Annotated in this window: 294 protein-coding genes, 1 tRNA gene, 2 other RNA genes, 1 pseudogene and 2 riboswitches (2 of these 300 cut by a window edge); of the genes and pseudogenes, 189 read left to right on the top strand and 109 right to left on the bottom strand. The window is 35.6% G+C overall.

The genetic code is table 11. The annotated features are described in order from the left end of the window. The 9 genes from serC to K5X82_04650 form a co-directional block, all read right to left on the bottom strand. Positions 1–356, bottom strand: the 5' end (the start) of a protein-coding gene (serC, locus tag K5X82_04690; protein QZT38202.1) for a 3-phosphoserine/phosphohydroxythreonine transaminase. The gene continues 718 nt to the left of window position 1, outside the view; the window shows 356 of its 1,074 coding nt (coding positions 1–356); it begins with the start codon at positions 354–356; its stop codon lies beyond the left edge, outside the window. A 229-nt stretch (positions 357–585) separates the two neighbouring features. Further along, positions 586–1,671 carry a glycine cleavage system aminomethyltransferase GcvT gene (gcvT, locus tag K5X82_04685; GenBank protein ID QZT38201.1) on the bottom strand — a complete coding sequence of 362 codons (1,086 nt, stop codon included), beginning with the start codon at positions 1,669–1,671 and terminating at the stop codon, positions 586–588. Between the two features lie 417 nt (positions 1,672–2,088). Further along, positions 2,089–3,066: a hypothetical protein gene (locus tag K5X82_04680; protein QZT38200.1), complete on the bottom strand. Its 978-nt coding sequence runs from the start codon at positions 3,064–3,066 to the stop codon at positions 2,089–2,091. 444 nt (positions 3,067–3,510) lie between these two features. Then, the gene (locus K5X82_04675; GenBank protein QZT38199.1) at positions 3,511–4,167 is read right to left on the bottom strand and encodes a PorT family protein; all 657 of its coding nucleotides are present in this window, start codon (positions 4,165–4,167) and stop codon (positions 3,511–3,513) included. 363 nt (positions 4,168–4,530) lie between these two features. After that, a complete protein-coding gene (locus K5X82_04670) occupies positions 4,531–5,193 on the bottom strand; it encodes a PorT family protein (GenBank protein QZT38198.1) in 663 nt (220 codons plus the stop codon). Between the two features lie 1,692 nt (positions 5,194–6,885). Continuing rightward, positions 6,886–8,133 carry a DNA-processing protein DprA gene (locus K5X82_04665; protein ID QZT38197.1) on the bottom strand — a complete coding sequence of 416 codons (1,248 nt, stop codon included), beginning with the start codon at positions 8,131–8,133 and terminating at the stop codon, positions 6,886–6,888. 4 nt (positions 8,134–8,137) lie between these two features. Further along, positions 8,138–10,234, bottom strand: coding sequence for a RecQ family ATP-dependent DNA helicase (locus K5X82_04660; protein QZT38196.1), 2,097 nt, complete (start codon positions 10,232–10,234; stop codon positions 8,138–8,140). Between the two features lie 818 nt (positions 10,235–11,052). After that, positions 11,053–12,348, bottom strand: a complete 1,296-nt coding sequence (locus K5X82_04655; protein ID QZT38195.1) for an McrC family protein — start codon at positions 12,346–12,348, stop codon at positions 11,053–11,055. After that, positions 12,341–14,035, bottom strand: coding sequence for an AAA family ATPase (locus K5X82_04650; GenBank protein ID QZT38194.1), 1,695 nt, complete (start codon positions 14,033–14,035; stop codon positions 12,341–12,343). The genes K5X82_04655 and K5X82_04650 overlap by 8 nt, the downstream gene beginning before the upstream one ends. A 1,202-nt stretch (positions 14,036–15,237) precedes the next feature. On the opposite strand from K5X82_04650, the gene K5X82_04645 reads away from it, so the two are divergent. Further along, positions 15,238–15,963 carry a hypothetical protein gene (locus tag K5X82_04645; GenBank protein QZT38193.1) on the top strand — a complete coding sequence of 242 codons (726 nt, stop codon included), beginning with the start codon at positions 15,238–15,240 and terminating at the stop codon, positions 15,961–15,963. A gap of 1,428 nt (positions 15,964–17,391) precedes the next feature. Here K5X82_04645 and K5X82_04640 read toward each other — a convergent pair. Further along, the gene (locus K5X82_04640) at positions 17,392–17,679 is read right to left on the bottom strand and encodes an antibiotic biosynthesis monooxygenase (protein ID QZT38192.1); all 288 of its coding nucleotides are present in this window, start codon (positions 17,677–17,679) and stop codon (positions 17,392–17,394) included. Between the two features lie 259 nt (positions 17,680–17,938). Next, positions 17,939–18,721, bottom strand: a complete 783-nt coding sequence (locus tag K5X82_04635; GenBank protein QZT38191.1) for a hypothetical protein — start codon at positions 18,719–18,721, stop codon at positions 17,939–17,941. Positions 18,722–18,941: 220 nt separating this feature from the next. Here K5X82_04635 and K5X82_04630 point away from each other — a divergent pair, with 220 nt between their 5' ends. The 7 genes from K5X82_04630 to K5X82_04600 all read left to right on the top strand — a co-directional run bounded on the left by K5X82_04630 (position 18,942) and on the right by K5X82_04600 (position 29,472). After that, positions 18,942–19,172, top strand: coding sequence for a hypothetical protein (locus K5X82_04630; protein QZT38190.1), 231 nt, complete (start codon positions 18,942–18,944; stop codon positions 19,170–19,172). A 222-nt stretch (positions 19,173–19,394) separates the two neighbouring features. Then, positions 19,395–20,552 (top strand): DUF4221 domain-containing protein, encoded by a 1,158-nt coding sequence (locus K5X82_04625; protein QZT38189.1) that lies wholly within the window; start codon positions 19,395–19,397, stop codon positions 20,550–20,552. A 77-nt stretch (positions 20,553–20,629) separates the two neighbouring features. Then, positions 20,630–21,808, top strand: coding sequence for a DUF4221 domain-containing protein (locus K5X82_04620; protein QZT38188.1), 1,179 nt, complete (start codon positions 20,630–20,632; stop codon positions 21,806–21,808). A gap of 280 nt (positions 21,809–22,088) precedes the next feature. After that, the gene (locus tag K5X82_04615; protein QZT38187.1) at positions 22,089–22,838 is read left to right on the top strand and encodes a hypothetical protein; all 750 of its coding nucleotides are present in this window, start codon (positions 22,089–22,091) and stop codon (positions 22,836–22,838) included. Between the two features lie 52 nt (positions 22,839–22,890). Continuing rightward, positions 22,891–23,946, top strand: coding sequence for an efflux RND transporter periplasmic adaptor subunit (locus K5X82_04610; GenBank protein QZT38186.1), 1,056 nt, complete (start codon positions 22,891–22,893; stop codon positions 23,944–23,946). Between the two features lie 47 nt (positions 23,947–23,993). Beyond that, positions 23,994–27,050 (top strand): efflux RND transporter permease subunit, encoded by a 3,057-nt coding sequence (locus K5X82_04605; protein QZT38185.1) that lies wholly within the window; start codon positions 23,994–23,996, stop codon positions 27,048–27,050. Next, a complete protein-coding gene (locus K5X82_04600; protein QZT38184.1) occupies positions 27,043–29,472 on the top strand; it encodes an efflux RND transporter permease subunit in 2,430 nt (809 codons plus the stop codon). Before K5X82_04605 ends, K5X82_04600 begins: the two co-directional genes overlap by 8 nt. 12 nt (positions 29,473–29,484) lie before the next feature. Here K5X82_04600 and K5X82_04595 read toward each other — a convergent pair whose 3' ends face one another. Continuing rightward, positions 29,485–30,726 carry an ISL3 family transposase gene (locus tag K5X82_04595; GenBank protein QZT38183.1) on the bottom strand — a complete coding sequence of 414 codons (1,242 nt, stop codon included), beginning with the start codon at positions 30,724–30,726 and terminating at the stop codon, positions 29,485–29,487. Between the two features lie 110 nt (positions 30,727–30,836). On the opposite strand from K5X82_04595, the gene K5X82_04590 reads away from it, so the two are divergent. Then, positions 30,837–31,505 (top strand): efflux RND transporter permease subunit, encoded by a 669-nt coding sequence (locus K5X82_04590; GenBank protein ID QZT38182.1) that lies wholly within the window; start codon positions 30,837–30,839, stop codon positions 31,503–31,505. 292 nt (positions 31,506–31,797) lie between these two features. Here the strand turns inward: K5X82_04590 and K5X82_04585 are convergent, their stop codons facing one another. After that, positions 31,798–35,727: a response regulator gene (locus K5X82_04585; GenBank protein ID QZT38181.1), complete on the bottom strand. Its 3,930-nt coding sequence runs from the start codon at positions 35,725–35,727 to the stop codon at positions 31,798–31,800. Positions 35,728–36,279: 552 nt separating this feature from the next. Between K5X82_04585 and K5X82_04580 the strand changes: the two genes are divergently transcribed. The 11 genes from K5X82_04580 (at position 36,280) to udk (ending at position 55,036) form a co-directional block, all read left to right on the top strand. Further along, positions 36,280–39,459, top strand: a complete 3,180-nt coding sequence (locus tag K5X82_04580; protein QZT38180.1) for a TonB-dependent receptor — start codon at positions 36,280–36,282, stop codon at positions 39,457–39,459. A gap of 25 nt (positions 39,460–39,484) precedes the next feature. After that, entirely contained in the window at positions 39,485–41,206 is a 1,722-nt protein-coding gene (locus K5X82_04575; GenBank protein QZT38179.1) for a RagB/SusD family nutrient uptake outer membrane protein, read from the top strand. Between the two features lie 141 nt (positions 41,207–41,347). Further along, a complete protein-coding gene (locus tag K5X82_04570; protein ID QZT38178.1) occupies positions 41,348–44,044 on the top strand; it encodes a SusC/RagA family TonB-linked outer membrane protein in 2,697 nt (898 codons plus the stop codon). A 13-nt stretch (positions 44,045–44,057) separates the two neighbouring features. Next, entirely contained in the window at positions 44,058–45,764 is a 1,707-nt protein-coding gene (locus tag K5X82_04565; protein ID QZT38177.1) for a RagB/SusD family nutrient uptake outer membrane protein, read from the top strand. Positions 45,765–45,787: 23 nt separating this feature from the next. Then, positions 45,788–46,459, top strand: coding sequence for a BACON domain-containing protein (locus K5X82_04560; protein QZT38176.1), 672 nt, complete (start codon positions 45,788–45,790; stop codon positions 46,457–46,459). A gap of 111 nt (positions 46,460–46,570) precedes the next feature. Beyond that, positions 46,571–48,031 (top strand): hypothetical protein, encoded by a 1,461-nt coding sequence (locus K5X82_04555; GenBank protein ID QZT38175.1) that lies wholly within the window; start codon positions 46,571–46,573, stop codon positions 48,029–48,031. An 80-nt stretch (positions 48,032–48,111) separates the two neighbouring features. Next, positions 48,112–49,569: a DUF4971 domain-containing protein gene (locus tag K5X82_04550; GenBank protein ID QZT38174.1), complete on the top strand. Its 1,458-nt coding sequence runs from the start codon at positions 48,112–48,114 to the stop codon at positions 49,567–49,569. A gap of 201 nt (positions 49,570–49,770) precedes the next feature. Then, a complete protein-coding gene (locus K5X82_04545) occupies positions 49,771–50,982 on the top strand; it encodes a hypothetical protein (protein ID QZT38173.1) in 1,212 nt (403 codons plus the stop codon). Between the two features lie 314 nt (positions 50,983–51,296). Continuing rightward, positions 51,297–52,808, top strand: a complete 1,512-nt coding sequence (locus K5X82_04540; protein QZT38172.1) for a sulfatase-like hydrolase/transferase — start codon at positions 51,297–51,299, stop codon at positions 52,806–52,808. A gap of 175 nt (positions 52,809–52,983) precedes the next feature. Next, positions 52,984–54,192 carry a hypothetical protein gene (locus K5X82_04535; protein ID QZT38171.1) on the top strand — a complete coding sequence of 403 codons (1,209 nt, stop codon included), beginning with the start codon at positions 52,984–52,986 and terminating at the stop codon, positions 54,190–54,192. Between the two features lie 235 nt (positions 54,193–54,427). Then, a complete protein-coding gene (gene udk / locus K5X82_04530) occupies positions 54,428–55,036 on the top strand; it encodes a uridine kinase (protein ID QZT39081.1) in 609 nt (202 codons plus the stop codon). A 61-nt stretch (positions 55,037–55,097) separates the two neighbouring features. On the opposite strand, the gene K5X82_04525 is transcribed toward udk, so the two are convergent. From K5X82_04525 to K5X82_04515, 3 genes are all read right to left on the bottom strand, one after another. Further along, a complete protein-coding gene (locus K5X82_04525; protein ID QZT38170.1) occupies positions 55,098–56,234 on the bottom strand; it encodes a hypothetical protein in 1,137 nt (378 codons plus the stop codon). A gap of 12 nt (positions 56,235–56,246) precedes the next feature. Further along, positions 56,247–58,250: a TonB-dependent receptor gene (locus tag K5X82_04520; protein ID QZT38169.1), complete on the bottom strand. Its 2,004-nt coding sequence runs from the start codon at positions 58,248–58,250 to the stop codon at positions 56,247–56,249. 323 nt (positions 58,251–58,573) lie between these two features. After that, positions 58,574–59,386 (bottom strand): Cof-type HAD-IIB family hydrolase, encoded by an 813-nt coding sequence (locus K5X82_04515; GenBank protein ID QZT38168.1) that lies wholly within the window; start codon positions 59,384–59,386, stop codon positions 58,574–58,576. Positions 59,387–59,855: 469 nt separating this feature from the next. Here K5X82_04515 and K5X82_04510 point away from each other — a divergent pair, with 469 nt between their 5' ends. The 4 genes from K5X82_04510 (at position 59,856) to map (ending at position 65,982) form a co-directional block, all read left to right on the top strand. After that, positions 59,856–62,711 (top strand): TonB-dependent receptor, encoded by a 2,856-nt coding sequence (locus tag K5X82_04510; GenBank protein ID QZT38167.1) that lies wholly within the window; start codon positions 59,856–59,858, stop codon positions 62,709–62,711. A gap of 13 nt (positions 62,712–62,724) precedes the next feature. After that, positions 62,725–63,960 (top strand): hypothetical protein, encoded by a 1,236-nt coding sequence (locus tag K5X82_04505; protein ID QZT38166.1) that lies wholly within the window; start codon positions 62,725–62,727, stop codon positions 63,958–63,960. A 55-nt stretch (positions 63,961–64,015) separates the two neighbouring features. Beyond that, positions 64,016–65,122 (top strand): PepSY domain-containing protein, encoded by a 1,107-nt coding sequence (locus K5X82_04500; protein ID QZT38165.1) that lies wholly within the window; start codon positions 64,016–64,018, stop codon positions 65,120–65,122. Between the two features lie 83 nt (positions 65,123–65,205). Further along, positions 65,206–65,982 carry a type I methionyl aminopeptidase gene (gene map, locus K5X82_04495; GenBank protein ID QZT38164.1) on the top strand — a complete coding sequence of 259 codons (777 nt, stop codon included), beginning with the start codon at positions 65,206–65,208 and terminating at the stop codon, positions 65,980–65,982. A gap of 92 nt (positions 65,983–66,074) precedes the next feature. Here the strand turns inward: map and K5X82_04490 are convergent, their stop codons facing one another. From K5X82_04490 to K5X82_04470, 5 genes are all read right to left on the bottom strand, one after another. Continuing rightward, positions 66,075–67,313, bottom strand: a complete 1,239-nt coding sequence (locus tag K5X82_04490) for an aminotransferase class I/II-fold pyridoxal phosphate-dependent enzyme (GenBank protein ID QZT38163.1) — start codon at positions 67,311–67,313, stop codon at positions 66,075–66,077. Positions 67,314–67,576: 263 nt separating this feature from the next. Beyond that, entirely contained in the window at positions 67,577–68,155 is a 579-nt protein-coding gene (locus K5X82_04485; protein QZT38162.1) for a Maf family nucleotide pyrophosphatase, read from the bottom strand. A 25-nt stretch (positions 68,156–68,180) separates the two neighbouring features. Continuing rightward, the gene (locus tag K5X82_04480) at positions 68,181–68,711 is read right to left on the bottom strand and encodes an HAD hydrolase family protein (GenBank protein QZT38161.1); all 531 of its coding nucleotides are present in this window, start codon (positions 68,709–68,711) and stop codon (positions 68,181–68,183) included. Between the two features lie 12 nt (positions 68,712–68,723). Then, on the bottom strand, positions 68,724–69,500 hold the full coding sequence (locus K5X82_04475; protein QZT38160.1) for a DUF2520 domain-containing protein: 777 nt from the start codon (positions 69,498–69,500) through the stop codon (positions 68,724–68,726). After that, positions 69,493–70,578, bottom strand: coding sequence for a glycosyltransferase family 9 protein (locus tag K5X82_04470; GenBank protein ID QZT38159.1), 1,086 nt, complete (start codon positions 70,576–70,578; stop codon positions 69,493–69,495). The genes K5X82_04475 and K5X82_04470 overlap by 8 nt, the downstream gene beginning before the upstream one ends. 394 nt (positions 70,579–70,972) lie before the next feature. Here K5X82_04470 and K5X82_04465 point away from each other — a divergent pair, with 394 nt between their 5' ends. Continuing rightward, entirely contained in the window at positions 70,973–72,070 is a 1,098-nt protein-coding gene (locus K5X82_04465) for a hypothetical protein (GenBank protein QZT38158.1), read from the top strand. A 556-nt stretch (positions 72,071–72,626) separates the two neighbouring features. Then, the gene (locus K5X82_04460; GenBank protein ID QZT38157.1) at positions 72,627–72,842 is read left to right on the top strand and encodes a hypothetical protein; all 216 of its coding nucleotides are present in this window, start codon (positions 72,627–72,629) and stop codon (positions 72,840–72,842) included. Between the two features lie 1,309 nt (positions 72,843–74,151). Here the strand turns inward: K5X82_04460 and K5X82_04455 are convergent. Then, positions 74,152–75,651 carry a sulfatase-like hydrolase/transferase gene (locus K5X82_04455; protein ID QZT38156.1) on the bottom strand — a complete coding sequence of 500 codons (1,500 nt, stop codon included), beginning with the start codon at positions 75,649–75,651 and terminating at the stop codon, positions 74,152–74,154. A 283-nt stretch (positions 75,652–75,934) separates the two neighbouring features. On the opposite strand from K5X82_04455, the gene K5X82_04450 reads away from it, so the two are divergent. The 3 genes from K5X82_04450 to K5X82_04440 all read left to right on the top strand — a co-directional run bounded on the left by K5X82_04450 (position 75,935) and on the right by K5X82_04440 (position 77,521). Further along, the gene (locus K5X82_04450; GenBank protein QZT38155.1) at positions 75,935–76,510 is read left to right on the top strand and encodes a TMEM175 family protein; all 576 of its coding nucleotides are present in this window, start codon (positions 75,935–75,937) and stop codon (positions 76,508–76,510) included. Between the two features lie 91 nt (positions 76,511–76,601). Then, the gene (locus K5X82_04445; GenBank protein ID QZT38154.1) at positions 76,602–76,880 is read left to right on the top strand and encodes an N-acetyltransferase; all 279 of its coding nucleotides are present in this window, start codon (positions 76,602–76,604) and stop codon (positions 76,878–76,880) included. A gap of 14 nt (positions 76,881–76,894) precedes the next feature. After that, complete coding sequence (locus K5X82_04440; GenBank protein ID QZT38153.1) at positions 76,895–77,521, top strand: CDGSH iron-sulfur domain-containing protein; 627 nt, start codon at positions 76,895–76,897, stop codon at positions 77,519–77,521. A 141-nt stretch (positions 77,522–77,662) separates the two neighbouring features. Here K5X82_04440 and K5X82_04435 read toward each other — a convergent pair whose 3' ends face one another. After that, a complete protein-coding gene (locus K5X82_04435; protein ID QZT38152.1) occupies positions 77,663–78,928 on the bottom strand; it encodes a hypothetical protein in 1,266 nt (421 codons plus the stop codon). Positions 78,929–79,324: 396 nt separating this feature from the next. On the opposite strand from K5X82_04435, the gene hisS reads away from it, so the two are divergent. Continuing rightward, positions 79,325–80,686: a histidine--tRNA ligase gene (hisS, locus tag K5X82_04430; protein ID QZT38151.1), complete on the top strand. Its 1,362-nt coding sequence runs from the start codon at positions 79,325–79,327 to the stop codon at positions 80,684–80,686. Positions 80,687–80,752: 66 nt separating this feature from the next. Here hisS and K5X82_04425 read toward each other — a convergent pair whose 3' ends face one another. Beyond that, the gene (locus K5X82_04425; GenBank protein ID QZT38150.1) at positions 80,753–81,532 is read right to left on the bottom strand and encodes an MBL fold metallo-hydrolase; all 780 of its coding nucleotides are present in this window, start codon (positions 81,530–81,532) and stop codon (positions 80,753–80,755) included. 180 nt (positions 81,533–81,712) lie between these two features. On the opposite strand from K5X82_04425, the gene K5X82_04420 reads away from it, so the two are divergent. The 4 genes from K5X82_04420 to K5X82_04405 all read left to right on the top strand — a co-directional run bounded on the left by K5X82_04420 (position 81,713) and on the right by K5X82_04405 (position 84,246). After that, a complete protein-coding gene (locus K5X82_04420) occupies positions 81,713–82,384 on the top strand; it encodes a DUF4136 domain-containing protein (protein QZT38149.1) in 672 nt (223 codons plus the stop codon). A gap of 28 nt (positions 82,385–82,412) precedes the next feature. Then, the gene (locus K5X82_04415) at positions 82,413–83,048 is read left to right on the top strand and encodes a hypothetical protein (protein ID QZT38148.1); all 636 of its coding nucleotides are present in this window, start codon (positions 82,413–82,415) and stop codon (positions 83,046–83,048) included. A 276-nt stretch (positions 83,049–83,324) separates the two neighbouring features. Next, positions 83,325–83,828 (top strand): flavodoxin, encoded by a 504-nt coding sequence (locus tag K5X82_04410; GenBank protein QZT38147.1) that lies wholly within the window; start codon positions 83,325–83,327, stop codon positions 83,826–83,828. 82 nt (positions 83,829–83,910) lie between these two features. After that, positions 83,911–84,246, top strand: a complete 336-nt coding sequence (locus K5X82_04405; protein QZT38146.1) for a DUF2023 family protein — start codon at positions 83,911–83,913, stop codon at positions 84,244–84,246. A 13-nt stretch (positions 84,247–84,259) separates the two neighbouring features. Here the strand turns inward: K5X82_04405 and K5X82_04400 are convergent, their stop codons facing one another. The 5 genes from K5X82_04400 to K5X82_04380 all read right to left on the bottom strand — a co-directional run bounded on the left by K5X82_04400 (position 84,260) and on the right by K5X82_04380 (position 92,261). Further along, positions 84,260–85,831: a DUF4955 domain-containing protein gene (locus K5X82_04400; GenBank protein QZT38145.1), complete on the bottom strand. Its 1,572-nt coding sequence runs from the start codon at positions 85,829–85,831 to the stop codon at positions 84,260–84,262. Positions 85,832–85,995: 164 nt separating this feature from the next. After that, positions 85,996–89,538: an AAA family ATPase gene (locus K5X82_04395; protein QZT38144.1), complete on the bottom strand. Its 3,543-nt coding sequence runs from the start codon at positions 89,536–89,538 to the stop codon at positions 85,996–85,998. 4 nt (positions 89,539–89,542) lie between these two features. Next, positions 89,543–90,769 (bottom strand): exonuclease subunit SbcD, encoded by a 1,227-nt coding sequence (gene sbcD, locus K5X82_04390; GenBank protein QZT38143.1) that lies wholly within the window; start codon positions 90,767–90,769, stop codon positions 89,543–89,545. 96 nt (positions 90,770–90,865) lie between these two features. Beyond that, positions 90,866–91,174, bottom strand: coding sequence for a hypothetical protein (locus K5X82_04385; GenBank protein QZT38142.1), 309 nt, complete (start codon positions 91,172–91,174; stop codon positions 90,866–90,868). A 67-nt stretch (positions 91,175–91,241) separates the two neighbouring features. Continuing rightward, positions 91,242–92,261 carry a DUF6340 family protein gene (locus K5X82_04380; protein QZT38141.1) on the bottom strand — a complete coding sequence of 340 codons (1,020 nt, stop codon included), beginning with the start codon at positions 92,259–92,261 and terminating at the stop codon, positions 91,242–91,244. 265 nt (positions 92,262–92,526) lie between these two features. Between K5X82_04380 and K5X82_04375 the strand changes: the two genes are divergently transcribed. From K5X82_04375 to K5X82_04365, 3 genes are all read left to right on the top strand, one after another. Beyond that, positions 92,527–92,829 (top strand): Dabb family protein, encoded by a 303-nt coding sequence (locus tag K5X82_04375; GenBank protein QZT38140.1) that lies wholly within the window; start codon positions 92,527–92,529, stop codon positions 92,827–92,829. A 10-nt stretch (positions 92,830–92,839) separates the two neighbouring features. Next, a complete protein-coding gene (locus tag K5X82_04370; protein QZT38139.1) occupies positions 92,840–93,838 on the top strand; it encodes a class I mannose-6-phosphate isomerase in 999 nt (332 codons plus the stop codon). A 99-nt stretch (positions 93,839–93,937) separates the two neighbouring features. Next, positions 93,938–94,882 carry a patatin-like phospholipase family protein gene (locus K5X82_04365; protein QZT38138.1) on the top strand — a complete coding sequence of 315 codons (945 nt, stop codon included), beginning with the start codon at positions 93,938–93,940 and terminating at the stop codon, positions 94,880–94,882. Positions 94,883–94,998: 116 nt separating this feature from the next. On the opposite strand, the gene K5X82_04360 is transcribed toward K5X82_04365, so the two are convergent. Then, entirely contained in the window at positions 94,999–95,745 is a 747-nt protein-coding gene (locus K5X82_04360) for a 1-acyl-sn-glycerol-3-phosphate acyltransferase (protein QZT38137.1), read from the bottom strand. Positions 95,746–95,993: 248 nt separating this feature from the next. Between K5X82_04360 and K5X82_04355 the strand changes: the two genes are divergently transcribed. The 4 genes from K5X82_04355 (at position 95,994) to K5X82_04340 (ending at position 100,671) form a co-directional block, all read left to right on the top strand. Then, entirely contained in the window at positions 95,994–96,737 is a 744-nt protein-coding gene (locus tag K5X82_04355) for a hypothetical protein (GenBank protein QZT38136.1), read from the top strand. 9 nt (positions 96,738–96,746) lie between these two features. Next, positions 96,747–98,180 carry a TrkH family potassium uptake protein gene (locus K5X82_04350; protein QZT38135.1) on the top strand — a complete coding sequence of 478 codons (1,434 nt, stop codon included), beginning with the start codon at positions 96,747–96,749 and terminating at the stop codon, positions 98,178–98,180. 418 nt (positions 98,181–98,598) lie between these two features. Next, a complete protein-coding gene (gene pyk, locus K5X82_04345) occupies positions 98,599–100,038 on the top strand; it encodes a pyruvate kinase (protein ID QZT38134.1) in 1,440 nt (479 codons plus the stop codon). A gap of 78 nt (positions 100,039–100,116) precedes the next feature. Further along, positions 100,117–100,671, top strand: a complete 555-nt coding sequence (locus tag K5X82_04340) for a pentapeptide repeat-containing protein (protein ID QZT38133.1) — start codon at positions 100,117–100,119, stop codon at positions 100,669–100,671. Between the two features lie 52 nt (positions 100,672–100,723). On the opposite strand, the gene K5X82_04335 is transcribed toward K5X82_04340, so the two are convergent. From K5X82_04335 to K5X82_04315, 5 genes are all read right to left on the bottom strand, one after another. Further along, positions 100,724–101,437 carry a phosphatase PAP2 family protein gene (locus K5X82_04335; GenBank protein QZT38132.1) on the bottom strand — a complete coding sequence of 238 codons (714 nt, stop codon included), beginning with the start codon at positions 101,435–101,437 and terminating at the stop codon, positions 100,724–100,726. 65 nt (positions 101,438–101,502) lie between these two features. Beyond that, on the bottom strand, positions 101,503–102,282 hold the full coding sequence (lgt, locus tag K5X82_04330) for a prolipoprotein diacylglyceryl transferase (protein ID QZT39080.1): 780 nt from the start codon (positions 102,280–102,282) through the stop codon (positions 101,503–101,505). 338 nt (positions 102,283–102,620) lie between these two features. Further along, on the bottom strand, positions 102,621–105,926 hold the full coding sequence (gene secA, locus K5X82_04325) for a preprotein translocase subunit SecA (protein QZT38131.1): 3,306 nt from the start codon (positions 105,924–105,926) through the stop codon (positions 102,621–102,623). 765 nt (positions 105,927–106,691) lie between these two features. Beyond that, entirely contained in the window at positions 106,692–108,140 is a 1,449-nt protein-coding gene (locus K5X82_04320) for an alpha-L-fucosidase (protein ID QZT38130.1), read from the bottom strand. A 97-nt stretch (positions 108,141–108,237) separates the two neighbouring features. After that, positions 108,238–109,746 carry a hypothetical protein gene (locus K5X82_04315; protein ID QZT38129.1) on the bottom strand — a complete coding sequence of 503 codons (1,509 nt, stop codon included), beginning with the start codon at positions 109,744–109,746 and terminating at the stop codon, positions 108,238–108,240. 905 nt (positions 109,747–110,651) lie between these two features. After that, positions 110,652–110,858, top strand: a riboswitch (cobalamin riboswitch). A gap of 175 nt (positions 110,859–111,033) precedes the next feature. On the opposite strand from K5X82_04315, the gene K5X82_04310 reads away from it, so the two are divergent. Continuing rightward, complete coding sequence (locus K5X82_04310; protein ID QZT38128.1) at positions 111,034–112,662, top strand: DUF4465 domain-containing protein; 1,629 nt, start codon at positions 111,034–111,036, stop codon at positions 112,660–112,662. Here the strand turns inward: K5X82_04310 and K5X82_04305 are convergent. Then, positions 112,631–113,872 (bottom strand): ISL3 family transposase, encoded by a 1,242-nt coding sequence (locus K5X82_04305; GenBank protein QZT38127.1) that lies wholly within the window; start codon positions 113,870–113,872, stop codon positions 112,631–112,633. The two genes, K5X82_04310 and K5X82_04305, sit on opposite strands and share 32 nt — an antisense overlap. 76 nt (positions 113,873–113,948) lie before the next feature. On the opposite strand from K5X82_04305, the gene K5X82_04300 reads away from it, so the two are divergent. Together K5X82_04300 and K5X82_04295 are read left to right on the top strand one after the other, a co-directional pair. Beyond that, the gene (locus K5X82_04300; protein ID QZT38126.1) at positions 113,949–114,776 is read left to right on the top strand and encodes a DUF4465 domain-containing protein; all 828 of its coding nucleotides are present in this window, start codon (positions 113,949–113,951) and stop codon (positions 114,774–114,776) included. Between the two features lie 186 nt (positions 114,777–114,962). Further along, positions 114,963–116,288 carry an IS1380 family transposase gene (locus K5X82_04295; GenBank protein QZT38125.1) on the top strand — a complete coding sequence of 442 codons (1,326 nt, stop codon included), beginning with the start codon at positions 114,963–114,965 and terminating at the stop codon, positions 116,286–116,288. Between the two features lie 75 nt (positions 116,289–116,363). Here the strand turns inward: K5X82_04295 and K5X82_04290 are convergent, their stop codons facing one another. Beyond that, entirely contained in the window at positions 116,364–117,791 is a 1,428-nt protein-coding gene (locus K5X82_04290; GenBank protein ID QZT38124.1) for an IS66 family transposase, read from the bottom strand. Between the two features lie 876 nt (positions 117,792–118,667). Here K5X82_04290 and K5X82_04285 point away from each other — a divergent pair. The 3 genes from K5X82_04285 to K5X82_04275 all read left to right on the top strand — a co-directional run bounded on the left by K5X82_04285 (position 118,668) and on the right by K5X82_04275 (position 120,921). Next, on the top strand, positions 118,668–118,877 hold the full coding sequence (locus K5X82_04285; GenBank protein QZT38123.1) for a hypothetical protein: 210 nt from the start codon (positions 118,668–118,670) through the stop codon (positions 118,875–118,877). 6 nt (positions 118,878–118,883) lie between these two features. Then, the gene (locus tag K5X82_04280) at positions 118,884–119,588 is read left to right on the top strand and encodes an IS630 family transposase (protein QZT39079.1); all 705 of its coding nucleotides are present in this window, start codon (positions 118,884–118,886) and stop codon (positions 119,586–119,588) included. A gap of 1,030 nt (positions 119,589–120,618) precedes the next feature. Beyond that, positions 120,619–120,921 carry a hypothetical protein gene (locus K5X82_04275; protein ID QZT38122.1) on the top strand — a complete coding sequence of 101 codons (303 nt, stop codon included), beginning with the start codon at positions 120,619–120,621 and terminating at the stop codon, positions 120,919–120,921. Positions 120,922–121,053: 132 nt separating this feature from the next. Here the strand turns inward: K5X82_04275 and K5X82_04270 are convergent, their stop codons facing one another. Beyond that, complete coding sequence (locus K5X82_04270) at positions 121,054–124,716, bottom strand: hypothetical protein (GenBank protein QZT38121.1); 3,663 nt, start codon at positions 124,714–124,716, stop codon at positions 121,054–121,056. Positions 124,717–125,472: 756 nt separating this feature from the next. On the opposite strand from K5X82_04270, the gene K5X82_04265 reads away from it, so the two are divergent. Beyond that, positions 125,473–126,105 (top strand): NAD(P)H-dependent oxidoreductase, encoded by a 633-nt coding sequence (locus K5X82_04265; protein QZT38120.1) that lies wholly within the window; start codon positions 125,473–125,475, stop codon positions 126,103–126,105. 54 nt (positions 126,106–126,159) lie between these two features. Here K5X82_04265 and K5X82_04260 read toward each other — a convergent pair whose 3' ends face one another. Together K5X82_04260 and K5X82_04255 are read right to left on the bottom strand one after the other, a co-directional pair. After that, complete coding sequence (locus K5X82_04260) at positions 126,160–127,203, bottom strand: nucleoid-associated protein (GenBank protein ID QZT38119.1); 1,044 nt, start codon at positions 127,201–127,203, stop codon at positions 126,160–126,162. A 133-nt stretch (positions 127,204–127,336) separates the two neighbouring features. Then, positions 127,337–128,494: an iron-containing alcohol dehydrogenase gene (locus K5X82_04255; GenBank protein QZT38118.1), complete on the bottom strand. Its 1,158-nt coding sequence runs from the start codon at positions 128,492–128,494 to the stop codon at positions 127,337–127,339. A 188-nt stretch (positions 128,495–128,682) separates the two neighbouring features. Here K5X82_04255 and K5X82_04250 point away from each other — a divergent pair, with 188 nt between their 5' ends. From K5X82_04250 to K5X82_04175, 16 genes are all read left to right on the top strand, one after another. Next, complete coding sequence (locus tag K5X82_04250) at positions 128,683–130,020, top strand: deoxyribodipyrimidine photo-lyase (GenBank protein ID QZT38117.1); 1,338 nt, start codon at positions 128,683–128,685, stop codon at positions 130,018–130,020. A gap of 239 nt (positions 130,021–130,259) precedes the next feature. Then, positions 130,260–132,113: an LTA synthase family protein gene (locus K5X82_04245; protein QZT38116.1), complete on the top strand. Its 1,854-nt coding sequence runs from the start codon at positions 130,260–130,262 to the stop codon at positions 132,111–132,113. 45 nt (positions 132,114–132,158) lie between these two features. Continuing rightward, positions 132,159–132,731, top strand: coding sequence for a 6-pyruvoyl tetrahydropterin synthase family protein (locus K5X82_04240; GenBank protein ID QZT38115.1), 573 nt, complete (start codon positions 132,159–132,161; stop codon positions 132,729–132,731). 6 nt (positions 132,732–132,737) lie between these two features. Beyond that, positions 132,738–133,547: a 7-carboxy-7-deazaguanine synthase QueE gene (locus K5X82_04235; protein ID QZT38114.1), complete on the top strand. Its 810-nt coding sequence runs from the start codon at positions 132,738–132,740 to the stop codon at positions 133,545–133,547. A 319-nt stretch (positions 133,548–133,866) separates the two neighbouring features. Then, positions 133,867–135,525, top strand: a complete 1,659-nt coding sequence (locus K5X82_04230) for a diphosphate--fructose-6-phosphate 1-phosphotransferase (GenBank protein QZT38113.1) — start codon at positions 133,867–133,869, stop codon at positions 135,523–135,525. Between the two features lie 575 nt (positions 135,526–136,100). After that, complete coding sequence (ltrA, locus tag K5X82_04225) at positions 136,101–137,384, top strand: group II intron reverse transcriptase/maturase (GenBank protein ID QZT38112.1); 1,284 nt, start codon at positions 136,101–136,103, stop codon at positions 137,382–137,384. A gap of 236 nt (positions 137,385–137,620) precedes the next feature. Then, the gene (locus K5X82_04220) at positions 137,621–139,051 is read left to right on the top strand and encodes a glycoside hydrolase family 125 protein (protein ID QZT38111.1); all 1,431 of its coding nucleotides are present in this window, start codon (positions 137,621–137,623) and stop codon (positions 139,049–139,051) included. 125 nt (positions 139,052–139,176) lie between these two features. Continuing rightward, on the top strand, positions 139,177–139,839 hold the full coding sequence (locus K5X82_04215) for a hypothetical protein (protein QZT38110.1): 663 nt from the start codon (positions 139,177–139,179) through the stop codon (positions 139,837–139,839). A gap of 573 nt (positions 139,840–140,412) precedes the next feature. Continuing rightward, positions 140,413–141,969 carry a methylmalonyl-CoA carboxyltransferase gene (locus tag K5X82_04210; protein ID QZT38109.1) on the top strand — a complete coding sequence of 519 codons (1,557 nt, stop codon included), beginning with the start codon at positions 140,413–140,415 and terminating at the stop codon, positions 141,967–141,969. 18 nt (positions 141,970–141,987) lie between these two features. After that, on the top strand, positions 141,988–142,176 hold the full coding sequence (locus K5X82_04205; protein ID QZT38108.1) for a hypothetical protein: 189 nt from the start codon (positions 141,988–141,990) through the stop codon (positions 142,174–142,176). Between the two features lie 67 nt (positions 142,177–142,243). After that, positions 142,244–144,148: a pyruvate carboxylase subunit B gene (locus K5X82_04200; protein QZT38107.1), complete on the top strand. Its 1,905-nt coding sequence runs from the start codon at positions 142,244–142,246 to the stop codon at positions 144,146–144,148. A 312-nt stretch (positions 144,149–144,460) separates the two neighbouring features. Continuing rightward, a complete protein-coding gene (locus K5X82_04195; protein QZT38106.1) occupies positions 144,461–144,784 on the top strand; it encodes a hypothetical protein in 324 nt (107 codons plus the stop codon). Positions 144,785–145,545: 761 nt separating this feature from the next. After that, on the top strand, positions 145,546–145,923 hold the full coding sequence (locus K5X82_04190; protein ID QZT38105.1) for a PH domain-containing protein: 378 nt from the start codon (positions 145,546–145,548) through the stop codon (positions 145,921–145,923). Between the two features lie 442 nt (positions 145,924–146,365). Then, positions 146,366–148,696, top strand: coding sequence for a TolC family protein (locus tag K5X82_04185; GenBank protein QZT38104.1), 2,331 nt, complete (start codon positions 146,366–146,368; stop codon positions 148,694–148,696). Position 148,697: 1 nt separating this feature from the next. Then, positions 148,698–149,828, top strand: a complete 1,131-nt coding sequence (locus K5X82_04180; GenBank protein ID QZT38103.1) for an efflux RND transporter periplasmic adaptor subunit — start codon at positions 148,698–148,700, stop codon at positions 149,826–149,828. A 52-nt stretch (positions 149,829–149,880) separates the two neighbouring features. Further along, a complete protein-coding gene (locus K5X82_04175) occupies positions 149,881–152,967 on the top strand; it encodes an efflux RND transporter permease subunit (protein QZT38102.1) in 3,087 nt (1,028 codons plus the stop codon). 123 nt (positions 152,968–153,090) lie between these two features. Here the strand turns inward: K5X82_04175 and K5X82_04170 are convergent, their stop codons facing one another. Beyond that, positions 153,091–155,271: an alpha-N-acetylglucosaminidase gene (locus tag K5X82_04170; protein ID QZT38101.1), complete on the bottom strand. Its 2,181-nt coding sequence runs from the start codon at positions 155,269–155,271 to the stop codon at positions 153,091–153,093. Between the two features lie 367 nt (positions 155,272–155,638). On the opposite strand from K5X82_04170, the gene K5X82_04165 reads away from it, so the two are divergent. After that, positions 155,639–163,072 carry a T9SS type A sorting domain-containing protein gene (locus K5X82_04165; GenBank protein QZT38100.1) on the top strand — a complete coding sequence of 2,478 codons (7,434 nt, stop codon included), beginning with the start codon at positions 155,639–155,641 and terminating at the stop codon, positions 163,070–163,072. A 157-nt stretch (positions 163,073–163,229) separates the two neighbouring features. Beyond that, entirely contained in the window at positions 163,230–163,904 is a 675-nt protein-coding gene (locus tag K5X82_04160; protein QZT38099.1) for a DUF2293 domain-containing protein, read from the top strand. Positions 163,905–163,913: 9 nt separating this feature from the next. Here the strand turns inward: K5X82_04160 and K5X82_04155 are convergent, their stop codons facing one another. The 4 genes from K5X82_04155 to K5X82_04140 all read right to left on the bottom strand — a co-directional run bounded on the left by K5X82_04155 (position 163,914) and on the right by K5X82_04140 (position 168,901). Next, positions 163,914–164,543, bottom strand: a complete 630-nt coding sequence (locus K5X82_04155; protein QZT38098.1) for an NAD(P)H-dependent oxidoreductase — start codon at positions 164,541–164,543, stop codon at positions 163,914–163,916. Positions 164,544–164,760: 217 nt separating this feature from the next. Then, positions 164,761–166,506, bottom strand: a complete 1,746-nt coding sequence (locus tag K5X82_04150; protein ID QZT38097.1) for an ABC transporter ATP-binding protein/permease — start codon at positions 166,504–166,506, stop codon at positions 164,761–164,763. 14 nt (positions 166,507–166,520) lie between these two features. Then, positions 166,521–168,263 carry an ABC transporter ATP-binding protein/permease gene (locus tag K5X82_04145; GenBank protein ID QZT38096.1) on the bottom strand — a complete coding sequence of 581 codons (1,743 nt, stop codon included), beginning with the start codon at positions 168,261–168,263 and terminating at the stop codon, positions 166,521–166,523. 2 nt (positions 168,264–168,265) lie between these two features. Next, positions 168,266–168,901 (bottom strand): TetR/AcrR family transcriptional regulator, encoded by a 636-nt coding sequence (locus tag K5X82_04140; GenBank protein ID QZT38095.1) that lies wholly within the window; start codon positions 168,899–168,901, stop codon positions 168,266–168,268. A gap of 544 nt (positions 168,902–169,445) precedes the next feature. Here K5X82_04140 and K5X82_04135 point away from each other — a divergent pair. From K5X82_04135 to K5X82_04005, 27 genes are all read left to right on the top strand, one after another. Then, positions 169,446–169,994: an RNA polymerase sigma-70 factor gene (locus K5X82_04135; protein QZT38094.1), complete on the top strand. Its 549-nt coding sequence runs from the start codon at positions 169,446–169,448 to the stop codon at positions 169,992–169,994. Between the two features lie 98 nt (positions 169,995–170,092). Beyond that, the gene (locus tag K5X82_04130) at positions 170,093–171,007 is read left to right on the top strand and encodes a FecR domain-containing protein (protein QZT38093.1); all 915 of its coding nucleotides are present in this window, start codon (positions 170,093–170,095) and stop codon (positions 171,005–171,007) included. Between the two features lie 63 nt (positions 171,008–171,070). Further along, complete coding sequence (locus K5X82_04125) at positions 171,071–174,454, top strand: TonB-dependent receptor (GenBank protein QZT38092.1); 3,384 nt, start codon at positions 171,071–171,073, stop codon at positions 174,452–174,454. Positions 174,455–174,466: 12 nt separating this feature from the next. Beyond that, positions 174,467–175,942, top strand: a complete 1,476-nt coding sequence (locus K5X82_04120) for a RagB/SusD family nutrient uptake outer membrane protein (protein ID QZT38091.1) — start codon at positions 174,467–174,469, stop codon at positions 175,940–175,942. 159 nt (positions 175,943–176,101) lie between these two features. Beyond that, a complete protein-coding gene (locus K5X82_04115) occupies positions 176,102–179,236 on the top strand; it encodes a DUF4981 domain-containing protein (GenBank protein QZT38090.1) in 3,135 nt (1,044 codons plus the stop codon). Positions 179,237–179,238: 2 nt separating this feature from the next. Next, positions 179,239–181,248: a hypothetical protein gene (locus K5X82_04110; GenBank protein ID QZT38089.1), complete on the top strand. Its 2,010-nt coding sequence runs from the start codon at positions 179,239–179,241 to the stop codon at positions 181,246–181,248. Between the two features lie 164 nt (positions 181,249–181,412). After that, entirely contained in the window at positions 181,413–181,994 is a 582-nt protein-coding gene (locus tag K5X82_04105; GenBank protein ID QZT38088.1) for a sigma-70 family RNA polymerase sigma factor, read from the top strand. A gap of 117 nt (positions 181,995–182,111) precedes the next feature. Beyond that, complete coding sequence (locus tag K5X82_04100; GenBank protein ID QZT38087.1) at positions 182,112–183,395, top strand: IS1380 family transposase; 1,284 nt, start codon at positions 182,112–182,114, stop codon at positions 183,393–183,395. Between the two features lie 482 nt (positions 183,396–183,877). Beyond that, positions 183,878–184,858, top strand: a complete 981-nt coding sequence (locus K5X82_04095) for a permease (GenBank protein QZT38086.1) — start codon at positions 183,878–183,880, stop codon at positions 184,856–184,858. Positions 184,859–184,877: 19 nt separating this feature from the next. Continuing rightward, positions 184,878–185,039 carry a hypothetical protein gene (locus tag K5X82_04090; protein QZT38085.1) on the top strand — a complete coding sequence of 54 codons (162 nt, stop codon included), beginning with the start codon at positions 184,878–184,880 and terminating at the stop codon, positions 185,037–185,039. Between the two features lie 179 nt (positions 185,040–185,218). Continuing rightward, positions 185,219–185,869, top strand: coding sequence for a Crp/Fnr family transcriptional regulator (locus K5X82_04085; GenBank protein QZT38084.1), 651 nt, complete (start codon positions 185,219–185,221; stop codon positions 185,867–185,869). Positions 185,870–186,148: 279 nt separating this feature from the next. Then, positions 186,149–187,576, top strand: a complete 1,428-nt coding sequence (locus tag K5X82_04080) for an IS66 family transposase (GenBank protein ID QZT38083.1) — start codon at positions 186,149–186,151, stop codon at positions 187,574–187,576. Positions 187,577–187,916: 340 nt separating this feature from the next. After that, complete coding sequence (locus K5X82_04075) at positions 187,917–188,315, top strand: hypothetical protein (GenBank protein QZT38082.1); 399 nt, start codon at positions 187,917–187,919, stop codon at positions 188,313–188,315. Between the two features lie 44 nt (positions 188,316–188,359). Beyond that, the gene (locus K5X82_04070) at positions 188,360–189,724 is read left to right on the top strand and encodes a 4Fe-4S binding protein (protein ID QZT38081.1); all 1,365 of its coding nucleotides are present in this window, start codon (positions 188,360–188,362) and stop codon (positions 189,722–189,724) included. A gap of 104 nt (positions 189,725–189,828) precedes the next feature. Further along, positions 189,829–190,221, top strand: a complete 393-nt coding sequence (locus K5X82_04065) for a hypothetical protein (protein QZT38080.1) — start codon at positions 189,829–189,831, stop codon at positions 190,219–190,221. Between the two features lie 202 nt (positions 190,222–190,423). Further along, positions 190,424–196,357 carry a T9SS type A sorting domain-containing protein gene (locus K5X82_04060; GenBank protein ID QZT38079.1) on the top strand — a complete coding sequence of 1,978 codons (5,934 nt, stop codon included), beginning with the start codon at positions 190,424–190,426 and terminating at the stop codon, positions 196,355–196,357. Positions 196,358–196,842: 485 nt separating this feature from the next. Continuing rightward, a complete protein-coding gene (locus tag K5X82_04055; GenBank protein QZT38078.1) occupies positions 196,843–197,136 on the top strand; it encodes a hypothetical protein in 294 nt (97 codons plus the stop codon). A gap of 443 nt (positions 197,137–197,579) precedes the next feature. Further along, the gene (locus K5X82_04050) at positions 197,580–198,818 is read left to right on the top strand and encodes a DUF4876 domain-containing protein (GenBank protein QZT38077.1); all 1,239 of its coding nucleotides are present in this window, start codon (positions 197,580–197,582) and stop codon (positions 198,816–198,818) included. A gap of 617 nt (positions 198,819–199,435) precedes the next feature. Then, positions 199,436–200,902 carry a sulfatase-like hydrolase/transferase gene (locus K5X82_04045; GenBank protein QZT38076.1) on the top strand — a complete coding sequence of 489 codons (1,467 nt, stop codon included), beginning with the start codon at positions 199,436–199,438 and terminating at the stop codon, positions 200,900–200,902. A 14-nt stretch (positions 200,903–200,916) separates the two neighbouring features. Continuing rightward, positions 200,917–202,455: an alpha-L-fucosidase gene (locus K5X82_04040; protein ID QZT38075.1), complete on the top strand. Its 1,539-nt coding sequence runs from the start codon at positions 200,917–200,919 to the stop codon at positions 202,453–202,455. An 83-nt stretch (positions 202,456–202,538) separates the two neighbouring features. Next, entirely contained in the window at positions 202,539–203,159 is a 621-nt protein-coding gene (locus K5X82_04035) for a hypothetical protein (GenBank protein QZT38074.1), read from the top strand. A 108-nt stretch (positions 203,160–203,267) separates the two neighbouring features. Continuing rightward, positions 203,268–204,137 carry a T9SS type A sorting domain-containing protein gene (locus K5X82_04030; GenBank protein ID QZT38073.1) on the top strand — a complete coding sequence of 290 codons (870 nt, stop codon included), beginning with the start codon at positions 203,268–203,270 and terminating at the stop codon, positions 204,135–204,137. A gap of 1,077 nt (positions 204,138–205,214) precedes the next feature. Further along, positions 205,215–206,993, top strand: a complete 1,779-nt coding sequence (locus K5X82_04025) for a DegV family EDD domain-containing protein (protein ID QZT38072.1) — start codon at positions 205,215–205,217, stop codon at positions 206,991–206,993. 12 nt (positions 206,994–207,005) lie between these two features. Next, the gene (locus K5X82_04020; protein ID QZT38071.1) at positions 207,006–207,776 is read left to right on the top strand and encodes a DUF1295 domain-containing protein; all 771 of its coding nucleotides are present in this window, start codon (positions 207,006–207,008) and stop codon (positions 207,774–207,776) included. Between the two features lie 63 nt (positions 207,777–207,839). Continuing rightward, a complete protein-coding gene (gene plsY / locus K5X82_04015; protein ID QZT38070.1) occupies positions 207,840–208,436 on the top strand; it encodes a glycerol-3-phosphate 1-O-acyltransferase PlsY in 597 nt (198 codons plus the stop codon). Between the two features lie 242 nt (positions 208,437–208,678). Beyond that, positions 208,679–211,516, top strand: a complete 2,838-nt coding sequence (locus K5X82_04010; protein QZT38069.1) for a DUF6250 domain-containing protein — start codon at positions 208,679–208,681, stop codon at positions 211,514–211,516. 478 nt (positions 211,517–211,994) lie between these two features. Then, entirely contained in the window at positions 211,995–212,288 is a 294-nt protein-coding gene (locus tag K5X82_04005; GenBank protein ID QZT38068.1) for a hypothetical protein, read from the top strand. An 849-nt stretch (positions 212,289–213,137) separates the two neighbouring features. Here the strand turns inward: K5X82_04005 and K5X82_04000 are convergent. After that, on the bottom strand, positions 213,138–215,381 hold the full coding sequence (locus K5X82_04000) for a GH92 family glycosyl hydrolase (GenBank protein ID QZT38067.1): 2,244 nt from the start codon (positions 215,379–215,381) through the stop codon (positions 213,138–213,140). Positions 215,382–215,388: 7 nt separating this feature from the next. Beyond that, entirely contained in the window at positions 215,389–217,803 is a 2,415-nt protein-coding gene (locus K5X82_03995) for a glycoside hydrolase family 3 C-terminal domain-containing protein (protein QZT38066.1), read from the bottom strand. A 259-nt stretch (positions 217,804–218,062) separates the two neighbouring features. Here K5X82_03995 and K5X82_03990 point away from each other — a divergent pair, with 259 nt between their 5' ends. Then, the gene (locus K5X82_03990) at positions 218,063–220,468 is read left to right on the top strand and encodes a glycoside hydrolase family 95 protein (protein QZT38065.1); all 2,406 of its coding nucleotides are present in this window, start codon (positions 218,063–218,065) and stop codon (positions 220,466–220,468) included. Between the two features lie 60 nt (positions 220,469–220,528). On the opposite strand, the gene K5X82_03985 is transcribed toward K5X82_03990, so the two are convergent. Continuing rightward, a complete protein-coding gene (locus tag K5X82_03985) occupies positions 220,529–221,599 on the bottom strand; it encodes a glycoside hydrolase family protein (GenBank protein QZT38064.1) in 1,071 nt (356 codons plus the stop codon). Positions 221,600–221,782: 183 nt separating this feature from the next. Between K5X82_03985 and K5X82_03980 the strand changes: the two genes are divergently transcribed. Further along, complete coding sequence (locus K5X82_03980) at positions 221,783–222,949, top strand: helix-turn-helix domain-containing protein (GenBank protein QZT38063.1); 1,167 nt, start codon at positions 221,783–221,785, stop codon at positions 222,947–222,949. Positions 222,950–223,071: 122 nt separating this feature from the next. Beyond that, the gene (locus tag K5X82_03975; GenBank protein QZT38062.1) at positions 223,072–224,511 is read left to right on the top strand and encodes an FAD-dependent oxidoreductase; all 1,440 of its coding nucleotides are present in this window, start codon (positions 223,072–223,074) and stop codon (positions 224,509–224,511) included. Between the two features lie 86 nt (positions 224,512–224,597). On the opposite strand, the gene K5X82_03970 is transcribed toward K5X82_03975, so the two are convergent. Both K5X82_03970 and K5X82_03965 read right to left on the bottom strand, forming a co-directional pair. Continuing rightward, positions 224,598–225,800 carry a hypothetical protein gene (locus K5X82_03970; GenBank protein QZT38061.1) on the bottom strand — a complete coding sequence of 401 codons (1,203 nt, stop codon included), beginning with the start codon at positions 225,798–225,800 and terminating at the stop codon, positions 224,598–224,600. Positions 225,801–225,810: 10 nt separating this feature from the next. Then, positions 225,811–228,177, bottom strand: coding sequence for a TonB-dependent receptor plug domain-containing protein (locus K5X82_03965; protein ID QZT38060.1), 2,367 nt, complete (start codon positions 228,175–228,177; stop codon positions 225,811–225,813). Between the two features lie 166 nt (positions 228,178–228,343). On the opposite strand from K5X82_03965, the gene K5X82_03960 reads away from it, so the two are divergent. Continuing rightward, positions 228,344–229,123 (top strand): hypothetical protein, encoded by a 780-nt coding sequence (locus K5X82_03960; GenBank protein QZT38059.1) that lies wholly within the window; start codon positions 228,344–228,346, stop codon positions 229,121–229,123. A gap of 50 nt (positions 229,124–229,173) precedes the next feature. On the opposite strand, the gene K5X82_03955 is transcribed toward K5X82_03960, so the two are convergent. After that, positions 229,174–230,601 (bottom strand): IS66 family transposase, encoded by a 1,428-nt coding sequence (locus K5X82_03955; GenBank protein QZT38058.1) that lies wholly within the window; start codon positions 230,599–230,601, stop codon positions 229,174–229,176. A 168-nt stretch (positions 230,602–230,769) separates the two neighbouring features. On the opposite strand from K5X82_03955, the gene K5X82_03950 reads away from it, so the two are divergent. Continuing rightward, entirely contained in the window at positions 230,770–231,021 is a 252-nt protein-coding gene (locus tag K5X82_03950) for an AraC family transcriptional regulator (protein QZT38057.1), read from the top strand. Between the two features lie 98 nt (positions 231,022–231,119). Here K5X82_03950 and K5X82_03945 read toward each other — a convergent pair whose 3' ends face one another. Together K5X82_03945 and K5X82_03940 are read right to left on the bottom strand one after the other, a co-directional pair. Continuing rightward, complete coding sequence (locus K5X82_03945; protein QZT38056.1) at positions 231,120–231,695, bottom strand: hypothetical protein; 576 nt, start codon at positions 231,693–231,695, stop codon at positions 231,120–231,122. Position 231,696: 1 nt separating this feature from the next. Then, the gene (locus K5X82_03940; GenBank protein QZT38055.1) at positions 231,697–233,982 is read right to left on the bottom strand and encodes a UvrD-helicase domain-containing protein; all 2,286 of its coding nucleotides are present in this window, start codon (positions 233,980–233,982) and stop codon (positions 231,697–231,699) included. Between the two features lie 289 nt (positions 233,983–234,271). Here K5X82_03940 and ovoA point away from each other — a divergent pair, with 289 nt between their 5' ends. Beyond that, positions 234,272–236,257 carry a 5-histidylcysteine sulfoxide synthase gene (gene ovoA / locus K5X82_03935; GenBank protein ID QZT38054.1) on the top strand — a complete coding sequence of 662 codons (1,986 nt, stop codon included), beginning with the start codon at positions 234,272–234,274 and terminating at the stop codon, positions 236,255–236,257. Between the two features lie 237 nt (positions 236,258–236,494). On the opposite strand, the gene K5X82_03930 is transcribed toward ovoA, so the two are convergent. The 5 genes from K5X82_03930 to K5X82_03910 form a co-directional block, all read right to left on the bottom strand. After that, positions 236,495–236,568 (bottom strand) — tRNA-Thr (locus K5X82_03930). A 1-nt stretch (position 236,569) separates the two neighbouring features. Next, an RNA gene (gene ffs, locus K5X82_03925) (signal recognition particle sRNA small type) lies at positions 236,570–236,669 on the bottom strand. A gap of 306 nt (positions 236,670–236,975) precedes the next feature. Beyond that, complete coding sequence (gene ffh / locus K5X82_03920) at positions 236,976–238,316, bottom strand: signal recognition particle protein (GenBank protein ID QZT38053.1); 1,341 nt, start codon at positions 238,314–238,316, stop codon at positions 236,976–236,978. A gap of 105 nt (positions 238,317–238,421) precedes the next feature. Further along, the gene (gene cysQ / locus K5X82_03915) at positions 238,422–239,195 is read right to left on the bottom strand and encodes a 3'(2'),5'-bisphosphate nucleotidase CysQ (protein ID QZT38052.1); all 774 of its coding nucleotides are present in this window, start codon (positions 239,193–239,195) and stop codon (positions 238,422–238,424) included. 585 nt (positions 239,196–239,780) lie between these two features. Then, entirely contained in the window at positions 239,781–241,115 is a 1,335-nt protein-coding gene (locus tag K5X82_03910) for an MATE family efflux transporter (GenBank protein QZT38051.1), read from the bottom strand. Between the two features lie 257 nt (positions 241,116–241,372). On the opposite strand from K5X82_03910, the gene rpsF reads away from it, so the two are divergent. The 3 genes from rpsF to rplI are packed head-to-tail and all read left to right on the top strand — an operon-like array spanning position 241,373 to position 242,461. Beyond that, positions 241,373–241,720 (top strand): 30S ribosomal protein S6, encoded by a 348-nt coding sequence (gene rpsF, locus K5X82_03905; GenBank protein ID QZT38050.1) that lies wholly within the window; start codon positions 241,373–241,375, stop codon positions 241,718–241,720. Positions 241,721–241,723: 3 nt separating this feature from the next. After that, a complete protein-coding gene (rpsR, locus tag K5X82_03900) occupies positions 241,724–241,993 on the top strand; it encodes a 30S ribosomal protein S18 (protein QZT38049.1) in 270 nt (89 codons plus the stop codon). Positions 241,994–242,014: 21 nt separating this feature from the next. Beyond that, positions 242,015–242,461, top strand: a complete 447-nt coding sequence (rplI, locus tag K5X82_03895; GenBank protein QZT38048.1) for a 50S ribosomal protein L9 — start codon at positions 242,015–242,017, stop codon at positions 242,459–242,461. Positions 242,462–242,584: 123 nt separating this feature from the next. Here rplI and K5X82_03890 read toward each other — a convergent pair whose 3' ends face one another. Beyond that, positions 242,585–242,926, bottom strand: a complete 342-nt coding sequence (locus K5X82_03890; GenBank protein QZT38047.1) for a cupin domain-containing protein — start codon at positions 242,924–242,926, stop codon at positions 242,585–242,587. 260 nt (positions 242,927–243,186) lie between these two features. Between K5X82_03890 and K5X82_03885 the strand changes: the two genes are divergently transcribed. From K5X82_03885 to K5X82_03840, 10 genes are all read left to right on the top strand, one after another. Then, positions 243,187–245,283, top strand: a complete 2,097-nt coding sequence (locus K5X82_03885) for a heparinase II/III family protein (protein QZT38046.1) — start codon at positions 243,187–243,189, stop codon at positions 245,281–245,283. Positions 245,284–245,433: 150 nt separating this feature from the next. Continuing rightward, a complete protein-coding gene (locus K5X82_03880; GenBank protein QZT38045.1) occupies positions 245,434–246,219 on the top strand; it encodes an IclR family transcriptional regulator in 786 nt (261 codons plus the stop codon). A gap of 32 nt (positions 246,220–246,251) precedes the next feature. Further along, entirely contained in the window at positions 246,252–248,030 is a 1,779-nt protein-coding gene (locus tag K5X82_03875) for a hypothetical protein (protein ID QZT38044.1), read from the top strand. A 7-nt stretch (positions 248,031–248,037) separates the two neighbouring features. Then, the gene (locus K5X82_03870; GenBank protein QZT38043.1) at positions 248,038–248,961 is read left to right on the top strand and encodes a hypothetical protein; all 924 of its coding nucleotides are present in this window, start codon (positions 248,038–248,040) and stop codon (positions 248,959–248,961) included. Between the two features lie 27 nt (positions 248,962–248,988). After that, a complete protein-coding gene (locus K5X82_03865; GenBank protein QZT38042.1) occupies positions 248,989–252,948 on the top strand; it encodes an SUMF1/EgtB/PvdO family nonheme iron enzyme in 3,960 nt (1,319 codons plus the stop codon). 241 nt (positions 252,949–253,189) lie between these two features. Next, positions 253,190–253,810, top strand: coding sequence for a hypothetical protein (locus K5X82_03860; GenBank protein ID QZT38041.1), 621 nt, complete (start codon positions 253,190–253,192; stop codon positions 253,808–253,810). Beyond that, positions 253,807–254,220: a transcriptional repressor gene (locus K5X82_03855; GenBank protein ID QZT38040.1), complete on the top strand. Its 414-nt coding sequence runs from the start codon at positions 253,807–253,809 to the stop codon at positions 254,218–254,220. Before K5X82_03860 ends, K5X82_03855 begins: the two co-directional genes overlap by 4 nt. A gap of 104 nt (positions 254,221–254,324) precedes the next feature. Further along, positions 254,325–254,774 (top strand): hypothetical protein, encoded by a 450-nt coding sequence (locus tag K5X82_03850; GenBank protein ID QZT38039.1) that lies wholly within the window; start codon positions 254,325–254,327, stop codon positions 254,772–254,774. 188 nt (positions 254,775–254,962) lie between these two features. Further along, positions 254,963–259,288 carry a CusA/CzcA family heavy metal efflux RND transporter gene (locus K5X82_03845; GenBank protein ID QZT39078.1) on the top strand — a complete coding sequence of 1,442 codons (4,326 nt, stop codon included), beginning with the start codon at positions 254,963–254,965 and terminating at the stop codon, positions 259,286–259,288. A gap of 24 nt (positions 259,289–259,312) precedes the next feature. Continuing rightward, entirely contained in the window at positions 259,313–260,578 is a 1,266-nt protein-coding gene (locus K5X82_03840; protein QZT38038.1) for an efflux RND transporter periplasmic adaptor subunit, read from the top strand. A gap of 56 nt (positions 260,579–260,634) precedes the next feature. Here the strand turns inward: K5X82_03840 and K5X82_03835 are convergent, their stop codons facing one another. The 7 genes from K5X82_03835 to K5X82_03805 all read right to left on the bottom strand — a co-directional run bounded on the left by K5X82_03835 (position 260,635) and on the right by K5X82_03805 (position 276,923). Next, entirely contained in the window at positions 260,635–264,903 is a 4,269-nt protein-coding gene (locus K5X82_03835; GenBank protein QZT38037.1) for a T9SS type A sorting domain-containing protein, read from the bottom strand. 1,174 nt (positions 264,904–266,077) lie between these two features. After that, on the bottom strand, positions 266,078–266,977 hold the full coding sequence (locus tag K5X82_03830) for a cation transporter (GenBank protein ID QZT38036.1): 900 nt from the start codon (positions 266,975–266,977) through the stop codon (positions 266,078–266,080). Positions 266,978–267,034: 57 nt separating this feature from the next. After that, complete coding sequence (locus K5X82_03825) at positions 267,035–269,293, bottom strand: hypothetical protein (protein QZT38035.1); 2,259 nt, start codon at positions 269,291–269,293, stop codon at positions 267,035–267,037. Between the two features lie 136 nt (positions 269,294–269,429). Next, on the bottom strand, positions 269,430–271,763 hold the full coding sequence (locus tag K5X82_03820) for a hypothetical protein (protein QZT38034.1): 2,334 nt from the start codon (positions 271,761–271,763) through the stop codon (positions 269,430–269,432). 12 nt (positions 271,764–271,775) lie between these two features. Then, positions 271,776–273,200: a basic amino acid/polyamine antiporter gene (locus tag K5X82_03815; GenBank protein ID QZT38033.1), complete on the bottom strand. Its 1,425-nt coding sequence runs from the start codon at positions 273,198–273,200 to the stop codon at positions 271,776–271,778. A 228-nt stretch (positions 273,201–273,428) separates the two neighbouring features. Beyond that, positions 273,429–275,756 (bottom strand): glycoside hydrolase family 3 C-terminal domain-containing protein, encoded by a 2,328-nt coding sequence (locus tag K5X82_03810; protein QZT38032.1) that lies wholly within the window; start codon positions 275,754–275,756, stop codon positions 273,429–273,431. 252 nt (positions 275,757–276,008) lie between these two features. Then, on the bottom strand, positions 276,009–276,923 hold the full coding sequence (locus tag K5X82_03805) for an AraC family transcriptional regulator (GenBank protein ID QZT38031.1): 915 nt from the start codon (positions 276,921–276,923) through the stop codon (positions 276,009–276,011). Between the two features lie 134 nt (positions 276,924–277,057). Here K5X82_03805 and K5X82_03800 point away from each other — a divergent pair, with 134 nt between their 5' ends. Next, positions 277,058–277,375, top strand: a complete 318-nt coding sequence (locus K5X82_03800; protein QZT38030.1) for a multidrug efflux SMR transporter — start codon at positions 277,058–277,060, stop codon at positions 277,373–277,375. 165 nt (positions 277,376–277,540) lie between these two features. On the opposite strand, the gene K5X82_03795 is transcribed toward K5X82_03800, so the two are convergent. The 4 genes from K5X82_03795 to K5X82_03780 form a co-directional block, all read right to left on the bottom strand. After that, the gene (locus K5X82_03795) at positions 277,541–278,272 is read right to left on the bottom strand and encodes a sulfite exporter TauE/SafE family protein (protein ID QZT38029.1); all 732 of its coding nucleotides are present in this window, start codon (positions 278,270–278,272) and stop codon (positions 277,541–277,543) included. Positions 278,273–278,290: 18 nt separating this feature from the next. Further along, on the bottom strand, positions 278,291–279,271 hold the full coding sequence (locus tag K5X82_03790) for a putative sulfate exporter family transporter (protein QZT38028.1): 981 nt from the start codon (positions 279,269–279,271) through the stop codon (positions 278,291–278,293). An 86-nt stretch (positions 279,272–279,357) separates the two neighbouring features. Beyond that, a complete protein-coding gene (locus K5X82_03785) occupies positions 279,358–280,242 on the bottom strand; it encodes a LysR family transcriptional regulator (protein ID QZT38027.1) in 885 nt (294 codons plus the stop codon). 59 nt (positions 280,243–280,301) lie between these two features. Then, a complete protein-coding gene (locus tag K5X82_03780; GenBank protein QZT38026.1) occupies positions 280,302–282,665 on the bottom strand; it encodes a transglycosylase domain-containing protein in 2,364 nt (787 codons plus the stop codon). A 156-nt stretch (positions 282,666–282,821) separates the two neighbouring features. Between K5X82_03780 and K5X82_03775 the strand changes: the two genes are divergently transcribed. Further along, entirely contained in the window at positions 282,822–283,691 is an 870-nt protein-coding gene (locus K5X82_03775; protein QZT38025.1) for an NAD-dependent epimerase/dehydratase family protein, read from the top strand. 96 nt (positions 283,692–283,787) lie between these two features. Continuing rightward, positions 283,788–284,798, top strand: coding sequence for an adenosine deaminase (locus K5X82_03770; protein QZT38024.1), 1,011 nt, complete (start codon positions 283,788–283,790; stop codon positions 284,796–284,798). A 598-nt stretch (positions 284,799–285,396) separates the two neighbouring features. Here K5X82_03770 and K5X82_03765 read toward each other — a convergent pair. The 4 genes from K5X82_03765 to K5X82_03750 all read right to left on the bottom strand — a co-directional run bounded on the left by K5X82_03765 (position 285,397) and on the right by K5X82_03750 (position 290,357). After that, positions 285,397–286,350, bottom strand: coding sequence for an alpha/beta fold hydrolase (locus K5X82_03765; protein ID QZT38023.1), 954 nt, complete (start codon positions 286,348–286,350; stop codon positions 285,397–285,399). 74 nt (positions 286,351–286,424) lie between these two features. Continuing rightward, on the bottom strand, positions 286,425–287,162 hold the full coding sequence (gene pflA / locus K5X82_03760) for a pyruvate formate lyase-activating protein (protein QZT38022.1): 738 nt from the start codon (positions 287,160–287,162) through the stop codon (positions 286,425–286,427). A gap of 122 nt (positions 287,163–287,284) precedes the next feature. Further along, positions 287,285–289,510 carry a formate C-acetyltransferase gene (gene pflB, locus K5X82_03755; GenBank protein QZT38021.1) on the bottom strand — a complete coding sequence of 742 codons (2,226 nt, stop codon included), beginning with the start codon at positions 289,508–289,510 and terminating at the stop codon, positions 287,285–287,287. 313 nt (positions 289,511–289,823) lie between these two features. Then, the gene (locus K5X82_03750; protein ID QZT38020.1) at positions 289,824–290,357 is read right to left on the bottom strand and encodes a GNAT family N-acetyltransferase; all 534 of its coding nucleotides are present in this window, start codon (positions 290,355–290,357) and stop codon (positions 289,824–289,826) included. Positions 290,358–290,507: 150 nt separating this feature from the next. Between K5X82_03750 and K5X82_03745 the strand changes: the two genes are divergently transcribed. The 4 genes from K5X82_03745 to K5X82_03730 all read left to right on the top strand — a co-directional run bounded on the left by K5X82_03745 (position 290,508) and on the right by K5X82_03730 (position 304,410). Then, on the top strand, positions 290,508–292,472 hold the full coding sequence (locus K5X82_03745) for a family 20 glycosylhydrolase (protein ID QZT38019.1): 1,965 nt from the start codon (positions 290,508–290,510) through the stop codon (positions 292,470–292,472). Between the two features lie 136 nt (positions 292,473–292,608). Beyond that, on the top strand, positions 292,609–298,392 hold the full coding sequence (locus tag K5X82_03740; protein QZT38018.1) for a carboxypeptidase-like regulatory domain-containing protein: 5,784 nt from the start codon (positions 292,609–292,611) through the stop codon (positions 298,390–298,392). 1,446 nt (positions 298,393–299,838) lie between these two features. Further along, complete coding sequence (locus tag K5X82_03735; protein QZT38017.1) at positions 299,839–302,865, top strand: TonB-dependent receptor; 3,027 nt, start codon at positions 299,839–299,841, stop codon at positions 302,863–302,865. A 12-nt stretch (positions 302,866–302,877) separates the two neighbouring features. Further along, positions 302,878–304,410: a RagB/SusD family nutrient uptake outer membrane protein gene (locus K5X82_03730; protein ID QZT38016.1), complete on the top strand. Its 1,533-nt coding sequence runs from the start codon at positions 302,878–302,880 to the stop codon at positions 304,408–304,410. Between the two features lie 80 nt (positions 304,411–304,490). Here the strand turns inward: K5X82_03730 and K5X82_03725 are convergent, their stop codons facing one another. Both K5X82_03725 and K5X82_03720 read right to left on the bottom strand, forming a co-directional pair. Further along, positions 304,491–306,050, bottom strand: coding sequence for a sulfatase (locus K5X82_03725; protein ID QZT38015.1), 1,560 nt, complete (start codon positions 306,048–306,050; stop codon positions 304,491–304,493). A gap of 80 nt (positions 306,051–306,130) precedes the next feature. Continuing rightward, positions 306,131–307,531 (bottom strand): sialate O-acetylesterase, encoded by a 1,401-nt coding sequence (locus K5X82_03720; protein QZT38014.1) that lies wholly within the window; start codon positions 307,529–307,531, stop codon positions 306,131–306,133. Positions 307,532–307,948: 417 nt separating this feature from the next. Here K5X82_03720 and K5X82_03715 point away from each other — a divergent pair, with 417 nt between their 5' ends. Further along, entirely contained in the window at positions 307,949–310,768 is a 2,820-nt protein-coding gene (locus tag K5X82_03715; GenBank protein QZT38013.1) for an insulinase family protein, read from the top strand. 132 nt (positions 310,769–310,900) lie between these two features. Here K5X82_03715 and K5X82_03710 read toward each other — a convergent pair whose 3' ends face one another. Continuing rightward, positions 310,901–311,836, bottom strand: coding sequence for a WYL domain-containing protein (locus K5X82_03710; protein QZT38012.1), 936 nt, complete (start codon positions 311,834–311,836; stop codon positions 310,901–310,903). A 199-nt stretch (positions 311,837–312,035) separates the two neighbouring features. Between K5X82_03710 and K5X82_03705 the strand changes: the two genes are divergently transcribed. Together K5X82_03705 and K5X82_03700 are read left to right on the top strand one after the other, a co-directional pair. Then, positions 312,036–312,566 carry a dihydrofolate reductase family protein gene (locus tag K5X82_03705; GenBank protein ID QZT38011.1) on the top strand — a complete coding sequence of 177 codons (531 nt, stop codon included), beginning with the start codon at positions 312,036–312,038 and terminating at the stop codon, positions 312,564–312,566. Then, positions 312,563–314,818 carry an excinuclease ABC subunit UvrA gene (locus K5X82_03700; protein QZT38010.1) on the top strand — a complete coding sequence of 752 codons (2,256 nt, stop codon included), beginning with the start codon at positions 312,563–312,565 and terminating at the stop codon, positions 314,816–314,818. Before K5X82_03705 ends, K5X82_03700 begins: the two co-directional genes overlap by 4 nt. A 75-nt stretch (positions 314,819–314,893) precedes the next feature. On the opposite strand, the gene K5X82_03695 is transcribed toward K5X82_03700, so the two are convergent. Beyond that, positions 314,894–316,099 carry a transposase gene (locus K5X82_03695; protein ID QZT38009.1) on the bottom strand — a complete coding sequence of 402 codons (1,206 nt, stop codon included), beginning with the start codon at positions 316,097–316,099 and terminating at the stop codon, positions 314,894–314,896. 408 nt (positions 316,100–316,507) lie between these two features. On the opposite strand from K5X82_03695, the gene K5X82_03690 reads away from it, so the two are divergent. Beyond that, positions 316,508–317,041, top strand: a complete 534-nt coding sequence (locus K5X82_03690) for a hypothetical protein (protein QZT38008.1) — start codon at positions 316,508–316,510, stop codon at positions 317,039–317,041. Between the two features lie 152 nt (positions 317,042–317,193). Here the strand turns inward: K5X82_03690 and K5X82_03685 are convergent, their stop codons facing one another. Next, the gene (locus K5X82_03685) at positions 317,194–321,210 is read right to left on the bottom strand and encodes a response regulator (GenBank protein ID QZT38007.1); all 4,017 of its coding nucleotides are present in this window, start codon (positions 321,208–321,210) and stop codon (positions 317,194–317,196) included. A gap of 527 nt (positions 321,211–321,737) precedes the next feature. Here K5X82_03685 and K5X82_03680 point away from each other — a divergent pair. Genes K5X82_03680 through K5X82_03670 form a run of 3 tightly spaced genes read left to right on the top strand, consistent with a single transcriptional unit; the run spans position 321,738 to position 327,310 of the window. Beyond that, on the top strand, positions 321,738–322,418 hold the full coding sequence (locus K5X82_03680; protein QZT38006.1) for a hypothetical protein: 681 nt from the start codon (positions 321,738–321,740) through the stop codon (positions 322,416–322,418). A 27-nt stretch (positions 322,419–322,445) separates the two neighbouring features. Continuing rightward, entirely contained in the window at positions 322,446–323,336 is an 891-nt protein-coding gene (locus K5X82_03675) for a hypothetical protein (protein ID QZT38005.1), read from the top strand. An 8-nt stretch (positions 323,337–323,344) separates the two neighbouring features. Beyond that, the gene (locus K5X82_03670) at positions 323,345–327,310 is read left to right on the top strand and encodes an SUMF1/EgtB/PvdO family nonheme iron enzyme (protein ID QZT38004.1); all 3,966 of its coding nucleotides are present in this window, start codon (positions 323,345–323,347) and stop codon (positions 327,308–327,310) included. 161 nt (positions 327,311–327,471) lie between these two features. Here K5X82_03670 and K5X82_03665 read toward each other — a convergent pair. Together K5X82_03665 and K5X82_03660 are read right to left on the bottom strand one after the other, a co-directional pair. Further along, positions 327,472–328,098: pseudogene (locus K5X82_03665) on the bottom strand (IS630 family transposase). Further along, the gene (locus K5X82_03660; protein ID QZT38003.1) at positions 328,080–328,463 is read right to left on the bottom strand and encodes a hypothetical protein; all 384 of its coding nucleotides are present in this window, start codon (positions 328,461–328,463) and stop codon (positions 328,080–328,082) included. The pseudogene K5X82_03665 and the gene K5X82_03660 overlap by 19 nt, the downstream one beginning before the upstream one ends. Positions 328,464–328,677: 214 nt before the next feature. On the opposite strand from K5X82_03660, the gene K5X82_03655 reads away from it, so the two are divergent. Then, positions 328,678–329,322: a PorT family protein gene (locus K5X82_03655; protein ID QZT38002.1), complete on the top strand. Its 645-nt coding sequence runs from the start codon at positions 328,678–328,680 to the stop codon at positions 329,320–329,322. 73 nt (positions 329,323–329,395) lie between these two features. Here K5X82_03655 and K5X82_03650 read toward each other — a convergent pair whose 3' ends face one another. Then, positions 329,396–330,997, bottom strand: coding sequence for a hypothetical protein (locus K5X82_03650; GenBank protein QZT38001.1), 1,602 nt, complete (start codon positions 330,995–330,997; stop codon positions 329,396–329,398). 264 nt (positions 330,998–331,261) lie between these two features. Next, complete coding sequence (locus tag K5X82_03645; GenBank protein ID QZT38000.1) at positions 331,262–332,317, bottom strand: IS5 family transposase; 1,056 nt, start codon at positions 332,315–332,317, stop codon at positions 331,262–331,264. A gap of 206 nt (positions 332,318–332,523) precedes the next feature. On the opposite strand from K5X82_03645, the gene K5X82_03640 reads away from it, so the two are divergent. The 6 genes from K5X82_03640 (at position 332,524) to K5X82_03615 (ending at position 338,180) form a co-directional block, all read left to right on the top strand. Beyond that, positions 332,524–333,039: a hypothetical protein gene (locus K5X82_03640; GenBank protein QZT37999.1), complete on the top strand. Its 516-nt coding sequence runs from the start codon at positions 332,524–332,526 to the stop codon at positions 333,037–333,039. Positions 333,040–333,099: 60 nt separating this feature from the next. Further along, positions 333,100–333,627 (top strand): hypothetical protein, encoded by a 528-nt coding sequence (locus tag K5X82_03635; protein ID QZT37998.1) that lies wholly within the window; start codon positions 333,100–333,102, stop codon positions 333,625–333,627. Between the two features lie 131 nt (positions 333,628–333,758). Continuing rightward, complete coding sequence (locus tag K5X82_03630) at positions 333,759–335,207, top strand: transposase (protein QZT37997.1); 1,449 nt, start codon at positions 333,759–333,761, stop codon at positions 335,205–335,207. A gap of 127 nt (positions 335,208–335,334) precedes the next feature. Continuing rightward, complete coding sequence (locus tag K5X82_03625) at positions 335,335–335,655, top strand: cupin domain-containing protein (protein ID QZT37996.1); 321 nt, start codon at positions 335,335–335,337, stop codon at positions 335,653–335,655. Positions 335,656–336,031: 376 nt separating this feature from the next. After that, positions 336,032–336,760: an MBL fold metallo-hydrolase gene (locus tag K5X82_03620; protein ID QZT37995.1), complete on the top strand. Its 729-nt coding sequence runs from the start codon at positions 336,032–336,034 to the stop codon at positions 336,758–336,760. A gap of 793 nt (positions 336,761–337,553) precedes the next feature. After that, positions 337,554–338,180: a hypothetical protein gene (locus K5X82_03615; GenBank protein QZT37994.1), complete on the top strand. Its 627-nt coding sequence runs from the start codon at positions 337,554–337,556 to the stop codon at positions 338,178–338,180. A 773-nt stretch (positions 338,181–338,953) separates the two neighbouring features. Here K5X82_03615 and K5X82_03610 read toward each other — a convergent pair. The 3 genes from K5X82_03610 to K5X82_03600 form a co-directional block, all read right to left on the bottom strand. Then, positions 338,954–340,861 carry a glycoside hydrolase family 97 protein gene (locus K5X82_03610; GenBank protein ID QZT37993.1) on the bottom strand — a complete coding sequence of 636 codons (1,908 nt, stop codon included), beginning with the start codon at positions 340,859–340,861 and terminating at the stop codon, positions 338,954–338,956. Positions 340,862–340,985: 124 nt separating this feature from the next. Further along, entirely contained in the window at positions 340,986–342,113 is a 1,128-nt protein-coding gene (locus K5X82_03605; protein QZT37992.1) for a glycoside hydrolase, read from the bottom strand. Positions 342,114–342,597: 484 nt separating this feature from the next. Further along, on the bottom strand, positions 342,598–343,881 hold the full coding sequence (locus K5X82_03600) for an IS1380 family transposase (GenBank protein ID QZT37991.1): 1,284 nt from the start codon (positions 343,879–343,881) through the stop codon (positions 342,598–342,600). A gap of 475 nt (positions 343,882–344,356) precedes the next feature. Between K5X82_03600 and K5X82_03595 the strand changes: the two genes are divergently transcribed. The 3 genes from K5X82_03595 to K5X82_03585 all read left to right on the top strand — a co-directional run bounded on the left by K5X82_03595 (position 344,357) and on the right by K5X82_03585 (position 347,186). Continuing rightward, positions 344,357–345,814, top strand: a complete 1,458-nt coding sequence (locus K5X82_03595) for a sulfatase (GenBank protein QZT37990.1) — start codon at positions 344,357–344,359, stop codon at positions 345,812–345,814. A gap of 326 nt (positions 345,815–346,140) precedes the next feature. Beyond that, the gene (locus K5X82_03590) at positions 346,141–346,734 is read left to right on the top strand and encodes a TetR/AcrR family transcriptional regulator (protein ID QZT37989.1); all 594 of its coding nucleotides are present in this window, start codon (positions 346,141–346,143) and stop codon (positions 346,732–346,734) included. Positions 346,735–346,736: 2 nt separating this feature from the next. Further along, positions 346,737–347,186 (top strand): YkgB family protein, encoded by a 450-nt coding sequence (locus K5X82_03585; GenBank protein ID QZT37988.1) that lies wholly within the window; start codon positions 346,737–346,739, stop codon positions 347,184–347,186. An 81-nt stretch (positions 347,187–347,267) separates the two neighbouring features. Here the strand turns inward: K5X82_03585 and K5X82_03580 are convergent, their stop codons facing one another. Further along, positions 347,268–349,058 (bottom strand): arylsulfatase, encoded by a 1,791-nt coding sequence (locus tag K5X82_03580; protein ID QZT37987.1) that lies wholly within the window; start codon positions 349,056–349,058, stop codon positions 347,268–347,270. A 796-nt stretch (positions 349,059–349,854) separates the two neighbouring features. Further along, positions 349,855–350,106, top strand: a riboswitch (cobalamin riboswitch). Positions 350,107–350,271: 165 nt separating this feature from the next. Between K5X82_03580 and K5X82_03575 the strand changes: the two genes are divergently transcribed. The 9 genes from K5X82_03575 to K5X82_03535 are packed head-to-tail and all read left to right on the top strand — an operon-like array spanning position 350,272 to position 358,596. Next, positions 350,272–351,747 carry a cobyric acid synthase gene (locus K5X82_03575; protein ID QZT37986.1) on the top strand — a complete coding sequence of 492 codons (1,476 nt, stop codon included), beginning with the start codon at positions 350,272–350,274 and terminating at the stop codon, positions 351,745–351,747. A 6-nt stretch (positions 351,748–351,753) separates the two neighbouring features. Next, complete coding sequence (locus K5X82_03570) at positions 351,754–352,779, top strand: aminotransferase class I/II-fold pyridoxal phosphate-dependent enzyme (protein ID QZT37985.1); 1,026 nt, start codon at positions 351,754–351,756, stop codon at positions 352,777–352,779. Then, complete coding sequence (gene cbiB / locus K5X82_03565; protein ID QZT37984.1) at positions 352,772–353,722, top strand: adenosylcobinamide-phosphate synthase CbiB; 951 nt, start codon at positions 352,772–352,774, stop codon at positions 353,720–353,722. The genes K5X82_03570 and cbiB overlap by 8 nt, the downstream gene beginning before the upstream one ends. Continuing rightward, entirely contained in the window at positions 353,710–354,792 is a 1,083-nt protein-coding gene (gene cobT, locus K5X82_03560) for a nicotinate-nucleotide--dimethylbenzimidazole phosphoribosyltransferase (GenBank protein ID QZT39077.1), read from the top strand. The genes cbiB and cobT overlap by 13 nt, the downstream gene beginning before the upstream one ends. Before the next feature lie 13 nt (positions 354,793–354,805). After that, positions 354,806–355,573 carry an adenosylcobinamide-GDP ribazoletransferase gene (locus tag K5X82_03555; GenBank protein QZT37983.1) on the top strand — a complete coding sequence of 256 codons (768 nt, stop codon included), beginning with the start codon at positions 354,806–354,808 and terminating at the stop codon, positions 355,571–355,573. 12 nt (positions 355,574–355,585) lie between these two features. Further along, complete coding sequence (locus K5X82_03550) at positions 355,586–356,176, top strand: alpha-ribazole phosphatase family protein (protein QZT37982.1); 591 nt, start codon at positions 355,586–355,588, stop codon at positions 356,174–356,176. A 6-nt stretch (positions 356,177–356,182) separates the two neighbouring features. Continuing rightward, positions 356,183–356,692 carry a bifunctional adenosylcobinamide kinase/adenosylcobinamide-phosphate guanylyltransferase gene (locus K5X82_03545; protein ID QZT37981.1) on the top strand — a complete coding sequence of 170 codons (510 nt, stop codon included), beginning with the start codon at positions 356,183–356,185 and terminating at the stop codon, positions 356,690–356,692. A gap of 23 nt (positions 356,693–356,715) precedes the next feature. Further along, positions 356,716–357,282, top strand: a complete 567-nt coding sequence (locus tag K5X82_03540; GenBank protein ID QZT37980.1) for a cob(I)yrinic acid a,c-diamide adenosyltransferase — start codon at positions 356,716–356,718, stop codon at positions 357,280–357,282. Positions 357,283–357,285: 3 nt separating this feature from the next. Next, the gene (locus K5X82_03535) at positions 357,286–358,596 is read left to right on the top strand and encodes a cobyrinate a,c-diamide synthase (protein QZT37979.1); all 1,311 of its coding nucleotides are present in this window, start codon (positions 357,286–357,288) and stop codon (positions 358,594–358,596) included. A gap of 241 nt (positions 358,597–358,837) precedes the next feature. Here the strand turns inward: K5X82_03535 and K5X82_03530 are convergent, their stop codons facing one another. Then, a complete protein-coding gene (locus tag K5X82_03530) occupies positions 358,838–359,002 on the bottom strand; it encodes a hypothetical protein (GenBank protein QZT37978.1) in 165 nt (54 codons plus the stop codon). Between the two features lie 406 nt (positions 359,003–359,408). Here K5X82_03530 and K5X82_03525 point away from each other — a divergent pair, with 406 nt between their 5' ends. Beyond that, positions 359,409–362,078 carry a hypothetical protein gene (locus K5X82_03525; GenBank protein QZT37977.1) on the top strand — a complete coding sequence of 890 codons (2,670 nt, stop codon included), beginning with the start codon at positions 359,409–359,411 and terminating at the stop codon, positions 362,076–362,078. Between the two features lie 781 nt (positions 362,079–362,859). On the opposite strand, the gene K5X82_03520 is transcribed toward K5X82_03525, so the two are convergent. Next, a complete protein-coding gene (locus K5X82_03520; GenBank protein ID QZT37976.1) occupies positions 362,860–364,602 on the bottom strand; it encodes a hypothetical protein in 1,743 nt (580 codons plus the stop codon). Positions 364,603–365,010: 408 nt separating this feature from the next. Here K5X82_03520 and K5X82_03515 point away from each other — a divergent pair, with 408 nt between their 5' ends. The 12 genes from K5X82_03515 (at position 365,011) to K5X82_03460 (ending at position 393,114) form a co-directional block, all read left to right on the top strand. After that, a complete protein-coding gene (locus tag K5X82_03515) occupies positions 365,011–372,384 on the top strand; it encodes a tail fiber protein (protein ID QZT37975.1) in 7,374 nt (2,457 codons plus the stop codon). Positions 372,385–372,398: 14 nt separating this feature from the next. After that, entirely contained in the window at positions 372,399–373,460 is a 1,062-nt protein-coding gene (locus tag K5X82_03510) for a gliding motility-associated C-terminal domain-containing protein (GenBank protein ID QZT37974.1), read from the top strand. A 54-nt stretch (positions 373,461–373,514) separates the two neighbouring features. Continuing rightward, positions 373,515–374,447, top strand: coding sequence for a PorP/SprF family type IX secretion system membrane protein (locus K5X82_03505; protein QZT37973.1), 933 nt, complete (start codon positions 373,515–373,517; stop codon positions 374,445–374,447). Positions 374,448–374,473: 26 nt separating this feature from the next. Next, positions 374,474–376,423, top strand: a complete 1,950-nt coding sequence (locus K5X82_03500; protein ID QZT37972.1) for an OmpA family protein — start codon at positions 374,474–374,476, stop codon at positions 376,421–376,423. Between the two features lie 361 nt (positions 376,424–376,784). After that, positions 376,785–383,987, top strand: coding sequence for a hypothetical protein (locus K5X82_03495; protein ID QZT39163.1), 7,203 nt, complete (start codon positions 376,785–376,787; stop codon positions 383,985–383,987). Between the two features lie 80 nt (positions 383,988–384,067). Beyond that, positions 384,068–385,129 (top strand): gliding motility-associated C-terminal domain-containing protein, encoded by a 1,062-nt coding sequence (locus K5X82_03490; GenBank protein ID QZT37971.1) that lies wholly within the window; start codon positions 384,068–384,070, stop codon positions 385,127–385,129. A gap of 53 nt (positions 385,130–385,182) precedes the next feature. Further along, a complete protein-coding gene (locus K5X82_03485; GenBank protein ID QZT37970.1) occupies positions 385,183–386,115 on the top strand; it encodes a type IX secretion system membrane protein PorP/SprF in 933 nt (310 codons plus the stop codon). Positions 386,116–386,142: 27 nt separating this feature from the next. Next, entirely contained in the window at positions 386,143–388,077 is a 1,935-nt protein-coding gene (locus K5X82_03480; GenBank protein QZT37969.1) for an OmpA family protein, read from the top strand. A gap of 139 nt (positions 388,078–388,216) precedes the next feature. Next, a complete protein-coding gene (gene crcB / locus K5X82_03475) occupies positions 388,217–388,579 on the top strand; it encodes a fluoride efflux transporter CrcB (GenBank protein ID QZT37968.1) in 363 nt (120 codons plus the stop codon). A gap of 11 nt (positions 388,580–388,590) precedes the next feature. Beyond that, positions 388,591–389,022, top strand: a complete 432-nt coding sequence (locus K5X82_03470) for a universal stress protein (GenBank protein QZT37967.1) — start codon at positions 388,591–388,593, stop codon at positions 389,020–389,022. Between the two features lie 179 nt (positions 389,023–389,201). After that, positions 389,202–391,415 carry a patatin-like phospholipase family protein gene (locus K5X82_03465; protein ID QZT37966.1) on the top strand — a complete coding sequence of 738 codons (2,214 nt, stop codon included), beginning with the start codon at positions 389,202–389,204 and terminating at the stop codon, positions 391,413–391,415. Positions 391,416–391,506: 91 nt separating this feature from the next. Then, complete coding sequence (locus tag K5X82_03460) at positions 391,507–393,114, top strand: SulP family inorganic anion transporter (protein QZT37965.1); 1,608 nt, start codon at positions 391,507–391,509, stop codon at positions 393,112–393,114. A gap of 62 nt (positions 393,115–393,176) precedes the next feature. Here K5X82_03460 and K5X82_03455 read toward each other — a convergent pair whose 3' ends face one another. Together K5X82_03455 and K5X82_03450 are read right to left on the bottom strand one after the other, a co-directional pair. Further along, entirely contained in the window at positions 393,177–393,743 is a 567-nt protein-coding gene (locus tag K5X82_03455; protein ID QZT37964.1) for a GNAT family N-acetyltransferase, read from the bottom strand. 30 nt (positions 393,744–393,773) lie between these two features. Next, entirely contained in the window at positions 393,774–395,090 is a 1,317-nt protein-coding gene (locus K5X82_03450; GenBank protein QZT37963.1) for an MFS transporter, read from the bottom strand. 316 nt (positions 395,091–395,406) lie between these two features. Here K5X82_03450 and K5X82_03445 point away from each other — a divergent pair, with 316 nt between their 5' ends. From K5X82_03445 to K5X82_03390, 12 genes are all read left to right on the top strand, one after another. Beyond that, entirely contained in the window at positions 395,407–395,925 is a 519-nt protein-coding gene (locus K5X82_03445) for a sigma-70 family RNA polymerase sigma factor (protein ID QZT37962.1), read from the top strand. Beyond that, on the top strand, positions 395,909–396,778 hold the full coding sequence (locus tag K5X82_03440) for a FecR family protein (GenBank protein QZT37961.1): 870 nt from the start codon (positions 395,909–395,911) through the stop codon (positions 396,776–396,778). The genes K5X82_03445 and K5X82_03440 overlap by 17 nt, the downstream gene beginning before the upstream one ends. Then, positions 396,779–399,043, top strand: a complete 2,265-nt coding sequence (locus K5X82_03435) for a hypothetical protein (GenBank protein QZT37960.1) — start codon at positions 396,779–396,781, stop codon at positions 399,041–399,043. A gap of 92 nt (positions 399,044–399,135) precedes the next feature. Next, complete coding sequence (locus K5X82_03430) at positions 399,136–399,333, top strand: hypothetical protein (protein QZT37959.1); 198 nt, start codon at positions 399,136–399,138, stop codon at positions 399,331–399,333. A gap of 64 nt (positions 399,334–399,397) precedes the next feature. Continuing rightward, positions 399,398–399,775, top strand: an RNA gene (gene rnpB / locus K5X82_03425) — RNase P RNA component class A. 68 nt (positions 399,776–399,843) lie between these two features. Continuing rightward, entirely contained in the window at positions 399,844–400,326 is a 483-nt protein-coding gene (locus tag K5X82_03420) for a YhcH/YjgK/YiaL family protein (protein QZT37958.1), read from the top strand. A gap of 195 nt (positions 400,327–400,521) precedes the next feature. Beyond that, positions 400,522–401,328 (top strand): sulfide/dihydroorotate dehydrogenase-like FAD/NAD-binding protein, encoded by an 807-nt coding sequence (locus K5X82_03415; protein ID QZT37957.1) that lies wholly within the window; start codon positions 400,522–400,524, stop codon positions 401,326–401,328. 27 nt (positions 401,329–401,355) lie between these two features. Further along, positions 401,356–402,810 carry an NADPH-dependent glutamate synthase gene (gene gltA / locus K5X82_03410; GenBank protein QZT37956.1) on the top strand — a complete coding sequence of 485 codons (1,455 nt, stop codon included), beginning with the start codon at positions 401,356–401,358 and terminating at the stop codon, positions 402,808–402,810. Between the two features lie 92 nt (positions 402,811–402,902). Then, positions 402,903–405,056: a trypsin-like peptidase domain-containing protein gene (locus K5X82_03405; GenBank protein QZT37955.1), complete on the top strand. Its 2,154-nt coding sequence runs from the start codon at positions 402,903–402,905 to the stop codon at positions 405,054–405,056. Positions 405,057–405,116: 60 nt separating this feature from the next. Beyond that, positions 405,117–406,241: an ABC transporter substrate-binding protein gene (locus K5X82_03400; GenBank protein ID QZT37954.1), complete on the top strand. Its 1,125-nt coding sequence runs from the start codon at positions 405,117–405,119 to the stop codon at positions 406,239–406,241. A gap of 5 nt (positions 406,242–406,246) precedes the next feature. Beyond that, a complete protein-coding gene (locus K5X82_03395) occupies positions 406,247–407,275 on the top strand; it encodes an iron ABC transporter permease (protein QZT37953.1) in 1,029 nt (342 codons plus the stop codon). Between the two features lie 17 nt (positions 407,276–407,292). Then, positions 407,293–408,300 (top strand): ABC transporter ATP-binding protein, encoded by a 1,008-nt coding sequence (locus tag K5X82_03390; protein ID QZT37952.1) that lies wholly within the window; start codon positions 407,293–407,295, stop codon positions 408,298–408,300. Positions 408,301–408,335: 35 nt separating this feature from the next. On the opposite strand, the gene K5X82_03385 is transcribed toward K5X82_03390, so the two are convergent. The 8 genes from K5X82_03385 to K5X82_03350 form a co-directional block, all read right to left on the bottom strand. Further along, positions 408,336–409,487: an outer membrane protein assembly factor gene (locus K5X82_03385; protein QZT37951.1), complete on the bottom strand. Its 1,152-nt coding sequence runs from the start codon at positions 409,485–409,487 to the stop codon at positions 408,336–408,338. A 65-nt stretch (positions 409,488–409,552) separates the two neighbouring features. Further along, positions 409,553–409,969, bottom strand: a complete 417-nt coding sequence (locus K5X82_03380) for a threonyl-tRNA synthetase editing domain-containing protein (protein ID QZT37950.1) — start codon at positions 409,967–409,969, stop codon at positions 409,553–409,555. Positions 409,970–410,039: 70 nt separating this feature from the next. Then, entirely contained in the window at positions 410,040–410,471 is a 432-nt protein-coding gene (locus tag K5X82_03375) for a peptidylprolyl isomerase (GenBank protein QZT37949.1), read from the bottom strand. Between the two features lie 9 nt (positions 410,472–410,480). Further along, positions 410,481–411,077, bottom strand: a complete 597-nt coding sequence (locus K5X82_03370; protein ID QZT37948.1) for a hypothetical protein — start codon at positions 411,075–411,077, stop codon at positions 410,481–410,483. A gap of 338 nt (positions 411,078–411,415) precedes the next feature. Continuing rightward, positions 411,416–412,018, bottom strand: a complete 603-nt coding sequence (locus K5X82_03365) for a glutathione peroxidase (GenBank protein QZT39076.1) — start codon at positions 412,016–412,018, stop codon at positions 411,416–411,418. Positions 412,019–412,152: 134 nt separating this feature from the next. Further along, complete coding sequence (locus K5X82_03360; GenBank protein ID QZT37947.1) at positions 412,153–413,397, bottom strand: outer membrane protein transport protein; 1,245 nt, start codon at positions 413,395–413,397, stop codon at positions 412,153–412,155. A gap of 190 nt (positions 413,398–413,587) precedes the next feature. Further along, complete coding sequence (locus K5X82_03355; protein ID QZT37946.1) at positions 413,588–414,109, bottom strand: hypothetical protein; 522 nt, start codon at positions 414,107–414,109, stop codon at positions 413,588–413,590. A gap of 3 nt (positions 414,110–414,112) precedes the next feature. Further along, on the bottom strand, positions 414,113–415,090 hold the full coding sequence (locus K5X82_03350; GenBank protein QZT37945.1) for a metallophosphoesterase: 978 nt from the start codon (positions 415,088–415,090) through the stop codon (positions 414,113–414,115). A gap of 287 nt (positions 415,091–415,377) precedes the next feature. Here K5X82_03350 and K5X82_03345 point away from each other — a divergent pair, with 287 nt between their 5' ends. Further along, on the top strand, positions 415,378–416,145 hold the full coding sequence (locus tag K5X82_03345; protein ID QZT37944.1) for a 5'-methylthioadenosine/adenosylhomocysteine nucleosidase: 768 nt from the start codon (positions 415,378–415,380) through the stop codon (positions 416,143–416,145). A gap of 51 nt (positions 416,146–416,196) precedes the next feature. On the opposite strand, the gene K5X82_03340 is transcribed toward K5X82_03345, so the two are convergent. Then, positions 416,197–417,177, bottom strand: coding sequence for a hypothetical protein (locus K5X82_03340; GenBank protein ID QZT37943.1), 981 nt, complete (start codon positions 417,175–417,177; stop codon positions 416,197–416,199). Then, positions 417,177–418,247, bottom strand: coding sequence for a hypothetical protein (locus K5X82_03335; protein QZT37942.1), 1,071 nt, complete (start codon positions 418,245–418,247; stop codon positions 417,177–417,179). The genes K5X82_03340 and K5X82_03335 overlap by 1 nt, the downstream gene beginning before the upstream one ends. A gap of 272 nt (positions 418,248–418,519) precedes the next feature. Between K5X82_03335 and hemN the strand changes: the two genes are divergently transcribed. After that, on the top strand, positions 418,520–419,884 hold the full coding sequence (gene hemN / locus K5X82_03330) for an oxygen-independent coproporphyrinogen III oxidase (GenBank protein QZT37941.1): 1,365 nt from the start codon (positions 418,520–418,522) through the stop codon (positions 419,882–419,884). A 76-nt stretch (positions 419,885–419,960) separates the two neighbouring features. Here hemN and K5X82_03325 read toward each other — a convergent pair whose 3' ends face one another. The 4 genes from K5X82_03325 to K5X82_03310 form a co-directional block, all read right to left on the bottom strand. Further along, entirely contained in the window at positions 419,961–420,224 is a 264-nt protein-coding gene (locus K5X82_03325) for a hypothetical protein (protein QZT37940.1), read from the bottom strand. A gap of 45 nt (positions 420,225–420,269) precedes the next feature. Further along, positions 420,270–420,770, bottom strand: a complete 501-nt coding sequence (tpx, locus tag K5X82_03320) for a thiol peroxidase (GenBank protein QZT37939.1) — start codon at positions 420,768–420,770, stop codon at positions 420,270–420,272. Positions 420,771–421,003: 233 nt separating this feature from the next. After that, the gene (locus tag K5X82_03315) at positions 421,004–421,507 is read right to left on the bottom strand and encodes a ferritin (protein QZT37938.1); all 504 of its coding nucleotides are present in this window, start codon (positions 421,505–421,507) and stop codon (positions 421,004–421,006) included. Between the two features lie 142 nt (positions 421,508–421,649). Next, the gene (locus K5X82_03310) at positions 421,650–422,873 is read right to left on the bottom strand and encodes an isocitrate dehydrogenase (NADP(+)) (GenBank protein QZT37937.1); all 1,224 of its coding nucleotides are present in this window, start codon (positions 422,871–422,873) and stop codon (positions 421,650–421,652) included. Between the two features lie 835 nt (positions 422,874–423,708). Between K5X82_03310 and K5X82_03305 the strand changes: the two genes are divergently transcribed. From K5X82_03305 to K5X82_03295, 3 genes are all read left to right on the top strand, one after another. Further along, positions 423,709–424,776 carry a hypothetical protein gene (locus tag K5X82_03305; GenBank protein QZT37936.1) on the top strand — a complete coding sequence of 356 codons (1,068 nt, stop codon included), beginning with the start codon at positions 423,709–423,711 and terminating at the stop codon, positions 424,774–424,776. A 166-nt stretch (positions 424,777–424,942) separates the two neighbouring features. Next, complete coding sequence (locus K5X82_03300; protein ID QZT37935.1) at positions 424,943–425,971, top strand: hypothetical protein; 1,029 nt, start codon at positions 424,943–424,945, stop codon at positions 425,969–425,971. Positions 425,972–426,424: 453 nt separating this feature from the next. Next, the gene (locus K5X82_03295; protein ID QZT37934.1) at positions 426,425–430,504 is read left to right on the top strand and encodes a response regulator; all 4,080 of its coding nucleotides are present in this window, start codon (positions 426,425–426,427) and stop codon (positions 430,502–430,504) included. Between the two features lie 82 nt (positions 430,505–430,586). On the opposite strand, the gene K5X82_03290 is transcribed toward K5X82_03295, so the two are convergent. Further along, on the bottom strand, positions 430,587–431,126 hold the full coding sequence (locus K5X82_03290) for a DUF1697 domain-containing protein (GenBank protein ID QZT37933.1): 540 nt from the start codon (positions 431,124–431,126) through the stop codon (positions 430,587–430,589). Positions 431,127–431,340: 214 nt separating this feature from the next. On the opposite strand from K5X82_03290, the gene K5X82_03285 reads away from it, so the two are divergent. Next, complete coding sequence (locus K5X82_03285; protein ID QZT37932.1) at positions 431,341–432,057, top strand: hypothetical protein; 717 nt, start codon at positions 431,341–431,343, stop codon at positions 432,055–432,057. Between the two features lie 187 nt (positions 432,058–432,244). Here the strand turns inward: K5X82_03285 and K5X82_03280 are convergent, their stop codons facing one another. After that, entirely contained in the window at positions 432,245–434,848 is a 2,604-nt protein-coding gene (locus tag K5X82_03280) for a hypothetical protein (protein QZT37931.1), read from the bottom strand. A gap of 769 nt (positions 434,849–435,617) precedes the next feature. On the opposite strand from K5X82_03280, the gene K5X82_03275 reads away from it, so the two are divergent. The 8 genes from K5X82_03275 (at position 435,618) to K5X82_03240 (ending at position 446,241) form a co-directional block, all read left to right on the top strand. After that, positions 435,618–436,175: a hypothetical protein gene (locus K5X82_03275; GenBank protein QZT37930.1), complete on the top strand. Its 558-nt coding sequence runs from the start codon at positions 435,618–435,620 to the stop codon at positions 436,173–436,175. A gap of 16 nt (positions 436,176–436,191) precedes the next feature. Beyond that, complete coding sequence (locus tag K5X82_03270; protein QZT37929.1) at positions 436,192–437,541, top strand: hypothetical protein; 1,350 nt, start codon at positions 436,192–436,194, stop codon at positions 437,539–437,541. Further along, on the top strand, positions 437,541–438,008 hold the full coding sequence (locus tag K5X82_03265) for a hypothetical protein (protein ID QZT37928.1): 468 nt from the start codon (positions 437,541–437,543) through the stop codon (positions 438,006–438,008). Before K5X82_03270 ends, K5X82_03265 begins: the two co-directional genes overlap by 1 nt. A 440-nt stretch (positions 438,009–438,448) precedes the next feature. Then, positions 438,449–441,823: a hypothetical protein gene (locus tag K5X82_03260; GenBank protein QZT37927.1), complete on the top strand. Its 3,375-nt coding sequence runs from the start codon at positions 438,449–438,451 to the stop codon at positions 441,821–441,823. A 201-nt stretch (positions 441,824–442,024) separates the two neighbouring features. Then, on the top strand, positions 442,025–443,083 hold the full coding sequence (locus tag K5X82_03255; GenBank protein ID QZT37926.1) for a hypothetical protein: 1,059 nt from the start codon (positions 442,025–442,027) through the stop codon (positions 443,081–443,083). A 197-nt stretch (positions 443,084–443,280) separates the two neighbouring features. Beyond that, complete coding sequence (locus K5X82_03250) at positions 443,281–444,336, top strand: hypothetical protein (protein QZT37925.1); 1,056 nt, start codon at positions 443,281–443,283, stop codon at positions 444,334–444,336. Between the two features lie 83 nt (positions 444,337–444,419). Next, complete coding sequence (locus K5X82_03245) at positions 444,420–445,475, top strand: hypothetical protein (GenBank protein ID QZT37924.1); 1,056 nt, start codon at positions 444,420–444,422, stop codon at positions 445,473–445,475. A gap of 202 nt (positions 445,476–445,677) precedes the next feature. Then, a complete protein-coding gene (locus tag K5X82_03240) occupies positions 445,678–446,241 on the top strand; it encodes a hypothetical protein (GenBank protein QZT37923.1) in 564 nt (187 codons plus the stop codon). 223 nt (positions 446,242–446,464) lie between these two features. On the opposite strand, the gene K5X82_03235 is transcribed toward K5X82_03240, so the two are convergent. Both K5X82_03235 and K5X82_03230 read right to left on the bottom strand, forming a co-directional pair. After that, complete coding sequence (locus K5X82_03235) at positions 446,465–446,665, bottom strand: hypothetical protein (GenBank protein ID QZT37922.1); 201 nt, start codon at positions 446,663–446,665, stop codon at positions 446,465–446,467. A 645-nt stretch (positions 446,666–447,310) separates the two neighbouring features. Further along, the gene (locus K5X82_03230) at positions 447,311–450,436 is read right to left on the bottom strand and encodes a DUF4981 domain-containing protein (protein ID QZT37921.1); all 3,126 of its coding nucleotides are present in this window, start codon (positions 450,434–450,436) and stop codon (positions 447,311–447,313) included. Between the two features lie 1,752 nt (positions 450,437–452,188). On the opposite strand from K5X82_03230, the gene K5X82_03225 reads away from it, so the two are divergent. The 5 genes from K5X82_03225 to K5X82_03205 form a co-directional block, all read left to right on the top strand. Then, positions 452,189–453,703 carry an alkaline phosphatase gene (locus K5X82_03225; GenBank protein QZT37920.1) on the top strand — a complete coding sequence of 505 codons (1,515 nt, stop codon included), beginning with the start codon at positions 452,189–452,191 and terminating at the stop codon, positions 453,701–453,703. 55 nt (positions 453,704–453,758) lie between these two features. After that, positions 453,759–454,889, top strand: coding sequence for a YibE/F family protein (locus K5X82_03220; protein QZT37919.1), 1,131 nt, complete (start codon positions 453,759–453,761; stop codon positions 454,887–454,889). 803 nt (positions 454,890–455,692) lie between these two features. Continuing rightward, positions 455,693–456,049, top strand: a complete 357-nt coding sequence (locus K5X82_03215; GenBank protein QZT37918.1) for a rhodanese-like domain-containing protein — start codon at positions 455,693–455,695, stop codon at positions 456,047–456,049. A 1,770-nt stretch (positions 456,050–457,819) separates the two neighbouring features. Next, positions 457,820–459,298, top strand: a complete 1,479-nt coding sequence (locus K5X82_03210) for an ATP-binding protein (protein ID QZT37917.1) — start codon at positions 457,820–457,822, stop codon at positions 459,296–459,298. Continuing rightward, positions 459,298–461,373 carry the 5' portion of a Z1 domain-containing protein gene (locus K5X82_03205; GenBank protein ID QZT37916.1) on the top strand. 672 nt of this gene lie beyond the right edge of the window, so only the first 2,076 of its 2,748 coding nucleotides appear in the window; the start codon lies at positions 459,298–459,300; its stop codon lies off the right edge, out of view. The genes K5X82_03210 and K5X82_03205 overlap by 1 nt, the downstream gene beginning before the upstream one ends.

The raw sequence follows: 461,373 nt of genomic DNA, 5'->3' as shown, positions 1-461,373 counted from the left end.
GATGATGCAACCTCTACAACCTCACCAAACAATTTAGCTTCTTTGATCGCTTTGTTGGCCCATGTACCTGTGTTAAGGTAAGCTGCCTTAGTCTTTAATAAGTTGAATGGTACTGTATAGAACTGTGTCGATGCACCTCCCTGAAGAAATAATACTTCGTGTGTCTCTGGCACATGAAGTAGCTCTTTTACTAGTGCTACCGCTTCGTCCATTACGGCTACAAACTCCTTACTTCGATGGGATACCTCCATTACGGATAGTCCTGTTCCTGCAAAATCTAGGATAGCTTCAGCTGTCTTCTTAATTGTGTATTCTGGCAAGATCGAAGGTCCTGCATAAAAATTATGCTTCTTCATAGCGATTTGGGTCATTAAAATTGTTATTATCTCGAATAATAAGCCGATAAATCGATTCGGCTTATAAGCTATATTTTGTCAATATATTATTTTTTTAAATAAGATCCTATGGTATGACATAAATCATAAGTTTTCTACTTGAAAAACTATACAAAACTTAACATTGGATCAAAATAGCACCATATTCGTGACATAGAGATGGTGCAATGTCCTTTTTTATGGACAAGTGTTATATTAATGGCAACTTTTTGATCAGTGCTGGGATCAATTTCTTGCGAATCTTAATATAAACGGTATTACCAAACTTACAGTGATTGAGATCAATATAACCTAATCCAATACCTTGTTTCAAAATTGGTGATTGTGTTCCTGAAGTCACAACACCAATCGTCTCACCGGCTTCCGTACATATTTCATATCCATGTCTTGGGATACCTCTCTCTTGAAGAATAAATCCTCTTAACCTCTTGGTAACACCATCTGCCTTTTGTTGCTCTAAAAATGGACGATCAATAAACGGTTTATTATCAACAAACTTGGTTGTCCATCCCAGCCCTGCCTCCAAAGGAGAAGTGGCATCGTCAATATCGTTACCATATAAACAGTATCCTTTTTCCATTCTTAGGGTGTCTCTTGCTGCCAATCCAATAGGGGCAATTCCTTCCGCTTCTCCAGCTTCAAAAACCGCTTTCCACAGTGCTTCCACATCTTTGTTGGCACAATAGAGTTCAAAACCACCTGATCCAGTGTAGCCAGTATTGGAGATAATCACATCCTTAATACCTGCCATCTCTCCAACAACAAATTGATAAAATGGAATATCTTTAAGAGTCACTTCTGTAAGACTTTGTAGTACCTCCAGCGCTTTTGGTCCTTGAACTGCCAATTGTGAGATCTCATCTGAAACATTATTCAATGTAATGCCTTCTATTTGATGGTCTACCAACCACTGGTAATCCTTCTCAATATTTGAAGCATTAACGACCAAAAGATAACACTTCTCTTTCTCCATACAGTAGACGATCAGATCATCTACAATACCTCTTTTACCATTTGGAAAATAGCAGTACTGTGCCTGTCCGTGCTCTAGAACCGAAACATCATTCGAAGTCATCATCTGTAGGAACTCCAAACATTTTGGTCCCTCTACGTAAATTTCCCCCATATGAGATACATCAAATACCCCGATACTTTCTCTTACTTTCATGTGTTCGCCTTGAATGCCACTATACTCTATCGGCATATCATATCCAGCAAACTCTACCATTTTAGCACCCAAGTCTCGGTGCACCTTATTTAGAGCAGTTGTTTTCATTGTAGGTCTATATTTTTGAGTTTCTTTCTTTACAAAAAATGGGTATATCTCCCTTTTCCACCATAAAGGTAGTGAGTTCTGTTCAACTAAAAGTGAACTTTATCATATCTCTCAATAGAATTGTTGGAAAACATCTTTTCGATGTTTTTAGCATATCGGATTATCTCAAAGACTCCAATTCATCAGGTGCCGAATACACTATTATATATGTTTGATTCTCTCAAAACTAAGTATAATCATACCTAAATAATGATGCATCTTTTATCTTAGTCAGTGTGTTCATAAATCGGCCCATATCTCTTTTCGACATCAATGCACTGAAAGTGCTAAACTTCTTAGTCTAGGCTTTTAAGTCTAGGTGTCGTCGATCACTCACCAATCTCCAAGGGTTGTAAGTCTGCTCCTTTTTATTTGGTATTAATGGTATGACACAGGGAAAACAGTCTTATCTCCAGTACCATCCTCATGATATTCTCGATCCTCAATATAACCTTCGCTAAAGAACCCTTCTATCTTTTCTATCGCGACATATCGATGTACCCAACGGTCTGTTTTATCATAGAAATATTGAAATCTTTTCACCTCTGCTTTTTTAGTGGAGGTATCTAACTCTCTTTGATATATCAACATCCCATGATCATCATACTGATAACGGATATGAATAGTAGGCTTGTCTTTCTTCTTTATATTCTGTGAAATCAAATGACCTTCCAAGTCGTAGGAGAGAAAAACACTCTTAATTAATGCCTTCTTAAAGTAATATTTCTTCTCAAAAACACGCTGTGCCTTATCAAAAGAGTAAGTCACCTCTTTGCCTGCATCTTCCTTATATAACTTCGCCTTTTGAATATAAGTCCCGGATTGAAAATATTGATACTGATCATATCTAAGAGTATCTCCCTTAAAGCCTCTTCGAAGCATGCGAATCAATCGTCTTTGCCCATCATAATAATAGTCCGACCGATTAACCTTCTTGCCCGTTTGATCGTATTGATTTACCAATTTTAATGTCCCGTTCTCATGATAAAAATAATCATAACGACCATAGGCACCTTTGTTGGTAAAAGTATTCTCCTCAATCTTCTGTCCACGATCATTGTAGCGTACAATTGCAATCGTGTCAATATCTCCTTGCTTTGCATCTGGCTTCATCTGATATCTGCTAGACTCAATGGTGTCTCCCTTACTATCAAAACGATACTTCAAGGCATATTGACCAATTAATTGGGCTCGCTCCATCTTGCCAAAGCGTTCGAGTGCCTTATACTTCTTTGTTGTAACCGAACTATACGCCTTTTTTATCACACTTTGTTTCACCACAGCTTGCCCCACTACCATCGAGGTTGAGAAAACATAAAGAGAAAGGATAAAAAAGAATACAGTAGATCTTTTCATCGGTGTGATCGTTACAATAAAAATGTTGTTAAATAGATGCTGAAACCGCAAGATAATTAATTTTGATCTATTCTGTAAACCTTAATCCTATTTTTGTCCCTGCCTAAGACCATAACTTAGGTGCGTTTTAAGTATTGATGTCTTATAAAATGAAAGCAAAAAACTGAACCATAGGATGATGCCTTTATATCGACACAAACCCCAAACCCTGATCATCCTCCTATAAAATTAGAACTCTTCCAATGACAAACATTTCCATATCTCACACCAACCCACCACATCCCAACTTCCATATTGTGGTGAAATAGTAAATTTTTAATCTGTCTGATCCGTCCAATCCGTCTCATCCGTATTTCATGCTTGTGTCCCAACCCTTAGTTTCGTTGTGTCTTAGTGGTTCTTTTACTCTTGCGCTTCAATTTTTATGAGTTGTTTGCCAATGTTTTACAAATAATAAGATAAACCGACACAAAAAGCACGATTTTTCCATTCATTTTTAGTGGTTTTGATATTACTTACTCCTACATCGTAGCCAATATAAGGTTCAAAATGATTCAGTTTCAGACTTGCCCCAAATTTAACGCCAAAATTTAACGGTTTTATATCGTTTATATTTTCGACATCCGATGTGACCTTTACGTCATAGGCTTGTCCTAGATCTTCCACCTTACCAGAGATACAATACCCTAAAGTAGGCTCAATAGATACTCTAATATTATTACTTTTCTTAAGACTTATGATTTTCAAACTAAAGTTAATGGGGATCTCAATATAATTCAATGCTACAAAATCATCGTAAGTTGTCGTCATATCAGGGGCATTACTATTAGAAGAGTAACCTGGAGGACCATAGGACACTGTCGTTTTTAATTTCCCCCCTCTTTGCGTAAATGCAACTCCAGGTTGGACTCTAAGGTTATCTAGATGAAAAGAGTAAAAAGCTCCAACAGATAAACCTAACGTAGGGTTTACGTAATCCTTGTTAAGCTCGTTTATGTGTAGTCCTGCTCGGAGGCTGAATCCATTGGTTTCTTGTGCTTTCAAGCATTGGAGCGTTGCCAATATGAACACTAATGTAAGAATAATGCTTATTTTTCTCATGGAATAAGGTAAATTAAAATTGATAATGTTAAAATATATAAATTGTAATAAATCCAGAAAGCCATAAATGATTTATTACAATTTATATTGTATTCGTTAAGATTGCCAGCAAGTTTAGCCTAGGTGAAAGAATTTATTGCCATGAATTCAATGGATCATAGAGACCTATATCGATTATTGTTTGTGATAGTTATATCCGTGGCTGCATAACCTTTGTCACATATGATTTTCTTCTTTACACTGATGAATTCCATCCAATTCGTAGCCCCATAATTTTTAACTCTTGCAGACTTTGTGTTCTTATTTTAACTATCACATATTTTAAATAAATGTGTGATAGTTAAAGAGTCATGTCTTTCGAATTTAGTGTATGTAGTAGCCTAAACCAAGATAAACACTTCTGTTTCTTATTTCATAATGATTGGCTGCGATATCATTAATTCCAATATCATAACCTGCATAAGGCTCAAACTGACCAACCTTAAAACTTGCCCCAAACTTTATTCCGATATTTAGCTCTTCATAATAATTTGGCTCTTCGTGGTTAAGTAAAAATACCCTCTTGTCATTTCCTCTTTTAATCTGGTCCGAAATATATACTCCTAAAGCTGGTTCAACATGAAGCCTGACTTCGTTATTATTATTGCGGAAGCCGACAACCTTTAAGCTAAGGTTAAGGGGAATTTCAATGTAGTTTACCACCATGCGACTATCGTAGTCTTCATGAACTATTCTCTCATCAATAATTTCATGATTTTCTACTGTATACATAACCTCTTGTAATAACGTTCTGGTCCCTCTTTTAATATAAATCAAACCAGATTGTATTCTAAAAGAGTTAAGATTAAATGAGAATAGTCCTCCCAAATGATAACCTAGATTACTTCTTTGTTTAAAATTTGCATCAAAATAATTTATATTGGCCCCAGCTTTGACTACAAAATTACTTTTTGATTGCGCTACCGATACAATGGAGTTAGTGAAAAAGGCAACTGAGATTGAAAGGATAAAGCATAGTCTCTTCATATTATAAGATTGGTTTTTAGTTGTTTGTGTAAATATATAAAAAATAATATTAATGAAATATTTCATTTTACTACTTGTCCTTTGACTAGTATATAGACTGTATAATTTCTGTTCACGCTGTGTCTACTTATAAAAGAACACAGCCACAGATTCAACGGATCTATACTGATAAAAAAATATCACTAAGGCACGAAGAAAATATGGACACGGATTGGACATTTGTCTTATTGCAACAAAGATGCACTCAAAGTCCAATAAGATCTAGGAAATGGAGCCACGTAAAGGCGCGATGTTCGCGTCTAAAATATCCACGGATTTCCACGGATCTTTTTTATTTTGCAACCTTCCCTGAAAGGGAAACCGAACTTAGCCCAATGGTGAAAACCATAATTTGACCGTAAGGTCAAGGTATTGGTTAAAACCTTGGGAAAACAAATCTCTTTACAACCAAAGGCTGAAGGCCTGCCCCAAAGGAACAACTGGGAACGCTAGCTCCAGCTCGATATCATGGAACGTATTGAAGTGCAAGGGATGGCACACTGATGAAACAGATAGTACTGATGAGCACGGATCTTTATTAGGGCTGTGGTGCAAGGAAAATACAGCCACGGATTCAACGGATCAGATGGATTTCCACGGATCTTTTTTATTTTGCAGCCTTCTCTAAAAGGGAAACCGAACTTAGCCCAATGGTGAAAACCATAATTTGACCGTAAGGTCAAGGTATTGGTTAAAGCCTTGGGAAAACAAACCCACCACACAATCAAAGACTGAAGGCCTGACCCCAAAGAAACAACTGGGAACGCTGAGCTCCAGCTCGGCATCATGTATCACACTAATGCTTAAATGGAATAATCGCCACGGATTCAACGGATCAAACGGATTTCTATGGATCTTTTTTATTTTGCAACTTTCCCTGAAAGGGAAACTGAACTTAGCCCAATGGTGAAATGCCTAAATTGCGCGATAGCGCGGTATAGGAATGAGTCTTGGGAAAACAAACCCACCACACAACCAAAGGCTGAAGTCCTGACCCCCAAATATGAAATCATAAGGCTTCACCAATTAAAACCTCTCTCACTTTCATCTGATTTTCAACTTCAATATAACTGACCATTGACGTATTGCCTGTTTTAGCAAAACGATATGATTACACAATCAGTCTCAAACTCAACTTCCAACCCCAAAAGTAGTTATGCCGCATACATTACGCTTGCAATTATTATCCTAATCCTTTTCTTTATTACATTACATCCATTTGAGGCTATATAACACCTCCTTTGTCTTGATATGGTGTCATATGGCCCCGAAGTTGTTTTAAATTAAATAAATGCCCTTAGAATGAAATTATGAGATTTTCTTTGGCTAGTTATACTCTCACAATTATTTGCCAAGATGAAGATGGATACATAGCCTCCTGATATATGTTATTTAATCCCAATTTAAAAGTGTAGCTATTCAAATCGGTTCGCAAAATACTTGTCCATACGAATTATTAAAGTCACAAAAAACATGCTAGAATTACGAATGAGACGATTCGTTTAGATATGCAAGTATTAACACCTCCATGACGGAAATTAGGATTGAATGCCAGTACGTTAATGGAATAGGCCGCACAAGCTCAAAAAAACTATCTGTTGATATTAATCAGCCTGGTGTTTTTCTTAAATTGTAGAAAATTGTCTTATTAAACTAACTCGTAATTCTAATTTTCTTTTCCTTATTTAAAATGAAAGTCACTGGCCTATTATTTTTTATAATAAATTCCTTAGCACAAGCCATTTTCAACCATTCATCTAATTGGCTATTGGTTATGGATAATTTATCCTTGATATCTTTTTTAGTCAATGGTTTATCAGTTATGATACTATAAAGTTTGAAGATAAAATAATCAAATAATGTTGCATCATTTAATTTAACTTCAATAATATCACCCTCCTTCTTTATCACCTTCTTTTCTTGTGCTATGTTATTGGCTAGAGAATTATTAGAAGAAAATAAATTAGGCTCAGAAACCTGAATTATTTTTACTTTTACCAATTCTTCTATTTTGTATTCATTTTCAGGAAGTAATTTATTAGCACCCAATTTTATTAACTCATTGTTGCCAACCTCTTTGTTGTAAATAACCCAAAGAGGAACCCATTGTTTTTTTAAATTTTCTTTGGCACCTTCCCATGTTCCTCCTTTTGTGTCTGATTTTACAACTATCGTAGCTTCTGACTGTGTATATATCAATTTATTTCTAGTCATTGCATTCCCTACGTTAAAACTTGCTTCAGGGTTAAATGGAGATAGAAGAACAAGCCTTTTATTGATTATATATTTTCTAAACGTACTGGTTGTTGACTTCCTAATTAATGAATCCGATACAAAACCAATACAATTTCCATTTGCTTCAAGAGCGCCGAGCATAGCAGACTCATCTACTCCTTTAGCTCCACCAGAAACAATTCCAAAGTTTTCGGAAGTTATTTTCTTGCCTATCTTCTTTGTTTCAAACAATTCATTGTCTGTAGTTTTTCTTGCTCCAACAATTCCAATATATTGCTTATTTAATAAATCAGCATTCCCTATTCCAAATAATATCGGCGGGGCATTATCCTTCAATCTTTCTTTTAATCTCCTGGGATATTGTTTATCACCTCTATTAATAATCCAAATTCCTGCTTTAGTCCATTTATCCAAAGCTATTGCTAATGCAGATTTTCTTTCTAGCAGAGAGTCAATCCTTTCTGATGTAATTGTTTTATCCTGCCAACCAAGTAATAAACTAGCATTATCTTGAGATAAGAAATCCTCTGGGCTTATTGATTTTGATTGCAACCATCTAACTAACCTATTCCACTCAGTGTTGGTCAGCGGCTTTATGCTTTTATCCGAACTTTTTGCAAAGTATGATGTAAATAGTAATATTGATTTTGTTCTTTCTGAAATCATAATCTTAATTTGCTGATGTTGAAGTTAAAGTTGCAGGAAAAACAATACCACAGCCTGCCTGCCTAAGTAAAGCCGATGCAATTGTTAGTGTCCATCCCGAATCAATTGCATCATCTATTAGTAACACAGGTTGACCAACTTTAATACTACCGTTGACTTTAAATGCTCCATCAAGGTTTTTACATTGGAAAAAGTTATTTTCCTGTTCTTTTTGAGGAGCAGTTTCCTCTATTTTTTCTATTACTGACACAAAGGGTAAGCCCAACTTCGTTGCTACTCGTTCAGCAAAGGAAGGAACTAAGTCTGGGTGCCTATGTGAAGGAATGCAGGTGACCCATGTTGGACGAGGAGTTGTATTCCATCTTTCATTATACATTTCAACAAATGCATCAACCAATTCATCTCGAAAAAAATTATTATGCTTGTCTTCTGCAACTATACTACCCCAGCCAGCATCTCCCCATCTTGATAAAGATTTACCCAATTCTGCACGGAGGCTTTGATGAAGATTACCACTAAATCCATATTCAGGCAATGCCTCAGATTCAATTTTTATTTTTAATTTAAAATCAAATTCTGAATGTTTCAGAAACAAAGCAGCTTCCACTCCATTTTCATGTTGTACCGTATCTGATAATTTAAGCTTTTGGTCACAATTCGCACATTTTCCACAAAGAGTTCTATTTGGATCATCAAGAGAGTTTTGCAGGAAATTCATCAAGCAATCAGTTGAATCAATATACGTCAACATTTCATGCCATTCATTAAGTCTTTGGTTCGTTAATCTTAACACCTTATCAGAATCCATATCATACTCTACAGCTGTTCTATACCACTTAGTACCAATCTTTATAACAGGAGAAGATTCTTCTACGATTAGATATTTCAATACTTGTTCTATCTGACCCTTTCTTAAGTTTAGTTGCTTCATTAGCTCTGGAACAGATAAACCATCGTGTTCTTCAATGATAGCTAATATAGCCTCTACTCTTTCTTTTGGAGGAAAGGCTGATTGTCTGAAGTACTGATGTATATCGTGATCTTCTCGACCTGATAATAGAACACCATGCGCTTTACTGATAGCCCTTCCCGCCCTTCCTACTTGTTGATAGTAGCTTATTATTGAGCTTGGAGCTTGATAATGTATAACAAAGCCTAAATCTGGTTTGTCATAGCCCATACCCAATGCTGAAGTGGACACAAGAACCTTCAATTCGTTGTTATATAATGAGTCTTCTACATACTGTCGATACTGTGTAGAGTCTTCAAAGTTATTATCCTTAGCTCCAGCATAATAATAAGCAGCATCTATATCGCATTCATTCAACCAATCTGTGACAATCATTGCATCTCTTTTGGTGAGTGTATAAACAATACCACTTCCTGTTAAATTAGGAATATTCTCTTTCAACCAAGCTAATCTAGCAGCTTGATCTTTAAGTGATATATTTTGAAGAATCAAACTTTCTCTAGTTAAAGCTCCTCTGATTACCTCTATATCTCCGAGCTGCGAAACTATATCTTTACACACTCTATCATTAGCAGTGGCCGTTGTTCCAAGGATTGGCATACCAGTTGGCATGAACTTAAGAATATTTACTATTCTTCTATAATCAGGTCTAAAATCATGCCCCCAGTCTGAAATACAATGTGCTTCATCAACAACAAATAAACCAATTCTATCCGCTATTGGTCTTAAAATGTTATTCATGAAATTTTCATTTGCAAGCCTTTCCGGAGAAATTAGTAATGCATCAACTTCATTCCTAAGAACTGCTAATTTGGATATGTTCCAATCTTCAACATTTGTTGAGTTAATTGAAATTGCTTTTATACCTAATCTTTCAGCAGCTTCAATTTGATTTCTCATTAATGCAAGTAGAGGTGAGATAATAATAGTTGTACCCTTACCTTCATCTCTAAGAATTCTTGTACTAATAAAATATACTGAGCTTTTTCCCCAGCCTGTACGTTCTATTACAAGTAATTTCTTTTTCCTATTAACGATTCCATCAATAGCTTGCCATTGTCCTTCTCGGAACTCTGCTGTATCATTATCAATAGAATTCCTCAATAAGTTTAATGCATCAGATTTATTCATCTTCAACCTGTTTTAGATCCATTATATTAACATTAAGTATTTTCGAAACCTTAAACAATACTTCCAATCTGGGGTGTTGTCTACTTTGAACATACCCTTTAATAAGATTATAGCTCTTTACTTAGGTAGCCACCTAGTCATGTCAGTTTTATTTATTTTCCATTGATATTTCTTTTATCCTATTCATTTGCCTTTAGTATAAAACATTCAAATATAATAATACTCAGGGCTTGTTCATAAAACGTGAATTCATATTATATTTGGATTGCGAAAAACAGATATAAATTATGAATAGCGACGTTTCATCTAACAAAATTAGACTATTTTACAACTACCTACAAATAAATCTTAATGATACAAGAAGTAACTCAGGACGTAAGCATGATTTAGCCTTTGTAATGACGCTTTTTTTGATCTGTATTTTGAGAATCTGTGGCCATATAAAGCATGAGTTAAATTCATCGTATTATGGTACGTAACCACGAAAATCGATGTGTTTGTTTACAGAAGGATATTGATTGTTGTATTAGTCGAGTTCAGTTATCTGGAATCTTGTCTTCGTTTTATTTTACCTCCTTTTCATCAATCAATATCAATGAATGGGGCATGTCCAACTTATTCTACAATCAATGTGTTATGTTTCTCGAATAACCCTTGATCATGATATTCATTGTTCTTGAAAAGTAAGACGTTTCTAGTTTAAGCGAGTTTAAAGAAAAATGGGAAGACATCAATATCGCATAGAATTGACATTCGTGGTATTTAAGTCAACAACAAAATATCGATATATGACATTTTGTTGTTGCCTTAGATGTCAATTATATCTTCGGCATCTTTACCCCCAACTTATATATTCCACGATAACTTTTTAGTTCATGCTTTTTTAGATCATCAAGAGCAATGTGCTCCAAACCATTTTCTTGATCGGGATAGATAATCAGGCAGTCAATAAGAGATGAATCTTCAATAGCGAAAGTACGATATAACTTCTCCATGCGGGCATAACCACTCACTTGACGTATATCGTCGATATGAATAGATTGTTCCCTATAGCGTGGTTTATATTTGGCATCCACCACTATTTGAAATCCTTCTGTGTGGATCAAATAGTCGATAGAGAGTTGTCCCGCTTGGAATTGAAATTTCACATCTTCCTTAAGAGTGGCGCGCAATAAGTTGAGGACATGTAGTTCAAACACTTTACTCATATCAATCCAAAATGGGGGAGTGGTGACCTTTATACTAGACGGTGTGGTTTCCTGTATATTGTAGCCAAACCGCTTTAAGATAAAATGTGCCAGTTTCAATCCCCTCTCATACTCCTTAAAAAACTTATTGCTCTTCTGATGTTTCAATTCGTGTAACGAAACATCATCCGAAACATCCGTCAGGGCAGGAGAGATGTAATGGATCGTCGACAGAAGTTGTTTATGTTGTCCCATCTCGATATACTGCGAAAGATATCTTTGAGCAAAAAGAAACGCTTTTTTTAGCAGGCGATTTTCCATATTATTTACCCCAAATGCTTCATAGCAACACTGGGTATGAAGAGGACGTTGGCGCATTATATTGCGTTTGATGGTAGCCCCCACCTGCACTTTCCCTTTAATACGACTATGGAGATTCTTCTCTACACGATAGTATGATTTCTTCAATCCTTTGCGTACAATCTCTCGCAATATCGATAAGTACTCCACGATAAGTAGTGGGGTCAGTAGATCCTCTTTCTGAGATATTTCGATAGGTGTCTCATCCCACTTTACCCAAAACAGCTCCTCCACGGCATGATGTGCATCCGGAAAAGAGAGAGAGTTAAAGATAATACCTAAATAATCCACTTCACCCTCCTCATCATTGATTTTGGGGTGAACCTGAATGGCCTCCTTTCTCTCCTGATATAACCAATCTACACCAATAAAATATGAGGTCTTGAGCTGGTAACTTTTATCCTCATATTGGGTAGAAAAGCATGATAACGAAGCGTCTTTTCCTCTATGTGTCTTTGGAAAAAGCACACATCGATCCCCATAAGAAAAATCGGGAGTCTCTTCTTCTATGAGGTAGGCTATCTCTAAGGAGTCATGCTCCGAACAGGATATAATCTTATTATGCATGGACATCTAACGCTTCGATAATTTCAGTGGCACTAGGTTGAAGAATACCATCTTTCACATACTCTCTTAAGATCGGTTTGATCTCATACTCCAACTTCATCTTCAGATCCGAAGTCGTTTCAGCCATAAAATAACTATGTCCTAACTGTATCTCTTTATAATCGAAATCAGGAGCAAGGTATTTCGCATTCTCTTTTTTATCTCCCTCTTCCGTAACAAAAAGTTCGCTTACACGATGAAACAATTCACTTGCCTCTCCTTCAGTAATCACCTTCTCATTTGGCAACATATCAATAAACGCAAAACGACGTCGAATAGCATAGTCAATATGCCCTACACTTCGGTCTGCGGTGTTCATCGTACCAATGATATATAAATTATCTGGAATGATAATCCTACGATCTCCGTCCACAGCATACATGCTCTCCACCGCTTCGCCTCGATACTCTAATGCATAAATCAGTTCTCCCATGACCGATGGCAAATTGGCCCTGTTAATCTCATCAATAATCAACACAAAGTTTTTTACCGTAGGTTGCTCTTTATGCGTGGAGGGCATATTATTCAGTTCCGATGGAAATGCATCTCTGAATTTCTTCGATAAATTATTAAAATAGGTCGCATGATGGTCTGCAAGTCCCGATAGCCCGTCGGCATGTTTAATGGCTTGCCTTGTATGGGCTTGCAGAAGTTCTATCTGCACCAAATCCTCGAACTTTATTCTTGGTGCATTGCCCCAATTATCTCCCGTATAGCGAAACCCTTTATCACTCACCTCCGAGATATATACAGAATCGGTAATAGGATAACGACCGTCATTATCGATCTTCTCTTGCACTTGGTCCGCAAATTGCGTAAGGAGCTCATAAACGTGTTGCTCTTTCGAAAACGTCTCCTTCTCTAATGTCGCCAACTGTACGTTCTTTAGTGCTTTGTCTGCAAAGTCAGCAAGAATACGATTCTTGGTATTATATTGTATACCATCTTTCCCCGATGACGCTTCAATACCTCTCACAAAATCTTCATAAGAATAAGATGGGTGGAACTGTGTTAATTGAAACTGCTCCGAGGTCTCCAAACGCTTTTTCTGTTCTCTTTTATCTTCCGACACCTCCCCGAATATCATCTCTTCAGCTATATCTTTGGCAGAATAGGTCTTACCTGTGCCAGGAGGACCTTGCAAGATAATCTGTCTCTTCTTCTTCAGTACTGAAATGTCATTTGATGATAAATTATTTTGATGTAGCTCTTTCATTCTTTCAAATAGTTCGTTTTCTGAGTGTATGGATTCGATCGACTTATAACCAAAAGATGGTTTAATCATCTTAACCGTTCCCATTTGACCTGCTCCTTTGAGTGTGTTATCCTGTAACCCTTTATGGGAAACCCCTTTGCGTGGTGATGCATCATCGTGGAATATCCACTCCCTAATCGGAAAAATTTGGTTCCATCCATCCTCTCCATTTATCGCTACCTCTCGAGAACACTTTTCTCCATAAGCAATAAACTGATTATTATACTTCAGAATCAAAATATCACCATCTTGAATCTCCCTGTAATGTCCTCGCTGGGTGGTGTCTTCATGAAATACAAAGGCGCCGTGCTCAATCATACGATCTAGATTTTCTTCTGTATAGCCTTCATGATTGCTCCCAACGCTACAAACAAAATATTGCTGTTTATTCATCCTGCTTCTCTTTTGATAAAATAGACCCATTTATTCAAATGTGAATCCAAGATGAAGATATAAAATTATACACATAGATGGATTCTATATTACCCCTTAACCTTACAGATTAAAAAGTAATACCAAGGGAAGAAGCGCAGGAAATAGCACACAGATGAAACAGATGGCACTGATGAACACAGATTCAAATGGAACCACGAAGACAGAATTGCGAATGCTGAGCCCTAGTTAGGTGTCATGTAACATGTTCAAGTGCAGGGGATAATACACAGATGAAACAGATAGTACTAATGAGCACGGATCTTTATTATGGCTGTGGTGCAAGGAAAATACAGCCACAGATTCAACGGATGAGACGGATTTCCACCGATTTTTTTTATTTTGCAACCTTCCCTGAAAGGGAAACCGAACTTAGCCCAATGGTGAAAATCATAATTTGACCGAAGGTCAAGGTATTGGTTGAAGCCTTGGAAAAAAAATCTCCTTACAACCAAAGGCCTGACCCAGAGGAACAACTGGGAAAGCTGAGCTCCAGCTCGGCATCATGTATCACACTAATGCTTAAATGTAATAATCGCCACGGATTCAACGGATGAGACGGATTTCCACGGATCTTTTAATTTTGCAACCTTCCCTGAAAGGGAAACCGAACTTAGCCCAATGGTGAAAACCATAATTTGACCGAAGGTCAAGGTATTGGTTGAAGCCTTGGGAAAACAAACCCACCACACAATCAAAGGCTGAAGGCCTGACCCAAATAAATGTTTAATAATGCAACAACGATGCACTGAAAGTGCTACAATTAATAGCCCCGTGAAAAGCGATGGGTATTAATGAAAATACAGATCTAGGCTGTAGATCCAATTATCACAAATTCATTCAAAAGTAGCAATTCAGTATATGTCTAGGCTATTGTGTCTAGAACATTTAGGGCTTTGTTGTTGCGGAAGACAGTCTTTATTATAATTTTTCTTACTGTATTCGTTCACAGTTAGTACGGATTACTTCCATGTCATGTGTTTTGTAATGTTAATTTTATTCTTTAAGGCTGTAATGAAGAATGTGTTACATTGATCATAATTTAAAATTGATTATTATTGTATGTTTCATTCTTATCGGTATAATTCTTATCCAACGAATTTAACGATCTGAGTTGATTTCTACTTATATAAATGAATTTCATAATCAATAAATATATTAGTATGGCGTTTTTGAATTTTTTTGAACAAATACTAGAATCCATTGATGACTCAATGACAAGTCGTGTAGTTCCTTTTGTCAATCCAACAGAGGTTTATAACGAAGGTTGGTTGATAAGACTATTAGTATATCAATCAAAGAAATATAATGTTGTAATTGACGGCTTAATTGATTTTTCAGAGATAAATAGTTGGACATCAGAAGGTCTTATTTCAAGTCCATTTATTAAGGTGGATGTAAAAAGAGAAGGGTATACGCATGCGGATATGGCTCTTGGTGATTTTAGCATAAATTATGGAGAGCGTGGAGAGATAATTGTAAATGATGATGCAAAGGTTTTTGGAATTATTGAAGCAAAACTCAAAAGCAACTTAAGTCAAAAAACAACACATGCTCCTGATTATAATCAAGCAAGTCGAAACTTTGCATGTGTCTTGAAAAATGCAAACAATAAATATTGTAAAACTTTCTTTGCCGTTGTTGCACCTCAAAAAAGATTAGACCATTACAAAATCGAAGCTCAGATCAATAAAGACAGGATGGTTAAGCAGATTATAGAGCGTTATAAAATATCAAATATTCCAGTCGATCATGATCTCATTTCAAGAGCTGAACAAGCAATCATAAAAGCATTCTCATATGAAGACTGGATTGCATTGCTACCAATTGAGGTACAAGAAACAACTAATGATTTCTATAGAACATGTCTTAAATGGAATAGATTGTAATCAATATTTTGAATTGTATAAGTTAAGTCTGCTCATATGAAGCAAACAATTAAACCTTCAATTGTTGAAGGCTTAGTATTCTCTTTATTTTATGTTTAAGAAGAAAATGGCAAGTGATATTTTTTATATGTCTGTAGCTACCTTCATAAAAAACTATTCATTGAACAGAAGCGTTAAGTCATTTTTTCAAACCTATATAATTATAACTCGTACTGAAAGCACTATAGTTATGTATCCTTGTGTGAATCGCTGGAGATAGGTGAAATGACTGTAGGGCTGCAAGTCAGCCCTACAGTCTTATACTTCTATACTTATCATCTATCATAGCTAGAACGAGAACTTCTTTAGGCTAAAGGTTGGCTCCTTACCTTCTGATATGCCTAATGAAGAGATGCTATGGTTTTGAGAAGTAGACAGACATGGTTTATTTACACTTTGTATGAACAGGTTGGATGCAAATATCAATCGTTTTTTTTAGTTCTTGAACATTAAAAATTATTTTTGATAAGTTTCGGAGATACCCGATTGCGTCGGTCACTGCAAACTGCATATCCATTTTGCAATGATATCGTTACGAATAGTGACGGTGTAAAATTAACTCTGTCTAAATTTTCTTAAATTAGTATACATGGAAAGAGTAGTTTTATAAGGTAATCCCTCCGGTTTAATTGAGAGATGACAGGGATGTCACTATAGTATGATAGGGATATCAATCGGGTTTTAAACGGGTTTAATACGGTCTTCGTTTATAGTCAGCTCAAAACTAGTCCAGAGTTCACTCATGTTTTTGTCCCCAAACATGAGTGATGTGTGAGCTATGTATGAGGCAAGTATGGACTAGCACCGTTTGAATACCGTATGAAAACCGTTTCATAGCCCTATCCAATAGCAGGTATATTTCAGGTGATCTCATTTTTATTGTATGTGTGGATATTTAATAGGATGTGTAAATTAAATTATGTATTCATGTTTTATGGTTAACCGATCTTACTCTTTTTAGTTCACCTTGCCTTGTCTAATAGGCTACTTTCCCCTGCCTATGCCCTGCGATGACTCGAAGTCGACTCGAATTTCATTCGAATTTCATTCGAATTTCATTCGAATTTCATTCATCGATTTCCCATTTTGGGTGAGGAAACTTCGAATGTAGTTCAAATGATATTCTAAAGAGGGCAGGGGTTCGTCGTATGTTATTCAGGGGTAGGTGGCATTAAAGAGCTCTTCTCTTTGATGTCAAGCTAATTTATGATCCAATACTCTTGGGTGGAGGGGATCAATATAAGAGAGGAAGGGTAAATTGAAAAGGAGATAAGCAAAAGGCTATCTCATGGACCATACAGACGATGGAAATATTGGTTATTCCTACACTATATCTCCATGAGATAGGTTTTTCTTAGATTCTTAGCTCGGTGACTTAAATGTTATACCTTAAGATTTCACATCAAAGACGTTGATCTCTAGCTCTTTTTCAAGCCAAGGGTTTGTCTTTTCAAAGAATGCATTCATATGTGGTGTGGCAATGTGTGCATCTAAAGTTTCTTGTGACTCCCATTTCTCAAAAATAAAGAGATTTGGGCTATCTGCATCTTTTTGGAATATCTCGTATCTTATACACCCTTCTTCGTTATGGACAGTCTTAGAAACCTCATTGAAGGTGTTTAAATAACTCTCTTTGTGCTCTTTTTTAGGGTGACAATCTACTGTAACAATGATCATAGTATTACGCTTTAAATTTATTGATAAAATCGTATTATTTGTCTTAATGAACTCCTCTTATTGTTCTTCAGTTTCTTCATATTGGAAGCATAGAGTTACCAATATAGCTTCAATTTTTGATAATGAACAATATTTACTCTCTTTCGTTTGGTGTATACTCTATTTTTACCGTCATGGTTAAAAGCATGGGTGAAAAAGTTATTCAAACATGGGATGTGTATTTGCCTATTAGCGGAGTGTGATGTAGTAATTGATCGCTCTATTGATAATAGGATATCTCATGGGTTACATACGTATAGCGTTTATTATATCCATCGCTATATTTCTCAACCCTTTTGATCCAGTTATCATAAGAATCAAATTCAAGGTATTCGTAGCTTATCGTATATGAAATATTATCTTCTAAACTTGTTTGGATGCTCTCTATGTGGCCATCTTTATAGGTGTATTTTACATCATAATTACTGATGTCTATAGGCTTTTGTGATGATTTTAATGCTTTATTCTTTTTATCATCGATGGATGAATCTACCTTTTGTTTATATGTGAAGAGCTTATACTTCATCGATTTGATGCGATGATAGATATCATAGCTTACCCTAAATTCCATCTCTTTTAGTCCGTTAGGAGTGAGCTTTTCGTAGTAGGTTTCAAAGTCTGAATAGTATTGGTATTTCTGCGAATACATTAACTGTCCATCCGCATCAAATATCTTCTCGACATCTATTCGCCCATCTTTTCTTTCAGGGATGAGATACATAATAATCTTATTGTCTTGATCTTTGTATTTTATAGAGTCGTAATTGCCCTCGATATTCATGTAGAAATTCTCGAATGCGTACTGTTGTATGTAGCTTTTTGTCCATTTTCCATCTTTTTTCTGTGCATCGTATCTGGTCTCATGACACTCTTTTACCTCTCCTTTTAGTCCTAATATGTCTTTATCTTTTGTAGGGTTGGCACAGGATAGTGTTAAAATGCAAAGTAGTGTAACTAGGAGTTCTTTCCTTTTTATTATTGTCTTTATTGCTTTAAAGATCATACTTCGGATTGTTTATAAATTGATAATAAATGGTGTTCTGTGAAAAAGTGTCTAAAATACAATAATTTCTATTATGAATTAAGTGAGTGGAGATGATTGTGCTTATTAAATGGGATGTTAGAGATAGTATTGTTAGATAGATTTAATTATTGTTAAAAAATATTTTGATTAAAAGAGGTGATATATTATCTTCATGTAACGTTAACTTAAATTTATTACTATGAAAACTAGATCGAAAATTTCCTTACTAGTGCTTTTCGTTGCTACAATCGTAACGAGTGTTTATGCAACAAAAGACATTAGAACTGTCCAAATTCCTTTGCGTCATTTTGATGGGTGTAATTGTTTGGTGAAAAATGGTTCATGTCTTCCAACTATCATTATTACTCCTAGTCCATCACCAGCACCTAAGTTTGTGGAAAAGGGGAATATTGCAACTGTTGCAGAGTAGTAAGACATGATGCTGAAATAAATTTAGATAAGAAGAGGGTACTTATTCTTTTATTGTATCCTCTTCTTTATAAGTACTTATGTTGAGATACTTTATGCTACCTCTATATGATTGAATTTATGCAAGATATTTATTTCTAGCAGTAAAAATACTTTAAGAGATCCGGGGTAATAATATAAATAGGCTGATGTACTTATTTTACTAAAATAGATGGTAAAGAAAATGGACGTTTATAAAATAAGCCAACAGTTTTTAGTAGGACTATTGGCAATTGCTTTTCTTTTCTCTTGCAACAATACAAAGAACGATCAGAAGACATTGAGATTGGGAGAGGAGTTGATTATACCTGTATCTAATCAGTTTGATGTGGATCAAGGTCGTTTTACTTATTACCATGGTGATAAGAAGGGGGAAGAGTATCTTATTTATTATAATAAGAATAATAATGTTGTATCGGAAGTGTCCTTGTCTCAACAATCAGAGCATAAGTTGTTTTCGTTGGCCACTAGTGGTGAGTATAATGTTGGGGATGCAATGATAGTGCAGAAACTCACAACAGATAGTTTTTTGGTTAATAGTCCATTAACTTATAATATGTCGTGGGTGGATAGAAATGGACATCCTGTCAAACATATAGCCTTTCTTGAAGGTTCATCGAATAATCAGACGTCGACAATTTGGTTTGGCGAACGCTCTCCTTTTGTAAAGGTGAACAACAGAATATATGTCGGAGCGGCACCGGATAAGGATTTATCGAGTATCTCTTTTTATAAAAACAGTAATACTTTGTTTGAATGGGCTGTGGAGACAGATTCTTTTCGATACTTTATGCCTTTTCCTAAGAGAGTACAGGAGGATTTATGGGGGATTAATTGTAGTATGCCTACAATCTGTTTGTCTCTAGATCAAAAAAAACTACTACTGAATTATCCGATGATGAAATCTTTGATTTCGTATGATCTTAAAACCAAAACATCTCGTGAGATTTCGATTTTAAATGGGGCTAATTATGAGGTAGAACCAAGAGGTTCGAAATATAGGCAAAATAACATATATGTATATGATATGACCACACCATATCTGTATACTTCACTTATACGAGATCCCTATCGGAAGGTATATTATCGTATTGTGGAGCATGGGCTGGATGCAGAATTAGTGAAAGAGACCAGATATAAATATTGGTTGTATAAAGATATCTCTGTTTTGGTTTATAATGAGAGCTTTGAACAGATTGGCTCTCGTCGATTAGCATCAGGTAGATATGCATGTAGAAAGTTTTTTGTAGGAGAAAAAGGGCTGTATGTTCAGTTGTTTCATCCTGACAATCAGAATTTGTCAGAAGATGAATTGAAGTTTCAATGTTTTGAACTGAAATAGATCATTGTGTAGTTTAAAGTAGATGATGTAGTTGGTGAAATTTATTAATCTCCTATATGGATTTAAAATTTAGATTAATGTTAAGTAAAATAAAGAACATTCGTCCAATGGAATATAATTGGCTTATCCTGGTTGTTTCTTTTATTCTGTTTTCTTGTGTTGAAAATAATGAAGATAAATTTATTATAAAGAGAGGCGAACTTATCTCTGTTCCTGTATCTAATCAGTTTGATGTGGATCAAGGTCGTTTTACTTATTATCATGGAGATAAGAAGGGTGAGGAGTATCTTATTTATTATAATAAAAATAATAATGTCGTATCCGAGGTGTCCTTATCTGAGAAGAAGGAGCGTAAGTTGTTTAAATTGGCTAAGAGTGGGAAAGATAATGTTGGAGATGCAAATATAATTCAAAAGTTAGGCAAAGATAGTTTCTTGGTTAATAGTCCATTGACATACAATCTGTCTTGGGTTGATGGCGAGGGACATCCTGTAAAGAACGTTGTATTATTGAAAGGATCAATGAGTGATGAAACATGTACTGTGTGGTTCAACGAACATACGAACTTTACTAATGTAGATAACCTGATCTATATGGCTGCTGCACCAGATAAAAATCCAGATAGTAGTTCCTTTTTTATGAACAGTAACACCCTGTTTTCATTAGATATTAAGAGTGATTCATTCCAATATTTTATGCCTTTTCCAAAGGATATACAGGGCTACTTATGGGGGTTGACTTGCGCTAGGCCATCCGTCTGTTTGTCATTGGACGACAAATCATTACTGGTGAGTTATGGTATGAAAGAAAGTTTGGTTTCATATGATTTGTCAAGTAAAGAGGTTGGAGATGTGAATATTAAAAATGGCTCTGCATATAAAGTGGAGAAATGTGATCCAAGTTTGGTAAATAAGGGGCTTAGCTTTTATGATATGACAACCCCTTATTTATACACAGGTTTACTTCGTGATCCTTTCCGTCATGTCTATTATCGTGTGGTAGAACATGGCTTGGATAAAGAGCTTGTAAAAAAGACCAAATATAAATATTGGACTTATAAAACTATTTCAATTTTAGTTTATAATGAAAATTTTGAGCAGATTGCAGAGAAAAAACTTGAGGATAGAAAATATGTGAGTCATAAATTCTTTGTAGGAGAAAGGGGGTTTTATGTACAACAATTTCATCCTGATGATCCAAATGTATCGGAAGATGAACTGAAGTTCCAATGTTTTGAATTGATGAAGAGGTCATGACTCATCTTTAAAATCAAGGCCTGTTCATAAAAAGAAAATAAGCCTACCATATCTTATTCTCAAGATCTTAGTATCCCTTTTCTTTTTATATTAAAGGAGAGGGTGACATACTATACCTGATAGGGTATCACTCTATAGACTAGGCTATAAAGTTTAGCATTTTCGGTGTATTGGTATTGCAGTGGGAAATGAACTCTTTTATGAACAACCCGTGTATGTAGAAATTAGACTAATAATAATATCTTGTTGAAAAGTGTTATTTTATAAAAGTGAACCTAAAATGAAAAGATTTGTTTTTTGCATCCTCATATTAAGCTCATGGATTATGACAGGGTGTCAATCTACCTCGTCTAAGGTGTCGTTGGCAGAAACGATTGGAGGATATTATCCAACGCATAAGGGGTATGTTCTTGTGTTACCTCCTAGTGGGTGTCAAGGCTGTATGCGTCGAACTTATGATTTTATTAGCGCACATGATGACTCTTTACTTACTGTGGTGAGTGACTCTAAAAAATATATTCAATCCATTAATGGAGCCAAAAATCGGAGGGGGACAGTGGCTAAAGATCTTAACTATGGGATGTTTCCTATGTTATATTATGTAGATAAAGGGAAAGTGGTTACCCGATTTGAATTGGATAGTTATTGTGTTGTACAAGAGTTGTATGAGTTGGATCATATTCTAAACCATAAAGAAGTAGATCGCGATGATATTGTTTATAGATATTCTCAAGTAAGGATTAAACCTCGTATGACGCAAGGGACGTTTGTTGAAGCAATAAAAGGATTAGATTATAGTATGCCATTGGTGGCATCGCATGAAATATTGATCTGTTTTGTGGTTGGTGTAGATGGAAAGGTTAAAGATGTCGATATTAAAGAACATATGGAGGAGCAAGATTACAGTTATCTGGTGGATCAAATATATAAAATAGGGCCTTGGACTCCTGGGCAAGATGGGGCATTCCCGTCACCTGTGTCGATTATGTTTCCAGTTACTTTAAAGAAACAATCTGAATCTAATACTTAACCTGTTTTATTATGATCTCCAAATTGAATGCAATAAGAATTAATGGATAGATATGAGAAAATATAGTGTCATGTTTTATATCATAATCTCTTTATTGTGGGTTGCTTGTCAGCCTGCAGAAGAGAAGAGAGGTGATGAACAAGCTGTTTCAGAAAGACAATATGCTACGGTGGATGTACGGGTAGAGGAAGCTGTTCATAAAAAGCTTACAAAGGTGGTAGAGATGCAAGGTTGTGTTGATGCTACGGAACGTTATGCTATCTATTTTAAAAGAAATGGCTACCTACTTAAGCTGCCATGTCATGTTGGAGAAATGGTTGGCAAAGGTCGATTGTTGGCACTACTTGATACACAAGAGGTCTATTTTGATTGGAAACGGAAGCAAGTTATGTTTGAAGAGGCGAAACTGACTTGGAAGCGTATGTTATCTGATCAAGGTTTAACAGAGGATCAGTTAGATCCAACCTCTGTCAAAGCTCGTTCGATTGATTTACGGTCGCATTTATCTTTACGAAGAGTAGAGATGGAGGTGGCAAGATCACATCGTGATGACTGTTTTTTAGATAGCCCTATAACAGGTGTCGTTGCAGGTATGGGGGTACGAGTAGGAGATTATATTACAGCAGGGAAGAAGCTTGCAGAGGTGTATAATCCCGAATTGATGTGTGTTCAATCGTCTCTTTTAGAGGAAGACCTAATGAAAGTGCAAGTGGGAGATAAAGCGACAGCACGAATGGCCGAAGGGAACAAAGAATATATTGCGACTATCATCTCTATTGATCCTATGGTAGATGACAAAGGATTGGTTGCTGTGAGAATGGCGCTACCTACAAAAACCAAATTAGTTCAGGGGATGCATGTGGAGGTGTCTTACCAAATAGAATCAGATCATCGTTCTGTTGTTGTGCCAATGAAAGCGCTTGTCAAGCGAGATGGAAAGTACGTTGTTTTTGTCGTTCAAGAGGGCAAGGCGGTTTGGCGTGATGTTGTTTTGGGTGGTCGTAGTGGATCAGAAGTTGAGGTGGTTAAAGGGGTTGAAGTAGGAGACAAGGTTATTGTTGAGAATAACTTGCTTCTTTCTCATGGTGTCGCAGTTCATGAGTTGTAATAGATTTAACTTTCATCCACTTTTACAATTGAATAAATCAAGATTTGATGGTTATAATTAGATATTTGATGCAACGCCCCATATCTGTCTTTATGACTTTATTGGGGGTATTGATGTTAAGCGTTATTGCTTTGAATAAAGTGCCCATCTCTTTGGTGCCGAATACCGCAGTACCCAAAGTAACGATTCGTGTAGATCATGCTATGGCTAGTGGAGATGAAATAGCACATGATGTATTAGAGCCACTTCGTGTTCGTCTGTCTACATTGAGTTATCTAAAAGAGATGACTACCACTGCCTATGATCATCATGGGGCGATAGATTTGAGATTTGAATATGATGTGGATATGGAAAAAGGGATAGCACAAATTCAATCAAAGATTGATCAATGGATACCTAGTATGCCTTCAGGGTATAGCCGTCCTGTCGTTTTATCTCATGAGTCAACTGATATCCCAATGGTTAAGATTCAGGTTGTCGCTTCAGGCTTGTCTTCTTCACAGTTGTACCCTTTGGTTGGGATGGTTTTTAAGAAGAGTTTTGAGTCACTACCTGGTATTGCATATGTAGATTATAGCGGGATCTCTCCAGAGGTGTTAGAGGTCGTTGTAGATGTAGATAGATTGAATCTGTATGGTATTTCGCTAGCCCGATGTAGAGCACGTTTATTGGAAGAGAAGATTGCTTTAGGTAGTTTGATGGTTAAAGATGGCAAATATCGTTTTCCTCTTCGTATAGAAAATAGCTCTCCTAATATTGAAGATCGTTTGTCCACTATTCATTTGATGTTGTCCGATGGATCGGTAATACCTATCACTGAATTTTGTAAGATAGGTTATCGAAGCCATCAAGACAAAGGGGATCATTTTTTTGATCAACAGAAGGGGGTGGTGATGCAAGTACATCGTCAGTCACAAGCAAGGGTAATGGATGTAATGTCTTCATTGAGGGGAATGAGAAGGGAATTAGAGGAAAAATATCCCAATGTGTCTATATCTTTTACGGAGGATCAAACGAATTTACTTCATGAAAGTATATTGAGTTTAGAGAGTTCACTACTGCTAGGTGGCCTATTTGCATTCATATTACTTTTTCTTTTTCTTGGAAGGTCTTACTTGCCTATAATTATGTCGTTGGTGATCCCTATCTCTTTGGTGTTGACCATGGGGATCTTTTACCTTTTTGATATTTCTATTAATATTATCTCTATTGGTGGGGTGAGTTTGGGTATTGGAATGCTTATTGATAATGCTATCATTGTAATGGATAACATTGGAGCTTATCAAAGACGATGGTCTTCAAAAGGTGTCGAGGGATGTTTTCAGGCCTGTGTACAAGGAACATCAGAAGTGGTTGGACCATTAATTTCATCTGTGCTTACTACTTTAGCTGTATTTATTCCACTCATATATTTAAGTGGTGTTGCAGGGTTTCTTTTTCAGCAGCAAGCCTTTGCATTGACAGCAACTTTAGTATCTTCTTTGTTGGTCTCTTTTATAGTGGTTCCTTTATTGTATTACATCCTGTATGTCTATCATTATAAGAGAGGAAAAATATCACAAACTACGACAACGTTATTGTATCAGTGGGTAGAGCAACGGATGACTAGACTCCATGATAGGGTGATGGGGCATCAGTCTGTTTTACTATGGATAGGTATTGTGTGGATTACCTTTGGACTTTACCCTTTGATGAAAATTGAGCGCAAAGCACTGCCTAATTTGACGGAACAACAGATGGTGCTGTGGATAGATTGGAATAAAAAGATGACTAAAACTTTATTGAACAGTGCTAGTAAAGAGGTTTCATTATGGTTAAAACCATATAGTGAGAGTGTGTCAGTGGATGTTGGCACAACTACTTTTGAACATCAGACTGCATATGTACCCATGGAACATTCTCACTTTTATGTTCGTCTAAAAAAAGCATCAGATAAGAAAAAGATATTATTTCTTCTAGAGAAGAAAATGCGAAATAGTTATGCTTTTGCTTCATGGCAGTGGCGAGCGGCAGAAAATACCTTAACGCAATTGGTTTCTAGTGATCAAATCCCTTTTATAGATATACGTTTTAGAACGCTGAATCACGACAATTCAAGATATAAGATATCACAGATAAAGTACATTCATGACTTTGCTGATAATCACGGATTAAAGGTTGCAAGTTCAGGTGCTGTCTATCCGGCTCTCTCTCTAATTATAGATAGAGATCGTTGTGTTCGTAAGGGAATTGCTTATCAAGAGGTTGTATCAAAGTTGTATCGATTGGTTGGTCGAAATAGTTTGATGAATCTTCGAAGTGAAGGAGGGAAAGTTGAAGTTTTGCTACAAGAAGCAAGCCAAGGGTTGTCATCGATCTATCAAAGTGAAATAGATGGTGTTCCACTGGATTATTTAATACAGTTTGAGCCGACAACAATGCCATTATGTTGGGTGTCAGATAAAGAGGGAAGATATATTTCTTTGTATAGCATGGTTCCTATAGCGAATATAGACAAAATACTTGATGACTTGGAAGAATCTCCGGTGATAAAATCATCGTTTCGTATTGGACTTAAAGGGGAATATTTTAGCTATAAAGCGGAACAGAGACATATGATTCAGGTTATTGTATTGGCTCTGCTTATCCTCTATTTCATTCTTGCGGCACAATTTGAATCTTTTGTTCAGCCTTTGGTGGTTATTGTGACATTGCCTTTAGGTATGGTTGGAAGTTTTTGGTGTCTATGGCTTTCAGGACAAACCCTGAATGTAATGGCTTTTATTGGGATTATTGTTATGTTAGGTGTCACGGTGAATGATGCTATTTTAAAAATTGATACCATCAACACTATGAGACGACGATATCCTAACCGATCGGTTGTTGATGTTGTTGATGAAGCATGTGAACTCCGTTTAAAGCCGATATTGATGACCACCTTGACTACTGTTTTAGCACTATTGCCCATACTTTTTGGTGGCGGACTGGGAAATGAGTTACAACAGCCATTAGCCCTCTCTGTAATTGGTGGATTGTCTATTGGTACATTTATGGCTATATTTTGGGTCCCAGCATTATATCTGCAATTAACACGATGGACAGAGAAGGGGAGGCAAAATGATTAAAAGAAACCATTTTCGAATTGTATTACTGTTTTTCATCACGTCTCTCTTTGCATTTTTGTCGTGGGATAGGCTTCAGATTGTTTTTTATCCCCAAGAGCGTGTTCCCCAATTTGTAGTAAGTTGCTCTTGTGTGGGAATGAGTGTATTGGATGTAGAACAATCAGTTACATCTGTACTAGAATCTTCTATTGCGACTTTGTCTGGAATAAAACATATTTCTTCGTACTCGTATGGTCAGCGTGCAGAAGTGCATTTTGAAATGAGTACACAGGTTGAGGAGTCTAAAGTGGAGAGGCAGATGCAGGTATTGTTGAGAGAGGTGTATGGATCACTGCCTAAACGATGTGGATTTCCAGTGTTGCGTCAGGGGGGAAGAGGAGAAGCCGAAAGTGCACTTCAGATATATAATATCACCTCTAATAATCCTGAAGTTGTGGATAATATAACAACATTACATCGCCAACTTGTGGTTCCTATCTCTTCGATTACAGGGGTTTCTAAGGTGGAGTTAGTGGGGGTACCTCAAAAAAGAGTACGGATCTCTATTGACCCGCTGTTATTGTCAAGATATCATATGCAATTTGAACAAGTGATGGAAATTATTCATCGTTCGAGCAACGTTTCGTTATTGGATGGGAGTGGACGTATGGTAAATAAAAAGATCTATTTGGATTGTAGTATCTCGGATTTGGAGACATTGCGTACTCTTCCGATTCAATGTGTAGATGGTCAGATCTTGCGTATGGATGAGGTGGCTGTTTGTGAAGAGATATCACACCATAATGGATCACAGTATAGAGTAAATGGTAAAGAGAATATACGATTACTTATCTATTGTCTTAAAGATGCAAATATATTAGAGGTGTCACGAAATATCGAAGAACAAGTGACTCCATTTATAAATAATAAGGAGGGGGATATTTGTCTTTCTAAGGAAAAAGATCGAACAGCAAGTGTGAAAGGGTCATTGAATTCACTTCTTTATCGCTCTTTGATATCTTTGGCGATCTTGTTACTATTGATTTTTATATCGTATAGGCGTGTAAAATATCTATTGGTGTTATTTGCAGGTTTGGTGGTTAATTTCCTCTGGTCTATATGTATTATCTCTTTGCTTGATATACAGATTCACCTCTATTCTATCGCAGGTATTGCAATCTCTTTTGGGATGATATTGGATAATGCGATAGCTATTTTAGATCATTTCAAGAAATATGAAAATCGATCCAATTTTATAGCCATACTTGCAGCTTCTGTAACTACGATGATGGCTATTGGCTTGGTATTTTTATTGCCATTAGACCAACAGAAGAATTTGGTGGATTTTGCAAAGATTATTATTGTGATGTTATCTGTCTCATTAGTGATTGCGGCTTATTTCACCCCAGCCATGTTCTATCTGGTAGGATTAGATAGAGAAGGCCATTGTGGTACGGTAGGACATGGATTGCTGACGAAAAGTCGCTATAAATTATATAAGAATACTATTCAATGGTTGGCCAATCGAAAAAAAATAGTTTGGATCTTTATGATATTACTGTTTGGTTTACCGCTCTTTTTAATGCCTCGAAAATTAGATGATGGTCCCTTGAAATTATATTATAATACTACGTTTGGATCGAATTTCTATAACTATAAGATGCGTCCTATTGTCAACAAGGTATTGGGTGGTGTTTCTTATGTTTTTTATACCAATGTGTATGAGTCTGAGATTAAGATAGAGGAACCAGAGTTCTGTTTGAGACTTACTGCTAGTTTAATGGATGGGTATACTTCGATACAGTTGGTTAAATTAGTCGATTTGCTTGAGACAGAGATTGCTAAATATGATGGTTATAATCGATTTGAGACATCTATAGGTGTAAACCTTCAGGCGAATATAGAAGTTTATTACCCAAGAGATAATTTTGATGAAGCTGCAGGATTAAAACGAGCGTTGATGTTGATCGCCCTAAAAAGAGATGGGGCGAGTTGGAATATTTCAGGTTATGGAAAACCGTTTACTTCAGGACAGAAAATATGCAGAAGAAAGCATGAGATACTACTTAAGGGCTTTCCTTATGAGAGTTTGGCTTATTGGGCAAGAAGAATTGGAGATAGTTTAAAAACGTCAGGAAGAGTTCTGGAGCTGAATTGTAATGATCGGATTAATGATTTTGATCTATTAAAGACTGAATTTGTTGCGTTTCTTGATCGCAAGAAACTTTATCATTATGGTATATCGAGTTATCAATGGCAACAACTTATTCAATCGAATAATCGAGCGGATTATCCTAATGGACAAGTCGTTTTAGGAGGTCGGCGTGTTCCTATTATTACAGGAATGGAAGAGAATGAATTAATGTCTTTTGAACAAATTGAAGCTGGTTATTTATATGATATGAAGGGGGAGTCAAGAAAGTTGGCTCTTTCCAAGATTTGATGGGTAATCATATTAAAAAGAACAATGCTTATTCACCTTTCTAAAATCTAATTTACCCGTAACAAGATATATCATTGTGATGAAATTTTTAGTGTCCCTAAATCCTTTAGCTCTTCTTTTTACTGTTTGAACCACAGAATTAAGACCTTCTAATATTCCATTATTTATCTTTGTTTCCATCCATTGCACAACGCCATCCCAATGTCTTTTAATTGTATTGGCAGCCTTGATGATAGGCTCCATCCTAGAGTGAGTTGCCCAATAATACCATTGTTTTAATAAGCACACAAACTCTTCTGCCGTGTTAGCGTATGTGTAAATATCCTGAAAGCTTTCACGTATTCGGAGTGCTCTGAAACTCTTTAATTTACTGTTTGATATAGAAAGATCCTTAAAGGCTTGCTGTTGCTTTAAGGTGAAGTTTGTCTTGTTCTTTAAGAATAAATACCTGTTCCCCTTTAGACACTCTTCATCTTTTGCTTCAGATCGTCTAACCTTATCTACTGCTTCATTGATTATCTTCATAATATGAAACTTGTCAAATGTAATGGAAGCATCTGGAAGGTGTGTTGCTATGCCACTAATGAATGAAGGAGACATATCACAACTGACATGACTTATTTTACTTGATTTGATCACTTTATTTTGGTCGTGATAATGTGGAATAACCTTACAAAAAGAAGCAATAGTTTCTGCCCCTTTTCCTTCAGTAACATGTACTGTCTTGCGTTCTTTTAGGTCTACAAACAAAGTAACATAATTATGCCCTTTTTTACAAGAAGTCTCATCAACCCCTATCATCTCAATATCAGAATGGTCTTCTTCGGCCTTTGCTGTATCGACATACAAAGTTGCCAACTTCCATAGCTTATCATCATAAACACCTGTCATTTGTGCAACCTGATGAACTGGCATATAAGAAATTAAGGACATTAATAATGCTTCAAACAACAGTGTAAAACCAGGTAGTTCACCTTCCCAAGGCATATCAAGAATAGCAACATTACCATCTCCCTTTATAACACGGGGAACACGTGCAGTTAAATAACACTTATACTCAAAGAAGCTTAAATGCTGCCATGTTTTCTTTCGTGTATCATGCACCTGTAGGTTATCCTCTCCATTGTGACTAAAACGAGAACCTCTCTTAAAATCGATATAAACATCTAAACGTTGGGATTCCTTGTCTAAGTTAATACCATCAATAAAATAGGGAGATTCAATATGTAAGGCTGAGGCTAATAAATCGTACATGATGTCTTATTTTAGAAGTTATTATATAGAAATTAAACATGTAGCATACCCACTAAGTTTCGGAAAGAGCCAGAAAGTTTAAAGATGTTGTATCCATTGATAAGAGGCAGGTGGCACCATCTATCCAGAAAGAGGATCGAAAATACTTGAGAGCTATTGGACTCAACTATTCTGGAGGTGATATTTTTGCGGCCAGGTATATGAAAAAGACGATGAATAAATTTCGTCATTTGCTTCCTGAGGGGTATGAGTGGGAGTTTAAAACGAAAGTGGTGTTAGAGGAGAAAGAAGAGGAAAAGGTTTCAAGTATGTTGTTATTGTGTGTGCTATTTCTTGAGATTTTCTTTGTGTGTGCTATCTTATTTAATAGTATAAGAACTCCTCTTTGGATTGTTTTAACGATACCTTTTTCCTTTATAGGAGTTATGTTACCTTTTAGTTTATGGGGTTTTACTTTTGATCAAGGTGGATATGTATCATTCATTTTCTTAGGAGGTTTGGTTGTAAATGCGACTATTTATGTGGTCACTCAGTATTTTGAGGAACGTAAGAGGGGAAGAGGTTTGTATATGTCGTTGATGAAATCTGTTTGGATTAAGAGCTTTACTATATTTGTGACTTTGATTTCGACGATAATAGGGTTACTCCCTTTTGTTTTGGGATCACGAAAAATCCCTTTCTGGTATTCCTTTTCTATTGGAACTATTGGTGGACTGCTATTTTCGATGGTTGTCATCTTTTTTTTACTTCCAATCATTATTTGTCCGAAGACGAAGTAAGTAAGAGAGTGGGGCTTGTTCAAGTGAATGTAATAATATTTGAACGTTGTTTTTTCCAAAAGCCTTTGTCTTCTCTTATTAACTGGCATAGGTGATAATATCGGTCTCTTGAGAAGATGTGTTGTTTTAGCAATGGGTTAAAACCACAGGCTATAACGTTTTAGAGCTTTCAGCATCTGATTGTTGCAAAAATATATTGACAGGTCTATGTGCAAGACCTGATTGAGAGGATAAATGTAGAAGCACTTATAGATTTCATGCGAATTCTATGAGTGCTTCTGTTTTATATGATCTAGCTTGCTGTTTTAGTGTCCTCAGTGATTTTATCTTTACGATAGTTTGTTGGAGTTGCACCTTGTTTCTCTTTGAATACTGTACTAAAGTATCTAGAAGAGGAGAAGCCAACTTCTGTGGATATCTCTGTAATACTTTTTGACGAGTGGATCAGTAGATGTATGGCTTTTTTTATACGTGCCTGAATGACATACTCCATAATACTTAATCCCATCAAGGATTTAACCTTATTGGAGATAGACGAACGACTCATGTACATCTTTTGTGTTATTAATTTAAGATCAAGGTGTGGATTGTCTAAGTTATCTTCTATTAGCTTTATGAACTTTGATAGAAAGTCTTCATCGATACTACTTATGGTTGACTCTTCTATGGTTACAGTTGTAATACCTAAATCCTTGTATCTACTTTTAACAATTTCTCGATTTCGTATTTGTGTTGTGATCACAGACATCAACAAATCAAACTGGAACGGTTTGGGAACATAAGCATTGGCTCCCAACTTGTATCCATTAAGGGTGTTATTTGGATTGTTGTAGGCTGTCAATAAAATGATTGGGATATGACTGATCTTAAAATCATTTTTGACTGCTTTACAAAGATCAAATCCGTTCATTTTAGGCATCATGATATCACTAATGATGATATCTGGTTGATATTTATAGATGTCTTCTAGCCCTTTTTTTCCGTTGTTTGCAGTATATACATTTTTAAAAAGAGGATTAAGGTGGTCACTCACCATCTCTTGTAAATCCTTATTGTCCTCTATGATAATAATCGAATATTCTTTTGTGTTGATTTCAATATCTAACTCATTGTGGTGTATGGGTATATTTGAACTTTTGTCCATCGAAGGATTAGTATTCACTACAAGTGTATCTGGGATCTCAAAGTAGAACGTGGATCCTTCTGTATCCTTATTTTGATAGGCATTGATCTTTCCACCAAGTTGCTTCACTAACATTTGAGAGTAAGATAGACCGATGCCATTTCCTTTAATGCCGTGCGTTCCCTGATAGTAACTAGAGAACAACTCGGTTATTTCAGATTCATTGATACCAATGCCTTGATCTTTAACTGATACCCTTACAAATCCATTATCTCTTTTTGTTGAAACTTTAATTGTGGTGTTTTCGTGTGAGAACTTCAACGCATTCATAATCAAGTTAGACAAAATGATTCCACATTTATTTGTGTCAAAAGGTGTCGATTTTATTGTTGTATCAAAATTAAAAACAAGGTCTATTTCTCGTTCTTTTAACTCGTTTGAGAATTCATTTACTTTACTCTCTACCCATTGGTTTAGCTTACAAGAGGTGATTGTCGACATATTTTTTTGCACCTCAAGACTTCTTATATCTAAAAGTGTGTTGATAATATTCATCATATTCTGCACTTGCTTATAAATACTCTCGATATCTTTTTTATTTAAGATATGATTGTTATTCGAGGCAAAGTAACGTTGGAGAGGTGCGTAAATAAGAGTAAGAGGTGTTCTTAGTTCATGACTTATGTTAATAAAGAAATCTACTTTTTCTTCATAGTACTCTTCTTTAATTTGGTTGATCTCTAGTTGTTGCTTTTGAATTCGTCTCTTTTTAATGTTCAAATGAATAATGGATGTGATCGTAATAATGATCAAAATTAATAGCCCATAAAAAGTATTGGTTTTCCACCAAGGTGGAGTTATCACTATTTCTAATAGTTTTTTTTGTTGTGTCCATTCACCATTAGATGATTTATATGAACCAATTAGATTAAATCGTCCAATAGGCAAAGTGTAGATCTCGATATTATGATCAAATGTTTCAATAAAGTTCTTGTTGATTCCTTCAATCATATAACGGAATTGATTTTTATGGAATATGTTTCCTTTGACCTTGAGTTTGATACTCAGTGCTGTGAAGTTCCAAGGAATAGATAACTTTTTTTTGTTGATGATTTGTTTTTTGGTTATATTCTTTCCGTTAAGTTGTAAACTAGATATTCCTAAAGTGTTGCTGTTAATAGCAGGGAAATGAATGTCTTTATTTATTTTTAAAAGACCTAATACCCCCCCCATGTATATCTCTCCCGATTTAGATATCAATTTAGATTGTGCGATGTACTCATTTAAAGGGGTATTATATGTGTCATTAAGTATCCGTAGATTGTTTAACTTAATGTCGTACAAATAGATCATGTTTTTAGCTCCAATCCATAACCGATCATTTTTGTCACATAGAATTGTATTGACTCCGAAAGAGAGACTTTTTATCTTCTTGATTATTTTATTCTTTTTAGGATCAAAACAAACAAGTCCTGAATTCTTCGCTAACCAGAAATATCCTTTAGAGTCAATGCAGGCATCATTGATCATCTCGGGTTGTTTTGTGGTGAATATGCAACGAGTAGATTGAGACGAACGATCAAGTTCAATAAGTTCTACTCTTGAAACGTAGTATATTTTAGCACTATCTTCTGTGACTTTTGTTAGATTTTTGTAATGATAATCAATGTTTTGAGATGCGAGTATTGTGAATTTATTTGTTCGTATGTCAAACAGGTACATATGGCTGCCATTTAAAATAATCCTGTCTTTGTCGTAGTTGCTTAAAGAGATTGACTGTCCTAAATGTGTGTTAAGGTTTGAAATACGTCTATTTAGTATTGTAAAAGGAGTAAGTTTACCATTGTTTTTATTAAATCGAAATACCCCATGTGCAAAGGTCGAAATTAGTAGTTCATCTTTATTAAAACTACATATAGAAGTCACTTTTTTATTTTGGGTCGTTTTATAATGTTTAAATGTTTTTTTTATCGGATCAAATAGGTTGATTCCACCCCCATCAGTTCCAACCCATATTTTACTGTTTTTATCTTCAAATAGGGATACAACTGTTTGATTACTCAGACCTTTTTTATTGCCAAAAGGGACATTGTAAAATACTTCTGAATAGGTCTTTGATACTTTGATCAGTCCAGAACGGATTGAACCTAACCACATATTATTGTCTATATCATTGTATAAGCATCTAAACGATAAGCAGGGTAGGGACGAAGAATTATTAGAATCTTTTTGGATGGAAGAGAACGAGAAGTCTTTTAGTGAAATTATATTTATTCCACCACCATCTGTCGCTAACCATATATGATTGTTATGTTCTTCAAAATCTAGAATAATATCATGCGTAAGGGGGGAGTTTTTGGAGGAGAAATGATGAAGTAATTTCCAATTCTTATTGTAGCATCGGACACCTTTATTGGAATCGGATACCCATATTTGTGAATGTGAATCTACAAAGAGAGCAGGAGTTTTATTGTTGATATTTAAGTTGACTTTTTTTATTGTTTTAGTTTTAAGATTTAGGGTGTATATTCCATTCCACCTACTGTTGGCTAGGATGATGTTGTCTTCTAATTTCTGCAGTTCAGATAGTTGTGTGTTTTTAAGTTTGTCTTTGGATAAGTGGATTTTTGCTAATGAATTGGTTTTATAGTTGTATTCGAACAGGTGAGAAGTTGTGATGGGAAAAATAATTTTGTTCTTTAGAGAAATACTCGTGTGGCTGATGATAGGTTTATTCTTAAATCGTTTTCGTTTGAATTTCTGTGTTGTACGGTCAAATGTTGCTAGACCACGAGAAGTTCCAATCCATAAGGTTTTTTGTTTGTCTTCAGTAACAAAATAGATCTCATCAGATGGTAAAGTCTCCTTATCAAATGGGCAAAAGTTATATGTTTTAACTTGATATCCATCGTAACAGTTTAGGCCTTCATGATTACCAATCCAAATATCCCCATTATGATCCTTAGTAACGCAGGAGATATATGATTCTAATAATCCATCACTAATAGATATTTGATTGAAGCTGTAAGTAGGAGAAGAGTATGTTTTATATGTCGCCGTAAAGGTGAGAAGAGATAAAATAAATAATCGGATTTGCATTATAAATGTGTGTTAAAGTTGTTTTGTGTAGTTCATGTTTTGTGTAGAAAACATAGGAGTAAATTTACAATATTTAATAAAAAACACAAGTAGGTTGCTTTTCATTTGTGATTTCTTCAAATTTTTGTTGTCTGTATAAGCTGATGAACTATATTTTACAAAAGTGATATCAAAAAGTTGAATTGTTAATAGAATCACCATAAAGTCAATTCACTATATCTTTCAAAAGATCAATATATGAATAAAAATACGTTTGTTACAGTAATCGATGTTTCGGTATTGTAGTTGTTGATCTGAATATGTCCCATAATTCAGATTAGAGCTGTTTAAAAGAGGTGGCTAGGTGTGTATTTAGTTGTTTGAAAGGTGTTTGTGTATGATTTTGTGCATATTTATTCCTTTTGATGTGTGTGATATGTATTTAGGAAAATATAGGAGATTAAGAGGTATATTTTGAACATGAATGAGAGTAATATTTGATTATTTAGATTGGTAGAATATAGAAGTATAACTAAGCCAAAACACATACTAATCTTTATTAAATTCATGCTTATGAAGAATTGTAAATTAGCATTCATATGCTTTCTTTTATTTCTCTTACACAATGCGCTCTATGTCCAAGGACAGACACTGATAGAAGATGTCGTCATAAAAGGAAAGGTTTTTGATGATTCTAAAATGGGTATGCCAAGTGTTAATGTTATCGTTAAAGGGTCCACTACAGGGACTATCACGGACTTTAATGGAAACTATACCATTAAAGTTAAGGATAAAAAAACGACTTTGGTATTTTCATACATGGGATATCTGACTCAAGAGGTGGTTGTTAAAAAACAAAAGGTAATTGACATTGTTTTAAAGGAGGATGTTCAATCACTATCTGATGTTGTGGTTGTTGCTTATGGAACGAAAACAAAAGCGACATTAACAGGTGCTATTTCTACTGTCGGCACGGAAGAGCTGACAAGAACTCCTACATCGAATGTAACACAAGCATTGGCAGGAACCTTGCCTGGTGTTGCCACAGTTCAAACGAGTGGACAACCTGGTCATGATGCTGCCAAGATCTATATTAGAGGAAGCGGTAGCTTAAATGATGCATTAGGGGAACCATTGGTACTTGTCGATGGTGTTGAACGAGAATTTGCAAATATTGATGAAAATGAAATTGCAAGTCTATCGATATTAAAAGATGCTTCATCCACAGCTGTTTTTGGTATTCGTGGTGCCAACGGCGTTATCCTTGTAACTACACGACGCGGTGGGAAGGGAAAACCAAAAATTTCAGTCTCTTCTTCTGTAGGGCTGCAAGAGCCCATCTCTTTGCGGAAACAAGCGGGGAGCTACGATTATGCAAGAATGTGGAATATTCGTGCAGAAAATGACCAAACATCTGAGAAGTTTACTCGTGAACAAGTAGAAGCGTTTAGAACGCATTCTGATCCTATTATGGCTCCCGATATTGATTGGCAAGACTACATGTTTAATAAATATTTTATACAAAATAAGAATAATGTAAATATTTCTGGAGGAGGGGATAAGGTAAGCTATTTTGTCTCATTAGGTTATATGTATCAAAATGGATTGATGAAAGAGTTTGATCAACTCCCTTATGATAACAACTATAAATATGATCGTTATAACTATAGGGCAAATATTGATGCATCGTTAACCAATACTACGAAATTAAAAATCAATATTGGTGGAAACATTGGAAAAACACAAGAACCTATTGGCGTTGAAAATGTACGACATATTTGGAATGTAGCCACTGTTTGGTCAGTGCCATTTGCAGGACCTGGTTTGATCAATGGGAAACGAACGGTATTAAATAAAGGAGTCCTACCTTCTGGGTCTAAGGTTAGAGATGGTTTATTTGCTTTTTATGGATATGGTTATAAAGAAGCTTACAATTCGAAGATTAATTTTGATGTTGATATTGATCAGAAGCTTAATTTTATAACCAAAGGTTTGAAAGTTGGGGTAAAAGCATCTAACGATTATCAATACGCTTTAAACAAACGTCATGAAGTGAATATCTACGGTCCCGTAGAGTATCAAACGGCTTATTATGCATCTCAGTTAAATGATCCCGGATTAGATATGAATGATCCTCGTTATGATCGTACTGTGGTGTATGTACCCGTTGGTAACGACAAACCACTTAAATATAAGGAGAGCTTTGGGGCTTACAAGAGAAATTGGTATTTAGAAGGACGATTGAACTATAGTCGTACTTTTAATAATCATAAAATAACAGGATTATTTTTATATAATCAATCGAGGGTATACTATCCAAGAAATGCAATTCAGAAGAGTAAGTTAGCTCCCTATAGTTTTATGCCTAGAGGGTATGTCGGTTATGTAGGGCGTATCACTTATGGGTATCAAAATAAATATTTACTAGATGCCAATGTAGGGTATAATGGATCTGAAAATTTTGCACCCGGTAAAGAGACTCGTTATGGATTGTTTCCATCCGTTTCAGGGGGATGGGTTCTTTCAGAGGAGTCCTTTCTTCAAGGAAGTCCTTTCTTGAGTTATTTGAAGCTACGTGCTTCGTGGGGATTGGTAGGTAATGATAAGTCGAAGTTTCGTTTCTTATATATGCCTGGGATTTGGAGTGGTTCTGGTTCGTATAGTTATGGTATTGATAATCCCAATAGTATGCCTGCTAGTGTGTTAGGAAAGCCGGGCAATCAAGCAGTAACGTGGGAAACTGCAGCAAAACAGAATTATGCTATAGATATGAAATTGTTTGATAACCATCTATCGATAAGTGCGGATGTTTTCTTCGAACATCGTACGGATATTTTGGAGAATTATAAGACTACTCCCTCCATCATTGCAACGTCCCTACTACCTACCAATTTAGGCGAAGTGGATAATCATGGCTACGAAGTACAGATTGGATGGAGAAGCAATATTGGTTCTGATTTTAAGTATAATATTAATGCCAATATGTCTTACGCAAAAAATAAGATCATTTTTATGGATGAGGTTGCTCAGGACTATGATTACATGATGAAGACAGGAGGTTCAACGGGACGTAATGGCGGACTCTATCAGTTTGATAGAATGTATCAGTACAGTGATTTTGCAAAAAATAAAGATGGTAGTTATGAATTAGACTCTAGTCTACCTCAGCCTTTTATGACAGTACATCCAGGTGATGCTAAATATTCTGATTTAAATGGAGATGGCATTATAAATAGTTACGACACCATGGTCGATGGTTACTCACGACGACCTGAATATGTTTTTGGGTTAAATGGTGGATTCCAATATAAAGGCTTCGGCTTTAATATGCAATGGACTGGGGCTACTCATGTTTCCAAATTACTAGAGGCAGATCACCGTGTTCCATTTACTAATGGAGATAGAGGTCTATTAAATAGTTTCGTAAATGAAAGTTGGACAGATGAGAATCAGTTTGATGCCACTATGCCAAGGTTATCGAAGAATATGGAGAAATGGAACCAAGCACCTTCCACCTTATGGCTTAAAGATGCTTCCTATATCCGTCTTAAGACGGTGAATGTTTCATACACTTTTAAGGATAGTCGATTTTTATCATCGATGGGACTAAAGTCTTTTAAGGTCGACCTAAGTGGATATAATCTATTGACATTTACAAAGCTTAAGTTGATTGATCCAGAGGCACTTGCTGACAATAAAGGGAGTTATCCTCTGGTTAGGGTGTATAGTCTTGGAGTGAAGATAAATTTCTAGTGATAATATAAAAAAAAGAGTTTACATGAAAAGCAATATATTAATATTCATCATTGCTGTAGGCGTTATGTTTGTCACGTCTTGTTCCGAAGTGAAATTTGGTGATGAATTTTTAGGTGATAGTCCTGAGCGATTAGGTGCGACATTAGATACTATGTTTTCCTCAGCTGTACATTCGGATAAGGTATTGACTACTGCTTATTTGAATCTGCCGTATGGTACCAAGAGAAGTTATACTACAGATATATATACAGACTTAGCAATAAAAACGGGAGCTAACCCATATTATAATGGCGCCATTGATCCGACGGTCTCAAAAAATGATTTGTTATATGCCGCGGGAGGTGAATCAGATTGGAAAGCGATACGATATGCATGGCTTTATATTGAACATATCGATAAAGTTAAAGATATGGACAATAGTGAGAAGGCACGACGAGTTGCTGAAGCAAAAACAATTATAGCCTTGTGTTATGGTCGTATGTTAAGAAATGTTGGAGGTGTCCCATTAATTAAGAAGTCAATAGGGCTTGATGATGCGTTTACGTTCCCTCGTACTTCTTTTGCCGAAACCGTGGATTATATTGTGACCCTTTTAGATGAAGCAGTAGAGGATTTGCCATGGAAATCAACGGCTAATGATGATGGGCGAATGACTAAGGCTGGGGCAATGGGTTTGAAATTAAGAGTACTTCTGTTTGCTGCAAGTCCTACATTTAACTCTACTACGCCATGGCATGCTAAGGCAAACAAGTATACTCGATATGTAGATGGTGATGTAATGGGGAAATGGCGTCGTGCTGTCAGTGCAGGAGAAGCGTTTATGAGTGCATTACAGGAGAATGGAGAATATATGCTTACACAGCCGACAGAAGAGACTCATGAAGCGAGACGGTTGGCATTTAGAAAAGCATATTATGAAAGAGGAGGAACAGAAATTTTAATCTCGACAAGACGAAGTTTTAATAAACCTGTGTTCGAGGGAGGGATGAGATATTACTTTGGACCAACATTAAATTATATCGACATGTTTCCATGGGCAGATGGAACGGAATTTCCTGATGATTATGATTGGAGTAGTTCGACACAGTCCCCATTCTATGATAAAGATCATCGTCCAACCCGTGATCCACGTCTATATGAAACAGCAGCTGTTCCAGGTAGCTATCATTATAATGGAACTATTGCACCAGTATATTTAGGTCACCCTGACTATCGTAAAGGGTCAAGTACTGGTTTTAGAACCATGAAATTTATACTCGAGTCATATGAAGATAGAGCAGGTAAAGGTACCCAGTTTCCGTATTTACGTTTACCTGAAGTATTCTTGAGTTATGCTGAAGCATTAAATGAGGTAGAAGGTGGACCTAATGAGAAGGCATATGATTTTATTAATAGGGTTAGAAATCGTGTTGGGTTGTCGGATTTGCCTAAAGGGCTTAGCCAAGAGTCTTTTCGTAAAGCCTTGTTAAAAGAGCGTGCTTTAGAGTTTGGTTTTGAGAATGTACGTTGGTATGATTTGATTCGAAGAGGTATGGCAAGCGATTTCACGAAAGATCTAAATATTTTAATCAGTACAGTCACTAAGAAGGAGAATAATGTTCCTGTTTCCTTTCGATTTGAAGCGATTAAATGGAATCCAAATAGATATTGGAAGGAACATTGGGATACCAAGTGGTATTTGTCTCCGATCCCTAGACTTGAATTAAATAAAGGGTATGGGTGGATACAAAACCCAGGTTGGTGATTTGAATTTTCATGTTTTATAGTAACAGGCAATTTTTTATCAAAACTATTTATGATGGTGTTTTGGTATCATGGTTTGTACTGTAAATAATCGTCTCATGATCATGACTTTCAATAATTGTACATGAATAAAATAAAACAGATGAATAGAATATATTTATATATAATAATTGGTTTGTGTTTTATGTCTTTGAGGACTGTGGCACAATCACACACAGCAACCAATAAAAACTCCATCGATTATGCATCTCAAAATGTTGTGGAGAGCGATGTCTTAGAGAGATCGCCTGAAACGGATGTTAAGAAATCTTTATATGGCAAATTAGCTGGACTTAGCGTTTTTCAGGGAAAAGGGCGATCGTCTGTTAATTTTGCCTCATTAAAATACCATGGGTTTGCACCATTGATTTTGGTGGATGGATTTCCTCGAGATATCAATAATATTACCATGGCAGAGATAGAGTCTATTACATTGTTAAAGGATGCTGCATCTTTGGCAATTTATGGGGTAAGAGGAGCCAATGGTGTTCTTAACATTACAACAAAGAGTGGTGTTAAAGGAAAGATGGATATTGATGTCAAGTATCAATTTGGAGTAAATGAACGTTTCAGGTCTCCAGAATTTGCTGATGCATATACTTATGCTACTAAGCTTAATGAGGCATTAACATTAGATGGTCTTGCTCCGAAATATAGTGCACAAGAGGTTGGTGCGTTTCAATCAGGTGCTTATCCGTATGCATACCCCAATGTAGATTGGCAAAAGGAGGTCTATGAAGATTATGGTTTTAATCATCAAGCCCATGCTACGTTTAAAGGAGGAGGAGAGAAATATAGGTATTTTGTTGCTGGTGTTTACTCTTATGATAAGGCGATGTATAAGGATCTTAATGAGAATTCTAGATACTCAACGGTCCCTTTTGATGTGAGACTAAACCTACGTGCCAATGTAGATGCTGATTTAACCAATACGACCAAAATGAAAGTAGGTTTGATGGTAAGAATGCAAGAGGTGAATGGCTCATATGCACAGAATGTGTCGAGACGAGTCTTTTATACCCCATCGGCTGCTTTCCCAGTAAAAACAGAAGATGGTATCTATGGTGGAAACAATATATATACAAAGAATAATCCCGTTGCATTTTTAAGTCGTAATGGTCACAGAAAAGATATCTATAAAACGATGAATGCTAACATAGGTCTCCATCAAGATTTAAAGGCGATCATCAAAGGATTATATGCGGATGCCTCTATCTCTTTTGATAACTATGGCGCATTAAGAGAGTGGTCTGTTAATAATTACAGGTATTCTGACTTGAAGAGTCAGATAATGGATGATGGAACTGTCGTAATGACTCCCGAGATCTATGGTAAAGATTCTCAACTCCCTTCTTTCAAAAATAAATTTGAGAAGTTATATCTAAAAACAAATTTTAAAGGAGCGCTTGGTTATCAAAATAAGACAGCTAATCATGACTTTGCTATGAATTTGATGTATGATTATCAATCAGACTTGAATAATGGTCGAAATAGAACTTATGAAAGACAGTCGTATCTTACTAATATGAGTTATACGTACAAGAATCGTTATTATCTGCATGGTGTGGTCAATTATTCTGGAACGAACTTATTGCCTGAAGATCAAAAATACAATACTTATTATGCTGTTTCCGGGGCGTGGACGCTTACAGAAGAGAATTTTATTAATATTCCAGGGGTTGATTTATTTAAGTTACGTGGTTCTTATGGAACTTCCGGTTGGGATAGATCAATTACACATGAGCTTTTTCGTCAGAGTTATGGTAGTTCAGGTTATTATGTCTTTGGTCTCGCATCAGGAGCAAGTGGATGGAGTGAAGGACGTTTGCCAGTTCAAGATTTGAAAATAACAACATCCGAAAGGTCTATTATAGGAATGGACTTAGAGATGTTTAAGAATCGTTTGGCAATTTCTTTAGATGGTTTCTATGAAAAGAGAAGTGATAATTTAGTGGATATCTCTAACTCGGTTTCCGGTGTCATCGGCATTGATGTTGCTAAGATGAGTTCAGGGGTAAATGAGTATAAAGGCGTTGATATTAGTATGGGATGGAATGATGATATTGGGAACTTTAGTTATGGCCTATCTGGTACTTTCTCATTTATAAGAAGCAAAATTATCGATTTCCAAGAGTCGTATAAGCAATACGATTATTTATATCGAACAGGTAATAGAGCAGGACAAAGATATGGATTAGAGTCTGTTGGTTTTTTTCAAGATCAAGTTGATATAAACAATAGTCCAGTTCATACATTTAGCACGGTACGACCTGGTGATATAAAGTATAAAGATCAAAATGGAGATAACCGCGTTGATAGTGAAGATGTGGTAAAAATGTATCAGACAGGATATCCTGAAATTTATTATGGATTTAACCTTAATATAGCTTATAAATCAATTAGTTTGAGTGCGGATTTTCAAGGTGTGGCAAACAGAACAATTAACCTTTTGGACAGTCCATTGTATAAACCCCTTATTGGAAATGGGAATGTCTCATTAACATTTATTGATCGTGAAACAATATGGACTCCAGAGAATCATGATCGTGCTACCATGCCACGTTTGACTACAGCGGCAAATATAAATAATTACAGAAATAGTTCAACATGGTACCGTGATGGTTCATTTTTAAAATTGAGAAATCTACGATTGGCATTGGATCGCCCTAAATTTTCCATCTACATATGTGGAACTAATCTGTTTTCATTTGATCATATTGATTTTACTGATCCAGAGCAGTTAGGAATAGCATATCCTACAGTGAGAAGCTATTGGGCAGGACTTAAGTTTAACTTCTAATAATCGGTGGGTTATGAAATATATGAATAATATAAATAGATCATTTTTAATAATTGCAGCACTATTTTTTATGGGTAGCTGTAGTACACTAGAGTTTGATGAAACGAGTGGCCTGGTGCAAAAAGAAGATGTATATAAGTACTTTGATAGAACTACAAGTATGTTAAATTATCTCTATACATTTATTCCACAAGATTTTTCTTCGGTTGGAGGTGCACCAAAAGCTTGTGCCACTGATGATGCTGAATTTGGACAAAAATTTAGTGGAGTACAGTTTTTGACTAATGGATCATGGTCTGCTTTAAACCTTGTTGATTATCCATGGGATAAGTATTATAAAGGGATCCGAGCAGCCAATGGTTTTATTAAAGAGATCGATAATGTGGACCTGACCAGGTATCAATATGATAATGGTTATGGGTTGATGATGAAGAAACTCCCGACTTACGTTTATCAAGCACGTTTGTTAAGAGCTTACTATTTCTTTGAACTTGCACGAAGATATGGAGATATTCCTATGCCTTTAGATGTGCTAACCATAGAGGAGGCTAATAGCATTACAAAAACAAAGTTTAGTGATGTGATCGATTTTGTAGTAAAAGAGTGTGATGAAGTTGTTCCTAATTTACCCTTAAGTTATAAAGAGTTGTCAAAAGAGTATGGCCGAATGAATAAAGGATTTGCGATGGCACTGAAGACCAAAGCACTTTTATTTCGTGCAAGTGCGTTACATAACTCTTCGAATGATAAAAAATATTGGGAACGATGTGCGGAAGCAGCACATGCATTAATCGATTCTTCAGAGACCAAAGGATGGTATGGCTTGGCTGGTGTATTGACCGCGATGAACAAATATGATGCAAAAGATGTAATTATGTTTCGTCAGAATGGGCCAAATTCAACCTTTGAGAAGATTAACTTTCCTGTTCGTTTAACAGATGGTAAAAGTAGTACGACAGGTGTATGTCCATCACAAAATTTAGTAGATGCTTTTGAAACAGTCAATGGAGAACAGGTGATTCTTACTGATCAAGGATGGGAAAGTAAAGATCCAACTTTCGATAAAGAGAGGCCATATGAGAATAGAGATCCTCGATTTTATAAGACGATTGTTACCAATGGAATGAAGTTTAAGGATATCACAATTGAAGCTTATGAAGGAGGTCGAGAGCGTGTTGCGGTTTCAGAAGGAGGAACAGCTACAGGATATTTTCTTCGAAAGTATATTGATGAGACAACTAGTTTTGATCCAAACAAACTCGTGAAGAAAAGACATACGTGGATTATATATCGTTATGCTGAAGTTTTGCTTAGTTATGCTGAATCTATGATAGAAGCTTTTGACGATCCTGATTATACAGATACGAAATATACTCGTTCTGCAAGATGGGCGATAAATCAGGTGAGACAAAATGCGGGTATGCCAACAATAGAGACTTCTAACAAGAGTGAATTTATCAAGAAACTTAGAAATGAGTGGCGAGTGGAGTTTGCTTTTGAAGGCCACCGGTTTTGGGATATTAGAAGATGGAAAATTGGAGCAGAGACACAAACAAGATTGTATGGTGTTTCTATCACAAACAAAGATGATGGCTCTCAACAGTACCAACGACAGTTGTATGAGACTCGATATTGGGATAACAAAATGAATTTATATCCAATTAAACAGTCTGAATTATTTGCTAATCCGAATTTGCAACCTCAAAACCAGGGGTGGTAATTATCTCTCTAAAGTTTAATGAAATGAAAATACAGTTAACTAAATCGATATTTTACTATTCATGTCTTGCCATCTCTGGACTATTGAGCATAGGTCTAGTATCGTGTGAAGATTCAGGAATTGATTCACAACCAGAATTTGAACCAAAGATAACTTGGAGTGCTGAAACGCAGTATGATGTCCTTTCTATAAATGTGTCTGACATTGAATTGAAAGTAAGTTCAAATAGGCCATGGGATATTTTAAGTGATCAAGAGTGGTGTACTGTTAGTCCTGTTAATAGTGGAGAAAGCTCCCTCGTTAGTAATGTAGTAATATCTATTGAGGATAATGAAACATTAAAGGCAAGAGAAGCAGTGGTAGAAATAAAAGCAGAAGGGGCTACTTCACGCCGTGCCATTATTAAACAAGAGTCGAAAGTTGTTTTAGAAGTAGATATGTTTGAAACCGAAGCTCTATTTAAACATGAGAGCGAGTCGAAAAGTTTTCGATTAAGATCGACTCGTAAATGGACTATCCAGACTGATCAAGAGTGGATGACTTTTGATGTTGCTAATGGGAGTGGAAACCCTGAAAGCGTTGATGTTGTTGCGACTGTTTTAAATAATGATTCAGAGACACGTGAGGTGAATGTGATTATTAGTAACGGCTTAAAAGAGAAGAAATTCGTATTTAGACAACAAGAGAAGTTATAGCTTTTTGTTGTAGTACAAGTATTGATTCCGGGAGTTTATGGACAATAGCAGCTTATTTCGCAATGTGTTATTGTTCATGACTCATAAGTGTAAAATATAAATTGAGAGAAAATGAAAAATACACGATATAAAAGTGCTCTTTCCATCTTGATGTTCTTTTGTCTATTTCCCATTCTGATGGTTTCATGTAGTGAGGAGGAAGAGGAAGAATTCACTATTGTTGACCTTCGTTATAATCCAAAAGATAAATATCAATTGTCTTCAGCAGATGCAGAAGAGATTAAGTTTGAAGTTAAATCGAGTCATCCATGGAAAGTGTTTGGTAAAGAAAACTGGTATACTATTAATCCTGAAAGTGGACCACAAGATCAAATCTTTATGGTATCTATTAAAGTAGAGGATAATACACTCTTAGATGATAGAGTGGATACTATAACTATAAAAAGTGATTATTGGGTTGGTAAACGTTTTACGATAGAGCAAAAGGGTATTGCTAGATTAGAAGCAAAACACGATAATGATAGAGTACTTAAAAGTGTGGGAGATCAATGTACTTTTACGATTGAATCTAACCAAGAATGGTCTTGTGAAGTGACGGATGGTGGTGACTGGCTTAGTATTGATTCGGGGATAGAAGGAAGCCATGATGGAGAAGTGATGGTTTCTTCTACAGAGAATAAAGGAGAGGAACGTACAGCTATTGTGACTGTATATGATCGACATAAAAAGGAGGCTGCACAGATCAGTGTCCGACAAGCTGGAGTCAGATTAGTACCAGGGGAATTGGAATGGAGAGAGAGCCATCGGGCGCATGAAATTGAGATTAAAGTAGAGTCAAATACACAGTGGACTATTGCGAAGCCTGATTTTGACGTTTGGTATAAGATCACTTCAGGTGTGGATTATAGCGGAACACAGAGTATTAAGATTCAATTTGATGAGAATAGTGGTATTTCCGTTAGAAAATCATCATTGACATTGAAGACTGTAAGTGAAGATCCTTCCGTGAAACCTTTGGTTAAAACGATTGTTTTGAAGCAAGCCCCTACACCTTCTCCGGAACATACAGAGTTAAACAAGGGGTTTTTAAAATCTAAAAAAGCTGCAGGTACTCCAATATACGAGAATGGAGATATGATCTGTTCAGGGAAAAAGAACAGAGTTATATTATGGTTAGATCGTTTAGGAACTCATACATTCCGAATTAAGAGTATGGCTAAAGGTTCATATCCTGTTTGGTATATAATTGACGGATGGGGTAAGAAAGAGTTGAGATACCATCTGGACACGAATAAAGGTTTGACTAAATCTAGTGTGACAACCCAAATTGGTGGGACATTAGTTGGACCAAATGTCCCTCTAGATATTAATAAAGCCCATGATTTGAGTGTTAGGATATCATCCATTGATGGAATGCTTAAATATGAATTGGCATTGGATGGGGAACATTTTAGCTCGGTGCAAACAACTATTCCTGAGAATAAACGCTTAAGAGTTTACTTAGGAGCCAATAAAGGGGACTGTACTTGGGATTGGTATGAATATTATCCTCTTGTCAAGTGGGATGAATAGTAAAATATAGAGATGGGGGAATAATAATTTATATTACTGTTTCCCCCTAAGTTATTTTCTAAATCAATTAACATTAGATTATGGTTCTAAAAATAGTATTACGTAATATATATTCAACAATTGGAAGTCTTGCTGGATTGCTAATAATGTTTACAATCTTAGTGAGTTGCTCCTCGGAAGAGAAAATAACCCAAGACCTTAAACCTCGCCTGTTAAGGGTGAATTTTAAGGTTGGGAATCAAGTGTTAAAACGTGCAGTTGAAGGTGATGAAAATACAATCTATGTCGGAGGAATTGTTCGAAGATCACAGATTAGTGATGTTTGGTTTAATACAACCGAAGGTGTTAAAGTGACGCCAAATCCAGCAGATGTGTTGCAGTCCTGGAAGAAAGAGCAAAAGTTTGTTGTAGGTACAAGCAATAGTAGTTCTCAAGAGTATACTATTGTAATGAGTGATTTTATAGAATATGCAAATGGTAAAAATGCCAATTTTAAGGTGATCGGATATTTACGTTCGAGAGGTTTTAAGGATATCTCAAAGATGGATTTGAGTAAGACCAACTATATGAATCTGTCATTTGCGAACTTAGATTCTAATGGTAAGTTATTCTTCAAAGACAATGTGGATATAACAAATGTAGTGGAAGAACTCAAGAGCTTAGATATAAAGGTGATGATGTCTATTGGAGGTGGTGGAGTAACCGATGAAATGGCCGAACCGTGGCAGCAATACGTTAAGGTCGATAGACGTGAGGAGTTGGTGTCTAATATAATGGATTATGTAGAGCTGTATAATCTAGATGGTATCGATGTGGATTTTGAGAATGATTTTTTACTTAGTTTAGGTGAAAATTATGATCCGTTTATTAAACTACTAAAAGAAGCATTACACGCAGAAGGAAAAGAAATTACAACAGCATTACCGACTAAACGTTCGTTTGCAAATGTATCACAAGAGACTTTAGAATCTTTTGATTTTATCAATGTGATGTCATATACCGCTACAGGTCCATGGAATCCAGAAAGAGTTGGTCCGCATTCTCCTATGTCTATTTTGGATGATGTCTATAATTTTTGGGTCATTAAGAAAGGGATTGCTAAAGAGAAAATAATCCTTGGTTTGCCTTTCTATGGACAAGATTTTGCAAATTTTGATAAGTGGAAGTGGGGACTGACATGGCCGCAGATTATTGATGGCCATCCTGAGTATGCGTATTTGGATCAGGTGGATAAATTGTACTATAATGGTATTCCAACGATAGCAAAAAAGACGCATGATGCAATGGAAATGTTTGGAGGTGTCATGGTTTGGTCTTATGGTTTGGATAAGTATAATGAGATGTCTTTATTGAGGGCTATAAATCAGGTGGTAGATGCAGGTTTAAAAGAGGGTGTTGAAATACAAACGTTCTTTGCCGATGAGGATGGTGATGGGTATGGCAATATTTACAAACCATTTCAGGCATATGAGCAACCTGAAGGGTATGTTCTTGATCGTAAGGATAGTAATGATCAGGATGCTTCAATACATCCTTAGTGAAATATAGCATCTTATTGAAATGAGAGAAATTATTTCATTTTATTCTGTTTATACTTTCTAGCTGAAATTACCTTGTGCAGGCTTATACATCCACTTTTGCCTAGTATAAATATAGATGTAATTATTTCTCTCACATTTCAGAATATAATTGGTGTCAATATTTGACCCATAAGTGGCACCTTTAACTGAACATAGATTATGAACAAGAATCTTTTAATGATAATGTATAAAAAAGGATATTATAGGCTATTGCTTTTCGTAATAATTGGAATCACTAGTTCGTGGAATATCGCCTTCGCATCTTGTTGTCCTAATAGTATGATTTCAACATTCGATTCAAATGAAACAGTTATTGAGGATACTTCATTTAAGGTGGTAGGTTATTTACGCCCGAAAGGGTTTAAAACTTTAGATTATTTAGATTTAAGTAAAACGACTCATGTAATGTTATCGTTTGCTAATGTGGACTCCAATGGGGTGTTAGTTTTTGAAAAAGGGATTGATTTCACAGATGTCGTTCAAAAACTACAGTTACAAGGGGTCAAAGTAATTATGTCTATCGGTGGAGGGGGAGTTTCAGAATCCACTTCTAGTAATTGGAATAAATATATACGAAATGATAGAGAAAAGTTAATTTCTGGAATTGTAGATTATGTGGAAATATATAATTTAGATGGTATCGATATTGATTTCGAAGGAGATTTTATTCGAAGTCTAGGTGATCATTATAATGTTTTCTCAAAAGAACTTCAAGTTGCATTACATTCTAAAGGCTTATCGTTATCTGCAGCATTTCCTGGTCGTTTTCTATATGGCAATGTAACAAAAGAGACACTTCAAGTTTTCGATTTTATAAATGTCATGTCGTATGGTGTCACCCATCCGAATCGACCAAAGAATCCAGGGCAACACTCTCCGATGTGGTTGATTCAAACAGCTGTTGATTTTTGGCATCATAAAAGAGGTGTGTCATTAAATAAAATCATATTTGGATTACCATTTATGGGATTTGATTTTTCTGAAGATAGTACTTATAAGTGGGGTATTATTTGGCGAAATATCATTAAGAATAATCCTGAGAATGGATATGTTGACAGACATGATCAGATGTGGTATAATGGCATTCCAACAATTGCAAAAAAAACACATCGTTCGATGGAACTATTTGGAGGAGTCATGGTGTGGTCATATGAGATGGATGTGAATAGCGATATGTCCTTGCTAAAGGTAATCAACCAAGTTGTAGATGCAGGTTTGAAGGAGGGGGCAGAGATAAAAACCTTCTTTGCAGATGAAGATGGAGATGGTTACGGTAATATTTATAAGCCATTACAGGCTTATGAGCCACCCCAAGGGTATGTTCTTAACAGAAAAGATCTTAATGATCGTGACACTTCTGTTCACCCTTAAAAGAAGAGTGTTAAATAATTACACGAATTATTCAAGCCATAATAGTCACTCTATTATGGCTCGGATTTATTTATATCGAAGAAATGATAATGTTTTATTGTTCGTAATATATACTCTTCATCGCTTTTTGTGAATGGCACACAATAGAGTATTCATCCAAAATATCATAAACTTTTTTAGAAGTAGTGTAGCCTACTTGCCTTATCAACTGTATATTTTATGATGCAATATATTGTTGATCTGTAAGTTTTATTGCTAGGGTATAAAAACAAAAAAAAACTGAAATATACATTAATTAATATTAAGTGATCGTTATGAATAAATTGAAAAGCACATTAGTTTTAAGTTTCTTTGGAATAGGAACTGTTTTTGCACAAGAACGTCCTAATATCATTGTCTTTCTTGTAGATGATTTAGGGTGGAATGATACTAGTTTGGCAATGTCTGGAGAACCAACAGAGTATAATAAGAGGTACAAGACCCCGAATTTAGAGAAGCTCGCAGATAAAGGAATGATATTGACCAATGCACATGCACAACCTTTATGTGTTCCTAGTAGAGCATCTCTATTAAGTGGACAGAATTTTATCAATCACAATGTGATTGGAGATTACGATTGTACCTTTACAAAGAAGAAAGATATATTGATTCCTCCTGGAGATATTTTCAATCCTCGTTATGCACTTCCTCAGATTGTAAGAGAGGCTGGATATAGAACGATTCATGTTGGAAAATACCATTTATCTGAACATGTATCAAAGTTTCCTACTCCAGAAACATCAGGTTTTGATGTAAATATTGCTGGAAGTAATTTTGGTGCACCTGGAAGTTATTATGCCAAAGATAACTATAGCCGAGGTAAGAATATTATGCATGATCTAGAAGGGTATGCTAAAAAAGGAATGCATCTTACGGACGCGCTTACTGACACTGCAAAAGCAGAAATAAGTAAGAGTGTTGCTATGAAAAAGCCGTTCTTTATGTATTTGGCTCATTATGCCATCCATCGTCCATTACAAAAACATGCTCCATACGATCGTGAGTATCATTTACAAAAAGGAGAGGACATTGGAGAGAGTTATTATGCAAGTCTCATTGAAGGAGTGGATCACAGTCTAGGAAGTGTGATGGATCATCTTAAAAAACTTAAGATTGATGACAATACGATTATTATCTTCTTTGGAGATAATGGCGGATTAGTGATGTATCGAAAGAAACGATGTTTATATGGCGGACATCAATTTAACTACCCTTTGAGAAGTGGTAAAGCGAGTCTCTATGAAGGAGGAATAAGAGTTCCTGCAGTGGTTTCGTGGCCAAGCAAAAGAACCTCATCTGGAATTAGTAATGCGCCTGTCATGATTGAAGATATCTATCCGACGGTGCTTGCTGCCGCAGGAGCTAAAGTTCCCAAAGAGTATTCAGTGGATGGTATGGATTTGTCACACCTAGTGAAAACAGGAAAAGCAAAGAGACAGAGAAAACATAGGTCTATGTGTTTTCATTTTCCATATCGTTTTGTTGGTACGGTAATGTGTGGTAAGGACTTCACTATTGAAGAAGTTAATATTGGGGCAGCTATTATTAAGGATGGTTGGAAATTGATCTACCATCAATATGATGAGCATTTTGCATTATATAATCTTAATGAAGATATAGGTGAGGAACACAATATTATTGATAGCCACATGGGTCGAGCACTTGACTTGGCAAAAATTCTCGAAAGTAAATTTAGTCAATACAAACCAACTGTTGCTGTAAGAGTTGATGAGCAACGCAGGGTAAGTAGCCCTATGGAGGCCTTTACAAAAAACTACAACCTCTAGATCATCGATCAGATTGTATTACAATTTGATCACAAATATCTTTTAACCTTCAGGCTTATATGTTTGGAGGTTAGAAGTTTTTGGCTTTATCTGAAAAGAATATGGTTGAACAAACCTAATACAGATGACCTCTATCCTGATTGCAACTTGATTATAAATTTTAAAAACCTAAATTATGAATTTAAACACAAATAAAGTTGAACAATCCATGATGAGATGCTTGGTTTTGTTGGTTCTAGTTTGCTCATTTATTGGATGTAGCTCCACAAAAAAACTTAAAGATAACAGTTGTAAAGAATCTAGAGTTGTAATGAATGATCTTAAGCCAAAGCATGTCCAGAAAAATACAAATGGATTTAAGGTGATTGGTTATTTACGCCCGAGAGGATACAAGTATGTTAAGGATATGGATCTTAGTTGGACTACCCATATAAATCTATCTTTTGGTAATATTAACGAAGAAGGAGAGTTAGTCGTTGATCAAGATATTACTTCGGTTGTATCATCACTTCAAGCACAAAACATAAAGGTGTTTATTGCTCTAGGTGGCGGTGGAGTAAAGGGTGAAGTAGGTAATTATTGGCGAAAATATGTTGATGTCAAACATAGAGATCAATTAATTTCTAACCTGATAGGTTTTGTAAATAGATATAATCTTGATGGTATAGATGTGGATTTTGAGAATGACTTTCTTAAGAGTTTAGGTGATAATTATAATGTGTTTGTTATAGAGTTGAAAAAAGCATTAGGAAGCAGAGGGTTATCTGCAGCTTTCCCAGGGAGATGGTTGCATAAGAATGTTTCAGATGAAGCAATCGATACTTTTGATTTTATAAATATTATGGCCTATGATAATAGAGGCCCATGGAATCCTAATAGACCCGGTCAGCATTCTCCACTATCCTTACTAACTACTGTTAATGACTTTTGGGTAAAAGACAAAGGGGTAAGTAAGGATAAGATCATTTTTGGACTTCCTTTTTATGGATATGATTTTTCAGGAGATAAGGTAAGGTCTGCTGTTTGGTCAAATATTGTCACGAATAACCCTGAGTCTGGTTATGTGGATCAAGTTGGAGAATTATGGTATAATGGTATTCCAACAATAGCTAAAAAAACACATGCTTCGTTAGATATGTTTGGAGGTGTAATGGTTTGGTCTTACGGTGTGGATATATTTAGTGATATGTCTTTGATTAAGACAATCAATCAGGTTGTAGATGCAGGGGTGATAGAGGGGAGTGTTCTGAAAACCTATTATGCAGATAGTGATGGCGATGGTTTTGGAGATATTTATCATCCATTTCAAGCATATCGTGCTCCTGAAGGATATGTTGATAATCGTAAAGATATTAATGATTTAGATCCCTCTGTTCACCCGTAAATAGGAGGTGAGAAGTTGGTGAAACCGTTATTTGTTGATCCATCCTATTGGTGGTTTTTTCTAAACATTTCATCTTTTGTTGCGTTTCATAATTAGTCGTATTGACCATAGAAATGGTAACTTATTTAGAGTCAACATATTTAAATATTAAGTGTAATATTAAGTTAAAATGATTACTTTTGTTCAAACCCAAGAGAAGAGATTCTCTGATTTAAATATTTGTTTTCAAGAAAGTATGATAGTTATAGGAATTGCCGGAGGTACTGGATCGGGGAAAAGTACAGTTGTTCGACGTATTATTGAAAACTTACCGAATGCCGAAGTGAGTGTATTAGCACAAGATTCATACTATAAAGATAGTAGTCATGTGCCAGTAGAAGATAGACAACATATCAATTTTGATCATCCAGAAGCGTTTGAATGGGATCTGTTAATTCAACATATTAAAGATCTTCGAACTGGAAAAGATATTCAACAACCTGTCTATTCTTATTTAACATGTACACGCTCGGAAGAGACTATTACTATTAAACCACAGAAGGTAGTTATAGTAGAGGGAATATTAAGCTTGGGACATGCCAAGTTACGAGATTTAATGGATATAAAGGTGTTTGTAGATTGTGAGTCCGATATTCGTTTATCTCGAGTTGTTCAAAGAGATATTATAGAGAGAGGAAAGAATGTGCAGCAAGTGTTGAATCGTTATGAAAATACTGTAAGACCAAGTCATCTCCAGTTTATTGAGCCAACCAAACAGTTTGCTGATATAATTGTTCCCCAAGGTGGTCAAAACCACGTTGCTATTGATATTTTGACGCAATTTATCCAAAAGAATTTAGCTTAGGTACATAAACCTTGATACATCGGGTTCCTTTTTTGAAGGAACACCGATGTAACTAATATTTTTAGTTATAGTTGAAAAGGAACGAGTTTGGAAGTGGTCCCACTTGGAACTCATCCACTTTATTTAAGTCTATTGTATATCGATAGACCTTTCCTGGTTTAAAATAATCGATAGCATCACCAATGTAAATATCTTCGTTTTTAGGATCTATTCCAAGGGCATAAAATGTCTGTCCTTCGACTGCATCAATAATTCTAGAAGGAGATGTGTCAGTGATTTTCATACGATAGATATCTTTATCAATAAAAAACAGTGTGTCTCCTGCCTTATTGATACAGATATTTCGCTTTGATGTATTACTTGGAAATTCATAATGCCATTCGACTTTATGTGTTTTAGGATCGATTCGATAGATGGAACCGTTAGTATCGGCATATTTAGACCCTGGATATGAACCATCACACAATACCCATAATTTGTTGTTTTTGTCAACAGCCATAGATTGTGGTTGTATTCCTACTTCGATACTATCTTTAAGCATATTGGTATTGGGATCGATCACTAATATTTTGTTGTCATTACTCCATGCATTGGTGAACAACTCATCGCCTATAGCTACAATACGTTCGGTAGTGTGTTGCGGAGCAGAGTAAGGATCGTCAAGTACCGATTGTGGTGTATCGGCATTGTATGTGTCTATTGATCCGACAATAGAACCTGTTTCAAACTCTTTCTGCACCAGATTAACTATCTGGACTTTATTTTCTTTTAAGCTGGTAACATATGCCCTGTGGTCTGGCGTTGTAACCATATAGCGAGGAGAATTCAATTCGGTAGTTTTCCCTAGGTATTCTGCGGTACTGGCATTTATCGTTAGTATTTTACCATCCCCATTTATAATGATATGAATTAGGTTCCCTTCTTTTGTCATGGATTGAGGACTCGCACCTAGGAAAAGTCCATCCTCTCCAATGTCTTTGTTAACACTTTTGAAGACTCCATTTTCGATTTGGTTGCTTTCTGGATGATAGAAATCTAATGTTGCTGCTTTTACATCTCCATAAAGCCCTTCATTTAGAATATAGATACCATTGGAGTATGCTCCTGTAGGTGTTTTTTCTGGTGTAACCTCATCTGCACATGAGATAAAAAGAATCACAAAAGATAGTGCGATGAGCCGTAGATAATTTCCTGCCATTTTAGATTTGTTTTAAAATTGATAATTAATTGAGAATAGAAAGTTGATGCCAGGCATGGTAAGCCCGACGACACTCTCGTATGTTTGATTTGTTAAATTATATACCGATAGCGTATAAGTTAATTGCTGTTTTTGCTTCAAGGTCTGGTGGTACGAAATATCTATATTCGCAACATTATAACCATCAATGACACCATACCCCTCTGTAACCACATTGTTCGTAGTACTGTATTGCATACTATTCCATATCCAAGATATTTGGCTAGACCACTGTTTATAGTTGGCAGACATGTCGTAAGAAAGCGTGTGTAAGGGGGTGTAAGGCAGTTGTTTATTGTAAGTGTCTTGGTCCATATTATTATCGATGGAATGGTTGAGTGTCTTGGAGTAGCAATAGTTCAACGTGCCGCTGATGGTTGTTTTATCATTTGCCTCCCAAGTGCTGGTATGAATAATATTTACTCCATATAAAAGTACTTCCTTTTTGTTCATTGGTGTCCAATATCCGTATTCTGTTGGTTCCCATGCAATCCAATCGTTAATTTTGGATTGATAATATTCAATATAGGTGTCGAAGGAGAATGCCCCAATTTGACTTTTGTTTGTCAAACCTACATTATACCCCCAACCATCTTCTTGTTTTAGATTAGGGTTTCCTCCAGGTACTGCATATTGATCATTTAACGTCGGAAAATTATAACTTCGATTGACACTAGCTGAAAACTCTAATATTTGATTGTCTAGAGCTAGGATGTTGATACCTACAAATGGAATAAGTCCACTATAATCCGTTCCATTCCATTGATTTTGTAGGGATAGGGATGACGAAATACGAGTTGAAAACTGATATGCCATTTTGGCGGAAACATCTTTTTGTATTCTAGTATATTCCTGGGGCTTATTATCGATTTGTTGATCGGTGTTAATAGATAAATAGTTGTATTGGAGATCTACCTGAAGGGATAATTTGTTTGAAATATCTTTATAACCATTAAGTCTATTGTATGAGTTGGTGCTTTTGCTAATATCATCATTACTGTATGCGTTCGCATCGCTATTCTTAAAACGAAAACGATTATACTCATAGCTTAAAGCACTCGTTAAGTTCCATTGCCAACCGAGAGAGTTCGTGAAAAACCGTAAACTACCTCTATGGCTATGGGTATTAGACCTATTTTCTCTGGCATCATTGCTGCTTTCATTTGTTGAAGCCATCGGAATAGATCGATCATTGTCTTGTCCCCAGTAGTGTGCTGAGATCCGACTATGATCATTTACTTGATAAAAAAACTCTTGAAGTAGTCCATATGTTAACCAATCTCCTTGGTCATTCGTTTCTTTAGGGTTAACCCAAGCTGTCCCTTCCTCATTAGGTTCCACTTTTGAGGTGTTAGTGAAAGTAAAGTCATTGAGAGATTTACTGAAGAATGTTCTGGTGTTTGCGGTTAGTTTAGGAAGTAATTTGTAAGAAATATTCCCATCACTATTATAGGTGTGGAAACTACCTATAGATGCTTTAATGTTCCCACTAAAAGAATCGGAAAGATTAGGGAAAGTTTTTAGCTCAATGGTTCCACCTATATTGCTGTTTGATATTCCAGTCGCGCTCCCTCCATAGTATATCGAAGCTTGATCCACCACATTGGTTGGTATTAGCGAAAAGTCTACGGTTCCATACATCGGAGAGTTTAGGGGGATACCATTCCAAATGGCTTCCGTGTGGTTCTTCCCTGTTCCTCTAATGGATAGGTACATCGCTCCGCCACGTCCTTGTTGTTGCGAGTATATGGCACTTTTCTGAATGATCATCTCCCCAAAGTTATCTACATTACTAAGGTGAATGTCTTTAGAACTGATCCTTGTAATAGATTTGCCAGCAACATATTTTGACTTTCCTTTTTGAGTTATTGTGACCGAATTAAGTTGTAGTGTATCCTGCGCTATATTGTTTTGTGAAAGAACCACAAAGGGACATAGCAAAAGAAAAAGAATTAAGTGGCAGAAAAGACGTTTCACAAAAAAAGATATTTAAACATTGTTGTTGTATGCAAATATATAAAAAGAGAAAGAGGTCCGCTACATTTTTGGAGTAAAAATGTAGCGAACCTCTAACTTTAATACCTAAGATAAGGGCTTCTTTAAAACCCTGTCAGTCAATTCATGTTGCAATTATGCACTGAAAGATCTAAATTTCCAAGCCTAGGTCTGGGTCATCCCCAACCTTGTAGGGCTGAAAGTCCGAACCTTTTTATTCTACTTGAATGACTATTTTACTGCTTATCTTATCAATAACGTGAGCCCTTACGTCTTTTTTGACTCGAGTAGAAAACTTATCCGTATTACTTTAATAAGTAATTATAGACAACCTCTGATACGCCATGATCATTGTTGGATGAAACAATAACATCTGCTTTATCTCTTAAAGCTTCATCCACATTGTCTACCCAAACGCCAAGTCCTGCATACTCTACCATACTCAAATCATTACCAGCATTTCCAACAGCAATGATCTCTTTTTGATCTATATTCAAACGTTGTGCCAATCGAGCAATGCTTGCTGCTTTGTCAATACCTTGTGGCGTTACTTCCAAGAAGAATGGTTTTGATATCGATACACTCTTATCTGTCTTCTCCGCTTTAAGTCTATCTGCAACACTTTTAAGATAGGTTGGTTCTTCCAACATGATGCACTTAACCATATTGGTTTTTACTGCATCTTTAAAAGATGGGACAATGCGGTGAGGCATCTGTGTTAATCCGATCTCTACATCGATATATTCCGAAGGGCGTTCACTAATAATAGTTCCATCCACGTAGGTGATAATATCTACTTTATGATCCTGACTAAATGAGTGAAGATCGTGTACCTCCTCTTTTGTCAATGTCTGTTCAAAAAGGGTCTCTCCAGAAGCCATATCTGTGATGATAGCACCGTTGTAACTAACAAGAAACGAACCATATTTCTTTAATTCAAGCTCTTCTGCATATCGAAGCATCGCTGGGGTTGGTCTTCCTGAAGCTAGCACAACATATACACCTCTCTCTTGTGCTTTAATTAATGCTTCTTTATTCTCTATGGATATTTTATGATCATCAGTAAGTAGTGTATCATCCAAATCTAGGACTAACATCTTATAGGTGTGATTATTCATTGTTTTGCGATCTTTTAATTTGAGGGGCAAATAAACGACTTTTTTTGATATAATTAGCTTCCCCTTTATAAGTAATGTGAATTGGGCAATCCATGCAAACGTTTACGATGACTATCACCTTGTCGAACTACTTAAACTGTTTCAATAGTCTTGTTCTTGAACTATTTTTTAACATGAAGTTTTGTATTTTAATATATGCGGTCGTAATATGTTAATAAATAAAGATATTTACATCCCTATTTATGGTGATTGCAATGGATTATTCTTGTTGTTTATTGAACAATGCATGTGTTAATTGGTTGATGTATAGAAGATTGTTGTGGTGCATTGTGTAAATACCTAAAAGTAGTGATTGAATGGTTTGATGTCAAGATCTATTTTTGTGTAGTCTAAATGAGTTTGTTTGCTCTAGTGTGATGCGAATAAATTTCAAACAACAATAACCAAATATCAATTCAAAAACTATCGTATGAGATTAAGAATTCTAGGGCTTCTTTTTTGTCTTGTCGTTATCACTCCAAGTTATGTGATGGCACAGATGATATTAAAAGGAAGTGTAGTCACAGAGGATAATAAACCGTTGATAGGTGCAACGGTGGCAGAAATAAATACAACCAATGGGGTGGTAACGGATAATAATGGTCATTTTACTTTAAAGACGAGCCAATCGGATGCCCAGATTCAGATCTCATTTATCGGATATAAGAAACAAATTTTTCGTGTTTCTGAACTGCAGAAATCGCCTATGGTGACGATGAAAGAGGATGGGTTTAATTTAGATGAGATTCAAGTCCAAGCGAGTATCTCAAATAGAAGGACTTTGAGGTCTACACCAGTAGCTGTTGCTCATATTGATGTAGAGGACAAACTATTGGAGAGTGGTGCGGATAATTTGACCTCTGTATTGAGTGGGAGTGTCGAAGGATTACAGGTGTTTCAAGTAAATGGTAAAGCTGGAAGTGGAACCAAATTTAATGTGAGATCTTCCGCTTCATTCAGCACCATGAAAGACCCTATAGTGATTATTGATGGCGTTCGAATGATTACTTCAAACTATAGTGATGTGACATCTAGTCAAGATGCAATGAGTGCTTTGAATGACCTAAATATGGATGATGTGGCATCGGTAGAGGTGATGAAAGGACCATCTGCAGCAGCTTCTTATGGTGCCGAAGCATCTAATGGTGTGATCATTATTCAAACAAAAAAAGGGAAGACAGATAAGATGTCTGTCACTGCGAAAGTATCTACAGTTGTGTCTAAAAGTGCAGATGACTATAGTTATCTTGTAAACTCAGGGCCAATCAACGACTTTTATCAGACAGGCGTGGGTACCAATGCGAATGTAGGTATTAGTGGTCGAACTCAAAGTGATATGAGCTATTATGCCAGTATAAACTATCGTGATGCGGAAAGTTTTGTTCCAGGTAACACCGATGATCGTTTGGGCTTAAGGTTAAATCTAGATAAAAAGGGAAAATGGTATGAGTGGAGTGTTACTTCGCAATACACCAATGGAAAACTCTCTGTCCCTCTTACTGATGGTGGCAGATATAGTGCCACATGGAATTTGATGAGAACAGTGGAGCCATGGCCCTATCTAACAGAAGATGCATGGAACGCTATTGATATTAAATATGATAATGACCGCTATATCGGCGGAGCCAAATTAAAACTTACTCCTTTTAAGGATTTCCACGTGTGGGGGAATGTCGGTTATGATCAAAATAATGTTTTTGGAACTAATTTATATCCATACGGTTATACCTATGGTTCGATTACCAAAGGTCAGAAGAAAGAGACGAATCACACGACCAAAAGTATGAACATTGAATTTGGTGCAGATTATCTATGGAGAGTGAATGATATTTCCAATTTTCAATTCTCGGTGGTATCACAAACCAATCGTTATTATGATAGGGTTAACTCCATAAATGTGCAAGACTTTCCTTCGCCAGGTGTCGACGGTATTGGTACTGCAGGTAAAGTGAATGGCGTATCGGAGAATGTCTTTGAGAAACGTATTCAGGGTTACTATGGAGAGGTGAATTACTCTTATGATGACAAACTGTTTCTTGGCGCTGGAATACGTAGAGACCAATCGAATCTAATTGGCGAAAATGTGGCATCCATATGGTATCCACAGGTGAACGCAGCTTATGTTTGGGATGATATGAAGTGGGCCGATCAATTTAAGGTTCGTGGGGCTTACGGAGAGAGTGGGCGTTTGCCTAATCCGTATGATGCACAATCTACCTATATTGGAACACAAACTCCTACAGGTAGTGCGTATGACTATTACATCAAAGGTAATCCAAATATCAAGCCTGAGAGAACACGAGAGTTTGAGCTTGGTTTCGATTGGACAAAATCAAAACAGCGTGTAGCATTTACTTCATATTTCCAAAAAACAACCAATTCGATTATCTATACCGATCTTCCTCCTTCAGAAGGATGGCCAACCAACCAAGGTAAATATGCACAGAATTTAGGTGAGATAAAAGGTTCAGGTATTGAACTGTCCTATAATGGAACGTTGTATCAATCGAGCTCTGACAATTTAAAAGTTGACTTCTTTGCAAATATTAGCTACCAGACAAATGAAGTGCTTTCAACAGGTGGTGTAGTACAGAATGTGTGGGCTACCACTATCCGCGAAGGGCTTCCTGTGTATGCATTCTACACCTCTTCTAACGAAGCTACTTTTGACCCATCCACAGGTGTATATACGGGAGTGTCTACTACAGATCCTGAGTATCTAGGCAAACCAACACCCGACTATACTGGTTCATTTGGATTCAACATCAAGATGTATAAAGATCTGACTTTATCTGCCCTATTTAACTATGCATTAGGGTTTCAAGTGTACAATGTAACACAGCGTAACATCGCTCGTGCCACCAATGATGATGGTATGTCACTGAACAACTATAAGCCAAGAGCCGAAGCTTATAACAATATGAATCAATATACCCCAGGCTCTTCTGAATATATCTATTGGGCTAATGAGTATGCTGCAAATAATGGAGCACAACGTGGCGACTTTATTCAAGATGGTGATTTTCTAAGGCTGAGTGCTTTGACTCTGAGTTATGATATGACTACCCTTGTGAAAGAGAAGTTAAAGACCGACTGTTTTAAGAGTGCAAGGATCTCTTTTACTGGAAACAATTTATTCTTGTGGACCAAATATAAAGGATCTGATCCTGAGGTTGATGGTAATGGAGCAAGTTCTTATTCAAGATCAGCTACATATACAGGTATTGATTGGACTACGGTTCCAAGAGCAAGAACATTTACTACAACTTTGTCATTAACCTTCTAAAGAGAATATCGAGATGAAAACCATATATAGTACCCTATTTGCGATTGTAATGATCTTCTCTATGACATCATGCGAATCATGGATTAATGATGCTGAGACCTCTCCTAATGTGATTACAGAGGGGGATATGAATAAACCTGAATATTTTGGATCTTCGGATAATGGAAGCTTTGTTTTCGGACCGAATATATCCTCAATACTGAATAAAGCGATCGACCTATATTCTCCGTTATATATGTATGCAGGTGCAATGAGTGATGAAATTTCAGCACCTTCTACACCAAATAGTTTGATATATAGAGACCTTTCGCAAGATAATTTAAATGTCCATGATGGCTCTCTTAGAGGGATATGGACCAATGCACAAAGTCTTTATAGTATGTCTGAGCTGATGCTAGGATATGCAAAAGAGACAGACTGGAGCGGGAGTGAGGCTGTTGTGAAGAACAATGCTTATTGGTATTGCTATTTCTACAAAGGGTTGGCTCTATATAATCTAGCCTCATATTTTAATGCAGATGCCGACAAGTCCAATGAGGCTTATATCTATATGCATGGAAAGAAAACGAGCAATAGCACTGTCTACCTAGATGCTATAGAGGCTTTGAAACAATCCCTTGCCTATGCGGATCCTTATCAGAAAAGGGTGGCAAATACCGCTTTGGTGCGCCTGATGATTATGAGTAATAATATCCCTTCGGATATTGCTACCTATGCCAATGAGATGATGATAGCTAATGACCTAGATGTGGCCGTTAGCCATGAGTTGCAGAGCAACACATTCTATACTGCCATGGGGGAGAATAGTCGTGATGCAATGGTTAACCAGACTTTCGTTGATGCTTTAACATCAAAAGCTGCAATGAATCATAACCCCACCACTATCAATACTGGGAACCACGTGATTATTCAAGAGCGTTTTAATCAGTTTGATCCACAAATCATCATCTCTTATGTGGAGGCTGAACTATTGCGTGCAGAGCTGATTATGACCAATAAAATTAGTGGTGATTTCACCGAAACCTTAAATCGAGTAAACCGTTACTATGATAATACGGGAAGTTCAGAAGAGACATCTATAGCACCATTAATAGATAATCTGGTTCACTATCGACGTGTTTTTCTCTCTTGGTATGGACAGCGACTATTAGATGAACGTCGTTTTAATCTTGAAGGGGAAGGGGAGCTAAACTTTCAAACAAGAAAATGGCAGTATATTGCTATCGATGATATTGAATATTCGAATTAATCTATAATTTTGGGAAAGTGTAAATGCTTTCCCAAAACTGTTTTAAAACCAACACATGCGAAAATTATTGAGATCTTTTAAAAGAAGAAAACTATCGGCAAAACTTCATCTATACTTTGGACTTCTTCTGTCTCTACCTCTTCTTGTCATCTGTATTACAGGATCACTGTTGGCATTTCAAGGAGAGTTTGGTCGTGTTATTTATCCCAAACACTTCACCAACCAATCCTCAGAGGTGGTCGTTCCATTAGATGATATCATTGCTTCTTTTGAAGGAGAGAGAGTTGTCAATAGAGTATTTCTTCCCAATAAACATAGAGAGACGATTGCTGTCATGTATGAGGGGGAAAACAACTACTATTTTTATAACTCAAACTCAGGAGAGTTCCAAGCTAAGATGCATAATCTGAGAGGAATATTTAAGGAGGTGATGATACTTCATCGCACATTCTTTATCCCTAAGATTGGTTATGACATTGTTGGGGTAATCACTTTCGTATTTTGGTTTTTTATTCTTCTTTCGGGATTATGGCTTTTTTGGCCAAAGAAGGGGCACTTTAAAACAAAAATGTTTCGTGTTCGAAAGAAAGCCTTCTCTCATACTTCCCATAAAGTGTTTGGATTTGCATTCTTGATTCCACTACTAGTTTTAGGAATTACAGGCAACTTTTTCACCTATTCTGATCCATATATAAAACTCTTTAAGTGGTTTGGTCCTGAAGAGAAAAAAGAGGTCTCATTACCTGAACCAACTCCTACCAGTAATGATTATGATCCGAGTAAAGCGGCCTCTTTGACCACCGTATGGGAGTGGATAAAAGAGCAAAAAAAACAGATCCCAGCCTCGTATAGTACTGCCTTCATGATGCGTAATGTAGCTACAGGTCGACCTATATTCGTAAGTTATGAGAATTATGACGACACCTATGGCCTTCCTAAAAGGGTGCGTCTCACACTAGAAGCGCAAACAGGAAAGATCATATCCGAGAATCATCCAGAGCAGATGAGTGATTTGAGAAAATACACTTCAACCATTGTCTATCTTCATATGGGAAAAATTGGTGGTTTTGGATTAAAACTGCTTTGGTTCCTATCAGGTTTGATGGGGGCTTGGTTTTGTATTTCTGGTATTCGTATCTGGATGAAGAAAAGAGTTCGTTAAAGTTAATTTAGATAAAACAATTTGGCCTAATCTTTGTATTGTTACTATAAAATGATAATTTTTGTACTCTAAAAATTAATTCAATGAGTATAGTAATAAAGACTCCAGAACAGATCGAAGGCATTAGAAAGAGTTCTAAATTAGCTGGTCAAGTTCTACAATATATTGAGCCATTTGTTAAAGAAGGGGTAGATACAGAATACCTTGATGACTTAATTCGTAAATTTATGGAAGATAATGGGGCAATTCCAGCTACCCTTGGGTATCATGGTTATCCTAAATCTTCTTGTATCTCTTTGAATAATGTGGTATGCCATGGTATTCCTTCGAAAGATACTGTGCTAAAAAATGGAGATATCCTAAATATTGATGTGACCTGTATTCTCGATGGTTATTTTGGAGATACTAGTCGTATGTATACTGTAGGTGAAGTGACTCCAAAAGCACAACAATTAATTGATGACACTTTGCATGCTTTGAACTTAGGTATTCAGCAAGTAAAGCCAGGTAACTACCTTGGAAATATTGGTTATGTGATCTCTCGTTTTGCACGTACTCGTAACTATGGGGTGGTGTATGAATTCTGTGGCCATGGTATTGGAATGGAGTTCCACGAAGATCCACAAGTAGATCATGCTTCAAGAAAGAATTCAGGACCTAAATTGCGTCCAGGAATGACATTCACTATTGAACCTATGCTGAATGAAGGTCGTCCTAAAGTAGAGATCAATGAAGAGGATGGGTGGACTGCTACAACTATCGATGGTAAGCTTTCTGCACAGTTCGAACATACGATTTTGGTGACCGCAACAGGTTTCGAAGTGCTTACGGATGTAAAGGGTGACTATCCTATTTCGTAATCTATTGGGGGTTAAATAGTATTTTAACAAAAGAGGTGTTTCATCAAAGAAACACCTCTTTTTATTGAATAGCCGTAAGCTCTATCCACGTATTAACTTTTTAATGCCTCTTGCAAATCTTCGATAAATGGAAGAAGATGATCTACTGTCACATGGCTCATTACAACAATCTTATACCATTGTGCCTCTCCATCGTGTGTGTCTGGAACAATACCATACTTATGCGCAATATCCTCAGGAATAAACGAAGCCCTCATCGTTACCAAGTTAGACGCAGGGTGTCTATAGTAATCAACGCCTAGCTCATCTAATTTTGTACATAACCATGTGGTACGATAGTTTAGAAGATGAATCTTCTCAAACCAGCCATGAGGACCATAGGTCATTAGGATCATCCATATAGATATTGCATTGGCACCAGAACGACTCCCAATAACTGTTGCATCCATTCCCTGTACATACTGTGCCTCCTCGGTGGTGGCATATTGCATCCACCCTTTACGAATAATGAAAATACCTGTGCCAAAAGGGGCTTGCACCATCTTATGTGCATCCAATGTTACTGACGTGATCTCAGGATTGTCTAATAGAAGGTCTGGATTCTCTGCAGAAAATGGATATACAAAGCCACCGTAAGCGCCATCCACATGAACTTTATAGTCGATATCTAACTTCTTTAAAACATCGGTATATGTGGTAAGATGGTCCACGGAACCAAACATGGTGGTCATCATATTGGCAATAACTACCACATGTTTTATTTCATTACGTTTGGCTTCGTTCATCTGTTGTTGCAGTGCTACTTCATCTACCACTCTTGTGTTATCATCCACTTTGGCTGATATTAGTGGGATATTAAGAATATTGGCTGCTTTGGGCATGGAGTAGTGAGAGTCATCCGAACATAAGATAGCTATCTCATGATGTTTGGCTTTATGCTCCTTTATGAAGTAGTTACGATAGATCCACATCGCCTGCATGTTTGCTTCGGTACCCCCCGAAGCCACATATCCATCACATTGATGGGGTTTACTCTTTAGGATATCTACCGCGACAATCTCAATCAGTTCCTTTTCAATCTCTTGGGTTCCGGCAAAGAATGCTTCTGATTCCCCCATCGTATGACACCCAATATGGTTGGGATTATATACCATCGATGAGAGGAATGGCGCATCATTAAGAAATGCCATATCTCGGTTAAACACCTTCTCGTCAAGATGAGAGGCTGGTACACCTAAGATGGTTCTTTCATTATAATCTACATTCTTCTGCAGTGCAGAGAAGACATGTTCTTTTATTTGATTGGTAGTTAATTTCTTCCAGATATGCATCACTCTAATTCTTTTAAAAATATAGTTCTTTTATCCACGTTAAGTGCTGGGCATTTGATATACACTGTTCCTAATACTGACATCGTGTCAATCACATGTAGCCTTGTACAAAAGGTGCTATAGCTGTTTGATTAAAGAAAATGATCATGTATAATTCAATTACTTAAATAGGTGGTTTAAGAAACCAATTTTTTAGATATCATATGATGACTTTCATTGCCTTTCTCAAGCTTATACCAAATATTAATCCGATAGGTACTGGTCTATATATTTTTTAGTGCTTGATAGAGTGGTTGTACAGGGAGTCCCATCACATTGAAATAGGAGCCCTTTATCTCAGATATACCGATATAACCAATCCACTCTTGGATGCCATATGCTCCCGCTTTATCGAAAGGCTTATATTGGTCGATATAGAAATTTATCTCATCGTCTGTAAGTGCACAGAAAGTCACTTCTGTGGTGGATGCAAAAGATCGAACCTCTTGTTTTGTTTTTATCGTAACCCCTGTAACCACTTGATGTGTGTTTGCCGATAGAGAGGCAATCATTTCGTAAGCCTCCTCTCGACTCGAAGGTTTACCCAATACGTTTCCTTGGTTAATGACCACCGTATCAGATGTGATAATAAGATCATTGTCTGCCAATTCATTAAAAACGGATGCTTTCAATTCTGAAAGAAATATCGGCACATCCTTTGGGGCCAACGTGTCTGGATAGACCTCTTCTACAGATCTAACTTCGGTGGTGAAATCGATATTCAACCCTTTAAGAAGCTCTTGTCTTCTTGGAGATTGTGACGCAAGAATAATGTTGTATGCCTTAAGATTATCTAGAACCATTAATTTGTAATTTGTTGTATTTTAATTAGAAACTACTCCATGGAGTATCCTTGCTTATAACCCACTTCTCTTGTACTTTTAGTACCTGTTCAATCATATCGCGAACAATCCCTTCTCCACCAAGATAGTTAGATATATGGCGTGAGATAGCCTTAATTTCAGGTGCTGCATCTTTCGGACATACAGGCAATCCAACTCTCTTCATTACATCGTAATCAGGGATGTCATCGCCAATAAATAGTACCTGTTGATTGGTTAATTCATGTTTACTCATCCATTGATCGAGTGCCGCTACTTTGTCATTAGCCCCAATAAAGATATCTTGTACTCCTAATGCTTCAAATCTTTTGCGTACCGCTTCTGATCGTCCCCCTGTTATTATGGCAACAGGATACCCCATCTTTACAGCTTGAACGATAGCATAACCATCTTTTATATTGGTCGTTCTCATTGGTGTGCCATTTTCATCCAATGTTTGTATACTCTTGGAAAGTACACCGTCTACATCAAATGCAAACCCTTTGATATGAACAAGGTCTTCTTTAAAATATCCCATAATATATATGATTCAAATTGACTGAATACTATCAGTAACTTTTTTGTAAATATCGGAAAAAACAGATTGGTTCTCTAATCTTTTCAGGTGATCTTGGATCACATTTGTATCTCTCCTTACCGCAGGTCCCGACTGCCCCTCTTTGGGCGAGAGAAGAAAAGCCTTCTTAATGGTCTCTTCAACAAGTGGTTCAAGGATATCTAGTGAGAGAGATTCTTTGGATAGGAGTTCATCCGCAATGGCCAACATATGGTTTGAAAAATTACATGCAAACACCGCTGCCAGATGAATCACTTTACGCTGGTCTGACGATACTCTATTGACCTTTGTCGAAAGATCTGTGCTCAGTGCTAAAAGTGCAGCCAAATCATCGTGATTATTGGCTTCGATACATAGGGGTATATTATCAAACTTCACATGATGTGTCTTCGTGAAAGTCTGTGTCGGATATAAGACCCCAATACGTTCGGAGCAATGGTAAAGTAGATCCATAGGGATACTCCCTGCGGTATGTACCAATAAGGTCTCTTTGAGTAACAATTTGTTTGTGATCAGAGGCATGGCTTTATCACTAACGGAGAGGATCACCAGATCCACCTCTTCAGACAACTCTTCGAGTTGGGTGATAGGAGTTGCCTCCACCTGTTCTGACAGCAAAACAGCCGACGCAAGGGTTCGGCTGTATATCTGTTTAATATTGTAACTCTTCTGATATAAATTTAATGCCAATTGGGTTGCAACATTTCCTGCTCCAATAAAGCTTACGTTAAATATTTTATGACTACTCATCACGCCAAAGTCCTGTTTCGTTAAGAATATTGTTTTTCTGAAGGTGATTGATTATTTTCTGATAAAGATCTTCAGGTAACATCTTGTGATACAATTCACTATTTCTCTCTTTTAACTCTTCGCTCTTATAGTTTGTCTTGTAATCCGATTCCCAATCGCGAAGGTGAGCCGAGTTGTGAATGGGTAGACACTCTAAAATTCCCCAAAGGTCCGGATCAATCTGTGGTGCAAAGAAGGTAAATGTCGGAATAGATAACGATTTTGCAATGTGTGGATGACCACAGTCGTTTCCAATATATAGATCGACATGGCTCAACATTTGAGCAAGTTCACGTAACGATTTTCCACCTGTCTCCCAACAAACATTATCTTTTCGTTCCAAAGAGTAGTAGAGCTCTTTAGCCTTCTCTACATCGTTCTTATAGTAGTTGAAAAGAATTGTTCCTTCGAACCCTTTGTTGATTTTATCGATAACTGTTTTTATATATTCGGTAGGATAGGTCTTGTTCTCCACACTACCGAGGACCCCAATCATAATAATGGGTTGTTCCACCGAGATGCCATAAGAAGATAGAATCTTTTGTCCAATCTCTCTTTCTCCTGCTTTAAGAAAAATCTTAGGGATATAGTCGAAATCAAAATCTTCTCCTAAAAGAGGAGTCAGAAGATTAAGCCTATTGGCTATCACCTCCCCAAAAGATCGGTCTAGACGATTCGTCTTAGGTGGCAATGCTTGAGTATACAATCCCAAACGGTTTTTGAAAGAGATACGATGTTTGACTCCCGAAAGTGCTGTGATAACCCAACTGTCAAATTTCGAATATGGGTCGATGATATAGTCGTAGTGACGACGACGAATCTTCAATGCAAAACGAAGCAGTGCCACCCCTTTTCTATCTGCATCATCAAAAAGAATGGTTTCGTCAATATTTGGATTTCCTATAACGACCTCTTTGGTGAAGTCAAAAACTAAATAGTCAATAGTCGCATCAGGATATGCTTTGCGTAAATTGTTACAAAGTACAGTACTTACAAGTACATCTCCAATTCTTTTTTGTTGAATGACTAATATCTTCATTTGCAATAATAATGATTGTTACTTCAAGGAATGGTATTCTCATCTCATTGGTTGAGATCCTTATTTAAGCTAGGTATAGGCATTTGCTTATTAGAATAAAGGTACTATTTTTTTTTAGATACAAAAGGATAAGGATAGCTATGCTCGCTTCTATGTTTGAATATGTGTAGATTGTCGTAGAAACACGATGCTATTGTTGAAAAGTTGATTCAGGATAATGAACTTATATATAGTTTGTTGTGTTGTCTTGTATATATAAAATAATGATGTTGTGCAACATTTGTAGCAAAAGAGATAGCCATATACATGCTATATTTATAAGTCATAGTTTGCATTATTGTACACATCTAAACTTATTCAAGTATAAACACATATTTAATTATTAGCATACATTATGAAAAGACTGATCCTGTTTATAACGTTACTATCTTTTTTCTCCTGCGCGAGACAGATAAATGATGAGCCAAAAGATATTTTTCCACTATTCTCTGCATGGGGAAGAGCGGGTATATTTGAGGGTAAATCTGACCAAGAAATTTTAGACTATCTGAAGAATCTAAAATCAAATCATATCGATGCAGTCTTTTTGGATGCACCAAACGATACCTACAAACATGTCTCTCCAATCTTTGCCAAAGCAGAAGTGATTCTACACGCGTGGAGACCTACCATGATCAACAACTCGAAAGAGATGATTGAAAAGCATAAGGATTGGTATGCTGTTAGTCGCGAAGGTAAAAGTGTTGTGGATGCGCCACCGTATGTCGGTTACTACCATTTTATGTGTCCTCGTAATCCCGAAGTCAAAGAGTATTTGACACAAGAGTATTTAAAGATTGCACATATCCCTGGAATTGCAAGTATCCATTTCGACTATATACGTTATTGTGATGTCTATCTTCCTGATGCCCTGCAACCTCATTATGGCTTAGTGCAAGACCATGAGATGGCACCTTACGACTACTGTTACTGTGATCGTTGTCGATCAGCATTCAAAGAGGAATATGGGCGTGATCCAATGGAAGAGAAAGATCCATCTAAAGATAAAGATTGGGCTGAATTTAGATTGAAGCCTATTGTAGACATCGTAAATGCGATATCTGCAAAAGTGGCGCAAGAGACAGGCGTTGCTTCTAGTGCAGCAGTCTTTCCAACACCAGAGATGGCCAAGACCCATGTGCGTCAAGATTGGAGTAAATTTAAAATCGATGCAGTCTGCCCAATGCTATACAATGGCTTCTATAACGAGCCAATTTCTTGGATCGGGGATGGTGTTCGTGAGGGCATTGCGACCATGGAAGTTCGTAAAGAGCTTTTGGCAGGAGTGTATGTTCCAGATATTAAAGAGCCGAACAAAATGAATGAGGCTATAAGTCAAGCTCTTGATAATGGCGCTCAAGGTGTGGTATTTTTTAATCTTCCAGATATGACTGACGCACATCTTGCCCTGATCAAAGAACGTTATGAGCAGTATGAAAAAGATAACAAATAACCGTAGCAGTACGATCTTGACTTGTTTAATATCGTACTGTTATCACAAAACAACACTAAAATGATAAGGTAGAAGTTGTTTTTCATTTATAGTTAATCCGATAGAGAGTGGGCCTTTGGTTCACTCTCTTTTTGGTGTGCCATGCATGTAAATTAACTAATCGGTGCAAGTCCGTAGTGGAGGTTTGTAGAGCCAACCACCTAGCAGACGGCAAGGGTGCTTATCGTGAGGTATAACCTGAAGGAAGCCTTATGCAAAACTCTGATCCGAGGTATACGAATCTCATTAGGCGGTATATAACTGGATAAGCTTGCCAAACAAAGTAAAGTCCGAATTCTACACGGAGTTAATACCGTAGATGTGGCGGATAGATGGAGTGAAAGTTAATTTCCTTACCATGGGAGATCTCACAGATGGATAGAATGTATTTTCCCTGTCCATTCATAAAAAGTTAACTGTGAGAAGTCAGCCGAGGTCATAGTACTGTACCCACTTTACAGGAAGGACTGAATCTTAAATTGTTCATAATACAGACTGTTACCTAATGAAGGGATCAATGCAGAAAATATCGGAAGATAGCTACTTAAGTGAAGGTAGAGCGGAACTCGAGAATAACTCAAGAGCGCACACTTTCAAAGGGATAACTGAAGCCATTATGGAAACGAACATTACAACAGATAATTTATTAGAATGTGTCCTAGAATCAGATAACCTAGGTAAGGCTTATTTACAGGTTTATCGTAATAAAGGAGTCATGGAGTTGATAAGATGAAAGTGGAATCATTAAAAGATTATCTCAGATTTCATCGAAAAGTTTTAATAACAGAACTACGAGAAGGTAAGTGTTAACCCGATAGCGAATTATCATTATTTCATGCGGCATATTGATCGGAGTTTTGAAGAGCAAAGCGTATTAATATGCTAATACGAGGAAAAAGTATTGGCGCATTTCAAAGAGTCCAATTCAACAAACGACTATAACGAATAAGAATTTGGAGAAGGCAGGCTATATTACGCTAAGTGATTATTATCAGAAAGTAAAGTCGTGATTTAGGGAGTCGCCGTATACGAGACCCGTACGTACGGTGGTGTGGGAGGTGTACTGGAAGATAAAATATCTTCCAGCCATCTACCCGATTATAATGAAGTCAGATCATTTACCCTTGTCATTGTGTATTAATCCGCTACTGTCGGGTGCTTTAAGTGTTTGGTTGAAAAATGGGATGGGGGGTAAAAGGTAATGTAAAGACGGTGTGAAATTAACTCTGTCGACGGTGTAAAATTAACTCTGTCTAAATTTTCTTCAAGAATAGTATATGTGCTGTCATGATTTCATAGCCCCTTCCTAGCTATTTGATAGTACCTTCCTAGTACCTATGTCCGTGGTTCAGCCATGGTTCGTCCATGATTCAGCCACCGATACCCCCGAAATCGATGGACAAACCATGGACGAACCATGGCTGAACCATGGACAAAAGTGCTAGGAAGGTGGGAGTAGGTACCTAGTAGGTACTTAGAAGGTATATCGCACAATGTGTGAATTTGTGTAGCATGGTTTGTATATATGTATTGATGTTTCTTCATAGTGATGATGAATATAGACCTTCTATTTTGTGGTTGCAGCGTTGATTAAATTTTCATTTAAATCTATGAAAAAATGATAAGGATAGAAAGATTAAACGCCTAATAGTTTAAAATATAGTCTATTGGTTTTATTTGAGTCTAAGATTATAGTAGGAATTTAATTTTTTGTGATCATTTCTTGTTGGTGTGTACGCTGGTTGCACACATGGGCTTTTTATTTGTGATGGTAACGATATAAGAATTAAAACTATCAAGATGATGAGAAGGGTATGGAGTAGTGTGGTGTGGAGTTTATTCGTTCTGATTGGGATGAACAGCTGTGTAACGACAAAAGGGGATTTTGATTTAACTCTGGAGGGGGTAGAGCGTCCAGTCGATGCAGAAAACTAGTAAGTTTATTTTTATTTGATGTAGTCAAATGATTTTTTGTGGATATAATTAAACGGGCAAATATTTCTTGAGATATTTGCCCGTTTGGCGTTTAATGGTTCCTTTGCTTAGATGATGGGTTTTAAAAGTTGTCCATCTTTTTTAGGATATAAGGCATGCTCTTTTATTAGTTCACGGTCTAGTGACTTCATCATTTTATGAAGCTGCTTGGTGTTTTCTGAAGCTAAGTTTGATGTTTCAAAAGGATCTTCTTTTAGATTATATAGTTCATAGGATGCCGCTTTTTCTACAGGATAGTGATAGATTACTTTCCATGGATATTTGACCATGCTGGTGAAGTAGCTCGAGCGATGTTTGTGCGGAAAGTGATTTAGGAATATCTCATTTCGATGCCGATTTCTTTTACCATCGAACTGAAGTTCTAAAGAGAAGCCATCTATTGTCATCTCTTTGGGGATTTTAGTGTTTGTAATACTACAGATGGTTGGTAAGATATCCATGGCTGTTCCCATCTGTTTCTGTATGGCATCTTTTTTGACAGGAGTGTCTTGCTGTAATGTTTTTTGTGAGGATGGTTTTACCCATGATGCGATAAACGGTACTCGCATGCCCCCTTCCCAGTTGTTTCCTTTTTTCCCTTTAATCGGAGAGGAGCTACTATAGTTTTTCTTTATTGGAAGTGGTGCGTCTGATCCATTGTCTCCCATAAATATGATGAGGGTGTTCTCTCCAATTCCCAGCTCGTTTACATGATGTATGATGTCTCCTAATGATTTATCTATCCCTTCAATTAATGTCGCATATGCTTTGGCACGTTTGCTTTTATCTGAATTGTTATAGTGATCTATAAATCTAGGGTCCGTGTGAAATGGAGCATGTACTGCATAGTGTGCCATATATAAAAAGAACGGTTTTTCTTTATCTACTGCTTTTGAGATCTGCTTGTTCGCTTCAATGGTTAAAGCTTCGGTTAAAAAAATATCATCTTTATAGTAGGCTTCTAGTCCTTGAACAGCTCTTTTCTTGTTTCCTGCGATATTTCCATATCCATCTTTACCATAGTAACTACCTGGTTGTCCAATGGCAGATCCTCCGATATTCACATTAAACCCGATATTACATGGGTCTTCTCCTTCATAGCCTATTGGTGCAAAATGTGCTTTGCCTACATGGATGGTTTGATAGCCATTGTCTTTTAGGAGTTTAGGTAGAGTTAGGGTGTTTTTTTTTATTCCTGTCCAATTCCAGTCTTTAGGTCCATAAGCTCCCCTGTTGTTGCTTTCAGGTTTGATATAGTTGGTTACCCCATGTCTTGCGGAGTTTTGGCCTGTCATTAGTGTCGTTCTTGTTGGGGAGCAGACCGAATGTGCATAAAAGTTGGTAAACCGAACCCCTTGATTTGCCAGTTTCTCCATATTTGGAGTTTTATAAAAGGAGTTTAATGGATAGGTTTTAGGTTTTCCTGATGCATCTATGATAAATGGGACCGAGGTATCCATAAGCCCCATGTCATCTACGAGAAAGAGAATAACATTTGGACGATCTTTGGCATAAATCGGTACTGTGAAAAGTAATAGCGTAAGTAGTTTTACAAGTCTCATTTTCATAATAATAGTTTGTTTTATAGGTTTTGAACATAGATCTTCCATCATAAGATGTTAAGGATAGAGGATTACGTCTCAATAAATATTTTTCAATCGATTAAAATTAATATGTTTTGTTATAAAAAGTGTAGGATTACATGAAAAAGTCTCTATTGTTCCTGAAAAGATGATCTAGAATCAAGAAAAATTATATGCCTTGAAGTTGATCTTGGAAGAGGGGAGTGACGGATATTATTGAACCATTTTACTCTCTGTATGTTTTACTTTTGTAAAGAACGTTTTTAGTATGGAAACATCGAGACTCGAAGCATTTAGTGACGCGGTAATAGCAATTATTATTACCATAATGGTACTTGAAATGGAAGTTCCTCACTCTTCTTCTTTAGAGGCTCTTAAGCCTTTAGTACCTACTTTTATCACCTTTGTAATAAGTTTTGTTTTTCTAGGGATCTATTGGAATAATCATCACCACTTGATGCATGCCGTAAAGAGGGTAAATGGAAAGATATTATGGGCCAACTTACACCTCTTGTTTTGGTTGTCTCTATTTCCATTTGTGACAGGTTGGGTGGGACAGAATTTGTTCTCAATGTTTCCGACACTGCTTTATGGTATCGTATTGTTAATGGCCGCTTTTGCATATCATCTGCTTGTTATAACGATAATCAAGAGTGAAGGTAAAAGATCATTTGTATCACGATATATCGGAAGAGATTTTAAAGGAAAGGTTACTGTGGGAATTAATATTGTGGCAATTATATCTACTTTTTTATCTCCAATAATCTCTATGGTATTATATCTGTGTATGTCATTGATATGGATTATTCCAGATCGTAGGATTGAGAAGAATTTAAAGAGATAGTCTCTTTTTTTATGTCTGGAGACCTAACATAGAGTAGCAGTTTTTTATTTGTCATAACTTCAAAGAGTAAGAACTAGAATACTTATTGCTTATGAAAGTAATACACGAGAATGATGTCAAGAATGGGTTTTTGGGTGTTGAAGCAGATGGTGAGAGAGTTGCTTTGATGACTTATACTTGGGCCGGTGACAAGATGTTTATAATTGACCATACTGAGGTCTCTGAGGATTATGGACATAAAGGTTTCGGAATGATAATGGTCGAGTCTGCAGTGGAATTTGCAAGAGCGCAAGGTGTGAAAATTTATCCTTTATGTCCTTTTGCAAAACACATATTTGATACGGTCAGATCTTTTGATGATGTTTTGTAATAAATAAAGATACGATGAAAAAGAAAAATGGACAAATTGTAGTTTCAAAGTATAGTCCCCTGATGGCTGTCGATATTGAACTTTTTACTCAAGATGGTGAAATTTTACCAATGCCTAGAGTTTTTTCCCTTTGTCGTTGTGGTGCGTCGAAGAAAAAACCTTTTTGTGACGGGACGCATGCTTCCATTCACTTTTCGGGTGAGCGTGCACCTAATAAGGAGTTGGATAAAGCACCTCATGAATATAAAGGGGACAAGATGAGTGTCTTTGATAAAAGAGCATTATGTTGTCATCATGGTACTTGTAATCTCGAAGAGGTATTCACTCATGAGAAACCATGGATTAGACCCGAGAATGCTGAACGTGTTGAAGATGTGGTTGAAGTGGTTATGAAGTGTCCTACTGGTGCATTAACAGCGAAAGTTGGAGATGAAGAGTTCAAAGAGTGGTTCGATGTACAGAAGGTGATCGTGCGTAAAGATGGACCATATTATGTGCAAGGTGGTATTAAATTAATCGATGATCAATGGACAAATCTTGTTTTAGTAACTGAAGATCATTATGCTCTATGTCGCTGTGGTGCCTCTAAAATAAAACCATTGTGTGATGGGACGCATGCTTCAATAGGTTTTAAGGATTGATTCATCAAAGTGTCGTTCGTTTAAAATAATAAAGCTTCTCTGAAAAGAGAAGCTTTATTATTTTAAATCATGAAATGAGTTATATATTCGCAAGTCTTATAGCTCACTTTTAACTCTATTTTGTGCTTATTATCTTATTTCTTAGAAGAAGTATGACAATGAAAGCGTAACACGATTGTTTGCTACTTCTTCACTGTTGCTTATCTTCGCTTTGTTGCTATAGTCTACGTCTCCGTATGCGGCAACTGTATATTCGTATTCAGCAGCAAGTTGTAGGTTTTTTACCTTATAGTATACTGCTGGCGCAATACGGTAGCTGTAGTCTACATCTGTGTATTTACCAAATACATTATTTTTAGTATCTTCTCCTGATTGGTATATATCATCCTCATATTCGAAGTTTTTCATGTATCCACCAAATAAGGCAAGCTTTAAGCGATCAGATGTTTTATAGAAGAACTCTACAAATCCGTTAGCATTACAGCTTTGTGTATAGTCCACTTTACCGTTGTTTTGATTGATGTTCGTGATAGCATACCCTCCTCCCAGAAGCTGGTCACTCATGTTTTGTCCATACATCCCTTTCACTTTTACCTCGAAATCACCTGACGTAAGATCCGCATATGCCATAAAGCGATGAGAAGTCAATAGGTCTGTGTTCTTATAGGTTTTTTCATCAATGGTTGTTTCGTTGAATGGTTGAAGTGTAAGAAGATCATATGCGACTCCTGCCTTAAAGTTCTTTGATTCCGTTTTCAGTAGGAAGTTCATGTTTGGAGCCACTGCATTACGTTGGTAATCTGGAGATTTTCCATCTGGCCCTACACTTGAATATTGACTTTGATAGCATGCTGTGATTTGTGCTTTTAAGGTCTTATTTAAATTTTGCGTAAAACGGATCTGTGGTGCTCTGTTAAAAGGTTGGTATGGAATACCTGTGTTTAGGTTCAATACAACAGGGAATGTTGACGTTACAAACAATGGGTGCCAAGAACGCCCTACGAGTAGTGAACTTTTTTGCCAATCTAATTTTACATATGCATGGCGAAAACGAAGTACATTATTTGTTCCTGCAGCTCCTGTACTTCCAATAGCGTCGAATTCGAATAACCCACTTGTTTTTGCATTGAAAACGTCTGGACCTGTAATTCTAAAGCTTAGTCTTGAGAATAAGCTCAGTTCTCTTGCAGAAGCTTGATCGTTAAGGTCTTGTCCATTTGAATCTAACTCTGGTTTTTTAGGAAAAACGGAATACAATCCTTCTAATGCATAAACATTTTGACGGCTATCTACAACTGCGTCTGTACGGATGAAACCGTGAATAGATACTTTAGGTTTAGCATCTTTTTCTTGCCCCCAACTGAGTGCTGGAAGTAATAGTGCTAGGAGTAATAATGTTTTTTTCATAAATTGTACTTTGTGATGTTGATACTTCTATCTGTCTCTTTCCCTCCAAAGAAACGAACACAAAGAAAATGCTTTCCTAGTGATTAGGAAATCCAAATGACCAATAATTTAATTATTGTATATAAAAGTGCAATTTTCTTTCCCCAAAGATATAAAAACCAACAGAATAAAACATTTTATGTTTATATTTTAAAGCATTCTGAATTACTCATTTAGTGACAAAATATAGCTTCGTTTTAGTGAAAAAAGAGTATTTGAGGGGATAAAGAGTTGTATTGAATCGAATTATTATGGGATAAATGATTAATTTTGTGCTTTTCTACGTTTGGAGATTCTGTAAATCTGTGGTGTAGATTATTTAAAGATGTAATAAACAAAAACTCTAGATAGATTAAGATGGCACAAAAACCGTCCATACCAAAGGGAACACGAGATTTTGGACCTGAACAAATGTCCAAAAGAAACTATATCTTCGATACGATTCGTTCGGTGTTTAAGCTTTATGGTTTCCAACCTATAGAAACTCCTGCCATGGAGAACCTTTCAACTTTGATGGGTAAATATGGGGAAGAAGGAGATAAACTGTTATTTAAAGTGCTAAATTCAGGTGATTTTACAAAGAAAATTACTGATGCAGACTTTTCAGAGCGTAAGATTCCTCAGTTAACCAATAAGTTGAGTGAGAAAGGGTTGCGTTATGACTTAACTGTTCCTTTTGCACGATATGTGGTACAACATAGAAATGAGATCAACTTTCCATTTAAACGTTACCAAGTTCAGCCTGTATGGCGTGCTGATCGTCCTCAAAGAGGTCGATATCGTGAGTTCTATCAGTGTGATGTAGATGTGGTTGGTAGTGATTCACTAATGAATGAAGTGGAGCTTATCCAAATTGTGGATGAGGTTTATCGTCGTTTAGGTATTCGTACGGTGATCAAGTTAAACAATCGAAAAGTGCTAGCAGGTATTGCTGAGACGATTGGTGCTGCAGATCGTATGATCGATATTACTGTGGCTATCGATAAACTTGATAAGATTGGTCTAGACAATGTCAATAAGGAGCTTGTAGAGAAAGGGATATCTGAAAGTGCAGTCGAAAAACTTCAACCTATTCTTCAGTTAAGTGGAACCAATCAAGAGAAGCTGACGCAGATCGAAGAGGTTATCGGATCTTCTGAAGTTGGGATGAAAGGAATTGAGGAACTTCGTGAAATCTTTGGATATTTGACCTTGTTTGATTTAGATGTAGAGATTGAACTTGATCTAACATTAGCTAGAGGATTGAACTATTATACCGGTGCAATTTTTGAAGTAAAAGCAAAAGATGCTGTCATGGGCTCAATTACAGGTGGAGGTCGTTATGATGATCTTACAGGTATTTTTGGGCTAAAAGATGTTTCAGGTGTTGGTATCTCTTTCGGTGCAGATCGTATTTATGATGTATTGGAGTCGTTGGATCTTTTTCCCAAAGATAGTATTACGACTACAAAAGTGTTCTTTGTTAACTTTGGAAAAGAGGAGGAGCTATATTGTTTGCCAATCATCTCTAAGTTAAGAAAAGCAGGTATCTCAAGTGAAATTTTTGGGAACAATGCTAAGATGAAGAAACAGATGACCTATGCGAACGCAAAAGGAATTCCTTATGTTGTTTTGGTGGGTGAGTCTGAAATGAAAGAGGGGGTCGTAACACTTAAAAATATGGAAACAGGTGAACAGCAACAAGTATCTGTTGATGTTATGATTGAGACTTTGTCATAGTCAGCTATTGTTTTCAGGGAAATATATACAAAAAAGGTAACCTATTGAGGGTTACCTTTTGTCGTTTTATAATGTTAGTCTTTGTCCATCCAAAGGAATAAAGATATTGTGTATTTTTGCCTCTTTCACCCTCTGTTTTAATGATTCGCGAGTTTCTAAGCAGTGATCTAAAGCATCTAAATGGACAGCTACAACTTTTGCTTCTGGTGCTTGTCTTGCGATCTCTACTGTATCATCACTATTCATCAGTATTTGATGTTCACCAAGATGTAAGGCTCCTCCTGAATGGGTAATGATTATCTCAGGCTTGGTTCTGTGAATATTCTTTCTTACATCATTGTCTAATATGCTGTCTCCTACCCAATATAGGGTATCATACCCTGGGGCCTCAATGATAAATCCTGTAACTTTCCCTAGTTGATCTTCAATTTCGTGTTCCCCTTGACTTGCGTCTTGGCGATGTATTGTAACATCTTTCCACTTTAACGTGTCATTGATAGTATGAACATTTCTAAACCCCATCTCTCTTAAGATAATCGAATCTTCATATACACAAATGATAGGTTTGTTTTTTGGAATCAGCTCCATTGCTTTTTGATCAAACTTATCAGGGTGTAGATGTGAGATGAGTACTACGTCGATATCTTCTAATATCTTCTCTATTGGTACAGGAAGATCCGTTGTTGGGTTGTTTTTTTTATCAGGTACAACAAAAGACATAAATGAGCCCTTGTCAGAGAGCATCGGATCGGTTAAAATATTAATACCAAAATGTTCGATCCTCATCGTAGCATTACGGTATAATGTAATGTGAATTGGATACTTTTTGATAGACTTCTGATTCATGATTTCAACAATTTAGAGTGTTTTTTTTATTTTATTGAACAATCTAATGTTTCATTTTGTTTCCTTTTTAGATAGTTAAAATAGAAGATCTTACAGTGTTTTTTTGCTGTGAGATTGAACCATATAGCAAATCTATGTGTTTGATAATAACTAGAGATAAATGAATTAAAACTATTTCGCATGAAGAAACGAGGCTTATATTTAAATCTTTTGGCAATCATTGTCGCTGTGTTTGCCTTTATGGGTTGTGAGGATCGCGGTCCAGAGTATATTAGTGATTATGATGTAGTCTATACTAATTATGATAAAGGAAAACAGTTTGGGGATGTGAAGACATATCAGATGCCTGACACCGTAATGTTCTTGGTTCCTAAAGATGACCAAAATTTGTTGAGCCATAGTTATGACAAAACTTTATTGGCTAGTGTGAAAGAAAATTTAGATGCACTGGGATGGACACAACTTACAAAAGCAGAAGAAGGTGTCGTTGAACCAGACCTTTTTGTTACTGTTTCTGCTGTTACAACTACTTGGGTAAATCAATATTGGTATGACGATTGGTGGTATTGGTGGGGTGATTACCCCGGTTTTTATCCTGGCTGGGGCTGGGGAGGTGGTTATTACCCTTGGTATGGCTATCCAATGTACTATACTACTTATGATACAGGTACCGTTTTTGTTGAGATGTTAGATCCTAGCAAAAATACTGATAAAGAAGAAAAAATTGGAGCTGTATGGGTAGGTGTAATTAATGGGTTACTTGAAGGTAGTAATATTAATGCTCGTATTCAGACCAATGTAGACCAGGCCTTTAAACAGTCACCTTATTTAGAAGGTACAGTTAGTCAATGATAGTTGTTAAATGAAAAAATATTAGAGTATGAAAAAGTATATTCTCTTTTTAGCTGTATCGCTTTTTATATGTATGGGGGTGAGTAAAGCACAAATATATGCAGATACAGAAATGACGACCTCCACCATGTCAACAGAGAACCTTTTCTTTATTGACTATACCATGGGCTTTCCATCAGGTGATATTGTTGATTTTGTAAGTCCAACAAGTTTTAGAGGTTTCTCTATGGACTTTCGTCATATGATGAACGATAAAATATCGTTGGGTATATCAGCTGGATTCCAAAGCTTTTATGAGGATTTTGGTGAGATGGATATGACCATTAATAATGGGACATTACACGGAGAGACTTATCATTACCTTTATAGTGTGCCACTATATGCTAATGCTCATTACTACTTCTCTGGAGGAGATAAAATGAAGTTATTTATAGGATGTGGTGTTGGTACTATCTATAATGACAGAGATACTGTTGTGGGAGGTATATCCATGAGTGATAAGGCTTGGCAGTTTGCTGTAGCTCCTGAAGTAGGTCTATTATTCCAAGCGAATGACTATATGGGAGTTCAGGTTCGTGGTACTTATGATATGGCTTTTGAGTCTGGTGATACCGAGGCTGTAGCTTATTATCGTTTACATGTAGGTTTTTACTACAATTTTTAATCATAGATAATACATATTTGATTTGTTTGAGCTACATCCTTTCGAGGGTGTAGCTTTTTTCATTAAAAGTAGGTATTGGTTAACTGTTTGATAGATTGTGTATTGTCTGTTTTATTTAGAATAAATAAGCATAAAATCCCTATAAATGGTGATTGATATGCCCCATATATATTGATAGTTTTGTCTAAGACAAATGAGAGAGAGAAAATTAAATCTCTCAAAATTATATGAATGAATGGCCTAATGTGTCATCCTAATAAATAAAATAATAAGATTATGGGTAAAACAGCTATTGTATTTGGATCTACCACAGGTAATACGGAGAGTGTTGCTGAAATGATTGCAGAAAAGCTTGGTGGTGATGCTTCCATTCTTAATGTTGATGATATGTCATCTTCTGATTTTGAATCGTATGATAATCTTATTCTTGGAACTTCTACTTGGGGTAGTGGTGACTTGCAAGATGATTGGGAAGGATCTATTGATGATCTTGAATCAGCAGACCTTAACGGTAAAGTAATTGCTCTCTTTGGTCTTGGAGATGCAGAGAGTTATAGCGATACTTTCGTTGACGGTATGGGTAAGGTTTATGAAGCGGTAAAGGATAAAGGATGTACTTTAGTTGGCGCTGTAGATACAGATGGTTATGACTATGAAGAGTCAGAAGCAGTGGTGGATGGTAAGTTCGTTGGACTACCGTTAGACCAAGATAATGCAGATGATGAAACAGAAGATAGGGTAACCAATTGGGTAGAAAGCTTTAAATCATTGTTGAAATAAAACATCGTGTGTGAAAGCCATAAGGGGAGCAATCTCTTTATGGCTTATTTTTTGTCTGTTAATTTTAATATAAGGGGGTATTATGAAAGTTTTTGTGCATCATGTATATGAATATAAAAAAGGGCTGAGGAATTTGGTATTACATACTATGGGGCGTATGATGGTACAAGAGGCAATTAAACGGCTTGAAGGATCAAATATCGACTACCATATTCAGGATGTTACCAATTCGAAGGTGAATGTGTTTTTTGGAGCAAAGGAGTGTGTTAAAATTGTGAAGAAGATCTGTGATAAACCGCTCAATGAGCTCTCTGCAGAAGAAGACTTTATGTTGGGGATCATGTTAGGATATGATCGTAAGGTGCAATGTGAGAGATATCTATCACGAAGCCAATACGCAAAAGTAATGGCTTCGTAATAGTATATTTGTTCTATTTGAACTCAACCTTTTTTAGCTCTACTAACCATTTGGGTAATTTGCCTAATCTAAGTTTTAGTTGCTCTTCGTAAAGAGATTCTGGTTTTACAGGTGTTCCGTGTGACTCATCAATCTTTACTTGTGAAGCCTCAAATGTTGTTCCTGCACCATGGAAACCTACGATGGTTGGAGGTAGAAGTTTCCAGAACCATGTTTTTGATGACCAAAATTCGAAACCACTCTCTGCTTTATCAGTCTCTTTAAAGTTCCATAAAATTAAGTCTTCCATATGATTTGGAAGATTCTGTCTTGCACCTCCTGCACGACCTAAAAAGAAACCACCTTCAACACAGTCGAAAAGAGTTGCTCTCGGTTGTGATGCGTGGGATTCAAAACTAGTTTTGTCAGTATATCGAACTCTCCAAATCACTGTTCCAATAGTAGAACTAGCAACACCTGGTGCATGCCATTGTGATGATTGATCATCGATTTTACCTAAGAATACTCTTGACGATGCACTCGCACCTATCGAACTGTGACCTGGAGTCCCTGTGATAACACAGTTAATAACAGATACATTGGCTGAACCTGAAATATGAGATATTCTGTTGAAATCATGAAATGAACATCTACGCATGTAACTATTAACGACACGTCCTAATTTTACAGCAGAGTAACCACCATCATGAAGAGGATTCTTATGATGAATAAAGTTTTCTTTCCAATTTCCAACAAAAGCAATGTCTTCAACTCCTACCTCTTCACTAGAAGCGAAAGTGTAAAGTTTCCAACCATATTGACTCTCCACTTTGTGCATTACAGGTTCGTAGAAAGTTACTTTATTTCCATTGATCGATTTAATCTGATGGTACTCTTTTACATAAATACCTTTCTTTTCTCTTATTGACTTCCATGATTTATCCACTTTACAGCCACACATCTCATGTTCGATAAGGTCTGGGTCTGTATTGCTCAAACGGATATATACCCATTGTCCCTCTTTTAGTCCTGATGCAGATAATAGATGAACTGTTGATTCTCCTTTCTCAAGATCATTAAGTACGTTTGAGATATAGGCATCTTTCCCTTTTGCTGTGAACTCAATAAAATATGGGCATGTCCAAAGCTTATTTGGATCTTTAGGTGGAAGATCTTTTGCAAAATAGAGCTTTGTTCCCCCTTCGCCTGATCCACTTCCTCTCAGGACAATCTTGTCTCCACTAATGGTAATTGGCTTGGTAGGATCTTTTTTCTCTTGTAAGCGATACTCGCCTGCTGGGAAGAATACAATACCAGAACCATTCTTTTCCGCTGCACGAATTGCTTTTTGAACCGCTTTGCGGTCAGACCTCTTGTCATTTGGTTTTGCTCCAAACTTAGTGACGTCAAAAACTTTATAGTCCGCATCAGGGATGGCTTTTTCTCCTCTGTGATATCCTGCATAACTAAAGTCAGGAAGATCTGTCACTTGTTTATCACTCTTCTGTTGAAGAAAAGTATTCCAAGTTTTGCTCTCTTGTGCTTTTATGTTTACGGTTAATCCAAGCGTAAGAGTGATGGCAAAGAATATGTTTTTCTTTATCATTTTAAATGATTTATTTATTATTCGTATCTGTCACAAATATAACGGAACACCATCACTTTATAGGTTAAAAAACGTCCTATCGGTACATGGATTTTATCTGTCAAGTAAAAAACGAACATTTTTACCACATTTCAGTGATGATGACTCATTTTTGGTACTTTGATTTATGAAATTATGTCTAGTGTACTATACCCATTATTCTGCTTTTGTAAAGATATTTGGGTCGCAATACGATCTTTAATCTCTTTCACGTGGCTAATTATTCCAATAGTTCTGTTTTGCTCGACTTGAAGCTTCTCAAGTGCATTGAGAGCAATGTCTAATGCTTCTTGATCTAGTGTGCCAAAACCTTCATCAATAAATAGTGATTCGATTTGAGTTTTTCTTCCCGCTAGCTCAGAAAGTGCAATTGCTAAGGATAGACTGACAATAAATTTTTCTCCTCCAGAAAGAGTCTTCACTGACCGCATACTGTCACCATGGTAAGTATCCACAATAAATAGGTCATCAATCTTATCTGTTTTTTGATAGCTAATCCAGTATCTGTCTGTAAGATTATTCAAGTGCTTGTTGGCATGATACAATAGTTTTCGTAGTGTTAACTCTTGTGCATATTTAGCAAATTTATTTCCACTAGCATCACCGATCAGTTCCGTAAGGTTTCTCCATTTTACGGTTTCTTTACTTTGTTTCTCGACCTCTTCAATTAGCTTTTTTGCATTTTTCTTGTTGAGATCATTTTGTTTTAACTTGTTTTCAATGATACCCATCTCCTTCAATAAGTCATTGTGTTGATTTTGAAGTGTCTCTAAGGTGCTATTCCAAAAAGTAATATCTCTATTTGGTTCAACTTCTGATCTGATCTTTTTGAGTCTCTCTTCTGAAAGTGTCAATAACTCCGATACGCGTATTTTTTGCTCTTCAAGCTGTTTGAGTTCCTCTTTTAAGGAGTGATAACGTTCTTGAGAAAGAATATCTTGGATTAGTGATTCAATGTTAGAGTATCCCAAAGGAGTAATGATATCATGGATCTGTTCCGATAGGCTATTAAACTCTTTTGTGATCTGATCTAGCTCTACCTCGTTTTGTTTTAAACTCTTTTTGTGGAACTCATGATTTTCATTTGCAACGATCTTCTTCTTTTCCAGAATTGTAACATGCTCTTGCTGATCTGTCAGTTTGGTTTGCCAGCGCTTCTCCTCCTCTTTTGGTGATTTGTCATCGAGAAGAGATATGCGTTTTTTTGCTATTTTAGACTGTTCATTACCAATATCCTCCATCTCTTTCTCTAGAGTTTGTGCTTGTTGACTCTCACTCTTTTTCTCTGAGATATGGATCTGTTTTTGAGAATGCAGATCGTTGACCTGTTTTACAACTCTTTCTGATTGATCTTTTGCTTTTTCGAAGTGTAAAATCATTTCCTTTCGGTTATCAATCTCTTCTTTTAGCAGCAGAGGTGATTCGATTTTATGGAATCCATGTGAACGAAGATTACTTTGATAACCATGGAGTAGCTCATATTTCTGATGGAGCTCGTCAATCATTACCTTTCTTATTGTTGCATCTTTTAGTTGTCCAAAGAGCTTTTTAAATTGATCGATTTGGTCTTGTCTATCCTCTAGTTTCTTTTGCTCTAGATTTAGTTGAGAAAGGGAGTTGTTTAAATAGGATTTTGTGGTTGTAAGTTTATGTTTTGCTTCTTGTTGTTCAACCAGTAACTGTTTCCACTTTTTAATCCATGCCCCTCCTTGCTCTTTTGTAGTAAGGAGTTTCGTGAGATTTTGTTGTAACTTATCGAGTACTTTTTGTTCGGAGGCCACTTGTTCTTCCGCCTTGTTGATCTCTTTTGATGTATTATCTATATTCGTCTCTCTATCATGTTCTCTATAGGGGTGTTCTAATGCCCCACAAAGAGGACATGGGTTTCCCTCAGTCAGTCTTTGACGGTCATCAGAGTATTTTGCCTCTAATACCTCTCTCTTTTGTTTGGTCAATAGCTCTTTAAGTCTTAATTGCAAGATCTGATGTCGTCCTTTCTTATGTTCTAGCTCTTGCCTTAACTCAGTAAGTTCTCCATCAATTCGATCTTGATTTTTCATCTCTTGATCAATAAGATTTTTGATCTCTTGCTCTTTTTCCAAAAGTGTCTTAAGAGATGTAATGGATGATAATAGCAGCGAATTTGTATGATGCTCCTTGTCTAAAGAGGTTTCATCAAGTTCAGATAGCTCGTCTCTCTTCTTTTTAATATATTCTAAAGCAGCTTGTTGGCTATTTGCTATATGGGTTAGCTTATCATCTATTTCAGACTGCTGTTCAATAGATATAATCGTCGGATTATTTGAGTGTTGTTGGATAATTTGCTTTATCTCTTTCCGACACTGTATCCATTGAGTATAAGTTGATTCATTTAATGTAATATTTAATTTATATGCCCCGATCTCTTTTTCACGTCCAAGTAGATCTTTTTGCTTCTCTTGTTCTATTGATAGTTGTGACAACTGACTATCAATAGACTGAATCTGTATGGCGCGATGGTTTTCTTGTTTTGTTAACGATGCTTTCTGTTTCTCTAAGCTTGCTCTATTTTCAGCAATGATATTAATCTTCTGATCTAATTGTTCTACTTCTTGCCAGAGAGGTTGGAGTTTTAGATATTGTTCCTTTGCGAGATCTAATTGTTTTTGCTCTTCAACGAAAGAAGATTGATGTAATTTCAATTCTGTTGCTCCATGCTCTACTACTTCTAGAAGTTCTGTAATAGCAATTTTACTTTCGATGTAAAGACTCTTTTTCTGCTTATACTTATCTATATCAACAAGGTAAGGCGTTATCTTTTCATGTTGACTGATCTGCTCTCTTTTCTTCTCGAAAGACAGAAGCTTTTCTATTATATTATCTTTTGTGGCTTGGTCTTTCTGTATTTGGGATATGATACCCTCTTTTTGAATATGAAGTTGTTGCTGACTTTGTGCTGTTTTAAGTTCCGCAAATAAGTTTTCTATCTTCTCAAGAAGTTGTCTCTTCTCTAACTGAATATTCTGTAATTCGTCTGAAGTTAGAATATGTAGATATGAAAGCTCTAATTTTAACTGTTCTAGCTTCTGTTGTTCTTCCTTATTCCTATCGAAGGCTTCGATCCCAATTTTACGATAGACTTCTGTGCCTGTTAATTTTTCTAACAGTTCGCCTCGTTCGTTTGAATTGGCTTCAATGAATTTTGTAAAGGCCCCTTGAGATAGCATCATGGATTTGATAAACTGATCGAAGTTCAACCCAATGATTTGGCTATTTTCAGTTGGAATATACTTTCGCTTCACTGAAATAATTTCATCTTCTCCATCATTGATCTTCACGAGCTCCATGTCGTAATCACGAAGTGTGCCTGTTCGTGTGCTGGAGATCATCCATTTAGAACGGTATGTCTGTCCATTTACTTCATAGGTAACTTCTGCGAGTGCACTTTTGGTATTTCGTGTCATGATAGCGCCGTAGTTGGCCACTTCACTCTTCGATAACTTCCCCGTTCTTGGTGTTTGATTAAAGAGAGCCAAACATATCGCGTCTAATATCGTACTTTTACCTGATCCCGTTGGTCCAATAATGGCAAATATACCTGTGTCAGCAAGAGGTTTCTGATCAAAGTTAATGGTATGTCTACCTTTTAGAGAATGTATATTTTCTATGGTGATGTTACGAATTTTCATAGTCTTAATCTAATAAGGTTGGATTATCCTGAAGTAGTTCATTTAATGTTTGTAGTAAAAGTTCATCATCTTCAATTCCCTTGTCGACTATGAGAGAGGTAAAAACTTCTTTAATTGTCATTTCACTAAGATCCTTTGTGTATTGATCTCGTTCACTCGTAATGTTCTCATTTTGATCAAACTGTAAACTCTCTTTTATAATTTTATATTGATCAGTTTCGCGTTCACTCTCTAGCCAACTTTCATAGGTTGAGATGATATTGGGGTCATAGGTTGGCTCTATAACCTGTATCTCAAACCAATCTTTCTTCTCCAATTCAGATTGATGTTGTTGAAGTGTTAATTGAACCTCTGCGAGTGTTCCTTTCGTTCTTTTCCAGTAACGAAGTTTTGGTGTCTCTAACTCTTTGGTCGATATATTACCGTCCGAATCATCGATGTCAACAAGAATTACTTTTTTTATATCCTTATGCTCTGAAAAAGATAGTGGAATCGGAGATCCACAGTAACGGATATGATCATTTCCCTGTATCTTTTGTGGACGATGTATATGCCCTAATGCAAAATAGTCGATTTCTGGAGGAAATTTATCTATTGGGACTCCTTGAAGTGATCCAATATGAATCTCTCTTTCACTATCAGACATGGATACTCCTGTGACCAATAAATGCCCCATTGCAATAATAGTTGGAGAGATTGTGTTGTCTTCAAGTATATGATCTACGGCTTCTCTGTAGTGTGTTGCTATCCCAAGAGCTGTCGCTTTCATCTTGGTCTCAAAGGATTCGCCTGGTGATGATTTTCGGATTTCTCTATCTCGAAGAAAAGGGGTCGCAATAATGACTAGTGGCCTTTCAGGATTTGAAGTCTCTATACGAATAATCTCTTTCTCCATCTCATTGGGCATCCCACCTACGATATCAATATTTAAGGCTTTTAGAATCTCTTTTGGGGCATTAAGTGTACTTGCTTGATCATGGTTTCCACCAGTGATAATAACTCTTTTACAAAAAGAGTCTTTTAACTCTAGTAGAAAATGATAATAAAGGTGTAACATCTGATTGGATGGATACCCGATATCAAATATATCTCCTGATACGATCAATACATCCACCTCTTCTTTATTAATAGTCTGGATTAACCAATGAAAGAAATTTTTGTGCTCTTCAGTTCTATCCTGTAGTTGTAGTCTGTGTCCTATATGCCAGTCAGATGTGTGTAAGATTTTCATTTGTAGGTAGATGAAAAAAAGACCGCTCAATATGCTTTGTTTAAAAGCAAAGGAGTAGTCTTTTATTTATAGAATATGGTTTGCTCTAAATTGTGATTACGACTCCATTTGCTTTCTAAGCGCTTCCAATTTTGGATCTTGAAAAGGCTGATAAGTCTGTGTTAAAGGATTAAGAGAGATGATTGTGTAGATTTGCTCTACTCTCATATCTGTTTTCTTAAGAGAAAGATGGTCTGCAATTGTGTTAAAAATACGTTGATCGTCTCGTCCCTCTTCTGTAATCGAGATGATTTTATCGATCAAAGGAGCCACTTCTTGATACCCAATAGAGTGATCCATTACTTGAGCAACCTGTTCGATAATTTCATTTACCATTTCTTCTTGAACATCTATCTTTTTTGCCATATCTTTTTTTTGCAAATTAGTGAAAAAAGATGGAAATAGAGAAGGAGAATGCCTAACTAATTTTTGTTTATTCTTCTAAATCGAGCAGTTGCTGTTTATAAAAATTAGAAGGGTATGAATATCTGAGATTTAAAGATTGATCAATTAGTTCCATCGCTTTCTCTGGATATCCCATCATCTCTTCACATATAGCCATGTTGTGAAAGACCTTATACTTATTTGAATTATACTCACCACTTTCTAAACACTTTTTGAAATAGGTTAAAACCTTACCCCATTCGAATTTCTTTACTTGTGGAATAATCAGTTCCTGTTCATATTTCTTGTTTAAGAAAAAGAAATTTCTCGAGCTTTTCTCCCATTTAGGTGTGATCTTTTTCGCAATATCCTCACTGCTTACATATGCCAAATTACCATTTATTTGATAAAAAGGAGGAATTGCTTTAAGTATTGTGTTAAGATTGTATCCTTCAGAATTCCAGTATAGTGATGCCTGCTTTTTTGTTGTGAAAAGCACCTTGTTCTGAACAAGGTCGTAGTATCTCCATACAGCAATATATTTACCAGCAACTTCTAGATTCTTAAGTTTCATACTATATTGTGAATCGAAAACAGTACTGTTTATTTGTGTGATAATTCCTTCTAGAACCAATGCTTTGGGTACACGATATTGTGAATATAATAGCAACATTTGTGCTTCTGAGAGGGGGGCTTTTATTATTTGTGTTGAGTCTTGTGTGGTGGTGTCATTTTTAAAACTATTTAAGTCTAGAACCACCTCTTTGTTTTGATGATATAGCTGATCAGCCATACTTTGTGTTGCAATTGTTGTGCTAATATCACTATTAATGATTGTATCTCCAGTTAGTTTGTGAGAAAGAAAAAAGCTTTGAATCGTTAGTGAATCAAGTGATTTGCTGAGGAAATTATTTCCCCTGTTTACTACAAGAACTGTTTCATCCTCTAGTGGGATTTTACTACTTGTCTCTCCCAATTGCTCAATAGGAATATTATAGGTCATTTTGCATGAAAACATTCCCAATAGTATTATAAGCAGTGTAAAGCGTCCAATATATCTATCCATCATCCTACAAGAAAAGTCGATTACGTTAAAAATAACTTACCAGTTTGTAAATGTACAAAAATTATACCATGATTTAGAGTACTTTTTTTTACTTCTGGCCTCTTTTACATAACGATGATATCTTGTTTTAAATTATGTCAATAGACGAAACTTAGTTTGATTTGTTAATTATTTTTACGTATTATGAGCTTGAAAATTGAAGACACGAACACTATTTTCTATTACCTTTGTTCGTGTTGGTGAGTCTAACGTAAATATAAAATTGATCATGATTAATCATACCGTTTTATTTAAAGTGAAAGATTTTCAGCAACCAGAAGATAAGAAGGCTGCATTAGAAGAAATTAAAGCGGCTCTAATGGGGCTTGAAGGACAGATCGAACAGTTAAGACATATTGAAGTTCAGCTTCATTATACTTTACAGTCTGATTCGTTCGATGTCGCTTTAATCACGCATTTTGATTCAATTGCGGATGTAGATATATATCAAGTTCATCCTCTTCATCAAGATGCAGTAAAAGTGGTCAAACAGTACGCTGTTGGTCGCGCATGTGTTGATTTCGAATTCTAAAAATATAAAAATGGACAGTCTAAAAGGGTTGTATCCTTTCAAATTTACTCCGATATTAAAAGATAAGATTTGGGGTGGTAAGAAGTTAGAAGATATTTTAGGTAAAAAGATAGCTCCTCTTCCAAATGCAGGAGAGTCTTGGGAGATCTCTGGTGTTGAGGGAGATGTCTCTACTGTTGCCAATGGTTTCTTAGCTGGTAATGATCTACAAGATCTTATTGAAGTGTATATGGGAGAACTTGTTGGAGATAGTGTGTATGAATCTTTCGGTACTGAATTTCCATTGCTAATCAAATTTATCGATGCAAACGATGATCTGTCTATTCAAGTTCATCCTGATGATACGCTGTCTAAAGAGAGACATAATGCTTTTGGTAAAACTGAAATGTGGTACGTCGTTCAAGCCGATAAAGGAAGTACTTTGATCTCTGGCTTTTCTAAAGAGGTGACCAAAGAGGAGTATGTAAAGGCTGTGGAGGACAATACCGTGATGGAGATGTTGAATACAGAAGAGGTTCAGGCTGGTGATGTATTCTTTATGCCTGCTGGTCGTGTCCATGCTATTGGAAGCGGACTATTGGTCGCTGAAATTCAACAGACTTCTGATGTAACCTATCGTATCTATGATTTCAATAGAAAAGATGCTGATGGTAATGGTCGTGAACTGCATACGGAACTTGCTGTTGATGCTATTGACTTCACAAAAGAGGATAATTATCGTACTGCATACGAAGTGAAAAACAACGAGTCTTCAGAATTGGTTTCTTGTAAGTATTTTACTACAAATGTTCTTGAGCTGACTGAAAATATTGAAATGAGCTATAATAAACTCGACTCTTTTGTTATCTATATGTGTTTAGAAGGTGCATATGAGATTCAATGGGAAGAGGGAACCGTTGAGGTTGGCTTAGGGGAAACTGTTTTGGTGCCAGCATCGATGGAGAATTTTACTTTAAAGCCGAAAGGTCAAGCCAAACTTTTAGAGGTTTATATTAAGGAAAATATGTAGTAAATCGAACTTTTTTGTTAGAATTACTATTTTTATAAAAGGAAATACTGTTTTAGTGTTTCCTTTTATTGTATTATTAAAAGATAAACCTTATAAAATATGAAAAAAGAGATTGCTTTAACTCTTTCAAGTGGTGGGGCTCGTGGTATTGCACAGATTGGTGTAATTCAGGAGATTCTGAATCAAGGGTACACCATATCTTCTATTGCTGGAGCATCTATTGGGGCTGTGATCGGAGGTCTATATGCCGCTGGCAAGTTAGACGAGTATACTGATTGGATCTGTAATCTAAATCGGTTAGATGTGTTCCATCTGATGGATCTTGATTTCTCCGGACAGACGGGATTGATTCAAGGGAAAAGAGTCTTTGGTCATCTAGAGAATTGGGTTGGAGGCATGACCATTGAGGAGCTCCCTATGCCATACGTAGCTGTCGCAAGTGATATGGTTAACCGTAAAGAGATAATATTTGATGGAGGTGATTTATTGACTGCGATGAGAGCATCTGTTGCAATTCCTGGGTTTTTAACTCCTGTAATTCATAACGATGACCCTTTATTTGATGGAGGTGTATGTAATCCAATTCCTGTCAATAGGATACAAAAAGAAGACCATCATCTGCATGTCGCTGTCGATTTGAATGCATATGTGGAACCAGACCTAAGAGCAACGATGATGGCAATGTTGGAATCTACTGAAGAGGAGCATCTTCTTCCATTCCATATGCAGGGACCTGTATTTGAGAAGGTGGTTTCTCTAGTGCATAAATATTCTCACTTACTTGGAGGTGATGAAAATGAGAATGAACATGATAAGAAAAGCTCTTTATCATACTTCTCAACAATGAACCATATGTTTGATATGATGCAAGAACAGTTGTCTAGCTATATTCTTAGAGACAATCCACCTGATGTTTTGATTAAAATACCACGTGATTTATGCAGTACATTTGATTTTGATAAGTCTCGTGACTTAGTGGAGATAGGTCGTTTGGCAGCACGCGAAACTTTAAAACAATTGGAAAATAGTACTATTGCGAATTAGTATAATAGCTTTTTTACTTTACAATTGGTTCTTTTGATTAAGATATCATTGGTTTTACACATCGCAAAAAAGGTAATATTTAACGATGTGTAAAACTAACGACTAGTTCTCGGTCATTACTTTTTAGAACTACTCGTATTCGCTGCGATAAGTGAATCTATTGCCTCTTTGGTCATGGTCATCAAAGTGGTTAGATCATCCGATTGTACCGGTTGCCCAAATGCAACAGTTAAATTGGTTCTCCATTTTCCCATTTGATTCAAAAAGTGTGGTACAAAAGTAGCACTACCAGTCCATGCATCTTTGGGATTATGGTATATTATTGCAACTGGATTAATTGGAACACCAAGGTCTGTTGCTACTTTGAAAGAACCTCTTTTAAAAGGTGCCGTCTTATTTCCTGTATGTGTCTTTCCTTCAGGAAAAAGAATGATGTTATTACCATCTTTTAACTCTTTCTCTAATGTTTTCATCACCTTCATCATAGAGGCTGCACTTCTTCGATTCACCAATATCATATGAATCATATCGGCTGCACGGCCTATCACAGGCCACTTTCCAATCTCTTCTTTTGCGATAATAGAGTATCTTCCTTGTGCCAATAAGGTGAAGATATCTAGATACCCTTGATGATTTGACATAATTATACCTCCGTCTTTCGGTTTTTCTCCTTCGTACGTGACATGGATATTAAGAAGCCATAGTGCTCCATTTCCCCACATATAACTAATACTTTGACCAAAACGAATATTCTTACCACTCAAGTACCATATGATAAGCCCGAAGAAAACCAGTATAAAAGAGTATACGAAAAGAAGAATCAGTCGAATGATAGAGATAGGATAAATAAATAATTTATGCATATAATAAATATTTCAATGATAAGGACGTAGGATTGAATCCTCCTCCTAATAGTTAGTCTTATTGTTTCAGTGAAAATTACGCGAATCTAAAATATTAAATAGATTCTTAATTTTTTGCAAAGATATACTTATTATTCTTTCTACATTTGTGCAAAGATACTTTTTACGAAGTGTTATAAAGTAGATTGAACAAATCACCGTTCAAAACTGTACTTATTAAGTTCATATTATATTTTTAGAAAGAAGTAATGAAAATACGTGTAAAAATCTTTGCTGGCTTTTTTATTATGGCAATATTAATGATTGCTGCTGGCGCCATCTCTGGAATAGAGTTCTCTAAGATAGGGATATCCATTAATCGTATTTTAGGTGAAAATTATAAGAATATCGAAGCGTCCAACCAAATGCTGGTAGGGCTTGATAAACAAAATAATGGTATTCTTTTAATTCTTCAAGGACAATGGAATGAGGGATACGAAGAGGTTGAAGATGGAGCTAATATTTTCATCAAGGGTTACAACGTTGTCAAGAATGATACCTTAGATGTCGTTGAGAAGTCTAGTATTGAGTCTTTAGGACGACATCTCTCTGCGCTCAATATGATGAAAGATTCTACACTGTTTAATCACCAAACAGCAACCATCGATTGGTATTACTCTAAACCCTATCGTTTGCTTACATTGATGCGTCATGAAGTGAAAAAAGTTCAGAAAATTAATCAAGATGCACTCTATACCACGTCTACAAATTTAAAAGAAAGAGCTAGAAGAGCTATTATTCCTGGTATTGTGGTGGTGGTCGCACTTCTTCTATTCATTGCAATTTTCTCTTATCTTGTTAATCACTTCTTTGTAAAACCACTTCTTCATATCAAAGATAGGGCTAGTGATAGTCTTAAATATGGAAGACCTTTTGATGTGAATATTCAAACAGATGACGAGTTAAAGAACTTAGCAGATGTGATCAAAAAGTTAACCAATAAAAATCAGTAAGCTTATTGTATGAGAGGTTATGTGATTATTCGCCAACTAGGGCTGGTTTGTTTGTTGAATGGAACTTTCCTGTTCATCTCGTTCCTAATCTCTTTGGGTTATGGAGATGGAGGTGAATTGGCTCTATTCTTTAGTAGTATTCTTGCTATTGTCTTTGGTGTCTCACCATATATTTTTATTCCTAAGATTGACAATATTAGTAACCATGAAGGGTTAGCCATTGTTGTCTTAGGATGGATACTTTCCTGTGTTATTGGCATTGTTCCTTATGTATTGTTTGGGGGAGAGTTTACCTTAGCCAATGCCGTGTTTGAGAGTGTCTCCGGTTTTACGACTACAGGCTCAACAATTCTGAATGAGATACAAACACTGCCCAAGGGGATTCTTTTTTGGCGCTCTTCTACCCACTGGTTGGGAGGAATTGGTATCATCATCTTTGTATTGGCTATTTTGCCCCAGTCAGGACAAGCTAAATTGGTCCTGTACAGTAATGAAGTATCACCTCTTGCAAAAGAAGACCTTAGATATACAACCAAGAAATCCATACGTATCATCCTTGTGGTCTATCTTGTTTTAACCTTAGCCGAAACTATTCTATTAATGGTTTGTGGAATGGGTTGGTTTGATGCACTGAACCACTCTTTTGCAACTATTGCTACCGGTGGTTTCTCTACGAAGAATATGAGCGTATCTGCTTTCGATAGTGCATCTATTGAGATGGTAATTAACTTTTTTATGTTGATCTCAGGAATCCACTTCGGATTGTTGTACATGACTGCTTTAGGAAAACGATCGAATGTCTTTACTTCTCCAATAGTTCGCTATTATTTAGGAGGAATGGCGATAGCAACAGTATTGGTCTCTATTAAACTTGTCGCAGATGGATATTATCCTGATTTTATTACTGCGGTACGGTATGCATCGTTTCAATTAATATCGGTCGGTACAACTACCGGTTTTGCTACATGTGATACTGCTGCTTGGCCTCCATTTACTCAGATGATATTGATATTCTTTACACTACAGTGTGCTTGTGCAGGATCGACTTCAGGTGGTATTAAAGTAAACCGTGTAATGATTCTTTGGAAAGGGATGTTAAATCAATTAAAGAGAATTCAGCACCCTAGAGCTGTCGCTACATCTAAGATCGGAAAGATGACATTATCAGAAGAGACAATCTCTGGTGCAATTACTTTTATTGTCATTTATCTTGTGGTAATCTTTGCAACAACCTTAGCTTTAACAGCATTGGATATTGATCTCTTTACCTCATTTAGTGCCTCTGCAACGTGTATGGGTAATGTGGGTCCTGGGTTTGGTAATGTGAGCTCTCTAGGGAATTTTAGCTCTATTCCTGACTTTGGAAAATACCTGTTAAGTGGAAATATGTTACTTGGGCGTCTAGAGATATTCAGTATTTTTGCCCTGTTTTCAAAAAGATAATACGTGCCTACTCTTTATTGTAGGAGACAAAATATAATAGACCCATCAATGACATGATCATTGATGGGTTTTTTTGTCTGATAAAAGTCTATCCTCTCTTATGTTTCGATTTTTAAAAAATGAAAGAACTCCTGTTATAGAACATTATTTCTCCTGTTGGGTTATAGTAAAAAGTGACGATGATTTATTTGAGCTATTTAGGGCTAAATATGGTTTAGGGGATTTTATTGAATCGATAGTGTCATAGTATTATTATTGTTTCATAAGGTTAACTGATGTTTATTAATCATGTATGATGTTGTTGATCCCTTTGCCCATAGCCTAATTTAACTAAATTTACTGATGGTCTTAAATCGAGCAATAAGTGTTACTACTTATTGTTTCAACGAATAGTAATTTGTTTAATTAAAGAGATATAATGGATTTTTTATCAAAAAGAACCAAAGTGGTGGCTACTGTTGGCCCTTCCAGTAGTAGTAAGGAGATGTTACTTCAACTAGCAGCATCTGGAGTGAATGTGTTCCGATTGAATTTCTCTCATGGAACCCATGAGGATCATGCCAAAGTGATTGCGAATATTCGTGAAATAAATAGCAATTTTAGTTACAATCTCTCTATCCTTCAGGATCTTCAAGGTCCTAAGATTCGTATTGGTCAAGTCGAGAATAATGGGGTGGAAATTACTCCTGGACAAAAATTGACTATTACAACACGTGAAGTGATTGGAACATCAGATAAGGTCTCTACCGTTTATCAAGGGTTTACGAGTGATGTGCAGGTCGGTGAGACTATTCTAATTGATGATGGACGAATCCGTTTAGAAGTAAAAGAGATTAGTGGTGATGAGGTTGTAACCGAAGTCATTATTGGAGGGTTACTGAAAAGTAGAAAAGGAATTAATCTCCCTGACACGTCGATCTCAGAGAGTTGTCTGACAGCAAAAGATTTGGAGGATTTACAGTTTGGAATTGAAAACGATGTCAACTGGATTGCAATATCATTTGTTCGTTCTGCAACTGATATCGACCAACTTCGTAGTATTCTTGATGAGGCTAATTGTAATGCACAGATCATTGCAAAGATCGAACGTCCTGAAGCTTTGATAAGAATAGATAAAATTATTGACGCTACGGATGCCATTATGATTGCACGTGGTGATTTGGGTATAGAGACAAGCTTCTCTGAAGTGCCAATTGTGCAAAAACAGATCATCAAGAAGTGTAAGAAGAAAGCTAAGCCTGTAATTGTGGCAACCCAGATGTTGGAGAGTATGGTGAAAAATCCAATGCCTACGCGTGCCGAAGTAAATGATATCGCTTCTGCTGTAATGGATGGAGTAGATGCTGTGATGCTTAGCGAAGAGTCTGCTGCTGGTCAATATCCTATTGAGTCCGTACAGGTGATGAGTCAAGTGATACGTTCCGTGGAAGTGAGTGATGCTTTCCCTTATGATGAACAGTTTAATGTAACCATTAATGATGATTGTTTTTATAGTAGACACATCATTCAGAATGCAGTGGTTCTTGCCAAAGATATTCAAGCTAAGGCGATCATCGTTATTAGTGAAACCGGATTTGCTGCTGCCCATATTGCACGTCATCGTCCGGATGCCAATATATTTGTTTTTACCCCACATCGTAAAATGGTTCATTCGTTATCCTTGATATGGGGAGTTCGAACATTCTTCTTACCTAAGATGCCAACGGTGACATCGGAGTTCTTGTCTTGGATGGAGAAGGAGATGGTTCACAAAAACTATCTTAAGAAGGATGATCGTTATGTGTTTGTTGGTACATTACCTCCAGAACGCATCGGCTCTCGTATGGCACTGATCGGTGTTGTAGGCGAAGAATTATAATATAAGTTGTACCTATATTATTTATCCATATAATTCATTATTATATTTAGGGATTACAAATGATGTAATCCCTTTTTTATGGATATTGTTGAAGAGAAAGAGTGTAGAGAGATTGCTACCTCAAAAACCCATTATATTGATTGTGTTTTTAAACAAGTAGATATAAAAGCGTCGGACATCAAAGGATATGAGTTCGAAGATTGTGAATTTATTGGATGTGATTTTTCCATGGTTGACTTAACAGGAGTCGCTTTTCGTACCGTGACATTTAAAGAGTGTTTGATGCAAGGTGTAGCTTTCAATGCTGCTAACCCGTTTTTATTATCAATGACATTCGATCATTGTCGTTTAGATCAATCTGTATTTCTTGATATGGATCTACGTTCATGTCATTTTAAATATAGCCAATTCAAACATGGTATTCTAGAGTCGTGTAAACTTCAAAAAGTAGCATTTGATGAGACGGAGTTAGAGCAGACTCTTTTCTATCGTTGTGATCTTTCGCAGGCTGATTTTAGAACTGCAATAAATCTTAGTTTTGATCCCGATAATAATAAAATGAAAGGGGCTAAGTTTTCTATTCAAACAGCATTAGGACTACTTGCAAAATATCAAATTAAGATCACCCCGTAACTATTCATTGATACAACGGATTTTGCAATATCGTATATTTGAAATGATATACTTAAAAATAGATACAAAGTCCGTTGGCTGTCATCCCAATGCGATGACTTTTTTTATGTGCAAGAAAATATCCAATACCCCAACCAATGGCAGCCCCTACAATCACATCTGAAGGCCAATGTTGTTTCTCTATTACTCGTTGTGCCGACACTGCAATAGGAACTAAATATATCCATCTTGAGTAGTTCTCTGCGAAAGGGGTGAAGAATGCAAATGCCATGGTAGCATGTCCTGATGGAAGCGACCTGTAGTCATCTCCTTTATTTTTTAAAGGATAATAACTATCATATCTCTCTCCTGTGTAAGGCCGAGCTCTTCCTACTGTATACTTTAGGAGTGATGTTACTGCTGCTGCACCCACAATTGCTTCAATTGATTTTTGACTTGTGACAGATAATTTCTCATCTTTAATAGCCCAACCTGTGAGTGCCAATCCAACAGAGAGGGGGGCCAATATTTTAGCTTCACCGAGATATGAGACTCCTCGATTTCCTTGGGCTTTATCATTAGGAGATACCTTAATCAGGTGATCTAATGCGAATCCAGCGCCAACAACTGCTACAGTAGGGATCCAATGTTTATAGCTTTTGCCTTTGGGATGTTGTGCATAGCATGTGTCCAATGGGGTTATCCAGCTATCTTTTGTCTCTTGTGCTTGTGTCAAGGATGAGAGAGTTAGCGTTAGTAAGATGAGGTATATGATGCTCTGTTTCATTCGTTAGGTCATAAAAAAGAGGTGTCTCTTCCATGGAACAAACACCTCTTTATAATTAATGTCAATTATTTCTTCTTTTTAGAACTTCGATATATAAGATAGACGCCTGCCAATACAAATGGAATACTTAATATTTGTCCCATATTTAGTAACATCCCTGCTTCAAATGCCTCTTGGTCCTCTTTAATAAACTCAATAAGGAAACGAGAAAGGAAAACACCAATGAAGAAAATTCCAAGTAAAAACCCTTCTTTATCTTTTTTATCAGTCTTCCAATAGTAATACATCAAAACGATGAATGTGACAAAATAGGATAAAGCTTCATAGAGCTGTGTTGGATGTTTCGCTACGGTCTCTCCATTTCGAGCAAAAATTACTCCCCATGGAAGATCGGTAGCCACACCATAGATCTCTGAGTTCATTAGATTACCAAGGCGGATCATCATTGCTACCAAAGCAACAGGAACTGCCAAGCGGTCTAATGTCCATAACATCGACTTCTTGGTCACCTTCTTCGAATAGAAGTAGATCGCAATAATAATACCAATCGTACCACCATGACTTGCCAACCCTCCATGCCATGTCTTAAGGATCTCTCCAGGATTTGCTAGATAGTAATCAAAATTATAGAATAATACATGTCCCAAACGTGCTCCTACAATCGTAGCAATAAAGACATATAGAAAAAGTTTGTCTAACCACTCTTGAGGTATCTTCTCTGATTTGAACATCTTTTCCATGATCTTATACCCCATCATAAAACCGACTGCAAAAGCCATTCCATACCAACGAACTTGTATGTTGGGAGTCATGAAATGGGAAGGATGTTTTTCCCATAAAACCATTCCGATTAGGGCAACACCTATTACCGTAAGGATACTGCTTGTTTCAAATTTCTTTTTTTTGATATATTGCAAGACTCCTCTTCCAATAAGAATTCCCATCAAAACAAAAAACAAGTAGTGCCAATTTGCTTCCTTAGGACTAAGGCTAAAAATTTCTGGGGATATATTCCACGTGATTGAAAGTAACATAGAAGAAAAAATTAGTTTATACCAACTCTATTTTGACCCAATTTGACCATCATTTCAATATAGCTCTGGTTTTATATGAAACATAGGGGAGACCTCTCTCGAAAATCTCCCCTTGTATATTATCTATCTCAAGTCAATGAAGAACGTGTTTAGTGTTTTCCGTGACATTGCTTGAATTTTTTACCACTACCGCATGGACATGGTTCATTACGTCCCACCTTCTTCTCCACACGACGAGGTTGAACTCTTTCTTTTTCTCTTGTGTCTTGATCTGCTACTTCTGAGCGCTGCTCTTGGTATTTCGGCTTATCTTTCTTACTAGGAACTTCTGCCTCCTCGATCTCCTCTTGTGCTCTTGCTGGAATCTGACCTTTCATCAAAGTCGAAACCACCGTTTTGTTCATCTTATCAACCATGGTCTTAAATAGGTTGAACGACTCAAATTTGTAGATCAATAGAGGATCTTTTTGCTCATATTGAGCATTTCGAACCGACTGACGAAGATCATCCAACTCTCTCAATTGCTCTTTCCAGTTGTCATCAATCGTAGCCAAGATCACCTGTTTCTGATAAGACAATACCAATTCTCGACACTCAGTGGCATTTGCTTTCTCTAGATTACAAGTAATGTTATAAACCAGTCTACCATCAGTAATTGGAACAACAATATTAGTATACAAATGTCCTTGGTTCTCATATACATCCTTGATCACTGGCATCGCTTGTTCACGAATCGCTTCTACTTTACGTTCGTAACGCTCAACGACAAATTTATATAGCTCTTCAGTAAGTTCATTTGGAGTTCCTTGAACAAAGTGATCGCTGTTAAAGGGATACTCTACCGAAAGGAATCGAATCAATTCGAACTTAAAGTCTTCGAATCCATCACTTCCTTGAGGATGATACTCTTCAACCAATGAATCTACTGCATCGTACATCATATTAAGAATATCCGTATCAATACGTTCTCCATAAAGGGCATGACGACGTTTTTTGTAGATCACCTCACGTTGTGAGTTCATCACATCATCATACTCCAAAAGATTCTTACGTACTCCAAAGTTATTCTCCTCTACCTTGCGTTGAGCAGCTTCAATACGTTTCGTAATCATACTACTCTGTATCGATTCTCCCTCTTCTGGCTTGGTGAACTTCGATTTCGATAATAAATTAATCATCGATTCTGCACCAAACAGTCGAAGAAGTTTATCTTCAAATGAAACAAAGAACTGTGATGACCCTGGATCTCCTTGACGACCTGCACGACCTCTTAACTGACGGTCTACACGTCGAGATTCATGACGCTCTGTACCAACAATAGCCAGACCTCCAATATCTTTAATCTCTTGTTTTAATTTAATATCTGTACCACGACCAGCCATATTGGTTGCAATCGTTACTGCTCCATCATTACCTGCTTCAGCAACAATATCTGCTTCACGCTGGTGTAGTTTTGCATTCAGTACATTGTGTTTGATACCACGCATTTTTAACATGCGAGACAACAACTCTGAGATCTCAACCGATGTTGTACCAACCAAGATCGGACGTCCCTGTTCATTTAGGGCTGTGATCTCTTGGATAACGGCATTGTATTTCTCCTTATTGGTGAAATAGACCTTATCGTCTTCATCATTACGTGCAATAGGACGGTTGGTTGGAATAACCACCACATCCAATTCATAGATGTCCCAGAACTCACCAGCCTCTGTCTCTGCTGTACCAGTCATCCCACTCAACTTGTGGTACATGCGGAAATAGTTCTGTAGTGTTACTGTGGCATATGTCTGCGTTGCAGCTTCAATCTTAACATTCTCTTTCGCTTCAATCGCTTGGTGTAGGCCATCCGAATAACGACGACCTTCCATGATACGACCTGTCTGCTCATCCACAATCTTCACTTTGTTGTCCATCACTACATACTCTGTGTCCTTCTCGAACATCGCATAGGCTTTCAACAACTGGTTGATGGTGTGTACACGCTCAGACTTTACCGCGTAATTTTGTAGCAACTCATCTTTAATGCGAAGCTTTTCTTCCTCCGTGATTGATTCGTTGTTCTCAATCTCAGCAACTTCTGATCCAACATCAGGCAAAACAAAGAAAGAAGCATCTTCCACTCCTTGAGCCAACAGCTCATGACCTTTATCGGTCAACTCAATCGAGTTCATCTTCTCTTCGATGATAAAGTAAAGAGAGTCCGTTACTATATGCATATGCTTGTTGTTGTCCTGCATATAGTAATTCTCACTCTTCATCATCAGTTGTTTCATTCCATCTTCACTCAGAAACTTAATGATTGCTTTATTCTTTGGAAGACCTTTATGTGCACGAAGAAGTAGCATAGCACCCTCTTCTTTTACTTTAGAGTCATCCGACTTAAGTTTCTGTTTTGCTTCTGCAAGAATCTCAGTAACCAACTTTCGTTGAGATAATACCAAGGACTCAATTGCTGGTTTAAGCTCATCAAACTGGTGATCTTCTCCTTTAGGGATAGGACCTGAGATGATTAGTGGAGTACGAGCATCATCAATCAATACAGAATCGACCTCATCGACAATCGCATAGTGGTGTTTACGCTGTACCAAATCCTCTGGATTGGTAGCCATATTATCACGTAAGTAGTCAAAACCAAATTCGTTGTTTGTACCGAATGTGATATCTGCTAAGTAAGCTTGGCGACGTTCTTCTGAGTTAGGCTGGTGCTTATCAATACAATCTACCGAAAGACCATGGAATTGATAAAGTGGTCCCATCCACTCTGAGTCACGTTTTGCTAAGTAGTCATTTACTGTTACTACGTGCACTCCTTTACCTGCTAATGCATTCAGAAATACTGGAAGGGTTGCAACCAATGTTTTACCTTCACCCGTTGCCATCTCAGCAATTTTACCAGAGTGAAGTACGACACCACCAATTAACTGAACATCATAATGGATCATACCCCAGACGGTCATATTACCTCCTGCTACCCATTGATTATCAAAAGTCGTTTTATCTCCTTCGATATTCACGTGTTCATAGCGTGCAGCCAACTCTTGGTCAAAATTGGAAGTGGTCACTTCAATTTGCTCGTTCTCTGTAAAACGACGTGCTGAATCTTTAACAATAGCAAAGGCTGTCGGAAGAATATCCTGTAAAACCTCTTCAATCTTATTGTTAATTGTATCTTCGATCTGATCAATCTCTTTGTAAATTCCCTCTTTTGCTTCAATAGCAGTTTGAGGATCTTCTACTTTGATCTTCAATGTTGCAACTTGCTTCTCTTCTGGCTGAATATACTCTTGTATCTTCGCTTTCAGTTGAAGTGTCTCATTTCTCAAATCATCATTCGAAAGCTTATTCATACGATCATATTCTGCCTTCACCTTTTCGACGATAGGCATGATCTCTTGAATGTCTCGATCAGATTTGTTCCCAAATAGTTTGGAAAGAAATTTATCAATAAATGACATATCTATATTTATTTGCTTTATATTATTCTTATCTAATTGCGTTGCCGCTTCCTACAAAGGTACGTCAAATCTAAAAAAGATATATCGATTTCGCAGCATAATTTTACCATAAAAAGCAATAATGAGTTGAGACGGAATATTGAGATAACTTTTTTGAACAAATAGAACCTTCGTCTTGTAAATAATGATACAGTCCTTATCGAATCAAGCCCCTTGTTATACCGATTTTAATAATTATTTGACAGCCTTCACCTTCTTCCTAATCAAACTCTGACAAATACAGAACGTGATAGTTCTTTTCTGACTTCAACTTGACTTGACTCATTGCTATCCCGAATCGAAGCGTTGTCCCATACTGTTTTTTGTTTGAAATAGATCACATAAAAGCTTGTTATAGTGATGCACAGGATTGATTAGGGATTCATTCGAGTTTCATACGGGGTTGATCCGAGCCCCACAGGGTATTGACAGGGTATTGACAGGGGCTTGAATCGGTTCTCATACGGACTTGAAACGGTTCTCATACGGACTTGAATCGGTTCTCATACGGACTTGAATCGGTTCTCATACGGACTTCATTTGAACTTAGCCCAAAGGTAATTCAAAGTTCACTCATGTTTTTTGCCAATAAAATGAGCGAACTATGGATCAACTATGAGGTAACTATGACCAAAGACCGTATTAAGACCGTATGGAATCCGAATCGAACCAGAGTCAAATATAAGTTTAAGGTTTGCTATTGTCTGATAGTAGTTGAGAAATTAACTATTGATTTCTATTTTCTGCATCTATTGCAGCTTGTGATTTTCCAAAATGTTTGCCTGCCATTTTTTCTACTTTAGAGATTTCAAAGGCTACGGCATAATGTGATACTCCTTTTTTCTTTGGCATATCTATCAAAGTAGCATTGCCTTGTTGTGAAAATTTCACCTTCTTCCCTGTGGCTACATCCTTTACGGTAGCATTTTTGGCTACCAAACATCCTGGCAACATTGCTTTGGACATTTGTTCTCCTTCGTCTAGCAGAACAATTGCATACACTTTACTGTTATCTTTGGCTTTAGTATAGCGTACATTTGCTTCGCTAAAAGGAGCGATGGCACGTGTACAATAGATCGCTTTTCCATTTAGCTTTAACCATTCACCCATTCCTTGAACGGATTCTACCTCTTTCTGGTTAAACCACCCCTTAGGTGATGCGCCTAAGTTTAATAGGAAATTTCCGCCTTTGGATACCACATCAATTAGTTTATGGGTTAACTCTCTACTGCTTTTTACTTTGGTTTCAGGGCTGTCTACAAATCGATAAGAGAAACAACAGTTTACTGTCATATTGCTCTCCCATGGTATCATGTCTGATTCTGAGGGGATATGCTGTTCGGGAGTACGGTAGTTTTCCCATCGACCTCCAATCCAACGATCGACGACAAGAATTCCTGGTTGATGTTCTCGACACATTTCGCCTACTTGGTCCATCTTCATGTCTTGATCTTGGTTGCTTTTTGTTGCCCATGCCCCGTCGAGCCATAGGATATCGACATCACCATATTGGGTCATTAACTCCTCTACTTGATTGTAGAAAAAGTCAGTGAACTGTTTCCACCAATCAGGGTGACGTTTGATTTTATAGTTTACATTGCGTGTTGGTGCATCAAATGATGGAGACCAATATTGTGGGTGGTGCCAATCCGGTTTTGAAATATAGGCCCCAATCATCATCTCTTTTTTTCGCATTGCATCAAATAGAGAAGCAGTGATGTCTGCGTGTTTCGCATTGGCATATGGATATTTGGGATTGGTAATTTTGTAATCGGTTTGTTTGGTATCCCACATGGTAAAACCATCGTGATGTTTGGTTGTAAAGATAAAGTATTTGGCCCCCATATCTTTTGCTAACTGCGCCCAATGGTCGGGGTTAAATTCAGTTGGGTTGAATTGAGCTGGTAGATTAAAGTAATGATCTCTGAATCTTTGCATGTCTTTGTGTGGCGTGAGCCAATCAACGTCTTCAGATACTATAGGCCATGACTCACATAGTCCTTCTACGGAGTATGCTCCCCAATGGACAAAGAAACCTAATTTTAGATCTTTCCACGCTTCTAGTTTCTGTTGAACTTTTTGATCTTGTTCTACAAAATAATTTTTGTTTTTCCATTGTGCAAAAACTACATAAGTAGCGAAGAACAGAGTGCATGTTAAAACTATCTTTTTCATAAATAAGAGGTTTATTTAGTTGTTAATTTGGCCCCAAATTGTTTTTGAAACAGAGTGGAGTCTTGTGTTATTTTGTGGTGTTGAAAAAAAACATTTTTTACAAAGACCATTTGGAATGTCCTTCGGGTATTTCGAAGGTATGACCATTAACGATAAGAGTATACGGATTACTACTTTCGATATTAATTTTGCCATTTTGATATATAATATTTGTGATTATACCACCAAAACGAAGTGACTGTATGCCTTGTTTACTACTCCCTTTTAAATCCCATTTTACTGTTTTTGTGATTCCATCCACATCGTAGAAGCCTAAGATATTTTCAATCATAAGAGAGATTGGTCCTAGGGCTGACCATCCGCAGAAATCAGGACGTACATCATGCCCATGTACATCAGTAGCAGGTTTTGGCTCATTGGGATTGTAGCATTCCCAGATGGTATGAGGGGAATATTCTTGATAGGTTCGAAGCATGTGAGAGACGATCTGAATGGCTTGTTGGTGTGCTAAGTCTCGATATCCATATTTCTCGATGGCTTTAATTCCCATGAATGCTGTAGGAAGCCATACTGATCCTCTCCAATAACCTCCTTCTGGATCAAAATCATTGTCATTCCGTGCTACTGTAGTCCATGGTATTTTCCCTCCTAATAACTTATCGTCTTTAACATGGTTTACCATTTTCTGAACTTGTTCGGGCGAAGCCATCTCTGCGAGTATTGGCCAGTAAGATGCAGGAGTTAGTAGTTTTATGTGACTCAGGTCTTTACGATTAATGTCGTAATATGTTCCATCTTTTTCATCCCAATAATAGGTATTTATTGTCTTTTTTATTGCCTCATATTTATCGTTCCATATTTGAGCCTGTTTTGGGTCATTAACTTCATCAAAAAGACGTGAGATATATAGAGCACTTAAACCCTGCTGTGCAATCGCATCAATCCACAGCATGTCAGGATTGTTTGGCCTATGTGCAATAGCGTGTTTGCCTTTTCTTCCTCTAGGAGTATTGTCCATTCCCGACCTTCCTCCTTCCCAACGATATCCATGAGGGGTTTTCTCTATGCAGGTAGGTGCACTGTTTGCAATGACAGTACCTCTAGGTACTGTGTCAAACCATTCAAAATGTTTTTGAAGATATTGGGTTTCATATAACAACTCTTTGATATGTGTGGTGTCTCCATTTTGCTTGAAAAATGCATGCTCAACCCATGCAAATAGAGGAGGGTTGTCAGGGATTTCTATCTTTAGAGGGATCTCTTTGTGGTCGTGAATAGGTCCATAAAAGTTATTTAAAGATGCCAGAGAAGGGTAATTGCTAGATGAATATTTAAAGAAGTGAAGCATAAAAGCAGTATCCCATATCCAAATCACTTTTGGGTCGAAAGCTTCATCTATATATGGTGTTTGAACTAATCCTTTGCAACTGTCAACATGTTCCTTTGCAAGATCCCATGCTTTATTATAGAGGGTGACAAAATCAGGATGTTCATCGTATATTATTTGGGGGTTGGCATATACTTCTTGAAGTGCATATTGTTCACCTTCTTTGTTATGACAAGAGATAAGAACAAATGTCATTAATGCGATTAGTGTGTGTCTCATAATCAAAAAAATAACTTATGGTTTAATTCGTCAGTTAATCTCTATAAAGGTATAAATTTTTACATGGTATATGCTAAGTATCCATATATCGCTGAGTGTATTCGGTAAATAGTTAATGTGTAGACTTCTTTTAAATAATACCAACAATAATTTGAACTAAGTTATGTCTGGTTTCGAATAAAATTTTGTTTAATTAAGACGAAACATGGCAGCATTGCTTTATCGTACGGTGATATTTTAAAACGTTGGATAAATAACATCTGACATGATACTTCATACTCTTCATCACGAATGTAGCACCTGCAATGATGCGCTGAAAGCGCTACAGTTTCTAGCCTAGTGTGAAACGCTAGGTGTCGATAACCCCCAATAAATAACTGCTGTAATTTCGATTCATCTCATTTAACTCACTATGATGATTTGGATATATGATCATCGGAATTACAGCCCTCCACTGTCTCTTTTACCTAGATCCAGCGCTTCGCATTGGGCTATTAGCTGTAGCTCTCAGCGCATGTCGAAATAAAGGAGGTAGTTCATCAGACCAATAAAATGGGGGAGTACATGGTAATAAATACTGACTATAACTAAAAGGTTGTTGCACTAGGTCATTATGGATAAATTTCGTTCGAATAGTAAAGTGCTATTTCGAATAGGATATTTCGGTAGTTGTAAATATGCTTAAAAGTAAAATATTTAATCATTTTTGTTGTCAAAATAGCTCTATCACAGATAGCAGTCTTATCGATTTAAATGGCCTAAAATCGACATAATCCTATGGGTTTTAAAAAAGGGTTTTCGTGGGGGCTCAAGATTAGAAGATGGTGTTTGTCTATTCTACAATAATTTAAGTTGTTACAAAATTAGATTAGTCTTTGTTAAATTCTGAAAAAAAGATATACCTTTGTGTTTAATATATTAATGGTGATTCTATGATTAATTCTGGTCCTAGAATAAAAGGGAATATGGTGTAAATCCATAACAGTACCTGCTGCTGTAAGCTCAAAAATGATTCTTATATAGTCACTTTTGCCACTCTTTAGTTTATCAAAGGGGAAGGTAATGTAAGAATTGAGTAAGTCAGAAAACCTGCCATTTAATTAAGTGATGATTTCCTCGGGTATTAGGAATTTGTTACATGCTACTAGTTAAATTGGTGTTGTAATTACCACTGGTTGTAAACTAATATTTAGATAAGAAAGTCACATATGAGTAATGCTCCTTATGAGTATTATGATTGATTTTTATGTCTGAATTACTATTTAATATATAACCTAAAGAGTAAAGATGAAACATTTCTACTTTAAGAAAAGAACAATGTGTATTTTCTTATGTCTATTGTTGTCGACGATGACAACTTTTGGACAACAGACATTGGATTATTTGACAAACAACAAGATTGTTGCTGCAGAAAATGCAGTGCCTGATGATTGGCAGAATGATTTGTGGGTTAATAAGGATTTTGTAGAGTTAGCCGTTGGTGATAGCCATGAGATTTGGGCAAGGAGATTGCCAGAGATTATTGATGGTCCAATTAGTAATAATGTACAACTTCCGATCTATAATTTTGTAATCGTCGAAGGGAATAGTGTATCTGTTGATCAACAAGGTGTGGTTACTGCTAATAGTCAGGGAAAGAGTATCATTAAAGTTACTTACAATGAAAAGGAAGCATATGGTCGACATTATGGTCCTGTTTCTAGGGTGAATGTGACTTATGTGGTTGTTAATGTTACAGATCAAAGTGCAGGGAATATAGATATAACCAATGATTTAACCAGTAGCTCTTATGATACCTACTATTTCTCTGAAGAAAACTACATTTTGCCATTATCAGTTGCTGCTGAAAATGCAACGTCGTTAAAAGTCTATTGCAATGGAACAGTGGTTTCAAAAGATGGAGAGAAGTATCCTTTGATATTAGAGAATCGTGCTAATATTATTGAAGTCGTTGCGAGTAATGGGGTTAATGAAAAATATTGGGCAAGAGTTATTGATGCTCGCAAAATTGAAGTGGATATTAATAATTTAAGTTCTCCTGGTCAACCTATCTTTCTGACGCATAAAGTTGAAGTTGGGTTTAGAGGAATTGTACTTCCATTACCTAAATTAGCAACATTTTATAACCCATGTACTAGCTTTGGTTTTGGATGGGGAGACGAAGATAAAACAAAGGTGATTTATTCTCTTGACAATAATGAAGTTATAAAAAGTAATGATCCTCAATTAGGTCAATATGCTTTAGCTGATCACAATAAAATCATATTTAATGTGAATAAGGTCGGTCGCATAGTCCTTTCGAATGGCCATATTAAAGAGTATTGGTGGGGTGAAGCCTTAGGTGAAGATAAAAAATATAAAGGAAAGATAAGTGCTGGTCTCGGTTCTCCAACGAGAAATGGAGATTTCTCTTTTTTCCCTGATATAACAATTGACGTTGCAGCGCCATATAGAAGTGTAACCTTCGAAGATATTGACCTTGAGGGAAAAGATCATACGATGGTCGCAACCCCAGAATCGTTTAAAGACTTTTCAAAAGTATATACTAGTGGTAGTTATTCTTTTAAACTATTTGCTAATGATATGAATCTTACTTTTCCTGTATGGTCAGGGCTTATTGTAACAAATAAATCTGATAATATAACTATTGGAGGTGTTGGTAATCAGCTTAATTCTGCTGCAGGTGGTGATGTTAGTGGTGTGGGTAATTATGGTGTAATATATTCAGCAAATAGTGGTGGAATGCCCCATTCTGATACAAAGGAGATCTCTTTTGAAGTAGATAAAGCACATGCCCCTCACCGTGTTCAAGGATGTTATGTAACAAACAATACATATGCAGTTCATTCAATGGGCTCTTTCCAAGATTTGATGGGTAATCATATTAAAAAGAACAATGCTTATTCACCTTTCTAAAATCTAATTTACCCGTAACAAGATATATCATTGTGATGAAATTTTTAGTGTCCCTAAATCCTTTAGCTCTTCTTTTTACTGTTTGAACCACAGAATTAAGACCTTCTAATATTCCATTATTTATCTTTGTTTCCATCCATTGCACAACGCCATCCCAATGTCTTTTAATTGTATTGGCAGCCTTGATGATAGGCTCCATCCTAGAGTGAGTTGCCCAATAATACCATTGTTTTAATAAGCACACAAACTCTTCTGCCGTGTTAGCGTATGTGTAAATATCCTGAAAGCTTTCACGTATTCGGAGTGCTCTGAAACTCTTTAATTTACTGTTTGATATAGAAAGATCCTTAAAGGCTTGCTGTTGCTTTAAGGTGAAGTTTGTCTTGTTCTTTAAGAATAAATACCTGTTCCCCTTTAGACACTCTTCATCTTTTGCTTCAGATCGTCTAACCTTATCTACTGCTTCATTGATTATCTTCATAATATGAAACTTGTCAAATGTAATGGAAGCATCTGGAAGGTGTGTTGCTATGCCACTAATGAATGAAGGAGACATATCACAACTGACATGACTTATTTTACTTGATTTGATCACTTTATTTTGGTCGTGATAATGTGGAATAACCTTACAAAAAGAAGCAATAGTTTCTGCCCCTTTTCCTTCAGTAACATGTACTGTCTTGCGTTCTTTTAGGTCTACAAACAAAGTAACATAATTATGCCCTTTTTTACAAGAAGTCTCATCAACCCCTATCATCTCAATATCAGAATGGTCTTCTTCGGCCTTTGCTGTATCGACATACAAAGTTGCCAACTTCCATAGCTTATCATCATAAACACCTGTCATTTGTGCAACCTGATGAACTGGCATATAAGAAATTAAGGACATTAATAATGCTTCAAACAACAGTGTAAAACCAGGTAGTTCACCTTCCCAAGGCATATCAAGAATAGCAACATTACCATCTCCCTTTATAACACGGGGAACACGTGCAGTTAAATAACACTTATACTCAAAGAAGCTTAAATGCTGCCATGTTTTCTTTCGTGTATCATGCACCTGTAGGTTATCCTCTCCATTGTGACTAAAACGAGAACCTCTCTTAAAATCGATATAAACATCTAAACGTTGGGATTCCTTGTCTAAGTTAATACCATCAATAAAATAGGGAGATTCAATATGTAAGGCTGAGGCTAATAAATCGTACATGATGTCTTATTTTAGAAGTTATTATATAGAAATTAAACATGTAGCATACCCACTAAGTTTCGGAAAGAGCCATTCAATGGAAGAAGGAGATTCTTTTGCTAAGAAATTTGGAGGAGATCAAGGAACTGACCCCGATTGGTTTTTATTGACCGCAGAAGGGGTTGATGAAAAAGGAGACCTGATAAGTACAACTTCTTTTTATTTAGCTGACTTTCGTTTTAAAGATGATACTAAAGATTATATTGTTAAAGATTGGCAGTGGTTTGATTTAACCTCACTGGGCGAAGTTGCAAAAGTTCGATTTAAGGTAACCTCTTCTGATGTGGGAGGGTATGGAATGAATACTCCAGCATATTTCTGTATAGATAATATAGATGAGCCTAGATTGCAATATGTCGGGAATTATGAGGTTGTCGAGTTAAATGGCTTGAGCACTGAGATTGATTTAGAGACATGGTTTAATGATCTGAACGGTTCACCTATTACTACTCGTGTGATCTCGATGCCAAAAGGGACTAATGCATCCATTGAAGATAATCTTTTAACTCTTCAACGTGACGTAAAAGGTGCTGTTAATGGGCAACTCGTTATTATGGCTGTTTGTGAGAAGATGTCGAAAATGGTAACCATTGATATAAAGTCTGAAGTTGCATCAGATGTTTCAGATTTCGTGACTAAAAAGTCGCTGACTCTATATCCTAATCCTGCTTCTCATATGATTACAGTTGAAGGCATTTTATCTATTGAAAGTCATTCATACAAGATCGTTGATATTCAGGGTGCTGTAGTTAAACAAGGTGCTTTGGACTCTAATAATCAAATTGACATACAGAATTTAATTTCTGGTGTATATTTTATTGTATTAGATCAAGAGAAAGAGTATTTGAAATTTATGAAGAAATAAAAACTTTAGATGTTCGAAATGAAAGGGTAGAGGAGGCTTGTGTTTCTCTACCTTTTCTATTTTCACCTAGATTTGGCGACTTAACAAAAAAAAACGAAGAAATATTTATTTATATTGTTGATTATCATTATCTTAAGTTATTGAAAACAAAATTATTTGATTCACTTTTAAGAAATACTCTTGATCATGTCAACGATAACAAAAATAGGTATTTCACGCTCCAAATTATCAGATCGAGCTGGACTATCACTGATTATGAATTTTATTAAAAACATTGGATTCTATTCCCTAGTATCAAACAAGTTTCTATCAAAGATCGCCTACAGTGGGTATGGTTTAACATTGGAATCATTTTTTTGTCAAATGGTCGCACATTTTATTGATGGAACTCACAGTTCAATCTGTTCCTTTGATAGAAAAAAACTCAGTGCATCATACGCACCCGTTATTGGTATTGAGAAGAATGAATTAGCCTCTAGTTTTCAAATAAAACGATTCATAGTAAAACTGTCACAACTATCAAACAGTGAACTGTCTGAGATTCTAAATGAACTCTTTATTTGGCGATTACTACATGAAAAGCCTAAGGTTATTGTTCTTGGGGTAGACACAATGGTAATGGACAACAATTATTCAGAGAAGAAAGAAGACAATAAACCGACGTATAAAAAAGTAAAAGGTTTTCAACCTCTTCATATATCATGGGAGAACTCCCTTATAGATGTCCTATTTCGTCCTGGTAATCACCACTCTAATCATGGCAATGACTATACCGAGAGAGTAAAACATATTGTAGATTTGATTAGATCTCGTTATAGCGAATCTGTCCCTATAATCGTTTGTTCAGATAGTGGTTTTCTAGATGAAAAAGCATTCAACTTTTTTGATCAGTTGAATATCTCTTTCATTACAACAGGAAAAATGTATAAAGACATAACCTCTGAACTAGAACACATTAAACGAGGTGATTGTGAGAAATATACTAATGGAACGTTACAATGGGATCTCTATGATTTTGGCAATAAATTAAAGAGCTGGAGTAAGTTTTGGCGCTGCATCGCAACTTCATTGTCTCGAGAAGAAGATGGTCAGAGGGTATTAGATCTGTCAGGTCCTGACAATCTGATTTACACCAATATTGGAAAAAATAAAATCTCAGACGAACGATTTAAAAAAGTAGATATGAGTGATATTTTAACTGCGAAAGGTATAGTTCAGTTATCTCACCATAGAGGTGCAGACGAATTGATTCATCGTAGCCTAAAAGAGTTGGCTACTACTGAATCATTGCCATTTAAGAAATTTAATCAGAATAAGGTCTATTACTATATTCTGGCAATGAGTCATTCACTTTTTGAGGCTTATAAGAATGACATTTCCTACGATAAAATATCGGCCAAAGCATATCCAAATACATTTAGAAGAAAATTAATCGATTTTGCTGGTGAAATTGTTGAAGGAGGAAGAAATACAACTTTAAGAATCGCAAAAGAGGTACAAGAAGAATTGTAACTACTCAGGTAGTATTATAGTTTAGCCTCTATTAGATTTTAAATAGAGCTTCAAGAAGATAACTTTCAAAATTATCTATTCCCAGCTTAAGTTAACATTATTGCATGATAGCCAATATGCGATCATGTTCAGAACACTCTTTCCTTGTTTCTTTAATGTGTCGGTTATAGATCGCAACATGGCATACCTCTGCGCCCCTTCTTCTGTGCGATATCCCTTAGACACATTCTGTTTTACCTTGATGTTACGCATTGCTCTTTCCGAAGCATTATTATCAAACGGTACTTCATAATGATTTAAGAAAGTAAACACACTATCGATTTTCTTTATTAATCGTTGTCGTAATGTTCTGATTTCATCGAGCTGATCGTCATTTATGTCGATATTCAGAAGTTCTAATAATTTGGTCTTAAATGATGCTTCCTTATCTAGTGGGAAATCTTTTTCTTCAGCTTCCCGTTTTAATTTCATGGCTTCTGAAAAGAGATCTAATATATCTTGTGCCCATCTATTATTGGTCTGTTGCTTTATGTAGATTAATTCGCGTTGTAAATGAGCTAGACATAGTTGATAATGTTTGGCAGGGGTCTTTAGTTGAGAAGCATAGCAGTCACTTACTAAAGTAGCATTAGTAAATCCATCTTTGAAATTTTCTTCCACAACTTTATACCCTCTAGATCTATGTGCTGTGATAAAAGTTAGTTCATAATTTTGCCAAACCCACATCCATCCTTTACTGCCATCTATTTTACAACCTGTTTCATCAGATCCAACTATATTGGCATCTTCAATAGATTGACGTAGAGATTCATATAGGGGAGTGAATACCTTTTCTGCATGTTTTAAAATATTGTCAATAGTTCCATCTCCTATTTTATAGGAAGTCAGCTCTTCTACTAGCGAACTAATCCGATTTAAAGGGATATAGTGCTCTATATGCAGACTAAGAATTAGCGAACGTATGTTGGGACCATATTGAACTGGTGCATTAACATTGGATGGCATAGCTCCTTTATGGATTTGTCCACAACTGCATCTATTCTCATAAAGACGATGCTCAATACATATAGGTTCAATAACAGGGGGGATATCAAAAACTTGACGCTTGCATAGCAACCTAGCATCCTCAGGATTCAGTCTATTTCCACAACTACACTTAGCTAAAGGATGATGAGATTCGATATCGGTCGGTGTGGCATCTTGAAATAAAGTCATGCCTTTATGACCAAGTTGACCTCCTGATTTTTTATTAGATTTCTTGCGAAGAGATTGGTTCTTCTTTACTGTTGATAAATCTCTAGATGGAGGAAAACTGCTATTACCACTATTTTTCTTGCTACGTGATAGTTGATCTTCAAGAGTCTTAATCTTAGCATGAAGCATCGCATTTTCTTCTGACAAAGCTCTTACCTCCGACATAACAATGTCTAATTTTGCCAGTAAAGATTGTACTTGCTCTTTTAATGCCTTGTTTTCTTTTTCTAAACGATCAACTTTATTCATGCCTGCAAAGATCTATTCTTATGGTCAAAATAGAAAAGATAACAACTAAAAGTAATCAACAAATACATTGTTATTTATCAACATTGTACACCAAATCAACGTGTTTGAAGTTTTTGTCGGTTAAAACCTATCTGAAGAACCTGAGTAGTTACGAAGAATTTGATATTAAAGAATTATGGGAAAGATGTTTAAAACCTCCAATTGTATTATTTACAGCAGCTTAGTATTTGAATCTTGTATTGAAAGAAAAATTAAACCGAACGGTAATGGGAAAGGTATACCCTAAAATAAAAAGGTAGAGTTAGTATCGTAATAGAAATCTAAAATATGACTAGAATAAGACCAAAAACTTACCAGAAAACACTCTTGCTTCAAAAAAAAATGAGATGGCGACTTTGATTTATGCTGATAATCTATAATCGCCAAATTTAGGTTTCATATTTTAGTGTATTAAAACACTTTATCGTTTGTATTGAAATTAGAGGTTTCCTAATTCGTTTAGCTTATTCTTATTTCTGAGACTATCCGTTTCGTGTAAAATATCAAAACTCCTCTTTCTTGAAGTGTTGATATTTTGTAGTTTTGAGATACTAAGCTAAATTGATATAAATAATGCTATTTCGTATTCCGATTCTAACTATAGTTTTACTGTTTGGTTCTTTGATTAAGGCTAATGATTTTGTGGATCTATCCCCCCAATAAATCTTTATTTCAAGTTATTAACCCAATGGTAATATATCGATAATGTTTACTGTCTTTATTCCATGTAAAAAATAGACTATCGAACGCTACCTGAATCGGAACGTCTCATTCAAAGAAAGAATGCGATTCGTTTAATAAAAATGGGTAAAAAGAAGCAAGATGTAGCAAAACTTCTTGGAGTTCGAGCCTACGATATCTTCTTGGGTAAAGAAAAACAAGGCCAATGGTCTTTCAGGATTACAATCAAAGAAGAATGGTGTAAAATCAGAAGATTTAAAGTTACTTACCCTAGAACAAGAAAAACTAATACAGAGTCTAATTCTTGATAAGATGCCTGATCAGCTAAAGCTAAACTTTGCTTTATGGACAAGAGAGGCTGTATAGGAGCTTATTCTAGATCAATTTGGTATAGTTATAGCAATAACTACTACTGGCGACTATCTACGTCGTTGGGGATTTACCCCACAAAAGCTAAAAAAGAGAGCTTATGAGCAAAACTCTGTCGCTGTTCAAAAGTGGCTAGATGAAGACTATCCCTCTATCGCAAGAAAAGCAAAAGCTGAAAATGCCGAAATATATTGGGGAGATGAAACGGGAGTAAAAAACAACTGCAATCATGGACGTAGTTATTCCCTAAAAGGGAGAACTGCTGTAAAAAAGAGTATGTCTAAAAAAACCTCTATTAACCTGATTTCTACAGTAACAAATCAAGGTAAAGTTCAATTTATGATCTACTCTGGTTCGATGAATTCAGACCGATTAATTGAATTTATGACACAACTTATAAAGACTTCTAAGAAGAAAATATTTTTGATATTAGACAATCTTAAAATACACCAAAGTAAGGTCGTAAAAGAATGGTTATCTGATAATAAGAATAAAATAGAACTCTTTTTCTTACCATCAGACACTCCTGATAGAAATCCCGATGAATTTCTGAATTGCGATTTGAAACAAGGTTTATCTATAAAGCCCTCACCTAGAACACAAGAGAAGTTAACCCAAAATGTCAAAGATCAGATGACTATGCTTAAAGAATCACCTTATAGAGTGAAAAAATACTTTAAAGCTGATAGCATTAAATACGCAGCTTAAAATAACGTAAAATCACTGTCGGGTTAATACATTGACGTTGGAGGTCGAAGTTTGTGCCAATTCATTGGCACGCCTTGCACGTTGTTTGGTCTTTGAAATGGTCGATATCGGTTTATGTTTCCTTCTCGTGCCAATGAATTGGTACAAACTATGCATTACGTCATCGAAATAAATGTCCACAAAAGGTTGATGCGTAAGAGTGAAATAACGATGATATGTCTTAAACTGATCTATAACACCACATCATGACTAAAAGGCTATTATTCCCTGACTTTCCTTTGAGATGGCTCGAAGTACATTCAAAGTTCACTCGAAGTACCTTCATCGATTTTGCGTTTTGGGTGAGGAAATTTCGAACCTACTTCTAGTGATATTCAAAAGATGGCAGGAGATAGTAGTGTGATATTCAGGAGAAGGTGGCTTTAAAGGAGGCCTCTCTTTGAAAATCATCTATTTAATGATCAAATCCTGTGTAGAAATTCGTGCCAATTTTCGGGGCATGATTTGTGGAAATGATGCATCTGAATCAGGAATGATATGTAATCATTTCCACCTGGTCTTCTTTGGACATCCTAGTATCCTTCTCCCACCTTCCTAAGGGGTTGATAGGAGTCTCCTCCTACCTTTGTCCATGGTTCAGCCATGGTTCGTCCATCGATTTCGGGGGTATCGGTGGTTGAATCATGGCTAAACCATGGAGTAATCTTGGACAAAGGTGGGAGGAGGTACTTGTCAGATCCCTAGGAGGTAGTAGGGAAGATGTGCTTGCCATTATCCCAATGGGCATTAGCAGGGGTGTTAATTCGAATATTTGGTGTGAGGTAATTCTCTTTTTGAGAAGTGATTTGATTCTATGAATATACTAAAAATAGTAATATAGATTCTTGATTATTTGTTTTTTATGTGGTTGACGTTGATATCGTAGGACCTTAACTATTATATTTGTTCCTATGCTGTGGTTTCGAAACTGCGATAGAGAAGGGGATAAGTAGAAAAAGAAGATCTTATTGATGAAACGAAAAATGGATTTATGGCTTTAAGTAAAATAGAATTGGAAGAGTTTATGATGGAGCTACAGAGGGCTTCGAATGATTTAGGTTCAGAGGAGATCGTATATGCTTCTGAGTGGATTTATCTGTTACCTACACATGGTTTGTATATTAATGAGATTGCTTTGGACTTAGAGTATAATATTCCTACGGGGTGGGATGGATTTGGTCAGGAGGATCTTGATGAACTGGAAACGCGTGGTTTCTTAATGAAGATATCTGAGACCAAAGAAGATCCAATTGACTTTGAAAAGGAGATTGTATATCGAATAATAAAAAACTGATACAGCATATATTTGTTTTGTGTATCAAATATATGCTGTATGTCCTCTATCGTTGTTATTATTATAGATATTATGGTGCCGAATTAAGTTGCTCCATTTTTAAGAGTCTTGTTGGTTGTCTTTAGCTACAATCTATTTCAACTCTAAATCATCGTAGTTTGTATCTTCAGGATAACCATTATGTTTAAGCCATAGCTCGTTATATCGTTCTCTATAATTATCAAGAAAATCTAGTTGATCGTTTGGAATATAACAGGAGTTATTGACTAAGATACCTAAGCTACTTTCCTTATTTTCTGATTCATTCATTACACTTTTCAGTAAAAAGAGGAGGTTTTCAGGGTTAGTGTAGTTTTGTATTGGAAACCCCTCAAGTACTTCCCACGAAGTGTACTTTGTAATATTAGAATGAATATAATTGATTAGTTTTTGATTCACAGGCTTATCTTTTAACGAGAGGATAAATTCATAGTTTGAATTTTCAAATGCACCTTGATATTTATCTTGTTCCCAATGTTCTGTCGGAATTAACTCTTCTATAAATTCATCTTTGTTACGTCTTTGTAAGTAATCAAATTCATATTTTGCTTTTGAAATATGATTGTTAAACAAGATCATTGTCTTAATCATCTTGGAGTTTATTCTGTATAAATTATTTTCATAGACCGCCTTCATTATCTTTCTTGGTGTGTCATAATCTTTAATAATCATCAGATCAGTCATATAGATACAGTTCTTAAATTTAAGACTAATGTGATCGTTATTTGCCCAGTTGATGAAATTGTGTAATTGCTGGTCATCAAAATTGAGGAGGTAAAATTGATCCATCTCATTCTCTAGCACATCTTGAAGTTTACTTCTTTTTTCAGGTTTAGGATGTTTAATAGAAATGCTCTCAGCTAGATCATTATCTTTAAATAAATAGGCAATAAAACGAGATTGTGTTTTATAATTTGATAGTAATTTGTCGAAAAGCCTTGATTGTTTGTTATTGAGTATTGGAACGATTATACAGTGTTGCTTGAAACTGTGATCATACCTATTATCAATAGTCAATTCTTGTAATAAATTCATGTAAAACTCCTGCAACCATTCTTCGTTCTCATTTTTAATAATTGTAGATGCTATATACTTTTCAACGATCTCTTTGTTGTTTGTTTTATTGGTGCTTTCGTGGGAGTGAGCAACCAAGTAGCTAATGATGTCAATATTGATCATTTGTATTGCTGAGAATTGCTCTTTAGAAATGAACTGTACTAAGAGCTTCGCATTTATGATAGCATAATAAGGTGATACTGGCGTGTTGGTATATAGTTGATTAAGAAATAGACTATCTGATTCCGCTAATATTTTATTGTTTTCAGAAATGATGGAGAGGTATCTCTTTGTAATAAGATTCTCATCTAATAATAGAAGTTGTAAATATTTAAACTGTTTTTGACTAATTGTATTGTGGTATTCTCCAAGTAGTATCTCCCAAGAGAAGGGTATCTCGAATTCTTTAAGTTTGTTGTGTATCTCTTGTAACGATCTGTTTTTTAGGGTGAAATTAAACTTTTTTTCGTTTAATAAATGAGAGTATTTTTCTTTAATTCTCATATGTTTATGTCGAATATTAAAATCATCCTCAGCTAGAAGCTCTGACATGAAAGCTACAACATTATATTGTGCTTTATTTTGGATGACGTCTTTAATTGAGTTTTCAGATTTTTCAATTTGTTCATTGGGTAATGAGAATTTTTTCTCTTTTATGATTGCATCTTTAGAAATTTGTACTGAGTCAGAATTGAGGTACTTCCTCATACCCTTTGGGAATTTATTACTGTCATAATCAATAATCAGCTCTTCAATAGAATTGGATGGTTCGGTTTCTATCGAGAACTGGACCTGTTTTTTTAAATAATCAATTTCTGATTCTGCATATTCAATGATTGCATCCTTTCCCTCATTAAATATGTAATGAAGCATAGAATCTATTTTATGAATATTTGCGAACTGTTGAGCAAATAGTGTCTTAAATACCATCAATGAGAATAGCTCATTCGTTTTATCTCTGATGTCGAAACTCTCATTTAACAGGCTTTCACTAACTATTTTTAGGTCGTCATTAGACTTTATCATAGAAGAGGGGTCATCAATAGATAGACCGAATGATTCTATAACCGTATTAACATTCTCGGCACTAATCTCTATAGATTCCCCATGATGAGTTATATTGAAATAATCACGATTTAAATATGTTGCATCATAAGGAATATCATTTTCACCATTCTCTTCTCTGTTATAAGATGGAATTTGTTTTAACAGAGAGAGCTTATTTACAAGATGTTGATTCCATTGTGGTCTTATCTGTTTGTGCCAATATAAAGTGAAATCATTTAGAAGTCCTTTTATCGTTCTGTAATCCGAGAATAACGGGCTTAGAATTATTAAGACTCGTGTGTCAATGGGGAATATTACAGGGTCTGAATAATTCAAAATATTCTTTTCTTTATTCTCCAATGAACTATGTAGAACTCTGTCTAGTAAGGTGTGGTCAATCTTAAATTCATTTGATTGGACATTGTTGTAAATTTGATTTATTGAACCTGTTCCTGTACTAAAAGGAACAATCGAAATATTTAAATCAAATAATTTAGCTCTCGTCTCAGGATCAGTTATTATATCATCTTTCAATGCATAAAAGAATGTAACTTTTTTGTTTTTACGTTTAAACTCAAAGCTATCGTTGATATTTTTATTCAGTTCTCGGAGTTTTGTAAAAAGTGTTATTGCATTAGGCAATCGATCAATATCTTCGAAGACTACCACATCAAGATTTGCACTATGGAATAATACCATAATATCATGAAGATTTTCATCGATAATTGAGCCACTAATTTGATGTTCACTTTGGATTTTGCCAAGATTTAGTTGTAGTTTTTTAAAGTTCCCTTTGTAAATTCCGTAGTAGAGACAACGAAAAATAAAAAAGAAGCTAATACCTAATATCACAAATGGTGACATAAGCAATATTGCCTTACGAAGCCAAAGAAGCATAGTGTATGGTTCAATTCTATAGTTCAGGGTATAGATGGTTCCGATGATTGAAATAATGATGATATTTAGAAGTAGAACGAAATGGGTTCGATTATTTTTTAAGGCTTTTGAATTCCATAAATGAGTCAACGATGTTGTGACTAAATTTGTAGAAAAAAAGTAGGATAGGGCTATTGTCAGTACTATATATAACCAATTTTCTGAGGTTGAATTAAATAGTAGGTTTGATTTTACAATAGAATAATAACTACTAAGATTCCCCTTAATACCAAAATATATAATGGCTAGTATTGAAAGGATAGATAGCAAATATGCCTTCCACATATGAGTAAGATCAATATTTGTTTTACTTTGAAAACGACTAAATCTTAACAACTTGGGATCTATTTGATAGAAAAGTTGTTGGAGAATATTTACCTCGAGTTCAGTTGTTTTTTTATACTCGACCTCTTCTTTAGTCTTTTGTTGTGTTAAAGGTTCTGAATCAATAGTGTTGGCTTGCTTTGAATGATTGATTTGTGGTTCTTCACAGAAGCTGGCTAAAGAGACGATGGCATGTTTGTCGTTGTTGTCTTTCGGAGGATAGTGGTGAAAGAAGCTATGGATTATGGTGCTTTTTCCTGTTCCATAGGCTCCAGTAATGGCAAAGTTTTTGACCGAAGGATCTTCTATCGCTTTTTTGATGGCATCGAAATATATTTGGTTCTCCTCTTTCTCTTCCTTGGTGAAGATATGTGGCGTTAGTAGTTTCAGCATGGTTTGTCGGTTTGCTTTCATGTTCGGCTATAAAAGTAATGAAAAAGTGTTAAACGGATGTGCTGTTTGGGTAAGGAGTCTTCTTACAAAAGGGTGTTCCGATTGAAAAGAGATTATAAATCTGGAGAAAAGGGATAGGCGATGTTCTTAACTCCTCTATCCCAATATATGAAATTTAGAATGAATTAAGCTGCTGGTATTGGTTTGCTAAACCGATACACTCTTTCTGTTTGTCCACTACTTTTTGATAGAATTCTTTAAATTCTGTGTAGTATCTTGTAGGGATGGTTGTGGCATTGATGGTTAATACGGACTCGATCTTTAATGCTCCGATTAGTTGTGTTATTTTGTTGCTGTAGGAGCCAATCTGATCCGATAGTTCTAGTGGAGTAGACCTTATATTGTCGTAATTATTGTAGCGTAAAGAGATGATCCTAAATGCAGTCTATATGTTTGCTCTAACAATGAGTTATAGTAGGTATTGAACCATTGCTGTCGAGATAAAGGTAATTACTCAGATTGTGATATTGCAATTTTAGAATGTGCCTTCCAATTTTATCACTTTTATCCAGAAGTATTATTCGATGTTTCTTTTCGACATCTCTTTTCTATTTAGTGCGAAATGTAGTTTTTAATTAAGATTAGGAGCATGACAACCATCCAAATAAAGCGTTGAGGATTAAATAGGTCTGAACTTTTATTATAATAATTTGTTCTCTTATATAGAATTCTTGTTTAATACCATATTTGTTAATTATGAAATTACTTGAACAATTGCAATGGCGCTATGCGACCAAACGTTTTGCTCCGGAGAAAAAAATATCTAAAGAACAGTTGTTAGAATTAAAAGAAGCGATCCGGTTGGCTCCTACCTCTTTTGGTTTACAACCATTTAAGGTTTTCGTTGTACAGGATTATGATATCAGAAAGAAACTTCAAGAGTATGCTTGGAATCAACCACAAATTGTGGAGTGTTCTCATCTATTGGTTTTTGCATGTAAGGAGGAGTGTACAAGAAAAGATGTGGATGAGTATATACAATTAATTGCAAGTGTCAGAAAGTTGCCTGTTGAGGCGTTGAATGACTTTAAGGAGATGATGTATGGTTGGATTGATAAGATGACTCCAGAACAGATGGAGGAGTGGACTACTCGTCAGGTTTATTTGGCTTTAGGAGTGGCATTAACTGCTACAGCTACGATGCAGATTGATGCATGTCCTATGGAAGGTTTTGATCCTATTGCTTTTGATGAGATTCTTGATATTCGATCGAAGGGATATGGAACTAAAGTCTTGATAGCTATTGGTCACCGGTCGGATATTGATCATACGCAATCGATGAAAAAGGTACGTAAAGGAGTGGATGAACTGTTTGATGAGAACTATTAAATAAATATCATTACAGATAAGAATAAAGGATGCTTTAGCATCCTTTACCTCGCTTTATAACTCTTGATCAAAATAGAGCTTGTAGTAATATTTCTCTTTTTTCTTATCATAACCTCTTTCAATAAGCTTTTGAGATCCATGGACGTAGATGTGGAAGTTTTTGTCTAACTTTAGCACATGCTTAAAACGTTGTTTGGCTTTCTCAACAGCATTATTGGTAATTTCGAATTTATCTTTGAGTTTTAATTTATTATCATCTTGCCATGCTTTTTGGTACTCATCAAATAGTACTTTTTTATCAGGATGTGATTTTAATACTTTATCCTTGAACTCTTTTTTGTCAAAAGAATCTGTATTGGAAAAGTAGTCCATGGTATCCGTTATAATTTCCAATTGCTCTACTGGTTGTACTTCATTTTGTGCATGACATACATCATTGATAAAATTTCGTGTCAATTCGAGATATTGTGATGTTAGTCCTTTGTCATCACATACTAATGTTGCATTGAGAAATGTCTCTTTCCAAAATTTAGCAGTGTCATTTTTTTTCACCTTATCAATCAGGAACATTCGGTAGCCATCTTCTTTTTCTGTATTAATGATAACACATCCTTTGTCCATTTTTTGTGGATTTATACCTTCTTCTTTATTTAGCTTTATCCCGTGGGCAGTCTCTTCAAGTCGTAGATAAGTCTCTTTGTGTTCTGATTTAAATAGTCCTACTGCTGATACGACTTGATCTTCAAGAAGAATGTTTTCGATATAGGTGACATAAAGTTCGCCATTTTTTATGTTTGCATGATTGCAAATGTCATATAAATATTGGGCGATGTCCTGAGAATTTCGGGTGAAATTATCTTGGTCATGAAAGATCTCATTAATAATGCCACAGAGCCGTTGTTCTGTGCTTATTTCTTTTGAAAAATGATAGGCTTCATCCGTAGAGAATGGTGACATAAAAAAACGTAATAGCGTTTCAGCAAATTCTGCTTGAATAGGAGAACATTCATCGGAAAGCTTTAAAGCTTCATTCTTATGTTTGTTCCCAATTTTGTGAACGATTAGGTGTTTGAAATAGGTTTCTTTAGTGATCTGCATTCTCTGTGATTAATGAAATTTTACACAAATATAATGAGAAACTATTATAGTATACAATTCATTGAAATAACTTAAAATATAAAAGAAAGAGATGGGGAATTGATCTCCATCTCTTTCTAGAATTCATTTTAAGTTACTGTCGTAATTCAAGTACTTTCACCACATCATCTGGTGTAAACGTACCTCTCTCTCCAATGGCTGTCATACCTCTGCGTTCGAATCGAGATTTAATATCATTAAATTTATCACTATTGATACCGTAGTCTGATAGACGTGTTTTTACCCCTAAAGACTCAAAGAAATCAATTGTTTTTTGGATAGCAAGATCGATTTTTTTATTCTCATCCTCTTCTTGGATACCCCAAACACGTTCTGCATATTGAACTAATTTTGCTGCTTTTTCGGCCCTTTTTACTTCAAGAACTCCCGGAAGAACAACGGCAAGAGACTGTCCATGATCGACACCATAGAATGCCGTTAGTTCATGTCCAATCATATGTGTTACCCAATCTTGAGGTACACCGACTCCAATTAGACCATTCAAGGCATTGGTTGCACACCACATAAAGTTTGAAGCTAAATCGTAATTGGTTTTATCATTCAAGTATTTTGGACCAATTTCGACAAGGGTTTTTAGAATACCTTCAGCTTGACGATCTTGAAGATATCCATGGTCAGGGTATGTAAGGTATTGTTCCGTCGTATGGATAAATGAATCTACAATACCATTGCTTATTTGACGTTCAGGTAAAGAGTAGATAGCTTCTGGATCAAGAATTGAAAATTGAGGTAAGACTTCTGGTTTGTTCATCCCCAATTTCTCTTGCGTATCTTTATTTGTTACAACAAAATTTGCATTCATTTCCGAACCTGTTGCAGGAAGAGTTAATACTGTTCCTATAGGCAATGTCGGTTCTGTTAATGGAGCATTCTTAGACATGATATCCCAAGTGTAGCCTTTGAAGTTTACTGCTGATGAGATAAATTTTGTTCCATCTAAAACAGACCCACCTCCAACGGCAAGAAGAAAGTCTACTTTCTCTTGACGAATGATTTCAACGGCTTTCATTAATGTTTCGTACACAGGGTTGGGTTCAATACCTGAAAATTCGATCACTTGATGATCTTTAAGTGCTGTCATGACTTGGTCATATACACCATTTTTCTTGATACTTCCTCCCCCATATAGCATCATTACTTTAGACTTTTTGTCTATAAGAGAGTTCAATTTGCTTATTTGTCCTTTACCAAAAACTATATTGACACTATTATGAAAACTGAAATTCTTCATGTTTATGAACCTTTTAAAATTATTATTACCAAAGTAGTAAATAAAAGTCTAATTGTCACTAATAAAAATTGTTGAGTTTGTTAATTTAGGTGTGTCTATAAAATAAATGAAATTTTGCATATGAAACAATGAAGAGCTTTATATTGTTTATCTTTTAGTCAGTTGTAATTGATAATAATATCGTCGTTATGAGCTCTTTTTGTCGTATTTTATTTGTTTTTGATCGGAACCTGAGATTAGATAATAACTCATTGTTGAAAGCATGTTTGGACCGTTGCAAGGATCGTTGTTGTGAAGTGATGTTTCTCTATGTTTGGGATGAAGAGTATTTGTGGCCTCATGGTTATAATGCTTTTCAGGCAAATTTTCTTCAAGATGCTTTAGCCCGATTAAGAAATCAATTACAGTGGTTTGATGCGAATCTCCTTGTAACAAAAGGAGATCGTTTAGAGATTATTCGTAAGTTAATAGATGATGGTGATTATCGTAAAGTCTTCATGGAGTCATCATTATCACCACATGAAGAAGGTGATTATCGTAAGATTGAGGTACGACTTCAAGAATTAAATGGAACTTTGGTCTCTGATTTAGGCAACTGGCTTTACCCTAAAGGTGTAGTAAAATCAAAGCAAGGAGGAGTATTTAAAAAATATTCTCCATTTATGAAGGCTTGTGAGAAATTATTTGAGGAGGACCTTCAACAGTTCAAGGATCATTTTTTTGCTGCAGAACATTTGCCATGGAGTGCTATCAGAGCTGTCCATGAGATTGGATTTGGGTATCTGCCCATGGAAATAGACTCTCTTGGGTTAGATGATTTTTATGTTTGGAATGATGAGATGCTTGAGAGTTATAAGGAATTTCGCGATTTTCCATGGAGAGAGAAGGGGACCTCGATGATGGGTGCGTATCTAAGATTTGGTGTTGTATCGATCAAACGCTTGGCTGTTGAGGCATGGGGAAAATCAAGAACAATGTGGAATGAGTTGGTGTGGAGAGAGTTCTTTGCACATTGGTATGCTGCTTTCCCCGAAACTGCGATTGAGAATTTTGATCATCGGTTTGATATGATGAAATGGGAAAATGATGTGCATTTGTGGGAGAAGTGGATTGAGGGTAAAACGGGGTATTTAATGATTGATGCTGGGATTACATCGTTGGTTAAAAGTGGATATATCCATAATCGAGTTCGGATGGTGGTTGCAAGTTTTTTATGTAAAGATCTTCATATGGATTGGCGAAAAGGAGAAGCTTTTTTCGCAAGGTATCTTATTGATTATGATCCAGCCTCTAATGTTGGTAATTGGCAATGGGTAGCTGGATGTGGAGTGGATGCTGCGCCATATTTCAGAATTTTTAATCCAGAGTTGCAGCAAGATAAATTTGATGCAAATAAAATATATGCATACAGGTGGTTGCCTGTAGATTATCAAGTGAATAAGATGTTGGATCATGGAGTAGAGAAAGTGGTTGCGATGAAGTTATATGATGATTTAAAAAGAGAGTGGGAGTATAATAAAGGTTAAATAAGTCATTGTCTACTTTGTGAGAAAAATGATAAAAAATGTGTATTGTAGAGAGGTAATCTTGGTGGTTATCTCTCTTTTTGTTGTTTTTTAATACGTTGTAAGCCATTGATAGTTAAAATGTATCATAGAATAGTGTGTCCGCGAATTGTTTATAATAATTAAAAAAAGTGTTTATGCTATCATAATTATTACATTTGCGTTCACTTTAATTCTAATATCCATTTTCGTTATTTTTTATGAGAAAAATATTCAAATGGTTTTTTAAGATTTTCATCTTTTGGACCATTGTATTCCAATTTGGGCGTTTGGTATTTGCATTATATGAGTTACCTCAAACGTCAGCATTAGATTTTACGATAATTCTACAAGCTTTTTCCCATGGGGTTCGTCAGGATTTCTCTGCTAGTGGTTATATTACAATGCTTAATGGGATTTTTTTGATGCTATTTTTGATGTTAGGAGTTCGAAAGAATAGAGTGTTCTTTCGAGTTCTTAATCTCATATTAATGATTATTGTAGCTTCAATTGTGTCGATTGATTGTGAGCTTTATCGTAATTGGGGGTTGCATATGGATGCTACACCACTACTCTATTTACAAACGCCTAAAGAAGCGATGGCATCTACAACTCCTTTACAAATGTCTTTTACACTCTTGATAACCTTATTGATTGTGTTGGCCTCTAATTGGCTTTATGGGAGGCTGTTTCAGTCTAATTTATGGTATGAAGGTAAAAAGAAACTGTATAGATATGCAGCTATTAATAGTGTGCTGTTGTTAAGTGCATTGATGATTATACCTATTAGGGGTGGTTTTGGTATTGCTCCAATGAATTCGGGAACCGTTTATTTCAGCAAAGATCTCTATCCAAATCATCTTGCTGTAAACTCGTCTTGGAATTTTTTGTACTCTGTAACGAAGATGGATGATTTTGCTTCTCCATATCGTTTTATGGATAATACGGAAGCGAACAATATTCGTGAAAAGATATTTCATAAATCTCCGATTGTTTCCCCTATGAAAGAGAGTGGAGAGAAGCCTAATGTTCTTGTTGTACTGATGGAGAGTTTCTCTGGTAAATTGGTAGGAGCTTTGGGTTATAAGGACTACACCCCTAATTTGACAAAAATTGCCAATAATAACATTCTTTTTACTAACATATATTCTACAGGGGATAGGTCTGACCGGGGTATTGTTGGTGTTATTAGTGGTTATCCATCTGAGCCAACTGCTTCTATTATGAAATATCCACAGAAATCGCAACAGTTGCCTTTTGTAACTAAGGCTTTAGAAGCGTATGGATATAAAACTACTTATTATTACGGGGGAGATACTGATTTTGCTAATATGCATAGTTACTTAGTGAATGCTGATTTTGATAAGGTTGTGGATATGAGTTATTTCGATCCAAAAGACTATAATTCAAAATGGGGCGTTCATGATGGTGTTATGTTAGACTTTTTATTGAATGATATAAATAAAGATGTTGCTGCTTCAGATACACCATTCTTTAAAATGGTTTTTACGTTAAGTAGCCATGAGCCTTTTGAGGTTCCAATGGAAACTGTTATCAAAGGGGATAGTGAACAAGATAAGTTTCTAAATTCAGTCACATATACTGATCGCTGTTTAGGTCGGTTCTATAATGAAGCAAAAAAGCAACCATGGTTTAAAAATACACTAATTGTATTTGTAGCAGATCATGGACATCGATTACCATATGACTCCAATGCTAATGATCCAGAAAAATATCATATTCCAATGATATTGGCAGGAGGCGTAGTACAGAAGGATACTGTTGTAGTGAAGAGTGGTAGTAACACGGATGTGCCAGCTACAATCCTAGGGCAGTTAGGAGTTTCTTCAGAAGCATTTTTGTATAGTAAAGATCTTATGGATCCTAATTCATCGAGCTTTGGATATTTTGTCTATGGAGGTGGAATTGGAGCGAGCATAGATAGTACTAAGATAGTATATGATTTGAACTCCAATGATGTTGTTTATAAAGATAATTTTTCAGAGAATGGACTTCATGAGATGAAAGCCGTGTTGCAAAGTGCATGGAATACATTTCTAGGAAATACAAAATAGGTCTATATTTGATCCACTTAGGTTGTTGTTAAAGTAAAGAAAAAAATGATTATAACTAAGATATTCAGATTTGAAGGTGCTCACATTGTAAGAGGGTGTTCTTCTGTTCGTTGTAGAGAAAATATCCATGGTCACTCTTATCGTGTAGAGGTGAGCTTGTCTTCTGATAAGTTGGATAATGGATTTATGGTAATGGATTTTAGCCTTCTATCTAAAGTAAAAGAGTTGGTTGATTCTTTTGATCACTCTTATTCTGTTTGGGATCAAGAGTCTGATTCTTTTATGAAAATGGTGGATAGTTTTAATAAACGTCATGTAACAATGCCTATTTCGCCATCGGCCGAAGGGTATGCATTATTATTCTTTTATGTGATAGATAAGGTTATTCAAAATACCATTTTTGCTAATAATGAAGGAAATGTTCAATTACACTCTGTGAAAGTTCATGAAACAGAAACTGGTTCAGCAACATGTTTTGCCTCTGACTTGGATATGGTTTTCTTTTCATTAACTGATTTAAAATTTTCGAAAGGAGTGCAGAGTGAATGGAAGTCTCCTCAATGGTGGCAAGATCTACTTGCTCATCGTTCCTATGTTAATGAAACTCCTAAAGCTTAAAGTTATATGCCACAACTAATTCTTGCAGAAGGCGGTGTTTTTCCTATTATGAAAGGATTACATGGAGAGGAGTTGAATCCTAAAACAGGTTTTTCTATTGCTGGTACGATACAAGGGGAAGGTAAACTTGCTGGAGTTCCTTCGCTATTTATTCGATTGTATGGATGTAATCTTGACTGTGCATGGAAGAATATCGATGGAGAAGAGGTTCGATGTGACACTCCGCATGCAATTGATCCAGAAATGAAAAAAGAAAAATGGGCTGTTGAAGATCTTTTAAAAGTGGTTCAACAGAATATTGGGAATATGAGACACCTTGTTATCACAGGAGGAGAGCCTTTACTTCAGAGTAAAGCATTGATTGCTTTTCTAGAGATATTAAAGAGGTGGCGTGAGGATATTCATGTTACCGTGGAGACAAATGGAACGATATTTTCAAATTCATTGAAAAAATATGTAGATCTATTTAGTGTCTCTCCAAAACTCAGTTCATCGACATATCGTAAGAATCCACATGTTCTTGAGTCGTTAGAGTTTAACGTAGAGAAATTTGCTTTGGCTCGTCTTCGAAACAAAATAGATTTACAGCTTAAGTTTGTTGTCTCATCAGAAGAGGATATGAAGGAGATTGAAGTTCGATTTAAAGAGGTTTTACAACATGTAACAGATGATGATGTATTACTGATGCCAATGGGGATTGGGGATGCTTCATATCAAGAGATTCAAAAGAAAGTTTGTCAGTGGGCTATAGAACGAGGTTGGCGTTTTGCTCCTCGTCTTCATCTAACTCTATTTGGTCACGTTGAAAACACCTAAATTAATGATGTTTTTTTGTGGAATGGATGTTCGCTAATCACTCAGGGATTGGTGAAGTATCCATTAAGAGTGGATGAGATTGTTTATTGCGTTCATGTCTGATTACAATCTTTTTGTTTCACTGTATAGAGTATGTGTTAGAGACTTTCTTTTGTAATGTTATAATTGTCATATAATAAATAGTATATTTTGGGTTAGTAAAATATATGCTATAAAGCATGATATCTATCCAATGTGTTTGTATATGGATCAAATTTGAATTAATTTTACCACATAATAAGATTCTATAAATATTTTATCGTAATTAATTAAGAATATCATGACAAAAAGTCCATTACAGATAGCTAGAGCTCAGTATGCTCCTAAGCTTCCTAAGTCATTGAAAAACAATTCTGTTGTAATTGTTGATGGAGAAAAGACTCAGTCGATTGCAGATCAGGCAGAGATTGAAAAATTGTTCCCAAATACATACGGAATGCCATTGTTGACTTTTGAAGGCTCAGAGGCATCTGCAGAGCTTCCTGTAGCAAACGTTGGTGTGATTCTTTCAGGAGGTCAAGCTCCAGGTGGGCACAATGTGATTTCAGGTATTTTTGATGGTTTGAAAAAATTGAACCCAAATAACAAACTATATGGTTTCTTAGGTGGACCTGGTGGTTTGGTTGATCACAAATACATGGAATTGACTGCTGATGTTATTGATGAGTATCGTAACACTGGTGGATTTGATATCATCGGATCAGGTCGTACAAAACTAGAAGAGACTTGGCAGTTTGATAAGGGTGTTGAAATTTGTAAGGAGTTAGGTATCAATGCTGTGGTTATTATTGGAGGAGATGACTCTAATACTAATGCTTGTGTGTTGGCAGAATACTATCTACAACAAAATACAGGAGTTCAAGTAATTGGATGTCCTAAAACAATTGATGGTGACCTTAAAAACGACATGATTGAAACTTCATTTGGTTTTGATACGGCTTGTAAGGTTTATTCCGAGTTGATTGGTAATATCATGCGTGATGCTAATTCAGCGAAGAAATACTGGCATTTTATTAAACTAATGGGACGTTCTGCTTCTCATATTGGTTTAGAGTGTGCATTGCAAACACAACCTAATGTGTGTTTGATTTCAGAAGAGGTTGCTGAGAAAGAACAGACTTTGGGAGCTGTGGTAAATGAGATTGCTGCTGTAATTGCTAAGCGTGCAGCGAATGGTGAGAACTTTGGTGTGGCATTGATTCCAGAAGGATTGATCGAATTTATTCCAGAGATGAAAACATTGATCTCAGAACTAAATGAATTGTTGGCAGAAGGTCACGATTCGGCTAACGAATTTAAGGCTACTCCTAAGGCAGATCGCTTAGAGTGGGTTGCAAATCATATTACTAAAGCTTCGGCAGAGGTATTTAGATCACTTCCTGCTGGTATTGCGACTCAATTGACTTTAGATCGTGATCCACACGGAAATGTACAGGTGTCTAAGATTGAAACAGAGAAGTTGTTAATCGAGATGGTTGAGGTGAAGTTGGCAGAGATGAAAGAGGCTGGAAACTATGTTGGATCATTCTCTTCTCAGAATCACTTTTTTGGTTATGAAGGTCGTTGTGCTGCACCATCTAATTTTGATGCGGATTACTGTTATTCATTAGGTTTTACTGCTTCTGTATTGATTGCTCAAGGTAAAACTGGTTATATGTCATCTGTACGTAATACTACTGCTTCTGCAGAAGAGTGGATTGCAGGTGGTGTTCCTGTAACAATGATGATGAATATGGAGCGACGTCATGGTCATATGAAACCTGTTATCCAGAAAGCTTTGGTTGAGCTTGATGGTAAGCCATTCCTTGCTTATGCTGAGAAGCGTGATGAGTGGGCTGAAAAAACAAGTTTTGTTTATCCTGGTCCTATCCAATATTGGGGACCTTCAGAGGTTTGTGATTTGACTACAAAAACTTTGTTAGAAGAGCGTGCAAAATAATCTTTTTTAATAAAGATATATGATATAAAGGCTACCTAGAGGTAGCCTTTTTTTGTGTGTGCCATGCATGGAAATTAACTAATCGGTGTAAGTCCGTAGTGGAGGTTTGTAGAGCCAACCACCTAGCAGAAGGCAAGGGTGCTTATCGTGAGGTATAACCTGAAGGAAGCCGTATGCAAAACTCTGATCCGAGGTATACGAATCGCATTAGGCGGTATATAACTGGATAAGCTTGCACAACAAAGTAAAGTCCGAATTCTACACGGAGTTTATACCGTAGATGTGGCGGATAGATGGAGTGAAAGTTAATTTCCTTACCATGGGAGGTCTCGCAGATGGATACAATGTATTTCCCTGTCCATTCATAAAAAGTTAACTGTGAGAAGTCAGCCGAGGTCATAGTACTGTAGCCACTTTACAGGAAGGACTGAATCTTAAATTGTTCATAATACAGACTGTTACCTAATGAAAGGATCAATGCAGAAAATATCGGAAGATAGCTACTTAAGTGAAGGTAGAGCGGAACTCGAGAATAACTCAAGAGCGCACACTTTCAAGGGATAACTGAAGGCATTATGGAAACGAACATTACAACAGATAATTTATTAGAACGTGTCCTAGAATCAGGTAACCTAAATAAGGCTTATTTACAGGTTTATCGTAATAAAGGGAGTCATGGAGTTGATGAGATGCAAGTGGAATCCTTAAAAGATTATCTCAGACTTCATCGAGAAGTTTTAATAGCAGAACTACGAGAAGGGAAGTACCTTCCCAATCCTGTACGACGAGTCGAAATACCCAAAGAACCAGGTAAAACACGCCCTTTAGGTATTCCTACTGTCGTGGATCGAGTTATTCAACAAGCCATTTCACAAGTTCTTAGTCCTATTTATGAGGAACAGTTTTCCAATTATAGCTTTGGATTCCGTCCGAATAAAGGAGCACATACAGCTATTATAGCCTGTAGCCAAACGATCACATCAGGTTATCATTATGCTATCGATATGGATATGGAAAGATTTTTCGATACCGTAAATCATAGCAAGTTGATAGAGATCTTATCACGAACGATAAAAGATGGTCGATTAGTTTCCTTAATCCATAAATATCTAAGAGCCGGAGTTGTTGTTGAAGAGCAGTTTCAAGAAACAGAAACAGGAGTTCCTCAAGGAGGACCATTAAGTCCATTGCTAAGCAACATTATGCTGAATGAATTAGACCATGAACTCACAAGACGAGGTCATGAGTTTGTTCGTTATGCAGATGATATTGTCATCTTATGTAAAAGCAAGCGAGGAGCTACACGCACGATGAATTCTACAATTCGTTTTATAGAAGATACTCTATTCTTAAAAGTGAATCGAGATAAAACAGAAGTGGTGCGCTACAATCAGATTAAGTTTCTTGGCTACAGTTTTTACAAAACAAAAGGTGTCGTTCGTTTTCGATTGTCGAAAAAGACACAACGGAAAGTGAAGCGCTCTTTGGAAGGAATTGTAGCACGGAATAATAGTATTGGTTACGATGAAATCAAATCCAAGCTTAAAAGCTATATTCAAGGATGGGTAACCTATTATCGATTGGCAGATATGAAATCATTTCTGAAACAAGTAGATGAATGGCTAAGACGACGTATCCGTATGGTAATATGGAAATGTTGGAAAAGAGTAAGAACGAAGATGAAGAATTTAATGAAACTCGGAGTTTCGAAGAACAAAGCGTATGAATATGCTAATACGAGGAAAAAGTATTGGCGCATTTCAAAGAGTCCAATTCTACAAACGACTATAACGAATAAGAATTTGGAGAAGGCAGGCTATATTACGCTAAGTGATTATTATCAGAAAGTAAAGTCGTGATTTAGGGAGTCGCCGTATACGAGACCCGTACGTACGGTGGTGTGGGAGGTGTACTGGAAGATAAAATATCTTCCAGCCATCTACCCGATTTGTATACTTGGTTAATTGTGTGTTTAGTTTTTATGTAAATAGGTAACAACTCTCGTTATTTTTTAAGTTTTTTTCTTGTGTAGAGGATTTCTTAAGCCTTAATTATTACTACCTTAAAGCTGCTTAATTAAAGATTTACATAATAGATGAAAAGACGTGATTTTATTCGGAATAGCACCTTGTTGGGTGTTGGAGTTGCAGCAATTAATCCTTTGATAGCTAAGGAAGATGTTGATTTTATCTCTTTGAGACCTGAGGAGTCGGATCGTAAGTTTCGAAGTGGTGCGGTGGATTTGTTGATAGATCAAATGAAAACGAAAATAAAGGATCCTAAGTTGGCTTGGCTTTTTGAGAACTGTTTCCCTAATACTCTAGATACAACTGTGGAGTATAGAGAGATTGATGGCAAGCCTGATACTTTTGTGATAACTGGTGATATTCATGCTATGTGGCTTCGGGATTCTACCGCGCAGGTGTGGCCTTATTTGCCTTTGTTGAATGAAGACGATTCGTTGAGGAAAATGGTGCTCGGATTAATTTACCGTCAATCAGAGTGTGTGCAAATTGATTCTTATGCTAATGCATTTAATTTTGATGGAAGTAAGCCTAGTCATTGGGTATCTGATCATACTGAGATGAAAAATGAGTTGCATGAACGTAAGTGGGAGATTGACTCATTGTGTTATGTTGTTCGATTAGCTTATGGGTATTGGAAGCGAACAGGAGATAGTAGTGTGTTTGATCATTCTTGGTATAAAACTGCGGAACTCATATATAAGACTTTCGTCGAGCAACAACGAAAAGACGGTCCTGGTCCTTATTCTTTTACTCGTACCACTGATAGGCAAACCGATACAATGCCAGGTTTTGGATGGGGAAATCCAGTAAGACCTACAGGCTTGATTTGTTCTGCTTTTCGTCCGTCAGATGATGCTACAACTTACCTTCATCTTATACCGTCTAACTATTTTGCGGTTGCATCATTAAGACAGTTATCTGAAATTATGCGAGATGTATACAAGGATAAGGACTTTGTGAATAAATGCAATTTGCTTAGAAATGAGGTTGTTGGTGCGTTGGAGGCGTTTGCTGTGTTAAAACATCCTAAATATGGGAAAATTATTCCTTTTGAAGTGGATGGTTTTGGCAATGCATTGTTTATGGATGATGCAAATATTCCTAGTTTATTGTCATTGCCGTATTTAGGAGCTATTGATGCTAATGATAAGTTGTATGTACGTACACGTAATTTTGTTTTGAGTGAAGATAATCCTTTCTTTTGGCGTGGAGTAGTCTGTGAAGGAGTTGGGGGTCCACATGTGGGGCTTTATTATGTGTGGCCTATGTCTGTAATCATGCAAGCGTTAACAAGTAGCGATAAAGATGAGGTTGCATCTTGTTTGAGAATGTTGTGTCAGATGGATGGAGGTAAAGGTTTTATGCATGAAGGAGTGCATAAGGATGATGCATCGAAGTTTACTCGATCGTGGTTTGCTTGGGTGAATACTTTGTTTGGAGAGTTGGTTATAAAAGTGTCTCAAGAGTATCCTGAATTGCTCGATAGAGAATATGTCTAAATGATTATGATAATATGTTTTTAAATATTTATTACAATTGAGGGTTTTGTTGTTCGCTGAAAAGTTTTATTTTTGAGTTTGGATACTATAAGAAAACGAAATTCAATAATTAAAATTAGTGTTTTATGAAGAAATTAATTGCTGTTTTGTGCCTTTTGGTGAGTGTTTTAAGTTTGAACGCTCAAGATGCTAAGAAATTGAAAGATGCTGGATATGAGGCATTGAAGCAAAAGAATCTTAGTGTGGCACTAGAGAATTTTGAGAAAGCATATGCTGCTGATACAGAATTTATGAGTGAGCAGAACAACACTTTGTATAATATGGGAACATGTGCTTATAAGCTGAAAAAATATAATAAAGCGATAAAGTATTTTAACCTGTGTTTTGAAAAAGGGTATAAAGGTGAGAAGTCATGTCGATATATCTCTTTTTGTTATAAGAAGATGAAAGATTCTGATAATTATCTTGCTACGTTAAATAAAGGGTTTGAGAAATATCCAAACAGTTTGGCTATCAAGAAGTCTTTGTCTAAGTATTATTTGTTGGAGGCTAATGGTGTCTTTGCAAAAGGTACTAAAGTGTTAACACAAGCGAATGCTAAAGTAGAAAAAAAGACCTTTGATACGAATTCAGATCAGTATAAAGCTGCGCAAAAAGAGGCTCATGGTTTCTATGCTGAAGCATTGCCTGTTTGTGAAAAAGCATTAGTGATCTATCCTGATTATGCTCAAGCGAAGCAGTTGAAGGTGAATATCGAAAAAAGTCTAGAACAGACTGCTGTGAAATAATTGTTGGTGTAATAATTATTTCCAGTAAAAAAAAGAGCCGCTCTATATGGAGTGGCTCTTTTTTTTTACTGGAACCCTTTGTCGTTCTTTTATTCCTCTTTTTATTTTGACTAATGATAAATGAAAGGAATTATGGTATGGATGTTTTTAAACATAACTATTGTTGTTTAGAGAAGCGAAATAGTTCCTTTCTTTGTGTATCAGGCTGCGATTGGTGTGGGATAAAATTGGTGTGGGGGCACCATACCCTATAGGCCAAAAAAGTCTTAAATAACAAGAAGTAAATTAGGGGAATTGAGACAAGAAACTTTTTTGATTTTATATTCATTAATTGCGTGTCCATTCTTTCTAATTTTGTTACATTTGTTCTTCGGTACGAGACCCTGTGGGTTAAAGCCTTATTAAAGGTATTCGAAACTGGGGAATGAAATAAGACATCAGATTGAGAAATCTCATGTTTTAAGAAGATATTTTTTCATTGCTTAGTTAATGAAAAAGTGATAAAATAAAATTAGTATTCATCAAAGCTTGTTTTTCTGATAAGTGAGAAGCAGACAACTTAATCTCTGAGACATGAAAGTTGTTGAGAAAATTGAGTTATTAAAAGAAAGAAGAGAGAAAGTGCGTGCAATGGGCGGTGAAGCTCGTATTGCAAAACAACATGAAAAAGGTAAAATGAGTGCTCGTGAGAGAGTCGATTACTTTTTTGATGAAGGTACTTTCCGTGAATTGGACATGTTTGTTCAACATCGATCAACTAATTTCGGTATCGATAAAGTAGAAATCCCATCAGACGGTGTTATTACTGGTCATGGACTTGTAAATGGACGTCCTGTTTTTGTTTTCTCTCAAGACTTCACATCACGTGGAGGATCTCTTGGAGAGATGCATGCCGCTAAGATTTGTAAAGTTATGGATCTAGCGATGAAATCAGGAGTTCCTGTAGTAGGTTTGTGTGACTCAGGTGGAGCTCGTGTTGAAGAGAGTGTGGATGCATTGAAAGGTTATGGAGATATTTTCTTCCGTAATTCACGTGCATCAGGGGTTATCCCACAGATCTCTGCAATAATGGGACCATGTGCTGGTGGAGCAGTTTATTCTCCAGCAATGACAGATTTCATCTTTATGGTGAAAAAACAAAGTCATATGTTTATCACTTCTCCATACGTGATTAAAACAGTTACAGGAGAAGAGTCTACTTTTGAGGAGTTAGGTGGTGCAATGGTTCACAATGAGAAGAGTGGTAATGCACACTTTGCATGTGATTCTGAAGAAGAAACATTGGATCAAGTCAAAGAGTTGTTAGAGTATCTACCAAACAATAACATGGAGGAGGCTCCAGTTGTTGAAATGGGTGATGATCCAGCACGTCTATGTCCTACATTGGATACAATCATTCCTGATGACGCAAGAATGGCGTATGACATGAAAGATGTTATTGAAGAGGTCGTGGATAATGGTGAACTCTTTGAGGTACAGAAATATTATGCAACAAATGCATTGGTAGGATTTGCACGTTTGAACAATCGTTCGGTTGGTATCATTGCAAATCAGCCTATGGTTTCTGCTGGGTGTTTGGACATCAATGCATCTGACAAAATTAGCCGTTTTGTGCGTACATGTGATGCGTATAATTTGCCAATCATTACGTTTGTTGATGTTCCTGGTTACCTTCCTGGAGTACAGCAAGAGTGGGATGGTATTATTCGTCACGGTGCAAAATTGTTGTGGAGTTATGCAGAAGCAACAGTGCCTAAATTGACTGTTGTGACTCGTAAAGACTACGGAGGATCGTATATTGCAATGAGTTCGAAACATCTTGGAACGGATATGGTTTTTGCATGGCCTTCTGCTGAGATCGCAGTGATGGGTGCTAAAGGAGCGGTAGAGGTAATTTCTACTTATCGTAAGGCAATCGCAGGTGCTGAGGATCAAGATGCAATGCGTGCAGAGAAGATTAAAGAGTATGAAGATAAATTTAATACACCATTTGAAGCTGCAAAACGTGGTTATATTGATGATGTAATTTTACCTTCAGAGACTCGTGTTCGTTTGGTGGATGCTTTAGAGGTTCTTTCTACGAAGAGCGAAGCGTTGCCACCTAAGAAACATGGTAATATTCCTCACTAATTTAATTTTACTTGAAAAATGGCAGATAGAGCAAAAAAGTTAAAAGCTGCTATGGCTGCAGTCTCTTTTATTTTGCAAGAGGAGGCAGAAAATAGCCAAGTGAAAAAGGATAATCTTTGGGTTAATTCAAGTAAGAGAGCGATAATTAACGGTAGAGAGTTAACACAGCGTCGTGGTCGCCTATTGCGACCGGGTCGTGTATCCTAATCTCGAACCATTTTAGTTTAAATTTACGTAGTCGAGTTACTCGATTTCTAAGATAAGATAAAAAGATATGCAATTCGATAAACATGGGGTTCTTGATATGGCCCAAATGAATTACGATGCAGATCGTCCAAAAGCATCAAATCCAATCAAAGTAAACGATGTTTCTTTGAGAGATGGACACCAATCACTTTTCGCAACACGTGGACGTACAGAAGATATGATCCCTGTTGCAGAGATGTTGGATGAAGTAGGATTTAACGCCATTGAAACATGGGGTGGTGCCACTTTTGATACAATGCACCGTTTCTTAGGAGAAGACCCATGGGAGCGTCTTCGTGTTTTAAAGAAGCACATTACTAAGACTCCTTTTTCAATGTTATTACGTGGTCAGAATGTTGTGGGTTACCGTAACTATGCTGATGATGTAGTTAGAGCTTTTGTTCAACGTGCGATCGATAATGGAATGGATATTTTCCGTTGTTTTGATGCATTGAATGACTATCGTAACTTCGAAACAGCTGCTCAAGTTATTAAAGATAACGGCAAGCATTTCCAAGGAACAGTGTGTTACACATTGAATGAGAAGCGTCTAGGTGGTGATGTATATAACATGGATTATTACTTGGGTAAAGTAAGAGAATTGGATGCATTTGGTGTAGATTCAATCTGCTTGAAAGATATGGCAGGTTTGATGGCACCTTATGATGCTTACAATTTGATTAGTGAAATCAAGAAAATATCAGAGACTCCAATTAGTCTTCATACTCACTTCACATCAGGAATGGGTGATTTGACTATATTCAAGGCTATTGAAGCTGGTGTGGATATCGTTGATACATGTATGGCACCTTATGCGTACCGTACTTCACATGCAGCAATTGAGCCACTAGTAGTATCTCTATACGGAACAAGTCGTGATACAGGATTTGATCTTGCTCAACTTTCTAAGATTGGAAAGAAGATGGAAGAGTATATTCCTAAATATCGTCACTTGGATAACAGTCCAAAGTATGCTATCATTGATACAGATGTTATCATGCACCAGACTCCAGGAGGTATGCTTTCAAATTTGGTTAACCAGTTGAAGGCAATGGATGCTCTTGATAAACTTGATGATGTATTTGAGCAATTACCAAAAGTTCGTAAGGACTTAGGAGATATTCCATTGGTAACACCAACAAGTCAGATTGTAGGTATTCAGACGGTAAATAATGTATTGTTTGATAAAGAGCAAGGTGAGTATGCTTCTATTACAGAGCAAGTAAAAGACCTATGTTATGGTCTTTATGGTAAGACGACTAAGCCAATTAACCCTGAGGTTCAAAAGAAGGCATTGGCTGGTTATCCACGTGGAGAAGAGCCAATTACGTGTCGTCCAGGATCGATTCTAGAAGATGAAATGCCTGGTGTTAAGGATAAATTCAAAGATCTTGCAAAAGATATTGATGACGAGGTGTTGTGTGCACTTTATCCTGTGACAGGAAAACGTTTCTTGAAGTGGAAATACGGTTTGGAAGAGGTTCCAGCTGAGGTTAAGCCTCGCACAATGGAAGATGTTAAGCACGATGCAGAGCTTGTTGAAAAAGCACTAAGCGGGAAGTTGACAGACAAAGGAAGCGATGATAAGCCAGAGAACATGCGTGAGCTTGAGGTTTATGTTGATGGCGAGAAATTCGTTGTTGAGGTAGCCGATGCGAATGCAAAAGGTGGAAAACGTAAGAAGAAAGAGAAAAAAGAAGATGTTGTTGAGTTGTCTGCGGATGGCGCAATGACTGCTCCAATTCCAGGATTGATCACAGAGGTTAAGAAATCAGTAGGTGATACTGTTGAAGCTGGTGAGACTGTTCTTGTTTTGGAAGCGATGAAAATGATGAATAATATTTCAGCACCTGCTGCAGGTACTATCGAAGAGATCAAGGTTGAATCTGGAGATAGTGTTTCAAAAGGAGATGTTATGTTTGTAATCAAGTAATCGGTTTCTTTTGCCGATAATATTAAAGGGGATCTCTTATGAGGTTCCCTTTTTTAGTGTGTTAGACATGTATTTAAGCTAGCAAAGTGTCATCTTAATATGTCTCGAATTAATAGAAAACAATAGTAATTGGTTAGGATATTGGAAGTGACTGAGAATATGAAGGACTCACTACAGAATCTGATATAAGGTCAGCTAAGATCTGGGAATCTAGAGGTGGATTGGAGCGCCCAAAATTCAACTGTAGCCTTTACTATAAATCAGACAGTACGCAAGGTTGGTACTCTTTTTGTTATATATTAAATTAAAGAAATGAAATTGGGAGAATCATTTAGTGGTGCATTACGAACATTTGCATATTTTATGGCGAGTGGGTCTCATTATTATATTTCACATTTAAACTATATTGAATTGTATGATGAAGAACCTTCTGTTATTGAACAAGTTTTTGCTATTTATGCAAATGTAATTGAGTTAGATGATAATAGAGTTGTTATAAATGGAAGGTATGCTCAAGAAAGAGCTTGTCAATATATACGATTTCATATGGAAGAAGATTATGTTGTTAAACCTCCTTATGAAGAGTGGGAAACCGCTTTATGGCAACCTCCTCATCTAGAGGATACAAAACTGTAATATGAGGATGAAAAAAGTCACTAGGAGTCTGTCGGACTTAGGTGTTTTTATATTTAAACTTTCGGCCTATTATCGAGAATAAATTGAAATACGGGGTTGTCGGAGGCTTAACTCAGTAAGTTTGACCGATTCCTATTAGTAAAGAATAGAGTGAAATTATTGCAAATTATTTACTCTCTTCAGTTCGGTTTTTACTTCTATGGATTAGAGGTTTACTCTTAGGGAAACTATCTCTTTATAAAAAATGGCATGTGCCTTTGATAGGAGTGTCTGTAACTCTAAAGCACGAAAGAAGTGTTTCATAGTATCGGTGTATTCTTGTTTACAAATCTACATGAAATTATTTAAGTCAGTTCATAGATATTTTTGTTGTGACTCTTTCTCTTAATTAAACGAATCTATCATTACTGTTGTAAAATGATTTATCAATTTGGAAAGTTACGATTTAGAGGTGGTCTGAGACTTCTATATATATTAAAGTATTTACGGTTTAGTCCGATTCATTCTTTTGTTTTGGTAATTGTATTGCTTGTATCTAGATCTGGGAGATCTTATCTATTGCCTATATGCGAAGAATGATACTATGGTGAGGATGTTTATTTTTCTTTCTATACTGACGAAAATATGGTATGTATAGGTGTTTGTCAGGTTCATTTCATATATCTTTGCATCTGTTTATGATAGATTTAAAATATCAAGATCTTTCATTTTCTTCAGATTATGACTGGTAAAAAGGCAAATAAATAAATAAACATTTTAGTATGGGACTATTTTCTACATTATTGGGTACTGCAGATGAAATGGATCAAGATGATCTGGTAGAGGAGTATCAGGAACTTATGGCATACGAAGAAGAGTTGGTTGCTGGTTACAGCTTTATTCGTGATACGATTATTTTTACTAATAAAAGAATGATTATCGTAGATAAACAGGGTCTAACAGGAAAGAAGAAAGTGATGATGACTGTGGCATATAAATCGATAAGTCGTTTTTGTATTGAGACATCTGGTCATCTAGATTTTGATGGAGAATTGCGATTGTGGATTGGTAGTGAGAAGGAACCAAGTATTATTGAAGAGTTTGATAGCGGAGTGAATTTGATCGATGTGCAGAGAATTCTTGCACGATATGCATTGTAATATAATACCTTTTTTATACTTCGTTATATGTGTTTTTACCGACATGTGGCGAAGTTTTTTATTTCTGACAATATCAATTATCTAAAATGAAATCTTGTTGGTATTAATAAATATATCATAACAATAGTTATACCTGTTTTATTTTAAGAGTTGTGTATTGTCTTTATAATTGATGTAAAATATTGTCAATTAAAAGTGTTTGTTGTTTGTATTGTTATGATTGTTAGTTGATTGTGTTTTTGTGGTGTGTTAGTTGAAATAATAAATAAAAATATGGGGGATAGGTTAATGAAATTGGAGTTGTCGTTTGTTGATAAAAAGCGTGCTTTCAGTGAAAAAAATATATATGATAGGTTTTTGGTGTTTTTTTTACATCATAAATGAAGAGGAGCGAACAATTAAATAATTTTTCTTGTTATAAGATATAAATAACATTTTTTACATGAAAGCGAAATCATTGTACTATATCGGATTGTTGTCCATATTATTTATGTGTTTTTCTCCCGTGAAAGCACAAGTGAAGAAGAGGTGTTCTGTTGGTTTTTTGATTGATAAGAAAAGCCCACAGAATAAAGATCTATACCAATCTGTCCGTGATGAAGTGCAGCGTATTATTGGTAATGAAGTTACTGTCGTTTTTGATACTGTAAATATCTTAGAGAATGGTTTTAGTAAAACTGTGGCTAGTCAGAATTATCAGAGGTTGTTAAATGATTCGAATGTGGATATAATTCTTTCTCAAGGAGTATTGAGTAATTATATCTTAGAGACTAGTGTTGCTCCAACAAAGCCTATTATTATGATAGGTGAAGTGATGGAAGAGTTAAGCTCTAGTTTATGGGATGGTGAGCGAAAGAAAAATCTCTGTTATGTTGTGAACCCTTTCTCTTTAAAAAAAGATCTATTGAATTTTAAAGATTTTGTTTCATTCGAGAAGGTCGGAATTCTTGTTAATCCAGTTACATTAAATATATTTCCTATTGATGATTTTATTCGTCAAGCGTTGGGTGATACAGATATTCCATATGAGATTATCTCTGTTGGTTCTAACGTTGAAGAGTACCAAAAAAAGCTAGAAGGTTTTAATGCGGTGTATTTATTGATTGGTGAGGAGTTCACTAAATCAGAACAGAAGGAATTAGTTGATGAAATTAATAGATTAAATATTCGCTCCTATAGCTCTACCATGTACGATGCAGCTGATTTAGGTGTATTGTTTTCGGTAGGAGACACAGAAGATCAAGATCAGGTTATACGTCGTATTGCTTTAAATATTGAGTCAATAAGTAATGGTGTTGAGGCGAGTCAGTTGAAATCAAAAGTTTTGAGTAGTGAAGAGATTAATTTTAATATAAAAACATCTTATGCTATAGGTTTTAATCCTAAATATAGCCAAATGTTTCGATTGAATATTACTGGTAATGTTTTAGAATATAATGCTTCAGAAGAGTATGATCTAAAGAAAGTGTTAGTTCAAGTCGTTGATGAGAATTTCAAGTTGAAGGCTGAGAAAGAGAAAATTGCGATAGCTAAAGAGGATACAAAGTACGCAAAGAGTAGTTATCTACCTCAGGCTACTGCAACAGCCAGTGCAATGAATTTAGATCCAGCGATTGCAAAGGTTTTGGGGGAAAATAATAAATCTATAAATACCTCTGTAAAAGCAAATGTTGAACAAGTGATATACTCCCAAGAAGCGAGTTCTAATATTAAGATAAAGAAATATCAAGAAAAGGCAACTGAAGAGGAGTATTCGTCGCAGGTGTTAAATATGATGAGTGACTGTGGTGGAGCATACTATCAAGCATTGATTGCGAAGACTAATTATCAGATTGCGGATGAGAACTTGACTTTGACACGTAAGAATTATCAAATATCGGTGAATAATTTTGAAGCAGGGCAAAGTGGTAAGGCTGATGTATTGAGATGGAAGAGTGAATTGGCAAATGCAACACAGTTGCTCATTAACTCTTATTTTACTTTAAAGAGTAGTCTTTATCAATTAAATCAATTGCTTGGTAATCCTATCATAAGTATGATAGATGTGAAGAGTGTTGAGATGAATAAGGTTCTAAATAAGGGGAATTATTTTAAGCCTATTTTTGAGATTATTGATGACCCAACTCAAAGATCGCAAGTTGTGGATATTATTTCGAAGATCGCAATAGCTGAATCACCAGAATTGGCTGCATTGGGTTATAATATGAAGAGTGTGGACCGAACTATGAAAATGTATCAGAGAAGTAAATATATGCCAACTATTGCTTTACAAGGTTCGTATAATTATTCAATAGATCAGTCTAGCTCTGAGATTCCTGATCATTATTACATGTTGGGGTTGAATGTGTCTTTACCTCTTTATGATCGTAATCAACGAAATATTCAGAAACGCAAAGCAGGAAATCAGTATGCCCAAATTGCTTATGAGCAACAAAATACTCAATCATTAATTTCTCAGAATGTAAACACACTTTTGAGTGAGATGATTACTAAAGCATCCAATATAAGATTGTCACGAATTTCATCGGAGTCTGCATACGAAAGTTTAAACCTAATGCAGATATCTTATTCATCTGGAGCAACATCAATAACATCTTTGATAGATGCTCAGAAAGCTTATATAAAATCAAAGCAAGATGAAGCAAATGCAGCGACACAGTTTCTTAATGTAACACTTAGTCTACAGCGCTATATTAACTATTTCTTTGTGTTGCATAGTGAAAGTGAGAACTTAGAATATTTAATGAATTTGAAAGCAAAAATATCTCAATAAGATGAATAAAATGAATCGTAGTTATCATTCTATAGTATCTTTGGTTTGGATACTATCTGTTCTAACCATCGTTGCTTTAACTGGTTGTTCAAAGAAAAAGAAAAAGGTTGAAGAGATCCGTTTGCGCCCAGTCAAAATAGGGGTGGTACATCAACTTGGATTAATGCAAGAGGCCGAGTTTTCTGGTCATGCAAGATCAGATCAAGAGATTAATCTGAGTTTTAGGACAAGTGGTATTTTGACAACTCTAAATATAACTAATGGACAGGTTGTGAAAAAGGGGGATTTGCTGGCACGTATTGATAATTCAGAAGCACAGCTCTCTTTGGAGCAGTCGATCGCAGCTCTAAGTAGTGCAAAGACCTCATTAAATACTGCATCTTCCATTTTGGAACGTACCCGGATGTTATATGAGAAAGGTAGCTCATCATTGAGTGATTATGAAAATGCAAAAACTACATATGCAAATGATAAAGCCAATTATGAATCTTCATTGAGATCTGTTGAGATTCAGAAAAAACAGGTTGAATATGGAATTATTTTTGCGCCTACAGATGGGGTTATTACAAAGAAGGCTGTTGAGTTGAATGAGAATGTGAGTGCAGGGCAAGTAATTGCTGTACTAAATGCAGGATCACAAATGGAGGTAAGTATAGGTCTTCCGGATAATGTTATCAATTTCGTTAAGTTGAATGATTCCGCTGAAATATCAATCTCAGTTTTAAAGAACAAAATATTTACGGGGTATATCAAAGAGATTTCACCATCGTTAGATTCAGAGAACTCAACTTACCCTATACGTGTCGCTATTTCAGGAGATACTGAAATGATAAAATCAGGAATGGCAGCAAAAGTGAAGTTTAAATTTGCAGGTACGAATACCGATCGTGAAATCTTAATTCCTGTTGAAGCAGTAGGTGAAGATGGGAAAGGTCGATTTGTGTTTAAAGTAGAAAAAGAGGACGATAACAGTGCCGTTGTTAAAAAAGTATATGTGGAAATTGGAGATCTGACTACGCAAGGTTTTGTGATGAAGCGAGGGTTATCGTCAGGAGATCTTGTTGCAGTTGCTGGACTTCAGACTCTTCTTAATGGGGAGAAGGTTGCTCTACCTAAGAACTTCAAGAGGTAAGATCATGTTAAGTTAAAATGATTATTTGATAAAGCGCTTTATTACTTGATATATGAGTTTAACAAAATATGCTATAGAGAAAAATCGCATTACATTCACTATGTTATTAGTGGTGATTGTGATGGGATTACAGATGTACAAAAGTTTGCCAAGGGATAGTATGCCTCCTTATACAGTCCGTGTTGCTACAATTGTTACACAATTTCCAGGAGCTAGTCCTGAAAGGGTCGAACAGTTGGTTACTGATAAGGTAGAAAAGAAGGTTCAGGAAATTCCTGAGATGAAAGAGATCTCAAGTAACTCACGAACTGGCTTGTCTGTTGTGACTATTAAGCTTTATGACAATGTTACCCCAGTAAAACTACAGGCGGTATGGGATAAGGTCAGACGTAAGCTTGATGAAATAGATGATCTTCCAGACAATGTTGAACCTGTTCTAAAAGATGATGATGTAGGTGTCGTATATGGAATCATGGTTGGTATGGTCAGTGATGGTTTTAGTTATAAGGAGATGAAAGACCAAGCTGATGATCTCAAGGATGAGTTGATCAAGCTTGATGATGCAGCACGTGTAGAGTTGGGGGGTGTTCAAGATGAGCGAGTTTTTGTTTCATATGATGAAGCGAAGCTTCAGGAGTATGGATTGACATCATCGAAACTTCAGAGTATGATCTCTAATACAAACATTCTTAACTCCGGAGGTATGGTTGAGATGAATAATGAACGTATTATTCTTGAGCCTACTGGTAATTTTAACTCTGTTCAAGATGTTAAAGATCTTTTAATACCTGTTGGATCTAATGGACAAGTTGTCTATTTAAAAGATGTAGCGACCGTATCCGCTGGTTATGTGGAGCCAGCAAAAGCTTTGGTAAGTGTTGATGGTCATAGAGCTATTTCGCTGTCTGTTTCTTTAAAGGATGGAGCCAATATAATTAAATTAGGAGAGAAAGTTGATGAAGTTGTTGCAAAATGGAATAGCAAGCTTCCTTATGGCTTGGAGGTAAAGAGGTTAGCTTCGATGGATAGCTATGTGGATAAAAGTATTAGGAATTTTATATCTAATTTGATTCAATCTATTGCGATTGTGTTACTGGTTATGTTATTCTTTCTTGGTACGAGAACAGGAATTGTGGTTGCGAGTTTAATTCCAATTGTCACGATTCTTACACTATTATTAATGGGACTTCTCGGTGTAGGACTCAACCAGGTAACTTTGGCTGCACTAATAATGGCTTTAGGAATGATGGTGGACAATGCGATTGTCGTCTCTGAATCGATAATGGTTCGAATGGATCAAGGAGAGTTAGCTAAAGATGCTGCAATTGCTTCATGTAAAGAGTTGGCCATACCTCTATTTATATCAACATTGACCACATCTGTGGCATTCCTATCATTTTTCCTTGCAGATTCAGTCATGGGCGATATTATGGGGCCAATATTTGTTGTAATCACAATTGCACTTCTGTCTTCATGGGTTGTTGCGATGACTATTACAGCAATGTTCTGTGCTTTATTTTTGAAAGTAAAGAATGTGCAAGAGGGTGTTGATCAGAAGAAGTCAATTGTAGATAAGGCTTTTGATGGTATTACTAATTTTTATAAAAAGTACATTATTAAGGTGCTACCATATAAGGGGTGGGCTGTATCAATCGTTATTTTACTCTTTTTTCTCTCTATCTGGGCTTTTAGATTTATTCCTTTTACATTCTTCCCTGATAGTGATAGAAATATGATTACTGTTGATATAAATCTTCCTTTAGGGACAAAAATTGAACGTACATCTGAAGTTGTTGCGCAAATAGAGAAGTTCATGGAAGATTCGATTATGGTTGGATTGGATCGCAAAGAAGGTGTTGTCGATTTTTCTTCATTTGTAGGTCAAGGGCCTTACTCTTATGATCTTGGTTATTTTCAAGATGAAGCAAACTCTTCTTATGCTCATATGTTGGTTAATACTACATCATTTGAAGTGAATCAGAAGGTTATTAATATGATAGACAGTTTTGGATTTCTTAATTTTCCAAACGCTGATATTAAAGTTGGATTACTGAAAGGAGGAGGCGGGGGTACTCCAATTGAAATAAAGGTCTCTGGTGATGATCCTGATGAATTGGCACGTATTTCAGAATCTGTGAAATCTAAATTAACCTCTGTTTTTGGTACAAAGAATATAAAAGATGATTGGGGGCCTAAGTCTAAGAAATTGGTTATTGATATTGATCAAAATAAGGCACAAATGGCTCAAATAACAAATCAGGATATTGCTACCTCTTTGCGTACTGTTCTTGATGGGTTTAAAACAGGAGATTATAGAGAAGATGATAAATCAATACCAATATTACTTCGTCATGAAGGTAGTCAGCAGTTGAATTTTAAAGAGTTAGAGAATATTAATGTTTACTCTCAGTCTTCAGGGAAGTCTGTGCCGCTGTCACAAGTTGCGCATATTGTTCCACAATGGCAGTATAATAAAATTAAAAGGCTGGATTTGATTCGCAGTATTTTAATCTCTAGTGAGTTGAATGATGATGGTAATGCTGCTGCAATTATGAAGCAGATGATTCCTTGGCTTGAGGATCAGATGAAAGAGTGGCCAGATAGCTATAAATATGAATTAGGAGGGGATAGCGAAAACACTGCAGAAAATATGGGTGCTGTGTTTAAATATATTCCTCTCTCAGCCTTTCTAATACTGTTGCTTTTGATAATTCAATTTAATTCAGTCAAAAAAACAATTATGGTAGTATCTACAATACCTCTTGGTGTTATAGGTGTTGTATTTGGGCTATTGATTTTTCAATCCTATTTTGGTTTTATGGCATTCCTTGGAATGATCTCTTTAGCTGGTATTGTAATTAATAATGCGATTGTACTGATTGATAGGATTGAAATTGAACAGTCTGAGTATGGTAAACCTTTAAAAGAGGCTATTGTAGATGCAGGTGTTCAGCGTCTTAGGCCAATTCTTTTGACGACATTCACAACTTCACTTGGGTTGATACCGCTTTACTTAGGTGGAGGTTTGATATGGGAACCAATGGCAATATCCTTAATGATTGGTCTTCTATTTGGTACAATTATTACTTTGGTATTTATTCCATCTTTATATGCGATTTTTTATAAAGTAAAATATTAGATTGAGATTTCGTTTTTCATAGTTATGAAAAGGCTACATCCATAAGTTTAGGGTGTAGCCTCTTCTTTTTTAAGATGTATAACTAAAGTTTTCCAATAGTATGTAGTGGCAAGGAGCTACTGTTTAGTTATTATAGCTATTAAGTATTCTTGAGTAATATTTATTGTATACTTTCTCAGATACTTCATAAGGTGTTGTTTTTGATTTTAATGTTGAAACACCAATTTGTCTAGTCCATTTTTCTTCGAAGGGAAAAAAGTTCGGTTTTTGCGTATGTTTATTACTGATTTTCTCAAGTAAATAATCAAAATATTTATTCCATCTAGGATAGTAAAATTCACGAAGTAACCCTGCCCATTCTCTATGAGAATATTCATGCAGGTTTGAATCTTTAAAAGACCATGTTGTTATTTGTGTTTTTGCGTTGAATTCAAATAGGTCTTTTTCTGATTCAAATGTTCCACGATCTCTTGCGTTTTTGATCCAGTGATCTAGTGTGAGGCTTGGAATCGTACTTAGCAATTGATCTTGATCAAGTATTAGCTGAAGGAATTCTTTTGTATATTTTGTCAACTTCTCTTTGTCTTTGTTATGGAAGGCTGTAGTTATTTGTTGATGTAAATACTGACTATAGTTCGAAAGACATTGTCTTGTAATGTCTACAAGATCATATTTGTATCCTTCATTTGTTATAAAATTATCTTTATTTTCGATGAAAATTTTCCAAGCAGGAAGTAGTTCCTTCGGATTGTAATAAAGATCCGAACTACCCCATGTTGAAACACTTTTTATATTTAATGATGGCCTTGCACATAAATAAGATTCAGTCGTACCTTGTTGTGAGCTATTTTTAAGTAGTTCTTTGCCATATACTGTTTTTCGAAGAACCTGCCAAGCATCTATGATGTCTTGATTTAATTTACCATATCGACTCTTGATGTAGGTATTTAGCCATTTGTCAAGATCGATAGGTTTGCGATGCCATCTTACATCGAATAAAAGATCATAAATAACACTATTATTATCTATTCCTTCCATCATTGCACCTATACCACATAGGTTTCCTCCAAATTTCTCATGATGAAGTGCTCTGAAAGGTTCTTTTGCAATAATATCCATTCTTCCGAACATTCCTACATTGCCACCAAAATTTGTGATCATAGACCATACCCATGGTTTTCCATTCCATCCGTTTCTCTCTTCCCATTGTGGTCTGTTATCACAATCAAGGTCTAGAATGATGATTTCATCTGAAGGAATATTTTTAATTAGCATTGGGCTTGGGTTATGTTGCCATCCTTGAAATACCCATTTGGAATCTGGAAATGAAGCTCTCATGGCATGAACGAGTTTTTCTCCTGCATTGGGGAGATTAATTCCTTTCGAAGATCCTCCTTCATGAAATGGATCTCCTGAGAAGTATTGAATATTTCCATATAGTTTTTTTAATTCTTCATAATAGATCTTCGATATTTTTATGAATAAAGGATCTGTCGGAGAAAGGAATGCGGGTCTTTGGAAACCTCCAGCCCAAAGACCTTGGTCTCGAATGTCCGCATTAGGATATTTCTCTTTGAAATAGGTTGGTACCATGCCGAAAAAGCCAGGGACAACAGGTTTCATGTCGAGTTCTTTCATTCTATTAAGAATTTTCTTTTGAAGTTCCGCTTGTTGGTCTATATAAGTGTCTGAAAGAGGACCTCCCCAGCCTTCTAAGTTGCCCATTAACCACCAAGCATTAAATGCTGGTCCTGGGATAAATTGATCGATCTCTTCTTTTGAACAATTTAACCGTAGTAATGTGTTACGCCATACTGCTTCGATACCATTCATTGCTAACGGAAGATTAATTCCTCTCATAGCCATTAAATCAATCTCTTCTTCCCACCTGGGCCAATCCCAGAATGCCATAGAGTAGCTATAGGTGCAATAGTTTAAATAATATGAATATTCGAAGGAAGCTTTCTTTTTTATAGGGAAGTCTATTTTAGGTAATGTATTAGGAAAGTCAAGATTAGTTGCTTCCCATGTGATCTGACTATTGGCTTTATTATTAATATACCATTTTAATCCAGATGCTAGAGCTATACGGTTGTTGCCCTCAATAATAACCTTATTGTTGTTTGAATTAATCGTAAATTCATCTTGTAGGTGCTTCTTCTTATTAATATGGAAGAGGAAATTGTTGGATTTATCTTTTAATACTCTGTTTGATAAGGATTCCATCACAGGATCATTTTTGACAGAGTTACATGAGATCAAAGAGACCAATAGGATTGATCTGAGACATGTTTTTAAATTCATCTTTGTTATAGTTTATGGGTTTATTCACAATAACAAATATACAGAATTGAAAAACAAATTTCTGTATGAAATCGTATCACAGAATGTTATAACTTCTTATAATCGTAACACCTTTATTAAGGTCGAAACAGATATCATATTGTCTATTATCTTAGTGTAAATTGTATATGTTGATATATGTATATATTATGATATATATTGACATATGAAATTGTTTTAATATGAATATTATATGATTTTACGCATAAATAGTTGGTATTTGTTCATATTTATTTAATAGTTGTTAAAATATATATATATTGTTGTTTGTTTTAAATGGAGTGTATTTCTGTTTAAAATCTATTATATTATAATCAAACAACTATTTATGAGAAAGATTTACTTTTTAGCTCTACTAATGTTGGCAGTTAGTATGGTTGGAATTGGGGAAAATCGGTATCTTCCATTTTCAAAGCAACGAAAAGGGTATGATTCAAAGGAACAGTCGATTATTCCAGTCCGAAATGTAATTAATGGAAATAATGGATCTTTAGAGGTCTCGTATATGTTTCCTGGGGCTAATGCAGTTGATAAGGAAGTGTCAAAAATAGCCTATTCATTTCTTCATGTTGATGGCTTTGGTCAAACAGGACAAGTCGGAGCTCCGTCATTGCCTATGAGAAATGATATGTATGTCTTTACTAAAGATGAAAATCCAGTTATTCAAGTTGTAGATTCTGAATACATCGAGGTGGAAGGGTTCACTATGCATCCTACTTTAGACTTTGCTTTGGATACAGAAGGTGCGCCTGAGCCAGAATTCAAAAAAGATGATGAAGTATATGGAAAGAATTCATTTTATCCTGGTTTTCAGGCAAAATTAGTCCAGAATCAGATCATGCGTGATACACGTATAGTAAAGGTTCAAGTTTGCCCAGTACAGTACAATCCAGTAACAAAGAAACTACGTCTATATTCGAAAATTGTTTATAGGATTAATGGTGGGAATGGTAAAGTGTATACTGACATGAATCCTACCGCAGTAAGTGTGCTTAAGAATGTTGCACTTAATGGTGATAATATTGAGGAAACTAGTATGTTAGCAAGAGAATCTGCTGATATGAATGCAAAGGATTATTTAATTCTTACGCATAAAATGTTTGAGGGACCTGCAAAAAGGTTAGCAAACTGGAAAGCTAGTTTAGGATATAAGGTTGAGCTAATTTCGAAAGAAAAATGGACTACAGCAATGGTAAGGTCTGAAATATCACACCGCTACCATAATATGACACCAAAGCCTAAATACTTTGTCTTAGTTGGTGACAACGAGCAGATTCCAGCGATGGAATTCAAAAGTTATAAGGACGATCCATTCTTTAGTGATCTACCTTATGCTTGTATGGATGGAAAGGATGATTTCACCCCAGACATGGCAAAAGGTCGTATCTCAGTTAGAACATTAGATCAAGCTAATGTTGTTATTAATAAAATCATCAATTATGAGAAAGATCCTGTTGCAGATGCAAGTTTTTATGAAAAAGGATTGAATTGTGCTCAATTCCAAGATGATGAAAAAGATGGTTTTGCTACTAGACGTTTTTGTCATACAAGTGAAGATATCCGCAAATATGTTGTGGGACAAGGGTACCAAGTGGAGAGAATTTATTATGCAGATAAAAGTGTAAATCCTACAAACTTTAATAATGGAAGTTTCTCTCAGGGCGAACCTATTGCACCTGAGCTATTGAAAAAGAATGGTTTCAATTGGAATGGAGGAAAAACAGAAATTGTTAATTCTATTAATGATGGTCGTTTTTATGTTTTCCACCGTGACCATGGTTATTCAGGTGGTATCGGATGGGCACATCCAAAGTTTGTTACTTCTCAAATTAGTGAGTTACATAATGGAAACAAGTTACCTGTTGTATTCTCAATTAATTGTCATACTGGTGAGTTTTCTTACCCTGAATGTTTTGCAGAAGGATTCTTGCGCAAAAAGAATGGTGGAGCTGTAGCAGTTTTTGGTGCGTCACTGTATTCATTATCAGGTCCTAATGATGGTCTTTCATTAGGTATGATTGAATCAATTTGGCCTGAACCAGGTATTCTTCCATCATTTGGATCAGGAAGTGGTGCTAAAAATCCTCGTGCAAAAGGTTTTGATCAACCGACAACACGTCTTGGTGATGTCCTTAACCTTGGGTTACTAAGAATGAATGAAACATGGGCTCCAAACCAAGAAACATTAATCTATACTTATAGATTATTCCATCTTTTTGGTGACCCTGCCATGCGTATGTGGACTATGGCTCCACAAGAGATAACAGGAACGCTTCCTAAAGAACTAAAAGAGGGACAAAGATCTTTAGACTTAGCTGGAATATCTAAGGATGGAGCGATGGTTACACTTGTGTCTGAAGGAGAGATTCTTGCAAAGGGAGTTGTACAGTATGGAAAATGTCATTTAGATTTTAGTCCTTTGAAAAAAGGTAAGAAGGTTGACTTGACCATCAGTGCATTGAATTCTAGGCCTTTGTATAAGTCTTATTCTATGGATGCAGATAAAGTTGCTCCTATCGCAGAGGTGTTATTATCTACCAAAAGAATTACTGCTGGTTCAAAATTAGCATTAACAGCTTCTGTAACTGGTAGTGTGGATAAGTATAAATGGTCTTTTAGTACTGATAAAGTTGTATTCGAGGCACCTTCAACATCATCTTCGGCAGCACCAACTGTTGTTTTCAGTGAAGAAGGTATTTATGATATCACTCTTGAGGTGAATAATAAATATGGTAGTAATAAAACAGTATTAACAAAAGCGGTTCAAGTTATACCTGCATTGGCACCTGCAGCTGTTGGTACTATCTCCCCAAAACCAAATAATTTTGGAATGGGAATCTACAAATTCACATTGGGTAAGTTTTCGAACAGCTCAAATAGTGTCAATAGAGAACCTGGTTATATGGACTTCACTCAGACGACTGATATAATCAGTACTTGTGAAGGAGAAAGATATCCTATGTCGGTAAAAACAGGAGACACTAATCCTGTTAAGGCATTGGTTTTTATTGATAAAAATGCGGATGGGAATTGGACTGATGATGAATTAATTGCACAAAAAGCAAGCTTTCTAGAAACATTTACTACTGAGCTAACTATTGATGATACTTATACGAAAGACAAGCCCATTCGTATTCGTGTGATGACCGAATATAGTAAAAACCCTTTAGCTAAACCATCTGATGATATTCAGTATGGTCAAGTTGAAGACTATATGATGGTGGTTCACGGTGCACTTCAGCAAATTAAAACGCAACCTGCTGAAGCCGTAGGTTTCAAGCAAGGTACAGTTTTCGCAAAGTTGACGCTTATGGGTAATCCTAATATCGAAGAGAAAGGATTCTACTATGGAGATAAACCAGGTGTTTATCTATACCATCAAAAACAAGTGGTAGAAAATATCGTAGATAATAAAATATCATTTGAATTAACTGCATTGACTGAAGGAACTGCATATTTCTATAGACCTTATATGATTATTGATGGTGAAATGATCTGGGGTGAAGAGATGTACTTTGTTACCTATGGAAATAGGCCTGATGCACATGTTACAGATTTCAAAGCATTTTTAAGTATGAGTAAGCAACAACCTCTGTCATGGAATGCTGCCAAAAGTACAAATGCGATTCATGGATATCTGATTAAAATAGATACGGATAAGGATGCGATTGATAATCCTAAAGATGGTGTCGTAGAAAAAGGTAATGCGATCTATATGAAAGGTAGCAATACTGACTTTGCTCAAATCTCAGGATTGACACCTAATACCAACTATTTCTATAAGATATTCCCTTATGCAAATGATGGTAAAGACATACTTTATTACACAGATGGAGCCGTTCCATTGGCAGAAGCTAAAACTTTAGAATATGGAAAATACCTTCCAATTAATGTAAAGTATAGCTTCCTATCATTTATAAACTACCTCAAACTAGCAAACGTAAGCAATAGTGCAAAACGTTCTGGTGGTGAAAATGATTTTAAAGCATTAGAAATAAATATCTGCCCTGATAGAACTTACACTTTAACACTTAAAGGTAGTGGTTTTATGAGCTACAAAGGTGCGGTGATGGTATGGTTTGACTGGGATCAAGATGGTTTCTTTGATTCTTCTGAAGGAGAGATGGTTTATTCTGATAAAGGGGCATTTACTGTAAATCATAAGATCACGGTTCCAAAGGATGCTAAAACAGGAAAGACATATCTTCGTGTTTGTTATGCGAACGAATCGGAAGCATTCAATTCATTTTCAAGTAGAATGTTAGCTGCTTATGAAGATTACACTGTGAATATCGATAGTAAGTATGACCCCATTGCAACTTGGAATGGAACTACTTCATCGGTATGGTCAGAGGCAACGAATTGGGAAGGTGGAGCATTACCGAAACAAGGAGCACAAATTACGATTAAATCAGGTGCAAATAACCCTATCATTGATACAGAGGTTAATTGTGATTTTATTAATATCGCAAAAGGTGCATCATTAATCGTTGCAAAGAGTGGAACTTTAAACACAGACTCTGATATCTATAATAATGGTGAATTGACTGTGAATGAGGGTGCTGTTAATGTAAGTGGTACTATGTTTGTCGCAGCAGATGCAACGCTGTCAATGAATAAAGGTACGATTGAAACTGTTAATATTAGACAAAGTGCTGACGAGCTAAAGTTACAAGGAACTTATAACTTTAATGAAGGTACCATTACTGTTCATAATAGTTTCTTCTGTGCAGCTGAAGGTTTCAAATCTCGAGTAGGAGAAAACTTTGTTCTTGAAGTTGGAGGAAGCTTAGCTTTAAATGATTATAGTTGGGAAGGTGGTTTCTTCAAAGGAACACTTCGAGTTATCAAAGGACGTAGCACTCACTATGTAACAACTTTTGCAACGAAGACGAATGCATTAACTGTTTCTAAATTTGAAGTGAATGCTCCTGGTGAGAAAGTTTATCTTGTTCATAAGGGTGATGAAATTGAGAAGACCATCACTGTGATGGATAAATGTAGTTTCATTGCTGGAGAGATCTATTCTCAGTATGGAGACATAAAAGGTGAAATAGTCAAAACAGTCAATGCCATTTCAATTAAAAATGTAACCATCAACAAAGATGCTACCGTTGATTTAAGTGTTTCATCTGTTGCACTGGGTGGCGTAGTCGATGGAGATGGTCATTTTAATCATTCAAAAGCCAGTGTTCAAGCGCAATTACAGTCTGAGGACTTAATCCTTAATATTCCTTGTGAATTTGGTGGATTTGAATCTATGGGAGATCATAAGGTTGTTGTAAATAAACCATTTGTGATGTATGACCTGAGACGTGTTAGTAACATGGATGTGAATGCAACTGAGGTTACTCTACCTGCTTTCTCAATTGGAAACCCATTTGCTCCTGCGAAACCAACGATTTTCCATTTGAATGGTTCGTGTTCTTTTAATCAGGTAATGAAGAGCTACAAGAAGTCTACCACTATAAAAGTGGAGCGTGATGGTATTACTTATACCCATTCATTGAATGCAACAGCTAAAAGTGATGAGCATGGAGTTGTTCATTATATTTTCGAAGAACCAACTGCTGATTATGTAAAAGGAAGAATGTTAATTTCTACAGATAAAAATGCTGCAGAAAGAAAGTTCGCCAACACTGTTGCAGTAGAAGGTGTCGTAGAAATGGAAGCTCAATTGCAGTGGGGTACAAAAGAAGATGGTAAGGTTTGGGAAGTTGTAAATACTGAAAATATGACGAACGACCTTAAGGTAACTCTTGGTTCTAAAACACAGATAATTGCAATTTTACCTCAAGCTGCTGCACCAAAGGTCGCTATAGATGATGCATCAGGTGTTCCAGCACACATCACGGGAGTGAAAGAAAATGTTGAGTTCCACTTGAATGACAGATCATGGTGCCATTGTGTAGATAATCAAGAAATCTATCTAAATGGGGCAAATACATTGACTGTCCGCTATGAAGGAACTGATAAAATAATACCTTCAATGGAGTCTGCTGATCTTGATAACGTAGATGATGTTGTTAATGAAATGGTGCTTTCCAATACAGAGGTGAATGAGAATGATGGAGATAAAGCATTAATTGGACAGTTCAATGCTGTTGGAGCAGATGACTATAAGAAGAGTGCTACAACTATCGTTGCATCGTTGCCTGCAGGCGTAGAAGATAACGATCTGTTTGTGATTGAAGATAATAAGTTGTACGAAAAGGCTTCTTTCGATTTCGAAACGAAGGATTCTTACACTATTAGCGTAAACTTTAGTGACGCTAAGATGGCATCACACAAGTATTGCATTGATGTTAAGGATGTGAATGAGTCTCCTGTATTGGTTAAAATTGCGGATAATGAGGTTGCAGAGAATGAAGTTGGTGACATTGCTATTACAGTCAATGATCCTGATGTAGCTCATGGTGATGTGTTAACTTGGATTCTTAAAGAGGGAGTTGTTGATAATGATTTAGTAGAACTGTCTGAAAAAGAAGGTGTATTACATCTACAGTTTAAGGATGCTCCCGATTTTGAGACAACTACTGAAGTAAATCCTGTTATTGTGGTAACAGATAATAGTGGTTTATCTCTTGAGATTCCTGTGGCAATTACAGTATCTGATGTGAAGGAGCTTCCTAAGGATATCGAATTGTCTAAGGCTATTATTGATGAGAATGCTGCTGTTGGGGAGAAAATTACTCTAACTGTTGTAGATGATGATAAGGTAAATGGAGACCATACGATTACTTTGGTTAGTATTGCAGGAGAAAATAAAGAGTTGTTCGAGTTGAAAAACAATGAACTAGTGGTGAAAAATCCAGTCATATTCTACCCAGGTGCTGATTCAAAGATTATCGTAAGTCTATCTGTAACTGAAGAAGGAGTTAAAGGAAGTGCTTCAATTGATAAAACAATTGATATAAATGACATCAACGAGGCACCAAAATTCATTAACACCAAATTCGAAGGACACGTTCAAGAGAACAAAGATTCTGGGATCGTTGTAAAAGAGCTAAGAGCTATCGATCCAGAGGCAGATCAAGTATCATTTGCTCTTGCTGCAGGTGCTCCTGATGCATTTATAGTGAAAGACAACTTCTTGATTGTCAACAAGTCGATGGATTTTGAAGATGTGTCTGCATATGATGTAGAAGTAGAAGCAGCTGATCCACAAGGATTGAAGTCTGCTAAATCATTCAATATTATTGTAGATAACATGAACGATATGCCTATTGCAGTGATGAATGAAATTGCAGATAAAGTACAAGCTGGTACTGATATTTCACTGGATGCTACAAAATCAAATGATGAGGATGAAGGAACAAACCTTACATACACTTGGAAAATCATTGGATTGAATGCAACGATTGATAATGCAGATAAATCGACAGCAACACTTCATATTCCTGCAGTTCAAAAAGAAACAGATGCAACTATTGTACTAGAGGTAAGTGATGGTAAAGAAACGTCAACAGTATACCACTATATTAAAGTTGTAACCGAATCTACAGCAGTAGGTGATAAGATTACGATGAATGTAGATAAGGTTTATCCTAATCCATGTACAGATCATTTTAAAGTAACTCTTCAGTCTGAATTAATTGAAGAAGTACGTATTACTTTGATCAATAATATGGGATCTACAGTTTGGAGCAAACTAATGAATGCGAAAGAAAAGCGTTTTGATGTGAATGTTCCAGCTGGAATCTATTTCGTGAAAATTGAAAGAGCTTCTTCTACATCAGTTCAGAAACTGATTGTGAAATAAGGAGGTATTCCAATATTCAATGTCCAAGGTCGCTCGAGAGAGCGGCCTTTTTTAATTTTATCATATGAGTAAATAGCATTCATTACACCATATTATCTAACTTAAAAAAAATCTATGAAGTGGATCGAATATAAAATATTAGTTTTGAAAATAAAAAATGGAACTAGATGTAGTCATGTCTACAGGTGAGAAGTTGCTTGACAAGCAAGGACAAGAAGTATCAGTCCCACCACAATGGGTGTTTTTGCCTGCAGGCGATGCGGGTGTAACGCGTGCTATCACCAAACATAAGAACTATATAAGAGTAAAAGTATTGCGAGGTAGACGAGCAATATCTAAAGGAATTTGGGCTCCTGAAGCATTAATTCTTGAGGCAAAACAACGAATGGAGGCAATGCGTTCTAGTGAGAGTTATCAGAAACAGAATCTTCAAAGAGGAATTCGTCGCGATCAAAAACAAGAAGTTTTTAAAGGTGCATTAGAAAGTGCAATAAAAGATAAATTGTCGTTTCATTTATGCTATAAAGAGTTGGAATTCAAGTTGGCAAAAGCCATTGCAGATCATTCTGCTCCTATAGGAAGTGGGACAGTGGCTCGTTCATCTAGGCTGACAATGGAACAAAAAGCAGAGAGAGCGATCAATGGCTGGGTACGTCATCATTTAACTCCTTATGACCAATTAAAAATAGCAAGAGTGAAAGGAGCAAGAAGCATGGCACGTAAGATAATGATTGAAAAAGGGAATGAAGTATTGGACATATATAGAATAGGACAAGAGAGACCTTCCCCTTGTCCTATTCAAAAATCGTTAGAGAGCATTATGTCTAACTAGGTGGCAAGACTATAACTCTGTTGAGATATCTTGAAGACTTCGACGTACTTTCTTCATATGTTGGTATTTGTCGTCTTCAGCACGATATCCGACAGGGATTACAAGAGATGCATGAAGTCCTTTCTCTGTAAGATTAAGGATCTCATTATAGCCATTGGCATCAAATCCTTCCATTGGACAAGCATCGATATTTAGCTCCGCACATGCTGTTAGAAGAACCCCCATTGCAATATAGGTCTGTTTGGCACTCCAAATTGCCATCGATTCTTTGTCCATTCTTTGAATATATCCCATAACAAACTCTTTAAACTGAGAAAGAACTTCTTTGGGAAGTGACTCTAAAGTTGATTTAATCTCAATTATTTCATCAACATGTTTCTCCTTTACTTCAGGATAATAGCTAAGTACAATAAGATGGGAGGCTTGTGTAACTTGTTGTTGATTAAAACTGTAAGGCAGAAGATGCTCTTTTAGCGTATTATCTTCAATGATATGGAAATGAAAAGTTTGTAATCCTAATGAAGTTGGAGTTAATTGAAGGGCACGTTTTAGTGTGTCCATATTCTCTTTAGAAACTGTTTTTTTAGGATCAAATGCTTTTGTTGCATATCTCCACTCTAGGTGATCAATTATATTCATATCAGTACTATTCTATTATAAGTCGAGTTGTGATCTATTCCCAATTAATATGCATCATTCAGGTAAATCATTTCTGCTAATATAGTAGAAAAATATTTAGTATTGGATCTTTTAGTCTTTTATTTTAATGATAAAAATGAATATCATGATACCTAAAAAGGCTATTCATATATTATGAATAGCCACTGAATTAATTACAGTTTGTTGTTGAGGATCTCTATGAGGGTATTGCCTCTGAAAGATGTTGTTCTTTGGACATTCGATAAAAGTACCCCTTATTGTTTAGGAGCTGTTTCGGAGTGCCTTGTTCTATTACGCTTCCTTTGTTAAGCACTGCTACATGATGTGCATTTGCAATTGTTCTCATTTTATGTGCGATAATTAGAACGGTCTTGTTTTTCACCAATTCAGAAAGTGCCTTTTGTACTTTCGACTCATTTTCTACATCCAAAGATGCTGTGGCCTCGTCCAAAAGAATAATCGGTGCATCTTTTAATAGTGCCCGAGCAATAGATATTCGTTGCCTCTCACCACCTGATAAGGAATCGCCATTCTCGCTAATTACGGTTCTGTATTGTTGTGGAAGTTCGCTGATGAAATCGTGGCATTGGGCTAATTTGGCTGCTTCTATTACCTCGTTATCCGTAGCATTTTTCTTCCCTAATCGGATGTTATCCATAATAGATGTATTAAAAAGAACCACATCTTGAAAAACAATGGCATAATGTTCAAGGAGTTTTTCAGGATCAATATTTTGAATATTGGTGCCACCAAGAGTAATGGTTCCATTTTGGTGATCCCAAAAACGTGCAGCTAATTTTACCGTCGTCGTCTTGCCTCCTCCAGAAGGACCGATTAATGCTGTGACCTGTCCTTGTTTAGCCGTAAATGAAACTTTCGAAAGTACGTTGTCTCCTTTATCATATCGAAACGATACATCTTTAAATTGGATGTCATAATTGGATGTTTGTAACTGTTCGTTGCCTTCTTGTGATTTTAGTTGATGAATCTCTTTTAGACGATGAATTCGAACATCAAGAAAAAGCAGTACTGCAAAGTTGTTAAAGACTTCATGTATAGGAGTGTATATTTGAGTTCCTAGGGTTAAGAATATGAGGTAATTGAATATGGATAGGTCTCCATTGTTTAAAAGAAATGCACCTGTAAGTATCACCGACGGAAGGCCAAGCTTTAAGATGGCTTGCGAACCATTTACACATGCTCCATTAAATAGTTCGCCATGAATTAATTTGTTTTCATATTCATCCACTTGCCTCTCAAACTCATTGTCGTATTGACTTTCTTGCTGATAGGTTTTGACCTCTTGGATTAGTTCTATCCCTTCTTGTATTTTTTCTGTTACAACAGCTCTTTGGTTATGCAGTGCGATATTCCCTTTGGACATTTGTTTTTTTGACAAATAAATGACGATGAAAGCTGTTGGAAGAACCCAAAATAGAGAAAGAGTCATTCTCCAATCAAGGGTAAACAACCCTATAAATGCTAGCCCAATAGAGATAATGGACGCAAATAGTTGAGGTACTGCATGCGAAAAGATATGTTCTAGGTCTGTGGCATCTGTCATAAATCTTGTGCTCAATTCAGATAAGTCTTTACGAGAGAAGAAAGAAATAGGCAGCTTACGTAGTTTCTCTGCTAATCTAATTCTTCGGTTGGCACTCTCATTATAAACTTTTGTATATACGCTATCGTATTGGAATAATGCCACCATATAGATAAGTCCCATCATCATTACACCAACCATGATAAAAGTGGAGAGTGTCCAAGGGGATGTAAAATAGGATAGGTGTTTCATTGGGAAATATTGGTCTATAAACAGAAATAGAAACACCATTGGCAACATCAAGGTGATGTTCTGTAGTGTAGACCAGCATATTCCTTTTATAAAATCATCTGTTCCTTTATCTGATAGCTCAAATCGTTTTTGAAAATATTGTCTCATAAATCTTTAATTTTTTAAAGTGCCCATTGTGTTGATCGTTGATACTCTTCCCACATTTGGCTGTAATGTCCTTTTGTCGATAATAGTTGTTTGTGGGTCCCGTGTTCTGTGATGATGCCATCCTTTATAAGTAAAATCTGATCTGCATGAATCACATTCGAAAGGCGATGAGCAATAGTGATCACCGTTTTTCCTCGGGTTAACGTTTGTAAGGCTTGGTGGATTAGGTGTTCATTTTCTGGATCGGCAAAAGCAGTTGCCTCATCTAGTACAACAATAGGAGCATTTTTAAGAATGGCTCTAGCGAGACAAATTCGTTGTTGTTCTCCGCCAGATAGATATACGCCTTGGGTTCCAATCATGGTGTCTAGACCTTGAGGCATTTTATCTATAATATCTTTACATTGAGCTTGTTCTAGAGCGATATTAATTTCATCGTCTGTTTTATCTCTTTGTCCAAAAGTGATATTGTCTCTTATACTTTTCTTAAATAATTTGGTGTTTTGGAAAACAAAGGAAATATTTCCCATTAGGTCATCTTTACTCAAGTCTGATATTGGAATGGAACCAATATAGATTGTTCCATTTGTTGGTTCCCAAAAACGAGGGATAAGACGAGCAATGGTTGTTTTGCCACTTCCTGAAGGTCCAACCAAAGCTATATGTTGCCCTTCTTGTACATGAAATGAGATTCCTTTTAATGTGAGATGATCGCTGTTCGGGTATTGAAAATGAATGTTTTTGAATGTGATGGTTAGAGGCTCATCTTTGATTGATTTTGTCCCATAATCAATCTCATTGTAATCGACCATATTATCTATGCGATCTAATGCTTCTGTTGCTTGGCTAATTGATTGGGATAGATACATACTACGCATAATAACATGAGCGAAAATAGGGGTAATTAATATGAGAAGCATAATATTCGTCATGGTCATCACCACGTCTTCGTGAAGGTATGTAATCAGGCCTACTCCAAGAGGGATAAAAAGGAATGCAAAAGAGTTAATAAGCACTAAATAAAGAGACATGGGTTTTTTGCACCAGCGTGTATAAGAAATGACCATCTCTTTATAGTTCATAATGCTTTGATAGAAGTTTTTGAATGAGTAAACGGTCTGTTGAAAGGTTTTTACAACGGGGATTCCTCGAATATACTCGATGGATTCAGTATTCATTTTTTCAAGGTGGGTCATATAACGTTGCATCATCTGCTGACCTTCCTTTCCCATCATGATTTTCATGGTATACACGGAGGTGATTAATGGAATTATACAGACAACCCCCATTCTCCAATCTACGATACAAGAAAAGGTGATGATTGTTAGGGGCATAATGATGGTTCCAGCCAAATCAGGAAGTTGATGAGCTAGAAATGTGTGGGTGATGGACGCATTATCGTCAATGGTCTTTCTGATTTCTCCGCTTGTATATTTGTCGAAGAAGCCAAGTGGCATACGAATGATCTTGTTCATCGCACGCTTTCGAATACAACACTCTGTTCTAAATGCCGCTAGGTGGGAAAGAGAAAGTGCAACAAAATATAAAAGTGCACCTAAAACGGCTATACCTAATGCCATGGCTGCAAGACGAATGTTTGATAACTCTCCCTTTTGGAGAAGTTCTTTCACTATAATCCAAATAATAAGGAATGGGGTAAGTGTAGCAATTGTGCTGAGGGCAGAAATAGCGATCGCACTAGGAATAAGTAGACGCCTATGTGGCATATACTTCTGTAGTCTAGATAGTATGTTCATGATTATTTTGAAATTAATTTTGAATTGCCAACTTTCATTAATTGCTTCCATCCAGCAGTTGAATATTCCACATAATCGTGAAAAAATTGTAGTATCTCTTTTTCAGTTAAATCGTGGGTAACAATTTCACCCAGAATATTGACAAACCACGAGCATATATTATGAAGAAAGAACGAGGATACTGCAATATTAATTTCAGGATATTTTTCTTTCATTTTATCCATATAGGATTTACCAATCTTCCCTTGGAGGCGAACAAAATCGTCTCTAAAATTTTCGTAGGTAGATCCATGGGATTGAAACAACAAAAGCTTTAATTCCTGCTTGTATTTGGTTACAAGTCTTAAATACAGTTTTGAACTTTCATCTTTAAAATGGGTTGAGTAGAACACGTCAATATCAATATGGTTGGGTTCATTATGATTTTCTAAAAGGAGGGTGAGTTCCGTGAGTAATGGAGTCAGGATTTCGGAGAGAATCTCATCTTTATTTGCAAAGTAGTTATAGATATTACTAAGTCCTACATTTGATTTTTGTGATATAGATCTCATTGAGCTATTCTTAAATCCTTTCTCAAAGAATTCGTTTCTTGAAGTTTCGATGATCTTTACTCGTAAATCGTGTTTTTTTGTTTGCATATATCTCTTGTATTAGAGAACGGTGTTCTTTTATACAAAGCACGTCAATATAATGTCCTTTAACAATCCCTATTTTTAAGTATATCTGATAGATAAAAGAGAACAAAGTGTTTGGATGTTCTACTGTCTCTCTAATCTTATTTTTATAGATTTAAGAGTGTGATTACAAATGATCTTTTTCTAAAGATTCTATCTATATGAAGAAGTTGTTTTGATGTTAAAATATGACGTAAAATGTTGTCTAATGTTGATAATGTGTATATTGTGTCAAACTAAACTTTTACTAAAACTAACTATACAAAGAGATATGTTGATGAAAATCCACTTTTTGCCTGCATGTATGAATTTTTTTTCACTTGTTAATTTTCACCTAATGATGACTTCATATCATACATCTTTAGGTTTTAAAGCACTACCTTTAATTAAGTTGATTGTATGAGAAATTCATATTTTTGATTTTGCTTGTGTGAATTGTAGAAGGTGTATAGAAATGTGTGCAGATCTTCAAATATAATGATGACTCATCTTAGTTAAATTGTTATAGATGAATAAACAAAATGATATTGACTCCATTACATTGGGGTGTTTAGCACTAGGTTCTGAGGGTGCTTTACGAAAAATAATAAAAAGATATAATGATGATTTGATGCGATATGCTTTTTCTCTATTGAAGGATCGAGAGATGGCAGAGGAGGTAGTAAGTGAAGTTTTTATTAGTTTTTGGTCCAATCGAAAAAGGATGAAAGACATTATCCATCTCAAGAGATATTTAGTGGTCTCTGTAAGAAACAAATCTTTATCAGAATTGTCAAAGAAACGAATATTAACCTCTTCTGAAGAAAATAATGAAATGTATCAACTGTATAGTGATCATCGTTCTATTGAAGATGATTGGATCTCCAAAGAGTTTTATGAGTTTGTGATGCAGAAAATTGATTTTCTTCCACAGCGTTGCAAGGAAGTTTTAGTTATGGCAAAAATTAATGGGTTGAAACAATATGAAATTGCGGAGATATTGTCAATTTCTCCTAAGACAGTTGAAAATACATTGGCTAGAGCATTAAAAAAGCTTCATGAATCGGTTGGTATTTAGTTGATTGTATAAATAATTGGATATAAATGTAAAAAAATAATACTTAGATAGGGGGATTTTATCTTTTTCGAAGTCTAAGTATATAGTCCGTGTCATTTATGAGTAAAAAAAAATATTACAAGTTAAAGTCGAAGTCCTTACTTGGGACATTAACAAAAGAAGAGGAAAAAGAGCTATCTCTTCTGGAAGGACAAGAGAATAGTTCCCTTGATCTTCGACTTGATGCATTAACTGCTGGTGGCAGTGCTTCAAAAAGAGTGGAGAGAAGGGTTTTAAATGAAATACGTAAAAACGAAAGTCTTGGTGTTAAATGGTGGCTTACTCTTGCTGCATCTGTATTGTTATTTGTGGGCATGTTTAAGTTTGTAATGCATGTAAATATGATAGACAGTTTTGAGACTTATGCTAATAACACTGAAATTGTAAAAAAGATTGTACTGAAAGATCGGTCCATTGTGACTTTAAATAAGGGAGCATTTCTTGAGTTAAGAAGTGATTTTTCCACGGAACGCCGTGTTCATCTTTTAGGAGAGGCTATGTTTCAAGTTTATCATGATGGTAGACGCCCTTTTGTTGTTGAGGGAGAATATGGTCAGGTAGAGGTGTTGGGAACCACTTTTGTCGTTGACAATAGTGATAGTATGACAATGGCCACTTTGGTTGAAGGTTCTATTGCATTTGATAATAATAGTTCAAATAAGGTTGTCCTTAAACCAAATCAGCAAGCTGTTGTCGATCAAGATAACAAGATTCGAATTTCAGAAGTGAAAACATCTCTGTCAACTTCTTGGGTGGATGGACAGATACGTTTTAAGGAAGAAGATTTGAGTTCTGTTGTGCAAAGAATAGGGAAGGAAAAAGATGTGGTGATCACCATTAGTGATTCATTGAAAAGCAAAAGAGTTTCAGGAGTATTTGAGATCTCTGATACTGTGGAAAGTATGCTTTATGCTTTAACCAAAGTTACAAAAACCAATTTAAAAAAGGATGGTAGTGTCTATGTAATAGAATAATTTGTACGTAGATCCCACTGTGTGGGCTGCCTCCTGTTTAACTAAATATCTAAAATAACATTTATGATTTCATTGTCTAAACTAGAGGTAGGCATGGATGGAACACGCAATCGTTTTTTATCCATCAAAAGTTTATGCTTGGTGTTATTTGCACTATTTGTAATGAATAGTAGTTACTCTCAAGCAGAAACGAAACCATCAGGATTGCATGTCAATGCTGGTATGTCATATCAATTGGCATATAATGGTGTCACCTTAGAGTATGTTCTGGGTGAACTACAAAAGACAACTTCTCGTCATATTATTTACTCTTCAGAGGATGTCAATCCTTATAAAGAAGTATCTGTTCATTGTAACAGTAACGATATGGAAGAGGTGATGGGAGAAGTTTTAAAAGAAACTAAGCTTGGATATGAAATTAATTCACAACAAGTTTTAATCTTCAAAGAAACACCTAAAGTTACGACTTCAAAAAGTAGATTGAATACAACACAGTCTGATGAGGTTGTGATTAAAGGTTCGGTTAAAGATGCAAAGGGTAATCCAATACCAGGAGCTTCAGTTACTACGGCTGATGAGTCAAAGGGAGTCATCACTGATTTTGATGGAAATTATACCTTTAGAGTTTCTAAAGATGATATCCTTCACTTTTCATATGTAGGTTACAAACCACAAACTGTACCACAAGAAGGCCGTTCTTTAATAAATATTATTCTACAGGAGGACCTGATGGGACTGGATGAGGTTGTCATAGTTGCTTATGGGGTACAAAAGAAATCAGACCTTACTGGTGCTGTATCTTCAGTTTCTTTAGATGATGTACAAAAAGTTGCTGTTTCAACTCCTGCAGAGTCCCTGCAAGGGCGTGTGTCAGGAGTTTCAGTGTCTAGAAGTAGTGGTGCTCCAGGAGATAGTGTAAATGTGAGGATACGTGGTGTTGCGTCATTTGGTAATAATAAGCCTCTGTATATCATTGATGGTGTGGAAGGTGATATTAATAATGTTAATCCAGATGATATCGCTTCTATGGAGGTGCTTAAGGATGCCTCTTCTGCTGCTATTTATGGTTCAAGAGCTGCCAATGGTGTTGTGATCATAACAACAAAAGATGGGGAAGCAGGAAAGATTAAAGTAAACTTTACGGCTTACGCTGGACCACAGGAGGTTGCTAAGACCCTTCCTTTGATGACAAATAGTGCAGACTGGATGAAAGTAAATAAGGCTGCATATGTTAATGCAGGAAATAGTTTACCTCAATGGCATCAAGACGATATAACAGACTTTGCCAATACTGATTGGCAAGATGAGATGTATCGTAGAGGATTGATGCAGAATTACAATTTAAATTTTAGTGGAGGACATAAGGATCTAAATTTTATGTTTTCGATGGGTTATTTTGACCAAGAAGGAGTTGTTAGAGATACAGACTTTGAAAAGCTTACAGCTCGTCTAAAGCTTAATTTTACAAAAGGGATTTTGAAAGTGGTTCCAAATATTTCTATAACACAGTCTACTTCTAACGATTTTAATACGAGTATATATACCATCAATCGAATTACTCCTATGATTCCTGTATATGATAAGGAGAGGATGAATGGTTATGGATATAGTAGTTATGGAGGATTAGCCGAGAATAACCCTGTTGGTTTGCAAGAGGTCATAGATGCTGCTAGTAAAAATACGGATATTAATACCAACTTGATGGCTTCATTGGATTTAGCGAAAGGCTTGGTATTAAAGATGAACACTGGATATCGAAACAATTTTTATAATTACAAAAAGCATTATCCTGCCTACAGGCTCAATGTGAAAGAGGGAGCAGAATTTCCATATAATGAAGAATCAACGACATATTATTCTCAGTTGCTTTTGGAATTAATGGCAAGTTATCATTATGAACTAGATAAACATTCTTTTGATGTTTTAGGAGGTGTTTCTCGACAGAAGCAATTCTCTAGGAATCATGGGGTGTCTGTCGAAGGAAAAGATTCGAATAATGATCCTATCGGATTCCCAAATCAAAACTTTGATGTAATTAGTGCAGGTTCAGGTGGAACATTTAGTGGTTGGGGTACGGAAAGTACTTTCACACGAGCATCTATTTTTGGTCGTTTGAATTATAATTACGATAGTAAATATCTTTTCCAAGCAACGATAAGAAGAGATGGTACTTCTCGTTTTAATGAGGATGAGCGTTATGGTGTCTTCCCTTCTGTTTCAACTGGATGGAATGTGCACAAAGAGAGTTTCTTTGCTCCGATTAGTGACGTTGTAAATAATTTCAAATTGAGAGCAAGCTGGGGTAAGCTTGGAAGTGATGTCAATCTACAAAATTACTATTATCAAGGCTTGATGAATGTTGGTAAACCTTATGTGTTTGGTGGCTCTCTTATCAATGGTATTTATACTAATGGCTTGCCTGTAGATAAATATGTGTGGGAAGAATCTGAAGATTGGAATGTCGGCTTTGACTTTGGTTTATTAAAGAATCTTGTTTATGGTTCGGTGAATTATTTTGTGAGTACAAGACGAGATATCTTGGTTGATCAACCATTGCCTGTTTCTAGTGGACTTAGCTCTCAAAAGAAGAATTTTGGGGAAATCCGCAATAAAGGATGGGAGTTTGAACTTGGCGCAAGAAGCTCTGTAGGTGATTTTAAGTGGGATGTTAAAGCGACTTTATCGACTGTTTCCAATGAAGTATTACAGTTGGGAGATGGTGTTAATTTACAAAAAGGACCCGACATTGGAGGTAAAATGCCTGTGGTTTGGACAGAGGTCGGAGAGTCTATCGGTCAGTTCCACACATTTAAGGTGGATCGACTGTTCCAAAATGAGTCTGAGATTGCTCAAAGTGCCCAGAAATCGGCTAAACCAGGTGATATAAAGTATGTGGAGGCGAAAGAAGATAAGAGTTTAACATATGATGACCTTCATAATACTGGTTCAGCGCTACCAGATTTTGAATATGGATTAAGTGTTAATATGTCGTATAAGGGGTTTGATTTTAATGCATTTTTTAATGGACGAGAAGGAAATAAGATTTTTAATGTTGCGAGATATTATGGAGAGAATATGTTAGGTAATTTTAATTACTGGACAACAACATTAGATCATTGGACACCTACCAATAGAGACACTTCGATGCCGAGACCTAATATTAATGATTGGAGCAATTCATTGATATCGGATCGTTTTATCGAGGATGGTTCATACTTCCGTTTAAAATCGATTCAGTTAGGATATACCTTTAACAATGAGTGGTTGAAGAAGATTAAGATGGATAAGCTTAGAGTCTATGTTAGTGGTCAAAACCTATTTACAATAACAGATTATACCGGATATGATCCAGAGATGGTATCACAAAATGTTTGGAATATGGGGATTGATTATGGGGTATATCCAAGTTCAAAAACCTACTTATTGGGTCTTCAAGTTAGTTTCTAAAAAAGCACAGATATGAAAAAGGTATTATATTTAGCACTCATCGTTAATTTATTGCTATCAAGTTGCTCTGATTCATTTTTGGAGCAGACCTCTCCAAATAATATAACGACAAGTGAATTTTGGAAGAGTGAAAAAGATGTAAAACAAGCGATGGTGGCTTGTTATTCTGATGTGTCCGCACAAAGCTGGCTGTGGGGTGAGTTATATATGGCATTGTTCAATTATAAAGGTGATGATGTGGATTTGATAGGAGGATCTATTCAATATGGTTATCTTTCTACATTGAATTCTTTTCAAGCAACAAGTGATAATTCTGTGGCCAGTTATGTCTGGAAATTAAGATATAGAGCTTTACGAAATGTCAATAATGTGATCACAAATCTTCCCAATGTGCCTTCGGGTCAGATATCGGATGAAAAGAGAGCTGAATTCATGAGTGAAGCTCACTTTCTAAGAGGATTGCTTCATTTTGACTTATTAATTAATTTCAAGCAAATTATTATTCGTGACCAGGTGGTAACTCTTGATAATGTATTTAAAGCGTTATCATCACGAGAGGATGCTTGGGATTTTGTGATAAAAGAATTTAAGGCAGCATCTACCCACTTACCAAAAGCATGGGATGACAAGAATGTTGGACGCGCTACCAAAGGTGCTGCTTGGGGGTATTTAGGGAAGGCGTATTTATTTAGAAAGAACTACACCGAAGCGATAAAAGCTTTTGAAGAGGTGAAGAAGCTAGGTTATGATTTGACTGAAAATTATGAGGGGATGTTTAATGGAACCAATGAAAACTCTAAAGAGTCGTTATTTGAAGTACAATATACTTCCAGTGAATCAGGAGGTATGACCTACTATGCATCTAGTGCCACCTTTATGGGAATTAGTGAAATTAATGGCTGGAATATGATTGCTCCTAGTGAATTTCTTATTTCAGAATATGAGAAGGAGCGTACTGTAGAAAATAAGTTGGATAAGCGACTTTTGGCTACGATTTGTTACAACGATCCAGATGGGGAAAGTATGTTGTTTGGAAAAACGTGGAAGTCTTATTTTGAGGATGGTGTAACCCCTAAAAGGATGTTTAAGAAGTATATTGATGGTTTGTCTGAGATTATTTCGAATAAGTCAGGTGTAAATCTTCCGATGTTGAGATATGCAGATGTTTTATTAATGTATGCTGAGGCTTTAAATGAGAGCGGAGGTGATGCAACCGAAATTCTAAAGGCACTAAACAAAGTAAGGGGTCGTGCTGGATTAAAAGATTTTGAAAAAACGGATCAAACAAGCCTGCGATTAGAAATTAGACACCAGAGATTCTTAGAGTTCCCTATGGAATCCATACGTTTCCAAGATTTGGTGAGATATGGAGATGTGAAGCAAACTTTGGTTGATAATCAGCATCCATACGCTTCAAATTATACAGATGATCAGGCTTATTATGACGTTCCTGCCGTTGAATCTGCTCAGAATAATCTTATAGATTAATAAGGTCTGGTCTATTTCTTAGATAAAGAATAATTTTAATAATTGGGGTTCTGTTATATTTTATTAGTATAGGAACCCCATATTTTATATGTTATGGTGTAGTGTTTAAAAATCAAGGGATTAACTGGGTGAAAAATTGACTAACGAAACAAGAAAGATATGAATAAGTGTTGCTGGATAATTGGTATGATAGCATTATTTTGTGGACAGGTTTGTCATGCAAAAGAGCGTTATGATTGGGAGAATCCTGAGTTTATTTCAGAGAATAAAGAGGTGCCTCATGCATCTTTTATTCCTTACAAGAGTAAGACTCCTTCTTCTTGGTATGAGGATAAATATGAAAGTAAGTTGGTTAAGTCTTTGAATGGTGAGTGGTCATTTCACTATGTGGATAGGCCATCTGATAGACCAAAGACATTTTTTGAGGAGGGATATGATATTTCTTCATGGAAAAAAATTCAGGTCCCAGGCAATTGGGAAATGCAAGGGTTCGGCACTGCGATTTATACAGATGTGGCTTATCCATTTCCAGCAAATCCACCTTATATCCCTCATGACTATAATCCCGTAGGCTCTTACAAAAGATCTTTTGTTTTACCCACAACATGGCGAGGTAAAGATATTTTTATCCATTTTGGAGGGGTGAAATCTGCATGCTATGTATGGATTAATGGCAATAAAGTTGGTTATAGCCAGGGAAGTAAGACTCCCGCAGAATTCAATATTACTTCTTATGTCAGAAAAGGAGAGAATCATGTAAGTGTTGAAGTGTATCGATACAGTGATGGGGCTTATCTGGAAGACCAAGATTATTGGAAAGTAAGTGGAATGGAACGAGACGTATTTCTTGTGGCAAGAGAGAAGGAGCATATTCGTGATTTTAGCTTTGTGTCAAAGCTAGATGATGTATATGAGAAGGGGGTGTTTTGTGCAGATTTTTATTGGAATAGAGCCTTGTCAAAGAAACATTTGTTGTCTGTGAGCATTGAAAGTTTAGATGGTCAAAAGGTTTGGTCTAAAACGATTAAAGTGTCTCAACGAGATTCTGTTTCTCACGTGGAGACTGTGCTTCCGAAGGTGAAATGTTGGACTGCAGAGACCCCTCATCTCTATAAGGTTATTGTAAAAGATGAAAAAGAGAATGGAAGTGTGAATGAAACATTTGCACAGAATATTGGGTTTAGAAATGTTGAAATCAAACATGGGACATTAAGAGTGAATAATGTACCGATTACTCTAAAAGGTGTTAATCGTCATGAGCACGATCCTGTTACATGTCGTACCATAACTGTGGAGAGCATAAGAAAAGATATCATGCTAATGAAGAAGCATAATATCAATGCAATACGCTGTTCACATTATCCTAATAGAGAAGAATTTTATGACTTATGTGATTACTATGGAATGTATGTGGTCGATGAAGCAAATATCGAATCTCATGGCATGGGGTATGATAAAGACAAAACATTAGCAATGAAACCAGAATGGGCAAAAGCACATATGGATAGAACGCAACGAATGTTCTATAGAGATCGTAATCATAGTTCAATTATTATTTGGTCTTTAGGGAATGAGGCCGGTTTTGGTCCAAACTTTGAGGCTACATATCGTTGGTTGAAAAAACATGATGATGGTCGTCCTGTTCAATATGAGCAGAGTCATTATAACGAGTTTACTGATATCGTGGTCCCTATGTATGCTAGGCCTTATCATTTGAAGGCTCATGTTAATCATCTCCGTAAACGACCTTATATCATGTGTGAATATGCTCATGCGATGGGTAATAGTGTTGGAAATTTACAAGATTATTGGGATTTGATATATAAATATGATCAACTTCAAGGTGGCTTTATTTGGGACTGGGTCGATCAAACTATTGCTTTGAAAGATTCATTAAATAATGCCTATTGGGGGTATGGTGGCGATCTAGGCTTTGTAGGAGTTCCGAATGATTCTAACTTTTGTGCTAATGGATTGGTTGGGGCAGATCGCTCTCTTCACCCTCATATTCATGAAGTAAAAAAGGTTTATCAGAATATCCATTTTGAGCCCGTAGCCTTATCAACAAATCGTTTTAGAATTCATAATCGTTTTGATTTTATTGGAACCGAACCTTTTGATATTAAATGGGTTCTTGAAGGTAATGGAGAGAAAGTATTAGAGGGAACTTTAGACCCACTAAATATAAAACCTCATCACACTAGAGAGGTTGTTATTGACTATGCTACATTTACACCATCTAAGGGAGTTCATTATTTTATCAAATTTTCTGCTTATACGAATAAAGAAAGTCGGTTGGTACCTAAGGGCTATTGTGTCTCAGAAGAGCAGTTTGAATTACCAATTTATCTTCACCCTGAGTTAACCCTAGTGGATGAAAGGCCACTAGGAGTTCAAGTAAATGGTGAAGAGATTCATATATCTAATAATAAATACCAATGGTCTTTTAATGCTTCGGATGGTCGATGGCTTTCTTGGCATACGGACAATAAGTTGATTCTGGAGAATGGTTATCATCCCAACTTTTGGAGACCCGTTACAGATAATGATAAAGGAAATGGGTTACCACAAAGGTGTAAGAAGTGGAAAGGTGCAGGGGATTCCCTCGTATTCAAATCTTTCAAATATCAAAAGCGTGGAGAGGCTTATGAAGTTTTAACGACTTATCGGTTGAAGCATCATCACACAGAATATGTGTTGAAGTATAATCTCTATCCTTATGGTGATTGTGATATCTCGGTAGCATTGATCGCTAAAGACAAAGATATGCCAGAGATCCCACGATTGGGCGGATATATATTAATGGATAAACGTTATTGCCAAAAAGATTGGTTTGGTCGTGGTCCTTGGGAGAGCTATGCAGATCGTAAGACGAGTGCTTTTTTTGGTAGATATCATACTGATGTGTATTCAGACTTTCATCGATATGTTCGACCACAGGAAACTGGAAATAAGTCGGATCTTTTTTGGTTCTCTTTGACTGATATGAAGGGAGATGGTGTCATGATGCTTTCAAAAGAGCGTAGAATGAATTCTTCTGCTTGGCCATTTCATATGGATGCATTGATGGAGGATCCTAGTGGTGTTTTTAAACATGGAGGATCTATTGCATTGGGAGATGATATTTGGTGGAATATTGATTATTTGCAGATGGGAGTTGGAGGAGATAATACTTGGGGGGCTTATACCCATTCGGAATATTCGATCCCTTATCGTGATTATTCATACTCTTTTACGTTAAGACCCGTAAGTGGAGCATTAGATAACTTATCGAAAATCGTTTATTCTAAGTAATTATGAAAATAGTGAATACATTTAAGTTGTTTCTTTTAATGGGTCTGTTTTTGACGGTCTGTTCTTGCCAAAAGCAACAAGAAAATAAGACTAATAGAGGACAGGTGCACTGTGTTGATAACTTTGAGAATGTTTTAGATATATCGTTTACCCCTGTTAAACCATATGATATCAAGCATACATTATTTTCGGATCAGGGGGCATGGCATGCTTATGCTGTGCCTAGTGATAGTCGTTATTATGGTGGTTTTACAGGACCTATGGTGATGTCTATGTATGGGGAGTGGTTGTCAAAAGGGTTTGCTCAATGGAATATTATTGAGGATAATCAGTCTCTTGACTGGAGTAAGTCTATAAGAAGTGTACGATATTTGCCTGGTTCGATTGTACAAACCTATTTGTTAGATGGACTTGACATAGAACAGACTTTAGTTTTTTCAGATCATAGAACGTCTATGATTCGAACTGTGTTTAAGAATGAGGGTAATAAAGCAAGAAACCTTAACCTTACTCTTTCTGGAACTTTATGGAGTTCAAAACAGACTATATCTTCTAATAGTAGAGGAGAGATGGTGGTGAACATCAAAGACCACCACTCCTATCTAGTCCAGGATGTGGTTCCTATGTCAGATAACCTAAAGATTTCAACACAAGATTCATCATATGTGATGCGTTGGAACCATCAAAAGGTGAAACGTAATGATTCTTTAGTCTTTGTTATGACCCAACATTATCAGTTCAAGGAAGAACCGAGGTATTCGTACCATAAGGATTTTACTGTGATGGAAACGGAGAACCAGAAACGATGGAATGGGTATTTATGTAAATATTTCAATCGAGAATCAAGATTATTAAAAGATACATCTAATATTAAAATAGCAGTAAAGTCGATCATGACTTTGGTGACTAATTACAGAAGTAAAGCGGGGGACCTGAAGCATGCAGGGACTTTCCCTTCTGTCTCTTATCAAGGTTTTTATGGTTTCTGGAGTTGGGATAGTTGGAAGCATGCTGTTGCTTATAGCTATTTTGAGCCTCAAATGGCAAAAGATAACTTGAGGTCTATGTTCGATTACCAGGATGATAGAGGAATGGTGGCTGACTGTATCTATTATAATTCAAAAGAAAATAATTGGAGAGATACCAAACCTCCTTTGGCAGCATGGGCTGTAGCAAAGATTTTTGATGCTACCAAGGATACTTCTTTTGTCGAGGAGATGCTACCACGATTGATAAAGTATCATCATTGGTGGTATACCGATAGAGATCATGACAATAATGGATTGTGTGAGTATGGCTCAACGGACGGAACAAGAATAGCCGCAGCTTGGGAGAGTGGTATGGATAATGCTGTTAGATTTGATCATGCAGAGATGATTCAAAATAGGGATAAGGCTTGGTCATTAGATCAAGAGTCTGTGGATCTTAATTGTTATCTGTATTATGACAAGAAGATGATCTCATATTTAGAAAATGTTTTACAGATAAAGAAGCCTTCCTTGACAGCTATTGGTACTTCAGATCTAAGAACAATGATTAGACAGCTGATGTTTGATAAGGAGGAAGGTTTTTATTTTGATATTGATCTAGAAAAGAAAAAACAGATTCCTATCTATGGTCCAGAAGGTTGGATCCCTTTATGGTCTGAGGTAGCCACAAAAGAGGAAGCAATTAGTATTGTCAAAAATATCATGGATACTACAAAGTTTAATACTTATATTCCATGTCCGACGCTAGATGCATCTCACCCTAAATTCAATCCTTTAAAAGGATATTGGCGAGGTCCTGTTTGGCTTGATCAAGCATATTTTGCAATCAAAGGAATGTACAAATATGGTTATGATGACAAGGCGATAGTTTTGACAGAAAATATTATGAATCATTGCCAAGGATTAAAAGATAGAGCTCCAATTAGAGAAAACTATCATCCAATTACTGGTGAGGGGTTAAATGCTATTGGTTTTAGTTGGTCATCAGCTCATCTTTTAATGCTTCTAAGAGAATCTAAATAATATTACCAAAATGCCAGCCTTGAGGGGGGTACTCTATTAAGGAGTATCCTCTTTTCAATTTTCCATTAAAAACAATACTTTTGAGTTTGCCGAGAAACTAAACAAATGGTCTGTTTGTTAAGATAGACAGGAATAACTCTAATTAATTGTGTATAGATAGGAATATGAAGGAAGAAATTAAATGTTGTAATCCTGACGAAGTCGTTGCATTATTCTATGATATGATCTTAGGGTATGTGATTAAGAAAGTACAAGATAAGAACCTTGCTCATGATATTGTGCAAGAGGTGATGGGACGATTAATGGATGCTTACCATAAAAATACTAAGGTGAGTAATATGAAAGCTTGGTTGTTTCAAATTACTCGCAATATCTTGGTTGATAGTTATCGATCAAAAAAGATTGTTTTAGATGAATTTGAACAGGTCGAAGATGTTGAGGATGAGATTGTCGAAAATGGTGCAGCTGATTTTATTATTCCTATGATAAAACTGTTACCTGAAAAATATCGTGATCCTTTATATTGGAGTGATATTGATGGTGTTCCTCAGGCTGAAATAGCTAAACGGTTAGATATTTCATTGTCTGCAGCTAAGATGAGATGTCAAAGGGGACGTAAAATGCTTTATGAGATGTTTACTCAATGTTGTGAAATAGATTATTCAGAAGATGGATCCTTTGTCGCATGTCATTTAAAAGATACTTGTGATAATTTATTAAGTAAAGTATCATCGCTCAAGAAATAAATAATTTATATGGGACCTTGAATCCGCACGTGTATTATATTAATTTTAAGTAAACATCAGTAAGACAATGCATAGTAAGGCTTTTATATGTTCAGAAAAAATCACCTATTTAGGTGAATGATCAAAGATTTTAATTCAAATGTGACTCCATTTGGTGGGATATATTTAATTCATGATTTGCTAATTTCAAACGGCATTATTCAATTTATTAATGAGCAATTAGTAGACCGAGGTCCAAAGTGTATCTATAAGTTCTCTGATTTGTTATTACCACGCATATATACTACTTTTTGTGGAGGTAGTGCTACGGAAGATATTAACTATCTTCGGGATAATACATTGAATAACTTGAGATCAATTTCTATCCCTTCTGCTGATACCATTCTAAGAGGAGATGTGGAGCTTTCTACTCCATGTGAGATTATCGAAGGAAAGACTACAATTAAAGGCCAAAAGATAAATGTTAACACACTAATGAATAAATTCTTGTTGGCTAGTGCTATTAAGTTTAAACAGTTAGATCCTAATGCTTCTGATCTTATCTATGATTTTGATCACCAGTTTATTCCCACTCAAAAGAGTGATGCAGAATATAGCTATAAGAAGACAGAAGGATACTTCCCAGGAGTCGCAACCATAGGTAACATTCCTGTATATATTGAAGGACGAAATGGAAATTGTCATGTTAAAACGGCTCAATTAGAGACCCATAAACGAGCATTAGAGTTGTTGGCATCCAAAGGTGTAAAATTACGATATGCAAGAATGGACTGTGGTTCATATATCAAAGAGGTTACAGACTACTTTCATCAAGAGGGTATTCTATTTTCGATTAGAGCCTCTCACTCTAACGTATTACTATCAAAAGCATCAAAAACAGATAATTGGTCTTGTTGTGAGATAAATAATCAAGCATATGAAGTCAATAGCTTCAAATATGAATTTGGTCAATATACACATAGAATCATCGCATACCGAAAACCCAATAAGTCCAATCAAATGTCATTGATAACCAATGATGCGAAGAGTTATCAGTTTATAGTAACCAATGATTGGGATATTACAGAAGAACAAGCTATTATATTCTATAATCAACGAGGAGCTAGCGAGAAGGTTTTTGACATTCAGAACAATGATTTTAATTGGAAATCAATGCCTCACAGCAACTTAGAAGAGAACACTGTTTACTTGATAATAATGGCTGTAGCACACATTCTATATCGATACATAATATCAAAGTTTGCTGATTTAGTCGACGGGTTAAAGACAACAAGTAGACTCAAAGCATTTATATTTCGCTTTGTTACGGTGGCAGCTAAGATTACCAAAAGTGGGCGAAGAGTGATTGTTCATTTAGCAACAAACAATAAGAAACTAATTAAATCTACAAAGGCTGGATAGAATGATAAACGGAACTGGTATTGGCTCTCCCTCATTAGCCTTAAGACATAAGTGGGTAAGGGAGGTTGTGTCTAACAAAGGTCTAAATTCATAGATGTAGCACGTAGTATCTCCAAATGCAGGCTTAAAATCAGGATATTACCCCATGATAAAGATTTGAGATATGCAAGAAAAACATCTGCGTATTTTAGGTGGGAGTAAAATAAAAGCTATGCTATCTTTTTTAGATGGTGTAGCTTTTTTTTATCAAAAATGTGTCTTTTTGTTTGTTAAGGCGTCTACTCTAATGAAAATAAGAAAATGAATTATCATGAAGCTAACAAGCAAAAGATCTAATATACGTATCATGGTCCGAAAGCGAAATTGTCCAAAGGTTTATAATGCAAGTACCTGTTTATTGTCTGTTCCTTAGTATATGTGTCGAAGATAAAAAATGAGAATTGAATAGATGAAGTATTGACGTATTAATAAAATAAAGAGTGATGCAAGATAAATTAATAGCATTAGTAAAGAGTTTCTTTTTTGACGTATTAAATATAGATACTACTCCATTTATGGAGAGTTTGACAAAATCATTTGGGAATTTCATTTTTATTACCCTTGAACTGTTTATCCTTTTTGTTGTGATTACAGCTTTGATAGAGTTTATCATGATGCATGTATCGCAAACCAAGTTACAAAGATTATTTAAAGGTAAAGGACTTTTGGGGAATATCGCAGGAGCAATATTTGGTGCTGTAACACCTTTCTGTGCATGTTCAACAATACCTATGACTGTAGGTTTTTTGAATGCAAATCTTCCATTTGGGTCCGTAATGTCATTCCTTATTTCATCTCCACTGCTTAATCCAATAATTGTAGCAATGTTGGGAGCCACTGTTGGAGTGAAGAATGCTGCGGTATACTTTATCTTAGCTTTTACATTAAGTGTCATGTTCGGATACTTATTGGAAAAGAGTGGTTTGTCGAAATATGTTAGATCCGTAAAAGTGTCTGGCGGAAGTGACAATATTGTAGATGGAATTGATAAAAGAAGATCACTTTCGTTAGGGACGAAGGTTCGTTTATCATTAGATGCAGGAGTTAATTCATTGAAACCAATATTAGGATATTTATTTATTGGTGTAGCGATTGGTGCTACTATTTATGGTTATCTTCCTGAAGGGGATACCATTGCAAAATATGCTGGAGGAGATAATATTTGGGCCGTACCCCTTGCTGCAATTGTTGGAATCCCACTCTATATTAGAGCAGAAACAGCTATTCCTATTGCAATGTCTTTGATTACAAAAGGGGTTGGAATGGGAACAGCGATATCGTTGATTATTGGAGGTGCAGGTATGGCAATTCCAGAAATGACGATGTTAGCGAAAATATTTAAGCCTAAATTATTAATCATCTTTGTTGCTGTAATTTTTTTGGTGGCAGTGATTTCAGGGTATGTTTTTAATGTAATTGTATAATTTAAAAATAGATATAATCATGTTTGATTTTTTTAAAAAGAAGAAAAGCAATAGTTGTTGTTCAGTAAAGATCAAGGAAATTACTGATAATAAACCAAAATCAAGCTGTTGCGATATTAAGTTTGAGGAAGTAGATGAGAAGAATAAAAAAGGGCAAGATGATTGTTCAACGAAAAGTTAATTTTATATTACATTTTATAGTCTAATAAGTTGATTATTTGATAGAAGTGTTGTTTCAGTATTTGAAACAATACTTCTTTTTTTGTGTCCTATTATTGATACCTCGCGAAATAATATTTTATGTATCTTTGAATGTACTGTGTTACACTTAGTTTTACTATAATTGAAATTGATCGACCTATGTCTGATAATAATGTTAGATTGAATCCGGAGATTATCCAAAAACGTTTTCCAATACTTGATCTTAACCTATGTGAAAAGATTGCTGACGTTGGTTCTTGGACAGAGATCCCTAAAGGACAGATGCTTATACAAGAGGATAAATATATAAAGAAGTTTCCTTTGGTCTTAGATGGAGTTCTTCGGATATACAGGTCTGATTCAGATGGGAGAGAATCCTTGTTGTATTATCTTACCCGTGGGGAAGTTTGTTTGATGGCTCTTACATGTTGTATGGAGCATTTCAAATCTAATGTTAACATCGTTGCTGAAGAAGATACAGATGTGATAAGTGTGCCTGTGAGATATCTTGATGAATGGTTAGTTGAATATGAATCATGGAAGGTTTTTGTTTTAAGATCATACAAATCACATTTTGATGGTTTGTTAGAGACGATTGATAGTCTTGCTTTCAAGAAGATGGATGAGCGTTTGTTGTCGTTCTTTGTTGAATATCAAAAGTCTACAGGGAAAAAATATTTTCAAGGAACTCATGGTGAAATTGCAAGCTCACTAACTACTTCAAGAGAAGTTATTTCTCGATTATTAAAAGCATTGGAAAAAGAAGGGAAAGTTAACTTATCAAGAAATCGTGTCGATTTTCTGTTTTAATATAGTATCCACACAAGTTTTAATAAGCCTGTTATATCAACTATTGCATTGTGGTATAATAGGTTTTTTTTATTTTGATCGTAATCACTGAAGTCTATGGATATCATTCCAGAGTATGTTTTTTATCGTAACTACTCAGGTTCTTCAGATAGGTTTTAACCGACAAAAACTTCAAACACGTTGATTTGGTGTACAATGTTGATAAATAACAATGTATTTGTTGATTACTTTTAGTTGTTATCTTTTCTATTTTGACCATAAGAATAGATCTTTGCAGGCATGAATAAAGTTGATCGTTTAGAAAAAGAAAACAAGGCATTAAAAGAGCAAGTACAATCTTTACTGGCAAAATTAGACATTGTTATGTCGGAGGTAAGAGCTTTGTCAGAAGAAAATGCGATGCTTCATGCTAAGATTAAGACTCTTGAAGATCAACTATCACGTAGCAAGAAAAATAGTGGTAATAGCAGTTTTCCTCCATCTAGAGATTTATCAACAGTAAAGAAGAACCAATCTCTTCGCAAGAAATCTAATAAAAAATCAGGAGGTCAACTTGGTCATAAAGGCATGACTTTATTTCAAGATGCCACACCGACCGATATCGAATCTCATCATCCTTTAGCTAAGTGTAGTTGTGGAAATAGACTGAATCCTGAGGATGCTAGGTTGCTATGCAAGCGTCAAGTTTTTGATATCCCCCCTGTTATTGAACCTATATGTATTGAGCATCGTCTTTATGAGAATAGATGCAGTTGTGGACAAATCCATAAAGGAGCTATGCCATCCAATGTTAATGCACCAGTTCAATATGGTCCCAACATACGTTCGCTAATTCTTAGTCTGCATATAGAGCACTATATCCCTTTAAATCGTATTAGTTCGCTAGTAGAAGAGCTGACTTCCTATAAAATAGGAGATGGAACTATTGACAATATTTTAAAACATGCAGAAAAGGTATTCACTCCCCTATATGAATCTCTACGTCAATCTATTGAAGATGCCAATATAGTTGGATCTGATGAAACAGGTTGTAAAATAGATGGCAGTAAAGGATGGATGTGGGTTTGGCAAAATTATGAACTAACTTTTATCACAGCACATAGATCTAGAGGGTATAAAGTTGTGGAAGAAAATTTCAAAGATGGATTTACTAATGCTACTTTAGTAAGTGACTGCTATGCTTCTCAACTAAAGACCCCTGCCAAACATTATCAACTATGTCTAGCTCATTTACAACGCGAATTAATCTACATAAAGCAACAGACCAATAATAGATGGGCACAAGATATATTAGATCTCTTTTCAGAAGCCATGAAATTAAAACGGGAAGCTGAAGAAAAAGATTTCCCACTAGATAAGGAAGCATCATTTAAGACCAAATTATTAGAACTTCTGAATATCGACATAAATGACGATCAGCTCGATGAAATCAGAACATTACGACAACGATTAATAAAGAAAATCGATAGTGTGTTTACTTTCTTAAATCATTATGAAGTACCGTTTGATAATAATGCTTCGGAAAGAGCAATGCGTAACATCAAGGTAAAACAGAATGTGTCTAAGGGATATCGCACAGAAGAAGGGGCGCAGAGGTATGCCATGTTGCGATCTATAACCGACACATTAAAGAAACAAGGAAAGAGTGTTCTGAACATGATCGCATATTGGCTATCATGCAATAATGTTAACTTAAGCTGGGAATAGATAATTTTGAAAGTTATCTTCTTGAAGCTCTATTTAAAATCTAATAGAGGCTAAACTATAATACTACCTGAGTAGTTACTTTTTATCTGTTAACCTCTACTGTATCATATTTTTAATGTCTATTATAATTGTTGATTAAAAAGATTCTTTATTAACAAATATTTCAATAGTACCATTTCTTTGTGATTTATACCATAAAATCGTATCCGACATACCTTTCTTTGTCTGTAGATATAGAAATGGAATCCAAAACTATATAATAGTTTAATTACTTGATGTTGTTTCGCCTAGTCGTAGTATGAATCCATTGTCTTATAAGAAATCATAAAATTATAGTTGATTGAGAAAGATGTCTAATCATACATTTATAAGGAAGATATACCATTGGTTTGCTTTAATGCTGTTGCTATTTGGTGTGTTTGAGAGATTAATACCTCACTCTCATGTTGTTAATTTAGATTCTCCGTTGTTACGTCTTATTGTATGTGAGGACGATGCTTCTGTTCCTTTTTCGGATCAACAAGTTGAAGAGATTATTCATGGTAAATTCTATGATAAAGAATCCAACGAATTAAGTCTATTTCCCTCTGTACTTTTTGTTAAAGGTAATATTCGTGAGGAATCTATGAATTGGGCTCATGATATTGAACTGCTCTCGCTCATTATTCCGTCATCTTCTATAAGCGTATTGGACTTGTTATATTATTCGTGTAAATCACCTCCAATATTTTTGTTGTAGTGAGAGTAATTGAATGAGTAATTATAATATAATACGTGAATAATATGTTTAAAAAATTATATAGCAATAAATACTTTCCATTGGTTCTTCAAATCGTTTCGCTGGTTGTATTTATTGTCATTTTATCCTTAGGTATTGGTATAACAACAGATAACGTTAAGTTTGCAAAGATTTTAAGGAATACAAACTTAGGTACGCTTGTTGTTTGGTCATATTGGTGGCCTCTGATTGTAGTAACTGCAGTATTTTTAGGTCGACACTGGTGTACAATATGTCCTATAGAGCTTATAACTCATAGTATATCATTTTTAAGTTTGAAAAAAAGAGTCCCAAATTGGTTGAAAAATGGTTGGGGTATTACTGCCCTATATGCATGTATATTATTAATCGGTATAGAAACTCTGAGTATACATAGAGTTCCTAATGGCATGGCTTTTTATTTGTTGACTTTAGTCGCATTAGCAGTTATTGCAACGATCATTTTTGACAAACGTTCCTTTTGTTCTTATTTATGTCCCGTAGGGAATTTATTAGGGTTATATTCTTTGTTTTCTAAGTGGGGGATAAGAGTGAAAGATAGTTCAAAATGTTCTAAGTGCAAGGAGATGACATGTGTGTCAAAAGATAATAGAAATAAATTTTTAGAACGTTCATGTACATCTAATATACATCCGAAAAATCTTGATATCCAATCTAGGGCATGTATTATGTGTACTCAGTGTATAAAATCTTGTAGTCATAACAATGTTTCTTTACAAAAGGTAGATAGAGTGTATAATAGCACTACTTCTTCAAGAATAAAAGGTGCTGAGGTAGGTATGATTGTTCTATTAACAGGTTTTATTAGCTATGAGATTTTATCTTCTTGGAGTTTAAGTAATCAAATGTTACATTTCTTACCGAACTATTTCATTAATGAATTTGGAATGATAGGAAAAGTAGCAAAGTTATTTAATACATTATTTGTTTTTGTTTTAATGCCGGTATGCTTTTATGCTGTTTTAAGTTCGATTATATATTTTATTGAGGATAAACATCACTCTATCATTTCAATTTTAAAACGTTCTGCGTTATATATTCTTCCAATGATTGCATTTGGACATGTTTTTAAAGCGATGCTTAAAACGACTTCTAGATTGCCATATTGGAAATATGCATTAGATAAACCATTTGGTATTATAAATGCACAAAAAATTCTGGAAGGAGAAGTTCATCTTACTCATATGTCATGGATTTCACCTCTAGTTATTTTTTTAGGAGTATCAGGATTGTTATTTGCGTATCGATTATCAGTAAAGAAAATCTTGAAGGATTTGGATATAATGTCTCACTCAAGACTGGTCTACATAATAATATTAACAATATACTTATTGTTTATACTATCAGGGCCTATATCATCATTGTTTTAAATAGTGTGAATTTGGGGGACAATAAATTTTGTCCCCTTTTTTGTGTCTTTTAATCTATTCGTTCGTCATCATTATGGTAAGTCTTTTTTGTAAAATGAATAAATATGAAAATGAACAAAAGTTTAAAAGTTACTTTTATGGCTGTCGTAACAGCGGTAATGTCAGCCATGGGTCTAATCACTTGTTGTGGTTTCCCACTTCTAGTCTCTCTTCTTGCATGGGTTGGAATTGGTACTACTCAATTTGAGTTCTTCTCTGAATATCAAAATATATTCATAATCTTCTCGTTTTTTTCGATTTTATATGGATTCAAATTAGTCTACTTTCGTAAAAAACAGGAAAGTAGTTGTTGTACTAAAAGATCAAGGAATACTATAACAAAAATTCTCTTGTGGTGTTCTTTAATTGGGCTTGTCTATTTAGTCGGTTCAAAGATCCAAAAGCCAACAGCCAGTGCTGAGAATAACTGTTGTAGTTCAACAGTACCAGAAAACTAGCTTTTGAATAGTCTGATGACAAAATTTGCTAGTAAATAGTGTTGGCTTTTTTTGAATATAAGTATAGGTTGTTGTTAATTTCGAGCTATTTTACTATGCTAAGTAATGTTTTTTGATTAAATATGTTATAAAATCTGTGTGTTTGTTATAATAGTCATGGTAATTATGTTAATATTTGCATGTTATCATTAAACATTATAACATGCATAGATTTTTATTAGGAGTTTTACTTACTCTATTTTTTACATCTGTTAATGCAAAGAATGAATATTTACCCTTTGTAAAGCAACGTAAAAAAGGAGTTTTGGTGGAGCAAAACGCATCCCCCAGTTTAAAGACACATAAAGAAGGACAACAGTTTGTTGTTGAATACAACTTTGATGGTGCTTTTATGAGTCGTCATGAAGCTTTAGGAGATTCTTACCGTTTATTACATATCGAAGGATTCAATATGTTAGGTGGAGTAGGAGCACCTGCATTGCCTGTCAAATCCGATTATTTTTTAGCAGCCCAAGGAGAACAGGTTCGTCTTGAGTTGAGCGATGTTACATATACGGAGTATGAAGGAATAGATATCTATCCTGCTTTAAAACAAGCTAGAGATACTGAAGGAGCTTCGGAACCCGAATTTGCGAAAGATGATAAAGTGTATGCGAAAGATGCATTTTATCCTCAAAAGATTGTTTCTGTTGTTGCAGATCAACAGATGAGGTCTGCTCGTATTCTAAAAGTAAACTTATGTCCAGTTCAGTATAACCCCAAAAGAAAAATTTTGAGGGTCTATTCTTCATTGTCATATAAAGTAAAACGAGATAATGATCTTGTCGAACTGTTTGAGAGTTCAGCGATTGCTTCTCAGTTAAAGAATATGGCGATAAACGGGGCTGATGTAATACCTATCGCGAATATTCCAAATAGTTTTAATGGAGATGCGAAAGAGTATATTATTATAACGACTGAGCGTTTTAGAGAAGAGGCAAAACGATTTGCTTCTTGGAAAGCAAGCTTGGGACAAACAGTTGAAGTTGTTTCGAAAGATCGTTGGTCAACTCAAGAAGTAAAATCAGTAGTCAGTACTCGATATAACCAATGGGATGTGAAGCCAAAGTATTTAATGATTATTGGTGATCATGAAGATGTCCCTGCAAAACGTTTTAGTACACCTCGAGGGGAAGATTTCTATTCAGATTTGAGCTATGTGTGTATGGATGGTGCTGGTGATTTTACACCAGATCTTGCAAAGGGACGTTTATCTGTATCAAGTGTGGCAGAAGCAAAAGTGGTTATTGATAAAATTATTAACTACGAACGAAACCCTGTTGAGGATGAAGATTTCTATCAAAATGGATTGAATTGTGCTCAATTCCAAGATGATGAGAGGAATGGTTATGCTACAAGACGTTTTTGCCATACGAGTGAGGATGTTAGATCTTATATGATAGGACAAGGATACGATGTTCAACGTATCTATTATGCAAGTCATTCTGTATCACCTACTCACTTTAACAATGGAAGGTATTCAAATGGAGAAGCACTTCCTCCTGAGATGTTAAGAGCTAATGGATTTAATTGGAATGGCTCAAAAGGAGATATTCGTGCTGCTATAAATGATGGAAAGTTTTATGTTCTTCATCGTGATCATGGTTATGCAGGTGGAACTGGTTGGGCGCATCCGGAGTTTCTAACAAGTGATATTAATGGATTGAATAATGGCGAAAAGCTTCCAGTCGTGTTCTCAATTAACTGCCATACAGGTGAGTTTGAACTGAAAGAGTGTTTTGCTGAGAAGTTTTTGAGAAAAAATAATGGAGGAGCTGTTGCTGTTATTGCTGCATCTTATTACTCTTATTCTGGATGTAATGATGGATTAACCTTAGGTATGTTTGAGTCTATCTGGCCTAATCCTGGCTTTAATCCTTCATTTGGTAATGGAGCAGGAGTTCATGGACATCACCCTCATAATTTTGATCATGCTACAACAACTCTTGGAGATGTTGTTAACCTCGGTTTAATGAGGATGGATGAAACATGGGCACCCGATGAAGAAAGTCGAATTTATACATATCGACTTTTTCATCTATTTGGTGATCCTTCAATGAAAATATGGAAGGCTAAACCAGCTGAAATAAATGCAACTTTTCCAGATGCAATGTCATGTGGTGACCAGCAAGTTACCATTTCTGATATTTCTAAAATGGGGGCACTGATTACAGTGGTTCAGGGGGATAAAGTACTTGCGAAGAAAATTGTTTCAAAAGAGACGGAAACATTAAATTTCAGTGAAGTTGATGACTTGGGAGCTGTTCGGATAACATTAAGTGGAGATCAAATTAAACCTTTAACTAAGGAATATGAGATTTCAGGATGTCATTCCCAACCTAAGGCAAAGTTTGATGTTTGGGGAACAAATTGTTCATTTGAAACAGGTGGTAATGTTATTTCGTTTAAAGATCGTTCTGATTATTCACCTAATGCATGGGAATGGAATTTTGGTACAGATGAAATTGAATTTATTGATGGAACGACTTCTGCATCACCTGATCCAAAAGTGAGATATCTTAAACAAGGTCATTTTACAGTATCATTAAATGTGACGAATGCAAATGGATCTAACAAGAATACTATTAAAGATGGTGTGGTACTTTATAAAGATATTAGTCCTGTCGATTGTAGTGGGGCTACATCTAATGCTCGTTGGGGAGAAGATTATGGCATTTTAACTTTTAAGTTAGGAACTACTACTATCTCATCTAAGACAGCATATAGTGATAAAGGTTACAAAGACTTTACAAGTAAAGGTAATATTCATGTCAGACCAGGACAAAGAGCTGAGGTCGAATTGTCACTTGCTGGGGATAGTCAAAATGGTAAAGTTTATTTTGATTTTGATGGAGACAATGATTTTGGAGATGATGAGATGTGTTATGAATTCTCTGATATTGAAGATGACGTTCGTTTTTACGTCGATATACCAAGAGATATTGGAACATATGAAAGAAAACGTATTAGAGTGATCACTGATGCTGCATCAAATCGTATTGTAGATGCTTGTTATAGTCCCAAAAAAGGTCAAGTCGAGGACTATGCATTTATTGCAATGCCTGGATTAGGAGCCGTTGTTACATCAGATCCAATTAATGTTGATAATAATGAGGTTACTATTGGAGGAGAACAGCTTGCCGATGGTATGTATAAGGTATTGGAGAAAGGTGTTGTTGTCTCTAAATCAGAGAATCCTAAAATCGAGGATATAAGATTAGCATCAGATCTTATCACTTTAGATTCCTACCAAATTACGGTACCTGGATTAGAAGAAAATACGAATTACTATTATCGAGCTTATATTATTAATGAAGCAGGAATATCATATGGGATTCAAAAGAAAGTGAGGACTTATGGTGAAATACCTGCACTTGAAGCTATCTCTATATCGAAAAAAAATCTTTATAGCCATAGGATCGATCTTAATATTGAACCTGAGGATGCGTCAAATGCTATTTGGGGATATTTGCTTAAATGGACCACTGGTGATGATGAGATTATAGATCCTAAAGATGGAGATAAAGAGGAAAATAATTGTGCCTATATTCCATCCCCAAAGTATCTGTTTCAACATAAAGGACTAGAAGCTGATACCAAATATAATTATAAACTGTATCGATATGTAAATGATGGTGCACGTATAGATTATGAGGATGTGGGATCTAATACATTACATGTAACTACTCTTGCTGAGGGGAATTATGCTGCATTGAATATTGTTGAACCAATAAATGCGATTCGTTTAGTTCATCTTGCAGATTTGAATAATCGTGAAGTGAGATCTGATATTGGATATCATGATTTTAAAGATATGACTGCAAATATTCAGCCTGATTATCCATATAAGTTAAATATCGATTATAAAAGAGTCGGTGGTGTTGTTTCTGGAAAAATTGGAGTGTGGATTGATCTTGATCATGATGGGTATTTAGATCAAAGTAAAGAGAAGATTGATGTTAAAAATGCTGATTGGTCTGAAGGAACTGTGACTTTTGATATGAAGATTAATCCACCTGTTTATGGAGCAACTTTAATTCGAATTGCGTATTTTTCATCGTATGATAACTTCTCTTTTGATAAAGGAATTGATAAAGCTCATGTTGAGGATTACACGATTAATATCGATCCTGCAATTAAGATTAAGGGATTATGGAGAGGTGGTACATCTAGTCGTTGGGAGGATATATCCAATTGGGATGACCAAATGGTGCCTGATGCCTCTACAGCAGTAATGTTAAATGATGGATGTGTAAATTATCCAGTTATTTCTACTTCATCTCATTTCAATTCGATTAGTATTTCGGAAAATAGTAGCCTAGGTATTGCTGATGGGGCTGATGTGATAATTGATGGCAATATGGCGTTAAATGGTTCTTTAACAATTGATGGTGGGAATATCCGTGTGGTTAAGAATACATTTACTGCACATGGTTCCGTATTTAATCTAAATGGAGGACATTTCGATACAGATATTTTTGCACAATCGAGTTCTAGTGAATGGGCAAAAGGAAGTTTCAAACTTAATGCAGGTAACATCTCTTTCAAGAAAGGTTACTTTTCTACGAGTATCGTTAATAGCCATGCAAAGATGGACGTTACAATGACTGTTCGAGGGGACTTAGGTTTATCTGATAAATCATGGACAGATGGATTTAAGTCAGCTGTAGTATTTGTAGAAAGTGGCTCTGTTCATAATCTTGTTAGAAGTAGTCAAGGTGTGATAACAGCAATGAGATCTTTGACGGTAGATATTGGGTCTGATATTCTATCATTAAACTCTAGATTTAATACAAAAAAGCTAAAGATCACTGACGATTTTAATATTCTTTCTGGAGAAGTAAGGGCATATGGACACGGCAATACGTTAGGTACTTTGGTTTGTAAAAATATAAATATATCTACTGGTGCATCGTTAGATCTTTCATCTTCAGAAGTCAATATTTATGGAGATATAGAGGGTAAAGGTGATATTGTGTCAAGAAATGCAAGTTTTACATTTAAAGGAGATAAGTCGCAATCAATTGATAAATCATTGACAATTTTTAGGTTGGATCATCTTGGTGATGAAATGCTGAATGTCAATCACTCATTAACAGTTATCGACCAATTGACTTTGCATGACCATAATTTGGCATTAAAACCGAATCAATCGATTATTTTGGGGGAGAATGCTACAACGCAATGGAATACAGCATCTGTTGTATTAGGAGAAGATGCATCTATTCGTAAAAATATTGCTGTAGAAGACTACACTTATTTTGAGGTTCAATTGGAGAAAGAAGCTGTAAAGACGAAGTTTATATATCGAATTAATGATGGTACCGATGAAAAAGGCTGGATAGATTTTAGGATGCCAAGTGCCATTGATGCGAATATTATTACAGATCATTCTTTACCATATGTAATGAGGATGACAGCTTCTGATAATTTGAAAAGCAAGAGAGTAAGTATTCAATTTGAATTGTCTGGCTTTGACTTTAATGCGCATGATTATTTGTGGGCATTTAAATATGATAATCTATGGAAGCGTAGCGAAAAGATGAATAGTCTTCAGTTATATAAGAACTATAATAGCCCAAATGTGGATGTCACTTGTATGACACAAAGAGAAGCTCCAGAGCTCAAGTTAACTATGTATGCTGAAGAAAAAGGGGCAATCAATGGAAGCGATGGTGTGAGTTATCTGTTTCGTAAGAATCTTAGAGATGCATGGGAGCCACTGTTAGATTATCAGCATATTGACTTCACTGATGGTAAAAATAAGCTTTATGTTTCACTGGCTGGAAACAGCCATTCATTACCTTCAAAAAGTACAGATGATTTGAAGTTAACGGCTAAATTATTTACATCTTCTAATCTTGTAGAGTTAGGAGTTACTTCAATATATCCAAATCCTTTTAGTTCTACGATAACGATTATTAACAATGATCAAAAGAAGCACTCTTATGAACTGTTGGATGTGAATGGGCGTGTTGTAAAACAATTAGATGTTAATGGAACAGAGACCTTCTCGATGGATCATTTGTCAGAGGGTATGTACGTTCTAAGAGATCTCACAAATGGTCTTTTTGCTAAAATTTTGAAAAAACAATAAGATCTTTTTTAGAGTCAAAGTATAGAGAAGGGCTCTCCTAAATGGGGAGTCCTTCTTTTGGTGTGCCATGCATGTAAATTAACTAATCGGTGCAAGTCCGTAGTGGAGGTTTGTAGAGCCAACCACCTAGCAGAAGGCAAGGGTGCTTATCGTGAGGTATAACCTGAAGGAAGCCGTATGCAAAACTCTGATCCGAGGTATACGAATCTCATTAGGCGGTATATAACTGGATAAGCTTGCCAAACAAAGTGAAGTCCGAATTCTACACGGAGTTTATACCGTAGATGTGGCGGATAGATGGAGTGAAAGTTAATTTCCTTACCATGGGAGGTCTCACAGATGGATACAGTGTATTTTTTTTCCTGTCCATTCACAAAAAGTTAACTGTGAGAAGTCAGCCGAGGTCATAGTACTGTATCCACTTTACAGGAAGGACTGAATCTTAAATTGTTCATAATACAGACTGTTACCTAATGAAGGGATCAATGCAGAAAATATCGGAAGATAGCTACTTGAGTGAAGGTAGAGCGGAACTCGATAATAACTCAAGAGCGCACACTTTCAATGGGATAACTGAAGCCATTATGAAAACGACCATTACAACAGATAATTTATTAGAACGAGTCCTAGAATCAGATAACCTAAATAAGGCTTATTTACAGGTTTATCGAAATAAAGGGAGTCATGGAGTTGATGAGATGCAGGTGGAATCCTTAAAAGATTATCTCAGATTTCATCGAAAAGTTTTAATAACAGAACTACGAAAAGGTAAGTGTTAACCCGATGGCGAATTATCATTATTTCATGCGGCATATTTGATCGGAGTTTTGAAGAGCAAAGCGTATGAATATGCTAATACGAGGAAAAAGTATTGGCGCATTTCATTTCAAAGAGTCCAATTCTACAAACGACTATAACGAATAAGAATTTGGAGAAGGCAGGCTATATTACGCTAAGTGATTATTATCAGAAAGTAAAGTCGTGATTTAGGGAGTCGCCGTATACGAGACCCGTACGTACGGTGGTGTGGGAGGTGTACTGGAAGATTAAATATCTTCCAGCCATCTACCCGATTGTAATAGATTATCATTACATTAAAAATGTTCAAATATGTAATTAATTTTAAAAAATACTATTGTACTTTTATCTTTCAGATAAACAAGGTTTAGTTGAAGTCTGTTTTATTAGGAGGTAACTCCGTAATAGTTAAAAAATAATATCGATGATGTATAAGAAACTATCTTGCATTGCACTTTTGGCCTCTTTACTTATTGTTTCCTGTCAAAAGGATCAGATGCTACCTCTTTCAGATGTAGAGGTGAAAATGCATACACCTAAATCATTCTCGAATGATAAAGTGAAAATGAAAACAGCAACAGTTACGATTACAAATGTTGAAACTGGATCTCAGAAGATTAGAAAAATCAAAAATTTAGGAGTTCCATTCTTAAAAGTTGAGGATGGTACATATAATCTGCAATTAGATGGAATATTAGAGGTGACTACTGCTGATTTAGATAAAAGTAAGGTGGTAAAAGAAGTGGGAGTGAGAGGAATGAAGCAAAATGTTAAAGTCGAAGGGGGAAGATTGACTCTCGATTTAGATTTGTATGTATACAATATTAATGCAGACTTGATCTTCTCGGAAATATATTTTACTGGATCGTTAAATGTTGATGGTACTGCTTATTCCGAGGATAAATTCTTCGAAATATATAATAATTCAGAACGTGATTTATATGCCGATGATCTATGTATTGCAGAAACGGAGTTTCAAACTGATATTGTCCTTTCTGATCTTAAAGTTGATGAACGAGATAAGTATACTGCTGTTTCTAAAGTTTACCGTGTTGGCGGAAATGGAAAACAATTTTTGCTGAAACCAGGCGAGTCATTTTTGATTGTGGATAGAGCTATAAATCATAAGACAATCAATTCGAACTCCCTTGACCTGACTAAAGCAAACTTTGAATGGTATGATATTAGTACTACTGATGAAGATACTCCTGGTGTGCCAAATATGCAGAAAATGACCGATACTCCTGTTGAGAAATGGTCACCAAATGATAAAGGACAAAAATCTTTTATTCTTTTTAGAAGAAAAGCAGAAACGACGGATGTGTTTATGAAGGCGGCTGCTTATTCATATATCTATACTTATACAGAGAATGGAGTGAAATCTGAGATTAATCGTGATGCTTGGCGAATTCAAAATAGTTCGATTATTGATGCTGTAGAGTGTAGCCCCAAAGGGCAGTTTAATTGGAAAACGTTGTCATCTCAGTTAGACATTAAATATTTTAGTTTATCAATGGATGATAATAATCGATATGGCCATTCTATTCGAAGAAAAGTGGCTTTTATTGCAAATGAGAGACCTTATTTAATTGATTCAGATAACTCTTCTACTGACTTTATTGAATCGTCATCACCTTCACCAGGAATTATTGAGGGTAACTAATATTTCGATAACTAATTTAATGTTTGATATAAGATCTACTCATCATGATGGGTAGATCTTTTTTATGCCTCGTTATCCAAAAAATCTAATTTATTTATCACTGTTGGACTCACTATTATTATTGCACTCTTGTATAATTGAAAGCCATAATTATTAAACGCACTATTTATGCATTAAAATATGGTGTGTGAAGTAATTGAATGAATTAAGAAGCTTAAATTGTTTGTAACAATTATATTTCTCCGATTGTAACACCTTTCTAATAACTTACTTTCATGTATTTATATGATGGTGTTGCAGTGATATGTTTCTTAATATATGTCATACCTCTATGTCATTGTTGATTGTTTGCTTGTATGTTGTTGTATTTTGCTTATTATTAGGTTGTTATTGTGTATTAGGTTGTGTTGTTTCTTACTGTTTTTTTTATGAAAGTCATACTAATGTTTCTTACATATGCTATCTCCTGATATATATATGTTAATATTTGTGATGATCCATAAGGCGTCAAAAATTAGAGTGATGTAGTTTTGTAATAGTAAATAGTAATTCTCATTTACAATCAATCAATGACGGAAAATTTTTCAACTCTTGTTCTAAATTAACACTCTCAAAAAATGAACTGTCTGAAAAAAATTACAGTTACAGCATTTAGCACATTATTCGCTTTCTCCTCTTTCGCAAAGAAGACCGAGAAACCTAATATCATCTTTATTCTATTAGATGACATGGGAAAAGAGTGGGTGCAAAATTATGGTGCCAATGATGTTAAAACTCCAAACATTGATAAATTGGCAAAAAATGGAATAAAGTTTACCAATACTTATTCGATGCCGCAATGTACCCCCAGTCGAGTAACATTGTTAACGGGACAATACCCATTTAATCATGGATGGGTAAACCATTATGATGTTCCTAGATGGGGACATGGAGTCCATTTTGATGCTGATGTAAATCCATCGTTTGCAAAAATGCTTCAAAAGGAAGGTTACAAAACCTGCGTAGCTGGAAAATGGCAATTGAATGATTTTCGTTTAGAACCAAAAGCAATGGTAGATGTTGGATTCCAAGAATATTGTATGTGGACGGGTGGTGAAGGAGGAGGAGATATTGAGACTTCTGTTCAAAGATATTGGAATCCTTATATACATACTAAGAAAGGGAGTAAAACATATAAAGGACAGTTTGGAGAGGATGTATTTTCAGATTTTATTATTGATTTTATGTCCAAAAACAAGAAAGACCCAATGATGGTTTATTATCCGATGTGTTTGCCTCATGGACCTTTAACTACTACTCCAAATGAACCTAATGCTCCTAAAGGAGAACAGCATAAGGCAATGGTACGTTATGCAGATCATATTTTAGGAAAGATTGTTCATGCAGTAGATAGTTTGGGATTATCTGACAATACCATGATTTTTTGGACCACCGATAATGGTACTTCAGGAAATATTATTGGACACTTAAAAGGAAGACCTGTTAGAGGTGGTAAAACCAAACTTTCCGAGAATGGTATTAATGCCCCATTAATTGTAAGTGCTCCCGGGCGAATAAAGCCGAATCAAGTATCAGAAGAATTGGTCGATTTTACAGATATATTACCAACTTTTTGTGATTTAGCAGGAGCGTCAAAAAATAAGAAATATAAATATGACGGTTACTCATTTGTACCTTTATTAAATGGAAATACCAACGAAACGAAAAGGTCATGGATTGTGGCTTTGGGATCTAATGGTGGCCATTTTGAGAATGGGAGATTAGTAAACTCGCATAGCTATAGAGATCGTTCGATTCGAAATAAAAGATATAAAGCATATGTGGATACGCTTGGACAGGTATATGAGCTGATTGATCTAAAAAATGATTTCTATGAACATCATAATTTGATTCGTAGTAATAAAAAAGAAATACAAGAAGCAATCGAAAACTTTCAAGCTGTGGTGAATCAGTTTCCAAAAAAGGATCATGTTCCTAACTATCGAAAGTTGAAGAAGAGTTACTACGACATTCCTGACAAAGATATGAATAAGAACTGCCTGAAAGGGAAAGCAAAACCTAACAAGAGTAAATTACCATTTTAAAGCAACATACGAAAATGATCTATTCAAATATCAAAAAAATAGGATTAGCAGTTTTGCTGACAGGAAGCTTATTGACGGGCTTATCTGCAAAAGAGAAACAGAAAAATTCAGTTCATTTTAAACCATCGATTAAATCGTTAGAACAATACCAATGTCCAGAGTGGTTTAGGGATGCAAAATTGGGGATCTATATGCACTGGGGGGTATACTCTGTTGCGGAACAAGGAGAGTGGTATGCAAGAAAATTATATTTAGAGGGAACACCAGAGTATAAGCATCATTTGAAAACTTATGGACACCCTTCTGGATTTGGATATAAAGACTTCATTCCTATGTGGAAAGCAGAGAATTTTGATCCAGATAAACTAGTTTCGTTATTTAAGAAAGCAGGAGCAAAATACTTCTCACCATGTGCTGTTCACCATGATAATTTTGATTTATGGAATTCAAAGCATCATAAGTATAATGCTGTAAATATGGGTCCCAAAAAAGACATTATTGGAATGTGGCGAGAGGCAACTCTAAAACAAGGTCTACGCTTTGGTGTAACAACACACTTATCCCGCAGTTATAGCTGGTTTAATACCAATAAACTTGCCGATAAAAAAGGTGCTAAAAAAGGAGTGAGGTATGATGGTGCAGACCCAAAGTATGCAGATTTCTATTTTGAAGATCATAAGGATATTCATCCTCGTGCTCCAGAAAATGCTCCTAAAAAATGGAGAAAGCAATGGGAGCGTAGAATGAAGGATTTAATTGACAACTATCATCCTGATCTTCTATATTTTGATTGTGCTATTCCGTTTCGTGGTGATGATGAAGGGAAAACAGGAATGAGTGTTCTTTCTCATCTTTATAATCACTCTCAGAAGATGCATAATGGTCAACAAGAGGCTGTAATGTGTATAAAAGAGAGACCGTGGCAAGGTGCTTACTATCCTGGAGTTGCAACACTTGATTTTGAAAGAGGAAAAGCGAGCCATATTCTTAATGATCCTTGGCAAACAGACGACTCTATTGGTCCTTGGGGATACAAAAAAGGAGCATCATATATGACTGTTAACATGGTAATTGATAAGTTAATCGATATTGTAAGTAAAAACGGTAATATGTTATTGAATGTTCCTATCAAGGCGGATGGTACTTTAGATAAGCAGACAACCGATATTTTAGAAGGAATGAGTGAGTGGATGGAAGTGAATAGTGAAGCAATATTTGAGACCCGTCCATGGTATATGTTTGGTGAAGGACCAACAAATGAGATTCATCATAGAGCCCAAAAGTCTCCATTTACTATGAAGGATATTCGTTATACACAAAAAGATGGAATACTTTATACTTTTATTCTAGATTGGCCAGGTAAAGGGAAACAGGTGAAATTACAACATCTAACGAAGTCAAATAAAAGAATCAATGCAATTAAGAGCATCAAAATGCTTGGATGTAATGATGATATACAATGGTCACAGGAAGGGGATGGCTTAATGGTTACTATGCCAACTGTAAAACCTTGTGATAATGCCTTCTGTTTAAAGATTGAATTCAAACAATAAAAATATTAAGATATATGCTCTCAAAACGAGAGTATATGTCTAGCCAATCACTTCTAACAAAAAGTTAACTAAACAAAATCAAAATGACTAAATTTAATTTATTAGTAGTAGGTCTAACGGTTCTGCTCTCAGGAACTGTTTGTGCACAAAAAAAATCAAAACCTCTATTAGGTTCAAACTATTCCTTTGAGAAATCAACTGCCGAAAAACCCAATTTAGGAGGTTGGAAAACACGTAAAACGAAAGAGTGGAATGTCGTTGTTGATGTAAATAAAGATAGTCAATATATTGTTGATGGAAACCAATCTTTACACTATAATATTGGTGCTAAAGGAAAAAAGAATATTTCTCATCAGGTTGCTTTTGGTAAAAATATTCCGATAAAGAAGATTGATCTTGCGAAAGATTATATTCTAAAACTGAGTATATACGCATCTAAAGAGGTCGTTTATGATTTTGTAGTTTCTTATAAAATAGATGATGCAAGCAATAACAAGATGATGCGTCTTGTTGAAAATAAGCATCAAACATTATCACCAAATAAAATGCAGCAAATAGAGCTTAAGGTCCCAATGTCAGCTTTAAAAGAGACCAATAAGGAGACAATTAAGAACCTGCAATTTTGGGTGAAACTAGCCAATGAGAAAAATGTTGGGGCAGATATCTATTTTGATAAAGTGATATTAACTCCTGTTACAATCTAAACTTTTATACAATAAAAACTATATGTATGGTCTATTAATGATGTCATAATTATGACATTATATGACCATACTCAATTTCAACTCTGTTTAACATTAATTCTATTAAAAATGAAAAAACTTCTATCCTTAACAATCGGACTATTTCTTACATCTACTAGCTTTATTTTTGGACAAGAGCCCGTTAATGGGACAAATCTATTTGGAACAAATGGCTCTTTTGAACAAACTACTGATGCAAATGTTAGTTTTGGTGGCTGGAGAAATCGTAAAGCGAATAATTGGCTTTGCGATGTGGCATTGAATAAAGATTCTAAATATGTTTCAGATGGTATTCAGTCTCTTCACTACAAAGTGACAACAAAAGGAACTCGAGAAATCATAGATCAAGTTGCTCTTGGAAAGAAAATTAATGCGTCGGAATTAAATGTAACAAAGGATTATAAACTTGAATTTGATGTTTTTGCATCGAAAGAGATTACATACGAAGTTGCAGTAGTATACCATAATACTACAGAGAAAAAATCATATCCTGTTATCATCATGAAAGATCAGGTTTTAGCTCCTGGTGTAATGACAAAAATTGTTGTAGATGCCCCATTGTCGACGATTGGGATTAGTGCAGGAGATTTTAAGGATCTTGAAATTTGGGTTAGGCTAGCTAAAGATAGTAATATTGGAACCGACATCTATTTTGATAATTTCTGGTTCTATACAGGTGGAGTTAAAACAGCCGTTGATGAGCTTGAACGAGCATCATTAAATATATATCCAAATCCAACATCAGAGTTCTTTGTGTTAAATAGTGAAGATCCAATTCGCAAAGTAGAGGTGTTTAATGTGCTAGGAACTAAGGTTAAGGATGTCGTGAACTATCTTCCTAATAGTAGAGTTGATGTTGCAAACCTTCCTTCGGGGCAATACCTCGTAAGAGTTACTACTAATAAAGGAACAAAAGTTCGTAGTCTGATGGTTAAATAATTTATCTCTGTAATACGAAACAGTACCTTGAATAAACCTTTTATAGCTAAAGAGACTGTCCTTATTGGGCAGTCTCTTTTTTTGAATGTACCTCAAATAGTCGACTATTTTAAATAAGGTTTAACTACTTCTCGTTTCTTTTGATCAAGAATATAGTCAAAGCCCTATTTTCTCCATACTTAATAGGGGATATTTATTGTAAATAGCATGAATGAAATAATTATTTGCCAATAAAATTTTAATTCAAATACTTAGTCTATGCGTCCACTCTGGAAACCTCCTTTTTCTGAAAAATACTGATTTTACATTTTGTATCTATTTGATAGTCAATGTGTGTTTTTTGAGTAATGAAGTGGAATACAAAATTAAGAGTTGTCAGAGTAGACTCATTTATATCATATCTTAATACTTCTAAATCACTAGGTCCACAAAGACATGCTACTATTACCTGCCTTTCGTATGAGATGATTCGAAGTTCAATCAAAGTTCAGTCGAAGTTCATTCATCGATTTTCCATTCTGGGTGAAGGAACTTCGAATATAGTTCTAGTGATATTTAAAAGAAAGGGTGGGATATTAGCATGTTGGTTAGGTGAAGGTAGCTTTAAGAACTTATTTGCTTTGATGTTTTGATATTTTATGATCTGACTTTGATCCTCAATATAGTATTTTTATCTAGCTCTACTCGTTTTTAAGTGTGTTCTAAATTAATTATAATGAGATATTTATAATGATCCTATTTCTTTTGTAAGGAGATTGTCAAATTCAATTCATGCAATAGCATTGCATGAATTTCGATATAAGAGAATAAAAGAATATCCTATGAAATGGAGTGGTCGATACGAAAGATAATATGTTTTTGATTAATATTATCAATAAGTTAGATTATCCTGAATATCCATGCCTCTTCTGTAATCAAGCTTTCTTGCTTATTGAAATAAAACACTCTTTACATGCCTTCTGTGATTAATTGTGTTTCTGTGTTTGTTTTATTTATCATGTTGTAAATAAAATTATTATTGTATCTTTAATAGTAGGATTTTGCTCCTTTAATGTAATTTAGAAGAAACCTATGACTATGCTAACACCTTTACACACTTCAGCTATTAGTGGTTTGGATCTTTATTATGCCTTTAAAAATGGCACAAAACAATTAAATCTATTTGTAGATGAGATCAACCAAATTAATGTTTTTCCTGTACGAGATGCAGATACGGGTACTAACTTGTATGCTACAACAAAAAGTATTTTAGATAATACCATATGGGTTCGAGATTTGAAAAGTACGATTAAAAGTATCTCTTCTACTGCTATTGAGAATGCGAAAGGTAATTCCGGATCAATCGTGGCATTATATCTAAGGGGGATTCATCGGTCTGTTGATGCTTTTGATGGTAGATCCGTATCTTCTTTATCAGAGATGTTAGGGTCGGCATATCTGTATGTGTACCAAAAAATGAGTGCTCCTCAGGAAGGTACTATTTTAACAATGATGCGAGTTTGGGCTGAACAGCTTCGTGTAATGTCAAATGCCGAGGTCTTATCTATAGCAGAGGCAATGAGACGTTCTGTTTTTATATTGAGAGAAGCATTGGAAGAGACAAAGAATCAATTGGAAATATTATCAAAAGTGAATGTTGTAGATGCGGGAGCATTGGGATTTGTCTGTTTTATTGAAGGGATGTTGAAGCCCTATAGAAAAGGAAAAACAAAACGATATACTCCTTCAAAAGAGATGTTATTTAAAACAGATGATGTTGTATCTTCCCCTGCGTTTCAATATTGTTATGAAGTAAATATAGTAGGAGCGTCAAAAAGACAGGAGGAGATTAACTCTTTCTTGTCTAATTATGGTGATTCTATTATTTGTACTGGAGATGAAGAACGTTTACATGTACATATTCATACAGATTGTCCAACTGTAATCTCTAAGTTTTTATCTGATGAGGGGGTTATTGAGAAGATTAAGGTAGATGATTTGCAGAGCCAATATTATAGGTCAACACTTAAAAAAGAGAAGTATGCTTTGGTTGTGGATTCGACTTGTGATTTAAGTGACGAACAGATTTCGAAATATCATATATATAAATTGCCGATGCCGATGGAGGTGAATGGACATCAGCATTTAGATGGAATAACTATAACTGGAAAAGAGCTATATGAAGATATGCAATGGGGAGATGTGAAGTGTCAAAGTTCGCAGGTGAGTCAAGGGTTTTTTGAAAATTTCTATCGAAGTTTGTTGGACAAATATGACCATATTATATCATTACATATCAGTAAACATTTTAGTGGAACGTATACCAATGCACTAGCTGCGGCTAATGAAGTGTCATGTGAATCCTCTTCTGAAATAGATGTTTGGGATAGTGGAACGCTATCCGCGGCTTATGGTATGATGGTCGAACGTATTGCTATGGCAGCAGTTCATTCTGCAAAAATAGAAGATCTACGTTCCTTATTTCAATCTCTTAAGACTAAAATAGATATTATGGTTTCTGTACGTTCTTTGGATGCTATGGTAAAGAGTGGGCGTGTTCCTATTTCAATGAATTCACTTGCAAACAAGTTGGGGTTGCACCCTATGGTTTCAATGAGCCCTGAAGGTCGAGCGAAATTTGGAGGAGTGGTTTTAGGGTTTAACCGCTCTTTAAATCGAATGGTTCGAAGAGTGGCAAAGAAAAAAGTGAAACGTTTTCAGGTTGTCCATGTTGGAGCAGATTTTGATGCTGTGAAATTAGAAGCTAGTTTAAACCAAAAGCTTAGAGTTGAACATTTGCCATATATAGCTGTTACACCTGTAATAGGTGTCTATGCTGGATTAGGATCAGTTGGAGTTGTTGTTGAATATGAATAAAAACTTAAAGCTATGAACTTTGGATTGCAAATTTTTATTGAGCTCTGCATCGGTGCAATTATTTTTTGGTTGTTAAGTATTAAATTATCTCGTGTAGATTTTGTTGATGTGCTATGGGGAAGTGCTTTTGTCTATGTAGGGGTACGATGTTATGTGCATTTTATGCCAAGTGGTTTTGCACAATGGGTTTATTTAGGAATGATTGCAATATGGGGTAGTCGACTGTCTGTATATTTGCTCTCACGAATGAAGCCAGAAGAAGACAAACGTTATCAATCTTTTCGTGAAAAGTATGGTCCTCATCGATACTGGTGGGTTAGTCTCTTTCAAACATTTTTACTACAAGCAATCTTAGTTTTTCTTGTATCCAGGACTTTTATCGTGTTCTTCTCTTCCAGTATTCCAGTTTCTAGCTTATCTTCATGGTTAATGGTTTTAGGTTTTATTGTTTGGTTAACAGGATTTATTTATGAGTCCGTAGCAGACTATCAATTATTTCAGTTTAAGAAGAACTCCCAAGGAATTTGTAATAAAGGTTTATGGGGATATTCAAGGCACCCTAACTATTTTGGTGAATTTATGTTGTGGTGGGGATTTGGTTTGTTCGCTTTCAGTAGTATGCATATAACTGCTTTTGTCGGACCAATAATTATGACATTATTACTTTTGAAAGTTTCGGGAGTGCCAATGTTAGAAAAGCATATGAAACAAAAAAAAGGGTATGAAGAGTATTACCGTAGTGTGCCTTCATTATTTCCTTGTTTTAAATGTAAGAAAAAATAGATAACATCAATTTGACATCTCCCATTTGAATATCATGTTGTTATAATTACTAAATCTTGACCTATGGAAAATACTTGGATTGTTTATGTTGTAGCTTATATTATGGGTTCTATTCCTTGCGGTTATTGGTTTACTATGTATGTTTATCGTATTGATATTCGTCAGAAAGGGAGTGGAAATATAGGTTCGACAAATGTGGGGCGTTTTACCTCCAAAAGATTTGCGCTATTCATACAGGTCTGTGACATGCTTAAAGGCTTACTTCCTGTTGGCCTTGCAATGTACTTTTATGGATATGAGTCAGTGGTGGTTTATCGAGTTGCTCTATTAACTGTGTTGGGGCATTGCTTCTCTATTTTCACGAAGTTTAAAGGTGGTAAGGGGGTTAACACTGCTATTGGTTCCTTATTCTTGATAGAACCAATATCTGTTATTATTGGGATTATAGTTTATTATATGACCAAACATTTTACTCACTATGTTTCGATGAGTTCTATTACAATGAGTGTAAGTTGGGTCTTATCTAGTTTGATATATCACATAGATGAGAAGCAAGTATTATTGTCGTCAATATTGTGTTTGGTTGTTGTTCTTCGTCACCGAAATAATATAATACGTTTGATGAAAGGGGAAGAACCAAAAACAGTGGAACCATACTAGCCTCGTTCAATAAAAATTCAGATTAGTGTATTTATCGTACAAAATTTGTGGTTTTAGACTTTTTTATCAAATTTACTACGCCATATTTAGTATCATTGTTATATCGTTTGCATAAGACTATGTCATTTAATAATCGCGAATGAAGTGTCCTAATGGTAATCCTTCTATTTGATTTATTTTTGATCTGGATTGTGTATAGTGATAATTGACAGAACCACATAAAACATACTATAAATACAACTATGAATATCTATACTTCATTGAAAAGATCTTTTTTGTGTGTGGCGATTCTAATAAGTTTGGCTGCTCCAAAAGAATGCTTGGCACAACAAGATGATCTAAATAAAGTACATCAAAAAGTGCTTGATGATGCCATCGAATTTCCACAAAAAAAGGTAGATTTTGATCAAACGATCAAGCTATTAAAGAAAGATGGTGAAATTAAAGGATATGAAAGTGATGCAATGTCCATGAGAGATGTGATTCTACCATTAGTTCAGCATTGGTATCATACTCCCAAAGATGTAGATAAGAAGGATCAAAAACGTATTACTAAAGCTATTGGTTATTGGTCAGATCATCATGTGATCTCATCAAATTGGACGAAGAGAGCTTTTGAAGAACCTCGAATGAGTTCTGTCGTAGGTATGCTTTTGGAAAAGATAGATCCGAGTACTCAGCAAGAAAATATTTCTAAGATGGCAATGATTGCTGAAGGTGCATTTGGTAGTCGAATTAATGTTGATACATTTCAAGGAGCAAATATTGGGTACCGTTTAGATGGAATGTTTGGATATGTTGCAATGAGTAAAAACCATCATGCACTGGATCTGATGCATAAAAATATTTCGTTTTCTACAGATGCTCATAATGAGGGTATTGGATTGCAATCGGACTACTCATGGTGGCAGCATAATGGAGGTACAGGACAAGATTATTGGATTGGATACGGAACAAGTTGGCTTGATGATATCTTAAAATATGGTGCAAGAACCAAGGGGACTAAATGGGCACTATCTACACATGCATTAAATCAGATTCAAGATGCAATATTGAATGGACTTTCGTATCACTATTATCGAAATTCATCTGACTTTCATGTTCTGGGTAGACATACCACTAAGAAAGGTAGTGATAATCAACCTCGACATCTGGCTCAGATGATTAAACGACTTCAGGATGTTGGTGGTAAGCAATTAGCACGATATGACGAGTTGGCGGTTTTGGTAAAACAATTAGAAGTTAATTCGTATCCATTTTTGGCAAAATATTTCTTTAATAGTGATATGATGGTCTACCGAGAGAATCGCTATTTCACCTCTTTAAAGATGCGATCAAGACGTTCTAGTGGTCCTGAGAGCGGAAATGGGAATGGAAAAAAGAATTACCATTTTGGTGATGGTACTTTTTTTATTCTAAAAGATGGAAACGAATATAATGATGTAAAAGTCGGATTGAATTTTCAACACCTTCCAGGTACTACCGCTGAAAATCGTTCACAAAAAGATATTCCATTAGTCAACTGGGGGAGTAACAATAAGAGTTTAAATGTATTTGCTGGTGGTCTTGTCGATGGTTATCAGGCTATCGCTGCTTTCCAGCAAGAGAGAGAAAATGATTTTTCAAATATTACTGCAAACAAAGGGTACTTTTACGAGAAAGATCAGATCTTATTTGCTGGAAATAGTATTCATAAGAAGCAAAAATCGGACTGTAAGGTGTTGACAAATATCAATCAATCAAGATGGAAAAGTGATATTGAATTTTATGTCAATGGAAAGAAAGGAAAAATAGAGAAGGGGGATTATACATACAAAGAGTTTGAGATTACTCAAGATAGTTGGTTTCTTCAAGATGGTGTTGGATATTTAATCACACCAGAAAAGGGTAGCAAAGTCTCAGTGATTTTAGATGCATGTCAAAGAACTGGAGATTGGAGTGATCTAGATCAAGTGTACAAGAAGGGAGATGTGGAAAAAGTAGATGTGTTCTCTCTTTCAATCGATAATACACATACTGACCACTATAACTATATTATCTTTCCTACGATAGTCGCTTTGGATATGATGGCACAGGTAACCGAAACATCTTTACAACTTGTTGCTAATAATGAAACTGTTCAAGCAGTATATAGTAGTCATCGTAATCAATCACAATTAGTTTTTTATAAAGCTGGTACTGTTCATTTGCCTTCTGGATTAGAATTGTCTGTAGATAAACCAGTAATCATGACATGTAAAGAAACTGAATATGGAGTTGACATTGTTGCGTCAGATCCTCTTCAGAATCAAAGTCAGCTATTTGTTACGGTAAATAGAAAAATGGCTCATTCTTTATTTGCATTGCAAGTGGAAGAAAAAGATTTATACAGATTAGAAGTACCATTGAATATGGGAGATTGGGCCGGAAAACAGACATCTCGCTTTTACCCATACGAGAAACAGTTGGCTCCTGCAGTACCTAAATTGGTATATTCAGACATGTTGAGAGACAAAAAGAATTGGGTTGTTGAGCAATATAAAGGTGTTTCAGTTACGGTTGAGAACGGAGAGATGGAGATTGTTGACCAAAAAGGTTGCACTGTTTGGTTTAAGAATAAGTTAGAAGGGGATGTTGCGATTGAATATGATGCAACCGTAATCTCTAATGGAGGTAAATATGATCGAGTGAGCGATTTGAATTGCTTCTGGATGGCTCAAGATCCTAGACAGACTACTGATTTCTTTCATACTAAGCCTAAAAGAGTTGGTAAATTCTATGATTATAATGAGATGAAACTTTATTATGTTGGGTTTGGAGGACATAACAATACTAAGAGTCGATTTAGAAAATATACAGGAAACTTTGATCGTCCAATGCCTTTAGAGTATGATTATCGTACTGAGGGATATCAGATTGTTCCTAATAAAAAGAGTACAATACGTATTGAGGTTCGAGGATGTTGGGTAAGATATAAGAAAGATGGTGCATTAGTCTTTGAGATGTATGATCCATCACCTTTGAAGAAGGGGTTCTTTGGTTTTCGTACGGTGAATAACCATATGAAGATTACCCGATTTGAAGTATTTTCTTTGATGTAAATTGTGTTTATATTTATGAAAGGGAGCTTGGTTTTACCAACTCCCTTTTTTTGGTGTGCCATGCATGTAAATTAACTAATCGGTGCAAGTCCGTAGTGGAGGTTTGTAGAGCCAACCACCTAGCAGAAGGCAAGGGTGCTTATCGTGAGGTATAACCTGAAGGAAGCCGTATGCAAAACTCTGATCCGAGGTATACGAATCTCATTAGGCGGTATATAACTGGATAAGCTTGCCAAACAAAGTGAAGTCCGAATTCTACACGGAGTTTATACCGTAGATGTGGCGGATAGATGGAGTGAAAGTTAATTTCCTTACCATGGGAGGTCTCACAGATGGATACAGTGTATTTTTTTTCCTGTCCATTCACAAAAAGTTAACTGTGAGAAGTCAGCCGAGGTCATAGTACTGTATCCACTTTACAGGAAGGACTGAATCTTAAATTGTTCATAATACAGACTGTTACCTAATGAAGGGATCAATGCAGAAAATATCGGAAGATAGCTACTTGAGTGAAGGTAGAGCGGAACTCGATAATAACTCAAGAGCGCACACTTTCAATGGGATAACTGAAGCCATTATGAAAACGACCATTACAACAGATAATTTATTAGAACGAGTCCTAGAATCAGATAACCTAAATAAGGCTTATTTACAGGTTTATCGAAATAAAGGGAGTCATGGAGTTGATGAGATGCAGGTGGAATCCTTAAAAGATTATCTCAGATTTCATCGAAAAGTTTTAATAACAGAACTACGAAAAGGTAAGTGTTAACCCGATGGCGAATTATCATTATTTCATGCGGCATATTTGATCGGAGTTTTGAAGAGCAAAGCGTATGAATATGCTAATACGAGGAAAAAGTATTGGCGCATTTCATTTCAAAGAGTCCAATTCTACAAACGACTATAACGAATAAGAATTTGGAGAAGGCAGGCTATATTACGCTAAGTGATTATTATCAGAAAGTAAAGTCGTGATTTAGGGAGTCGCCGTATACGAGACCCGTACGTACGGTGGTGTGGGAGGTGTACTGGAAGATTAAATATCTTCCAGCCATCTACCCGATTGCCATAAATGATAGTGTTTGTTTGAAGCAAAGTGCCTGTAAGATTCAAGACTAAAGTAGATGCATAAAATATGGTTAACTCAGATTAGATAAGTTTACAGCTGAGTATAGTGTGCAATGTTCTTCTTACAATGAACAGCTCGTTTTAAAATGCAAGAAACTACTAAGTTCTGGTTTAATTTTTATAGAGCTCCACTCGGTGTTTTTATTCAATTCTTAATATCGTTGGTTTTATTGTTGCTGAGATAATATTTGGATGACAATAATATTTATTGACATGGTCTTGTTTTATGAAATGTTTTGTTTTTCTATAAAAAAAGTCTTTTTAGCGATTTTTGTATAAAATAGATGAATTCTATAGAAAAAACAGGTATCATGATTTGTAAAATACAACAAGAATGTCGTTTATTTGTCAGATAGTAAATTTATCGTATTGTAGAGGTAGCACATGATATATAGCTAAGAAGTAATATTTAAGGTTTGGGGGAATCTTTTTTTATGTTGCTACCTCTACTCATCATTAGGTTAAACTTATCATGTGGACAATACCCTAATTAAGACTTCTTATTCGGTCCCATGAATAATTCTATTTTGCCTCCTTTAACTAATTCTTTGTGTTTGAAACATCTTTCTTGCAGAAGTTTTCCATTAAGTAAAACTTTCTGAATATACTTATTTCGTTTTGAATTATGATGTACAACGATTGTGAAATATTTGCCTCCTGTTCTAATCTTTGCATCATCAAAAAGTGGTCGTCCTAGAAGATAAATCGGTTTCCCAGGACAAAATTGATAGAATCCAAGTGAGTTGAGAACAAACCAAGCAGACATCTGTCCACAGTCTTCATTCCCTACAATTCCATTGGGAGTAGCGTTGTAAAATCTACTCATGATACTATCTAGCATCTCCTGTGTTTTATAAGGACTATTGGTCCAATTATATAGATAGGCAATGTGATGACTTGGTTCATTACCATGAGCATATTGACCAATAAGTCCCGTGATATCACCAGAAGCTTTTTCTCCAATGATTTCTGAGCTAGTATGAAACAAAGAGTCCAATTTAGATTCAAATATATCCTTCCCACCATATATTGCAACTAGTCCAATTGGATCATGTGGGGCTAGAAAACTCCATTGGTATGCATTTCCCTCTGTATAATCACTATTTTCATGAGAAGAGTATTTGGGATTAAATGGTGTTTTCCACTTACCATTACCTAGTTTTCCTCTCATAAAGCCAGTTTGTGGATCAAAATAATTCTTATAATAGTCTGCTTTAATTGCATATGACTTGGCGATATCCTGTTTGCCAACCTCTTCTGCAATTTTATATATACACCAATCATAGTATGCCATTTCAAGTCCATTGGATACAGATTTTGATATCGAATCAGATGGGATGATTCCTGTTCTTTCTTTAAAGTAAATATGTTTCGTCATGAGTCGGCTTGCTCTTGGTTCTTGAATTGAATCTAGTAGTTCCGGATGATAAGTGGATGCTAAAACGGTAGCATCTAATAGACGATTCTTATCCCCTTTATAGAGATTCTTTGTGAGGACATCCGCAAGTACTGAGACCGCAGGATAACCGACCATTGTTCCAGTATAATTTGAAGCTAGTGGCCACTTGGGTAGAATTCCACCCTCTGATGCTTTACGCATAAGGTTAGACGCAAATTCCGTACTCATATTTGGTTCAATAATAGTTAATAAAGGGTGAAGTGCTCTGAATGTATCCCATAAAGAGTACACGCTGTAATTAACCTGGTTTGGTGTTGCTCGTTTAGTCTTTCTACGCATATCTAGGAATCTCCCATCCACATCTTGGTATGTGTATGGTGCAATCATACAGTGGTAGAGAGAGGTGTAAAAGACTTTCTTTAAGGTGGTATCTTCTGTTCCGATGACAATGGAAGACAACTTTTCTTCCCATAATTTATCTGCATTTTCAGCAAATTGTTCAAAATCCCAAGAAGTTGCTTCCCTTTTCATATTAATTTTAGCGCCCTCTGTGTCCACTGGAGATATTGCAACTTTGATGATTAATGGTTTGTTTGTTTTTGGGAATTTAAGTTCTAGAGAGATATCCTTTCCGTATGCATCTTTCGTATTATTTTTTCCTTTCTTTTGATGAAATGTAGATTTATTAAATGGCTCACTGAATTCCATCCTAAATGCCACTTGATGTTTATATGCCCATCCTGTGGTTCTTTTTATACCTTCGATTGTTTTGTTATCTATAATTGAAAGCCTACTGTTCATGGGTGTATGACCCCAATTTTGTTGTAGTGTATGCTCTAAATTAATCAATATCTTACGTTGTGAAGGGTTTTTGTATTCATAACGATGTATGCCGACTCTAGGTGTTGCTGTTAGCTTCGCAAGGACCTCGTTGTTTTTTAGGTATACCTCGTAGAATCCAGGAGATGCCTTCTCTGATGATTTATCAAAAGCTCCATAAATTGAGTCATTCCATGCGACAGAGAAGGGGAGGATTGAAATATCTCCTAAATCCCCAATTCCCGTCCCACTCAAATGTGTATGACTAAAACCATAGATTATTGAATCTTGATAATGGTATCCAGAACTTGCCTCCCATCCGTCAAGATGTGTGTCTGGGCTCAATTGTACCATTCCAAATGGGGTTGTTGCTCCAGGAAATGTATGTCCATGTCCACCAGTGCCAATGAATGGATCTACATAGCTTGTGAGTGAATGACGTGCTGAAATCGATGTCTTTGTGTTACATGAGGTCCACAAATATGAAATCATGATGAGTAAAAGAAGATTTTTCATAGAGTGTCTATTTATTGTCAGAGATGGAGAATTGTCCTTCTAACCTTATGTCTTTAGAAGATGTTCCAATAGCTAATTTAAATGTGCCAGGCTCAACTACTTGTTTCATATTTCTATTTAGTAGTTCTAAGTCATCTAGTGTAATATTAAAGACGATTCTCTTTGATTGTCCTGCTTTAATGTGAATACGGTCAAAACCTCTTAATTGCCATGCATAGGTTGTAACGCTGCTATATTCGTCTTGAATGTAGAGCTGAGGAACTTCATCACCATCAATATTACTGATATTCGTGACTAGAAAACTGATTTGTAAATTCGGGTTTGGGGTATTTAGATTATTATTAATCTGAAGCTTATTATATTGGAAATTGGAGTATGATAGTCCATAACCAAATGGGTACAGAGATGTAACGACACGACTGTCTCCAGTGCCATTAGGGCCACTTTGTGCTTGTCCTAATTGTGAGCTTGGTTTGTAAGGAAAATTAAATGGAATCTGACCTACGGATCTCAACCAAGTTGTAGAAAGTCGCCCTGCGGGGTTGTATTGTCCAGTGATGACATCAGCAATAGCTTCCCCTCCAAATTCTCCAGGAAACCATGCACAAATAATGGCATCCATCTCCCTAGATGCATAATTGATTGATAATGGGCGTCCATTAATAAGCACCATAATGATCGGTTTTCCACATTTCTTTAGTGCCATCAGGAGTCTTTTCTGACTTGCTGGAAGATCTAGATTTGTTCTTGTTAGATTTTCTCCGACCATCGTTTCATCTTCTCCCATAAAAGCAATGATGATATCAGATTTTTGTGCTTTTGTGATGGCTTGTTTAATTAATTCTTCTTCACTATTTGTCATTGGTGTATTGTAGACTTCCGAGTCAGGCCATTTCTCTCCATAGAGCTCACTTCCTTTGGCATAGTCAACGGTGGCTTTATCTCTAAATGCAGACTTAATTCCTCTGTATCCAGTAATAACATCTATACCTAATGCACCATAGCGACTTATAGAGCTACTTTTACTCTGAGCTGTTGGGCCCACAACAAGGATATTCTTATACTTTGAAATATCAAGAGGAAGCAAATTATCTCTGTTCTTTAACAATACAAGTGATTCTTTACTTGCTTGTTTTGATAGATCGATATGCTTATCACTACGAACTATACGATTGACTTTTTTAGGATCTCTTAATGGAGAATCAAATAAACCTTCTTTGAATTTGACTCTTAGTATGTCTCTAATCCTATTGTCAATGATTGTAATTGGAATTTTTTTCTCATTGATTAGTTCTCTAAGAGGTAGAACAAAGTTCATAGGGTCATTAAATGTAGTTCTAATGTTTAATCCAGCCATGACAGATTGATAAACAGCATCTTTATATGATGTGGCGACACGATGTTTACTGTGAAGCCAAGCTACAGCATCACTATCAGAAACAACATAACCATCAAAACCATATTGATTTCGTAAAAGCTCCGTCAAGAAATAGTAACTGCCAGTAATCGGGACACCATCATAATCATTATAAGAACTCATAATGCCTCTAGCATGTCCTTTTTTAATTGCCTGTTTAAATGGATATAAATAGATATTGTGGAGTTCTCTAACTGTAATGTGTGGATCTAGTCGAACATGTCCATCTCTTGCTCCTTTAGGGGCTGAATAGACTGCAAAGTGTTTAAGTGTTGAGGACACTCCTTGAGATTGTATTCCTGTTACAATCTCAACTCCATATTGAGAAACTAAAAATGGATCTTCTCCGAAACTTTCAACGATTCTTCCCCAGCGTTGATCTCTTGCCACATCTAAAACTGGAGAATATATGTTGTGGTAACCAAGTGCAAATCCTTCTTGTCCGATACATTTTCCGATCTGATTCATCAAGGATTTATTCCAAGTGCATCCCATTCCTATTTGAGCAGGGAAAGAGGTCGATTTATAGTGGTTTAGTCCTCTAATTCCTTCATTAGTGAATTCTACAGGTATACCTAAACGCGTTTTCTCGATAAAAAATTTTTGGATCTCATTTAAAGCCCAAACATGCTTATTATATGGATATTTGTATTTTGCTTTTGGGTAAACCCCATTGGATGCTTCATCGATATTTCCTAGCCCATCCTTCCATAGTTTATTCATCCATTGCTTTGTCGGGAGTTCGTCCTTGGCAACTCTACCATAGCCGTATAGAGTAACCATTTGGCAAGTTTTTTCATCAATAGTCATTTGAGATAAAAGATTTTCAATTCGATCTTCTATCGTAGCAGTGGGATCTTCATAAATATCTTTTGTATTGTTCTTGTTAAAGTCTATCCACCTTTCATGATAGATGTTTTGTGCCCCTAATGAGTGGCATATTAAGGTGAAAAAGATAATTAGCCATAGTTTTGGCTTTGATCGATTGTGATTTGAGAGATTCATACGGGTGTAGTTATGTGTTTGTTGTTAGTTAAGATGGCTTCTTAACTGATTGAACATCTGTTAAGAAGTGTCTGAATAAAGGTAGCAATAAAATGACATAAAATACGGAAAGTGTGTCCTTCTATATATGTGTTGTAAACTTATCTTAAAGATAAAATGCTGGTCTGTACCGGTCTGCGGTTTTATTGTTAAATAATTGATTCAACCGATTTAATTTATTTACTTTGTTATTAGATTAACTAATAAAACAACAAATCATATGATGAAACAATCAATGTTATTTACAGTGTTGTGTTTTCTAATTCTGTCAAGCTGTAGCGGTGACTTTGAGCTTGATAAAGAATCCCCAACGTCAACGTTATGGTATGACAAGCCTGCGTCCGTTTTCGAAGAGAGTCTGTTGATCGGAAATGGTCAGATAGGTGCGACTATTTTTGGAGGAGTATCTAATGAGAAGATATATCTAAATGATGCAACTCTATGGAGTGGAGAACCTAGAAGTGGGTATGATACTATTACAGCTTTTAAGGAAATTCCGAAGATAAGAGAGATGTTAAGGAATGAAGACTATAATCAAGCAAATAAATTGAATCGGAGATTTCAAGGTCATTTTAGTGCTTCTTATGCTCCACTGGGAACATTGTATCTTGAATTTCCAAATCAAAATAGTTACCAAAACTATTATCGTGATCTTAATGTAGAGAATGCCATTTCAAGGGTCTACTATGAAGTCGATGGAGTAAAATTCCAAAGAGACTATTTTATATCATATCCAGATCAGATGATGGTAATACGAATTAAAACAAATGAAAAGGAAGCACTGAATTTTGATGTGCGTTTTGATAGTCAATTGCGATATTCAACTACATCTAGTTCTGATGATTTAATTGTTGATGGTTATGCTCCTTATTTTGCTGCCCCAGCATATCGGAAGAATGTGGTAGACCCGATTCGTTTTGACCCAGATAGGGGTATTCATTTTGCCACCATTCTTAATATGCATAAATGTGATGGTTCAATAAATGTAAAAGATACAACACTTTCAGTTCGAAATGCTACCACTGCAGAACTTCGTGTTTCTATAGCAACAAGTTTTAATGGATATGATAAAGACCCAGTCCTCGAAGGAAAACCTTATAAAGAGAATGCAATACAGAAATTAGAGGCTGCAAAAAGTAAAGGTTATCGTGAAATTAGAAAAAATCATATTGATGATTTTAGTTCTTATATGAATCGTGTTTCGTTGTCTTTAGGTGAAAATACCGTTCCAAATGAACCTATTGATGTTAGATTAAAAGCTTATGCAAAAGGTGCTGAAGATCCTAATCTTGAGAGTCTATATTTTCAATTTGGGCGTTACCTCATGATTTCTAGTTCAAGAACACCAGAGGTGCCAGCTAATTTGCAGGGAATATGGAATCATATGATAAGACCACCATGGAGTAGTAATTATACTTTAAATATCAATACACAAGAAAACTACTGGTTGGCAGAGAGTGGAAACTTATCAGAGTTTCATCAACCTTTGTTGTCTTTTATAAAAAATATTGCTTCGAGTGGTGAAGTAACTGCAAAGCGCTTTTACGGTATTAATGAGGGATGGACCTCTTGTCATAATTCTGATATTTGGGCGATATCAAATGCTGTTGGTGGTTTTGGTCAAGGAGATCCAAGATGGGCTTCTTGGAATATGAGTGGCCCGTGGTTAGCTACTCATTTATGGAACCACTTTGAGTATACACAGAACTTGGAATATTTAAGGAAGGATGCATATCCATTACTTAAAGGATCTGCCCTATTCTGTTTAAAATGGATGGTCAAGGATAAAAATGGAAATTGGATTACATCACCTTCTACCTCTCCAGAGAATGTTTTTGTTACTGATAAAGGATTTGTTGGTGCTACTCTGTATGGAGCTACAGCAGATTTAGCAATTATCCGAGAGTGCTTAATTCAAACTAGAGAAGCTGCTCGTACATTAGGTATTGATAAAGAATTTCAAGATTGTATCACCTCTGTTTTAGAGAATATGTACCCATATCAGATTGGACAAGATGGAAGTCTTCAAGAGTGGTATCATGATTGGAAGGACAAGAATCCACTTCACCGACACCAGTCACATTTATATGGCTTGTTTCCAGGGAATCATATAACAGTGGATGAATCTCCAGAAATAGCAAAAGCATGTGCAAAAGCATTGGAGATTAAAGGAGATGAGACAACAGGTTGGTCCAAAGGATGGAGGTTTAACTTGTGGGCACGTTTACATGATGGTGAGAGGGCTTATAAGATGTATCGAGAACTATTGAGATATACCGAACCTGGAAGTAAAAATAAAGGGGGAACTTACCCTAATCTACTTGATGCTCATCCACCTTTTCAGATTGATGGGAATTTTGGTGGTGCAGCTGGAGTGATTGAAATGCTAATGCAATCTAACAATGAACAAATCACACTACTCCCTTCATTGCCTAAAGCGTGGAGTTGTGGTACTGTAAAAGGGATATGTGCAAGAGGAGGTATTACTATTGACATGTCTTGGAAAGATGGGAAAGTTACATTGTTAAAAGGAACATCTAAGATAAATAGAGACGTTACTTTTGTATTCAATGGTGAAAACAAAACATTATCTTTAAGAAAAGGAGAAACGACATCAATACTTTAGTAGTTAAATGTCTGATAAGGGTAGGGAGCATATGCACTCTACCCTTTATTCTGTTTAATATTATTTGGTGCTAGGTTTTATTGGTATCGTTAAAATGTAGGACTGCTTTTCTGTTTTAACAGAGGTGAGTAGTGTGGTCGGGCTATTCTTTTCGACAAAAATAAATGGGCGTTCCATCCTTTGTGGCTGATCTGGAGCTCCTATTTTTGTAACCTCGTTCTTCTTGAGTACCACTTCATTTTGTGATTTTTTCCAGTTCTTCCCATCGGCAGACACAACCAACCCAAGGTAAGAATGAGCATGAAATATTCCGTAGAATAGTTTTCTATTATTATCATACCATAAGGACATGTCTTCTGTATCTTGGTTATCTATAACTGGCTTCTCTTGCATAATGAATGGTCCTTTAGGTGAATTCGAGATAGCAATTGCTTGATTTCGAATAAAACGTTTTTCATTGGGCTTGTCCCCTTTAACGATTAGATAGTATTTCCCATCTTCCCCTTTTGCAATAGCCGGATTTACAGTAAGTGTTGTAATTGGGCCACTTGGTTCTATAATAGGACTATTTAATCTTTTCCAAGGTCCTGTTATACTTGATGAAATTGCAACACCCGTTCTTTGGTTTTCACGTAAGAGTTTACGTAATTGACTTTCTTGTGGGCTCTTACCATTGGTGTCAAGTAACATTTTTCGAGTGTAATTCATATCCCCAGCATTTGTAGAGATATAGTATAAGTAATACTTACCATTGAAATACTTGATTTTAGGATTATGAGCTGTTATGGCATCCCAATGTCCCTTACCTCTACCCATAATTACTGTTTCTTCGTATTTCCATGGTCCACTAGGGGTTAATGATACTGCATGAGCAATCTCCGAGGCGGTTAGCCATCCATAGAAATTATCTTTCCATCGAGAGTAGAACAGATGATATTTATTATCCTCTCCTTTGATGATGGATCCACCCCAATTAAAATAGTCCCTTGTTTTGAATATATTATCATCCTTTATCTTGCCAATTCGATGATACAAATTAAGGTTGTCATTTGAACTGTTTTGTGATTTAGCTGTATGACCTAGTAAGACAAGGACATGTATCATACAAATGGTTAATAGTTGTTTCTTCATAATTAGTTGTATGTTCGTTTTACTAATTAAAGCAATATACTAAATATATAGGAATCAGAGAGGTTATAGTTTGTTTCGTATTTTATGCAGAATATTAAAAGGACCATACATTATGTGTTTCACTTCTATTTTTGATATCTTCGTAATTCAATCTTTTTTTCATTAAAAATCTTCCAGAATCGAATGGATCATAGTAGTTTGTTTTGGCTCTCATTGTTGTCTATTTCAACTTTAGGGTTTGTGTTTACCCTATTTTGTTTGTTGAAAATTTATCGTGAACAGAAAAGGTACTTACCTCTTATCTTACTCGTAGTTATTCTTTTTGTTGAAGTTGTAGTACAATGTCTAGTTAAGGTATTTCCTTCTGATATGGTTCATTTACTATATGTTACTGAGCCTTTTACAATGTTACAAGGAGCATTAATTTTTATATATACAAAAGGATATTCTCAACGATCAACTAAATTTGAAAAGGTGGATCTTATTTTCTTAATTCCTTTTGTTTTATCGATCCTATCTTATTTACCTTATTATGTTTTGTCATCTGATGAAAAGCTCCTTGATCTCGCGACATATGGTAGTTTTCAAGCTGATGTTGGAGATAGTTTATGGGAATGGAATTTTGAAATTGTGTTAAACTCTGCATATCTCTTCGCAGCATTACTTCAGATACAGAAATATAACTTTGAGTTAAAAGACTCTCTTTCGAATATTCAAAAAGTCGACCTTCATTTAACAAGATATGTTATATACAGCGGGCTTTTGGTATTTTGTATTGAATTTATTTTTGTATACCTGACCTTTTTAGGATTCCCTTATTCCAAAATGCTTTTCAAAATATTATCAATTTCTAGTTTCTTGGTGTTGATCGCAATATGTTATGATGCCATCATCTCTCATAAATATTCGAAACACATCATTCATGAATTAGATGTAAATTCTGATGTGGTGGTCGAATCGAGTGGTCAGGTCATAAAATATGCAAAGTCGACTTTAGATCAAGAAGCCTCGATTCTGTTAAAATGTAAATTAGAGCAATATATGGATAGCTCGAAGCCATATTTGATCCCACAGCTCCGAATAAAAGATCTTTCGGACTCTTTAAATGTGCCTTTGCATCACTTGTCTCAAGTTATAAATGAGTATTTCCATCAAAATTTTTACGAGTTTATTAATGACTATAGAGTATCGGATGCAAAGCGCCTATTAATGGACTCTAAATATTCTGATTATACGCTTTCTGCAATAGGATTTGAAGTTGGTTTTAATTCGAAATCAGCTTTTTATAATGCATTTAAAAAGAATGTAGGGGTCACACCAATGAAGTTTAAGGATCAGGGTTATAGTTGATATATAGTGTTCACTTGCAAGGCAGGACTCTCTTAATCACGAAAACTTATCCTTACTTATATGTTGAGACGAATACCTTCTTCGATTGTCATAGTTTTGTCACACAAATAAAAAAATGTGTTATGAATTATATGTATTCACTATTGCTGCTTTTGGTTTTAGGAGCTTCTCATCGAATTTGTCAAGCAAAAGATAATCTCAAATCATCTGATGATAAGATCTACGACGTTGTGGTCGTAGGTGGAGGATTTAGTGGTTTGTTTTCATCCTACTTCTTAGAGAAAAAAGATGTTTTAATATTAGAGAAGTCTGATAATGTAGGTGGTCGTTGTCTGACCGGAGAGTGGAATGGATTTCATTACCCTAAAGGGACTGAGTATATCGGTAAGCCTGAACGATATATGAGAAGAATTTTTAGAGACTTGGATGTTCATGCCAAAGTTATTCCAGCTCCTACAGATGGAGTGGCTTATGGTGGTAAGTTCTATTTTGGAAAAGAGCTTCTTGACTATATGACAAACGATGAGAGAAGAAAATATTTCGATCTCATGACAGAACTGAGGGAGCTTGATCATAAAGGAATAGAAAAAGCAGTATGGAGTGATATCCAGAAATTAAATAAAAATGATTATTTAGATAAATTGTCTGTTGAGGAGTGGATGATGAAGAAAGGATATCCACCTATTGTCCAGAAATTTGTTGATGTAGAGAATCGGGGATTGTTTGGTACAAATAATGCGAATTATTCCATGTTATTTAATATCCCTGAAATGACATTTGATCTTCCCGATAATGAGGCTTCTGATAAAAGTGAAGTTTACTCATTCGAGAATGGAATGTATAGCATCGTTGAATCTTTAGAAGAACGTTTGAAGAATAGACTAATAAAAGGAGCAGAGGTTGCCCATGTTAGCGTTGGAACTGATAATATTGTTAAGGTTTGCTATCAAAAAGAGGGTAAATCATATCAAGTAAGATCTAGATCTGTCGTAATGGCAACACCAGCACCAATAACAGCAAAGATATTAGGAAGTAGTATCTCGTTAATTGCAAGTGATATTCTCAAAAGCATTGATTATACCAGTTATATTACGGTAAGCTTTTTTACCAAAAAGCGTATGTTACATCGGACATGGTCTGTATCATGTCTTGATATGGATGAGATAGTTACTTTGTATGATGCGATTCGTCCTCAAGTATCAAATGACTATAGAGGAAAGTCTATTTTATCAGCTTATTTAGCTCCTAAGGATATTCGTGACTCTAACTTTGTTAGACGAAGTGATAAAGAGATATTAGAAAGGACATATCGATCTATGAATAAATATTTTAACTCTTTTCAGGATGAAGTAATTGGATATGATATTACAAGATTTGCATATGCCTTTCCTGTTTTTTCTCCTGGCTATTTGAAGAAATTGATCTGTTTGACTCGTGATCAATCGCTAAAAGGTCCAATTTTTCTTGCTGGTGATTATATGGTTTATGCGACTGTTGATGGTGCACTGATAAGTGCTGAAAATGCAGCAGATGACGTATTGTCTTTTTTAAGAAAGTATTAGATGTTAATATCATTATAGAGTTTGAGCGTTAGAATCCTTTCTGTTATTGAAGGTTTCTAACACTCATCTTTTTATGTCAAGCTCTATTATTGAATTCTGCTTATTGCTTCTGGATAACCTTCTGTATTGATGATAGGACTGTCGCTTACTTTTCCTATCTTAATATCATAAGAGTAAAATCCATTTCCGGTTTCTGTAGATAGCCCAAAGAGAACTTGATGATCTACAATATTTACTGACGCCCCATAGTTGTTGCTTCGAGGTAAGTCTAATTTCTCGATGGTCTTGTTTCGAAGGTTAATTTTATATGATACAACAGTTTTATCTTTTGTGTAACTAGGGGTCGGGCTATAATATTCATTTACATTTCCAGTAGCATACAATTCTCCATCTTTAAAATAGTCAATGTGAATTAAATATGATGGATTGTATTTGCCATTTTTTACAGGAGTACTTGTGATATCGAAAGTATAATTCTTATCGAATTCAGTTTCTCCCGATTTGATGCGGAGAAATCCGGACTTATGGCCTAAGCCTCCAAATCCTGAAATGCAGTTTATATATATGTCATTATTTTCGTCAATAAAAATAGACTTCTCATCAGCTTCTGGTTTTGTTGGCATAGAAAATTGTGCAGTTCTATTGGTAATTTTCTTAATGATCTTATCTGTTTTAGTATCCACAATTAAGACATCTGATTCGGCTCTTTCTTTTGTCGGTGTATAGCCTCCTACAAGTTGATTTAATCCTACAAAAAGGAGACCATCTCTAATAACCATAATCCCAGGGTCAGGATTCTGATCTCCCACACCGTATATAGATAAATCAATATCACCAATTTTTTTTAGAGTACTATGGTCTAAAATTAAAATTTTGCCTAAATAGTTCATTGAGATATAGATCTTATTGTCATGTTTGACAAGTGAAACAGCTCCAGATTTTGCTGGTAGAACAGTAGTCATATCTTCTATGAGTTGATTCCCGTCTAACTTGTGTCGTATGATTAAATCATTCTGCATGCTAAATCCCGGAATCTGATATATCTCTTTGCCTATTATTATAGGAGGAACTGAATATGATGTAGGTAGTGCTCTTTTATTGTTTATTGTTCTTGGTGTTATTTTATTAATTAATTGCATATATGCGCTACCTGAAGTGCCATCACTATTGGCTATTCTTGTGGACAAGAGAATATTCCCTTTGCTTGTCTCTGAGGTTGCTACGTCATTATCTTTACTACATGAATAAAGAGCCGTAATTGCGATTAATAGTAGTATAAAGTTTTTCATCTAGATTATTTTATTTAATTATAAATCTTATTTTAAAGGCATAATTTCTTAAAGGAAGAGGTTTGTTAAATTCTGAAACCACTCTTTGATTGGTTATATTGTTAATTTGTAACGTTAGATATATTTGTTGGAAGTTTAAACTATGTTCGATTCCTGCATTAAAGGTCAATGATTGAGGGATTTTTCTTTTTTGATATATACTTTGTTCAAAGTCATAAAGATATTCTTCAATAAAAGATGCATCACCAAATAGTCGAGTGTTATGACCTTTTCCTCCAAATATATTTTCATGGTGTAATTCTAATCCTGCATTCGCATAGAAAGAAGGTTTATTAGGCATTTTAGAATTATATGTTGGGTTTGCAATTATTGATTCTGCTAAAGTCTTACGTTTATCACGAAGTTCTTGATACGTTAGATTACCCCATAGGTATAGGAATTTAGTGATATCACTTTTTGCTTCAACTTCAATTCCTCTCGAATCAATAATGCCAAAATTTTCGTATTTACTCAAAAGTGCACTTCCTTTTAGTTTAATATAATCAGTTAGATGATTGTAGAATGCATTGAATTCAAGTTCAACCAACTTTCTACTCCCTTGCTGTTTGAGGAATAAACATCCTATATTCAATGAAAGATTTTTTTCTGGCATTAAGTTTCCAGATGCAGTTATTGTATATCCATTTCCTAATAATTCGTTACTTGTGGGAATTCGAACATCATAGACTGCCGATCCTTTGATAAGGAGTTCAGGGCTGAATCTCAGTCTAATTGCTTCGCTTATTCCATAGTCAGATTTGCTCATTTTAATTTTTTGAGACTGGCTCATTCCATATGCAACAATGGATTTAGTGTTGATATCGTAGTAGTGATATTTTAAGGTGGTTGAATTGGTGAAAAATTTATTGAGTGAATGAAACTCATGGTTTATCCCCAATGTAATACTATGCATCTTGCTGTCGAAAGATGTTTTGTAACCAATTGCTTTGTCTTTTATTGTGTCGTTAGGGCTTCCATTTACTAATTGGAAATGCCAATTAAAATTAATGCTTTGTGTTTTGCTGATAAGGTAATTAAAATTTAATCTTTGGATAAAAGTTTCATTTATATCGTGAGAATTATTTGGTGTCTTTCCTACCTCTCCGCCGTAATTACTTGCTGAAGGATAGATTTGTTTATCCCATCCATATGTAAATTTTGCAGTATCAACTAATTCAGCGATAGCATAGGTATAAGTATTATCAAAATCGAGGTCTAAACCATGAATGAGAAAATCTTTTTTTTCTAAGAGCCCATTCATAATGAATGCTTTGGAGTTTGTATGGGCTTCTAAAACAGGATATTCGATTCCTTGTATTTCTTTTGAACCTATGACGATGGCAGGTTCAATTTTCATCTTATCAAAATACCACCTTTTAGACGTTATACCTCCACCAATAACTAGTTTTTCGAATCGATCATGTTTTCGAGTTACATCAATAATCGTATTTGTAGAATTATTTTTCAATTCTTTTCTCGTTGGTATTTTCATGTCATAATTATTCTTGGCAACAGTGTAAAAACCACCGACTCCCATCTCTATACCATTTTTGTTTGTTTTTAAGGCAGTAGAATATTTGTGAACATTAAATGATTGTATCGTATAACTTGCATCCATATATCGTGGAGGATATTCTTTTAATACAATATTAACAGCACCTCCAATTGATGATCCTCCAAATTTAGCAGGGACAATACCTTTATATACTTCGATTCTATCAATCATATCAACAGGAATATCATTAATATTGACAAAATCTAGATTTGTATTCATTGGGTTACCGTCAATGAAGAAACCAACTCTTTTTCCTTCAAGGCCACGAATCGAAATTTTAGATGTACTACCAACTCCACCTGATGCTCGGATTTTTACTCCTGAAGTTTTGGTTAGAATGTCATTAATATCACTTACTGTTCCTTGAAGTTGATTCATCGAGATAACAGATACGGGAAGTGCCATCTCTCTCAGTAATCGAGCTTCAGATTTTCCTGTAACTGTTACGTCTTTAAGTCGTTCTTCTGTAGGCGTGAGTTCGATATTGTATTCTGAATTGATGTTTTTTTGATTTATGAAGAATGTTTCTTTTAGATATCCCAGACAGGAGATAATTAGTGTCGATTTATCTCCATATAATGTTAATTCAAACTTTCCATCTTTGTCTGTGGAGGTGCCTGTTTTTTGTTCTTTTACTAGTATTGAAGCTCCAATAATAGGTGTTTTTGTATTTTTATCTGAAATGATACCTTTTATTTTAAAGGTTAGATTCTGTGCATGCGAGTATGTCCCTACTAGCATAGATAGTAACACAATAAAGAACACTTTACTGATTTGTTTCATTTGATATAATTGTTCGGAGATGCAATTCCCCATTTATAGGGATAGCATAATGGTCCAATTTATGATAACTTTATTTTTATTTATTCTTGTTCTACATTGCAAAGTAATCGTGAAAGTTTTGCGTTTTATTTAATCTGAGGAACTAAAAATTATATGTGAGGGAATAATGAAGTATAAATTTGTATATGATGTTAACGAAGTGATGGAAATAGGAAATTGTCTAGTGCGAGAGTTAGACGTAAATTATAAAATGAAATATTTTCGTTTCCAAGATTCAAGTAAAATGGGTAGTCTTGGATGTACTATGAAAAAAACAGATCAGTGTGTGATTACACAATGGGATTGTTTATTTCATAATGATGTCACTATCTATGAAAATATAGCAACCCCAGTTTTTGCAATGCATTTTATGCTGAATGGAACACCTCTTTTTTCTAATTCAGGAGACAAAAGTATTGTAAAAGAGAATAGCCACAACATATGGTCACTTAATCCTCTTCAATCCAATTATACGAATTTTCGATCTAATGACTACTGTTCATCTTTCGGTGTTATATTAGAGGATTCATTTATAGATCATGTATTACAAGATGTACCTTCCTCTTTAAAATGCATTTATCATAAATACAAGGATGGTCAATCTGGGGCTTTTTTTAATCAAAATACTATAATTTCATCTGAAATACGAATGTTGATTGCACAGATAAAGCATGGCTTTCTAATGGGAGATTCAGAGGCTGACTATATTGAAGAAAAGGTAAAAATGTTACTAGATCTGCAAGTGATTCCTTTTGTAACAAACTCAGAATTTTGCCCATGTTGTCTAAAACAACATGATGTCGACAAACTGTATGAAGCTAGAGAGATTATACAACACCGTTTTGATGTTCCACCTTCTATTTCTATTCTATCAAAGGGTAACTACTCAGGTAGTATTATAGTTTAGCCTCTATTAGATTTTAAATAGAGCTTCAAGAAGATAACTTTCAAAATTATCTATTCCCAGCTTAAGTTAACATTATTGCATGATAGCCAATATGCGATCATGTTCAGAACACTCTTTCCTTGTTTCTTTAATGTGTCGGTTATAGATCGCAACATGGCATACCTCTGCGCCCCTTCTTCTGTGCGATATCCCTTAGACACATTCTGTTTTACCTTGATGTTACGCATTGCTCTTTCCGAAGCATTATTATCAAACGGTACTTCATAATGATTTAAGAAAGTAAACACACTATCGATTTTCTTTATTAATCGTTGTCGTAATGTTCTGATTTCATCGAGCTGATCGTCATTTATGTCGATATTCAGAAGTTCTAATAATTTGGTCTTAAATGATGCTTCCTTATCTAGTGGGAAATCTTTTTCTTCAGCTTCCCGTTTTAATTTCATGGCTTCTGAAAAGAGATCTAATATATCTTGTGCCCATCTATTATTGGTCTGTTGCTTTATGTAGATTAATTCGCGTTGTAAATGAGCTAGACATAGTTGATAATGTTTGGCAGGGGTCTTTAGTTGAGAAGCATAGCAGTCACTTACTAAAGTAGCATTAGTAAATCCATCTTTGAAATTTTCTTCCACAACTTTATACCCTCTAGATCTATGTGCTGTGATAAAAGTTAGTTCATAATTTTGCCAAACCCACATCCATCCTTTACTGCCATCTATTTTACAACCTGTTTCATCAGATCCAACTATATTGGCATCTTCAATAGATTGACGTAGAGATTCATATAGGGGAGTGAATACCTTTTCTGCATGTTTTAAAATATTGTCAATAGTTCCATCTCCTATTTTATAGGAAGTCAGCTCTTCTACTAGCGAACTAATCCGATTTAAAGGGATATAGTGCTCTATATGCAGACTAAGAATTAGCGAACGTATGTTGGGACCATATTGAACTGGTGCATTAACATTGGATGGCATAGCTCCTTTATGGATTTGTCCACAACTGCATCTATTCTCATAAAGACGATGCTCAATACATATAGGTTCAATAACAGGGGGGATATCAAAAACTTGACGCTTGCATAGCAACCTAGCATCCTCAGGATTCAGTCTATTTCCACAACTACACTTAGCTAAAGGATGATGAGATTCGATATCGGTCGGTGTGGCATCTTGAAATAAAGTCATGCCTTTATGACCAAGTTGACCTCCTGATTTTTTATTAGATTTCTTGCGAAGAGATTGGTTCTTCTTTACTGTTGATAAATCTCTAGATGGAGGAAAACTGCTATTACCACTATTTTTCTTGCTACGTGATAGTTGATCTTCAAGAGTCTTAATCTTAGCATGAAGCATCGCATTTTCTTCTGACAAAGCTCTTACCTCCGACATAACAATGTCTAATTTTGCCAGTAAAGATTGTACTTGCTCTTTTAATGCCTTGTTTTCTTTTTCTAAACGATCAACTTTATTCATGCCTGCAAAGATCTATTCTTATGGTCAAAATAGAAAAGATAACAACTAAAAGTAATCAACAAATACATTGTTATTTATCAACATTGTACACCAAATCAACGTATTTGAAGTTTTTGTCGGTTAAAACCTATCTGAAGAACCTGAGTAGTTACATCAAAGGAAGTCGGTTTGAATGAAAAGAAATTGAAGATCGGATTTAAAGAGTTGTTTGGAAATACAATATATGGTTACCTTTTTGATTATAGGATGAATCATGCTAAAGTGCTTTTAGAACAGACGTCACTTTCTGTTCATGAGATTGGAATTCAGTGTGGATATTCGTATCCTTCACACTTTACAACAGCCTTTAGACGTAAATGTCAGTGTACTCCTAAATCCTATAGAGAACGTGTTCTGAAAGTAGGTGTCAAGAATCGTTGAATTTCATGAAATATATGATAATTGTTTTTGATTATTAGTATAGCAGAGCCATTAATTCTAATTAATGGCTCTGCTATACTAATAATCCTGTGCTAAATTTAGGCCTGTGAGGTTGTCTCTAAAGATACAATCTCTTCAAATAAGCCTATTGATTCTTTGTGGTCGGAGGGCTTGTTAATAGGAGTGAAGAGGATCCTATCATTCTCTTTGGATAGTACACCAATAATAAAAGATTCTGAACCATCCTCAATTATAATCTCTTTTTTGATATTCTTGTGATAGAAAATATGATCAGGATTGTTTGTCTTTCCTCTATAAATCCGATAATCAAAGTGAGATATGCGAAATAAACTTTGTTCTGTATAATTTATTGATGCTATAATCAATTTATTCCCTTGTGGAATATGAGATGACTTAAATAATATCCATTCATTGTCTTCATGGTCATTCCCATTCATGTCTCCACTCATGTCATCTTCGCTAAGCTCTCCCCATTCAATATTATTTGTGTCGATTTTTAGTGTTGTAACCAGTTGATTATTTTCGTCTATTTGGTAGCATATTATATCAAGATCCACCGGAATACTATAGGTCGAGTTAAACCAACCTAATTCATGTATTGCTCCCCAGTTTATCCCAATATAAAACTGTTCGTCTTGAATTTCTATTTGCATCTTAAATCTCCTCTAATTGTTGGTTTAATATATCAAAGACCCCTTCTTCTTGTATTAATATCTCACGTATTGGCTCAATATCATCATGATTAATGCAGTGTGCATGGGTTGCTAAGTTACGAATTCGCCTGAAGTTCACATATTCGAGCATTTCATTGACTTCTTTTAATGGCCCCTGCATGTCCTTCATGAAATATAAAATATCATAGAGCTTATAGGTTTGTGTACCATATTGTAACTTATCTTTGAAAAAATCAAGACTGAAATAATCGTAGTTCTCAAAGATGTGATGTAGTTCAATCTCAATAGCCTTTGAATAGCTTATGATCATGGTACTAAAGTCTAAAAAAGAGTTGGTGTTTTTGTCGTAAAAATGTTCTGCTGTAGCAACCGTTTGTATGGTTTCATCTGAAAAATAGTTGTGTCTTTTTTTTAGTATCTCAACTCTATTTTCAATAGGAAATGGACAAATAGAAAATTGAATAAATTGGTCTTGAGCTTGTTGTCGTTTTGATTCACATGTTTCAATAAATGATGTGATATGATCACTAATTGAAGAGTTTCCTTTAAGTTCATTCTTAATTATTTGCGCTTTCTCTTGGATATTCTGCATCCTTCCAATTCCAAGCATCAAGTTGCTAAAACAGACTTCATATTGTTGTTCTGGTTGAAATGTGTTTTTTATATGTTCAAAATTCTTTAGCTCATGACTTAATTGATCGATCAGACAAAATATTTTCTTTTTTTGAGCAGCTTCTAAAGGTTTAAATGCTTGATATGACTCAAGGTCAACAATTTTAAAGGGTTCTTTGGGGATGTCCTTAATAAATTCGGTACTCTCTCCATAAGAAACAAGATGTAAAATTTGGGAAGCACGAGTCATGCCTACATATAAAAGCCTTAGATCTTGTTCTCTTTTTTGTGAGTCTATCGATGATACTGGAATGATATCTTGATTCAGGTGTGTTAGGATTACCATTTGGCTTTCAAGGCCTTTTGTGCAGTTTATCGTCATCACTCTGACAGAGTTGCTTTCAAAGTCATTCTGATTGCTGTTGAATAGTGCACATTTAATCCCTGCTTGTTTTAGTTGCTTTTCTAACTGCTTTGCATCCTGATTCGTTCTTGTGGCGACAATAATATCATTTAAATTGAAATTTTGTTCTGCATTCTTTACTGTATCAATTATATATTGGTTGTGTTGCTCAATATCTTTGCACTCTGCTAAAAAAGGTTTTATCCCTCCTTTATTGATCAAAATAGGTTCAACTTCTTGATAGAAATTATTGTGATGTATTAAGGTTTGTGCTGCCTCTTGTATCTCAAGCGTAGTTCGGTAGTTGTGTTTTAAAATGCGACTACGATTTCCAACTATATCTATTCCTAAGGAGTTAAAACCATGTCCATTCCCTAACCATGATCCATCGTATATACTTTGTGAATTGTCATAGAGAAAGGTGGCACTCGCTCCTTTGTCATCTTTAAGGAAGAACTTTAGAAAATCCAATCGGGCTCTATCCAAATCTTGACATTCATCGATGATAATATGTTTGTATTTTCTTGGTGGATTGGTAGATACTTCTCTAATTGCAAGAAGGCGCATAATATGAAAATCAATTTCTCCTTCAAGAATAAGATTATTATTATAAGTTCGTCGAAGTTCAAATATAGCCTTTCTAACTAGTGACTTCTTAGGGAGTAATTGACGTTTTATCTCATTTTTATTTCGACCTTTTCGATTAAAGATCTGGTATGTTTTCTCATTTTCAATTCTACAGCTATTGATAAAATTGATTTCTTGCTGTAAAAATCGACTGTTTTTAAAAAGAACTTTACAATCAGGATATTTATTTTGGATTTCGCAAAGCGATTTTTGAAATATTTGATTAATTCGATCATAACTAGAAAGATGAGCCGGAAGATTTTTATAGTACTTGTGGTCATTCTTGCTGTCTTTGAACTGCTTATAATATCGGTAAACAAGTTTGTCGATATTAATTATATCTATTTCACCTGTATTGTTTTGAAAAAGATTATAGTTGCCTGTCTTTTTTTGATTATATGTAGCCTCTTTATTTTGTAAGTATGTTAGATAATCAGTTAATACTTTGTGGAACGTTACAACCAATATTTTATCTTTTGGTCCACATTTCTCTTTTAGGAAGTGGATACGATGTAAACCAACTGTAGTTTTGCCACTACCTGCAACTCCCTTGATTGCATAGGGACCTTCTAATGGGAATTGAGCAAGGGTTTCTTGTTCTTTTGAAAGTGTTATCTTTTTCATCGAGAAAAGGGCTTGATTTTATATCATCTAGATAGTTTGTTAACGGTTGCAATTGTCAATGACACTCTTCTGTAATGTATCCATAAAATTGCATCTATTTTGTCTAAAAATAATAAAAACATATGAATGCAATATGTTTTGTAATTGAAATTATGATTTTTGCATAATTTCATCTCATAGACCATTGTTTAATGATCCACATTCAAATATGGGTATGTGATTTTTATGCAAAAATGAAACAAAAAGGCCTTTGTATTGTCATTTATATAATACAACAATAAAGAATAAAATGATGAAAACATTATTATCTCAAGGTAGGGCAAGAACTGTAACACTTTCGGGGGATAACATCGATATAAAAAGAGCTGAAATTCTTAGTTATTTTAAAGATGCTGTTAAGACAGAAGAATGGTTATATTCGGGTGTGACAGATTCATTAGGTTTTTATAAAAGAGCTGATCCTTTACGACATCCATTAATATTTTATTTTGGTCATACTGCATGTTTTTTTGTAAATAAGTACATTGCTGCGGGGATCATATCTGAGAGAATAAATCCTATGTTTGAGTCAATTTTCGCAATAGGTGTTGATGAAATGTCATGGGATGACTTGGATAATAAGCACTATGATTGGCCGCCTATAGGGGAGGTGATTGAATACCGAAGAAGAGTATTTGAGATGGTCGAAGATGTTATTTTAAATATAGATTTTTCATTGCCTATTAATTGGAATTCGCCGATGTGGATCATTCTAATGGGCATTGAGCATATAAGGATTCATATTGAAACATCTTCTGTCTTGATAAGACAACTTCCATTACAGTATCTTTCGCCTGTTCCCTTTTGGACAATAGCTCCCTCATTAGGTTTCCCTCCTTCGAATAAAATGGTTGATATTGAAGAGGGAAAATTGATCTTGGGTAAACCTAATTCTTATTCTACCTATGGTTGGGATAGTGAGTATGGAGAATTGTGTTTAATGATGGAGTCATTCCAAGTTTCTAAATATTTATGTTCGAATGCTGAGTATTTATCCTTTGTTCTTGATCATGGATATAGTAACAGAGAGTATTGGTCAGAAGAGGGGTGGAATTGGGTGCAATATGATCATGGAAATGCTCCTCGATTTTGGTCGTTAAAACATAATAAATGGAGACTTCGGTTGGTCTTTGAGGAGATTGAGATGCCTTGGGATTGGCCTGTTGAGGTAAATTGTTTAGAAGCAGATGCATTTTGTAGATGGAAAAGTAAGAAAGAGAATATTAACTGCACATTACCTTCCGAAGCAGAATGGGAACATTTATATCGATTTGCTGATGTTAAAGATCTCTTTGAATGGAGAGAAGCTCCAGGTAATATCTGTTTAGAGCATTATCAATCGCCTAGCCCGATTCAAATGTATGACTTTAATGGAGTATATGATGTCATTGGGAACGTTTGGCAGTGGACACGAAGTTCAATTGATGGCTATAAAGGGTTTAAAGTTCATCCTATTTATGATGATTTTTCAGTGCCCACTTTTGATCAAAAGCATAATATTATAAAAGGTGGTTCATGGATCTCGACAGGAAATGAAGCCTCTAGGTATGCTCGATATGCATTTCGTAGGCATTTTTATCAACATGCTGGCTTTCGATATGTAATTTCATCTAATCAGACAGATGGAGATAATGGTAATGTCGTCTATGATTCAGATGTTATAGTTAGACTAAAAAAAGAGTGGTTAAATGATGATGGGAATTATCTAAGTGATGTTGCAAGAATATGTTCATCAATTCAAATAGTTGGTATTGGAGATAAAGTTCTCAATGTCGGTTGTTCTACTGGACGTTCTACATTTGAATTAATGAATTTATTTGAATGTGTTCATGGCGTTGATCGAACTGCAAGGTTAATCGGGTGTGGTGTTTCGTTGAGAGAAAGAGGTGAAGTCTCTTTTTGCGACAAGACCATAAAGAATATTAGACTCCGTGATTATTTTAAAGACTTTGAGTCGAATAGAGGGGTTTTTTATCAGACTGATTATGCCAATATGAAACCTTTTTTTGATGGGTATAGTTTGATAGTTATCTCCTCTTCAGACGACCTATTGAGTGATGAAACAATTCTGGTTATAATGATAGATCGGATTCTAGATAATGGTCGGATTGTAATGGTTCATTCAAATTTTATCGATATAGAAACAGTTAATAAAAAGTATGATCATATGATTTTGGATCGAGTAATAAATCTAGACGAGTTTCGATATATTTCTGTCTGGAGGAAGAGTACCTAATTCGTATTATTTCAGATGAAATCTTTTTTGTGAATTATAAGCAATATTTGAATAATTAGCGCTTATCAATGTTTAATGACTCTGTTTTAATATGACTAAACTTAGTCTCTAACATGATTAGAACGATATGGTTCCGTATCTTATGCTTGACGGAGGTGGTTGTATTTGAATATGGATTTTTGTCAAATTAAAATATAAAAAAAAGGGAAAATGTCTTTTAGACAATTTCCCTTTTTGAGCCGAATATCAGATTCGAACTGATGACCCCGAGATTACAAATCACGTGCTCTGGCCAACTGAGCTAATTCGGCATGTGGGCGAGCTAACTACATCGCACTGCTACAACCACCTATCCTTGCTGCCTTCCGACCCTGGGGAGTTTCAGTAGGAGCATGTCGTGTAGCACTCACCCGCCAACAAAAGTAATACCATTTTTGATATTTGCAAGTTGAAAATGGTAATTTTTTAATGAAACATCCCATTAGATGGGATAGTATTGTGAAACATGTTGGTAATCAGAGTATGTGTATGTCATGTTAAACAGAGATGAATTATAGGAAATTGGTATTATTGTTTTGATATCACCTTCCAACTTTACAATCTATGTTTTATGTTATAAAGATATTAACAATAGCCTTATCCTAAAAAGGTAAAAAAAACGTAGTCTAGAACTGATTGCCTAGACTACGTTTCATAAGATGAACTTTTACAGAATTGGTTATCTTCTTTTTTTCATACCTTTCATCTTACCCATCATTCCCCTCATTTTACCTCCGTTAGAGATCATTTTCATCATCTTACGAGTTTCAGAGAATTGTTTTATAAGTCTGTTTACTTCTTGAATAGAGGTCCCTGATCCGTTCGCGATACGACGACGACGTGATCCACTTAAAAGTGCAGGGTCTTCTCTTTCTGCAGGTGTCATTGAGTAGATTATTGCTTCAATACCTTTGAAAGCATCATCATCAATATCAACATCTTTCAATGCCTTACCGACACCTGGAATCATAGCAGCCAAATCCTTGATGTTACCCATCTTTTTGATTTGCTGTATTTGTTTTAAGAAATCATTAAAGCTAAATTGATCTTTTGCAAGTTTCTTCTGTAGCTTCTTTGCTTCTTCTTCGTCAAATTGTTCTTGAGCTTTCTCTACAAGAGAAACGATGTCCCCCATACCCAAAATACGGTCTGCCATACGTGAAGGATGGAATACATCAAGTGCTTCCATTTTTTCTCCAGTACCAACAAACTTAATTGGTTTTTGAACGACTTCTCTAATTGAAAGTGCAGCACCTCCACGAGTATCTCCATCTAGTTTTGTAAGGATTACCCCATCAAAGTTCAGAAGATCATTAAATGATTTGGCTGTGTTTACTGCATCCTGACCAGTCATCGAGTCGACAACGAAAAGGATCTCTGAGGGATTGATTGCAGTTTTTACCGCTGCGATCTCATCCATCATGTCTTGATCGATTGCTAAACGACCTGCCGTATCAACAATTACAACATCATGTCCATTTTCTTTTGCATACTTGACAGCTGCTTCTGCAATTTTTACTGCATTTTTATTTTCAGGTTCAGCATAAACTGGTACGTTGATTTGCTCTCCAACAACTTTTAGCTGGTCAATTGCCGCTGGACGATAAATATCACAAGCAACTAAAAGAGGATTCTTCTTCTCTTTTTGCTTTAGTCTATTGGCAAGTTTTCCAGAAAACGTTGTTTTACCTGAACCTTGAAGACCAGCCATAAGGACAATAGCAGGATTATCTTCTATATTGATTGGTTCAGCAGTACCTCCCATCAGTTCAGCAAGTTCGTCATGGACAATTTTAACCATTAACTGCCCTGGCTTTACTGCAGTAAGTACTTTCTGGCCTAAAGCTTTATCTTTTACTCTGTTGGTAAAATCTTTTGCAATTTTGAAGTTTACATCGGCATCCAAAAGGGAACGACGAACTTCTTTTAATGTTTCTGCAATATTGATTTCAGTAATCTTTCCCTGCCCTTTGAGCATCTGGAAGGATTTCTCTAGTTTTTCGTTAAGACTTTCAAACATTCTTTATATACCCTGTTTTTTTATATTCACAAAGATAGTAAAAAGACAATGATACAAAAGTCTAAGGTTAAGACAAAATGTATCATTGTATTTCCCACTGTATGGTTAAGATTCTCTTCTTACAACAAACCAAGGTTGTTTAAATTGTTTTTTATTGTAAGATAAAGGGGTGCCATCGAATTCAGTGACAGTGCAGCCTGCAGCCTCGCATATCGCATGTCCTGCTGCTGTATCCCACTCCATTATATTACTACACCTTGGATAGATATCCGCTTTCCCTTCCGCTACCATACACATTTTTATAGAGCTTCCGCAAGGAATAATTAGTGTGTTATTAGCTCCCTTTTCTTTCATTATCGCATCAAAGCAAGCTTGAGTTTCTGGATTCATGTGAGATTTGCTTCCTACAATGGTGTATTTATCACGATGTTGTGGGATAGGGAGTTTAATAGCTTTTTGAAGGATCTCTTCTGGGTCCATTTTGTGTGCATTTTTACACATAAATGCACCCTCTTTATGATTTCCAAAATATATAACATCAGCGATAGGAATATATATAATTCCCAATATTGGCTGGTTGTGATGAATCAGCGCTATATTAACCGTGAAATCATTGTTGCGTTTGATAAATTCTTTTGTTCCATCAAGTGGATCAATAATCCAAAGATATTCCCATTCTTTTCTTTCTTCAAAAGATGGAAAAACTTCTTCTTCACTAAGTACGGGAATGTTTGTTAAGGAAAGCACATCGCAAATGACCTCACTTGCTTTTTTGTCCGCAATGGTTACTGGTGATTGGTCTTCTTTATAGACCACTTCTACGTCATTACGTCGGTATATTTTGTGTATTTCCTTCCCTCCTCTTAATGCAGCTTGCATCGCGAGTAGAGTCATTCGTCTCGAGAAGGTATTTTCGGTCATAATATAATTGTAAATTTCAAGATTCTATTGTTTTTACTTCATTGGATAAGATTATATCTTCTCAAATGATAAAACAAAACTACAATAGTATATGAAAGTACAAACAAATGAATAAGTAATTTTACAACATGTTTTGAATATTTATTGAATCAAGGAGTGTTTTCGTGATGTTTTATTATAGACGAGAATTGTTTTCGTGGGTGTGGACATAGAGGGTAGTCGGTTTATTATCATGTTCTTCTGTAGTGCTTTGTCGGAGGGTGGTTGTGGACTGTTTGTCTTTATCAGCCCTTTTAAATAAATTATTAAAATATAAAGGATAAAATGTTCACGGCATTATTTATTTGTAAAATAACATACTAATGAACCTCTGTTTCTTTGTCTGAAGGGTGCTGTTGATTCTATTTTAAGGTAGTCGTACGAAAGTTGAATATTAAATTTCGCCTCTTGAGAAGGTTTCTAATAAGTTTTTTGTTTATTAGTCAAAAGGGAGAAGATCACCTCACTCTGAGATTTTGCATCAAAGAGTGAGGTGAAGGTGTTTTATGTGGTTAACGTTTTGCGTCGGTGTAAAACTCTAGTCCAAAATAATAGAGCCGCTAAGCCTAAGCCTGCGATAATTCCAGTCCATATTCCATATGCCCCCAAGTCGAACTTGAAAGCAGCAATATATCCTAGAGGAATTCCTACAAGAAGATAAGATGTCGTTGCATATATCATCGGAGTTTTTACATCTGCAAACCCTCTTAATACACCTAATCCTAAAACTTGTAGTCCATCAAATATTTGGTATATAGCCGCCATCCCTAATAGCGATGCAGCTGCGACAACTACACTTTCATCATTTGTGAAAATAGCTACTAATTGAGTTGGTATAGTAAGGAAAATGACACAAGCAATACATGAATAGACAAATGTTATGATAAGAGAGACATTGATTGCTGATTTTAGCATGTTGAACTCTTTTCGTCCATAGAGAGTACTGATTCTAATTGTGGTTGCTTGTGCTATACCATTAGATATCATGAATGTGAAATAAGAGAGACTCATGGCAATTTGATGTGCTGCTAGGTATAATTCACTGATCCATCCCATCATAATAGCTCCAAGACTAAAAATGAATGATTCAACAAGCATTTGAAGACCTATTGCACTACCGATTCCGAATAGTTGTTTTTGAAGACTTCTCGTTATTTCTTTTATCTTAAAAGTAAGAGAGAATGGTTTGAAGATTGAGCTTTTCTTAAACACGATGAAAAAAGCAATCATCATAAATAATCTTGAAATGAAAGTAGATATCCCTGCTCCATCTAAGTAAAGTTTAGGAGTTCCAAATTTGCCATAAATCAGAATGTAGTTTCCAAATACATTCATTAGATTTCCTGTAACGGTTAATATCATTGCAATTTTAGTGTTTTCCATTCCTTCAGCAAGCTGTTTGATGGAAAAGAAGTAAACCATTGGAATAAGAGATGCTAGGATAATGAAGTAATATGGCTGAGCCAAAGAAACAACTAGCTCAGTTTGGCCCATGTAGGGCATCAAAAATCCAGCAATTGTACCAACAATTATTAGTATAATGGTAAAGATAGTGTTCAAAAATAGAGAGTTGTGAAAAAGCTTTTGAATGGTCTTCATGTCCTTTTCGCCAAAAGCTTTTCCTACGAGAGGAGTGAGTCCAAATGTTATTCCCATTCCAAACATCATTATAATCATAAAAATGCTATTTGCGAATGAAGATGCCGCAAGATACTCTTTCCCTACATGTCCTACCATAGCATTATCTGCTAGGGTTACAATAATCTGTCCTACTTGTGATAGAACAAGAGGGACTGCTAACACTGAAATCCTTTTAAAATTTTCCTGTGTTTGATTCATTATAATATGTGTCATTAAAACGTGCCTCCATCTTATTAAAGTGAGTTATGAGAGGCTTTTGTTGTTTGTGGAATATGCCACATGTGTATTGGTTATACACTTTAGAGGTGGCAAAAATAGAAGGTATTTTGGGAAATCGTACTTTTTTCCGTAATTTTTACTGTTTGATGTTTGCTAGTCGAATGAAAGGTGTTATATTTGCGGCGCTGTTCACGAAGGTGACAGTTAATTAATAATCATTTAAAGTTAATTATATCATGTTTAACCAGTACGAAACCGTTTTCATTGCTACTCCCGTTTTATCTGAAGGTCAGATAAAGGAAGCGGTAGATAAATTTCGTGCTCTTGTTGTCGATAATGGCGGCGAGATGATTCACGAAGAGAACTGGGGACTTAAGAAATTGGCTTATCCAATTCAAAAGAAGTCTACAGGATTTTATCATCTTTTTGAGTTTAAGGCGGATCCAAGCTTTCTTGCAAAGTTTGAAACTGAATTCAAACGCGATGAGCGTATTATTCGTTTCATGACAGTGAAACTAGAAAAGTATGCAGCGCAATACAGTGAGAAACGTCGTAACAAATTTAAAGCAGAAAAGGAGAACTAAGTCATGGCACAGAATAGTAGCGAAATTAGATATTTGACTCCTCCAACAGTTGAGATCAAAAAGAAGAAATACTGTCGCTTCAAGAAGAATGGCATCAAGTATGTTGATTACAAAGATCCAGAATTTCTTAAGAAGTTTTTGAACGAGCAAGGAAAAATTCTTCCTCGTCGTATTACAGGAACATCGTTGAAGTATCAACGTAAGGTGTCTCAGGCTATCAAACGTGCGCGTCAAATCGCTTTGTTGCCTTATGTAACTGATTTGTTGAAATAATCAAAAACTAAAGGAGAAAAGATGGAAATTATTTTGAAACAAGATGTTGCTCGATTGGGTAGCAAAGATGACATCGTCACTGTAAAAGATGGGTATGCTCGTAATTTCTTGATTCCTCAAGGTCTAGCAATCTTAGCTACAGCGTCGGCAAAGAAAGTGTTGGCGGAAAATCAACGTCAACGTGCTCACAAAGAAGCTAAATTGAAAGATGAGGCATCGGTAGTTGCAGCGAAACTAGCAGATCTTAAGGTAACTATTGGAGCGAAGACTTCAACTACTGGTAAGATTTTCGGTTCGGTAAACAACATCCAAATTGCTGAAGCTCTTAAGGCTCAAGGCTTCGATATCGATCGTAAGCAAATCACTATCAAAGAGGATTCAATTAAAGAAGTTGGATCTCATGCAGCAAAAATCAAGCTTCATCGCGAGGTTGTTGTAGATTTTTCATTTGAAGTGATTTCTGAGTAATTTTAATTGCTCTTAAAGGATTGTTAAACCAATTCCTGAATTAGTTTTAAAAAAGATATTAAACAACATATAAAAAGTGGTTCGATTCGTCCCGAACCACTTTTTTTGTGTCTAAAAAAGATGTTAGTTATTTGCTAACATTTTAACCCGATTAAAATCATCCTTAGGGGATAGTGTAAGGCGTACGATAGAGTCTTCTTTTGCTAAAAGATCATGAGGAACATTTGCCTCAAGAGAAATCATATCTCCTTCAGTCAGCAGGTGAGTTGTTTCTCCTACTCCAAATTCAATTACACCTTTATATACCATTACGACAATGGCTCCAGGTGCAGTATGTTCAGCCATCTTTTGTCCCTTTGTAAATGAAATTTGGATTTCTTTTAACGTTCCTGTGTTTAAAAGTAGTTCAACATTAGGTTTCTCTCCTTGCTTCGGATGTAATGTTTTTATGTTTACGATTTTCATGACTGATTTTTTTTGTTAATACCCAAAATAAATAAATAAAATTGTTTTCAAGTGTTGCATATGTTACACTTCGTGTTTTAATATAACGCGGTTTGTTCATCGAATGTTTTTAGTCTCAACTTATTTGCCTGGATTTTAAAACGGCATGTTTTAGGTTTTTTTGAACAATAATTATTGGATATTGGTGATTCGTTAGGTTTGTAGGTTTTTTGTTTTGGAGTTATTCCGTTAAATTTGAGGAGAACTAAATTTATAAAACAATGAATTGGAGATTAATAAATAATTTAAGAAGTGGTTTATTCTTTTTGATAGCTCTTCTTGTTTGTGGCCATGTTGGGGCAAAGGAACAAAGAAGGGTCAATCCTGTTTTGTTTTTAAGTCATTCTATCAATGAGCGTGAAGCGGTAAAAAAACTTTATCCAGAGGATGTCCAGAAAACTTTTGAAATCGCAGATCAATTAATTCGGAGAGAGTATCTATTTCGATATGATTGGGATATGGAAAAAACCAATAAGATGCATCAGTTTGATGGAGAGATTGATTGGTTGGCGATGCCTAATGGTGACCCTGAGTGGTGTTATATGTTGAATCGTCATAAGTATTGGATTGATCTAGGTAGGGCTTATTGGTTGTCGGGTGATGAGAAATATGCAAAGCAATGGGTGAAGGATTGTTCCGATTGGATTGAGCGTAATCCTTTAGGGACAAAAAAAGGGCATGCTAATACATGGAGACGAATTGAAGTAGGCATACGATGTGAAAATTGGATTAAGACTTATGAGTACATGAAAGAAAGTAAGGCGATGACACCAGTTTTTGTTGAGAAATTTAAAAAATCGTTAGCTGAGCATGCTGCATTTCTGAATAAGGATTTTTCATATTTTTCAAAAACGAGTAACTGGGGGATTCTTGAATATAATGGACTTTTTTCTGTGTCATTGTTTTTAGATGATCATAAAGATGCCGCAGTTTGGAAAAAGAATGCATTAGATCGTTTAAATCAGGCAGCTTTTCTACAAATAGGATCTGATGGAGTGCAGTGGGAAAAATCACCAATGTATCATAATGAGGTTTTACATTGCTTGGAAAATGTCGTTTTTCTAGGGCAGCGATTTTCGATAGATATTCCCTTTCATATTACTGAGTCTGCTCATCGAATGGCTTTAGCTAATTTGCATTGGATGAAGCCAAATGGTAACCAGCCTTTGTATGGAGATAGCGATGATACTCCATTGACACATATGTGGGTGAAACCTGCATTAACAAGTAAAGATCCCTTATTAAAGAAAAGAGTCGAAATTTCTGGCGTTGACTATTCAAATTATTTTGACTTAAGTAAGAAGGATCTGAAGAGATTAAAAAGGGTTAAAGGTGTCGATCCTCAATACCTTTCAGTATATCAAGATGTGTCAGGCGACTTGTATATGAGAAGTGGCTGGGGTAAAGATGATGTATATAGTTCTTTTCATATGAAAAATCTTTATTGCGGTCATGGTCATGATGATTTATTGCACCTTTCTGTATTCGCACATGGAAGAGATTATTTAGTTGATGGTGGACGCTTTACATATGTTAATGTACCTGAAAGGCCATATTTTAAATCTAATAAAGCACACAATACCATTGGGGTCGATGGAGAAGATAATGCAATTTACCAATCTAGTTGGTCAAATAAATGGGAAGCTTCATCAGATTATCAAAATGTAAAAATAGAAAAGTGGGGAGTTTGGTCTGAAGCTAACAATAGAACGTATAGTCGTATGGAAGATCCTGTAATGATGAAACGTTCGGTTCTATTTATTAAGCCATCATTATGGTTGATAAATGACTGCTTTGAGTCGAAAAAGATGCATCGTTTTAATCAATACTTTAATTATAAAGATAATAAAGTGCTTGTTGATGCAGGAGAAATAAAGACAACCTATGATGACCATAATTTGAGTTTAAATCTTGATCCAAGTGTACGAGTATCTAAAGAGGAGTCATTTTGGTCTCCAGAATATAACTTAAAAGTTCCAGCTGTTCGTTTCGTAACTCAATGCGAAGGTAAAGGGTTGACGAGCTTAAAAACACTTATTTATGACCCAGAAAAAGGGTCTCCAAAGTTGAAAAGAGTGGACGTGACTACCCGTACCGGTGGAGAAGTGTCAAAATCTATTGCAGAAGCATTTGAGTTTATATATAATGGAGAGACTTATGTTTGGTTTGTTCAGCATAATTATCCTGCACCCATTACACATTTCTTTATTGTTGGAGGTAGATTTGTTGACATGAGAGTTGGTCTTTGGAAGAAAAAAACTGCAGCTGTAGATTATACAAAAGAACTTGATCATGATATTCTTTTAAAGGTTTATTAACCTATCAAAATATATTCTATTAAAAAAGGGAGGATTTTTATCCTTCCTTTTTATTTTAAAACCAATTTAGAATCGATAAAAGTATTGAAAAGAGGAAGGTATTCAATAATTTATTAAATTTGATGCCATATATAAAACAGGAGTTTAAATATGAAACAGGAAGGTGTAGCTAGTAAAGGCTATTCTGTGCCTAATTTAGAGAGAGCACTAGAAATTGTTGAGTTGTTGTCTGTAAATAGTCAAGGGATGACTCTAAGTGAGATACAGGAGTGTTTATTGTTTCCTAAAAGCTCAGTGTTTCGAATTGTTACAACATTAGTTGAAAGGGGCTATTTATTAAAGAATCAGATTGATGGTAAATTCTCTCTTTCGAAGAAATTTCTTCGAATAGGTTTGTCAACGGTGGATGAGTCAAGTATTGTTGAAAGTTCTTTACCTTATATGCGTTCTCTAAGAGACTCATTAAAAGAGACAATATTACTTGGTACTATCATTGAGAAACGAGGTGTTGTTTTAGAGCAGGTTGTAGGAAATCATGGATTTACGTTTATGTTGACTGTTGGTAAACCATTTTATTTACACTCCTCAGCTCCTGGAAAGGCGATGATTGCATTTTTACCTAATGAAGAGCGTGACGAGATTATAGATACAATAACCTTTGAGTCATTTAATGAAAAGACAATAAGTAGTAAAAAAGCTTTTCTTGAAGAATTAAAGGTGGTGAAGGAGAAAGGGTTTGCTTTAGATCGAGCAGAAGAACTTGAAGGAGTTCATTGTGTTGGAGCACCTGTATTTAATCAATATGGATATCCAATTGCTGCTGTTTGGGTCACTGCACCTTCAGCGAGGATGGGCTTAGATGATCTAGAGGAGGTTGGTGAAAAAATATATGGTTATGCCATGGAAATATCAAAACTTTACGGTTACGATATCTAAACTGATTAAACTAAACTAAACCAATAAATAAAATGAAATATATAACACACACACTTTTTTTATTTTTGTTGTTATCGACAATTAAAGGACAAGCAAAAGTCCAAAATAAAGATAATCAACCTTTATCTATAGTATCTATTGCTGTAGATGATACTCCGAATACAATATACTTTGCAGAAAAAGGTACACAGTGCATTGTTTCATATAATACCAAGACGAAACAGAATGTTACAAGGTGGTCTTTCGATCAGACTCCAACAGGGATCACTGTTTATAATGGAAAAATGTATATAACAACATCTTATGATGTTGGAAAAGTGTATAAAATAGATATTAATAGCAAGGTTATAGAAGATTCTCTCATTACAGGAATGGGGACATGTAGCCCTTATGTTGACCCTATTGGTGAAGCTTTGATTGTATGTAATCAATATAAAAATGATGTTGTAAAAATTTCGTTAAATGACTTTAAAGAGATTTCCCATTGTCATGTACAAAGAGAACCTAATAATATTGTTCTAGGTAAAAATCGCAAGTACTTATTTGTTACCAACTTTTTGCCTTACCAACCTGCAAATTTAGATACTGTTGCTGCAGATGTTTCTGTTATTGATTATAAAACAATGAAGGTTGTAAAGAGCATTAAGCTAACAAATGGAAGTAATGCTTTACGAGATATGGTGCTTACAAATGATGGAAAATATGCTATTGTAACTCATAATCTAGGACGTTTTCAGGTACCAACATCACAATTACAACAAGGTTGGATGAATACCAGTGCTATGTCATTGATAGATACTGAAAAACTTCAGTTATTAGGGACTGTTTTACTTGATGAGCCTGATCATGGTGCTGCTGGTACGTGGGGTATTGTTTGTAATGATGAATATATTTTTGTTAGCCACTCCGGTGCACATGATATGAGTGTCATTTCATATAAGGAGATGATTGATAAATTTAATCATACGGCCGATAAGGAAACCTTATCTTATGATTTAAGATTTCTAAATGGGTTAAGAAAAAGAGTGTCATTAAAAGGCAATGGTCCTCGTGATTTGGTGATCAAAGATCAAAAAGTGTATATTCCAACTTATTTCTCGGATATTCTTAATGTGTATAGTATTGATAGTGAGGAACTGTCTTCGGTCTGTTTAAACCCAGATTATAAGCCATCTGTTGTTCATCATGGAGAACAACTTTTTAATGATGCTTCATATTGTTTAGAAGGTTGGCAATCGTGTAATGGTTGTCATCCTGGTGATGCTAGAACTGATGGGATGAATTGGGATTTGCTAAATGATGGTATTGGAAATCCTAAAAACTGCAAGAGTATGTTGTATGCACATCAATCTCCTCCTGCAATGATATCAGGTATTAGACCTGATGCTGAAACTGCAGTTAGGGCAGGATTTCAACATATACAGTTTGCTCAGGTAACAGATAAAGAGGCAAAAGCAGTAGATGCTTATCTTCAATCGCTGAAGCCACTTCCAAGTCCGTATCTTACGAATGGAGAGTTGAGTGAAAAAGCAAGAAAAGGAGAGAAGCTATTCGTAAAATATAATTGCCATTATTGTCATAGTGGACCACTTTTTACTGATGGTAAAATGCATCGTATAGGAGATGTCGAATTCGAAAATGGATGGGATACACCGACTTTAAAAGAGGTGTGGAGAACAGGTCCTTATTTATATGATGGTAGAGCTAAGTCTATAAAAGAAGTATTTACAATCTATCATCATGGTTTAAAAGATAAGAAACTGAAGAAGAAAGATATTGAATGTTTGGTAGAATATGTCAAATCTCTATAACTAAACTATGAACACACAACTAAAAAAACGCCTTAAAGGTGTAATGATGGTTATCTGCTTTACTGCAACATGTGCCTTGATGGTCTCATGTCATGTTGCAAAGCGAGAAGTTCTTATTGCAGGATCTGGATGGAATAAAATCGTGCGATATGACTTAGATAACCAGAAAATTACATGGTCACACTCTTTAGAGAAAGGCCAAGAGTGTAATGAGGTTTCTCAACCATCAAAGAGTACTGTTTTGTACTCTTATAGAAAAGGAGCAAAATTGATAGATTTAGATCACAATGTACTATGGAATTATGATACACCAAAAGGTACAGAATTGCAATCTGCTTCGATGACTAATGATGGTAATATTTTGCTTGGTCAATGCGGAACACCTGCAACGATAATGGAATACAGCAAAGATGGCAAGCTTTTGTCAAAAACAACATTCGAAACAGGTCTTAAAAAAGCTCATGCCCAATTAAGACGAGTGAGAAAAACTTCAAGAGATACTTATTTAGTTCCAATCTTTGGAAATGGACAAGTCTGGGAAATTGCTAAAAGTGGTGATGTTTTACGAAAAGTAACTGTTGGTGGTGTTCCTTTTTCTGTTGTCGAAATTTCAAATGATCATTGGATGGTATCTTGTGGTGATGGTCATTATCTCTTAGAGATAAATCCTAGTAGTAGTGAGGTTCTCTCTAAAATTGAACAAAATGATATAGAGGATATTCCTTTAAGATTCGTTGCTGAATCAGTTCGTCTAAGTAGCGGTAATACTCTAATTTGTAATTGGGGTGGACATGCTCGAAAGTTAAAGAGAGTCGCTAGTTTGATGGAAGTAACTCCAGAAAAGAAAGTTGTTTGGAGTATTGCTTTATCTGATTCATTGGGAATGGTATCTTCTGTTGACCCTTTGTGGGATACTAAACGTTTGAAATAATAATAGAACCTAATAAAACATTATATCATGAAGTTTAAATCACTGATAGTTGCAATGTCATGTCTGCTCACGACATTGAACCTATTTGCCGAAAAGAGTTGCGACAGTTGGAGCTCGACTTTGTTGCAAAAAAGATCGGCATATCAAACAGAAATTAAAAATGACAAACCTCTGTATGTGTCAAAGGTGATGCATAAAGGAATGTCAGAAAAAATATCGGTTAATGTATCAGGCTTAAAGCAGCTTGTCCTTCAGTCTTGGACAACAAAAGATGGAAATTATACTGATGATGCACTTTGGATTAACCCCATACTAGTTACACAAAAAGGTGATACTGTTCGAGTTAAAGAAGGAGTATTTACTAACCATTATGGAAGGAAACCTTCTTGGCACAAGAACAGACGTAATTGGGATCTAAAATATAAAGGTAAAGTTCAAAAGCATGCCTTTTATGTAAATGGAAATACTTTACAAAGATTACTTTTAAATAAGAAGTATAAGAAGTTTGAAGCGACAGTAGTAATTAGCGATATTGCTCAAAAACAGGCTTCTATGCAGTTTATTGTTGGTCAGAAAGACCCAATAGATTTAATTCAAGATTTAAAGAGTAGCTATCCTGTATACATGGCAGCTATCAATCCTGGGAAAGTGGGGTTGCCATATTGGTTTACAAATAATGATGTTTCACTTATTGAACCTTCAGTAAAAAATTTAGCAAAGTCTCTTAACGATCCAAGTTTCTTTAATCAAAGGATAAAAGAAACATCTAAATTAGAGGATTTAGAGCAGAAGAAAGCTTTGTTAGATTTAATTCCGCAGATTCAAGAGGTGAAAAAGCTGCAAAGCTTAATTGTTTGGGTTAAACCAAGTTCTATTGAGTTGGCATTAGCAGACATGTATGCTAAGGATAAAACCCAACTTAATAAGTCATTAGGGCAGTTAGATTTTATCAAGAATAATTTGGTTTCAGCTAAAAAAGGAATCTATAAATATGACACCAGTTCGTTAGCAACAGCCTATAAGATTATTGAAACACAAAAGTCTTTATTACTAGGGAATAAACTTTTAGATGTTGATAAACTATTAACTGTACAGTACCACTATGATCCAGTCAAAGCACGTCGTGTTAATGCTAGAGAGATGGGATTGCCTCCAAACAACTGGTCTGTTCATACATCAAAGAGAAAAAGAGGTTATGATTGTGAATTAGTCGAGTTGAGCAACATACGAGGTGAGATTCAGAAAAGAGAAATCTATAAACCAAAAAAAGATTATCCTGTAACGGATGTTCATCTTCATTGGGATGGTGAAAGAATCATGTTTAGTTCTGTAAGTAAACAGAACCGTTGGGATCTTTTTGAAGTGAAAACAGATGCAAAAGATTTACATCGCTTAACTGATATCGAAGATGATGATGTTGATTTCTTTGATGGAACTTACCTTCCAAATGGTAAGATTATCATGGATGCGACTTTGGGTTACAATGGTGTACCTTGCGTGAATGGTAGCGATAAAGTTGGGAATTTAGCTTTATTTGATCCTAAAACGAAAAATCTTAGACGTCTTAATTTTGGTCAAGACAATGACTGGGATCCAGTTGTGATGAATAATGGTAAGGTGATGTACCTACGATGGGAGTATACTGATAATACTCACTATTTTTCTAGAATCATGATGCATATGAATCCAGACGGTACTAATAAGAAAGAGCTATACGGAAGTGGATCTTATTGGCCTAATTCAATGTTTGATGCACAACCTCTTCCTGGAAAAAATACCAATAAGTTTATTGCAGTAGTGTCTGGTCACCATGGAACTGTTCGTTCAGGACGATTAGTGATTTTCGATCCAGCGAAAGGAAGACAAGAAGACAAAGGAGTTGTTCAAGAAATTCCGTTTAAGGACAGGAAAGTTGTTCCTGAAATAAAAGATAGATTAGTGGATGGTGTATGGCCTCAGTTTCTAAAGCCTTACCCTTTGAATGATAAATACTTCTTGGTTTCTGCAAAACTTGATCAAGATGCATTGTGGGGAATCTATTTGGTGGATATTTACGATAACATGACACCTCTTGCACTAGATGAGTCAATTGGTTATTGTGAAATAGTCCCAGTACAAAAAAAGGATACTCCTCCTGTAATTCCTGAAAAAGTAAAACTTGATCAGAAAGATGCTACAGTTTATATCCAAGATATATATGAAGGTCAAGGCCTAAAAGGTGTTCCTCGCGGATCTGTGAAGAAACTACGTATTTTTGCATATGAGTATGCGTTTATAAAATCTCCATCTAACCATGCTGCACAAGGTATTCAGAGTGGGTGGGATATGAAACGTCTGTTAGGAACTGTACCAGTTGAGGAAGATGGTTCTGTAATGTTTAAAGTCCCAGCCAATTTACCTATCTCAATGCAACCACTTGATGAAGATGGAGCTGCTATTCAGTGGATGAGAAGTTGGATGACTGCGATGCCAGGAGAAGTGGTTTCGTGTGTAGGATGTCATGAGAATCAAAATACAATTGTACGTCCTAAATTTACTTCTGCTTCTCGAAAGAAGCCTGTTGCAATCACACCTCCTCAAGGTGGTATACGTTCATTTACGTTTAATCTAGAGGTACAGCCTGTATTAGATAGAAAATGTATTGGATGTCATGATGGAAGCAATGGTTTGGCTAATTTTAAAGATTCGTCGATTGATAAGAAGGTCGGTTATGGAAAAAGTTATTTAGCACTTCATCCATATGTAAGACGTCAAGGACCTGAGGCTGATATTCATGTAATGAAGCCGATGGAGTATCATGCAAATACGAGTGATCTTATTCAGATGTTAAAGAAGGGACATCATGGTGTAGAATTAGAAGAAAAAGAGTGGCAATCATTATATAATTGGATTGACTTCAATGCACCATATCATGGAACATTTCAAAGTAATGATTTGAATGGGATTGATCAGGTTTGTCGTCGTCAAGAGTTGATGAAAAAATATAATGATGTATCAGTAGATTGGGAAAAAGAAATTGAGGATTATGCAAAGTATCTTGAAACTCAAGGCCCAATAAAAACTGTAACTCCCAAAAAGACAGGGAAAAAAGAAGTAAAACCTTTACGTGTTCGTAGATGGCCTTTTAATTCACAAAAGGCAAAAGATATGGTCGATAAGCACTCTGCAAAATTTGTAGAGATCGTTCCTGGAATGAAGATTAAAATGGTTTATATTCCTAAGGGGGCATTCGTGTCATATGATCAAGATCTTAACACACATCATACGGTGCAGAATAAGGTGAAGGTTCAAAAAGGATTTTGGATGAGTGAATCTGAAATCTCTAACGAACAGTATAGAGCAATTGTTCCTGAGCATAATAGCCGTTTTATTGCTCAGCAATGGAAAGACCATACAACTGCTGGATATCCAGCTAACAAGCCTACACAGCCTGTTATTCGAGTTAGTTATGATGAAGCAAGTAATTTCTGCGACGAACTTTCGAAAAAGAATAATATGAAAATTATGCTTCCAACAGAGCAACAGTGGGAATGGGCTGCTAAATGTGGAACAGATCAAGGTTTCTGGTTTGGATCAATTAATTCTGACTTTTCTAAATATGAAAATTTTGCTGATGACCAATTGGCGAATATGGCAGTTGTTGGGGTAAATCCAACTCCAATGAAAAAAGATCATTGGTTACGCCCTTATTATGACTTTATTCCACGTGCACAACATGTCGATGACAAACAGATGTTGACGGCTCCAGTTAAGTCATATGAAGCCAATTCATGGGGATTATATGATATGTTAGGTAATGTTGCAGAGTGGACTCGATCTACATATGTCGATAATATTGAATTATCAGGTAATCCAAGAGAATATAAAGTAGTAAAAGGTGGTTCATGGAGAGATCGACCAGAGATGTCAACACCACAGGTACGTAATTTTTACTATCCTTGGCAGAAAGTGACAAAAGTAGGTTTCCGAATCATTATTGAAGAATAAGCATATTATTGATAGTATATAGTAAGTTTAAAAGGGGAGTATCTTGTTGGTACTCCCTTTTAAGTGTGTCATAAATTGAACATAGTTTGTCTTTTGGACGTTGATCTATTTGAAGCTTATTGTGAGAATCAAACAGACCTATTCAATAGATTATAGATCTTTTTTTATTACCTTGTTTCATAAATTTATATATTATCAAACTATGTTTTTCAATCAAATTGTTCAACGAATGCTTTTAATCATGGGAGTAGTAGTTTACTTCTCATCCTGTGGAATTACACAAGACTACAAAGAAAGTAGTTATATCTCAGCATTAAAACCTCAATTAGCTACTGATGAAGTTTATAAAGAACCCATAGGAGAAAGAAAGATCTTTACAGATCATATTGATGTAACTTATAAACTTTTTGGTGGTAAAGTAGTACGCAAAGAGAGTCCAGTCGGAGAGATGTATTACATGCATGTTCCAGGTTTGGGCAAAATGGGGAGAAAGGGATCACCAGCTCTTCCAATGAGAAATGATCTTTTTGAAATACCATGGGATTCTAAACCTAGTATTGAGATAATGGAGGTTGTATATGTAACGTACGATAATTTATTGATATACCCTGCCCAACCACCAATGCCAGATGTTTATGGTGCAAAAGCTCCTCCTTTTTATATTGATGAGAAATTATATTCATCAAATCAGTGGTATCCATTTCCGATTGCTCAAATTTATTCGGACCAAAAAGCTGCTCAGAAAAGATATGTAAGGGTATTGATTGGTTGTGCACAACAGTGTCCTTCAAAACGCCAACTGCGTGTTTTGTCAAAAGTAAAATATAGACTTCATTTCAATCAAAAAAAGAATATAGAATGAACGATACAATAATGAAAGCTTTTTTAGAAGAAAAAGAGGTGCGGGTTACTAATATTCGTTTGTCTGTAATGAACTATTTTTACCAGCATCAATATGCATTATCATTAACAGATTTGGAGACAGATTTAGACGATATTGATCGTTCAACTCTTTTTCGTACCATTCGTTTATTTATTGAAAAGAAAATTGTACATGAAGTGGGGATGGCGGGTGGCCATACAAAATATGCATTATGGGATATTGTTATGGATGAAAACGATAATTCTTGTGTTCACTTTACTTGTTTGAAGTGTCACCATTCTTACTGTTTTCCAAACAGTCCCACCCCTGAGGTTACACTTCCTAATAACTTTGTATTGGATCAATGTGAGGTTATTGTACGTGGACTCTGTGATAACTGTTCAATATGAATTACTGATAATTTTACGATAAGCAAACTGAAACCTTGGTCGTAGATATGTTTTGCAACTCAGTTGCAGTAAGAATTGAGTACCTTTGATAAAGTATACATGTTATGATGATGAAAGCAAATAAAAAATATATATGGAATCTGTGGTGTATCTACTTGGCTGGAGTAGTTATACTTCTTCATATGATTGTTCCTCATCATCATCATTACTATGGGGTTTCTGAGTTTCATAATCATACTGCTAATGATGCTAGTATATTGAATCTTAATCCGAACGTTGAACGAGTATCTAATGAATGTAACCATTTTAATACTTCTGAAAACCAAAGTTGTCTTGCATTGGAGCAGGTTTTTTTTGAGGATATCCGAAATAAGGTAACTGCACTCTTTCCATTTGTTCTTTATGCTTTAGTTTTTATATTATTAGTCTTGCGTTTCCCACTTCTAGGGGATACTTCTAAACGACAATTTTACTTCTGTTTAAAATATAATCTGTTTGATTCTATCATCTCTTCTTGTGAATCAAGAAGAGGTCCTCCACATTTGATTATCTAATCCATAGGTGCTAACAGGATCCCCAAATTATGGCTACCCTATTGGCTCCTATGTGGAAGTTTTTTCTATAACTTCTAATGTCTAAGGAAATGTATTCTCTAGATATAAGGGTAGTTTGCATCAAATCGTTTTTGTATGCTACTGTTTCTATCTAGGATTACCAATATATAATGATAAGATGAAAGATGATGATAGATAAAATTATATCTTTTTCAATAAAGAATAAGTTTTTTATTGCCCTGATGACACTGGTAATGATTGTCACCGGGCTTTATTCAATGAAAAATATACCACTTGATGCAACTCCTGATATAACGAATAACCAGGTTCAAGTAATCACAGTTGCTCCTAATTTAGGGACAGAAGATATCGAAAAGTTTGTTACATATCAAGTTGAATTGTCGATGTCTAATCTTCCTAATGTAACTGAATTACGTTCTGTTTCTCGTTTCGGACTCTCTGTTGTAACTATTGTCTTTAAAGATGATATGGGGACATATTTGCCAAGACAATTAGTGAGTGAGGCGTTAACTAAGGTTAAAGATGATATTCCTAAAGGTTTTGGTGAACCATTTATGGCTCCAATTAGTACGGGGCTTGGAGAGATTTATCAATACACATTGGAAGTAGGAGAAGGGTATGAGTCGGAATTTACCCCACAAAGGCTTCGCACAATCCAAGATTGGATTGTGAAAAGACAGATGTCAATGACTCCAGGTGTTGTTGAAGTAAACTCTTTCGGTGGATACACTAAACAGTATGAAATTGCAATTGATCCTCAAAGACTTCAAAGTGTTGGGATTTCTATGTCAGATGTGTTTGAAGCGGTGAATCGAAATAATCAAAATACGGGTGGTGCATATATTGAGAAGAATTATAAAGTAAACTACATTCGAGGAGAAGGTTTAATTAAATCGTTAGATGATATACGTAATGTAGTAATAGGTATTAAAGATGATTCTCCTGTCTTTATAAGGGATATTGCAACGGTAAAATATGGAGATGCAATTCGTTATGGAGCATTTACACGAAACGGTAAGGGTGAAGCCGTTGGTGGTATTGTAATGATGTTAAAAGGTGCTAATTCTAATAAGGTAATAACGACAGTAAAAGATAAAATAGCCCTAATTCAGAAATCTCTTCCAAAAGGGGTGACGATTGTTCCATTTCTGGATCGAAGTGAGATGATTAAAAAGACAACATCTACTGTTGCTGAGAATTTAGCTTTAGGTGCTCTGATTGTTATTTTTGTATTGGTATTAATTCTCGGGAATGTAAGAGGGGGACTTATTGTTGCTTCGACCATCCCTTTATCATTGTTATTTGCTTTTATAATGATGTATATCTTTGGTGTTTGGGCTAACTTGATGAGTTTAGGCGCAATAGATTTTGGTATATTAATTGATGGTGCAGTTATTATTGTTGAATCAATGGTGTTTTATCTTCATGAAAAACAGCTTATAGGAAAGAAGTTGTCGGCACAGGAAAGGGATCAATTGTCGTTCAAATCCTCAAGTACGATGATGAATTCTGCATTCTTCGGCCAAATTATTATTATGATTGTCTTTATTCCCATTATGGTACTTGGTGGAATCGAAGGGAAGATGTTTAGACCGATGGCTTTGACATTCGGATTTGCTATAATCGGTGTTCTGATTTTATGTTTAACCTATATTCCAATGATGTGCTCCCTTTTTCTTCGGGCACCGAAAAGTGAGAAAAAAAGTATTGGTGATAGAATTGTTCTTGCCTTAGAGAATATATATAGACCAATATTAGAACGGGCGCTTAGAAACACCAAAGCAATTATAGGATCGTCTTTCGCTTTGTTGATTGTTTCGTTATTTACATTTAGTAAAATGGGAGGAGAGTTTATTCCTCAATTGGATGAAGGAAATATTGCATTACATATTCTGATGCAACCAGGTACAGCCTTAACTGAGCTCGTTTCTACTTCGACAAAAGTGGAAAAGTTATTGCTTAATAAATTTCCTGATGAAATTAATTCAATCCAGACAAGAATTGGTGTAGCTGATATTCCGACGGATCCAATGCCAATGGATATTGGAGATAGTTTTGTGATACTTAATCCTCCTAGTGAATGGACCGCAACAAAGGATAAAGAGACCTTGGTTAAAATGTTTAAAGAGACTGTTACTTCTATTCCTGGGGTTAACTATGAGTTTTCACAACCCGTAGAAATGCGATTTAATGAATTGTTGACAGGTATTAGAGAGGATCTTGCGATTAAAATATATGGTGAAGATCTTCAGATATTGTCACAGAAGGCAGCTGAGATTGAAAAATTAATTGCTAATATCTCTGGTGTTGGAGATTTAAGGGCTGAAGCAACACAAGGATTGCCTCAGATTACAATTCAATATGATAGAGAGAAAATCGCTCAATATGGTCTTGATATAAGAAAACTAAATGAGATTGTCTCTACTGCATTTGGCGGTAAAGTAGCTGGAGTTGTTTATGAAGGCGAAAAATGTTTTGATATTGTTGTACGTCTTGATAAGTTATATCGAAAGGATATAAATAATGTTCAAAATCTAAATATAGATTTGGATAATGGACAACAAGTTCCATTAAAAGAGATTGCTGATGTGAGTTATAGATCGGGTCCTATGCAAGTTAGTCGTGATAATACCAATCGAAGAACCTATGTTGGAGTGAATGTTCGAGATCGTGATGTGAAGTCTCTCGTTAAAGAAATCCAACAAAAACTTGATGCAGAACTTATGCTTCCTTCTGGCTATTTTATACGCTATGGTGGGGCTTTCGAAAACCTTCAGCGTGCAACCAATAGGTTAAAAGTTGTTGTGCCAATAGCTCTTGCAATTATCTTTTTATTAGTTTATGTAGCTGTAAAGTCGTTTAAACAAACTTTGATGATCTATGTTGCAATACCGCTATCTGCTGTGGGAGGAATCTTTTCGTTATATCTTAGAGATTTACCATTTAGTATCTCTGCAGGAGTAGGATTTATCGTGCTGTTTGGTGTTGCTGTAATGAATGGACTTGTCTTAATTGGGGGGTTGAATGAACTTTATGAGCAAGGAAATCGAAGTATAAAAGATCTTATACTTAAAGGAGCAACTCGTCGTATTCGTCCAATCATTCTAACTGCTTCAACCGATATCCTTGGGTTCTTGCCAATGGCTATCTCAACATCTGCTGGTGCTGAGGTTCAGCGTCCTTTGGCGACGGTAGTTATTGGAGGAATGATCTCAGCGACCTTACTAACCCTCTTAGTATTACCTGTACTATATCAATTAATAATGACGTCGAAAAGATCGTTGAAGAGAATATCAAAGAACGTTGTGGTTACTGGTTGTGTACTGTTTTTTACATTTAGTTTTGGAACCACAGATATCTACGCACAAGAAAAAACAATTAATCTTGATAAAGCTATCGAAATAACAAAACAGAACTACCCACAAATAAAAGCAGCACAATTACAAATTAAGCAACAAGAAGAATTAAAGCAGACTGCTTGGGATTTTGGTTCTACTATAATATCAACATCAAAAGATGAAACCAATAATAGTTCTCCAGGGTCAGTTACTAATATTGCAGTTACTCAGTCAAATATTGATATTTTCACAATATCTTCTAAGAAGAAGCTATTGAAAGCAAATGTTGATGTCGCACAAGCGTCATCTAAACTCGTGGAGGATCAAGTCATACTTCGAATGTCAAGAGCTTATAATAGATTATTATATAGTAATATGAAGGTTGAGTTGTATGCAGGTCTAGATAGTATCTATAAAGGATTTGTCAATGCTGCAAAAATTAAGTATGAAACTCAAGAAACTTCGAAGCTTGATTATATATCTGCCATGACTAAATATCAAGAGTTACAATTAAGTATACAGTCAATTAAAGGGGAACGTGATGTTGCATTTCAAGATTTAAACCAATTTTTAATGTTAGATGAACTATTTAATGTTGAGTCAACCTCCTCCTCGTTCAACTATTTTAAGGAAGACACTCTGTTTAACTCCTCATTAAATTTGGCTTCAAAAAAAATTGATCGAGCATCTAACAATTATAAAAATCAAAAAATCCAATTCTTGCCAAAAATAAATGCATCATATAAAAATCAAAGTGTAAATGGATTGAAAGGGTATTTTGGATATGAGGTTGGAATATCCATACCATTGTTTAGTGGCCAATTAGCACGATCTAAAGCAGCTAGAGTGAATATGCAAATTGCGAAGGAGAACTATCAAACACAATTACTTGATAATCGGACATTGTACACAAAGATGCAGATTCAATACGAAACTTTAAGAGACGTGCAGTCTTATTATCAGCATCAGGCATTACCACTGATTGAAGAGCAGATTAAAGCTACCCAATTGGCATATCGCACTGGTGAAATAGGGTATGTTGAGTTTGTTCAGAATATTGATACAAGTATTGATACAAAAGAGCGTTACTTGGAATCATTTCTGTCTTATATGAATGTGATCGCGACATTAAAATATATCACAGGACAAAAATAATATAATTGTTAAAATTAATCGATTATGAAGAAAATATCATATTATATAACAGCCTTAGGGGCTATATTCTTTTTGTGCCTATATGGATGTACTGGCATTAACAAGCCTGTTTCAGTTCAAGAACAAGAAGAACTACATGATGATCATGAAATGACTGAAGGGATGGCGGTATTAAGTAAAACACAAAGAGATGCCATTGAATTAAAGATTGGAAAAATCGTTGATAGAGTGATGACAGGAACTTTAATAACCAACGGACGATTAGTGATCTCTCCATCACAAAAAGCTGAAATAACAACTTATATTGGTGGTCGAATAAAACAAATATTGGTGATGGAAGGACAAAAAGTTCGGAAAGGTCAAGTACTGATTATACTTTCGGATCCTAATATTATTACCATACAGCAAACTTTTCTTGAAAATTATAATAAGCTTACCTTTTTAAAGAAAGAGTTAGATAGACAAAAAATACTTTTTCAGAATGATGTTGCATCAGGTAAACAATATCAGAAAGCCACTGCCCAATATAAATCATTATTTGCAAGTTACAAAGGACAGAAAATTCAGTTGGAGATGTTAGGCTTTAATGTGGATCGAATTCAAACAGGGTATATATATAGTACACTTAAAATATTAGCCCCAATATCTGGTTATATTGGGAATGTTAAAGTGAAATTGGGTGAATTTATTGACGCGAATAGTCATATTGCGAATGTCTTTGATACAGATAACCTCCATGCAGATCTTAAGGTGTATGAAAAGGATGTTAGATATATTAAACCGAATCTGAAAGTTAGATTAAGAGCAACAACAAATCCAAATATTGAGCTTACTGGCGAGATCTTTTCAATAGGTAAAGAGCTGGATAAGGGAAGTAAAACGATAATTATTCATTCTACTATAGATCAAAAAGATCCATCATTGAAGGTTGATGGGTATGTGTATGGAGATATATTGATTGGGGGAGAAATGATCTCTTCAGTGCCCGAATCTGCCGTTGTGCAGCAGTCTGGTAAGTCGTATATCTTTGTTCTGAATAGAGATGTTTCTAAGAAAATTCAATCGCATGAGAAAGATGAAGTATCCAAAATAGAGAATGGTGAAATTTCGTCTGTTTATGATGAAAAGTGGGCATTTGATATGATTGAAGTAATTGTAACCCAAAAACAGAATAAGTATTTGGGGATTCAACTTTCAAAGCCTCTATCAGCTAATTCTGAGGTCGTCCTTAATGGTGCTTTTTATTTACTCTCAGATATGAAAAAGGGAGAAGCGAAACATTCTCATTAAAATTCAATTTTAAAAAGAGAGGGAATTGCCCTCTCTTTTTAAGTAAATAAGAAAAATTATTTTATCATCAGTTTATGTAATGTCTCTTTGCCATACATGTTTATTTTGAAGAAATAGATACCTGATGGAAGGTCTAATGTAATGAGATTATCTTGTCTGTCTAGATAAACTTGGTGAATTGTTTTTCCTGACATATCAATAATATCTGCTGAAATACGTTTTTCAGGAGCATTCTCTAATACAATGTGAACTTCTGTTCTCGCAGGATTTGGATAGATACGAATTCCTTCAATTGTCACGGATTTATCCATATTATCTTGGATGTTATCTCTGAAGTTAATTCCATAAGAATCATTAGCGTTTATATTAATGGTATAATCTTCAGCATTAAAGTAACTTAATGAACCTGTCGCTTTTACTGTATTATTATTCCATGCATAAACTATTCTCATTCTACAGCTACCAGCAGTAGCATTGTAAGGAACTTGAATATACTTAGATATTATCTTTTTCTCACCTGAAACGGTTCCTAAGGTATACCTTTCGCTTGTTTCAAAAGAACCATCATGATCCCAATCAATCCATACATAAGTCCAGAATTCGTCCACATAGATATTGTTTACGCCAACTTCTAGTTTATATGTCATGTTAGCTTTTACAGTCGTGAATAGGTGTAAGAAATCATTGTATCCTACTGTGCGACTACTTGTATTATCGATGGTGTTAAATACTGTTTTGTATATTGCACTCAACCCTTGTCCTGATAGAGATCCGTAAGTAAGAGCATCATCTGTCTTCACTAAAGTTGTTGGAACAGAACCTCCAATATAATAACGAATATCTCTACCTCTATTATTGAATGGATAGATTTTAAAATAGTAATTCGTATTAGGTGTTAAACCTGTTATTGTCGTTTCCATTTGATCATTAGTCACTAATTTAGTATCTGTAACATCCTCTTGTCCATTTATAGGAGATGCAATAGAATAACTATTAGTTCCCCACTTAATCACATAACCATCGGGTATCTCATAAGAGCTATTACCCCAAGATAACGTTGCTGAAGTTTGACCATGTTCCAATTCAATGAATTTACTTGCATGGTGTTTAGGTGCTGCTTTTATCTGTCTCTTCGTTGTGAAGGTAACTTCTGCACCATAATTAATCCCAGAACCATTAATAGCATATGCTCTTGCATAATATTTAGTATTTGATTCTAGTCCTTCCAATATTACTCGAGCTGCCATCTTATATGGTTTAGGCGCATCAAACTTCGTGTCATCTACAGTTGGTGCTGAGCTTTCTGAAACAACAACACCTTGTTCAATAATACTTGAACCTCCAGAGGCTGTAATTCTCATGCCTACAACCACATTGTCATCATAAACTTCTGGATTGGCAATTGTTTCGACTACAGGTAGATTGGAACTTACTTCAATAATGAAATCCTCCGACTGACCATAGCTAAGGTCTTGACATGCAGTTGTGATCGCATTCTTATAATAGTCGGAAATAACACGCATTCGTAGCTTCTGATTGCCTAAGAAATGATTATCAACATTAAAAGACAATGTCTGTTTTCCCTTAACTTCTCCTACTATAGCTACACGTTCAGCTTCACTAAATATTCCGTTATTATCCCTATCTATAAAAATAGCAATGTTTTCACTATATTTAGTACCAACAGTAACCTCTATATTAACCTTTTTGGATGTAATCTTAAATACACCTTTATCTGTATGGTCTTTATACCCTTTTTCAGTATAGCTACTTTCAGAAAGTACATATTTAGATCCAATTTGAACTTTATAGATACCAAACTCATACTCTCTTGAAAGGTACTTCGTTGTATTGGTACAAGACGCTGCAGGCATACCTTCAACTAATTGAACAGCATCAGATATAGTATGCGTATTACTTCCATAATCATTTGTTGCTTTTAAGGATACATCATAACTTCCTTTTTCAAGATATTTGACCACTGGGTTTGCAGAAGTCTCGTCTGTATCATCCATAAATTGAATAGTTGTACTTCCAAAGTTCCAAAGATAACTTGTTACCTCTCCTTCACAATCAGCAATAAAATGAATAATAGCACTATTACCCATGATTGGGCTCGTTTCTAGCATTTTGAAGTTGGTTGTAGGAGCTGTTTGTTGAAGAGTATAACTCTTATAAACAGGACGACAATTTATCTTACTAACTGTAACTACTGCTTTTCTCCCTTCAATTATTGAACTAAAGCGCAGTGTTGCATTACCACCACTAACTCTTTGCTTACTGATTAGTTTACCATCCACTGTAAGAGTAACTAATGCGTCTTCTTTATTTACCCCATTGATATTGATACTACTTGTCCCGATAGAGACATCAGTTGGTAATGTCGCTTTGAGAATCGAAGGTTTTTGTGTCCACATTCTCATTGAAGGATCTCCGAAAAGATGGAATAATCGATATGTGTATAGTAAATAATTCTGACTCGGTGCCCACGTCTGGTTCATTCTTAAAAGTCCTAAATTAAGAACATCCCCTAGCGTGGTTGTTGCGTTATTAAAACCTTGTGCAGGTGGATTGTTCGCTGCACTACCTCTACCAAATGATGGTAAGATACCTGGATTAGGCCAAATTGATTCAACCATTCCGATAGACAAGCCATCGTTTGGTCCAGAAAGGGAATAGTATGATGCTCCAAAAACAGCAACAGCTCCAGCATCTTTAAGTCTCAAGAATTTCTCAGCAAAACATTCTTTTAATGAGAATTCACCTGTGTGGCAATTTATTGAGAATACTACAGGAAGTTTATCTCCATTATGAAGACGTCCCATCTGACTTGTTAAAAATTCAGGGTGAGCCCATCCATAGCCACCTGCATATCCATGATCTCTATGGAATACATAGAATTTACCACTGTTAATAGAGCTTACAATATCATCCACGTCGCCATCCCATTTAAAACCATTTGCTCGTAGAAGTTCTTGTGGGATTGCTTCTCCATTCGAAAAATAACCATTATTAAAATGAGTTGGAGTGACATTTGCATCAGTATAATAGATACGTTGAACATCATAGCCTTGATCAATCACATGATTCCTAATATCCTCACTAGTATGACAGAAGCGTCTAGTAGCATAGCCATCTCTTTCATCATCTTGAAATTGAGCACAATTAACCCCATTTTGATAAAAGCTTGCATCTTTTACTGGATCTTTCTCATATTTAATAATCTTGTCCACTACAATATTTGCTTGAGCTGCACTCGCTACAGATAAACGTCCTCTTGCCATATCTGGCGTAAAGTCATCTGCACCATCCATACAGGAATAGTAAAGGTCACTGACAAAATCTTCTCCACGAAGGGCTTTGAAATTCATCGATGGAACAAATTGTACATCCCCAATAATCACGTAATACTTAGGCTTTGGATTCCACTCTCGATAACGATCTGCAATCTCTGTTCTGACTTGTGCAGATGTCCATGTGTCCTGAGATACTAGATCCACCTTATATCCTAAGCTAGACTTCCATGCCGCTAATTTTTTTGCTGCTTGGTCAAAACTACTATGAGTGATAATGATGTAATCCTTTGCATCTGCTGATACCTCTTTTAATCCTCCACTAGCACTGTGCTCTAATTGATCTGGATTTATTAAATCTGCTTTTAGTACATCAACTGCCCTTTGATCTAGAGAAGTATAAGTTTTTTTAGATCCTTTATGAAAACGATAAACAAGTTTCGAATAAACTCTTAACGTTCTAGTTACAGGGTTAAACTGTACTGGACAAATCTTTACTGAAGCGATTCGTACTTCCCTCATTATTTGGTTCATTGAGATTGAAACATTTGTAGAGGGAAAAAATGCATTCTTTTGATATACTGCTGCATCTTTCTCGAATTCTGGTTCTGGAGCACCTTGTGTATCACGTGCAGGCTCTAAAGCAGGATGAACCATAAAATTCGGGTATTCCATAAATTTTGCATCTACTAGTTCAACACTAGCTTGATCCATTTTGGATAGAGCAAAATGATCGTTACGCATCGGTAGAGCTGGCGCTCCAACCTGCCCTAATTGACCAAATCCTTTAATGTGTAGAAATGTGTAAGGGTCTTCTAATACCTCTTTGTCAACGACCTCCGCACCTTTGAAATAGTACGTAACTTCTATTGTTCCATCTGAGAGCTCTTTTACTTCTCTTTCAGGTAAAATAGTCTGTTCAACAGCATCTGTTGATTTCAATTGTTTTGCAAATGGTAGATAACGATTTTGACCATTCACCATTAGGCTTAACACCATCATAAAGATGGTAAGACAATAAAGTTTTTTCATATAAAATAAATTTTAAAAGTTAGTGTTGGTTTCAATGTCTCTAGTGTAAATATACTTTAAATGAAATAGTTGCCTGTGGTAAAAAGTCATGTTTGTAGTTAGTTGTTTAAAAAAGTTTTAAAGTGTTATTCTATTTGATCTTAAATTTAAAATATGTAAGCTATTATGACATTTGTCACTTTATGGTCTCGTAATTCCCATTCAATAGGAGTTATATTAAATAACTCTTGATGAATTGTGTTTAAAATCATAGGAGTTTATCTTCTTTATTATAAATTAAATAAAGAAGAAGCTTAGTGTTAATTTTTATTAATATTCACATCTATTCTGATAAAAAGATAATGTAAGACGATTTTAGGTGTGTCTAATTAGAACAGATATTGATAGTTTGTCTGCGAAATATAATTAATTAGATGAAAAAACTGAAAAGTTCAATGGTTTCGTATTATGATTACTCTTTAATTTGATCATGGTCAATGTCATTTTATCTCTGAATCAGTAACACCATAGCTTTAATCAAAAACGAGTCGAAGACGGTTCTAAAACGGTTCGGAAACGGTGCTCTTTCATAGTTACCTCATACTTCGTTCATAGTTCCTTCGTAATTTTACCAAAGTTATTGAATCAACTTAGATCAGACTTTGAATAGACATTAAATGATCACCGTATTCGAACCGTATTTAATCCGTCTTTGAACTGGGATAGACAGGAGTGATCTCTCTGTTATATGTTCGGTAATTGACTCAGAGGGGTGAGTATAATCTATTAAATATTAACTCAATATGGATGTTTGGTGTGTTGGTAAAAAAGCAAACATCACATTATCAATATTATATGTTTGAGTCAATAATTGATTTATCGACGCTGGGTTAAATGTCAATAATTGATTTATCGACGCTGGGTTAAATATCAATAATTGATTTATCGACGCTGGGTTAAATATCAATAATTGATTTATCGACGCTGGGCTAAATATCAATAATTGATTTATCGATACTGAGTTAAATATCAATAATTGATTTGTAGATGTCTGGTTAATCGTAATTAAGGTATTACAACTCATTTGGTCTGTTATTATGCACTGAGCTGTCTCAAATTGATCCTTTTTAATAATTGCAATGGATTTAAAGAATATGTAATGGGAGGTAGGTTTGCAGGAAAAAGTAGATCTAGGTTATTGGTTTAATTTCGGAGTGGAAATTATCAAATCTAACACTACTACAACATTATATTTTTTTTGGAAAGGAGTTTGTATTCTATGCTTGATATCATCAATCTCTGATAATGAAAAAGTTTGATCACGAAGAAAAGAGAATGTACATTCTACATATAATTCTTGTCCTTGTTTTACCACACTTATATCGTAGTCATCTGCATTGAGTTCTTCGCATAATTGATTGGCAACTTTCACAAAAGGGGTTACATATTTTTTGTGAGGGGCTAGGAGCATCATCTCTTTACCATGGATCCATAAAGATTTTACTGGAATTAAAATAAAGAAAGATGAAGCTAATATTACAAGAGTCGAATCGACGTAGTATAGCACTTGATTAAAACCTAGTAGTCCTAATAACTCTGAAATCCCAAACCCAACTAATACGCCAATGCTTAATAGTGTGTCTCCATACCATTGATCTCCCTCAATCTGTACAATATTAGATTGTATAGCTTTGTTCTTTTTCCTAATATAATGTAAGGTAGACCAGCAACCAATCGTTGAAATAACCGAATACGTTATGGTTTGGGTAGGGTTTACTAAATGACCTCCACTCATAATATCCACTATGCCGTTAGATATCGAGTAGATACATGTTGTTATCAATACAAGCGATTTAAATACAATAAGAAAAGGCTCTAAGTGTGCCTTTCCGACAGGAAAGTGTTCTGAGGTGCCTTCTTTGTTTAATGAATTTGCAACAATCAGTGATAGTAGGCTAAGTATAACACTTACAAAAGAATAAACCCCATCAAATATTATCATTGCAGACCCAGAAATTGTACCCCAAATAATCCCAACAAGAGAAAAAGCAATAGCACTTACTATGGATATCCAGATAATTTTCTTTTCGCTCATATGAATAATAAAAACCTATGGTATCAAAAGTGATACCATAGATTAAATTTACTACTATTATTTAATACAAATTACTTTATAACGTATTTTATTATCCTTAATATCTCTTTCTACTCCGTGAATATCTTTTTCATAACCAGGAAAAGAGTTTTCATATAATTCAAGTATGGACAGATAGGTGTGTATTGATTTACTACTGTTATCCAATATCTCTCCCCCCATCATAACAGGAATTCCAGGAGGGTAGGGAACAAGCATCACTGCTGGTATTCGATTCATCATTTCATCTAGATATACAAATTCGACATTCTTTTTTACAACCTCTTCATATGCTTTTGAGGGTTGCATTACTTGTTTTGGTAGCGTCTCAAATGCACGATGAAGCTGATTTAGAAAGTCATGCTCTTTATAGAAACGATGTAATGCTTCGCATAAATCTTTTAAGCCCATCGATTCGTATTTGTTTGGGCATTTTTTTACTAACTCAGGAAACACCTCTTCTAATGGTCTATTGTGATCATAATCTCTTTGGAATTGAAGTAGAGCTGTAATCAGTTCCCCATGTTTTCCTCTAGTTGTTCCGTAAGAGTGGAGCATTAAGAAGGAGTACGTATCTGTCTTTTCAGCTACTACACCTTTGTCAATAAGGTAGTCCGTGACGATACTAGCAGGTATACCATTCTCTTCAAAATTACCATTTATATCCACCCCAGGTGTTAGAAATGTAATCTTGATTGGATCTAGCATAACATAATTCGCATCGTCTAACTCAAAACCATGCCATTCTTCACCTGGTTGTAGTAGCCAAAACTCTTTATCATATGATAGCGATTGAGGATCAATACTTTCAAAGTTCTGTTTTTTCCATACATCTCTTTGCCATGTCTGAAAGAACCATGATTTCTCGTCATGAGCCTGACGTTGAATTTTCATTATCTCTTGTCGAAGTATAATGGCATCAATTATGTTATCGTTACTCATCTGTTCCCCGTGATTATGCATCATCTGGGAAGAAACATCTAGTGAGGCTATCATCGGATAGTTTGGAGAAGTGGACCCATGCATCATGTAGGCCTCATTAAACTCGACAGGGTCAATTTTTTCATTATCTCCATTTTTGATATGGAGCATTGATCCTTGTGAAAAAGCATTCAAAAGCTTATGAGTGGAATGAGAGGTGAATACAGGAGGCATTTCTTCATTTTGATCAGGAGTCATTCCGTAAAAACCGTCATAAATAGGATGGAATCGAGCGTATGCATACCATGCTTCATCAAAGTGCATCCCTTCTACATTTGGTCCTAAGGTTTCTTTTATTTTTTTGACATTGTATGCTAGCCCATCGTATGTGGAATTTGTAATTGCAGACATGCGAATACCTTTATCTTTATCCGCTTCTACAAGAAGAGTAGACTCTTCTCTTTTTTGTGATATTCGATTAGATGTCATCTCTTTTAATGGTACAGGTCCAATGATCCCGATGCCATTTCTTACAGGACAGAGATACATTGGTTTTGCATGGGTGATAACCATCGCATAATTTAGTGACTTGTGACAATTTCTATCTACTAAAGATATGTCACCAGGTATCACTCGACTTCTCCAAATGACTTGATTTACTGTTGATGTACCATTAAGAATGAAATAGGTTTGGTCCGAATTAAAAGTTTTGGCAGCAAGCTCTTCAGCTTCCTTAACTACGCCACTGTGATCTAAAAGAGAACCTAGTTCAGGTACTGATATGGATAAATCCGATCGCATGGTATTTTCGCCGTAGAAGTTGTAGAAAGCGGTGCCTGAAGGACTTTTAAGAAATCCCTCTCCACCCATATGTCCAGGAGTATGCCAGGCATATTTATAATTGTTTACATAAGAAACTAGTGCCCCAAAGAATGGAGGATATTGTTTATTTACATAATTATCTACTTGGTGAGTAATACGACCCGATAAAAATGATAAGGTGTCATCATCAAGCCAATAGTAAGAGTTTAAGGTGGCTAGTAGTTTTGTTGGTAAAGACTCTGATCGTATGGTTTCAGAAATGAGAAATATTGGTAAGTCAGGGAAATGCTCTCTGAGACTTATTATTTGTTCCTCTTTGTTAAGAGGATCTTTGCTTATATCCCAATCAATAACAACACCTGCAATATTTCTAAATTTACCACATAAGTTCTCAACATGTGAGATGGCGCGAGATTTTATTACATCATAACCCTTCTGCGAGATCGCAATTTCAAGTTCTTTGACCCTTTGAGATTCAAAAATATCTTCATGAAAAAGCGATGCAACTAATATCTTCCAATTATATAATTCCATTTTAATATCTTATTTTGATGAAAAAATGAGGAGTTTCCCACCTTGTTAAATCCCCATGTAATAACTATAAAGCGAGAAACGCCATAAAATAAAACAACAACCAATAATGAGAGAGTTTCTTTGAACTCTTGACCTCTTATTCTTTTACTACATATGTATAGTAGCGTTCAACTCCGTCAGATCCTTTTTGTAGATATGCTCCTTGAATTTCGTTATCAAAACCAGGGAAGTATGGATTGGTTCTTTCAAATAGTTCAAAATAGTCTAACATTGGCTGCGCTTTGTCATCGTATCTTTCACCTGGCCAGATCACTCCGATACCAGGAGGATAGACTAATGCTACGGTTGCAGCAATTCTATTTTTGGCTTCTGAGAATGGAACAAAATCCACATTTCCTGAAAGGAGTGCTTCGTGTGCTTTGTGAGGTGTCATCGCCATCTCTGGGAAATGTTCTGCAGAGAAAATCTCTTTTTGTAACAATTTTGCATTATTACTTTTGTATATACCATGAATCTTCTGAGCTATCTCTTTCACGTGTTTTCCTTTATATAATTCTGGATAACTAGCTGTAAGGTCAGGGAACATTTCATCCATTGTGGCATTGTTATCATAGAGTTCTTTAAAGCGAACAAGTTCAGAAAGCAAAGTGCCTGCTTTGTTTTTCTCTAATCCTGGAGTGACTAAGAAAAGAATCAAATTGAAGTCAGTCTTCTCGTTTACGACACCTCTGGATCGCATATATTTACCTAAGATAGGTGCAGGAACACCAAAATCATTATATGTGTGGTCCTTTACATTGATACCAGGTGTTAAGATCATTAATTTAGAAGGGTCAATCATTGCAAAATCACCTTTTAGTGTCTCGTACCCATGCCAAATATCTCCAGGTTTCATCACCCAAGCCTCTTGGTGTGCTAGAAGAACCTCTGTTGGTACTTCCTCCCAGGCCATATCGATAATTCCTTCAGATTCAATTGTAAGGTGGTGAGGTACAAACGGGTCAAAGAACCAGCGTTTTGCAGGATCTGTGTTTTTTTGATAATGATGTTGCAATTCGCGTATTTTCTTTCGAATCTCAATACCTTGTTTAAATGCTTCATTCCAAAGAATAAACCCTGACTTTCCTTTCATCATCTGTGCTGCAACATCCAATGATCCATACATCGGATAGAAAGGAGATGTGCTCATATGCATTAAGTATACTTCATTCATGCGCAAATGGTTCACACATCTAGGTTGATCTTTGATATGCGAATCTTTAACGATAATTTGGGATGCTTGACTCATACCACTAAGCTGCTTATGTGTGGATTGAACAACATATAATCCTGGATCTTCAGGTTTGAGCTCCAAACTCATTCCATAGCGACCTTTAAAAAGTGGATGAAATTTCATGAAAGCACCCCATGCCTCATCGAAGAAAATATAATCTGCAAGATGTCCTACTTTATCTAAAATGGTTTGGACGTTATAAGTTGTACCATCGTAGGTGTTATTTTCAATGATAACAGCTCTAAATGGTCGTTCTTTTTTCCATGCATTGGGATCTTTAACAAGAGGATTGTTTTTTATCTGCTCTCGTATTCTTTTTTCGTCTAAAGCACCTAGTTTCATAGGGCCTACCATACCATAGTCATTCCTATCATCTTCAATAAATATCGGTATTGCTCCGTATAGCATAAATGAGTGGTGATGAGACTTATGATTGTTTCTATCACACAATATAAGGTCACCATCTTTCATCAATGTTCCATTGACAATTTTAACTGAGGTTGTCGACCCGTTGAGGACATAATAAGTTCTTTCGGAGCCATATATCCTAGATGCTTCTTTCTCCGATTCAAGAAATGCACCTGTGTGATTTGATACATCTCCTAGGTCGGGAACAAAATTGAAGTCTGCTCTCCAAAAAGATTCACCGAGATAATCATGAAGAATACGTCCTTGAGGAGATTTTCTTAAGAAATTTCCACCGTTGTGACCTGGACATAACCACATGTCATTACCTGCTTCTGCCCAATCAATCATTCCTCCAAAGAATGGAGTTTTTAACGATTCGATATATTCCTTAAATGCACGATTGACATATTTAGCCACATATGTAGGAGTCTCTTCTTCTGGATGAATGAAGCCTCTTACCTCTTCAAGCATTGTGACAGGTATCTCGTTGATTTTTTGTTTCTCGGATAAGATGAAGATAGGAACTTCGTATCCTTTATTTCGAATAAAATCAATAATACTCTGGGTGTGATAGTTCTTCGATTCATGATCAAGGTCAAGTAAAATACACCCGAATGCTGGATCATTATCTATCGCAATCTCGGCTTCTTCTTGGTTGGTCGCGACAACTACTTTATGATCCTTGTTCTCAATTTCTTGTATAATATTACGAATTAACGTTCCTGTAATAGTATTCGAATGGACCGACTTGTCGATCACTAAATATTTAAAAAGCTTATTATATTCCATTATGATTGGTATTTAGGTTGTCAATTTTCCGTCTAACATCATACTTACAGCAACAATGGTTGCGATGATAATTAAAATGGCAAGTACACGTTCTTTATTATTAAAGATATGGACACCACTCTTCAGGTGTTCTCTTTTTGCTCTATAGTAGAACGGGATACCGATAAAATAGAAAATGGCAGACATTAATAGGTAGCTTATACCTGCTGAGTAAAGAAGCCAGACCCCATAGAAAGTTCCTCCAATACCAATTATTAACCCCTTAATTCTTCGTTTATGATCTTTATAGGTTAGTTTGTGCTTTTCTGTTCCATCCCATAAATAAAGTGAACTGAGAACATATGGAGGAATGATCATTACAGATGCAATATTTACTGCTGCGAGATAGACATCAGAGGCCGTAAATACCAATCCCATAACAATGGTCATTAAAATAGCCGTGATAACTAATGAAGATACTGGTGCTTTACGTCGATTTTCTCTATCAAAAAATTTCGGTAATAGCCCATCTTTAGATGCTGCATATGGTACTTCTGCAACCAAAACAGTCCATGCTAACCAAGAAACAAGAAGAGATAAAATAACGGCAATATTTACAAATTCATTACCCCAATTTCCTACAGCAACCTTTAAAACAGAACCAGCTGATGGACTTACTGCTTTTGATAGTTCCGGTTGTGTCATAATACCGAAGGATAGTAAGCATATTGCACTATATATAAATAGCGCTCCAACAAGTCCAATCATTGTTGCTCTACCTACATCGCTTTTCTTTTGAGCTCTGTCTGAAATTACCACTGCACCTTCAATACCAATAAAACACCATAGCGTTACCATCATGGTACTCTTTATTTGTTTGCCTACAGATGGCAGGTTATACTTCTCTCCAAAGAATGAATCGACAAATGTATTCCAATCGAAAGCATATATTAAACAGCCTAAAATGACGGAGAGAGCAATCATGATAATGATTGTAGAGTAGGAGCTTAGTTTTGTAGCAAACTCTACACCAAACATCACAATGAAGGAGAAGAACCAGATCATACCTAAGCATAATACTATCGTTTCCCATCCATGCTCTTTAAGAACAGGGTAGAAAAATCCAAGGGCATCATTTAGTAAGATTGCAAAAGCAACATTTCCAACTGCACCAGATACCCAATAACCCCATGCTGCATTAAATCCAACATAGTCACCAAGGTCTTCTCTTGCATATCCATAAATACCGCTTGTTATATCAGGTCTTTTATCTGATAATAGCTTAAATGTAAGTGCTAAAAACAACATTCCGACTCCTGTTATTATCCATGCTATAAGAGATGCACCAGCACTAGCCTCAGCAGCCATATTCTGGGGAATATTATATACTCCACTACCCACCATTGAAGTAAAAACAATGGCGACCAAACCAGCTAATCCTACCTTCTTTGAATCCATAAAGATATTTGGTTAAATTAAACATTACTGAATAACCAACAGATAGAGCCTTAAATATGTTTGATTTACAATTGTTAAAAAAGAAGTGGGGACGATGCTTGCAAATGATTGTGTTTTGAAATGTACTCGAGAAGAGATAGGAGGTATACAGAACAAAAAAAACGCTGGCATGTTAAAGAAACAGTGCCAGCGCAATTGAGAATAAATACGAATAATAATGAAATCGAACTATAGTACTTCAATATTTTTGCGAACAAGAATATTATCTGAACTATTGCCAATCTGAATTTCAAACTCTCCAGCTTCCACCTCTTTCTTCATCTCTCTATTGATCAAATGAAGTTCACTTACGGGGATAGAGAATTCTATTGTCTTCGATTGCCCTCTTTTGATGGCAACTTTTTTAAATGCTTTTAATGCCTGAACAGGAGTCGTTACACTGCTATACTTATCGTTTACATAGACCTGAATAACCTCTTTTCCATCCATTATCCCTTTGTTTCTAACTGAAACAGAAAAGTGGATTGTATCATTTTGATTATATTTCTGTTTTGTGATCTTTAGATTGTTGATATCAAAACGAGTATAGCTTAGACCATATCCAAATGCATATAATGGAGCTGGTGAAGAAAATACATAATCGCGTCCTGGACGTTGTGGAGTTCCTGGTTTATGGTAGTAACCGTGTCCTGAAGGCTTATAATTGTAATTTGATGGTGAATGGCCAGCTGTTCGTACAAGTGTAACAGGAAGTTTTCCAGAAGGATTTACTTTTCCAAGAAGAATGTTTGCAATTGCATCACCCCCTTTTTCTCCTGGATACCATGCTTCAACGATACCATCCACATTTTCTTTTAACCAAGGAATCGAATACCCTCTACCATTAATCATAACAACAATGACTGGTTTCCCTGCTTTTTTAAGTTCTTTCACTAGGTCTAGCTGAACTCCAGGTAATCCTAATGTTGCACGGTCAAAACCTTCTCCACATGTATTGATGTCGGACGTTCCACCACCCCATCCAATACCAGAAAGTATGGCTGAAGTACCTCCAACAGCTACTACAACGACATCACTCTTTGCAGCATTCGCAATGGCTTGATCAAAACCACCTCTGTTTTGGTTGGTTAAATCACAACCTTCTGTATAAAGAACCTGTGATGTGCCTAGCTTATTGGTTAGCCCTTCATAAAGTGTTACACCATCCTCTTTCCTTTTTGAGTAACTATAGTCTCCAAACTGTACTTTATCAGCATTTGGGCCACAAAGAGCAACTTTTAGGTTGTTGGATTTTAAAGGAAGTACGTTGTTTTTATTTTTTAATAGCACCACTGCTTCTTCAGCAATTGATTGAGAAAGTGCGACATGTTTTTTCTGTTTCATCACCTTCTTTACCATCTTAGCATCTACATAAGGATTCTCAAATAATCCTGCTTTAAACTTTGCCTCAAGAACACGTCGTACAGAACGATCTATTAAAGAAATATCTACTTTGTTTTCTTTTATAAGTTCTTTCAGGTTGCTGTAGCAATCGTCATTTGGGGCTTCAAGGTCGACCCCTGCTTTAATACTTTGTAGTGCTGCATCTTTACGATCTTTTGCTACTTTCTGGAAATAGTGTAGCATGTCAATTCCTTCGTAATCTGAAAATACAAATCCATCAAATCCCCACTCTTTACGAAGAATGTCATGTAATAAGAAAGGATTAGAGTGGGCAGGAACTCCATCTAACTCATTGTATGATGGCATAATTGATGCCACTTTAGCTTCTTTTACTGCTGCTTCGAATGAAGGAAGGTGATATGTGCGAAGTTCACGTTCTCCAATGAGTGCTGGCCCTAGGTTTATACCTCCATTGGGAACAGAATATGCAGCAAAGTGTTTTGCCATACACATTACATTTTGACTGCCAATGGCTTGTGGTGTATTTCCTTGCATTCCTGTAATATATGCTACTCCCATTCTTGAAACTAAATATGGATCTTCTCCATAACACTCCTCTACTCGACCATATCTTTGATCTTTAGAAAGGTCAAGAACCGGTGCAAGTGCTTGTTTTACACCAACAGAACTAGCTTCTTTTGCAATGGCAATACCCATTTTATGTGTTAGTTCTGTATTCCACGTCGCTCCAACCGCAATACTCTGAGGAAATACTGTGGCCCCAATAGCAAGGTGTCCATGTAGTGTCTCTGCAATTAATAGTGCAGGGATTCCAAGTCTTGTGTCTTCGACCAAGTATCTTTGAACTTTATTATATACAATTGCAATATTCTCTGAGTGAATAAAGGGACTCGCAAGAGTTCCGATACTCTTGTCACCAAAAGTTGTTTTTATCACTTGTTCAGTCACCTTTTCGTCTTCCAATTTACTGGAGACACTTCCTTGGTGAAGTTGTGCTACTTTTTCATCAAGAGTCATCCTTCCTAAGAGGTCATCAACTCTAGTTTTTACATCTAATGATGGATCTTGATAAGGATACTTCTTCTTCGCTTGTACAACTTGTAGAAAGCAAGAAAAGATTAGGATTAGAACAATGTTTCTTTTGATCGTCATCGAATATCGTTTTTTATTGGTTATTTCTGAAGCCATACCATAACAGACTGGAACGGGTTTGAGTGCAAATATGATACTTTTTTTTGAATAAAATGTATCTAATCGTATAGAAAGTAGTATTCAATATTCAAAAAAAACATAAAACATAAATTGATGTATTGTAGTTCAGTTTTTTACGATGATATATTTGTGTCTAGAATGAAGTTGTAATCAGTTGTTGTTTTTAGCTGTGTTTTTTATGAAAAGTAACTTCTATAAGTCTCTAAATCTACGTGGTGTTGTGCCAGTGTGCCTTTTGAAAAATTTTACAAAATTAGAATTGTCACTAAAACCAATTTTATCCGCGATCTCAGTAATGGATGTTTTGCCTTGTTTAATTAAAGATTTAGCAAAGAGAAGTTTGTAGTCTATTAATAATGTTTGTGCACTTTTTCCCGTAGCTCTTTTTATAGACTCTGTAAGATAGGCTGGGCTAATATTCATTAAGGAGGCATATTCTGGAATAGATAGAAATGGTGATGTGTGCTTGGAAAGCAGTGATTCAAATTGGGATGTAATTTGTTCAGACCTACTTATGATAGCTTTAGTATCACCATTCTTTGTAATCAGTGAGATCTTGAGTAGAATTAGTTTCAAATAGCTTTTTAGTAGCTTACTGTATTCTTTGGTTTCAATTACAGGTTCTTCTTTCATCGATCTAATAAGATATTTGAATGATTGTAATTCATCTTTTGTCAATGAGTAGCGGGGTAGGGTATGAAGTTTGAAGTAAGGGTATTGGTTTTGAATTTCATAGTCTTCTATCTGTTTGCCTAAAAACGAGGCACTAAATAATATTGTATATATTCTACTTGAAGCATTATTGTTTTTCAGGTCCAAGTTTACTGGTGGTTTCATGGAAAACAATTGGTATGGCGAAATGACTTCTATAACACTACTTGAGGAATAAGAGATTGTGTCGCCTATCTGAACTTGCATGCTGTCGTTCTCAATAATTGCAATTTCAAAAAATGTACGGTAATGGGGAACCTTGTATCTTTTGTAATACTGTTTGTTGTCGGATGGATATTCCTTAATGCTACATAGACAAAATTTATGGTTATTTACCATTGTTCTTGAAGCAAATGCTTGGGTGTATTCTTGAATGTCATCATATATATATTGCATGGAAATGAAATGTTTTTACCTAGATAATAACCGTAAAATTAGTAATATATAGTGATATTTTTGACCAATATCATTTAGAGAGTAGATAATGGATGAATAATCCTGTAAGAAGTATTATTTAAAAGAGGTATTTAATGAGTTGGTTGTATTTAATTTTAGCTGGAGTTTTTGAAATAGGATGGCCTTTGGGGCTTAAACTTTCACAGTCTTCAGATAATAAATATCTATGGATATTGTTTGCTGTTGCATCCATGGGGTTGAGTGGGTATTTTTTATTTAATGCCCAAAAGGTGATACCTATTGGAACGGCTTATGCTGTTTGGACTGGTATTGGAGCTGTGGGAACATTTATTGTTGGAATCGTTTTATTTGGTGACGCTTCAAGCATCGCTAGGGTACTTGCTGTAATGTTAATTGTAATCGGTTTAATCGGATTAAAGTTAGCACATTAATTGTTTGGTTCAGAATGAAATATGCAAAGGCAGATGCTCCTCTTAAAGAGCTGTCTGCCTTCATTTTGCATGAACCACATTTGATAAGTTTGTGTTGTAAATCTAATTTGTACTATTGATCTAAAATGATCAAATAACTAGTCTTTGTTGAGAAAAAATTGTGGTTTATATGTCTAATCCAGATATTAATGACCATATTCCTGCACATAATGATATGGTTATACACAATACTTGGAAGAACTTAATAGAAACTTTGGTCGACAGGCGTTGTCCCAATATTGTTCCAAGTATGAGTATGGGAAACGATATTAAGAATATTTTCCAAACCTGAGGTGTAATCATTCCACTTAAGAAATAGCCGATGAAGGCTACCGATGAGGTTAATACACTAAATCGCGCGAAATGCAATCGAAACTCTTGGTTACTAAATTGCATTGATGTTAGAAATAGCACTAGTGGTGGACCACTAACAGATAGTGCTCCTCCGAGAAACCCAGCAGTACTTCCAGCGATGATTTGAGCTCTAATGGGATGTTTAATTTTAAACCTAAAGCCAGAAAGGAATAATATCGATAGAAGTACAAATATAACACCGACAATAACTTTTAATGTTGCCACATCAAGTGTTTGTAGTAGCAGTACTCCTGGAATAATTCCTACAAAACCTGCAATAATTAACCAGTGGTTTGAGTGTTTGCTCTTTTCTGATTTTGTCGTGAAAATAATTTGCGCACTCGTTAATACATTACAAAGCGTTAATGCTGGAACTAATACCATTGGAGAGTAGAAATTCAGTAGTATTGGAAATGCCATCAATGAAAAACCAAAGCTGGTCATTCCTTTTAAGAGGCTCGCTCCTGCAATAACTAAACATAGGATAATAATTGTGTGGTTCATGGCTCTTTATTTTAAATGTTAACTTACATGATAAATAGTGATGTACAGTGAGACTGCGATGAGAACAATCCATAATAAGACCCCGATCCATAATGGCTTGGTTCCTTGATGTTGGATTAAACTTCTATTTATTCCTAGTCCAGTAAGGAAAATTGCGTACAACATGATCTTCTTTCCTATCCAGTACAAATGGTCAAAAGTATTATTCCATTGTGGGAAAAGTTCAACCAATAGAATTGCTCCGATAAAGAAGAGGATAAATACTGGCCATGCTCTTTTCTTTTTTGTCCCATCTTCCGATGTATTATCACCTTTGTGTAACATAACAACACCAATAGTCAGAGGTATAATCCAAAGTGCTCTTGCACATTTAAGCATTGTGCCGATTTGTAATGCTTCATCCCCATAAGTGCTGCATGCACCAACAACAGAAGTTGTGTCTTGAATAGCCAATGCACTAAAGTACCCAAATTGGGTCTGACTCATTTCAAAGAAATGTCCAATAGAAGGAAATATAAGAAGAGCAATAGAGTTTAATAAGAAAACGACTCCTAATGCAATCGAGATGTTTTGTGTCTTTGCATTAGTTGCTGACGCTGCAGCTGCAATTGCACTTCCACCACATATGGCTGTACCACAAGAAAGTAGGAAGCCAAGTTGTTTGTCGATGCCAAAAAGTTTCCCGAGCACTTTTCCAAGTACAAGAGCAGTGGTGATGGTGATAGCAGTGAAGATAAACCCCTCCTTTGATACTTGGATCATAGGTGCCAAGTGCATTCCAAATCCCATTAAAATTACGGAGTACTTCAGTAGGCTGGATGCAGATACTGTATGAGGAACATGCTTGCGTAATGCAGGAATGTTTCCGACAACTATCCCTAGTATGAGAGCAAATGCTGCTTCGAAATGAGGGATGAGAAAAAGAAATGGAATTCCAAGGACTAATTTCTTGTTTAAAGAGTCGTAGTTCCTTATTGGGTTTAATGCGGTTACATTCATAACTACTAATATTCGCGTTAATTATTTAATGCAAAAGTAGTCGAGAAATGAATGTAAGTCAAATACTATATTATTATAGGTTATAACTAAAAGTTATAGTTTAGCGTAAATTCGATAAAATTATCGATGAGTCTTCGAGACTCTCCTTTTTTAGTAGATATCCGAAAGGCTCGATGAAATTTGATCTCTTCACATGGTAGAATCTTCAAGTGATTCCACTTTAATTCATTTTGAATGGCTTGATTTGAAACAATTCCTATCCCTTCGAATTCGGTGAGGTAATGTTTCATCGCTTCCGTACTTCCCAAGTGCATTCTGATATTCAGGTCATCCATGTTAAGATGGTGGTCTTTGAATATATGTTCTATAACTTCAAGTGTTCCAGAGCCAATCTCTCTAACGATAAGTGGATATTTCTTTATCTTTTCCAATGTGAGTTCCTCTTTCCCAACTTTTGTTTTCATCCCCGTAATAATAACGAGCTCATCATCCATCCAATACCTGTAGTTTAAATCGGATCTTGTGGAATGATTCTCAACAAATGCTATATCGATAAGATTGTTATGTAGCATTTCTAATACATGAAAAGAGTTACTACTAACCAAGCTTATCCGTACATTTGGAAAACGTTGATGAAATTTGGCTATTATAGGAGGTAATACATATTGTGCAATAGTGGAGCTCCCACCAATACGTAAAACTCCTTTTGTTTTATTGTTGCGTTGTTGCAACTCATAGATTAGAGTATTTTCAATCTCATGCATCTCAAGGTAGTGCTTCTGCACCAAATAGCCTTCATCAGTTAAAACAATACGATTCCCTTTTCTCTCAAAGAGAGTGGTTTCGAGTGACTCTTCAAGTAGTTTTATATGCTTTGTTACAGCAGGTTGGCTAATGTGGAGCTCTTCTGCAGCTTTTGTGAAGTTCAAATTACGAGCTACTGACAAGAAAACAATACTTCTAAAATCCATAAGTCTGATTCGTTTATAATTTTAAACCATTGGGAATAACATAGAGTTCACAACACAGCCTAATTTCTTCCAAAAACTCCTTTGATGCTTCTCCATAGACCTTTCTTCTTCTTTTTCTTCTTTGGAGCTTTCTTCTTCATCTCTTCGAGCTGTTCTGTAGTATCTTTCTTTGACTTTAAAAAACCTAAATCGATATTTAACCATGGTTTTTTCTTCTTACCTGTTTCTGAAAACATGGACATCTGTCCATTCTCTCGAAGAAACTTATTTGATGGTGGAACGAACTCTCTTTGATACTGTCTTCTTGTTGCTTTTGTTGTCGTTAATCTTTTGAAAAAACCTCCTACAATAGGGAGTGCTAGATATGCTCCTTGTCCATATCGTAATGTTCGGAAATGAATCTTTGGGTTGTTCGCACCTACCCAGGCTCCTGTTACTAAATTGGGACAGTAGCCCATAAACCATCCATCGGCACCATTTTGTGTGGTTCCTGTTTTTCCAGCAATATCGATTCGAAGACCGTATCTGCTGTGAAGGGATCGTCCTGTTCCACTATCCACTACTGCTTTTAAATAGCGGTTCATAATAGCAGCTGTCTCTTGTTTAAGCACTCTGCGTGGGACCTCTGTATCAATAGTCCTTATTGTATTACCATCGGAGTCATCTATTTTTTTAATGATAATCGGCTTGGCATGCATCCCTCCATTGGCAAAGGATGTGTAGGCTGATGTCAATTCAAGTAGTGAGCAATCTGCAGCACCTAGAGCTAAAGAAGGAACATGTGGTAGCTTCTGATTGATTCCCATATTATGAGCTAAATTGACTACATTATCCACACCTGTTTCCATCATTACCTTAACAGCTACAGTGTTTACTGAATGTGCTAAAGCTCCTTCCATAGAGTAGTAGCCGTCATAATGATTTTCAGCATTTTTGGGTGTCCATCCACTATAATCTTCGTATGTCTCTTGAGCATTGCTTATATACTTTCCTGGATCCACACCACTTTCAATTGCTGCAGCATAAACAAAGGGTTTAAATGTTGAGCCAACTTGTCTTTTCGACTTCACATGATCATATGGATAGTATTTATAGTTTGGTCCACCAACCCATGCTTTAATCTGATAAGTTTGAGGGTCAATTGCGATAAAACTTGGATGAAGAAGTTGGATCGAATATTTAATAGAATCCATCGGAGATATCTTAACTTCTTTTATCCCATCATAAGTGAACTTTTGCATTGGGATAGGCGTGCTGAAAATCTTTTGGATATCTTTAGGTGTTGTGTTCTTCTTTTTTAATCCTTTATATCTTCGAGAACTACGAAGAGCTCTACCGATAATTGAAGTATCCTTGCCCCAAGGATTTCGACCTTTCCAATGTCTTTCAAAGTTCTTTTGGACATTCATCATATGATAAAGCACAGCCTCTTCTGCCATCTGTTGCATACGATTGTCAATAGTCGTATATATTTTTAGACCGTCAGTGTAGATATTAAATGGCTTACCATTGGCTTTTATTTCAGATGCGAGATATTTAATCGTTTGAGTTCGGATCTCGTGCTTATAATATCCCGATAGTTCTGTAATTATAGGCCCGTCATCTAATCTTAATATGACCTTCTCTTTAGAGAGGCTTTCATATCTTTTTTGTGATAGATAGTTGTTCTTAACCATTTGATGTAATACGACCTTCTTTCGCTTAAAAGCATGGTCGGGATGTAATCTGGGATTATAATATGTATTTGCTTTCAGCATACCTACGATCACAGAAGCTTCATTTAGACTGAGTTTTTTTGCTTTTTTACTGAAAAAGTGTTGGGATGCAGTCTCAATACCATAAGTATTGTCACCAAATGGAACGGTATTCAAATAGAGAGTAAGAATTTCTTCCTTATTAAATAGTTGTTCTAAACGGTAAGCTGTTATAGCCTCTTTAATTTTATTTACAGGCATGGAGAGAACCCAATGGTTTTCTCTACCGTATATGTTTTTAGCAATTTGTTGGCTTAGTGTACTTCCTCCTCCTGAATTGTGTTGTTGCAAGATAATGGACTTAAAGAATACTCGAAGAAGAGCCATCTCATCAATACCTTCATGCTCATAGAAACGAGAATCTTCGGTGGCAACTAATGCTTGAATCGCGTGAATAGATATCTCATCATAGGATACATTACTTCTGTTCTGAAGGTATATTCGTCCAATAAGTTGATTGTCAGAGCTGTATATTTCAGAAGCAACAGGGTTATTTATCTCTTTTAGATCATCATATGAAGGAACAGGTCCAAATATCCCCATATATATACTGAAAATAAACAGTATTATAAATGTGACTCCAATAATGACCAATGTAAGTAAAATTTTTAGCCATTGTTTGAATGTGATAGCTTTAAACTTCTGCTTTATATCTGAAATTTGCAACATAGGATTTGAGAATTGAATACGATTCTTATTTGAGGACAATAATTGACCAATACGAAGTTAAAAAAAAGTGTAGATATGTAAAGTGGAAAAGGTATAAATGTCGAACATAATAAACCCATCGATTGTTTTAATCTAATAAAATAAAGAAAAAATAGGATGATGAAACAAAAAACTATTGGAATTTCGGGTGCATCTGGATTTGTGGGAAAACATTTATGTAAAGAGCTGAAGTCAGATTATCAAATTATTCGATTAAAAAGAGAAGATATATTGTATAATCCCAAAAACTTAGATCAAACACTCCGTGAGTGTGATGCTGTGATTCATCTCAGCGGAGCCTCTGTCGCAAAAAGATGGAGTAGTCAGTATAAACAAACGTTATGGAGTAGCCGTATTGAAACAACACGGAATATAAGAGCTTCTTTAAATAGAATTGCTTTGCAAGATGAAAAAAATAGAGTATTTATATCTACGTCTGCAGTTGGAATTTATTCACCTGGAGGTCCATTTAAAGAGGATGAAGGAATTGAAGGGGATCGGTTTCTTCAGAAATTAGGAAGGGCTTGGGAGCACGAAGCGATGTATCCTGCTGATCCATCTATACGAACCGTTATATTCCGATTATCTATGGTTGCTGATCCGAGTTATGGTGCTTTTTCAATGATGGCTAGGTTAGGTCAACGCGGAATTCTTATGGCTTCGATTGACCCATCGTTACCATACCCAATGATTCCGTTAGAAGATTTGATTCGTTCCTATCAATGGGCTTTGAGTCATGAAACAATAAGAGGTGTTTATAATATAGCTTTGCCTGAATATATTTCACAAGAGGATGTGTTAGATCAATTAAAAGAGAGATATGGTCAGCGATTGAGAATTACTGCTCCAAAACTTCCATTGACTTTGGCTATGGGGGAAGGTGTCTCTATTATAACAGATCTAGCATATATGGATGTGTCCAAGTGGGAGAACACTGGATTTGTATATCTCTACCCAACATTAGCTTCCTATGTAAACAAATTGTAAGATGACATTTTTCATATATAGTTTTTATGGTTATAATGAGATAAAAGTGCATTTTTGCTGTCCTATCCAATATTTTTTTTAATCTAAAAACGACAGATGAATTACTTTATTCAAAAATTACCCAAAGCGGAATTACATCTGCATATCGAAGGGACCCTTGAACCAGAGCTTATGTTTGCTCTAGCCCAAAGGAATGGGGTCAATCTAAAGTATGATAATGTTGAAGCATTGCGATCTGCATATAATTTTAACAACCTTCAAGACTTTTTAGATTTGTATTATGCCGGTGCTGCTGTACTATTGCATGAGAGAGATTTTTATGATTTAACGATGGCCTATCTTAAAAGAGTACATCAAGATGGGGTCGTACATGTAGAACTATTCTTTGATCCGCAAACCCATACGGAAAGAGGAGTTAAGATGGAGGCTGTCGTAAAAGGAATACATCACGCGTTAGAAGATGGTCAGAAGTGGTTAGATATTAGCTATGTTCTAATTCCGAGTTTTTTACGACATCTAAGTGAAGCGGAAGCTTTAGTTACTTGGGAACAGCTTCAAGAGTTTATCCCATTATTTGGAGCAATAGGTTTAGATAGTTCAGAAAAAGGAAATCCTCCGACAAAATTTGATCATGTCTTTTCTAAGGTTAGAGAATCAGGCCTTAAAGTTGTAGCACATGCAGGAGAGGAAGGCCCTTCTGCTTATGTTTGGGAAGCAATTGAGTTGTTGAAAGTCGATCGTATTGACCATGGGAATAGATGTGTAGAAGATGTTGAATTGATGGCTGAGATCCATCGTTCTGACTTAGCCCTTACAATGTGTCCTTTATCTAATTTAAGTTTAAAGGTCGTCTCTGATCTTTCAGAGCATCCTTTGCTAGAGCTTATGGAACGAGGAATACGTGTAACTATCAATTCTGATGATCCTGCCTATTTTGGTGGTTACCTTTCTGAAAACTACATGCAGCTTAGTAATGCTTTAAATCTCACTAAAGAGCAAATCATACAGCTTGCGAGAAATAGTTTTGATGCATCATTTATAACAGAAAAGGTGAGAGAGTCCTATCACAAAAAAATTGATGCTTTCATCGAGGAATATAGTTCATAAAGACATTTTATGACTTAAAGTTAAGCTCCTATTGCTGTACACATCATTGTAAACAGTAGTAGGAGCTAATTCGTATAGTACATGTTCAAAAGAAGATGTTAAAATAGCTTTTAAACTCATTGTCCCTGTTTAATTGAATGAAAGTTTCAAATATGCAATTACTGGGATTTAAAAACAGTATGAAAAATAACTCAGACAGAGTTTAATTTACACTCCCTCCTTTTATATAATGGTTCTTGAGGGCAAAATGTACAAAAGCCAGTGGTTTACCATAGGATTCCTCCGTAGTTTGTTGATACTTCAAGGATACTTCGTTGATACTTGATTCATCAAAAATGTTAAATAGATGAATATTCTATGTTGATAATATCTTAAGACTAATTTTTATTCTACTGTCAACTTATGTATGAATATCCATTCATAAATCTATTCTCCTAGATTATTGGGTGAGTGTCATCTCTGTATTACTTAATTCAATAGATATTTAACTCAAAAAAGTGCATCTTTCTTAAGTTAAAATATATGGGTCCATATTTGTCACCAAGTACTTCATGGAGAAAATTATCCATTAATTTATTGTGTGAGTATCAATGAACGATTATGGATTGTGATTAACAAATTGATCTATCTTTTCGATTAACTCTTTTGAAATAGGAAGTAGTGGGTCACTATACGATGCTCTATTTTCTTTAATATCATTTCCTACCTCTTTTAATACATGGTTCATCTTGTTGATAATCACAAGTTTTGATGTTTTATTTGCTTTATGAAGTAACTTTGCATCATATAATGGAATTTGCAGGTCTTGTTTTCCTGCAATAATCAGAATAGGGATGGAAACTTTTTTGATCTCTTCACAAGGGTCATATTGAAACCATGATATTAAGAATGGTTGTACTGAGGGTCTAAAGATAGCTCTTAGTGGTATTGGGATATTTGAAGCTTTTTGACCTGATTGTAATAGGTTAAGAATTGGAATTGCTTGATTGGTTAGATCTTGTTGTGGCATTGATCGAAGCTGTTCTTCAATAATTTTATCCCCGGGTTTGCCTGGACCACATAATGAGATTAATGATGAGGCTTCTTCTTTTTGAATTGCAAGCGTTCCTATCAGAGCTCCTTGGCTATGACCAATGACAATAATGTGTGTGAATTTCTTTTTCTTTAGATATTGTATGCAAGCTACGGCGTCATCAACAAATTGGTCGAATCTTAAAAGGTTCTCATCAACTAGGTTAAAAGTACTTCTCCCAATTCCTCTTTTGTCATAACGAAGTGATGCAATATTATGATCTGCTAGAGATTGTGCAAGCTGGAGTAGACAATTGGTTTGTGTGAATTTAGAGTTGCCATTTCGGTCTGTTGGTCCAGATCCAGCAATGATCAAAGCCGCAATCTTCGTTTGTTCTTTGGGTGTCATTAATGATCCATAGATCTTCATTTGTTTCGAAGAAACAACAACTTCCTGATCAAGAACAGTATCACTAGCCACAACAGAGTATGTGGAAGTACAAATTAGGAAGATCGATAAAAGGGTAGAAAGCTTTTTCATTATATATAGATGTTTGATAGATTAACAGTGCTTCAAGCAATTTTGTTTATTTTCTATCAAACATCTAGTGAAAATCAATTGACTTTTACTTCTTTAAAATATTGAGATAATATTTCTTTTGCTTTTTGCAGTTGTTCATCACTATTTTCTTGGACATCCTTCAATTCATATTCCCATCCTAAGGATTCCCATTTATGAACTCCTAGTTGATGATAGGGTTGAATCTCGATTTTCTCAATAGTTTTATAGTCTTTGAAATGCTCTCCTAATTGGTGCAAGTATTCCGGTTGATCGGTCCAACCTGGAACTAAAACATAACGAATCCACATCGGCTTTCCAGAGGACTCTCGATGTGCTGCAAATCTAAGTGGATATGTTACTTCATGGCCTCCTGTAATCTTTTTATGCCATTCGTTATTGATATGTTTAATATCAAGCATTACAAGATCTGCATATTTGTCAATAAGTTCTTTGGTGTGAGCATTGAGTACTCTTCCGTTTGTATCAATATTGGTGTTTATCCCTTCCTCTTTAAATCTTTTAAATAGAGGGATAAGATCTTTGCTGTGGATAAGAGGCTCTCCTCCAGAAATCGTGACTCCTCCGAGTTTGCCAAAATAACCTTTCATATTTACAGCACGACGAACTAAATCTTCTAGATCATATTTAGTCCCTTTATCCATGGGTATGGTGTCTGGATTATGGCAGTATAGACATTTAAACTTACACCCCTGGGTGAAAATAATCATGCGTACACCTGGTCCATCATGTGTTCCGAAACTTTCTATTGAATGTACCGATAAAGACTCCATATATTTAATTGTATTTTTTACAAAGATAGGTCCAAAATTAGTAAAGAGAGCCATATCCTTAAAGCTATTTAAGGTTGGCTCTCTTCATGATATTTGTCTACTTAAGAATATCTTATAGTATTTTACATTTTATCGTGGAACGAACGAGAGATAACCTCTTGTTGCTGCTCTCTTGATAAGCGTGTAAAGTTAACTGCATAACCAGAAACTCGGATAGTAAGTTGTGGATACTCTTCTGGATTCTCCATCGCATCAAGAAGTGTTTCTCTATTAAGAACATTGACATTAAGGTGGTGTGCCTTACGACCAAAGTAACCGTCAAGAGTTGCTACAAGATTGATAACACGATCTTCTCTTTCTGCTCCAAGAGATTTAGGAACAATACTAAATGTATTTGAGATACCATCTTGAGAATCTTTATAGTCAATTTTTGCTACAGAGTTAAGAGATGCAATTGCACCGTGTGTATCTCTACCGTGCATTGGATTTGCTCCTGGAGCAAAAGGTACACCAGCACCACGTCCATCAGGAGTTGCTCCTGTTTTTTTACCGTAAACTACGTTTGATGTGATAGTTAATACGGATAATGTAGGGTCTGCATCTTTATATACTTTAAGTGCTTTCAATTCGTTGTTGAAGTGATTAACCACTTTTCTTGCGATATCGTCAACACGATCATCATCGTTACCGTATTTAGGGAACTCACCTTCGATCGAGAAATCTACAGTAAGACCATCATCGTTACGGATAGGTTTAACTTTTGTATGCTTAATTGCAGAAAGAGAATCGGCAACAATAGATAATCCAGCAATACCATAAGCGATATTGATCTTAGGATTGGTGTCCACTAGTGACATTTGTCCTTTTTCATAGTAGTATTTATCGTGCATGTAGTGGATGATGTTCATCGACTCATTATATACACGAGCAACTGAGTGCATGGCAATCTTAAAGTTTTCTACTACTTGGTCGTAATCAAGATATTCTCCGTCGAGTTCTTTGATTCCTGGTACCATCATTGTGTTTGTATTCTCACAACGACCACCATTAATAGCAAGAAGTAATGTCTTAGCTAGGTTGGTACGTGCTCCAAAGAATTGAATCTGTTTTCCAATCTCTTGGAAAGAGACACAACATGCGATACCATAATCATCAGAACAACGATTCTCACGCATTAGATCATCATTTTCATATTGAATAGATGAAGTGTCGATTGATACTTTAGAACAGAATCTTTTGAATCCTTCAGGAAGGCTTTGTGACCAAAGAATTGTAATATTTGGTTCCGGTGATGGCCCTAGGTTATATAGTGTTTGAAGGAAGCGGAAAGACGTTTTTGTTACTTTTGTTCTTCCGTCAGCAAGCATACCTCCAATAGACTCTGTTACCCAAGTTGGGTCGCCTGCAAAGATTTGTTCATAAGCATCCATTCTTAGATGGCGAACCATACGAAGCTTCATTACAAATTGGTCAATGTACTCCTGTGCATCTGCTTCTGTAATGGTTCCAGCTACAAGATCTTTTTGAATAAAGATATCAAGGAAAGAGGATACATTTCCAAGAGACATCGCTGCTCCATCTTGCTCTTTTACTGCTGCAAGATATGCCATGTATGTCCATTGAACAGCTTCTTTTGCATTATTCGCAGGTCTGTTAAGTTCTAGACCGTAACGGTTACCCATCTCAATCATCTCGCGAAGTGCTTTGATCTGCTCAGCCACCTCTTCACGAACACGAATACGAGCATCGTCCATTGGTCCAACCAAGCCATCCATATCTTGTTGTTTCGCTTGGATCAATGTATCAATACCATAAAGAGCCAAACGTCTGTAGTCTCCAATAACACGACCACGTGCGTAATTGTCAGGAAGACCAGTAAGGAATCCTAATGATCTAAATTTGCGAATCTCTTTTGTATATACATCAAAAACACCATCATTGTGTGTTTTAGCATACTTAGTAAATGTTTCTGTAACTTTAGGATCTACAGTCAGACCATGTTCCGTAACGGCCTTTTCTACAACATTGTAACCACCGTATGGTTTCATGGCTCTTTTCAGAAGCATATCTGTTTGAAGCCCTACGATTACCTCATCCTCTTTTTGGATATAACCGGCTTCAAAAGAGTTAATCGTTGAAACGATCTGAGTGTCAATAGCTCTAACACCATTGTTTTGACGCTCTTCTTTTAGCGCAACACGACATACATCCCATAAACGTTCTGTACGGTCAGTAGGTCCTAGTAGAAAAGAGTCATCCCCTTCATATGGGGTGATGTTTTGAACGACAAAGTTTCTAACATCAATGGACTCATTCCAATTTCCATTTTTAAATCCTCTATTAGACATATTAAGTAGTATATAGTTGAAATATATGTAGTTTTTAAAATCGATTGCAAATCTATTTATTTATACTTAATTTGAATAAATAATTTCTTCTAAATAAGGATTTTTTTCTCTGAATTAACGAAAGAGTAACACTGATACCTCCCTGTAGTCCTACGATTCAAATATTTAGAACGAATGTTCGATCTTTCAAAAAATGTTATTCTGTTCGACTTTTAGAATGACAAAGACGGGTTTTGGATGCAGAAAATGATATTATGATGTTTCTCATGCTTTATGTGATAAAAATACGCAATGAGATCTACTTAATGATAGTCTATTTTGTGATTCCATATAATGATAGTTTACGCTTGTAGCAAAATGATGTTGTGCCGTCTGTATGGTTTTGAAATGACTCTTTTTTAAATCCTAATTTCTCTACTAATGCAATACTACCTCTATTTTGTTCAAACATCTGTGCGATGATCACTTGTATACCGTATTCTAGGTACGCTTTATGGAAAATTTTGTCACATGCATGTTTTCCCACTCCTTTTTTCCAATAGCTATAGTCTATAATGATTCCTAATTCGGCACAATGCTTCTCTGTCTGTGTCATAAATAGACCAATTTCACCTATTACCTCTTGTGTGTCCTTTAGAACGATGGCGAATATTCCAAATCCATCATCGTAGTGTTCTTGGTATTTCTTCCATCTTTCGATTAACACTTTATCACTTTTACTATGTAGTGTTTCAGGAATATATTTCATGTTTTCTGCTCTACGATAGATTTTGATAAGTTGAGGATAGTCGGTATGATGGATTTGACGTATCTCGATTTGGAATGTTTCATTAAGGTTATTGTCCATAAAATATGTTGTTATAGTGAGAACTGTGTTTTTGAATCAGAAACTTAAATTATTGGACGATCCCCTGTATCTATTTTTGGATCATAATGTTTGTTTATTCGTTTGAAATACCGAAATTAAACGGAAATAACTGAAGATAAAACTAAGAATATGAAAAAGTATCTACTTCTAGCATTATATATGATGCTATCTGTTGAAATGATTGCCAGTAAAGAGACGATTATCCCTAAGCCACAAGTCACTATATGGGATGGTGGGACCAAAGTTCTTGACTTGAAACATTACTATATAGTAAATGACGTTGGAGAGATGATTAATCCTTTATTGAATATCTTTCTAAAAGAGATGAAGTCGGAGAGAAAGATAAAATATAGATCAAATGGAGTGCCGATAATATTTAAGAGAAATGAGCATGTTCAATCAACTTCTGGTTCTTATCGATTAACTATTTCTCAAAATATAACTATTGAAGCGAATGATTATCGAGGGTTCTTATATGGAACAAGGTCCTTGTTTCAACTTATCCGGTCTACTTCATTTGACGGGAGATTGTCTTTTAGAACGATTAATGATTATCCTAGCTATCAACATCGAATATTGATGCTAGATGTGGCTAGAAAGTTTATCCCTTATGAAGAGCTAAAAGATTATATCCGATCGATGGCATGGTTTAAGATGAATGAACTTCATCTTCATTTAAGTGATAACTCTTGGGGTGGTTATCCTGCGTATAGACTTCCTAGTACGAAATATCCTGAATTAACTTCGAAAGATGGACACTATTCGTGGGATGAGATACGAAGATTGCAAGATTTTGCTAAAATATACGGGGTGGTAATAACTCCTGAAATAGATTCACCAGGACACTCTTTGGCATTTACTCGTGTACGTCCAGATTTAAAAAGTAAATTGATCAGTGAGAATTATTTAGATATTTTAAATTCGAAGACGATTCCTTTTGTTCAGTCTATATTGGAAGAGGTCATTCCACATTTTGATGCTCCTGATTTTCATATAGGAACAGATGAGTATAGAATTCATCGCATCAAAGATCCTGAAATGAAACTTAAGATTGGCGAGGCATTTCGTGACTATATAAATCAGATGTCGAGATATGTTGAGACAAAAGGGAAGTCCTGTCGTATTTGGTCAGGATACGAACACATGCCAGGCAGGACCCTTGTCAATAAGAATACCATTATTGATATGTGGGAAACTAGTGATGCACAAAATAAATTAGATCAAGGGTATCGATTTATTAATTCATCTCACTATTACACATATATTGTTCCAGGTGCACCTTATTATGGTGTGGATGATAAATTCGTATTCGAAAAGTGGACTCCTCTTATGTTTGGTCCTAAAAAGGAAAGTAACCTTAAACAAAATAGTGAACAGCTTTTAGGTGGTGCATTACATGTGTGGAATGATTTCGGTCCCACGGGTTATACAACAAGTGAAATTGCTCGATTATCGTTACCCTCTTTGGCCATATTCTCACAAAAGCTTTGGGGTAGCCCTGTAAGTGGTTCATATGAAGATTTCCAAACCCAAAGATCTTCTGTAATGGATGTTCCCTTAAGTCATCTGTTAGATCGTGAAAAAGAGAAAGACAGAACAATTATAAAGCGTAACCATGCCAATTTGGATCCATCCAAGGCCTTAATTCTTAGTAAAGAAAAAAAGGAGATAACTTATCCATGGACACTAGAGTTGGAAATTTTCCCAAAAGATACCATAAAGGATGAAGTGGCAATTATCTCTTCTCGTAATGCTGCTTTATATTCAAGTGTAAAACATCTTTATAAAAAGAAAAAGACGAGTGAAATGAAAGAAGGAGTGACATTGGTTCGTGCAAACCAAAACTATTTTCATCATCCGTTAGATTCCCATCGCCCTGATATACTTGTCTATGACTATCAATTAAAGCCTGAAGAGTGGCAAACGATTAAGCTCATAGGTGAGAAGAATAAGACCACATTGTTTGTAAATGGGAAAGAGATAGGGAGCTATCCAATCCAAACGGTTTGTCCGATCCATATGCTAGGATCTGATAGGCAAATGGGTTTCAACGGAAGTGTGAGAAATCTAAAAGTGTACAATTATCTGAAGTGATTACTTCAAAATATAAGCATAATATAACAAGCAGAAGGGGCTATTGCCTCTTTTGTCTTTTGTGTAATATTGTTTCGTAATGTTAAAATGGTTAATTTTATGGTTATTCTATATTGAACATTAAAACAAATTGTGGATGAGAGACTTCAAAGCCTTAATTAGGAGTGTATTAAAGTATACATTGTTTCTAATAAGTTTTCTGTCAAATGCTATTGTATTTGCCCAGCAACCAAAAGAAGTGCCAAACCAAAGTGTATATACTTATCTGTTTAAGATAAATGAAAAGGAAGCCAAAGCGCTTTATCTCAGGTCTCATCCTCCTAAAAATGAGATGTATCACACTTTGGTCGATTCATTCCTAACGGATGGGGGCTACCTAAACTGTTTACCAGAAGGTCATTATATTATGTCTTGCCCTAATCTTAATGGTTTGGAAACATCAGTATTTTCTCAGTCAAATATATTCGCGAAGGTACTGGATAATGATCGAGATCTAATATTACAAATATATTCGTTGGATGGTAAACTCATTGATAATGCCTTGGTAAAGGTCGGTAATAGGAAAATAAATTATAACCAAGACACCAAGTCTTTTGTCGATTATAAATCAACCAAGAAAGGACTTGTTTCGATCGAATATGATGGGTTTACTTCTTTCTATAGCTTATCGTATGGACAATTAAGATATTCAAGCTACTACAGGCCCTTCAACTTAAGACGAAATTATTATTGCATGACGAACTTGTTTCGTAAGAAATATATCTCTTATAACGGATATTTGGTGTTCAATAAACCTATTTACCGACCTAAGGATACGGTAAAATACAAAGCTTTTATTGTAGATAAAAAGGGGATTCCAGTAAAAAAAGATTTGAATGTCCTGCTTCGAAACTATCCTGATCGTAAGATGATATCGACATTGTCTCCCTATGAAGATGGCGCTTATGAAGGTGAGTTTGTATTGAATGATTCGTTAAAACTTAAGCTAGACGCAGACTATTCTTTAGAATTAAGAGATAAGGATCAATCCTATATTCGCAACACATTTAAATATGAAGACTATCAGTTGAATAAGTCTCATTTTGAAGTCTCTTTACCTAGAACTAAGTACTATTGCGAAGATGTACTGTTAGATCTATTAGCACAAGATGAGAATAATTTAAATCTCATGGATGCCACTGTGGAGATTGTAGTAACTCCAAAGCGTGTTTCTCGACTATTCGATAAGCAGGGAGTAATAGGTGATACTTTGTTTACCACTACGACAGAGCTGATGACCCGAGGAAAAACAAGAATTTCGATTCCTTATACGGCGTTACCAAAAGCGAATATTTCATGTGATGTGACGGTGAAAATGGTAACCTCTGATGGCGAAACAATGGTAAAGCTTGCCCGTTTTGATTATTACCACGAGATGTCGGAGTTATCTTATCGTTTTAAGAATGATTCTATCTTGGTAGAATATTTAGTTAATGGGAAACCGGTGGAGAAAAATGTCACAGTGACAGTACTTGATCAGTTTAATAACGACCAACAGATCGCATCCAACAACACACCTTTCTGTTTTCCTCTTCAAACAATTCATAGATCGTATAAGATTTCTTCGGATTCTATATCTAAGAGGATAAATATGAGTAGGTTATCTTCTAGAGTAGATTGTTTTACCTATAGAGATATGGATTCGCTGATGGTGAAAGTCTATAATCCTTATAAGATCCCTTTCAGGTACACGATCTTAGCCAAAGATAAAATAGTGCAAGAAGGGTATGGTAAAACGCTACATTTTAAGGAACTTAATCCACGTAAAGAAAATTATAGTGTTTCGTTACAATACTTATGGGCGGGAAAAGTATTGAAAAAGAATCTAGATATTCGATACAATGCAGACCAATTGAATCTTTTGGTCAAACAACCTCGTTTGGTATACCCTGGTCAAAAGTCAAAAATAGAAGTGGTGGTAAAAGACCCAAAAGGCTTGCCTGTAGAGAATGTGGATCTGACGGCATATGGAGTGACTAAAAAATTCAATGCTCCAGCTCCTCAAGTCCCACTTCTAGGTAAATCTAAAAAAACGAAGCTAAAAAGTAAGAGTCATGAGATGCATAAAAAATATGAATCCCATACATCATATTTAGACTATCCTTTTTGGCAAAAGAAAGCGGGACTAGATACGTTATTGTATTATCAAGTTTATTATCCTGGGAATGATGTCTTTAGTTATGAATATACCCCATTAGACACTATAACGCAGTTTGCACCCTATGTGATGCATAATGGTAAAAGACAGGATGTTAGGGTTGTGTATGTCGATGGGGTACCTGTATATTTTAATTGGATGTCAGGGAGTAATCCATATTCTTTTAGAATTGACCCAGGGTATCATCAAATAAAGATGAGACTGGACCGCTATGAAATCGAAGTGGATAGTGTTCTTTTTAATCAAGGTAAAAAATTGATATTTTCCATGGACATGATGGGGAGTGCTAAAAATGTAACTAGAACCAAAACAAAAAAATATTTTACACCAGAAGAGATCACATTGTTCTCAAAGTATATTCAGAGTTATCATCATGTTGTAGCGGATCGTCTGTCTTATATTCAAAGTGGAAGTGATATCTTAATGTTAGACAACAAGATAAAAAAGGGTGCTTGGCCAAAATATGTTGGCCCAATCCATAATGTAGACCTTCAATTATATATTGAAGGAAATAAGCCACAATCCTTTACTTTTGATCCACATATTCGGTATGGTTTTCTTAAAAACAGAATGTTAAAGTATGAACTTTATAGTAACGTATGCTATGATAAGTTAGACTCTTATCAGGCTAATGATCTCTTTGATGAAGTTCTAACACAACGTAAAATAGATTTGTTATACAAATCACACCAAATATCTGTTCGAAATTCACCTGTTGAATTCCTATCACTGATAAAAAGAAATGGAGCAGCTCGTCTAGTGTTAATCGCGTCAAGGAATGAAAAATTTAATCCCGAAAGGCCTGACAAATTAGTACTACTTAATGAGGAGGATAGCACGTATCATCGTGTGTTTGAGTATCATGATCATTTAACCATAGATCGTCTTAAGGAAGGGAATTATCGTGTCGTTCTTTTTTATAAAGATCAGAAGTATCATATCGTTACACCAATAAAAGTAACTTCGCTTGGCTTGAGTTACAGGAAATATGACCTCCCAATACTTTATAAAGAAGATGCTTATAGCTCTTATATACAAAGCTTGGTAGATCTTGGTGTTGAAAATAGTAAAGTGATAGAACGAATTCTGCCAAATAATACAGCGAGTTTGTATCTTCCTATACAAAAATATCATACCAAGTCGCATGTTCCGAACTCTTATTATTGTATTTCAGGATACGTTTATGATAAGAAGTCAAAAGAGCCTCTTTCTGGTGTCACGATTATGTCGGAGGATAAAGCTATTACTACAAAATCCGATGATAATGGATTTTATAGATTACCACTTTCTTATGGTAATTTGACTTACTCATATCCTGGATTTGAGCGTGTGAAAATAGCTGTTAAGTCACCATACCCTGAGAAAACCGAAGAGGTATTTACCTTAAAAGAAGGAGATTTTGAAATAAAAGGAGTGCTTACGGGTTATAGTAGCAAAGCCCAGTCTGATGATCCAATGAAGTCTTTTGTGGCGGATGAAGCAATGTTTGCCGACCAACTGAATACATTAAAAGGTCAACGTGAGCATATTGCAGTGAAGGTTACACAAAAGGATAATGCTTTGATCTTTTATAAAGGCGAAGAATCTTATTCTTTTGTCCATAAGCCATTGGTTTTACTAAATGGTAATGTATTTATGGGAGATCCGATCTCTTTAAATAATATCGAAGCTCAAAGTGTTAAGGTCGTCAATGGTGATGATGCATTCCTGTTGTATGGTAGAAGTGCAAAAAATGGTGTCATTGAGTTGCAAATAGATCATTCAATTTATCAAAAGCTTGTTTCTGTGGCATACGATGAAGCGGTGGGGGAATCAATCCCAGAACAATCGATCCGAACAAATTTCTCTGATTATGCTTTTTGGCAGCCTAGGTTGAGAACTGATAAAGAGGGGCGAGCTACTTTTGACGTAACATTTCCTGATGATGTAACCAATTGGAAGACTAACTTCATTGCGATGAATGGTCATCGTCAATCAGGTTTTATTAGTAGTGAGATAAAATCCTATAAACCATTGACAGCACAACTTGCTACACCACGTTATCTGATCCTAGGGGATACGGTAAAGGCTATTGGAAAGACGCTTAACTACAGTGAGGATGATGTGTCTGTAGAAACTCATCTTGAAGTAAATGGGAAAAAGATATACTCGCGCTATCATGATGGTGTCTCTAAAATGGTAGATACAATAACCATCTGTGCTGATGCCGATACTTTATCTATGACTTATCTTCTTCAAGAAAAGAATGGATATGTGGATGGCGAAAAACGAGATATCCCAGTTTTTGCCAAAGGAATGGAAACCTATCGTTATCGAAACTATTATTTCGATCGAGATACGACTATTTCGCTATCTTTTGATGCCAGCAAAGGGCCCGTGAAGTTTACGGTTCAATCGAGTTCGTATGATCTATGGGAGGAGAAAATAAAAGATGTTAGAGTTTACAAATATGACTGTACCGAACAACTTTCATCTAAATTGATTGCCTTATTGGCCAAAAAGCAAATTGTCGAATCTAAAGGAGATAGATTTCTTAACAATGCAAAAGTTAAACGTTTAATTCGCCTTATTGAGGAGCGACAAAGATGTGAAAACTTATGGGGTTGGTGGATTGGTGACCAACCTAGATTGTGGATCTCTTTACATGCGGTTGATGCTCTATTTCAAGCAGAACAGATGGGGTATACTATTCATGTGTCAAAAAAAATGTTGACAACTCGTTTACAAGAATATCTGTTTGATTTTGTGTATGTGGATAAGCAAATAAACGCTTTGAAGATTTTAAAACGAATAAATGCACCTGTTGACTACGAACAGTACATTAAAAAGTTCGATGACCGCAAAAATAGTTCTATACACACTAAATTATCCTTGATAGAGCTAAAGCAACTGTGTGGTTTAGATTATGATATAAAAGAGATTGACACATATAAGGAAGTCGATTCATTTGGACTGCTATCGTTCTCAAGCGATAGTAAAGAATATACTGTGAATCGAGGACGAGTTGTAAATACATTAATCGCTTATCGAATCCTGAAGAACGATCCTCAAAGCCCTTCGGAAGAGGTGGGATCATTGCAACGATTCTTTTTATGTAACAGTGATCTGTGGTGTAATACCTATTTGTCTTCATTGGTAATACAAACTATCTTGCCAGACTTAATTCAAAGTAAAACAAATACCAAGGTGCCGAAATTGATCCTTTCAGGAGGATTAAATAAAACCATTACTGCATTTCCTGTAGAGTTGGAATTAGATCCTACAAAAGAGATGACCGTTCAAAACGTTGGAGGCGTAGTAAATATTATGGCTTCACAAAAGCATTGGATAGAAAATACTACGTTAAAGAATAGTGATTGTGCTATAAAGACTTATTTCAAAGATAAGGTAGGGAATGCATTGAAAGTAGGAGAGGCGGTGAAATTAATAGCACAGGTGGAAGCCCCTAAAAATGCCGACTATGTAGCCATCCATGTTCCAATACCTGCGGGATGTAGCTATGTGAGTAAAAAGCCATTCTATAAAGGGGAAACCCATCGCGAATTCCATAAGAATGAAGTGACCATATTCTGTTCTCAGTTGAAAGCTGGAACGTATGAGTTTGAAATAGAACTATTACCACGCTATGCTGGTACCTTTACGATGAATCCCGCAAAGATTGAGATGATCTATTTTCCCGGTTATAATGCAAACAATGAAATGAAGCAGGTGATTATAAGATAATAGCATATATCAAACCAAATATGAGGTAATACTCATTTCTCTATATGAGATAGTTTTCAGTATAGGTGTTATTCATTCCCCAATAATATTCACATAATATTATTGGGGATTTTTATTTTGTCTATAACGAGTTTGAATTTAAAATAGCAATATATCAAAGAGTTGAGCCCTTTAAAGTAACCTTTCCCTGAATAACATGCTACTATCCTCTGCCTTCTTTGGGGTATCATTTAAAGTTCATGCGAAGATCCCTCACCCAAAATGAAAAATCGATGAATGATCTTCGAATGAACTTTGAATGAATTTCGAGCAATCTCAGTAGAAAGACTGAGGATAGTAGCTTGTTTGTATAGCCTGTGTGATATAGAAGTTGTAAGATATGATGATGGGATCATCAATATCTCTTTCTATATTACTATAGGAGTAAATCAGAATACTTGAGTTGTTGTGTGTGTGCGGCTTGCAGTTTGTTCGTTTGTATTTGATTCCCTCTATTTAGGGCTAGGATTGGATATGAAAATTAAATCAATAGTTGCCTGTCGCTTATATGACAGGTCTTTGTATCGTAATATTTAAAAATCGATCCAGGGATTGTATAACTTCCACTGAATAGGGTTAAGTCGCTTCTTCTATCTGAAGATAATTACCTTATAGAATATTTAGATTAATATCTTTTTGTTTTTTACTATCGATCTCTAATGTATAACATAAAAGGATCTAATCGAATGGATCTCAACTAATGTTGTAGGAATTTAGCAAAGCGTTCGTATTAGAAGATTAGGTGACCATCTATTCGTTTTAATCTAAAAAGATGTTATTATTTAGATCTAATGCAGAAAAAGAGATGGGGGGTGTCATTAGACTGGTTACAATTCATTGAATTCATCTTTAGTCGTGGAAATGGCTAAACATCTAGCAGGTAGGCAATAAAAGACTTGATGTAAGGTCTATTTTATCAAATATATTATATAACATATTGTTTTTTTACTCTTAATGTCGGATTTTAAAATATAAATTAACAAAATTATCACTTTGTGTTATGTTTATTCTCCATCGGTTTTTATGTCAATAAAGAGTTGATTTTGGGATAAGTTTAGGTTGTTTGTTTTAGTGATGATATTTATTTGTTAGTGATGTTTTTATTATGAAAATGAGGGATTGGTATTTTAATGTATAAATGTTACATAGATGTAAATAAGGTTACTTTGATGTTACTTAAATGGTTGATTTCAGTTACAATGACAATTTAATAATGAACAATTTTGGTCGATCAAACAATGCAATAGGAGCTGTTTTGTAAAGATGGGACATCATTTTTGACATGGGTATAGATGTCAAATTAGTTTATATGTACTTTCTACTTGCCACCTATTGCTGACTAACGTTGAAAACTAATATAAATTGAACTGTATGAATAGGTACATCTGCTTACTGATACTTATATGTATGAGTATATCAGTAAATGCGCAAACAAGCAAAATTACAGGAGCCATCTTTGACGAGAAGGGGCAACCTTTGCCTGGCGTGGCTGTAATGATTAAAGGAACGACTAAAGGAACGGCATCAGATTTTGATGGGAAATATGCAATTGATGCAATAGGCAATTCAACGTTGATTTATTCGTATTTAGGTTTCCAAAACCAGGAAGTATTAATAAAAGGTAGGACTCAAATTGATGTTACAATGAAAGAGAACATAACTTCTCTTGATGAAGTTGTTGCTATCGGTTATGGTTCAATGAAGAAAAAAGATCTAACAGGCTCTGTTGCCTCTGTTAAATCAGAGGATATTACCAAAAGTGCAGGAGCAACACTTGACCAAGGTCTTCAAGGTAAAGTTGCTGGAGTCCATGTTATGCAAAACAGTGCTACTCCAGGTGGTGGTGTTTCAGTAAGGATACGAGGTGTTGGAGGTTTTAATAATAGTGAGCCATTGTATGTCGTTGATGGTGTACCTATTGCAGCTTCAGGATCTGAGAATAGCAATCCGCTATCATCTATTAATCCGAATGATATCGCCTCGTTAGATATTCTTAAAGATGCGGCTTCGGCAGCAATTTATGGAGCAAGAGCAGCCAATGGGGTAATTATTATTACTACGAAGAAAGGAAAGAAGGGAGAAGGTGTTGTATCTTATAATGGTTACTATGGTGTACAAAAAATATATAATGCTGTAGAGACAATGACAGGAGCTGATTATGCTCAATATATGAAAAATGCGAGTACTATTCTTGGAAAGGACTATCCATTAAATGATCCAGAAAGTTATGGAGAAGGCACAGATTGGGTGGATGCGATTACTCAAATTGCGCCAATTCAAGATCATCAGATCTCATTCTCTGGAGCTAGTGATAAAGGTCATTTCTTCATTTCTGCAGGATACTTGTCACAAGAAGGAACTACTAAAGGTACTTCATTCGAGCGTTTTACGTTGAGAACAAATGTAGATAGACAAATTAAAGAGTGGTTTAAGGTGGGAGCAAACATAAGCTTTTCTAACTCAAAACAGAACAATCTGAGTGGTGGTAGAAATAATTTTAATAGTTTGATTACCTCTGCCTATACTTTCTACCCAACGATTCCTGTGTATGATGAGAATGGAAATTATTCTCCCACAGAAAAGAATTCGTTATATAAACCCATAGGAAATCCGTTATTTTTTGCTGAAAGAGAACGTTATCCAGCAGAAACAAATAAGTTCATGGCGAATGTGTTTGCCAATTTAAATCTTACCAAAGATTTAAGTTTTAAAACTGCTGTTTCCTATACATATACTGGGAGTTATAAAAAAGGAATTTCAGATACTTATGATTTAGGGACAGCAATCCAAGATCGTCAAAGTGTAGGAAGAGGTTTTGGACGATCAACAAATCTTCTTCATGAAAATACTTTAAATTATAAATTGAAATTTGGGAGTAGTAGCTTACAGTCTACTTTAGGCCAGAGTTATCAGGAAAGTGTCTCTGAGAATCTAAATGTCGGTACTAAATATCAGGATAATGGATATTATGTGGTTAGTGCTAATGGTGTTGATCCATCCACGATATCTAATGGCATTCAAGAGCATGGAATGTTATCTTTCTTCGGAAGGGTATTTTTAAACTTAGATGAGCGATTCTTAATTACAGCCAATATTAGACGTGACGGATCTTCTCGTTTTGGATCAAATAATAAGTGGGGGGTATTCCCATCAATCTCTGCAGGATGGCGTATTTCTGAAGAGGCATTTTTCCCTAAAGAAGGCATTATATCTTCGATGAAAATAAGAGGTGGATGGGGGCAAGTCGGTAATAACGGTATTGGTAACTATGCCTATTCCGCTTCGATGGTGTCTGGTTTCTCTTATCCTTTTGGTGATAATTATGGTAAAGTTACGAATGGTGTAGCCTCAAGGAGCTTAGCGAACCCGGATGTAATGTGGGAAACAGTGACGCAAACGAGTTATGGTGTGGATGCATATTTGTTTGATAATAAACTAAGTGTTACAGCTGAATATTTCACAAAACATCATAGTGATATGTTGATTAGTGTACAGCAATCAGCAGTTACGGGGATTTCTTCTGGATCCAATCCTGGTTCTATGGTACAAAATATTGCTGAATTGACTAATTCTGGTGTGGAATTGTCTTTGAACTATACTAATAATATTGATCGATTGACTTATACTGTTGGTGGTAATATTACCACATTTAATAACAAAGTGTGGAATGTTGGAAGAAAAGGATACTACGAAAGTTTCTCTTTCCAAGGGTCACGATTGACTCGAACTCAAGAAGGCCGTGAGCTTGGTGAGTTCTATGGTTATGTTGCAGACGGACTATTTCAAAAAGGAGAAGCAGACAGTTATACAACAACATTAGAAGATGGAACAAAGCAAAAAATCCAACCTAATGCAGCAGATGGTGATATTCGGTTTAAAGATTTGAATGGTGATGGAGAAATCACTGAGGATGATCGTACATTCATCGGTAGCCCTGTTCCAGATTTTACCTATGCACTAAATGCAGAAGTAAGTTATGCTAATGTTTCTTTAAGCGTTGCATTTAATGGTGTCTATGGTAATGATGTGATGAATTTAACAAAACGATCAATGTTGGATCCAACACGTGGAGAGAATAAAATGGTACACCAACCTTGGACGCCTGAGATGCCAAATACACCTTACTTTAGAGCTCACCCAAATGATCCGAATCAAAATATTAGATTCTCAAGTTATTATGTGGAAAGTGGGGCATATCTGAGATGTTCACTAATTCAGTTGGGGTATGAATTGCCAAAAGGAGTAAAAAAGGCCATGCATTTCTCTAAATTCAGGATTTATGGTAGTGTGAAGAATCCTTTTACATTCACGAATTATTCAGGAGTTGACCCTGAAGTGGGTGCTAATGGAGGAAGTAACCTACAATCAGGTGTAGATCATTTCTTATATCCTCCATCAAGGACTTTTATTATGGGTGTAAATATTAGCTTCTAAAAGTAAAAAAAGATGAAGAAAAATATAATTTTATATATAGTAGCACTCATTACATTATATGGGTGTGATGATGTCTTAAATAAGACTGATATGAATGGACAAAATTCAGGTACATTCATGAAGTATGCTAGTCAGGTCGGTGATGCTGTAACAGCTGTTTATGATCCTTTAAGCTATGGAGGACTTTATAGTTGGTCATTCATTGTGCTTGGAGAAGCTCCTACTGATAATATTTATAATCCATGGGGTGATGGTGGTTTTGGTCCAGATTTAGTCTCAATTCATTATTTCCGATGGAAGAATACCAACCAATATTTTGGTAGCAGATGGAATGCTTGTTATAAAGGAATTGTAAGAGCAAATTATGTTTTAGATAATATTGATAATGCAGGTGATCTGTCTCCAGATATGAAAGATCGATATATCGGAGAGGTGTTGTTTTTAAGATCGTTATTCTATTTTAACCTTGTTAGTGGCTTTGGAGATGTCCCTTTTCCAACAACTGTGTTAGCCCCTGAGAAGGCAAACACAATCAAGAAAACAGCTTCTAATGAGATTTGGAGTCAGTTAGATAAAGATCTTTTAAATGCAGCACTAAAATTACCTGTTAGTTATGGTAAATCTGAAGTAGGAAGGGTAACTAAAGGTGCAGCATATGGATTATTAAGTCGTATTCGTTTATGGACTAAAGATTATAAAGGTGCAGCAGAAGCAGCAACAGAAGTAGAGAAACTTGGTTACAGCTTGGTTGATTCTAACGATTTTGTACATATGTTTGATGGAATGAAACAGAATAGTAATGAGTCTATTTTTGAAGTACAGTTTGTCGGTGGTAAAGGTAAATATTGGAGTGCAGAATCTGCTGAGACAACTATTCTACAACATATATGGCCACGTATCTCTTGGGGGCAATATCTACGCCCTAGAAAAGTAAATGATGAAAATGGAAATAAGGTATATGATATTTTAGATATATTTGAAAAAGATGATATTCGTAGGCAGGGCTCAATTCTTATTGCAGGGGTAGACAAGATCAATTATCCTGAATTCAATAAGACAAGTGTTTTTCCTGATTTTGATTTGTACAAAGATTTTAGAGCTGATTTAAAAGAAAAAGGGGCATTGCAAATGCGTAAGTTTCTTTATCATGATCCAGCGTATTGGAGAGCAGGAGGAAAGTATTTTTCGGTGGGATCAGCTATCAATGTTCCTGTAATAAGATATGCTGAAGTAATTCTTAATCGAGCGGAAGCTTTAGCAATGATTCCTGGAAAGACTGCAGAGGCTTGGACAGAGTTGAAGAAAATTAGAGATAGAGCTGGCTTAACAATGGACGGTATCTCAGATAGTGATGCAGATGCATTATTAGTTCAGATTAAGAAAGATCGTAGAGTCGAGCTTCTTTTTGAAGGACATCGTTGGGGAGATTTGAAAAGATGGGGGGAGTTAAATGATCTTGTAGATGCAGGATTAAATTACAATTCTTCATATGAATATTGGCCAATACCATCTAATGAGGTTAATATAAATCCTAATTTAAAATAATTGGAGTTTCAAAATATGCAAGGAGCATTCTTACATAAGAATGTTCCTTGCATGATATCAATCTAAATCCTATCTATCTATTAGGGCTCTTCTATGATTTCTATTTCATCTGGCAATGGGACTTTTTCTCCTGTTTTTGCAATGATAGGCAGTTGGGCTTTTACCTCTCGTAGATAATCAGAAAGCTTTTTTGCCAATTGTTTTGTTCTGTCTTTTTGTTGGCATGCTAGGTTGTAGTGTTCGCCAATATCTTCTTTGATATTGAATAATTCAAATTTTTGATTGGTATGGTAGTATATTAATTTCCAATCCCCTTCTCTTATGGCACTATAGAAAGATATACCCGGTCCAGATGGCCCCCAGAAATTAGGTGAGTGCCAAAATATAGGTCGTTTGTTATTGATGTTTTTTTGTCCTTCTAAGAGTGGTGTGAAAGATTTTCCATCAATCGGCTGGTGCTTATTTGGGAGCTCTTTGACCTGAGCTATTTCAAGTATGGTTGGAAAGAAATCTTCAATAATGACATAGTCATCACATTTAGTATTAGGTTTTACTACTTGTGGCCATTTTACAATCATTGGTTCTCTAATTCCCCCTTCTCTAATTGAACCTTTACCACTAGATAGAGGATAGTTGTGGGTATGAGCTAATCCTCCACGGGCTAATGCACTTAGGCCACCATTGTCAGACATGAAAAGAATAACTGTGTTTTTCTCTAAATTATTCTTTTTGAGATAGTACATTATATCTCCTAAACTTTTGTCCATTCCTTCAACCATGGATGCATATTTTGCTTCTATTGGGCTTAATCCTTGATCAATGTATTTCTGAACGAAACGATCGTCTCCCATAATAGGTGAATGAACTGCATAATGTGCCATGTAAAGAAAGAATGGTTTCTGAGAAGGAACAGAGTCTGTAACTACTTGAAGAGCTTTTTGTGTTAATGCTTCTGTTAGAAAGATATCTTTCCCATGAAATTCTTCTAAACCAGGTATGTTCCAAATAGAATTTTTCTTTTGGGGTTTAGCAAAATTATCGCTCCCTAAATATGAAGCAGGCCCTCCTGCAGCATGTCCTGCAATATTCACATCAAACCCAAGTGATCGAGGATCTTCGGTAGGAGTTCCAATGGCACCGAAATGCGCTTTTCCGCAATGAATTGTGTAATAACCATTGTCCTGAAGGACTTTTGGAAGAGGTTGAGGAGTGTATGCTGTGTGAGATACAGCTTGATCCACCCCGACACCATTATAATTCCATTCAGGTATTTTTAGTCCTTTAGGTGACCCCTGGTTCATCTTATCTTTGTATAGTGTCCAATTGGTCACTCTATGTCTTGCCGCATTCATTCCAGTCATAAGACTCACTCTAGTGGGAGAGCATATGGCACATGCATAAGCTTGTGTAAACATCATCCCCTCTGATGCTAATTTCTCCATGTTGGGAGTGTGAAACTGTTTGTTGAGATATGTTTCTTTATTCCAAAATGGTAGAGATGTATCTTGCCACCCCATGTCATCCACCATGAATACGACAATATTGGGTTGCAATTTTTTTGATGTTTTCTTAGCTTGGACTAATTGCGAGGAGGCAAGAAGAGCTAGGGTAAGGACTTTCGTTGTGTGTTTAAAATTCATCTTGTTTAAATGAAAAGTTGTTAGATAATTTACTCTCTAAAGAATCTTGAGTTTTTAGTGAGTAATTTTTTTTTGATGGACTACCACTTATCTGTACGAAAAGAAGATAGAGGAAGATCGTGCGAATCATAGATATTACCAATAAAGAAATTTCTCCATCCATATCTTACAGCAATAGGTTGTGTAACATTTTTTGAAGATACTTCAATTTTATTTCGACCAACGATCTTTGCTTTGGCAGGGTAGAATTTCTTATTTATGCCTGCTATTTCAAAATATTTTAGATCTTTATCATTACAATGTAAACCTTCATTTGCATCCTTAAATTGTAGAACAATTTTATTTTCATCAATCTTATGGGTTTCATATCTTGGGCTAGATGCATCTATGGCTGTCATACCATATGCTTGGTTTAAAGCTAGTCTCAAGAAACGATCAGCAATAGGTTTTTTCTTATGTGGGTGTATATTCCCTTTTTCTCCTACATCACTTGTAATCACAATGCCTCCTTGGGAGATCATATTTGCTGCTTTGATTTGCGCTTCCCTGATATACTGAGATTGTGATGGCGGTTTATATCCAAAAGGTGCAATTTGTGCCATATATATTGGGAAATCTTGTTGAAATATAGAACGCCAATCATTTGCTAAGTCTTGATACTGTTGAATATATAATTGTGGTGTTTTTCTGTCAGATTCCCCTTGATACCAAAGTGCACCTTTAATCCCATATGGAGCTAATGGTTTTAACATTGCATTATATATTGCTGATGGAATATCATTGTTCCACTTAGTGTACTTTAGATTCTTTAGATCGTATTGATTGTATTTTTTCAACGTCTCTTTACTTAACCACGCTGAGATGTAGCTTCCCCCATAGGAGGTGTGAATAATACCAATAGGAACATTAAGTGTTTGATGAAGTTGTAGTGCAAACATATATGCGATAGCACTTGTATTGGCTGCATTTTGAGGAGTGGAAATTTCCCATTTTTCTTTTGATAGTAGAGTGTCAGATGGGACTAGACTGACTTTACGATCAACATCAAATATTCTAATTTTGGATTGGTTTGAAGCCAATAAAATCTGGTCTCTCTCTAGTGGATAGCTTCCATAACTTCCTTTTAGATTGAAGTTCATGTTCGATTGTCCTGAAAATAACCAAACCTCACCTAATAAAATATTCTTGAATAGTTGTTTTTCATTCGCCGATTTAACTTCTAATTGATAAGGTCCTCCTGCTTGAGTAGTAACGACACTTACAGTCCACTTTCCTTTACCGTTAGCATATGTTGTATAGCTTTTTTTATTCCAAGAAGTTTTAATACGAATCTTCTTTTCTGGAGTAGACCATCCCCATATCTTCACGGTATCGTTTCTTTGCAGGACCATGTTGGAACCAATTATCTGAGGAATTTTTAAGGACTGTGCATAAATTGCACTAGTCCATAAGAACATTAGAAGTAAAATTGATTGTTTCATAAGCTTGTGTGTTTTTCTAGTCTTTATTGAAAGGTAAACTCAATTAGTTATTGTATCTAACTCAAATTATTCTGGTGCTTAAGTTACTGATAATAATAATGTGTAGGCTTTTATTTATATCATAAATAAAAATAATTTATATATTTTGTAATTATACCGTTTAGGGATATACTAATTTAGATGAGTGGTGGAGTATTGAATCAACCTTTCTGGTTATTGCTTTTATCACAAGGAGTCATTTTTTATATGTTTTAATCATTAGGTTAAATGATATAAATTTAAAAGGATAATAATATAAGTTACATACCTTTTAAATTAAAATCATATTATATTTGATTTTAATTAAAAAATGTTAATTTAAACCTTGGTTTAAATGACGTATCCATTTGTGTGGATATTTGACTAAACAAAAATTGTATGAGAAAATTATTAAGTTTATGTGTCGTTGTATTATCCTTATGTTCTATTACAACCGTACAGGCACAAGTGTCGATGGATTCGCCACTACCATTAGAACAGACTATTCGAAAGGGAGTACTTCCTAACGGATTAACGTATTATATTCGTCATAACGAAGAGCCAAAAGAGAGAGCAAGTTTTTATATTGTTCAGAATGTTGGTGCGCTTTTGGAGAATGATGATCAAAATGGTTTAGCTCACTTTTTAGAGCATATGGCTTTTAATGGTACTGAGAATTTCAAAGGTAAAGGGGTTTTAAATACCTTACAAAAACATGGTGTAGAGTTTGGTCGCAATATCAATGCATACACTGCGTTTAATGAAACGGCTTATAATTTAAGTGAAGTACCTACAGGTCCGAAAGGTTTAGTTGATACTTGTCTTTTAGTTCTACATGATTGGACTAATTATCTTCTTTTGACTGAAGAAGAGATTGATTCAGAGCGTGGTGTGATTTCAGAAGAGTGGAGAACACGTCGTAATGCAGGTTTTAGAGTTCGTCAGCAGTTTTTTCCTGTGTTGTTTAAAGATTCTAAATATGCGGTACGTGATATAATTGGAGACTATGATCTAATAAATAATTTTGAGTATAATACACTTAGAAATTTCTATCATGATTGGTATCGTACAGATCTGCAATGTATCATTGTTGTTGGTGATATTGATGTAGAGGAAGTTGAAGGTAAAATAAAGAAAATGTTTACAGAAGTGCCTGCTGTTAAAGATGCAAAGCCTCGCCCATTCTTTGAGGTACCTGATCACAACGAAACTTATTTTGTTCAAGCTTTGGACAAGGAGATGTCTCGTACATCAGTTACGATGTATAAAGTGCAAAAAAACACTGCAAAGAATCCAGAAACGGTAATCGATTATCGTAATGATATGGTAACTAGCTTGATGAATCAGATGTTAGGTGCTCGTATTTCTGAATTGATTCAAAAAGGGAATCCACCTTTCATCTATGGAGATGTATCTTTGAGTGGTTTCGTAAGAGGTTATGATGCTTTCTCTGTTTCATGTGGTATAAAGCCAGGAGAAGAGAAAAAAGGTTTTCAAGCAATTCTTAATGAATGGGAACGTGCAGAAAGATTTGGTTTCTTAAATTCAGAGTTAGAGAGAGCAAAATTGAATATTTTAAGTGCATTAGAGTCTCGTTATAAAGACAGAGCTAAAATATCAAATGACTCTTATTGTCGTGAGATGCAACAGAATTTCCTCACTGGAGCAGCTGTTATTGGTATTGAAGGAGAGTATCAACTAGCACAAGCATTGCTACCATCAATTACGGTAAAAGATGTCAATGCATTGATTGAAAAATGTAGTGAAGAAGGAAATAGAACTGTAGTTGTTTCTGGACCTACTGAGGGAGAGAAACATCTGACAAAAGAAGAAGCTTTGTCAATGATTACAGCTGTAAAAGCAGCGAATCTTGAGCCTTATAAAGATGCGGTAAGTAACGAACCTTTAGTTGATGAAACAAAGGTGAAAGCAGGAACAATTGTTTCAGAAAAAGTTCTTCCTCAATTTGATGCAAAAGAGTGGACCTTATCAAATGGTTCAAAAGTGTATTATCGATTTGCTGATATTGATAAAGATAAAGTGTCATTAGTTGGTTATAGCTGGGGTGGAACATCAATTGTTAGCGATATAAAAGAGTTACCATCAGCTTCTTATGCAAGTAGTTTTGCAGAAAACTATGGTGCAGGGAATTTCGATGCGATAGCACTAAAGAAAATGTTGACAGGTAAACGTGTTGGTGTATCAATGAATATTAATGATCTACAGGAAAAAATCCAAGCGAGTAGTGTTCCTGCTGATTTTGAAACAATGATGCAGTTGCTTTATTTGAAGTTCGAATCTCCTCGTTTTGACAAAGATGCTTTTGATGCGTTGAAATCTAGATATGCTGCATTTGTTGCATCGTTATCAAATAATCCAGATGTGATTAAAAGAGATTCAATTTCATTGATTACCAATGATCATAATCCACGTGTGATGAATTTAAGCCCAGCTTTTATTGAAAGTCTAGACTTCGATATGATGAAGAAGACTTATCTTGATCGTATGCAGGATGCAAGTGATTTTACTTTTGTACTTGTAGGTAATGTAAAAGAGGACGAAGCAAAAAAGATGGTATGTAAGTATATTGCTTCTTTGACTTCAACAAATCGTAAAGAGAAATTTGTGGATCGCAGAGTGACTTTCCCTAAAGAAAATGTTGAGACTGTTATTCCAATTAAACTTGAAACTCCTAAAACAACAGAATATATGGAGTTTAATCAATATATGCCTTACTCTGCACATAATGATCTTTGTATGGATATCGTACAGGCTGTATTGGACCTTCGTTTTACTGAAAAGGTGAGAGAAGAAGCAGGAGGAACTTATGGTGTTGTTGTAAGGGCTTCTTTTAGTCAATATCCTAAGTCTCAAGCTTCTCTATTGATCAGGTTTGATTGTAAGCCCGATCGTTCAAAAGAGTTGATGGAGGTCGTTAAAGCGCAAATCACTCAAATGTTGAAAGAGGGTATCTCAGAGGAAGACTATAATAAGACTGTGAAGAATATTCAGAAAAATCTAGAACAGGGTAAGAATCACAACTCGTATTATGCAAATGTCATTTCAGCTTATGCTGTGAAAGGTATTGATAAAACAAGTAAAAAGAGTGATCCTGAAGTTGTTTTAGCAAATACATCTAAGAAAGATGTAGAGAAATTTGCACGTAAATTCTTCAAGAAAGCAAAACGTATTCATATTGAATTTGTTCCTGAACAATAATCAATAATACGTTATCACATATTACAAAAAGCTATCTCTTCGAGATGGCTTTTTGTATTTGATGAATCTGTGTTCTCACTTGAGCTGATCAAATGTAGATTGAAGATGGATAATATTGTGATATTATTTAGATCATTCGTATAGGCATAACGATCTTTCAAGATTATCTATCATTTCTTCCCTTAAACGATCGGGCTTTATTACTACTACCTCTGGTCCATAACTAAGTAATTCTTTTAATAGATCATAGGTTACACATATTTTGTATTTAAAAGTCGTCCACCCATCTTCATCTTCGCACATTGTCTGAGTCTGATGAAGAGGTTTTGTTTCAACGAATTTAGCTTGTCTTTTAGAACATCTTATTATCACCTCTTCTGGTTTTTTATTATTGCTTCCAAATATGCCGATACAGTGATCAAAATAGTGAACTGCCTCCTCTCTAAATTGGTCATTAAATGTTTGATTATTGTATACTTTGACCTCTTTTAAACGATCAAAAGCATAGGTCCTTAATGCTCGTTTGCTTTTGTCCATGGCGATAAGATACCATCGCCCTTCCCACTCCTTGACAAAGTAGGGTTCTACAAGCTTATTCTCTTCTTCTTTATAGAATGAATGATAGGTTATCTGTGTAATAGACTTCTTTTGACATGATTTCAAAAGAGTCATGAGAAATTGTGTGCCTAAACGGTCACGTTTTTCGAAGTGAAGAAACTTACTAAATCCATGATCCGTTCTCATCACATCAATCATATTAAACATCTCTACAATTCTCTGCTGTTGTTCCTGACATATTGCTTCATCTTCAGGAAGGTGTTCTATGGCATAGCCCTTATAACTGTGTGAGTATTTAATGTTAACATTCATGGAACGTAGTTCTTCAATACTTCTATCTATCGATCTGCCTGATATGGAAAGAAGCCCATCTTGTCCTTCAGGTGTTTGTTTTAGATATGTTTCTAGTTCTTTTTTGGAGATAAATTCTCTAGGTTCGCCATTTCTGTCAAGTTTGTTCTCTAGATAACGAACAATGGCACACATCCGGATTAAACTATAGTTTCTCATTTTGTATCTTGTAATTGGTAGATATTCTGCAAATGTTATCCATAAGTTTATTACATAGCTGTAATTGATAGATTCGCGATAGAATTATAAGTGAATATAGTAACTATTTGTTGAGAAAGTATAATCAGGTAAATTTTGTACAATGATAGAATAAACATATTCTAGATCTTTGCCGTTCTAAATAAAAAAACAAATCACAATGAGAAAAGTAATTCTGTATATTAGTATGAGTCTTGATGGATATATTGCGACAAAGAACGATGATATTTCATGGCTAGACCAGGTTATGGTAGAAGGGGAGGATTATGGTTACAATGACTTCTATAAAGATATCGATACCTATATCGTAGGGAAAAATACATATGATGTTATTTTGACGCTAACAGGGGGAACGTTACCTCAAGCTAGGAATTTAGACTGTTATGTGATTACACGACAAAATATTGAAAAACAAAAGAATATTACCTTTTATAACCAAGATATTGAGTCTTTAATTGTAGACTTAAGATCAAAAGAGGGAAAGAATATTGTTTGTGATGGTGGAGGACAAATCGTCAAGCTTCTTATGGAAAAGAATCTAATAGACGAGTATGTCATAACTGTTATTCCTACTATTCTTGGAGATGGAAAACGTCTGTTTGTAGGAGGAGTTAATCCAATTGATCTTAAGGCTCTTCCTTGCAAATCTTTTGACTCTGGTGTGGTACAGCTTCATTATGTGAAACAATGAGTAATATTATAATAAAAGGAGCAGAACAAAATAACCTTAAGGGGTTTGATATTGAGATTCCTCGCAATAAGATTGTAGTATTTACTGGTGTTTCAGGGTCTGGGAAATCATCATTAGTTTTTCAAACAATTAATGCAGAGGCACAAAGACAACTGTATGATACATTTAGTAGTTTTGCTCGAAGTCGTCTACCTAAATATGAACAGCCTGCATATGATGTGATAGAAAACCTATCCCCAACGATCTTAATGGATCAAAAACGTTTTGCAGGAAATGCACGATCGACAGTTGGGACTACTACGGAGATCTATACATATTTGCGACTACTATATTCAAGAATTGGAGTCCCATCTATTGGAGCATCTAATCTTTTTTCTTTTAATACACCAGAGGGGATGTGTAATGAATGTAGTGGAACAGGAAAAGTTACTCGTCTTGATGTAAACTCGATCGTTGATTGGAATAAAAGCATTAATGAGGGAGCGATAGTATTTGAAGAATTTCGTGTCGGAACAATCTATTGGAAACAGGTTTTACTCTCTAATTTATTCGATTTTGATAAGCCATTAAAGGAATTTAGTGATCAAGAGATTCATGATTTTCTTTATGCAAAATCGATAAGATATAAAATGGGGGATGAGGCTGGTTTCATGAATGGTAATTACGAAGGGATATATCGTAAGATTTGCCGGTTGTATTTAAATAAAGATATTGCATCGCTTTCGAAAAAGAAGCAGGATATTATTACGCGATATATCAATGGTTCTCCTTGTAATGTTTGCGGTGGTGCTAGAATTAACCAAGGTGCATTGACTGTGAAAGTTAATAGAGCTAATATACATGAATTGTCTCAAATGCAATTAACCGAACTCTATGAGTTTATGCAAACGGTTAAGGATGAGACTGTTTTTACGGTAACGAATCAAATTATCGATCGTTTGTCTCATCTTATTCACATAGGCGTTGGTTATTTAAACTTATCAAGAGAAACAGGTACATTATCAGGAGGAGAAGCACAAAGGGTGAAACTAGCAAAACAGTTAGGTTGTAGTTTGACTGAAATGTTATACATCTTAGATGAGCCTAGTGTAGGGCTTCATCCTCGTGATGTACATCTTGTAAATGAGTTATTACAGAAGTTAAGAGACAATGGAAACACAGTGCTCGTTGTCGAACATGACCCTGATGTAATTAAGATTGCTGATCATGTGGTTGATGTTGGCCCAATGGCAGGATCAAAAGGTGGTGAAATTGTTTTTGAGGGGACTTATGAGAAACTGAAAGATGCTGATACAATTACCGCTCAGTACTTAAATTTAGATATAGTATTAAAGGAAAATGTCCGTGGTCATAAGGGGTATTATGCCGTTAATGATGCCAATACAAATAACCTTAAGAATATTTCTGTAGAAATCCCCAAAGGTGTTTTAACTTGTATTACTGGTGTCGCAGGTTCAGGTAAAAGCAGTTTGATCCATAAGGAGTTTTTAAAACAACACAAGGGAGCAATAGTAATTGACCAAGCTCCTGTAGGGCAATCCGAAAGATCTATTCCTGCTACTTATACAGGTGTTTTTGATTTAATCAGGAAGTTATTTGCTAAACATACCAATGGTACGGCGCCTATTTTTAGTTTTAATTCTACCGGTGCTTGCCCAAGTTGTAATGGGTTAGGCTATATAACCATTGAAATGGCTTTTCTCGATTCAGTAAAATCAACATGTGAGACCTGTAAAGGAATAAGATATAAAGATGAAGTACTAAAGTATCGTTATCAGAATAAAACTATTGTTGATGTTTTAGATATGACTATTAATCAAGCAAGAGTCTTTTTTACAGATCTAGAGATTAAAAAACGATTACAATTGATGGTTGATGTTGGTTTAGGTTATCTAAAATTAGGACAACCTTTATCAACTCTTTCTGGAGGAGAATGTCAAAGGATTAAATTATCTAGAGAGTTACATAAAAATAGTAATATCTACGTCTTAGATGAACCTACTACTGGTCTTCATATGTCAGATATTAAAAAGGTCAATCAGATATTGGATCGATTGGTTGATAATGGTAACACGGTTGTGGTAATTGAGCATAATTTGGATGTGATTTGCAATGCAGATTGGATCATAGATATTGGTCCCGAAGGTGGTGTTGCTGGTGGCGAAGTCGTTGTAGAAGGAACACCAAAGAGTATTGTTACGTGTGAAAACTCATTTACAGCCAAGTATCTTTCCCAATATTTTCGTCAATAATATACACGGCGAAATTGATAATACATAGAGTTGGTATTATTTCGTGTGTTATAGTTAACAATACTTCGGGAGTTTTTAGGCGGCATTTGTCCCATATAATCGGATCTTTTTTATCACTTTCTGTATTTTCTGCAAGTTAGTATTTACCCCAATTTTAGATAAAAACACATTTAGCATTAACTCATTAAAATTCAGCTTCTTGATGTTGTTCAATGAAAAAGGGGATTGCTGTATACTCTCTTGATCTAGCCAATCAGCTATCTTAGCTATATTCACTGATGTCATAGACATATTAAAGTGAAAGTGGAGTTTGTTTTCACTTTGAGCCTGACAATCATTCAATCCGGTGTATTGCTTTGCATCTCTGTATATAAATTCTATTTGGAAACGCTTCTTGTAATAATCATATATCTTTGTTGGCTCTAAATTAATGTCTGTAGAGAAATACATTTTGTAATCCGTTTTCCCTTTACCATTTAAAGATTGATAATAAGCAAGACGTATTTTTCTCTTCAATGAAATCGAATATACAACAGCTGAATATAAGGTATAAGTTTCTGTTTCCTCTACCAAATCAAAGTATTTTTCATCAATCTCTTTACAGTTTACTTTATCACCATACACTCTAGGTCTCCCTCTTTTACCAGTCTTTGATCCCGTATAATAATATTTAAGATGAGCATTACAACGAAGACGAGACACAACATTTACTTCATGTTCTATCATGTTAGTTATGAACTTTCTATTTGAAAACCACGCATCTACAACAAGATATTTAGATATCTTTTTAAGCGATGATATCCTTTCAGTCATCACACTAATATACCAGTCATTTAGATTCTGCTTTGGCTTGGGTATTGTTTGAACAGCTTCAAGATGAAAGGCTGTGTTTTTAACAACATCTACTGCTGCAATACCTCCAATCTCTAATCCTCGTTTGGCCTTTCCTGCACACCCTGACCAGAACACATCCATTCCTGCAGTACGTTTGCCAGACTTATTGATGTATGAAGGATCAAAAGCTATAACATATTCAGAACACTTATTTTCTTCAAGTAGATAATAGTTAAAATTCAGAAAGTCAAAACGTTTTTCAAATTGATTCCTATAAGTTTTTTCATTTTTAGATCCATAACGAGACAACTGTAAAAAGTTTATTTTTCCCATAATACTTAAGAATAAATAAATTGTCTCAATCATAAAATTACGTCTTGCCAAACCAATATCTGACATCTTGGAGAGTGTTCTAGAAATACATTCCTTATATATCGTTTTTTTCATCAGTAGTCAACTTAAATATTGTAATTTACACATATATAAGATACTGAAAATTAATGATACAACAAAATAATTCAACTGATAAACAACTGACTATTAGTTGTTTATATGGAAAACTACCGAAGTATTGAGTTAAGTATAATGTTTATAAAGAATATTTTGTCGTGTATTTTAGTGTAATCTATTCTACGATGTAATAAAGAGATATTAATCCTCCTTAGTCGTGCCCAATCATAGTGTTGGGTACGATTATCTCTATCCTTAGTTGATTGAGGATAATGTCGTTGTTTCTGATTTTATTAGAGATAGCCTAAACATATTTTGATTTTTATTGTTACATATAGTACGAAAATATCCCATGTTAGTTAGGAAATTTAGATAAGATTAGTATTAATTTTTTAACCATGGAAAATGAGAAAAACTATATTGTTTACCATATTGTTATCGTTCCCTTTTTTATCAATAGGAAAGGGTTTAGATAATTTCCGAACTGAAAACAGCCAGATTATTTGGGAAGCACGTTTTGAAACAATACACTCAATCGAAATAACAAAAGATTCTCTTTTTAAAAAGTTTACTCAATCAGGGTATGATTTTGAGAATAATAAATCCAATTTTCATTGTAATGATGTCTTTTTTGATTACAGAAAGACTAATGTTTCGCGTTCCAAGTGTCCTATTTATCTGTTGCAAATGAAAGCTAACTTTGATGTTGAGATCCTCTTTGATAAATCGTATTACTATGTGAAGATAAGCAAGATTGATTTAGTTGAATTTAAGTCAATTCCTTCTTTGAATCACAATTATCATGATCATATTATCCATCATTCTTTAGAAGAGCTGGCTCTAAAAAAGAAAAAGAGAACATATAAAAGACGCTTTGAGAAGTACGGTTCTGAGATAATTAATCAAACTCTGATAGAACTATTCGACTTATTCAAGTAGAATAGGCATAGATTTGATGATCTATTGGGCGTTGAGAACTATGTTTCGGTAACACTATACCAAGAATGAACTATCATGATCACTTTGTTTAGTGTTACGTTTAGAATGCTTATTCAAGCATCGGTGTTCAAGTATGTCTTGTTATACAATTTTTATATTACAATGTTCTTCGCATACTCTGAGGGGCTTAGGTTATAGATCTCTTTAAATGCTTTCCTAAATTGGGATGCACTACGGTATCCAACCATCGTACATACTTCAGATATTGAATGTTTGTGTGATTTCAATAATGATTCTGCTTTTTTTATTCTAAAGCTTTTCAAGAAATCAATTGGGGATTGTCCCGTTAGACCTTTGAATTTCCTGTAAAATGTTGCTTGGCTCATTCCAATTTCTTTTCCCAAAAATGAAATTGAGAAGTTACTATCACTATAGTACTTATTTGTTATTTTCCAGACTTTTTCAAGAAATTTTTTTTCTGGTAGATCTATATTGTTATCATGATTGACAATGAATTTTTCTGATAAAAGGTTTTCTTGTAATTTTTTTCTGTTTTGAATCAGTGCTTCTACTCTTGCTTTTAATAATTGAGAGTTATATGGTTTTTCTATATAGTCATTGATCCCTAATTTGAAACTTTCAACTTGAGATTCTACATCACTCTTGGCTGAAAGTAGTATGATGGGGATATGAGAAAAATTTTGATCTTTCTTTAATGCTCTACATAGACTAATTCCATCCATTCTAGGCATCATGATATCCGAAATAATTAAATCTACGTCATTATTCTCTAATTTATTAAGTGCATCTCTACCATCCTTTGCAAGTTCAATAGAATAATTTTCAGATAATAGTTTGCATAATAGAGATGAAATTTGAATGTTGTCTTCAACAATTAAAAGAGATGGTACCCCTGTTTTTATTAGTGACATAGGGGAAACGATATGATTTGAATCAATCCTTATTGGATGGGAGTAAATATTGTTAAGTTTTGTTTTATTATTGTTCGAGGCCCCTAGTTCTTTGTCCTTCTTGAATAATTCCACAGTAAAACAACTCCCTTCTCCGATAGTGCTTTTTAGTGTTATTGTTCCTCCATGTAGATCGACCAAAGATTTAACAATTGCAAGCCCCATACCATGCCCTTTTGCATAATTTGTTTCAGATCTGAAATAACGTTCAAATACTTTATCTTTGTCTGCTACTGTAATTCCACAACCTGTATCAATAAATCTAAACCTTACACTTCCTTCATTTTCCACAATAGAAACAGTGACTTTTCCATGGTTCGGAGTATATTTTATTGCATTAGAAAGAAGATTTGTCATAATCTTTTCGAATTTGTGTTTGTCAATAAGTAAGAATAACTCATTACTGTTGCTGTCTAACTGCAAATGAATCCATTTTAAGGATGCTTTAAATTTAAAGTTATCTATTAATTGTTTCATTAAATAAATGCAGTCACAATTTGCATAGTTTAGCTGTAATTCTCCTTGAAATGCTTTTTTAAAATCAACAATGTCATCAACATGGTTCATCAGCTGGATTGCATTTCTTTGAATTGCTTCGAGTGAATCCGATTTGTTTTGATCCTCTTTATTTAGAAAATCAACATGTCCGATGATAAGAGATAATGGTGTTTTTAATTCATGAGAAATATTTGTGAAGAAATTAAGTTTTTCTTGATCTGCTTTATGTAATTCATGAGATATATTTTTTATCTCCTCTTTTTGTCGGTTAACTTTTATGTTTTTATCTTTTAGTTCTAATGTTTTATTTTCAACCTCTCGTTGTAATTGTATGTTGTGTCGGTTAATCTTATATTCACGATATTTGATAATTGAGACAATTAACAAAATACTTAAGAGTATTACCATAAAATAAAACCAATTAGTACGATAAAATGGTGGTATTATTATAATGGATAATTGTCTCTCTTTTGGGTGAAGAGTTTGACTATTTTGAATCCTTAACTTGTAGTACCCCGGAGGAATCTTAGTGAATTTTATGACGTTATCCATCCTATCAGCATTCACCCAATTGTCTTGAAATCCTTCTAGTTTATAACGATAAGATGCTGTGGTATTTGTTATCGGACGAATAAAAACCTTAAAAGAAAAAGTGTTTTGATCATGTTTAAGCTTAATCTCAGATACTTGATCAAGAGACTTTAATAGAATATTATTATCTTTTTGATCGTATCTAAGCTTTTCGCCTATTAGGTACATTTCTTCAAAAGATGGTTGTTGTTGTGAATAGTTATCCCGAATCTTTGAGGGATCAAATGAGATAAAACCATTATATCCACCAAAGAATATTCGTCCATTCCGATCCATATATTGTGCATTATCTAGAAAAAATCGGTTGGGAAGGTAGCTCGTAAAATGCATTGATTCTGTTTCAAGAAATGTTATTCCTCGGGCGGTACTAATCCATAGGTTCTCATCTTTATCAGTATAAGTTGCATAGACTATATTGTTTGATAAACCGTCTTTTTGATAAAAGTTGTCAACCTTACCACTCTTTTTATCTATTCTAGATAATCCGGATGCTGTTGCTGCCCATATATAATCTTTTTGAGCGCTTAAATGAAAGACTTTTTGGTCACAGACTTCATAAGTCTTCATCGTTTCTTTGTTTTCCAGACTCGAAGGGTGTGACGTGAGGTTCAACTGTAATACACCTCTAGAATTTGTTGCGAGCCAAACATATTGCGAATCAAAAAGTATGTCTCTTATACCGATGTTCGATTTAGACTTGTAATTGTAATGTGTAACCTCTTTGTCCATTAAGTTGATGGATAAAAGACTTGTTCCTCCAAGCCATATATGGCCTTTTTTGTCTTCTTTAATACTCCATATTCCAATAGGGAAAGGAATATTGTATTCATGTTTTAAATTAATAGGAGTTTTATCGCCAACCTTTTTTAAATAAATTCCATTTTTTGTCCCAATCCACAGGTTTCCTTTACTATCTTCAAATATTGCTCTGATGGATTTTATATATTGTCCAGTCGAAAAACAGTTAATGTATTGATTGTCTTTTTCAGTATAGTATCCAATTCCATTATCCTCGTAACCAACCCATATCCGATTACTTTTTGTTTGACAAAGGGCACGAACCAGAGGAATACTATTCGTCCCAACCATTTTGCTATAAGGGTAATAGTGGTAAAATTGATTATTACTTCGTTTGAATATATTTAGACCGTTGTTATATGTTGCAATCCAAACATCATTATGTTTGTCAATCATGACATGTTTAACTTGGAATCCATGAAAATCAAATTTATTATTGGGGGTATTATTTATAGTTTGAATATCCTGTTTTTTTGAGTCTATACAGTATAGTTTTCCTCTAGATGTAATCCAATAGTTGTCGCCATCAAATACTAAGTCTGTATTTTTAGACAACATCTCTTGTCGCCATCTTTGCTTTTTAGAATTAAATTTCACAATTCGAGTTGTTGTTCTCGTTTTGGGATCAAATAATGAAACGTCATTGGATGATAGTAAATGAATCTTCTTTTTGCTTGATAAATAAGCAGCTATAATGTTTTGATTGTGGTAATAACTTATGCTTTTATTCAGCGCACCTTTTTTGTTATAGAAAAGTATGCTCTTGGAGGTGATAATTACAATTGTATCTGTCGAATATTCAAATTGTGATATAACTTTTTTACTCTTTAGAATACGTTTTATGTGGTTGTTCTTTATATCAAAGTAATAGTACTTTTCTGAAGATGTAAATCGTATATTTCCATGATCATCTTCAATGATATTCTTAATGGATCCTTGTCTACAAGGAAATATTGAGTCTGGAAATTGGTCGAATGATTCTTTTTGAGCATCGAAAAAGTTCAAGCCACCATTTCTAGTAACAGCCCATATATTCCCTTTTTTACCTGAATATACTCCCAATACATTATTTCCTTTTATTGAGCCAGGCTTATTACCTCTTGGGATAAAATGTTTGAACTCCTTTCCATTATACCTGTTAAGCCCATTTTGTGTTCCCATCCATATATAACCACGATCATCTTGTGAGATGTTAAAAATTCTATTTGAGGATAGTCCTGATTCAACAGTTAGATGGTCAAAATATAGATGTTGAGACATCACTTGGTCCTGGATTAAAACTAATAGAAAGGCAAAAAGAAATGTTCTCATATAAGTTAGTTAAATCGATTGTCTCGAAACTAGTCATTATTCATTCAAACACAAAATGGTTTTAAGTCATGAATTAAAAACGGTGATCATTGAAATAAAAACAACGGCATGTGTTGAGCTGGATCTCTATTTTAGTACTTGTAGAAAAGGCGATAGCATTTCATTAGGTTTTAATCGCATTAATATGAAACTGTTGTGATAATATAGAACTTTTCATGAGTCAATATTTAAGAGCAAAAGGAGCTATTATATTATTGAATGATTGGGATGAAATGTCCTTAAAGTGAGGATGAATAGGGATAGCTCTCATTTGTGTTCTATTGCCTGATATTTTAATATGTAGGAGCATTTGTTACAAGAGTGTTATTGATTAAATATAGAGTATTAATTCGATGCTCTTTGATTTAATTTCATAGGAATAAAGTAATGGCAGATAAACATGTATCCTATTATTCTTGTATTGCATGTTGCCTGTATGATAAGTTGTATTCATTTAATTAAGATATAAACGACGAAATAACGATAAAATGAAGAACGTGTATTTAAGATTATCCATTTTAATTTTTATTGCTTGTTGTAATTGTGATCTGTATGCTCAGGTAAGGGATCAATTTTTTACCTGTAGAAATGAAGATTACTATAGCAACGGTAAGTTCGACTCAGAAAAGGCAAAAGATGCTGTGATTACACTTTGTAAATATCATGGTTATCCAATACACCCCAATTTTCGAGAAAAATTAAAAGTGAGTGACTATGGAGAAGGTCGATTTGCTGAAATGGGGATTGCAGTCAATATGGTTGTGAACAATCAAGAAGATAAGTATATGTTAATGGAAATTTTTCTTCTTCCTGGTCAAATGCTTCCAGAACATCGCCACCTTAAAGGAGACGATTTGCCAGCAAAATTAGAAGGTTGGTTTATACGCCATGGCATGAGTTATATTGTAGGTGTTGGCAAGGATAATCTCGATAAATTCCCTGATATAAAAATCCCATATTGTCATAATGAGGCTACCACAAAAACCAAACATGTATATCCCGCATATCCAGGAGATTTTACTAAACTACTTAAAGAAGAAACTCTTCATTGGCAGTTTGCAGGCAAAGAAGGGGCTATCATGTCGGAAGTTGCAAATGTTCATTCTTCACCATTAGTGAGACATGCTGACCTTGAAGCTAGGATATATTTTCTCAATAGAGCCAAATAAAACTATTAAACGATAAAAATAATTTAAATGAGAAAGATTTTTGAAGGGATTGTGATTCTTTTTATTGCTATAGGCACCATTCGAGCACAATCCAAAACAATAGTAATGGCTGGTTCTGGAAATCGAAAGATTATAAAAGCAACACGAAGAGGTAAAATATTATGGACCTATGAACTAGAGAAAGGGCACGAATGTAATTGCGTTTCGGAATTGGATAATGGGAACATTCTATATTCATATAAAAAAGGTGCTGCTGAGATCACTAAAGATTATCAAGTAGTTTGGAATTATAAAGCGCCAATTGGAACAGAGGTACAGTCAATCTCGTTAACCAATGAAGAGAATTATCTGGTAGGACAATGTGGCTCTCCAATGAAGGTTTTAGAGATTAATAAGAAGGGAAAAGTAATCTTTGAGATGTCTTTTGACACAAAGCTGAGGAATCCTCATGCTCAATTAAGACGTGTGAGAAAAACAGAAAAGGGGACATATATTGTACCAGTTAGAAAAAAACGTACAGTTTATGAATTTAATAAAGAGGGGGCTATTATAAATGAAGTCTATGTTGGGGGAGTTCCTTTTGCAACTGTTGTACTGAAAAACAATAATTGGCTTGTGTCTTGTGGAGATGGCCATCGTCTGATTGAAATTAACCCATTGACAAAACAGATTGTTTGGGAGGTAAAAGAGAATGATATCGAAGGGATCTCACTTAGATCCGTAACAGAGGCCATAAGGCTAAAGAATGGAAATACTATTATATGTAATTGGGGGGGGCATGCGAAGAGTCTAGAGCATCAAGTCCAGGTCGTTGAGATTGATAAGCATAAAAAGGTTGTATGGAAATTACATGATAAAAAGAAATTTGGACAAATATCTTCTTTAGACCCATCATGGGATAAGGATAAAATAAGATAGTTATAGCTATGTGTAAAATAAAACTAACAACAATTCTATTAATCTTTATTGTTCCTTGTTTAACTACTCTTGGACAGAGCAATAAAAGTTGGAGTGAATATGTCATTACAACCAAGAAGAGGTTGCAAAATAATGCTATTAAACCTTGGACATATAAGTCTGGTCCGATTAAAAAAAATAAACCTCCAAAAAAAATAAAGATTGATATTCATAATCGACATAAAATTGTTCTTAAGAACAATGCAAATACGGATTTGTTATTGGGTAACGCGAAGTTAGTTACAAAGAACGGAAAGGAAATATTCATTGACCAGTTGAATATAAATGTTGGTTACAAGTCTAAGGTATACCTTAATGAAAATAGAAAATATAAAACTCCTAAAATAAACAAGACTACATTTAGTCATAGTATAGTGATCTTAGAGAGAGGTTATTTTGAACTAGTTTTAGATAATAAATATAGTTTTTTTGTTGCTGATATCGGGATCGAGAAAAGTTCGCCCCGTAAGACTAATGTTACTTCGTTAGAAGTGACTAATATATCTGTTTCGGATGAAATGGTAAACTTATATCGTCATTTCCCAAAAGAAACAGACAACTTGATGAATTATTTTAATCATGATCCAAGTTATTGGTTATTCAACAACTGTCTAGATGATTATAAAGAGATCTGTAATAGGTTGGTTAATAAATTAACAAAAAAAAATCTATTCAAGAAAAAACTTCATAATATTGAACAGTCTTCTATCGAAGAGCAAGAAAAGCAATATCTGAATTTGTTTACTCGAATTATGTCAGTATTTAAATTAGAAGAAGAGCTTAGAATTGTAAATTTGGAGGCAATAGAGCTTGCTATTATTAATATGAGTCAATATGATCAGTTTAATACAGAACAGGCCAACAAGGATCTTTTGTTTATCAAAAAACATTTAGAATCTACGAAGAAAAACATCTATTTCGAGGATCAAAAAGTAATTGCAATTGCCAATCAAATTCTTCAAAGAAAGAGACGTATTCTTTTAGCTAATCCATTATTAGATATGGATAAGGTTATTGTTGTGACACATCACCTTAAAGGTAATTCAAGAAGAGTAATGGCTCGCGAGATAGGTACACCATTTAAAAATTCTGCAGGAAATGGTTATATGCATCGGACAGGGTATGATTGTGAAATCTCTGAATTATATGATTTAGGTGGAACAGTTCAGAATCGTACTATTCTAAATCTGAACAATACATCACCCATAACGGATCTTCAATTGCATTGGGATGCCAAAAGAATATTATACTCAGCTGTCAATAAGAATATGAGATGGCAATTGTATGAAGTGAATATAGATGGGAGTAATAATCATAAAGTAACTCATGTTGATGAACCAGATATCGACTTTTTTGATGCAACCTATCTTCCGAGTGGAAAGATAATTACAGCATCTACTATCGGTTATCAAGGGGTTCCGTGTAATAGTGGCTCTGTGCCTGTGGCAAACCTGTGTCTTTATGATCCAAAAACGAATGATCTTCGTCGTCTCAATTTTGGACAAGACAACGATTGGAGCCCTGAAGTGATGAATAATGGACAAATCATGTACCTAAGATGGGAGTATACTGATAATACACATTATTTCTCGAGAATTATGATGCGTATGAATCCAGATGGTACAACCAAAAAAGAATTATATGGAAGTGGCTCTTTCTGGCCCAATACGATGTTTGACGCGAAGCCAATCCCAAATGGAGACAGTCAGTTTGTAGCTGTGGTATCTGGACACCATGGTGTGCCAAGAACAGGTCGGTTAGTGCTTTTTGATCCTACTAAGGGACGTCAAGAAGAAAAAGGTGTTATTCAAGAGATCCCTTATCGTAACAAGCCAGTGAAACCTGTGATTGGAGATAAGATTGTAGATGGAGTATGGCCTCAATTTTTAAAACCCCACCCTTTGAATGATAAATATTTCTTAGTCACTGCTAAGTTATCCCCAGATGGTTTATGGGGGCTGTATCTCGTTGATGTATTTGATAATATAACCCCTATTTCAGTAGTCGAAGGTAAAGCAATCACTGAGGTTATCCCAGTTTTAAAAAGAGATACACCTCCTATCATTCCAGAAAAAGTTGATGTTAAATCAAAAGAGTCAACAGTATTTATTCAAGATATATATGAAGGTTTAGGCACCCAAGGCGTTCCCAGAGGAACAATTAAAGGATTAAGGATTCTAGCATACGAATTTGCTTATAATGATGTAAAATCAAATTTTGATGCACATGGTATTCAAAGTTGTTGGGATATCAAACGTCTTTTAGGAACAGTCCCTGTAGAAAAAGATGGCTCTGTAATGTTTAAAATTCCTGCTAATGTGCCAATATCTATTCAGCCTTTAGATGAAAATGGGGCTGCAGTACAACTAATGAGGAGCTGGCTTACTGGTATGCCTAATGAAATAGTGTCTTGTATTGGGTGTCATGAAAATCAAAATAGTATTGCGATACCTAAAAATACGATTGCATCACAATTATCCCCTAAGATTATTACCCCCCCAAACGGAGGTGTTCGACCGTTCTCTTTTGAATATGAGATCCAGCCAATTTTGAATAAACGATGTATTGCTTGTCATGATGGGAGTCAAGACATTCCTGATTATAAAGATACTTCTATCGATAACGTGGTTCACTTTGGGAAAAGTTATTTAGCATTACATCCATATATAAATAGACAAGGTGCTGAAGCTGATATTCACACGATGAACCCAATGGAGTATCATGCGAATACAAGTGAGTTAGTGAAATTATTAAAGAAAGGACATCACAATGTAACACTTTCAGATAAGGAATGGCGAACATTATTCACATGGATCGATTTTAATGCTCCATATAATGGTTCATTTCAAACATGTAAATATAATGGGGTCGACCAATACAAAAGACGTCAGGAGTTGATGTCAAAATACAATAATATTAGTGTTGATTGGCAGGAAGAGACAGAGAAGTATATAGAGTATTTGTCTTCCTTAGAAAAAGATTCGATAGTCGTTCCACCTCCTTTAAAGAAGAAAAAGAATCACCGATCTCATATCCGACATTGGCCATTTAATTCTACTGAAGCACAGAAAAAGCAAGAGAGTTATTCTAGTAATATGCAAGAGATCGAAATTGCACCAGGAGTAAAAATGAATTTCGTATTAATACCTCAAGGGAATTTTGTTATGGGATCAGATGATGGAGATCAAGATGAATCACCAATGAGTGTTGTTAAAATCAAGAAGCCTTTTTGGATGGGACAGTTTGAAGTTACTAATGAACAATTCAAAACATTTTTCCCAAATCATGATAGTAGATTTATTGCACAATTATGGAAGGATCATACTACAGCTGGATATAGTGCAAATAAGCCAAACCAACCTGTAATTCGAGTGTCATGGAAAGAAGCAATGAAGTTTTGTGAAATACTTAGTAAAAAAATAGGAAAGGAAGTAACTCTTCCAACAGAATCTCAGTGGGAGTGGGCCGCAAGAGCTGGATCAGATAGAGCATTTTGGTTTGGGAATTATAACTCTAACTTTGAGAAATATGCTAACCTTGCGGATAAGCAGTTGAGAAATATGGCTGTGTGTGGGGTGAATCCAAAACCAATGACAGATGATAACACGAAACTACCATATTATGATTTTATTCCAAGATCATATTCTGTTGATGATGGAAGTATGCTAATGGTAAAAGGAGGCAAATATGAAGCTAATCCCTGGCGACTATATGATATGAATGGAAATGTTGCTGAATGGACGCGAACAAACTATGCGAACTATCCTTATGTTGCAAAAGATGGTCGGAATAACTTAGACATCTTAAAAGAGAAGGTTGTAAGAGGAGGTTCCTGGAGGGATAGATCGTCAAAATCAACATCATCATATCGTGTAAGTTATAAACCATGGCAGAAAGTATTTAATGTTGGTTTTCGCGTAATTATTGAGGAATAAAAAGATTTAGATATTTTTAGGAATGGTGAGACTTTATACAATCTCACCTTTTCCTTTATATTGTAAATTCATTTCTTTCCTTCTTCACTCCATATTATATAATTTAATAATCTTGAATGACCTGTTATGTTGAGAATAAATATACGAGACATAATAAGTACCTACGCATAATTAATGACGTATTTATTACCATAGGAATTCAGAATATTTGTTAGGTTGATAATTAAGGTTTGATAATTCTCATATGCAGAAAATCCGATCCAATAGTATTTAATGTGTTTCCACAATATCTCAATTATATTTAATTCTGGCGAATATGGTGTGATAAAGTATATGTAGAGATCCTCTTCTTCCCACTGCTCTATTTTAGCCTTAAATTTCTTAGATTTATGAATCGAGGCATTATCAAGGACAAGTATTGTTTTTCTTGTTATTTGATCACATAGTTTATCAACGAATTCAATAAATATATCAGTTTTTACGGAATCCTCATGTATTTCATATATCAATTTACCTTTTCTATTTACGGCTCCTATGACATTGACTCTTTTGCTTTTAGAAGAGGGCAATCTAATCTGATCACCTTTCTTTTGCCAAGCATATGGAATATATGGCAGCATGTTAAAATGACTTTCATCACAAAAATACAAATCGATGTAACCTACGTCTTCTAATTCCTTCAATGCCATAAGTTCATACTCTTTTATAGTAAAAGCTAAGGCATCTCTTTTATTTCTTAAACATCGTCTAACTCGATGCCAACTATATCCTAACTTTTTAAAAAATTCCTGAGTGTATTACGACTAACCGTAACATCATGATCTTCATTCAATTTGTTGAGTATCTGTCCAATATTTCGACTATGCTCTTTAATTGACTCATCGATATAAGCTTGATACGGTGTGAGTATATATTTCGGACCTCGACCTTTTTTTATCCTTAAAGACTTATACTTAGACTCTTCCCATGACGAAAATAATCGTTCAATTGTTCTTCTTGAGCTTTTCAATATTCCAATAATATCTGATATAGTATAACCTTCTGACGATAATAATAAACAATGACTTCTGTGACGCTCAACCTTATTATCCGAATTGTGATAGCGATTACGTAATTCTAAAACTTCTTCTTCCGTTAGTTCAATAAATCTCATAGTACAAAGAAAGACTTATTATTTTAATAATAAACGATACGTCAATATTTGTTATTAGGTACTTAATAAGATTTGATGTTTTGTTATTTTAACTATATTTGTTAAAATGCATTCACTTTGATTGGTGGCCAAACTTATGGTGTTAAGTTTAAAGATGTCATATTAAAGGGGGAATATTCAAAAGACAGAGATTATTAAATTTAGACTAGGTTAAATGAGAATTATTAAGATGTTTATGGCTATCGGGATAGCTATGATTTCTTGTGGTATAACTTTAGGCCAGAAAAAAGGTGGCTTAGGAATTCAAGCAGGTATCAATAGAGTTTTTGTAACTGTAGATAAAACAGTAGATATAAAAGTCACTCCAATGATTGGATTTCATATAGGGTTCTTCTACAATATGCAAATAGTGAAAGATTTTCGTGTCTCCTCTGCAGTGATTTATATTACAAAGGGTGCAGAGAGTGAGTTTCGTGATGGGCCAGAAACATTCCACAATAAGTCATATGTGCGTTGTATTGAGGTCCCTATTCAGTGTAGTTATCGTTTGTTTAAACTGAAATCTTTTTCTTGTACAAGTGGGGTTTATATTAGTGCTAATCCATATCTAGATATCAATATCTATGGTTCAATCCGAACTTTTAAAGATAAAAAATATGAAGATTATCCTATGAATATTGGTAATTCAAAAGATGATAATATAAAACGTTTTACGAGTGGAATAAAGGTCGGGTTAAGTATTCATCTAGATCATATTGAACCCTATTTAGGCTATGATTGGGGGATAACACCTCTTTCTTCCAATCTGAAAGATAATAGCCATAGAGCTTTTTATTTTGGGTTAGCATTTCATCTATAATGGAATAGCCTAATGCATATTTCCATCTATAACAATATTGTGTTATTTGTGTGTGGATTATGTAGAATGTATGTTAGTTACTGGTTCTTTTTGTATTGATTATGTCAATGATTTTAGAAATAGGAGTGTCAGTGCTAAAGCTGTATCTGCGATAATGATCCCAATCAATAGGAATGTCAGGGTGTAGCACTTTAACTTTATCTGATTTCATAGGATAAAGAATTTGTTGTGAATTTGATATAGTACCTTTTAGCTCTGTATTAGGTAAACAAAAAGGAGTGGATTCCATAAACGCATTGGGAGATTGGCTGGATGGAACACCGACTATTGTCGTTCTACCCAAGCGTTTCATAAAGTACATGAAGTGGAAAGCAGCACTAAATGTTCTAGGAGATGTGATTACATAAATATGGACTCCCTTATTTACCTTCGCATTAGTCAATATATTTTTGCCTATTTCATGATATCCCTTTAATACCTGCTGTCTTCGTTCTTTCAAAGGTGTCGAAGGATCGAATGATCCGAAATTGTCACAAACAATCTCTCCTAGCTGATAGTGTTGGTGATGACTTTGGTTATAGGACTGTATTGAATTGCATCCAATTTTACGAAGATAAAGCGGCGAAATTTTTCGACACATCTTAGCATTGAAATGGTATTTTAAATAATGATCACCATAAAGAAGATATAAAAGTGGTCGAATAAGAGGAGTCATACCTCCACGGTTTTCACTAAGGTCAATGATCAAATTTTTACTTTTACATTGCTTCATTTGTTCCAAAAGATGACAAAAATTGTCATAAAGAGATGGGATGTTGTTCATGTCTATATTGATATCCCCATTCCGTCGTGTCTTCATTATGTTATATGCCCAAGATAAATAGTTTTCTATGGTTTTGGGTGAACGATTATAAGCATGTTGAATTACTTCTCGACTAACCATAGAATTCCATTTAAAGTATCCTGTTGGATTTCTTGGGTTTATAATTCCTGTTTGTATTAGGTTATTATTTAATGTAATGTCAAGACAACTTGTTCTTTCAATAATATGGAAACCACAACCATAGTGAAATTTGTGCTTTTTCAGAACATGGTTTGCATTGCAAAGCGTGAGCGAGATCGTTTTGTTACACCCAAAGAAAGTTTTTGATAAGTTCTCGTTTTCAATGATCTCTATCAAGTGAAGGCGATCACCATAGATATTTTCTGCAGGTCGATATTTATGCACCTTATCAAGCCATTGCTCTATTTTGATACCGTTGATTTTAAGAATATAATGACCAATATAAGATTGGTGTTTTTTGTCACTTTTGCTAATAAATATGTGATCAAATGCTGATTCGAGTTTAATAGGAAGGGTGGAAGATAATCTTTGTGATTTGCTGTTTATATGAGTATGTCCATCTTCTAAATGAGACAGAAACTGATTGGTAATGGTGGTGAATTCATCTAAGGTGATATTGTTCGTAAGCATTGAATACGCTTTAAGAGTCTCTATTTTAAACTCTTCTTTGCCTCCAAAACCACCATAAGGATCAATATGTGTTTCCTTTAATTTATCAATCAGGTACGTAAAGTCCTTCACATATTTGTTTCTCGGTTCTATTTTCTGGGAATGAGCGATGAGAGATAATGACACTAGTAATGTACTAATAGTATATTTTAAGAGTTGCATTAGACAAAAGGCTTTTAAGTTGTTCGTATTTAGTCGTTTTTATAAAAGAGTTGTAATCTATGGTGTAAAATGATATATTTTACATAAATTAACTGAGAAATATTATTATTGCAAACAGAAATAATATGGGGAACCTCTCAAAATTAGTTTTTTTGTTTGATCCTATATGTTCGGTAAATTTGGGAAACCTCACATATAATAGTGTGTATTTTTAATTATTGATAATCAGTGTATTACATTTCAGTATTTAAAGTGTAGACACAGTTATTTTACCATTAACTTTAATCTTATAATTTGTTCATACCTAAACAAGTTGTATGTGAGGTTAATTAGCCCAATAATTGTACTTGATCTTTCAAATCCAATACACTTCATTTGCAAATTTCCCATACTATTTTCCATAAAACCAAACACATGCTCAACTCTTGCTCTTGTTTTTGATTTTTCTTTATTATTTTCCTTTTGCTGGTCAGTTAAAGGTTTATTTCTTACTCCTTTCTCATTTACATTATTCTCCATTTTACTTTCGTCTATAAGCTTATCACATCGTTCTCCTGTATAAGCACTATCAGCATAGAATTTACAATCTTGATCTGTATCATCTCCAATGAGTAAATCTAATGCTTTTGAGTCATGAACTTCAGCACTTGAAGAAGTATAATCTGTAATCAATTTACTATCACTGTCTATTTTGATATGATTCTTATAGCCAAAATGTTTTTCATTACGTTTTTTCGCCCAACGTGCATTTACATCTTTCTGACGAAGTTTATTCTTATTTGAATGCCATTCCTTTGGAGCACAGTTGTTTTCTTTGATATATTCATTCTCTTTTTTGCTATTTCTTTGTCTTGGAACTTCCACAAAACTAGCATCAACAATTTTACCTTCAGAAACAAGCAAACCCTCATTATTTAATACATGATGAAACTGTTCAAAAAGTTCTCTTTCTAAATCTAGAACTGAAAGTCTTTCTCTAAATCGCCAAATTGTTTTTTCGTCTGGTATAGAACTACTCCGAACTAAACCTAAGAATTGACTAAATGAATGCCTATCAATAATCTGATATTCTGTTTGAAAATCACTAAGATTATAATAGCGTTGTAGTATCAAAATCTTAAACATCATAATAGGACAGTAAGCTGGAGCACCAGCATTACTTTTGCGATCTTTTTCATATACCTTTTCTAAGATGGGGAGAAATAACTCCCAATCGATAACCTGATTTAAACGATATAAAGGATCTCCCATTTCTTGAAGCTTCTCTAGCCTAAAAACGTCATCAAATAATGAATCGTTAGTGATATTCTTGTAGTTCATATTTATAAAGATCACTTTTTTAGTATAAGAATTACAATGTAATATGTTAAATATCAGTTAAATAATTATGAGAGCCCCCCTATGGTGATTATTTCTGTTTGCAATAAGTGATTCCAATTTGGTTATAAAATTTGGTTATCGCAAAGTAATTGAATCATATTTGTCTATTTATTACTTAGATTGCTGGAATATTAAATCAAGTCGATATGAAAAAAACACTTCTTACATTTATACTTCTGGTTCAAGGAGTATTGTTGTTTGCACAAAAACATCATGGGGTCATAAAGAATGGTGAGTTTGTTTGGGAGAAGGTCTATAAGGGGAAAAGAGGCTTATTAAAAAACAAAAGATATTTAACCCTAAACTTGACAATGTATGATTTGAGAGAGTATTCAAATCGTATTGCATATGAGATGGACGATGTCTTTCTTAGGTGTAATTCAGTATGGTCTACATTTAATAATACGGTAGTTTCTGGACATGTGATGATAGACTTTAAAGACGATGATTATCGTGTCATGATTACTAAGGTCCGATTTAAAAAATTTCCAGAAAACCTTGATAATATTACTCCTTCCTATACCACTTTTGAGAAAAAGTATATGAATAGAAAAGCAACTAAATTTAAATCGATTTATCATCGTGATCTTGAAGAACGACTTAATTTGACGTTTGATGTGTTGTTTACCATGCCAAGTGACGATGAAAGTTGGACAGAATAGACATGAGAATATGCAGCGATATACAAACGATTTATTCAAATAAAACTTAAATTATAGTCTATGAGAAAAGTATTGATTTTGTTTGTTATCCTTTTTCAAGGATTTAACCTATGTGCGAAAGACCATGGTCAAGTAAAAGACGGTAGTTTTATTTGGCAGAAAATATATACGACTAAACTTGGTGCCTCCGAAAGTAAAAAGAAATTGCTCCTTAATCTTAAAATGAATGATCTACGGAACTATCCTCTTGAGATTGCATACGAAATGAATGATGCTTTTATCTATAGTGATAATAGTCATGGGGTCGAATATAATGATGTATCGGTAAGTGCTCATGTTAGAATTGAATTTAAGCAACATAGATATCGTGTGACAGTGAGTGATCTTGTGTTAAAACATATTTCTCGAGATCGTGAAGAATACAATGTCGTTAAGTACAATGTCGTCCAGTACAATTTTGAGTATAAGTATGTGAATCGAATCAATAACTTTTTAAAATATAATTACGATGAGGAGTTGCAAGGATTGCTGAACGATTCTTTCGATAAGATATTTACTATTTCAGACAAAGATCGTAGTACTTGGTAACTGTTAGAATTATTTACTGATGTTTCCCATGTAGGCTAACATCTTGATTTACAGCATAAAAAGAAGCATGTTTATTTTGATAATTCATTAATTATCAGTAAATTAATGTTGTTCCAATAACCAAATAAATCATGCTTCAGAATAAAAGTACAAAAGTTTTTTCAGAGACACAGAGTTTTTTCAGTTCAAGTGAAAAAGGAATTAATCGAATTATTAGCCTTTACAAGTTACTCAACTTAAGACAACTGAAATTAGGAAATAAAGAGTTGCCTCAGTCTACTTACTTCAAAGGTGACATACTATTAGGCTTACTACTTTTCCCAATTTTCTCTATCCCTAATATTTATAGCTACAGTAAGCATTATCTATCAGAGATGTTAGAAGCACAAAAGAATACATTCTATCGATTTAAAAATAACAGCCAGATAGATTGGCGTACTATAGTTTCATCATGTAATAATAAACTCTTTGGTCAAATAGCCAAAAACTCTCACTCTGATGACTGTAATCAAGCAGAAAGATGCTTAATTATTGACGATACTGATTTTGAGAAGTCTACCTACAAAACTGAACATGTTAGTAAAATATGGTCGCATGTAACCCATCGTTATATATTTGGTTTTAAAGGATTATTTCTAGGTTTATGGGATGGCAAAAGCTATTTTACATTGGACTTCTCTCTACATAAAGAAAGAGGGAAGAATAAAAAGACTCCATTTGGACTCACTGCCAAACAACGTAAAAAACAGTTCTCAAAGAAACGATCAACAAAGAGTAATGGGTTTAACCGAGAGAAAGAACTCGTTATTGATAAAATAACGATGGCAAAAGAGATGATGGTAAATGCTATTAAACAAGGAATTACAGTAGACTACATACTTATGGACAGTTGGTTCTTCTGTGATTCAATATTAAAAACTGTGATCTCTAATGGTATGCATCTTGTTGCAATGGCTAAGATGTCTAGTGCTAAATATTCTTTCAAAGACAAAGAATATAGCACCAAAGAACTTGCTCTCTTACTTAAACAGCGAAAGAGAGTAAAATGGGTAAAGTCACTTAGTCTATATTGTGCAGAAGTCACAGTGAAATATAAAGGTACAGATGTAAAACTATTCTTTTGCAAGAACAGTAAGCGAGGGAAATGGCATTTATTGGTATCTTCAAATACAAAGCTGAGCATAGAGAAAGCTTATCAGATATATAGTATTAGATGGAGTATTGAGGTCTTTTTTAAGGAATCAAAGAACTATTTTGGTTTAGGAAAATCTCAATCGAGTGATTTTGATGCTCAAATAGCAGATCTATCTGTAGCTATTATTGAGTTTAACGTTTTTAGTTTAGCAAAAAGGTTCGAGGCATATGAGACGCTAGGTGGAATCTTTGCTCATGTAAAAGATCAAGGAATGGAACTTGTAATAGTACAACGAATTTGGGGTTTTATCCTCGAATTGATGAGAACTCTCGCAGAAATCATCGATAGTGATTTTAATGAATTGATAATCAGTGTACTTAAAAATAAACCCGAAAATAATAAATTCTTTAGGCTCATTGAATCAATGGTTTATGAACCTGAATAAAGACATGGGAAACATCAGTTATTTATTATGCAAGATAGGCCAAAATCTTAAGACTTTTACTAAGTTTGGAGTTTGTTGTATATACCTTGAAAGATAATAATCATCTAATGTTTTAATCAAATTAAACATGAACAGTCCAATATTCACAGAGATAGCTCCAGGTATTTTTAGAAAGATTACTCATTTGAATGACTTAATGGTGGTAGTCATTGACTTTAAAAATCCTCCAATGGAGAAACCAGATCCTTTTCATTCTCATCCTCACGAACAAATCACCTATGTAGCCAAAGGTAGTTTGAAGTTCTTTATAGAAAATGAAGAATTTCTTTTAAAGGAAGGGGATACAATTGCGATTCCTGCAGGAAAGAATCATACGATCCAAACATTGAGCCAAGGTGTTCGTCTTATCGATAGTTTTTCACCAATTCGAGAGGATTTTTTGGTATAACCCAAATAGACATTACTATCAAAAATAGACCCAGCAGTCACATGAGTGTTATCATTTGACTGCTGGGTTTTTTATGCCTTATATTTCATTCATCTCCCATTAAGGCTCATCTAAAGATTCTTTCTAAAATATGATAAGGTAATATTGTCGGAGTTTAGCCCATTTTTTTCTACATTAATATTTGTGCATTTTGTTAAATGATAAGAATTAAAGAAACATATTTAGGTTCTTATTGTTTGGTAACAAATAAGCCATTAGAGTTGATCTAGTGGTATGATTACATTTTGGATCATTTCTATTCACCTGTTCGTGAAGTGGAGGTGGTCTTACTGTAAGTCTAAATAATATCTTTTTAAACTCTTTAATATTTTTTTCGATGGAGATATTACCAATTCAATTAGACCTAAATATTGATGAAAGGACAGAAACGATCTATCCCGTTTTGATAAAATGTGATGGTTATAACTATTTAGTAGATTGTGGTTATTCGGTTACTTTTAAAGAATTGAAGCGGAAACTTGAAGAAAATGGTGTCTACATAAAGGATTTGACTGGAATTGTGATAACACATGATGATATAGATCATATAGAGTCATTAAAACACTTTAAAGAAGAAAATCCTAATATTTCTATTTTATCAAGTGTTGACGAAAAAGATTCAATTTCAGGGAAAGAGAAATCCGAAAGATTAAGACAAGCTGAGGAAGGTTATGCTTTTTTGCCAGATGAACACCGTGATTGGGCAACTGATTTTATACAATCACTCAAGTCAATATCGCGTTATGACGTGGATCAAACATTAGAAGATAATGAAAGATTAGTTGAAGATCTAAAAGTAATTACTACACCAGGGCATACTAAAGGCCATTTATCTCTTTTTGATCCTGTAAGCCAAATACTTATTTCTGGAGATGCTGTAGTATTAGAAAATCAAAAAATTGTGGTAGCTAATCCTCATTATTGTTTGAATCTAGAAGATATGATAGACTCATTACGCAAGATACAAGATTTAAGCCCCAAAAAGGTTATTTGTTACCATGGTGGGGTTTTTGAAGGAGATGTTAATGGTGCTTTAGAAGAGTTGATCAAACTCTATTCTAAATGATTTACTAATTACAGGTAGATAAAAAAATAATCGAAATATCTTGTTTGAATTAATAGAACTCCAAAGAATATGTTTGAGATTTAATATCAATAATAAAAGGCTAAGTGTCCAATTACTCCTATTATTTGATATGGTTATTTGATTATGCTTTTGTAGGGCATATAATTGTTCTACGTATATTTGCTTAATTGTTGTTGATAAACAGTCTAAAAGATTTAGACTGTTCTAGAATGCTGGGCTTATCCAAAAGTAACTATTATTCTACTCACGAAGTCTCAGCAAGGTACTATATGTAATATCTCATCACTTTTTATTTCGCTGAATTTAAAAGAGTGTCATCTCATAAAGAAATATCTTAAGATAGCTTATGCAATTTCATTATCCTGACCCCTACACATGTTTCTATTATTGAAGTCGTATGAATAATCTTGAGTATAGAAACGATTATCCCTTCTTCTGCAAAACTTAAGCGACCAATCTTAAAGATACTACAAAGGTAATACCTCCCTTTTATTTTTCGTGTAATATGCTAGCAATGTTAATTCAGAAAAAGTATGTGAAATGAATGATTTATTAACTACCACTACTTATCATATGGATCCTATGATAGTTTGTATCCGTGTGGAAAATGAATTTGTTTGCTTTATTGTTGTGCTATTTTATTGATATATATTGTTTTATGGTTAATCGTATGTTTGTGTGAGACGTATTGAACGTTAAATTTATTTCTCCTTTGCAAATAGAGTGCATAGAAGCCTTGTACTATTGCATTGTCAACAATAACTAAATGAGCATGAGGCACTATATTCTAAAACAGGTAACAGATATTCATATATCGTATGATCTCAATCCAGCAAATCCTTGGGCGCTCTTTGAGATTGGATTTATCGAAGGAGAGAAAGGTGGGAGAGAGACATTTTATCTTCACTTAGCAGAATTTCCCCGCTTTGTTCGTTCTTTTTGTGATGGTATTGTCTATCCATTTTCGAGTTTAGAGAATGAAGTTCAGTTGAACGATGGATGTTTTTGTTTGTCAAGAAATGGAAATATCCATAGTATAAAGGTAAGTGATCCTTTGTATTGGAAGACCTATTTCTCTTACCACTATCAGGTAATGCAAGAAAGACTTTTTGGTCCTCATGAAGATGATATCCGATTAGAATTTGGTGCTTTATCTCTTACTAAAGAGAATTCGGAAGTGTCATTATTGGTTGACAATCATGTTGTACTAATCGATATCTCACGTCATCACCTATTGTTATCATTAGAATTAGAACTTGAAGAGACAACTATGTCATATATTCGTTTTCCTCAAACTAATTGTACCTATGCTGTACATCGTCGAGTAGTCGAGTCTGCTATCGATATGTTGCATCATCACACTATTCCTATTAAAAAGATTGTGGGGCTTGAATTATAATGATTCTTCTCTAGATCAAAAACCTTTTTTCTTTTACGATAAGTCTATTTTTTAATCTTATGGATGTGGTAGAGCCCTATTTGATTAATTCATGTTCTATATTTTTTCCTTCTTTTAGGGTCATCCCTTATTTCTTCAGACCCTAGAAAAAGCATGAGTGATGAATGTTACTTATGTTCGGTTGTAAGGTGTGTTACTAGTTGACACACCTTATTTTTTGTATACTGGGCATGTTTTTAAGTTGGCATGGAGTAAAAGTTGGATATCGAAGCCCTTGTATGTGACAAGGAATATAAAACATTAGTAATTTGTTATTGGCAAGGGGGGAAGTAACTTCAGCTTGAATTACTGATACAGGTAAATCATATATAGATATCGAAACCTGATTCAAGGTAGGTAAACCAGCTAGTTCGGGATTGTATTATTCAACAAGGGATACGTAAAATTTTAAGCTCTAACTACGAGAATGGTTTCGTTTTTGACTTTTCATATTGTATAGATAAGTGTTTAGTTCAAGGCGTTTACATCTTATGAATGTGTAGATGAAGATAATGTGCTTGTAAGAGTCTAATTTTGAGTGTAAGTGGTTGTGTACGTCAAGGTCAATATGATGAACTATAGGTGCTCTTAAAATGGAAGAGATGAATAAATAAACTTTCGCATACTATTGCTGTTGTAGAGGTGAAATAGTATAGATGACAGGAAGATTAAAAGCAATTTTCCTGTCATCTAGCAATACGATATGATGTTTATGCTAAAGCAGTAGTTATTTATTATTGGATAGGTTTAATCCAGATACAGTGTCCTCCTCCTTTAGCCATTTTTGCATCTATTACTTGATTTTTTGTTACTTCAATAGTCCGAATTTGGTAATGCTCAGGTGCTTCGTAGCAATCGGTTGATTGGGTATCTTCATAGAGCGTAGCAGTGTATTTCTTACCCTCTTCTAAAAAGGATAATTGGATAGGAAGAGTTCCTCCTTTTTGTGATATGACTGTGCCGATGAACCATTCGTCTTTTGCTCTCCTTGCTGTAGAAATATATTGATTCATTTTGGCCTGAAGTACGATACTTTCGTCCCATTTCCCTGTAGGTTGCTGTTTGATGAACGTAAATAAATCGCTCTTCTTTTTATAAACATCTGGTGCATCTGGTAGACATGTTAATCCAGTAAATGTAATTAAAGTCCGTGCCGCTTCTGATACAACTGTTGTAGGATAGCTATTCAGTTTTTTAGGACCTTTCTCACGACCTCCATTATTAATTTCAAGGATATCAAAATTGCCATTGTTCATGTCTAATGGTCCAGTAATAGCATTGATTAAAGACATATTAATATATTTTTCTGGAGTAAAAGCTTTTCTGGAGTCTTGCTGTGCATGACAGTATTCACGTGTAATCATATTCGGATAGGTTCGCGACACTCCAGTCATTGGAGCAGGACAGTCATGATAATCAATTAGAAGATGATTCTTCGCACTAAGCATGATAGATTTTTTTGTAAAAGGAATGTTTCTACCCATAAAACCATACTTCATACCCTTCATATTTAAAGATGCATAATAAGCGTAGAGAGCATCTTCTCCATAATTTCCATGACGTCTGTCGTAATAAAGAATAATTTCAACCCCTTTTTCTTCTGCATATTTTATTACTTGTTTTATATCTAGTTTATCTGATAAGATGAAATGTCCTTTGGTAACTTTCTTGTACCATAGGTCATCAATGAGAAAGTATCTAATATGATTTGATGCTGCAAAATCAATATATCGTTTGTAACTTTCTGTATCAATTCCATAGGTAAACCCATCATCTGTTTGGTGACCATGAACCCTCCAGTCCCAAAGAGCTTTTCCTGGGTGTATCCATTTTGTCTCTTTTAATTGATTTGGTTTCGCAAGATTAAGGGTTAACTGACTCGTGGTAAAATCACCAATATTATTAGAAATGAGAATAACTCTCCAAGGGGAAGTACTTCTCACTTTTGAAATATCACCTTTGTTCTTCGAGAAGATCGTCTTTTTCTGTTCATTGTAATGAAATGTGATTGTCTCAAAATCTTTGGTGTTAAATAGATCTGATTCCCATAAAGCCATATATTGGTCGTCCTCTAATTCCATTACGATTGGTGCAGAAATAGCCTTCTTCTTATGCTCGGAGAAGAATTGAGGAGCTTCGATATTAGTTATTGATTTATAAGGGTCTCCATTTTGATTTGATGTGTAGAAATTAATCAAGTTGGGAACATTATATTCACAATAAAGCGAGATGTCAGATGTTTGTTCTTTTATCGTTTTCTCGTATTGAAATGCAACACCATCATTATAGACACGTGCATGTAGAATAAACTGTTTATTCTCTGATATCAAATGAATCGATGTCTCATTATAATGGTTCCTTACAGAGCTAAATTGTCCCCATACAGGTTTCCAGTTTGTGTCATGATGAAGTTTGTTGGTAGACAAAATCTTAATAGGGGCATTACTGATAGATAGTTTTGAAGAGTTGATAATTTTTTTTCCAAAATAATTTATGGAATAGTATAGTTGCCCATTTTGCGGTTTTAGCTTTAATGAAATACTCTTGTTTGGAGATTTAACTACGATTTTGGCATTAACATTAATCGTAATCATAGTAAAGAACATCCAAAGGATGTACAGAATTGTTTTATTGGTTCGCATCTAGTTAATCGTTTTGTTAAAAAAATTGACTACAAGATACAAAAAATGATAATTATCTATTTAAATATTAAGTTATCATTTTGAACAATAGAGCTATACGAAAGCTCTATTGTTGGCTGGTGATTTACAAATCAATCTCACTTAATAAAATCTTTTTGAATTTAATATCTTTTGATTCATATAAAACGCCAAGTTCTGTTGAAGATATTTTTACAAGATCAGAATAGGCAGCATTGCCTTTATGTATACATTTTTTCTTCGTCCAATGATGTCCTTTATCGTAGCTTGCCCATAAGGTAAGGTCTTTTCTATTCAGTTCATATGGTCCAGAAAAAATAATTGTGTCTCCATAAGATATTATCGATCCTTGGCAATTAGGTGTTTGTAGGTAAAGGTTGGGTGTAAAGCTCTTCGTTGTAAAATGTTCACCTCCATCACAACTCCATGCATCAGCTCGTTTACATACAGTGGCACCTAAACAATTACGACTGTTAATATATAAATCACCATTGGCTAGTTCTGTTAACATGGTTTCGTTAGGATTCATGTATCGGCTTTTACTACTCTCTTCGTCTATTGCACCAATCTTCCATGTGTCACCTTGATCATCTGAATATATGAGGTGTGCACTAAATCCTGGATTTATCGGATCTTTTTGTGTTGTTGTAATAAGATTATGATTGGCGGGTATAACAATTCGACCTTTGTATTTACCTTTTTTAATTTCAATACCATGCCCTGGTCCTGTAGCATACCATCCCCATATCTTTTTATCACAGCTCTTCTCTAATGACCTAGGTTTGCTCCATTGTTTACCATGATCTTCTGAGATAATTATATATGGCGTACGTCCTCCTTTAGGTGGAATCCCTTGTCTAATAGCTTTCTGATGTGTATTGACCGCTTGTATGACAAATAGAAGCACAATTTTACCATTTTTATCAATTACGACAGGTGATGGATTTCCTGCCACTCCATCATTATTGTCTACGATTACTTTCATCTTACTCCAAGATTGCCCATTATTAGTAGATCTTTTATAAACTAGGTCAATATCACCTACATCACCTCTTCGGTTTTTTCGTCCTTCTGCAAATGCCAATAAATCACCATCTTGTGTTTTGATTATTGCGGGAATACGATAGCTATGATAGCCTTCTTCCCCCGAATAAAATACGGTCGTTGATGTTTGAGCTTTTAATTGATGACATACAAATAATAGGATGGTCATCACAAATAGTGAGTTTCTCATTCTTGTTAATTTAGTTATAAAAGTATACTATAAAGATTGTTTTTTTCTACAATTCTCGCAATAGCTTTTATTTAAAATAAACATAAATGCTAAATGTACTCGGATATATTAGTTGTCTATTCGACAATTTGTAGGATACAATTGAATATAAAAGTTGCATTTGTTGCTTGAATTGACAATTTTATCTCTTCTTATATGAGAGTTATTCCAATTATGTAATACAACTCCATGCAGTCGAGAATAGCTTATTTTTTAAGTGATTATGAACCTATTCGTTAAACTTATATGATATCCTAAAATACGCAGATGTTTTTCTTGCATACCTTAAATCTTTATTATTGGGTAATATTCTGATTTTAAGTCTAAATTTATAGATACTACGTGCTATATCTATGAATTTAGACCTTTGATAGACACAACTTCCCTTACCCACTTATGTCTTAAGGCTAATGTGGGAGAGCCGATACCAGTTCCGTTTATCATTCTATCCAGCCTTTGTAGATTCGATTAGTTTTTTATTGTTTGTTGCTAAATGAATAATCACCCTTCGTCCACTTTTAGTAACCTTAGCCACCACCGTGACAAAACGAAATATAAATGCTTTGAGTCTACTTGTTGTCTTTAATCCCTCGACTAAACCAGCAAACCTGGATATAATGTATCGATAAAGAATGTGTGCTACAGCCATTATTATCAAGTAGACTGTATTCTCTTCTAAGTTACTGTGAGGCATTGACTTCCAATTAAAATCATTGTTCTGAATGTCAAAAACCTTCTCGCTAGCTCCACGTTGATTATAGAATATAATAGCTTGCTCTTCTGTAATGTCCCAATCATTGGTTATAATAAACTGATAATTCTTCGCATCATTGGTTATCAATGACATTTGATTAGACTTATTGGGTCTTCGGTATGCAATGATTCTATGTCTATATTGACCAAATTCATATTTAAAGCTATTGACTTCATAGGCTTGATTATTTATCTCACAACAGGACCAATTATCTGTTTGTGATGCTTTTGATAGTAATACGTTAGAGTGAGACGCTCTAATCGAAAATAGAATTTCCTCTTGATGAAAGTAGTCTGTAACCTCTTTGATATATGAACCACAGTCCATTCTTGCATATTGTAGTTTTACACCTTTTGATGCCAACAACTCTAATGCTCGTTTATGGGTTTCTAATTGAGCTGTTTTAACATGACAATTCCCATTTCGTCCTTCAATATATACAGGGATGTTACCTATGGTTGCGACTCCTGGAAAGTATCCTTCTGTCTTCTTATAGCTATATTCTGCATCACTCTTTTTAGTGGGAATGAACTGGTGATCAAAATCATAGATAAGATCAGAAGCTTTAGGATCTAACTGTTTAAACTTAATAGCACTAGCCAACAAGAATTTATTCATTGGTGTGTTAATATTTATCTTTTGGCCTTTAATTGTAGTCTTTCCATCGATAATCTCACATGGAGTAGAAAGCTCCACATCTCCTCTTAGAATGGTATCAGGAGAGGGGATAGAAATTGATCTCAAGTTATTCAATGTATTATCCCGGAGATAGTTAATATCTTCCGTAGCACTACCTCCACAAAAAGTAGTGTATATGCGTGGTAATAACAAATCTGAGAAATTATAGATACACTTTGGGTCTCTGTCTACTAATTGCTCATTAATAAATTGAATAATGCCGTTTGAAATTAGCAAATCATGAATTAAATATATCCCACCAAATGGTGTCACCTTTGAATTAAAATCTTTGATCATTCACCTAAATAGGTGATTTTTCTGAATATATAAAAGCCTTACTATGTATTGTCTTACTGATGTTTACTTAAAATTAATACAATACACGTGCGGATTCAAGGTGATATGTACCTCATTTATGAATTTTCGTGAATTTTTAATCGAAATAAAAGCTTAAATTGTTTTTAATAGTCAATTGGTGCTGTTCTGTTTTGGTTGGTATGTGGATTGCCCTATATTTGTCTGAAGTTATAGTCTGAGACTCTACTCTGGACTATATTTATTAATCTGACAGCTGTACAAAATTAATTATTCGATGTGCCCGATTCTAGTTTGGTTCAATGATTAATTGATATAGTATACTTAAAATGATGGTAGAGTGTAATTATTTAGTGTAGAATACCAATCGTTTTGAGAACATGACAACCTTTTCGAAATAGTAGGTATGTTAAACCAAACTAAGCAACATTATAAACTGATAAAAATAATACAACTAATGAAACGAACTTTCTCTCTATTTTGTTTAGCAACAACTATTTTTGCCTCCTGTATAACAAAGACCAAGGATGCGAAAAAACCTAATGTTCTAATGATTTATATGGACGACTTACGTCCAGAATTGGCATGTTATGGGTTGCCCAATATTAAGAGTCCAAATATTGACTTGCTAGCTAATGAAGGCATTCAGTTTACTAATGCCTATTGTAATGTAGCTATTTGTGGTGCATCAAGAGCAAGTATGTTGACGGGGTTATATCCAACAAAGGATCACTTTATAAGCTATGATGTTTATGTAAAGGAGGAAAAGCCACAGATTACTTCGATGATTAAAAGTTTCAAAAATAGTGGGTATACTACTGTCTCCAATGGAAAGATATTTCACCATATGGATGATAATCCAAATGATTGGGATGAAATTTGGAGACCACATGCTTTTGAAAAGAATGATAAAGGATTAACTCCAGTTGAGTATTGGGAGTCACTTTGGAGGGATTATCAACTTCCAGAAAATAAGCTTACTTATGCAAAAAACAATAATGGTCCTGCTTTCGAATGTGCAGATGTTCCTGACTCTACTTATATTGATGGACTTCTTGTTGAGAAAGTAATACGAGATATGCATCGATTAAAAGAGACTAACAAACCTTTCTTATTAACAGCAGGATTTAATTCTAACCATTTGCCATTCAACGCGCCCAAAAAATATTGGGATATGTATGACGAGAAAGATGTTAAATTGCCGTACAATAACTTTGTCCCAAAGAATGCTCCTCAGATTTCCATTGGGAATTGGGGAGAACTGAGAGGATATATGGGGATGCCTAAAAAGGGTGCTGTGGATTCTGCAAATGCTGTTAAGCTTATCCATGGTTATTATGCGACCGTTAGTTATGTAGATGCGTTAATCGGTAAACTTATAGGTGCATTAAAACGTGAAGGGTTAGATGAAAATACGATAGTTGTTTTGGTTTCCGACCATGGGTATAATCTTATGGAACATACTTTGTGGGCAAAGTATAAAAATTACAAAACTTCGATGCAAGTTCCATTTATTATCTCTGTACCTGGCTATAGTACAGGAGTGAAGAATGATGAACTAGTGGAACTTGTAGATGTTTATCCAACGATGGTTGAACTTTGTGGTCTAAAAGCTCCAAGTCACCAACTTGAAGGGAAAAGCATTGTACCTCTTCTAAAAGATCCTAAAACAAAGGGGAAAGAGTTTGTTTTTACTAAGAATGCCACTGGGTTTTCGATTCGTTCCAGAGACTATTGTTATACGGAATATATTAACCTTAAAACTTTTCAGACAAAAGCTTCGATGCTTTATGACCTTTCGGTGGATCCAGATGAAAATGAGAATGTCGTAGATTATCCCAAATATGCAACCGTGGTTGCAGAGATGAAAACAATACTTCATGAAAACTTCAATAAACAGATTAATGGTCTATAATTTGTGTCGTCTCTGATTATCGGCAACTTTTTTCAACGATATAAGAATTATCACAAATAACTGTAGCCTTTGGTAAGACGATATACCGTTTTACCAAAGGCTTTTTTTATCTATTATATTAATCTTCCTTGACATATAAGTGTTAAAAATACATATTGTATACCCCAAGGTATTAATACTGTTTGTCGTTATTCTTATTCGATTAAACAGTTGTTCATAAATGTAAAATACTTGCTTCTATATTATATCATATATGTTAAATATAGTTTTATACCGATTGGTTTAGAAATAAACTTATAGCTTCGTAACAGAAAATAAAACATCAGATGAAGAAACAAGGAAGGCCACCCAAATTTAGTAGAGAGGAGATCATTAAAAGAACTGTTGAAATATTTTGGGAGAGAGGGTATACAGCTACGGGCTTACAGCAATTATTAAAAGATGCAGATCTAAATAAAGGGAGCTTATACCATTTTTTTGAAAATAAGAGAGAGTTGTTCATTGCATGTATTGAAGCATTAGAATCATCATCTTTAAGATCATTAGAGCAAACATTAGAACTAAGTGAGACTCCTCTAGAAGTCATCAAGTCTATCTTTTATGGAATAGCAGATGACAGCTATGCAGCACATTGTAAGGGGTGTATACTGGGGAATACGATCGTAGAATTTGCAAATAATGATCCCGAGGTTGCCGATATAGCAAAGAAATATCTATTTCAAATGGAAAAGCTCTTTCAAATTTATCTGGCCAAAGCTCAAGAACGAGGACAATGGACACCTGATGGGAATCCCGAATGGACTGCTAAATATCTTATAAATCTATGGAACGGCTTAAATATAACACGTCGATTGTATGATTCGAAAGAGCAATTAATACAATTGATTGATATGAATTTACAAATCTTAAAATCATCATGACAATGGATCAATCAAAAAGAGTTACAGCAATAGGAGAGAATGTGGAACGATATGGCTTGGTGCTGATCCTATTATGGTATGGGATATTCAAATTTACTCCTACTGAAGCAGAAGCGATTGTTCCTTTGGTAAAGAATAGTCCTTTTATGTCATGGATGCTACATCTTTTTAGTGTTCAAGTTACCTCTAATATTATTGGTAGTGCAGAGATTATTACGGCATTAGCTTTAGCCGTTGGTCCTTGGAAACCAAAGATTGGTTTGGTTGGAGGGATATTATCAACTCTAACTTTCTTGGCCACTTTGTCTTTTTTATTTAGTAGCCCTGGGATGTTTAAATTAGTGGATAATATGTATGTGCCAAATGGTTTTATTCTCAAAGATTTAATGTTGCTTGGCTTTTCTATTTGGGCTACAGGTGATGCCATGCGAAGAATAAAAGAGTCAATATAAATAGACCTGTTTTTAGAGAAGTAAAGAGATTTAATTCCATCTACTTCTCTAAAAAACTCTCTGTTTTATTTACTAAATAGGCTATAACTTCTCTATTTTTAGGAAATAGGTGGGTATAGCCTTATTTTTCGTTGAGATAAACTGTCCCAGAATATCGATATCTTTTAATGGAATATTACATGTGATTGATGATTCTGTATCATTATGACCTACATGCACAGAGTGTACCTTATTATCTACTTTAATCACGAGTTTTGAAACATCAAAGTCCTTTTTATGTTTTTGAATGTTTTGAGAGATAGACTCTTTCATATAGAGGGGGTATCTTGATGCGGTAATCTTATATCTACCTGGTCTCACCACATGGATCTTCCAAGGACCATTATTTGTATCTTTCTTTATTGCTCCTCTTCCATGCCATATACTATTTTTATCTTTGGTATAATGATCTTGTGAGGTCAAATAAACTACTGGACATTGGGGATCTCCAATCCAAATACGAACAGGATTGTTTAGATCATTCGTGTTTTGTTGATACCATTCCATATACCTTCTTTGCATATCACGAACAACAGAAGGATTTTTTTTAGCAATATCTTTTTTTTGTGAAGGATCTCTCTGTATATCGTATAACTCTTTCCCATTTACTAGATGCCACCTTTTATGCATAATAGTCGATTCTTTATAAGGTGTTGGTACTTCTGCCAACCATTTTACACCTGCACCTCCTTGAAGTTGAACTACTAAAGAACGGTTTTCAAACTTGGAAGCTGATTTCCCTCTCAACAATGGACAAATTGATAATCCGTCAAATTTTACAGGATGTTCTTGTTTAAGATTACAAAAATCAACTAACGTTGGTGTAATATCCCACACCCCAGTTCTTTCATCGATATTCTTTTCCTTAATCTGTTCACTCTTTGTCGGTTTGATAAAACAGAATACTTTATGTCCTCCATTATAAGGTGATGCTTTACCACCTCTCAATCCCGCATTATATATCACATCTTTGTCATTCTCTGGTGGGTGTAAAGCAATCGCAGAAGCCCCATCATCTGTTGTTAATACAATGATCGTATTATCGTAAAGGTTTTTCTTTCTCAAGAATGCGATAAATTGCCCCAAATTTGTATCAAAGTTTCTAATCATTCCATAATAACGTGCCTTCTTTTTAGGTACATCACGTTTTGTGTAGAATGACTCATCTCTCTTTGGACAGATATAGGGGGCATGAGGAGCATTGGTTGCTAGGTATATAAAGAATGGTTTTGTACTATCGTTTTCGATATATTTTTGTGTCTCTCGAAACCATACATCTGTACAATAGCCTTTATGATATTCCTTTTTTTCCCCATGAAGATATATATCATCCGAATAGTCGTTTCCCCAATGGTCTGCAATTTGTCCTACACCTCCTGCTCCATGATGTAATGTCTCTTCAAAACCTTGATCTTGTGGTCGCATCGGGTAATTATCTCCGAGGTGCCATTTCCCAAAATGAGCTGTGCGATAATTATTCTCTTTAAATAATTCAGCAATGGTTGTCATCTCTGTTTTCATACTGGACCTACCCACACTGGTTCTCCATGCTCCCGTTTTAGAAGAATACATACCTGTAAGTAGAGCGCTTCTTGAAGGGGAGCATAACAATTCTTGATGAAAATTCCCCAATTGAACAGCTTGCTCTGCAAAACAATCAATATTGGGAGTTTTAAGAACGGGATGACCAGTAAATCCAATATTTGCTAAACCTTGGTCATCCGTCATAATAATAATCACATTGGGTCTCTTGTTTTGACTACTTGACTTTGCATTAACTAGATTGAAATATACAAGGTTCATCAGTAGTATTAGTCCTATTCTAATTTTCATCCTGTTATCGATTGGTTGTTAATTATAACGACTAAATTATTGAGACCATTTGGTTCATGTTAACACATATTGCATATTTATTGATAGAGTTTTAATGGGACACCACTTTATTGATTAAAGTGAGCCTTTGACAAATTTGATTCGTTTGAGGGAAAGACAGTGTAACTTAAACTCTATATGGGTCATACTTATGCCGCCTTTACTTGAGCTTAACCATAGATATACAGCTATTTTCCCCTGCTTTAACACAGTCTTAAAACGGTTCGTCAACGGTTCCAATACGGTGCTATTACAAGATTCTCTCATAATTCATTCGAAGCTGATTCATAAAAAAAGCCGAATCTTCGAAGGAACTATGACCAAACTATGAACGAACTTCGAACCATCACCGTATTGGAACCGTTGGCGAACCGTTTTAATATCCTATTTGACTGCTGTTTAAGCTCTGTTGATTTGCTGTTTAAGCTCTGTTAATTTGCTGTTTAATCCCCAATAATTCCCTGACGCGACTTTGAGTCTTACTGGTTCAATCCTTACTATATTACTGTTTAATATCTGTAAGTTTGTTGTTTTTTAGTTGGGAATTATAAGGGGATTGCGAGGCTACTGTTCTGTTCGATAGGGTGTTGATGCGTTTTTATCGCGTATGATGTCAGCTTGGGTGATCAGTGGAATGCAAAAAAGGACTATTGAAAATAGATATAGCTGTGGTGTGATGACAAAAGCTAAATTGATTTCAAATAACGATGGATACATTGGTTCTGATCAAATAACTCTATTTATATGGAATGGGTTTCAAAATAAAAATTGCATCTTTGCTCGAAAGATAAAGGGAATTTGGAGACTGGCTATATCAACGATATAATCCTAGTTAAACCAAAGCTGTACCCGCAGCCGTAATTCTTTGTAATACCAATACAGAATGTATTCTTATTACCACGTTGTTGCCATGATATAACTCCACTGTCTTATTCATAATATTATGAAGATGGGAAGGGGGGAACAACGCAAGAAAGCCGGAAGACCTGAATCTTTGGTTGTCATAGTACTAATAAATTAGCTTTCGGGAGTAAGAGTTATATTTATCCTTCGGTTGTGCCATATCTTTCTCAATTCAATGGTGGTGTCCATTGTATTATTTTGGGATCGTATATTCCTATATTTGACCGCGATAATTGTCTACTGTCCGTTAGTTTGATGATATATTTTAGAGATGAAGAAGTTAAAGTCTATTATGTTCGTTGGAACAGGATCTGATGTGGGAAAAAGTATTGTGAATACTGCTGTTTGTCGAATTCTACTTCAGGATGGATACCAGCCTGCTCCATATAAGGCACAAAACATGTCACTTAATAGCTTTGCTACACCTGATGGTTTTGAAATTGGAAGAGCACAAGCGGTACAAGCCGAAGCATGTCGTGTAGATTGCCACACTGATATGAATCCCATTTTGTTGAAGCCCTCTGGTGAGAAAATGTCGCAAGTGGTGTTGAATGGAAAACCTATTGGTAATCGTTCTGCGGTACAATATTTTCGTGATGGGAACCACCAAATCCTTGAAGATGCTGCACATACTGCATTTGATCGATTAGAGAAAAGGTATAATCCAATTGTCCTAGAAGGAGCTGGCTCTATTTCGGAGCTTAATTTACGTCATAGAGATGTCACCAATATGTCGATGGCAGTATATGCTGATGCTGCAACTTATTTGATTGCAGATATCGATAGAGGAGGTGTTTTTGGTAGTGTTTATGGCTCTATTGCACTTCTAAAACCAGAGGAACGCAAACAGATAAAAGGCATTATAATCAACAAATTTCGTGGAGATATTGCCCTTTTTGACGAAGGACGTAAAATATTAGAAGAGATTACCGAAGTTCCCGTTATTGGTGTGATCCCTGCTTATAAAGAGATCTATATCGAAGAGGAAGATTCGGTCTCTTTAGCATGTAAAGCAAAATTTGCAGAAGATGGTAAAATAAATATTGCAGTAATTCTGCTTGATAAGATGGCTAACTTCACTGATTTCTCCGTATTAGAGCGTGATACTCGTGTTAATCTTTATTACACCAACAACGTATTAGAAGTCGAAAAGGCAGATATCGTTATTTTACCTGGCTCTAAAAATACATTGGCAGATCTTCAAGAACTTCAACATAATGGTGTGGCTAAGTCCATCATTTCAGCGCATCGAAATGGTAAGACAGTGATTGGAATATGTGGTGGTTATCAAATGATGGGGCGTCGTATTACGGATCCAGAAGGAGTTGAAGGTTCTATTCCATATCTTTCTGGTTTGGGTCTATTGGATATTGAGACTATCATGACTTCGGAGAAAGTAACCAAACAGACGATTTTTAAATATAAAGATTATGAAACCCAATGCGAAGGTTATGAGATCCATATGGGACAATCAAACTTCGGGGATGCAGCCTCGCCTTTGAACCAAAAAGAAGATGGTTCGGAAGGAGTGATGCGATCTGATAGATGTTGGGGAAGTTATATTCATGGAATCCTTGATAACCCTGTGGTGATTGAAGACGTTCTTGCACCTTATGTCGAAGAAAAAAATAACATGGTGGAGGATTATGCCACGTTTAAAGACCGTCAGTACGATCTTTTGGCCGATCATTTCCGTAAACATCTGGATATGGAAAAAATCTATCAAGCATTAACGGATAAAGATTAAAAGACAATGCATTACGGTCATGGAGATGATAGCTACAGATATGCTAAGAAAATTGTAGCAAACCACAGTACCAATATCTGGCCTAAGGGGCCATCTAACAGTTTAATTACGCATCTACAATATAAGCTTGCAGGTATTGGTAGTTATCCTGAATGCTATAGCGAAAGTTTAATGGATAAGTTGGCTGTACAACAAGGGGTTGATGTTTCTAGTGTTGGGGTTTTTAATGGGATTGCTGAGGCAATTTATCTTATAGCGCAGACCTATCGAAGTCGGAAATCATTAATTGTTTGCCCAACTTTTTCCGAGTATGAAGAGGCTACACTTAAATTTGATCACCATATCTCTTATGTTCATGAACACGAAGGAGTAGAGGAAGCTATCGAAGACAATGAGTTGGTTTGGTTGTGTAATCCGAACAATCCTACAGGGAAGATCTACGCAAAAGAGATCTTAATTGATTGGATTCAAAGGTTTCCAAATGTTCTCTTTGTGATTGATGAAGCATATATGGAGCTCATCAAAAACTCAGAGTCTTTGGTTTCGGAGGTGTCTAATTATAACAACCTTATAGTGATGCAGAGTTTAACTAAAAACTTTGCGATCCCTGGATTGCGGTTAGGTGTAGTGTATGCTTCGCCACAAAAACTAGCTTCACTACATGATTTTAGACCTCCTTGGAGTGTGAATAGTTTGGCTATAGAAGCAGGGAAATACTTGATAGATTACCCTCCTTATAACCATGAGACCTTAAAAGAATATTTACGATTAAGTCTAGAATTACAAAACGACTTGTCTAAACTTAATGGGGTACGTGTATATAATACACACACAGGATTCTTTCTATTAGAGACTCCTATTCGAAGTGGGGAGCTTAAGGATATATTGGTTGAAAAATATGGAATTTTAGTACGTGATGCGTCTAACTTCAGAGGTCTCGGAGAATACCATATACGAGTCGCTTCTATCGGATTCGAACAAAATAAAAAGTTGACAGTTGCCTTAAAAGAGATTATTGATTACTATGAGTGAAACATTTATTATATCGATACTTATTCCCATCATTGCAACTATTTTTGATTACATGTTTGGGGATCCTGTTGGAATTCCTCACCCGATTGTCTTTTTTGGAAAGGCCATCTCATGGGGAGAAAAACGATGGAACAAAGGAAAGCATAGGGTTTGTAAAGGTGGAGTTCTTATCTTGAGCTACTGCCTCATTCTTTTTGTGTTTCTATATATCATCTCTTCCTTTTTGAAAGAGAATATGCCAATAGTATACTTGTTATTTGCCATCTATTTTCTGTGGATGGGAATTGCAAATCGAACTTTAATTCAAGAAGGAATGGCAGTGATTCGCAAATTAGATCAGGAAGGGTTAGAGGCTGGACAGAAACAGCTTTCACGTATTGTTGGAAGAGACACTTCCGTCCTTTCTGAACAAGAGGTACGCTTAGCCACGCTAGAGACACTTTCTGAAAACCTAAGTGATGGGGTTGTGGCGCCACTATTTTGGTATCTTCTTTTAGGTGTTCCTGGAATTATGTGTTACAAGCTAATCAATACCTTTGATTCTATGGTAGGATATAAGAATCATCGCTATCTCCGTTTTGGTCGTATTCCTGCACAACTAGATGATGTTGTAAATTTTATCCCTGCGCGCCTAACAGCATGGATGATGTTTTTAGTCACGGGAAACCCTCAAGTTCTCCATTTTATCAAGAAATATGCTCAAGCTCACGCTAGTCCAAATGCTGGCTTTCCAGAATCTGCGTTAGCAGGTATTCTGTCATGCCAATTTGGAGGACCTCATGAGTATGGAGGTGTGATGATTGACAAACCGTTTATTGGAGATACGCCAAAAAAAATAACCACAAAAGATGTCGAGATCACCTGTAATGTAAACCATCGGGTGTTTATTCTATCAATACTAATTATTCTGATCGTCGAAACAGTTAAAACATACATGATATGAAGGTGGATCAATTAAATATTCAACCTCTTTCGAGAGATAAAGAGCAACAATTAAGATTTAAGCTAGATCAAAAAGCGAAGCCGATTAGAGCATTGGGTAAGATGGAAGACATTGCTCTACGTGTAGGTTTAATTCAAGATACACTCAGCCCTAAATTGGTTAAGCCGACCATGTTTACTGTTGCATCAGACCATCATGTTTGTGACGAAGGGGTTAGTCCTTGTCCTACTGAGATGACAAGTCAACAGTGTCTTAATTTTCTCGAGATGGGTGGTGGAATAGGTCTGTTCTGTAAAATATATGGCTTTGATCTTAAAGTTGTAGATGCTGGAGTCGATTATGATTTTAAACCCCACCCACGCCTTATTCAAGCCAAAGTACGTAAAGGTTCAAGAAACATGCTTCATGAGCCTGCAATGACTAATGAAGAGTGTTTGCAAGCTATCGAAAACGGTCGTGAAATGATCCGTCAATCAGCGAATGAAGGAGTAAATGTCGTTGGTTTCGGAGAGATGGGTATTGGAAATACTACCCCTGCATCTGCACTTCTTTCAATCTTCACCAATACGGATGTGAAGGAGTGTGTTGGACCAGGATCAGGGCTGGATAGTCAGGGTATTAATCACAAAGCATGGGTGATTGAACAAGCCATTAAGAGACATGGTGTTTCAGATAATCCGTTAGAGAATTTAGCTCGCTTTGGTGGGTTAGAGATTGCAACCATTTGTGGAGGAATGTTAGAAGCAGCAGCACAAAAGATGGTGGTGATTACTGATGGATTTATCACAACCTCTGCACTACTTGCAGCCTCTGAGATATGCCCTACGGTATTGGATTATGCTCTATTTTCGCATCAATCAGATGAGCAAGGACATATTCGTATGATCAAGCATATGAAGGGTGAGCCTATTGTTCATCTCTCTTTTCGTTTAGGAGAGGGAACTGGAGCTGCAATTTGCTATCCTATTGTTGAGGGTTCTGTTCGAATGCTTAATGAGATGACAACATTTGAAGAGGCCAAAGTGTTTAATACTGCAACAGCGCAAGTGGCATCTTTCGATAATCAGTAAAATTAGCAAGGAAATGATCAAACAAGAGATATATAAGTTCTGGACTGTACTTTCTTATTTTACAAGAATACCTGTACCCTCATTTCCCTATCAACCGTCATATCTTTCTAAAGGAACTAAATATTTTCCTTTGGTGGGTCTTATCGTTGGTGGAATAGGTGGTGGGATATTTTACCTCCTATCTCTTGTTGGTTTTAGCCAATCTCTTTCAGTCATATTAAGTATGGTCGTTACCATATGGACTACAGGGGCTTTTCATGAAGATGGGTTTGCCGATGTTTGTGATGGCTTTGGTGGAGGATGGAAAAAAGAGAAGATATTGACCATTATGAAGGACTCTGCCATAGGAGCCTATGGTGCTATTGGTATTATTCTGTTACTTGGAACGAAATACGTCATGTTATCGGACTTGAAGGTCGAGTACGTTCCTGCTCTTTTGATGGTTGGACATGCCATGAGTAGATTTACTTCGGTATGCATTATCTTTTTTAGTCATTATGTTCGAATGGATGAGAGCTCTAAGTCGAAACCCTTACGAGAGAAACAGATTTCATGGAAAGACTTACTGGTTGCACTTCTTATTACCGTGATCCCTCTTATCTTTGTTCCTTGGCAGATGGCACTTATGTTATGGCCTATCCCATTAGGGATTGCTTGTTATAACCGTTATTATTTTACCAAATGGATTGGTGGATATACTGGTGATTGTCTTGGAGCCAATCAACAATTGGTAGAAGTCGGTGTTTATATTTCAGCACTACTTTATGGTATTATTTTTTAAAAGAATATTCAGATGAAAATTACATTAGTTAGACATACCCCCCCAGAAGTAAAAGAAGGAGTTTGTTACGGACAGACAGACCTTCATGTAGATGACACGTTTAAGAACCATCTCGATGCCATACAAGAGGTGATTACACTGGATGACGATACCGTGTGTTTCACAAGCCCTCTTGTGCGTTGTAAGCTTCTTTGTAAAGCATTAGCTGGAGGAGAGCGTGCCATTGAAGAAGATAAACGTCTTATGGAACTTAATTTTGGTTCTTGGGAAAATAAGAAATGGAGCTCACTTCCTGTGGACCAGATGCAAGAGTGGGGAAAGGATTACTTAAATAGTAGAGTGCATGGTGGTGAATCGATGATAGATCTAAATGATCGTGTCAAAGCATTTTGGACCGATTTGATCGAATCTAATTACAGTGAAGATGAGGACGAAGAGAAGAATATCTTGATTGTGACCCATGCGGGTGTGATCCGTTCAATTTTACATATTCTGCTGGAAATGCCTCTAAAGAAAGCGTTCTCAATATTGGTAAATTATGGAGGTGTCGTACAGATAGAAATGTTAGATAAAGAGAATGCTCAGATTGAGTTTAAGCGTTAGGTAGTTATGGCAACAGTTCATTTTATCACAGGAGGACAACGATCGGGGAAGAGCTCTTATGCACAGGAGCTTGCACTCTCTCTATGTTCTAACCCTGTATATCTAGCCACTTCAAGAATTTGGGATGAAGGACATCGAGATCGTATTTTACGACATCAACGAGATCGAGGTTCTGAGTGGACCAATATTGAAGAAGAGAAAGAGCTTTCGAAACATGACCTTACAGGGAGAGTGGTTTTGGTTGACTGCGTTACATTATGGCTAACCAATTTCTTCTTTGATCTTAAAAGTGATGTGGATGCATCTTTAGAAGCCGCTCAATTAGAGTTTGATCGTTTTATCGATCAAGATGCGACCCTGATTATCGTGAGTAATGAGATTGGACTTGGAGGACATCCAACCAATGAGATACAGATGAAATTCACCGATTTGCAAGGTTGGATGAACCAATATATTGCAAAAAAATCGGATCAGGTGACCATGATGGTGTCAGGTATCCCAATGAAAGTCAAATAGTAATAAGGTAAATCTAAGAGCGAATGCGAATCTATACAAAAACAGGCGATCACGGTGAGACAGGAATATTTGGTGGAGATCGTGTGCCAAAAGACGACTTAAGGGTCGAAACCAATGGTATTATCGATGAAGCTAATTCTCATATAGGATATGTTAGATCTCTAATAGGTGAAGCGCACCCATGGCAAGATAATCTATATAAGATACAACGAGACTTAATGTTGATGATGTCTCATATTGCGACTCCTGCCAATTGTAAAAAAGAGAATCCCAAACCTCATCCAGAGCAGGGACCTGCCTTCTGTGAGGAGTGGATCGAAGCATTGCTCGAGGAGTTACAAGAAGAGAAAGACTTCTTTCTTCTTCCTGGTGGCGATAATATCTCGTCAAACTGTCATATTGTGAGAACTAAGATCCGTACTGCTGAGCGTCGTTTGGTCACACTTTTAAAAGCTGAGTCGAAGCCTCTATACATCTTAAGTTATCTAAACCGTCTTTCAGATCTGTTTTTTGTCTTAGCACGAGTTCAGATGAAAAAGGCTGGCATCAAACCTGAGAAATTCGCATTGTTAAGAAAAAAGGAATCATAAAACATGGCTTCATCTTTTGTTATTGCAGCACCACATAGTGGTAGTGGAAAAACCACTGTCACTCTAGGACTATTGAGAGCATTTAAAAATATGGGAAAGAGGGTGCAGCCCTTTAAAGTAGGTCCAGACTACTTAGATACCACCCATCATACCAACGCAGCCAAGCAAACGAGCTTTAACCTCGACCTGTTTATGTCCGACGAGGATCATGTAAAACAACTCTTTTATCAAAAGAGTCAAGGTGCAGATGTTTCCATTACCGAAGGAGTAATGGGACTCTTTGATGGCGCGAAAAAGATGCAAGGAAGCACCGCAGCAGTTGCTGAACTCTTGAATCAACCCGTTGTGCTCATTATGTCGGGAAAGGCTATGGCTTACTCTGCTGCCCCTCTACTTTATGGTTTAAAGAATTTCTATAAGAACATCAATGTAGTGGGGGTGATCTTTAACTTTGTGAAGACAGCAAGTCACTATCAATTTTTGAAAGAAGCAGCTATTGATGCAGGGGTCACTCCTTTGGGGTATATCCCGCCTAATGATGATATCAAAATATCATCAAGACATCTTGGACTGTCTATTGATGAGAAGAGCAATTTTGAGGCGATTATTGAGAATGCTGCTGCGCATATTTCTGTACATATTGACTTATCTCTATTGTTGGAAAAAACGACATCTGCGGAACCGAAACAAGGAGTGGTTGTTGAGTCCGCTTCTACATCCGGAAAATCAAAACAGGTGATTGCTGTGGCACGAGATGAAGCGTTTAATTTTATCTACCCTGCCAATATCGCCCATCTAGAGCAGCATTACGATGTATGCTACTTTAGCCCATTAAAAGATAAGACAGTTCCAGAGGCCGATGCACTTTATATTGCTGGAGGTTATCCTGAAATGTATTTAGAAGGTCTCTCTCAAAATCATGAGATGAAGAGAGCTATCAAGAGCTTTGCAGATCAAGGAGGACGAGTTTTTGCTGAATGTGGAGGTATGATGTATCTAGGACAAAATATCCTTGATAAACAGGGGGCATCTTATCCGATGTGTGGTATTTATGATTACGACACGACCATGGAAAATATGAAATTACATTTAGGATATCGCGATGTAACTATTGGCGAAGACAAAATCAAAGGTCATGAGTTTCACTATTCTCACTGTATAGAGCATCAGGATATACCTAAAGTAGGCCAAGTTAAAACTGCTAGAGGTAAGGAGATTGATACCCCAATATATAAATATAAGAACTGTTATGCGACCTATATTCACATGTACTGGGCCCACCTAGAACATTTCTTTGCATTTACTGCACTTTAACCATACGATAGAAAACGAAGGAAGGTTAGACTCGCTTCGTTTTCTATTACTATTTTCCTGTCTATTTCGCCTTATCTTCTATGCAGATCTATATAATCTATATGTCGTGTTTTGATTTCCAGTCACTAATTTGACACAATAACAACCCCCTCATTTAAATATCTCATCTGTAGATCTCCATTTAGTGTTATTCTAATCATTTTTTTAGTCGTGGTCTAGGTGTTTTATGCATCCCCTTAATTTATCTCTTTTTGTCATAATAAATAGTAGATCTTTTGGGGCGATGGTATCCTTTTTCTGTATTGAAAGAATAACTCATCGTTGCGATAGATGAAAACCATAATTGTAAGTGACGATATAGTCCAACAACAATAACTACATAATAGTAATCAGCTCCTACTCTCATAGGTGTCTAGTTCGACTATTTCCCATATAATAGTCATCTTTTGACCATATACTGGTTATGCTTTCTTCACATGATATATAACTGAGATATGAAGGATATGTGACCAATATATGAACAACAGTCGAATGAGAGTCGAATGAGGGTGGGATCAGATAGGACTGGAGGTTCAATGAGAGTATTGTTGGAGCAGATCTAGTATCGGTTTGTTGTGGATGTCAATTTTTCGTTATAGTTATGTCTAAAAATGTATATAATACTTGTCAATAAAATAATATATCAGTTTTTGTAGATTTTGAGTTAATTTTAGCTTTATCTTATTATCTATATTTCAATTGGTAAAGGGTCGAACCTGTATTCATTAACCATGAACAAATCGATATGATTATATTTATTAATAACTAAAGCTATGATTAGACGAAAACTAAGCACACACATTTACATTCAATTACTATTCCTATTTGGTTTTTCATTGGGCATAAGTGCTGCTAATGAAAACAATATTCCGAACTATTCACGTGCAGGATATTATGATCTTGATGGGAGTGATAGAAATACTTATAATTTTAATACTGGTTGGCGATTTGTAAAACAAGATGTTGAAGGGGCAGAAGGGGTGGATTACGACGATTCGAGCTGGCAGATAGTAAACCTACCTCATGGATTAGAGTCTCTTCCTATGGAGGCAAGTGGGAGTGTGAATTACCAAGGGCCAGCATGGTATAGAAAGCATTTTACTTTTGGAAAAAAGTTTAAGAATAAGAAGCTATATCTATATTTTGAAGCAGTAATGGGCAAGTGTGAGATCTATATTGACGGGAACTTAATAAAGAGACACTTTGGTGGTTATCTTCCTATTGTCGTTGATATATCTAAGTATATTAAAATAGATAAAGAAGTTGTTATTTCAGTAAAGGCTGATAATTCAAATGATCCTACTTTTCCTCCAGGGAAACCACAGGATAAACTAGATTTTGCATATTTTGGAGGGATCTATCGTGATGTATGGCTTGTTGAAACCAATAAAATACATATTACTGATCCAAACTTTGTCGATAAGCTCGCTGGAGGAGGTGTATTTGTACATTTCGATCATTTAAGTAAAACGAATGTTGATGTTGTTGTCGATACTGAATTGATAAATGAGAGTACTAATAGAGAATCATTATCTATCCATCTTGAGCTAAAAGATCAAGATAATAATATTGTGGCAAGAGGGTCAAAGTCATTTCGTATAAATGAATCTGATACGAAGTCGATCCGTCAAACTCTACGTGTGAAAAGTCCTCATTTGTGGTCGCCTGATTCTCCCTATTTGCATAGCCTAAATATAACGATTACTAATTCTAAAAGAGATACCCTAGATGGATTCAAGAAGAGGGTAGGGATACGAAAGGTTGACTTTGTTGATGGAAAAGGTTTTTTTCTTAATGGTGAGTTATTTAATGATAAACTAATGGGGGGAAATAGGCATCAAGATTATGCTTATTTGGGGAATGCATTGCCCAATACGACCCATTATCGTGATGCAAAAAAACTTCGTGAGGCTGGTATGAGGATAATAAGGAGTGCCCATTATCCTCAAGACCCAGCATTTATGGATGCTTGTGATGAATTAGGGCTTTTTGTTATTGTGGCAACTCCTGGTTGGCAGTTTTGGCCGAAAGAAAGTACTGCTGTTTTTGAAAATAGAGTATATTCTGATATAAGACAGATGGTTCGTCAATATAGAAATAGACCATCTGTAATAATGTGGGAACCTATCCTTAATGAAACACACTATCCTGATCATTTTGCTTTAAAAACACATGAAATCGTTCATGAAGAGTATCCATATCAAGGAGCATTTACCGCTTGTGATGAGAGAGCTAAGGGATCTAAATATTTTGATGTCATATACGGAACTCTTTCCGTAACGAATGAAACGAGTAAGTGTGTTTATACACGTGAGTGGGGTGATAATGTGGATGATTGGTCTTCACATAATTCTCCAAGTAGAACTTCTAGGGAATGGGGTGAACATGCACAGTTAACACAAGCATTTCATTATTCATTTCCATTAAACTACTCATATTTTAATTACGATAAATTATACCGGTCGACTTCACAATTTGTTGGAGGTACTCTTTGGCATCCGTTTGATCATCAAAGAGGATATCATCCAGATCCTTTTTATGGAGGTATTCTAGATGCAATACGACAGCCAAAGTATTCATATTACTTTTTTATGAGCCAACGCCCTTCTGATATTCAATTATCAAATGCTGATTCTGGTCCGATGGTATACATTGCACATGAGATGAGTCCATTTTCAGATCCTGATGTATTGGTTTTTAGTAATTGTGAGAAAGTTCGTTTGATTGTTTGCGAGGAAGATACTATTACACTAAGTGCAGATCATGATAAGTATAAGATGCCTCATCCGTATTTTTTGTTCAAAGATACCTACCATTTCATGTCAATTAAACAACTTCATCGATCAAGAAAATTTGAAAAGGCGAACATTAAAGCTGAAGGTATTATCGATGGTAAGGTTGTGGTAACTCATACAAGGTATCCTGCGAAAAAGGTTGATAAGATCGTTTTAAGAGTCGATGACAACCAAATAGATTTGCTTGCAGATGGAAATGATGTTGTTCCAATTATTGCATCAATATGTGATAAAGATGGGAATATCAAAAGGTTGAATAATAGACATATTATTTTCACTGTTGAGGGTGAAGGTTCTATTGTCGCAAATGAGCTCGAAGGGGTGAATCCAATAAAGGTTGAGTGGGGAACTGCACCAATCTTAGTTCGTTCTACCAATACTGCTGGAGAGATTGTTGTTCGTGCACGTCTCGTTAATGAGGGTTTAAATCAACCTATTGGAGGAGAGTTAAGACTGAAGAGTAAGAAGGATGTTTCGAAGAGTCTTTATCAAGAGATTCCTCGTAAAGAACAGCATGTGGAACAAAATGTGAAGTTAACCTCCAATACGGAGTTGAAACAACGTATTAGAAAGCTTCAAAAGAGAGTAAATGAGTTAGAACTAAAAGAGATTGAACAACAACAAGAGGATTTTGATACTGGAAAGTGATAAATGTTAGATTTACTTCAGTGTTAACCGAACTGAATTAGACTATGTGGTCGCTAATAGATCATTTTGAAATTTTTAAAAAGGTTTGTAGCATAATATTTGATCATGAGTTGAAATTCTTTTTAATTATAAATCCCTCTTTGATTGTAAGGTCGAAGAGGGATTGTCGTTCTCGGATGTACTTTATTTGTCTTATTTTCTATGGAAGCCGATACTTCCCCATTCATACTTGCAGTCTGGACATTGGTAGGAAGCACCATTGAAAAAAGCATTTTCTTGTTGACATCTAGGGCAAAGAGTGCTAACGTATTTTACGGTAGAGGTTCTCTTGAAGTTAACTAAGTTTAAACGTTTCATAATGAATAAAAAGGTGTTCAAGTTAAAAATAGGATCATTCACTACCTAAACTTCATCTTAAAAGAATGAGATTATGTGTAATAGGTAGATACGCAATCGATTAATTAATAATGTTGCACCTTAACCAGCCTTATGACGCAAGTTGTAGGATAAGGGAAATCCTTTGAAATACATGAGCTATAGACTGGTTAATGCTATATAAAGCTAATAATATTTTTGCAAATAAAGTGTGTGGTTTTCATCTTTATTGATGGAATTAGGTATCTGCAAGGTTAATTGATGATTCTTTGAGATGAATAAGTTGAAGGGTCTAATCTGCGCCACAAGGGAAGTGTGCTTTGGGGGCGTGAAAAGTGCGTGTCTCAATAATGGAGACACGCTGTAAATGTTGGATTCGGATAATAAGGAAAACGAAATGTTCTAATTATTCATTTTTCACATAGAATTCAATCTTTTTCTCACTCATATTACCAAGTTTGTCATAAGCTCGGATCTTTACAACATAGAATTTACTCTCTTGGAATAAATCAAGTTCGGATATATCGAGTGTTTTAGGACTTGAATAGTCGATAAAAGCTCCTTTATTAATTGCATACTCAATGCGGTCAGTACCGCAATATTTGTCTGTTGCACCGATATACATTCTTGAATAGTTAGGATATACTGGTACCTTTTTGCCATCTTTTTCCGTGTCATCAATCTTTTTAATGCTGAAGTTGACGTATATTTCAGGAGCAGAAGCATCGACGAATAGTTCACTCGTTTTTTCTACTTCCTTGTTGTTTACTTTATCAATTGAATGAAATTTTACTGTGTAGAAACCTTCAGTTTCTAGTTTCTGTGATTTTTTGTATTTCTTGGTCTCTCCATCATTGATTGAATACATGCTTTCAGAGACACCTGCTCCTCTGTCAGATGCAAGTAATGTGAACTTAGTCTTTGGTCCAACAAATAGGGTATCTCTTGTGAAGAATTGTGGTTGGCTAAATACAATCCTAGTAACAGGGTTTTTGTTATCTAGAAATACACCGAAGGAGTGGATCTTTTCATTGTTTTCCACTTTATCTTTTGCCCAATATGCAATGTTGTGTTTTCCGAATTTGCCTTCGATATTAAAAGGTTCGCTAAAAGTGTTTTGAGCTGTTTGGTCAGGGTTAAAGAATATCTCTTTTACTCCTGCTTTATTGTCCGTAGCTTCCAAAGATATTTTTGATCTGGTTGAGATATATTTGATTTTACCTTTCTTGTATAGATCACCAATAATATTGTATTTGGTTTCTGGGGCAGTTTTATCTACATATACTTTAAAAGACTTCTCTTGCTCCATATTTTGAACATGATCTTCTGATTTCCATCTAACGGTGTGATATCCATCATCCAATTTACCAAAAGTGTAACCAGTAATATATTGTTTCATTTTTCCTTTGTCGATGGCATAATATGTTCTGTGCACTCCAGACAAAGTGTCAATACTACTAAGGTTAATGATAGCTTTGGGGGATACTATCGCTTCTATTTTTGGACCATTGATTGTGTGTGTTGTTGTTGGAGCCGTAATGTCGTAAACGAAATTTTTCTGGTGTGTCTTTTCTACAAAGCCTACATGGTCAATTGCATAAAACTGGATGTTGTTTTCTCCTTCTTTCCATTCAGATAATACTTTGTTGTAGGTTGTAAATGGGGCTTTATTGATGGAGAAGTACGTTTTTTCTACTCCTGAATATTTATCTGTGGATTTTAGTGATACTGTTATACCTTTTCCAAAGAATTGGGTGTGACTGTGAAAGTAGGATGGAGCATTGGAGTAATGGTGACGAGTGAAGGGGGTGGATCCATCTACATAAACATCAAAAACGACATCTATTTTAGGTTCGACGGTTTGTTTTGTTTCTTTATCTACAGCCCATGGGCTTCGAATTGTATTTCGCCCCTCTGTGTCAAAATAGAAAGGATTAGTGTATTGTGGCATTTCTTGACTGTTAAGTCGTTGCATGTCTTTCTTTGCAATGGTATCTGATGTAATATAGAGGAACATGGGGAATGATTTAGGGACATATAGTTGCCCATGATCGTCGGTGTAGTAGTGTCTCTTGACAGTGACCTTTTCTTGTGCTTTTACAGTTTGAAAGCCCATCAATAATAGAATGAAGTAAAGTCTTAAGTTCATAATTGGTGATGTGATTAATTTTTAGATAACATAATCTCACAATATTATGAATAATAGATTTAAATGTATAGTTTTTTATTGTTTAATGTTAATAAATATTTAATTGTTATGGTGAAAAATGTTGCTCTGAGATTAATGACATTAGTATAAAATTGTGTAAAGATATATTGATACTTCTTTTGATGTTATAATCAGGTAGCCAGTATTATGGTTTGTTTTTATAATAACTGAGATTCGTTGTTTAATTTTAAGTTTTTGTGTTCATTTTTAACGGTGTTCTTTAAAATAAGTCAAAGTAGTGGGTGTTGTTAAAAAACATCGAATGATAGTAAACTTTATTCGATGTTATAATGTTTCATAATAAATGTTTTACCCAGACATAATTTGTCAACTTATAAATATTTGTTTATGAAACGTATCTATATCCTTTTTTTCTTTTTGTTACAGTTTCCATTGTTATTTGGTCAGAGTGTCGGAATTGGTGGAAGTGATTTTACTCCCGATCCAAGTGCTGCGTTAGAGATTCAATCTAATAACAAAGGTTTATTAATACCACGAATGTTAGAGGGAGAGAGAAGTGTCATTATTTCTCCTTCAACAGGGCTTTTAGTTTATCAAACTAATGGTCAGGCTGGTTTCTACTATTTTAATGGATCTGCATGGGAGTTGTTGGGAACAAATGTTAATGACAAAGATTTTGATCCTACCAATGAGATCCAAGTTCTAAGTATTTCAGATGATATTATTACGTTATCAAATGGAGGGGGTTATGTCGAGTTACCATCTGGAACACTCGGTGCACAAACGCTGACTTTAGATGGAACAACTTTAACGATCTCCTCAGGAAATAGCGTGGATTTGTCTCCATTAAAAGATAACTTAGGTAATCATGAAGCCACAAAGAATATTGTTTTATTTTCCCATTATATTAGTGGGGATGGAGATGATGAAGGAATAAGTATTAGTAGTAATGGCGATGTTCTATTTAGTAATATTGTAACGATCTTGGGTGATATTGTATTACCAGATGGAAGTATTGATAGATCTGAAATAGCTAATCATGCTGTGGATAATAGTAAATTATCCGATGGTTCTGTATCCGAATCAAATCTTCAAGATAACACTGTAGGTAATTCTAAAATAGTTGATTTATCCGTTACAACATCTAAGATCGCTAATAGTGCTGTGGATAATAGTAAATTAGCTGATGGTTCTGTTGGAATAACGAAGTTGTTAGATAATTCCGTTTCGGAATCTAAAATATTAGATGGAGCCGTTTCAAGTTCAAAGCTTTCGATCGGATCAGTGACAACATCAAAGCTAGCAGAAGGTTCGGTAACGGAGACCAAATTATCAGATGCCTCTATCTCGACGCAAAAGCTAATGAATCTATCTGTTAGTCATGATAAATTGGGTGAGAGTTCTGTTGCCACTTCAAATTTACGAGATAATTCTGTGAATTCATTAAAACTGCTAGATGGTTCAGTAACAGAGCCAAAGTTGGCTGATGGATCTGTTAGTCAGAGTAAGATTCAAAATTTATCTGTTCAAACAGGTCATCTTTCTGATAATGTAGTAACAGAGGTTAAGATTAGTATTGGTTCGGTGACAGAAGATAAGCTCAAAGATGGCGCAGTTACGTCATTAAAGTTGTCAGATGGTTCTGTGACTACACAAAAGATTGGTTTCCAGCAAGTCACTTCGGATCGACTTTCCAGTATGAATGCAAGCATGGATGAATATTTGAAGTGGGATGGATCCGTTTGGGTTCCTAGTAGTATTGGAGGAGTGCTGAACTATAGTGGAACATGGAGTGCATCGTCGAATATACCATCGATTGTCGATGGTAGTGGATCCAAAGGTGATTTTTATATTGCTTCTACTGTTGGCACACAGGATTTTGGTTCAGGTTCGATCAGTTTTTCTCCAGGAGACTGGGTTTTGTATGATGGTTTAAAATGGGAACGAGTAAATAATTCAAGTGAAGTGAACTCTGTTTTTGGACGCAAAGGAGAGGTCACACCCCAAGTAGGCGATTATACCTGGGCTCAGATTGATAAGACGACATCATTTTTGAGTGATTTGAGTGATGTAAGCAGTTCTAATCCCGATGCAGGTTATATTTTACTTGGGGATGGAACACATTGGACTAGTAGTAGTGTTCATGGTGATGTTGTGATGGATTCCAATGGGAAAACGACAATAATGGCCAAGCATATTACCTATAATAAACTACAAGATGCTTCAGGTGTTGATGGTACTATTTTGTTGTGGAATGGAAGTTCATGGCAGGAGACTGATATTGAGAGTTTATTGCGTGATGATTTACAAGATTTACAGCTTAGCTCATCAAATATTTTAGGTTTAACAAAGAGTGGTGTTGCCGTTGACTTGAGTAAGTATTACGATAATACTGATGATCAGGTTTTGAGTTTTGATGGTAATGTTTTGGGTATTGAAGGAGGTAACAGTGTTGATTTGACACCGATAAAAGATAATCTAGGGAATCATGTTGCCACAGAGCAGATTTCTTTAGGAACCCATAAAATTGGTTTTGCCTCAGATAATAAAGGTTTGGGATTTGATAGTAATGGATCCGCGACTTTTACTGGTTTTGTTACAGCTCCAAAGTTAATAGCCTCAGATGTGACTTTCGGCAATGGTACGATAAATACTGCAGAGATAGAAGATGAGGGAATTACGAGTTCAAAGTTGTCTTCGGCTTCAGTTACTAGTGATAAGTTGGCATCTAATGCTGTAACTACAACAAAGATTGTTGATGGTTCAGTGGTTAGTTCAAAGTTATTTGATGGATCTGTGACGAGTTCGAAGATTGGAGATGGTCAGATTACGTCGGTCAAATTATCAAGTATGAATGCGAATACGGATGATTATTTGAAGTGGGATGGATCGGTATGGGTACCGAGTGGTTTTGGAGGTGTGTTGAATTATCAAGGTACGTGGAGTGCACAGAGTAATGTTCCCTCAGTGAGTGATGCCAATGGATCGGAAGGTGATTTTTATGTTGTATCTACTGAAGGAGCCCAAGATTTTGGTTCAGGACCACAGGATTTTTCTGCAGGTGATTGGATTCTATATGATGGAAGTAAGTGGGACAGGGTAAATAATTCGAATGAAGTGAATACTGTATTTGGGCGGAAGGGAGTGATTACTGCACAATTGGGTGATTATACGTGGAGTCAAATTGATAAAACGACCTCTTTCCTATCTGATTTAAGTGAGGTTTTGATTTCTACACCCAATGCTGGTCATGTTTTATTAGGAAATGGAAGTCAGTGGGTAAGCAGTCCATTGCAAGGAGATGTCTTAATTGATGAAAATGGAAATACAACTATTGACAACCAACGTATTACTTATAATAAGTTACAGGGTGCTTCTGGTACTACAGGTACAATTTTAATGTGGTCAGGAGTGTCATGGGAAGAGGTGAATTTAAGTACATTGGTTGCAGATGAGATTCAAGATCCGACTTTGAGCTCTGCAAATTTATTGGGATTGACCAAGACGAGTGTTACGGTTGATTTGAGTAGGTATCTGGATAATACAGATTCTCAAGATTTAAGCTTGACCGATAATAGTTTAAGCTTGACAAATGATATAACAAGTGTAGATTTAAGTAAATATCTAGATGATACAGATAATCAAAATCTAGAGCTTAATGGAACGGTGTTATCGATCGAGGATGGTAACAGTATTGATTTTTTTAATCTAGCTCAGTCTGTAGTTCAGGATCTTTCTATAACAGGTAATGTGCTGTCTTTAACACAGGATGATTCTACGGTGGATTTAGGTAAATATTTAGATAATACTGATGCTCAGACGCTGTCATTAAATAGTAGTAATGAGCTTAAGATTTCAAATACAAGCTCTTTAGTTGATTTGAGTAAATATTTAGATAATACAGATAATCAAGATTTGGCATTAACAGGTAATATCTTATCGATAAGTGGAGGAACAAATACGGTTGACTTGTCTACCATTGTTACAGGAGACAATCAAGATTTGACATTGAGTGGTGATGAGTTGAGTTTAACTAATGATCCTAGTCCAATAAGCTTAAGTCCTTATCGTCAGAGTTTGAGTTTGAATGGTAGTGTTGTTGAGATTAGTGAAGGAACTGGAGTGGATATCAGTAGTTTGTTGGATCTAAGTTTGAGTGGTAATAGTTTAGGTATTTCAGGAAGTAGTACTACTGTAGATTTATCGCCACTTCGAGATAATCTAGGGGATCACCAAGCTACCGAGAAGTTAAAGTTGGGTTCAAATAAGATTGGTTATGGTGTTGAAGATAAAGGATTGAGTTTTGATAGTAATGGTAATGCTGTGTTTACAGGAGTTGTCACAGTTCCAGAGTTAGTTGCAACGGATGTTAATTTAGGAACAGGAACTGTCGGGACAAGTGAATTGGCTAACGGATCGGTTACGCCAGAAAAGATAAATACTTTATTAAGTGGCGAGTTGATCATCGGAACAAGCTCAGGTAATGCTACAGTTTCTATCGGAGGTGATGCTACATTAAATAGTAATGGTGATTTAACGATCAAAGATAATGTGATTACGAGCCAAAAAATATCTGATGGATCTGTTGTGTCATCCGATATTGCGGATTTGTCTATTCAAACGATTGATATTTCTGATGGTGCAATATCAGAGGGTAAGTTAAAGGACGGTTCAGTGACTAGTGGTAAATTGATGAATGGTGCTGTTACGACCTTGAAATTAGCCGATGGTAGTGTGGATGGGACGAAGCTTTCATCGATGTCTGCAAATACCGATGAGGTTTTACAATGGAATGGAAGCCGTTGGGACCCAGCCCCGATAACAGGAACATTAGATTATCAAGGTGTCTGGGACCCTAGTACGAATACCCCAACTTTAAGTAGTGGTGACACTGGTATTTCAGGGAAGTATTATGTCTCATCACAGAATGGTACTGTTAATTTGGGCAGTGGTAATGTTGATTTTAATTCAGGCGATGTTGTTTTAGGTACCACTTCAGGTTGGCGTAAGATAAGTAATACGAATAATGTTATTTCTGTTTTTGGTCGAACAGGGGTAATTACCGCCGAATCGGGAGACTATACATGGAATCAGATTGATAAAAGTGTTTCCAATTTAGATGATATTTCAGATGTCAGTAGTTCGGATAGGACCGGAGGTAATATCTTAATTTCTAATGGCAGTAGTTGGGTAAGTAAATCGTTAAGTGGAGCCGTAAGTGTAACTAGTAGTGGAGTGGTTAGTTTGAGTTCTGGTTCTGTTTTGAACAGTCATCTAGGATCGGGATCTGTTGATGCGGATAAGGTTTTGGATCACAGTTTAACTTATACAAAATTACAAAATGCCACAGGTGTTTCACGAACTGTATTGGTTTGGAATGGTTCTCGTTGGGAAGAGGAATTTATAGAGAATATTGAAGGGGATGCCGATCCACAAAATGAGTTGCAGAACTTGAATTTAACAGGTAATGATTTGTCGTTGTCGTTGAATGGATCCACGATAAATTTGGGTAAATATTTAGATAACACAGATCAACAGTCATTGAGTTTGGTGGGAACACAGCTTTCGATATCTAATGGAAATAATGTTGATTTGAGTGGATTTGCAAGTACGGATAGTCAGGAGTTGGGATTGACAGGGAATACCTTGACGTTAACTCGTTCGGCGACTTCCGCCGATTTGAGCAAGTATGCGCAGACGTTGACTTTCAGTTCATCGACCAATAGTTTAAATATCAGTAATGGTAATAGTGTTGATCTATCTGTTTATTTAGATAATACGGATAATCAAGACTTATCATTGGTTGGTAACACCTTGAGTTTGACAAGTGACGCTACGACCGTTGATTTGTCTGGATATTTGGATAATACGGATGAGCAGCGGTTGTCTATATCAGGTCATGATTTAAGTATCACTGGAGGAAATACGATTGATTTGTCCTCATCAGATAGTCAGGATTTGAGTCTGTCTACGGATGTTTTGAGTTTGAGCAATGATGCAACCCCAGTTGATTTATCACCATATCGTCAAAGTTTGAGTTTAACCTCTAGTAGTTTGGCTATAAGTGGAGGTAACAGTATTGATATAAGTAGTATTAATACGGATGCGCAAACCTTAAGTTTTTCAGGCAGTAGTTTAAGTATCTTAAATGGAAATAGTGTTGACTTGTCAGGCTTGAAAGATAATTTAGGAAGTCATGAGGCAACACAGAATATTGATTTGGGTTCTCATTGGTTAAGTCATGATGGTACGGATAAGGGTTTGTCTATAGGTACATTAGGAGATATTACTATAAATAAGAAGTTGACTGTTGACGAGCTGTTAACTGCGAATTCAGATGTAAGTGTTTCTGGAGATCTTTCGGTTGGAACAGGAAGTAGTGAGTCCTCGGCAGTATTGAATATTTCAAGTAGTAGCAAAGGTATATTGATTCCACGTATGACTGGAACCCAGCGAGATGTAATCGCAGGCCCAGCAACGGGATTGATGATTTACAATACTTCTACCAATATGTATAATTTCTATAATGGCGTTTCATGGCAAGAAATAGGAGGAGATGATAATCTGGGAGATCATACTGCGACCCAAAATATCGCCTTGAATGGAAATGTTTTGAGTAATGATGGAGATAGCGAAGGTTTAAGTGTCGATAATAGTGGTCATGTCACTTTTAGTGGAAACACTACGCATGGTGGTTCTGTATTATTAGGAAGTGGTAGTGTTGATCCATCAGCTATTTTTGAAATTAAGAGTACGACAAAAGGAGCTTTGTTACCACGTATGACGACAACTGAGCGCGAGGCTATTGGTTCACCTGCCAAAGGATTGTTGGTTTTTGATACGACGATCAATTCGTTATTTACATATAATGGAACCAAGTGGGTTTCAGCAGAGGCAAGTGCTAATACCTGGAATGTGGCAGGAAATACAACTGTTGATGAGACAACCGATTTTATAGGTTCAGTGAATGCGGCAGATGTAGTGATTAAGAGCCAGAATGCAGAGGTGGTAAGAGTAACCAAGGATAGTCGCGTAGGAATTGGTACTGTAGGTAGTAGTGTCGAGACATCGGCCAAGTTAGAGGTTAAAAGTACGAATCAAGGTTTCTTGCCTCCGCGTATGACGACTGCACAGCGAACATCGATAGTGAACCCTGCAATTGGTTTGGTGGTGTTTGATACGAATAAGGGTAACCTGTTTATGTATACTGGTATTTGGACAGAAATAGGGGTTCCTATTGGTTCTATTCAACCATTTATGGGGACAGTCATTCCTGATGGATGGATGTTATGTGATGGTTCTCCCTTTAGTGCAACAACATATCCCCAATTGCAGAGTGTATTAGGAAGTACTAATTTGCCTGATTTGAGGGGAGTGTTCTTAAGAGGTTTAGATAATGGCAAAGGGTATGATAGTGGTCGTGCCATTAATACTTATCAGAGTGATACCAATAAGAGTCACACTCACTCTGGTAGTGCGAATTCTGCAGGAAACCATAATCACTCAGGTACTACCGATTCTGGTGGAAATCACCGTCATGCAATGGGGAACTCTTATACACAAAGTGGAGGAGGGTATCCTCATGAAGCCGGTAATACTCGTAATGAGAATACTTATACAGATTATGCAGGTGCTCATACGCATTCCTTTTCAACAAATTATAATGGTTCTCATACGCACTCTTTGTCAATAAATAGTTCAGGAGGTAATGAGGCACGCCCCAAGAACGTTTCTGTCAACTATATTATCAGAGTTAAATAGAAAAGGAGGTTGTTATGAGATATCGTTATATGATAATAGGACTCTTATTTCTCTATTCTCTTGATACTTTTAGTCAAGGCTTTTATGTGAAAGAAGGGGTTGCAACGGTAGGAGGGTCAAGCTATTTTATATTGCATGATACCCATTTAGAATCTGATGGTGAATTTCGCTCGAAGGATCTTTCTCAAGTGATTCTTCGGTGGCAAATGATCGAAGGAGTAGTAGTAGGAAATGTAGGTTTCCAGAATTTGATATTGGATGGAAGTGGATTCTTTGAGAGTGATTTGACTGTTCTCGGAGATATCCGTTTCAGAAGTGGGATTTTAGATATTGGGACTTATAATTTAAGCCTAGGTGGAATATTGTTGAATGAGCGAGAAGATAGTTATATCTTCTCCTCTTCCACGGGTCGTATCTATTTTGAAGGAGCTGTCTCTTCTAGTGTTCGTTTGGATCCGGGCAATTTAGGGTTAGATTTTACCCCAACAGAGAGTGTCTCTCAAGTTTCCATTTCACGAGGAAACATGGAATTGTACAGTGAAGGTAACCGAAGTGTGTTACGTAACTATCAAGTAAGTCCAGCTTTAGCTATGTCTACTTTATCATTTAAGTATTTTGATCATGAAGAAAATGGTTTGGATGCTAATGGATTTGCAGTATGGAATAATAAGGGGAGTTATTGGCAGGGTTTAAAACGAATTAGTAGTTCCGATGGATTGCTTTTGAGTGAGGGCGGATCTTCAATAGGAGAAGTAACAATTTATTCGACCTCAGTGAATAGTGAAGTTGTTTTTCCATCAGGCTTTACTCCGAATGGCGATGGAGTGAATGATTACTATGTTATAGGAGGAGCTCTTTCTTATCCCAACAGTCGTTTGGTTGTTTTTGATAGCTCTGGGAATATTCTTTATGATGTTTCCCCATACCAAAATGATTGGGATGGTCGAACCGGTCAAGGTGTAGATCTGGAAGGGGATCAGTTGCTGGAAGATGGGACTTATTTTTATATTTTTTATAAGGATGCAACGCAAAGTAATGATGTAGACAAAGGTTTTATTGAACTGAAGACACAATAACTTTGGTATATGGTAAAGCCTAATCAGATGTTAAACCAGACAAAAAGATGTAATATGAAATTACAAATAAAGATAATCACTACTTTGCTTCTTTTACTTGTTATTGGTCGGGTTTCAAGTCAGAATTATATTGAGATCGGTCAGTATATGTATCATCAAGCTTTTTTTAATCCTTCTGCTATTGGGAGTTATAATGATATTCGTATTGCAGGTTTGGTTCGTCAACAGTGGGTTGGTGTTGATGGAGCCCCTCGTGTATATAGTGTTAATGCAGCTATTCCTTTTGAAAAGATGGGTTTGGGTTTTACTTTAACCCAGTCAGAAATTGGAGTTCATAAAGAGACGCGTGTTTTTGCTTCATATTCGTATCGATTAAAATTGCAGAAGAACCACTATCTGTCTTTTGGAATAAGTGGCGGTGGCGTTTTGCAAAATGTTGATTATAGTTCAGTGATCACAAGAGAGTCGAATGATGACCTGTTTTCAGCAGATATTAGCTCTACGTTTACTCCCGATTTTCAACTAGGGATTTATTATCTTATGCCGAGGTTCTATTTTTCTATTTTTATCCCGAGTATGTTAACCAGTGAGGTTCGTATGGTTGGCGGCGAAGAAGATGTTACAACCAATTTTGATGCACAACAAGTCCATCTATATTTTCAAGGAGGTTATGAATATCCTTTGAGTGATGATTTTCATTTGAATCTCTCCACGTTGATTCGTTATGTTTCGAGTCTTCCCTTAGAGTATGATCTGAATGCGATGTTGGGTTGGAAAGGTCGATTGGGTGTTGGTTTTTCTTATCGCTCACGCAAGGAGTTTTTTGCACTATTTAATGTAGGGTTAACCGAACACTTAAAGTTGTGTTATGCTTATCAGAATAGTTCCATTGTTCATGATCATTTTAGTAGTCATGAAGTGATGCTTATTTATGCCTTTAAGCGAAATAACAAGCGTAGGATTCGAATTCAAAGTCCCCGTTTTTAGTTTTTAAACACCAAAAAGAGTTTACGATGATAAGAATTTTAACTAGATATTTACTTTTCTTTCTTTCGCTTGTTCCGTTAATGACTTTTGGTCAGCGCAAGTTATATGAGAAGGGGTTGAGAGCCTACAACGAAGGTTTTTATACGGAAGTGATTGATATTTACACTCCGCTAGATGTTTCGTCAAAAGATGTTGATATTGAATTGATGTTGGCACATAGTTATTCCCATTTACAAGATCCCGTTCAAGCTGCGTTTTATTATAATCGAAGTCGATCGCTTTTATGGCCCTTCTCATCCACTTATATGTTGGACTATGGTAATGTTTTGCGATTGTTGGGGCGTTATGAAGAGGCTGAGCAGGTGTATCGTTCGATGGGGCAGGTTCCTGAAGATTTGGTCGCATCATGTATTTGGAGTAGACAGGAGGTTTTAAGTGATCGATTTATTTCGGTGTCTCAAATTCCCGTGGAAGGGACTTATCGAATAAATGGAATAAGTAAATCTGGAGATCGTTTGTTAATGTCTGTTCAAGAGGAGGATATAGATTATGAATTGACATTGTTTGATCTAAGAAGTGGCGAACGTGAATTGTATATGAAGTCATTCTCTTGGCCATTTAATCTGAATAGAGCGCAAGAGTTAGGAGATTCCGTTTTGATTTATAGTGGAAATGCCTCGAAGGAGCGCTATTTAACCTCGAAGGCCTTACGTTCGGGCAAGATTAGTCGTAGAGGGGAGAATATGCTCTATATCTATATGGTGGATCTTCGCAAGGATCGTTTAGAAGGAGAATCATTTGATTTTAATAATCCGGAATATGGTTGTACCCATCCTTTTATGAGTATTGATGGTAGACGGTTGTATTTTGTGTCCAATATGCCTGGAGGTTATGGTGGTTTTGATCTCTACTATGTTGAGTGTCTGCCCACCGGTTGGAGCGATCCTATAAATATGGGAAAGGAAATTAATACGATTTATGACGAGGGTTATCCTTATGAGAAGGATGGTGTTTTATTCTTTTCAAGTAAGGGGCATATTGGTTATGGAGGTTATGATGTTTTTATGGTTTCTTTGGGTTCTGAAGACCCAAAGGTGGTGAATTTGGGAAAGCCTATAAACAGTTCACGTGATGATGTTAGCTATATTGAAGACTCTGTCGCAACAGGTTATTTTTTGTCAAATCGTTTTGAGGGAACAGGCAAGGATCAATTGTGGCATTTTCGTCGTCAGCTAGATTCGGAAAATGAATTAGAGCAACAAACGGATATGGAATTACTCTCTCTTCCAGATTCTATTTATCGAGAAGTCTTATTATTTAGGAAAGAACAAGAGGTCTTCGGTCGAAATATAGAGGGGGTTGTTGTTAAAGGAGATAATAAACGAATTTCATCTTATGTTGTTCCTATGCCTGATCCAATGAGAGAGGGTTTAAATAATATTGATGATTTGGGCCGTAAAAGCTATTTAAGTTTTAATGTTCCTGCATCGAGTGATGTTTCTATTGTCTATGACGAAGATGGGTGTTTGATTCGCAGTGTTACGTCAGAAGTTTTGATGGCGTTTCCTGTTGAAATAGATCAAGATGAAAAAATAAGTCAAGTCCCAGTTTATTGGATTGATCGTGAAAATGAAGATCTTCGAATTGATTATGTATTCTTTGATTTTGATAGTTCTCGTTTGACCTATAGTGAATTGAAGAAGTTAGATGATGTTGCTCTATTTCTTAAGTCAAACCCATCGTATAGCATTCACTTGACAGGATATGCAGATAATATTGGAGATTCAAATTATAATAAAGCTCTTTCTTCTCAAAGAGCAAAATCAGTATCAATATATTTAATTTCAGAAGGAGTGCATGATTTTCAAATCTCAAGTCAGGGGAATGGTATAGATCAACAGAATTATGAAAATATTGGAAAGGTAAAAGATCGTCTTATTCGTAGATCTGTAAAATTTAGTTTTACAAAGAAATAATATTATTTTTTCGTAGATATAATGAGCTTCTGTGATACAATTTTATGTGTTTCAGAGGCTTTGTTATGATTAATATGCCTGTTGTGTGGTAAACCGTGTAACGGATATATTTATATTGAATTGTTAATTTTTGTGTTTTTACTCCCTGAAATACCGTGTCATAATTTTTTATGAAATAAATACTTTTTTATAAAATAACGTTCTAGCCTGTGTTCGTTATTGGATGCCTTGTAGTGGGTTTAGTGTGTTTAGTATTCGGTGTTAAAAAACATTGAATAGTTGAAAACTTTATTCGATGTTATAATGTTTCATAATAAATGTTTCACTGTAACATAATTTGTCAACTACTAAATAATTATTTATGAAACGTATCTATATCCTTCTTTTATTTTTACTTCAGGCCCCATTTTTGTATGGGCAAAGTGTTGGTATCGGAGCAAGTGATTTTACTCCAGATCCTAGTGCCGCTTTGGAGATTCAATCCAATAGTAAAGGACTTTTGATCCCTAGGATGTTACGTGATGAGAGGAATGCTGTTGTTACACCATCCATAGGTCTTTTGGTTTATCAAACCAATGGGCAATCTGGTTTTTATTATTACAATGGAACGGCTTGGGAGCAGTTGGGAACGAATGTCAATGATAAGGATTTTGACCCGACCAATGAGATTCAAGTATTAAGTATTTCAGACGATGTAATCACTTTGTCTAAAGGAGGAGGCTTTGTAGAATTACCTTCTGGGACATTAGGGGCTCAGACCTTGACCTTGGATGGTACGACATTGACTATCTCTTCAGGAAATAGTGTTGATCTGTCTCCGTTGGAAGATAATTTAGGTAATCACGAAGCGACCAAGAATATCATACTTTTTTCTCACTATATAAGTGGAGATGGAGATGATGAAGGAATCAGTATAAGCAGTAATGGTGATGTATTATTTAGTAATGTAGTTACTATTTTAGGAGATATTGTTCTTCCAGATGGAAGCATTAATCGGACAGAAATAGCTGCTGGTGCTATTGATAATAGTAAGCTTTCAGATAATGCCGTTTCTCAAAGTAAATTGCAAGATAATTCCGTTAGTAATTCAAAATTAGTTGATGGTGTTATCACAAGTAATAAATTAGCCAATGGTTCTGTTACCAATAATAAGATTGCAGATGGTTCCGTGAGTATAACTAAATTGGCAGACAATTCCGTTTCAGAGTCAAAATTGCTTGATGGTTCTGTGACAAGTGCAAAACTCTCTTCAGGATCTGTGATTACTTCAAAAATAGGAGAAGGTTCTGTTACAGAGACCAAATTGGCAGACAGTTCGGTTTCTACACAGAAATTGATGGATCTTTCGATAAATCATGATAAGTTGCAAGAAGGGGCGGTGAGGACATTTAACCTTCAGGATAATGCGGTTAACTCTTTAAAATTGCAAGATGGATCTGTGACAACCCCCAAATTGGCAAATGGATCGGTAACTGGTACTAAGATTCAAAATTTATCGGTACAGACGGGTCATCTATCGGATAATTCCGTAACAGAAGGAAAGATTGGAATTGGGTCGGTTTCTGAAGTGAAGCTGCAAGATGGAGCTGTTACGACACTTAAGATAGCAGATGGATCTGTAACGAGTAGTAAAATTGGTTTCCAACAGGTGACATCGGATCGTCTTTCCAGTATGAATGCCAGTACGGATGAGTATTTGAAGTGGGATGGATCTGTTTGGGTGCCTAGTAGTATTGGAGGCGTATTGAATTATAGTGGAACATGGAGTGCTTCTTCTAATGTTCCTTCGATTGTTGATGGCACAGGTTCGAAGGGGGATTTCTATGTTGTATCGACATCAGGAACGCAAGATTTTGGTTCTGGATCGATCAGTTTTTCACCAGGTGATTGGATATTATATGATGGTTTAAAGTGGGAGCGCGTAAACAATTCTAGTGAAGTCAATTCTGTTTTTGGTCGAAAAGGCGAAGTTACAGCCCAGACGGGTGATTACACATGGGCACAAATTGATAAGACAAGTTCATTTTTGTCGGACTTAAGTGATGTGGGTAGTGCGAATCCATCAGCAGGTTTTATCTTATTAGGAGATGGAACGCATTGGAATAGTGGTTCTGTCCACGGAGATCTTTCAATGGATTCGAATGGAAAGATGACCATTGAGTCGAAGCATATTACTTATAGTAAGTTACAAGATGCATCCGGGGCCAATGGTACCATTTTGTTATGGAATGGTAATTCATGGCAGGAAACCGAGTTACAGACCTTATTGCGTAATGATCTACAAGATTTGCAGCTTAGCTCTTCTAATATTTTGGGATTGACCAAGAGTGGTGTTACTGTTGATTTGAGTAAATATTACGATAATACAGATGATCAAAGCCTTAGCTTTGATGGCAGTGTATTGAGTATTGAGCGAGGTAATAGTGTTGATTTGACACCGATCAAGGATAATCTAGGAAATCATGTTGCCACACAACAGATTGTTTTGGGAACACATAAGATTGGATTTGGATCGGATAATAAGGGTTTGGGATTTGATAGTAATGGATCCGCGACTTTTACAGGATTTGTTACAGCGCCCAAGGTTATTGCAACAGATATAGCATTGGGAAATGGAGCCATAAATACATCTGAGATTGAGGATGAAAGTATTACAAGTGCTAAGCTCGCGTCAGGTTCTGTAAGTAGTGATAAATTAGCACCGAATTCCGTTACTGCTACAAATATTGTGGATGGTGCGGTGGTTAGTTCCAAGTTATTTGATGGTTCTGTAACCACATCAAAGATCGGAGATAGTCAAATTACGGCAAGTAAGTTGTCTGGAATGAATGCCAATACGGATGACTATTTGAGGTGGGATGGTTCTGTTTGGGTCCCTAGTGGTTTTGGAGGTGTTTTGAATTATCAAGGTACATGGAGTGCCCAAAGCAATGTTCCATCTGTAAGTGACAGTAACGGTTCTGAAGGTGATTTTTATGTGGTGTCTACCTCAGGAACCCAAGATTTTGGTTCTGGACCACAGAGTTTCTCTGCAGGAGATTGGATTTTGTATGATGGAAGCAAGTGGGATCGTGTAAATAATTCGAATGAAGTAAATACTGTATTTGGGCGGAAGGGAGTAATTACAGCACAATCAGGAGATTATACATGGGCACAGATTGATAAGAGTACCTCGTTTTTATCAGATCTAAGTGAAGTTTTGAGTTCTACTCCTAATGCAGGCCATGTTTTGCTTGGTAATGGAAGTCAATGGGTCAGTAGTTCCTTGAAGGGAGATGTTTTAATGGATGGTAATGGTAATACGATCATCGAGAATCAACGTATTACCTACAACAAATTACAGAATGCATCGGGAACCACAGGAACTATTTTAATGTGGTCTGGCACAGCTTGGGAAGAGGTTAATTTAAGTACTTTGGTCTCAGATGAGATTCAAGATCCTACGTTGAGTTCTGCCAATCTGTTGGGATTGACCAAGACAAGTGCTACGGTGGATTTGAGTAAATACTTAGATAATACGGATAATCAGGATCTGACTTTAACAGACAATAGTTTGAGTTTATCGAATGATGCAACAAGTGTTGACTTGAGCAAATACTTAGATAATACAGATGGTCAGAATCTGACCTTAACAGGTACAGTGTTGAGTATTGAAGATGGTAACAGTATTGACTTTTACAATCTTGCACAGTCCGTAGTGCAAGACCTCTCTTTAACAGGAAATGTATTGTCATTGACCCAAGATCACTCTTCGGTTGATTTGGGTAAATATATGGACAATACCGATGCTCAGACGCTGTCATTAAATAGTAGTAATGAGTTGAAGATTTCTAATACAGCTTCACTGGTTGACTTGAATAAGTATTTGGATAATACGGATAATCAAGAGTTGGCTTTGATAGGAAACATTTTATCTATAAGTGGTGGAATCCATACGGTTGATTTATCGAGTATTGTAACAGGGGATAATCAAGATTTAAGTTTGGTTGGGGATGAGTTGCGTTTGACCAATGATCCAAGTCCAGTTAGTCTAAGTCCTTATCGTCAAAGTTTAAGTTTGAATGGGAGTAGTGTTGAGATTAGTGAGGGGACAGGAGTGGATATCAGTAGTCTGTTAGATTTAAGTCTAAGTGGTAATAGTTTGGGCATTTCAGGAAGTAGTACTACCGTTGATTTATCGCCACTTCGTGATAATCTAGGGGATCATCAGGCTACAGAGAAGTTAAAGTTGGGTTCAAATAAGATTGGCTATGGTGTTGAAGATAAAGGATTGAGTTTTGATAGTAATGGTAATGCCGTGTTTACAGGAGTGGTAACCGCATCAAAATTGATTGCTGCTGATGTTGATTTAGGTGCAGGTACTGTCGGAACTAGTGAGTTGGCTAACGCATCGGTTACGCCAGAAAAGATAAATACTTTATTAAGTGGAGAGTTGCTTATCGGAACAAGCTCAGGCAATGCTACTGTTTCTATTGGCGGGGATGCTACATTAAATAGTAATGGCGATCTAACGATTAAGGATAATGTGATTACGAGCCAAAAGATATCTGATGGATCCGTTGTGTCATCAGATATTGCAGATTTGTCTATTCAAACTATTGATATCTCGGATGGTGCAATATCAGAGGGTAAGTTAAAGGATGGTTCTGTGACTAGTAGTAAATTGATGAATGGTTCTATTACTACCTTGAAATTAGCAGATGGTAGTGTTGATGGAACGAAACTCTCTTCTATGTCCGCGAATACAGATGAAGTATTGCAGTGGAATGGAAGCCGTTGGGATCCAGCCCCTATAACAGGGACCTTAGATTATCAAGGTGTTTGGGATCCTAGTACCAATACACCAACATTGAGTGATGGGGACACTGGTATTTCAGGAAAGTATTATGTCGCATCACAGAATGGTACTGTTAATTTAGGCAGTGGTAATGTAGACTTTAATTCAGGAGATGTTGTTTTAGGTACCTCTTCAGGTTGGAGTAAGATTAGTAATACGAACAATGTGATATCTGTTTTTGGACGAACCGGAGTTATAACTGCCGAATCAGGAGACTATACATGGAGTCAGATTGATAAGAGTGTCTCTAGTTTGAATGATATTTCAGACATCAATAGTTCGGACAAGACTGGAGGTAATGTAATCGTAGCTAATGGTAGTAATTGGGAGAGTAAGACTCTAACTGGTGCGATTGGCGTAACGAGTAGTGGTGTGGTAATATTAAATTCGGGTACAGTTCTTAATAGTCATTTGGGATCTGGTTCTGTCAATGCAGATAAGGTTCAAGACCATAGTTTGACTTATACGAAGTTACAAAATGCTACAGGAGTCTCACGTACTGTATTGGTTTGGAATGGTTCGAGATGGGAGGAGGAGTTTATAGAAAATATCGAAGGAGATTCAGATCCACAGAATGAGTTGCAGAATTTGAATTTAACGGGTAATGATTTGTCCTTATCATTGAATGGATCTACAATAAATTTAAGTAAATATTTAGATAATACGGATCAACAGTCGTTGAGTTTGGTTGGTACTCAGTTGTCTATCTCTAATGGGAACAATGTTGATTTAAGTGGTTTTGCAAGTACGGATAGCCAGGAGTTAGGTTTGACGGGAAATACGTTGACATTAACCCGTTCAGCAACATCCGCCGATTTAAGTAAATATGCCCAGACGTTGACCTTTACCTCATCTACAAATATCTTAGGGATAAGTAATGGTAATAATGTTGACCTGTCTGTATACTTGGATAATACAGATAATCAAGATCTTTCTTTGGTCGGTAATACATTGAGTTTAACAAGTGATGTTACGTCAGTTGATTTGTCTGATTATTTAGATAATACGGATGAGCAGTTGTTGTCTGTTTCTGGTCACAACTTGAGTATTACAGGAGGTAATACTGTTGATCTATCGATGTCAGATATTCAGGATTTGAGTTTGGCAACAGATGTTTTAAGTTTAACCAATGATGCAACGACAGTTGATTTGTCACCTTATCGTCAGACTTTGAGTTTAACATCGAGTAGTTTGGCTCTAAGTGGAGGAAATAGTATTGATATTAGTAGTATCAATACTGATGATCAGACCTTGAGTTTCTCGGGTACAAGTTTAAGCATTTTAAATGGAAACAGTGTCGATTTGTCGGGACTGAAGGATAATCTAGGGAGTCATGAAGCGACTCAGAATATTGATTTGGGATCACATTGGTTAAGTCATGATGGGACAGATAAGGGTTTGTCTATAGGAACTTTAGGTGATGTTACCATTAATAAGAAATTAACAGTTGATGAGAAGTTAACTGCGAATTCAGATGTAAGTGTTTCTGGCGGTTTGACGGTTGGAACAGGAAGTAATGAGTCTTCAGCAGTATTGAATATTTCAAGTAGTAGCAAAGGGATATTGATCCCACGTATGACAGAAACTCAACGTGATGTTATTACAACTCCAGCAGCTGGACTGATGCTTTATAATACTTCAACAAATGAATATAATTACTATAATGGAACTGTTTGGACTGTGATTGGAGGAATGTCAGGAATTCAATCTAATATAACCACTGTAACTTCGTCATATAGTATTTTAGAAGAGGATAAGTATGTAGTTTATACAGGAGCAACTGATGCAACGATGACCTTACCCTTAGCTTCAGGTGTATCAGGTAAAGAGTTTATCATTAAGAATATGTCAAATAAATCTGTTACAGTTAATACAAGTAATTCACAGCAGATATGGTATGATTCAGTGAATAAAACTACCTCAGCAATATTAGGAACAGAAATGAATAATAATTGGATGAAATTGGTTTCTGATGGGGTTAAGTGGTTTAATTTTCAGCCGTTTTTAGCAATAGCAACTGGCTCAAAGACATTTTCATATACTGGATCAGTACAGTTGTTTGAAGTTCCTGTAGGAGTAACTTCAGTTACTGTTTCTGCGTGGGGAGCTCAAGGATGGTCAGGTACTAATTCTGGCGGTTTAGGTGGCTACTCCAAAGCAGATGTTGCAGTTACTCCAGGAACTATAATTTATGTTTATGTTGGACAAGTTGGACAAGGACTGTTTGCCGCAAGTACACCAGGCACAATAGCTTATAATGGAGGTGGTGCCGGAATGGGAAACAACTCTATTAGTGGAAGTGGTGGCGGTGGTGGTGCCTCAGATATCCGAATCGGAGGTACAAGCTTAAATGATAGAGTAATTGTCGCTGGTGGCGGTGGTGGTGCTACTAATAATTCGAATTGCTATGGTGGTACAGGTGGTGGAACAGCAGGAGGTTCTGCAGGCGGCTCATATGGTGGAGGAAATGGAGGTACTCAGATTTCAGGTGGTAGTGGATCAATTAATGGATCTTTGGGAAATGGAGCTAGTGCTGTTTCAGGAATGACTTCCGGCTGGTATGGCGGCGGCGGTGGCGGCTGGTATGGCGGTGGACTTGGAAATACACACGGCGGTGGCGGTGGCGGTTCTGGGTATGTTGGAGGACAAGGTGTATATACGACGAGTAATACAACAACTGGTAATGCGGTGCGAGCTGGAAATGGACAGGTTACGATTAGTTGGTAATTGAACTACATAAATGAATCCCTGTCGTGTATATGTATATAAGTAATGAGATATAAACTTATTTGTAATTTAATGTGTTTATGAATCGTTTGTTAGTTTTCATAGTATTATCATTTTTGATTTCGTCATCTTCATTTAGTCAAGGCTTTTATGTGAAAGATGGGGTTGCAACAGTACGAGGGTCAAGCTATTTTATATTGCATGATACCCATTTAGAATCTGATGGTGAATTTCGCTCGAAGGATCTTTCTCAAGTGATTCTTCGGTGGCAAATGATAGAAGGTGCTGTAGGAGGAAATGTAAGTTTCCAGAATTTGATATTGGATGGAAGTGGATTCTTTGAGAGTGATTTGACTGTTCTCGGAGATATAAGTTTTAGAAGTGGGGTTTTAGATGTTGGGACTTATAATTTAAGCCTAAGTGGAGTATTATTGAATGAGCGAGAAGATAGTTATATCTTCTCCTCTTCTACTGGTCGTATTTTCTATGAAGGCCCAGTCTCTTCTAATGTTAATGTAAGTCCAGGTAATCTTGGCTTAAGTTTTCTTCCTATAGAGGATGTATCTCAGGTGTCCATTTCACGCGGAAACATGGAATTGTACAGTGAAGGTAATCGAAGTGTGTTACGTAACTATGAAGTAAGTCCACATTTAGCTATCTCGACCTTGTCCTTTAATTATTTTGATCATGAAGAGAACGGATTATCTTCAAGTGGTTTTGCTGTATGGAATAATATGGGGAGTTATTGGCAAGGACTAAAGCGTATTAGTAACTCCGATGGCTTGCTTTTGAGTGAGGGCGGATCTTCAATAGGAGAAGTAACAATTTATTCGACCTCGGTGAATAGTGAGGTTGTTTTTCCAACAGGTTTTACCCCGAATGATGATGGTGTAAATGATATCTATGTTATAGGAGGAGCATTATCTTATCCTAATAGTCGTTTTGTTGTTTTTGATAGTTCTGGTAATATTCTATATGATGCCACTCCTTATCAAAATAATTGGGATGGAAGAACAGGGCAAGGGGTCGATCTTCAGGGTGAAGAGTTGCTTGAAGATGGGACCTATTTTTATATATTCTATAAAGATGTTTCAAATAGTAGTGATATAGATAAAGGTTTTATCGAATTAAAGACACAGTGATATATGGTGTTGGATATCTATGATAATGTTAAAGCAGACAAAACGGATGTAATATGAAGTTACCAATAAAGATAATCACTATAATACTTTTTGTGACTATAGGAGGTCGGGTTTTTAGTCAGAACTATATTGAGATCGGTCAGTATATGTATCATCAAGCTTTTTTTAATCCTTCTGCTATCGGGAGCTATAATGATATTCGTATCGCGGGTTTGGTTCGTCAACAGTGGGTTGGCGTTGATGGAGCCCCTCGTGTATATAGTGTGAATGCGTCTATTCCTTTTGAAAAGATGGGTTTAGGCTTTACTTTAACCCAGTCAGAAATTGGGGTCCATAAAGAGACGCGTGTTTTTGCTTCATATTCGTATCGATTAAAATTGCAGAAGAACCACTATCTGTCTTTTGGAATAAGTGGCGGTGGCGTTTTGCAAAATGTTGATTATAGTTCGGTGATCACAAGAGAATCGAATGATGATCTGTTTTCAGCAGATGTTACTTCAACATTTACACCAGACTTCCAGTTGGGTATTTATTACTTTATGCCGAGGTTCTATTTTTCTATTTTTATTCCAAGTATGTTAACTAGTGAAGTGCGTTTGGTTGGCGGTGAAGAGGATGTTACGACCAATTTTGATGCACAACAGGTGCATCTATATTTTCAAGGAGGTTATGAGTATCCTTTGAGTGATGATTTTCATTTGAATATCTCCATGTTGATCCGTTATGTTTCGAGTCTCCCTGTAGAGTATGATTTGAATGCGATGTTGGGTTGGAAAGGTCGATTGGGCGTTGGTTTTTCTTATCGTTCACGCAAGGAGTTTTTTGCTCTATTTAATGTGGGGTTAACGGAACACTTAAAGTTGTGTTATGCTTATCAGAATAGTTCTATTGTTCATGATCATTTTAGTAGTCATGAAGTAATGCTTATTTATGCATTTAAGCGGAATAATAAGCGTAGGATTCGAATTCAAAGTCCCCGTTTTTAGTTTTTAAATACATAAAAAGAGTTTGCGATGATAAGAATTTTAACTAGATATTTATTGTTTTTTCTTTTGCTTGTTCCGTTAATGACTTTTGGTCAGCGCAAGTTATATGAGAAGGGATTGACAGCCTACAAAGAAGGTTTCTATACCGAAGTGATTGATATTTTCACACCGCTAGATGTTTCGTCAAAAGATGTTGATATTGAATTGATGTTGGCACATAGTTATTCACATTTACAAGATCCAGTTCAGGCAGCGTTTTATTATGGTCGAAGTCGATCGCTCTTATGGCCATTCTCGTCCACTTATATGTTAGATTATGGTAATGTTTTGCGATTGTTGGGGCGTTATGAAGAGGCTGAGCATGTGTATCGTTCTATGGGACAGGTTCCAGAAGATTTGGTTGCGTCATGTATTTGGAGTCGACAGGAGGTTTTAAGTGATCGATTTATTTCTGTGTCTCAAATTCCCGTAGAAGGGACTTATCGAATAAATGGAATAAGTAAGTCTGGAGATCGTTTGTTAATGTCTATTCAAGAGGAGGATGTGGATTATGAATTGACACTGTTTGATTTAAGAAGTGGAGAACGTGCATTGTATATGGAGTCATACTCTTGGCCATTTAATCTGAATAGAGCTCAAGAGTTAGGAGATTCAGTTCTGATTTATAGTGGAAATGCTTCTAAGGAGCGATATTTAACATCGAAGGCCTTACGTTCGGGTAAGATCAGTCGTAGAGGGGAGAATATGCTCTATATCTATATGATGAATCTTCGCAAGGATCATTTAGAAGGAGAATCATTCGATTTTAATAATCCTGAATATGGTTGTACCCATCCTTTTATGAGTATTGATGGTAGACGGTTGTATTTTGTGTCCAATATGCCTGGAGGTTATGGTGGTTTTGATCTCTACTATGTTGAGTGTCTGCCCACCGGTTGGAGCGATCCTATAAATATGGGAAAGGAAATTAATACGATTTATGACGAGGGTTATCCTTATGAGAAGGATGGTGTTTTATTCTTTTCAAGTAAGGGGCATATTGGTTATGGAGGTTATGATGTTTTTATGGTTTCTTTGGGTTCTGAAGACCCAAAGGTGGTGAATTTGGGAAAGCCTATAAACAGTTCACGTGATGATATTAGCTATATTGAAGACTCTGTCGCAACAGGTTATTTTTTGTCAAATCGTTTTGAGGGAACAGGCAAGGATCAATTGTGGCATTTTCGTCGTGATGTTGAAGTATATGATGATAACCTGAAAAGAGAGATGTCTGTCCTAACTGATTCTATATACGAGGAGGTTTTATTGTTTCGAGAAGAGCAGCTGTTATTGGGTTGTAGTGTAAGAGGTGTTGTGGTAAAAGGAGATAATGAACGGGTTTCACCCTATGTTGTCCCCATCCCAGATCCATTGCGAAAGTCATTGAACGATATCGACAAGGTTGATCGTTCGAGTTATTTAAGTTTTGTAACTCCAGATGCCGTAACAGAGGCTTTTACTTATGATGAAGATGGTTGTACAATTGAACAGCAATTCTCAAGCGTATTGATGGATATTCCATTACAAGTTGACATCGATGGATATACTAATGAAGTTTCTACATATTGGGTTGGAAGAGATTGTATTAACCTTAGAATTGATTATCTCTTTTTTGATTTTGATAGTGATCGTATGACTTATAGTGAATTGAAGAAAATAGATTTAATTGCAGGATTTCTTCAAGAGCATCCCAATTATCGTATTCAGCTTAAAGGGTATGCAGATTCTATTGGAGATTCAAATTATAATAGGCATCTTTCTAAAAGGAGAGCCGAACGAGTGGCTTCGTGTCTAAAGTTTTTGGGAATCACTACTTCACGTATTGTGGTTAGTGGAGAAGGAGACCACCTTCGTTTTGATGAGGTGATTGATGCGAATAAAGTAATGCCTCTACAAAGAGTAGTAAGATTTCAGTTTGAATAGGCATTGTCTTCCTTTATGAAAAGAAGGTTGAGCTTCTTATCATCTTCTAAATCATTTACTCGTTTATTTGTTTAATATAAAATTATGATTTAATTTCTCGTAAAATAGTTTTAGATTGTTGATAAAATAGGTAATACAAATGGGACACAATTTATTATATATTGCTTTAGGTGGTTCATTGGGAAGTATATGTCGATTTTTGATTGCGTATTTACTTCGGCGAGTAGATTTTTCATTTCCAGTGGGAACTATGATTGCTAATTTGTTAGGGTGTATTTTGATTGGTGTGTTTTATACATTAGTCAAAAATGATTATTTTCTTTCACAAGAAATAAGATATATTGGTATTATTGGATTTTGTGGAAGTTTTACAACTTTCTCATCCTTCGTTTATGAGAACTTAGTTTTAATTGAAAAAGGACAGTTGTTAACTTTTGCATTATACGCTAGCCTAAGTTTTATTTTAGGCTTAGCATGTATTATAATTGGAGTGAGGGCTTAAAAGTTCAAGATATGAGTAAAATTAGACGAGTGTTGATTGCTGTTGATGACAGTGTTCAATCTGCAAGGGCAGTGAAGAAAGGAGTAAAGATGGCTATACAATTAGATGCGGATGTTATATTGGTTTCTGTTGTTGATCAAGCAGATTCTATTGGTGATATTGATTCGGGAGTATTGCCTGAAGAGAGTAAGGTGATTCTGGAGAAAGAAGAACGCGGAGTGTTGAATAATTATATGAGATTATTTCCAGACTTAAATATTGCTACTGTTATTTTGCAAGGAGATCCTGAGAATGCGATTGTCAAATATGCTGAAGAGATGAAAGTTGATTTAATTGTTATCGGAGGACATCAAAAAAGTTTTATGGAAGGTCTATTTACCGTGAATATCCGAAAGTATATTTTTGAACATACACGAATCCCATTGTTAGTTGTACGAGAATAATTACTTAAATTATGTTTGATCGCTTGAGTATGCTTTTGATGTATATCTTGATATGGAGTGTGATCGTAGTGTGTGCTGTAATTTAATTTATTAGCTTTTAACTGCAAAAATGATGGTGTATACTTATATTATGTATTTTTATTGAAAATATGTTATTTCGGAATAAATCGTCATGTTTTATGATTAAGTATATCAAAGTGTTTTTGTTGATTTTATTGCTTCATTTTTATACTTCAGCTGAGGCGGATGAGCGGTTAAGAAAAGAACCACGTTTGGGATTAGTTTTAAGTGGAGGAGGAGCAAGAGGTTTAGCTCATATTGGAGTGCTAGAGGTTCTTGATAGTCTTGGAATACGTCCCGATTACATCACAGGAACAAGCATGGGTAGTATTGTTGGTGGACTCTATTCGATTGGGTATTCTGGTGCAGAATTGAGGAAAATTGTTACTTCTGTCTCGTGGGATAAAGTTTTATCAGATTATTATCCATTAAATAGTGTAGAGTTAAAGGAGAAAGAGGTGTTGGGAAGAACGATGTTCTCTTTCTCATTAAAACGACGTAAGTTTCAACTACCATCAGGGATTATTCAAGGTCAACATATTATACGAATGTTAGATAGTTTAGTCGCAAAACGAGAGGTGCCAGAAGATTTTAATGCCTTTCCAATACCTTTTCATGCGATAACCACAGACCTAACAACAGGTTCAACTTATATCTTTGATCACGGAAAACTTACGATGGCGATGAGGGCTTCGATGGCTATTCCATCTGCTTTTTCTCCTGTTAAATACAAGAGTCGAGTTCTAGTAGATGGTGGTGTAATTGATAATTTGCCGATTGCAGAAGTAAGACGAATGGGAGCTGATTTTGTGATTGCTGTAAATGTTGGATATTTAGATTATCCAGATGAAGAACAGTTGAATAGCTTGATTGGAGTGTTGAATAAAGTATCCACCCTTTATGGTCGTAATGAAACATTTCGTATAATGGATGAGGCTGATATTCTAATTCAACCTAATTTGAAGGAATATAGTATTATGAGCTTTAATAAAGCATCGGAAGTAATTTCTATAGGAAAAGATGATGCGCGTATGTATGTTAATGATTTGGACACTCTCCCTCATCATGCCTTAGTTAAAGAAAAAGTTGTGCATTCTCGGGTCGTTCAACGTATTATTTATGATGGTATTTCAAATGAAACTGCAGATGTATTTAATCATCGGTTAGATTTTACTCCGGGGCAAATTGTGGATGATGTAATTTTGTCTAAATGGAATAGTCAGTTAGTTGCAACTAATTTATTTCATTGGGTTCAGAGTAGTTTTGAAAATTCTTCCTCAGGGGTCGTTCTTCGATTTTCTTTCAATAAGAAAGAGTCACAGCAATTATCTTTTCGTTTGGCTTATCATAATAGCACAAAGCTTGAGATGGCTATTCAATATCAATATTTTGATTCAACTTTAGTAAATAGACGATTGTTGACAGTTTTAAACCTCTCCTCTACGCCCGATTTTTTAGGTGCATATGAATTGTATTTTGGTAGAAAAAAAGATATTGGTATAGAGTTTAGGTCATTGTTTGATAATCAACATATTCCCATTTATGAAGAGAATGATAAGTTAGGGACAATGTCTTTAGTGGATTTTAAGCAGTATCTAAGTTTAAACTATTATTTATCACAGAATGGACGTCTGCAATTATCCGCTATTGCTGATTTTGATCGTTCTAAGCCAAGAGATGGTCTTAGTTTACTGTTTGTAGATAAAATTAAACAGGTGTCTGTAATAGGACAATTACGATATACTTATAACGCTTTAGATCGTAGTTTTTTGCCTCAGAAAGGATGGTTTGTGGATGCAACATATAGTGTTAAGATTCCAACAAGTGTGACAAGTACTGTTAATTTTGATGATGTTGATTATGTGACAGATGATCGTTATGGGGTCTTTTCACAATGGAGTTGCTTGGTGGTTAAGCCAGTTACTTTTATAAAGAGATGGACTTTTACTGGAGAGTTTAGAATGGGGATTTCTCTAGATGAGATGAATCATCTAGATCGATATGTTTTAGGAGGGATACATAGTGAGGAGTTTACTCGTATTATACCTGTTGCAGGAGTTGGTTACGGGCAATATATTGCAAATTCATATTATAATTTTGGAGCGGGTTTACGCTATCGGATTGGTTCTGATTTTTTTGTGAGAGGGAAAGTAAGCTTGTTAACTACTAGTGATTCTGCACTAAAGGATTTTAGAAGTGATGATAATATGATTCCAGCAATTGATTTTGGATTGGGTTATCGTTCTGTGTTAGGAGATATCGCATTTAATTACGGGTACAATTTTGATGATTATCATAGTTATTGGAATATTTCATTTTATCCTTTCCGATAGTTTGTGTTGATCCTTAACCTTTGTTTAACTTTGTTGGTTTTGTCCCTCGTCAATTTCGTATATCTTTGCAAGCTTTTGTAAAAAATAATATATGGAATTGTTAGAACGTGGATCTAAGAATGTGAAAAATGACATTCTTTCAGGGTTGACTGTTGCATTAGCTTTAGTTCCGGAGGCTGTTGCCTTTGCTTTTGTTGCTGGTGTAGAACCTTTAGTTGGATTGTATGCTGCTTTTATGATTGGGTTGGTCACATCCATCTTAGGAGGGCGTCCTGGAATGATTTCAGGAGCTACTGGAGCCTTGGCTGTTGTTATGGTTTCTTTGGTTAGTGAAGGAAATCAGATGGGATTAGAATGGGCTACTCCTGTTGAAAATGCTGGATTGTATTATCTGTTTGCGACTGTTATTCTAATGGGGCTGATTCAGATTGTTTGTGGTGTTTTCAAATTGGGAAAATTTGTTCGTTTAATTCCTCACCCTGTGATGATGGGATTTGTAAATGGACTAGCAATTGTGATTTTTGTAGCTCAATTAGGAATGTTTACACAAGTTGTAGATGGACAACATGTTTGGCTTAAAGGATTTGATTTGTGGATGATGATAGGCCTTGTGTTGTCAACGATGGCAATTATCTATTTCTTGCCAAAACTTACCAAAAAGATTCCAGCAGGATTGGTTGCTATATTAGCTGTTTCTTTAGTGGCAATTTTTGGTGGCTTTGATGTGGCTACTGTTGGTAGCTTTGTGAGAGATAGTGGAGGATCTGGAATTAAAGGAGGATTGCCTATTCCGCAGATTGCAGTTCTCAAACAGTTACCTTTTAACATGGATACGTTCTACTTCATTCTTCCATATTCTGTTATTTTGGCAGCTATCGGTTTGATTGAATCTCTAATGACATTGAATCTGATTGATGAAATAACTGAAACTCGAGGGAATGCAAATAGAGAGTGTGTTGCACAAGGAACAGCTAATATTCTTACTGGTATTTTTGGTGGAATGGGAGGTTGTGCAATGATTGGTCAGTCTATTATAAATATTCAAAATGGTGGTAGAGGTCGATTGTCTGGAATTGTAGCAGCTTTGGCATTACTATCATTTATATTGTTTGGATCATCATACATTGAGATGGTGCCGATAGCGGCTCTTGTTGGTGTAATGTTTATGGTGGTGATTGGTACATTTGAATGGGCTACATTTAAAGTTATACATAAAATTCCTATGACGGATGCCATTGTTATTGTATTAGTAACGTCATTGACTGTTGTTTTTGATCTTGCTGTTGCTGTTGGTGCAGGTGTTGTTGTTTCAGCACTCGTGTTTGCATGGGAAAGTGCAAAACGTATTAGAGCTCGTAAGAGTGTAAGAGAGGATGGGACCAAAGTTTATGAAATATGGGGACCATTATTTTTTGGTTCGACATCTACGTTTATGCAGAAGTTCGATATTAGAAACGATCCTGAAAAAGTGGAAATCGACTTTATTGAGTCGAAAATTTCTGATCAATCAGCTGTAGAGGCAATATCTTCTTTGGTGTCTAAATACGAATCTTTAGGTAAACAAGTCGTATTGATGCATCTTAGTGAAGATTGTAAACGCTTGTTGATTAAGGCGGATGCTCATCTATCTTCGGTGATTGAGAATAATATTGATGACCCAAGATATTATGTTGTAACTGATATCATGGAGCAGGTTTAAATAGATATTTAAATCGTATTTAAAAGGTGATTATGTAATCTGCATAATCACCTTTTGATTTTTTATATATTGGAAAGTAGGTGTACTTTGTGACTATTAATTTGTAGACTTTTGTGATGTTTAAATCCATTTTTCTTGTAGAAGTTAATGTTTTCATCTATCGATGTTTCCAAAACGATAGGGCGTTTCTTGGGGAAGTAATCTGTGATTTCGTTTAGAAGTGATGTGCCAATACCATTGTGTTGATATTCTGTGGAAACACCGATGTACCATAAATGGAGGTGAGGGATCTTGGGGTGATGTTCATGTATGATTTTCTCTTTTTTTAGAACCTTTGGTAGTCTGCGTAACCCAATAACATTCCAGATTAATCTTACCTGGAGTTTTATTTGTATGAACCAGTGTATCTTTTTTTGTGAATCAATGACTATTGCGCAAGCTTTATGATCGTCAGAAATAAAGATATTTCCTTTATGGATACCAATATTAAAAGAGTAGTCGATTAGGTCTTTTATTCTTCTTTCTTTCTTACCTCGTTTTAGTACAAATAGTGTTGATGGGTTTTCAATAAAAGCTAAGCTTAGGATTTTTAAAATCAGCTTTCTGTCTTCTTTCGTTCCAAGTATCATGATCACCTTTGTTTGTGTTAGAAGCGGTTGTTATTTGTGTTGTGGGTTTCGAACTCGAGCAATTACTACGACTAATATTATGGTGAAAAGTATTGAGATATACCCAGCAGCTTTATAGTTTCCAAGAGTCGATTCAGAGATACTGAAAAGTAATGGTGCTATTGCGCTGAAAAATACGATCATAGACATGTTATATCCTGAGATTGCTCCAAGATGTTCCCTTCCAAAGAATCGAGGGTGTCCTACAGACATGACTGTGCTATAAGTTCCGTTTAAGATGCCTAGTCCAATAATTTCACCATAATATGGAATTGGACCAAGATCAAGGTAGGTGAAGCTGATAGCACATATGAAAGCTCCAACGACATATATATATAGTATTGATTTGATTCGGATATAGTCACTGATATAACTGCTAATAATGGATATGAATACAGAAATAATAGTTGCAGGAATGAAGGTTCTTAATGCTTCTGTAGTATTAAATCCGGCATGTTTATATATTGAGATAATATTAAAATTGAACCCTGAAACAAAAAACCCAAAGAAAGTTGTGGAAAGAGCGACTCCCCAGTATGCCGATGTTTTTTTTGCTTCTTCTAGGGTAAATTGTTTTCGTTCGTCTTTTGAAACTTTAAAATTTGCTGTTGGTTCTAATTTAAGTCCATCAGGAATAAGTCCAAATTTTTCAGGATTGTCTCTGTAAAAACATGTTGCAATAACAGCGAAAAAAAGAAGAGAAATGCCTAATACCCTATAAGCACCATTCCATTCAAACATTTCAATGTCCCAAGCAAAAATGAGTGGTGCTACCGAAAATCCGATACTTACAAATACAGCACTAATGGCATTTGCAAGTCCTCTCTTTTGATCAAACCATTTCATGATCATGGTTCTAGATACCATCGTCATCATGCCCTGTCCTGAGAATCGTAATGTTAGAAATATCAAAGACATGGTTGGAATAATGATGAAAAGTCTGTTTGTTCTTTGGAAATGAGAAGAGATGTAGTTTATGATATTGGGTGAATAGGAAATTATCACACAGGAGATGCTTAAGAGCAAACTGGCATATATAATTAGTAAACGTGCTCCCTTTTTATCAAATAGTTTTCCAATCTTTGTGAGAAATAGTGAGCTGCAGATTGTTCCGATCATATAAGCGGAAGTTAGGTTATTTCTGCTAATTTGTAGAGCATTTAAAAGATGATCTGTAAATACTGAAACACCTGATGTTTGTCCTGGAAGACTGAATAAGATTCCAAGTGTTCCAACGGCTACGATTATCCATCCATAGAAGAAAGGTGTTTTTTGTGGATTGATGGGAAAACGATCGAATCTATTCATTTGAGATAAGTGTTAATTTTGATAAGCTAAAGTAGGGTCTTTTCTCCCTAGAACGGTATTAAAGTATAATGAGGTATTCTCATTATGTATTATTAATACAAAGCTAGTGAATCGAAAGTTATTGCTTTTGATTCATGTTTAAACTTTTTATTGAATTAACTTTATTTAATTATAAAATGTTTCGATGTTTTGCTCTTTGTGTTATTGTTTAATGTCAATTGTTTTGTTTATTTAGCGAGTGGAATGCAACAACCCTCCTTGCTATAGATAAATATTGTGGTTGATTATTGAGGAGTTTTGTTGAAAATCTACATCATTGCATGTTGAAAATTATAATGATTTGAGTAACGAAGAATTTGAAGAGTTATTTAATGCGCATTTTCCCTCTTTACGCAATTATCTCTACTATCGTTGTGGAGATCCCGAAGTTGCTTCAGATATTGCACAAGAGTCTTTTATGAAGCTTTGGGAGAAGAAAGATAGATTAGAGCAGTCCAATACGGTAGGTTTGCTATATAAGATGTCCCTTGATTTATGGATTTCGAGAGTTAGACATGAAAAAGTGCAGAAGAAATATAGTGCTTTTGTTGAAGATGTCGAATATCGTACTCCAGAGGATATTGTTGAATATGAACGATTGTTAAGGGATTATGAGCAGGCCTTGGTGGATATGTCCGATAATCATAGGGAAGTGTTTCTTATGAGTAGGCATGACGCACTTAAGTATAGTGAGATTGCTGATCGATTAGGTATTAGTGTTAAAGCTGTAGAAAAGAGAATGAAAAATGCTTTGGCATTTTTGAGAAGTGCATTAGATTATGAGAAACGAAAATAAGAATAGATTACAACAGGAAGAGGAGTGTTTAGAACACGAATTTCCTGATATAAAGATATCCTATTCGGAAAGCCCTGAAGAAATCTGGCGGCGGATGTCGAAAGAGTTGCCGAAAAGAGAATTGGAAAAAACAAATAGCAAAACGATTCGTATGCCATGGTTTTACTGGGCTGCATCGATATTGATATTTGTAGGTGTAGGGTGGACTGCTATTGGTTATCAAAGTGAGTTCGTTGTTGACGAATTGACCCAATTGATTAAACTGCCTGATGGATCTACTGTCTTGGCTAAAAAAAACTCGGTTATTACTTATCGCCCTTTGGGTTGGTATCTTGAGCGTGAGGTTGACTTCGATGGAGAGGGTTTTTTTAAGGTCATGAAAGGAAGTCAATTTACTGTACAGTCTGATTTGGGTAAGACGCAGGTGCTTGGAACTTCTTTTAATGTGTTATCTTCTGATGGAACATTTGAAGTTGCTTGTTATACAGGAAAGGTTAAAGTGACTGCTAATGGTGATCATGAGGAAATTGTTTTATTGCTGCCTAAAGACTCAATGACAAAGCTTGGGAAAGAGAAGGTGAAGGTTCGTAAACAGAATAAGGAATTGTCGAGTAAACCATCTTGGGTGGATCAGAAGTTCTCTTTTCATCAAAGAAGTGTGTATTATATTTCGAAGCGTTTAGAAATAGAGTATGGCGTAAAAATTACCGTTCCTGTTGGGTTGGAGTTAAAGAGTACTATAATTTTTGATCGTCCAAATACAATTTATAATGCACTAAATTTGGTTTGTAAGCCTCTTGGTCTTTCTTTTGTAGAAGAAAAAGAAGATTATTTTGTTCTTACAAAACAATAAATGAATTTTAGTAGAAAAACAATATTTTATTTTAGTCTATTGTGGATAGCCCTTGTGATAGGGCACGGGGAGCTTAGCGCTCAGGAGATACCAAAGAAGCTTGGGGATTATGTTATGTATGTGTCCCATACAAAAGGAATTCAAGTATCTTTGGACGTTGATGCATTAAACCGTTTTACATTGTCACATGATCCTGATGGAAAAACGGTGGATGAGATTTTATATTCAGCCATAAGTGGGACCTCTATTTGTGTCGATAAGATGTCAAATGTATATGTCTTCTATCCGTGTCCAGTCAAGAAGTCAAAGCCAGAGAAGCAGGTGGTACTTCAAAAGGTTAAGCCTATAAAGAGTGTTATCTCTAATAAAGAAGTTGCTTGGCAGTTGAAAAAAAGTCAATTTGTCGCGTTGAATCGAATGAACACATTGGGTTTTCAGACAAGAGAAGGTGAATGGTTATGGAATAGCTCAAATGCCTTTCTTGCAACAGTGTCAGATAGTTTGTGCTTTTCATATAACGATCTTTCTGATTCTCTACATTTACAAAAGATTGTGAATGACACTGTGCCTCATTTAATATGGGCTTATCTGTTAGATAACTCTCGAGATAATCATAGGCAGAAAGAGATTTCTAGATCATTAAATGGGGTTAATGAAAATCATTTTGATCCTATTGATTCTGATGTATGGACAAGCCCTTTGCAAAATGGTGAGAAGTTATTGTTTGATAAAAAAAGTATTGGAGGAGGACAAGGGCCTTATGTGACTCTTCGGAATGATGTGTTGTATGATACCGAGTCGTGGATTTTAAGATCAAATGTACGGGGGTTTCAAGTTGGTAATATTGATTCGTGGTTTCAGTGGAGTTCTAAAAAAGATTCTATAGATCAGTTGTATTTAGTTGCCTCGTTGCACCGAATGCCTTCTTCTTCTCATTCAACAAAAGATGAAAAAGGGATTGTTTTACTTCGTGCAGGGGATGAATACCTTGGGAGTCTTGCTGCGAGGTATGAACATCTAGTAGATAATAAGATGTTGTATGTGGATTTTAAAGGTTCTCTTGCGAATAATAGTTTGTCACAAAAAAATGAAGCATTAGATCAAAACATTGAATTATGTCGTCGTAGATGGTTTGTCGATTTTATGGTTGGGTATCAGTTTTATTTTAATAAAAACCATTCATTAGATATTTCACTTCAAGAAAAATATTTTAATGATAATCATTTGCAGGATAAGAATGATTTCTTGCCTGAGTATCAATTGCAAAATGGACTTTCTTCAACGAATGTGTCAGTTTCTGTAAACTATCCTGTTCGAAAAAGGCATATGTTTTCTGTAGGAATTGATAATGAATTTTTAGCTCCTAAGAGTACTGGGATTGATTATTTAAGAGAAGCTAATTCGGCTTTGATTAGTTCTGTTTATTTCAATGATCAATTTCGTGTATCGACGAAATTGATGTTAAGAGGAGATATTGGTTGGAAGTATTTTAATAATATATATAAGTCATCACTGTATTATAACTTATATATGCAAATTGATCTCAAGGAAGAGTCTTTCTTGGGAATTCGTGCAACAAGGCGTGTTAGTTCGGCTTATACTACGAGGTTGTTCTATTCAAGTACAGGTATGTTTGAAACGTCAATGGTTTATCAAGAAGGTGATCCTTTACAAACCACAAATAGTTATTTTGTTGGATTGAATCGTCTAGATATGGGGTATTTGTATCTAGATATGTCTGCAGGGATGGATCTCAATAATAATGTTAGTTATTTGGGGCAAAGCTCTTTTTATACAGATGAAGTTGTCTCTTCCGCAATGTTACGTTTATATAAGTCTATTTCAGATGTGCAGTTTGGTGTAAATTATGGCTTGAAGAGTTATAAAACAAAAGAAACACATAAAGATTTTGCATACTTGGATGGTGTTTCTCATGTTCTAGGTGCGGATGTAAGTGTCGAGGATAAACGATGGTATTTAGGGGCTAATGCGATGTTGTATATCGGAGACCCTTGGGAGTTGCCTTATATGCAATCTAATGCATATCAGGACTATTGGGTTAATTTTGATTTTAATATTCATTATAAGTGTAAAGTGATGGGATATGATTCAAAAATTAAAGGTTTTGTTAATTATCAAGGTAACCGCTCTAATTTGAAGAGTATGAATGTCGTTTTTAATATTGGAGATAGTAATTCTGACATTGGGCTGGTTCAGCCATCTTATTATGTTGGTGCTGCTGTAGAGATTGTTTTGTCGAATTAATTTAAATAATAGATTCCTCTAAAATAAAATATTGATTTGCTTCGTTAGACTTGTATATTACTGTTTAGTTTACATTTTTAATACCTTATCGGATGAATAAAAGGAGATGGGAAGAGTTGGAGAAGGAAAAACCGTTCCCTGAACTTAGATCAGTGCACTTAAAAGATCCTAATTGGACAAAAATTGATCGTTGGCTCAATTCTTTGAATGAAAGTGAATTGATGTCTCCATCAGAGTTCTCAAAAAGACGTATGCGTCAGTTGGTCTATAGTAAATGGGATGTCGTATGAAAAATAAATCAATAGATTAAGTAATAAGTTTTCATTTTAACAATAGTATTTAATATATTTGTGGTGTGATTGTGACTCTATCGCGGGAACATTTCGTTCACGAGGAAAGTCCGGGCAACAAAGAGCAACATGCTTCTTAACGGGAAGATGGGTGTGAACTTATAGTAGCGTAACAGAGAATAACCGCTCTTCGGAGTAAGGGTGAAAAGGTGAGGTAAGAGCTCACCGGTGTCTGTGGCAACATGGATAGCCGTACGCCTCATGTGTTGTAAGGCCAAATATATCTCGAACTTTGATTAGTACAAGGCTGCTCGCTTTGGAGAAATGATAAGTTTCTATCGAGAGGGGTAGGCTGCTTGAGTTTATTGGTGACAATAAATCTAGATAAATGATAGAGGCTCTTTAGGGAGTACAGAACTCGGCTTATACACAGTCACATTCTTTAAAATAAAGAGTTATACCCAAGGGTGTGGCTCTTTATTGTTATTTGTAAACCAATAAAAAAATATAATGGCAATATTTGGAACATTAGAAGAGGTTGCTTCACAAATTCCAGCACAAGAGTTGTTGGTGAAAGGAATTGAGTTCTTGGAAACTGCTGATCTAGAATCTCTTTTTGATAATGTGGAAGATGGAAAGGCTTATAAGCATGAGATTGAAGGTGACGAGTTGTTTGCTTCGTTCCAACAGTATAATACAAAGCAACCAGAAACACCTAAGTTTGAAGGTCACAAAAAATATATTGATATTCAATTTATTTTTGATGGCGAAGAGTATATCTTGAATGGGTCAATTAAAAATATTACGACTTCTGCTGAGTATAATGAGACTAAAGATGTATATTTCCCAAAACTAGAAGAGTATACTGCAATTAAGGTGAAAAAAGGTGATGCAGCAGTTTTATTCCCATGTGATATTCATGCTCCATGTCAAACTATTGGTGATACTCCTGTGTTTATCCGTAAGATCGTATTGAAAGTTGCAGTTGCATAATTATTAAGCTGTCAATTCGTTCAAAAAGCTTTATATCTTTCTTAGATATGAAGCTTTTTTTTGTAAAATAATTTAGAATTATTCCATTAGGAAAGTTTCCTTTTGCTGTTTATAATAATACTACTTTTGTGTGTTATTGAGTGAAAACGTGGTCTGTATCTTGTGATATTAGACCATAATTAACGAAAGAGAATAATGAATAAGATTATAGGCAAAGAGTATTTTTCGGAAAAAGTGGTTGCCTTTGAGATAGAGGCTCCATTGATAGCTAAGTCCCGAAAAGCTGGTAACTTTATTATCTTACGCGTTGGTGATAAAGGGGAACGTGTTCCTCTTACGATTGCTGGTGCTGATGAAAAGAGAGGAACCATTCGTATTGTAGCACAGATCGTAGGTGCGAGTTCTAAGAAATTGGCAGCACTAAATGTAGGAGACTATATCACTGATTTAGTAGGCCCTTTAGGACGTCCTACTGATATTCATAATGTGGGTACTATTCTTGCTTGTGGTGGTGGTGTTGGTGTAGCACCTCTTTTGCCTATTGTAGAAGCTTTTAAGAAAGCTGGTAACCGCGTTGTATCTGTAATTGCTGCTCGTTCTGAAGAATTAATTATTCTGAAAGAAGAGATGGAAAAATGGTCTGATGAGCTTATTATCATGACTGATGATGGATCTCTAGGACGTAAAGGTCTTATTACAGAAGGGATGAAAGAAGTTCTTGAGCGTGAGAACGTAGATGAAGCTATTGTAATAGGTCCTGCTATTATGATGAAATTTGCTGCGCAATTGACAAAAGAGTATGACGTACCAACTCAAGCTAGTTTAAATGCAATGATGGTAGATGGAACAGGTATGTGTGGGGCTTGTCGTGTAACCGTAGGTGGAAAAACAAAGTTCACTTGTGTTGATGGACCTGAATTTGATGCACATCAAGTCGATTTTGATGAGATGATGATTCGTCTTAAGAGTTATGTCAATGAAGAGAAAGTTCTAAATGATTAACAATCCCAATAATTGTAATTGAAACTTATGTTGCCAGATAGATCTGAAGCTTGGAGAGAAGAGCTAAGAAAAAAAAACAAGAATAAGGATAGGATTGCTCTAGAAAGAGTAGGGATGCCAGAGGTTGATGCCCAAGAGCGTATCAAACACCAAGATGTTGAAGTAAACTGTGGGTTGTCATCTGAAGATGCTCAACATGAAGCTATTCGATGTATGGATTGTGCAAATCCTACATGTATTTCTGGATGTCCTGTTGGGATTAATATTCCAAAATTTATCAAAGAAATTGAATTGGGAGAGTTTGTTAAAGCTGCTTCTACACTAAAAGATAAGAGTGCTCTGCCTGCTGTTTGTGGCCGTGTATGCCCTCAGGAAAAGCAATGTGAAGCACAATGTTTCTATACTCAAAAATTGAAGAAACCTGCAGTTGCGATTGGTTATCTTGAACGTTTTGCTGCTGATTATGCTCGAGAGAACGATAAGAATCCTCAAATACCAAATATCTCTAAGAATGGCAAGAAGATCGCTGCTGTAGGTTCAGGCCCTGCTTCTCTTTCATTTGCAGGTGATATGATAAAAAAAGGGTATGACGTAACTGTGTTTGAAGCATTACATGAAATCGGTGGTGTTTTAAAATATGGTATCCCTGAATTTCGTCTGCCTAATGATATCGTTGAATTTGAAATTGATAATCTTAGAAAGATGGGTGTGAAGTTTGAAACAAACTTTGTTGTGGGACGTACTGCATCCTTTGAAGATTTAAAAGAGCAAGGTTACGAAGCTTTCTTTGTAGGTAGTGGTGCTGGTCTTCCTCGTTTTATGGGAATTCTAGGTGAGAACTTAAACGGAGTATTCTCCGCAAATGAGTATCTGACTCGAGTGAATTTAATGGAGGCCTATCAGTCTGAATCAGAAACACCTGTATTGAAAGGGAAGCGTGTCGCAATTATTGGAGGTGGAAATACTGCAATGGATTCAGTACGAACTGCTCGTCGTTTAGGTGCTGAAAAAGCTATGATTGTTTATCGTCGTTCTATGGATGAGATTCCTGCACGTGTAGAAGAGGTAAACCACGCCATTGAAGAAGGTGTTGAATTTAAATGTTTGCATAATCCAGTATCTTATCAGGGAGATGAGAATGGTCGAATAAAATCGATGAAGCTTCAAGTAATGGAGCTAGGTGAAGCTGATGCATCAGGGCGTCGTAGACCAATTCCTGTGGAAGGTAAATTTATTGAAGAGCCAGTAGATTTGGTAATTGTATCTGTGGGTGTTTCTCCAAATCCATTGATTCCATCGTGTTTACCATCAATCAGAACATCTGAATGGGGGACAGTTTTGGTCAATGAAGACAACATGCAATCAGATGATGTAGATGTATTTGCTGGAGGAGATATTGTTCGTGGAGGAGCGACTGTAATCCTTGCTATGGGAGATGGAAGAAAAGCCGCCGAGTCAATGGATGATTTCTTAACAAAATAGTTTTGTTGGTGTAATATTAAAAACTATTTTGTGCTGAGAAAGGTTGTATATAATATATACAACCTTTCTTTATTCAATAAACTTGATAGTCAATGAGGAATCTATATGTTATATTAAGTACATTGTTGTTTGTGGGAGTATTAACTTCTTCAATACAGGTTAAAGCACAGCAAATACCATATTCTAAGTGGAAAAAAATTTTTTCTGTTAATTCAGTCCCTTCGATAAATACCTATGTACTACCATCTCAGGATAATAGTGCATTGAAACAAAAGTATCCTCAAACAAGAAATAAAAGACTTCAAGTAGCTTCTCCAATCTTTGTGGAATGGGATTTTATACAGAAAGCATCCAGGTTAGAATTTGATGATAAATCCACGGCTTATCTTTTGAGAGTTTTGTCAAAAGATGCCTACTTTTTGAGTATGAATTTCAGTAAGATGTTCATTCCCTCAGGGATGAAACTATACGTTTATGGTTCGCAAACAAAGCAATATCTTCCGATACAATCAGGAATGGAGAATGTTTTGGGGGGATATCAGACGAATATTTATGATGGAGATACATTATTTATAGAGTTAAATATACCTCAAGATGTCAAGACTCAAGCCAATCTTCAGGTTTCATGCTTTAATCATGGTTTTAGACTTTTTGGACAACGGACGCGTAATCAAAGGCAGAGAAAAGGTTTTGGCGACTCTGGTTCCTGTGAATTAGATATTAACTGTTCAACAAATACCGAATACCTAATGTTAAAAAGAAGTGTGTGTCGATTAATTATTAGCGGCAGATATCTTTGTACAGGAACACTGATGAATAGTAATAGGGCTGATAAACCGCCTTATGTGTTAACTGCAAACCATTGTATAGGTTCTGAGGAGGAAGCTGCAACTACTCACTTTCATTTCAATTATGAGTCTTTTCCATGTGACGGACTAGAGGGCAATCAGAGTCAAATAGTGAATGGGTCTGTGTTAAGAGCAACTGCTGTTGACCTAGATTTTACCTTAGTAGAAATGAATGAATCACCTGCCCTAGAATATAATCCATACTATGCTGGATGGGATGTTAGTGGTGAAGTAACTGAGGAGGTTTATGGTATTCATCATCCTGAAGGCGATGTGAAGAAATATTCTGTAAGTAATGCTATCCCTGAACTTGCAAGCTATGGTGAAGAGCTTGTTCCCAATAGTTCTTTGTGGATAAAGAGATGGGACCAGGGGGTAACAGAGGGTGGATCTTCAGGTTCTGCATTGTTTGATAATGGCAAAGTTGTTGGATCATTAATCGGAGGTATTGCAAGTTGTATTAATCCAAGAAATGATTTTTATTCAAGCTTAAGTTATATTTGGGATTACCACCATCAGCAATCTATGCAAATTAAATATTGGTTGTCAAATAACTATGGTGTCTTATCTATGGCTGGTTATGATCCGCAGGATGGGATGCCCACTAAATATGAGACTCAAACAAATGTAACTTCAGATGCTAGTTTTTCAGGGTTAATTCCTGATGATATCATATTTGATGCTGTCGCCGAACGATTTCAAAGAGATAGAGGGGGATCTCTAACACAAGTGTCAATTGCTATGTATCATGGAGAGTTATGGACTAGCTACATGGATAAGACATTAACTATTGCTGTTTACGGTGCTCATCCCAATGATGGAGGCCTTTCATCTCTGATCCAGAGTTATAGTACTTCAACAAATATATTTAAACGTCAGAATAAGGTTTTTTTATCTTTACCAGAGCCATTACAAGTTGGAAAGGATCACTACATTGTACTTAGTTTAAATGATGGACCTTGGACGGATGATTTCATCCCATATCATAGTCTTAATGAGAAAGATGTTTCTAATACTGCCTATTTTATAATTGATGAAGAAATGAATCCAATGAATTCATATCCAATAAATCAGTCTGCTTCTTTTTTTATTGGAGAAGTAATCGAAAAAGATGTTCCTACTACAATCGCAGGAAATAAGATTGGTCAAGATAAGGTGTTGTTGTATGCAAAACCCAATCTAGGTGCTAATAAGTATTTTCTTTATACAGGGGAGCCAATGAAAGATATTGTGTTAACTGTTTATGATATTAATGGTCAATTGGTCTCCACACAAAGTGTTGATGTTCTTGTGGATGGAGCTGATGTTGATATTGATAATTTAGATGTTGGTGTTTATTTCTATACGTTTTATCACAATGCAAAGCAGTTCAAAGGTAAATTTAGATCTAATCAATAATGATTGTTTCGATGAAAGCTATTACATTTGGTTTGTCTATTTAATGTAAAAAAGAAAACCATGAATCGAATTCTTTTAATTCTTTCATTTATAATTGTTCTTGTTGGGTGTAATGAGAGAAAGAATAATACAGATAAAATAAGTTTCGAAAGCGGCGCAAATAAATATGCGAAAGGATTTACTATAGATAGTAGCACTTTAGTCGTGACTTCTCCTTGGCAAGATGCAGAGGGGTTTAATCTTAAATATACGATTCTTGATAATAGTGATTCTACGATGAAAAGTGCAAGTGCTTTTCGTTTGCCAACAAAAATTAATCGAATTATTTCTTTTTCGACAACCCACTTGGCATTTCTTAAAGCATTAGGTGAAGAAGAGAAGATTGTTGGGATATCAGGGACACAATATGTAAATGATTCCACTACGGCAGCTAGGATTCAAAGAGGAGAGATTCAAGAGATTGGTTATGATAATTCATTAAATGAAGAACTTATTATTTCGTTAAAGCCAGATGTTATCTTTGCATATGGTGTTGGTAGTGAGGTGATGGAGCTGTATGATCGTTTTAAGAAATTTAATATTCCAGTCGTAGTTATCGGGGAATATAATGAATTACACCCTTTAGGTAAGTTAGAGTGGATAAAGGTTTTCGGTTTACTTCTTGATAAGTCTAAATTATCCAATACTATTTTTGAAGAAAAATGTAAAGAATACATTAAGGGTGTTAATTTAGTCAAAGAGAGTAGTCAAACCTTACCTGAAGTGATGACAGGATTTCCATATAAAGATGCATGGTGGGTTGCAGGGGATAAAACAACTCTAGCCCAATTTATACGTGATGCTGGTGGAGATTATATTTGGAGTGATCGAGATGAAAACAAAGCTTCTCCAGTATCGTTTGAAGAGGTTTATGTAAGATCCCAAAAAGCACAATTCTGGATTGACTGTGGTATGATGAGTAGTATACAGCAAATTCTTGATACTGACCCTCGATTTAAATCATTCCGTCCTCTCAAAGAAGATCATATTTTCAATAATAATCTTCGTACAGGAGCTTCTGGTGGAAATGATTATTGGGAAAGTGGGGTAATGAATCCAGATAAAGTACTAAATGATCTGATTGCAATATTTCATCCGACCCTATTGCCTAATCATGAATTCTATTATTATAAGAAATTAAAATAAGTGTCTTGAGATCAAATCGTATATATATAGTCTTCTTTATTTTATCTGCAATATTATTAGTAGGACTCCTATTGGTTGACCTTTATATTGGAAATGCCAAAATCTCATGGATGGAGTTATGGGATATCATATTACTACGCTCCACAGCGAATGAAATGAATAGTACCATTGTTTGGGATATTCGTATACCTCGCCTATGGACTGCATGTATTGTTGGAGCCACACTTTCTGTTGCAGGATTACAAATGCAGACTATTTTTCGTAATCCTTTAGCAGGCCCTTACATACTAGGTGTTAGCTCTGGTGCAAGCCTCGGTGTAGCTATTCTAGTGTTGGGTGTGGGAAGCTCATGGTATCATTTTGTTGGAAGTGGAATCGGAAGTTGGTCTATTGCAGCTGCAGCATGGATAGGAGCTGGTATCGTTTTAGCATTTGTTCTCTATGTTTCTTCTAGAGTACGAGGAGTAATGACTGTGTTAGTTCTAGGGATACTATTCTCAGGGGTCGCTACCTCTATTGTGAATTTGCTACAATATTTTGGTAGTAAGGCTGCATTAAAATCATTTGTAGTATGGACAATGGGTAGTATCGGTGCAGCTACAAGTTCACAATTAATTGTTATGAGTATGGTGTCACTATTGGGGGTTGCGATCTCCTTTGTCATGAGTAAGCGCTTAGATGCTTTTATGCTAGGGGAACGATATGCTCTGAGTTTAGGAGTACACCTTAAATGGACACGAGCGCTGATATTTCTCTCTACTACAATGATTGCTGGAACCGTTACAGCATTTTGTGGTCCAATAGGATTTATCGGAGTGGCGATACCTCATATTTCAAGGATGATTCTTTCTTCTGCAAGCCATAAATTCCTAATTCCTGCATCCATGATTCTTGGGGCCATATTCCTAGTCTTAGGTGATATTATTTCTCAAGTACCAGGCTACTCATTAGTGTTGCCAATTAATTCAGTAATGTCACTCTTAGGAATTCCGATTGTTGTATGGGTAATATTAAACAAAAGGGTAATAAACTAATATGAAATAGAGGTAAAATGAAGTTAAAGATAAAAAACGCTTCTATTGGTTATATTGATAATGGAAAAGTCAATACGGTCAAAAATAATATCAATCTTCAGGCTAGCAATGGTGATATTATTGCACTCCTTGGCGGAAATGGTATTGGAAAAAGTACCTTGTTACGTTCGATCATTGGTATACAGCCTTTGTTGGATGGAGATATTTTATATGACAATAAGAATATTAAGAACTACTCTAAGCAATCTTGGTCAAGAAAGATAAGCTATGTTTCTACAGAGCAGGTTTTTGTGCCTAATATGACCGTATATGATATTGTCTCTCTCGGACGTTTTCCATATACAGGTTGGCTCGGTCGATTAAAAGCAGAGGATACTCGTATGGTTAAAGATGCTATGAATAAGGTCGGAGTACTTCAGTTTCGAGAAAGAGAGGTCTCTACACTTAGTGATGGTGAAAAACAACGAGTAATGATTGCTAGGGCTTTGGCCCAAGATACTGAGATCGTTATTTTAGATGAGCCAACAGCTTTCTTAGATCTTCCAAATAAATATGAGATAATCTATCTTCTAAAGCATTTAGCAAGAACTATGGGTAAGATTATCATCTTTTCAACTCATGATTTTAATATTGCTTCTCACGAAGTTGATAAGCTATGGCTTGTAACCAAAGAACTTTGTGTTGAAGGGGCGCCAGAGGATATGATGTTAAATAAAACAGTCGAATCTCTTTTTCAGAGTGATAAAATAGAGTTTGATTTGAAAAAAGGAGATTTCGTTTCCATTCATACTCCTAAATTATGGGTCAATTTGCCTCAATGGTTATCAAATACAAGTTTCATGGTAATAGAAAAGGCATTAAGTCGAATTCATGTTGCTATTACAAGTGAGGCTACTCTTCTATCTATTGATTATGATAATGGAAAGTGGTTGTTGACTGATCAAGATCGTGATATTGTAGCATCTTATGAAAGCATTTATCTATTATGTAGAGCTTTAAATGAATATCTAAATTTAATGCAATAAGAGTTCATAAAATACAACTCTTATTGCATTAGTGATTAGAATGCCTCTCTAATTCCAAAATAGAAGCCAAAACCATCTTTAGAATAAGTGGTGTCAAAACGCACGTTTAAGCGTTCATATGGCAAGATCATATATCTTGCCCCCACGCCAATACTAGGAAGCCACTCAGCGTCTTTAAAATCGTCATAATAGCCATAAACTTTACCTATACCTGTAAAAATAGTGTAACCAAATCGGCTTTTAAATAGGCCAGTTCGTTTGCGCCACTCTATATCGAGGTTAACTAAGTTTTTATCAATATGCGATCCCGTTTCATAGCCTCTCTGCATACCTCCTCCACGGCTATGACCATACATGGAAAAGTTCTCTGGAGTAACATCTCCCGATAGAAAGTTGCCAACAAAATGGTAGGCAAGAATCGAACTGCTTTCTTCATTTAGTGAGAAAAAGTGTGCATAGTCAATAATATTTGCAAAGTAATTATCTGTACCTTTTCCCTTACTGTTTGCAAAATAGTTAATGCCTTGATATTTGACGTAGAATCCATGATATGGGAAGAAAATATTATCTCGATGGTCAGCAGTACCTATAATACCGAGTCCATTTGATATTGTACGACCTGTAAACCCTGCTTGTTTTAGTTTATCCTCCGAAGTGTCATCTCTACCAGTAATGTTAATATTCCGATAACTGTATCGTAAACCAATAAATATTTGATGTCCTATATTGCGTTGAAAATCAATGTTAATTGCAGCAAGTTGTTTCTTAGAATCCGCATCACCTAAGGTCCCAAGTGTCATTGTCTGATTGATGCCACCAATACCAAAGAATCCATTTAATCTCCATTTGTCATGATCTAAATAGGTGGACTGAGCTACACCCGTAAACCACGAACCATTGGTTGTTCCCATTAAAAATATACCTGTAGTGGTCGGTGGAGATATTGTGTCATTCTTATTAGGGTAGTAGGTGAAAAGGTTGGTCAATAGTAGACCAAATTTTGTTGCAGGATCATACGATGGAAGAGGGATAAATCGATATTTCATCTTAGATCGCTCTTCCAACGTATTAAACTGTTGTTTCTGATACTTATTCTTACTCTTTGTTTGTCCTACTCCTTGCAAACAAGAGAAACATAAGAATATGGCAATCGCCAAACTATTGATTTTGATAATTTTTGAAGACATACGACATTTCAGTTGATTCTAAAAGATTAACATCAATGAAATGTAAATAGTTCATCTTTAATTAACTATAGTGTCTTCCATAGCCTTGCTAAAGAGTGTCCAGGTGCATCAATCTTTAGATCTAAAAAATACCCAAAAGGAGTCTGATGTGTCTCATATCCCACACTCTTTAGTCTCTCTTCACATAGATTCAGCATGTCTCTTGTGTACTCCCAGTCCGCTTTTGCTTCTGCTAAATGTGCAAAAGAGTGGATCACTACATTTTTCGTATCGTTCTTTCTACAACACCACTTTAAGTGGTTGGCTAATTTCTTATCTCTTGATTTTAGAGACATCTCTTGGTCAGAAGGTTCAAGGTGAATAAACGCTAGAATTGCATCTTCAATAATTTGCGTTTTCATATTGCTATCAGGCGCAATATCTAAGCTTTTTTGTTGTGGAGTATATTGAAATGACTTAACGTAAAAAACAAGTACTTTCATAAAAATTGGTTTTCAATGAAAAAGGGAGCAAGCATAATGCCGACTCCCTTTTTAAATACATTATAGATGCTTATTCTATAATTAAGATCTTTTCGATTTGGTCTCCAGGACGAATATCATCGATAACATCTAATCCTTCAACCACACGTCCAAAGCAAGTGTGATTACGGTCTAAATGTTGTGTGTTCTCACGATTGTGACAAACAAAGAATTGTGATCCACCTGTATTTCTACCTGCATGAGCCATAGAAAGAACTCCGCGGTCATGATATTGGTTGTCTCCATCCAATTCACAGTCGATAGAATAACCAGGACCACCTACTCCAGTACCTTTAGGACATCCTCCTTGGATTACAAAATCAGGAATAACACGGTGAAATGTTAACCCATCATAGAATCCTTTTTTTGAAAGACCTACAAAGTTTTCAACTGTTTTAGGAGCATCTTGCTCGTAAAACTCAACTTTCATCATCCCTTTTTCAGTATGAATTTCTGCGTACATAGTATAAATCTATTTAGTAATTGTATTTTCTTCTTCTTGTGTGCTCAGTTTATAGAGATAGTGAGCTGAGAGCACTGGGAAAAGAAAGGTTAGAACAGCAACTAGGATATTCATTGGTTCGTTAGGTGTAGTATAAATCCAATGACAAACTAGAGTGGTTCCAAGTAATACAGAAAAAATTCTAAGAAACTGAACCGTTTTTTTATTGCCATTCTTCTTATGAGAAAGAATACACCCTAACCACACAATGGCTGCAATAACACTTATTACTCCCAAGAAATAATCCTTTTTCATTATAAGTTGTCCTCCATATATAAGAGGAATTGCAGTAAATATAAACATTATGCGATGCATACTACCGACCAGTCGATGTAATGTTTCATGGTTGGTAATGGGCGAAAAAACACCAAATTTCTTATTCCTTCCAAACTCTAAGGGGTCCATTCTATCAATATCATCTTCTTGCTCAATAATCCCTCTATCTTTTGCCACCTGAATTAAAATCTCAACAGCCATCGGTTCATAATCATCACGCATAAAAAGAGCCTTACGTATTTCATGATCTGTAAAAGAATTAATTCGTTGTTCTAATTGATGGTAATCCATAGAATGAGATTTTGATGAGATACAAAAATAACTTATTCAAGGGCAAAACACAAAGATTTCGATGAAAGCTCCTCATTTATTCTAATAAAATCAGATCTATTTTGAAATGAAGATAAATTGCTTGAAAATATATTTTGTTTATCAGTGGCAAAAAAGGATTCAGAACCTTATTTTAAGCTATTCTGTTTAAGTATAGTATATGCCTAGAAGTTTCTAACTGAAACTTTCATTCAAATCATTTGATGTAATTAAAGATCGTCAGATATAAATACCTCTACACTAAGCAATATCAATAAACTGAAGAATACTATTTGAAATAAGAACTCTCTTGTGATTTACTATTCTTCGATCCATTCTATTATCTTATCACTCATGGGTTTGGTTATTGAATAGTAAAAATCATGTAACGTTCCATCTCTATTAATGGCATATTTTTGAAAGTTCCATTTGACACTACTATTTTTTACACCATTTAATGATTTCATTGTAAGCCATTTGTATATGGGTGCTTTGTCATCTCCTTTAACTTTTATTTTTGACATCATGGGAAAGGTAACTCCATAGCTTACTGAACAAAACTCTTTTATTTCTATATTATTGCCTGGCTCTTGACTTCCAAAATCATTGCTAGGGAATCCTATAATAACAAAATCACTATCTTTATATTTCTTGTAAAGTTTCTCTAGATCTTCATATTGTGATGTAAAACCACATTTAGATGCAGTGTTTACGATTAAAATCTTTTTCCCTTTAAATTGATCTAATGAGATCTCTTTTCCATCAATGTTTACCACTTTATAGTCGTAAATGCTATTTTGTGCTTCTACTGATGATATAAATGTTAAGATAGCAACACTGAATGATATGATGATTTTTTTCATTGTAATTGTTTTTGATAATACACTTACAGAAACATCATTATCCTGAGAATGTTTATTTATTGTAGTAAATGTGATGGTCTCTATTATATATCGATATTAATTTGTGCGAAGTTTTAGGAGGACAAGACAAAATCGTAAAAAAAGGTTGGTCCATCATATATCGACCATCCCTTTTTTTACTCTATTATTGAAAGCTAGAATCCCAATGAAATAGCTATTGTATGGATATTGGTTGGATCATATGTTCCAATAAGATTCCCTTTTAAATTAGAAACTTGATTCAAATCATTATCAATACCAAGCATAAAGTTATAACTTAGTGAAAGGTCGAATTTATCATTAATTCTCATTGTTCCACCTGCTCCAAATCTATAAACTCCACTAAGAGGTAGGTCAGGAGTTCTATATTGCTCGTCAACAGGAGATGAATCGAAAGAAAGCCCTGCTCTAACAGTCCACTTGTCATTAATAAAGTAATTACCACCTAAACCAACTCGATAAGTATCTTGCCATTTTCTCTCAATATGTGCATCGTACTCTTCTTTCAGAATGATGGATTGATAATCGAAACCAGCCCAATTACAATAACCTAAATCAAATAATAACTCGACATCCCCAAAGTATTTGCTAATACTAAAGTTTACACCATGAGGAATAAGCATATCTGTAGAGTATCTTGCAGAAGTGTATTTTTCTCCATTAATAAAGTAATTTGTAGCATCTGCGTCGCCTTGGAAATCAATGGTTGATTTATATCTGTAGGTTAAACCCAACGAAAGAGTACTATTGGGCCGATAATGAAAACCAAATTGGAACCCCATGCTAAACGACGTTCCATCAATATTTGCTTCTCCATCAGGTGCGCCTGTAATCACACTTGGAATAGCAATGTCTTCAGATAACATACCAATATAGAAGTTGGCAGCCACTCCAAAACTTACTTTCTCACTTAATTTGAAAGAAGCTGCGGGTGCAATATTTGCTACTGCAATTGTCGCTTTCGTTAGATAGTATTTTCCTTCCCAATTATCTCCGTAGTCTAAAGAAGAACCCATTGGAAAATTAAGTGTTGCGCCAATAGTCCATTTATCACTAAGGTGTTTTAACCAGTAAACTGCCAAAGAAGGAGTGAATTTGCCAGCATTATCATTTGGATAAGCACTTTCAGTTGATTCAAAATTAAATTTAGGAAGCATTCCTTGAATACCAACCAACCAACTTTGATCTTTCACTTCACTCATCGCTGCAGGGTTGAAGTAAGCAGTAGATGCATCATGTGCTACTGCGGATTGTCCAGCATTAGCATTCCCGATATTAGGAGTTGCTACTTCATAAAGCATCAATCCTCCTCCTTGTTGTGCTGAAAGTGTAACTCCAATAAACATCAATGCAAAAAGCAAAGCTACCTTTTTCGTTGCAAAGGAATATACTTTTTTCATAATCAAGATATTAGTTAATAAAAATCATTATTCTGCTAACTAATACAATTAAGGTGAGATAATAGTTCAATATCTTACAGATTATTCCAATGAAAATAAGAACTGCTTTGCATGATTTAAAGATGAGATGCTTATTGTATATAATATTCTCAGTGCTAAAATAATTGCGAACATGTCAAAAGAAATATTCTTAAGTTAAGGTCTCTTTTGTAATAAATGATTGTACTAGGGAGGAAGAGAATATCTGGTTCAACTCTTCAACTCTAATACGGTGTTCCATTCCTTCGATAACCATACTCCTTCCCTTAGGAAAGTGATCAATTGATAAGAATCTTTGTGTCCCTTCTATCGGTACGACATTATCTTCTGAACCAAAAACGTAAATACAATGATCTCCCAATCTTGTAGACCTAATTAGTTTAGGCATGAGTTTATCAACAATAGGATGAGAAAATGCAGGGTTCATTAATATTGCTTTGGTTCCATAAAGTGCAGAAAGAGCATGAGCAACCATAGCGCCTGTTGAGGAACCGATAATTAAATCGTAGTTGTCTTTCCTAAAAATGCTCTCAATCTTGTTTTCTATCTCATTTTGATAGTAATCTAATAGAGGTGAATAGATGTTTCTACTTTTTAGATTTTTCTCTAAAATATCACGTTTCCCTTTCATGAGTCCATCAGACCCAAGTCCATGTAAATATAGAATTCTCATTAGTTATTTTGTTTTTTTATGTGGAAGTGTAACAAAATGGTGATGTTTTAATTTGCTGTCAATGATCCACGTGCGGTAAGATGAATCTATATTTAATTCTATGACGCGAACGCCCATTCTCATCTTTCCATAACAGGTATTCTTCCCTGTTCTTCTACCATAAACTAATGGTATTCCATACATTTGAGCCACATAGTCATTGTCGTGATCATGGCCAACAAACACTCCTTTAAATTGATGTTCCCAAAGGTAATAAAATAGTCCACTGTTGATTCGTGGTGCACATACTCTTTCTCTATGAGTACCTATGGGTTTTATATCTCTATATTTTCTTTTGGTTGCCATTGCATATTCAGGCATTGGAATATGAAGAAACATCAGATTATTATTACATTGATCATCTTCAGAAGCGATATGGCACTTCCATTTTTGGTTTAATATCTCCATTGTAGAAAAGCGCACCCAATCATAGCCTTTAATACTTGGGTCTTCTGAAATGCTACCACTGTCTATGCCCCAAAGGTTCCATACAATTTTATCTTGATGATAAATTGGAAGTGCGTAACAAGGGGTGGCAGCTTTATTTTCATAAGAGTAATAGCAATAAGCATTGCTGCTAGAACTTAGTATTTCATATATCTTTGATTTTTCAAGATTCTCAGGGTCATGATTTCCCATAACAAATGCAAAAGGGATACTCAGCTTATCTAACCATTCCTTTAGTATGAGCCATCCATCCTCGGCATCCGCAGAGCAGACAATATCCCCTGTTAGAAATAATAGATTAGCTTGACTCTCATATATAATTTGATTTAGCTGTGAAAAGTAGTCCGTTAAGCTTGGGTGTTTACGGTCAAGATGCATATCTGTGAGTTGAACCACTCTAAAATGAGTTCCATGGAATAATAACCTTTTTTTTGCCGTAGCGACATGGCATGTAAGGTGAAAAATCAAAAAATAAAATAGAAGTTTTGGTCTCATATTCGTGTCGTTTTTTTCATAGATTATGACATGTTACTAGTGTCAGAGTTTCCAATAACCAACAGTTGTAAAATAGATTTATGTAAAGGTGATATTTGTTTTTAACTCATTAAAAAAACAAATATTTGTTGTAACTATTTGGTATTCTGGTTGATTGTGTAATATGGTTTTTTAATAATTGATTAGATTTAATCAGAAGAAAACTTACAAAGTGTCATTCCCTCCGTTTGTTTTCTTAAATTTACAGAGAATTGTTAAAATCATCAATAATTAGATCTTAATTTATAATGAAAAACGGCGGTCTGTTCCTTATCATATTTTTTTACTTCATATTTTCTTGTACTCCATCATATGAGTCGGGGAGAGTTGCCATTGTTGGAGCTATGCCTGAAGAAATTAAAGCGATTTCTAATAAGATGGAAAATATTGATACACTTTTAATTCATAATATTGCATTTATTCAAGGACTGATAAACCATAAAAAAGTTGTAATATTAAAGTGTGGGGTAGGAAAAGTAAATGCTGCCATGACGACCACATTGTTGATTGATCATTTTCATCCTGAATATATTCTTTTTACAGGAATAGCAGGAGCGATAGACGAGAAGTTGGTTCCGGGGGATATAGTGATTGGAACCCAATATATTCAACATGATCTAGGTACACTTCAAGATGGTAATTTGAATGTATGGGCTGCTCCGAACGTGGTAACAGAGAAAGACCATCCTTTATTTATTAAAGCTTGTCCAATTTTGGAGAAAAAAGCAAGAGGTCAATTCTCTACTACAGAAAACTGTTATTTTGGCACTATTGCTACAGGTGATCAGTTTATTGCAGACAACAACAAGAAAAAGTTACTTTCTCAAGCTTATAATGCATACGCTGTCGATATGGAAAGTGCTGCTATTGCCCAAGTTTGTTTGCAATTTAATACTCCATTTATAATTTTCAGATCCATAAGTGACAGTGCCAATGAAAATGCGGAAGAGACTTATTACTTTAACAAGCAAAAATCAGCTGATAGAACTGTAGATATGCTAACTAAGTTATTGTAGCAATATTAACTGTGTAACAATAATGGGGATAATTAAAAGTAGTATCATCGGTTATTGGGACACTGCTTCAGTCTGTCTTGATTTGATATTACATCTTGCAACATAATTACGACTAGTGTCAGAAAACCAAAAAGTATTATTCTTGCAAAATATACGTCCTAGATCTCTATTGCTATATCCAACAATTGGAAAATTTTCGATAGAACCACTCGCATCAGTAATGGTGTAGAACTTGCGATCTTTAGAAGAGATGATAATATCTTGATTCATTGTGCAAATTCCGTATGCTTCCACTGTTAGTGAAATCCGCTTATCTATATGGATCTGGTCTCCTTGATGATATTTATGATAAGCAAATGAATATATTGCTTTATTAGCCACATCCGTAAAATATATTCTATCATGAAATTTCATAAATTGTACAATAAAGTTATTCTGTGGTAGTGTAGATGAAATAGCCATCGAGGTTAATGATCCAGCTTTCATTTTATCCAGTTGGCTTACATCGAAGACCGAAAGTTTCTCACGATCTCTAACAAATAGTTGATTTTCTATTAATAATAGTCCATTCCCACCGACTAATCCTTGTCGGGTATAGTTCCATTTTCCAGTTCCAATAGTGGTAATATGTCCGTAGTTGTTTGTGTCAAAAACTTCAACTTGAGAGTTCTCTTGAAGAATAAAGATATACTTCTCATTCATCGCCATATCTTTTACGACTGCATTGATACTATCTTTCCCTTCAGCTCCTTCCCATCTGTCGATATGATGGATTAGTCTTTTTGTAGTGTATTCTTGAATATCTACTCCAAAATTCGTCTTGGATCGATTTCCGATTAACATTTTATTCTCAAATAAATAATAAGAAGCAAAATCGTAGCTCGTTGGTTCTGAGAACATCTTGTAGCTATGGTCAAACTCAAATTGATAATCTTGCTGCGCGTGATATTCTTTGAAGTCATATGGAGCCTCTTCTTTACTTTTACAAGCTATGAATAATAGAAATGGTAAAATAAAAATAACGTGTTTCATTATATTTCCATGTTTATATTAATGATACTATTCTTTTTCTCAATAAAAGGATCGGCTTCTACAGCAAATGGATCTCCAATAAATGGTAGATCTTTATCAGCATACATCTCTGTGTAAACCTTTTGTAAGATAGGAACCAAACCTTTACTTTCATTTGCATATGTCAAATTGCTACTATGTCCAAAACCAATCGTATGGGAGAATTCGTGTCCATAAACTTCTAATGGCCAATTGTTATTGGACTCAGCATATTTTGTAATGTATTCGCTACGAACACCAAAAGCAGCGCCCCCTCCAAGTCCACCAATCCCACTTCCTGTCACCACACCTAAGTTCAAAAGCTTCTTATTAATCATACTTTCATAGACCTTGTTTCGATCAATAGGATTCTTATTGTTATCATACAGATTGCCTTCGTAATTCTTAAATGCCTTCTCAAATCGCTTAGAGCTGTATAAGTAGGCCATATTAGTAAAAGCGAAAGTGTAATATCTAGCATCTCTCGGTGTTAATACACCCCAGTTTCCTTTACCATATCGAGAAAACTTAATACGAGTCACCTGTCTTATTTTTTGAAGCATAAAAAATAGGGGATCAGGACAAGTAACTCTAAAGCTTACATGTTCAGTCTCTACCTGATGAAAAGGGCCTAATTCAATTCTTTGTCCATTCATGGTTGTAAAAGTGGTTTTTTTGTCCAATCCTGGATAGGTGCCTACCATGCAATGATGTTGAGGGACAAGATCAAAATGGGCAATCATGAACTCCTTTTCGATTGTGTCCACCTTGCAATAAATGGATACATCTCGAAAATCATGTGGAACAGCATTGAATAACCTATAATGTGTGGCATCATGAGGTTTATATCTCAACATTTCATGACAGTTATACCCTCTGGCACTATCACTATATAAAATGGTATCCTTTTCAAAGTCTGTAAACATCTTCTCACCGTATGTGAGTACATAATTTGGTGGATAATAAATGTTTTTTTGATCCTCCACCCCATCCTCGTGACTACAGCCTATAAGCCCTAAAACACTGATTAGGGCTAATGCAATTTTTTTCATACAATAAAATAATAATTGTTCGACAAAATAATTATGTTTGAATATAGTTGACTGTGGTGGTAGTTTGGTGTTAAATAGAGTTAATATATATAGTAAGACTATAAGAAGATTCAGAAGTGGGTGATCATTAGATTATTATCTATTAATAAGAATCGTCAAAAAAAGATCAATTACTCCTCTAATGTTGCTCAACATACCCATCTTTGTTATCTTTGCTTTGAGAGAGAGAGAGAGAACTTCTCATTAGTTCAATAATTTCAACAATATAGCAGATGGGTATTACACAATTGATGGCGAAATACAATATTCCCATCCCAAGATATACAAGTTATCCTACGGTACCTTATTGGGATAAAGACACGCCAGATCATCAACGATGGTTTGAGGTGGTAAAGGAGACATTTGATCAAACCAACAAAACAAAAGGAATTGCGATCTATATTCACCTTCCATACTGTGAAAAACTTTGTACTTACTGTGCCTGTACAAAGCATATCACAAAAAATCACGACTTGGAAGCACCATATGTAGATGCATTACTCAAAGAGTGGCAAACATATCTAGATACGTTTGAGGATCGTCCAGTGATCCGAGAATTACATTTAGGTGGTGGTACACCAACCTTTTTCTCAACGGATTCTCTTCAGCGTCTTCTTTCCTTCATTATCAATTCTGGAGAAAAACATGCTGAATATGAATTTAGTTTTGAAGCACACCCGAATAATACTTCTAAAGCGCATTTACAAACACTATTTGATCTAGGTTTTCGTCGTTTGAGCCTTGGAGTGCAAGATTTTGACCCAGAAGTACAGAAAGTAATCAATCGTATTCAGACTTATGAGACGGTTGATGAGGTGGTGAACAACGCTAGGGAGATTGGCTACGAGTCCGTAAACTTCGACCTAATCTACGGTTTGCCAAAACAGAAAGCTTCTAGTGTAGAAGATACTCTTAAGAAAGTAAGAGTACTAAATCCGGATCGTATTGCTTTCTACTCCTATGCACATGTGCCGTGGAAGGAGAAAGGACAACGAGGTTTTACAGATGAAGACATTCCAACGGGGGAAGAGAAAAGAGAACTTTATGAAATCGGTAAAAGACTTCTTTTGGAGATAGGGTTTGAAGATATCGGAATGGACCACTTTTCTAAACCAACAGATAAACTAAATATTGCTCGTAACCAAGGTACTCTTCATCGTAACTTTATGGGTTATACTACTTCAGAGGCTGATATGATTATCGGTTTAGGTGCATCATCCATAAGTGATGCAGGTAGAGCTTATATGCAAAATGAGAAAAATATTGAGTTTTATAAGAACAAAATCAATAGTAACGAACCGGCTTTTATTAAAGGACACTTTCTAAATCATGAAGATCGTACGATAAAAAGAGCCATTCTTGATATTGCATGTCAAGGAAAACTGACTTTTAATGATGACCTAGTAAACTATATGACCTTCCAAATGCTGACACAACTAAAAGCGATGGAAGAGGAGGGGGTTATTGTTCGTAATCCAAGAGGATTCGCATTGACACCTGAGCTTGGGAAAATGTTCTTGAGAAATGTTTGTAGTGTATTTGATATACGAATGCAAGATAAAGCAGAACAGGATGTTAAATTTAGTAAGTCGATATAGGATTAAATGTTATACGATAAGCATAAAATAAAAGAGCGGCAACCATCTGAAATAGGTTGCCGCTCTCTTTTTATTATTAAGGGTTTAACAAATCTGGATTATAAAATCCCAAGATATTTTGAATCATTTGGCAATACACTTTTGCCTCCTTGTTGTTGTGTTGTGCATAGATATCTTCAAATAGATTTAATGCTTCACCCCAACGTTGAAGTTTGTAAAGAATCTCTCCTTCTAACATACGATAAACTAACATATCTTTTTCTGGAGACTTCTGAATAACAGCAAGAGCATCTTCTAAATGACCTTGCTCACTCCATTTTTTTATCTCTTCAATTTCCATAGTGGGATCATATAATAGGGCCAACTAGAGAAACCCTATGAATCTTTATAGGACTTCTATTGCAGCCTCATAATTAGGTTCATTTGTAATTTCAGGTACATACTCAACAAAAGTAATCACTCCTTCTTCATTAACGACGACAGTACCACGAGCCAACAAGCGTAGTTCTTCAACTAAGAAACCATATTTTGTTCCAAAATCAACATCTTTATGGTCTGACAAAGTTACTATATTATTCAACCCTTCTGCAGCACAGAAGCGTCCTTGAGCAAATGGAAGGTCACAAGAAATAGACAAGACAACTGTGTTGTCCAATTTCGTTGCCTCTTCGTTGAATTTACGGTTTTGGGCTTGACAAACTCCTGTATCAATAGATGGATAAACGGCAATAACCACTTTCTTTCCTTTGAAATCAGAAAGTTTTGCTGGAGTCAAATCATTTCTTAGCACAGTAAAGTCAGGAGCTATTTCTCCAACTTTAACTTGGTCTCCTACTAGTGTTACAGGGTTTCCTGCAAAGGTTACTAACGAATTATTCTTATTCATAATCACAGTATAATTAATTAATGACTCTCTTAATAAGAGAGAATAAATATCTTTTTAATATTGGAGACCATTGATAAAACAACCAATGTCACCTACTGAACAAACATCATTCCAATGAAAATGTTTTAGATAAAATATCTTTTAATAAAAAGAAAATAAATCATAAAGGCATCCTTTGACGTAAGTTGTTTATAGTGACATTGATGTTAAGCTAAATGATAGATATTGTTTGTCTATTCTGCTTTGACGTAAGATCTAGCACCTAGCTCACGGTCCATCATTAGGATACCTTGACCATCTCCTTTGATAAGTTTCAAATTATTGATGATATCACCTACAGTTGCTTCTTCTTCTACTTGTTCGTCAACGAACCATTGAAGAAAACTTTTTGTAGCGTGATCATTTTCTTTTATTGCAATATCCATCATGTTGTTGACAGATTCTGTAACAAATTCTTCGTGCTCAAGCACTTGTTCGAATACTTCTAATACACTACCAAATTCAGTCGGAACTTGGTCGATAGCTCTTAACATAACACGACCGCCGCGGTCATTCAAGTAATCAAAAAATTTATCTGCATGATCTGCTTCCTCTTTTGCTTGAATACGCATCCAGTTAGCGAACCCCTTTAGTCCTTCTGACTCAAAAAAAGCAGACATTGATAAATATAAGTACGATGAGTAATACTCTTTATTGATTTGGTCGTTAATCGACTTTGCAACAGCTTCTTTAATCATAATTTTATTCAGTTACCGATTATTTTTAAAACAGATTCTTCCAAAAATAACGAATTCCTATCAATAATAATAACAAATGAAGCTGCTACAAGTTCGAAAAAGAACCATTAATTCTGAAATAGTTTGTAAACTAGACAGAAAACTATAGTAAACCGTCTAAAGTTTTTTTCACCTCAGCCATAAAATCGTCTGTGGTTAGATAATCTTTGCGTTCCATTTTATCTCCATGGATTGCCAAAGCTAAATCTTTGGTCATCTTACCCGCAGAAACAGTGTCAATGCAAGCCTTCTCTAGCGTATTACAGAATTTAATCAACGATTCATTACCATCTTTTTTTCCTCTAAAAGCAAGTCCTCTTGTCCATGCAAAAATAGAGGCAATAGGGTTAGTTGATGTCTCGTTTCCTTTACAATGCTCTCTGTAATGACGTGTCACGGTACCGTGAGCTGCTTCTGCTTCAAGAATATCTCCGTTAGGCGTCATTAGTACGGAAGTCATTAGACCTAGTGAACCAAATCCTTGAGCTACAATATCACTTTGAACGTCACCATCATAGTTTTTACAGGCCCATACAAAACCTCCATCCCATTTGATTGCAGCTGCAACCATATCGTCGATCAGTCGGTGTTCATAATAAATACCAGCAGCTTCAAAAGAGGTTTGATAATTTTTTTCGTAGATCTCTTGAAATGTATCCTTGAAATAACCATCGTATTTCTTCAGGATGGTATTCTTTGTTGAAAGAAACAGTGGCCACTTTTTTGCTAGTGCCATTTTAAAACATGAATGGGCAAACCCTGTAATTGATTCTAGTGTATTATACATAGACATTCCGACCCCTGCCCCATCATAATGGTATACTTCCATGTTTACAGGTTCACTACCATCATCAGGAATAAATTGAGAAACAAATCGACCTGGTCGATCCGCAATAAAATCCGTTGCACGGTATTGATCGCCGAAAGCATGACGCCCGATAGTAATCGGTTTAGTCCATTGAGGTATTAAACGAGGCACATTCTCGATTACAATCGGTTCTCTGAAAATGGTTCCTCCGATAATGTTACGTAGGGTTCCATTGGGGGACTTATACATACGCTTAAGATCAAATTCTACTACACGATTTTCATCAGGAGTAATCGTGGCACATTTAATCCCAACTTTATACTTCTTGATAGCTTCTGCTGCTTCAATCGTAATTTGGTCATCGGTCTCATCTCTTTTCTGTATCCCCAAATCGAAATATTTGATGTCTAAATCTAAATAAGGAAAAATAAAATTTTCTTTAATTTTGGACCAAATAATTCGAGTCATTTCGTCACCATCCAATTCCACTACGGGATTAACTACTTTTATTCTTGTCATTAAATTTCGGTTTTGTTGTTTGTCCCTTTAACAAGATTTATGGTAAAATGTTCTTTGGTTTTATTCTAAATAATCAGATCTGATTTGTTGTTGTTTTAATTCGAGGGGATTATATTGGGGTGTATCAAAAAAAATACATGACTACAAACCGTTATGGATTCATAACCTTTTTTGCATTACTAAATCAATAGCATGACAATAGTATATTCATCTATTAAACATTTTTGATGAAGCAACTATCAATGAAGTATCCTTGAAGTATCAATAAACTACGAAGGAAACCCTATCCATGATATAGTGAGCTAAAAACTTGATCAAGTGGGGAGTATTCCACAGGGAACGATGAGGTCCTGTTTGATGCCATAATCGAATACAAGCAGTCTATTTCTTTATACTCAATATCTATGCACCACACTTATCAGGTTCGGATAGTCTAACTCCTACAAAAACAATGCGTAAGGCGTGCTGTAATCATCGCAAATTACTATATGTCAATATAGATGGGTTGATAGGCCTGGATCCGATTTACAGCCATGAAGTAGAGTCTGGATGTGTAACTTTTTTGTCCAGAAAAAGCTGCATATCCAAAATGATAAACACGATGTTCTTCAAATCAATTTTGAAAGAACCATAATGATTGATTTTTGTGATAGATAAAATAGTTGTTTAAAAATAGTATAAAAAATGATATGTATAGTGATTTATCTGGTGTAATAATTTTTAGTATATCACAGAATGTTAATTTTGTAAAATTAATGTAATTAAAAAATGAATACTTCTCTAATTAAGCCGTAGCTTTCATTGTGCTTAGTGTAAGAAAGTAATATAACTAACAATGAGAAAAATAATAACTGTATTCTTATTATTGTATTTTGTTTCGACTTTATCTGCTCAGACTTTTCGATCCGGGTTTGTTGTGACGACAAAATTTGATACAATCAGAGGTGCTCTTGCATTTAATAACGAAGTTGCAGACTATAAGATAATCCATTTTAAGAATGCAAAAATAGACACTATTTTTACTCCCTTGTCTATTCAAGGATATAATTTAAAAACAGGAGAGCGATTTGTTTCACGAAATGTGATGGAAAATGGTGTTCAGCTTCCAATTTTTGCACAGTATTTAGTTAAAGGCGAGAAGTCTCTTTATTCATATAAACCCCTTAACGATGAGGTGTTTGCTTATGGTGTTGACGGAGATCGGATCCGTCCCATTCCATATAGTAAAGAAATAAAAGATATTGACGGACGTGATTATTTCGTTGAGTCAAAATATCATGTGGGATTTCTAAAGTTCTTTTTTAAGGATTGTCCTGAGGTTTTCCCAATGATAGACAGAATGGATAAGCCTCGTCGAAAATCATTAATCTATTTGACAGACAAATATCATGATCTTACCTGTGGTGAAAATTCTTGTGTTATCTATACAAAGAAGAATTATCCTATAAGAATGCTTGTAACACCTTCTTTTATGATAGACGGCAATTCTGCTGGTAGTAGTGCCACAGGCTCTTCAACTTATTTATATTTGGCGGGTTGTCAAGTAGCCTTTTGGTTACCTAACGAGAGTGAACGGTTTTATGTGAAGACAGGTTATTTTGTCACTTTTGATACAAGCAATAGTCCATTAGTAAATAGAGCGTGTCAAATCCCATTGATGATTGAATATGTCTTTACTTCTAAACTGTTTATGCCGAAAGTATCTGTTGGGTCCAATTTTCAGTTTATTGATAGTAATTTTGAGATGCATATTCAGGCGGGAGCTGGTTGTTTTATTCGGATGACGGAGAAGCTGTGCTTAGATCTAAATATTTCTACAGACATTCCACTGCTTGGAGGTGATGCTAAGTTTTTACATAACTATGTTGCACAAGCTGGAGTTTGTTACCGAATTGAATTTTAATAGAATTATAGTTATATGTTGTTTCTTTAGGCTTGTGAAATTGGTCAGTTAAACAACAAAGAAGAATAGATACATTTTATTTTTAATTTAAGTTTTTTTTTATTCAATATTTATGAGTCATAGATTATTTTGCCTGTTTGGTTTCATCTTATTAAGTCAAGCTTTGATGGCACAAAATTTTCAACCAGCATCTTTAGTGACACTTAGTCATGATACTCTATCTGGAGTTATCGCGTTTCATAATGAGATAAGAGATTACAATAAAATCCACTTTAGGAACACTCAAATTGACCGATTTTATGAAGCCAAAGATGTCGAGGCCTTTATTTTGAAGGAAGGGTTGGTGTTAAAATCGTGTACATTAAAAAGTAGAGATGCTCAGAAAAAGATTTTTGCTGAGTGTTTGGTATCTGGACAAAAGAGTGTTTATCGTTATAAAGATAAACGAGGTGTTAAATATGCTGTTGGCATAACTAAAAATGAGATTAGAGAAATCCCTTATCGGGAACGAAATAAGATAGAAAAAGATGTTACTTATTCGATTACACCTACAGCACATATTGGTTTTTTAAAACTCTATTTTCAAGATTGTCCTGATGTTTTCCCAGAGATAGAAGAGATGAAACAGCCCACAGAATATAATTTGATTCAATTGATGAATCATTACTATGAAAAAGTAGGTAAAACAGAACATATAGAACTCAAAAAGAGACGATATGATCTAAGGTTTGGTGTTGAACCAACAGGTACATATCTCATCTCTAATCATCGTGTGGATGTAAAACAACCTATGATGGGGATCAATTTATATATATGGCTTCCATGGGGGAGTGAAAGATTATATTTAAAAACTGGTGTGCATAAAATAGAGTCCTGTCGATGGAATAATGATGATATTAAAGAAAAAAATCCTTATGAAAGTGCATATGTTGTCCCACTGTACTTTGAATATGTGGTTGAAGGAAAGTGGATTCAGCCAAAGTTCTCTTCTGGAGTGACTTATATGATAAATCGTGATTCTTGGGGACACCCGTTTTGGAATTTGGGTTTTGGTGCCAATATACGTCTATCTAAAAATATCTTGTTGGACCTTAGTCTTACATCTGATATCTATGATTTTACCTTCCGTCCTGAATGGTGTTGGATGTCTTATGCTCAAGCGGGTATTATCTACCGGTTTAATTTAAAAAAATAAAGATGACATTCATCAATCTCTTGTATCATCATTACTAATGATGGTTCAAGAGTTCTATTGGGTCTCAATCAGATTCCATCTGTTTATGAATATTTAAAAATGCAAATAGTTGTAGTTTCGAATAATAATAAAGAGTCTTTTGTAGTTTTACAAATTAGTTAAACTATCATGGTGGAATTTACATGTAGTTACCTTCCTACAATTCTCTATTGAACCAAATTAATATCCCTTCTGAAAGTATGTCAAAATAGATATTTACATATAAAAAACATTAGTGAATTTTTGTTTCGTTATGTAAATTGATACATTTGTTATAATCCATACATTTGTTAATCATTTGCTCGAAGAAAGGTTGTCTTAGACAAAGTTTTATAGAGTTTATTTAATCTAAGGTTTTTTGTGTTACCTGCTTATTGTTGATAGGTAACAATAAAACTATTATAGGGAGTTAATATGAAAACAACCAAGCTGCTGATTTTAGTACTCTTGCTATCTTTGATAACCACTCATGCTTCATGGGCTAAGGGGCGCAATTATCTTTTTAAAAAGATCTCTACAGAGCATGGTCTTCCTCATAGTTGTGTGTATGATATACAACAAGACTCCCTTGGCTATATTTGGTTTGGAACACACGATGGCGTAGCACGTTTTGATGGGACTGATTTTAAATATATTGGTAAGAACGAGGATCTATTGTCTCGTGAGATACGTTCTATATATGTGGATGAAAATGGTAATGTTTGGTTGGCAGGTGATAAAGGTGTCAGTGTCTATGATCAAAAAAAGGGAACGATTCATAATTTTCCTTTCTTCAATGGAATATATAATTACAACTTAATAAAATTGGTCGCTTCGTCTAAAGGAGAGGTTTATGCGGTATCACGTGATGGGGATCTATTTAAATATGAATCTTTGATTAAAGATTTTGTTGAGCTAAAATTACCTTCAAATTACGGTGTTATTTCACAGACGAGTTCTTTAACTATTTATGAAGATAAACTTCTCATTGGAACAAATCTAGGATTAATGCTGTTTGATCCTGTGCAGTGTATAATGGAGCCTATTATTTTGGATGGAGTTAGTTCTCCAGTAAATGAGATGTTATATATTGATGATAAAATGTGGGCTGTTGCAACAGAATTAGATGGCTTTCTTTTTTTAGATAAGCAGTTTCATGTGATCGACCATTGGAAATCGACTGCCAAGAAAAAGAACCGATTGCTTTCAGATAAAGTGAGGGCTTTAAGTTTAGATGAGAACCGCAATTTATGGATAGGCACATTTTTGGGGTTGACTGTATATAATATTGACTCGAAGCGAATTAAGACAATGCAACAAGAGTTTGAACGACCTTATTCATTAAGTCAAAATTCTATTCGTTCTATATTCGAAGATAAAGAAGGTGGCATGTGGTTAGGAACTTTCTTTGGAGGGGTTAATTATTATCATAATACGAAGATTCAATTTGATTTGATTAACCATAACGGTGGACAGCTATCCCTTAGTGGTAATGTTGCAGCAACCATGTTGGAAGATACTAAAGGTCGTATTTGGGTAGGAACCAATGATAATGGGGTAAATATCATAAGTAAGGATCGAAATCATATTAAGATTTTAAAGAATGATCCTGAGGATGCTAAAACAATTAGTTCGAATAATATAAAGTCATTTGTGGCTTTACCTGATCGATCAATGTTAGCCGGAACACATGAAAAAGGTGTTAATTTGATTAGTCGTTCAGGAGAGATGGTGAAGAGATTTATACATGAGCCAAATGTAAAGGGTACTTTACCTGATAATCATGTGTATGCATTGTTAAAGGATCATCAAAATCATATATGGGTTGGTACTTGGAAAGGACTATCTAAATGGAAACCACGTAGTCAGCAATTTATTTCAGTTGAGAAAGATGCTGTTGGTAATGAATTGCCTAATCCTAAGATTACAACGATGTATGAAGATCGCAAAGAGCGAATTTGGATTGGTACTATAGACGGGTTGGCTATTTATTATCCTGAAACCCATCGATTTGAAAGTTTTGTGATACGTCCAGGGAAAGAGAATCAACTACCTAGTGGGCGTATACATCATATATTAGAAGATCATCGTGGTGTAATTTGGATTGGAACAAGTCGTGGTATTGTAACATTTGATGAAATTAATCGATGTTTCATGCGTCCTAAAGGGCTTGATGTACTTGCTGATCGATTGATCTGCAGTATCGAGGAAGATTCTCTTGGTTCGTTATGGATATCTTACAATGGAGGTCTTGTCTCTTATAATCCAATAGAATTTAAACCCAATGTATATAGTGAAAGAGATGGACTTCAAGGGCGTCAGTTTAATACGGGGTCAAGTTTAAAAAGTAGAGATCGTAATCTATATTTTGGAGGAATTAATGGGATCACTGTCTTTAATCCTATGTCTATTACAGAACAACCTTTTGAGGGGCGTGTATTGTTGAATAGCTTGGCTGTGAATCAGGTGATACAGAAACCTTCTGAGAAAGTATCCGTGCTAGAAAAATCATTGCAGTTTACAAAAAAAATCAATTTGAGTGCAAACCAACAGAATTTTTCTTTTAGTTATGGTATCGTCGATTATATTCAGTCTGGTCATATCAAATATCGTTATCGACTAAAGGGATGGGGAGATGATCATTGGATTGATGCGAATAGAAATAAGATGGCTATCTTTTCAAATATTCCTTTTGGTGACTATATTTTTGAAGTGCAGGCGATTGATCTTTATGCTGATCGTAAAGGTCCTGTTACAAGAATTGAAGTGAATATTGCGAAGCCATGGTATTTTACTATCTGGGCTTATATTGCATACTTTATTTTTACAATACTAACAGGATGGGTGGTGTATCGACTTCTATCAGATAAAGTGAAAATGCGTCAAACGATTTATCGTGAGCGAATTGAGAAAGAGAATCTAGAAGAGGTTAACAAGCATAAATTGGAATTTTTCACGAATATATCACATGAATTTCGTACACCTTTGACTTTGATTCTATCTCCAATAGAGAAACTGCTTGATCGCAATGATTTTGATTTTGACGTTCAGCGCCAAGTAGTCATGGTACATAAGAATGCAAAGAGGCTTCTTAGACTTGTGAACCAAGTGATGGAATTTCGTAAAGCAGAGATGAGAGAGGTTGGACTTAATGTTGTGAAACAGAATATTACAAGTGCGGTTCAAGATGTTTTTAATGCATTTATCCCTAGAGCTAAGAAACAGAATATATCCTATATCTTTGATGAACCAGATGATGTAATTATAGGTTATATGGATGCTGGAACTATTGAAAAGATTTTATTTAATTTAATGTCTAACGCTTTTAAATATCATAAGAGTGGGACAGCGATTACCCTTTGCCTGAGAGAAAAAGACGGAATGTTGATTCTCCATGTAGAAGATGATGGGGTAGGAATCCCTGAAGATAAAAGAAAGCATATTTTCGAACGTTATTATCGTGTGAACGAAAATGAGACTGGAGGCACAGGAATTGGTTTGGCTTATGTAAGTCGATTGGTTGAGATACATAAAGGCTCCGTTCACGCTTATCAAGTCCACCCTTCGGGTGTTCGATTTGAAGTGAAATTACCTATATCAGATGGTGTTTACTCCGATGTTGAGAAAGGTAATGGGAATAAGAATCAATTGTTGTCCCAATTCGATAAAGAGCTATGGGCTGAAGACAATGCTGAAGATCAAACACTGGAAGTTGCCAATGTGGAGTCGGAAGATGGAGATAGTCGATCTCATATTATGGTAGTCGATGATAATGTGGAAATTGGAAATTATTTGGTGAATGAACTTTCTGAATCCCATAAGGTGACATTTATTTCTCAAAGTGAATATGCACTGAAGATTATTGGAGAGCAGATGCCAGATGTGATTATTACGGATGTTATGATGCCTGAAATTGATGGTGTAACACTTTGTAAACGTATTAAACAAAATATATGTACGTGTCATATTCCAGTAATCATGATTACTGCGAAAGCTACCGTTGAAGATCAATTAGCAGGACTTCGTAATGGGGCCGATGATTTTATAGAAAAGCCTTTCTCTATTAAGGTTTTACGTGCTAAAGTCGAGAACTTTATTAAGATGCAACATCGAATGAAGAAAGTGTTTAAAGAAGATGAAGAGATTGAAGTCGAATCACTTGCTTTCAACCGTATGGATGAGGAGTTTCTTTCTAAAGCGAAAGAGATTGTTGAAGAGTCGTTATGTGATCCAACTTTTACGGTGGATCGATTTGCTCGTGAGATTGGAATGAGCCGCTCTAATCTTCATTTAAAGATGAAGGCAATCCTTGGTAGTACTGCTTCTGATTATATAAAGAAAATACGATTTAATAAAGCTTTACAGTTGCTTGAAGAACAAAAATATACAGTGGCAGAGGTGAGTTATATGGTTGGTTTTAACACCCCATCTTATTTCTCCACAAGCTTTAAGAAATTCTTTGGTTACTTGCCAACGGAACATACTCCACAGAAAAGAAAAGAGGTTACTAGATAGTTCTACCTCTAGTAACCTATAATAGTAAAAGACCATTCTTCCCAAAGAGTGGTCTTTTTTATTGAATAAAAACTAGAAGTAATTATGGGGTTATTGTCATGATCTTAATGATAGTACGCCAAGTTCTAGTCGTTGCTTCGCAAGAGAGTTTCTTTTCAATAAAGCTATTACCTAATTTCGTTTTGTGATAGGGCCCTTCACAATGGATATATACGGCATTATTAATTACTTCAAAGGTGTCATTGGCAGTGTCGATTTTAGCTAGAACATCGATTAATTCCAGACTTGGAGAGGATGATAGTAGGGTAACATGTAGCTGTTTTACTTTCTCTTCTGAAGAGCTGTCATATGGGTTGTTATCGATGATGTGTTGTAAGTCTCTTTTTGTGTAAACTTGGATTGGTATGTCAAAATCATAGTGGGTCGAAAGCAATGCGATGAGCTTTTGCTTAATCTGTGTTTTGTTTAATATCGCACTTTCAAATATGACATTCCCTGATTGAATGTACGATTGTACATTTAAAAAGCCCACACTCTCTAGTTGACTTCTTAGTTCAGCCATTTTTACTTTATGGTGATTTCCGATATTAATTCCTCGTAATAGTACAATATAGGTCTTCATCTTGGTTTATTTTAATCTGATAATATTTTTTATAACAATGAATAGGTTTGATCTTTCTTATTTGTTTGTAAACAAGTGCTCACTGTATAATATTGTTCATTAGTTATTTATGATTGAATTTGTTAACTGAGTGTTACTAGAGACTTGAAATAAAAAAGTTTTTTTAAATAATATGATAAAAATAGTATATTTATGTCGCTAATTATTTACAAATATGAAAAAACACACATTAATTGCTATTTTACTTCTATGGATGGGGGTGGGATATACGAATGTTTCCCAAGCTCAGGTGGATGTTAAAATAAAACCTACCCTTACCTCTAGACACTACTGGAGAGGGATTATGGTAAGTAATAGTGTCAATATTGAGACAGATCTACAATTTAATTTTAGTCGTTTTCAACTAGGTTTCTATGGCGGTTATGCTCTAGAGAAAGGTGAGTATTCTGAATTTGATATTCATTGTTTCTATAACATTACGAACAATTTAAGGTTGTCTATATGGGATTTCTACGCATCACGAGGTAAGGCATCTATTGATGAATATGACTATTTTGATTTTGATCGTCTAACTACCAACCACTTGATCAATGCGGATCTTTACTATAGACGAGGGAACTCTCCAATTTCTTTGTTATGGAGTACTTTCTTGTGGGGATGTGATTTAGATACTGATGGGGATCAGAGATACTCATCTTATTTTGAATTAGATTACCATTTCAAGGTAGGCACAAACAATTTGACAATATTTGCAGGAGCTAATGTTTTTGATGAAAGTGCTTATGCTACAAAAACGGCATTTGTCAATGTTGGTATTTCTTGTCAGAATCATATTAAGATTAATGATAATTTTAAACTTCTAGTATGGGCTAAGGTGGCAATGAACCCTGAAAAAAAGACATCAAATCTTATCTTTGGGATAGGAATATAAAGATAACCGCTTATGTCTACACGGCATGATTCAATCCTTATCATTGGATGAGCATATCACTTTAAGGTGTATGTCCCCATTGCTAAGAACACAGCTAGAGACTGCATGATATAATTCAGCAGTCTCTTTTTTTGTTAAAAAAGAGTAGACTACATGGATATGTCTACTCTTACGATTGTAATCGTAATTAGAATTTGTATTTAAGCATTTTGGCAATTTTCTTCTGTCCAAAAGTGTCTGATATAGATTCCCCAATTAAAATAATCTCTCCATGATTTTTACAGTTGACCAAACGGGCGAAACATGAGAGTTGTAACCGATCATTGTTTACCATGAAGTTTTGGGTAATATGAGTATTGGCCATTGAAATAAAATACCATGGTCTACTTACTGCGAAATCAGTAAATACCTCATTGACTTTAATTGTCGGATAATTCTTTTTGCCAATACATATCCCCATACCATCTGCTTTGAATCCGAAGACTCCCTTTTGCAACTCCCATGCATTAAAATAAGCTCCTCTTCCCCAATAAATAGTACCACCATGGATCTCTTGATCGATAATTTCATCAAGCTGTGAATCATAAGGCTTCCATTCAGACCCTATTTTTTTGTACCATGAGATGACTCCTGAAGTGTGTCCCATCTTATATTTGTAATGTTGTGGATGTTCGACATCTTTGGACATCATTCTACATCCCCAAAATACGATAGCGCCACCTTGAGATATGAACTGTTGCAAATATTCGGTCGTCTCGACTCCTTGCTTAGAAGTAAAAGGTAGTTTGTTCCCATAGATGATCAAGGCAGATGTCTGTGGTGAAGATATTTGGGTCAACTGTTCTAAGGTGATAACTTTCTCTTTGACATTTTGGGGAGGAGCAATAAGTCCTTTTACCTCTAATACAAATGCTTTTCGTTTTGTGATTTGTGGAGTCTCGAAGGTTTGACTAGATGGGAGAACCGGAGTTGCTGGAGTCGCATAAACAACTTTTTTTGCTCCTACTACTTTAGTGTTTGCTTCAACCTCTACCTCTTTTATCTGTGAGTCATTTACTGTAACAGTAGTTTGTCCTTGATAATGTGAAATGGTATAAGAGCCATCAGTGGTTGGTACTTTTAAGCTAGTATTTTTCCATTCAGTTGGAATATTTGGAAGAATACGAATTCGAGATTGCTTTGTTTGAATGATTTCAATACCGAATAGTCCCGAATATACTGCATCAATAAATGATCCCGCAGCAGTAGCAAATGCATTGCCTCCCTCTGAAACCCCATCTTTATACATTAACTCCTCCATTAGTCCTGGATATTTCTCAAATGAAAGTGTTTGCGCACAGTTTTCTAGAAGTCGTACTCCTGCTTGTTTGTCTCCATTTAGAGAGTGTGCTTTAGCCTCAATCGCATTCCACCAAGGCCATATATGTTCGTTTTGATCTGACTCAATATGTGTCATTTTAGGAGACATGGTTAAAGATCCTGATTTTCTCCAATTGTGTCGTTTAAGACTTTTGATTATAGTTTTTGCTTGTGACGAAGATGGTATTTTTGCAATTAATGCCAGAGAATTCGCTGCAGATGCAATACGAAGATCTTTTTGGTCATTGATTGCAAGATTGACATAAGCACCCAATGGATCACTCCATAGATTATCATTTATACCATCTACAAATCGTTGTCTGTAAATCAAGTAGTGTTGAGCATCCGTAGTGTGACCTATGGCTCCTGAGATTTGGGAAAAATCTTCAAGTAACTTTACCATTAAAGCATTAGAATAGAGTGTTTGACTACCATAAGGAAGAAGATAGTGTCTTGAATGATCCATCCAATCTGTAACATCAACGATTAGTCCATTTTGATCATAATCACGATTAACCCATTGATCTACCCACGGCTTCAAAATTTGATAACTATCTTCTAACCAATCTAATTCTCCTGTAACCAGGTAGTATTGCCAAATAAGTTGTGTAAGAAAAGAAAGTCCTTCTGCACTCCCTCCTTGTGAGGCATCCTCTGTTGTCTTAAGATAATTAGGCGGGCTTTTCTCATATCTTTTGATATCGTATTGGATACAATCATAGGTGGCTTTTATGTCATTAGACCTTAATGCTCCTATGCCAAACCCTGAACCTAGATCTCTCGACCAAATGTCTCTCCATCGAAACATATCGCATACAATTAACTCTCCATTGTATGCCAGATCTAATAAATATTGGTTGAACGCCATCGCTCTGTTTAATCTTTGGTTTGGAGAGTCAAGGACAATTTTATCCTGGGTGTATGGTTTAATGGCTTCTTCCAATAGCTGATCCCATGATAAAGATAGAGTCCTTTCTGATGAAGAATATTTTTTAATGAGGTTGTTCCCTACCGTATCGGTTTGGGGTATAAATTCTTTGGTCCCAGTTAGTGTTACTGGGTTGTCTGAAGAAGCGTAACGAATATAAATAACAAACGGGTCATCAGGAGTAGATGCATATAGTATATCGATGTTTGAATGGGGACGTGAAAGTTTGTAAACTACAGCTGACGGGTAGAAGTGAGCTTCCTTTTTATATTTATTATTACTCCAACCTATCGCTTGATCTATTTGTATGATACCTTTGATGTCGGAGTTACCTGTTCTATGAAAAGATAAAGGACCAGTGATATAAACTTCTTTGCCATTGCCAATGAGTGCTTCAGGACAGCTCTCTTCGTAAGATATCGCCCACTTATCAATATGGTTTGCTTGTGATGACATGTAGTAAAAAAGAAGAATTAGCAATAAAGGCCATTTCAATGAGTTCATATAGTTGTGCTTTGGAGAAGTCTATCTATTTGAGACTCCATGGTTTAGTTAACAGTTTATCACTTTAAATATATTGCTTTCTTTAAGGATAAACAATAGTGTTATCTCTCTTAAATAACATCTTGTTGCAGGTGTTGGGTTAGACGCCACTCAAAAATAGATCATACTTAATCAAAGTAATCTGTGAATTCATAGCTTAATCATATTGTGTGTACATAGAGATTATATTTCGTCTTTATACATATCTCAACCATTGCTGAAGATTGAAGTAAGCAATGAGTCTATGGATACTTTAGCTCCTTGCTGAATAAGAATTGATTGGGTATTAACAAAACAAGAGATGTCTCTATCTTCGTAACATTTTGAGAGTAAACTTGATGCCTAGTATCTAAATATTTGAGCTAATTATATTTAGATAAATGTTTCAATATCACCTCTACTAAGGTGTAAATAGTCAAACTGCTATGCTCCCTTTTGAAAATAGACTTCATCGTGGCTATTGTCAACTAACAAGATGTCATTTGTGTGCTATTTCGTGACGTGTGAAGTGTTTTCTTGTGTGAGATGTATTACGTTGTGGAATTGATAAAATAAGACCTTAAAACGCCTGTTAATAGTATCGTCCTTTGGGAATAATCCCACAAGTAATAGATTTTTTTGAATTTCCATATCCAAGTACGACATATTATGGCATAGTTGGGTATTAATCTTGTAGAACAAATTATTGGGAACAACAACTACAACCAGTTTCTAAACAAAATGAACTACTATGAAAAGACAGCTTATCTATTCAATGTTGACCTTTTTACTTTTTCATCTGTGTGTTGCATGCAATAAAACTTATGAATGGAGCGAAAAGGAAGAAGAGGCATTAGAATTATTAGATGATTTAACTGATGATTATTCAGAAGTAAAAGAGTATCAGCAATTAGGTGTTTCGAGAGAGACCCTAGAAGCATATAAAGACCATACACTCCCTCCTCCATTGGGCTTTGTTCAAAAAGTGGAAACCTTAGATCAACTGCTCATTTACAAAGAGAATGAAGCGGAAAGACAACGAATGGAGTCTTTTTTGCAAACCTCTACAGGAATGATGTATGGCTTTGTCTATACATGGCAAGGATTGTTAACTCTACTCGGAATTTATATCGGTTTTATCATGATAAGTCTCCTATCGAAGCGGAGTTTAGAGAAATCAGTGACATGCGATTTCAATCAAACTTGTGATGTAGAAGATTGGAGTGAATCACTCTTTACTTCACTATATCCTATTTTAGTAATACTAGTCTATTTAGTATGTTTTATTGTTCGCTTTTTTTCAGTCTAACCTAATTACGAAGTAAATGAAGAATTTTATATGCCCTAGATGTCATGAAGCGCTTCAAAAAGATGAAAACGACCTTTGCAGTTGTTCTTGTGGATACAGACAAAATTACTCTGTGATTATTTCGCAACAACAAGATATTGGGTCTTCGGTGCCAACTCTATCTAACACATTATTGAACAGTTATAAAGCCGTGAGTAATGAGATGTCTAGTTGTAATTTGGATCGAACTTACTTTAGGGCTTCATCAGCGAAGAACGACCTGCAAATAAAAGTGGGGTTTTTTAAGGAAAATATGGTTCCAAGTTATCGAGATCTTTATGAATCTGTAGAGATGTTTGATATTGAAACGACAGCAATACGAAATCAAGTAGCTCTTTCCCTTTCTCATATTGCTAAGATGATTCTGAAAGAATATTATGGGCCATTAAGGGTCAAAGATCCTAATATTGCCCTGTTATCAGAGATCACAGACCTTTCGCAATATAAGCATCCACTCGATTTTGAGAAAGTGGATTATGGTGAAATCGATCAAATTGCTACTGTCTCTTTAACAAATACGGTGGGAGGTGCCATGGGCCAGAGTCTAGAAAATGCATATGATTCTGGTAATTTGCATCGCACCATGGAACTAACAACTCGCCTTTATGAGAACAGTGAGGATAAAGAGGCACGAAAAGAGTTGAACCAGGTGGGAGTGGAAATAGCTGCTGATTTATTAGTGAATGCTGTGAGTTCTGCTACAGAGGCAATCGGACAAAATATGGATGCAATTAGTGAGATACGAGAGGTCGATCAACAGATGGACCAACAGATATTAGAGATGAACCACCATGCTGAGAAGCTTTCGATTCAGATGCAGCAATTAAATAAATATCGTAAACTTTATGCCAAAGAGAGATCTACTTTAGATTATTGTGTCGTTCATGGACTGATGCCACAATTTCAAAGACTGCTTGAGTCAGAGGAGTACGTAAGCTATAAATCAGGACGTAGAACACTTGATGTTTGCTTAGAACGAATGGAACTAGAAAGAGAGATATTCAATACACCTGTTACGCTATCTCATTGGGTGGGGCTTCTCCCTGGTTCAATGCGTTTTCGATACGTATGGCGGAAGAAAACAAGAAATATTGATCCTCCATCGCGTGATAAATATGTGCAATGTTTGAAAACTCTAAAACAGAAATTTCCTCGTAGCATGTCTCGTTATATCTTACGAGAGGAGCAAGAATATCAAGAGTATCTCTCTTTTGAGAAAGCACATAGACCTTCTATAGAATCTTTAGAAAGTCATCAAGGACTAAAAATGTCAATGAAGGATTTTACCAAGGTATTAAGAATTATAAAGAATAAAATAGATCAATAATGGGGATATTAGATAGCGCAAAACAGTGGTTTAATAGGGAGAATGTGGACAAAGCGGAGCGTGGGATCGTTGCGGTGCATCAGAATATGGATAGAGTGGTCGATATCGTGCATAGTGCGAAAATTGTAAAAGAGACAACCCATCAAGTTGTAGGTTCAGCTGATGGTTACGTAGGTGATTATCTTAAGTCTCAAAAAAACAATCATGATCATCAACAGAAAATGACCTCAATACTTTCAAGTCATCATGAGAATATGGTGCAGATAGAGAAAAAGTATGATCAGCAGAATATGGTCTTAGATAAGAGCTTTGATGTTATCGATAGAGGCCTCGAAGATAATAATATTGCATTGGTTGCCGAAGGATTAAAGAGTAGTACACAGATTGCAATGTCTAATCCATTTGAGAAAGAGTTGGAAGCTCTAGATCGTGCTATTGATGATCCAGATGCATTGATTGAGATATAGTCTGTTACTGCGAAAGGGTATTTCAAAGAATCCGATCTCTTTGAAATACCTTTGATAATAATATTACACCTTTGGAACAGGAGTTATTGGTTGGAGTACTCTACAGTAATAACGAGAGGAACAATGAATGGACGACGGAGACCCTGTCTTAAATTAGATTAATTTTATTTCTTATAGAATATTCTTATGAATGATAAATAATTCTTGTTGCAATAGTTCTGTTTTGAAACTATTATGGTCTATATAGAACATAATTGTCGTGTTAAAGATGTATCACAGTCTAAATTATATCTCGACAACCCCATTTGATAGGGGATTCGTCTTGGTTATGACTTTTTTTATATTCTAACTTTATTAAATTTACATCTATTAATAAAGTCCCTTATGGGGCTTTGTGTCATCTTGAGACATAAAGTACACCGATAAAAATTTCATAATTAATGCTGAAAGAATTTATAAAACAGACCGTTAACCTTTCTGATCCGTCATCGATTAAAAAAGCGTTAAATTATTTCTATCAACTGACCAAAGATAGAGCGTTTAAACTAGGGGAGTGTGATAAATATCCTTCTCTATTTGTTAATGACCATGGAGTCCCTTTCCATTATGAAGATATAGAGAATCGACCACGAATGCAGTTGGTAATGAACATGGGGGAGTATAGCTTTAACCATGAGACTCCTAGGTTTGATTATATTCGTTTTTCTGAGACGATATTGTTTGAAGCCGCAGTAAAGTACCCTGAGTTAAAAGCACTCGTCGTAACCATTGCCAAAGAGATAGTGGCACTATCTGTAGAGTTGAATAATACCTCGGATTTGTGGATTGATGAATACCACACTTTTGGACTGCATATCCTATTTACATTGGCACTAAACGATAATCAATATATCTATCTCATTGCTCAATATATCATTCCCTATTGGGATGACGAACATGCTGAAAACTCATTTCAACAACTGCAATATTTTGTGGGAGAGCTTGGCTATAGTAATCCATATGTGTTGAAAGCGATCGCTAACTGTTATAACGATAACCAAGTTCATTTGCTCGCTTTTCAAGAGGATTACGAAGCGGAAATGGAGACTTCATTACTCTGGGAACACTGTAAAGCCAATCCAAAGGATTTCAAGTTGCTGATGAAAGAGTTTATTCAACATATCAAATCAACACCTCCTCACATGAATGAGTTGGGAGGTACTACAAGATTAGGCGATTGGTATATTGAGAACCTATTTGGTTTCTATCCAGGAGATGAAAAAGGTAACACACCTTGTGGAGAAACCACTTTCGAGAGCCTATTCTGGGGATTTAGCAAAGAGGTGGATCAAGTGATGTCGCAGTTCAGTAAGAAGGATCTTTTCTTTCGCGATCGTCACAATGATGAAGAGGAGATCATGCATGACTATGAGAACGATATAGATAATCAAAATAGGGAATTTCTACTCAAAGGATTTGATAATGGCGAAGATATGTTACGCTATGTCGAAACGGGAGCCAATCCTGAAGTGCTTCAAACGATTGAGCCATCCTCTCTCCTTCAATTCTGTAAGAGAAAGAACCTGTCTCTATACTCTCGCGTGGAGTATTACGGAAGTGAATTTGATGAGATGATCCACCTCTTCTTTGAAACATACTATAATGAAGATGCTCATATCGAAGGAATGCAATATTTGGTCAACGGCGAAGACCCTTCAGGAATATCCCAATGTCTACGTCTCTTGGATGTCATCTTCCACCTTAATGGTTGTCGTGCATATAATGAGTACGTTATCCATAGTGTCTGTAATGAATATAAGATGTTATCGCATGCCGATTTCGATAAACGGTATATTCGAATAACGGATTACAAGAGTTATCTTCAAAACCTTGTTGCCTATATCAATCCAATCCACGCTGATGCCCTTCCAACAGAGAATTTGGAGCGTATCTATCGCTTATACAAGCATTCCGAAGAGCCTTGGTTGCGAATCCTTCATGATTTAAGACATACAAACCGTACTGATATTGATAATGAAATCCTTCGTAGTGCATTTGATTATGAGAACGATGTAACTCAGCCTACTGCTACCGAATTAATATCGATAGCTTATATCTGTATGAAAGAGGGGGGATTAAGCGCACCAGAAGAGTTGCGTCCATTAATCTCTTATTTCAAAGATAATTTTTGGAAAGTCTTCGATAAAGCAATGTTAGAGGAAGGCTTTAAATCGTATGATATTGAGCGTAGTGAGAAAGATCGTCTTATCGAGATGATCCATAGCCATTGCGAAGGTCCAAAGATGCCTCCACCACCTCCACGTGAGATAATGATCAAACTGATGAAAGGTGGTCCTGAGAGCCTAAATCCTGAAGAGAAAGAGATCTTCGAAACGTTGAGGAGAGAAGCTAAGAACCAATCCAAACCAGTTAGTGATAGTGTTATCTTTGAGCTCTATAAGAGTGTTGCAGCCGGAAAAAAAGAGGGTCAAAAGCAACTACATATCTCTGTGTTCAAAAGGGATAACTTTGGTCTATTACTCGCTACATGTCTATATAGCTATGATGCATTTCCTGGTGCAATGAGTAGTGTTTACATCCGTCTATTACATCTCTTTATCTCTTTGGCTCCGGTGAAAGCCATTCATGAAATATTTAAGTCATTTGTATCCTCTCGTTATTTCCATCGCGACTACACCTCTCTTGATATTGTGGAGTTTATCGATAAGCTAGAGAAGGTCAAAGTACCGAAATCATATATTACTGCATGGGAAATATACGAAAATAAGCATGCATTGTCCCAAGATGAAGAGGATAGAAGCACTGCTTATGCAACTTATATGTCACATGTTAACGACTATGCCTATGCCGATAGTTTTGAAGAGACCTCTAGTTTTGCCCTCTCTTTCGAAAAGTCACGTAAAAAAGCGGTCAAATTAGCCCTCGACTACCTTGATGCAGATACAATAGAGCTATTCCTCGAGAATGTAAATCAAGTAAATCCTAGTGAGGAGTACCTGCAGTTGAAGGGTGATAAATTCGAACAAGCACTGATTGAATTTACCCGTCGTATCATTAATTATGAAACACCTGATTGGGCACGTTCAGATGAAAAAAAAGAGGCTGTGGCCAAAGAACTTGCCTCTTTTAAACAGATGATAAAGGATTACCTATATGAAGATGAATCGTTTGATATAATAGAAGAGAATATACTACCTCGTGTTCATGATTATATCCCTTCAACTATCGATGATGTGATATGGGACGAGTCGGAAGTGCTGCGCCATCGTGCATTGTACATGTTTGGACGTATGGGCTATATGAATCGATTAGATGACTATTACCGTACATGGGAAAGACAATCTGATGAAGAGGTGATCGATGACTTCTGTAGTCTACTCGAAGAGCTTGGTTTTGAAACATCCTTTGTAGTAAAATTCTTAACCCATTACCACCACAAGGCGGCCCAGAATGATTGGAGCGAAGACTGTGAATATGGCAAACAGCTAATGGATCTATATGAATCATTGGACTTCACGGTAGACTTCAAAGAGATTACAGCTAGCGAGCTCTCTTTCTTGTTAACCCACATGCGTGATAAAGTGGAGTTGACGCCCAAATTACTCGTCTTATTTAATAATCAGAATCAAAAGATACAGTGGGATGCTGCATCTTGTATCGCCCATAATCTAGAGGAACGATACAAATATTTTAGTCCTGAAATAAAAGAGTTTGTTGCAACAGGCGATAGCCAAATTGTTGCATTGATGAAAAGAGTAATCGCCGAAGCTTCTCCTTTTGAGAGCAAAGAGGAAATAGAGCAATTATTGTCATAAGAGATCATTGTAAATAAAGTTAGAGGTACTCCATTGAAGTGCCTCTAACCTTTTGAGAATATCTCCCGACTTAACAAGATATGTCATGTCTTGTTAAGTCGGGAGATAAAAAGAGTAAAATATCTTACGTCAAACACTTTGTTTGAATATGAATTTCCTTGGGATAATTATCTTTGTAAACATAAATTAATGAAATCCTATATGAATAAATTAATTCGAATCCTTACACTTACCCTTCTCATTTCTTGCGCCTATACGCCATGTGCATGGAGCAATAACACCTCTCCATATTTTACTATAAAAAGAATAGCCAACAAAGATTATGCGATACCTCTAGTTCAAAGCGATATCCACCCTAAAGTAGCACAACGAATCAATCAAACTATCCAGATGGCTACCGTAGAGCGTCTCTACAACGTAGTGGGAGAGGGCATGCTCTTTAACAACCTAATGGATGAAAACATGCATGGGGTTTCTAATCTCGATTATAGCATATTGTCCAATACGCCATCAGTACTTTCTATAGAGTTTTGTTACGACACAATGGGAGCCTATCCAGACTATCATATTGCATATTTAAATTTTAATGCTGCCACAGGCAACATCCTAGACCTGTCCCAGTTATTCACTAGTGAAGGAGTCAGGCATCTAAATGATGAGGTAAGTCGGACGTTGAATGCATCTATTAAGAGCGAGTTACTCAATATGGTTACAAGTGAAGGGCTCAAAAAAGAAGAGATAGAAGAGCAGGGAGAGGTCTTGTTTCAACTGACGGAATGTAATGCTACACACGAGATCATTAAGTTTGGTATCAAAGAGGACCGAATCATCATGAATAAAGGAAGATGCTTACCCCATGTCATTCAATGCTATGATATCAACTGGACTATAGAAATGTTATTTAAAGACCTCTATATATCATACTTTTCGACCACGGGACAGAAACTTCTAAAGGAAAAAGTGCCGGTCCTAACTACTACTTATCCAATATCATCTAAAGAGATAAGTATCCATGGCAAGATTGACCACAAATATGCCTTTACAATGTTGCTCGATATTAGTTCAGACTATATCGATGGACGTTATTGGTACGATAAGAATGGAGTACTTATCGAGGTGAGAGCAAAGAAATTTAGTCAGAATGAGTTAGAGATTATCGAAGAGGGAGGCAAGTTTCTTATCGAAATTAATTTGGATGGTACGCTTTCAGGCCACTGGACCAATAACCAAGGAAAACAATTTCCTATAACATTCCAATAAAAAAAATATAGGTATACCCATCTTATGGTTGTTTTTAGACCGTGCGAATGAGGAAGCTAAATTTCTATTTGCCTATCAACCCAATGGAACGATATCTGGTCATTGGATCAAAACAAATGGAGATACTTTTCCAATAACCTTCCAATAAAAGGGATCACCTCACTGTCTTAATAAAAGAAGCTATAATCAAAATCACAATGAAAAAAATACACTACTACCTCTTACTGCTCACCTTAGGGATACACTCCTTGGGGTATAGCGCAAATGAAACGGAGGGGTTTAAAATATTTGCCATAAGCTATGGGGACTATTCGATCCCATTGGTGTCGAATCCCAATAGACCTATGGTCGTTCAGAGAATCAATCAGACCATTCAAATGTCGATCATAGAGAATCTATATAAAGAGAACCCTTCTAGCTACTTTAATCCCCTACTAAATAGGGCAGGTGATCGTATTGTGGGGGTACGTTATACTGTATTACTAAATACTCCAGCACTGCTTTCATTACAAATTCATAAGCACCTTCAAACTAGAGATAGTCAACGTATTGCTTATCTTAACTTCAATGCTGCTACAGGGGAGATCATAGATGTTAGAGAACTTTTTACCCCTCAAGGTTTCAGTGTGTTGGATTTCGAAGCAACGCAAGAATTTAGTATCTCTATAGAGCAATTTTATTACGATATGCTCTCACAGATGAAAAACTCCGAATTGGAAGAGTCTGACAAATCAATATTGGAGGATATGTTATTCTCAATGATTTACTGCAATACACAGCATCGTATATCTAAATATTCTATTACTCCCAATAATCTATTTCTAGCCAAGACTTCTTGTATGCCTGATACGAGATCTTTCTTTAACGATATTAATTGGGGCTATAATGTTGCGATAGATAAGTTAGATACCAACTATCTAACTTCTGCAGGACGACAACTACTTATTGAGAGAAAACCACTTCTTGATCCTAGTTATACGAAAGATGCCAAAGTGATGACCATTCATGGAAAGATCAACCATAAATATGCTTTTAGTATGATTCTAGACCTCACTAGTCATAAGGTGCTAGGAAAATATTGGTACGATAAAAATGGGGGGCTCATTGAATTTGAAGGAAAGAAGATCCATCCTAATCGTATTGAAGTAATAGAAGAGGGAGGGAAGTTCCTTTTTGAAATTCATACTGATGGAAAGATCACTGGAGATTGGATCAAAAGCAATGGACAAATTTATCCTATAGCATTTGATTAAACTATCCGTCACAAATTAGAAATAGCCGACGGATAAATTTATCATCATCAAACAAAATAATTATAACTTATAATCAACACAAAATGAAACGAATACTATATGTTTTTCTGTCATGGATGCTCTTCTCCATTCAAGGGTGGGCACAAAATAGTGTCAATAATCATTATTTTACTATTGACAACATCGATAATGAATATTTTTCGATCCCATGGGTGAAAAATACACAACATCCTAAAGTGGTAGAAAGAATAAATCAGACTATCCAAATGAACACCGTTGGGTGTCTTTACAAAGTGAAAGGTGAAGAGAAATTTTTTGAAGAGATGATGCCTCTCGATGGGACACAAGGAACCGTGGGACTAGACTATGTTATCCTGATCAACACCCCAGAAATTTTATCCATCGCTTTCACTAAGGAAACCAATGCTGCCTATCCCGATACTCATTATAGCTACTTGAATTTTAATGCGGCTACAGGACATCAAATCGAACTCGATGAGCTGTTTACCCCCAATGGACTATTGGAACTTCATATTCTGGCTGCTCGTCAATATAATCGAGCGATTCGTGAATTCTATCAAACAGCTTTTGATCGAGGGTTACTACAAAAAGGAGACTACGAATCTCGAGGTAAAGTCCTACTTGATTTAATGGAGTGTAACACCTCTAATAGAATATCTTTCTTTGGAGTGCAATCAGGCGACATCGTTGTGCGTAAAGATCGTTGTTTTGCCCATGTAGCACAGATTGTTGATATCGATTGGGAGACCACCGTAAGGGTAGATCATTTCAACAAAGAGGATCTTACTGCTCTGGGAGAAGCACTCTTAGTCGATAAGAAACCTATTGCTACAACTCACTATTCAAAGCATCCCAATAGAATGGAGATACATGGCCGAATCGATGGTAAATATGCTTTCACAATGAACCTCTATTTCGATGTAGATTCCGCTTGGGGAAGCTATTGGTACAATCATAATGGTGGTTTTATCAATATAGAGGTGAAGCAACTCTCTCCTGATACGATAGAAGTATCTGAAGATGGAGCAAAGTTCCTTTTCAAAATACAAGATGATGGAACGCTTACTGGACACTGGACCAAGTCGAATGGCAAAAGATACACCATTGCTTTCGATTAAGTGCAGAAAAGATTTATTATTAAGTTACGTGTTCATCTCTCGAATGGATTATCCGTCTATAGAAACCCATTGTCGTCTTATGATTCATCAAAGAGCAATTTAAAAAGATTGCATCATGAAAGAGTTTAAAAAAATCTTGCTGCAATTGTGCATGGCAAGAACTCAATAATTTCTAATAATTCACTTATCCAGCATAATAATAATGACCCAATTCAAAGTAAAAACAATCAACATCAAATTATCTCGTGTAGAGAAAATAACCAATATCTTCATCTTTATCTATATATGTATTGCATTTCAAATTGCTAGAGACGCATACTATGATGTAAATGATATGGCCATGGTCCTTTGGGGCATATCTATAATTGTGGCATTTATCCTCAAGTCCAAAATCACAGAAGTGATGCAAGAGAAAAGAAGAGCCAAGATCCATCTATTTATATTTAAAATAGGAGAGGACTCTTTTTCGATTCAGAAGGAAGGACTTACGCGAGAGTTTATATATAAGAATATGGAGATGATTAAGTGGAATGCTGCTCCACAAAAGCATCAAGCAGAAGATGAACAAGAGGATTGTGATCCTAACTATTATATCAATATGAAATTCAAAAATGGAGAGACCTATAGTCTTAATATGGAGCATAACTATAAGTTCGTTGATGGTGAAGAAAAACAGTTTGCAATCATGTGTGAGTATCTCAAATCTCAAGTTCACCGCCAAAACCTAGGTGCCCTTATCAATGGAAATTTTAATGGAATGGATTGACTTTTTATTATTAGGGTGCATTATTTAAATCAGGGGTTATCCATATTCCATCCTTGCACTCCTACACTTAGCGCCTTAGCGGTTCATTTAAATCCGTAACCATATTGTGGATATGGGACAGGCCTTCAGCCTTTGGTTGTGGGGTGGCTTTTTTACCCAAGGCTCCAACCGATACCTTGACCTTGCGGTCAAGGTACGGTTTCCACCATTGGGCTAGTTTAGGTCACCCCATTCGGGGCTGTTGAAGTATTGAATAGGTTGTTACATCATAAAAAGATCCGTTCAACTCGTGGCTATACTGTTTATTAGACGCGAGCATCGCGCCTCTACGTGGTTCATTTCCATTGTACCACAACCCTTCGTGCCTTTGCGTCTTAGAGGTGCTCACCAACTTACGCGTCAACCACAGAAAGATCTGTTTCATCGGTCTAACCTGTTTCATCTGTGTGCCATCCCGTGTGTTTCAACCCTTCGTGCCTTTGCGTCTTCGCGGTGCTCTTCATCTTACGCTTCAATCACAAAAAGATCCGTGGTAATCCGTCCAATCCGTGGCTATAATTCCCTTGCCCCCCAACTCTTCGCGCCTTAGCGTCTTCGTGGTGCTCTCCACCTTCCACTTCAACCACAAAAAGATCCGTGGTAATCCGTCTAATCCGTCCAATCCGTGGCTATAATTCCCGTGCGCTCCAACCCTTCGTGACTTAGCGTCTTCGTGGTGCTCTCCACCTTCCACTTCAAACAAAGATCCGTGGTAATTTGTCTAATCCGTCCAATCCGTGGCTATAATTCTTTACACTTCAGCCCTTCGTGTCTTAGCGTCTTCGCGGTGCTCTCCACCTTCCGCTTCAGCCCTTCGCGCCTTAGCGTCTTCGTGGTGCTCTCCACCTTCCGCTTCAACCACAGAAAGATCTGTTTCATCGGTCTAACCTGTTTCATCTGTGTGCCATCCCGTGCATTTCAACCCTTTGCAGCCTCTTTCTTTATTGGCAACAAAAAAGGTCTTTATGCAAAATATGCATAAAGACCTTGGGGATATTCTTATGCCTCTGGGGCATATAGAAATCAATTATTATAATGTTTTAGGCGATAGTCTGAATTTAAAACGGTACGTCTTATCTGCATAATACATATATGGCTCATGAGGTTTCGCTCCCCAGCTAGTATCTCCTCCAAGCCCCATCATCTTATGGTCAATATGAAGTTCAACAAAATCACCTACTACAACATCCGCTGGTGTTCTTAGAGCTTTTTTATTCTCTCCAGAATCTAATGTCTCAGTAGATTGGTGAAGGGCGTTGAATTCAATTGGAGTGTCGAGTGCTGTAACAGTCAGACCAATACCATTGAAATCTGAAAGGGATAACCAACGAACATCTGTTTTATGTCCTGTCTCCTGTGGACGACCATAGGCATAATATTGATCAGCCACTTTTGATCCATAAAGACCAATAAAAGCGGAAGTATTACGATCGATATAGTTCTCTTCTGGCCCTCTACCATAGTATTCCAAATTGTCGAAAGATCTTTTTAATCGCATCTTCATTCCGATACGTGGAATCTCTGACAACTTCTTGCCTTTAGCCTCAAACTCATATGCTACATCGATAACCCCTGCACTATTGACAGTGTAATCTACATTAACAGTACCTTCGACCTCTTTCAATGAGAAAACAGTATGAATATGAATCATTCCATCTTCCGACTGAGAACTCTTGATAGATTCCAATCTAGCATTCATTCCAGCATCTTTCCATGCCTTACCACGCTTTGGTAACTTATTACCAAAATCGTTATCTGTTGGAGCTCTCCAGAAGTTCACTACCAATGGGCTATTAACAATTGCTTCTCCATTTAATACATAGCTGCTTAGTGCACCATTATCTTTTGCGAAAGACATGTGGAAGTTCTCTCCTGAGATAGCCACTTGTTTTGTTTCGTCCTTAAGAATAATCTTGTCAGCTACATTCAGCTTATGGATATTGTTCCAATCATATCCTTTTATTGCAATTTGCTCTTCTGCCAATACATGTCCAATCTTAACGAAAGGTCTTGGCTTCATATTCAAGGCATAGATATTCACGAAATACTCTGCATCATCTTTCACTGTACCGTAATCGATACTATAGCTCTTCTCTTGTTGAGGTTTCAAAGCATCTGACCCGAAAGTGCCACCTTTTACTACTTCACCATTTCGAATCAATTCCCATTCGAACATCACATCTGAAAGGTTTTCAAAGAAACGACGGTTTTTAATCTTTACCACTCCTTTGGCGATATCCGATCCATTAAAGTCAATATTTTGATATACCTTCTTTACTTCATAGATACCTGGATGTACAGTGTGATCAGGGTTGATTAAACCATTGAAACAGAAATTACCATCATTATATTTGCCTTTAGGCTCAAAGTGACCACCATAACCCCAAACAGTCTGTCCATTTCGTTGCATCTCTAGCCCTTGATCCATCCAATCCCAGATAAATCCACCTTGCAATTGACGATGAGAATCTACTAGATCCCAATACTCTTTGAAGTTACCGTTACTGTTACCCATCGCATGGCTATACTCAGCCCAAATGAAAGGACGGTCATCACCTTTTTTCAACCACTGCTTCACATACTCAATACGATAGTACATGTGGCCTACGATATCTGTATGACGCTCTTTGATTGTTGTCTCTCTCTCGGCACGTTCATAATGTACTGGACGAGTGGTGTCTAGCTTATGTGCTGCTTTATATGCTGCAAGGAAATTAACTCCTGTCCCTGCCTCGTTACCCATACTCCAAACAATTACTGAAGGGTGGTTCTTATCTCTTTGGATCATGTTTAACACACGTGCGATATGTGCCTCTTGCCATTCTGGCTTATTAGCCAAAGTATTTTTAGGCGCATAACCATATCCATGTGATTCAATATTAGCTTCATCATAAAGATAGATTCCATACTTGTCACATAGAGCATACCATTTTGGATCATCTGGATAGTGGCATGTTCTTACCGCATTGATATTAAACGTCTTCATTAGCTTGATATCTTCGATCATCGAAGCTTCGTTCACTACGTGACCAAATTTGCCATCATGCTCATGACGGTTAACTCCTTTTAAAAGTACAGGCTGTCCGTTTACCAACAACTGACCATTTTTAACCTCTGTAGATCTAAAACCGACCATTGTAGAAGTCACTTCCAACGTTTTCTGATCCTTATCTTTCAATGTTAAAAGAAGTGTGTAAAGATTTGGATTCTCCGCTGACCACTTCTTTACTTGAGGTAGTGTACCGTCAAAAACTACTTTTTCTGATTTACCTCTGCCAATGGCTTTAATACTCGATGTGCCTTCCAACACTACTTTCTTGTCTGCATCCATTAGTTGGTATGCCACACTGCTCTTACGAGCTGTAGATCTATTCTTATTGGTAACATCTACTTCCAAAGAGAATACTCCATTTTCATAATTCTTGTCAAGAACTGTTTTGGCAAAGAAATCACGGATATGAGTTTTTGTGCGAGCAAAAAGGAATACATCACGCTGGATACCAGAGATTCTCCAAAAATCTTGATCTTCTAGATAACTACCATCTGTGAACTGGAATACTTGCACTGCAAGCTTATTCTTTCCTTTCACCAAGTATTTAGAGATGTCAAACTCCGAAGGTAATTTAGAGTCTTGACTATAACCAACTTTCTTTCCGTTCAACCAGATATAATAACCTGATTTAACAGCTCCCAATTGGATATAAACCTCACGACCACTCCAATTTTCTGGTACTTCAAAATAGGTTACATATGATCCAACAGGACTATAATTGTCCGCAATACGAGGTTGGTCTTTCTTAAAGGGGTAGGTTACATTGGTGTAGTTTGCATACCCATAACCATACATCTCCCAGTTTCCTGGTACTGTAATTTCACTCCATTCCGATTGGTCACTACCCATCTTGTAGAAGTCCATTGGACGTGCTGATGCCTTTTCTACATAGTTGAATTTCCATTGACCATTCAGACATTTGATATAGCTTCCTTCTGAAATCTCATTCTTTAGTGCTTTTGCCCTACTGTCGAAAGTGAAGAATGTCGCTCTTGCTTTCTCCCTGTTCTTTTCAAACACATTAGGATTTTCCCAATCGTTTTGAGCAAATGCCGATGTTCCAGTCAAGACTAGAAGCATCATAAATAGTTTTAATCTACGCATGTTTGTTTACAATTTACCGTTTTAGTTGTATATGTTAAAAACAATTAATGTTAATTATGGGGGCAAAGAGGGGGATATGATCCTATAAACCTACCTGTAGGGCAAGATGCGAAATGAGAACCTCGCCTATTGCCATATCAATATAGCTAAAATGCTATATGATAGTGTTCAATAGATCTTCTACTTCTCTTCTACTCATAATTATAACATCTCTTTCTGTGAATTAAGATGCCCATAAGAAAACCACACCTCGAAAGTTTTATAGGGATAAGCCTCGATATTAATAAATCGATGGCCCTCAGTGTGGTGATCTCAAGCTTTTATGCATCTTTATTCATAAAAAGATTTCATTTCCATAAAAGTAACGATATTTCATCACGTAATCAAACCATTTTTATCTCTTTTCTGTTCTATTGTGGTCTACTATATCTCTAATTACTCCCATTTTGCTGTGTCTATTCATTTTATATCTATTCAAAATAATATTAAATATTACTTTATTTATTTTAATCTTTCCCATTCTTTACTCGATTTATCATCGTTTTATTCCATGATTGCTTACTTATTATCCTAAAGCTACACCTTGTTTCAAGAACTGACTTCCGAAAGAGAATTAAACATTCTTACGTCATTTTTTGTCCCAAAGAGATCATTCATTGTGATTTGAATCTCCTAAGAATGCAGAGTCTTAGTGCAATAACCTTTTAATTTATGTCAGTATTTATTGCCATCAAAAACCCAATTTATTGGGATGAACAGATAAATTATCTCTTTGAACTTATGTCATTACAACATGCACTGTAGTGCATCGTTGCAGCAAAAAATAGATGGATTATATTGAATAACTCGACCTGTTAATATCGGTCTTGAAGATCTCTTTTAATAATGTCAATGAATCTTATATGGTAACGCTTCATTAATTACTAAAACATAAAAGTTGTTGCACTAGTAGGATTGTCCATTGTTCCAGATAATATTTTGGTGGCGTTACGATGTATTTAACTCATCGTACATCATGCCACATTATCACTAAAGATAGCCGATTTATGGTTATAGGTTCCCACCCCTCTTGTTTTGCTATCGCTATTTCTCTCCAAATAAAGGATCTGTAACATAAAACCTCCTCTTTTTTTGCGAAAGGATATGGTATTCTCTGATCAATTTAATACCTTGCACCTCGGATAAATTCCATGCGAAGTGCTTTTTTTTGTTATTTAAGACTCAAAAATACAGTTCTTCCTAAATTACAACTACTCGTATATGCCGTTAGGTGGAGTAGTCTTTTTATCATTTCATGATTTAATGGGTGTTATATTACGAGCATGATTACTCTTTCTAATATACACAATCCTTTATTAATTGAAATGGGTGATGTCATCTGTATATGGTACTATCACAGTCAATGATATACAAGTGAGATTCTATCTTAACTAAATAATTACATGTCAAGACAAAATGGATGGAGATGATTTAGTCATCATTCCTATGCTATCTTATGTATATACGACTCGTCGCAAATTAAGAAGCATGTCCTTGTAGTGTAATGTTACTTCGGATCTTCACTGAGGAATATAAATATATATCCAGCCCCTGATATTGTCTCGACTCTCTCTTGTTCAATTTATAGATAAAAAAGTTATTGTGACTAGATTTATGTCTACTTGTAACCAGGTGGTTGTATGTCTACATGGTGGTTGTCAATAACTTCATCATTTTAAATACCATGAGACTGATTATTAAACAAACTAAATTATGAAAAGAAGATTTTCTTTATTATGCATTTGTCTTTTATCGATTCAGATGCTTTTTGCAACACAACCAAATGACGGAGATAAAAAACGTGATAGTTTTAGAGGTAAGAAACCTAAATATGTTTTCTACTTTATTGGTGATGGTTTTGGCCTTTCACAATCGAATGCAACAGAAGCATATATGGCAGCTGTAAATGATTCCGAAGGAATTCAGAAATTAGCGATGAATACATTTCCGATACAAGGATTGTATACAACATATGCACAAAACCAATTTATTACGGGTTCGGCAGCTGCAGGAACAGCATTGTCGACAGGTAATAAAACATCTATCGGTACTATCGGTATGGACGCATCAAAACAGAAGCCCTTTAAAACTATTGCAGAAAAAGCAAGAGATAAAGGCTATCGTGTGGGGATTGTAAGTTCAGTCTCTTTAAACCATGCTACCCCTGCATCATTCTATGCGCATCAGCCTTCGCGAGGTCGTTACTATGACATTAGTGTAGATATGGGAAAAAGTCAATTTAACTTCTTCGGTGGAGGTGGTATCATGCACCCAGAGGGAGATGGCAAGTCAAACAAGAAGAATAAGGCAGCTAACATTGGTATGGCTGGAAATAAGAAAATAAAAGGTAAAAAAGAGAACTCTCTGAAATTAGCTGAGAAACAGGGGTATACTATCGTGAACACCAATGAGGCTTTCCATGCAATTAAATCAGGAGATGATAAAATTATTGCCATCAACGAAACTCTTGCAGGAGGACAATCACTACCTAATGGTATCGATCAGAAAGAGGGTGATCTCTCTTTGGGGGATTACACACAAAAGGCTATTGAGGTGTTAGAGAATAAGAAAGGCTTTTTCCTAATGGTCGAAGGGGGTAAAATTGATTGGGCTTGTCACGCCAACGATGCTGTGACAGCTATAAACGAAGTGATTCAATTTGACCAAGCCATTCAAAAAGCTATCGCTTTTTATCACGAACATCCAAAAGAGACTCTTATTGTAGTCTGTGGAGATCATGAAACAGGTGGGTTAACACTTGGTTTCTCAGGGTCTCACTACAAATCCAACTTTAAATTGCTTGAGAATCAAAAGAACTCTAATGGGGTTTTCAATGCTGAATTGAAGAAATTAAAGAAACAAGATGCTTCTTTTGATGCCGTATTACAGGCCGTAAGAAAGAATTATGGCTTTGATGGAGAAGAGAAGTCAACCAAGCTTTCTGAATATGAACTAGCACAACTGAAACAAGCTTATAACGAAAGTTTTGACAAAGGAGAACAGATTGCCAATAAAGACCAATATTATCAACTTTATGGTGCTATAGATCCAATTACTATCACTGCAAGCCATATCTTAGCACAAAAAGCAGGTATCGGATGGACCACTTTCTCTCATACCGCGACACCAATACCAGTTCGAGCTATGGGGCCTGGATCAACACTGTTTAATGGTTATTTTGATAACACTGATCTTCCTAAGAATATTGAAATGCTAATGAAACTGTAATAACAAATAAATACTGGTCCTGTTATTCTTTATAACAGGACCATGCTTGTAAATTATGAAGATATTATCTACCCAGAAAACAAAGACCTACCTCTTCCCATTGGTCATAGCAATACTCACAACTATTATCTATCTTCTACCATCTCCTTTCGATCGAGAGACTCCTCCTTCAGAGCGGAGAGTTAAAGCAAAAGTGGTATCTGTGAAAGATGATAGTATTATTGAAAACGGGATCATAAAGACCGGGAATCAACTGCTGCAAATAGTAGTTACAGAAGGCCGCTTTAAAGGTGATACCATCCGAGCAAACAATCAATTGATTGGGCGAATGGAGTTCGATAAACTGTTTGAAGTAGGGCAGAAGGCCTTGGTCGTATTGAACCTTGATGAAGAGTGTTCAAAGATAATTAATGCCAATGTTATTGATCATTATCGATTGAATGTAGAGTTTTGGTTGATGATACTATTCTTTGTGTTTCTTATATCCTTTGCTGGCTTTATAGGAGTCAAAGCCATCCTCTCTTTTGCATTCACCGGAGTTGTTATATGGAAACTAATGCTTCCTGGCTTCTTATTAGGCTACTCCCCAGTCTTTCTATCTCTGTTCTTGGTTGCGCTGATCACCTCGGTGATCATCCTCTTGGTTGCTGGAATTAATAAGAAGGGTTTTGTAGCATTATCTGGTGCTATTGTAGGCGTTGCAGTTACAGCCATCCTCTCTTTCTTCTTTGGTGGTTTGTTTAACGTCCATGGGGCGATAAAACCATTCTCGGAGACCCTGTTATACTCTGGTTTTAACCATTTGGACTTAACCCAGATATTCTTGGCTAGTATCTTTATCTCCTCTTCGGGAGCCATGATGGATATATCCATGGATATTGCAGTATCCCAACATGAGATTATAACCATCAAACCATCTATCACCACAAAAGAACTTATTGGTGCAGGCTTTAATATCGGGCGAGGGGTTATCGGCACAATGACCACCACCTTACTGCTTGCATACTCTGGTGGTTTTAGTGCCTTATTGATGGTGTTTATTGCACAAGGAACCCCTACCATAAACATTCTTAATCTGAACTATGTGGCAGGAGAGATCTTACACACCATGATTGGAAGCTTTGGTCTGGTACTCGTGGCTCCAATAACAGCCATCTTAGGAGGTATTATCTACACCCGACGTTAGATATGTAGAGAGTCCCTCTTTCATCAACCCTATTCCCCAGAAACATATCAAAACTACTTTGAAGTAAATCTCATACTATTACAAATATTTTGCAAAAATAGATGAGACGCACCTCAAAGTAGTATTGACATCACCTATACTAATCCCCCAAGAAACACTATCCCCAACCCTTCGTTGTTCATCTCCTTCGCACTTCATCCCTTAGCGTCTTCGCGATACTCTCCACCTGCCGTTTCACCCCTTCGTGTCTTAGCGTCTTCGTGGTGCTCTCCACCTTCCGCTTCAACCACAAAAAGATCCGTGGCAATCCGTCCAATCCGTGGCATAATTCTTTCCACCACATCCATTCGGGGCTGTTGAAGTATCGAGTAGACGCGATCATCGCGCCTCTACGTGGTTCATTTATATCCGCTGCTATTTTTTCGGACAGGCCTTCAGCTCTTGGTTGTGGGGGTACTTCTTTACCCAAGGCTCCAATCGACACCTAGACCTTGTGGTCAAGTTATGATTTCCACCATTGGGCTATATTCGGTCACCCCATTCGGGGCTGTTGAAGTATTGAATAGGTTGTTACATCATAAAAAGATCCGTGGTAATCTGTCAAATCCGTCCAATCCGTGGCTATAATTCTTTACACTTCAACCACAGAAAGATCCGTGGCAATTTCTCTTTGGGCTTCATGTTTTTCTGTGAGCACAGAACATTATTGATCTGTTTTTGTTTGAAAGCCAAGTAAAATAGATGGATCACAAGAAGGTTATTCCACTTGGTGATATCCAGAACCACTAAAAGAGAAAGAGACGATGAGCAAAGAGATATATTTAGATCACAACGACAGGATAATAGAGCCTGTCACAGTAGCAGAGGCTGCTGATTTGATGGCATCCATACCTGAACTACAAGTCATAGATGGGCGTAGTATAGAGTCATATAGGCAGGGGCACCTTGAAGGAGCTCAATTATTTGATGCCTTCAACCCAGATACCGGAGTGGAGCTAGGTCAACTAGATCGTGAAGTTCCTTATCTAGTCTATTGCACCACCAATGTTAGAAGTACGATGATCGTACAATGGATGCAACAGTCTGACTTCAAAAAGATCTACCATATGGTAGAAGGAATGGTCGGTTGGAGACACTCCAACCAGCACATCGTATCATAAAAAATATTGAGACCTATGAATAGAGAGCTATTCTGATAATTATCCTGCCCCAGTGATAAGATCGCATGATCTCCAAGAGAAAAACTCTTAAAAGCCGCTTTCCCCTGACATACATATCACTACCCCCTGACTTCTTTTACATATCCATCTAAATACATTCGAAATTCCCTCACCCAAAATGCAAAATCGATGAATGAACTTCGAATGAACATTGAGTGAATTTCGAGCTATCTCAGGGGAAACTGGCTTGTTGGTCAGGGGTAGGGGATATCGAGATCGTAAGATAGGGGCACGGAATAATAAATACCTCATCATTCATCATGACAGAAGCATTATAATGTGGAAATTATTGTATATCTTTGATTTAGAGTTTATTCGGATAAATTTGTGTCTCTGTGGAGGCATACGGAGAGCACTGTCAAATGTATTTCACCCCTTTTTTCTTTACACCTCCTCATTACCTACTAGCTAGATGATAGGTATCTCCTCCCACCTTTGTCCATGGTTTAGCCATGATTCGTCCATGGTTCAGGCACCGATACCCCCGAAATCGATGGACAAACCATGGATAAACCATGGACGAACCATGGACAAAGGTAGGAGAAGGGTGCTAGGAAGGTGGGAGTAGGTACCTAGAAAGTCATGTGAAACTACATCCCTAAATGTGTGATGTCGTGAAGTGTAATTTGTGGATATGTATCGCTGTTTTTCCATTGTGATAATCAATATATACTCTCTATTTTGAGAAGACACCTTGAGTTAAATGCAGTCTCGGATCTCTCTAAATATATAAAAACCTGAGGGTAGTACAAAGATAAAATGGCTATTTATTTGAAATAAAGAGTGTTGTGTTTGTTGTAGCCTGAAGAATTGTAGCAAATAATTGTTGATCCCTACCACCTTTTTTCGACGAGTAATATTTGGTTAGCCCCGCACTCTATGCAGTTTAACCTTGAATAGATTTCAGTCTTTATCTTTTTTTAATATGTAATATTTAAATGAATTGTTTTGATAATAAGTACTTTTTTATATAAAATGGCTTGAGTAAAGAAATAAGAATTAAATGTTAATGTATTATAGAATTTGTAGTTGTTAAAATTGGTGCCAATCTTGAAATTTAAAGTTTAACCTGTCTAGTATTCAGAAGAATATTTTGAAGGAAGTATGTCAACTTGTTTAATATACGTCGTTATGTTTAATCAAAATTTACCATATTGTATTCATAATAAATTTATTATACACGGAAATGTTTGAGTGTAGATAACACAAAATATGAAAGTGCTTAATTAACCCTACGGTAATATATCACAATCAATTATGTATTATAGTCTTACTTTTATTGTTTTGTAAAAGTAAGAATGTTGTTACACTCTCGTCGGGTTGATTCCTGAATTACTCATGTGTAATAAGTAAATATAGAATGAATATTTTTGCAATAAGTGATACGTGAAAAATAGGGCTATGTACCAATTGTAATTGTGGAAGAAAATCGAAGAATGGTTTTATGATAGCGATCTGTGTTTAGAATAGCTAGGGGTTCGATATTGTATATTAGATAAGAAGTGGTGCTTAAGATTAAAAAAAAGTATTATTGTTAGAATAATTATTAATAAGGGTGTTGTAGGCGAAACATAGTTATTTTTAAGACCAAAAAATCGGAGATTAAATATAAAGGATATATTTTAGTTAAAATGAACTAACTGAAAAAATATCAGAAAGAATTTTTGTTGAGGTATAAGATATTGTGGTAGACTAATTGATTAATTTTTAATGATGACTAATTTAGATCAATATAAAGCAGAGGTAACCCCACCAAAGGCCAATGCTATGATAAACACATTTAGAGCATTTGGTTATAATCTTCAGACTGCTGTTGCTGATATTGTAGATAACAGTATTTCAGCACAAGCAAAGAGAATTGAGATTAAACATGAATGGAAAGGAGATCGGAGCTATATTTGGATAAAGGATGATGGGAAAGGCATGGACCTTAATGATTTGATTTGTGCAATGACGCCTGGAAGTAAAGATCCTAAATTAGAAAGAGAGCAGGATGATTTAGGACGTTTTGGACTAGGGTTGAAAACATCTTCATTTTCGCAGTGTAAAGTTTTAACAGTAATATCGAAGAAACTAAATTACCAAACAATAAAAAGGTGTTGGGATTTAGATTATGTGAATAGTACTAGTGAGTGGAGCTTGTTAGATTATTGTTCTGATATTTCTTTTTCAAAACTTCTTGATGGTCATGATCAAGGAACTGTAGTTTTATGGGAATCATTAGACCGGTTGATTGGGCCATGTGATGTTTTAAATGAAGAACAACGCAAAGCTTTTCAGCATGAGATGAAACTCGTTGAGGATCATTTAGGTTTAGTTTTTCATCGTTATATTGATAATAAAGGAATTCAGTTGTATATTAACGACAGAGAGATTAAATCGAGAGATCCATTTTTAAGAAGTTTTATAGAGACACAAACAATCTTATCCGAAGAGCTATCTAATGAAATAAAGGTGAAGGGGTTTGTGTTACCACATATCTCAAAATTGACAGCAGAAGAGAGAAGAGATAATGATGTAGAGTCGTGGTATAAGATGCAAGGTTTTTATATTTATAGGAATCAACGCTTGCTATTAAGTGGAGATTGGTTGGGTTTATTTCCAAAGAGTGAGCATTGTAAGAATGGGCGTATTTTAATAGATATCCCTAATCATTTGGATAATGAGTGGAAGATCGATATAAAAAAGGCAACTGCTATGCCTCCCGTTTCGATAAAGCAGGATTTAAAAAGGATAGGTAGGCTTGTAAGGAGTCAAGCTTCGCAGATATATAAATATCGAGGAGAACAGATACGAAAAGAGGGAGCAAAGTTTGTTGATTTTAAGAGTGTTTGGAAATCGACAAAAAGAAGAGATGACACTATTGATTATAAGATAAATGAAGAGCATCCTGTTATTCATAGTTTGCTTGAGTCAAATACTATCAGCAGAAAAGATGTAATAACACTTTTAAATTTAGTTTCGAGGACTTTACCTGTTGATTCTATAATACATCAATTTTGTGAGGACCCATTAAGTTCTGAATTAAAAGATAAGAAAAGAGAACCACTTCAAGAGGAGATTGAACAGGCTAAGAAAATATATCATTTATATATTACTTCAGGGATCTCAGATGAGATAGCAAAGCAGAGTATCCTAAATATGGAGCCATTCAACGAAATACCACAAATTATAGAAACTTTGAAATAATGAATAGTATACCAACAGATATATTGACTATTGCCCATGTTCTACTAGACAATGAAAAGAATATATCGAAAGACAAGATAATTGAAGTTATTGAAAGAGCAGTAAGTATTTCTACTGGATATGTTGATAAGGATTTGTTATTACAGAAACTAGAAGAAGATTTTTCTGTAAAAGAAAGAGAGAGCTCGTTTCTTGTCAACGATGAAGTAAAGCCATGGTTGATGGGGAAAAAGAGTAGTTATGAATTTGAACTAACAAAACGATTTTTTCTACATCTAAAAAAAACCTCACCTTATCTAAAAATAAACTCCATAGATGGAGTTACAGATAAGATTTTAGATAAATGTATTGATCCATCAACACTAGGAGCTTGGGATCGAAGAGGAATGGTTGTTGGTAATGTTCAATCGGGAAAAACGGTTAATTATACTACATTAATAAATAAAGCTACAGATGTAGGTTATAGAGTAATTATAGTAATAGCAGGTATACACAATTCTTTACGAGCACAGACGCAAAGACGTATTGATGAGGGATATGTTGGAAATGATAGTTCTTCATTGCTAAAGAATAAAAAGAGTAAAAATATTGGAGTTGGTAACACATCAGCAAAGACTAAGATCTACTCTTATACCTCTTCGGAACATAATGGTGATTTTAAAAAATCATTTGCGGAAAAGCTTAATGTACCTATTGGAGGAGCCCATCCAACAATTCTAGTGATAAAGAAGAATAAGAGTATTTTAGAGAATTTGATTTCTTGGTTTGCCGGTTTTGCAAGAGAGAATTCGGAAGGAGATTTAAAAATATTTGATGCTCCTATGTTATTAATCGATGATGAAGCAGATAATGCTTCTGTAAATACAGGCAAGGATCAGGAGATTAAGACAATAAATGGATTAATAAGAACCCTTTTAAATTTATTTAATCAGAATAGTTTTATAGGATATACAGCAACGCCCTATGCAAATCTTTTTATTGGTTCGGAGTATGACAAGGATTATAGTACTCAAATAAAAGGATATAATTTAAAAGTGGGTGAGGATCTATTTCCGAGAGATTTTATTGTTAATATACCACCACCAACAAATTATATTGGAGCGTCGGAATACTTCGGTTTTTCTGATAGTATTACGGGTGAAAATGTAGAAGGGATGGATTTAATAAGGTCGATAACAGATCAAGAGCCTTATTTCCCAAAAAAATATACTAGAGAGACCAAGAATAATTTACCTGATGGAGTTCCTGATAGTTTAAAAGAGGCGATTAAGTCGTTTATTTTAAGTTGTAGTGTCCGTATTTTAAGAGGCGATGCGAAAAAAGATAACTCGATGCTTATACATGTTGCGTTACTGATTAATTGGATTGATAGGATTGCATTGCTGGTTGATGAAGTTTTGTATGATTATAAGAATCAGATAAGTTCAAATGATGGGCCTTTAATAGAAGAACTAAAGCAGCTATATGAACAAGATTATCTGCCAACAACAGATAATGTAAGTAGTGTTTTAAATTATAAGGATCACAAAATAGTTAGACATTCTTGGGATGAAGTAAAAAAGCATCTACACGAAGCAGTATCAAAAATAGAAGTTAGAGCAATACATGGACAACCTAAAAGAAGAGGTTTAGAGTATACAAATACGACATCTTTAAATTATGAAGATTATAAAGATCAAGGGTTATCTGTAATCGCAGTAGGAGGAAATAGACTTTCTAGAGGAATAACATTAGAGGGATTGAGTGTGAGTTATTTTTTAAGGACTTCACCACTTTATGATACATTATTACAGATGGGGCGTTGGTTTGGATATAGACCAGGATATGCGGATTTATGTAGAGTATATACAACCGAAGAGTTATGTAATTGGTATATGCATATTGCACTAGCGACAGAAGAAATGCGAAGAGATATAGATACAATGGGATCTATGAACAAGCAACCTAAAGATTATAAGTTAAAAGTACGAACGCATCAGGGCATGTTGAATATCACATCGGCTGGAAAATTAGGATTCTCAGAGAAAGAACATGTTGGATTTTCAGGAGCACATATTCAGACTTATGAGTTGCCT

The organism is Prolixibacteraceae bacterium (assembly GCA_019856515.1).
Lineage (GTDB): Bacteria > Bacteroidota > Bacteroidia > Bacteroidales > Prolixibacteraceae > Halosquirtibacter > Halosquirtibacter xylanolyticus.
The sequence above is the reverse complement of the archived record's forward strand: the minus strand, read 5'-3'. Positions and strand labels throughout refer to the sequence as shown.

Excerpts from the sequence above, each read along its gene's own strand:
- gcvT (QZT38201.1), bottom strand. The coding sequence starts at position 1,671 with ATGAAAACAACTGCTCTAAATAAGGTGCACCGAGACTTGGGTGCTAAA.
- K5X82_04680 (QZT38200.1), bottom strand. The coding sequence starts at position 3,066 with ATGAAAAGATCTACTGTATTCTTTTTTATCCTTTCTCTTTATGTTTTC.
- K5X82_04675 (QZT38199.1), bottom strand. The coding sequence starts at position 4,167 with ATGAGAAAAATAAGCATTATTCTTACATTAGTGTTCATATTGGCAACG.
- K5X82_04670 (QZT38198.1), bottom strand. The coding sequence starts at position 5,193 with ATGAAGAGACTATGCTTTATCCTTTCAATCTCAGTTGCCTTTTTCACT.
- K5X82_04665 (QZT38197.1), bottom strand. The coding sequence starts at position 8,133 with ATGATTTCAGAAAGAACAAAATCAATATTACTATTTACATCATACTTT.
- K5X82_04660 (QZT38196.1), bottom strand. The coding sequence starts at position 10,234 with ATGAATAAATCTGATGCATTAAACTTATTGAGGAATTCTATTGATAAT.
- K5X82_04655 (QZT38195.1), bottom strand. The coding sequence starts at position 12,348 with ATGCATAATAAGATTATATCCTGTTCGGAGCATGACTCCTTAGAGATA.
- K5X82_04650 (QZT38194.1), bottom strand. The coding sequence starts at position 14,035 with ATGAATAAACAGCAATATTTTGTTTGTAGCGTTGGGAGCAATCATGAA.
- K5X82_04645 (QZT38193.1), top strand. The coding sequence starts at position 15,238 with ATGGCGTTTTTGAATTTTTTTGAACAAATACTAGAATCCATTGATGAC.
- K5X82_04640 (QZT38192.1), bottom strand. The coding sequence starts at position 17,679 with ATGATCATTGTTACAGTAGATTGTCACCCTAAAAAAGAGCACAAAGAG.
- K5X82_04635 (QZT38191.1), bottom strand. The coding sequence starts at position 18,721 with ATGATCTTTAAAGCAATAAAGACAATAATAAAAAGGAAAGAACTCCTA.
- K5X82_04630 (QZT38190.1), top strand. The coding sequence starts at position 18,942 with ATGAAAACTAGATCGAAAATTTCCTTACTAGTGCTTTTCGTTGCTACA.
- K5X82_04625 (QZT38189.1), top strand. The coding sequence starts at position 19,395 with ATGGACGTTTATAAAATAAGCCAACAGTTTTTAGTAGGACTATTGGCA.
- K5X82_04620 (QZT38188.1), top strand. The coding sequence starts at position 20,630 with ATGTTAAGTAAAATAAAGAACATTCGTCCAATGGAATATAATTGGCTT.
- K5X82_04615 (QZT38187.1), top strand. The coding sequence starts at position 22,089 with ATGAAAAGATTTGTTTTTTGCATCCTCATATTAAGCTCATGGATTATG.
- K5X82_04610 (QZT38186.1), top strand. The coding sequence starts at position 22,891 with ATGAGAAAATATAGTGTCATGTTTTATATCATAATCTCTTTATTGTGG.
- K5X82_04605 (QZT38185.1), top strand. The coding sequence starts at position 23,994 with ATGGTTATAATTAGATATTTGATGCAACGCCCCATATCTGTCTTTATG.
- K5X82_04600 (QZT38184.1), top strand. The coding sequence starts at position 27,043 with ATGATTAAAAGAAACCATTTTCGAATTGTATTACTGTTTTTCATCACG.
- K5X82_04595 (QZT38183.1), bottom strand. The coding sequence starts at position 30,726 with ATGTACGATTTATTAGCCTCAGCCTTACATATTGAATCTCCCTATTTT.
- K5X82_04585 (QZT38181.1), bottom strand. The coding sequence starts at position 35,727 with ATGCAAATCCGATTATTTATTTTATCTCTTCTCACCTTTACGGCGACA.
- K5X82_04580 (QZT38180.1), top strand. The coding sequence starts at position 36,280 with ATGAAGAATTGTAAATTAGCATTCATATGCTTTCTTTTATTTCTCTTA.
- K5X82_04575 (QZT38179.1), top strand. The coding sequence starts at position 39,485 with ATGAAAAGCAATATATTAATATTCATCATTGCTGTAGGCGTTATGTTT.
- K5X82_04570 (QZT38178.1), top strand. The coding sequence starts at position 41,348 with ATGAATAGAATATATTTATATATAATAATTGGTTTGTGTTTTATGTCT.
- K5X82_04565 (QZT38177.1), top strand. The coding sequence starts at position 44,058 with ATGAAATATATGAATAATATAAATAGATCATTTTTAATAATTGCAGCA.
- K5X82_04560 (QZT38176.1), top strand. The coding sequence starts at position 45,788 with ATGAAAATACAGTTAACTAAATCGATATTTTACTATTCATGTCTTGCC.
- K5X82_04555 (QZT38175.1), top strand. The coding sequence starts at position 46,571 with ATGAAAAATACACGATATAAAAGTGCTCTTTCCATCTTGATGTTCTTT.
- K5X82_04550 (QZT38174.1), top strand. The coding sequence starts at position 48,112 with ATGGTTCTAAAAATAGTATTACGTAATATATATTCAACAATTGGAAGT.
- K5X82_04545 (QZT38173.1), top strand. The coding sequence starts at position 49,771 with ATGAACAAGAATCTTTTAATGATAATGTATAAAAAAGGATATTATAGG.
- K5X82_04540 (QZT38172.1), top strand. The coding sequence starts at position 51,297 with ATGAATAAATTGAAAAGCACATTAGTTTTAAGTTTCTTTGGAATAGGA.
- K5X82_04535 (QZT38171.1), top strand. The coding sequence starts at position 52,984 with ATGAATTTAAACACAAATAAAGTTGAACAATCCATGATGAGATGCTTG.
- udk (QZT39081.1), top strand. The coding sequence starts at position 54,428 with ATGATAGTTATAGGAATTGCCGGAGGTACTGGATCGGGGAAAAGTACA.
- K5X82_04525 (QZT38170.1), bottom strand. The coding sequence starts at position 56,234 with ATGGCAGGAAATTATCTACGGCTCATCGCACTATCTTTTGTGATTCTT.
- K5X82_04515 (QZT38168.1), bottom strand. The coding sequence starts at position 59,386 with ATGAATAATCACACCTATAAGATGTTAGTCCTAGATTTGGATGATACA.
- K5X82_04510 (QZT38167.1), top strand. The coding sequence starts at position 59,856 with ATGAGATTAAGAATTCTAGGGCTTCTTTTTTGTCTTGTCGTTATCACT.
- K5X82_04505 (QZT38166.1), top strand. The coding sequence starts at position 62,725 with ATGAAAACCATATATAGTACCCTATTTGCGATTGTAATGATCTTCTCT.
- K5X82_04500 (QZT38165.1), top strand. The coding sequence starts at position 64,016 with ATGCGAAAATTATTGAGATCTTTTAAAAGAAGAAAACTATCGGCAAAA.
- map (QZT38164.1), top strand. The coding sequence starts at position 65,206 with ATGAGTATAGTAATAAAGACTCCAGAACAGATCGAAGGCATTAGAAAG.
- K5X82_04490 (QZT38163.1), bottom strand. The coding sequence starts at position 67,313 with ATGCATATCTGGAAGAAATTAACTACCAATCAAATAAAAGAACATGTC.
- K5X82_04485 (QZT38162.1), bottom strand. The coding sequence starts at position 68,155 with ATGGTTCTAGATAATCTTAAGGCATACAACATTATTCTTGCGTCACAA.
- K5X82_04480 (QZT38161.1), bottom strand. The coding sequence starts at position 68,711 with ATGGGATATTTTAAAGAAGACCTTGTTCATATCAAAGGGTTTGCATTT.
- K5X82_04475 (QZT38160.1), bottom strand. The coding sequence starts at position 69,500 with ATGAGTAGTCATAAAATATTTAACGTAAGCTTTATTGGAGCAGGAAAT.
- K5X82_04470 (QZT38159.1), bottom strand. The coding sequence starts at position 70,578 with ATGAAGATATTAGTCATTCAACAAAAAAGAATTGGAGATGTACTTGTA.
- K5X82_04465 (QZT38158.1), top strand. The coding sequence starts at position 70,973 with ATGAAAAGACTGATCCTGTTTATAACGTTACTATCTTTTTTCTCCTGC.
- K5X82_04460 (QZT38157.1), top strand. The coding sequence starts at position 72,627 with ATGCAGAAAATATCGGAAGATAGCTACTTAAGTGAAGGTAGAGCGGAA.
- K5X82_04455 (QZT38156.1), bottom strand. The coding sequence starts at position 75,651 with ATGAAAATGAGACTTGTAAAACTACTTACGCTATTACTTTTCACAGTA.
- K5X82_04450 (QZT38155.1), top strand. The coding sequence starts at position 75,935 with ATGGAAACATCGAGACTCGAAGCATTTAGTGACGCGGTAATAGCAATT.
- K5X82_04445 (QZT38154.1), top strand. The coding sequence starts at position 76,602 with ATGAAAGTAATACACGAGAATGATGTCAAGAATGGGTTTTTGGGTGTT.
- K5X82_04440 (QZT38153.1), top strand. The coding sequence starts at position 76,895 with ATGAAAAAGAAAAATGGACAAATTGTAGTTTCAAAGTATAGTCCCCTG.
- K5X82_04435 (QZT38152.1), bottom strand. The coding sequence starts at position 78,928 with ATGAAAAAAACATTATTACTCCTAGCACTATTACTTCCAGCACTCAGT.
- hisS (QZT38151.1), top strand. The coding sequence starts at position 79,325 with ATGGCACAAAAACCGTCCATACCAAAGGGAACACGAGATTTTGGACCT.
- K5X82_04425 (QZT38150.1), bottom strand. The coding sequence starts at position 81,532 with ATGAATCAGAAGTCTATCAAAAAGTATCCAATTCACATTACATTATAC.
- K5X82_04420 (QZT38149.1), top strand. The coding sequence starts at position 81,713 with ATGAAGAAACGAGGCTTATATTTAAATCTTTTGGCAATCATTGTCGCT.
- K5X82_04415 (QZT38148.1), top strand. The coding sequence starts at position 82,413 with ATGAAAAAGTATATTCTCTTTTTAGCTGTATCGCTTTTTATATGTATG.
- K5X82_04410 (QZT38147.1), top strand. The coding sequence starts at position 83,325 with ATGGGTAAAACAGCTATTGTATTTGGATCTACCACAGGTAATACGGAG.
- K5X82_04405 (QZT38146.1), top strand. The coding sequence starts at position 83,911 with ATGAAAGTTTTTGTGCATCATGTATATGAATATAAAAAAGGGCTGAGG.
- K5X82_04400 (QZT38145.1), bottom strand. The coding sequence starts at position 85,831 with ATGATAAAGAAAAACATATTCTTTGCCATCACTCTTACGCTTGGATTA.
- K5X82_04395 (QZT38144.1), bottom strand. The coding sequence starts at position 89,538 with ATGAAAATTCGTAACATCACCATAGAAAATATACATTCTCTAAAAGGT.
- sbcD (QZT38143.1), bottom strand. The coding sequence starts at position 90,769 with ATGAAAATCTTACACACATCTGACTGGCATATAGGACACAGACTACAA.
- K5X82_04385 (QZT38142.1), bottom strand. The coding sequence starts at position 91,174 with ATGGCAAAAAAGATAGATGTTCAAGAAGAAATGGTAAATGAAATTATC.
- K5X82_04380 (QZT38141.1), bottom strand. The coding sequence starts at position 92,261 with ATGATGGATAGATATATTGGACGCTTTACACTGCTTATAATACTATTG.
- K5X82_04375 (QZT38140.1), top strand. The coding sequence starts at position 92,527 with ATGATTAATCATACCGTTTTATTTAAAGTGAAAGATTTTCAGCAACCA.
- K5X82_04370 (QZT38139.1), top strand. The coding sequence starts at position 92,840 with ATGGACAGTCTAAAAGGGTTGTATCCTTTCAAATTTACTCCGATATTA.
- K5X82_04365 (QZT38138.1), top strand. The coding sequence starts at position 93,938 with ATGAAAAAAGAGATTGCTTTAACTCTTTCAAGTGGTGGGGCTCGTGGT.
- K5X82_04360 (QZT38137.1), bottom strand. The coding sequence starts at position 95,745 with ATGCATAAATTATTTATTTATCCTATCTCTATCATTCGACTGATTCTT.
- K5X82_04355 (QZT38136.1), top strand. The coding sequence starts at position 95,994 with ATGAAAATACGTGTAAAAATCTTTGCTGGCTTTTTTATTATGGCAATA.
- K5X82_04350 (QZT38135.1), top strand. The coding sequence starts at position 96,747 with ATGAGAGGTTATGTGATTATTCGCCAACTAGGGCTGGTTTGTTTGTTG.
- pyk (QZT38134.1), top strand. The coding sequence starts at position 98,599 with ATGGATTTTTTATCAAAAAGAACCAAAGTGGTGGCTACTGTTGGCCCT.
- K5X82_04340 (QZT38133.1), top strand. The coding sequence starts at position 100,117 with ATGGATATTGTTGAAGAGAAAGAGTGTAGAGAGATTGCTACCTCAAAA.
- K5X82_04335 (QZT38132.1), bottom strand. The coding sequence starts at position 101,437 with ATGAAACAGAGCATCATATACCTCATCTTACTAACGCTAACTCTCTCA.
- lgt (QZT39080.1), bottom strand. The coding sequence starts at position 102,282 with ATGGTTTTATGGGAAAAACATCCTTCCCATTTCATGACTCCCAACATA.
- secA (QZT38131.1), bottom strand. The coding sequence starts at position 105,926 with ATGTCATTTATTGATAAATTTCTTTCCAAACTATTTGGGAACAAATCT.
- K5X82_04320 (QZT38130.1), bottom strand. The coding sequence starts at position 108,140 with ATGAAAAAGATAGTTTTAACATGCACTCTGTTCTTCGCTACTTATGTA.
- K5X82_04315 (QZT38129.1), bottom strand. The coding sequence starts at position 109,746 with ATGAGACACACACTAATCGCATTAATGACATTTGTTCTTATCTCTTGT.
- K5X82_04310 (QZT38128.1), top strand. The coding sequence starts at position 111,034 with ATGAAACATTTCTACTTTAAGAAAAGAACAATGTGTATTTTCTTATGT.
- K5X82_04305 (QZT38127.1), bottom strand. The coding sequence starts at position 113,872 with ATGTACGATTTATTAGCCTCAGCCTTACATATTGAATCTCCCTATTTT.
- K5X82_04300 (QZT38126.1), top strand. The coding sequence starts at position 113,949 with ATGGAAGAAGGAGATTCTTTTGCTAAGAAATTTGGAGGAGATCAAGGA.
- K5X82_04295 (QZT38125.1), top strand. The coding sequence starts at position 114,963 with ATGTCAACGATAACAAAAATAGGTATTTCACGCTCCAAATTATCAGAT.
- K5X82_04290 (QZT38124.1), bottom strand. The coding sequence starts at position 117,791 with ATGAATAAAGTTGATCGTTTAGAAAAAGAAAACAAGGCATTAAAAGAG.
- K5X82_04275 (QZT38122.1), top strand. The coding sequence starts at position 120,619 with ATGGCTTTAAGTAAAATAGAATTGGAAGAGTTTATGATGGAGCTACAG.
- K5X82_04270 (QZT38121.1), bottom strand. The coding sequence starts at position 124,716 with ATGCTGAAACTACTAACGCCACATATCTTCACCAAGGAAGAGAAAGAG.
- K5X82_04265 (QZT38120.1), top strand. The coding sequence starts at position 125,473 with ATGAAATTACTTGAACAATTGCAATGGCGCTATGCGACCAAACGTTTT.
- K5X82_04260 (QZT38119.1), bottom strand. The coding sequence starts at position 127,203 with ATGCAGATCACTAAAGAAACCTATTTCAAACACCTAATCGTTCACAAA.
- K5X82_04255 (QZT38118.1), bottom strand. The coding sequence starts at position 128,494 with ATGAAGAATTTCAGTTTTCATAATAGTGTCAATATAGTTTTTGGTAAA.
- K5X82_04250 (QZT38117.1), top strand. The coding sequence starts at position 128,683 with ATGAGCTCTTTTTGTCGTATTTTATTTGTTTTTGATCGGAACCTGAGA.
- K5X82_04245 (QZT38116.1), top strand. The coding sequence starts at position 130,260 with ATGAGAAAAATATTCAAATGGTTTTTTAAGATTTTCATCTTTTGGACC.
- K5X82_04240 (QZT38115.1), top strand. The coding sequence starts at position 132,159 with ATGATTATAACTAAGATATTCAGATTTGAAGGTGCTCACATTGTAAGA.
- K5X82_04235 (QZT38114.1), top strand. The coding sequence starts at position 132,738 with ATGCCACAACTAATTCTTGCAGAAGGCGGTGTTTTTCCTATTATGAAA.
- K5X82_04230 (QZT38113.1), top strand. The coding sequence starts at position 133,867 with ATGACAAAAAGTCCATTACAGATAGCTAGAGCTCAGTATGCTCCTAAG.
- ltrA (QZT38112.1), top strand. The coding sequence starts at position 136,101 with ATGGAAACGAACATTACAACAGATAATTTATTAGAACGTGTCCTAGAA.
- K5X82_04220 (QZT38111.1), top strand. The coding sequence starts at position 137,621 with ATGAAAAGACGTGATTTTATTCGGAATAGCACCTTGTTGGGTGTTGGA.
- K5X82_04215 (QZT38110.1), top strand. The coding sequence starts at position 139,177 with ATGAAGAAATTAATTGCTGTTTTGTGCCTTTTGGTGAGTGTTTTAAGT.
- K5X82_04210 (QZT38109.1), top strand. The coding sequence starts at position 140,413 with ATGAAAGTTGTTGAGAAAATTGAGTTATTAAAAGAAAGAAGAGAGAAA.
- K5X82_04205 (QZT38108.1), top strand. The coding sequence starts at position 141,988 with ATGGCAGATAGAGCAAAAAAGTTAAAAGCTGCTATGGCTGCAGTCTCT.
- K5X82_04200 (QZT38107.1), top strand. The coding sequence starts at position 142,244 with ATGCAATTCGATAAACATGGGGTTCTTGATATGGCCCAAATGAATTAC.
- K5X82_04195 (QZT38106.1), top strand. The coding sequence starts at position 144,461 with ATGAAATTGGGAGAATCATTTAGTGGTGCATTACGAACATTTGCATAT.
- K5X82_04190 (QZT38105.1), top strand. The coding sequence starts at position 145,546 with ATGGGACTATTTTCTACATTATTGGGTACTGCAGATGAAATGGATCAA.
- K5X82_04185 (QZT38104.1), top strand. The coding sequence starts at position 146,366 with ATGAAAGCGAAATCATTGTACTATATCGGATTGTTGTCCATATTATTT.
- K5X82_04180 (QZT38103.1), top strand. The coding sequence starts at position 148,698 with ATGAATAAAATGAATCGTAGTTATCATTCTATAGTATCTTTGGTTTGG.
- K5X82_04175 (QZT38102.1), top strand. The coding sequence starts at position 149,881 with ATGAGTTTAACAAAATATGCTATAGAGAAAAATCGCATTACATTCACT.
- K5X82_04170 (QZT38101.1), bottom strand. The coding sequence starts at position 155,271 with ATGAATTTAAAAACATGTCTCAGATCAATCCTATTGGTCTCTTTGATC.
- K5X82_04165 (QZT38100.1), top strand. The coding sequence starts at position 155,639 with ATGAGAAAGATTTACTTTTTAGCTCTACTAATGTTGGCAGTTAGTATG.
- K5X82_04160 (QZT38099.1), top strand. The coding sequence starts at position 163,230 with ATGGAACTAGATGTAGTCATGTCTACAGGTGAGAAGTTGCTTGACAAG.
- K5X82_04155 (QZT38098.1), bottom strand. The coding sequence starts at position 164,543 with ATGAATATAATTGATCACCTAGAGTGGAGATATGCAACAAAAGCATTT.
- K5X82_04150 (QZT38097.1), bottom strand. The coding sequence starts at position 166,506 with ATGAGACAATATTTTCAAAAACGATTTGAGCTATCAGATAAAGGAACA.
- K5X82_04145 (QZT38096.1), bottom strand. The coding sequence starts at position 168,263 with ATGAACATACTATCTAGACTACAGAAGTATATGCCACATAGGCGTCTA.
- K5X82_04140 (QZT38095.1), bottom strand. The coding sequence starts at position 168,901 with ATGCAAACAAAAAAACACGATTTACGAGTAAAGATCATCGAAACTTCA.
- K5X82_04135 (QZT38094.1), top strand. The coding sequence starts at position 169,446 with ATGAATAAACAAAATGATATTGACTCCATTACATTGGGGTGTTTAGCA.
- K5X82_04130 (QZT38093.1), top strand. The coding sequence starts at position 170,093 with ATGAGTAAAAAAAAATATTACAAGTTAAAGTCGAAGTCCTTACTTGGG.
- K5X82_04125 (QZT38092.1), top strand. The coding sequence starts at position 171,071 with ATGATTTCATTGTCTAAACTAGAGGTAGGCATGGATGGAACACGCAAT.
- K5X82_04120 (QZT38091.1), top strand. The coding sequence starts at position 174,467 with ATGAAAAAGGTATTATATTTAGCACTCATCGTTAATTTATTGCTATCA.
- K5X82_04115 (QZT38090.1), top strand. The coding sequence starts at position 176,102 with ATGAATAAGTGTTGCTGGATAATTGGTATGATAGCATTATTTTGTGGA.
- K5X82_04110 (QZT38089.1), top strand. The coding sequence starts at position 179,239 with ATGAAAATAGTGAATACATTTAAGTTGTTTCTTTTAATGGGTCTGTTT.
- K5X82_04105 (QZT38088.1), top strand. The coding sequence starts at position 181,413 with ATGAAGGAAGAAATTAAATGTTGTAATCCTGACGAAGTCGTTGCATTA.
- K5X82_04100 (QZT38087.1), top strand. The coding sequence starts at position 182,112 with ATGATCAAAGATTTTAATTCAAATGTGACTCCATTTGGTGGGATATAT.
- K5X82_04095 (QZT38086.1), top strand. The coding sequence starts at position 183,878 with ATGCAAGATAAATTAATAGCATTAGTAAAGAGTTTCTTTTTTGACGTA.
- K5X82_04090 (QZT38085.1), top strand. The coding sequence starts at position 184,878 with ATGTTTGATTTTTTTAAAAAGAAGAAAAGCAATAGTTGTTGTTCAGTA.
- K5X82_04085 (QZT38084.1), top strand. The coding sequence starts at position 185,219 with ATGTCTGATAATAATGTTAGATTGAATCCGGAGATTATCCAAAAACGT.
- K5X82_04080 (QZT38083.1), top strand. The coding sequence starts at position 186,149 with ATGAATAAAGTTGATCGTTTAGAAAAAGAAAACAAGGCATTAAAAGAG.
- K5X82_04070 (QZT38081.1), top strand. The coding sequence starts at position 188,360 with ATGTTTAAAAAATTATATAGCAATAAATACTTTCCATTGGTTCTTCAA.
- K5X82_04065 (QZT38080.1), top strand. The coding sequence starts at position 189,829 with ATGAAAATGAACAAAAGTTTAAAAGTTACTTTTATGGCTGTCGTAACA.
- K5X82_04060 (QZT38079.1), top strand. The coding sequence starts at position 190,424 with ATGCATAGATTTTTATTAGGAGTTTTACTTACTCTATTTTTTACATCT.
- K5X82_04055 (QZT38078.1), top strand. The coding sequence starts at position 196,843 with ATGCAGAAAATATCGGAAGATAGCTACTTGAGTGAAGGTAGAGCGGAA.
- K5X82_04050 (QZT38077.1), top strand. The coding sequence starts at position 197,580 with ATGATGTATAAGAAACTATCTTGCATTGCACTTTTGGCCTCTTTACTT.
- K5X82_04045 (QZT38076.1), top strand. The coding sequence starts at position 199,436 with ATGAACTGTCTGAAAAAAATTACAGTTACAGCATTTAGCACATTATTC.
- K5X82_04040 (QZT38075.1), top strand. The coding sequence starts at position 200,917 with ATGATCTATTCAAATATCAAAAAAATAGGATTAGCAGTTTTGCTGACA.
- K5X82_04035 (QZT38074.1), top strand. The coding sequence starts at position 202,539 with ATGACTAAATTTAATTTATTAGTAGTAGGTCTAACGGTTCTGCTCTCA.
- K5X82_04030 (QZT38073.1), top strand. The coding sequence starts at position 203,268 with ATGAAAAAACTTCTATCCTTAACAATCGGACTATTTCTTACATCTACT.
- K5X82_04025 (QZT38072.1), top strand. The coding sequence starts at position 205,215 with ATGCTAACACCTTTACACACTTCAGCTATTAGTGGTTTGGATCTTTAT.
- K5X82_04020 (QZT38071.1), top strand. The coding sequence starts at position 207,006 with ATGAACTTTGGATTGCAAATTTTTATTGAGCTCTGCATCGGTGCAATT.
- plsY (QZT38070.1), top strand. The coding sequence starts at position 207,840 with ATGGAAAATACTTGGATTGTTTATGTTGTAGCTTATATTATGGGTTCT.
- K5X82_04010 (QZT38069.1), top strand. The coding sequence starts at position 208,679 with ATGAATATCTATACTTCATTGAAAAGATCTTTTTTGTGTGTGGCGATT.
- K5X82_04005 (QZT38068.1), top strand. The coding sequence starts at position 211,995 with ATGCAGAAAATATCGGAAGATAGCTACTTGAGTGAAGGTAGAGCGGAA.
- K5X82_04000 (QZT38067.1), bottom strand. The coding sequence starts at position 215,381 with ATGAAAAATCTTCTTTTACTCATCATGATTTCATATTTGTGGACCTCA.
- K5X82_03995 (QZT38066.1), bottom strand. The coding sequence starts at position 217,803 with ATGAATCTCTCAAATCACAATCGATCAAAGCCAAAACTATGGCTAATT.
- K5X82_03990 (QZT38065.1), top strand. The coding sequence starts at position 218,063 with ATGATGAAACAATCAATGTTATTTACAGTGTTGTGTTTTCTAATTCTG.
- K5X82_03985 (QZT38064.1), bottom strand. The coding sequence starts at position 221,599 with ATGAAGAAACAACTATTAACCATTTGTATGATACATGTCCTTGTCTTA.
- K5X82_03980 (QZT38063.1), top strand. The coding sequence starts at position 221,783 with ATGGATCATAGTAGTTTGTTTTGGCTCTCATTGTTGTCTATTTCAACT.
- K5X82_03975 (QZT38062.1), top strand. The coding sequence starts at position 223,072 with ATGAATTATATGTATTCACTATTGCTGCTTTTGGTTTTAGGAGCTTCT.
- K5X82_03970 (QZT38061.1), bottom strand. The coding sequence starts at position 225,800 with ATGAAAAACTTTATACTACTATTAATCGCAATTACGGCTCTTTATTCA.
- K5X82_03965 (QZT38060.1), bottom strand. The coding sequence starts at position 228,177 with ATGAAACAAATCAGTAAAGTGTTCTTTATTGTGTTACTATCTATGCTA.
- K5X82_03960 (QZT38059.1), top strand. The coding sequence starts at position 228,344 with ATGAAGTATAAATTTGTATATGATGTTAACGAAGTGATGGAAATAGGA.
- K5X82_03955 (QZT38058.1), bottom strand. The coding sequence starts at position 230,601 with ATGAATAAAGTTGATCGTTTAGAAAAAGAAAACAAGGCATTAAAAGAG.
- K5X82_03945 (QZT38056.1), bottom strand. The coding sequence starts at position 231,695 with ATGCAAATAGAAATTCAAGACGAACAGTTTTATATTGGGATAAACTGG.
- K5X82_03940 (QZT38055.1), bottom strand. The coding sequence starts at position 233,982 with ATGAAAAAGATAACACTTTCAAAAGAACAAGAAACCCTTGCTCAATTC.
- ovoA (QZT38054.1), top strand. The coding sequence starts at position 234,272 with ATGATGAAAACATTATTATCTCAAGGTAGGGCAAGAACTGTAACACTT.
- ffh (QZT38053.1), bottom strand. The coding sequence starts at position 238,316 with ATGTTTGAAAGTCTTAACGAAAAACTAGAGAAATCCTTCCAGATGCTC.
- cysQ (QZT38052.1), bottom strand. The coding sequence starts at position 239,195 with ATGCAAGCTGCATTAAGAGGAGGGAAGGAAATACACAAAATATACCGA.
- K5X82_03910 (QZT38051.1), bottom strand. The coding sequence starts at position 241,115 with ATGAATCAAACACAGGAAAATTTTAAAAGGATTTCAGTGTTAGCAGTC.
- rpsF (QZT38050.1), top strand. The coding sequence starts at position 241,373 with ATGTTTAACCAGTACGAAACCGTTTTCATTGCTACTCCCGTTTTATCT.
- rpsR (QZT38049.1), top strand. The coding sequence starts at position 241,724 with ATGGCACAGAATAGTAGCGAAATTAGATATTTGACTCCTCCAACAGTT.
- rplI (QZT38048.1), top strand. The coding sequence starts at position 242,015 with ATGGAAATTATTTTGAAACAAGATGTTGCTCGATTGGGTAGCAAAGAT.
- K5X82_03890 (QZT38047.1), bottom strand. The coding sequence starts at position 242,926 with ATGAAAATCGTAAACATAAAAACATTACATCCGAAGCAAGGAGAGAAA.
- K5X82_03885 (QZT38046.1), top strand. The coding sequence starts at position 243,187 with ATGAATTGGAGATTAATAAATAATTTAAGAAGTGGTTTATTCTTTTTG.
- K5X82_03880 (QZT38045.1), top strand. The coding sequence starts at position 245,434 with ATGAAACAGGAAGGTGTAGCTAGTAAAGGCTATTCTGTGCCTAATTTA.
- K5X82_03875 (QZT38044.1), top strand. The coding sequence starts at position 246,252 with ATGAAATATATAACACACACACTTTTTTTATTTTTGTTGTTATCGACA.
- K5X82_03870 (QZT38043.1), top strand. The coding sequence starts at position 248,038 with ATGAACACACAACTAAAAAAACGCCTTAAAGGTGTAATGATGGTTATC.
- K5X82_03865 (QZT38042.1), top strand. The coding sequence starts at position 248,989 with ATGAAGTTTAAATCACTGATAGTTGCAATGTCATGTCTGCTCACGACA.
- K5X82_03860 (QZT38041.1), top strand. The coding sequence starts at position 253,190 with ATGGGAGTAGTAGTTTACTTCTCATCCTGTGGAATTACACAAGACTAC.
- K5X82_03855 (QZT38040.1), top strand. The coding sequence starts at position 253,807 with ATGAACGATACAATAATGAAAGCTTTTTTAGAAGAAAAAGAGGTGCGG.
- K5X82_03850 (QZT38039.1), top strand. The coding sequence starts at position 254,325 with ATGATGATGAAAGCAAATAAAAAATATATATGGAATCTGTGGTGTATC.
- K5X82_03845 (QZT39078.1), top strand. The coding sequence starts at position 254,963 with ATGATAGATAAAATTATATCTTTTTCAATAAAGAATAAGTTTTTTATT.
- K5X82_03840 (QZT38038.1), top strand. The coding sequence starts at position 259,313 with ATGAAGAAAATATCATATTATATAACAGCCTTAGGGGCTATATTCTTT.
- K5X82_03835 (QZT38037.1), bottom strand. The coding sequence starts at position 264,903 with ATGAAAAAACTTTATTGTCTTACCATCTTTATGATGGTGTTAAGCCTA.
- K5X82_03830 (QZT38036.1), bottom strand. The coding sequence starts at position 266,977 with ATGAGCGAAAAGAAAATTATCTGGATATCCATAGTAAGTGCTATTGCT.
- K5X82_03825 (QZT38035.1), bottom strand. The coding sequence starts at position 269,293 with ATGGAATTATATAATTGGAAGATATTAGTTGCATCGCTTTTTCATGAA.
- K5X82_03820 (QZT38034.1), bottom strand. The coding sequence starts at position 271,763 with ATGGAATATAATAAGCTTTTTAAATATTTAGTGATCGACAAGTCGGTC.
- K5X82_03815 (QZT38033.1), bottom strand. The coding sequence starts at position 273,200 with ATGGATTCAAAGAAGGTAGGATTAGCTGGTTTGGTCGCCATTGTTTTT.
- K5X82_03810 (QZT38032.1), bottom strand. The coding sequence starts at position 275,756 with ATGACGATCAAAAGAAACATTGTTCTAATCCTAATCTTTTCTTGCTTT.
- K5X82_03805 (QZT38031.1), bottom strand. The coding sequence starts at position 276,923 with ATGCAATATATATATGATGACATTCAAGAATACACCCAAGCATTTGCT.
- K5X82_03800 (QZT38030.1), top strand. The coding sequence starts at position 277,058 with ATGAGTTGGTTGTATTTAATTTTAGCTGGAGTTTTTGAAATAGGATGG.
- K5X82_03795 (QZT38029.1), bottom strand. The coding sequence starts at position 278,272 with ATGAACCACACAATTATTATCCTATGTTTAGTTATTGCAGGAGCGAGC.
- K5X82_03790 (QZT38028.1), bottom strand. The coding sequence starts at position 279,271 with ATGAATGTAACCGCATTAAACCCAATAAGGAACTACGACTCTTTAAAC.
- K5X82_03785 (QZT38027.1), bottom strand. The coding sequence starts at position 280,242 with ATGGATTTTAGAAGTATTGTTTTCTTGTCAGTAGCTCGTAATTTGAAC.
- K5X82_03780 (QZT38026.1), bottom strand. The coding sequence starts at position 282,665 with ATGTTGCAAATTTCAGATATAAAGCAGAAGTTTAAAGCTATCACATTC.
- K5X82_03775 (QZT38025.1), top strand. The coding sequence starts at position 282,822 with ATGATGAAACAAAAAACTATTGGAATTTCGGGTGCATCTGGATTTGTG.
- K5X82_03770 (QZT38024.1), top strand. The coding sequence starts at position 283,788 with ATGAATTACTTTATTCAAAAATTACCCAAAGCGGAATTACATCTGCAT.
- K5X82_03765 (QZT38023.1), bottom strand. The coding sequence starts at position 286,350 with ATGAAAAAGCTTTCTACCCTTTTATCGATCTTCCTAATTTGTACTTCC.
- pflA (QZT38022.1), bottom strand. The coding sequence starts at position 287,162 with ATGGAGTCTTTATCGGTACATTCAATAGAAAGTTTCGGAACACATGAT.
- pflB (QZT38021.1), bottom strand. The coding sequence starts at position 289,510 with ATGTCTAATAGAGGATTTAAAAATGGAAATTGGAATGAGTCCATTGAT.
- K5X82_03750 (QZT38020.1), bottom strand. The coding sequence starts at position 290,357 with ATGGACAATAACCTTAATGAAACATTCCAAATCGAGATACGTCAAATC.
- K5X82_03745 (QZT38019.1), top strand. The coding sequence starts at position 290,508 with ATGAAAAAGTATCTACTTCTAGCATTATATATGATGCTATCTGTTGAA.
- K5X82_03740 (QZT38018.1), top strand. The coding sequence starts at position 292,609 with ATGAGAGACTTCAAAGCCTTAATTAGGAGTGTATTAAAGTATACATTG.
- K5X82_03735 (QZT38017.1), top strand. The coding sequence starts at position 299,839 with ATGAGTATATCAGTAAATGCGCAAACAAGCAAAATTACAGGAGCCATC.
- K5X82_03730 (QZT38016.1), top strand. The coding sequence starts at position 302,878 with ATGAAGAAAAATATAATTTTATATATAGTAGCACTCATTACATTATAT.
- K5X82_03725 (QZT38015.1), bottom strand. The coding sequence starts at position 306,050 with ATGAATTTTAAACACACAACGAAAGTCCTTACCCTAGCTCTTCTTGCC.
- K5X82_03720 (QZT38014.1), bottom strand. The coding sequence starts at position 307,531 with ATGAAACAATCAATTTTACTTCTAATGTTCTTATGGACTAGTGCAATT.
- K5X82_03715 (QZT38013.1), top strand. The coding sequence starts at position 307,949 with ATGAGAAAATTATTAAGTTTATGTGTCGTTGTATTATCCTTATGTTCT.
- K5X82_03710 (QZT38012.1), bottom strand. The coding sequence starts at position 311,836 with ATGAGAAACTATAGTTTAATCCGGATGTGTGCCATTGTTCGTTATCTA.
- K5X82_03705 (QZT38011.1), top strand. The coding sequence starts at position 312,036 with ATGAGAAAAGTAATTCTGTATATTAGTATGAGTCTTGATGGATATATT.
- K5X82_03700 (QZT38010.1), top strand. The coding sequence starts at position 312,563 with ATGAGTAATATTATAATAAAAGGAGCAGAACAAAATAACCTTAAGGGG.
- K5X82_03695 (QZT38009.1), bottom strand. The coding sequence starts at position 316,099 with ATGAAAAAAACGATATATAAGGAATGTATTTCTAGAACACTCTCCAAG.
- K5X82_03690 (QZT38008.1), top strand. The coding sequence starts at position 316,508 with ATGAGAAAAACTATATTGTTTACCATATTGTTATCGTTCCCTTTTTTA.
- K5X82_03685 (QZT38007.1), bottom strand. The coding sequence starts at position 321,210 with ATGAGAACATTTCTTTTTGCCTTTCTATTAGTTTTAATCCAGGACCAA.
- K5X82_03680 (QZT38006.1), top strand. The coding sequence starts at position 321,738 with ATGAAGAACGTGTATTTAAGATTATCCATTTTAATTTTTATTGCTTGT.
- K5X82_03675 (QZT38005.1), top strand. The coding sequence starts at position 322,446 with ATGAGAAAGATTTTTGAAGGGATTGTGATTCTTTTTATTGCTATAGGC.
- K5X82_03670 (QZT38004.1), top strand. The coding sequence starts at position 323,345 with ATGTGTAAAATAAAACTAACAACAATTCTATTAATCTTTATTGTTCCT.
- K5X82_03660 (QZT38003.1), bottom strand. The coding sequence starts at position 328,463 with ATGAGATTTATTGAACTAACGGAAGAAGAAGTTTTAGAATTACGTAAT.
- K5X82_03655 (QZT38002.1), top strand. The coding sequence starts at position 328,678 with ATGAGAATTATTAAGATGTTTATGGCTATCGGGATAGCTATGATTTCT.
- K5X82_03650 (QZT38001.1), bottom strand. The coding sequence starts at position 330,997 with ATGCAACTCTTAAAATATACTATTAGTACATTACTAGTGTCATTATCT.
- K5X82_03645 (QZT38000.1), bottom strand. The coding sequence starts at position 332,317 with ATGAACTACAAGAATATCACTAACGATTCATTATTTGATGACGTTTTT.
- K5X82_03640 (QZT37999.1), top strand. The coding sequence starts at position 332,524 with ATGAAAAAAACACTTCTTACATTTATACTTCTGGTTCAAGGAGTATTG.
- K5X82_03635 (QZT37998.1), top strand. The coding sequence starts at position 333,100 with ATGAGAAAAGTATTGATTTTGTTTGTTATCCTTTTTCAAGGATTTAAC.
- K5X82_03630 (QZT37997.1), top strand. The coding sequence starts at position 333,759 with ATGCTTCAGAATAAAAGTACAAAAGTTTTTTCAGAGACACAGAGTTTT.
- K5X82_03625 (QZT37996.1), top strand. The coding sequence starts at position 335,335 with ATGAACAGTCCAATATTCACAGAGATAGCTCCAGGTATTTTTAGAAAG.
- K5X82_03620 (QZT37995.1), top strand. The coding sequence starts at position 336,032 with ATGGAGATATTACCAATTCAATTAGACCTAAATATTGATGAAAGGACA.
- K5X82_03615 (QZT37994.1), top strand. The coding sequence starts at position 337,554 with ATGAGGCACTATATTCTAAAACAGGTAACAGATATTCATATATCGTAT.
- K5X82_03610 (QZT37993.1), bottom strand. The coding sequence starts at position 340,861 with ATGCGAACCAATAAAACAATTCTGTACATCCTTTGGATGTTCTTTACT.
- K5X82_03605 (QZT37992.1), bottom strand. The coding sequence starts at position 342,113 with ATGAGAAACTCACTATTTGTGATGACCATCCTATTATTTGTATGTCAT.
- K5X82_03600 (QZT37991.1), bottom strand. The coding sequence starts at position 343,881 with ATGATCAAAGATTTTAATTCAAAGGTGACACCATTTGGTGGGATATAT.
- K5X82_03595 (QZT37990.1), top strand. The coding sequence starts at position 344,357 with ATGAAACGAACTTTCTCTCTATTTTGTTTAGCAACAACTATTTTTGCC.
- K5X82_03590 (QZT37989.1), top strand. The coding sequence starts at position 346,141 with ATGAAGAAACAAGGAAGGCCACCCAAATTTAGTAGAGAGGAGATCATT.
- K5X82_03585 (QZT37988.1), top strand. The coding sequence starts at position 346,737 with ATGGATCAATCAAAAAGAGTTACAGCAATAGGAGAGAATGTGGAACGA.
- K5X82_03580 (QZT37987.1), bottom strand. The coding sequence starts at position 349,058 with ATGAAAATTAGAATAGGACTAATACTACTGATGAACCTTGTATATTTC.
- K5X82_03575 (QZT37986.1), top strand. The coding sequence starts at position 350,272 with ATGAAGAAGTTAAAGTCTATTATGTTCGTTGGAACAGGATCTGATGTG.
- K5X82_03570 (QZT37985.1), top strand. The coding sequence starts at position 351,754 with ATGCATTACGGTCATGGAGATGATAGCTACAGATATGCTAAGAAAATT.
- cbiB (QZT37984.1), top strand. The coding sequence starts at position 352,772 with ATGAGTGAAACATTTATTATATCGATACTTATTCCCATCATTGCAACT.
- K5X82_03555 (QZT37983.1), top strand. The coding sequence starts at position 354,806 with ATGATCAAACAAGAGATATATAAGTTCTGGACTGTACTTTCTTATTTT.
- K5X82_03550 (QZT37982.1), top strand. The coding sequence starts at position 355,586 with ATGAAAATTACATTAGTTAGACATACCCCCCCAGAAGTAAAAGAAGGA.
- K5X82_03545 (QZT37981.1), top strand. The coding sequence starts at position 356,183 with ATGGCAACAGTTCATTTTATCACAGGAGGACAACGATCGGGGAAGAGC.
- K5X82_03540 (QZT37980.1), top strand. The coding sequence starts at position 356,716 with ATGCGAATCTATACAAAAACAGGCGATCACGGTGAGACAGGAATATTT.
- K5X82_03535 (QZT37979.1), top strand. The coding sequence starts at position 357,286 with ATGGCTTCATCTTTTGTTATTGCAGCACCACATAGTGGTAGTGGAAAA.
- K5X82_03530 (QZT37978.1), bottom strand. The coding sequence starts at position 359,002 with ATGAGAGTAGGAGCTGATTACTATTATGTAGTTATTGTTGTTGGACTA.
- K5X82_03525 (QZT37977.1), top strand. The coding sequence starts at position 359,409 with ATGATTAGACGAAAACTAAGCACACACATTTACATTCAATTACTATTC.
- K5X82_03520 (QZT37976.1), bottom strand. The coding sequence starts at position 364,602 with ATGAACTTAAGACTTTACTTCATTCTATTATTGATGGGCTTTCAAACT.
- K5X82_03515 (QZT37975.1), top strand. The coding sequence starts at position 365,011 with ATGAAACGTATCTATATCCTTTTTTTCTTTTTGTTACAGTTTCCATTG.
- K5X82_03510 (QZT37974.1), top strand. The coding sequence starts at position 372,399 with ATGAGATATCGTTATATGATAATAGGACTCTTATTTCTCTATTCTCTT.
- K5X82_03505 (QZT37973.1), top strand. The coding sequence starts at position 373,515 with ATGAAATTACAAATAAAGATAATCACTACTTTGCTTCTTTTACTTGTT.
- K5X82_03500 (QZT37972.1), top strand. The coding sequence starts at position 374,474 with ATGATAAGAATTTTAACTAGATATTTACTTTTCTTTCTTTCGCTTGTT.
- K5X82_03495 (QZT39163.1), top strand. The coding sequence starts at position 376,785 with ATGAAACGTATCTATATCCTTCTTTTATTTTTACTTCAGGCCCCATTT.
- K5X82_03490 (QZT37971.1), top strand. The coding sequence starts at position 384,068 with ATGAATCGTTTGTTAGTTTTCATAGTATTATCATTTTTGATTTCGTCA.
- K5X82_03485 (QZT37970.1), top strand. The coding sequence starts at position 385,183 with ATGAAGTTACCAATAAAGATAATCACTATAATACTTTTTGTGACTATA.
- K5X82_03480 (QZT37969.1), top strand. The coding sequence starts at position 386,143 with ATGATAAGAATTTTAACTAGATATTTATTGTTTTTTCTTTTGCTTGTT.
- crcB (QZT37968.1), top strand. The coding sequence starts at position 388,217 with ATGGGACACAATTTATTATATATTGCTTTAGGTGGTTCATTGGGAAGT.
- K5X82_03470 (QZT37967.1), top strand. The coding sequence starts at position 388,591 with ATGAGTAAAATTAGACGAGTGTTGATTGCTGTTGATGACAGTGTTCAA.
- K5X82_03465 (QZT37966.1), top strand. The coding sequence starts at position 389,202 with ATGATTAAGTATATCAAAGTGTTTTTGTTGATTTTATTGCTTCATTTT.
- K5X82_03460 (QZT37965.1), top strand. The coding sequence starts at position 391,507 with ATGGAATTGTTAGAACGTGGATCTAAGAATGTGAAAAATGACATTCTT.
- K5X82_03455 (QZT37964.1), bottom strand. The coding sequence starts at position 393,743 with ATGATACTTGGAACGAAAGAAGACAGAAAGCTGATTTTAAAAATCCTA.
- K5X82_03450 (QZT37963.1), bottom strand. The coding sequence starts at position 395,090 with ATGAATAGATTCGATCGTTTTCCCATCAATCCACAAAAAACACCTTTC.
- K5X82_03440 (QZT37961.1), top strand. The coding sequence starts at position 395,909 with ATGAGAAACGAAAATAAGAATAGATTACAACAGGAAGAGGAGTGTTTA.
- K5X82_03435 (QZT37960.1), top strand. The coding sequence starts at position 396,779 with ATGAATTTTAGTAGAAAAACAATATTTTATTTTAGTCTATTGTGGATA.
- K5X82_03430 (QZT37959.1), top strand. The coding sequence starts at position 399,136 with ATGAATAAAAGGAGATGGGAAGAGTTGGAGAAGGAAAAACCGTTCCCT.
- K5X82_03420 (QZT37958.1), top strand. The coding sequence starts at position 399,844 with ATGGCAATATTTGGAACATTAGAAGAGGTTGCTTCACAAATTCCAGCA.
- K5X82_03415 (QZT37957.1), top strand. The coding sequence starts at position 400,522 with ATGAATAAGATTATAGGCAAAGAGTATTTTTCGGAAAAAGTGGTTGCC.
- gltA (QZT37956.1), top strand. The coding sequence starts at position 401,356 with ATGTTGCCAGATAGATCTGAAGCTTGGAGAGAAGAGCTAAGAAAAAAA.
- K5X82_03405 (QZT37955.1), top strand. The coding sequence starts at position 402,903 with ATGAGGAATCTATATGTTATATTAAGTACATTGTTGTTTGTGGGAGTA.
- K5X82_03400 (QZT37954.1), top strand. The coding sequence starts at position 405,117 with ATGAATCGAATTCTTTTAATTCTTTCATTTATAATTGTTCTTGTTGGG.
- K5X82_03390 (QZT37952.1), top strand. The coding sequence starts at position 407,293 with ATGAAGTTAAAGATAAAAAACGCTTCTATTGGTTATATTGATAATGGA.
- K5X82_03385 (QZT37951.1), bottom strand. The coding sequence starts at position 409,487 with ATGTCTTCAAAAATTATCAAAATCAATAGTTTGGCGATTGCCATATTC.
- K5X82_03380 (QZT37950.1), bottom strand. The coding sequence starts at position 409,969 with ATGAAAGTACTTGTTTTTTACGTTAAGTCATTTCAATATACTCCACAA.
- K5X82_03375 (QZT37949.1), bottom strand. The coding sequence starts at position 410,471 with ATGTACGCAGAAATTCATACTGAAAAAGGGATGATGAAAGTTGAGTTT.
- K5X82_03370 (QZT37948.1), bottom strand. The coding sequence starts at position 411,077 with ATGGATTACCATCAATTAGAACAACGAATTAATTCTTTTACAGATCAT.
- K5X82_03360 (QZT37947.1), bottom strand. The coding sequence starts at position 413,397 with ATGAAAAAAGTATATTCCTTTGCAACGAAAAAGGTAGCTTTGCTTTTT.
- K5X82_03355 (QZT37946.1), bottom strand. The coding sequence starts at position 414,109 with ATGAGAATTCTATATTTACATGGACTTGGGTCTGATGGACTCATGAAA.
- K5X82_03350 (QZT37945.1), bottom strand. The coding sequence starts at position 415,090 with ATGAGACCAAAACTTCTATTTTATTTTTTGATTTTTCACCTTACATGC.
- K5X82_03345 (QZT37944.1), top strand. The coding sequence starts at position 415,378 with ATGAAAAACGGCGGTCTGTTCCTTATCATATTTTTTTACTTCATATTT.
- K5X82_03340 (QZT37943.1), bottom strand. The coding sequence starts at position 417,177 with ATGAAACACGTTATTTTTATTTTACCATTTCTATTATTCATAGCTTGT.
- K5X82_03335 (QZT37942.1), bottom strand. The coding sequence starts at position 418,247 with ATGAAAAAAATTGCATTAGCCCTAATCAGTGTTTTAGGGCTTATAGGC.
- hemN (QZT37941.1), top strand. The coding sequence starts at position 418,520 with ATGGGTATTACACAATTGATGGCGAAATACAATATTCCCATCCCAAGA.
- K5X82_03325 (QZT37940.1), bottom strand. The coding sequence starts at position 420,224 with ATGGAAATTGAAGAGATAAAAAAATGGAGTGAGCAAGGTCATTTAGAA.
- tpx (QZT37939.1), bottom strand. The coding sequence starts at position 420,770 with ATGAATAAGAATAATTCGTTAGTAACCTTTGCAGGAAACCCTGTAACA.
- K5X82_03315 (QZT37938.1), bottom strand. The coding sequence starts at position 421,507 with ATGATTAAAGAAGCTGTTGCAAAGTCGATTAACGACCAAATCAATAAA.
- K5X82_03310 (QZT37937.1), bottom strand. The coding sequence starts at position 422,873 with ATGACAAGAATAAAAGTAGTTAATCCCGTAGTGGAATTGGATGGTGAC.
- K5X82_03305 (QZT37936.1), top strand. The coding sequence starts at position 423,709 with ATGAGAAAAATAATAACTGTATTCTTATTATTGTATTTTGTTTCGACT.
- K5X82_03300 (QZT37935.1), top strand. The coding sequence starts at position 424,943 with ATGGCACAAAATTTTCAACCAGCATCTTTAGTGACACTTAGTCATGAT.
- K5X82_03295 (QZT37934.1), top strand. The coding sequence starts at position 426,425 with ATGAAAACAACCAAGCTGCTGATTTTAGTACTCTTGCTATCTTTGATA.
- K5X82_03290 (QZT37933.1), bottom strand. The coding sequence starts at position 431,126 with ATGAAGACCTATATTGTACTATTACGAGGAATTAATATCGGAAATCAC.
- K5X82_03285 (QZT37932.1), top strand. The coding sequence starts at position 431,341 with ATGAAAAAACACACATTAATTGCTATTTTACTTCTATGGATGGGGGTG.
- K5X82_03280 (QZT37931.1), bottom strand. The coding sequence starts at position 434,848 with ATGAACTCATTGAAATGGCCTTTATTGCTAATTCTTCTTTTTTACTAC.
- K5X82_03275 (QZT37930.1), top strand. The coding sequence starts at position 435,618 with ATGAAAAGACAGCTTATCTATTCAATGTTGACCTTTTTACTTTTTCAT.
- K5X82_03270 (QZT37929.1), top strand. The coding sequence starts at position 436,192 with ATGAAGAATTTTATATGCCCTAGATGTCATGAAGCGCTTCAAAAAGAT.
- K5X82_03265 (QZT37928.1), top strand. The coding sequence starts at position 437,541 with ATGGGGATATTAGATAGCGCAAAACAGTGGTTTAATAGGGAGAATGTG.
- K5X82_03260 (QZT37927.1), top strand. The coding sequence starts at position 438,449 with ATGCTGAAAGAATTTATAAAACAGACCGTTAACCTTTCTGATCCGTCA.
- K5X82_03255 (QZT37926.1), top strand. The coding sequence starts at position 442,025 with ATGAATAAATTAATTCGAATCCTTACACTTACCCTTCTCATTTCTTGC.
- K5X82_03250 (QZT37925.1), top strand. The coding sequence starts at position 443,281 with ATGAAAAAAATACACTACTACCTCTTACTGCTCACCTTAGGGATACAC.
- K5X82_03245 (QZT37924.1), top strand. The coding sequence starts at position 444,420 with ATGAAACGAATACTATATGTTTTTCTGTCATGGATGCTCTTCTCCATT.
- K5X82_03240 (QZT37923.1), top strand. The coding sequence starts at position 445,678 with ATGACCCAATTCAAAGTAAAAACAATCAACATCAAATTATCTCGTGTA.
- K5X82_03235 (QZT37922.1), bottom strand. The coding sequence starts at position 446,665 with ATGAAACAGATCTTTCTGTGGTTGACGCGTAAGTTGGTGAGCACCTCT.
- K5X82_03230 (QZT37921.1), bottom strand. The coding sequence starts at position 450,436 with ATGCGTAGATTAAAACTATTTATGATGCTTCTAGTCTTGACTGGAACA.
- K5X82_03225 (QZT37920.1), top strand. The coding sequence starts at position 452,189 with ATGAAAAGAAGATTTTCTTTATTATGCATTTGTCTTTTATCGATTCAG.
- K5X82_03220 (QZT37919.1), top strand. The coding sequence starts at position 453,759 with ATGAAGATATTATCTACCCAGAAAACAAAGACCTACCTCTTCCCATTG.
- K5X82_03215 (QZT37918.1), top strand. The coding sequence starts at position 455,693 with ATGAGCAAAGAGATATATTTAGATCACAACGACAGGATAATAGAGCCT.
- K5X82_03210 (QZT37917.1), top strand. The coding sequence starts at position 457,820 with ATGATGACTAATTTAGATCAATATAAAGCAGAGGTAACCCCACCAAAG.